We start from the raw sequence: 453296 nt of genomic DNA, 5'->3' as shown, positions 1-453296 counted from the left end.
GAGGATCGTGCCGCCGAAGCCGCCGCCGATGGCGGTGCCGACCGCGCCGAGAAGGATGGTTGCCATGAGTCAGGTCTTCTTCTTGTGCAGGGCGCGAGCCGGGCGCGGGAACAGGAATGCGAAGGCAATGCGCCGCCGCCATGCGGTGGTGAGCGGCTCCTCGATCACGCCGAGCCGCTCGTAGCTGTGGACGAATGCGCCCTCGCCGGTCAGGATCCCGACATGCTTGACGATGGCGCCCGCGCGCATGCGGAACAGCACCACCGCGCCCGGCCCGGCCTCGGCCGGGTCGATGCGGATCATCACCCGGCCGGCATTCTCGGCCAGCACCTCGCGGCTGCCGATCTCGCCCCAGTCGCGGCTGTAGGGCGGCACCGGCAGCGTCTCGCTTCCGACCACTTCGCGCCAGATGCCGCGCGCCAGCCCGAGGCAGTCGCAGCCGACGCCCTTGACGCTGGCCTGATCGTGATAGGGCGTGCCGAGCCAGCCGCGCGCGGCGGCGATCACGGATCGGGGATCGGCGGGCCGGGCATCAGATGCTGCATGCGGTGCAGCAACTGCCGCGCCTCTCACAGCACCGCCCCCTCGTGCCCGCCATCCGCCGTGGCGTAGCGGACAACCGCGTCCTGGCCGGGGATATGCGGGAAGCCGCGGAAGTTGGCGATGTTGCTGAACTTGGCCGCGCAGGTCGCGCTGCGCTTGTCGCAGCCGGCGCGGATGGTGAACGCATTGCCGCCCGCGACCGCGCGCACAGGCGCTTCCAGCAGCGTGATGGTGACCACGCCGGAGGCGATCTCGTGCAGCATCACTTCGGCCAGCCGACCGCTGTTCGGGCCGCTCGTCCATTCCAGATGACCGAAGCTGAACCAGCCGCTGGCGAAGCCACCGAGGCCGGAGGCGGTGAAGGCGCCGTCGCGGATCGGATCGACCACCGCGCCGGTGCCGCGATAAGCGGCGGCGGCAATGTTCACCCCGCATCGGCTGTCGCCCAGTGCCGCATCGCAGGTGCCCTGATAGACCCGGCCGACCGTCTGACCCAGCACATGCGCCATGCTGCGCACCTCGGCGACGAAGGACATGCGCCCGCGCCGCAACTCGCCGATGGCGCCGCGCCGGATCAGCACCCGCTGGCCGAGGGCGTTCCAGTTCACCCGCCAGACCTCGACCAGTGCGTTGTCCCAGCGCCCGTCCAGAATATCGGTCTCGGTGATCCGGCCCGAGGTCAGCGCTCCCTGCGCATCCTGGGAATCCACCGACAGATCCGAGCCGGCCCGGATCTCGGATGCCGAAAGCCCGCTTTCCGGCTCATAGTCCGTGCCGCCGAAGACAAGCGGGCAATCATGATCGGTAAAACCGAAGCTCTGGCCATCGGCGCGGGTGATCTTCCAGCACCAGGCCAGCGTGGTGGTGCCATCGTCCAGATGCGCCTGCAGGGCAGGAGGGAGCGTTTTCATCGGCGGATTTCCACGAGCGGGATGGAGGTGATCGAGCCGAGCCGCTCGATATCGAGGGTGACGTCGAGCGCGTCACTGTCGAAGCGGACGGGCACGTCGAATTCGAACCCCGCGCGGACGGTGACGCCAGCGGCGGGTGCGGTTCCGAATGTAACGACACCGGTCGTCGTATCGACCGACCAGCCGGAAAGCTGCTCGACGCCGCCAAGCGCCAGCCTGACGCTGTCCGCGACCGGCCTGGTGATCGAGCGGGTCCAGGACTGCGCCCCGGAGGCATACCGCTTCACAAGCTGGAACGCGGTTGCGGTTCCGTTGCCGGTCCCGAGCAACTGGTCCTGGTGCGTCACCACCGCCGATGGCTTGCAGGATTTGTGATCGCCCCAATCCTTGAAGCGGAAGCCGTGCAGCCGCCCGTTGCGGGCCTCGAAGAATTGTACCACGGCGTCGAGATCGTCGGCGCGGCGGATGCCATAGGAGACGTCATAGCGGCGGCGCGAGTTGGCCCAGCTGGCGTTGCGTTCCTCGTCGCCGGAGGCCAGTTCCACGATCTGGGTGCGTCGCTCCGGCCCGCCGCGCGCACCGCGGCTGATATTGTCCGGGAACCGGACATCGTGAAAAGTCATTACACCCCTCTCCTTCCCATGGCGACGGCCCGCGCGATATCTGCCGAAATCTGTGCTCGCGACTGCCGGAAGCTCTCGGCATCGCGGGCGTTGATGTTGATGGTGACGCCGCCCCAGTAACCCGCCGCTTCGCGGCGCGAGAGCACCCGCTCGCCCTTCTGCAGGATCGCCGGCACCTCGTCCGAGCGCAGGCCCGCCCAGCCGCCGGAATGCATCCGGGGCGCATTGGCGAAGGCCATGGCCGAGACCATGCGGGACGGCGCTGCACCGCCGACCATGCCGCCGGCATGGAGGATCGGCACATTCAGCCCCGGCATGAAGCCCGACAGAATCCCGGCCAGCGGCCCGAGCAGGAACCGGCGCGCGCCCAGCTTCGCCATGTCGGCCAGCATCGAGGTCACGAGGTCGCGGAAGTTCAGCTTGCCGGTCTTCACGAACTCGCCGACCGCATTCTCGGCGCTCTGGAACGCTCCGACCAGCGCGTTGCCGATATCACCGCTGATGTCGCGGGCCTTCTGGGCATAGTCGGAGAGCGGGGCGATAACCGCATCCCAGCCCTGTTTCGCCTGTTCCGCGCCGTTTGTAGTGTCTTCGCCGGCTTTCTTGCCAGCCGCACCGGCCCGGCCCGCAGCGCCACCGGCGCGATCCATGGCGCCGGCAACCCGGTCGGCCGCGCCAGCCGCATCGTCCAGCGCGTTCGCGCCATCCTCGCCTGAGGCGGTGACCGCATCCTTCAGCGCCTGCCAGCTTTCCAGCGGCGCGACCGCCGCCGCGCCCAGTGCCTGCGCGGCGTCGAGATGGGCGGAGGCTGCCGCGGCCGCCTGATCGGCAAGATCACCGAACAGGTCGGGGGGCTTGATGTAGCTCCGGTCCCAGGCATCGGCGAATGCGCCTGCCGCGGCGCTCCCTGCATCAGATGCGGATCCCTCGAACGGGTTGTCGATGCGGCCGATGTTGAACGGGTCCAAGGTTCCGATCTGCGCTCCGCCTTCGCCGACAGCCCATTCGGGCAGCATGGCGAGGGCGGCGTTGATGCCGGAGATGAAACTGTTGATCCGGGTGACGACGCCGTTCAGCATCGCCTCGACCCCGGCGATAAACCCGTTCGCCGCCTTGAACGCCAGATCGCCAATGGCATCCGGCAGCAATGCCCAGATCGCCTTGATCGCCTCAAACCCGCCGTGCCAGACCGCAACATATCGGTCCACGGCGGTGACGCCCCCGGTCACGATCAGGTCGAGCACCGTGAACACATAGGCGCGATAGCCATCCCAGGCCGCATTGAGCAGCGCGAACGATGCCTGGAAGGCCAGGACGATGCGCTGGCCGACCTCCTTTGCGACATCGCCTAGCAGCTTGAACGCCGTGCCGATGCCGCCGACTGATTTGACCAGCGAGGAAAACTGGTAGATCAGCTCGCCCGCCGCGACGATCAGCGCGCCGATGCCGGTGCGGATCAGCGCCCCCCGCAGCACGGTCAGCGCCGTGGACAGCGAGAAGGTCGCGACACGGGCGGCGACAAAAGCCGCCACCCAGCGCCCGGCCATGAAGCCGGCGAAGGCAATCGCGAGCGAGGCGAGGCGTTCGATATTGTCCGCGACAAGGATCAGCACAGAGGCGACGGTGGAGGAGGCACCCAGAAGCTGATCCCAGCTGCCAACCAGTTGCAGCGCCGCATTGCCGATCAGCGTGAACGCGTCGCCGATGGTGGCCGGCATGGAGTCCGCTTCCTCGCGCAGCAGCTCCAGATTGCCGACCAGCGCGGTGCGGATCACCTCGCCGGTGATCGCGCCCTGCGTTCCCATCACTCGCAGGCCGGAAACCGTGGTGCCAAGTTCCGCCGCCAGCAGTTCGGCCACCCGGCCGCCGGTCTGAATCACGGTATTGAGGTTGTCGCCCGACAGGCTGCCCAGCGCCATCGCCTTCGAGAGCGCGTTCTGGACCGAGGCCGCGCGCTCGGCCTTTGCGCCCGAGACCACCATGGCGTTGTTCAGCGCCTCGGTGAAATCGAGGCTCTCGGCGGTGGAAAGTCCGAGTTCGCGCAGGGCGGTGGCGTTCGAGAGCCAGCTTTCGGTCGTCTGCTCGATTCCCGAATAGGTGCGCCGCGCCATCTGCGCGAGCCGGTCCATGACGGCGGCGCCCTTCTCCTGCGACCCGGTCGCCAGATCGACCCGCGAGCGCAGATCGGTCCAGGTATCGGCATATTGCGCGACCTGGCGGATGCTGAGCGCGCCAGCCGCGATACCGGCGAGGCGGCGCAACATGACGCCGGCCGTGTCCACCTCCTTCGACAGCTTCTGGAAGCTGGCGGCGCCAGCATTGCCGACGCCCTCCAGTTCCGCCCGGACCTGCCGGCCGTTCTCGGCCACCAGCCGGACGGATACTTTTTTCTCAGCCATCCTGGCGGCCTTCCTCGATCTTCTGGTTGGTCTTGCGGATCATTTCCGCCTCGATCACCGGCAGCAGTTCCACGACCGCCAGCGGTGCAATGCCAAGGGCGCGGCCCATTTCCAGCGCCGTGCCCATGTCCCAGCCCAGCACCGCGCCGGGGATCGCCCGGACCTGCCCGCTCAGCCTCCCGGCCAGATCCCAGACCTGCCAGCCCTCTTGCGTTTCGGGACTGTTCAGCCGGGCAGGGCAGTCGGGGCAGTGTCCGGGGCAGGCTGCGCAATATCGCTCGCCCCCGCCGAAATGCCATTCGGCGAGGGCGCGGAGCCGTTTTTTTCCGCATCCAGCACCAGATAGGGGCCCAGAACCTTTTCCTGGAATGCCTCGAACACCGGCCAGATGTTCAAGAGCGCGTCGATGCCTTCGGGCGTCACCGGAAGGTCGATGCCCTCGGCATCGCCGACGCCCGACCATTCGGTAATCACCATTCTGGCGACGGCCTGCGCCATGGCCACGGCCAGCACTTCCTTCGGCGCACCCGCGTCGAGGGTATCGAGGGAGACATCGGAGCGCGCGGCGGCCATGATGGATGTGGTGATCGGGGCGACCCGGATCATCAGGCCGGGCAGGAGGTCGATCCAGCGCGGCTCGGTGGTAAGGTTCAGACGGATCATGGTTCAATATTCCTCGGTGTTGTTGACAAGGGTGATGGTTGCCATGCGCGCCGGGCTGGACCCGCGCGCCGCCTGCCAGTCGAAGCTGGCCTGAATGCCCTGCGGCCCGCTGATCTCGATGCGGGGGCGGGGTAGATAGACGGCATGGGCGGTGACGGTCAGGCTTTCGCCACTGGTCAGGGTGTATGCGAACTCCAGTTCGCACGGCCCGCCGGCGATGGCCTGGTTCATCAGCACCATATCGGCAAAGCGCAGCTCGATCTGGCCGTTCAGCGCGGCGATGGAGGGATCCGCGCCGTCGATCATGCCGTCGCTGCGGATGGTCTCGATCCGGTCGAGGTTGTTGGCATAGGTGATCTGGGCCGAGATCACGTTGCCCAGCGCCGCGCCGTTCCTCGTGACCTGTCCGTTGAAGTGCCCGAAGCGCAGCAGGTCGAGATCGGTGGGCGTGCCGGCCTGCGAGGTGCTGGCCACGGTCTCGCCCTGTGCCACAAGCTGGGCGCTGGCGGTCAGCAGCCCCGAACGCTGCATGGTCCAGCTGAGCTGATTGACCATGACGCCGGAATACATGGCAAAGCGCGGCACCTCCGGCATGCCGGTCTCGATCGCCATCGACGGCAGGGTCCAGTTGCCTGAGCGGAACTCATGCGTATAGGGTCCCGGCGCGGTTCCGGTCGTGACCGGCGCCCCGAACGCGGCCTTCAGCCAGAAGCCGAAACCCTCGGCATCGATGGGGATGGTCAGATCGCCATCCGCGGTGATCGCATCCTTGACCGGGGCCAGCGGGTCCCGGCCATATCCCAGCAGCTCCGAGCCGAGCAGCGGCTGTTCGGCGCTCAGCGTCGAGGATGCGAAGGGCAGGCGGGTGAAGCCGCTGACGGGGGCGGTGCCATAAACAGTCTCGAACGCAGCCGCGAGTTGCGACCGCGCACCTTGGGCGCGTGCCATGGAAGGTTCCTTTCTATGGAAGCGATCCCGTGCCGGGACCGGGTCAGTGCAATGGCGGCTTGACCAGCGCGGCCAGCCTGGTGAGGCCCTTGGCGGTCACCCGCACCTGCTCGGTGACCTTTTCCGAACCATCGGCGCGCAAGACAGTGGTGATCCTGTGCTCGAGCAGGCTGGTCGCGGTCTTGCTGTGGTAGCCGAGAAAGCTCGCGCCGCCGGGGCGTTTGTAGATCCAGCCATTTTCCTGCAGCCAGAGAAACAGGTCTTTCGGGCGCATCTGCAAAAGCTTGGCGGCGTTGGTGATGCAGAATGACCCATCCGCCTGCGCGATCCGGTCCAGCTTCTCCTGTGCGGGCAGCAGCGCCTGCACTTTCTCTTGCAGGGCCACATGCTGTTCGCTGTAGCTGAGTAGCAGCGCCCGCAGCTGCGCCGGGTCGTTGAGGTCGGTGGCCGGGGCGCGGGCCACTTGCTCTTCCAGTTCCTGCCAGCGGTCGACCAGCCTTGCGGTGAACTCGGGCGAGAGCTGCGCCACGACAATGATGCTGTCGCGTTTCTCGAGCCGATAGACGGAAGTCGTGCGCAGACGGCCCAATGCATCCATATCCTGTTCATCCCCCATTGGGGGTTGGACGATGACACCGCGTGCGGCCAGCCGCTCGATGGATTGCTTTACCTTGTCATGGCGGCTTTCGAGAAGCTCGGCGATTTCGCGCGAAGACATGGTGAGCGGGCTGGCTTCCTGCGGGCCGGCTGGCAGATGCGAGATCATGGTGCTCATTTCTTTCTCCTGATATTCGATGCGGACCGGGGATTCGGGCCTGAATCAGACAGGCACATCCGCCCGACCGGCGGCGCGGCGCAGACCGGCGCGGCAAGGCCGGATTCCGCGCCGGTCCGGCCTTGTTCGCATCTCAACCCAGCGGATCGTTGCTGGTGTAATGCAGGGTCAGGATCAGCACCGCCGCCCTGATGGTCGGGGCACCCTCGACCGCCAGATCGGCAGGTTCGGGCGCGTCGGTCTCGATCCAGTCGCAAAGCCCGCCCAGCGTCCGGTCGGCGGCGATCACTTGCCCGATCCCCTCAGCCAGCGTGTCGAAGGCCAGTTCCAGGCCGGAGGATCCGCGCACGAAGACCTCGACCTCGGCGCGGTGCTGCCAGTGATAGCGCAGCGGCGACAGCGTGACTTCGGCCTCGCCCGGCGTTCCGTCGCGCAGGATCAGCAGCCCGGCGGCGGGGATGCGCTCGGGCAGGACCTCATTGCGCAGGACGATGGTGCCGCCGCCGATGCCCTGCAGGAGGGTGAACAGGGACGATAGAACCTGTTCGCGCCTGGTGGTCATGTGCGTTCCCAGCGAGAGACGATTGCGCCCGGCAGGGATGCCAGAGCGGCATTGGCCGGCTTCTCAAGATCCAGCCGCTTCTTCAGCCTGACCTGCGGCACCAGCAGAAAGATCGGCACCGAGGCGAGGCCGCGCCCGGTTCTGGACCGGGACACGGCCGCCCGACCGTGCTTGGTCAGCCGCGCCTCGGCGACCAGCAGGCTGGGGCCGGTTCGGCGATAGACGAAGATCAGCCGCAGCCCGGTGCGCGCCTCCCATTCGCCCGGCGTCGGGCGCTTGCCGCTGCGGCTCTTTCCGGCTGCCTCAAGCGGGATCGCCAGCCAGAACCCGCCCTTTGAGCGGATCAGCGGCCCGGTGTCATGGGCGTTCACGATCACCGGGGCGCGGGTCCAGACCATCGACGCGGCATTCATGCTGTGCCGCCCCTTGGGCCAGGTCTCCGAGCGGATGGTGCGGGCCAGCCGCTGGCCAAGGCCTGCGCTGGTGACCTGCCCCCGCCATGCGGCCTTGAGCGCGATCCCGGCATCGCGGATCCCGAAATGCACCGCCTTTTCGCCGGCCTTGACCTCATCGGCCATCAGCCTGGCGATATCCGCGATCTCGGCACGCAGCTTCATATGGGCCTCAGATCGAGGGTCACGATCAGCCGTTCCCGGTCGCGGATCGGCTCGCCCTGAACCTCGAAGGTCTCGCCGCCGATCACGATACGGTCGCCGGACTGGATTGACGGGGTTTCGGCCGCCATCACGTCGATGCGCACGGTCTCCGACCACACCCGCGCGCCACCATAGCTGGTCAACTCGTCAGAGGATTTGCGGATGGCGCGAATGGTGCTGCCGGGCCGAACCCCGCCCGGCAACCATGTCGCGTCAACCGCCATGTTCGGGTCCGCGAAGATCCGGGTCGCAGCGGTGGCAAAGGCGCTCATCAGACGGCCGCCCCGTTCAGACGGACGCGGCCGGTAGTTTCCCCAGCGCCGCCTCCGACCGCGAGCACCGCAATGCCGATCAGCGTGTTGGAGCCGACCGTGGTCGTGCAAGCCTTGGCGGTGTTGTCCCAATAGACCTTCGCGCCGACCGTCCAGGCCTGGGACGCGGTCTTCGGCAGATCATAGACGCCAGTGAGGTTGATGACGCCTTGCGCGCCATTGGCGATGGGGCCGGTGGCAACGCCGAAGATCGAGCCGATCAGAACGCCTGCGCCCGAGGCGATATCCGCCTCGGCGGTGATGGTGAGCGTGTTACCCGTTGCGATGAAGTTTTTCATGGGCTTTCTCCAGATGAGGGAAAGAAGGGAATGCGGGCCGATCACCGGTCCGCGCCGGTCAGGATCAGACCGGGGCCGGCAGCATCACGCGATGCCGGGATTCTTGTAGAGACCGCGCCAGTCGATGGCCTTGGCGCCGAAATCGTGACGGGCCTTGAACTCGATGCCATCGACCTCGAAGCCGACGCGATGCTCGGTATAGAGACCCTCCTGACCCGCCAGATAGGCGTATTCCACCGCACCGAAGGCGGGATCGGTGGCGGCGAACCACGGATCGGGACCGGCGGTATTCACCAGCCGGATTTCCTCGACCACCGAGAAGCGGTTCGAATAGGGGTTCACCTCGGCCGTGCTGCCGGGCGTGGTTGCGGCCAGTTGCTTGTGGATTTCGACCATCCGCTTTCCGGGCGGAACGATGATGTTGCGCGGCAGAACCGTGATCGCCCGGCCGTCCAGATCCTTCTGCACAGCGAAGGCGCGCAGCATCGCGGTCAGGGACTCCTCGGTGATCGCCGCCGCCGTGCCGAGGTTGCCGTGATTGGCATGAAACAGCGCGGTGCCGTCGCCCATGGCGGGGTTCGACAGCAGGATCGAATAGAGGATATCCGATTCAAGGTTCGCGGCCGAGGCACCGAAGGACTGGACGACCCGGTCGAAGGCGCGCAGGTCATCGTTGATCAGCATCTGCCGGCTGAAGCCGATAATGCGGCCATAGGTGGCGATCGCATAGCTTTCCTTGCCCTCGGTCGCGGTGCCATAGGTGAACTCGCCGCCTTCGGGCACCTTGACCAGATCGGGGGCGTTGCCGATCTGCAGGCGGTCAACGGGCCGGAAATCCCGCACCGTCACCCGCGTGGACCATGCCCCGAAGGTACGCGGGGTCGCGTCATAGGCGGCGCGCAGCGTCTGGTTGACCACGCTGCTGAGGATCGCCGGGAAGTCTCCGGTGCTGTGGTAACCCGCCGAGCGCATGCCCATGGCGAAACCTGCGATCTCCATATCGGGCATGGCGGCGGTGTTGACGCCGGCGCGCTCGACGGCATGGCGGGCCAGGTCCATCAGGCTGCGGAACGCGAATTCCCGCGATTGCGGCGATACCGCATGCAGCGATGGTGCCGCCCTGTGCATGATCGCGTCGGCAACCGCATCGCGATAGGCGGCATCGCCGGTGCCGCGGGCCTGCGCCGGGGCCAGCTCAATCGTGCGGCCCAGCGGGTTTGCCTCGCCCAGTGCGTCGAGGACCGCCTCGCGGGCGGCATCGATCGAGACGCCGCGTGCGATCAGGTCGTTGGCAAGGTCAGAGCCAAGATCGTGCCGGGCGCAGAGCGTCATGATGGTGCTGACCCGGCTGCGTTCTTCCGCGCGGATGCTTTCCGCGTCGGGCGCGGGCACGGCCGGGGCCGCTTGCGGGATGGCAGGGGTTTGCGCGGGGGCAGGGGCGTTGCGGGTTTCATCAGCACCCGCCGCAATGGTGTCTTCAGGCATGTTTCGTCCTTTCGTGGTGATCGCGCAGGGGAATTGCCGGGCGTCAGACTGCCTGGCTTCCGACCGCATGCCGGCGCCGGGATCGGCACCGATGGCGACGGCAGAGATTTCAAGCGGCTCCCAATCGACCGCGCGATAGAGGGCGCGCGGACCGCCATCGGTGCGGTCGGCCTTCGCCACCCGCTCAAAGCGATGGACCCGGTATCCGACCGAGACATTGCGGATGATCCCGGCCTTGATGTCGCGCCAGATCGGCTCGACCTCATCGCGCTCTGACAGCCGGATGCGGGCGAACCCCTGGCCGTTCTCGATGCGGATCGAGCCATTCTCGACCACGCCGAGAATGTCGGTCAGGCGCTGGGACGCATGCGAGTTCAGGAAAGGCGCGCCCGCGTTCAGACGGTCCAGCCGCATCGCGTTGGGCGACACGACCAGTTCTTCGTCGAACTCCTCGTCGCGCGCCCAGGAATAGCGCCGCACCTGCGCGCCGGTGGTCCAGAGAACCTCGAATGTGCGCGAGGCGTCATCGACAGATTGCATTGTGCCGGCCCGCCCGATCACGGGCAGGTCGAGAATTTCCTCATTCTCCATGGTGGTCTCCGTCAGTTATCGCCGCTGGGGGGCGCGGTCGGGTCGGTGGTCTGGACAAGGCCAGCCTTGCTGACCTTGCGCGGGTCGCTGTCGAAGACGAGGCCAGCGGCATCGGCCTTCCTGGCGAAATCGGCCCATTCGCTGAGGATTTCCTCAGGGTCATATCCCCGCCGCGCGATCTGTTGCGGCAGGGTCGAGAAGCCGGAGCGCACCTCCAGCAGATCGGCCTGCACGTCCTGCAGCGGATTGACACTCTCGAACTTCGGCGGCCCCCATTCCGCAAGAATCTCGACGCCATCCGGCAGCAGGCCCTGCGACTGTGCCTCCTTGATGAACCAGCGCCAGATCGGCTCGCAGAACATCGGGATCACGGTCTGCCACTGGATCTGCTCGACCATGCGGCGGAATTCGTTCAGGCCCGCACGGGTGGACGAGAAGTTGGCCTGCGACAGATCACCGGTCATCATCGCATAGGGTACCCGGAAGCCGGCGGCGATGATGTGAAGCTGGGTCCGGTGCCATTCATAGACGCCAGCCGTCGAGGCCGGTTGGTTGAACTTGATGTCCTTGCCGCCGCGGGCATAGGCGATCAGGCCCGGCTCGAACTGCTCGACCCGGTTGCCCATCCCGTCCTCGATCACCGGGGCGATGGATTGCTGATCCTCATCCGCGCCGAAAACGATGCCGACCAGACAGGCTTCGGTTTTCTTGCGCACCAGTTCCGCGGTCTGCCAGTCGTCGACATCGCGGATCGCCCGCATGGCCGGGGTGCCCCAGGGCACGCCCCGGCTCTGGACCCGCTGGCGTTCAAACAGATGCGCCACGTCCTGCGCCCTGAGGCGCACCGATTCCAGGCGGTGGTTGACAATGGGGTCGTTGTGACCGGGATGATCCGGAAACATCCAGTAGGCGACGCGCCGGCCATCCCGGTCGGTCTCGATCCCCTGGCTGATCCGGGTCCCATCGGCGCGGTTGTCAAAGCGTGCGCTGTCGAGGTGATCGGCCTCGCGCAGCTCGATGCGCAAACGCAGATCACGCGCGTGTGCGCCACGACGATAGCGGGCCACCGCGAAGACCTCGCCGCCCTCGATCATCTCGCGCACGGCGAGGCAGAGAACCCCATGGAAATCCGTGTGCCCATGATCGTCGCAACGGGCGGCCCAGCGCCGCCACAGATCGTCGACCTGTCTGTTCAGCGCCGGATCGGGGGTCGCGGCGCGGGGCCGGATGCCGGTGCCGACGATATTGTTGACCAGCACCTGCACCGCCTGCGCGGCGATGGGGTTGTTGCGCACCAGATCGCGCATGCGGTCGCGCAGCGTGGCCCCGGCCGCAGCGATTTCCGCATCCGCCGCCGTTCCACCGACTTTCCAGCCTGCCGTTCCACGCCCCCTTGAGGCGGCCTCATAGCCACGCCGCAGGTTTGAAATCGCCACCCGCGCGGCATAGCGCCGGGCGGCAGAGCGTGGCGAAACCACCGACAAGGCAGCATCCATCAGCCCCCAGCGCACGTCCGGGGTGATCTCCTTCGGTCCTGCCATGGTCAGCCCCTATGGAAACCGGCAAAGCCCGCCACGGGCAAGGGACGGCCCGATCCGGCTGCCATTTCGCCCTCGATGGTGCGGATGCGGCTCAGCAGATCGGCGGCCGAGCCGTATTCAAGGGTCTTTCCATCATAGCTGACCCGCAGGGTGCCCGAGGCATAGGCCCGGCGCAGCGCGTCAAGTTCACTCTCGGTCCAGGCCATCAGAACCAGCTTCCTCTTTGTCTCTTGCCCAGCCAGCCCGACGGGCGGGGCGGCGGCGGTTTCAACGGTTGACGATGCGGTTGCCCGGCCGGGCGCGCATCACTCGTGCCGGGCATGAGCTGCGCGCGCAGATCGTCCCATTTGGCGCCGTCCCAGCGATCCACGCCCATCAGCCAGGCGCAGGCGCGGGCATAGACCCGGCAGTCCAGCGCCTCGTTGCGGTCGCGGGTCTGCTGCCATTCCAGCTTCTGGAAGCCCTGGCGGGTCTTGATGGTCATCAACTGCTCGGCGGTCAGCTGCTTGGTCCATTCCGCCGTGGTCCCTTTCGGGATGTGGACGAAGCCGGCCGGCCAGCCGCTGCCGTCGGCGATGTCCTCGTCGGTGGGCGCGGCGAGGCGTAGCAGGCGATAGGTCTCGGATTTGAACACCGCGCCGGCGACCTTCCACAGCCGCACCCCGCGGCGAAACTTGCGCCCGCCCTCGGTCACATCGACATAGCTCGGGCCGTCCACCGGGGTGGAGCGGTCAAAGCCGCCGACGCCCTTGATCGCGATTACCTGGCCGTGGCCCATCTTGCGGCACCAGCCATAGACCGCATCGGTGGTCGCGCCGTCGCCGGTGTCGATCGCCAGCCGCGCCAACGCCATGCGCGCGCCGCCGGCATGGGGCCAGGTCTCGGCCAGAAACCCGGTCAGATCGTCCCAGACCTCCTCGCGGGCCGTGTCGCCTTCCAGCACCACATGATCGACCAGCCAGGATTCAAGGTTCTCGCCCCAGCCCCAGACGTCGATCTCGATCCGGTCGCGCTGCACATCCGCGCCGGCCGTCAGGATCAGCGCGCGCTGCGGCACCTCCCCCAGATGCCAATCCTCGCGCCGCTCATAAAGGCGCTGCCAGTCCGGGGCCTCGCCGCGTTCCTGCCAGGTCTCACCCAGCACCGTGTTCTTCAGCGTCTTCAGCGCGGCCTCGTTACCGACCGCCTGCTCCCAATCCTGCGCGATCTTCGACCAGCTGAGCCAGCCCAGCGGCGAATAGAGGCCGCTGATGTGATATCCAACGATCCCCGCCGCCCGCGCCCGCTCCAGCATCTCCGGCTCGGCGGTGGGCAGCCATGTCGCGCCATTCGCCTCGTCCATCATCTCGGTCTTGTGGCGCTCGGCGATGGGCTGATCGCAGTGTTCGCAGACATAACGCGTGGTTTCCGGCCGGCCCGACTGCCAGCGCAGGCGTTCGAACTTCAGCCATTGCAGGCCGCCGCAATGCGGGCAGGGGACATGGTATCGCTGCTGATCCGACAGCTCGTATTCCCGCTCGATGCGCGAGAGGCCCTTCACGGTCGGGGTCGAGGCCAGAAACAGCTTGCTCCGATGCCCGAAGCTGATCGTGCGCGCCTCGGCCAGCGCGATGGGATCGCCCTCGCCATCGAGATCGCCCGGATAGGCGTCCACCTCGTCCAGAAACACCCAGCGCGCCGGCATCGAGCGCAGGCCCACGGCGCTGTTCGCGCCGGTCAGGATCAACTGCCCACCGGGAAACCGCTTGCCGAGAATGGTATTGCCGCTGTCCTTCGATCGCGACGGCATCACCAGCGCCCGCAGCTCCGGGCTTTCCTCGATCAGCGGGTCGATCCGCTGCTGCGACAGGCGTTTTGCCAGATCGACGGTCGGCTGGACCGCCAGAAACGGCCCCGGCGCGCGGTGGATGCAGAAGCCGACCCAGTTGTTGCCGCCTTCGGTCGCGCCCACCTGCGCGGCCTTCTGGAATACCACCCGTCGCGCCGGGCTGGCCGGCGACAGCGCATCCATGATCGCCCGCATGAAGGGCGTGCGGGCGGTGCGATAGGGGCCGGCCTCGCTTGCTGCGCGCGAGGACAGGATCCGGTGCCGATCCGCCCATTGGCTGACCGTCAGCGCCGGGTCCGGCGCCAGACCAGCCAGCCAGGCATTGCGGATATCCTCGGCGCCCTCGAAATCAGCCAGCGCCACGGATCGTCTCCCCTCGCGCCTGCCGGATCGCGCAGAGAACGGCCCCGGCGCCTTCCGCATCCGCATCCCGTTGCTCGCGGGCTTTCCTCGCTCTGATCCGCGCCATTGTCCTGTCGATCAGCAGGCCGAACGCCTGCCGGCGCCGCGCCTCGGCGCGCCATTCATCGTAAGTCAATCTTCACCTCCGCAAGATCGGCCAGGTGCTGGCGCAAATAATTGTCCAGAACCTGCTCCATCCGATGGACATCGACGCCCAGATCGGCGGCCATGTTGGCGGCCACCCGGGCCGGCCAGTTCTGCCAGGCGTCGCGTTCGCGCCGGGCCAGATCGAAGACCATGGTGGTGGTGCGCGCCCGGTCGACCAGCTCGCCCTTCATCCTGGCGAGCTTGACCTTGGCGGTTTGCGCCTTCAGCACCTCATTGGCCATCCGCGCGCGCAGGAACGACACTTCGCCGCCCGTGCCGGGATCGGGATCGGCGCCGGCCTCGCGCAGGGTCTCGCCCACCGACTCGATGGCGGCGCGCGGCACCGGCCTGGTCGCGGCGCTGGCGCGGGCGGTGCCGGCCGCCGTGGCGGTCCCCAGCGCCCGCGCATGAGCGCCGCGCTGCTTGGCCGGGTCGGTCTGCGCGTCCCATTGCCGGTCGGCCGTCACCGGATCGATGCTGCCATCCGGCTCGAGACTGATGCGCCCCGAGGAGATTGCCTTGCCCACCGCCGTGTGGCTGACGCCGCGATGCGCCGCATATTGACGGCGCGACATGCCCATTCCGCGTGACCCTTCCGGCTTGCGCCCAAGCATCTGGGCAGATTACATAAAGCAATGATATTGCTGCGATTATGCTACACTTCCGGCCTGTGGTGAGCGATTCTGATGGCACGAAAACGATGCAGTTCAGACGCCGGAGAGCACCCCATGACCATGGCCATCACCACCACCCGCGCCGAGAAAGCCCACCGCAACAGCGGCGCCGCGCTCACCGCTTTCCTTGGCAAGAAGACCGAGATCGACACCATGCTCGCCCGCCTCGCCGCGCTGAGCGACGATCATTTCAACGCCAGCCCCGACGCGGTGAACTGGGGCCATGTCGGCACGCTGGAGCATTATGCCAGCCTTCTGCGCCAGATCACCGACAGCGCTTTTGGCGAAGGGGAGCATGCGCGATGATCCCGCTTTCCGAAACCCAGAGCCTGATCCTCAGCCGTGCCGCCGCGCGCCCCGGCAATCTGGCGCTTCCCTTGCCCGACAGCCTGCGCGGTGGTGCCGCCGCCAAGGTGGTGGAGGCGCTGCTTGCCAAGGGCCTCGTCGAGGAGGTCGAGGCCAATATTCGCCGCAGCGAGCCGCTCTGGCGCGAGACCGGCGATGGTCATGGCACCACGCTGCTTGCCACCGAGGCCGGGCTGGCCGCCGTCGGCATCGAGCCGCTGGTGGCGGGCGCCATCGCCGGGGCAAGGCGCGGGCGGATGGAGCGGGAAGCGGCCGCTGCGGTTGCTCCCGAGGCCCAAAGGCCCGCGACCACCCGCGCCGGCACCAAACAGGCGGCGTTGATCGCGCTGCTGCAGCGACCCGAGGGCGCGAGTGTTGCAGAGGCGGCGGCCGCCCTTTCGTGGCAACCCCACACTGTGCGCGGCGCCATTTCCGGGGCCCTGAAAAAGCGGCTCGGGCTGACCATTGCCGCAGAGAGAATCGACGGACGCGGGACCGTTTACCGCATCGCCACGGAGGGCTGAGCCATGATTTCCTTCAATTGCCTGCCGGAGCACGAGACCTTGGGCGAATTCGCCCGGCGCGAATGCGTTGAGAGCATCGACATCCGGTTCTGCCGCAACGATGCGGAAGCGGGCGCCGATGAGGCATTCATCGCCACCTGCGCACCGGCGGAGGCCGAGTTCGCCACCATTTATGGCATCACCGATCTGGGCGAGGCCCGCGCCATCCATGATGTCGATCTCGACGCAGCAGGGGCCGATGAACTGGCAGCCGCCTGCCGGGCGCTGTTCGTGGCGATTCTTGCCGCGCGGCGCGATCCGCCTGACGCCGCCCCGCGCCATCAGGCGGAACAGGACGCCATCAGTGCCCTGAGCTCGCCCATGGACTGACACAGGCCATCGTCTGTCATATGGTCGCAAACCGGATGCGGGTCGGGGGAATGCGCCGATCCTCTTCGCACTGCCTGTTGGCGGATCGCCTCGAACAGCCGCCGCAGGGCGAAGGAGCGGATCAGCGATACGCCGGTGAAGATGGCGCCGATGGCGAGATGCTGTGCCGGTGCGGCGTGAAACCCGAACAGCGGAAACACCAGCGCCTGCACTGTGACCGCGACCCAGAAGCCGACGGCAACGTTGGCGATAGCCTCGACCATCGACATCGCGCGCGACTGTTTCATGCCGCCAGCGCCTTGCGCGTCGCAGTCTCTGCCTCGAAGCTCGCGCCGGTCTCTGCATGGGTGGCGGTCTCGCCCGTCATCAGCTGCCAGCGCCGCACCGCGACGTCGCAATAGGCCGGGTCCAGTTCCATCCCGAAACAGATGCGCCCGAGGTTCGTCGCCGCGATCAGTTGCGACCCGGAGCCGGTGAACGGCTCATAGAGCAGATCGCCCGGATCGCTCCAGGCGGCGATCATCTCCTCGGCAAGCCTGACCGGGAACACCGCCGGATGCGCGCCGCCGGCAATAGCGCCCTTGTGGCGCATCACCCGGATCACGCTGTCGGGGATGCGGTGGCTTTGGATCGCGTTGCCGGCGCCGTGCTTGGCGCTCACCGTGCCATCGGCCGCGCGCAACCCGCCGCCGCCCAGCACCTCGCCGGCATGCTTGCTCTCCACCGTCTTGTTAGGCCGCCGTGGCACCCGATTGAAATGGAAGACGAACTCATGCGCCGGGGCATAGCGCCCGTTCCAGTCGCCGGGCAGGCCGGGCCCCTGATCCCAGACATACCAGCCGAAGCGGCGCCAGCCCTGCGTCCGCATCCATTGGGTCCAGGCGTCCCAATAGGGGATCCATTCGCTGTCGCGATGCACCAGCCCGAGATTGACCAGCAGCTGCGCATCCTCGCTCACCGGCGCCGACGCGAACACGCCCTGCATCAGCCGGTCCCAATCGCTGACCTTCTCCTTCGCCGCGCCGTAATCGCGCTGCTGGCCATAAGGCGGCGAGGTGAAGAGGAGCGTGGCGCGCTGCCCGTCCATCAGCCGCGCGACCGCCGCCGCATCCGTGCTGTCGCCGCACAACAGCCGGTGATCGCCAAGGATCCAGATATCGCCGGGGCGAGTGACAGGATCCTCTGGCAGGTCAGGGATGCCGTCCTCTTCTTCTTCCGGAACGGCGCCGAAACCCGATGCCTCGGCGTCTCCGAGCAGATCGGCCAGCTCGTCATCCGAGAATCCGACCAGATCGAGGTCGAAGTCCAGCCCCTGCAGCGCTGCCAGCTCGGATCGCAGCAGTTCCTCATCCCAACCCGCGTTCTCGGCGATGCGGTTGTCGGCAATGACCAGCGCCCGCCGCTGAACCGCGCTCAGATGCGCCAGCCGGATCACCGGCACCTCAGCCAGCCCGAGGCGCTGCGCCGCCATCAACCGCCCGTGGCCGGCGATGATGACCCCATCCGCGCCGATCAGGATCGGATTGGTGAAGCCGAACTCGGCAATCGAGGCGGCGATCTGCGCGATCTGATCCGGCGAATGGGTGCGGGCATTGCGGGCGTAGGGGGTCAGGTTGTCGACCGCGATCAACTCGATCTGCATCACAGTTCGAAATCCGGCTCGAGGGCGCCCATCGCCTTCAAACGGTCGATGATCGGCTTCATGTCCGCGGCAACCTTCTTCCAGTCCGTCGCAGCGAACTCTTGCGCCCATTGTGACGCATCCCATTCGGGAAACGTCACCCCGCCGATCTGCTCTGCCGGCATCATCATCTTGTTTCGCATCACGCGGGTTCATCCATCGGCCAGCAATTCAGATGCGAGAGTTCTGAGTGCATGTGCAGCAACCAGGGGGACCACGCCATTGCCACAGAGCCGAAGCCGGTCCACCCGGTGGGCCAGCCCATCAGCGCCTCGACGAATTGCGGGTTCAGCGTTCGGGGCGCGTCTGAGGTATCGCTGCCAGCCATCGGTGTCACAAGGACCTGGCGGCCAAGCAGCCCGTTCACCGGCGTGTTGGCAAGGCTTGTCGCCCCATCCTTGTGGTCGCGCGCGGTGGGCGTCATCCACAGCCGCAGCATTTCGGTCCGGTTGCCGCCGCTCGAGCGGATCCCGGAGCAGGCGCGCGGGGTCGGCCAGCTCGTCCCCCTCGCGGATGGCGAGGATGAACAGCCGCTCGCGCCGATGGGGCGCACCGACTTCCGCCGCCGTGAAGAGGCCTGCCGCAAGCCTGTAGCCCAGGCCGACCAGTCCGCTGGCGACTTCGGGGAAGCCGAGGCGGAGATGATGGGCGACGTTTTCGAGGAAGACGAAGGGAGGCTCAACCTCGCCGATGATGCGGGCGACATGCGGCCAGAGGTGGCGCGGGTCCTTGGGGCCCCGGCGCTTGCCCGCCACGCTGAACGGCTGGCACGGATACCCCGCAGTGACGATATCCACCGCGCCGCGCCATGGGCGGCCGTCGAAGCTGGCAATATCGTCCCAGAGAGGCGCTGGATCCAGGGCCGCATCTTCCATCCGCGCCACGATAATGGACGCGGCGAAGGCGTCCCGCTCGACGTAACCCACAGTTCGATAGCCGGGGACGGCGAGGGTGATTCCCAGCTCGAGACCGCCTGCGCCGGAGCACAGCGACAGGCCGAAGAGGTATGCGTCTGCGGTTCCGGCAGGCAGGCCGGAGGAAGATACAACCAGGTCATGCATGGCCTCACGCGGCGGTTCTGCGCTTGCGCGCGGGTTTTGGCTGGGGGTCGGGGTCGCTGGCCTGCGTGGCGGGGGTGCCGGGACTGGCGCTTGACCGCTCCCCGGAAATTTCGGTGAAGGACCGGCCGTCGCCCTCTAGCACCGCCGCGCCGCCGGTGAGGTTCTGCCAGCGCTCCACGGCGACATCGGCATAGGCCGGGTTCAGCTCGATGCCGAGGCAGGTGCGGCCGGTGGTCTCGGCGGCGATCAGCGTGGTGCCGGATCCCATGAACGGCTCATAGATCGCCTGTCCGGGGCTGGAATTGTTCAGGATGGGGCGGCGCATGCATTCGACCGGCTTTTGCGTACCGTGCACGGTCTCGGCATCCTGATCGCGATGCGAGATGTGCCAGAGCGTGGTCTGCTTGCGGTCGCCGGCCCAGTGGCCCTTGCCCTTGGCGCGAACGGCATACCAGCAAGGCTCGTGCTGCCAGTGGTAATCGCCGCGGCTGAGGATCAGCCGATCCTTGGCCCAGATGATCTGCGAGCGGATGTTGAAGCCGCTGGCGATCAGGCTGTCGGCGACCGTGGTCGCGTGCAGGGCGCCATGCCAGACATAGGCCACATCGCCCGGAAACAGCGCCCATGCCTCGCGCCAGTCGGCGCGGTCGTCGTTCAGCACCTTGCCGGTGCGCTTCGTGGCTGATGCGCCGGCCTGGTTGCGCCAGTTCGGGTCATATTCGACCCCATAGGGCGGATCGGTCACCATCAGCAGCGGCGTCACCCCGCCCAGCACCCGCTCGACATCCGTCGCCACGGTGCTGTCGCCGCAAAGCAGCCGGTGGGGCCCGAGGATCCACAGATCGCCGGGGCGCGAGACCGGCTCGGCCGGCGGCTCGGGGATGTCATCCTCGCTCTCGATGGCTCCGGCCGTCTCCGGTGCCTCGATTTCCGCGAGCAATTCGCCGAGTTCGTCATCCGAGAAGCCGACCAGATCGATGTCGAACCCGTCCGCGCGGATCAGTTCGATCTGCTCGAGCAGGATCTCGGTGTCCCAGCCAGCGTTCAACGCGATCTTGTTGTCCGCGACAACCAGCGCCCGGCGCTGCGCTGCGTTCAGGTGCGCCAGCACGATCACCGGCACCTCGGAAAGCCCCAGCCGCTGTGCGGCCATCAGCCTCCCGTGGCCGGCGATGATCACGCTGTCCTCGCCGATCAGGAGCGGGTTGGTGAAGCCGAATTCCGTGATCGAGGCCGCGATCTGGGCGATCTGGTCTTCCGAATGCGTGCGGGCATTGCGCGCATAGGGCACCAGCTGCCCGGTTGGCATCATCTCGATCTGCAAGGTGCGAACTCCAAAAGAAAAGACCCGCTGCGACAGGGCAGGCGGGTCCAAAGTGACGGACAGGCGAATGTCCGAGGGACGGTGAAGGGGCCGGCAACCCTGGCAACCCAAAGTGGCAACCGACGGGTGGAAACCCAGAAAAATCCTTTGGCGCTAGCGGACTAGCGCGCTCATGCCCCCCGCATAGCGTTGCCGCTGCGGAGGAACCAAGGCCGGGGGTAGGCGGCCGCAGGGCGGCTTTCGCCCCGATCATGGGATGAATATGGCCCGTATCGCCTGCTTTTGTCGCGCCCTAAGTTCAACCCTTTCGCGCCCTCACGGCGGCCCCTTCGCGGCCTCGCCGTCCCGCTTCGCGCCCCGCGCGTCCCCGCTGGTTTTGGCGCTGTGCGGGCGGCGGCTGGTTTTTCGCTGTTTGTTCAGGCGGTTGGCGATGGTGACCAGCGCAGCCGTCCAGCGTCGCCATGCGGTCGAACGCACGCAGCCCACAGCGCGGCAAATCTGCTTCCAGCGGTGGCCCTCGGCCCGCATCCAGACGATGCGGCGGTTGTCGATCACGGCCTGCTCGGACTCGCCGCCGATCAGCGCCAGCCATTCCAGCGCCTCCTCCATGCGCTGGATCTCGCGGGCGTTCGGGATCACCCGCATCCGCGCCTCCTCATAGCCATAGGCATGCCTGGCCTCGTGGACGTAATCCGGCCAGGAGCGGCCATAGCCACGCGCGCCCGATCCGGGCGGGTTGGGCAGACGTCGCAGCGTCAGCGCAGCTTCCTCGAAACGGTCCTCGACCTCGCGCGGCGTGATCATCGGTGGTCCTTTCGGGCGGGGTCGGGCCGGGCGGGAACGGGGACACCGCGCAGGGCGAGACGCTCGGCGCTGGTCAGCCCGGCCTCCAGCAGGGCCAGCGCGACGCTGTTGCTGATGGCACTGGGGGGCAGATAGCGATCCGCGTTCACCCAGTCGGCATAGAAGCGCAGCTGCGGGTTGGCCGGGGCGCCGGCGTTCTCTGCGCCTTGCGGCCTTGCCGGCTGGCGCAGGCGCTGGCGATGGGCCGCGCGCACCGCGTCGGTAAAATAGGCCCAGGTCCGGATCGGGCTGATGCGGATCGTCGGCGTGCGCGCCCGGATCACCGGCAGGATGTCGGCCTCGAGGTCTATCCCCTCGCGCAGCCAGCCCTCGATCTCCTCGGCGGTCCCGGTGATCGCGGCGCGCGATGCCGGGCAGAGACCAGGGCCGGCGACGGCAAGGCAGCGTGCCTGCGGGTCGGAGTTATCCACAGCCGTATCTTCGGCTGGGGGCGTAGTAGTATCTTTATAAGGATGGTTCGGGTGAACGTGGTTCACGGGGTCATGTGAACCTGGTTCACGGGTTACCCGTGCATCAGATTCACGGGGTGAACGTGGTTCACGGGTCGAGGGCAGGTTATCCACAGCCTCGATCACGATGGAATACTCCACCGTGAAGCCGTGCTTGCAGTCGCGCTGACCGGTTTCGGCGACCAGCCCGTCGCGGATCAGCTCCTGGATCGCCAGCTGCACGGCGCGTCGCGACAGCTCCAGATCGCGGGCGATATTGGCTTTCGAGGTCCAGATACCACTGCCGTCATCGGCGGCCTTGTCGGCCATGTAGCTGAGCACCGATTTGCGCGTGGCCGAGCCGACCAGGCGGCGCTGGACCGAGGCCGAGATCAGATTGCTCATCGCCGGCCTCCCTCGAGGATTTCCTCGATCGACCGGGTCTCGAAGGCGGTGGGCGCGATGAAGCGCAGCACCGCCTCCCAGTCCACGGCCGCAACCAGCGCCCAGATCAGCAGCCCGGCGAGAAGCACGAGCATGATCAGCATCAGCGCGAAGACGATGGCCCATGCGACGGGGCGACGCCGGTCATCACTGCCACCGCTCATCGTGCCGCCCTCCCGCGGCCGGCGGTCTTGCGGCTCTCCTGCTCCAGCAGCCAGTCGCGCACGGCGCCGCGCCGATAGAGCACCTTGCGCCCGATGCGGATGCAGGGCGGGCCGATGCGCCGGGTCTCCCAGCGCTTCAGCGTGTCGGCGCTGATGCCGATGATGCCGGCCAGTTCCTTGCGCGGCATCCAGTCATCCAGCAGCCCTTCATGGGCGATTGCGCCGGTCTCGGCAGTGATCATGGTCTGATCGGTCATCATCCGGTCCTTTCCCCGTGGTTGTGGGGCAAGCGAGAGCACAGGCGGAGGACCGGCGGCGCGGCGCGGACCGGCGCCGGAAGCGCCGGATGTGCGCCGGTCCCATGTTTCATGGGGTTTGCGGGCTTTTGGGTGTGATTCGGTGGGGCAGGGCGGGACGCCGGAAGCACCGGCCGCCGCCTGCCGGAGACAGGGGGTGCTGACGCTGCGCGGAAGCGCCTAATCAACCCATGCGTGCGGAAGTGCCAGAGGCATCGGCTTGAAAGGCAAGCCTTTCAGAAAATCAACAATTCAGGAAACACACGATGCCTCTGCCAAACCGCGTGATCTACACGCTGACCGAAGCTGCCGCCCGCTGGAACTGCCATATCGCCGATATCGCCGAATGGGCCATGTCCGGTCAGTTGGATATCACCATCGCGATCCCGCCCACGCGTTTTGGGGCCGAGATCATCTCGGACCTGGTGGTGATTGCGCCGGGTGATATTCTGGCGATGTTTCGCCGCTGCGGGACCGGCCCGCGCGAAGGGGTGATCCGCCGCGTCCGCATGCCGGGCGGCGGCGAGTGGAAACACATCCCGCTGCCCGATGCCGGGCTGCGGGTCACCCGCGACGACCTGTTGATTCAGGCCGGCACGCTGGCGCGTTTCGAGGAGGAGCACGGGGTGTTTCGCCGGGTCAACTCCAACCCGACCAAAAGCTATGATTGGGAGGGCTTTTATGGCGCCTTGATCCTGCGCCTCTTCCAGCGCGGCCTGCCCGAGAAACAGGCCGACCTCGTAGGTGAAATGCTGGACTGGTTCATTGCCAACAGCACGGATGGTGATGCGCCCGACGAAAGCACGGTCCGCAAGCGGGTCAGCCCGATCTTGCGGATGCTGAACGCGGAGGCGTGACCTCCTCGGCCGGGGGTGCTGAATGCACGAGCCTCGGCCGTATCCGCATCATGTCGGCCACCGCATCGACGCCGGCCCGTAGCGGCGAATCCATCAGATGCGCATAGCGCATGGTGGTGCTGGATTGCGAATGGCCCAGCAGCTTGCCGATCATCTCGAGTGAGGCGCCGCCGCTGACCAAGAGCGAGGCAAAGGTGTGGCGCAGGTCATGGATGCGCACTCCGGGCAGCCCGGCCTGATCCTGAATGCCCTTCCAGAAGCGGCGAATCTCCTGCACTGGCTGGTCCTTGTCGGCGACATCACCGGGAAACAGCCAGTTGCAGCCGACCGGCACGGCGGAAAGCCGCGTGCGCACCAAGGCCGCTGTCTCTGCCGAGATCGGCACGCGGTGAATGCGGCGCTGCTTGGTATTGGCGGCGGGCTTCACCCATGTGTTGCGCTCCAGATCGAAATGCTCGAAGCGCGCGGTCCGGACCTCGCCCAGCCGAGCCCCGGTCAGCATGCACATGCGGATGATGCTGGCGCCGCGCTGGTCCTCGGCCGCGCCCAGCGCCTCGCTAAGCCGCGCGATCTCCTCCATGTCGAGGAACCGCTCGCGCTCGGTCTCGACGCGGCGACGAAAGCCCACCGCCGGATTGTCCGGGCGCATCCGCCATGCGATGGCGAGGTTGAAGACCCGGCGCAGCATCTCGCCGGCGCGATTGGCCCGCACAGGCGTGGGCTTTGGCGGCTTCAGCGGGGTGCGGCGCTTGGTCTTTGGTTTCTTCTTGGCAGGGCGGGAGCGCCCCTCGGCGATCAGGTTCAGCACCCGTTCGACATCCGCCGGCTCGATCTCGGCCACCAGCCGGTGCTTCCAGTGCGGCATGATCAGCTTGTGCAGCATGGATGCCTGATCGGCGGCATTGCGCGGCGCCAGATGCGTGGCATGTTCGCGCAGGTAGCGCGCCACCAGATCGGGAAAGCGCGGCGCCTCGCGGATTTCCTCACGCTCGGCCAGCGGATCCAGCCCGCCATCGACATCGCGGCGCAGCGCCTTGGCGCGCTCGCGCGCGGCGGTGACGTTCCATTCCGGCCAGCGCCCGATGGTCAGCCGCCGCTGCCGCCCGGCCGCGCGGTAGTCGAACATGAAGCTGCGCCCGCCGGATGGATAGATGCAGATCGACAGCCCCAGCACATCGCTGTCGAAAATCTGCCATGCCTTCGACCGCGGCTCAGCCGCCCGGACCAGTTTTTCCGTCAGTCTTTCTCTGTTTCGCAATGCCCTGCACTCCGTTTTCCGCTCCGACACAGGCGTAGAAGCGCCGGCTTATCAACGAGATGATTCCCAGACCGGAAGACAGGCGCGGACCGGCGCCGGAAGGGCACAATCCGCGCCGGTCGGGTGGAAGGGGGGCATCGGGGGGCGGAGGACGGGAGGGAATCGGTCAGTTGCATATGGATTCAACCGCAACGGGCGGCTAGGTTCTGTTTCAGGCCCTCGAGCGCCTGATGATAAAAAGAAAACCTTGTTCCGGGACAGGCGGTACTGATGCAGTTGCGTGATTTGTTGGATTCCTACCGCCAGGCTGCCCGGTCCGAGCGCGAGAAGGGCGATTACTTTGAGCGGGTCGTTCGCGTTTATCTGGAAAACGACGATGCGCAAAAGCAATACTATTCCGCCGTTGTGCCTTTTGCCCAATGGGCGAAGGAGCAGGGCTGGAGCAAGGCCGACACCGGCATCGACCTGGTGGCGACGCTGGCCGATGGCTCGGGTTATGCTGCGATCCAGTGCAAATTCTATGCGCCCAATCACACGATTCAGAAGCCCGATATCGACAGCTTCATCTCGGCCGCCTCCAATGATCTGTTTACGCGGCTGATCATTGCCGACACCACGCAGAAGGAATTCGGCAAGAACGCCAGCGGGACGCTCGACAAGCTGTCGAAAGACTGGAACCGCATCAGCATCAGCGAGCTGGAGGCCAGCCGCATCGACTGGTCGCAGTTCCTGCGCACCGGCACCGTCAGCCTCGCCCCGAAGAAACAGCTGCGTCCGCACCAGCGCGATGCCCTGAAGGCCGTGACCGAGGGGCTGGCGGAAGCCGATCGCGGCAAGCTGATCATGGCTTGCGGCACTGGCAAGACCTTCACCGGGCTGCGGATCGCCGAAGCCCTGGCGGGTCCGGGCAAGCGGGTGCTGTTCATGGTGCCATCATTGGCGCTGATGTCGCAGACCGTGCGCGAATGGAGCAATGACCGCCAGCAGGAGTTCACCGCGTTTTCGGCCTGCTCGGATGTGAGGATCGGGCGCAATGCCGATGCCGACAGCCTCGATCTGAATGTCCATGATCTGGCCTTCCCGGCAACCACTGATCCGCAGAAGCTCACCCAGCAGGTCGCGGCGGCGCCGTCCAACCGCATGACCGTGGTATTCTCAACCTATCATTCGATCGACGTGCTGACCCGCGCCCAGAAAACCCATGGCCTGCCGGAATTCGATCTGGTGATCTGCGACGAGGCGCATCGCACCACCGGCGTCACGCTGAAGGACGAAGACGACAGCACCTTCGTGCGCATCCACAGCAACGACCATGTGGCGGCGAAAAAGCGCCTCTACATGACCGCGACGCCGCGCATCTTCGGCGATGCCGCGCGGCGCAAGGCCGATGACCACGATGCCGAACTGGCCTCGATGGATGATGAGGACAAGTTCGGCAAGGATCTGTTCCACCGGGGCTTTGGCTGGGCGGTCGAGAACAACCTGCTGACCGATTACAAGGTCGTGGTTCTGGCCGTCGATGAGGGGCTGATCTCGACCACCATCCAGAACCGCCTCAAGGACGGGCCGGAGCTGACCCTCGATGACGCGACCAAGATCATCGGCTGTTACAAGGCGCTGACCAAGGCCGACCTGGCCGAAGACCTGGCCTTCGATCCACGCCCCATGCGCCGCGCGCTGGCCTTCTGCCAGACCATCGCCAAGTCGAAGATCATCGAGGACGAGTTCACCAAGGTTGTCGATGAATATACCGGCAGCGAGCTGATCGACGATGCCCGCCACCTGACGACCGAGGTGCGCCATATCGACGGCACCTTCAACGCCACCGCCCGCGATGAGATGCTGAACTGGCTCAAGGCCGATGCGGGCGAGGATACCTGCCGGATCCTGACCAATGCCCGCGTGCTGTCCGAGGGCGTGGATGTGCCCGCGCTGGACGCGATCATGTTCATGCACCCGCGCAAAAGCCAGATCGACGTGGTGCAATCGGTCGGCCGCGTCATGCGCCGGGCCGAGGGCAAGAAGATGGGCTATGTCATCCTGCCCGTCGCCATCCCGCCCGACACCACCCCCGAAGAGGCGCTGAAGGACAATGAGCGCTATCAGGTCGTCTGGCAGATCCTGAACGCCTTGCGCGCCCATGACGAACGCCTCGACGCCCGCATCAACCAGGCTAAGCTGGGCGAGGATATCAGCGACAAGGTCGAACTGGTGCGCATCTCCTCCGAATCCGAGCTGCGCGAGCTGACCGCCGTGGTCGATGACTTCTCCACCAGCAAGACCCGCGCGGAAAAGACCGGCGCCGGGATCGGCCAGGAAGGCCGCGACCCGACCATCACCGATCTCGGCCCCGAACAGGGCAGTTTCGTCTTTGACGAGTTCACCCGCGCCATCATGGCGAAGATCGTCGAAAAATGCGGCACCCGCGATTACTGGGACAGCTGGGCCAAGGACATCGCCAAGATCGCCCAGACCCATATCACCCGCATCACCACCATCACCGCCAAGCCCGGCCCGGAACAGACCGCCTTCCGTGCCTTCCTGGATGAGCTGCATGACGACCTGAACCCCGAGATCTCCGAGGCCGACGCGATCGAGATGCTGGCCCAGCACCTGATCACCAAGCCGGTCTTTGACGCTCTGTTCAAGGACAGCAAGTTCACCGAAGCCAACCCCGTCTCCCGCGCCATGGAGACGGTGCTCGGCCAGCTACATGAACACAACCTCGCCAAGGAAGCGGAAAGCCTCGACAAGTTCTATGCCAGCGTCGCCCGCCGTGCCGAGGGCGTGAAGACCGCCCAGGGCCGCCAGACCCTGATCACCGAGCTTTACGACCGCTTCTTCCGCAACGCCTTCCCGCGCCTGGCCCAGCGTCTTGGCATCGTCTATACCCCGGTCGAGGTGGTGGATTTTATCATCCATTCCGTCAATGACGTGCTGAAGGCGCAGTTCGGCCAGACGCTGGGGTCAAAGGGTGTGCATATCCTCGACCCCTTCACCGGCACTGGCACCTTCATCACCCGGCTGCTGCAATCGGGCCTGATCGCCCCGGATGAGCTTGCGCATAAATACAAGCACGAGATCCATGCCAATGAGATCGTGCTGCTGGCCTATTACATTGCCGCCGTGAATATCGAGACCGTCTATCACGAACTGGCTCAGGGTGGGCTGCAGGCCGATGCGCCCTATCACCCCTTCACCGGCATCCTGCTGACCGACACTTTCCAGATGTATGAGCAGGAGCGCGACATGGTCGCCAACCTCCTGCCCGACAACTCGGAACGCCGGGCCAAGCAGAAGGCGTTGGATATTCGCGTGATTATCGGAAACCCGCCTTATTCGGCAGGGCAAAAGAACGAAAACGACAACGCCAAGAACGTCGATTACCCAGAGCTTGATGAGCGCATTCGCGACACATATGCGGTTGCGTCAAAGGCGACCCTTCAGAAGGCGCTCTATGACAGCTATATTCGCGCAATTCGCTGGGCCAGCGATCGTATCGGTGATGCCGGTGTCATGGCCTATGTATCGAACGCCGGATGGGTGGATGGCAACGCCGCTGACGGCTTGCGCAAATGCCTTGCTGAAGAGTTCAGCGACCTCTACGTTTTCCACCTGCGCGGCAACCAGCGAACGTCTGGTGAACTGTCCCGGAGAGAGGGCGGCAAGATTTTCGGCTCAGGTAGCCGCGCCCCTATCGCCATTTCGGTCTTCGTCAAGAACCCCGATGCCGCCGAGACGGGCCGCATCCACTTCCATGACATCGGCGATTATCTTGACCAAAAGCAGAAGCTGAACATCATCCGCGGTTTCGGCTCAGTTGACGGTGTCACCAAGGCGAAGGGATGGCGGCGCATCACGCCGGACGAAAACAACGATTGGCTCGATCAGGTCGACAGCAGCTTCGATCGCTTTCCGATTCTCGGCGCAAAGCGGGGCGAAGAGCAGGGGCTTTTCGAAAACTACTCCCAAGGCATCCTGAGTGCCCGCGATTCGTGGGCCTATAACGCAAGCCGCAGCAAGCTGGCCGCGAATATGGAACGCATGATCGATTTCTATAATGTCGAGATCGTCCGATACGAGACTGCTGGCAAGCCAAAGGATATCGACAAGTTTGTATCGGACGATACCCAAAAGATTAGTTGGACCGGCAATCTGAAGGCTGACTTGGCGAGAGCAAGATCGCTTGGCTTCCGAGATGACGCAGTTCGGTCTGCCATCTACCGCCCCTTCCAGCCCCAATGGCAGTATTTCAACCGAAGGCTCAATGAGCGCGTTTATCAAATGCCTCGCATCTTCCCGAATGCAGATGCTCAGAACTTAGTCATTCATCTTACTGGCATTGGCGTTAAAACAGATTTCTCGGCGCTTTTGGTGAACAGACTGCCGAACTTCCACCATCACGACACTGGCCAATGCTTTTCCCTCTATCTCTACGAAGAGACCCGACCCGATGACGGCCTCTTCGCCACTGCGGGCGATCAGACCACCGGCCTCACCCGCCGCGATGCCATCACCGATGCCGGCCTCGCGAATTTTCAGGCCGCCTATCCGGGCGAGGCGATCAGCAAGGAAGACCTGTTCTATTACATCTACGGCCTGCTGCATTCGCCCGACTACCGCGAACGCTTCAAGAACAACCTCGCCAAGCAACTGCCCCGCATCCCGGCGGTGAAGAGCTTTGCCGACTTCGCCGCCTTCCGCGACGCTGGCCGCGCCCTCGGCCACCTGCATGTGAATTTTGAAAGCGTCGAGCCCTACATGGTGACCTTCAAGGAAGGCGACCACCGCCTGGTCCCCGAGGCGCAGGCCGACCCGGCGAAGTTCTACCGCGTCAAAAAGATGAAGCTCGGCGGCAAGGGCAAGACCAAGGACCGCACCACCGTCATCTACAACGATCGCATCACCATGCAGAACATCCCCCTCGCTGCCTGGGACTACGTCGTGAACGGCAAACCCGCCCTCGACTGGGTGATGGAGCGCCAGGTGGTGAAAACCGACCCAGCCAGCGGCATCACCAACGACCCCAACGACTACGCCAACGAGACGGTGGGCAACCCCCGCTACCCCCTGGAGCTGTTCCAGCGGGTGATCACGGTGAGCCTGGAGACGATGAAGATCGTGAACGGGCTGCCGGAACTGGAGATTGGGTGATGCAGAAGCCACATGCGGCCCTAACCAGCCCCTTGATGATGGCTATGGCAGCTGCGCGCTTCCCCGAATCGGGCCCTGGCAGAGCAAAGGAAGATTGCCCCCCGTCGGCTTGTGAGCCAAGCTGATACCGGCATGGTTCATTCGTTCGTAATCTAAGCGCCATTATCGAAGAGTGAATAGACCTGTGGAACTCGATGACCTCGCGAAGCAATGCCAAAGCTGTGCACAGAGAAACCCGGTTATTGTGTTGGGGAGCGGCGCATCGATTCCTCATGGCATTCGCGGCATGGGGGACTTGGCAATTTGGCTCCGCGACAATGTTCAGGCCGACCAAGGACCGGAAATTGATGCCTGGACGCTGGTAAGAACCGCCATGGCGTCGGGCGATCACTTAGAGGCCGCGCTAGAAAATAAGGCATTGCCCGAATCACTGGTCGTAAAGATCGTCCGTAGCACTTGGGACTTCATCGCTCAGGATGACTACACTCTCCTCAAGTCAGCGATAAAGACAGAAGCGGCCTTTCCTCTCCGCTCCCTGTTCGCGGGATTGTTTCGAAGTACAAACCGCAATATCCATGTTGTAACCACGAACTATGACCGCGTCGCAGAGTATGCCGCTGACACAGGTGGTTACATACACAGCACAGGGTTTCTTCCGGGTTATCTGCGCCGCAGCGATGGGGCGGAGAACCTGATCTTTAAGCAGGGAGCGAACCTGGCTCGTACGGTGACGGTCTGGAAAGTTCACGGCTCTCTCGACTGGTTCTCAGACCCACATGGGGGCGTGATGTCTCTGCCAATGACGAGCGAGCTTCCGGATGGTTTGGTTCCCCTGATCGTCACGCCCGGCGTCAGCAAGTATCAGAGGACGCACGACGAGCCCTTTCGGAGCGCGATTCAGGGCGCCGATCGTGTGCTGAGTGCTGCTAGCGCATTTATCTGCATAGGTTACGGTTTCCGCGACAGCCATATTCATCCGAAGTTAATGACTCGGTGCCGTGTGCATAATGCTTCGATCCTAGTGGCCGCGCGCACCCTGACGGACGAAGCGAAAGCCTTTCTCAGGAATGGCGCCGGGCGTCACTACCTCGCGCTCGAAGACCACGATGATGGAACAATGGTATATAACCGCGACAACCCGGACGGCGTAGTTATTACCGGCGGCAAGTATTGGGCGTTGCCTACGTTAAACGAATTGATCGGGTTTTAGGAGGAAAAGATGGGCATTCTCGATTTTGATGATGATGAAAGCCTTGGTAAGATTATCGCCGTGGATACGGCGACAGTGACTGTGCGCGTTGATGAACTTGAACGTCTCAAGCGGATTCAGGTCAATCGACTGACGGCGATCAGGAGCTCGAAGGCTGGGCAGCACCTGATCGGGATTGTCTCACGCATTACACGCAAGGCAGGCGACGAGTCGACCATAGATGGTGCTGAAGAAGACCCGGAAGCCACTCTTCCCGAGAACAACCTCGTGCGAGTTGCTCTGATTGGGACACTCGTCGACAAGGAAGGGCTGAAAGAGAACGTCTTCAAGCGTACCCTTGAGACTGTGCCCGAAATCGATGCGGACTGCTTTGCCCTAGAAGGTCAGCGGCTGACGGACTTCATGCAGGTCATTTCGCAGGTTTCTGGCGACGGCCCTCAGCTTGATCTTGGCCGCTATGCGCTGGATGAGGATGCACGGGCGTTCTTGAACGGAAACCGCCTTTTCCAGCGTCATGCCATTGTAGTCGGAAGCACCGGAAGCGGCAAATCATATACAACTGCGCGGCTTCTGGACCAGATTGCCGAACTTCCGCAAGCCAACGTTATTTTGTTCGATATCCATGGTGAGTACCAGACCTTGGATAGTGATGAATTTCGACACCTGCGGATCGCTGGGCCGGGGGACATTGGACAGGATCGTGGGCTGGCTGATGGTGTTCTACATCTTCCGTTCTGGCTTCTCGGCTATGAGGCATTGGTTTCCTTGTTCGTTGATCGGTCCGATCAGAACGCCCCGAACCAAGCAATGCTAATGACGCGTTGCATCACCGATGCAAAGCGCATGATGCTCAACCCGGAGCAGCACGCCGATATTCTAGCTAATTTTACCATCGATAGTCCGGTGCCATTCAGTATTGATGCAGTTTATCAGGAGCTATCAAACCTGAATGAACAAATGGTACCAGGTGCGGGAAATAAAGAGAAACAGGGGCCTTACTTCGACAAGCTGAGCCGTTTGATAGCACGATTTGAAGCCAAGAGAAATGATCGCCGTCTCGGGTTCATATTCCAACCGCCAGAAGCATGCATGGATATGGCGTGGCTGTCGCAAGTCACGCACTTACTGATTGGCGGGCGCGGATCACAAGAAGATGGCAAGGGTGGGGTCAAGATCATCAATTTCTCGGAAGTGCCGTCCGACATACTTCCGCTCATGGTCAGCCTGATCGCTCGGCTGATTTTCACCGTGAGCCAGTGGACGCCACCGGACAGCCGTCATCCTATCGCATTGTTCTGCGATGAGGCGCATTTGTATATCCCCGAGCGGGCATCGTCAGAGTCAGCCGATGAGATTTCGGTCGGGATTTTCGAGCGGATTGCCAAAGAGGGGCGGAAGTATGGGGTCGGGCTGGTGGTCATCAGTCAGAGACCGTCCGAGGTCAACCGCACCGTCCTCAGCCAATGCAACAATGTGATCGCTATGCGGCTGACGAACGGGGATGATCAATCCGTCATCAAACGGCTGTTGCCTGACAGCCTCGGCGGTTTTGGTGATCTCCTTCCGGTCCTCGACATTGGTGAAGCGCTGGTGGTTGGTGATGCTAGCTTGCTACCGACACGAGTGGTCGTGTCTGCGCCACGCTTCAAACCAAATAGCGCGACAGTCGATTTCTGGGATCGTTGGCGTGACGCGGAGCCGGTTGCGGGAACGGAAGACGCCGTCCTCTCTTGGCGGAGACAGAGTAATCACTAATTATGAGAGTGGAGGCGATAGCGCATAGTTGATATCGTATTCTCCGCGCGGGTGGAGCTGCGTACTCCCAGGAGCGCGAAGTGAATGTTCGGAATGTGATCGAGCGGTTGGTTCGTTTGCATTAGCAGCGGGCGACCGCTTTCCGCCCATTTCGATCCTTCAGCTTGGGTAGCAACGGCGCTCAAGCCACTACTTTGACTCAACGCCAACTCAACAGATGGACGCCCTTTGAGCGCCTTTCCCGCGCGGCGAAGCACGATGAGAGTCGCCGAATGCTGGAAGCAAAGCGCGCGATAACAAACGGTTGTGGCGCAAGTCGTTGATTCGTAATGAATCGAGCAATATCAATAGCATAGCCTCATAACCTGAAGGTCGTAGGTTCAAATCCTGCCCCCGCAACCAAAAATGCCGACAAGAATATCAAATGCTTAGGTTCCGAGGTAGTCCGTCGGGATTTTCTTTTGAAATTCTTGTCAATACCTAGTTAATATTCGACTAGTCCCCCTGATCTATCATTGAATTTTCATCCATCGGCGACATGAGCCCGGCGATTGTCCACGCCTGTTGGGGCGGGTCGGGCGATTGCGGGGTTCAGGTGCGCGGCAAACCCTACGGGGGTCCGGTAGCCCAAGGCCGAGTGGGGCCTTTCGGTGTTGTAATCGGTGACCCGGGCAGCGATCCGGTCACGGGCATGGCGATGTTGTGGAACAGGATCTCGTTCAGGAATTCATCCCGCATTCGACCGTTGAAGCTTTCGACGACCCCGTTCTGCATCGGCTTGCCGGACGCGATGTAGTGCCATTCGATCTTGTGCTCGGCGCACCACTTCAGGATCGTATTCGAGGTCAGCTCTGTCCCCCTCCTCGGGAAAACGATTCCCCGGATCGTTTTCTGGTCCTCGTCGATCGCTGACGACCATCCCGGGTCTCCCGCGGCGCTCGATCAGGGCGGTCAGTTCCCGGGCAACGCGACGTCCCGAGATGGATGGTGAGCTATGGAGCCGCCATTGGTCCGAGGCCCATGGCGAACGGGATCGACACGAGGCATTCACACGTGACCTCATCGACCACGTTCAGCAGCCGAAAACGCCGCCCGCAGGCGAACTGGCCATGCCCATTCGACGGGAAAACAGTCCCCCGACTGTTTTCTGATCCGTCTTGCTGTGACCCCCGATGTTCATCCGTCTGAAACCAGAGTCGGCGGTTGAATTTGGCGCGGCTGCGCCGACGGAGCAATGGGCGATCTGCGCAGCGGTTCGGGTGCGCGAAGCGGATCGCCCATTGCGGCGAGTTGGGCGGCATATGCCACGGGGGTCTGGTAGCCGAGCGCGGAATGGGGCCGGGTGGCGTTATAGTCCGCCACCCAGGCAGCAACCACGCTGCGGGCATGATCGAGGCCGAAGAACAGTGTTTCGTTCAAAAGCTCATCGCGCATCTTCGAGTTGAACGCTTCGCAGATCCCATTCTGCATCGGTTTGCCCGGCGCGATGAAGTGCCAGGCGATGCCCGTCTCCTCGCTCCAGGCCAGCATCGCGTTAGAGGTGAACTCGGTGCCATGATCGCTGACGATCAGGTCGGGCTTTCCGCGCCGGGCGATGAGCGCCGTCAGTTCCCGTGCAACGCGCCGGCCAGAGATCGATGTGTCGACGACAGCCGCCAGGCATTCCTTGGTGACATCGTCGATCACGTTGAAAATCCGAAACCGCCTGCCGTGGGCGAACTGGTCGTGGACAAAGTCGACCGACCAGCGCGCATTCGGCACGGCCACCGTCAGCAGCGGCGCCCTCGTGCCGGTCGCCTTCTTCCGTCCCCTTCGCTTGTGCACCGACAGGCCCTCCTCGCGGTAGAAGGCGCTGGGTCTTCTTGCGGTTCACGACATGGCCCTCCCGCCGCAGCAGAACATGCAGCCGCCGGTAGCCGAACCGGCGCCGCTCGGACGCCAGCGCCCGCAGGCGCTCGCGCAGATCGTGATCATTGGGGCGTCGGCTGCGGTATCGGATCGAGGTCCGGTCTGCGCCGATCACGGCACACGCCCGCCGCTCGCTCATCTCGTGGTGTTCCACGAGGGTCGCGACGGCTTCGCGCCTGGCGGCGGGCGTCACCACTTTCGCGAGAGAAGGTCCTTCAGCGCCGCCTGGTTGAGCAGCGACTCCGCCAGCAGACGCTTCAGCCGGGCATTCTCCTCCTCGAGCGCCTTCAGCCGCTTCGCGTCCGAAACGTCCATCCCGCCGAACTTGGCCTTCCAGGCGTAGAACGTGGCGCTGCTGATCCCGTGTCGACGACAAAGGTCGCCGTCTTCGCCCCAGCATCCTGCTCTCGCAGGATCCCGATGATCTGCTCCTCGGTGAACTTTGATCGCTTCATGGTCCGGTCCTCTCCTCGGGCCGGACTCTAGCATCAGATGGAGGAGTTATCCGGGGTCAGAGCATCTGTTCCTCGGTCCGTCGTGACTTCTTCATCCTCGTCCGTCCTCGCGTTGGATCGGACTCTAGTCGCAGATGGAGGAAAAATCCCGGGGCAGGTCAATCACACAGACCTTCTCTTCACGCGGCTACCCGTCTCGCAGGTCGCAGATGCGAACTTGATGACCGCCCGGCGCGGCCGGGGCTGCCAGCCGCCGAGGACGGATCGCACGAACTCTGGGCCACGATAATGGCCGCAGTGTCTGCCTCGGACAAGAACAGGTCCGCATGGGCCTGCAGAACGCGCGAGGTGCCGCACTGCAGGATCGGAGTAGCCGTTTCAGACACGGATGATGGCCTTGATCAGGGTGCCGCGATCCTCTGCCCATAGCGGCAGATCGGTCACGGCGCTGTCAAAGCCGGTTTCATGGGTGGCCAGCGCATCCACCTGCACGCGGCCATTGCGGATATTGGCCATCACATGCTCGAAATCGGCCTTGAGCGCGTTGCGGCTGGCCAGAAGCGTGACTTCGCGCTTGTGAAACTCGGGATCGGGGAACTGCAGGTCGCCCTTGACCACGGACAGCAGGACATAGGCGCCGCCATGGGCCACCCGGTCCAGCCCGGCATTCATTGCCGCGATGCTGCCGGTGGCGTCGAATACTGCGTCATAGGCACCCGATGCCTCTTGCCCGACCAGTTCGAGGCGCGCATGCGGCAAGGCCCGGCCGGCAAGCTTCAGCCGCGAGGCCGAGCGGTCGCGCAGCGTGACATCCGCCCCCTCGATCGCGGCAAAGATCGCGGCTCCCAGCCCGATCGGGCCGGCGCCTACAACCAGGGCGGTCGATCCTGGCCGCAGCCGGGCACGGCGCACGCCATGGGCGCCGATCGCCAGGAACTCGACCATGGCGGCGGCCTTTTCGTCCAGCCCTTCGGCGCCATAGGCGTTCCCCTCGGGGATGAGGATTTCCTCGCACATGCCGCCGTCGGTATGCACCCCCAGGACCGCGATCCTTTCGCAGCAATTGGGCTTGCCGATTACGCAGGCATGGCACGCGCCGCATGCCAGGTACGGGTTCACGACGACCAGATCGCCCCCAGCGATGCGCCCATCCGCCGAAGGGTCCAGCGACCGGCCCGAAAGCTCGTGCCCCATCACCCGGGGATAGGACAGGAAAGGCTGCTGCCCGCCATAGATGTGATAATCGGTGCCACAGATGCCGACATGGCCGATGCGGATGCGCAGATGCCCCGGACGGGCCTGCGGGCGCGGGCGCTCGGTTCTTTCAAACCGGCCTGGCTCGACGCAGACAAGGGCTTTCATCAGGCTCATGAAGCGGCTTTCTGATGTAATCGGATTGGTGCTTGCGGGTTTTTCTGTTCTTTATTTAATAAGGACAAATCACGTCAAATGAAATCCGGCGCCTCGGCGGCGCTTGCGAGGGCAGCGGGATGGCGCGCGACAGGAACCTGTTCAGGATGCAGGTGAACCGCCTGCTCGACCGGCTGGACGGGATGGAGACCGGCAGCGTGCTGGGTTCGGAAGAAAGGCTGGCGACGGAACTCGGTGCCAGCCGGACGACGATCCGCGCGATTCTGGCGCATCTGGTCGAAACCGGCATCTTGTCCTGGGATGGCCGCCGCAAGCTGCTGCTGCGCCAACCCGGCCCGGGCGATCGCTTCGACAGCGCCGAAACCCGGCCGCGGCAGGCGCTGATCGAGGAGCCGTTCCTGGAATGGGTGCTGCACGGCGACCTGCCCCCCGGCACGACCTTCAGCGAGACGGAACTGGCCCGGCGCTTTCATGTGCCGCTTGCCGCGGTGCGCGAATTCCTGATCCGCTTCGAACCCTTCGGGCTTATCGAAAAGCACCCGAACCGGCATTGGGTGATGAAGGGGTTCACTCGGGATTTCGCCGAAGAGATCTTCACTGTCCGCGAACTGTTCGAGCGTTCCGCCCTTCCGCGCCTCGTCGCGGCCTGCGCGCAAGGGGGGGAAATGCGGGCCAGGCTTGAGGCGCTGGATGCGGCGCACCGCGCCCTCGCCGATGGACCTGATGCCGCCCTGACGGGCTTTCCCGCGCTGGATGCGCGTTTCCACGGGCTGCTTTGCGCCGCGGCAGGCAATCGCTTCATGCTGGATTTCGGCCGGATGATTTCGATCATCGTGCATTTCCATTACCGCTGGAACAAGCAGGACGAGTTGCGCCGCAACCGCGCCGCGGTGGTCGAGCATCTGGCAATCATCGCCCCCGCTCTGGCCGGCGATACCCCTGGTGCCGCCGCTGCGCTGGAAGCCCATCTTGCGACAGCGCGCCGGACCCTGATGGACTCGGTGGTCTGGTAGAACGAGAAGCCTGCGCCGATTTGGCCCTTGGCCGGCGGATGAACGACATGCGTTCCATCCGGCGGGACGGCGGCCGCGCAGCCGGCATGAAGATGCGCGGTGCTTTCTTCATGATGCCCTCCTTGGGGCCGAACTGCGGCGCGGGGCAAAGTCCGAAACCCCATCTGGCCCTCGAACCGTTTGTGGCCATGCCGGCTCGTTCTTCATCATCGGTCCCTTCCGGTCCCCAGGGCGCGCGATGTGTTCAAGCACTGCCGAAACGGTATGCCTCAAGGCTCTCAGGATTCATCTTGATCAAGAAGCCGGGCATCGAGGAGGGGGCATGGAGGCGGCGCCCCGGATCGTCGCGGGATCGATGAAACGCTCGTGCAGGTAATCGACCAACTCGATCATGCGGCGGCGGATATCGCCGCGGGCCGCCGGGGCAGGGCTCAGCCATCGGGCCGCAGCCAGTCGACACCATCGGCTGCAAGGCGGGGCTGATAGGCGGCCAGCCGTTCGATCGCCTTGAGCCGCGACAGTTCGAGATGCGAAAGCATCGCGCCGGCCGCCGCCCGCCCGTCGCCATCGCGCAGGGCCAGCAGGATCTGCCTGTGCTCGTCGGTGAATGCGTCAGGGTTCCGTCCGAGCGCGCGCTGGACATGCTTGCCCGCCACGAGGATCGACCGCGTCCGCCGCAGCCCCTCGAAGATTTCGGGGTTGGGCGTCGATTCGATCAGATCGACATGCAGGTCGCGCTCCAGACGGTCGAGGATTTCGGGGTCGGGATCGGCGGGCGCCACATCCAGCCGAGCCAGCATGGCATCCAGGATCGCCGGATCGACATGCCCCGCGCAGGCGGCGATCGCGTGCGGCTCGAGCAGTTTGCGCAATTCGTAGAGATTATCAAAGCGGGCGGCGTCAAGGCGCACCACGCGCCACATGTTCCGATCGCCCCGTTCGATGATGCCGTTCCGCTCGGCCAGCATCAGCAGATCGCGGGCGCCTTGCCGCCCGATGTTCAGCGACCGTCCAAGCGCGAATTCGTTCACGCGGAAGCGGCCCTGGGTGGCGTGCAGGATCAGGTCGCGTTCAAACCTGTAGTACAGCGCCCGGCCTTCCTGCGCCTCGGGGCCGCGGACAAGATCGGCCGGACCCAGCGCCGCCTCGTCAGGATGAAACACCCTGCGTCGGCCGCCGGGAACGACAAGGCCGCGGCCCTCCGCCCGTGCAATGCGGCCAGCTGCCTCAAGCATCGCCAGCGCCTGACGCACCGGCGCCCGGCTGACCGAGAAATAGGCGGCGATCGGGCTTTCAAGCAGGACCGATCCGGGCCCGATCATGCCCTTGTCGATAGCGGCCAGCAACTGCCCGGCGATCAGCTGATAGGCGGGTTGTCTGGCCCGTGCGCCCTGGGGCGCCTCAGGTGACAGCCCCGATCTGCCAGGGCACGAATTCGTTGTCTCCATAGTCATAGATCTCGCTGGCGGTCCGTTCTCCCGAGGCTACAGCGAGAACCTTGCGGAAGATACGCTCCCCGGCCGATTCAATGCTTTCCGTGCCGGCCACGATGCCGCCGCAATCAAGATCCATGTCCTCGTCCATATGGGCGGCCATCGCTGTGTTGGTCGCCACCTTGATCGTGGGCACGGGCTTCCAGCCCGACACCGATCCCCGCCCTGTCGTGAAGACCAGCATGTTGCAGCCGCCCGCGACCTGGCCGGTCACGGCAACCGGGTCATAGCCGGGCGTATCCATGAACACGAAGCCGGCCCTGTCGATCGGCTCGGCATATTCGTAGACGGCCTCGAGCGGCATGGTGCCGCCCTTGGCCACCGCGCCCAGTGATTTCTCGAGGATCGTGGTCAGGCCGCCCGCCTTGTTGCCGTGGCTTGGGTTGTTGTTCAGCTCGGCCCCGTTGCGGGCGGTATAGTCGCGCCACCAGTCGATCCGGTCGATCAGCTTCTGCGCCACCGCCGGCGAGACGGCCCGCCGGGTCAGAAGATGCTCGGCGCCGTAGATTTCGGGCGTTTCGCTGAGAACCGCGGTGCCGCCATGGCGGACCAGCAGGTCGGCCGCATATCCCAGCGCCGGATTGGCCGAGATGCCCGAATAACCATCCGAACCCCCGCATTGCAGCGCCAGCTTCAGCCCGGCCGCCGGCTGGGTGCTGCGCTGCGCCGCGTTCACCGTGGGCAGCATCTCACGGATCATGTCCGAGGCGGCTTCGATCGTGCGCCGCGTTCCGCCAAGCTGCTGGATCGTCATGGTCCGCAGCATCGGTCCTTCGGTCATGCCGAAGTGTTCGGTGATGGCGGCGATCTGGTTGGTCTCGCAGCCCAGACCGATCATCAGGATGCCCGCAAAGTTGGGGTTGCGCGCATAACCGGCCAGCACCCGTGTCAGATAGGCGTAGCCTTCGGTCTTGAGGCTGATGGCGCATCCGGTTGCATGGGTCAGCGCAACGACGCCGTCCACATTGTCAAACCCGTCCAGCCCGCCATGGTTGAACCGGTCGGCGACCGCCCGCGCAACCGTCGCCGAACAGTTCACGCTGGTGATGATCCCGATATAGTTCCTGGTTCCCACCTGCCCGTCATGGCGCAGATATCCCTGGAAGGTCGCCCGCTCGGCTTCGGGCAGCAGGGGGGTGGCGCGGGCATCCGCGCCGATCTCATGCGCGACAGCACTGTCCTGCATCGCCAGGTTCTGCAGATGCACATGCTGGCCCGGCCGGATGTCGGCCGACGCGACGCCGATCACCTGACCGTATTTCAGCACCGCCGCGCCGGAAGCGATCGGCTCCATCGCGACCTTGTGCCCCGACGGGATCGTCTCGGCCGCCGTGACATCGTCGTCCAGGCGCGTCCCGGCGGGAACGTCCTCGCGGGCGACGGCAACGTTGTCCGCAGGGTGAAGGCGGATAAGGGGGCCGAAGTTAGGGCGCATGATGGCCTCTCAAAATGACTATTGCCAGCAATAGCCACTAATGCCACAAGAGAATCAAGCAAAAACGTCCGCAAAGCGGGCGCCTTCGAGGGGGGGAGGATGCTGGCCATGATGCGGCTCAACCGAACTGCCAAGCCGGTCTGCGGGACATCCGATGTCCTATGAGTTCGATTTTTCGTTCCTGCCGGGCTATCGCGCCGAGCTTGCGCATGGTGCCTGGCTGACCATCAAGATGACCGTGCTGTCGGTCGTGCCGGGGTTTGCGCTGGGAACTGCCGTCGCCGTGGCCCGCTTGCGCGGAGGCTGGTGGCTGGGGCGGATCGCCACGATCTATGTCGAGGCGATCCGCAATACCCCGCTGATCATCCAGGTGTTCTGGCTTTTCTTCGGCCTGGCGACGCTGCACATTCACACGGGGCCGCTGCTGGCGGCCATTATCGCGCTGTCGATCAATGTCGGCGCCTACACGGCCGAGATCATGCGTGCCGGGTTTGAAAGCATCCCCGCGGGACAGCTTGAGGCTTCCGACTGCCTTGCCCTGACGCCGGCGCAGCGGCTGTTCTCGATCGAGCTGCCGCAGGCGGTCGAGCGCGTCTATCCCGCGCTGGTCAGCCAGTTCGTGCTGATGATGCTCGCCACATCCATCATGTCGCAGATTTCTGCCGAGGAACTGACCGGGGCGGCCTACATGATCCAGTCCTTCACCTTCCGCGGTTTCGAGGTCTATCTGGTGATCGCCGTCATTTATCTGGCGCTGACGCTGGCGCTGCGCGCGGTCCTTCTGACCGTGGCGCGGCTGTCGTTCCCGCGCCGCCGCCGCCTGGGAACGCCGTTGTGACGATCCTCGGCCTCACGCCCGACCAGCTGCTCTACATTCTTCGCGGCGCGGGCTGGACGCTGGTGCTCTCTACCCTCGGCTTTGCGGGCGGGGTGGCGATCGGCCTGCCGCTGGCGCTGGCGCGAACCTCGTCCAGCCGCCTGCTGCGGATACCCGCCGCGATCTGGGTGCAGATCATGCAGGGCATCCCGCTGCCGGTGCTGATGTTCGTCAGCTATTTCGGCATGAGCATCGGCGGCTTCGACGTGCCGGCCCTTGTCGCGGCTGGCGTCGCCATGACCCTTTACGCCAGCGCGTATCTTGGCGAGATCTGGCGCGGCTGCATCGAGGCCGTCCCGCGCACGCAGTGGGAGGCGGCCGAATGCCTGGCCCTGACCCGCACGCAGCGCCTGGTCAGCGTGATCCTCCCCCAGGCGCTTCGCATCGCCGTGCCCCCGACGGTCGGCTTCCTGGTCCAGATCGTCAAGAACACGTCCTACTCGGTCGTGATCGGGTTCTTCGACCTGACCTATTCGGCCAAGGTCATCAACAACTCGACCTTCAAGCCATTCACCGTCTTCACGATCGCGGCGCTTCTCTACTTTGCGATCTGCTTCCCGCTGTCACTCTGTGCCCGGCGTCTCGAACGCCGCCTTCGGCGCGCCTGATCCTCACCGGAGTTGCTGATGTCCGTATATGATCCTGCCGAAGGCCCGCTCGTCCGGTTTCACGGCGTCCGCAAGAGCTATGGCACGATGGAAGTTCTCAAGGGCATCGACCTTCAGGTGCGGCGGGGCGAAGTCGTGGCGCTGATCGGCCGCAGCGGCTCGGGCAAGTCCACGGCGCTGCGCTGCGTGAACGGACTGGAGGGGATAAACGCGGGCGAGCTGGAGGTCTGCGGCCGCTCGCTGCATGTTCCGGGGGTCGATCTGAGAGATCTGCGGCAGGATGTCGGCATCGTCTTCCAGAGCTACAACCTGTTTCCCCATCTGACGGTCGAGCAGAACGTGATGCTCGCCCCGCGCAAGGTGCATCGCATCGGTTCGGACGAGGCGCGGGCCCTCGCCGCCGAGGTGCTCTCGCAGGTCGGGCTGGCCGAAAAGGCGCAGGTCTACCCCGAGCAACTGTCCGGCGGCCAGCAGCAACGCGTGGCCATCGCCCGGTCGCTGGCCATGCGGCCACGGCTCATGCTGTTTGACGAGGTCACGTCGGCACTCGATCCCGAACTGACGGGCGAGGTGTTGCGCGTGATCGAGCGCCTGGCCGCAGGCGGGATGACCATGATGCTGGTGACGCACGAGATGGCATTTGCCAGTTCGGTCGCGGACCAGATCGTCTTCATGCATCAGGGACGGATATGGGAGGCCGGCGACCGCAACCTGCTGGCCGACCCGCAGACACCCGAGCTGAAACAGTTCGTGGGCAGTGGGCTGTGACGCCCGCTTGAGGATCGACATCCAAGGGAGGAAACCGGATGACGCTGAAGACTTTCGCCGCCGCTGCCATGGCGGTGTTCACCCTGGCCGCGACGGCCATCCCCGCAGCCGCCGACACCCTGGCCGACATCAAGGCCGCCGGCGAAATCAAGGTGGCGATCGATGTCAGCCACCCGCCTTACGGAATGCTGGACAGCTCGGCCAAGGAAACCGGGTCCGATGTCGAAACTGCCAAGCTGCTGGCAGAGGATCTGGGCGTCAAGTTGACCATCGTCCCCGTGTCGGGGGCGAACCGTGTTCCCTATTTGCAGACAAACAAGGCCGATGTGGTGATTTCCTCGTTTTCCGTCACCGAGGAACGCAAGAAGGTCATCGACTATTCCCGCCCCTATGGTCTTATCCCGGTGGTGATCGCCGCCCCCAAGGCGGAATCCATCGCCGATCCCAAGGGTCTGGATGGCAAGAGTGTGGCCGTCGCGCGCGGCACGACAGCCGATATCGAGCTTACCAAATCGGTGAAGGAAGCCGGCGCGGGTGCGAATATCGTGCGCTACGAGGATGAGGCGACCGCCGATACGGCCGTGGCGACCGGCCAGCAGAAGATCTATGCGGGGGCGCTGTCCTCGGCGAATGCGTTGATCGAAAACAACCCGTCGCTGGACATGACGGTCAAGTACGAGATGGCCGCCTATCCCATGGCCATCGGCCTGCGCAAGAACGAGCCGGAATTGAAGGCCTATCTGGACAAATGGGTTGGCGACAATCTGCAGAACGGCAAGCTGGGCGGCATCTACAAGACCTGGTTCAAGCAGGATCTGCCCGCCGAATTCGTCAAGTGAAACCCGCTCCTCCGCTGCTCATGCGGCGGAGGACCATCGCAACTGCAATTCCGAAAGGTAAATCCGATGCCAGCTTGGGAAGGCATTTGGCCCGTTGCGCCGACGCCGTTTGATACGGATGGTCGGGTGGACATTGCCGGGATGGGCCGTGTTCTTGACTGCATGATCGATCAGGGCGCGACGGGGATCTGCATCCTGGCCAATTTCTCGGAACAGTTCCTTCTGTCGGACGAGGAGCGCCTGACGCTCACGCGGCTGTCGCTGGAGCATGTGGCGGGCCGGGTGCCGGTGATCGTCACGATCAGCCATTTCGCCACGCCCATCGCCGTCGCCCGCGCGCGGCTGGCGCGCGATCTGGGCGCGGCGGCGGTGATGATGATGGCGCCCTATCACGGCGCGACCATGCGCGGCACGCCCCAGCAGACCTTTGAACAATTCGCCGCCGTGGGCGCGGTCGGCATCCCGATCATGGTGCAGGACGCGCCCATGTCGGGGGTGGAGCTGCCCGTGCCGCTGCTGGTGCGCATGGCGCGCGAGATCGAGATGGTCAAGCTGTTCAAGATCGAATGCCCGCAGGCCGCGGCCAAGCTGCGGGCGCTGATCGCCGAAGGGGGCGAGGCCATCGAGGCCCCGATGGACGGAGAGGAGGCGATCACCCTGCTGGCCGATCTGGACGCGGGCGCGACGGGGTCGATGACCTCGGCCTCGATCGTGGATCAGATCAGGCCGGTGCTGTCGCTGTGGGCCGCGGGCGAGCGCGATGCCGCGACCGACGCCTATGCCCGCGTGCTGCCCTTCGTGAACCATGAAAACCGGCAATGCGGCTTTCGCGCGGCCAAGGCGCTGATGATGGAGGGGGGCGTGATCGCCTCGGACGCCTGCCGCCATCCGGTCCTGCCGCTGCATCCGGCCACGCGCGCCATGGCGATCGACCTGGCGCGTCGCCTCGATCCCATTGTCCTGCGGTGGGGCAAATGACCGCGCTGCCGCAGGAGGGGCGTTTTGTCGGCCGCGTCTGGCGGCCGGGCATCGGACCTGCCCTTGTCGAGCATCGGGACGGGCGCCTGGCGGACGTGACTTCGGCCGAGGTGCCCACGATGCGCGATCTGCTGGAGATGGACGACCCCTGCGCCTGGCTGGACGCCCAGGCGGGCGAGGATATCGGCGCGCTGTCCGATTTTGCCGTCATGGGCGCTGCGGGCGACGCCGGGCGGCTGCTGGCGCCCTGCGATCTTCAGGCGGTCAAGGCCTCGGGCGTGACCTTCGCCGCCTCGATGGTCGAGCGCGTGATCGAGGAGCAGGCCGCCGGCAACCCGGACCTGGCCGCTGGCATCCGCGCGCGCATCGGCGAGGCCATCGGCGCCAACCTGCGCGGCATCAAGCCCGGATCCGACCGCGCGGCCGAGGTCGCCCGCATCCTCAAGGCCGAGGGCCTGTGGTCGCAGTATCTCGAGGTCGGGATCGGCCCGGATGCCGAGATCTTCACCAAGTGCCAGCCCATGGCCGCGGTCGGCTGGGGCGCCGATATCGGCCTGCACCCCATCAGCCGCTGGAACAACCCCGAGCCGGAGGTGGTGCTGGCCGTGGACAGCCGCGGCCGCATCCGGGGCGCCACGCTGGGCAATGACGTGAACCTGCGCGATGTCGAGGGGCGTTCGGCCCTGCTGCTGGGCAAGGCCAAGGACAACAACGCCTCGGCCGCGATCGGCCCCTTCATCCGGCTGTTCGACGCGGGCTACGGGCTGGACGAGGTGCGCCGGGCCGAACTGACGCTGCGGGTGGAAGGGCAGGACGGCTTCGTGCTGGAGGGCGCCTCCTCCATGGCGCAGATTAGCCGCGACCCGGCCGACCTTGCGGCGCAGGCCTGCGGCCCCCATCACCAGTACCCCGACGGGTTCATGCTGTATCTGGGCACGTTGTTCGCCCCCACGCAGGACAGGGATGCGGCAGGACAGGGTTTCACCCATCACATCGGCGACAGGGTGAGTATCGCCGAGCCGTCGCTGGGCAGGCTGGTCAACACAGTGCGCCTGTCCACACAATGCCCGCCCTGGCAGTTCGCCGCAGGAGCCTTGATGCAGAACCTGGGGAAAAGGGGGCTTTTGGTGGGCAGAGGTGTGTAAGGCCCGCACACTCCTCGCGACATGCGCCCGGGCGAGTGCGAGATCGTCCCGGCCTTTGCGACGGGACCAGCCTTCAAGCAACGCCGCGCTGTCGCCGCTCAGCGCAGGGGGGGCTTGGCCTTGAGGTGCCAACGGTGCGAAAGGCCGCGGCCCTGGGTGAGGCGTGTGAGACGCGGGTTCGAAGGGCGGTATCAAGCTGAAGCGTAATCCCCGGCCGATAGCGGGGATCGCCCGCTCTCATCGCCCGGGCGGCAGATGTGTCTGCTCGCCGCGGCTATTCCTTCGTCATTCACGGTCTGCCTGAACCAGTTGGCATCCTTGCCCCCGCTCTGCCAGCAACCGTTCCGCTGAGGGCAGTCTTCAAGCAAGGCAGCGGCGCCGGTGCGGCCGCTGGCCGGGCTTGGGCCCCGAGAACCCGATCGGCCCACCCGCCGCCACCGGGCATCGGTGACGGCCGGCGTTTGCTTCATGCCGCCCCAGTCTGCCGATCAGTCAAGCGCGCCGCTTTTACCAACCGCAGGCTGGCCGCCATAGAATGCGCCCCGAGGGGGGGGCGCATCAATCATGATCGCCTTTGCGTCAGGGATAGGCATGGCCAGCCGGGCAATCATCCGGGGGCAAAGGCGGCGCGCCACGTGTCTGTGGCGCATCCATCATCTGGTCCCACGGGCCGGGCAGCGCCGGAACCGGCAGAAAGCGAGGGCCGGGGCCGAACGCCTCGGGCATGTCACGCCAATGGCGATCCGGTCAGGGCGATCCGGAAGATGCCATCCTGCACAGGCAGAGGCTTGCGGCCGTTTGGGGCGCGGGACGCCCGGATGGGGTGTATCAGGCGCGCGCTCCTCGTCCGGCATCAGGAAACGGGCCGGGCCGGGTTCCATCGCTGAAACCGGCCTGGATCACCAGCGGCGCGCCCGGTGGATCTGTTGCGCCAGCATGGCCCAGGGAAAGCCTTCCTTGGACATGCTGGCCTGCCTCCCGCGCGATCTACCGGTTGCTTCGGGCGGCCGCCTGCAATGCCTGAAAGACGTCATAGCGGTGGCGGTGCTGCTCGGCCCGGTCGGGTGCGGGACTGTATTGGGGGCCGCGGTGGGTCATCGCCTGCATCGCGTCCACGGCCGAGCTATGGGTTCCGGCCGCGACCGCACCCAGGATCGCCGATCCCAGCAGCACCGGCTCTTCGGCGGTGACCGCGGCGACCGGCAGGCCGGCGGCATCGGCGAGCAGCTGGCGCACCAGCCCCGATTGGCCCGCCCCGCCCGAGATCACCACCCGCGCGACAGGGGCGCCGGCGCGCTCCTGCGTCTCGACGATCTGGCGCAGGCCGTAGCCGATGCCCGACAGGCCCGCGACATACAGCGCCGTCAGGTTCGCGATGTCACGCTCCATCCCCAGCCCGGCGATGATGGCGCGGGCATGGGGGTCGGCAAAGGGGGCGCGGTTGCCCAGGAACTCGGGGACGACATGCAGCCCGGCCGCCAGGTCGATTGCGGCCGATGCGTCCGGGGCGGCCTCGGCGGCCCGCTCGGCCAGCCAGACGGGCAGGGGAAGGCGCGCCGCCTCGGCAGCGGCTTGCGCCTCGGGCCAGGCCGGGTGAAAGCGGACCAGCTGGTCGATGGCGGCCCCGGCGGCGGACTGGCCGCCCTCGTTCAGCCACAGCCCCGGCACCATCGCATCGAAATAGGGGCCCCACACGCCCGGCACAAAGACCGGCCGGCCGGTTGATGTCATGGTGCAGGACGAGGTGCCGAACACATAGCCAAGATTGGCTTGCGGATCGCCAAAGGCCCCGACCGTGCCAAGCCCGCCGGCATGGGCGTCGATCAGCCCCGCCCCCACGGGCGTTCCGGCACGCAGGCCCAGTTCCGCCGCCGCCTGCGTGGTCAGCCCGGCGCCCAGGGGCGTGCCGGGGGCAACGACGCGCTGGCCGATGCGGGCAAAGCCCTCGTCAGCCAGATCGCCAAGGCCGATCGCGCGGAAATAATCCGCGTCCCAGCGGCTTTCATGCGCCAGATAGGTCCATTTGCACGTCACCGTGCAGCTTGACCGCGCCAGATCGCCCGTGGCCCGCCAGGTCAGGAAATCGGCGAGGTCGAGGAACTGCCACGCCCCGCGATAGCTGTCCGGCAGATGCTCGCGCAGCCACAGCAGCTTGGGCGTTTCCATCTCGGGCGAGATGACCCCGCCGACATAGCGCAGCACGTCATGGTGGCCGGCGTTGATGCGCTGGGCCTGATCCAGCGCCCGGTGGTCCATCCAGACGATGATGTTGCGGGCCGGGTCGCCCGAGGGGCTGACCGTGACCGGCTGCCCGCCCGGCCCCAGCAGGACCAGCGAGCAGGTCGCGTCAAAGCCGATGCCGGCAACGGCTGCCGTGTCGATGGCGGCATCCGCCACGGCCTCGCGCACGGCGGCGCAGACCGCCTGCCAGATGTCGTCCGAGGACTGCTCGACGACCGACCCGGCCTCGCGCCACATCCGGATGTCGCGCTTGGCGGCGGCCAGCATCCGCCCGCTTGCGTCGAACAGCCCGGCGCGGGCGCTTCCGGTGCCGACATCGACGCCGAGGAACAGGGGTCCGGTAGTCATCGCATCCTCACAGATCGACGCTGTTGGGCAGGATCACCAGATCGCGGATCACCACGCCGCGCGGCCGCGTCAGCATGAAGATCACCGCCTCGGCCACCTCGGTCGGCTGCATCAGGCTGCCGTTGGCCAGGGCTTCCTCCATCTTGGCCTTGGGCCAGTCATCCAGCAGGGCGGTCACGACCGGGCCGGGCAGGACGGCGCCCATGCGGATGCCGTGCGGGGCGACCTGGCGGCGCGTCGCATGCAGGAAGGCCTGCACGGCGAACTTGGACGCGGTATAGACCGGTTCCCACACCACCGGCACGACGCCGGCAACCGAGCTGGTGAAGATGATGTCGCCGGTCTTGCGCGCGATCATCCCCGGCAGCACGGCGCGGACGCAGCGGAAGGCCGCGTTGATGTTGAGATGGAGCATCCGGTCCCAGGCGTCAGGATCGCCCTCGGCGGCCGGGCCGCCGACATAGGCGCCGGCATTGGCGTGCAGGATGTCCAGCGGCGCGCCGGCCAGGGCCTCCGCCCGCTCGGCCAGCGCATCGACCTGCGCGCCGTCCATCAGGTCCATCGCCAGCGGCTTGGCGCGTTCGCCCAGTTCGGCGCACAGGCTGGTCAGGCGGTCCTCGGCCCGGTCCACCAGCACCACGGTCGCGCCCTCGTCCAGCAGGGCGCGGGCGCAGGCCAGCCCGATCCCCGAGGCCGCACCCGTGACGGCGGCGACCTTGCCTTGCATATGTTGAGCCATGGGTCTTCCTTTCCTGTCAGGCGCGGCCATGGCTGGCGCGCGAACGGCGGGCCAGCGAGTCGACGATCACGGCGATGGCCAGCACGCCGCCGGTGATCATGTAGCGCAGCGAGGACGACAGGTTCAGCAGCGTCAGCCCGTTGGAAATCGCCTGGATGACCAGAATTCCCAGCAGCGCCGACCAGGCCGATCCGCGCCCGCCGAACAGCGATGTCCCCCCGATCACCGCCGCGGCGATGGCGTTCAGGTTCACGTCGCCCGTGCCCGCCTGCTGGCTGGCCGAGGCCAGCCGCGCGGCCGAGAACACGCCGCCCAGTGCCGCAAAGATCGAACACAGCACGAAGGCCGAGCTGCGGATGCGGCGCACGTCGATGCCCGACCGGCGCGCCGCCTCGGCATTGCCGCCCACGGCGAACAGCGAGCGCCCCCATTTGGTGCGGGTCAGCATGTAGTTCATCAGCACGACGAAGCCGACAAAGACGCCGAACATCCACGGCACGCCCCGCCCGAGGTTCAGATACCACGCCGCAACCAGCAGGCCCACGGTCAGCAGGGCCGCCTTGACCAGCACCACCGACAGGTTCCCGCCCGACAGGTTTGCCGCGCGGCGCGCCCGGTTGCGGCGCAGCCCGCCCAGCACGATCAGCACCCCCGGCAGGACCGCCAGACAATAGGACAGCCAGTCCGGCATGATGAGGATCTGGCCGAACCGGACCAGGGCCGAGGCATAGGGCAGGTTGATCGACCCCGTCGGCCCCAGGATGTAAAGCTGCATCCCCAGCAGCGCCAGCAGCCCCGACAGGGTGGCGACAAAGCTGGGCATCTCGAAGCGGTTGCGCAGAAAGCCGTAAAGCGCCCCGACCGCCGCCCCGCACAGCACCGACATCGCGATGGCGGCGGCCAGCGGCAGGCCGCTGCCGACCCACATCACCCCCAGCAACGCCGAGGACAGCCCGCTCATCGAGCCGATGGACAAATCGATTTCGCCCAGCAGCAGCACGAAGATCACGCCCAGCGAGATCATCCCCACCGCGGCGCAGTCGAACAGCAGGTTCACCAGATTGTTGGGGGCCAGGAAGACCGGGTTCAGCGCGCTGAACACGACCGAGATGATCAGCAGCCCCGCCACCACCGGCAGCATCCCCAGATCGCCTGACCGCACGCGGTCGATGAATGCCCGCACGGCGCCGCCGATGCCTTCGTCATGGCGCAGGCGCACATCGGCGCGGTCCAGTTGAGGCGTGTTGTCCGGTGTCATGCCGCACCCTCCGTTTGCTGCAACTTGCGCGCGGCCCGGCGCGAAACGGAATTGTCGCTGAGCCCGGTGATCGCCGACACCAGTTCCTCATGCGGGGTCTCGGCGGTAAAGACGCCGTTGTTGCGCCCCAGCCGCAGCACGACGATGCGGTCGGCCACCGCCCGGACATCGGCCATGTTGTGCGAAATCAGGATGACGCCATGGCCCCGTTCGCGCACGCGCTCGATCAGGTTCAGCACCTCGGCGGTCTGCGCCACGCCCAGGGCGGCAGTCGGTTCGTCCAGCATGATGATCTTGGGGTCCAGCAGCAGCGAGCGCGCAATGGCGACGGTCTGACGCTGGCCGCCCGACAGCGAGGCGATCGGCTCGCGCACCGAAGGGATGCGCGCCGCCAGTTCCTGCAGCAGCGTCCAGGCGCGCACCTCCATCCCCACCTCGTCCAGCGCCCAGGGGTTCATCTCGTGCCCCAGGAACAGGTTGGCCACGACATCAAGGTTTTCGCACAGCGCCAAGTCCTGAAAGACGGTGGCGATGCCCATTTCCAGCGCCTTGCCGGGGCTGTCCAGCGTCACCTCGCGGTCCATGAACCGGATGGTGCCCGCGGTCGGCTGATGCACGCCCGCCAGCACCTTGACCAGCGTGGACTTGCCCGCGCCGTTGTCGCCGACCAGGGCCACGACCTCGCCTTCGTGGACATCCAGTTCGATGTCGGACAGCGCGGTGACCGCGCCGAACTGCTTGGACACGCCGCGCAGGCTGAGGATCAGCCGGCCGGGGCCCTTCGATGAAGTGGTCGTCTCGGTCATCGCCGTCCTTTCCCGCTGCGGACATGGTGGAGGCCGCACCCGCACGGGCGCGGCCTTCCTGCCTTACTTGCTGATGCCGGCGGCCTCGCAGGCGGCGGCGTATTCGCCGGTGCAGACCTGGTCATAGGTCTGGATGCCCTTGTCGAAGATCTCGGCCTTGATGTTCTCTTTGGTCACCACGGCGGGCACGAACAGCTCGGCCGGGGTATCATAAAGCGTGGTCTTCGCCTCGGGCGTCTGGCCGTTCACCAGCGCGACGGCGACCTTGGCGGCGGCCTCGGCCACGACCTCGGACGGCTTCGAGATGGTGTTGTACTGATCGCCCGCCAGGATCAGCTGCAGCGCCGCGATCGTCGCGTCATTGCCGGTCACCGGGGGCAGGGGGCTCACGCCCGCGGCCTTCAGCGCGGCGATGGCGCCGCCCGCGGTGCCGTCATTGGCCGCCACGATGCCCTTGATGTCGGCGCCAAAGCGGGTGATCTGCCCGGCCGCCCATTCCTGCGCCTTGGGCGGCGCCCATTCGGGGGTGTCGAACTCGGCCAGCGTCTTGTAGGCCGATGCGTCCAGCGCCGCGTCGATGCCGTCGCGGATCAGGCCTGCCGCCGCGTCGGTGGGCGAGCCGTTGATCTGCAGCACGCCCGCGCCTTCGGCCACGCCCCCGGCCTTGAGGTGGTCAACCAGCGACTGCGCGATCGCCTGGCCGATGCCCTTGTTGTCGAACGAGACATAGTAATCCGCCGGCTTGGCCGGGATCGGGCGGTCATAGGCGATGATCTTGACGTCCTGGGAATGGGCGATCTCGACCAGCCCCGCTGCCGCGGCGCTGTCCACCGGGTCCAGCACGACGACCTTGGCCCCCTGGGCGATGACCGAATTGAACTGCTGCTGCTGCAGGTTCACGTCGCCATTGGCGTTCTGATAGATCACCTGGCAGTCGGCGCAGAGTTCCTTCATGGCCTTTTGAAAGCCGGGGAAATCATGCTCCTCATAGCGGGTCGAGGCTTGGTCGGGCATCAGGAACGCAACGGTCGCACCGGCCGCCATGGCGCCCCCGGTGGACAGCAGCGTCGCGCCGAACAGGGCGGCGATCATCGTCAGTCTGGTCTTCATCTCGGGTTTCCCTCCCTGTGATCCGGTCCGGGCCGGCGCCCCGGCGGGGTGCCGGCGGCGCGGCATGCGCAATGGGTGCGATGCCATGCTCAACCGATTTAGCAATTCGCTTGACCGTCGTATCATTGTCAAGAAACTTCCTCGCAAGAAGGTCCGCGCCGCGGACCGGGGGGAAGGGGGCTGATGTGGCGAGGGGCCCGGATCAGATGCCACGGCGGGCGACGATATATGACATCGCCCGGCTGGCCGAGGTCAGTCCGGGCGCCGTCAGTTCGGTCCTGAACGGAACCTGGGCCAAGCGCCGGATCAGCCGCATGACGGCCGACCGGGTCAACCGCATCGCTGCCGAACAGGGCTATGCCGTCAACTTTCAGGCCAGCATGCTGCGCCGCGAGCGTTCGCATGTCATCGGCATGATCGTCCCGAAATACGACAACCGCTATTTCGGCGCCATCGCCGAGCGGTTCGAGACGATGGCCCGAGCCCGCGGCCTGTTTCCGGTGATAACCTGCACCCGGCGCGATCCCGACCTGGAATTCGAGGCGGCGCGCGAGATGGTGTCCTATCAGGCCGAGTGCCTGGTCGTCACCGGGGCCACAGACCCAGACCGGATCGCCGCCCTTTGCCACGCGGCCGGCGTCAGGGCGATCAACCTTGACCTGCCGGGGCGGCTTGCGCCCTCGGTCCTGTCGGACAATTTCGACGGGGCCTTGCGGCTGACGCGGCTGCTGGTCCGGCGGACCGAGGCCGATTTCGGCGCGCCGGTCCCGCTGTGGTTCGTGGGGGGGCGCGTGGGCGACAACAACACGACCGAACGCCTGCGCGGCTTTCATGCCGCCCTGGCCGAGGCGGGCCGGTCTGCCGAGCCGTCGCATATCGTGACGCCCGGCTATTCGTCGGCCCCTGTCGCGGCCGAGCTGGGCCGCGCCGCCCCCGCCGCCCCGCTGGGCATCTTTGCCAACTCGACCATCGCGGTCGAGGGGGTGATGCGCGTTGTCGCCGGGCTGCCCGACCCGGCAGGGGTGCGGATGGCCTGCTTTGACTGGGATCCCTTCGCCGCCCTGCTGCCCCAGATGATCGCCATGGCGCGCCAGGATGTGGAGGGCATGCTGGCCCGGCTGTTTGCCCTGATCGACGGCGAAGAATGTCCGGCCGCCGCACGGACCGAAATTCCGTGCATCCTGGAACTGGCGCCCCGACCATCCGGCCGCGCGGCGGGTTGAGGCCCGCCCCCGCCGATCACCCGGCGCCCCCCGCGCGCTGGCCGGACCTTGGCTGCATGGTTCGGCCGTGGCCGGCCCCTGCCGACTGGCAGTGTCAGCGCCCCCAGATGCGCGCCGGCCGCCAGGGGGCGGATGCGTCCGGGCCGTTCCGCGACAGGCAAGGCAGGGGCCGGTGGCAGGGCAGAACGGACCCTTGCCTTCGGCCCAAGGGGACGATTTGCCCCTTTGCCTTCAACATAAATCAGTGCGGCGAATCCATCCCTCGCGGGTTGTCCCGTGTCCGTCCATTCCCGACAGGAGGCTTTCATGGCCCTGACAAGCGATATCCAGACCCTTGACGATCTGTTCGTTCATCAACTGCAGGACATCTACTATGCCGAGAACCAGATCCTCGGCGCCCTGCAGAAGATGATCGGCAAGGCCACCGACGCTGACCTCAAGGCCGGCTTTGAAACCCATCTGGCCGAAACCCAGGGCCAGATCCAGCGCCTGCAGCAGGTGTTCCAGCTGCATGGAGAGGCCCCCAAGGCGATCAACTGCCCCGCCATCGACGGCATCATCCGCGAGGCGGACGAGACCTCGGGCGAGATCGCGGACAAGTCGGTTCTGGATGCGGCGCTGCTCGCTTCGGCGCAGGCGGTCGAGCATTACGAGATCACCCGCTATGGCACGCTGGTCGCCTGGGCCAAGGAGCTGGGGTTCGACGATTGCGCCGCATTGCTGCAGCAGAACCTTGACGAGGAACAGGCCACCGATCGCAAGCTGACCGCGCTGGCCGAGGCCAGGGTCAACGCCCGCGCGCAGTGACCCGCGCCCGATAATACCCGCCCGCCCCTGCCCTTGCGCCCTGCCGCCGGCCGGAACGACGCGCAAGGGCGAGGGCGGGCTTTGACGCCCCCCTCAAGCAAGTAGGGCCGAGCGCGATACGCGCCCGGTCGCCGGAAAATGGCCGCTGCCGAGGCGCGATCTGCCCGGCAGCCGGGCCGGATCTTTCAAAGGAACCAGATGATGACCTCGTGGAACCATGTCCTGTCCTTCAGCGGCGGCAATGCGCTGGGGGTGTTCCACGCAGGGGCGGTGCAGGCCCTGATCGAACGCGGCATCATGCCTGCCCATGTGGCGGGCACCTCGATCGGGGCGATCACCGGGGCGCTGTGGCTTGGCGGGCCGCCCGAACAGGCGGTCGAGCGGCTAACCGCGTTCTGGCAAGGTTCGGTGGACGGTCTTGCCCTGGGCGGCGCATCGGCGCTGCGCAAGGCATCGGCGCTGCGCGCGCTGCTTGTGGGGCGCCCGGCGCTGTTCCGCCCCGGCCTGCCGGGTTTCCTCGCCGCCTTGCCGGGGGTCATCCCCGACGATCACCTGTTCGAGACAGCCCCGATGGCGCGGCTGCTGTCCAGCCTGGTGGATATCGAGGCCCTGAACGCATCGCCCACGCGCCTGTCCATCGTCGCCCTTGACCAGACCACGGGCGAGCCGGCGGTGTTCGACAACCACGATGGCGGCCTGCGGATCGAGCATGTGCTGGCCAGCGCCGCGCTGCCTCTGGGGTTCCCGCCCGTCGTCATCGACGGGCGCCGCCTGGTTGACGGCGGACTTTCCGAGAACTGCCCCGTCCGCCGCCTGTTCGAGCCGATGCCGACATCGGCCACCCGCTGCTGGGTGCTCGACCCCTGGCCGCTGGCCGGTGCTGCGCCGGGCAGCCTCGATCAGGTGCTCTCGCGCGGGCAGGATCTGGCCTTTGCCTCGCAACGGGCCTGGGCGCTGCGCGATGTCAGGGCGCGGGTCGAGGCTGCCGACATGCCCCCGGTCATGGTGCACGAGGTCCTGCCCTCGGGCGATGGATGGGAAATCGGCGCCAAGGCCTTCGACTATACCCCAGCCGCCCTGGCACGGCGGTGGGAGGCGGGCCATGCCGCGATGACGCAGGCCCTTGACGCGGTGGATGAAGCGGCAGCGGAGCCTTCAGCCCCCGCCGCAGCCCCAAGCGTTGCCGCCGACGCCTGATCCGGGGCCGCCGGCGAAAGGGATGCGATGCGCGTGGGCAGCCGTCATGCCCGCGCCCGCCGTCATCCTTCCTGCGATGCGCCTGTCTTGCCGGCAGGGGGCGCCGCGCGTCAGCCTGCGGCCGGGCTGCGGGCCGGCAGGGTGGGGGGAACAAACCCGCGCAGCCGCAGCGCATTGCCCAGCACGAATACCGAGGACAGCGCCATCGCCCCTGCGGCGACCATCGGTGAGAGCAGGATCCCGCGCGCGGGATACAGCAGCCCCGCCGCCAGCGGGATCAGCGCGGTGTTGTAGGCAAAGGCCCAGAACAGGTTCTGCCGGATATTGCCGATCGTTGCGCGCGACAGGGCGATGGCGTTCGGCACCCCGGCAAGGCTGCCCGACATCAGCACCACATCCGCCGCCTCGATCGCGACATCCGTTCCCGTGCCGATCGCCAGCCCTACATCGCCTTCGGCCAGCGCCGGGGCATCGTTGATGCCGTCGCCGACATAGGCCAGCGTGCCATGCGCGGCCTTGAGACGGCGCACCGCCGCGACCTTGCCCTCGGGCAGAACCTCGGCCACGACATCGTCGATGCCCAGCCTGCGGGCGATTGCCTCGGCGGTGCGGCGGTTGTCGCCGGTGATCATCGCGACCTTCAGCCCCTGGGCATGCAGCGCCGCGATGGCGGCGGGCGTGCTGTCCTTGATCGGGTCGGCAACGGCGATGATGGCGGCCAGCCGGCCGCCGATCGCGGCGTAAAGGGGCGTCTTGCCCTCATCGCCCAGACGCTGCGCAACGGCCGCAAAGCCCGACACGTCATGGCCCAGCTGCGCCATGAAGCGGTCGGCGCCGATCTCGACCCATTGCCCGTCCGCCCGCGCCCGCACCCCCAGGCCGACAGCCGCGGCAAAGTCGCTGACCGGCGGCAATGCCAGCCCCTCGCCCTCGGCCGCGGCAGCGATGGCGCGGGCGATCGGGTGTTCGGACCGCGCCTCGACGGCGGCGATCAGGGCCAGCACCCCCCCGCGATCAAAGCCGGGCGCCAGTTCAAGATCGGTCAGCGCCGGTCGCCCCCGCGTCAGGGTGCCGGTCTTGTCCAGCGCGACGATGCGCGTGTCGCGCAGCAGTTGCAGCGCCTCGCCCCGGCGGAACAGGATGCCGAGCTCGGCCCCCCGGCCCGTCCCGACCATGATCGAGGTAGGGGTCGCCAGCCCCATCGCGCAGGGGCAGGCCACGATCAGCACGGCGACGGCATTGACCAGCGCAAAGGTCAGCGCCGGATCGGGGCCGAACAGGAGCCAGGCCGCAAAGGTCAGCGCCGCCGCCGCCATCACCGCGGGGACGAACCACATCGTCACCCGGTCCACCAGCGCCTGGATCGGCAGCTTGGAGCCCTGCGCCTCTTCGACCATGCGGATGATCTGGGCCAGCACCGTATCCCCCCCGACGGCGGTGGCCCGCAGCGCCAGCGCGCCGCGCTGGTTGATCGTGCCGCCGGTGACGGGCGCGCCGGGGCGCTTTTCCACCGGGACCGGCTCGCCGGTGATCATCGATTCGTCCACCCAGCTTTCGCCCTCGACCACCTGACCATCGACGGGGATGCGCTCGCCGGGGCGCACCTCGATCACATCGCCGGGGGCCACGTCGGCCGCCGCGATCTCGGCCGGCGCGGTGCCGGCGCGGCGCAGGCGCGCGGTGCGCGGCTGCAGGCCGACCAGCCGGGTTATCGCCTGCGAGGTGCGCCCGCGCGCCCGTGCCTCGAGAAAGCGGCCCAGCAGGATCAGCGTGACGATCACCGCCGCGGCCTCGTAATAGACATGAACGGTGCCTGCGGGCAGCAGCTGCGGCGCAAAGGTAGCCACCGCCGAATAGCCGAAGGCCGCCAGCGTGCCGACCGCCACAAGGCTGTTCATGTCGGGCGCCCCCCGCAGCAGCGCCGGGATGCCCTTGCGATAGAACCGCTGCCCCGGACCGGCCAGGATCGCCAGCGTCAGCAGGCATTGCAGATACCAGCTGGCCTGCATCCCGATGGTGCGCCCGACCAGCGCATGAAAGCCGCCGATCATGTGGCCGCCCATTTCCAGCACGAAGACCGGCAGCGTCAGCACCGCGGCCAGGATCAGATCGCGCCGCAGGGACAGGCGCTCGGCCTCGCGCCGGGCGGCGGCGGCCTCATCGGCGCCGGCGGTCGCCTGCGGCGCTGTACCCGCAGGCGCGATCACCCGCACCTGATAGCCGGCGCCCGCCACCGCCGCTGCCAGGGCCTGCGGATCGGCCGTGCCCTGCACGCGGGCACGCTCCGTCGCCAGGTTCACGGCTGCGGCGGCGACGCCCGGCACGGCCTTCAGGGCCCGTTCCACCCGCCCCACGCATGAGGCGCAGGTCATCCCCTCGATGGCCAGATCGACGCTTGCGGCCGCAGCGGCGGGCACGCCATAGCCCGCCTTTTCGACTGCGGCGACCAGCGCCGCGCGCGGGACCGGTGCGTTCAGGCGCAGGTCGGCCCGTTCGGTCGCAAGGTTGACGGCGGCCGAGGCAACGCCCGGCACCCCCCTCAGCGCCCGTTCCACGCGGCCCACGCATGAGGCGCAGGTCATCCCCTCGACCGGCAGGGTGATCCTGCCAGCCGACTGCGGATCGGTGATGGATGGGTCGGCATGGGCGTTCATGGCGGTTTTCCCCTGGCATTCCGGCATCCGTCCCGAACAGATAGGCACTGCTACCGCCGCAATGTCAGGGGATGGCTCCCGCCGCGGGTCATATTTCGATGAAGGCGCGCACGAAAGATGTCGCCGGGCGTTCCAGGATATCCTGCGGCCGGCCGATCTGTTCGATCCGGCCCATTGACATGATGACGACCAGATCGGCCAGCTCCATCGCCTCATGCTGGTCATGGGTGACAAAGACGGTGGTCAGCCCGGTTTTATCGTGAATGTCGCGCAGGCCCTGGCGCAGTTCCTTGCGCACCCGTGCGTCCAGCGCGCCGAACGGCTCGTCCAGCAGCAGCATCCGCGGCTCGATCGCCAGCGCGCGGGCCAGCGCGACGCGCTGGCGCTGGCCGCCCGACAGCTGCGAGGGATAGCGGGCGCCGATGTCGGGCAACTGGATAAGATCCAGCAGCCGGGCCACCCGCCGCTCGATCTCGGCCCGCGGCGGGCGCAGGGCGCGGGGGCGCGCCTCAAGCCCATAGGCGATGTTGCGCGCCACGGTCATGTGGCGGAACAGCGCATAGGACTGAAAGACGAACCCCGCCCGCCGTTCCTGCACCGTCAGGGCGGTCGCGTCCCGGCCGTCGAACAGCACCCGCCCGCCGCTGGGATATTCAAGGCCGCCCAGGATGCGCAGCAGCGTCGTCTTGCCCGAGCCCGACGGCCCCAGCAGCGATACCAGCGCCCCCGAGGGGATCGTCAGCGACACCGGATGCAGCGCCGCGGTCGCGCCGAACAGCTTGGTGATGCGGTCGATTTCGATCTGCACGGGGGCTGCCCTTTCAATGGCGGCGGGTCGAGGAAAGCTGGTCGGCATGGCGCATTTCCAGCGCGGTCTTGAACAGCAGCGTCAGCAGCGCCAGCAGCGCCAGCAGCGCCGCCAGCGAAAACGCCGCGACCGACAGGTATTCGTTGTACATCATCTCGATGGTGATCGGCATGGTCGCCGTCTTGCCGCGGATCTTGCCCGACACCACGGCGACGGCGCCGAATTCGCCCATGGCGCGGGCGGTGGAGAGCAGCACGCCGTAAAGCAGCGCCCAGCGGATATTGGGCAGCGTCACGCTGCGCAGCACGCGCCAGCCCGATGCCCCCAGCGTCAGCGCCGCCTCCTCCTCGGCGCGGCCCTGCTCGATCATCACCGGGATCAGCTCGCGCGCGACGAAGGGAAAGGTCACGAACATCGTCGCCAGCACGATGCCGGGCACCGCAAAGACGATCGGCAGGCCATGCGCGACCAGCCATCCGCCGACCGTCGAATTGGCGCCGAACAGCAGCACGATGCACAGCCCCGCCACCACTGGCGAGACCGAGAAGGGCAAATCGATCAGCGTGACCAGCAGCGCCTTGCCGCGGAAATCGAAGCGGGTGACGAACCAGGCCGCCGCGATACCGAAGACGGCATTCAGCGGCACCGCGATCGCCGTGATCGTCAGCGTCAGCGCGATCGCCGACAGCGCGTCGCGGTGCCTCAGCGCGGCAAGCGCCGCCCCTGCGCCCTCGGCCAGCGCCTCGGCAAAGACGATGGCCAGGGGGGCGCCGACCATCAGCGCCATCCCGGCCGCAGCCAGCGCGATCAACAGGATGCGGACCCATGGCGGTTCGGTCGCGGGCGGGCGGAAACGGGCGGGGGCCGCGTCAGACATCGCCGATTCTCCGTCTGCTCCATATCTGGATCAGGTTGATCGCCAGCAGCATGGCAAAGCTGATCACCAGCATCGCAATGCCGATGGCGGCCGCGGCATCGTAATTGAATTCCTCCAGCTGGATGACGATCAGCAGGGGGGCGATCTCGGTCTTCATCGGCAGGTTGCCGGCGATGAAGATGACGCTGCCGTATTCGCCGACCGCCCGCGCCAGCGCCAGCGCAAATCCGGTCAGCGCCGCCGGGGCCAGCATGGGCAGGATCACCCGGCGCAGCGTATGGGCGCGGCTGGCGCCCAGCGTGGCCGATGCCTCCTCGACCTCGCGGTCGATCTCCTCGATCACGGGCTGGAGCGTGCGGGTGACGAAGGGCAGCCCGACAAAGACCAGGGCGATGAAGATGCCCCACTGGGTATAGGCGATCTTCCAGCCGATCCCGGCGGCCAGCCCGCCCAGCACCCCCTTGGGGACATACAGCGCGGTCAGCGCGATCCCCGCCACCGCCGTCGGCAGCGCAAAGGGCAGGTCAACCGCCGCGTCCAGGATGCGCCGTCCGGGAAAGCGATAGCGCGCCAGCACCCAGGCCAGCAGCCCCCCGAACAGCAGGTTGAACAGCGCCGCCAGCAGCGCCAGGCGGAACGACAGCAGCAGCGCCGCCCAGACCCGCGGGCGATCGATGACCGCCCACAGATTGGCCGGGCCGTAAGCGATCCCGCGCATCATCAGCGCCCCGATCGGCAGCAGCACGACCAGCGACACCATGGTGAGCGTGATCCCCATGCTCAGCCCCAGGCCGGGCATGGGTGATCGCCGGATGAAGGGGCGCAGGCTCATCCTTGCCTCACTTGGGGACGTAGATCTGGTCGAAGATGCCGCCGTCGCCGAAATGCTCGGCCTGGGCCTTGGACCAGCCGCCGAAATGGGCGATGTCCACCAGATCCAGCTTGGGGAAGCGGGCCACATCCTCGGGCGCGGCGGCCGAGGCATCCCAGGCGCGGTAGAAATGCTTGTAGGCCAGCGCCTGTCCCTGGGGCGAATACAAAAAGTCCAGATAGCCTTCGGCCAGCTGGCGCTGTTCATCGTTTTTGATGTTGGCCTCGACCACGGCAACCGGCGGCTCGGCCAGGATGCTGACCGAGGGCACGACGATGTCGAACTGGTCCTTGCCCATCTCCTCGAGCGCCAGATAGGCCTCGTTTTCCCAGGCCAGCAGCACGTCGCCGATCCCGCGCTGGGCAAAGGTGGTGGTGGCGCCCCGCGCGCCGGAATCCAGCACCGGGACATGCTGGTACAGCTTGCCGACAAAGTCCCTTGGGTCCTGGCCGTTCTTTTCGGCCCAGGCCCAGGCCGCCAGATAGTTCCAGCGCGCCCCGCCCGATGATTTCGGGTTAGGGGTGATGACCTCGACGCCCTCGCCGATCAGGTCGCCCCAGTCCCTGATCCCCTTGGGGTTGCCCTTGTGCACCAGGAACACGATGGTCGAGGTATAGGGCGAGGCATTGTGGGGCCGCTTGGATTGCCAGTCGGCGGGCAGCTTGCCGGCGGCGGCGATGCGGTCGATGTCGCCGCCCAGCGCCAGCGTGACCACCTGCGCATCCAGCCCCTCGATCACCGCGCGGGCCTGCGCGCCCGATCCGCCGTGGCTCGTCTCGATCGTAGGGGCGGGATGGCCCGCATCGGTCCAGGCCTTGGCAAAGGCGGTGTTCACGTCCCGGTAAAGCTCGCGCGTCGGGTCATAGCTGACATTGAGCAGATCAGCGGCGGCGCCGGTCTGCGGCAAGGCCAGCATCCCTGCGACAAGCGCCGTCATTCCCCAGGAATGCAGCCGCGGGAACAAAGCCGATGATGGGACATGAGCGGTCATCTCGATCTCCATGACGAAGGCAGGATGCCTTCGCCATTTATCTCGACACAGATGGTCGTGTTTTTCAAGCCCCCGGCGTCGCGCCTTGCAGCAGGCGCGGGAGCCACGGATTTTGCAGGACAATGGGCTAGGGCAGGGGGGCCGCTTCGGGCGCGGGCAGGATCGCGCCCGCGGCCTTGCCGCTGCGCAGCAGGTCGTCCAGCGTCAGTGATTCGATCAGCAGCAGGTAATTGGCGAAGATCCCCGAAAAGACCTGGCGGATGCGGCAGCTTGCCTCGTCTGTGCAGTCTTCGCAGCGCTGATAGGCCGTGCGCGACAGGCAGGGCAGGGGCGCGATCGGCCCGTCGATCAGCCGCAGCAGTTCGGGGATGGACACCTGCCGCGGATCTCGCGCCAGCGCATAGCCCCCGCTGCGCCCGCGGGTCGAGGCGACGATCCCCGTGTCGCGGATATCCAGCAGGATATGTTCCAGAAACCGCTTGGGCACCCCGGCGCGCTGGGCGATGGTTTCGATCCGCAACGGCCCGGCGCCGGCCCGCTGCTGGTCGCCGAGAACCAGCAGGGCCTTGAGCGCGTATTTCATCTTCTGCGTGATCATGACGTTGCCGGTCTTTCCCGTCCGGTCGGACGACCAGGTGATTGCGCTCTGCCCTGCGACAAGGCTGCGGGGCGGCTGCATGTCAGGCCAGGCCGCGGCCGGACGCCGTTGTAGCCTCCGATGCCCGCCCCGATCAATCCGATCCCGTCCGGGCCGCGCGCAAGTCGCTTGCCCGGCAGGCCTGCTGCGGTGGCAGGCGCACAAGGCGGCTGGATGCCGGCAGCCAATCCGGCTCTGCGGGGCCGCGGCCGGCATCGCCGGCGTTCCATCGGGCCGCCGAGCCGCCTGCGATAGAGGGTGCATCCTCCGGGCGCCTTGCCCTTTGGGGGAGAGGAGCGGGAGAATGAAGGGGCGCATGATGTGCATGATCCGGCCGCTTGGCCCGGTGATACCCCCGCCAACTGCCGCCCAGCCGGGCCAACCCCCGGCGGTGCAGCGACGGCGCCGCCCGGGGGCGCGGCAGAACCGGGGCCGGATCGGCCATGCGCTTGCGCAGAGCTGCGGCCGGGTGCGCGCACCGCCAATCCGTCAGGGTGCGAAGAGCCGCTTGTGAGCGGCGTTCCGCGCGACAAGCAAGGGCATCGATCAGAGGCAATGGCCATGGACAATAGGGATGGGCGATGCAGCGGGTATGGTCCTGCGCGCTCTGCCGCACAGGCCCCTGCCGTGTGCTTGCAAGGCGGCGCCTTGCGTGGGCCGGGGCTTGGCAAGACACGGCCTTGGCAGAACAGACCCGCGCCGGTTCTGTCCTTGATCAGGCGCCCTCCTTGGCCGTGCCGGAATGATCCCTCCGCGACGGCAGAGCCGAACACGTGTCTGCGGTTCACCTGCCCGGCATGGCCACGGGCGGTCGTTCGGGGGTGGCTGCCATCGCTTCACCCAATGCGCCGGACACTGCCGCCGCCGGGTTGCGGGCTGGCTCCTCGAAAGCCGCCCCCGGCTCGGGCAGGGGGGCAGGGGCGCCCGGTTCGTCGTTCGGCCAGGCGCCTGTCCGGGGCTGCGCAGCAGGGGGCACGGCCGCCGCCGCCGCCGCGCCGGATGCCACCGCCGGATCACCAGGCGGTCCATCCGCCGCCTTGTCATCGCCGGATTGGGCCTGATGGGCGCTGATGCGCAGGGCATGGCGCCCGGCAAGCACGCCAAGGCGGCCCCTGAACAGCGTCTGCCCTGTTGCCGTTTCCAGCGTGGCCCCATCCAATGCGCCGGGGGGGAGCGCGATGCTGTCGCCCGGCGCCAAGGCCTGCAATTCGCCAAGCGTGATCTGGCGGCGGCACAGGATTCCGCTCAGCTCGATCGGCACGTTCTGCATGGCCTCGGCAAGCAGGCCCATGCCTTCGCCGGCGGGCGGGGGTGCCTGATCATGCCCCGCGGGTGCGGTGATCGCCGCTGCGGGGCGCGCTGCGGCAGCGGGCATCAGAAAGATCATCCGGCCGTCGCGCTGTCCCGCCGAGCCGGCCCGCAGCGCCACGGTGACAAGGCGATAGCCGACATCCTCGAGCATCAGCGCCAAGGGGCGCGGGTCGTCCAGAAAGCTGGCATAGCAATAGCCCTCCATCCCATCGAATCCGGGATGGAGGACAAGCTCGGCGCCGATCTCGGCAAGGCAGGCGTTCACGAAATCGGTGCAGATGGCCGCATCGGTCCGGGTGGGCCGGCGCGGTGCCGCAGGGCGGGGGGATATGCGCCCCAGGGCCTGCATTTCGATCAGCGAGGTCAGCAGCCCCGGACAGATCGCAACGGCCCCTAGCGAATCGGCCGCACCCTGAACGACCGCGATCAGCGCATGTTCAGGCAGCAATTCGCCGAATTCCGCGACGACCGCCTGACCGATGGTCACCCGGTCAAAGAACAGCGGCAGCCCGTGGATCCGCTCTGCTGCCCGTGCGATGGCGCCGGCAATGGCCCGGTCGGGGGTGCGCGGCCCCGGCGCTGGCGGCTCTGCGCCCTTCGGCCCCTCTTGGGCCGCGCTGCGGGCACGCTGCGCGGCAACATGGCGCAGCAGCACCGAGCCGGTCGAAGGCGCAGCCCCCTGCCTGTCCTGAACCGCCATAACCCGCCCTGATCATTCGTTTCCCGGTCGCAGGATGGCACGCAAAGCTTGCCAAGCCGTTACCGGAAACGCCCCTTACAGCGTCAGCCCGTTCCGGCCGGCCAGATCGGTGAAGAATTGCCAGGCGACCCGGCCCGAACGCCCGCCCCGCGTCGCCTGCCATTCGATCGCCTGGGCGCGCATGGCGCCGGGATCGATGGCCAGACCATAGGCGGCGCAATATCCCTCGACCATGGCCAGATATTCGTCCTGCCCGCAGGGGTGAAAGCCCAGCCACAAGCCGAAGCGGTCGGACAGGGACACTTTTTCCTCGACCGCCTCGCCGGGATGGATCGCGCTGGCGCGTTCGTTGTCGATCATGTCGCGCGGCATCAGGTGGCGGCGGTTCGATGTGGCATAGAGCACCACATTGGCCGGGCGCCCCGCCAGGCCGCCGTCCAGCACAGCCTTGAGCGATTTGTACTGCGCATCATCGCCCGAAAAGGACAGGTCATCGGCAAACAGCACGAAACGCCGATCCGCATTCCCCAGAACCGCCAGCAGCCGCCCCACCGAATCAAGATCCTCGCGCGCGATTTCGACCAGAACGAGGGGCAGCCCCTGCGCCACTGCCTCGGCGTGAACGGCCTTGACAAGGCTCGACTTGCCCATCCCGCGCGCCCCCCACAGCAGCGCATTGTTGGCCGCATGGCCGCGCGCGAATTGCAGCGTGTTGGCCAGCAGCGTGTCGCGCGCCCGGTCGATGCCGACCAGCTGGCCCAGCGGAACGCGGCTGACCCGGCGCACGGGTTCAAGGCGATCGGGCCCGGTATGCCAGACATAGGCATCGGCCTCGGAAAAGGCGGGAAGGGGCGCGGGGGGCGGGGACAGCCGGTCCAGCGCATCGGCAATCCGCCCCAGGGCCGGCTGCAGGCCCGTGGCATCGCGCTGGGCAGGCAGCGGCCGGCCTGCGGCGGGATCGTCAGTCGTCATTCTCGACCCACAGCCCCTGGGCGCGCAGTTCAGCCTCGCGCCGGACCTCGATCCGCCGGACCAGCTGAATGGCGATCTCGTAAAGCCCGTAGATCACCGTGAACAGCACAAGCTGGCTGACCACATCGGGCGGTGTCACCATTGCCGCCAGCACGAGAATCGCGATCACCGCATAGCGGCGCATCGAGGCCAGCCCCTTGGCCGACACCAGCCCGGCCTTGCCCATCAGCGTGAGCGCGACCGGCAGCTGGAAGGACAGGCCGAAAGCCAGGATGAACTTGGTCGTCAGCGACAGATATTCGCTGATCGACCCCTGAAAGACGATGCCCGCCATCTTGGGATCGGCGGCAACCGGCGCCTTGGGATCGTCGGGCAAATGCAGCGGCCCGGTCTGGAATCCCAGGAAGAAGTCGAAGGCCCAGGGCAGGATCAGGGAATAGGCAAAGGCCGCCCCCAGCGCGAACATGACCGGCGAGGCGACCAGGAACGGCAGGAAGGCCTGTTTTTCCGAGCGATACAGCCCCGGCGCAATGAACCGCCACAGCTGATAGGCGATGACCGGAAAGGCCAGGATGAAGCCGCCGAAGAGGGCAATCTGCATCGCCAGGAAAAAGCCTTCCTGCACCTTGAGCATCACCAGCCCGCAGGCCTGCCCGCGCTTGGCCAGCGCCCCGCAGATCGGCTGGGTCAGCACGCTGAACACCGGCTGCCAGATGAAATAGCACAGGATGGCGGCGCCGACGAAGGCAAGGCATGACCAGATCAGGCGGGTGCGCAGTTCGGCCAGATGCTCGATCAGGGGGGCCGAGCTCTCGTCGATTTCATCGGACTTGTGGGACAATCGTCAGCTCCGCTCGCTGCGGCGCATGGCATGCAGCCGCCGCACACCGGGGCGGCTCTGCGCCTCGGACAGGTCCGAATCGGCAGGATCGCGCCCCGTGCCGGAAGCAAGGCCAAGCCCGAGCCCGGTTGCCGGGGTGCCCGGCTCGCCGCGCGGAACCACGCGGGTGGGCACGGCCGCAGCATGGACAGGGGCGGCAGGGCCGGGGACGGTTTCGCCCCCATGATCGCCATCCACGGCGGGCAAGACGCTGCCGCCAGCCGCGCGGCCAGCGCCCGTATCGTTGGATGCAGCCGCGCCGGGCAGGGCCGTCCCTTGAGGCGGCGGGGCGGAGGGATCGGGAACCGGGCCGGCCGCATCACGCATGGGCACCAGCGGATCCCATTTTTCAAAGCGGTCGGCCGCGCGGCTCAGCGCATCCAGGCCCATGGCGCGCGGGCTGGTCAGCTTTTGCAGCTCGCGCAGCTCGCGCGTGGCCTCTTGCACACCCGAGGCCTTGGCCGCGTCTTCCATGGCCGAGGAAAACTCGCGCGCCATGCCCCGCGCGCGGGCCGTGATGCGGCCCAGCGTATGGAACATCACCGGCAGATCCTTGGGACCGATCACGATCAGCGCCACGACGCCGATCAGCAACAGCTCTGTCCAGCCGACATCGAACATGATCTGACCGCCCGGCGTGCCGCCTTACAGGCGATCGGTATCGCGGGGGGTCACATCGCGCAGTTCGGCGTTGCGCCGCGCGCGGGCGGCCTCTGCCTCGGCCTGGATGCGGTCGGCCTCGGCGCGGGCCTTGGCGGCGGCGGCTTCCAGATCGTCGGCGCTGCGATCAGCCCGGATCGCGGCGGCATCAACGGTGCGGTCGGCCTCGGTCGCGCCTTCGCTGACACCGCGCTTGAAGGCGGTGATGCCCTTGCCGACCTCACCCATCAGCGAGGAAACCTTGCCCCGGCCGAACAGGACCAGGACGACGATGGCGATCAGCAGAAGCGCCATGGGGGAAGGTGCGTGCATCGTCTCTCTCCGGGTGGTGGGCACAGGCCCATATGCGGCACTGCCGCAGCACGCCATATAAGCCGGCGGGCGCCCTTGCGAAAGCCCCCCTGAACGCCTGCCCCACAGGCGCCTGCCCTGCCGCCCCGGCCCCGGCCTTGCCGCCAGGGGTCGAGGCTGGCCGGCATGATCAGCGCCGGGGCGTACCATCAGGGCGCGGCATGCATTCATTTGGAAAGGCCCCATGATTCGCTGTCTGCGGTGGATGTCTCTGCCTCAATCGTGGCTTCCGAGGGGATGCTGCCCCCATCGCGGCAGGCTGTTGCTGTGCTGCTCCGGCGGGCAGATGCGGGCGGCCGTGCCAGGCCATGCGCGCGATCCTGCCGGCGCGCCCGGGGTATGTGGGCGCCGGGCTGCGGCACGCCGCTTTGCCGGCGGCTGCCATGGCGCCACATGCTGCCGCACGATCCGCCGAAAGCGGGCGCCCTTCTGGTCGGGGTGGATCATCCCCCATGCATGGTCGAGCCGCGGCGCATAGCGGCCCGCGGCGGCTGGCGGCAGCCGCCGGCGCAGCGGATCTTCAAGACAGGCTTGCCGGGCCGCGGCCCATGGCGCCCCGCAGGCTCAGGGGCTGGTCGCCATGGGCAGTAGGCGGCTGGATCAGCCCACAGCTTTTGTTCCAGCGTGTTGATCTGGAAGGATGATCCATATATCCAACAAAATAACTAGGGATTCGCAGCCGATCAGCCACGCGTCCGCAACACGAGGGGACATGATGCTGATCCGCACGCTGCCGCCGCTTGCCGGCGCTTCCATACTTGCTCTGCTGCACTCTGCCGCCTTGGCGCAGGATGCCTCCGGACGCATCGCCGTCCTGCCGATGCTGACCCTGATCGCCGATGGCGCGGAAAATATCGAGGCGACGGGCGGCAGCGTCGTCACCCGCGAGGATATCGAGGCACTGGACCCGGCCGACAATTCGGAACTGTTCGCGCGCGAATCGGCGGTGTCGGTGTCGGGCGGGGCGGGGCCGTCCAAACGCATCCACGTCTTCGGGATCGAGCAGTCCCAGCTGGCCGTCACCGTCGATGGCGTGCCGCAGGGGCCGACCACCTGGCACCACACCGGATCGAACGTCATCGACCCCGCCTTCCTGAAATCGGTCGAGGTCGAGGCGGGCGCCGCGGCGGCCGATGCGGGCTTTGCCGCCGGGGCAGGGGCGGTGCGCTATGAAACGGTGGGCGCGCGCGATCTGCTGAAGGACGGCAAGGCCATCGGCGGGCGCGCCGCCATCAGCCATGGCAGCAATGGCCGCGGCGTTGGCGGCAGCCTGGCCGGCTTCGGCATCAGGGGCGGCTTTGACTGGTTCGTGATGGCCCATGGCCAGAGCGGCGAGAACTACAAGGCCGGCAACGGCCATGAGATGCCGGGGACCGAACCTGCCGCCCGTGGCGGTCTGATGAAGCTGGGCTACGAGGCCGAGGGCCACCGGGTCGAGCTGGCCTATGAGCATGCCCGCGACGAGGCGGAGCGCGTCATCAAGATGAACATGGATCTGAACGGCGACCGCACGGTCCATCCGCTCAAGGTCACGCGCGACACGCTGAGCCTGACCTATCGCACCACGGCCCCCACGGCGATCTGGGATCCCGAACTGCGGCTCTATCGCAGCTCGGACGGCTATCGGCGCCCCAACTATGCGCAGGGCGATCTGGCAGGGGGGGCGGACAGGATCAACGGCGACATGGTCCTGAAGCGCGATAGCTTTGGCGGGGTGGTGAAGAACAGCTTTGTCCTGCCGCAGGGGACGGTGACGGCGGGCATCGACTTTGCCAATGACGACTACAGCGTGGACAATTATGGCGATCATTCCACGGCGCAGCCGCGCCTGCGCAGCTTTTCCACGATGCAGCTGGGCGCCTTTGCCCAGGCGCGGGTCGAGTTCGACAGCGGCTTCGACCTGTCCACGGGGGTGCGCTACGACCATCACCGCCTGACCGACTGGAACGGCCGCCGCCTTGCGGCTGAGGGGGCTGGCGCCAATGCCACGCTGTCCTACCGCGTCAACGAGACGGTCGAGCTGTTCGCCGGCGCCTCGCACAGCTGGATGGGCTTTGACGTGGGCGAATACGGGCTGCTGCATGCCCGCGACGCCGCCTTCGGCACCGATCCGGGCTATGATCCGGCAAGCGCCCGAACCTACAAGCTGGGGGTGAACGCCAGCCATCAGAACTGGCGCGCGGGGCTGACCTTCTTCGACATCCGGCTGGACGGGCTGGCGCGATACGACACCGAGGCAGGCTATCTGACCAATGCCGACGAGGGGCGCAGCCGCGGCCTTACCCTGAACGGCGCCTATGACTGGGGCACGGGCCGCATCGGCGCCACCTTTACCAGGGCCGATGTGACGGTGGATGGCGATGCGGCGCTGCCCAGCGGCGGCACCTTCATGCCGGTCGGCGATCTGGCGACGATCTATGTCGATCAGGCCCTGCCTGCCCATGACCTCAGGATAGGGGGCACGGTCGAATGGGCCGGCAAGCTGTCCGATGCGGCCATGACCGCCGCCGGCTTTGCCGATCACGGCAGCTATGCCGTCGTGAACGCCCATGCGGAATGGGCGCCTGCGCAAATGAAGGGCGCGGCGATCCGGCTGGGCGTCGATAACCTGCTGGACAGGGCCTATTACGAGCGCACCAGCTATGTCGCCCGGCGGGTCGGCACGCGGGAGATTGATCCCGCGCTGGCGCCGGGCCGGACGGTGACGCTGGGCCTTCGAATGGATTTCTGATCCGGCCGCGCGGCGCCCTTGCCCCGGCGCGGCGCTGGCCCGCCTGGCCCATGGGCGCGCCTGATGGCGCCGCACAGCGCGGCGCCGCCCCGGCAAGGGCGCGCCAGCTCGCCTGTGCCTGAGGCCCGCCGGTCTGGTGCGGACAATGCGCTGCCGCCTCGCAGCCCCCGGTTGCCGGGCTCGGATCGGGCAAGGCTGCAGGACGGAACGACCTTCTGCGGCGGATGCTTGCCGGCATGAACAAAGGAACGCCCCCGCGGATGGCCGTCCGCGCGGGCGTTCCCTTCTGTCCTGGCCGTCGCCTGTGCCCTTGCCGGCGGCGGTGCAAGGGGCGCGTGGGGCCGGCCCCCGCCTCTAAAGGGGCGGGGCAGGCTGGATTTCTGTCCAGACCAGCGGCTTGGGCGACTCGCGATGGGCAAAGCGCAGCAGGTGGCCCTCGAACACCTGCCGGACGCGTTCTGCCGCCTCGGCGCTCTCGGCCTCGATCATCAGGGCCAGCCCGGCCGCGTCTGCGGTCATGACCCCGGTTCCGCCCGGAAAGGCGATGCGGGCGGACCCTTCGTCCTGTTCCACGGCGACCTTGTGGGCGAAATGGCGGGCCGCGGTGGTCATGATCGGGACGGGCCGGGTGGTGGGCAGATGGGCGGAAAGTCGCATGCCGGATCCTCCTGCAAAAGGCCTAGCCATATCCTGACAAAAATACAATGGCACATGGACGCGGGCTGCCGGGGCTGATAATCACCCTTGAAAGCCGAGGCCCATCGCCGCCCGACACCCACGAACGGAGCTGATCCATGCCCATTCCGACATCCCTGCGGACAACCGCGCTGCTGGCGGCCGTGATGATGGCGCTGCCTGCGCTGGCCCATGCCGCCCCTGTCCAGACCGCCGCCGGGCCGGTCGAGATCGCCTCGGCCAAGCAGGTGGTCGCCCTGGACGTGCCGGCCATCGACAGCCTGTCTGCGCTGGGCGTCAGCCTCGCCGGCGCGCCAGAACGGCTGTATGTCGATTACCTGGCGGATACGGCCGCCAACACCCCCGACATGGGCACGCTGTTCGAACCCGATCTCGAGGCGCTGGCGGTGGCCGCGCCTGACCTCATCATCGTCGGGGGCCGCTCGGTCGCGCACAAGGATGCGCTGGCCCAGATCGCCCCGGTCATCGACATGAGCATCGGCGCCGATGTGCTGGGCGATGCGCGCGCGCGCATGACCGCCTATGGCGCGCTGTTCCAGCGCGAGGAGCGCGCCGCCGAGCTGAACGCCGATCTGGACGCGCGCCTTGCCCGGCTGGCCGAGGCGGGCAAGGGCAAGGGGCGGGGCCTTGTGGTCCTGACCAACGGGCCCAAGATGTCGGCCTATGGCAAGGGCTCGCGGTTCGGCTGGATCTTTGACGCAGCCGGCCTGGCCGAAGCCGCGCCCGGCCTGAAGGTGGACAGGCATGGCGCGTCCATCACCCATGAGTTCATCGCCCAGACAGATCCCGACTGGCTGTTCGTCATCGACCGCGGCGTGGCCGTGGGCGAGGCCGGCGACAGCGCAGCCAAGACGCTGGACACGCCTTTGGTCCGGGGAACCACCGCCTGGAAAAAGGATCAGGTGGTCTATCTTGACCCCACCCCCCTCTATATCGCCGGGGGCGGCTATACGGCCCTGACGCGGACCATCGACCAGCTCGTCGGGGCCCTGTCCAGGTGAGCCGCCCCCTGGCGCTGGCACTGGCGGCACTGGTGCCGCTGATGCTGGTCAGCCTTTTTGTGGGGGCCGCGGATGTCGATCTGCTGTCGGCCTCGCGCGATCCGCAGGCGGCCTTGGTGCTGATGCAATCCCGCCTGCCGCGCACGCTGGCGGTGGTGCTGTCGGGCGCCTCGCTGGCGCTGGCCGGGGTGGTGGTGCAGGCGCTGGTGCGCAACCGCTTCGTCGGCCCCGATACGACCGGCACGGCCGAGGGCGCGGCGCTGGGGCTGCTGGCGGTGACGCTGCTGGCGCCGGGCGCGCCGATCTGGGCCAGGATGCTGGCAGCCAGCGTCACGGCGCTGGCCGCCACCGCGCTGCTGCTGGCGATCATCCGCCGCCTTCCCGCGCGCGAGGTGATGCTGGTCCCGATCACCGGCCTTGTGCTGTCGGGGATCCTGGGCGCTGGCGTCAGCTTCGTGGCCTGGCAGGCCGACCTGATCCAGCAGATGGGCATCTGGCTGGGCAGCGGCGAGTTCTCGGGCGTGGTCGCGGGGCGGTACGAGCTGCTCTGGATCGCGGGGGCGGCGGCGGTGCTGGCCTGGTTCTCGGCCGACCGCTTCGCCATCCTGGCGCTGGGGAACGATGTCGCGGCGGGGCTGGGGCTGGATACGGGCGCGGTCATGCGGCAGGGGCTGCTGGTCGTGGCGCTGGTCACCGCGACGGTGGTGGCGACGGTCGGCATGGTGCCCTTTGTCGGGCTGGTCGTTCCCAACATCACCGCCCGCATCATGGGCGACAACCTGCGCGCCTCGCTGCCCGTGGTGGCGACAGGCGGGGCGGGGCTGCTGCTGGCCTGCGATCTTGCCGCGCGGCTGGTGGTGCGCCCCTATGAGCTGCCCGTGGGCCTGATCCTGGGCGTCATCGGCTCGGCGGTGTTCCTGGTCCTGCTGCATGCGCGGCCCGCAAGTGGCTAGGGACGGGCGCGCCCTTGCGTTGCTGGCCGGGCTGCTGGCGCTGGCCTGCGCGCTCTGGCTGTTCCAGGGTTTGGGCGAATCGCGGCGCGGCTTTCTGCTGGGGCTGCGGGGAACGCGGCTGGCGGGGCTGCTGATCCTCGGGGCGGCGACCGGGGTGGCGACGGTGCTGTTTCAGACCCTGGCGGCCAACCGCGTCCTGACCCCTGCGATGATGGGCTTTGATTCTCTGTTCGGATTCGTCCAGGTGCTGATCGTCTCCAGCCTGGGGGCCGCGGGCCTTTCAGCGGTGGGCGGGCTGGCGCGCTTCTGGCTGGCGGTCGGGGCGATGCTGGTGCTGGCGCTGGCGCTGTTCGTGCCCTTGCTGGGGCGGGGCGGTCGTGACGTGCCGCGGATGATCCTGACCGGGCTGATCCTGGGGGTTCTGTTCCGTTCGCTGTCGGGGTTCCTGACCCGCGTGATGGACCCGAATGCCTTCGCCGTCGTCCAGAGCCTGTCCGCCGCCAGCCTGAGCCGCATCGACCCTGCGGTCCTGCCCTGGGCAGGGGCGATGACCGCCGCTTCGGTCACCGCCGCCCTGGCGCTGTCGCGGCAGTTCGACGTTCTGGCGCTGGGCCGGCAGCATGCGGTATCGCTGGGGCTGCGGGTTGCGGCGCTGATGGTCGGGGGGCTGGCGCTGGTCGCGCTGATGACGGCAGCGGCGACGGCGATGGCCGGTTCGCTGGCGGCAGGCAGCCCGATCGGTGGCCCGGCCGCCTTCTTCGGCCTGATCGCGGCGGGGCTGGCGCGGGGGCTGACCGGCAGCGCCCGGCATGCCGTCCTGCTGCCTGCTGCCGCGCTGGTGGCCATGCTGGTGCTTGTTTTGGGCCAGATCCTGTTCGAACGGGTGCTGGGCCTTGCCGGCACGCTGTCGGTGGTGATCGAGTTTGCGGGCGGGCTGTTCTTCCTGGCCCTGCTGCTGAAAGGGCGGCTGCGATGATCGAGATCGAGGCCCTGTCCCACAGCATCGGCGCAACGCCGATCCTGCGTGATCTGACCCTGACGCTGCCGCGCGGCGGGATGACGGCGCTGATCGGCCCGAACGGCGCGGGCAAATCGACGCTGCTGCGCCTGATCGGGCGGCTCGAGCCGCTGCAGCGCGGCCGTATCGGCATTGACGGGTGTGACATCGCCCGCACGCCCACCGCGGAACTGGCCCGGCGCATGGCGATCCTGGGCCAGCAGACCGCGATCTCCAGCCGCCTGCGGGTGCGCGAACTGGTCGCCTTTGGCCGCTGGCCCCATTGCCATGGCCGGCCCGGTCAGCGCGACCACGCCGCCGTCGCCGCCGCGCTTGAGGCCTTTGACCTGGCCCCCTTGGCCGACCGCTTTCTCGACGAGCTGTCGGGCGGGCAGGTCCAGCGCGCCCATATCGCCATGACCGTCGCGCAGGATACCGACTGGCTGCTGCTGGACGAGCCGCTCAACAACCTGGACATGGCCCATGCCCGCAGCCTGATGGCACGGGTCGCCGCCCTGGCCCGGACGCAGGGGCGCGGGGCCGTGATCGTGCTGCATGACGTGAACCATGCCGCCGCCTGGGCCGATCACGTGGTGGCGCTGAAACAGGGCCGGCTGCATGCGCAAGGCCCCGTGGACGCTGTCCTGTCCGAACCGCTGCTGTCCTCGCTTTACGACATGCCGCTGGCGGTCACGCGCCATGACGGCCGGCCGCTGGTCCTGCATCATGGAGCGCGCTGAGCCATGCCCGCCCGGCAGGGCGGCGGCGCCCTGCCATCCGCGGCGGCCGCGATCGGGGCCTGCAGGCGCCCTGCGGCAAGGCCGCCAGGCCGGGGGCGGGCGCCGCTGCCGCGGCGGATCAATGGGGCGGCCCGGCTGATCGCCCGGCAAGGCTCATGCCCCGGGCATGCTTTGCGAGGATGCAGGCTTTCACCGCCCCCGCCTTTCCGCAGCAAGCCGCGCCCCCTGACATAGGCGGGCATTTCCTGCCCAAAGGGCTTGAGCGCCGCTGTCAGGCCGCGGGCCTCGACTGCGCATTCAGGATGGGCAGGCAGGGCAGGGATGGGCGGGCAGAGCCCCGATCCAGACCTTTCGCCAATGGGATCGGCAAGCCCCTCGGCCGGTCGTCATGGGCATGAAGTGGTAGCGGAGGTCCGCTACATGGGCAGGCCCACAAGGCGCACAAGTGCAGCGTCGCACTTTGGCGCACAGGCGCCTGCTCAGCTATCGAATGGGGTTTCGCCCCCACACGGTCTGAAGCCCCCTTCAGTGCGTCCCGCAGCCAGTAGCGAGGAAGCCCTCGCAGCGTTTGGCAATGATGGGTGCTCGTCGCCGCCGCTCGCGTGGCCACTGAAGAAGCCCCTGAAGCAGAAGCCTCAGGGGCCATTCCTTACTCTGAAAACTCAAGTCCCTTGAACGACATCCCGCGCACCGCCGCCGGCGCGGCCGAGAGGCGGCGGATGTCTGCCCAGGTCTGCTTGTAGACCGGGATGATCAACTCGTTCGTGCCCGCCGAGATCACGTTGCCCTGGGTTCCGCGCGGACTGCCGAAAATCATGAAGGTTTCCTTCGGCCGTGCTGTGTCGATCGGATAGGCAATGTCGAGCGGCTCGTCGAGCTTGAGATCCGCGAGATTGGCGAGACGCTTCGAGGGATAGGCCACGCGGGCAAGCGATGGCTGGGCACGGGCCGGCGCCGCCGGCAGCACGCTCGACGCTGCGACGCCGACAGCGCCGAGTGCGCCGCCCTGAAGAAAGCGGCGGCGTCCTGTGTCAATGATCTTGGGGCATGTCATGGCCATCATCCCTCTTGGGCTGTCACGCGCAGCCTATACCATGGCGAGGCCCCGCGAGGCGTCGTAAAAGGGCGCTAGATATCTCCATAAACTGATGTAATATATATATAATTACTGGCGTTCGGAAATCCGAACGGGCTGGAGGCCGAGCTTCTGGATCTTCTCCCACAGCGTGGTGCGTGACACCTTCAGCAGCCTTGCGGCCTCGGCCATCTGGTGGCCCGACCGCTCGAGCGCGACCATGATCTGTGCCCGCTCGGCGGCATCACGTGCCTCGGCAAGGCTTTGCAGCGCGGCGTTGGTCTGCCGCTCGGGGAACAGGTCGGCCGGGAACAGCCAGTCCCCGGCGGCGTGCTCGACGCCCCGGATCAGCCGGGCGCGCAGCTCGCGGCCGTTGCCCGGCCAGTCATGCGCCCGGACCGCTGCCTCAGTCAGCGCGGCGATGCCGCGAAGCCTGCCGCCGGCGCGCGCATTCACCGCCGGGAACAGCCGGTGCAGCGCCGTAACCTCTGCGTAGCTGCGCCGCTGCACAGGGAGGACAGGCCGTCCGGATGCATCAGCCAGCGCCAGGGTAAGAGCGTCGATGACCGCTGCCTCGTTGTTCAGAAAGACCGGGGTCAGTCCGAAGCGGAGCGGCCCTTCAGCGCCGGTCGCGATCCGAGCCGCCAGCAATGCGGGCGCGGACAGAAGCAGCGAGCGACGGGCGATAGGGGGTCGAATCGTCTGCATGGCTGCAAACCTGGTGCTTGCCGTGCGTTGCGTTATCCGAGGCAGAAGCGTGCGGCGGCCATGAACAGCGATCAGGCGCCCCTGAGGCGTCGGGCAGCCAGCCAGGACAAAAGCGCCATCACACCGGCCATCGCGAGGCACAACGCAAGCCCACCGAGCTGGTAGCTGATCCCGGACAGCAGCGTGCCGATCAGCCGGCCTGCGGCATTGGCCATGTAGTAGAAGCCCACGTCGCGGGTGATCCGCTCCGCCGATCCGAAGGCGAGGATCAGGTATGAATGGACCGATGAATTGACCGCGAAGATGAAACCGAAGACCAGCAGGCCTGCCACAAGCAGCCAGGTGAGCCACGCGGCGGTTCCCCCGGCCGCCCAAGCGGCAAAGGCCAGCACGAAAGGCACAGGAACCAGCAGACCGGACCAGAAAACTGCGCTGTCCACCGTCTCGGCCTCGGGTTGCCCCTTGCGCCCCAGCAGGCGCGGCGCGAACCCCTGCACCACGCCATAGGCGATGATCCAGAGCGCCATGAAGCCGCCGACGAGGAAAAACGCCTCGCGCCGTCCCTCGGCGGTTCCGTCCGACAGCACCGCCTGGAAATAGACCGGAATGCCCACGACGAACCACACGTCCCGTGCGCCGAACAGGAACATCCGCGCCAGCGACAGCCGGTTTACGCGGACGTCCTTGGACCGCCAGCCGGACCAGCTTTCTTCGGACTTCATCCGCCCGGGCAGACCTGCCGGCAGGAACAGCACGACCGCGATCAGGATCACAGCCAGAACAGCCGCCATGCCCCAGACCGCCGCCTTGAATCCGGCGAGGCCCAGGAGCGCGGCACCAAGGAAGAAACCGAGGCCCTTCACGGCGTTCTTCGATCCGGTCAGCGCGGCCACCCAGCGGAAAAGGACACCATCCTCGGTTGGGGCCAAGAGTTTGACCGCCGATTTCGATGACATCTTGGCCAGATCCTTGGCCACGCCCGAGACGCCTTGGACGGCCATCACGAAGGCAACCGAAGCCGCGACAGACCACGCCGGGTCAAGCTGCGCCAGCGCGACGAGGGCAGCGATCTGCAAGGACAGGCCCCCATAGAGCGTTGCCGCCAGACCGAACCGCGCCGCAAGCCAGCCCGCGCCGAGATTGGTCACGATGCCCGCGACTTCGTAGAGCAAGAAGAGCCAGGCCAGTTGCACCGGCGAGAAGCCCAGCCCGTTGAAATGCAACAGCACGAGCATGCGCAGCGCGCCATCCGACAGCATGAAGGCCCAATAAGCCGCCGTCACCGCCCCGTAGGCGCGCAAGGGGTTCGCAGAGGCCGCCGCGTCGCTCACATCGACCCCGCGACCATGCGGGCGATGTCGGCCAGACGGCAGGAATAGCCCCATTCGTTATCATACCAAGCGTAGATCTTCACCTGTGTGCCGTTGATAACCATCGTCGAGGGACCGTCCACGATGGACGAGCGGGGGTCATTTGTGAAATCGCAGGACACGAGCGGCCGCGTCTCGTAGCCGAGTATGCCTTTCAGCGGTCCTTCGGCGGCAGCCTTGAACAAGGCGTTGACCTCCTCTGCGGTGGTCTCGCGCTCGACCTCGAATACGCAGTCGGTCAGTGAGGCGTTCAAGAGCGGCACCCGGACCGCATGACCGTTCAGGCGTCCCTTCAGTTCAGGATAGATCAGCGTGATCGCGGTGGCCGAGCCGGTGGTCGTCGGGATCAAGTTCATCAGGGCAGACCGTGCGCGGCGCATGTCCTTGGCCGGGCGGTCTACGATGGTCTGGGTATTGGTCACATCATGGATCGTGGTGATCGAGCCGTGCTTGATACCAAGATTTTCGTGGATCACCTTCACCACCGGCGCGAGGCAGTTTGTGGTGCAGGACGCCGCCGTCAGAAGGTTCTGTGTGCCGTCATAGAGATGATGGTTCACGCCATAAACGAGGTTCAGCGCGCCGCCGTCCTTCACCGGCGCGGAAACGACGACCTTTCGCACCCCTGCCGTGTAATAGGGTGCGACCTTGGCACCTGTCTTGAACACGCCGGTGCAGTCGATCACCAGATCGACGCCAAGCTTAGCCAGCGGCAGGGCCTCGATGGTCTCTTCATGCGTCAGGCGGATGCGTTGGCCGTTCAGGTCCAGCGCCCGATCTGCTGCCGCCACCGGAGTTCCCCAACGGCCATGCACGGAATCGAACTCCATCAAAAGTGCATGCTGTTCGGCATCCCCCGCCGGATCGTTCAGCAGGACCAAGTCGCCGCCCGCGCCGGTGTCGATCAGATTCCGGAGGACGAGTTTTCCGATGCGGCCAAGGCCGTTCAGAGCAATGCGCGTCATGATACTCAAGCCGATGCGTGATCGTCGGAGCCGATGGCATCAACGCGGGACTGGAGGGACATGCGGCTCAGCGACGCGAAGGGCAGCTCGACAAAGGTCATGATCCGTCGGCGAAGGGCGCCATAGGTTTGGGCAAAGATCAGCGCCTTTTCGGCATCGGTTCCGGTGGCCTTGACCGGGTCGGGCAGGCCCCAATGGCCGGTGATGGGCTGGCCCGGCCAGGGCGGGCATTCCTCTGCCGCTGCCGTATCGCAGACGGTGAAGACGAAATCCATGACCGGTGCGCCCGGCTGCTGGAACTCGGAGATATGCTTGGATCTCAAGACTGAGGTGTCGTGGCCATTGCGCTTCAGAATTTCCAGCGCAAAGGGGTTCAACTGCGAGTTGGGGCGGGTGCCCGCGGAGAATGCCTGGAACTTGCCTTTGCCCAGATCGCGCAGAAGCGCCTCGGCAAAGATTGACCGTGCCGAGTTGCCTGAGCAGATGAAGAGCACGTCGAAGTCAGTATCGGGGAAGGTCCGGTCCACTTGAACAGTATCCTTTGGGTCGGAGAGCAAGGGGGCAAGGAGGTCGGGCCGCGCTCGGCCCACATCGAGGGCGAGGTAGCCGATAAGGCCCTCGGTCGTGTCGAGATCGACGGCATAATAAAGCGACCTGCCGGCGCGTGTGACCTGGACGAGGCCAGATGCCGTCAGATCGGCGAGGTGATGCGACAGCGTGTTCTGTTTGATCGCCAGCGCCTCAGCGATCTCGGTCGGGCGCACGCCTTGCGGGGCGAAGCGCATCAGCAGGCGGAATACGGCCATCCGGCCGGGATGGCCGAGCGTGGCGAAGGCATGGACGGCGCGATTCTGTTCCATTATTCCTGATAAGAGGAAATAATTGAACTTGTCCAATGAAGGTTTCATGATTGGCCAAGCCAGCACGTGCGCTCACTGATATGGCGTTCTGAGATACGGCACGCTCTTGGCACCTTGGCGGCAGCGGTGTCGCTGAGGGAACCCTGCGCCGAAACCTCGCCGAGGATGATCTCCTCGGCGGTCCGGCCCGCGAGCTTCAGTGCCAGATGTGCCTTGACCTCGGCTCGCGTTGCCGGCGGGACTGACCAGTCGAAGCCCACCAGCCCCTCATGCGGGCTGGCCACGGCCCGACGGGGAACGCCGCCGGCCTGCAACCCGCCAGCATATGCCCCGCCTTGGACGGCGACGCGCCACAGCCGCTCCTGCTTCGGCAGATGCGGCTGGACGATCGCCGCCTCCAGATCGGCGATCTCGAAGGCGTGGCCCGCGGCGCGCATGGCTGCGCGCCTGGCGGATCGCGCCGTCGATGCCGGCAGCGGTGGGGCCGGCGGCGTGCGGGACGGCGGCCTGCGGGACTTGCGGGCAAAGGCAGCGTGACGGCTCCGGGCGGGATCGCTGTCGCCGATGCGCAGCGCGAAGGAAGCGCCGACCGCGCGGACACGCTCCGGGGCCAGCCGGTTCAGCGACCGACGACCGGCTCGACCATCCCCGGCGGGGCGGCGATGGCGGTGACGGCAGTGTCGGCCAGCCAGCTGCCGGTATCTGCACGATCACCCACCTTGGCCAGCACCCGACCGAGGACGACCAGCATCTCCGGGCTGTCGGTCAGGGGGAGCTGAACTCGGTCGGTCCGAACTGCCCGATGCGGATCGTGAAAATGATCGCGATGCCATCCAGGCGATCTGTTCATTGATCCTGCACGTGACCGTCATTGATCGAGATGACGGCGGCATGGATTGCGAGCTTGCCGGGACGATCGCCCTCTTGTCGCGTCGCGCGTCGGGGGGGCAAGTGGTAGCGGAGGAGGGATTTGAACCCCCGACACAAGGATTATGATTCCTCTGCTCTAACCAGCTGAGCTACTCCGCCCCGATCTGCCCGTTCGGGTGCGTGGCGTTTAAGGCCGGGCGCAGCGGGCGTCAAGGGGGTTTGCGCTGCCGGGCGCAGGCGGCGACAAGGGTCTTGCCAGACTGCGCCGGGCGAGGCAGGGAAAACCCCGGCATCCGTTCGAATCGGGGTGCAAGCAGGAAAGGGACGACATGGCCGACGACCTTTATGCCGCGCTGGGCGTGCCCCGAACGGCGAGCGAGGCCGAGATCAAGAAAGCCTATCGCCGGATCGCCAAGACCGACCATCCCGACCTGACCGACGATCCTGCGGCGCAGGAACGCTTCAAGGCGGCATCGGCGGCCTATGACCTGCTCAAGGATCCCGAGCAGCGCGCCCGCTATGACCGGGGCGAGATCGATTCGCAGGGGCAGGAGCGCCCCCAGCGCCGCTATTACCGCGACTTTTCCGAAGCGCAGGGCAACCCCTATCGCGGCAAGCCCAGTTATGGGGACTTTTCCGATGTCTTTGCCGACCTGTTCGGCGAAGGCGCGGCCCAGGGCGGGCGCAGCGGCTTTGGCGCCGGCTGGCAGGGCGCGGGCCGGGGCGGTGCGCAAAGCTTTGACATGCGCGGGCAGGATCACCGCTATACGCTCGAGGTCGATTTCCTGACCGCCGCCCGCGGCGGGACGACCCGCATCACCCTGCCGGACGGCAATGTGCTGGACGTGGCGATCCCTGCGGGCACACGCGACGGGCAGACCATTCGCCTGCGCGGCAAGGGCGCTCCGGGGATGGGCGGGGGCGCGCCGGGTGATGCGCTGCTGTCGGTCACCGTTGCCGATGACCCCGACTGGCGGCGCGAGGGCGAGGACATCATCACCGTGCTGCCCATCTCGCTGTCCGAGGCGGTGCTGGGCAGCCGGGTCGAGGCCGAGACGCTGGACGGGCCCGTGATGCTGACGGTCCCGGCAGGCGCCTCGTCGGGGCGCAAGCTGCGCCTGCGCGGGCGCGGCCTTGCCGGGCCGGGGGGCAGGCGGGGCGATCAGTATGTCGAGCTGCGCATCGTCCTGCCGCCGCAGGTGGACGACGAGCTGTCGCGCCTGATCCGGGATTGGAGCGCCGCGCATCCCTATGATCCACGTGCCGGGCGGGGGAAAAGATCATGACCTTGATGAGCCGTGCCGAATTGCTGGCGCTGGTGCCCGACCTGTCCGAGGCGCGGCTGGCCGCCCTGACCGAAGCGGGAATCGTCAGCCCCGTCCGGGCCGAGGCAGGCGAGCGATTTCGCGATCTCGATGCGGCGCGGCTGCAGCTTGCAATAGAGCTTGAGGATGTGTTCGCCCTGCATGAGGAGGCGCTGTCGCTGGTGCTGTCGCTGATCGACCAGCTGAACGGCGCGCGGGGCGATATGCGGGCGGTGCTGGGCGCGCTGGCCCAGGAGCCGCCCGAAACCCGCGCCCGCCTGCGCGCGGTGATCGCCCGCCATGTCGTCCGGGTGGGCGGATGAGCGCCCGGCTGCGGGACGGCGGCCCCGATCCGGACCGGGCCGACTGGGACGGCGGCTGCCATTGCGGCGCGGTGCGCTTTCGCGTGCGGCTGGCGGACGGGCTGCACAGCGCGCGCCGCTGCGACTGCAGCTACTGCCGCATCAAGGGCGTGGTCGCGGTGACGGCGGCAGAGGGCGGCTTCGTCCTGATGGCGGGCGACGAGGCGCTGACCGCATACCGCTTCAATACCGGGACGGCGGCGCATCATTTCTGCCGCATCTGCGGAACGCCGACGCATCATTCGCGCCGATCAACGCCGGGGCAGGTCGCGGTCAGCGCCGCCTGCCTTGAGGGCGTCTCGCCCTTCGATTTCCTCGAGCTGCCCGTGTCCGACGGCGTGAACCATCCGGCCGACAGCGGCACCGCACGGCAGGCCGGGCGGCTGCTTTACAGGCCGGCGTAAAGGCGGCCCAGCCGGGCTGCCTCATCGGCCAGCCCCCAGGGCGGGTTGATGACGAACATGCCCGATCCGGTCATCCCGTGCCCAGGCCGGGCAGGGGCAAAGCGCACCTCCGACAGCAGGGCGCCGGGGTGATCGGCGGCCAGCGCCGTGACCATCGCCCGGTGGCGATCATCCGCCAGCAGCGGATACCACAGGGCGATCACGCCCACGTTCCACTTGCGCGCCATCCGGGCGATCCAGCCGGGCAGGCGGTCGTAATCGGCCTTGATCTCATAGCTGGGATCGACCAGCAGCATCCCCCGCCGCGGCAAAGGCGGCAGCAGGGCATTGGCAAAGGCAAAGCCATCGTCGCGGCGCAGATCGGCGCGGGGCGCCATTCCGGAAATCGCGTCTTGCAACAGCGCAAATTCGCCGGGATGCAATTCGGCCAGGTGCAGGCTGTCGTCGGGGCGCAGGAAATGCGCGGCGATCAGCGGCGATCCGGGATAGCTGTCCACCCCATGCGCATGCCTGACCCGGTGCAGCGCCGCCGCAAGAGGATGGCCGGGGGGAAACCAGCCGCCGGCCAGCACGCGCCCGATCCCCGCCGCCGCCTCGCCGGTGCGCAGCGCCTCGGGCGCGCGCAGGTCGTAAAGCCCCCGCCCCGCATGGGTTTCCAGATAGCTGAGCGGCTTTGGCTTGTCGGTCAGCCGCGCCAGTGCAACCGCCAGCAGTGCGTGCTTGTGCACATCGGCAAGGTTTCCGGCATGATAGGCGTGCTGATAGGACAACATGAACGCTGCCTAGCCGGGCATCCCGTCTTTGACCAGCCGCCGGGGAAAAGGCCGCCGCAGGATCGCAGCCTGCCCAAAGGCGCGCAGCCCCTGCCGTGATCCCCTTCAAGGGCAAAGCCCGCGGTAAGCGCGTGCAGCCTTCAGCAGGGCGCGGGCATAAATCGCATTCGGTCGGGCTGAGGGAGAGAAAGCGGCGACCCCGGGGAGGAGGAGAGGGGTCGCCGCCGACAACACGGACCCAGGGAGGAGGAGGGGTCCGGCTGCATCAGGATCATCACCGGGGAGGAGGTCGGTTCCGATCCTTGCGCCCAACATGCTGCTTATGCTGCGCCTGCACAACACAGTTTTTAGCGCGGCAGCTATGTTCCGCATGCATGGGAGTGCCCTTGAAAATGGGTCAGAGGCCTCTAGGGTGGCTGGAATCTTTCACGCCGACCCGGTGAGGTCGGCGAATCATGCGCAACGCGCAGGCCGGTCATTGGCGATTCCCCCTCATCCCGGCCTTGCCAAGCTGCGCTGCAGCAAGACGGGCGGGTGGCTGGCAGGCCATCTCGCGCCTATATGCAGCGGATCAGGGCTGATGAGGGATGCGTAAAGATGGCAACGCGGGATGATGTGATTCGGGAACTGGCCGAGGTGCCGGTTCCCGGCGGCCGCAATCTTGTGGATGCCGATCTGGTCAGGGCCTTGCAGGTCGGCGGCGACGAGGTCCGCTTCGTGATCGAAGCCCCTGACGCCGCCCTCGCCCGCGCGCTGGAACCTGCCCGTGCCGAGGCAGAGCGGCGCCTGCGGGCCTTGGGCTTTGCCCGCGTCGGCATCGTCACCACGGCGCAGGCCGGCCCGGCGCCGCGGGTCACGGCGCGCTCGGGCGAGGGTGCGGCGAAGGGCGCGGGCGCGCCGCCCGCTCTCAAGCTGGGCCGGCACCCCGTGCCTCAGGCCGGTCCGCAGGCAATCCCCGGCGTCCGGCATATCGTGGCGATCGGCTCGGGCAAGGGCGGGGTGGGCAAGTCAACGCTGACCACCAACCTGGCCGTGGCGCTGGCCCGCGCGGGCCGGCGCGTCGGCGTGCTGGATGCCGACATCTACGGCCCCAGCCAGCCCCGGATGCTGGGCGCGACGGATCGCCCGCGCAGCGAGGGCGAGCGCATCATCCCCGTGCAGGCCCATGGCGTGACCATGATGTCGCTGGGCCTGATGATGAAGGAGGGCGAGGCGGTGGTCTGGCGCGGCCCGATGCTGATGGGCGCGCTTCAGCAGATGCTGAACCAGGTGGAATGGGGCGAGCTGGACGTGCTGCTGGTGGACCTGCCCCCCGGCACCGGCGACGTGCAGTTGAGCCTGTGCCAGAAGGCGCCGGTTTCGGGCGCGATCATCGTGTCCACCCCGCAGGATGTGGCGCTGATCGACGCGCGGCGCGCGATCGACATGTTCGACAAGCTGGGGACGCCCATTCTGGGGTTGGTCGAGAACATGAGCGTCTATGTCTGCCCCAATTGCGGCCATGAGGCGCATCTGTTCGGCCATGGCGGCGTCAGCGCCGAGGCGGCCGCCCGCGGCCTGCCGCTGCTGGGCGAGATCCCGCTGGATCTGTCAGTGCGCCTGGGGGGCGATGCCGGACAGCCAGTCGCCGCCAGCGAAGGGCCGGTCGCGGATGCCTATGCCCGCCTTGCCGGGCGACTGATCGGGGACGGGATGGCTTGACGGCGCCTTCGTCCGGGAAATCACGGGAACGGCCGGGGGGCTAGGGTGGCGCTGCCTGCGCTGCCCGCCCTGCCGCATCCCTCGGCCCGCCGAATCGAAGCGCCCGCATGGCAGGCATTGTCCGGCCCGGCGGGCCACCCTGAGGGACCGATAGGCGGTTTTTTACTGGTCCGGGAAGATGTGGGACTTATCTGCCACATCAGATTTCATACCAGATGTTGGGTGGGAACCGGTTTGCCGTTCTACATGTTGAAGAATTAACAAATATTTTACCGCTTGTTCGCGCCGTGTTCGGCAGGGGCACGGCCTGCCTGCCTCGCACCCGCCCGCACAAGCCCATTGCTTCCCATGAAATCCCATGGCATCCCGTTCTCACGGAAGGCGGACAGCGAAGGGGCGGCAAGACCCCGGCCAAGGCAGGCTTCATACAGGCACCGCCATCCGCATGACGACCCGGCCGCGCGCGAGCAGCACCTTACCCCAGAGGTGGCGCACAGAAGCCGGGCGATCCCCGAAACTTCGGGGCCCAGAGATGGGACGAGGGCGGCGGATCGGGCAGTGGCAGCAGCCCGGTCCGCCCTTTCTGCTTGGGGGCGGGACAGTGGAAGGTGGCCGGCTTGGCACGCAGGTTCAGAGGCTCGGAGGAGGTCAAGGTCGATGCCAAGGGGCGCATCTCGATCCCGGCCCGGTTCCGCCGTGTCTTTGAATCCTCCGATCCCGATTTCACGGCCGGCAAGCGCGCCCAGATGGTGATCGTCTATGGCTTTGCCGAATGGACCCATCTGCGGCTTTATACCATCGAGGCGATCGATGAGATCGACGCGGGGATCAGCCGGATGCCGCGCGGCTCGGTCGAGCGGAGCTATCTGGAAACCTTGATGAACGGCCTGTCCGAGGAGGCCGAGATCGACACGGATGGCCGGCTGATGCTGCCCCAGCGCCTGCGGGAAAAGATCGGCCTCGACGACCGGGCCTTCTTCATGGCGCAGGGCGACTATCTCAAGCTGTCCACCCCCCAGACCCATGCCGCCGACCTGGCCGAGATGGAGGCATCCATGCCCGCGCTGGAGCCGGGCGCCGATCCGCTGTCGCTGCTGCCCCCGCCGCCGCCGGGGCGGCCGACGCCTGATGGCGGCCCCGCATCTTCCTGTGCTGCTGCGCCCGCTGCTGGACGCGGTCGCGCCCGTGACCGGCGTGTGGATCGACGGCACCTTCGGGGCGGGCGGCTATGCGCGCGGGCTGCTGGGGGCGGGGGCGGACCGGGTTATCGGCATCGACCGCGACCCGGCGGTCTTTGCCATGGCGGCGCCTTGGGCGGGCGAATATGGCGAGCGGCTTCGGCTGGTGCCCGGCACCTTCTCGGATCTCGACATCCTGGCGGGGCAGGCCGTGGAGGGGGTCGTGCTCGATCTCGGCGTCAGCTCGATGCAGCTCGACCAGGCCGAACGCGGCTTTTCCTTTCTGCGCGACGGGCCGCTGGACATGCGGATGTCGGGGGACGGCCCCTCGGCGGCCGACCTGCTGAACGGCGCGGACGAATCCGTCATCGCCGACGTGCTCTATCATTATGGCGAGGAACGGGCCGCCCGCCGCATCGCGCGCGCGATCATCCGCGCCCGGCCGCTGGCCACGACCGCGCAACTGGCCGAGGTGGTCCAGTCCTGCCTGCCGCGCCCCAAACCCGGGCAGAGCCATCCGGCCACGCGCGCCTTCCAGGCCGTCCGCATCTGGGTGAATGATGAATTCGGCCAGCTGGTCGCCGGGCTTGCCGCGGCCGAACGCGCGCTGAAGCCGGGCGGCAGGCTGGCGGTGGTCAGCTTCCATTCGCTCGAGGACCGGATCGTCAAGCGGTTCATGCAGGCCCGTGCCAATGCGGCCGGGGGCGGCAGCCGCCATGCGCCCCGCATCGTGCAGGATGCGCCCGCCTTCACCCTGCCGTTCCGCCGGGCCATTGGCCCCGATGACGCCGAACTGGCCGGCAACCCGAGGGCGCGGTCGGCCCATCTGCGCGTGGCGCTGCGCACCGATGCGCCTGCCGGACAGGCCGATCCGGCCGCGCTGGGGCTGCCGCAGGGGCCGGGGGCGGTCTGATGCGGGCGCTGATGTATCTGCTGGCGGCGCTGACGGTCATGGTGCTGGCCTTCTGGGCCTACCGCGAGAACTATCGCACGCAGGCGCAGATCGACGAGATGCAGGCCGTGCAGAACGAGATCGCGCGCCTGCGCGACGATCTGGGCGTTCTGCGGGCCGAATGGGCCTATCTGAACCGGCCCGAGCGGCTGCGCGAGCTGGTGGACATGAACTTCGACCGGCTGCGGCTTGGCGCGGTTCAGGCCACGCAGTTCGGCGCCGCCCGCAACATCGACTATCCCCGCCCGCCCGAGCCCGCCCCTGCCGGAACGGAGACCGGCGGGCCGGAACCGGACGCGGCGCCGCCCGCGCCCTCGAACAACCGCGGCGCGCCAGTGCCGCGGCCGGTGCGCGCCGCCGCCCCTGCCCCCGAGGCTGCCCCCGAGGCCGCCGCAGCAGCGCCGGGGCCGGACGCCGCGCCCCCCGGCGGCGCGGGCGCCCCGGACGATGCCGACCTGCCTGCCGATTCCGTCATCACCGAAACCGCCCCCGAGGACTGAGCCGATGATCCGCACCCCCCTGCGCCCGCTGGCCCGCATCCTGTCCGCCCGCGAGGCCGGCGAAGACCCCGACCGGATCGAGGCGGAGCTGCGCGCCCGCCGCCATGCGGAAATCCAGGACAAGGCGCGGCGGCGGGCCGAGGGGCGCCTCAAATGGATGGTGCTGGGCTTTCTGCTGGCCTTCGGGACGGTGGGGGTGCGCATGGGCGCCCTGGCCAGCACCCAGCCCTCCGAGCCGCGCACCCAGGCATCGGGCGCGCAGATCATCTCGCAGCGCGCCGACATCGTGGACCGGCGCGGGCGGGTGCTGGCGACCAACCTGTCCACCCATGCCCTCTATGCCCATCCGCGCGACCTCGTGGACCCGGCCGCGGCGGCGGACAAGCTGGCGAAGATCTTCCCCGACCTCGACGCCAAGCGGCTGAAGGCCGATCTGACGGGCGATCGCAAGTTCGTCTGGATCAAGAAGAAGATCAGCCCCGAACAGATGCAGGCCGTCCATGACATCGGCGAGCCGGGGCTGGTGTTCGGCCCGCGCGAGATGCGGCTTTACCCCAATGGGCGGCTGGCCAGCCACATCCTGGGCGGATCGCAGTTCGGGGCCGAGGGCGTCAGTTCGGCCGAGGTGCTGGGCATGGCGGGCGTCGAAAAGGCCTTCGACGGCTGGCTGCGCGATCCGGCCAACAACGGCGCGCCGTTGCAGCTGTCCATCGACCTGTCCGCCCAGGCCGCGATGGAGGAGGTGCTGTCCAACGGCATGAAGGTGATGAGCGCCAAGGGCGCCACCGGCATCCTGATGGACGTGAAATCGGGCGAGATCCTGGCGATGGCCAGCCTGCCCGATTTCGACCCCAACGACCGGCCGCGCCCGCTGCTGAAGGGCGACCCTTCCGACAGCCCGCTGTTCAACCGGGCGGTGCAGGGCCAGTATGAACTCGGCTCGACCTTCAAGATCTTTCCGGTGGCCCAGGCATTCGACCAGAAGCTGATCAATCCCAACACCATCATCAACACCACGACGCCGATGAAGATCGGCAAGTATCTGATCCACGATTCGCACAATTACGGATCGCAGCTGTCGGTGCGGCAGGTGATCGCCAAGTCGTCGAACGTCGGCGCGGTGCGCATCGCGCAGATGCTGGGACCGGAACGCCAGCAGAAATTCCTGCGCGCGCTGGGTTTCTTCGACCCCACCCCGGTCGAGCTGACCGAGGCGCCGACCGGCAAGCCGCTGGTGCCGCGCCGCTGGCCGGCGGTCACGGCCGCGACTGTCGCCTTTGGCCACGGGCTTGCGGCCAGCCCGCTGCATCTTGCCGCCGCCTATGCCACCATCGGCAATGACGGGCGGCGCGTGCGCCCCACGCTGATCCACCGCGCCGATCCGGTGCAGGGCGAACAGGTTCTTTCGCCAAAGGCCGCGGCCGCCGCGCGCGATCTGCTGCGCGGCGTGGTGACGCAGGGCACCGCCAAGGCGGCCGAGGTTGCCGGCTATGAGGTTGGCGGCAAGACCGGCACGGCCGACAAGCCGCGCCCGGGCGGCGGCTATTACAGCGCCCGCGTCGTATCGACCTTTGCCGCCGTCTATCCCACGGACGCGCCGAAATACGTGCTGGTCGTGACGCTGGACGAGCCGTCCGTCGCCGCAGCCGGCGGGGGCGAGATGCGCGTGGCCGGCGCCACCGCTGCCCCTGTCGCCGCCGCGCTGGTCCAGCGCCTGTCGCCCATGCTCGGCCTGCGGCCCGAGGGATTGAAGCTGCCTCAGATTGAACCCAAGGCGGCCGATGCCGTAAGGGTCTCGTCGCGGTAACGGAAAGGACGAGCGGTTGCATATCGAAGCCAGGCAGCTGTCCCGGTTGGGACTGACGGCAGCGGACGGGCGCGATCCGCAGATCACCGGGATTTCGCTGGATTCCCGCGCCGTCCGGGACGGCCATCTGTTCGCCGCGCTGCCCGGATCGGCGGCGCATGGGGCCGATTTCATCCCCTATGCGCTGCGCCAGGGGGCGGCGGCGGTGCTGACCGACCGCGCCGGCGCGGGCCTGGCTGCCGATGCGCTGGCCCGATCGCATGCCGCGCTGGTGGTGGCCGAAGATCCGCGCGCCGCGCTGGCCGGGGCGGCGGCACTGTGGTTCGGGGCGCAGCCCGAAACCGTGGTTGCCGTCACCGGCACGTCGGGCAAGACCTCGGTCGCGACATTCACCCGGCAGATCTGGCAGGCGCTGGGGCACAGCGCGATCAGCCTTGGCACGATGGGGGTGCAGGGGGATTACACCGCCAAACTCGCCCACACGACGCCCGACCCGCTGACCCTGCACCGCGTGCTGGCCGAAGCCGCGGCGGCGGGCGTCACCCATGCCGCGATGGAGGCCTCGTCCCACGGGCTTGACCAGCGGCGGCTGGACGGGGTGCGCGTCGCGGCGGGGGCGTTCACCAATTTCAGCCAGGATCATCTGGACTATCACAAGGATTTCGACAGCTATTTCGCCGCCAAGGCGCTGCTGTTCAGCCATATCCTCGAACCCGGCGCGGCGGCGGTGATCTGCACCGACGGGGAACGCGGCCGGCAGGCGGCGCAGATCGCCCAGGATCGGGGTTTGGTGCTGACCACCTATGGCCGCGCAGAGGGCTGCGATCTGCGCATCCTGGCCCAGCGCTATGACGCGACCGGGCAGGAGCTGCGGTTTTCGCTGAACGGGCAGGTGCATCTGGTGCGCCTTGACCTGATCGGCGGGTTCCAGGCGGAAAACGTGCTGTGCGCGGCGGGGCTGTGCATCGCGGCGGGCGCTGACCCTGCGCGCGTCATCGCCGCGCTGCCGGGGCTGACGACCGTGCGCGGGCGGATGGAGCTGGCGGCGCAGCGCATGAACGGCGCGGCGGTGTTCGTCGATTACGCCCACAAGCCCGGCGCGGTGATCGCCGCGCTGCAATCGCTGCGCCCTCATGTGATGGGCCGCATCATCGCGGTGATCGGCGCGGGCGGCGACCGCGACCGTGGCAAGCGGCCGCTGATGGGGCAGGCCGCGCGCCAGTTCGCCGATGTGGTGTTCGTGACCGACGACAATCCCCGCACCGAAGACCCCGCCGCCATCCGGGCCGAGGTGATGGCGGGCGCCGGCCATGACGCGACCGAGGTCGGCGACCGGGCCGAGGCGATCCTGCGCGCGGTGGACGTGCTGGAGCCTGGGGATGCGGCCCTCATCATGGGCAAGGGGCACGAAACCGGCCAGATCGTCGGCAGCGACGTATTCCCCTTTGACGACGCGGAACAGGCCAGCGTGGCCGTCGCCGCGCTGGACGGCACGATATGACCCTGTGGACCGCAGCCGATGCCGCCGCCGCAACGGGCGGGCGCGTCACCGCCGACTGGGTGGCGGACGGCATTTCCATCGACACGCGCACGCTGCGCCCCGGCGATCTGTTTGTCGCCCTGACCGCCGCCCGCGACGGGCATGATTTCGTCGCCCAGGCGCTGGACAAGGGCGCCGCCGCCGCGCTGGTCAGCCGCATCCCCGAAGGGGTCGCTGCGGGCGCGCCGCTGCTGATCGTTCCCGATGTCGTCGCCGCGCTGGTCGCGCTGGGTCGGGCGGGACGCGCGCGAACGGGCGCGCGGGTGCTGGCGATCACCGGGTCGATGGGCAAGACCTCGACCAAGGACATGGCGGCCGCCGCGCTGTCCGCGCAAGGGCGCGTCCATGCGGCCGAGGCGTCGCTGAACAATCACTGGGGCGTGCCCCTGACGCTGGCGCGGATGCCGGCGGACACCGACTGGGCGATTGTCGAACTGGGCATGAACCATCCCGGAGAGATCGAGCCGCTGGCCCGGATGGCGCGCCCCCATGTCGCCATGATCACCACCGTCGGCCCGGTTCATCTCGAGGCGTTCGCCGATGTGGCGGGCATCGCCCGCGAAAAGGCCGCGATCTTTGCCGGGCTGGAGCCGATGGGCGGGGCGATCATCCCCGAGGATCTGCCCACCACCCCCATCCTGCGCGCGGGCGCGGACGCGGCGGGCGCGGTGATCGTCGGCTTTGGCGAACAGGGCGCGGCGCGGCCCCTGCAGGTCCGGCCCGATGCCGAGGGCATCCGCGTTCAGGCCCGCATCCTGGGCGAGACCGTGGATTTCCGCCTTGCCTCGGCGGGGCGGCATTTCGCCATGAATGCGGTCGGCGTGCTGGCGGCGCTGGAAAAGCTGGGCGCCGATCTGAAGGCTTCGGCCGACGGTCTGTCGCGCTGGCAGCCCGACAAGGGCCGCGGCGCGGTCGAACGCCTCGGCGGCATCACCCTGCTGGATGACAGCTACAACGCCAACCCGGCCAGCCTTGCCGCCGGCTTTGCCACGCTCGCGCAGCTCGGCCCCGGCCGGCGGGTCGCCATCCTGGGCGACATGCTGGAACTCGGCCCCGACGAGGTGGCCATCCACCGTGACATCGCGTCATGGCCGGCGATGGGCGACATTTCGCTTGTCCATGCCTGCGGGCCGCGGATGAAGGCGATGTTCGACGCGCTTGCCCCTGAAAAGCAAGGCTTCTGGGCGCAGACCGCGGCCGATCTGTGCGCCCGCGCCGACGAGTTGGTGCAGGACGGGGACGTGGTGTTCGTCAAGGGTTCCAAGTTCTCGCGCGTCGCCTCGGTCGTTGACGTGATCCGAAAATCGCGCCAGACGCCCGCCCCTGACGATGCGCCCGACAAAAGGAACACCTGAATGCTGTATTGGCTGACGAACCTGTCCCCCGAGGGCGCGGGCGGGGTGTTCAACCTGTTTCGTTACATCACCTTCCGCTCGGGGATGGCGTTCTTCACGGCGCTGGTGTTCGGGTTCATGTTCGGCCGTCCGCTGATCAACTGGCTGCGCGTCAAGCAGAAGAAGGGCCAGCCCCTGCGCGAGATCGGCCCCGACCATTTCGCCAAGGCCGGCACGCCGACGATGGGCGGGCTGCTGATCCTGTCGGCCCTGACGGTGTCCACGCTGCTGTGGGCGCGGCTGGACAACGGCTATGTCTGGATCGTGCTGCTGGTGACGCTGGGCTTTGCCGCTGTGGGGTTTGCCGACGATTACGCCAAGGTGACCAAGCAGCATCACGCCGGCGTGTCGGGCCGGGTGCGCATGGGGATCGGGCTGGGGATCGCGGCGCTCGCCTCGGCCGCGGTGATGGCGATGCAGCCGGCCGGCCTGTCGGGGCTGGTGGCGCTGCCGTTCCTCAAGGATGCAATGATCCCGCTGTCCTACGGGTTCATCCTGTTCGGCATGTTCGTGATCGTCGGCGCGGCCAATGCCGTGAACCTGACGGACGGCCTCGACGGTCTGGCGATCGGGCCGGTGATGATCGCATCCGCGACCTTCGGGATCATCGCCTATCTGGTCGGCAACGCCAATTTCGCCAACTATCTGGGCGTTCATTTCGTGCCCGGCACGGGCGAGATCGCTGTCTTTACCGCCGCGCTGATCGGCGGCGGCCTGGGTTTCCTGTGGTACAACGCCCCGCCCGCGGCGGTGTTCATGGGCGATACCGGATCGCTGGCCCTTGGCGGCGCGCTGGGCGCCATCGCGGTGTGCATCAAGCATGAAATCGTGCTGGCCATCGTCGGCGGCCTGTTCGTGGTCGAGGCGCTGTCGGTCATCATCCAGGTCATGTACTTCAAGCGCACCGGCCGCCGCGTGTTCCTGATGGCCCCGATCCACCACCATTTCGAAAAGAAGGGCTGGGCCGAGCCGCAGATCGTCATCCGCTTCTGGATCATCGCGGTGGTGCTGGCGCTGATCGGTCTGAGCACGCTGAAGTTGAGGTGAGGGAGCTTGGCAGGGTCTTGTTTGGTTTTTGGACCGCTTTAACCGATGACCCGGTTGCTAGCTATGCGGCGGGGCTGTCGATAATTATCGCCGTCGGGGGCCTCGGTAAGGTAGCATGGACCTGGCTTCATTCCGGGCCTTTGGCGTCGGTCGATCTGTTCAACCCAAAAGAAGTTGCTCGATTTGATAGGTGCTTTATTGAACTCGTTGTTTCCAACACCGGTGGGTCGCCTCTAGTCGTTCGCGAGGTAGTGCTGACCCATCATCGCAGACGTTGGTTCAGCGCACCCTTGGCAACTGCCCGCTATAATCAAAGATCAGGTTGGGATCCCTCTCTAGAGTCGGTTCCGCATCCGACCAAACCCAAAACCAGCATAACACGAGCCCGCTTGTTGAAGCCCGGCGACGAACATCATCAACTCTTGCGGCCGTTTAAAGAATACGATCCTTCGAACGACTGGCTGCGTGTAAACGTATTTTTGCGAAATCGCCGAAAGCCGTTGAGTGCATGGGCACCGCCCGCCGTAAGTTAAGGAGGTTGCCATGATCCCCGTCGCCGCCGTCGAAAACCAGACCATTGCCGTCCTCGGCCTCGGCCGCTCGGGCCGGGCCACCGCAGCCGCGCTGCGCGAAGGCGGGGCGACCGTCATCGCATGGGACGACAGCGCCGACACCCGCGCGGCGGCGCAGGCCGAGGGCTGGACGCTCTCCGACCTGACCCGCGACAAGGCGTGGGAGACGCGGATCGACGCGCTCATCACTTCGCCCGGCATCCCGCATCTTTATCCCGCGCCGCACCCGGCCATCGCGCAGGCGCTGGCGCGGGGCGTGCCGGTGGACAACGATATCGGGCTGTTCTTCCGCAGCTTTGCGGCCGAGGGCTTCGATGCCTTCGACACCCCGCCGCGCGTAATCTGCGTCACCGGATCGAACGGAAAGTCCACCACCACCGCGCTGATCCACCACATCCTGCAATCGGCCGGCCGCCCGACCCAGATGGGCGGGAACATCGGCACCGGCGTTCTGTCGCTGGGTCCGCCCGCGGATGGCGAGGTCGTGGTGCTGGAACTGTCCTCTTATCAGACCGACCTCGCGCGCGCGCTGACGCCCGACGTGGCGGTGTTCACCAACCTGTCCCCCGACCACCTGGACCGGCACAACGGCATGGGCGGCTATTTCGCGGCCAAGCGCCGGCTGTTCGCCGAGGGCGGGCCGGACCGCTGCGTGATCGGCGTGGACGAGGCCGAGGGCCGTTACCTTGCCAACCAGTTGGGGCAGGGGCCGCAGGACGACCGGGTGATCCGGGTATCGGTGGACGCCAAGCTCGACGGTTTCGGCTGGGCTGTGTCGGCGAAAAAGGGCTTCTTGTCGGAATGGCGCAAGGGGCGGCAAGTGGCCTCGATCGACCTGCGCGGCATGACCGGCCTGCCCGGTGCCCACAACCACCAGAACGCCTGCGCCGCCTATGCCGCCTGCCGCGCCGTGGGCCTGGCCCCGCGCGAGATCGAGGCGGCCTTTCACGATTTCGCCGGCCTTCCGCATCGCAGCCAGACAGTCGCCACCATCGGCGGGGTGCGCTGGGTCAACGATTCCAAGGCAACCAATGTCGATGCCGCGGAAAAGGCGCTGCTGGCCTTCGACAATATCCGCTGGATCGCGGGGGGCCTGGCAAAAGAGGGGGGCATAGCCGCGCTCGTCCCGCATCTGGGCCGGGTGGCCAAGGCCTATCTGATCGGCCATTCGGCGCGGGATTTCGCCCTGCAACTGGGCGGCACCCCCCACGAGGTCGTCGACAGGATGGAGACCGCCGTCGCCCGCGCCGCCGCCGAGGCGCGCCCGGGCGATACCGTGCTGCTGGCCCCGGCCTGCGCCAGCTTCGACCAATATCCGAATTTTGAAAAACGGGGTGAGCATTTCACCGCCCTCGTCCGGGCGATCGAGGCGGCGCAGGGCTGAGCCGCCGCGAAGGGGGGCCGTCCGCCCCCCATAGCCTGACGGCGATTCCCCCCAAGGATATTTGCGGACCGAAGATGCCGCATGCCCCATCTTCGGTCCGCAAATATCCCGGGGGTGCGGGGGCTGGCCCCCGCTGCGGCCTTGCGCCCCTGCGCTGTCCATTCCGCAGTGGCGCCGCGCCCGCAACCGCGTTACTCTGCGCCCCAGACCCGGACCAACCGGGCAGGGCAGAGGCAGTGACGGCGGTATTCCCATGACCGAGATGGTCTTTGGCAGCGCACCCGCACGGGTGAGCGATCCCATCTTTCCGCGCTGGTGGCGGACGGTGGACAAGTGGACGCTGACCTTTGTCTGCGTGCTGTATCTGACCGGGCTGCTGCTCGGGCTGGCCGCCTCGGTGCCGCTGGCCGAACGCAACGGCCTGCCGGCGTTCTACTATGTCACGCGGCAGGCGGCGTTCGGGGGAATGGGGCTGGCAGTTATGCTGGTCATCTCGATGATGTCGCCGGTTCAGGTGCGGCGCATGGGGGTGCTGCTGTTCGTCGGCGCCTTTGCGGTGGTGCTGGCGCTGCCGGTGATCGGCACCGACTTCGGCAAGGGCGCGACGCGCTGGCTCAGCCTCGGCTTTGCTTCGGTCCAGCCGTCCGAGTTTCTCAAGCCCGGTTTCATCGCCCTGTGCGCCTGGCTCATGGCCTCGTCCCAGACGCTGGGGGGGCCGCCGGGGCGGCTTTATTCGGTCGGCGTGGCGGCCATGGTGGCGCTGGTGCTGGCGCTGCAGCCGGATTTCGGGCAGACCTCGCTGATCCTGTTCGCCTGGGTGGTGATGTTCTTCATCAGCGGCGGATCGATGATCCTGATCGGCGCCATCCTGGCTCTGATCGCGGCGGCAGGCGGCTTTGCCTATAGCGCCAGCGAACATTTCGCCCGCCGCATCAACGGCTATCTGTCCGCCGAGATCGACCCCCGCACCCAGATCGGCTATGCCACCAACGCCATCCAGGAGGGCGGCTTCTTCGGCGTGGGCGTGGGCGAGGGCACGGTCAAGTGGTCGCTGCCCGATGCGCATACCGATTTCATCATCGCCGTTGCGGCCGAGGAATACGGCTTCGTTCTCGTCCTGCTCATCATCGCGCTGTATTGCGCGATCGTCGTGCGCTCGCTGTGGCGGCTGCTGGGGGAACGCGATCCCTTCGCGCGCATCGCCGGCACGGGGCTGGCCTGTGCCTTTGGCGTGCAGGCGCTGATCAACATGGGCGTCGCGGTGCGCCTGCTGCCGGCCAAGGGGATGACGCTGCCCTTTGTCAGCTATGGGGGCTCGTCCGTGATCGCCTCGGGCATCACGCTGGGGATGCTGCTGGCGCTGACGCGGACGCGGCCGCAGAACCTGATTGCCGACGTGCTGGGGCGCGCGGGCCGATGAGCGGTCGGGGACGGCTGGCCGTCATCGCCGCCGGCGGAACCGGAGGGCACATGTTTCCCGCCCAGGCGCTGGCCGAACGCCTGCTGGGCGATGGCTGGCGCGTGACGCTGTCCACCGACGAGCGCGGCGCCCGCTATGCCGGGGGCTTTCCCCCCGAGGTCGCGCGCGAGATCGTGCGCGCCGCCACCACCGCCCGCGGGGGAATGGCCAGCCGACTGGCGGCGCCCTTGCGGATCGGGCAGGGGGCGCTGGATGCGCTGGGCGCGATGCGGCGCGACCGGCCGGCGGTCGTGGTCGGCTTTGGCGGCTATCCCACCATTCCCGCGATGGGCGCGGCGCTGATGCTGCGCATCCCGCGGATGATCCATGAACAGAACGGCGTGATGGGGCGGGTGAACCGCCTGTTCGCGCGGCGGGTCGATCGGCTGGCCTGCGGGACATGGCCGACCGACCTGCCGCCCGGCGTCAGCGGCGTTCACACCGGCAACCCGGTGCGCCAGGCGGTGCTGGACCGCGCCGCCGCGCCCTATGCGCCGCCGGGGGGCGGGCCGCTGTCGCTGCTGGTGATCGGGGGCAGCCAGGGGGCGCGGGTGCTGTCGGATGTGGTCCCCGCCGCCGTCGCCGCCCTGCCGCCCGACATCCGCCAGCGCCTGCATGTCAGCCACCAGGCCAGGGCCGAGGATGCCGCCCGCGTGATCGCCACCTATGCCGCCGCCGGGATCGCGGCCGAGGTGCAGCCCTTCTTTGCCGATGTGCCGGACCGCCTTGCCGGGGCGCAGGTCGTGGTCAGCCGGGCGGGCGCCTCGTCCATCGCCGACATCACCGTGATCGGGCGGCCGGCGATCCTGATCCCGTTCGCCGCCGCGACCGGCGATCACCAGACCGCCAACGCCCGCGCATTGGCGGAAACCGGCGCAGCGATCCTGATGCCCGAAACGGTGCTGGACGCGGCCAGCCTGACGCGCGATCTGCGGGCGATCCTGACAGACCCTGACCGCGCGGCCCAGATGGCCGCCGCCGCCCTGTCGCTGGGCCGCCCTGACGCGGCGGCCCGCCTTTATGACCTTGTGACGGACCTGACCCCATGAATGCTGCCACCAAGCTGCCCGGCGAACTCGGCCCCATCCATTTCATCGGCATCGGCGGGATCGGCATGTCCGGCATCGCCGAGGTGCTGATGACGCTGGGCTATGGCGTGCAGGGGTCGGACGCGAAACGCAGCAAGATCACCGACCGCCTGGAAAGCCTGGGCGCGACCATCTTCGAAGGGCAGCGGGCCGAGAATATCGGCGATGCGGGCGTCGTCGTCATCTCGACCGCCATCAAGAAGGGCAATCCCGAATTGGAGGAGGCGCGCCGCCGCGGCCTGCCCGTGGTCCGCCGCGCCGAAATGCTGGCCGAGCTGATGCGCCTGAAATCCAACATCGCCATCGCCGGCACCCACGGCAAGACCACGACCACGACGATGGTGGCGACGCTGCTGGACGCGGGCGGGCTGGACCCGACGGTCATCAACGGCGGCGTGATCCATGCCTATGGATCGAACGCCCGCGCAGGCGCCGGCGAATGGATGGTGGTCGAGGCCGACGAAAGCGACGGCAGCTTCAACCGCCTGCCCGCAACCATCGCCATCGTCACCAACATCGACCCCGAGCATATGGAGCACTGGGGTTCCTTCGACGCGCTGCGAAAGGGATTTTACGATTTCGCCAGCGGCATCCCCTTCTATGGCCTGGCCGTCTGCTGCACCGATCACCCCGAGGTGCAGGCCCTGGTCGGCCGCCTAACCGACCGCCGCGTCGTCACCTTCGGCTTCAACGCGCAGGCGGACGTGCGGGCGATCAACCTGCGCTATGAAAACGGCGCGGCGCATTTCGACGTGGCGCTGCAGGGCGAGCGGGCCGAGGACGGCACCGTTCCCCTGATCGAGGGCTGCACCCTGCCGATGCCCGGCGATCACAATGTGTCGAACGCCCTGTCCGCGGTCGCGGTCGCGCGGCATCTGGGGATGAAGCGGGCGCAGATCCGCGACGCGCTGGCGTCCTTCGGCGGCGTGGGGCGGCGCTTTACCCGCGTGGGCGAGGTGGACGGCGTCACCATCATCGATGATTACGGCCACCATCCGGTGGAAATCGCCGCCGTGCTCAAGGCGGCGCGCCAGTCCACGAAGGGGCGGGTGATCGCCGTTCACCAGCCGCACCGCTATACCCGGCTGTCGAACCTCTTCGACGATTTCTGCACCTGCTTCAACGAGGCCGACGTGGTCGGCATCGCCGAGGTCTATTCGGCGGGCGAGGATCCGATCCCCGGTGCAAGCCGCGACGATCTGGTCGCCGGGTTGATCGCCCATGGCCACCGCCACGCCCGCGCCGTCATGGACGAGGACGATCTTGCCCGGCTGGTGCGCGAGCAGGCGCGCCCCGGCGACATGGTGGTCTGCCTCGGGGCAGGGACCATCTCGGCCTGGGCCAACGGCCTGCCGGACCGGCTGAAAAGGGCCAGAGCCGCGTGACCTGACGGCCGGGGCAGGCCGGCCGCCGGAACCGGGCAGGATCGACCGGGCAGGGGCGCCGCGCCCCTGCGGCGGGGCGGCCATTGGGTGATCGCGCGCCCGCGCGTGCCAGCCTGCCCCTGCGCCTGACTTGGCGGGCAGTGAGCGGCCATGCCAGGCGGCGCCCGATGGACGATGCGCCCGGCCTTGCCGCCTTTGCCGATCGGCAGCAGGCATGGGCGGCGGACGATCCATTGCACAAAGGTTTTTTCAGGCCTCGCGGCCTCGGGCTGCCCCGCTTGTGGCGCTTTGCCGCTGCTGTCCTGCGGCTCTCGCCGCGGCCATGGGCCGATCTTTGCGGCCCCGGCCCCCGGCATGGCATGCCCGCGGTGGGGGGCGCGGGGTGGTTGCCTGATCCTGCGTCCTGTCCTACCCACAGGCGCACTTCTTTCCGGAGACGATTCATGCCCCCCCTTCCGACGCCCCGCGGAGCGCTGGCCCCCAACCGGGCCCTGTCCGACCTGACATGGTTGCGGGTCGGCGGGCCGGCCGACTGGCTGTTCCAGCCCGCCGATGTCGATGATCTGTCATCCTTCCTGCGCGATCTGGACCCTGCGGTCCCGGTCTTTCCGATGGGCGTCGGGTCCAACCTGATCGTCCGGGACGGGGGCATCCGGGGCGTGGTCATCCGGCTGGGGCGCGGCTTCAACGACATCGCCATCGAGGGCGATCATGTGACCGCCGGGGCGGCGGCGCTGGACGCCCATGTCGCCCGCCGCGCCGCCGAATCGGGGCTGGACCTGACATTCCTGCGCACCATTCCGGGCAGCATCGGCGGCGCCATCCGCATGAATGCCGGCTGCTATGGCAGCTATGTCGCCGGCCATCTGGTCGAGGCCGAGGTCGTCGCCCGCGACGGGGCGGTGCTGACCCTGTCCCCGGCCGAGCTGCAGTTCGACTATCGTTCCAGCAATCTGCCCGATGGCTGGGTGCTGACGAGGGCGGTCTTTCGCGCCCGCCGCGACGATCCGGCAGCGCTGGCCGCGCGGATGGACGATCAGATCGCCCGCCGCGATGCCAGCCAGCCCATCCGCGACCGCAGCGCCGGATCGACCTTCCGCAATCCCGCCGGGTTCAGCTCCACGGGGCGGGCGGACGACGTGCATGATCTCAAGGCGTGGAAGCTGATCGACGATGCCGGCCTGCGCGGCCACCGTCTGGGCGGCGCGCAGATGAGCGAGAAGCATCCCAATTTCCTCATCAACACCGGCGGGGCCACGGCGGCCGAGCTTGAGGCGCTGGGCGATCTGGTGCGCGCGCGGGTGCGCGACCATTCGGGCCAGGATCTGACATGGGAGGTGATCCGCGTGGGCGAGCGGGCCTAACCCGCCAGCCACGCGGCCAGCAGCGGCGGGCAATGCCCGTCGGGGCCGGTGACCGGGGTGGCGGCGCACAGCGCGTTCAGCACCGCCTCGGCCGTGGCCTCGGCGGCGGCGCGGAACAGGTCGTCGATGCGCCCGTCATGCAGCCGGGGCAGGGATAGCAGCTCGGCCCCCATGTCCTGGGGGATGCGCGCCGCGGTCGAAAAGGCCAGCGCGATATCGCCGCTGCCATGGCCCCAGAACGCGCCCAGCCAGGCGATCCCGGCCCCCGCCCGGCGGCAGAGCCGCTGCAACTGGCGCGGGTCCAGCGGCACGTCGGTCGCCAGCACCACGATGACGGAACCCTGCTCGGGCGCCGGCCGGGCGCGGGGATCGGGCCGGCGCCCATCCGGCAGCACCAGATCGCCGGCCCGCCCGAAATTGGCCAGCACCAGCGCGCCAAGATGGCGCGTCTCGCCCGCGACCATCAGCGCGCGCGAGGCGGTCCCGATCCCGCCCTTGAAACCGAAACTGCTCATCCCGCGACCCGCGCCGACCGATCCCTCAGGCGGCGGCTGCGCGCTTGCGCCGTCCAGCGCGGCCAGGGCATCCGCCTCGGTCACGGCCATGGCGCGGATGTCGGACAGGGCCGCATCGTTGCATTCGCACACGACCGCGTTGACAGTCGGCTGGCCGCGCCCGATGCGGGGGTTTCGGCCAGCGCGCGCCGGATCAGCGCGTTCATGCAGGTGCCCACCGCAAGGGTGTTGGTCAGCAGGATCGGGGTTTCCAGCATCCCAAGCTCGGCCAGCTGCACCAGCCCGGCGCTTTTGCCAAAACCGTTCACCACCTCGGCCGCCGCCGGCAGCTTTGCCGCGTAAAGATTGCCCGCTGCCGGCACGATCGCCGTGACCCCGGTGTTCAGCCCGCCCCCCGCCAGCGTCCGATGCCCCACCCGCAGGCCGGGAACGTCGGTGATGGCGTTGCAGGGGCCGGTCCGGCCCCAGTGCGGCGCATGGGCAAGGTCGCGAAAGCGTGGCATGGGGTTGCTGCGTTCCATGAAGGGGTCATTGCGTTCAAGCAGTTGCCCCCGCCCCTGGCAATGCGCCGGAATCCTGTGGACAGATGGCCGAAACCTGCCGCGCCGCGTGCGAAGGCCCTTTTCCCGTGGCGCGCTCTGTGGCTAGAATGGCGCAACCACCGGGCGTGCTGCAAGGCTGCCCGGAACGACGGGGAAACCCCGAACCAGTCCCGGCCAACCGGGCGAAAGGCAGATGTGACGGGCAGGTCGAGCAGGACAGCCCACACCGTAGCGGTCCTGATGGGCGGCCCCTCGGCTGAGCGCGAGGTATCGCTGTCGTCGGGGCGCGGATGCGCGGATGCGCTGCGGGTGGCGGGATTTGAGGTGGCCGAGATCGTTCTTGGCCCCGGCGATGGCGCCGGTCTGGCGGCGCGGCTGGCCGAGGCGCGCCCCGATGTCGTCTTCAACGCCCTGCATGGCCGCCTGGGCGAGGATGGCTGCGTTCAGGGCCTGCTGGAATGGATGGGGCTGCCCTATACCCATTCGGGTGTGCTCGCCTCGGCTCTGGCGATGGACAAGACGCGCGCCAAGCAGGCGTTCAGGGATGCCGGCCTGCCGGTTGCCCACAGCGTGATCGCCAGCCGCGAGGAGGTGCGCGCCGGCCATGTCCTGCCCCCGCCCTATGTGGTCAAGCCCAATGACGAGGGCTCCTCGGTCGGGGTGTTCATCGTGCGCGAGGGCGACAACGCCGCGCCGCTGCCCGATTCGATGCCCGCGCAGGTCATGGTCGAGACCTATGCGCCGGGTCGCGAGCTGACCACCGCCGTTCTGGGCGACCGCCCCCTGGGCGTCACCGAGATCGTGACGGCGGGCTGGTACGACTATGACGCCAAATATGCCGCGGGCGGATCGCGCCACATCATCCCGGCCGACATTCCCGCCGATGTGGCGCAAGCCTGCCTTGACTATGCCTTGCGCGCGCATCAGGCGCTGGGCTGCCGCGGGCTGTCGCGGACCGATTTCCGCTGGGACGACCGGCGCGGGGCGGACGGGCTGATCGTGCTGGAAACCAACACCCAGCCGGGCATGACGCCGACCTCGCTCGCGCCCGAACAGGCGGCCTTTGCCGGCATCGCCTTTCCCGAGCTGTGCCGCTGGATGGTCGAGGACGCGCTATGCAGGGACTGACCCGCCCCGGACAGGTGATCGATGCCGGCCTGCGCCCCGCGCCGGTCCGCCGCGCCGGCGGCCGCCCGGCCCCCGCCGGTGCCCCGCGCCGCGATCCCGGCCCCTCGCGCCTGGCCTATCGGCTGAACCGGCTGTGGCTGACGCCGCTGTATCGGCGGCTGTTCCGGGTGGGGCTGCCGGCCTTTCTGATGTGCATGATCGTCGGGCTGTATCTGGCCGACGACACCCGCCGGGCCAACCTGACCGGCGCCATGACCGCGATGGTGGACCGCATCCAGAACCGCGAAGCCTTCATGGTCAGGACCATGCAGATCGAGGGCGCCTCGCCCGCAGTGGACAAGGGGCTGAGGGCCATGCTGCCGGTCACGCTGCCGGCCTCCAGCTTTGATCTGGACCTGCCTGCGCTGCGCAAGCAGATCGAACTGCTGGATGCAGTGGACCATGTCGATCTGCGCATCAAGCCGGGCGGCATCCTGTCGGCGGTCGTGACCGAACGCCAGCCCGCCCTGCTGTGGCGCCATGCGCGCGGGATCGAGCTGCTGGACAGGACCGGGCATCGCGTCGCCTCGGTCACCTCGCGCGAGCTGCGCCGCGACCTGCCGGTGATCGCGGGCGAGGGGGCGGGCGAAAAGGCCGCCGAGGCGCTGGCGGTCATTGCCGCGGCCGGGCCGCTGGTGCCGCGCCTGCGCGGGCTGGAGCGGATGGGCGAGCGGCGCTGGGACGTGGTGCTTGACCGGGGGCAGCGGATCATGCTGCCCGCCGACCGGCCGCTTCAGGCGGTGGAAAAGGTGCTGGCGCTGGACAAGGCCGACGGGCTGCTGGACCGCGACGTGATCGCCGTCGACCTGCGCGAGGCCGGCCGCCCGGTGGTGCGGATGGGGCTGACGGCGCAGAACACGCTGCGCCGCGCGCTGGGCCGCAACGAGCTGGACGCCGAGGGCAATGAGATCGAGCCGCAGGACGCCAATGGCGCCCCCAAGGGCGTTGCCGCGACCGCGGGCCAGGCCAACAAGGGCGGCGCGCAGAAGGCAGGCCCGGCCGGTGCGCCCAAGGCCGCCGGCAAGGGGCAGGGCGCGTCCAGGGGCGCCGGCAGCGGCAAGGCGGGCGCGGCAGGCAAGGGCAAGGGCAAGGGCGGCGCCGGGACGGACGGGACCGGCAAGGCCGCCCCCGCGCGGCGCGGCTGACCGGCACAGGCGAAGGGGAAAGACCAAGGCGATGCGCGATCTCTATCAGGCCCAAAGGACGATGCGCCAGATGCGCCGGGCGGCGATGGCGCGGGGCGTTGTGGCGGTGCTGGATATCGGCACCTCCAAGATCACCTGCATCATCCTTCAGTTCGACGGCCCCGGCCAGTTCCGCGATACCGACGGTGTCGGGCCGATGGCCGGACAGGCCTCGTTCCGCGTGATCGGCCAGTTCACCACCCAGTCCCGCGGCGTCCGCTATGGCGAGATCGAGACCATGGCGGAAACCGAACGCTGCGTGCGCCATGCCGTGCAGGGCGCGCAAAAGCAGGCGGGCGTGCGCGTCGATCACGTGATCGCCACCCTGTCAGGGGCGCGCCCTTCCTCCTATGGCCTGGCCGGAGAGATCACGCTGCGTTCGGGCAAGGTGACCGAGGCCGATGTCGGCGCCGTCCTGGCGGCCTGCGATGCGCCCGATTTCGGCCGCAACCGCGAGGTTCTGCATGCCCAGCCGGTCAATTTTGCGGTGGACGGCCGCTCGGGGCTGTCCGATCCGCGCGACATCGTGGGCGACCGGCTGGCGGTGGACATGCATGTGCTGACCATCGACGGCTTTGCCGCCTCCAATCTTGTCCACTGCATCCGGCGCTGCGACCTTGAACTGGCCGGGGTCGGCTCGGCCGCCTATGCGGCGGGGCGCGCGGCGCTGGTCGAGGATGAACAGGAACTGGGCGCGGCCTGCGTGGACATGGGGGGCGGCATCACCGGCGTGTCGCTGTTCCTGAAAAAGCACATGATCTTTGCCGATGCCGTGCGCATGGGGGGCGATCTGGTCACGCGCGACATCAGCCAGGGGCTGCGCGTGCCGATGGCGACGGCCGAATGGCTCAAGACCCGGCATGGCGGGCTGGAGGCGACGGGCCGCGACGACCGCGAGCTGATCGATGTGAGCCGGGCGCCCGGCCAGGCCGACAGCCATCCGGGCGACTGGCCGGGCGAGCGGCGCAGCGTCAGCCGCGCCGACCTGATCGGCATCATGCGCCCGCGGGTCGAGGAGATCCTCGACGGCGTGCGCGACGTGCTGGATGCGGCGGGCTTTGACCAGATGCCCTCGCGGCAGGTGGTCCTTACGGGCGGGGCCAGCCAGATTCCGGGGCTCGACACGCTGGCGGCCCGCATCCTGGGCCAGAATGTCCGCATCGGCCGGCCGCTGCGCATCCAGGGGCTGGCCCAGCAGCATACCGCGCCCTGCCATGCCGCAACCGTGGGGCTGGCGCTGCACGCCGCCAATCCGCAGGATGAATGGTGGGATTTCGAGATGCCCGACCGCGGCGGGGCATTGGGGCTGAAGCGAGCGATCCGGTGGTTTCGCACCCATTGGTAAGCGCGGCCCCCCTTGCCGACACCAGCACTAGCCGGGCCGGCAACATGCCGCTGACGAGGGGCGTTTGCCCGGCCAGATTTTGTGGATATCCGCCGATTTTCGGGTGACGATCGGGCGGAATCTGCTAGGCTTGCGCGAAATCCAGGAATCGACCGGGCAGCCAACGACCCGGCACGGTAACAGAAGGCAGGCGGCGATGAATCTGAACCTGATGATGAGCGACGACCAGGAATTGCGTCCCCGCATTACCGTCTTTGGCGTTGGCGGGGCCGGGGGCAATGCCGTCAACAACATGATCGAAAAGCAACTCGACGGGGTCGAGTTCGTGGTCGCCAACACCGATGCCCAGGCGCTGGCGCAAAGCCGTTCCGAAAGCCGCATCCAGCTTGGTCCCAAGGTGACCGAGGGGCTGGGCGCGGGCGCCAAGCCCTCGATCGGCGCCAAGGCCGCCGAGGAGACGATCGAGGATATCGTCGATCACCTGATGGGCGCCCATATGTGCTTCATCACCGCCGGGATGGGCGGCGGCACCGGCACCGGCGCGGCCCCGATCATCGCCCAGGCCGCGCGTGAAATGGGCATCCTGACCGTCGGCGTCGTGACCAAACCCTTCCAGTTCGAAGGCTCGAAGCGCATGCGCCAGGCCGATGAAGGGGTCGAGGCGCTGCAGAAGGTCGTCGATACGCTCATCATCATCCCGAACCAGAACCTGTTCCGAATCGCCAACGAACGCACGACCTTCACCGAGGCCTTCGCCATGGCCGACGACGTGCTGTATCAGGGCGTCAAGGGCGTGACCGACCTGATGGTGCGCCCCGGCATCATCAACCTGGACTTTGCCGACGTCCGCGCCGTGATGGACGAGATGGGCAAGGCCATGATGGGCACGGGCGAGGGCACCGGCGACAACCGCGCCGTCGAGGCCGCCGAAAAGGCGATCGCCAACCCGCTGCTGGACGAAATCAGCCTGAATGGCGCCAAGGGCGTGCTGATTAACATCGTCAGCGGCGGCGACATGACCCTGTTCGAATTCGACGAGGCCGCCAACATCATCCGCGACAAGGTGGACGACGACGCCAACATCATCGTCGGCAGCAGCGTTGATGAAACCCTGGACGGTGCGATCCGCGTGTCGGTCGTTGCCACCGGCATCGACATGGGTGCAGCAGCCGAGGCCCCTGCGCCGCGCCGCGGGCTCAAAGAACCGCTGACCCAGCACCCGACCGCTGCCCCCAAGGCTGCCGCCGACGAAAGCATGGCCCCCCCCCGCCGGTCCCCGGTGCTAGAAACGCCCTCGCCCCGTCCCGTCAGCCATGAAGAGCTGCCCGAACCCGCCTATCGCCCCGTAGAATTGCGCGGCGAACGGTCGCAGCCCGACACCGACCACGCGCGAACCGCGGCGGATGCGGCACCCACCCGGGCCGATACTCGCCCGTCCGATGTCCGCCCGTCCGATGTCCGCCCGTCCGATGCCCGTGCGCTTGATACCCGCAGCGTGGACCAGCGGCTGTCCGATTCGGCAGAAAGCTTTACGGCCCCGGTCCGGCCGCAGGCCCCGCGGGTTCAGCCCGCCGCCGAGGTCATGGACCGGCTGCATCGCGCCATCCACCGCGACGCGGCCGATGCGGGCCGCCGCCCCGCAGGCGCCCAGCCCGCGCCCGAGGCGCCCCGCGGCCCCGCCCGCATGGCCGGCCTTGGGCGGATGATGGAACGTCTTGCCGGCGGGCAGGGCGAACAGGAACGCCCCCGCGCCGAAACCATCGCCGAACGGGTCAGCGACCGTCTCGCACGGGCGCGTCAGGCGGAAACCGATTTCGACGATCTGGCCTCGCCCGACGCCGGCAAGGACAATGTCGAAATCCCGGCCTTTCTGCGGCGCCAGGCCAACTGACCGGGCAACACCGCCCGCCGCGCAACAGCGTGAAAAGAACCTGACGGGTCGCCATCGCGGCCCGTTTTTCGTTTATAGCCAAAGGCTTGGATGGCGCAGGGGATGCGGCCCGGTGATCTGCCGCACCGATGTTACAGAGAGTCACAAAACGTTAATTGAGGACTGCGCCGGCCGCTTCTACCTCATGGTCATCGGGATGTTTTCCCGCAACGATAAAACGGGACGCCGACCATGCAGGCCACGCTCGCCACTCCAGCCCGGTTCTCGGGCACCGGCCTTCATTCCGGTGCGCCCGTGCGGATGACGATCCACCCTGCGCCGGCCGGGCACGGGATCGTGTTCCGGCGTACCGACATGGCCGATGCGCTTATTCCGGCCCGCTGGGACCATGTGGTGCCCTCGCAGCTTTGCACGCTGCTGCAAGGCGAAGGCGGGGCCACCCTGTCTACGGTGGAACATGTCATGGCCGCGCTGTCGGGGACGGGCATCCACAATGCGCTGATCGACGTGGACGGGCCCGAGGTGCCGATCCTCGACGGCTCCTCCGCGCCCTTCGTGGCCGCCATCCTTGCCGCCGGCATCGCCCTTCAGGCCGAGCCGCTGCGCGCCATCCGCGTGCTCAAACCCGTCGAACTGCGCGAGGGCGACCGCCTGGCCCGGCTGACCCCGGCCGATCATCTGAAAATGGATTTCGCCATCGACTTTTCGGATGCCGCCATCGGCCATCAGGAAAAGAGTCTTGATCTGGCAAACGGCGCCTTTCAGCGCGAGCTGATGGACAGCCGCACCTTCTGCCGCCAGTCGGATGTCGAGGCGATGCAGGCGAATGGTCTGGCCTTGGGCGGCACCTATTTCAACGCCGTTGTCGTCGACGGCGAACGGGTGCTGTCGCCCGGCGGGCTGCGCCACCGGGATGAGGCGGTGCGCCACAAGATGCTCGACGCCGTGGGCGATCTGGCCTTGGCCGGTGCGCCGCTGATGGCGCGCTATACCGGCCACCGGGCCGGCCATGCGATGACCAACCGCCTGCTGCGGCTGCTTTTCGCGGACCGGACGGCATGGGAATGGGTGACCTGCACCCCCGATTCCGAACGGCGGATGCCGGGCGCGGGGGTGATCCGCCCCCGCGTCATCCCCGCCGCCGCGCCGGCGCCCGCCATGGTGGCCTGATCGGCCGGCGGGCGCCTGCCCGCACGGGCTTGTCAGTGCCCGAGACTTGCCCTTTTGCGCGCTGCAATGTTGTGTGCTAGGACAGCCAGGCCGCGCGCATCAGCGGCACTTGCCGCAGCACCGCAGACGACGGACGGACAGAACAGACATGGCAGTCAGCATTTCGCGGCAGGTGCTTATGGCGGCGGCCGTATCGGTTCTTCTGGCGGGATGCGGCAACCGCGATGCGGGCGCAAACAACCAGCCGCTGGACAGTTTCACCGCCGAGGAAATCTACAAGCGTGGCGAATACGAACTGGAAAACGGCAAGCGGCCCAAGGACGCCGTTCGCTATTTCGCCGAGATCGAGCGTCTGTATCCCTATTCCGACTGGGCCAAGCGCGCGCTGATCATGCAGGCCTATGCCTATCACAAGGCGCGCAAATATGATGACGCGCGCGGGGCGGCGCAGCGGTTCATCGATAACTATCCCAGTGACGAGGATGCGGCCTATGCCCATTACCTCCTCGCGCTCAGCTATTACGACCAGATCGACGAGGTCGGCCGCGACCAGGGCCTGACCTTCCAGGCGCTGCAATCGCTGCGCGAGGTGATCGAGCGCTATCCCAACACGGAATATGCGCGCTCGGCGGTGCTCAAGTTCGACCTGGCCTTCGACCATCTTGCCGGCAAGGAGATGGAGATCGGCCGTTATTACCTCAAGCGCGGCAACTATACGGCGGCGATCAACCGCTTCCGTGTCGTGGTCGAGGAATACCAGACCACCACCCACACGCCCGAGGCGCTGATGCGCCTGGTCGAGGCTTATCTTGCGCTGGGCCTGACCAGCGAGGCGCAGACCGCGGGCGCGATCCTGGGGCACAATTTCCGTTCCTCGCCCTTCTACCAGGACGCCTACAACCAGTTGCGCGGCCGCGGGCTGACCGCGACACCCCAGGGCAATTCATGGCTGACCAAGGTCTATCGGCAGGTAATCCAGGGCAAGTGGCTCTGACCGGGCAAGGGGCGGCGTGATGCTGCGCATGCTGGACATCCGCGACATCCTGCTGATCGACCGGCTGTCGCTGGAATTCGCGCCGGGCCTGAACGTGCTGACCGGCGAGACGGGGGCGGGCAAGTCGATCCTGCTGGATTGCCTGGGCTTTGTCCTAGGCTGGCGGGGGCGGGCCGAACTGGTGCGCGCGGGCGCCGCGCAGGGCGAGGTGACGGCCGTGTTCGACCTGCCCCCCGGGCACCCGGCGCGCGATCTGCTGGCCGAGGCCGGGATCGAGGTCGAGGAGGAGCTGATCCTGCGCCGCGTCAACGCGGCCGACGGGCGCAAGACCGGCTGGGTCAATGACCGCCGGGTTTCGGGCGAGGTCCTGCGCAGCCTGTCCGATGTGCTGGTCGAACTGCACGGCCAGCATGATGACCGGGGGCTGCTCAATCCCCGCGGGCATCGGCAGCTGCTCGATGCCTTTGGCGGCATCGACATTGCCCCCATCCGCGCCGCCTGGACGGCCCGGCGCCAGGCGATGGCAGCCTTGGCCGAGGCCGAGGCTGCGCTGGAGGCCGCGCGCAAGGAGGAGGATTTCCTTCGCCATGCCGTGAGCGAGCTGGAGGCGCTGGCGCCCCAGCCGGGCGAGGACGAGGCGCTGGACGTTGCCCGCCGCCGGATGCAGGCGGCCGAGCGCATCCGCAGCGATGTGGCCCGCGCCCACCAGATGCTGGCCGGCGGATCGGGCGATCCGGGGGCCGAGGGCGTGATCGTCGAGGCTGTCCGCTGGCTCGAAGGCGCCGCGGCGAAAGAAGGGGCCGACAGCCTGGAAGAGCCGATGGCGGCGCTGGGCCGGGCGCTGGTCGAACTGGGCGAGGCCACGCGCGGGATCGAGGATGCGCTGTCGGCCATGGATTTCGACCCCGCCACGCTTGAATCGACCGAGGAGCGGCTGTTTGCCCTGCGCGCCCTGGCCCGCAAGCATGACGTGCTGGCAGGCGATCTCGCCGGGCTGGCCGAGGATCTGGCGGCGCGTCTGTCGGCGCTGGATTCAAGCGAGGCGCGGATCGGGGATCTGTCGCGCGCCGTGGCGGAAAGCGAGGCGGCCTATGACGCGATCTGCGCGCGCATCAGCGATGCGCGCTGCGAGGCCGCGGGCCGGCTGGACCAGGCCATGGCGGCCGAGCTTGCACCCCTGCGGATGGAGCGGGCGGTTTTTGAAACGCTTGTGACCGAAAGCGAACCCGGCCCTGATGGGCGCGATGCCGTGGCCTTTACCGTCGCCACCAATCCCGGCGCGCCTGCCGGCCCGCTTGACCGCATCGCCTCGGGGGGCGAGCTGTCGCGCTTTCTGCTGGCGCTCAAGGTCTGCCTTGCGCAGGGGTCTGACCCGCTGGTAATGATCTTTGACGAAATCGACCGTGGCGTGGGCGGCGCCACGGCTGATGCGGTGGGGCGGCGGCTTGCGCGGCTGGCCGAGGCGTCGCAGGTGCTGGTCGTCACCCATTCTCCGCAGGTCGCGGCGCTGGGGCAGCAGCATTTCCGCGTCGCCAAATCGGTTCAGGACGGCACGACGACCTCGCGTGTCGAGGCGCTGTCACCTGACGAGCGGATCGAGGAAATCGCCCGGATGCTGTCGGGGGAGGAGATCACCCCCGCTGCCCGTGCTGCGGCCCAAGCCCTGATGTCTGGCTGACCGGACGCGCAGGGCATCCGCCCTGCTTGCATGAAGGGATCAGCGGTTTACCGCGCGCAGCACTGACACCATCCGGTTGCTGCGGGTATCCACCCGGACGATCCTGCCATCGACGATATAATAGCGCTGGCCCCGCGGCGCCGGGCGCAGCCCATAGCGTTCGAGATCGCGGATCGGACGAGCCTCGCGCGGGTCGATCCGCCGGTCAGGGTGATCGCTTTCCTTGCGGGCATGACCGGGCGGAACGCAGGCAGGCGATTTCTTGGCCAGACCCGGCGGGCAGTCGCGCCTGTGGCCGCGCTGCCCCTGCGGGCCATCAAGGCGATGGCGCTGATGGTGGGCCTGATGGTGGTGGCGCGATTGCGGGGGCTGCGCAAGGCCCGGCAGGGGCAGGGCCAGCAGGGCGGCGGCTGCAAGAAACGGGGTCAGCTTCATCAGGCAATCCTTTCGTCCGGCCTGGCAGGCAAAGGCGCCCGCCGGCCCTGTGGCACCCCAACGCGGCCCTGCCTGCATCCGGTTTCGGCCAGCGAGGTCGCGCCCGCTCACATCCTCGGGAATGTCATGCGCCGCGGCTGCGGGCGGCCAGCCTGGGCAGCATGGCCGAAAAGTCCTTGCCGCGCCCGTCCTCCTCCTCGACGAAGGTTCCGTAAAGCCGGGCGGCCAGTTCCCCCATCGGGGTGTCGGCATCCGCCGCCTCGGCCGCCTGCTGGGACAGACGCAGATCCTTGAGCATCAGTTCGGCCGCAAAGCCGGGCTTGTAGCCGTTGTCGGCGGGGGAGGCCGGCCCCACGCCGGGCGCCGGGCAATAGGCGTTCATCGACCAGCTGTAACCCGACGAGGTGGACACCACGTCGAACATTCTCTGCCGGTCCAGCCCCAGCTTGTCGGCCAGGGCGAAAGCCTCGCAGGTGGCGATCATCGTCGCCCCCAGGATCATGTTGTTGCAGATCTTGGCCGCCTGGCCGGCGCCTGCTTCTCCGCAATGGACTGATTTCTGGCCCATCACCTCGAACAGCGGGCTGACGACGGCAAAGGCGTCCTGCGGCCCGCCGACCATGAAGGTCAGCGTGCCGGCCGCAGCCCCGCCGACCCCGCCCGACACCGGCGCATCCAGCGCCCGCAGGCCGGCGGCGCTGGCCTGCGCGGCAACGGCGCGGGCGTTGGCCACGTCCACGGTCGAACAGTCGCACAGCACCGCGCCAGGCTGCATCGCCCCGATCACCTCCTCGGCAACCGATCGCAGGATCGCCCCGTTCGGCAGCATGGTGATGACAACCTCGGCCCCACGCGCCGCCTCGGCTGCGCTTGATGCCGCGCGCACGCCCTCGGCCCGGACCCCGGCCGGGTCATGGCCCGTGACCTCGTGGCCGGCGGCGGCAAGGTTGCGGGCCATCGGCGCGCCCATGTTGCCAAGGCCAATGAAACCGATCTTCATCTCAATCCTCCCACTTCAGTTCCAGCGGCCCCAGATCGGCCAGCATCGCATCGACCTTGGCCGGGTCCGCGGCGGCGGCCCAGCGGGGCGTGCGGTCCTTGTCGATGATCTGCGCGCGCACCCCTTCGACAAAGTCGCTGTCCTGGGTGGCGCGGCTGGTAAAGCGGTATTCGCGCGACAGCGAATCCTGCATCCGCTGGTCGCCCCGCGCCGCCCGCACCATCGCCAGGGTCGCAGCCATCGACAGGGGCGAATTGCGGCGCAGCGCGGCCAGCGCCTCGCTGTCCTCCGGGGCCGTCAGCGCAGCCAGGATGGCCTCGACATTGCGGCCGCCAAAGGCGGACAGATCGCGGCTTTCCAGGGGCGCGGGGGGCGCGGGGCGACGCGGCAGGGTGGCCGGATCGCCCGTCTCGGCCAGGGATTCCTTGGCCGCTTCCCATTCCGCCTCGGGCAGGTAGATATCGGCAAAGCCCGCATGGATGGCATCGCCCGCGCCCATCCTCGCGCCGGTCAGGCCCAGATATTCGCCGATCCGCCCAGGCGCGCGGGCCAGCAGCCACGTCCCGCCCACGTCCGGGATCAGCCCGATCCCCGATTCGGGCATCGCCACCTGCGTCGTGTCCCCCACGACGCGCAACCGCGCATGCCCGCCAATGCCAACGCCCCCACCCATGACAAAGCCCTGCATGAAGGCGACGACCGGCTTGGGATAGTCGCGGATCGCGGCGTTCATCCTGTATTCGTCGGCGAAGAATTGCTGCCCGATCCGGTGATCGCCCGCGCGCGCGCCGTGATAGACCGCGGCGATGTCGCCCCCGGCGCAGAAGGCGCGATCCCCCTCGGCGTCGATGATGACGATGCGCACCTGCGGATCGTCCCGCCAAGCGTCCAGCGCGGCCCGCACCGCATTGGCCATCTCATGGGTCAGGGCGTTCAGTGCCCGCGGCCGTGTCAGGGTGATGCGGCCGGCCGCCCTGTCCTTGCGGATGTTCAGATCGTCCATGGTCAGCCCCTTTCGGCAAGCATCGCACGGCTGATGATCAGCCGCATGATCTCGTTCGTGCCTTCGAGGATCTGATGAACCCTCAGGTCGCGCACGATCTTTTCGATCCCATAGTCGGCCAGATAGCCATAGCCGCCGTGCAGTTGCAGGCAGCCATTGGCCACCTCGAAGGCCCGGTCGGTGACATACAGCTTGGCCATCGCGCAAAAGCGCGTGGCATCGGGGTCGCCCTGATCCAGCTTCCACGCTGCCTGGCGCAGGAAGACGCGCGCCGATTGCAGCGCGACCTCATATTCGGCCAGGCGGAACTGCAGCGCCTGGAACTGGTCCAGCCGGCGGCCGAAGGCGCTGCGCTCGCCCATGTAACGCACCGTCCGGTCCAGCGCCGCCTGCGCCGCGCCCAGCGCGCCGGCGGCGATGTTCAGCCGCCCGCCGTCAAGCCCCGCCATCGCATAGGCAAAACCGCGCCCTTCCTCGCCCAGCAGGTTGCCGGCGGGCACCAGGCAGTCGTCGAACTGGACAGTGGTGGTGGGCTGCGCCTTCCAGCCCATCTTGTGTTCGAGCGCGCCGAACGACAGGCCAGGCGCCCCATCCTCGACCACGATGGCCGAGATGCCCGCCGGCCCGTCGCCGCCCGTGCGCACCATCGTGATATAGGCGTCCGAATAGCTGCCGCCCGAGATGAACGCCTTGGTCCCGTTCAGCCGCCAGCCGTCATCGGTGCGTTCCGCGCGCGTGCGCAGCGCCGCGGCATCCGATCCGCTGCCCGGCTCGGTCAGGCAATAGGAAAACACCTTCTCCATGCTGCACAGGGCCGGCAGCCAGCGCGCCTTGTCCTGGGGGGCGGCAAACTTGTCGATCATGCCGCCGCACATGTTATGGATCGACAGAAAGCTGCCGACCGACGGGTCGGCCATGGCCAGCGCCTCGAAGACCAGCGTGGCATCCAGCCGCGACAGGCCCGAGCCGCCATATTCCTCGGATACGTAAAGCCCGCCGAGGCCCAGCGCAGCGACCTGCGGCCACAGCGCGCGGGGAATGGTGCCGGCCTCTTCCCATGCGCGGGAATGGGGGGCGATGTGTTCGGCCCCGAAATCCCGCGCCATCTCGAAAATGGCCTGCTGTTCCTCGCTCAGTGCAAAATCCATGGCTTACCCCTCTGCCGCGCCGCCCTGCGCCTGCCGTATGGTCCAAGGGGGCAGGGTTGCCCATGGTCCTGCAACTCTGCGGCGCCCCGGCCTTGGAGGCAAGGGCGCCTTTTCCCCTTCTTCTGCATGATGATAGCCCGCGCGGTCCGGGGGCAAGGCCCCGGACCGTCCTGGGCGATCAGTCCATCGCCTTGAAGTTGAAGGCCGCGCCTTCCTTGATCCCCGAGGGCCAGCGCGACGTCACCGTCTTGGTCCGGGTATAGAACCGGAAGGCGTCCGGCCCGTGCTGGTTCAGATCGCCAAAGCCCGATTTCTTCCACCCGCCAAAGGTGAAATAGGCCAGCGGCACCGGGATCGGCACGTTGATGCCGACCATGCCGATGTTGCAGCGGCTGGCGAAATCGCGCGCCGTGTCGCCGTCGCGGGTAAAGATGGCGGTGCCGTTGCCGTATTCATGGCTCATCACCAGATCCAGCGCCTCGTCATAGGACTTGGCCCGGACGGTGGACAGGACAGGGCCAAAGATCTCGGTCTTGTAGATGTCCATGTCGGGGGTGACGCGGTCGAACAGGTGCGGGCCGACGAAAAAGCCGTTCTCATAGCCCTGCAGGCTGAAATCGCGGCCGTCCACGACCAGCTCGGCCCCCTGTTCCACGCCCCGCTCGACCAGGCGCAGGATATTGGCCTTGGCGGCGGCGGTCACGACGGGGCCGTAGTCGATGTCGTTGCCGGCGGTCCAGGGGCCGACCTTCAGCTTTTCGATCCGCGGGACCAGCTTTTCGATCAGCCGGTCGGCGGTTTCCTCGCCCACCGGCACGGCGACGGAAATTGCCATGCAGCGTTCGCCCGCCGCGCCATAGCCCGCGCCGACCAGCGCGTCGGCGGCCTGGTCGAGGTCGGCATCGGGCATGATGATCATATGGTTCTTGGCGCCGCCGAAACACTGCGCCCGCTTGCCCGTCTGGGCCGCGCGTTCATAGATATACTGCGCGATCGGGGTCGATCCGACAAAGCCGACCGCCTGGATCACCTCGCTGTCCAGCAGGGCGTCGACCGCTTCCTTGTCGCCATGGACGACCTGCAGGACGCCGTCGGGCAGACCGGCTTCCTTGAACAGCGCGGCCAGCATGTTGGGCACGGTGGGGTCGCGCTCGGACGGCTTGAGGATCACCGCATTGCCCGAGGCGAGCGCCGGACCCATCTTCCACAGCGGGATCATGGCCGGAAAGTTGAAGGGCGTGATTGCGGCCACGACCCCCAGTGGCTGACGCATGGAATACATGTCGATGCCGGGGCCGGCGCCGTCGATGAACTCGCCTTTCAGCAGATGCGGCGCGCCGATCGCGAACTCGATCACCTCAAGCCCGCGCTGAACATCGCCCTTGGCGTCCGGGAAGGTCTTGCCATGCTCGGAGGACAGCATCTCGGCCAGCTTGTCCATGTCGCGGTTGATCAGGCGCACCATCTCCATCATTACCCGGGCACGGCGCTGGGGGTTGGTGGCGCCCCATTTCACCTGCGCACGGGCGGCGCTGGCGATGGCCTCATCGACCTCGGACCGGGTCGCCAGATCCAGTCTGGCCTGCACCTCGCCCGTTGCGGGGTTAAAGACATCGGCCGTGCGCCCGGACGTGCCGGGCTGTTCCTTGCCGTCGATCCAGTGATGGACTGCGCGCATCGCCTTCTCCTCCATGCTGCTGGGTGCAGCCTAGTCTTGCACCATTGCAGGCGTAAAGCGACGATCTGGCCAGACTGTTTTGCATTGTTGCATGGGTGCGGGATTGGATTGGGATGATCTGCGGGTGTTTCTGGCAGTGGCGCGGACGCAGTCGCTCTCTGCGGCCGGGAGGCGGCTGGGGCTGGATGCCTCGACGGTGGGGCGCCGCGTCGCGCGGCTGGAAACGGCGCTGGGGCGCGTGCTGTTCGCCAAGACGCCGCAAGGCTATGCGCTGACGCCCGAGGGGGCGGCGCTGGTCGCCCATGCCGAACAGGCCGAGGCCGCCGCCAGCGCGGCGCGCGAGGCCGGCGGGCAGGGCGATCTTGCCGGCACGCTGCGGATCGGGGCGCCGGACGGCTGTGCCAACTATGTGCTGCCGCAGGTGGCGGCGCGCCTGTGCGCCGACCATCCGGGGCTTGAGGTGCAGATCGTGGCGCTGCCGCGCGTGGTGAATCTCAGCCGGCGCGAGGCGGACATGGTGATCGCCGTCAGCCCGCCCGAACGCGGCCGCGCGGCGGTGCAGAAGATCACCGATTATCACCTGCATCTGGCCGCGCACCGTGATTATCTTGCCGCCCATCCGCCGATCCGGGCACGGGCCGATCTGCGCGGGCACCGCATGGTCGGCTATATCCCCGACATGATCTTCGATCCCGAACTGGACTATCTGGCCGAGACGGGGGCCGAGCGTGCGGCCCTGTCCTCGAACTCGGTCAGCGTGCAGGTGCAGGCGATCCGCGCGGGCGCGGGGCTGGGGATCGTGCATGATTTCGCGATTCCCTTCGTGCCCGGCCTGAGGCGGGTGCTGGCAGGAGAAATCGCCCTGAGGCGGACCTTCTGGCTGCTGCGCCCGGCCGAGGATCGCCGTTCGCACCGGCTGACCCGGCTGGCCGAGGCGCTGGGCGCGGGCATCCGGCGCGAACTGGCCCGGCTTGAGGCAGCGGTCGAACAGGGGGAAGCCGAATGTAGGGCTTGACGCATCGTTCCGGCAAAGCAACCCTTGGGTTCAAGATGCGCCAGCGGCACCTGACGGAGGCATGACCATGATCGTCAAGCAGATCCTCGCGATGAAATCCGGGCCGGACAGGGTGGTGACCGTGCCGCCCGACATGACCGTCGCGGATGCCGCGCGCGTTCTGTCGGAAAAGCGCATCGGCGCGGTGGTGGTGTCGGCCGACGGCAACACGCCCGAGGGCATCCTGTCGGAGCGGGACATCGTCCGCGAACTGGGCACCGCGGGCGCTGCCGTGCTGGCGCGGCAGGTGTCCGAGGTGATGACGCGCAAGGTCGTCACCTGCTTGTGCGGCGATGGCGTGGGCGAGGTGTTGCAGAAGATGACCGATGGCCGTTTTCGCCACCTGCCGGTGGTCGAGGAGGGGCGCATGCTGGGCGTGGTGTCGATCGGCGATGCGGTGGCCGCACGGCTGAGGCAGCTGGCCGCCGACCGCGACGCGCTGGAAGGCATGATCATGGGCAACTGAGCGGTCGGGCCTGGCTGCGCCGCCCGCGCGCGCGGGCCTCGCGCCTGGGCCGCCGGTCATCCTGCGCGGGCCGTTGCCTCTGTCCGCGCCCGCCTTGCGCTGTGTCCCTGATCGGCGGCGCGGGCCTGTTCCGCGGCCTGCCCGCTGCGGCGGCGCTTGCATCCGCGGCGGTTTTCCGATTGCCTCTGACAAACGCGTGAACAGCCTCAGGACAGTGCAGATGCGGATCGGTCTTTATCCCGGCACATTCGACCCGATCACGCTGGGCCATATCGACATCATCCAGCGGGCCGCCTCGCTCGTGGACCGGCTGGTGATCGGCGTGGCGATCAATGGCGACAAGGGCCCCCTGTTCTCGCTTGACGAACGGGTTGCCATGGTCAAGGCCGAATGCGCCGACATCGCTGTGTGCAAGGGAATTGAGATTGTCGTCCATCCCTTTGAAAACCTGCTGATCGACTGCGCCCGCGATGTGGGGGCAAGCGTCATCGTGCGGGGGCTGCGGGCGGTTGCCGATTTCGAATACGAATTCCAGATGGTCGGCATGAACCGCGCGCTGGACGCCAGCGTGGAAACCGTCTTTCTGATGGCCGATGCGCGGCGGCAGGCCATCGCCTCGAAGCTGGTCAAGGAAATCGCGCGGCTGGGCGGGGATGTGGCAAAATTCGTCACGCCCGCCGTCAATCAGGCCCTGCGCGCCCGGCTGTCGCCCCCGGCGCAGCCATGACGATGCCCACCGCCCATCGCGCCGATCCCCTGGGCCCTGCCGGCCCCGCGCCCGGTCCGCTGCCCGACCCGACCAAGCCGCCCATGCCCGATCCCGCCCCTGACCCGGCGCCGGGCGATATGCCGCTTCCTGATCCCGGCGGGCCGGGCGCGGTGTGAGCCCAAGGGCCGGCCAGGGCCAGGCCGCATCCTGAAACGACAGGGGGCGCCCCTTCCGGGACGCCCCATCGGATGATGGCAGAGGCCGTGTTTCAGGCGTCGGGATCGGTGTCGTCGCGGCGGCTAGCGGCGCTGGGCGGGGCCAGCCGCGGGGTGACGCCATTGCCCAGCGGATCTTCCTGCCGCTGGACCGATCCTTCGAAATGGGCGCCCGATTCGATGGCGATGGTCTTGTGGACGATGTCGCCCTCCACCCGCGCCGTCGCGGAAAGCCGCACCTTGAGCCCGCGCACCCGGCCGATCACGCGGCCGTTGACGATCACTTCCTCGGCGACGATCTCGCCCTGGATGGTCGCGCTTTCGCCCACGGTCAGCTGATGCGCCCGGATATCGCCGTCCACCGTGCCTTCGATCTGCACATCGCCCTGGGTCGTGATGTTGCCCTTGACGGTCAGGTCGGACGACAGGACCGACGGTCCGGTGCGCGTGCGCAACGCCTGTGCAGGCGGATGGTCATAGCTGTCCATGGTCGAGGCCCGTGTCGGTTCAGGTTCGTAAGGGGTTGCGGCACGAGGTCCAGGTTCGGTGACGCGGGTTTTAGAAAACATTCTGTGCGGCCTTGATGAAGCTCATGGGGTTCATGGCCTTGCCGTCCACACGCACTTCGTAATGCAGATGCGGTCCGGTTGAGCGGCCGGTGTTGCCCATAGCACCGATCAGGCTGTTGCGCGAGACTTTCTGCCCTGCCTTGACGCCGATTCTGGACAGATGGCCATAGCGCGTCTCGGTTCCCAGGGCGTGCCGGATCTTGATGAGATTGCCGTAACCCCGCATCCAGCCGGCATAGGTCACCACGCCGTCGCCGGTCGCGTAGATCGGGGTGCCGACCGGTCCGGCCAGGTCGATGCCTTCATGCCCGCGCCCCCAGCGCTGCCCGAAGGGCGAGGTGAAGCGGAACGCCGATTTCACCGGCATCGCCAGCGGCAGCTTGCTGACCGCGATGCGATAGTTGTTGATCCTGCCCAGCGAGACGACGATCTCGTTCGCGCGGGCCTCGGTTTCCGAAATGGCGGCGTTCCCGCGCGAGGAATAGCCCATTGGCGTCAGCGGTCCGCCCTGGCCCTCATATCCGCGGCGCACGGTTTCGAGCAGCTTGTCGCTGTCCACGCCGACCTTGGCGAACATGTCGTCCAGCGGCTTGACGGACATTTCGACCGCGTCCTCCAGCTGGGCAAAGATTTCCTGGTTGCGGCGGACCATCTCGTCGCGCTGGGCCGTCAGGGCCTCGGCCGTGCGGACCGCCTCGTCGGCGCGCGCGGCTGTGGCGTCACGCTGGGCGGCAGTGGCGCTCAGCTCTCCGGACAGGATGTCGAGCGTGACGGACATCTCGTCGGCGCGCCGTGCGGCCGGATCGGTGCTCAGCGCGGCAAGCTGGCGCCGCGCGGTGTCCGCCTCGGCCCGCGCCTCGTGCAGCGAAGCCTGGGCGGCGCCAAGGCCGCTTTCCAGCTCGCGCAGCCGCTTTTCGGATGCCAGAAGCTGGCTTTGCATCGCGGCGACCTGGTCGATCGTGGCGGCAAAGCGTTTCTGGGCATCGGCGGCTTCGCCGGCCTTCGCGTCCCGCTCGGCCGCAAGCTGGGTCAGCCTGCTTTCCAGCAAGCCGTCCGGCCCCGTCCCGCCCATGCCCGCCGCGCGGTCGATGACCAGCGCCGAGGTTGCGATCGCCGCCCATCCCGTGACCGCAGCGATACCGACCTTGCGCGCCATCCCCAGGCCCCGCCGGGGCGAAGTGGCAAAATCGGTATCGGCCGTCGCCGTTACAGGGGAACGGGTCATCGATCATGTCCATGCGTTAGGGGTGGGGGTGGCGCCCCGCAGTTGCGGCAGGGGTTAAATGACCCGTGGCATCCGTGCAACGCTGGAGGGAGGGCATGCCCCCGCGTCGGCGGAACATCGCCATCGCAGCCGCCAGCTGTCAGGATGCATGGTCCGCAGCCCCGCCATCCATCGCCTGCGCTCGCGCTGGCGATGATGCGGCGGCCGGTCAGCTCCAGTCGTGGAACACGAACCAGGCGCCCAGGCAGATCAGGGCAAAGCCCACGCCGTGCTGCCAGCCCAGGCGTTCGCCCAGGTAAAGCCAGGAAAACAGCGCAAAGACCGTCAGGCTGATGATTTCCTGTATGGTCTTGAGCTGCGCGGCGCTGAAATGGCCATAGCCGATCCGGTTGGCCGGCACCTGCATGACATATTCAAACAGCGCGATGCCCCAGCTGACCAGGATCACGGTCAACAGCGGCGCCGATTTGAACTTGAGATGCCCATACCAGGCGATCGTCATGAAGACGTTCGACGCGATCAGCAGGCCGATGGTGACCACCGGAACGGGCAGGGTCAGCCCCATTGCTGGACGTGATGGCGCACGAGGTTGCCAAAGCGGGTAAAGCGCCCTTCGAAGGACAGCTCGACCGTGCCGATCGGGCCGTGGCGCTGCTTGCCGATGATGACCTCGGCCTTGCCATGGACCGATTCCATCGCCTGCTGCCAAGCGGCCATCTTGTCCAGCTCGTGATCGCCCGGCTTTTCGCGTTCCTTGTAGTATTCCTCGCGGAACACGAACATCACGATGTCGGCGTCCTGCTCGATCGACCCCGATTCGCGCAGATCCGACAGCTGCGGGCGCTTGTCCTCGCGCTGTTCGACCTGGCGCGAGAGCTGCGACAGTGCGATGACCGGGATGTTCAGTTCCTTGGCCACCGCTTTCAGGCCCTGGGTGATTTCCGACACCTCGTTCACGCGGCTGTCCTTGGCCGATGCGGCGCGCAGCAGTTGCAGATAGTCCACGATCAGCAGATCAAGCCCCATCGTGCGCTTCAGCTTGCGCGCGCGCGCCGCAAGCTGGTTGATCGGCAGGGCCGGCGTGTCGTCGATATACAGCGGGCAGCTTTGCAGCGCGTTCGCGGCCTCGACGAAACGGCGGAACTCGTCCTCGCTCATGTCGCCGCGGCGGATCAGTTCGCTGGGCACCTCGGATGCCTCGGACAGGATGCGGGCGGCCAGCTGTTCGGCCGACATTTCCAGCGAGAAGAACCCCACGACCCCGCCATCGACGGTGCCGCGCGTGCCGTCCGGCAGATCGCCCATCCGGTGCGCTTTCGCGACGTTGAAGGCGATGTTGGTCGCCAGCGATGTTTTCCCCATCGACGGACGCCCGGCCAGGATGATCAGGTCGGACTTGTTCAGGCCCCCCATCTTGCTGTCCAGGTCGATCAGCCCGGTCGAGATCCCCGACAGCCCGCCATCGCGCGCATAGGCAGCGTTGGCGGCCTGCACCGCCCCGGTGACGGCCTGCAGGAAGGACTGGAACCCCCGTTCCGCGACCCCCTGTTCGCCCAGCTTGTAAAGCGTCTGTTCGGCCGCCTTGATCTGTTCCTCGGCGTCATGCTCGATCGTGACCATCGCGGCGCGGGCGGCAATGTCCTGACCCAGCGCGATCAGTTCGCGCCGCAACGCGAATTCGCGGATCATCCGCGCATAATCGCGCGCCGCATAGGATGACACCGCAGCCCCCGCCAGCCGCGCCAGATAGGCCGGCCCGCCCAGTTCCTTCAGCCCGGCGTCATGTTCCATGAACGCCTTGATCGTCACCGGGCTGGCCAGCGCGTTGCGGGCGATGCGTTCGGCGCACAGGTCAAAGATGCGGCGATGCACGGGGTCATAGAAATGTTCGCCCCGCACCAGCCGCGTCACGCTGTCGAACACGTCGTTGTTGGTCAGCAGCGCGCCCAGCAGCTGCTGTTCCGCCTCGATCGAAAAGGGGGCAGGGGTCGTCTCGGCATCCTCGCCCGCTACCGGCCGGCGGGGTTCGAGCGCGCGAAGCTCGGTCATCGCATGTCCTCGGTCGTGTGCCGGCGGTTATGGCATGCCCGGATGCGCGGGTCCACGCCCTGCGGACGCCGCCGCCTATCCCCGGCGGGGGCAGGGCGGCGGGGGGCCGCTGCTCAAGGGCCTCAGGGATGGGCGGCCTGCCAGGCGCGCGGATCACCCAGGAATGTCTCGACTTCCGCGAGGGTCGGCGCATCAAAGGCGGCTTGCGCACGGGCCTCGGCCAGCACGTCCCACCAGGTGCACAGATGGTGCAGGCTGACCCCATTGGCGGCCAGCCGCTGCGTCGTTTCCGGGAAGATGCCGTAATAGAACACGACCGCCGTGTGGGCGCAGGTCGCGCCGGTGTCGCGGATCGCATCGACGAAGGACAGCTTGGACCCGCCGTCGGTGGTCAGATCCTCGACCAGCAGGACGCGCTGGCCCTCGCGCATCGCGCCCTCGATCCGGGCGTTGCGGCCATAGCCCTTGGGCTTCTTGCGCACATAGGTCATCGGCAGGCCAAGGCGTTCGGCCATGAAGGCGGCAAAGGGGATGCCCGCCGTCTCGCCGCCGGCGACATTGTCGAACGCCTCGAAGCCGGCATTGCGGCAGACCGTCGCGGCCAGGAAATCCATCAGCGTGCCGCGGATGCGCGGATAGGAGATCAGCTTGCGGCAGTCGATATAGGTCGGCCCCTTGAGGCCCGAGGCATAGGTGTATGGCTCGGCCGCATTGAAATGGACCGCCCCGATTTCCAGCAGCATGCGGGCGGTCAGGCGGGCGATCTCGTCCGCAGGCGGAAAGGGCAGGGTCATCGGTCGTCCAGGTGCCAGTGGATGGGAAAGCCGGGGTCAAAGACGGTGACGCTATCGCCGCCCGCCTCGATGCTGCGCGGGAAGGCGGCGGCCTCGCCGCGGGTCAGCGTCACGCGATCCTCGTTGGGGGGCAGGCGATAGAAGGCCGCCCCGTTCAGCGCGGTGAACGCCTCGAGCCGGTCCAGCGCGCCTGCATCCTCGAACACCTGCGCGGTGATCTGCAGCCAGTTGGGCGCGGTGAAGCAGCCCGCGCAGCCGCAGGCGCTTTCCTTGGCGCTGTCAGGATGGGGCGCGCTGTCGGTGCCGGCGAAAAAGCGGCCCGGGCCCGCTGTCGCCGCCTCGACCAGCGCGAGGCGGTGGGTTTCGCGCTTGGCGACCGGCAGGCAGTAATAATGCGGCCGGATGCCCCCGGCGAGGATGTGGTTGCGGTTGATGACAAGGTGGTGGGCGGTGATGGTGCCGCCGATGTCATCGCCGCCCGTGCGGACATAATCCACGCCCTCGCGGGTGGTGATGTGTTCCATGACCACGCGCAGGCCCGGCGTTGCGCGCCGGACAGGGTCCAGAACGCGGTCGATGAACGCCGCCTCGCGGTCGAAGATGTCCACGGCCGGGTCCGTCACCTCGCCGTGCACGCATAACGGGATGCCGGCCTCGGCCATCGCCTCGAGCACCGGGCGCACCTTGTCGAAATCGCGCACGCCGCTGGCCGAGTTCGTCGTCGCGCCCGCGGGATAGAGCTTGACCGCGGTGATGACGCGGGCGCGGTGCGCTGCCAGCACATCGGCAGGATCGGTCGCCTCGGTCAGATACAGCGTCATCAAGGGACGCAGCGTCGCGTCTGGCGGCAGGGCGGCCAGGATGCGATCACGGTAAGCCGCCGCCTGCGCGCCCGTGACGACGGGCGGGACCAGGTTCGGCATGATGATGGCGCGCCCGAGCCGCGCCGAATGAGGGGCAACCGCGGCCAGCATGTGCCGGTCGCGCAGGTGCAGGTGCCAGTCGTCGGGACGGCGGATGGTCAGGGACAGGGTCATGCCTGCGGCTATAGCAGAGTGGGCGGTTTAATCCAGCGGTGCAGAACCTGCCTGAAAGCACAGCTGGGCAAGGGAAACTTCTGCGGCGCAGAAGTGTTTTCTGCAACGCAGCATCGGCGTGAGGATATGAGATGAACATGATGACGGCCGATCCGGCAGCACCGATCAAGCTTTGGGCCGACATGATGCGCATGGCGTTCGAGGCGCAGTATGTCATGGGCATGCGGCTTGCCGCCATGGCGGGCGTGCTGCCGCAGCGGCGGGGCGAGAATTACCGCATGGTCGCCGAAAAGAGCGACGCCGCCCGCGAATCGGTGGGGGCAGCCCTGCGCCTTGCGGCGCGCGGCGCCCGGCCCGACGAGATCCTGGCCGCCGCGCTGCGGCCCTATGGCCAGCGCACACGGGCCAATGCCCGGCGGCTCAGCCGGCGCTGAGCAGGTTTCAGGGCCGCCTCGGGCAAGCTGCCGGAATGCGCGGCCCGGGGCGTAATTTCCTGCCCCTGGGGCGCCTTCTTCGTGCCGACCGGGCAAGCGGCCCGGCGCCCGCCCCTTGGGGCAAGGGTCAGGCAGGCTTGCTCCGCCCGATCCGCCTAGCTGGCGGGCCATTGTGCGTGCCTTGTGCCGGGGCAAGGTCATGCCGCCCTGTCAGCACAGCGGGGCGACCCTGTTCTGGTCGCCGTGGTGCCAAGGGGATAATCGCGCCTGCCGATTGCCGATCGGCCAGTGCGCCTTGGCTGGGGGGGTGTCCTGGCAGGTCACGGCAAGGCAGCGCGCGGATAAGGCAAAGGGCGGGCTGTCATTGCCGGAAGCGGGCATGAAAGTCGCCCGGCCGATCACGCCAGTGGCGCAGCAGAAAAAACGCCGCGCTACCGGGTGCCGGGGGGGCATCGGGGCCTTTTCAGGCCGCCCCTGCGCCGCGAAACGGCGCTGCCTGAGGGCAGGGGGCAGCGCGCCGCCCCCATGCCGGGTCATGGGCGGGATGCCTCAGATCAGCTTGCCCATCGCCACGGCGGTGTCGGACATGCGGTTCGAAAAGCCCCATTCGTTGTCATACCAGGTGAGGATGCGCACGAGGCGGCCCTCCATCACCTTGGTCTGATCCATGTGGAAGACCGATGAATGCGGATCGTGGTTGAAGTCGCTGGAGACCAGCTTTTCATCGGTATAACCGAGAATGCCCTTCAGCCGGCCATCGGCGGCTGCCCGGATCGCGGAATTGATTTCCTCGACCGAGGTATCGCGGGCAGCCTCGAACACCAGATCGACGACCGACACGTTCGGGGTCGGCACGCGGATCGACACGCCGTCCAGCTTGCCCTTCAGCTCCGGCAGCACCAGGCCCACGGCCTTGGCCGCGCCGGTCGAGGTGGGGATCATCGACAGCGCCGCGGCGCGGGCGCGATACAGATCCTTGTGCATCGTGTCCAGCGTCGGCTGATCGCCCGTATAGCTGTGGATCGTGGTCATGAAGCCGCGCGTGATCCCGACCGCGTCGTTCAGAACCTGCGCGACGGGCGACAGGCAGTTCGTCGTGCAGGATGCGTTCGACACCACGATGTCATCGGCCGTCAGCGTGTCATGGTTGACGCCATAGACGATGGTCTTGTCGGCATTGTCGCCCGGCGCCGAGATCAGCACCCGCTTGGAGCCGTTCTGCAGATGCGCCTGGCATTTTTCCTTGCTGGTGAAGATGCCGGTGCATTCCATCACCACGTCCACGTCGCCCCAGGGCAGGTCGGCGGGGTTGCGTTCGGCCGAAACCTTGATGGGGCCGCGGCCGACATCGATGGTATCGCCCGAAACCTTCACCTCGGCCGGAAAGCGGCCATGCACGGAATCATAGCGCAACAGGTGGGCGTTGGTTTCCACCGGACCCAGGTCGTTGATCGCCACCACCTCGATATCGGTCCGGCCGGATTCGATGATCGCGCGCAGCACGTTCCGTCCGATCCGGCCGAAACCGTTGATCGCCACTTTGACAGCCATGGTAAGCTCCACCCGTTGTTGATGCACGGGGCTGTCCTGCCCAAAGGCGGGCGAAAATGCAACGGATGGTTCGGTTACGCAGGGCGCCATCGGCGGTATAGGGCAAGGCAGCCCGCCTTGCGCCGCACCCAAGGAACGATCGGGACCGCGGCGGGGCAAGAAAGCCCGCGCCCCAGCACAGCCCCGCCAAGGGGAAAGCCGAAAACCCCGCCTGCGCGCCCCCTCTAGCGCCAGAAGCTGAGCCATTCGATCAGCTGCGCGACGCTGCGCCCGACAAGCACCGGCAAGCCCCAGTGCAGCACGCCGGCATCCAGCAGGAACAGGGCCACGATCATCGTGGCGATCACCAGCGCGATAGCGTTCGTCATGGCAGGCCCCCCTGTCGCGTGCCGTTGTCTATGCCCGGCCCGCATCAGCGCGCAAGCGCGCGGGCGGCGTCATGGCCCCGCCTCGTCCCCCGCCCCCTCGGCATCGGCCGGCTCGGCGATCAGGAACAGCTCGCCGGCCTGTTCCATCCGCCGGATCGCCGAGACGACGGCGGCCATCGCCTCCTCGGCATCCGTGACGCCGACCTTGCCGAGCGCCTCGATTTCCTCGCGCATCGTCTCGGCAAGGCGGCTGCTCAGGCCCGACAGGATGAAGTCCACGGTCGCCCTGTCCTCGCCCGCGGCACCGGCCATCGCCTTGTTGATGGTGGCGGCATCCACCTCGCGCACGATGCGGGGGATATCGCGCGGGTCGATGCGGCGCGGGATGTTGGCCCAGGTGAAGATCGTCCTGCGGACACGCCCGGCGAATTCGGCATCATCCTGATCCAGCCCGGCCAGCACCGTCTCGCGCGTGCGGGCAGGGGCAAAGTTCAGGATCGCACCCACCTTCTCGACCGGCCGGGTGTCGATGGCGGGCTGGGGCAGGGCGTCGATGGCGCGCAGCAGCGCCAGCCCGATCCGGCGCAGGGCCGGTGCCTCGATGCCGCCGGTCAGCGACATCGTATAGGCGATCTGCCGCGCAAGCTCCGGCTCGAGCAGGCCGAATACCTCCGAGGCGCGGGCCACCGGCAGGCGCGAGAACATGACCGCCACAAGCTCCACCGCCTCGCTGCGCGACAGCGCCGCGAGCTGATCGGCGCTCAGCGCGATGATCCGGTCCCAGGGGTCGGCCGACCCGTTCAGCGCCGCAAAGCGGCGCAGCTGGTTGGTGGTATCGGTCGACAGATGCCCGCCCAGCAGGTCCAGCGTGCCGTTGATCGAGCCGGGAAAGGCGATGCCCACCGCCTCCAGCCGGTCGCAGAACTCGTTGAGGACCGCGTCGCAGGTGTCCCGGTCCACCAGGTTCATCCCGGCCATTTCCTGCGCCAGCAGCGCCTGAAGCTCGGCCGGAAGCTGCGAGAGGTCCAGATCGGCCCCCTCGCTCAGCATCATGCGCACCACGACCGCCGCCTTCTGCCTGAGGCTCAGCCCCGACGCCGTCCCGACCATGCCTGCCCCCTTGCCCCGCGAATCGGGGGCAATGTCGCAGAGCGATCCTAACGGAGGGTGAACACCCGTTCAGCTTTCGCCGAAAACCCGGCGGAAGATCGTGTCCACATGCTTCGTGTGATAGCCCAGATCGAATTTTTCCTCGATCTCGGCGGGCGACAGCGCGGCCGTCACCTCGGGATCGGCCAGCAGCTCGGCCCTGAAATCGGCGCCCTGTTCCCACACCTTCATCGCATTGCGCTGGACCAGCCGGTAGGCATCCTCGCGCGACACGCCCGCCTGCGTCAGCGCCAGCAGAACCCGCTGCGACATGACCAGTCCCTTGAACCTGTTCATGTTGGCCAGCATGTTCTGGGGATAGACGACCAGTTTCTCGACCACCCCGGCCAGCCGGTGCAGCGCGAAATCGAGCGTGATCGTGGCGTCCGGCCCGATGGCGCGTTCCACGCTGGAATGGCTGATGTCGCGTTCATGCCACAGCGCGACATTCTCCATCGCCGGCGTCACGGCCATCCGCACCAGCCGCGCCAGCCCGGTCAGGTTCTCGGACAGAACCGGGTTGCGCTTGTGGGGCATCGCCGAGGAACCCTTCTGGCCGGGCGAGAAATATTCCTCGGCCTCGAGCACCTCGGTGCGCTGCATGTGGCGGATCTCGATGGCGATGTTCTCGATGCTGCTGGCGATGACGCCCAGCGTGGCGAAGAACATCGCGTGGCGATCGCGCGGGATGACCTGGGTGCTGATCGGTTCGGGACGCAGGCCCAGTCTTGCGCAGACATGCTCCTCGACCGCCGGGTCGATATTGGCGAAGGTGCCGACGGCGCCCGAGATCGCGCCGGTGGCCACCTCCTCGCGGGCGCGTTCCAGCCGCTGCCGCCCGCGCGCCATCTCGGCATGGAAGCGGGCGAAGGTCAGGCCCATCGTGGTCGGTTCGGCATGGATGCCATGGCTGCGGCCGATGCGGATGGTGTCCTTGTGCTCGAAGGCGCGCGCCTTGAGCGCGGCCAGCACCCGGTCCATCCCGGCCAGCAGGATGTCCGAGGCGCGCACCAGCTGGACGTTCAGTGCCGTATCCAGCACGTCCGAACTGGTCATGCCCTGATGGACGAAGCGTGCCTCGTCCGCGCCCACATGTTCGGCCAGGTGGGTGAGGAAGGCGATCACGTCATGTTTCGTCACCGCCTCGATCTCGTCGATGCGGGCCACGTCGAAGGTCGCGTCCCTGGCGCGCCAAACGGCCTCGGCATTCTCGCGCGGGATCACGCCAAGGTCGGCCTGCGCATCGCAGGCATGTGCCTCGATCTCGAACCAGATGCGAAAGCGGGTTTCGGGCGACCAGATGGCGACCATTTCGGGGCGGGAATAGCGGGGGATCATCGCAGCCTCCTTGCGGTTGGCCGGTCCTTAGCGGCCGCAGCCGCGCCCCGCAATCGCCGCGGCCGTGGTTGACAGTCCAGCAGGCGGGGCACAGGTCCAGTGTCCCCATCATAGGAACATGCCCGTGACCGACCTTTTCGACCCTCTCGCCGCAGGCGCGCTGCAGTTGCGCAACCGCATCGTCATGGCGCCGCTGACCCGCAGCCGCGCCGGCCGCCTGCGCGTTCCAAACGATCTGATGGCGCAATATTATGCCCAGCGCGCCGATGCCGGCATGATCCTGACCGAGGCGACCAGCGTCACCCCGATGGGGGTGGGCTATGCCGACACCCCCGGCATCTGGAACGAGGCGCAGACGGCGGGCTGGGCGGGGGTAACCCGCGCCGTTCACGATCGCGGGGGCCTGATCGTCATGCAGCTTTGGCATGTCGGGCGCATTTCCGATCCGGTGTTTCTGGATGGCGCGCAGCCCGTCGCACCCAGCGCGATCCAGCCGGCGGGCCATGTCAGCCTGCTGCGCCCCAAGCGCCCCTATGTCACCCCGCGGGCGCTTGAAACCGACGAGATCGCGGGGATCGTCGCCGCCTATCGGACAGGGGCCGAGAATGCCCGCGCAGCCGGGTTCGACGGGGTCGAGATCCATGCCGCCAACGGCTATCTGATCGACCAGTTCCTTCAGGACCGGACCAACCGCCGGACGGACGCCTATGGCGGCCCGATCGTGAACCGGGTCCGCCTGCTTGAGGAAATCGTCGATGCGGTCAGCGCCGTATGGGGCGCGGGCCGTGTGGGCGTGCACCTTGCCCCGCGCGGGGATTCCCACGACACGGGCGACAGCGACCCGGCGGCGCTGTTCACCCATGTCGCAGAGTCGATGGCGCAGCGGGGCGTGGCCTTCCTGTGCCTGCGCGAATATCCTGCGGCAGACAGCCTGCTGGGCGCGATCAGGGCCGCCTTCGGGGGTGTCGTCATCGCCAATGAAGGTCTCAGCCCCGCCACGGCCGCCGAACTGGTGGCGGCGGGCAAGGCCGATGCGGCGGCGTTCGGCAGGGATTTCATCGCGACGCCCGATCTGGTGGCGCGCATCCGCAAGGGGCTGCCGCTCAACACCCCCGACCCGGCGACGTTCTATGACGGCGGCGCGCATGGCTATACGGATTATCCGCTTGCCGGCGAGGTCGGGGAGGGCGCCCCGGATGCCTGACCGGCCCGCACCCGCTGCGGGTGACGGCCGCTTACAGATGCAAGGGGCGCCCGTGCAGGGCGCCCCTTGGGCTTGGCCTTGGCCGTTTGTTCAGCAGCTGTAATACATCGCGTATTCGATAGGATGGGGGGTATGCTCATAGGCATAGACCTCCTCCCATTTCAGGCGGATATAGCTTTCCAGCTGATCGCGGGTGAACACGTCGCCCGCCAGCAGGAAGTCCATGTCCTTTTCCAGCTCCTCAAGCGCCTCGCGCAAGGACCCGCAGACGGTCGGGATCTCGGCCAGTTCCTCGGGCGGCAGGTCATACAGATCCTTGTCCGAAGCCGGGCCGGGGTCGATCTTGTTCCGGATGCCGTCCAGCCCCGCCATCAGCAGCGCGGCAAAGCACAGATAGGGGTTCGCCGAGGGGTCGGGGAAGCGGGCCTCGACGCGCTTGGCTTTCGGCGATTCGGTCCACGGGATGCGCACTGCGCCCGAGCGGTTGCGGGCCGAATAGGCGCGCAGCACCGGAGCCTCGAACCCCGGGATCAGCCGCTTGTAGCTGTTGGTCGAGGGGTTGGTGATCGCGTTCAGCGCCTTGGCGTGCCTGAGGATGCCGCCGATGAACCACAGCGCCTCCTGGCTGAGATCGGCATAGCGGTCGCCGGCGAACAGCGGGCGGCCGTCCTTCCAGATCGACATGTTGACATGCATGCCCGACCCGTTGTCGCCCTTCATCGGCTTGGGCATGAAGGTGACCGACTTGCCATAAGCGTGGGCCACGTTGTGGATCACGTATTTGTATTTCTGGATGTTGTCGGCCTGCTCGACCAGCCCGCCGAAGATCATGCCCAGCTCGTGCTGGCACGTGGCAACTTCATGGTGATGCTTGTCGACCTTGATGCCCATCCGCTTCATTGTCGTAAGCATCTCGCCGCGCATGTCCTGCGCCTCGTCGATGGGGTTCACCGGGAAATAGCCGCCCTTGTGGCCGGCACGGTGAGCGGTATTGCCCATCTCGTATTCCGTGTCGGTGTTCCAGGCCGCCGCATGGGCGTCGATCTGGAAGCTGACCTTCTGCGGCGTGACTGAATAGCGCACGTCGTCGAAGATGAAGAACTCGGCCTCAGGCCCGCAATAGAAGGCGTCGCCGATGCCGGACGCCTTCAGATAGGCCTCTGCCTTGACGGCGGTGCCGCGGGGGTCGCGGTCATAGGGCTCGCCCGTGTCCGGCTCGACCACGTTGCAGTGCACGCACAGCGTCTTTTCGGCGTAGAAGGGGTCCAGATAGACCGACGAGGGATCGGGCATCAGCTTCATGTCCGACTGGTCGATCGACTTCCAGCCCGCGATCGAGCTGCCGTCGAACATGAAGCCTTCCTCGAACCAGTCCTCGTCGATCAGGTCCACGTCCAGCGTGACGTGCTGCAGCTTGCCCTTGGGGTCGGTGAAGCGGACATCGACATAGGCGACCTCCTCGGACTTGATGAGGTCGAGAACCTCGGCGACCGTCTTGGTCATGATGACTCCTTGTCTTGGATGGATGGGGGCGGATCAGACGGCGTCTTCGCCGGTCTCGCCCGTGCGGATGCGGATCGCCTGTTCGACGGGCGAGACGAAGATCTTGCCGTCGCCGATCTTGTCGGTGCGGGCGGCCCCGATGATCGCCTCGACCGCAGGTTCGACCAGATCGTCGGCCAGGACCATCTCGATTTTGACCTTGGGCAGGAAATCGACCACGTATTCGGCGCCGCGATACAGTTCGGTATGGCCCTTCTGACGGCCGAAGCCCTTGATTTCCGTCACGGTCATGCCCTGCACGCCAGCGTCCTGCAAAGCCTCCTTCACGTCGTCCAGCTTGAACGGCTTGATGATCGCTTCGACCTTTTTCATCGTGGACCCTCGGGTTGGCGGTTGCGTCGGAACCGGGATGGAGGGTTTCATCGTTGCGGGCAATCCGGCGGCGCCTGCGATGCGCCGCCCCTGCCCCCCAAACCGACAGGGCGCCTTGGAATGACGCAGGTTGCACAGGAAATGGGCAGCATGAAAACCCGCCCCGGCTGGACCGAGGTTCTGACTTGCGCCGAGATGCGCGCGCTCGAGCAGGCGGCGATGGACAGCGGAAAGATCACGGGGCTGGCGCTGATGGAGGCCGCTGGCGCCGCCGTGGCCCGTGCGATCCAGGGCCGCTGGCCGCTTCCGGGCCACGCCACGGTGCTGTGCGGGCCGGGCAACAACGGCGGTGACGGCTATGCGGTGGCCGCGCTGCTGGCCAGGGCAGGGTGGCAGCTGCGTGTGCTGGGGCTGGACAACATGCCCGGCCCCGATGCGGCGGAAATGAAGCGCCGCTGGGCGGCGCTGGGCCCGATCGAGCTGCTGACATGTGATGCATTCCGCGCCGGCGCCGACAGTGACGTGTATGTCGATGCGATCTTCGGCACCGGCCTTGCGCGCCCGCCCGAGGGCGAGCTTGCCCAGATCATCGCCCTTCTCGGCGGCTTGGGCGGGGACCGGGCCTGTTTCGCGCAGCGCCTTGTCGCGGTGGACTGCCCCAGCGGTCTGTGCCTTGACAGTGGCGCGCATCTGGGCAGGCCGCGGGCTGGGGATGATCGCGATCCCCATGCGCGGCTGACCGTGACCTTCGACAGCCCCAAGCCGGGGCATTTTCTGGAACGCGGCCCCATATGCTGCGGCGAGCTGGTCATTGCAGATATCGGCCTGCGCCAATGGCGCGAATGCGACGGCCGCGCTTTGCGGCCCGCACGCCTGATAGCCATCTGGCCGCCGCTGGCCGTCGAGGATTGCCGCGCGGCGATCTACGCCCCACCGGCGAATCGTCTGGCCAAGCAGGGGGGGCACAAATTCGCCAACGGCCATGCGCTGATCGTCGCTGGCCCGCTTGGCCAGGGCGGCGCGGCCCGGCTGGGCGCCCGTGCGGCGCTGCGGATCGGGGCAGGGCTGGTCACGCTGGCCCCGCCGAAAGCGGCGCTGATCGAACATCTCGGCCCGCCCGATGCGCTGATGCGGCGGGGGGTGGATGATGACGAGGCGCTGGCCGCGATGCTGGCCGACCCGCGCATCACCGCCGTCGCGATCGGTCCCGGCTGCGGGGTGGACCGGGCGGGCGCGCTGCTTGGGGCAGTGCTGGCATCGAACCGCGCCTGTGTCCTGGATGCCGATGCCCTGACGGCGCTGGCCGCGCGGGGCTTCGAGGGGCTGCATGATCGCTGCGTCCTGACCCCGCATGGCGGCGAATTCGCGCGGCTGTTCCCCGATCTGGACGAAAAGCTGAACGGGCCGCCTGCCCTCCGCCCGCCGCGCCATGGCGATGCCGCCCACCCCGATCCCATGCGGCACATGGCCGATCTGCATGCCCGTGCCGAGGCTGCGCCCCAGGCTTTAACGGGGCGGCATGGCCCCCTTTATTCAAAGCTTGACGCCGCACGGAACGCCGCTGCCCGGGCTGGCGCCGTGGTCCTGCTGAAAGGGCCCGATACGGTCATCGCCGCGCCGGATGGGCAGGCGCGCATCCATTCGGCCCACGATATCCCCTGGCTGGCCACCGCAGGGGCGGGCGACGTGCTGGCCGGGATCATCGCCGGGCTGCTCGCCCGCGGCCTGCCGCCGCTGGAGGCCGCGGCCACCGGCGCCTTTCTGCACGCGCAGGCCGCACGCCGCTTTGGTCCGGGGCTGATCGCCGACGATCTGCCCGGCCAGCTGCCCGGCGTCTTGCGCGACATGGGGCTGTGATCGCTGCTCGCCCGATACTCCGGGGGGACGGGGTCTGGCCCCCGGACCTGCGGCGGGCCAAAAAATCCCCTCGCACCCCTGAAAACCCTTTGCTAGAACGCGCAGGATTTCCGGGCGCCCACACGGCGCCCCGGACAGGCATTGCGGGTGTGGCGAAACTGGCAGACGCACCAGATTTAGGTTCTGGCGCCGCAAGGCGTGGGGGTTCAAGTCCCTTCACCCGCACCATGATGGACAAAGGATAGACGATGCAGGTCACCGAAACCCTGAACCAGGGCCTCAAGCGCGGCTACCGCTTCACGCTGCCGGCCGCCGATCTGGCCGCCGAGGTGGACCGCCAGCTGGCCGAGGCGCAGCCCCAGATCGAGATGAAGGGCTTCCGCAAGGGCAAGGTGCCGATGGCGCTGCTGAAAAAGACCTATGGCCCGCGTGTCATGGGCGATGCGATGCAGAAGTCGATCGACGACGCCATCTCGTCCCATATGACCGAAAACGCCGTCCGCCCGGCGATGCAGCCCAAGATCGAGATGGAAAACGGCGAGGGCTGGAAGGAAGGCGATGACGTTGTCGTCAACGTCACCTACGAAACCCTGCCCCAGATCCCCGAGGCCGACCTGTCGACCATCGAGCTTGAGCGTCTGACCGTCGCCCCTTCGGACGAGCAGGTGAACGAGGCGCTGGAAAACCTCGCCCGCAGCGCGCAGTCCTTCGAGGATCGCCCGGCGGGCGAGGCCGCTCAGTCCAGTGACCAGGTCACCATCGACTTCAAGGGCATGGTCGATGGCGAGGCGTTCGAGGGCGGCACCGCCGAGGGCTATCCGCTCGTCCTCGGCTCGGGCTCGTTTATCCCGGGCTTCGAGGATCAGCTGATCGGCGCCAAGGCCGGGGATGCGGTCAACGTCAACGTCACCTTCCCCGATGATTATGGCGCGCCCCATCTCAAGGGCAAGGACGCGGTGTTCGAGACGACGGTTCATGCCGTCAAGTCGCCCAGCGCCGCCGCAATCGACGACGAGCTGGCCAAGCGGTTCGGGGCCGAAAGCCTTGATGCCCTCAAGGCCCAGATCACGGAACGGCTGGGCGCGGAATATGCCGGCGCCAGCCGGGCGCTGGTCAAGCGGGCCCTGCTGGACAGGCTGGACGCGCTGGTCAGCTTCGACCTGCCCGAATCCCTTGTCGAGGCCGAGGCGGCGCAGATCGCGCACCAGCTGTATCACGAGGATCATCCCGATGATCACGGCCATGACCATGGCGCCATCGAGCCGACCGAGGAACACAGGAAGCTGGCCGAACGCCGCGTGCGGCTGGGCCTGCTGCTGGCCGATGTGGGCCAGCGCAACGAGATCGGCATTTCCGAACAGGAAATGACCCAGGCGGTGATGCGCCAGGCCCGCAACTTCCCCGGCCAGGAGCGCGCCTTCTTCGAGTTCATCCAGCAGAACGAGGCGGCCCAGCAGCAGCTGCGCGCCCCCATCTTTGAGGACAAGGTGGTCGATCACATCATTGCGGGTGCAAAGGTTACCGAACGCGCCGTGACCAAGGACGAGCTGGAAAAGGCCCTCTCGGCACTGGACGAGGCGTGATCCGGGCCTGCGGGCACCAAACCCCCTGACATCGAAAGGGCCGCCCCTGCCGGGCGGCCCTTCTTTCTTCTGCACGGAAATATCCCGGGGTCCGGGGCGGCGCCTTGGTTCGGCCTAGCGTTTTTGAAGGTCGGTTTCGTCCTTGGGCTCGACGCCGTTCTCGATCTTGATCTGGCGCTCGACCTCGGCGTTCAGCTCGGCCCCCATCAGCACGACGATGGCGGCGATCCAAAGCCACATCATCATCGCGATGGCCGCCCCGAGCGAGCCATAGGTTTCGTTGTAGTTGGCCAGGTTCGAGGCATACCATGAAAACAGCGCCGACGCGATCAGAAGGCCGAGCGTCGCCACGACCGCCCCGGGGGAAATCCACTGCCAGGCCGGATCCTTCTTGTTGGGGCCGAACCGATAGATCACCGCCAGCCCCAGCAGGACCAGCCCGCCGATCAGCGGCCAGCGCAGCAGGCGGATGATCGTTTCGGCTCCGCCCCCGACAAAGACCGCGTCCAGGATCGCAGGCAGCACCGCGATCAGCGCCAGCAGCAGCACGATGCCGATGATACCGCCGAGCGTCAGCCCCAGCGAGACAAGGTTCAGCTTGATGAACCCGCGCGATTCGTTTTCGAACCAGGCGATGTTCAGCGCGTCGATCAGCGCCTTGGTCCCCCCGTTCGCCGACCACAGCGCCGCCAGCAGCGCCACGATGCCTGCCAGCGACAGCGCCCCCTGCGGTGCCGAGGCGATGGCGGTCACCTGGCCGGCGATCAGGTCGATGGCGCTGGAAGGCAGGAACTGGTTCAGCAGCGCCAAGTTCTGGGAAATCGTTTCAGGATCGGCCATCCGGCCATAGATGGACACCAGTGCCGTGATGGCCGGGAACAGCGCCAGCAGGGCAAAGAACGTCACCCCCCCGGCGACCGAGGTGACGCGGTCCTTGCTGAATTCCGAGGCCGTGCGCTTGAGGATCGCCATCCAGCTTGACCGGCCCAGGTGCCAGGGTGATTGCGGCGCCCCCGCAAAGCGGGGCGGCGGGGCGCGGTTCGCCTCGGCGGTCTTGGCATCCTGCTGGCTGTCCTCGGCCTGCGGCGTCGCTTCGGGCGGCAGGCCCTTGCGTTCGCGCCAGCCCTCGGGCAGCGGCCCGAACAGGGCATTGAATACATCGGGGGCTTCGGAGGTCATCATGGGCTCTGCGGCTGAAGGATCATGTCATGGCAAGGCCGCGCCGGGTCAGGCGCGGCCACGAGGATCGCGCGGCGCCGGTCAGAGCCGATGGGCGCGGGCCTCGTTCCCGGCATCCTGGTCGTCGCGAAGATCCACCACATCGCGCCGCGACGGCCGACGATAGCTGCCTGCCCGCGATGCCGCACCCCGATTGGGATTGCCGAGAAAGCCGCGGATACCCTCGGCGGTATCGTGAAACTGGCGGACGATCCCCTCGGCCTGCTCGGCGACCGAACGGAAGGCTGTCATCGCAGACCCGACCGCGCCCACGACACCGTTGAGGTTGCGGGTCAGGCTCTGGGCGGTATGCTCGATATCGCCCAGAAGGCCCAGGCCGCCCGCGCCTGCGCGCCGCTGCGGCGCAGGGCCGCGGGCGGGGCGGATGCGGGCCTGGCCGGCGGCATGATCGGGGCGGGCCGATTGGGGGCGCCGGTTTTCCAGTGCTTCGGCGCGAAGGCGGGCGCGCAGGTCGTCCTCTCCGGCGGCGCGGGCGCGCGCCCTTGCGCGCATGGCTTCACGCTCGCGTTCGGTCATCTCGGCAAAGCGGGGCACGGCGCCGCCGCGGCTGCCCGATTTGCGCACCCGGTCACGGGCGCGATCGGCCGCGCGCTCCGCCTCGCGCTCGATCTCGTCATCGCCGGTCACCAGATCGGCGATCTTGCGCACACCCATGATCGCCGCCGCCGTCAGGGCCGCCGCGCCGACCGCCGCGCCTCCATAGACCAGCACCCGCGAAGTCAGCGAATGTTCCGGCCCCGCCGCGCCCGTGCCCCCCGCATCGACATGGGGCGGCACCTGCCGCGCATAATGGGGCGAGGGGCGATAGCGTTCCTGCGAGCGGTCAACGGGTTTTCCCAGCCCGCGGGCCTGGGGGATATAGCTGTTGCCCGGCATCTGCCCGGCGTCGGTCTTGTCGGCCATGGGATCATCCTCGTTGGTGCCGCCGTTGCGGCCCTTGCTGCCCAACCCGGCAGAGGGCCGTTCGTTCCAACGGCGCGATCCCCTGCAAACGAAAGGACCGCGCCGAAGCGCGGTCCGTCCTGGCCCGGCCCGCGGAGGCCGGCGTTAACGCGCGGGCCGGACCCGCAAGGGGTCAGGCGCCGGCGGCAGGGCGCATGGGGGCGCCTTCGTCGTCGTCGCGCCCCGCAGAGCCGATATCGTCGAACAGCTCGGCGATCTCAAACTCGGCGGCGGCGTCTTCCTCGGCAGCCAGGTCCTGGATCGACCGGCCGGTCGCCTGCAACTCGGCCTCCTCGGGCGAGCGGGCGACGTTCACGACCAGCCCGGCATCAACCTCGGGGTGCAGGTGGACGCGCACGTCATGCAGGCCCAGTTCCTTGATCGGTCCGGTCAGGACGATTTGGCGGCGCTCGACCGCAAAGCCTTCGGCGGCCGCAGCCTCCGCCACGTCGCGCGGCGTGACCGAACCATAGAGCGCCCCGGCATCCGAGGCCGAGCGGATGATGACGAAGGACTTGCCGTCCAGCGTCTCGGCGATCTTCTGCGCCTCGGCGCGCGATTCGTCGTTGCGGTGGGCCAGCTCGGCCTTGCGGGCCTCGAAGGCGGCGATGTTGGCCGCATTGGCGCGCATCGCCTTGCCCTGGGGCAGCAGATAGTTGCGGGCAAAGCCTTCCTTGACCTTTACCACCTCGCCCATCTGGCCCAGCTTGGCCACACGTTCTAGCAGAATGACTTGCATCGGTCAGACCCTCACTTCACGGCGTAGGGCAGCAGCGCCAGGAACCGCGCGCGCTTGATGGCCTGGGCCAGCTTGCGCTGGTTCTTGGCCGATACGGCGGTGATGCGCGACGGCACGATCTTGCCGCGTTCGCTGATATAGCGCTGCAGCAGGCGGGTGTCCTTGTAGTCGATCGCCGGGGCGTTGTCGCCCCCGAAGGGATCGACCTTGCGGCGGCGGAAAAACGGCTTGGTCGCCATGATGATCGCTCCCTTTCTCAGAACCGGTCGGCGCGGGGGGCGCGCTCGGCACGCTCGCCACGCTCATCGCCGCGGGCATCGCCCTCGCGGCGCTCGCCAAAGCTGCGGCGCTCGCCCCGGTCGCCGTCGCGGCGGTCCCCGTCGCGGCGCTCGCCCCGATCGCCCCGGTCGCCGCGTTCACGGTCGTCGCGGCGCTGCATCTGGATCGAGGGGCCTTCGGCATGCTCGTCCACGCGGACGGTCAGCACGCGCATCACGTCGTCATGCAGGCGGGCCAGACGCTCCATCTCCTGCACGGCGGCCGAGGGGGCGTCGCTGCGCAGGAAGGCGTAGTGACCCTTGCGGTTCTTGTTGATCTTGTAGGCGAGCGTGCGCACGCCCCAGTATTCGCTGTCCTTGACCGTTCCGCCGTTGTCGGCCAGCACGGTCGAGAAATGTTCGATCAGCCCTTCGGCCTGCGTGTTCGACAGGTCCTGGCGGGCGATCAGCACATGCTCGTAAAGCGGCATGTCAGACCCTTTTCGTCTCGGGCGCGCTTCATAGGCGGGGAACACCTTCCGCGCCCGCCACGAGAGGCTGCGCCGGTTTCGCAAATGCAGAAGGATGCGGCCTTATACAGATTGCGCGCCCCGGCGCAAGGGCGGGGCAGGGGGAACCCCGCATGGGGCCGCGGGTTGTATGGTATTGCGGCCCGTCTGCCGGCCTTGGGCGCGGGTGCGCATTATCCCGCCCTTTTCGACAGGAACGCATGATGATCCGTATGTCCGCATCCATCCTGGTCCTCGCCCTGGCAAGCGGCGGCCCCGTCCTGGCGCAGACCGCCGCTGCCCCTGCGCCCGCCGCCCCTGCACCCGCCGCCATGCCTGCGCCGGGCGACGTGGCGGGCACCTATGTTTTCGATCCCGATCACAGCCAGATCGTCTTTTCCTACGACCATATGGGCTTTTCGACCTCGCGCGGGACGATCAGCGGCATCAACGGCCAGGTTACGCTGGACAAGGCCGATCCGGCCAAATCCGCCGTCGAGGCGCGCTTTCCGCTGAGCGCGATCCGCACCATCGCCCCGGCGCTGGATCAGCATCTCGCGGGCGACAAGAGCTTTTTCAATGGTGCGGCACCGGACACGCAGGTGACGTTCAAGTCCACATCGGTCAAGGTCGATGGCGATGATGAGGCCGAGGTGACCGGAGACCTGACGCTGAACGGCGTGACCAAGCCCGTGACGCTGGAGGTCGAGATCACCAAGGCCGGCGACCATCCCATGACCGGCAAGCCCACCCTGGGCTTTGTGATCGAGGGCAAGCTCAACCGTTCGGATTTCAACCTCGGCGCCTTTGCCCCGGCCGTGTCCGACGAGGTGACGCTTGAGATCTCGGTCGAGGCATCGCGAGGCTGAGCCTTGCGGAAGCGGGCGCCGCGCGGCCTTTTCCTTGCCGCGCCCTGCGCGCGCCGCTAAGCCGCGTTCATGTTGCCCGCTGACCGCCTCGACCAGATCGTCCTGCGCCTCGAGTTTCTCGAGGCGCAGCTGAACGCGGGCCCGCCCGCCGACGAGATCGCCCGCATCAGCCGCGAATATGCCGAATTGAAGCCTGTCGTGGCCGGAATCGCCCAATGGCGCGCCGCCCGCACCGGGCTGACCGAGGCGCAGGCGATGCTGGCCGATCCCGACATGCGCGAGCTGGCCGAGGACGAGATCGCCCGCCTGCGCGCCAGCCTGCCAGACCTTGAACAGGCGCTGCGGCTGGCCCTGCTGCCCCGCGATGCGGCCGATGCGCGCCCCGCCATCCTTGAGATCCGTCCCGGCACCGGCGGGGACGAGGCGGCGCTGTTCGCTGGCGATCTGCTGCGGATGTATCAGCGCCATGCCGAGGCGCAGGGCTGGGATTTCCGCCTGCTCGAGCTGGCCGGGTCCGAGCTGGGCGGCGTCAAGGAGGCAGTCGCCCATATCGCGGGCGAGGGGGTTTTCGCCCGGCTGAAATATGAATCCGGCGTCCACCGGGTCCAGCGCGTCCCCGAAACCGAATCGGGCGGGCGCATCCATACCTCGGCCGCGACCGTCGCGGTCCTGCCCGAGGCCGAGGACGTGGACATCGACATCCCCGCCGCCGATATCCGCATCGACACGATGCGCTCGTCCGGGGCGGGGGGGCAGCATGTCAACACCACCGATTCGGCCGTGCGCATCACCCACCTGCCGACCGGGATCGTCGTTACCAGCAGCGAGAAATCCCAGCACCAGAACCGCGCCAATGCGATGGCCGTGCTGCGGGCGCGGCTTTACGATCTGGAACGCGGCCGGGCGGATGCGGAACGCGCCGCCGACCGGCGCAGCCAAGTCGGCTCGGGCGATCGCAGCGAACGCATCCGCACCTACAACTTTCCGCAAGGGCGCGTCACCGATCACCGGATCAACCTGACGCTCTATTCGCTGGACCGGGTGATGCAGGGCGATCTGGCCGAGATCATCGATGCCCTGACCGCCCATGATCAGGCTGCCCGGCTGGCCGAGGCCGAGGGGTGAGCGAGGTGCTGTCGGACGCGGCCCGGCGGCTCGCCGCGGCCGGTGTCGAAGGGGCCGAAGGGGATGCCCTGGCGCTGATGGCTCATGCGCTGGATATCCCGCGCCACCGCTTGCGTGATGCGCTGGCCGCGCCCCTGCCCGCGGACGCGGCCGCCCGTTTTGACGCGGCCATCGCCGCCCGCGCCAAGCGGCAGCCGGTCAGCCAGATCATCGGCCATCGTGATTTCTGGAAGCATCGGTTCATCGTCACGCGCGACACGCTGGACCCCCGCCCCGAAACCGAAACCCTGGTCGCCGAGGCGCTGCGCCTGCCCTGGGCCTCGGTGCTCGATCTGGGGACAGGCAGCGGCGCGATCCTGCTGTCGCTACTGGCGGAACGGCCGGGAACGCGCGGGCTGGGCGTCGATGTCTCGCCCGCCGCGCTGGCGGTTGCGCGCCGCAATGCCGAGGCGCTGGGGATCACGGCCGGGCTTGCCGTCTCGGACTGGTTTTCGGCCGTCGAGGGGCGGTTCGACCTGATCGTTTCCAACCCGCCCTATATCGCCGCGGCCGAGATGGCCGATCTTTCTCCCGAGGTCCGCCTGTGGGAGCCGCAGCAGGCCCTGACCGACCAGGGCGACGGCCTGGGCGCCTATCGTGCCATCGCCGCCGGGGCCTGCGCCCATCTTGCGCCCGGCGGCTGGCTGGCCGTCGAGATCGGGCCGACGCAGGCAGGGGCGGTGACGGCGCTGCTGGCGGGGGCGGGCCTGGCCGAGCCCCGCGTCCTGCCCGACCTTGACGGGCGCGACCGGGTGGTGGTCGCACGCGCTTTGCCCGAAATCGGTGCAGCTTAAGGGTAAAGGGCGTGCTTTGGTGCTTGAAACCGGGGCGGGTTCGTGGTTTAGCACCTGTGTGACGCGGGCATGATGCCCCGCACGGGTCATCCTGCATGCGTTCCGTTGCCGGAGATTGCCGCCAGGTGCTGCGCCCCTTCATGCGGCCCGGCCGGCAGGATCGTGACCCCAACCGCATCCAGGCGCCATGCGCCGGACAATCGTATCGGCAAGATGAGATCTTCCAAATCCCGATCGCGCAACAAGTCCCGCAACCAGCGCTCGCTGGGCAATGTCGTCAACCGGGTCTTTGACAGCTCCGGCCCCGAGGGCAAGGTCCGCGGCACGCCTCAGCAGATCATCGAGAAATATCTTGCCCTTGCCCGCGACGCGCAGCTGTCCGGCGACCGGGTGGCCGAGCAGAGCTTTCTTCAGCATGCCGAGCATTACACACGGATGCTGGGCGAGGCGATGCGCGAGCAGGCCGAACGGCAGGCGCAGTTCGGCGGCCCGCAGCAGAACGGCGAGGATCGGGACGAGCGGTCCAATGGCCAGGACCGCCGCGACGACGGCCGCGCCGATCAGCGCCGCGATGCGGACAGTGAAGTTCCGCGCCGTGATGATCGGCGGGACGATCGCCGTGACGACCGGCAGGACGACAGCCGCGAACGCCAGCGCCGCGACGACAGCCAGCGCGAGGGTGGCCAGCGCTGGGATCGGCGAGAGAACGAGCGGCGCGACGGCGAGCGGCGCGAGGATCGGCGCGCGCCTTCCCCGCGCAATCCCTCGGTCGAAGCGGCACGGGATGTCGGGGGGCATGATGCGCTGCCCGATTTCCTGCGCCCGCCCGCACAGGGCATCCCTGTCCCGCAGGGCATCCCCGAGGCGCTGGCAACCGAGCCCGAGGCCGGTCCGGTGGATATGCCTGAACGCCGGACCGTCGCCGATGCCGAGCCTTTGCCCCTGCGCGATGTGGCAGAGGAGGCGCCCCGCGCCACCCCCGCGCCTGCCGCGCCTGGCGAGGATGCCCCGGCCGGCAGGGCTGTGGCCGAGGATGGCCTGCCCGCCGGCAGCGATGACGCCCGGGCCGCTGACGGCCCGGAAGGCGAGCACCCCCCGCTTCCCGGCGCCCCCGCTGCCGAGGCAGAGCCCGAGGCGCGCCGCCCCCGCCGCCGTGCCGCCACGGCCGCGCCGCGCCGCGTGCCGCGCAAGCGCAGCGATGCCCCTGCGGAAGAACACCCCACCGCGTCGGACGACTGACGGAAGGGATCGGGGCCGTGCCTTGGCCGGCTTTCCGATCGCCTGGCGCCTTGGCTCAAGGCGCCTGTTGTCACAAGCCCGGCCGGATATGACGGCCTTTCAGGGCGGCCCCGGATCTTCAGAGCCGCCCTTCATTTGCGCCGCTCAGCCCGCCGGTTGGCTCTTGAGCGCGCGCGCCAGGGCGCAGAAGCGGTCGAGGCCGATTTCCTCGGCCCGCGCGGTGGGCAGGATGCCCGCCTCGGCCAGCAGGGTCTCGATCTGCGGATGCAGGCCGCGCAGCGAGGCGCGCAGCATCTTTCGCCGCTGGTTGAAGGCGGCGAAGGTGATGCGTGACAGCACCTGCGCATCGGCCGGATAGCGCGGCGCCGGCAGGGCGGTCAGCTGGACCACCGCCGATTCGACCTTGGGCGCGGGCACGAAGGCCTGCGGGGGCAGGGTCAGGACAATCCGCGCCTCGCATCGCCATTGCGCCAGCAGGGCAAGGCGCCCGTAATCCTTGCTGCCCGGCCGCGCGACGATGCGCTGGGCGACCTCGCGCTGGAACATCAGCGTCAGCGACTGCCAGAACGGCGGCCATTGCGGCGGCGTGAGCCAGCCGACCACCAGCTCTGTCCCGATATTATAGGGCAGGTTCGCCGCAACCCGGATCGGCGGGGTCAGATGCGCCAGCGGATCGACCATCAGCGCATCACCATGGATCACCGTCAGCCGGCCGGGATAATGGGCCGCGATCTCGTTCAGCGCCGGGATGGCGCGGGCATCCTTTTCGATGGCCAGCACATGGCGCGCGCCCTCGGCCAGCAGCCCCCGTGTCAGACCGCCCGGACCGGGCCCGATTTCCAGCACGTCGCAGGCTGTCAGATCGCCCGCCGCCCGCGCGATCCGCGCGGTCAGGTTCAGATCGAGCAGGAAGTTCTGGCCCAGCTGCTTTTTCGCGCGCAGGTCATGGGCCGCGATCACCTCGCGTAGCGGGGGCAGCCCGTCGATCGCGCTCATCGCGCCGCAGGCGGGGGCATTCTGCCCCCGGACCCCCTGAGGATATTTGCGGACCAGAGATTCACCGCGCCCCCCTGGGCCGCGTTTCCGCACGCGCCTGCGCCATGTCCCATGCCATCCGCAGCGCCGCGATGGTGCTGCCCGGGTCCGCGACGCCGCGGCCCGCGATGTCGAAGGCGGTGCCGTGGTCGGGCGAGGTGCGGATGAAGGGCAGGCCCAGCGTCACATTCACGCCCCCGGCAAAATCCAGCGTCTTGATGGGGATCAGCCCCTGATCGTGATAGGCCATCACTGCCGCGTCATGGCGGGCGCGGGCGGCGGCGTGGAACATCGTGTCGGCGGGGTGGGGGCCGCTGACCGCCAGCCCTTCGGCGCGCAGCCTGTCGCACAGGGGGATCATCCATGCCCGTTCCTGCCCGCCCATCGCGCCGCCCTCGCCGGCATGGGGGTTCAGCCCGGCCACGGCGATGCGCGGGGCGGGGATGGCGAAATCGCGGATCAGTCCGGCATGGGTGATGCGGATGGTCCGTTCCAGCAGCGCCGGGGTCAGCGCCCGCGGCACATCCTCGATCGCGATATGGATCGTTGCGGGCACCACGCGGCAGGGCGGGCGGACCGAGGTCGAGGCCAGCATCATCACCACATCCGCCCCGCCGGCGAGATGGGCCAGATATTCGGTGTGGCCCGGAAAGGCAAAGCCCGCGCCTTCCTTCAGCGCCTGCTTGTTGATCGGTAGGGTGACGACCCCGGCGGCAGCGCCCTGCATGGCAAGTCCCGCGGCGCGGGCGATCACGTCGATGACGGCCTGCGCATTCGCCGGGTCGGGCCGGCCGGGGGTGACGGGTGCGGGAAAATCATGGCGCAGCACCGCCAGCCGGCCCGGCGCGACCGGATCGCCCGGTGCGGCGATCTCTGCCCAGTCGGTGCCGGCGGGCAGGTGGCGCGGATCGCCCATCCAGACCATCGGCACCCCCGCCGCCAGCGCCCTGGGGGCCAGCTCCGGCCCGATGCCGGCCGGCTCGCCGCAAGTCAGGATCAGCGGCAGCGTGGCGTGCCCGCTCATGGCTTGCGGATCACGGCGTCGGCGCGCAGTTCGGCCAGATAGGCATCGGCGGCGGCGCTGATCTTGCGGTTGAAGATGGCCGAGCGGACCTGATCGCGGCCCCGCAGCGGCGGCTCGTCCGGCGAGGCGATGCCTGCGGCCGCGGCGGCGTCCGAGGCGGCGTTCGCCGCGCTCGGGGCCTCGGCCGCCTTGGGCGTCGTCCCCCCCTCGCCCGCGGGGGCGCCGGGGGCGGCGCGGCGCGCGGGCTGCGGCAGGCCGGGCAGGGTGGCGTAGGGCGGCGCCGGCTGGTCGATCAGGGCCGGGGTGCGGCGGCACAGCATCAGCACCCGCGCGCCGTTGCCGTAATCCAGCACCGCGCCCTCGTTCTCGTCCAGGGGGGCAAGGCGCTGCGCCACGTCCAGCGGCACGGCCGACAGGGGCGAGGTCTGCCGCTGGATCGGGTTGCCGCCATAGCGGTTCGCCTCGACATAAAGCTGGTCGCAACTGTCCGCCCGTGCCAGTGCCCGCGCGCCGTCCGCCGCCGAGGGCACTGAAAGGGTCACATATTCGACCGTCTGATCCTGCGCGCCCGCGCGCAGCTTGCCGCGGATGTCGCGCAGATAGAACAGCACCACCGCGCCCGGCACGCTCAGCGGCTGGCTGACCGAGTTCGGCTGCAGCTGCAGCACGATCGAGCGCAGGCCGGGCGCCAGATTGGCCAGCGGCGTCCAGTCCAGCCGCCCGCCGCGCGGCGCCGTAGGCACCGCCGACCAGCGCCGCGCCGCCGCGGCAAAGGCTGCCTCGGACGTGGCGCTTTCGGCGATCTGCCGGCCGCGGGCCAGCGCGGCCTGTTCCTGTCCCGGCGGGGCCGGGATCACCAGTTCCGACAGCAGGACCGCGGTCGTGATCGGCTGGGCGATGTCGCGTTTCAGGGCCTGCTCGATCTCGCGGTCGCTGACCGTAACGGTGGGCACGATCCGCTGGCGAACCACCTCGCGCCAGGCCACGCCCGCCTTGACGAAATCGCGGTAAGCCTGCCGTTCGACCCCCTCGCGCGCCAGCGCTGCGGTGAACTGTTCCACGTTCATGTTGGCGCGGCCCGCGAATTCGCTGAGCCCCGCCTCAAGTCCCTTGTCGCTGACCGCGATCCCCATCTGGCGCGCCGCCTGCAGTTTCAGACGATCCTCGACCAGCGCCTTCAGCGCCGCCTGCGGGTTCGCGTCGGGCGCGTGCAGAAGCTGCATGAAGCGCACGCGCTGGTCCAGTTCGTACTGGGTCACCGCGTTGTTGTTGATGTAGATCACCGGCGCAAACGGCCCCGCCGCCACCGGCATGGGCGCGGCCGCCGCGGCCAGCAGGGCCGCTGTGAGGGTCGCATGAATGATCCGGCGCATCGTCATCCTCGTTCTGATCCGGGCGCGAGGCTAGCGCAGACAGCTGCGCCGCGCCACCGTTCCCGGCGCGGCCTCGCCACTGCGCCGGCCAAAGCCCCCCAGCCGCACCGACAGGCCCACGTCGGTATCGGGCCGCAGGTTGTCCGATGCGGTGAAGCGGCGCGAGACGGAAAGATCGACGCTCACGCATTCGTTGCGATAGGTCACGCCCAGTTCCGCCTTCTGCGCGCGGTCTGCGATGAAATCATAGCGCGTCTCGGCGTCAGCCCACCAGCCCTGCGCCAGCTGCCAGCCGGTCGTGGCGGTCAGTTCGGACACGTCGCTGGGGCGGCCTTGCTCGGTTTCGGCGTCGATCCACAGATAGCCTGCCGAAAGCTGAAAGCCGGGGGCGAGCCAGCCCAGCCGCGTCTCGCTGCGGTGGATGTCGAGATCGTCGTCGAACAGCGCCCGGCTGGCGAAGGCAAGGCCCTGATTGCCGCCATAGGTCGCGGCGAGCAGCCAGTCCGAACGCTTGCCCCACAGGATCTCGCCCGAGGCGGAGCGGATCTGGGCCGGATGCTCGCGCAGCACGCGCCCCGCCGTCAGGCCCAGCGACGCGCCGGCGGGGTCGATGCGCGTCCAGGTCAGGCCCAGATTGGCGCGCAGCCCCCCTTCGACCGCGTCGTGGCCGGGCATGCGGTCCAGCGCGAAAAGATTGCCTTCGTCGAATTCCACCAGGCGCGAATCCTCGTTCGGCACCGCGTCGCCCTCATCGAGGGTAGGGGACCAGACGATCTGGGCGACCGGCTCCAGCAGGCTTGTCGCCGCGCCGGCATGCGCGATCAGCGGCCAGCGCAGCTCGACCCCGGCCGTCGGATAGGCCCGCGCGCGGGACGCGTCGAAGCGGCTGTCGCCGCGGATGCGGTAAAGATCGGCGTCCAGCTGTGCCTTGGCGGCCGCCACCACCCCGCCCGGCATGATCCAGCTGCGGTTCCAGTCCGCCCGCGCCGAGGCGCGGGCCATGTCGCGCCCCTCGATGTCGCGGGCCGAGCTGCGGCGGTGGGCATGGGCGGAAAACTGCAGGCCCGCCTCGCCCCCCAGGCCGGCGGGGGAAAACCGCCGTTCCCACAGCGCATCCCCGACAAGGCCGGGCGACGTGGCCGCGTCCTCGTCCTCGCGCAGGGTTTCATAGCGCCCGATCCGGGCCGTCAGCAGCCGGTCACGCTTGATCCGCTCCAGCGTCACGCCGCTCCACAGCCGGTCGGCATCGGTGATGTCATAGTCCAGCAGATAGGCGCGGTCCGAGGCGGTCTGCACCTGCAAGCCCAGCCGATAGTCGCGCGGCAGCCGGAAGGCGGCCGCCCCGAACAGATAGCCGCGGGTGCCTGTCTGGATGTCGTCGCGGCTGATCGCGCCGTTCCATTCGGTCGCGCCGTTCGCAAAGGCCTGCCGATAGCGCAAGCCCAGCGTCGCCGTCCGGCTGGACGAGACATAGGGGGTGAGCGTCACATCCGCGCTGTCGCCCAGCGTGACGAAATAGGGCAGCATGACCCCGAATCCGAGGCCCGAGGTGGTGCGGAACCGCGGCGCCAGAAAACCGCTCATGCGGTCGACCCCCGGATCGGGCGCGCTGAGCGCGGGCAGCACGGCAAGGGGCAGGCCGAAGGCGCGGAACTGCGGCCGGTCGAAGTGGATGCGGTGCGTCTTGGCATCATGGGTCACGGACCGGGCGCGGATTTCCCACAAGGGGGTGGGGTCGCTGGCGCAGACCTGGCAGGACGAGGCGACCACATGGGTCAGCGTGGTCATCCGTCCGGCCCCGGTCCGGCGCACCTCGGCCGCAGCCAGCTGCAATTCGCGCGCCAGCACCAGCCGCGCGCCCCGCAGCAACCCGTCGCGCAGCCCTTCGTCCAGCTGGGCGCTGTCGGCGATCAGCACCGTCTCGGCCCTGCTGCCCGCCTTGGCCGGTTCGGTCAGGTGGATCGGGCCGTCGATTGCCATGGTGCCGGCATCGCCATCATAGACGACGCGCTCGGCGATCAGGCGCGCGCCCTCGAACCAGATCACGACCCCGCCCGATGCGGTCAGCACCCGGCCCTGACCCAAATCCACCCGGTCGGCCAGCAGCGTTGCCGCCCCGTCCGGCTCTGCCGTGGCGCTGGAACGGGGGCCGGGGGGCCGGGCCGGAGTGATGACGATCCGCGGCACAGCCGCGGCCGCGGTGCCGTCCGCGCGGGTATCGGGGCTGTCCGTGCCCGTCGCCGGCGCCAGCGCCGGGCGCACGGCCCGGATGCCCGCGCCCAGCCAGCTGAGCCAGCCCTGCTGCGCGGCGGCAGGCGCCGCCCCGGCCAGCAGCGCGGCGGCGGCCAGCGCCGCCGCGGCCCCCCAGGCCTGGCCGGGCAGGCGGGGCGCGGACCGGGGCGCAGGCTGGTGCGCAGACCCGTTTACGGGCCGGCGCATCCTTGCGGGGGTGCGGTCGGGGCAGGGGGTCCGGCTCATCCTTCCTCCAGCCTGAGCAGTGCGGCAAGCGCCAGCAGCGCCGCCACCAGGGGCGGCGAAAAGGCGGCAAAGGATGCCGGCGCCTCGCCCGCCTCGCCCAGAACCTGCGCCAGATTGCGCAGGAAGAACAGGGCCAGGCCAGAGGCAAAGGCGGCCAGGACCAGCAGCCCCACCCGGCGGCCCCGCATGGGCCGCATGGTAAAGACCGCCGCGACCATCACCATCGCCGCCATCAGGAACGGCCGCGCCAGTTCGGTCGCGAACCAGACCCGGTGGCGCAGGGCCGAGAAACCGGCCCGTTCCAGCCCGGCGATGAAGCGCGGCAACTGCCAGATCGGCACCGCCTCGGGCGAGCCGAAGCCGTCGCGGATGCGTGCCGCCGTCAGGTCGGTGGGCAGCGTCAGGCCCGGCAGCCTCATCGCGGCGGCCTCGGGGTTGGCCTCGGTCAGGGGCCATTCCTTGACCCCGCTCAGCTGCCATGTCCCCTGCGAAAGGCGGGCTGTCTGCGCCGCGATCCGGCGCACCGGCCCTTGCGAGGCGTCCAGAACCAGGAACATCGCATCATGCAGCGTCGCCCCGTCCGGGCTGGCGCGCGTTGCCCGGAGGACCGTCTGCCCGCCCTCGGACCCGGTTCCCGCAGCGCCGGGCGGAACGCTCTGGCGCAGCCACACGGCCCCTTTGCCCAGCGAGACGGTCTGGGGCACGGTATTGGCAAGGCGCGCCGCCGCTTCGTCGTAACGCCGGGCGCTGGCGGCAACCACGGGGTTGAAGACGCACACCATCAGCGCCCCGACCAGCATCGCGGCCACCGCCGGCGCGGCCAGGATGCGCAGCCCCGACCGGCCCGCCGCGCGCAGCGCGACCAGTTCAGAGCTGCGCGACAGACTGAGGAACAGCGCGATCGCCGCCAGCAGGGTGATCAGCGGCAGGATGGCATAGAAGCTGCTGGTGATGTTCAGCGCGGCAAGGCCGGCCATGCGCGCCAGCCCCGCGCCCTCGCGCGCATGGCGGCGGATCTGTTCGATCAGGTCGATGAGGAACAGCACCGCGACAAAGCCGCCGGCGACCAGGGCGAACTGGCGCAGGAAGCGGCGCGCCACATAGACCTGCGCGATCACGGCGCGGCCCCTGCCGGCTGGCCTTGGCGGCGGCGGGCCGGCCGGCGCGGCCGGGCGGCCATCCACAGCGCGCCGCCCGCGATCGCCGCCCCGGCAAGGGGCGGCAGATACAGCACCGGCCAGGCGCGCGGGCTCTGCGCTGCATGGCTGGCGGCCACCGTGGACAGCGCCTGCACCACCAGCAGCGCCAGCACCCCCCACAGCACCTGCCGCCAGACGCCGAAGCGTGAATAGTTGCCCAGCAGCAGCATCGAAAAGCCCAGCATTGCCGCGACCGGCGCCATCAGCGGCTGCGCCATCCGTTCATGCCCTTCGGTACGGGCGCGGTCGTGATCTGCGCCGGTCGCCTTCAGCAAAGCGGGGTCGGGGTCAAGCAGCCGCCAGGTGGAATAGGTGCGCAGGTCGCGGTCCTTGTGGCCGGCCCCCGCGAACAGCGCGCCGATGTCATAGGTCAGGTCGGCAAAGCGCGTGGTGGACAGGCGCGGCTCGCCCCCTTCGGCGGGGCGCAGGTTCTGGATCATCCCGCGCGCCATGACGAGGCGCGGCCCGGTCGCGGTCCGCAGGACCAGCGCCTCCTCGGCGGTATAAAGCCTCTGGTCGGCCGGGTTGCGCGCATCTTCCAGGAACAGGTCCAGCAGCCGGCCATCGGCCGCGACAGACCCGATGAACAGCGTCACGCCGTCTGCGGGATACTGAAAGGCCCCCGCCCGCAGGAACCGTGCGGTCACGTTCTGGGCCAGTTCCGCCTGCCGGTCGGCCAGGCGCGCCCGCGCCAGCGGCACCAGCCCGTGGGCCAGCGCGGCGACCATCAGCCCCGCGATCAGCCCGAAGACCAGCACCGGGCGGGCCAGGCGCCAGGGCGACAGCCCCGCGGCCTGCATCGCCGTCAGTTCGGATTCCGAGGACAGCCGGTTGGTGCCGTAGCAGGTGGCCGCGAAGGCCGCGACCGGCAGCACCAGCGAGATGACCAGCGGCAGGGTAAGGGCCGTGAATTCCAGCACGACCAGCGCGGTCTGGCCGTCCTGGATCAGCTGCTCGAACAGCTGCACGGCGCGGTTGATCCAGTAGACCGACACCAGCACCAGCGCAAAGAACCCGAACTGGGTCAGGTATTGCGACAGCATGTATCGGTCGATCCGCAGCATGAGCATTCCTGTTGGGGGAAGGCCCGCTTCCCCTGATATCCGGCTCATACAGCCGGCGCGCGGGCCGCGAAAGCCCGGCGCCGCCGATTGGCGCGGGGGCTGCTGTGCCGGGGCAGGCCGCTCTGGTCAAGCACGGGGGGGGCGGCTAGGGTCGGCTCGTTTCCCGAACCCGAGGCCCCCTTCCGATGACCCATCCTGTCGAGATTCGTTTCCTGCCCGCTGCCGGCGCGGATCTGGCCGCCCGCGAGGGCCGCATTGCCCTGCTGCTGCACGATCGCGGCCCGATGCCCCAGGGGCTGCCCCCGGCGACGCGCCGTGCCCTGCAGCGGGTGATCGCCTCGAAGGCATGGGCGGATGTCAAGCCGGGCGCGGCGCTGGAGCTGGCCTTTCCGGCCGGGCTTGCGGCCGATGCGCTGCAGCTGGTGCGCCTGCCGCGCCGCACCGATGCGCAGACCGCCCGCAAGGCGGGGGCGGCCATCGGCGCGCGGATGGGCCGGAACGCGGTGACGGTTGTTGCCCCCGCGCATGAGCGGCTGGCGGACGTGGCGCTGGGGCTGGCGCTGCGGGGGTATGACTTCTCGGTCTACAAGTCGCAGCCGGCCGAGGCGGCGGAGCAGCCGGACGTTGATGCGCCGGCCGCCCCCCCGCAGGGCGTCTCGCACAGCGGTGCGGCCGAGGATGCGCGCCTTGCCGATGCCGCCGCGCCCGCGCCCGAACCCGCAGCCTTGGCGCAGGACGATGCGGCCGCCCCGCCGCAGCCCGGCGCTGCCAGCGTCACCATCCTGTGCGACGATCCCGAGGCCGCCGCCCGCGCCGCGCAGGACGGGGCCGCGCTGGCCGAGGGCGTGTTCTTCACCCGCGATCTCGTCAATGAACCCGCCAATGTCCTGACCACGACCGATTTCGCCGACCGCCTGCTGGCGATGCGCGAACTGGGGCTCGAGGTCGAGGTGCTGGACGAGGACGAGCTTGCCCGGCTGGGCATGCGCGCGCTGCTGGGCGTGGGGCAGGGGTCGGACAGCCCGTCCAAGGTGGTCGTCATGCGCTGGAACGGCGGGGGAGAGGAGGCGCCCCTTGCCCTGGTCGGCAAGGGCGTCGTCTTTGACACGGGCGGCATTTCCATCAAGCCCGCGGCGGGGATGGAGGAGATGACCATGGACATGGGCGGCGCCGGCGTCGTCGCCGGGGTCATGCGTACGCTTGCCCTGCGGCGGGCGAAAGCCAATGTCGTCGGCCTGGTCGGGCTGGTCGAGAACATGCCCGACGGGCGCGCCCAGCGGCCGGGCGACATCGTGCGCTCGATGAAGGGCGACACCATCGAGGTCATCAATACCGATGCCGAGGGGCGGCTCGTTCTGGCGGATGTGCTGTGGTATGCGCAGGACCGCTTCAACCCCGCGGCGGTGGTGAACCTCGCCACCCTGACCGGGGCGGTCATCATCGCGCTGGGGCATGAGCATGCGGGGCTGTTCAGCAATGACGACAGCCTGGCAGGCAACCTGCTGAAGGCCGCGCGGGCCGAGGGCGAGGGGCTGTGGCGGATGCCGCTCGCCCCTGCCTATGACGAGCTGATCAAGTCGCGTCTGGCCGATGTGAAGAACACCGGCGGGCGGCCGGCAGGCTCGATCACCGCGGCGCAGTTCCTGCAGCGATTCATCCGCTCGGGCATGCCCTGGGCGCATCTGGACATCGCCGGCGTGGCGCTGCCGCCGGGCGAGACGGCGCTGGCGCCCAAGGGCGCGACGGGCTGGGGGGTGATGACGCTCAACCGGCTGGTGCGCGACCGCTTTGAAAGCCGCTGAGGCGCCTTGGGCAACGCGCTGTTCTATCACCTGACGCGCTCGGCGGCCGAACAGCTGCTGCCGGGCCTGATCGGCAAGGCGCGCCAGGCCGGCTGGCGGGTCGAGCTGCGCGGAATCGATCCGGCGCGGATGGCGCGGCTGGACGATCTGCTGTGGCAGGGCGACGGGTTCCTGCCGCACGGCCTTGCCGGGGGGCCGCATGACGCGGTGCAGCCGGTGCTGCTGACGGCAGCGGCCGACGCAAGGGGGGGTGTGGGCGCCGACTGCCTGATCGCCCTGGACGGGGCAGCGGTCGATCCGGCCGAATGCGCACCGGCCCAGCGGGTCTGCGTCGTCTTTGACGGCAATGATCCGGCGGCGCTCGACCGGGCCCGCGGCCAGTGGCGCAGCCTGACAGGTGCCGGGATCGCCGCGGAATACTGGTCCGAGGCGGGTGGACGCTGGGAACGGAAGGCCTGAGGGCGGGGCCGCCTTGCCCGGTAGTGTCAGGTACTTGTGCCGCCCTTGCGGATCAGGTCGGGTCTGGAGGCGGCGTAGGGACGGGCCGAGGGCCGGAAAGTGGCGCACCGGCCAACCTTGCCCATTGGGGCTGCTGCCCGATACCCTTCTCACTGGGACAGCCCGCCTGAACGGCCGGCAGCCGGGTTCATCCGGTGCGGCGCCCTGCGGCCCTGCCCGGCGCGACTAAAGGACGGGGCTATGCCCTTGGCCCTGTCCGGCCCATGCCCCGATTGGCCGATGCCGCGCCAGCCAGTTTACCGGCGGGACGAGACGAAGGCCCTATAACCGAGGCAAGCATGCCAACCTGCACTGCGAAAAGGCCGTGCAGACGGCCTGAGCTGAAAGGCCAAGCTGCCCGCCCGGGACGGCGGGCAGCAAGGAAGGCGCCTGCAGGGCCGTCTCCTGCCTGGAAGGAAATGCCTGCCCGGGGCATCAGGCCGTCCGCCTGATGGAGGGGCGGCTCTGCCGCCCTCAAGTCGGGCAGCCCCGCCCCTCACAGCAGCGGCCTTACATGGCCGCCTTGTTGACGCCGCCCTTGACGGCGATGCGGGTCATCGTCTCGTCGCCCTCATAGGTCGAGGCGGTGCAATCATCCAGCACGGCGACATCGTCCGAAAAGTCCAGCCGCGTCGCCCAGGCCTTCAGCGTGCCATAGCCGGTGATCGCATAATGCGCGAGACGCTGATACTGGCCGATGATCGCGGCGTCCTGCACCTCGTCATCGCCGAAATCGGCCTCGAGCGCGTGCTTGCGGGCCTCGGCCACCAGGCCCTCCATGCCTTTGCAATGCTCGCCCGAGGGTTCCTCGCCATGGGCGCGGGCCAGCTTTTCCATCTGGGCCATGCCCTTGCGGGTGCCTTCAAGGCTGGCCTGCAGCGCCTTTTTCAGATCGTCGTTGCGGGCGGCGGCAAGCAGTTCCTCGGTCACGGGGATGGTCTGCTTGCAGGCGCTGTAAAGATCCTTGACCCCGTCCAGATACAGATCCTCGAGGTTCTTGATGGCGGCCATGCGGTTTCCTTTCCGGTTGGCGCAGCAGGGCGCTGCATTGACATTGCAACGCCGCCGATGCAGGGCTGTTCCGCCTCTCTCGTCATTCTTGCCGCCGGCCCGACGCCAGCCCGCTCGAGGGCTGCCGGCCGGCCCGGCCCATTGCAGGTCTGCCCATGTTCGCCTGGTTCGAGCGGCGGCTCGATCCCTTTCCGCCGGAACTGCCGCTCACGCCCCCGCGCGGCCTGGGCGCCTTCGTGCTGCACTACAGCCGGGGCGCGCTGCCCTGGCTGGTGCTGCTGGCCGTGGCCTCGGCCCTGATCGCGGCGGGCGAGGTGGTGCTGTTCGGCTATCTGGGTGATCTGGTGAACCGGCTTGCCGGTGCCGGCCCGCAGGGTTTCCTGGCCGAGGAGGGGCCGCGGCTGATGCGGATGGCGCTGCTGCTGCTGGTGGGGCTGCCGCTGCTGAACATGCTCAGCACGCTGGTCATGCACCAGACGCTGCTGGGCAATTTTCCCCAGCGCATCCGCTGGCAGGCGCATCGTTACCTGCTGCGCCAGTCGATGGGCTTCTTCCAGAACGAATTCGCCGGCCGCATCGCCACGCGGCTGATGCAGACCGCGCTGGCGGTGCGCGAGGTGGCGATGAAGGTCATGGACGTGGCCGTCTATGTCCTTGTCTATTTCGCCGGCGCGCTGGTTCTGGCGGCGTCGCTGGATTGGCGCCTTGCGCTGCCCTTTGCGGCATGGGGGCTGCTTTATGCCGCGCTGCTGTGGATCATCATCCCCCGGCTTGGCCGCGCATCCGAGGCGCAGGCCGGCGCGCGGGCCGAGATGACCGGGCGCATCGTCGATGCCTATACCAACATCACCACCGTCAAGCTGTTCAGCCACACCGCGCGCGAGGAGGCCTTTGCCCGCCGGTCGATGGAGTCGTTCCTCGGCACCGTCCATCGCCAGATGCGCCTTGCCGCGGCCCAGGACATCGCGCTGAACCTGCTGAACGCCTGGCTGACGGGATCGACCGCGGCGCTGGGGCTGTGGCTGTGGCAGGCGGGCACCGTGCCGGTCGGCGCGGTGGCGGTGGCGGTGCCGCTGGCGATGCGGCTGAACACCATGAGCCACTGGATCATGTGGGAATTCGCCGCCCTGTTCGAAAATATCGGGACGGTGCGCGACGGCATCGGCAGCCTGTCGCTGCCGCGCATGGTGACCGATGCGCCAGGCGCGCGGCCGCTGGTCGTGACCGAAGGGCGGGTGCGGATCGAGGATGTGACCTTCCGCTATGACGCCGATCCCGCCGAGCGGCCGATCGCCGTGCTCGATCGCCTGTCGCTGGACATCGCGCCGGGCGAACGGATCGGCCTCGTGGGCCGGTCAGGGGCGGGCAAGTCCACCCTCGTGGGGCTGCTGCTGCGCTTTCATGAAACCGAATCGGGCCGCATCCTCATCGACGGGCAGGACATCTCGCAGGTCACGCAGCAATCGCTGCGCGCGGCCATCGGGGTGGTCACGCAGGACAGCAGCCTGCTGCACCGGTCGCTGCGCGACAACATCGCCTATGGCCGCCCCGATGCCACCGAGGCCGAGATCGCCCGCGCCGTCGCCACCGCCGAGGCAGGCGACTTCGTCGCCGGGCTGGTGGACGACGAGGGGCGGCGCGGCCTTGATGCCCATGTCGGCGAACGCGGCGTCAAGCTGTCGGGCGGGCAGCGCCAGCGCATCGCCATCGCTCGCACGGCGCTGAAGGACGCGCCGATCCTCGTTCTTGACGAGGCGACCAGCGCCCTCGACAGCGAGGTCGAGGCCGCGATCCAGCACCAGCTTGAGCGGCTGATGATGGGCAAGACGGTCATCGCCATCGCCCATCGCCTGTCCACCATCGCCGCCATGGACAGGCTGGTGGTGCTGGACGCGGGCCGCGTGGCCGAGCAGGGCACCCATGCCGAATTGCTGGCCGCGGGCGGCCTTTATGCCCGGCTGTGGAGCCGCCAGTCCGGCGGCTTTCTGGCCGGCGGCGATGAGGCACGGGGCGCATGACGGCCCTTGCGCCTGAATGGCGCTGTTGCCTCTTGCGCCGCTGGCGCGCGTGCCTTAATCGGAACCCCGGCTTAGGGGTATAGCTCAGTTGGTAGAGCATCGGTCTCCAAAACCGAGGGTCGTGGGTTCGAGTCCCCCTGCCCCTGCCAGCCGCCAGGATGATCGCCCGCTGTCATGGCAGTGACGGTTCACCTCGGCGCCCACAAGACCGCCAGCACCCATCTGCAACAAAGCCTGCGTGCGCTGGCATCGCCCATGCGCGGGGCGGGCATCCATTATCTGGACGTGCGGCACCTGCGGCGCTGGGGCCACAGGCTGGACGATTCGCTGGGCGAGCGCCCGTCGGCAGAGCGCCTGCGCGGCATCTGGCAGCGTCATCTGGACGCCGCGGCAGAGATATGGCCCGAGATCCTGATTTCCGAGGAAAACATCCTCGGCTCCATCCGCCGCGAGGCGCTGATGGGCCCGGCGGGGATCTATCCCCATGCGGCGGCGCGGGTGGACCGGCTGTGCGCGATGCTGCGGCGGCGCCCGGTCGAGCTGTTCCTGGCCGTGCGCGAGCCCCTGGCCTTCCTGGCCTCGGCCTTCTCGATGCAGCTCGAAGGGGGGCTGGCGCGCGACTTTGGCGCCTATGTGGGTGACTTTGATCCGGCGGGGCTGTCCTGGACCGGGCTTGCCGAACGACTGCTGGCGGTCGAGGGGGTGGCCCGGCTGGTGGTGTGGCGCTATGAGGATTACCGCGCGCTCAGGCCCGCGCTGCTGCGGCGGCTGCTGCCGGGGGCGTTGGCGGGGCGCGCGCCCGATCCGCGCCCGGCCGTCGTGGGGCTGTCGCAGGCCGCCCATGACGCGATCCGCCAGGGCCTGGCGGCCGATCCCGGCGCCGATCTGGCCGCTCTGGCCCGAGAGGCCAAGGCCATGTTCCCGCGCAGTGCCTATCCCGGCCGTCTGCAACCCCTCGATGCGGCGGCGGCGCGGCGCGTGCGGGCGGCTTATGGGGCCGACATCGCGCGGCTGGGCCGCCTTGACCGGGTCATGCTGTTGCAGCCGGGCGAGGCGGGCGCCGTGCAGGGAGCGGCGGGTTAGGGCAAGGGGCATCCGGCCTGCTTGCGTTTGCGGCCTGCCCGGCCTATCTGCACCGCTGCAATCCGAAGGATCCGAAATGGCCAGCCCTGTCCAGTTCCTAAGCCAGGTCCGCTCCGAGGCGGCCAAGATCGTATGGCCCACGCGGCGCGAGGTGACGACGACGACGATCATGGTGTTCGTCATGGCCACCGTGTTCAGCCTGTTCTTCTTTACCGTCGATCTGCTGATCCGCGGCGGGCTTTCGGCGGTGCTGCGCGCGATCGGCAGCTAGGGCAGCCCCTCGGGCTTGCATTCGCGCGGGGTGGGCGGTATCTCCGCCCCGACTTGCCCGGCTGTCGGCGTGCATCGATTCGGTATGCGCGCCGTTTCAGTTTCAGGGCCTTCGTTTCACGGGCTGCCATTGCCGCCGGCGACAGGCGCAGACCCGATCAGCAAGGGGCTATTCAGGCGATGGCAAAGCGGTGGTATTCGGTCAGCGTCCTGTCCAATTTCGAAAAGAAGGTGGCCGAGGCGATCCGTCAGGCAGCCGCTGAAAAGGGCCTTGAGCACGAGATCGACGATGTGGTCGTTCCCACCGAGGAAGTGATCGAGATCCGCCGCGGCAAGAAGGTCACCTCTGAGCGCCGCTTCATGCCCGGCTATGTGCTGGTGCATATGGACCTGTCGGAAAAGACCCATCACCTCGTCAATTCGATCAACCGCGTGACCGGATTCCTGGGCGCCCATGGCAAGCCCATGCCGATGCGCGACGACGAGGTGAACGCGATGCTGAACCGCTCGGGTCAGGGCGGGGCCGAGGTCGCGCCGCGCAACCTGATCCGCTTCGAGATCGGCGAGAAGGTGAGCGTCACCGACGGACCCTTCGAGGGCTTCTCGGGCATGGTCGAGGACGTGGACGACGCCGCAAGCCGGATCAAGGTCACGGTGTCGATCTTCGGCCGGCCCACGCCGGTCGAGCTGGAATTCACGCAGGTCGCCAAGACCGCGTGATGATCGTGCGGGAGGCGTGAGCCGCACCGCTATGTCGGCCCCCGCGAAGGGGCGTGATGAAAAGGAGAAGGCCAGATGGCCAAGAAAGTCGTCGGCAGCCTCAAGCTGCAAGTCAAGGCGGGGCAGGCGAACCCGTCCCCGCCCATCGGTCCCGCGCTGGGCCAGCGCGGCATCAACATCATGGAATTCTGCAAGGCGTTCAACGCCCGCACGCAGGAGATGGAAGCGGGCTCGCCGGTTCCGACCGTGATCACCTATTACGCCGACAAATCCTTCACTTTCGAGACGAAGACGCCGCCGGCGTCCTTCCTGCTCAAGAAGGCGGCGGGGCTGAAGCCGGTGGGCAAGCGCAACCGCGCCAAGGGCTCGGACAAGCCCGGCCGCACGAGCGCGGGGACCGTCACCGCCAAGCAGGTGCGCGAGATCGCCGAAGCCAAGATGAAGGACCTGTCGGCCAATGACATCGAGGCCGCGATGCAGATCGTTCTCGGGTCCGCCCGTTCCATCGGCATCGAAGTGAAGGGCTGATCCAGATGGCAAAGATGGCAAAGAAGAAAGCCGCTGCCCGCGCCGCGTTCGAGGGCAAGTCGCTGCTGCCGCTGGACGAGGCCGTGGCGCTGGTCAAGGCCAACGCCACCGCGAAGTTCGACGAGACGGTCGAGATCGCGATGAACCTGGGCGTTGATCCGCGCCATGCCGACCAGATGGTGCGCGGCGTCGTGCGCCTGCCCAACGGCACCGGCAAGGATGTGCGCGTCGCGGTGTTCGCCCGCGGGCCCAAGGCCGAGGAAGCTCGCTCCGCCGGGGCCGAGGTCGTGGGCGCCGAGGATCTGCTGGAATCGATCCAGGGCGGCAATCTGGATTTCGACCGGGTGATCGCGACCCCCGACATGATGCCGCTGGTCGGCCGCCTGGGCAAGATCCTGGGCCCGCGCAACCTGATGCCGAACCCCAAGGTCGGCACGGTGACGATGGATGTGAAATCCGCCGTCGAGGCCGCCAAGGGCGGCGAGGTGCAGTTCAAGGCCGAGAAGGCGGGCGTCGTCCATGCGGGTGTCGGCAAGATTTCCTTCGAGCCCGAGAAGCTGGCCCAGAACATCCGCGCCTTTGTCGAGGCGGTGAGCCGCGCCAAGCCATCGGGGGCCAAGGGCACCTATCTCAAGAAGGTGTCGATCAGCTCGACCATGGGTCCGGGCGTGTCGCTGGACCTCGCCTCGGCCACGCAGGCGCAAGGCTGATCATGACGGGCGGCCCTTCGGGGCCGTCCTTGCGTTCCGGCCTGATGCCCTGTATCAGGCCGGCTTCACCCCGATTCATCGATTCGGGGTGTCTGTCCGAGACGGAGGGCCGGCGCCTGCGCCGCTAAGTCCTTCCCGAGATGGAAGTCCGAGTTTTTTCCGCAAGGTGTTCCCTTTCGGGCGATCTCGGGTCCATCGTCCAAGGACCCGCCTGCGGTGCCGCCCGGCGCCGCGGACAAGAGAGCCGGGGGGAAACCCCCAACGTGGAGTGAACCGTGGATAGAGCCCAAAAAGAACAGGTGGTCGAGGAACTCGGCCAGATCTTTGAAAGCTCTGGCGTCGTGGTGGTTGCCCGCTACGAGGGGATGACGGTTGCCGAGATGCAGACCCTGCGCGCGCAGATGCGCGAGGCGGGGGGTGCAGTCCGCGTTGCAAAGAACAGGCTCGCCAAGATCGCCCTGGATGGTAAGCCGGCCGCTTCGATCGCCGATTACCTGACGGGCATGACCGTGCTCGCCTTCTCCGAAGACCCGGTGGCTGCTGCCAAGGTCGCGGATGCGTACGCCAAGACGAATGACAAGTTCGTCATTCTTGGCGGCGCAATGGGCGGTGCGGCCCTTGATCCGGCCGGTGTGAAGACCGTCGCCCAGATGCCGTCGCGTGAGGAGCTTATCGCTTCGATCGTCGGCTGCATCGGTGCGCCCGCGTCCAACATCGCCGGTGCGATCGGCGCGCCTGCCAGCAACATCGCGGGCATCCTCAAGACTCTGGAAGAGCGCGAGGCCGCCTGAGGCAATCCCGTCCCGTCGTGCGCGTGCCGCATGACGTTGGAACAACTTGACTGGAAAGAACGGAACAATGGCTGATCTGAAGCAACTCGCCGAGCAAATCGTCAACCTGACCCTGCTGCAGGCCCAGGAACTCAAGACGATCCTGAAGGACGAATACGGCATCGAGCCCGCCGCCGGCGGCGCGGTGATGATGGCCGGCCCGGCTGGCGGCGCTGCTGCCCCTGCCGAAGAGGAAAAGACCGAATTTGACGTCGTCCTGACCGATGCCGGCGCCAACAAGATCAACGTGATCAAGGAAGTGCGCGCGATCACCGGCCTGGGCCTGAAAGAGGCCAAGGATCTGGTGGAAGCCGGCGGCAAGGTGAAAGAAGGTGCCTCGAAAGCCGATGCCGAGGAAATGAAGAAGAAACTGGAAGCAGCCGGCGCCAAGGTCGAGCTGAAGTAATCCCCCCGCGGATTACGGTATTTCAGGGCAGGGTCCGGTTTTTCCGGTCCCTGCCGAACCCATCTTGAAGGACGCTTGGTCCGCATTAGGTATGAGGCCTGCATGGCAGGCCCGGTGCGAGCCAGCCGAGTTTCCTTCAGGGCGAGTTTGCGGTTCGGGAGCAGGGCGGTGGGACGCCCGGCACGAATGGAACCGCGCCCCTGATGTTCGCAAGCACGCCCGGATCGGGCCCCGACGATCCCCGGCGCGCGATGACGAAAGGCATTTGGACCCCATGGCGCAAGCTTACGTCGGTCAGAAGCGCATCCGGCGCTATTACGGCAACATCCGCGAAGTGCTTGAGATGCCGAACCTCATCGAGGTTCAGAAGGCATCCTACGACCTGTTCCTCAATTCCGGGGAAGGTGCGGGACATAATGATGGCGAAGGCATCCAGGGCGTTTTCCAGTCGGTTTTCCCGATCAAGGATTTCAATGAGACGGCCACGCTTGAATTCGTGAAATACGAGCTTGAGCGGCCCAAATACGACGTTGACGAATGCCAGCAGCGCGACATGACCTATGCCGCGCCGCTGAAGGTGACGCTGCGCCTGATCGTGTTCGATGTCGACGAGAACTCGGGCACCCGCGCCGTCAAGGACATCAAGGAACAGGATGTCTACATGGGCGACATGCCCCTGATGACGCAGAACGGCACGTTCATCGTGAACGGGACCGAGCGGGTCGTCGTCAGCCAGATGCATCGCAGCCCCGGCGTGTTCTTCGACCATGACCGCGGCAAGACGCACAGCTCGGGCAAGCTGCTGTTCGCCTGCCGGATCATCCCCTATCGCGGCTCGTGGCTGGATTTCGAATTCGACGCCAAGGACTTGGTGTTCGCGCGCATCGACCGCCGCCGCAAGCTGCCCGTCACGACGCTGCTCTATGCGCTCGGCATGGATCAGGACGCCATCATGTCGGCGTTCTACGAAACCGTGACCTACAGCCTCAAGGCCGCCAGCAGGGGCGAGCCGGGCGCCTGGGTCACGCGGTTCTTCCCCGAACGGATGCGCGGCACCCGCCCGGCCTATGACCTGGTCAACGCCGAAACCGGCGAGGTCATCACCAAGGCCGGCGACAAGGTGACGCCGCGCCTGGTCAAGAAGCTGGTCGAAACCGGCGAGGTCACCAATCTTCTGGTGCCCTTCGAGCGGATCATGGGCCGCTTCATCGCGCGCGACATCATCAACGAGGAAACCGGCCTGATCTATGCCGAGGCGGGCGATGAGATCACCGCCGAGTACAGCAAGGACGGGACCGAACTGACCGGCGGCCTGCTCAAGGTGCTGCTGGACAACGGCATCACCGAGGTGCCGGTGCTGGACATCGACCATGTGAATGTCGGCCCCTATATCCGCAACACCATGGCGGCCGACAAGAACATGGGCCGCGACGGCGCGCTGATGGACATCTACCGGGTGATGCGCCCGGGCGAGCCGCCGACCGTCGAGGCGGCGAGCGCGCTGTTCAACAGCCTGTTCTTTGATTCCGAGCGTTACGACCTGTCCGCCGTGGGCCGGGTCAAGATGAACATGCGCCTTGACCTGGACGCGCCCGACACGCAGCGCACCCTGCGGCACGAGGATATCGTGGCCTGCGTCCGCGGGCTGGTCGAGCTGCGCGACGGCAAGGGCGAGATCGACGACATCGACCATCTCGGCAACCGCCGGGTGCGGTCGGTCGGCGAGCTGATGGAGAACCAGTACCGCATCGGCCTGCTGCGCATGGAGCGGGCGATCCGAGAGCGGATGAGCGGCGTCGAGATCGACACCGTCATGCCGCAGGACCTGATCAACGCCAAGCCTGCCGCAGCCGCCGTGCGCGAATTCTTCGGCTCGAGCCAGCTGTCGCAGTTCATGGACCAGACCAACCCGCTGTCCGAGGTGACGCACAAGCGCCGCCTGTCGGCGCTGGGGCCGGGCGGTCTGACGCGCGAGCGCGCGGGCTTCGAGGTGCGCGACGTTCACCCGACCCATTACGGCCGGATGTGCCCGATCGAGACGCCCGAAGGCCAGAACATCGGCCTGATCAACAGCCTGGCGACCTATGCCCGGGTGAACAAATACGGCTTCATCGAGACGCCCTATCGCAAGGTGGTGGACGGCAAGGTCACCGATGACGTGGTCTACATGTCCGCGACCGAGGAGATGCGCCACACCGTCGCCCAGGCGAACGCCACGCTGGACGAGGAAGGCCGCTTTACCGATGAGCTGGTCAGCACCCGCCAGGCGGGCGATTTCATGCTGAACCCGGTCGATGCCGTCGATCTGATCGACGTCTCGCCCAAGCAGCTTGTCTCGGTTGCCGCCGCGCTGATCCCCTTCCTGGAAAACGACGACGCCAACCGCGCGCTGATGGGTTCGAACATGCAGCGCCAGGCGGTCCCGCTGCTGCGGGCCGAGGCGCCTTTCGTCGGCACCGGCATGGAAGCCACCGTCGCCCGCGATTCAGGCGCCGCCATCATGGCCCGCCGGGGCGGGGTGATCGACCAGGTGGACGCCAGCCGGATCGTCGTCCGGGCGACCGAGGATCTGGGCGCCGGCGATGCGGGCGTGGACATCTATCGCCTGCGCAAGTTCAAGCGCTCGAACCAGTCCTCGACCATCAACCAGCGTCCGCTGGTCAAGGTGGGCGACCGGGTCCAGACCGGGCAGGTGATCGCGGACGGCCCCTCGACCGATCAGGGCGAGCTGGCCATCGGTCGGAACGTGGTCGTCGCGTTCATGCCGTGGAACGGCTACAACTATGAGGACTCGATCCTGATCTCGGAGCGGATCCACCGCGACGACGTGTTCACCTCGATCCACATCGACGAATACGAAGTGGCGGCCCGCGATACCAAGCTGGGGCCGGAAGAAATCACCCGCGATATCCCGAATGTCGGCGAGGAGGCGCTGCGCAATCTCGACGAGGCGGGGATCGTCTATATCGGCGCCGAGGTCGGGCCGGGTGACATCCTTGTGGGCAAGATCACCCCCAAGGGCGAAAGCCCGATGACCCCCGAGGAAAAGCTGCTGCGCGCCATCTTCGGCGAAAAGGCGTCGGACGTGCGGGACACCTCGCTGCGCCTGCCGCCGGGGGCCTACGGCACGATCGTCGAGGTGCGGGTGTTCAACCGCCACGGCGTCGACAAGGACGAACGCGCCCTGCAGATCGAGCGCGAGGAAGTCGAACGGCTCGCCCGCGACCGTGACGACGAGATGGCGATCCTCGAGCGCAACATCTACGCGCGCCTCAAGACGCTGATCTCGGGCCAGACCGCGGTGAAGGGGCCCAAGGGCGTGCGGCCGAACAGCGTGATCGACGAGGATCTGCTGGGCCAGTTGTCGCGCGGCCAGTGGTTCCAGCTTGCCGTTGCCGACGAGGGCACGGCCCGTGAGGTCGAGGCGCTGCAGGAGCAGTTCAACATCCAGAAGAAGGCCCTTGAGGCCCGCTTCGAGGACAAGGTCGAAAAGGTCCGCCAGGGCGACGACCTGCCCCCCGGCGTGATGAAGATGGTCAAGGTCTTCGTCGCGGTGAAGCGCAAGCTGCAGGCAGGCGACAAGATGGCCGGCCGCCATGGCAACAAGGGCGTCGTGTCCAAGGTCGTCCCGATGGAGGACATGCCCTTCCTCGCCGACGGCACCCCCGTCGATCTGGTGCTGAACCCGCTGGGCGTGCCCTCGCGCATGAATGTCGGGCAGATCCTGGAAACCCACATGGGCTGGGCCGCGCGCGGCCTGGGGCTGAAGATCGACGAGGCGCTGGAGGATTTCCGGCGCAAGGGCGATCTGACCCCCGTCAAGGAGGCGCTGCGGATCGGTTATGGCGATGACACCTATGAGGCCGAGTTCGGCGACATGGGCGACGATGATCTGATCGAAAGCGCCGAGGCGGTCCGCACGGGCGTGCCGATCGCCACGCCGGTCTTCGACGGCGCCAAGGAGGCGGATGTGAACGACGCGCTGACCCGCGCCGGCTTCGACAAGTCGGGGCAGTCCATCGTGTTCGACGGCCGCACGGGCGAGCAGTTCTCGCGCCCCGTCACGGTGGGGGTGAAATATTTCCTCAAGCTGCATCACCTGGTCGATGACAAGATGCATGCGCGCTCGACCGGCCCCTACAGCCTGGTGACCCAGCAGCCGCTGGGCGGCAAGGCGCAGTTCGGCGGCCAGCGTCTGGGCGAGATGGAGGTCTGGGCGCTGGAAGCCTATGGCGCCGCCTACACCTTGCAGGAGATGCTGACGGTCAAGTCGGACGACGTTGCCGGCCGGACCAAGGTGTATGAGAGCATCGTGAAGGGCGAGGACAACTTCGAGGCCGGTGTGCCGGAATCGTTCAACGTGCTGGTCAAGGAGGTCCGGGGTCTGGGCCTCAACATGGAACTGCTGGACGCCGAGGACGGCGAATAAGGCCGCGTGCGGCCCGCACCCTGCGCATTGCAGGGTGCGCGGCCGTCACGCGCCATCCGTCCCCGTCTGCGTCCCCGATAGGAATCCGAGATGAACCAGGAACTTAGCACCAATCCCTTCAACCCGATCACCCCGGCGCGGCAGTTTGACGAGATCAAGATCTCGCTCGCCTCGCCCGAGGAGATCCTCGCCTGGTCCTTCGGCGAGGTGAAGAAGCCCGAAACGATCAACTACCGCACCTTCAAGCCCGAACGCGACGGGCTGTTCTGCGCGCGCATCTTCGGGCCGATCAAGGACTACGAGTGCCTGTGCGGCAAGTACAAGCGCATGAAGTATCGCGGCCTTGTCTGCGAGAAATGCGGTGTCGAGGTGACGCTGCAGAAGGTGCGCCGCGAGCGCATGGGCCATATCGAGCTGGCCTCGCCGGTCGCCCATATCTGGTTCCTGAAATCGCTGCCCAGCCGCATCGGCCTGATGCTGGACATGACGCTGCGCGATCTGGAACGCATCCTGTATTTTGAAAACTACGTCGTCATCGAACCAGGTCTGACGGACCTGTCCTACGGTCAGCTGCTGACCGAGGAAGAATACATGGACGCGCAGGACCAGTTCGGGGTGGATGCCTTCACCGCCAATATCGGTGCCGAGGCGATCCGCGAAATGCTGGCCGCCATCGACCTGCAGGCGACGGCCGATCAGCTGCGCGAAGACCTGAAAGAGGCCACGGGCGAGCTGAAGCCAAAAAAGATCATCAAGCGGCTGAAGATCGTCGAAAGCTTCCTGGAATCGGGCAACCGTCCCGAATGGATGGTGATGACCGTCATCCCGGTCATCCCGCCGGAACTGCGCCCGCTGGTCCCGCTGGACGGGGGCCGGTTCGCGACCTCGGACCTGAACGATCTTTATCGCCGGGTCATCAACCGCAACAACCGCCTCAAGCGGCTGATCGAGCTGCGTGCGCCCGACATCATCGTGCGCAACGAAAAGCGGATGCTGCAGGAATCGGTGGACGCGCTGTTCGACAACGGCCGCCGCGGCCGCGTCATCACGGGCAACAACAAGCGCCCGCTGAAATCGCTGTCCGACATGCTCAAGGGCAAGCAGGGCCGGTTCCGCCAGAACCTGCTGGGCAAGCGGGTGGACTTCTCGGGCCGCTCGGTCATCGTGACCGGGCCGGAACTGAAGCTGCATCAGTGCGGCCTGCCCAAGAAGATGGCGCTCGAACTGTTCAAGCCGTTCATCTATTCGCGGCTCGAGGCGAAGGGCTATTCCTCGACCGTCAAGCAGGCCAAGAAGCTGGTCGAGAAGGAACGCCCCGAGGTCTGGGACATCCTGGACGAGGTGATCCGCGAACATCCGGTGCTGCTGAACCGCGCGCCGACGCTGCACCGCCTGGGCATCCAGGCCTTCGAGCCGATCCTGATCGAGGGCAAGGCGATCCAGTTGCACCCGCTGGTCTGCTCGGCCTTCAACGCCGACTTCGACGGCGACCAGATGGCCGTGCACGTGCCCCTTTCGCTGGAAGCCCAGCTTGAAGCGCGCGTGCTGATGATGTCCACGAACAACGTGCTGTCGCCCGCCAACGGCGCGCCGATCATCGTGCCGTCGCAGGACATGGTGCTGGGCCTCTACTACACCACCATGCAGCGCGAGGGCATGAAGGGCGAAGGCATGGCCTTTGCCAATGTCGAGGAGGTCGAGCACGCCCTTGCCGCCGGCGAGGTGCATCTGCATGCCAGGATCACCGCGCGCATCCCGCAGATCGACGAGGACGGGAACGAGGTGCTGCGGCGCTACGAGACGACGCCGGGCCGCCTGCGGCTGGGCGCGCTGCTGCCGCGCAACGCCAAGGCTCCGTTCGATCTGGTCAACCGTCTTCTGCGCAAGAAGGACGTGCAGAACGTCATCGACACCGTCTACCGCTACTGCGGGCAGAAGGAATCGGTGATCTTCTGCGACCAGATCATGTCGATGGGCTTCCGCGAGGCGTTCCGCGCCGGCATCTCGTTCGGCAAGGACGACATGGTGGTTCCCGACAACAAGTGGACCATCGTCGAGGAAGTCCAGGATCAGGTGAAGGAGTTCGAGCAGCAGTATCTCGACGGCCTGATCACCCAGGGCGAGAAATACAACAAGGTCGTGGACGCCTGGTCCAAGTGCAACGACCGCGTGACCGAGGCGATGATGGCCGCCATCGCCGCCCCCCGCAAGGATGAGTCGGGCGCCGAGGTCGAACCGAACAGCGTCTACATGATGGCCCATTCGGGCGCGCGCGGCTCGACCAGCCAGATGAAGCAGCTGGGCGGGATGCGCGGGCTGATGGCCAAGCCCTCGGGCGAGATCATCGAGACCCCGATCATCTCGAACTTCAAGGAAGGGCTGACGGTTCTCGAATACTTCAACTCGACCCACGGGGCGCGCAAGGGTCTGTCCGACACCGCGCTCAAGACGGCGAACTCGGGCTATCTGACGCGGCGTCTGGTGGACGTGGCGCAGGACTGCATCATCCGCGAGCATGACTGCGGCACCGAACGGGCGATCACGGCCTCGGCCGCGGTCAATGACGGCGAGGTGATCTCTCCTCTTGCCGAACGCGTGCTGGGCCGCGTCGCGGCCGAGGACATCCTCGTTCCCGGTTCGGGCGAGGTGATCCTGCGCCGCAACGAGCTGATCGACGAACGCCGCGCCGACGCCATCGAGGCGGCGGGCGTGCAGACCGTCCGCATCCGCTCGGCCCTGACCTGCGAGGCCGAGGACGGCGTCTGCGCGCTGTGCTATGGGCGCGATCTTGCCCGCGGCACGCTGGTCAATATCGGCGAGGCGGTGGGCATCATCGCCGCCCAGTCGATCGGCGAGCCGGGCACGCAGCTGACGATGCGGACCTTCCACATCGGCGGCATCGCCCAGGGCGGGCAGCAGTCCTTCATCGCCGCAAACCAGGAAGGCACCGTCCGGTTCGAGAACGAGGCCGTGCTGGAGAACGCCAATGGCGAGCTGATCGTCATGAGCCGGTCGATGCAGCTGCACGTGATGAACGAGCAGGGGACCGCGCTGGCCAGCCACAAGCTGTTCTACGGCTCGAAACTGCTGGTGCGGGGCGGTGACAAGGTCACCCGTGGGCAGAAGCTGTTCGAATGGGATCCCTATACCCTGCCGATCATCGCCGAGCAGGGCGGGACCGCGCGCTTCGTCGATCTCGTTTCGGGCCTGTCGGTCCGCGAGGATACCGACGAGGCCACCGGCATGACCCAGAAGATCGTGACGGACTGGCGCTCGGCCCCCAAGGGCAATGATCTCAAGCCCGAGATCATCCTGATGGGCGCGGATGGCGAGCCGGTGCGCAACGAGGCGGGCAACCCGCTCAGCTATCCGATGTCGGTCGATGCCATCCTGTCGGTCGAGGACGGGCAGGAGGTCAAGGCCGGCGACGTGCTGGCGCGTATCCCGCGCGAGGGTGCCCGGACCAAGGACATCACCGGCGGTCTGCCCCGCGTGGCGGAACTGTTCGAGGCGCGCCGTCCCAAGGACCACGCGATCATCGCCGAGATGGACGGCACGGTGAAGTTCGGCAAGGACTACAAGAACAAGCGGCGGATCATTGTTCAGCCCGCCGCCGAAGGTCTTGAGCCGGTCGAATACATGGTGCCCAAGGGCAAGCACATCCCGGTGCAGGAAGGCGACTTCGTGCAGAAGGGTGACTACATCATGGACGGCAACCCCGCGCCGCACGATATCCTGCGGATCATGGGGATCGAGGCGCTGGCCGATTACCTGATCGACGAGGTGCAGGACGTCTATCGCCTGCAGGGCGTGAAGATCAACGACAAGCACATCGAGGTGATCGTCCGGCAGATGCTGCAGAAGATCGAGATCCTCGATTCCGGCGACACGACCCTGCTCAAGGGCGAGCACGTGGACCGCGAGGAGTTCGTCGAGGAAAACACCAAGGTCGAGGCACGCGGCGGTCGCCCGGCGACGGGGGAACCCGTGCTGCTGGGCATCACCAAGGCCAGCCTGCAGACCCGCTCGTTCATCTCGGCCGCATCGTTCCAGGAAACGACCCGCGTGCTGACCGAGGCGGCGGTTCAAGGCAAGCGCGACAAGCTGGTGGGCCTGAAGGAGAACGTGATCGTCGGGCGCCTGATCCCGGCGGGCACGGGCGGGGCCACCGCGCGCATCAACCGCATCGCCGAGGATCGCGACGCCGAGGTGATCGAGATGCGCCGGGCCGAGGCCGAGGCGGCTGCCGCGCTCTCTCCGCCTCCGGTCCAGTCGGCGCCCGAGGTGCTGGCGATGAACATCGACGATGTGATCACCTCGCCCGAGGAATGATCCGCCCGGCCTGAATACTGGCCTGATCCTGACATCCCCCCGCGCGCGAGCGCGGGGGGTTTTCGCATCGTCCGCCGGGGTTGAGGTGGAACTGTTACATTGCCAGACCAGAATGCCCGGCCGAAGAATTCCAAGCAGGGCATGATCATGGTGAAACCCATCAATCCAAAGGGCGCAGCCCCACGGCCGGAAGCGCCCCGGCCCACGCTAGGCGGCAATCGGCAAGAAAGCGCGTCCAACCGCAACCAGGCCCCCGGCATCGGCGCGGATCTGGCGCTGGACCTGACGCAGATCGGGCTGGATATCACCGGCCTCTTTGATCCCACATTCGTATCCGACGGCGCCAATGCCCTGATTTCACTGGGGCGCGGCGATCTGGGCGGGGCGGCCCTGTCCGTGGTGTCGATCCTGCCCGCGGGTGACCTGGTCAAGCTGGGCAAGCTGGGCAAATATGCCGACACCCTGGGCAAGATCGTTGACAAGGTTGCCGGCAACCCGCTGCTCAAGGACTCGCTGGAACAGGCGGTCGGCACGATCGCCAAGGCGCTGGACAAGATCCCGCAGGGCATGATCGACCAGCTGCCCGCATCCGCCCGCAACAACCTCGACCGGCTCAAGGACGCGGTGGCGCGCTTTGACAAGGCCCCCGGCCATCTTCTGGGGCCCAGGCACGGAACCGCGGCGCTGGCCGCGCAGCGCGCGGCGCGCGGGCTGCCGCCTGCCGGTGCCCAGGGCGATGCCTCGACCGTTGCCATGATCCGCCTGCGGGGGCAGGATTATGTCGGTGTGAACAGCAGCGTGCAGCAACCGCGCACCACCATCACCCTTGACCGCGTCAATGCGCAGACCCGCACCCATGCCGAGGCGGATGCCGTGCAGCAGGCCCTGAACGGCACGGCTCGCAAGCGGGGCGGCCAGGCCGAGATGTGGGTCGACCGCGACCTGTGCCGATCCTGCGGCCCCAATGGAGGGATGCGGTCGCTGGCACGCAACCTTGGCGTTGACGAGCTGATCGTGCATACCCCTTCGGGCACCCAGATCTTCAAACCGACACGGTAAGGCGACATGCAGGCATTCATCGAAACCTTCGACGGGACAACCGTCGAAACCGACGCCCGCGAGATCGGCAGCGAAAGCGACGCGCAAGCGGCTGTGGACGCGCTGGACGGGCGGATGGTGACATCGGCCAGCTTTGAGCGCGGCGAAGGTGCGGTGCTGCTGGTGTCGGGCGGACCGGGGGCCTATCTGGCAAGCCTGTGGAACGACGAGACGGGCGAGGGTGTCTCGGCCGAGGAGCCGGGTGACAGCGACGGGCGCGAGGTCGAGGTGATCTCGGCCGGCCAGAGCGTTGTCGTGCCCGCCCGCCGCATCCTTAGCCGGGCGCGCGTGGGCGAGGTCGTCGCCAGCTATGTGGCTGGACAGGACCGTTCCACGGCGGTCGAGTGGGCCGAGGACTGATCTCCGCCCTGGGCGGGCGTATGGACTGCGCCTGCCCGCGCAGCGCATTGCGCACCATCCCGCGCCCCCGGCAGGAGGGCGCCGGGTGAGGCGGGTGCAGCTGCTGGGCCTGTGCCGGTTTTCATATCTGGGCGGGCGGGGCTTTCAGGTCGAGCATCCTTCGCTCGCTGAAAGGCGCGCGTTTCTTTACGATCCGGCGCGGCTTGCCCGCCGCTGGTTCTGGTTCGAGAACGTGGCCGTCCCGGCATGGCGCGCCCAGACCGATCCCGATTTCACCCTGGTTGTCATGACCGGCCCCGACCTGCCTCAGCCTTGGCTGTCGCGCCTGCATGATCTGGCCGTTGCCGTTCCGCAGATCAGGGTCGAACTGGTGCCGCCCATGGATCACCACCGCGCCGCCTGCAGCCGCGCGCTGGAGCCGCATCTGGATCGTTCGGCCGATGCGATCGGCTATTTCAAGCATGACGACGACGATGCCGTGGCGGTCGATTTCATCGCAACGGCCCGCCGCGACAGGCGCGTGGTGCGGCCCCTGTTCAACCGCGACGGCCGCGCCTCGTGCGACTACATGAAGGGCATCATCCTGAAGGCCACCGAAACGGGGCTGGAGGTGCTGGCGCGGCACGTCTATTCGACAGGCGTGGCGCTGGTCACCTGGGTTCGGCCTGATGACGGCGCCTCGGCCATTGATTTCGAACATTGGCGCATGGGGCACCACATGAACGGGCTTGCCCTGCACGACCGGGCGATGTTCGTGCGCGTGGTTCATCACGACAACGATTCCGGCGGGCTGGGGCCCAATTACCCCTGGGCCGATCCGCCCCGCGATCCGGCGGCGCTGCTGCGCCGGCGGTTTCACATCGACCTTGCGGCGCTTGAGGCGGCCGCCCGGGCCGCCGCGCTGCCCGGTGCGGACCGGCCGCGCTGGGGGCGCTGAAGGGCTTGGGCCGCGTTGACAGCGCCCCTGCATGCGCCTATACGCCCTTCACCCGGCGCGAAAGCGCGCGGGGACCAGAACATCTCTGATGGTCACGATCCGGGCCGACCTTGCCCCGATCCTCTGGAAATACACCCGTCCAACCCCGGCCAGGGGGCGGATGGGTTTGGCGTTTCGCGATGGGCGCGAGGCGCTGCCGAGAAGTGGCGCGCCAAGGCCCGGGCGCGAGTATCGCAAAAGCAGGACGGGGAACCGAATGCCGACGATCCAACAGCTGATCCGCCATCCGCGGCAGCCCAAGGTGCAGCGATCCAAGTCGCAGCACCTGCAAGGAAACCCACAGAAGCGCGGCGTCTGCACGCGCGTCTATACCACCACCCCGAAAAAGCCGAACTCGGCCATGCGGAAGGTCGCCAAGGTGCGCCTGACCAATGGCTTCGAGGTCATCAGCTATATTCCGGGTGAAAAGCACAACCTTCAGGAACACAGCGTGGTGCTGATCCGCGGCGGCCGGGTGAAAGACCTTCCGGGTGTGCGCTATCACATCCTGCGCGGTGTCCTGGATACGCAGGGCGTCAAAGATCGTCGTCAGCGTCGTTCGAAATACGGCGCCAAGCGTCCGAAGTGAGGTTCTGAGAAATGTCCCGTCGTCACGCCGCTGAAAAGCGCGAAGTCCTGCCCGACGCCAAATATGGCGATCGCGTGCTGACCAAGTTCATGAACAACCTGATGGTTGACGGCAAGAAATCCATTGCCGAAACCATCGTCTACAACGCGCTCGACCGTGTTCAGGGCCGCCTCAAGCGCGAGCCGATCGAGGTCTTCCACGAAGCGATGGACAACGTGAAGCCGTCCGTCGAGGTGCGTTCCCGCCGGGTCGGCGGCGCCACCTATCAGGTGCCGGTCGAGGTTCGTCCGATCCGCCGCGAGGCGCTGGCCATCCGCTGGCTGATCGACGCCGCCAAGAAGCGCAACGAGAACACCATGGAAGAGCGTCTGGCCGGCGAGCTGGCCGATGCGGTCAACAATCGCGGCACCGCGGTGAAGAAGCGCGAAGATACCCACAAGATGGCCGACGCCAACAAGGCGTTCAGCCACTATCGCTGGTAAGGAAAGCCCATGGCACGCGAATACCCGCTGCAGCGCTATCGCAACTTCGGGATCATGGCCCACATCGACGCGGGCAAGACCACGACGACCGAACGCATCCTGTTCTATACCGGCAAGTCGCACAAGATCGGCGAGGTCCATGACGGCGCCGCGACGATGGACTGGATGGAGCAGGAGGCCGAGCGCGGCATCACCATCACCTCGGCCGCGACCACGACCTTCTGGCAGCGTCACATCGACAACCAGTATGACGAGGATGTCCAGAAGCGTCACCGCTTCAACATCATCGACACCCCCGGCCACGTCGATTTCACCATCGAGGTCGAACGCTCCCTGGCCGTTCTGGACGGCGCGATCTGCCTGCTGGACGCCAATGCCGGCGTCGAGCCGCAGACCGAGACCGTCTGGCGCCAGGCCGACCGCTACAAGGTTCCGCGGATCGTGTTCGTCAACAAGATGGACAAGATCGGCGCCGACTATTTCAAGTGCGTCGAGATGATCAAATCCCGCACTGGCGGCACCCCGTGCCCGATCGTTCTGCCGATCGGCGCCGAGGACAAGCTGGAAGGGATCATCGACCTGGTCACGATGGAAGAGTGGACCTGGAAGGGCGAGGATCTGGGCGCCTCCTGGACCCGTCAGCCGATCCGTGACGAGCTGAAGGATCTGGCCGACGAATGGCGCGCCAAGATGATCGAGCTGGCCGTCGACATGGACGATGCCGCGATGGAGGCCTATCTCGAAGGCAACGAGCCTGACGAGGACACCCTGCGCGCGCTGCTGCGCAAGGGCACGCTCTCCATGTCGTTCTTCCCGGTGCTGGCCGGTTCGTCCTTCAAGAACAAGGGCGTGCAGCCGCTGCTGAACGCGGTTATCGACTATCTGCCCGCGCCGACCGACGTGCCGACCCTGATGGGCTTCTCGCCCGATGACGAGACCGAAGAGCGCAACATCCCCCGCGAGGCTGATGACGCGGCGCCCTTCTCGGCGCTGGCGTTCAAGATCATGAACGACTCCTTCGTCGGCTCGCTGACCTTCACGCGCATCTATTCCGGCTCGCTCAAGAAGGGCGACCAGATGATGAACTCGACCAAGGGCAAGCGCGAGCGCGTCGGCCGGATGATGGTCATGCATGCCATCAACCGCGAAGAGATCGACGAGGCCTTTGCGGGCGACATCATCGCGCTGGCGGGCCTGAAGGAAACCACCACGGGCGACACGCTGTGCGATCCGTCCAAGCCGGTGGTTCTGGAAACCATGACCTTCCCCGAGCCGGTGATCGAGATCGCCGTCGAGCCGAAGTCGAAGGCTGACCAGGAAAAGATGGGCCTCGCCCTTCAGCGCCTGGCCGCCGAGGACCCGTCCTTCCGTGTGGAAACCGATATCGAGTCGGGCCAGACGATCATGAAGGGCATGGGCGAACTTCATCTCGACATCCTCGTCGACCGCATGCGGCGCGAGTTCAAGGTCGAGGCGAATATCGGCGCCCCGCAGGTGGCCTATCGCGAGACGATCAGCCAGCCGGCCGAGATCGACTATACCCACAAGAAGCAGACCGGCGGCACGGGCCAGTTCGCCCGCGTCAAGCTGCAGATCGATCCGACCGAGCCGGGCGAGGGCTACTCGTTCGAATCCAAGATCGTCGGCGGCTCGGTGCCCAAGGAATATATTCCGGGCGTCGAGAAGGGCATCAAGTCCGTCATGGACTCTGGCCCGCTGGCAGGCTTCCCGGTGATCGACTTCAAGGTCGCGCTGATCGACGGCGCCTTCCATGACGTTGACTCCTCGGTTCTTGCCTTCGAGATCGCGGCCCGCGCCGCGATGCGCGACGGGCTGAAGAAGGCCGGCGCCAAGCTGCTCGAGCCGATCATGAAGGTCGAGGTGGTCACGCCCGAGGAATATACCGGTTCGATCATCGGCGATCTGACCTCCCGTCGCGGCATGGTCCGCGGGCAGGACAGCCGGGGCAACGCCAACGTCATCGACGCGATGGTGCCGCTGGCCAACATGTTCGGCTATATCAACAACCTGCGTTCGATGTCTTCGGGCCGCGCGGTGTTCACGATGCAGTTCGACCACTACGAGGCCGTGCCGCAGAACATCTCGGACGAGATCCAGAAGAAATACGCCTGATGCGCCGGGGCGGGGAAACCCGCCCGGCCTTCACCTGACATTTGGAAGGAGCTTTGCGATGGCAAAGGCAAAATTCGAACGGACGAAACCGCACGTCAACATCGGGACGATCGGTCACGTCGACCACGGCAAGACGACTCTGACGGCTGCGATCACCAAGTATTTTGGCGAGTTCAAGGCCTATGATCAGATCGACGGCGCGCCCGAAGAGCGTGCGCGCGGGATCACGATCTCGACCGCGCATGTGGAATACGAATCGGACGCGCGCCACTATGCGCATGTCGATTGCCCCGGCCATGCCGACTATGTGAAGAACATGATCACCGGCGCCGCGCAGATGGACGGCGCGATCCTGGTCGTGAACGCCGCCGACGGCCCGATGCCGCAGACGCGCGAGCATATCCTGCTCGGCCGTCAGGTCGGCATCCCCTACATGGTCGTCTACCTCAACAAGGTCGACCAGGTGGATGACGAGGAGCTGCTGGAACTGGTCGAGATGGAGGTGCGCGAGCTTCTGTCCTCCTACGACTATCCCGGTGACGACATCCCGATCGTCAAGGGCTCGGCCCTGGCGGCGATGGAAGGCCGCGACAAGGAGATCGGCGAGGACTCGATCCGCGCGCTGATCAAGGCCGTCGACGAATACATCCCGACGCCCGAGCGCGCCGTGGACCAGCCCTTCCTGATGCCGATCGAGGACGTGTTCTCGATCTCGGGCCGCGGCACCGTGGTGACGGGCCGGGTCGAGCGGGGCGCGGTGAACGTGGGCGACGAACTGGAAATCGTCGGCATCCGCGACACCCGCAAGACGACCTGCACGGGCGTCGAGATGTTCCGCAAGCTGCTGGATCGGGGCGAGGCGGGCGACAACATCGGCGCGCTGCTGCGCGGCATCGACCGTGAGGGGGTGGAGCGCGGGCAGGTGCTGTGCAAGCCCGGCTCGGTCAAGCCGCACACGACCTTCGAGGCCGAGGCCTACATCCTGACCAAGGAAGAGGGCGGCCGCCACACGCCGTTCTTCGCGAACTATCGCCCGCAGTTCTACTTCCGCACGACGGACGTGACCGGGACGGTGAAGCTGCCCGAGGGCACCGAGATGGTGATGCCGGGCGACAACCTGAAGTTCGAGGTCGAGCTGATCGCCCCGATCGCGATGGAAGAAAAGCTGCGCTTCGCCATCCGCGAAGGCGGCCGCACCGTCGGCGCAGGGGTTGTGTCCAAGATCCTGAAGTGAGGCAGGGGCCGAAAGGCCCCGCCCGGTTCACGAAGATCAGTGGCCCCGCGAGAGCGGGGCCTTTTTCTTGGGCTCAGCTTGACGGCGCCTTGGCCAATGCCCGGCCCCGGCGCCGCGCGGGGCGGGCTGGGGCGATGAGCCGATCATTCGAGATCGTCCTGACAAAGGATGATGTTGTGGCCTCCCGGTGCCTTTAGCTCATCCGGGGCCCGCGGCGGCGTCGCGCTGCCGTTGCTGCGGCCTGCATGCTGTTGGCTCGGGTTCCCTTCTTCATGGCGACGGGTGTTTCGTTTCCCATGACGCTCATGGCTGCTGTTTTCTCCGATGCCACAAAATGGCTTTGTGTCCTGGGCATCGGCCTTGTATCAGGCCGGCGGGCCGCGGGCGGCATGCGGTCGCGCGCTTCCCCATCCTTGCCCGTCGCCCTGTTGACTGAGACTGGACCGGCCTTCGGGCACGCATGCCCGACCATGTGCCACAACCGCTGGGCAGAGACCGTGGCGCCGCGCGCAACCGCCGCATGCTGGTGTTTATTATAACGCCCAGACTGTTCGCGGTGATAACCGCTGCACCCGCCGCCGCCCGCAGCGGCCGAAGATTTCTGACCGATGGCCCGCAGCCATGTCGGTGCCGGCACCGCCCCGCCTGACGGCTGCGCGCCGCGGATCAAAAAGGGCAGGATGGCAGCTGACGCCCGCTGCCCGCCACAAGCCCATTGCCGCCGCCTTGCCGGGCTCGGCAGCGCCTGCCGAAGCCGCTCGAGGCGCAAACGTCTCGTGTCGCCTGGATCGGCGGCGCCCCCGCCAGGCCCGGTGCCGCCTGCAACCGGGATGCCCGCTGTTCCCCCGACGCTCATTCGCGCGCCAGGGCCACCACCGGATCGAGTTCGGCGGCCGAGCGGGCCGGCAGATAGCCGAAGGCGACGCCGATCAGCGTCGAGGACAGGAATGCCACCGCAATCGACAGCATCGAGAAACTGAGCCTGATGCTCTCGGACAGCCAGCCGATCAGCGCCCCGCCGCTCAGCGCCAGTGCCACGCCAAGGATGCCCCCTACAAGGCAGACCAGCACCGCCTCGATCAGGAACTGGGCCACGATGTCCGATCGCCGGGCGCCGATGGCGATGCGAACGCCGATTTCACGGGTGCGCTCGGTCACCGACACCAGCATGATGTTCATCACCCCGATCCCGCCCACCACCAGCGAAATCACCGCGATCGCCGCGACCAGCAGCGTCAGCGTCCGCGCCGTCGAGGTGATGGTGGAACGGATCGTGTCGCTGTTTTGCAAGAAGAAATCCTGCGTGCCGTGACGCTCCAGCAGCAGCGCGTTGATGCGGTTCTGCGCCTCGGTCATGTCATGGCCGTCCTCGACCTGCACGGTGATGCTGTCGAGGTTCCGCTGGCCCGAGACGCGCGTCATCACCGTGGTATAGGGCAGCCAGACATTCAGCGCGCTCGGCCCGAAGCTGGCGCCCGAGGAGCGCACCACGCCGATGATGCGCACCGGCACATGGCCCAGCAGCAGCGTCTGCCCCAGCGGATCGGCACCGGCGCCGAAAAAGCTGTTGCGCGTGTCCTCGTCGATCACCGCGACCTGGTTGCGTTCGGACAGGTCGGCGGCATCGAACTGGCTGCCGGTCACGGTGACATAGGAGCGCAGGGCGAAATAGTCGTTGGTCACGCCGCTGATCTGCACGCTCGCCTCATTCCCGCCAGCCTGGCCCGTGGCGCTGGCCGACACGGCCGGGGAAACGCCCTTGGCGTAATCCTGTTGCGCCAGGGCGCGGGCGTCCGAGGGGACCAGGGTCTTGATCCGGTTCGCATCGCGCGCGCCAAAGCCCTGCCCGGCGCGGATGGTGATCGTGTTGGTGCCCAGCGACGAGATGTTCTGCAGCACCTTTTCCTGCGTGCCGGCCCCCAGCGCCACCACCAGAACGACAGAGGCGATGCCGATGATGATCCCAAGCATGGTCAGGAAGCTGCGCATCCGGTGCGCATTCAGGGCAATCATCGCCATCTGCAACGCCTCGCCCAGGCGGGTCAGGGCACTGCCGGTCGCGGCCCGCCGCGCATCGGGCAGCGCAAGGGCGATCCCGGCCCCGGCACCCGTCGCCATGCGGTCGTTCCTGCGGTCTGCGACGATCCGGCCGTCGCTGATCTCGATCACGCGATGGGCATGGGCAGCGACCTTGGGGTCATGGGTCACCATGATGATCGTGTGCCCTTGGGCGTTCAGCTGCTCCAGCAGGGCGATCAGCTCGGCGCTGCTGGCGGTGTCCAGCGCGCCGGTTGGCTCGTCCGCGAGGATCACCTCGCCCCCGTTCATCAGGGCGCGCGCGACCGAGACGCGCTGCTGCTGGCCGCCGGACAGCTCGGACGGGCGGTGATCAACCCGGCTGCCCAGGCCCAGCCTGTCAAGCAGCTGGCGCGCTCGGGTGCGGCGCGGGCCTGCCGCTTCGCCTGCATAGATCGCGGGCACCTCGACATTGCCGATGGCATCCAGATCGCCCAGCAGCTGATAGCGCTGGAAGATGAAGCCGAAATGCTCGCGCCGCAGTTCGGCCAGCCGGTCGGGCCCAAGGCGGCTCACATCCTGTCCGTCAAAGCGGTAGAGCCCCGAACTCGGCCGATCGAGGCAGCCCAGGATGTTCATCAGCGTCGATTTGCCCGAGCCCGAGGCGCCGATGATGGCCACGAATTCGCCCGCATGGATGTCAAGATCGACGCCGTGCAGGACGGTCGTGACCTGATCGCCCGCGGCAAAGCTGCGCGTGATGTTGCGCGCTGCGATGAGCGGATGGGGGGAAGGGGCGGCCATCGGCGGGATCAGAACATCGCGGGCCGGCCGCGGCGGCCCTGCGCGGGGGCGGCGGCCGCCACGGCGGCGCCGACGATCACACTATCGCCTTCGGCAAGGCCTGCGGTGATCTCGGCCGTCACCTTGTCGTTCAGCCCGACGGTGACGGGCTGGCGGGTGCGGGCCTGCGTGGCCGCGTCCCAGGTTTCGACATAGCTGCCCTCGGCATCCGTCCGAACGGCGGCGGCCGGGACGGTCACGACATTGCTTGCCTGCGCCAGCTGGATCGAAACCTCGGCATTCATCCCGATGCGCAGTCGCCCTCCAGGGTTGGCGACCTGCAGCAGGCCGTTGTAATAGACGGCCTTGTCGGACGAGATGGTGTCGCTGTCGGCGATTTCGGTGGGGGCGGGTTCGATTTCCGCGACCCTTGCCTCGAACACCTCATCGGGGGCACCCAGCGTGGTGAAGCTGGCCGTCTGGCCGGGATGGACGGCCATCACGTCGGCCTCGGAAATCTCGACCTTGACGAGCATGGTGGACAGGTCGGCGATCTTGACGATGGTGGGGGCCGACTGCGCCGCATTCACCGTCTGGCCCTGCTTGACGACCACCGCCACGACGGTGCCATCCATGGGCGCGGTGATGCGGGTGCGCTCAAGTTCGGTCCGGGCGTTGGCCATGCTGACCTCGGCGCTGGCTTTCTGTGCCTTCAGCGCCTCGATATCTGCCTTGCCGACGGCCACGTCGGCCTGCGCGCTTTCGACCGTGCCGCGGGCCGAGATATTGCTTTTTCCCAATGCCTGCTGGCGGTCCAGGATCAGCTCGTCACGGACAAGGGCGGCTTCCTTGGCGGAAATCTGCGCGTTGATCTGGGCCAGAGCGGCCTCGGCCTGAAGGACGGTGTTCTGCTGGTTCTGGCTTTCGATCTGTGCGATCAGATCGCCCGCCTTGACGTTATCGCCCAGCTTGACGGCAAGCGTCTGGATCTGTCCCGAGGCCCGCGCGCCCACGCTGACCAGTTCGCGCGCCTCGAGCATCCCCGATGCGAGGACCGTCTGCGTCACGGTGCCGATCCTTGCCTGCGCCAGAACCGGCGGGGCGACGGCTTCGCTGCGCGAGGTCCACCACCACAGCGCCCCGGCAAGCGCGATGAGAATGGCAACGATGGCAATCCGTTTCATCGGGAATCCAGGCTGAGGAAAAAGAGGTGCCGCGCAGGCGGCGCCCCGATGACAGGCGCAATGGGTCCAGCGGGCTTGAGAGCAGCCCGCCATCGCCGATGATTCTTAGCGTATTGCGGTTCACCAGGGCCAGATGCCGGTTTGCCGCATGCTGTTCCTCGTCCCTCGGCGGGGGCTAGGGCCGGCCGCGCGCGGCCTGTTCGAGGCGCCGCCGGGCGCCGCCCCCGGCCAGCGGGAACGGGCAGGGCGCCCGGCTGCCCTGTCCGCCTGCGGCTTTGCAGAGGGCGCCTTGGCGGGCAGGGCCGTCTGATAGGCCTGAGACGGATGGCCCGTAAGCCGGCTTTTGCCCAGCGGTTGTGCCCGCATGCGGTGCGTGTGGGCGGCGTCATGGCCTTTGGCCTTGCCAAGGCGGGCGTGCCGCTGCCGGCCAAGGCAGCCGCCTTGCGAAAGCGTTGCAGGCGTCATCGGCTGGCCGGATCGGCGGATCGCCGCGGCGAATGCCATGCGTCGCCGGCTGCTGCCGCAAGTCATCGCGCTGGCGCCCCATCCGCATGGCCGCTGCCCCCCGCCCCTGTCGGCCGAGGCAAAGCGACGAGGCGGCGGCAGGACAAAGCCCCGCAGAGCAGCAGGGGGCGGACGGCGGAGCGGAGAGGGCAGGGCAGCCAGCCCCGGAACAGGCGCAGCAAGCGCGGCCTGATCCCTGTTTCCTGCGAGGGCGCTGCGACACACCCGCCGCGCAGCTTGCCGCGCCCTTGCGTGGAATGAAAAAGGACCGCCGAAGGGGCGGTCCTTGGCATTTGGCCGATCCGCGGTCAGGCGGCGCGGGCGGTCAGCACCGCCTCGACCTTCTTCTGCGCGCCGCCCGCGTCGATGCCGCTGACGGCGGCAACCTCGCGCGTCAGGCGGTCGAGCGCGGCCTCATAGAGCTGCCGTTCGGAATAGGACTGCTCGCGCTGATCGTCGCTGCGGTGCAGATCGCGCACCACCTCGGCAATCGACAGCAGATCGCCCGAGTTGATCTTCTGTTCGTATTCCTGCGCCCGGCGCGACCACATCGCGCGCTTGACGCGCGCCTTGCCCTTGAGCGTTTCCATCGCCTTGTCCACCAGGTCGGGCGAGGCAAGCGAACGCATCCCGATTTCCGCGGCGCGTGCGGTCGGAACGCGCAGGGTCATCTTGTCCTTCTCGAACGAGATCACGAACATCTCGAGCGTCAGGCCGGCGACCTGCTGTTCCTCGATCGAGACGATGCGGCCGACCCCGTGGGCCGGATAGACCACGAAATCGTCAGGGCGAAACTCGTTCTTCTTGGTCTTGGACATCATTCTTCCTTCCAGGCGGTGCCGTGCGGGGCACAGGAACCCAAGGGCAGGATACCGTCCTGTCAAGGGCTCCACGATGATCTGTGGTGGCCGGTCCCGAAACCGGCGACCATTGCCCCAAGGGGCAGGGCCATCAGGCGGGCGACACGGCAATATGAAAATCTTGTATCACGAATCACCCTTGATGACAAAGGGGATTCAACTTGCGCCTGTAGGCTGTCACCCGACGGCCCCGGCGCGGGGGCCCCGCACCGGGCAATCAGTCGCACTGCGCCCGATCAGTCGCCTTCGCCGGGATTGGGCGAGAAATATTTTTCCAGCTTGCCGGGCAGGCCGTCCATCGCCTGATAGCCGGGCAATGGCTCCTTCTTGCGGGTGATGACCGGCCATTGATCGGCATATTTGCGATTGAACGCGACCCAGGATTCCATCGCCGGCTCGGTATCGGGGCGGATCGCATCAGCCGGGCATTCAGGCTCGCATACGCCGCAATCGATGCATTCGTCGGGATGAATGACCAGCGTGTTCTCGCCCTCGTAGAAGCAATCCACCGGGCAGACCTCTACGCAATCTGTATATTTGCACATGATGCAGTTGTCGGTCACGACATAGGTCATTGGGACATTCCTCGGGCGAAAGCCTGTTTCACCTAGCCCTTCGGGCTGCCCGGTTCAAGTTGCGCCGCCCCTTCGTGCCGCAGCATCAAGACGGCAGCCGCCCCGCACCTGCCGCCTTGCTGCGCCGCCCCGCCCTGCGGCGGCAGCCCTGCAAAAATCCGGCTGCCCGCGTCTGGCGGCAACCCGGCCATCCCGCCTCTGCCCCGGGGCAGAAGCGCCGGAGAGCGCAGTGCCGTTGCGCCGCGGGCGGTCGTTTTGCCACAGATCCATCGGATGTCGGGCAAGTGGCTGGCGCGGGTCCAGGATGATGCGGCGGCCCCGCCACCCGCAGCGGGGCGGCCAAGGGCAAGGCGGCGGCGCCGCTCGGGCGCGCCGCCCGCAGGGATCTCAGCGGATGGCGGCCAGCACCCTGGCCCAGCTGCGCGCGCCCTTGGCAAAGCTTTCGACGTTGTATTTCTCGTTCGGCGAATGGATGCGGTCATCATCCCGGCCAAAGCCGATCAGCATGACATCCATGCCCAGGATACGCTGAAAATCACCGCCGACGGGGATCGAACCGCCCGCCCCGATATAGGCCGCCTCGCGTCCCCATTCCTCGGTCAGGGCTGCGCGCGCGGCGGCAAAGGCGGGGTCGGTGATGTCCATGCGGCTGGCCGGCGCGCTGCCATGAGGGTGGAACTCGACCGTGCAATCCGCAGGGACATGGGCGCGCACATGGGCCTGCAGGGCCGCGCGAATCGCCTCGGGGTCCTGGGTGCCGACGAGGCGGCAGGACACCTTGGCCCGCGCTTCGGCCGGAAGCACGGTCTTGAACCCGTCGCCCGCATAGCCCCCGGCGATGCCGTTGATCTCAAAGGTGGGGCGGTTCCATACCATTTCCAGCCCGGTGCGGCCGCGTTCGCCGATCGGCTGGCTCAGCCCCACGCGCGAGAGGTATTCCGCGGCGTCAAAGCCCAGATCGTCCCAGTCGGCGCGCAGCTGGTTCGTCAGCTCGTCCACGCCATCGTAAAAGCCGGGCAGCGTCACCCGCCCGCTGTCGTCCTTGATGCCGGCCAGCGCGTTCACCAGCACCTGGATCGGGTTCGCCGCAAGGCCGCCGAAATTGCCCGAATGCAGGTCGCGGTCGGCGGCGCGCACGACGATCTCCTCGCCCATCAGGCCGCGCAGCTGGGTGGTGATCGCGGGCCGGCCGTCGGCATACATGCCCGTGTCGCAGATCAGCGCCAGGCTGGCGCGCAGCTCGTCCGCATGGGCGGCCAAGAACGGCGCCAGCGAGGGCGAGCCGCACTCCTCCTCGCCCTCGAACAGCAAGGTCAGCCCGGCCGGCACGCTGCCATGCACCGCCTTCCAGGCCCGGCATGCCTCGACAAAGGTCATCAGCTGCCCCTTGTCGTCCGAGGCGCCGCGGCCGCGGATCACCGCGCCGGCCGCGCGGTCCTCGACACGGGCGTCGAAGGGATCATGGTCCCACAGCTCCACCGGGTCCACCGGCTGGACATCGTAATGGCCATAGAACAGCAGCGAACGCCCTCCGCCCGGCGCGGAACGGGCCAGCACCACCGGATGGCCGGCCGTCTCGCGCAAGGCGGCCTCGAACCCGAGGGCGGCGAGTTCGCCGCGCAGCCATTCCGCGGCCCGGCGCACATCCGCCGCATAGGCCGGATCGGTCGAGACCGAAGGGATACGAACGAAGTCGATCAGCCGGTCCAGCGCCGCCGGAAGTCCTGCGTCAAGCGCCCCGAGCACCTCGCCCAGCCTGTCATCGGTTTCCATCGCCCCATCCTTTTCCGATTGGATCCATCAACTTCCCGCGGTGTCCTTTTGTCGCATCACGGGATTTTTGCCATGTCATTCTGCGGCGTTGGTCGTTATCAGGAAGCTGCCGCGGCCGGGACGATGGTCCCGACAGGCCCGCGACGCAAGCCCAGCCCGTTACGCGAGGGAGCCAGCGATGGACTATGATGCAGCACTTGACCAGGCGATCCAGCGCCTGCATGACGAAGGCCGCTATCGTGTGTTCATTGATCTGGAACGGCGCAAGGGCGCCTATCCCAAGGCGATCTGGAACCGCCCCGACGGGGGCGAACAGGAAATCACCATCTGGTGCGGCAATGATTACCTGGGCATGGGCCAGCATCCCGTCGTGCTGGCGGCGATGCACCAGGCGCTGGACGCCACGGGCGCGGGCTCGGGCGGAACGCGCAACATCTCGGGCACGACCGTCTATCACAAGCGGCTGGAAGGCGAACTGGCCGACCTGCACGGGAAAGAGGCCGCGCTGGTCTTTTCCTCGGCCTACATCGCCAATGATGCGACGCTGTCCACGCTGCGCAAGCTGTTCCCCGGCCTCATCATCTATTCGGACGAACTGAACCACGCCTCGATGATCGAGGGCATCCGCCGCGAGGCCGGGGCCAAGCGCATCTTCCGCCACAATGACCTGGCCCATCTGCGCGAGCTGCTGGCCGCCGACGATCCTGCCGCGCCCAAGCTGATCGCCTTTGAATCCATCTATTCGATGGATGGCGATTTCGGCCCCATCGCCGAGATCTGCGACCTGGCGGCGGAATTCGGGGCGCTGACCTATCTGGACGAGGTTCACGCCGTCGGCATGTATGGCCGCCGCGGCGGCGGCGTGGCCGAGCGCGACGGGCTGATGGACCGCATCGACATCTTCAACGGCACGCTGGGCAAGGCCTTCGGCGTGTTCGGCGGCTATATCGCGGCCAGCGCGCGGATGTGCGACGCGATCCGCAGCTATGCGCCGGGCTTCATCTTCACCACCTCGATCCCCCCGGCCGTGGCTGCGGGGGCGGCGGCCTCGATCGCCTTTCTCAAGACCCCTGGCGGGCAGGTGCTGCGCGATGCCCAGCAGCTGCACGCGCGCATCCTCAAGATGCGGCTGAAGGGTCTGGGCATGCCCATCGACGACCGCGGCAGCCATATCGTCCCGGTCCATGTCGGCAACCCCGTCCACTGCAAGGCGCTGTCGGACATGCTGCTGGCCGATTACGGCATCTATGTGCAGCCGATCAACTTTCCCACCGTCCCGCGCGGCACGGAACGGCTGCGCTTCACGCCCTCGCCGGTCCATGACGCGCGGCAGATCGACCATCTGGTGCGGGCCATGGATGCGCTCTGGTCACGCTGCGCGCTGAATCGCGCGCACAACGTGGCGTGACGCAACTCTGCGGTGTATAACATCGCAGGGCAGTGATAATCTGCCGATAACCAAATAATGCCGGATTCGTCTGCGGGCGGCGGATCGGCGATGCGAGGCGAGGCAGGCAGGGATGATCGGGGTGCGGGCGTCGGCGATCGCGGACGGTTCCATGCAGGATGTCGGCGCGGCTGGGGCAGCGCCGGGCTTCGACGATTTCGAGATGCGCCTGGGCGACATCATGCGCGGCGAACGGGCCACGCTGGGCAAGTCGCTGCTGGATGTCCAGCGCGAGCTGCGGATCCGCGCCTCCTATGTCGCCGCGATCGAGAATTGCGACATCTCGGCCTTTGACGCGCCCAGCTTCATCTCGGGCTATGTCCGTTCCTATGCGCGTTATCTGGGGATGGATCAGGACTGGGTGTTCCGCCGGTTCTGCGCCGAATCCGGCTTTCAGCCGATCCACGGCATGGCCCCGGCAGCCGCCGGGCCCAAGCCGACCCGGCGCCCGTCTGATCCGGCAGAGGCGCTGGCCAACCCCAAGGCGCTGTTCATCCCGCAGCGCGAAAGCTTCTGGTCCTCGGTCGAGCCGGGGGCGGTCGGCTCGCTGCTGGTGCTGGTCGCGCTGGTCTTCGGGCTGGGCTATGCGGGCTGGTCGGTGCTTCAGCAGGTGCAGAAGGTGAACCTGACGCCCTCGGACCAGGCCCCGGCAGTCATTGCCGCGCTCGATCCCGTGCAGAATGTCGGCGTAGCGGATCAGGCCGAGACGGGCGCTGCAGACCTGCCCCAGCCCGAGGCGCTCGACCGGGTCTATCGCCCGCAGGCGCTGGACGTGCCGGTGCTGACCCCGCGCGACACGCCGATCGCGGCCATCGACCCGGGCCTGCCCGCCGAAGGGACCGAGCCTGTCCGGCAGGCCGAGGCGGCGCCGCAGGGGGCCGCTGCCCGCCAGCTGGCAATGCAGGTCGGCCCGCAACTGTCCGGCCAGATTGCCGGCCAGCCGCCCGGCGCGGGCGAGCCGCAGCCGGTGCGCACCCTTGCGCCCGATGCGCCGCGCATCGAGATCCTTGCGGCGCGGGCAGCCTGGGTAAGGGTGCGGGCCGCAGACGGAACGGTGCTGCTGGAAAAGACAATGGATGCGGGCGAGCGTTTCGCGCTGCCCTCCACCGAACAGCCGCCCACGCTGCGCACGGGCAATTCGGGCGCGATCTATTTCGCGCTGGACGGCCAGACCTATGGACCGGCCGCACCAGGCGCGCAGGTGGTCAAGAATGTCGAATTGTCGCCTGTTACCCTGCCCAGCCGCTTTGCACTGGCCAATCCGGCAGCCGATCCCGAACTGGCGCGGATGGTCGCGCTTGGCGGGCTGGTCGCCCCCCCCGTGCAGGACTGATCGGATAAGGGCGGCGGTTGCCTCCGCGGGACGGGAAGCCTATCTGTCGCGGGTCAGCGAAAGGCCGCGCCCATGACCCATAATCCCATCCGCCCGTGGCGAAACATCGACCGCCGGCCCAGCCGCAGGATCATGGTCGGGAAGGTTCCCGTCGGGGGGGATGCGCCGATCAGCGTCCAGACGATGACCAATACCGACACCAGCGATGTGCGCGCCACGCTTGCCCAGGTGATCGCGGCCGCCGAGGCGGGGGCCGATATCGTGCGCGTATCCACCCCGGACGAGGCATCGACCGCCGCCTTGCGCGAGATCTGCCGCGAAAGCCCGGTGCCCATCGTTGCCGACATCCATTTCCACTACCGCCGGGCCATCGAGGCGGCGGAGGCGGGCGCCGCCTGCCTGCGCATCAACCCCGGCAATATCGGCGATGCCCGCCGGGTTCGCGAGGTGGTGCAGGCCGCGCGCGATCATGGCTGTTCCATCCGCATCGGCGTGAACGCCGGATCACTGGAACGGCATCTGCTTGAAAAATACGGCGAGCCATGCCCGGACGCGATGGTTGAATCCGGGTTGGATCATATCAAGCTGTTGCAGGACAACGACTTTCACGAGTTCAAGATCAGCGTCAAGGCATCCGACGTGTTCCTGGCCGCCGCCGCCTATCAGCAACTGGCCGAGGCGACCGATGCCCCCATCCATCTTGGCATCACCGAGGCGGGGGGGCTGCGCGGCGGAACGGTCAAGTCCGCGATCGGGATGGGGAACCTGCTGTGGATGGGCATCGGCGACACGATCCGCGTTTCGCTGTCCGCCGATCCGGTCGAGGAGGTCAAGGTCGGCTACGAGATTCTCAAGTCGCTGGGCCTGCGTACCCGCGGTGTGCAGATCATCAGCTGCCCCAGCTGCGCACGGCAGGGCTTTGACGTGATCCGCACCGTTGAAATACTGGAAAAGCGGCTGGAGCACATCAAGACGCCGATGAGCCTGTCGATCATCGGCTGCGTCGTGAACGGCCCCGGCGAGGCGCTGATGACCGATCTGGGCTTCACCGGCGGCGGGGCGGGCAGCGGCATGATCTATGTGGCCGGCCGCCAGAGCCACAAGATGACCAACGACCAGATGATCGACCATATCGTCGAACTGGTCGAGAAGCGCGCCGAGGAGGTGCAGAAGGCCGGCATGCCTGACCCGGCAAAGCCGGCGGCGACTGAGACGGCCGGGACGCTGCACAGGGCCCCTGCCGCCAGCTGACCGGGCGGGCTGACGGCCTCCCCCAGGTCTTTCGCCCGCATGGCAGGACGGGCTGCGACGGCCGGCGACGACTCTTCAAACCTGCTGCCGCAGGACAGTGACGCGGCCGGCACGACAGGGCGGGGAACGGCTTCCCACCGTCCGCCCGGTCGCAGTCAGTGCCTCGGTTTTCGGAATAAGACAGGCAGACGTGTTTCCAAGCGCCAGCCGCCTGCACGCGGGGCCGGTGCACGGCCGGGAAAGACGGGAAATCGGTTTCTGCAGGGCAACCCTGCGCGCCCGGAGACGTGTTCCGCAAGGACAGCGACGCCCGTCGCAGCTGGCCCACGCACCTTCGGCCGCTCGGCTTCTTGAAAGAAAGGGGGCTGTCTGCCCCCTCTGGCGCGTGCCGCGCCATTCACCCCCGAGGATATTTCGGGCCGCCTGAGGACCGCACGCCCTCACCTACGCGGGTGAGGGCGGCCTTCGGTCGGCGCGGCCATCGGCGTCCCCGCCTGTTCCGCCCGGCTTGTCTAGCATCGGCTGATTAAGGAACCGTTACCCGTCTTCGGGCGGCCGGAAATATCCCACGGGGGTCCGGGGGTGTGAAACCCCCGGTCCGGCCGCTCAGCCCTGCGCGCCCTTGCGGATCTGCTCGATTGCCGCAGTCATCCCGGTCGAGGGAATGCCGCGCAGCAGTTCGGGACCGATCACGAAGGTCGGGGTGCCCATGATCTGCATCTTTTCGGCCAGCTGGCGATTGGCGCGGATCTCGGCCGTCACCGCCTCGCTGTTCATGTGGCGGGTGATGGCCTGCGCGTCCAATCCCTGTTCGGCTGCCAGCGCGCCCAGCGACTCCATCGTCACCTCGCCCCGCATTGCATACAGCTTGTCATGGGCGGCCTTGTAGGCATCGGCACCCGCCGTCTGCTTGACCGCGATGGCATAGCGCGAGGCCAGTTCGCTCTCGCGGCCGAGGATCGGGAATTCCTTCAGGATCAGGCGGATATTGCCGTCCTTTGCCACGACCTCGTCCACCTCGGAGGCGACCTTGCGGCAATAGCCGCAACGATAGTCGATGAACTCGACCATCGTCAGGTCGCCTTTGGGGTTGCCGCCGACCCATGACCGGCCGTCATCCATGATCTCGGCCCTGTTCGCCGCCACCAGCGCCTTGTCGTTCTTGCTCTCGTCGGCAAGGCGCTGCGCCTCCATCTGGTTGACGGCCTCGACCAGCACCTGGGGGTTGGACATGATGTAATCGCGCACGGCCTCGCCGAAGGCAGTCTTTTCCGCCTCGGTCATGCTCGCCGGATCAAAGGCTGCGGCAGGCTGGACGGACAGGGGCAGGGCGCTGGCGGCCATCAAGGCCGCGGCGGTCAGCAGGGATTTCATGGCGCGTCCTTTCGCTTGTCGCGCGCGACCTTGGCGAAGCGCGCCTTCCCTGTCCAGCCCAACTCGCCGTGATGGCGGGCCTGCTTGACCAGGGGGGCGGCGCGGGGCGAAAAGCGCAGACGAGGCAGCGCGCAGGCAGGGGAACGGGCATGAGGCAATCGCGGCGCGGGCAGGTCGATCCGTTCATCGTCATGGACGTGATGGAACAGGCCCGGCTGGCCGAGGCGGCAGGGCGCCGCATCATCCACATGGAGGTCGGCCAGCCCTCGACCCCGGCCCCGGCGGCCGCGCGCCGGGCGCTGGCAGCGGCGCTGGACGAGCCGCTGGGCTATACGGTCGCCCTCGGCCTGCCGGCGCTGCGCGCGGGGATCGCCGCGCTCTACCGGCGCTGGTATGGCATCGATCTCGATCCGGCGCGGGTGGTCATCACCCCCGGCTCGTCCGGGGCCTTCATGCTGGCCTTCTCGGCGCTGTTCGACGCGGGCGACCGGGTGGCCGTGGGCGAGCCGGGTTATCCCAGCTATCGCCAGATCCTGCGCGCCATGTCGGTCGAGCCGGTGGGCCTGCAGACCCGGCCCGAAAACCGCTATCAGCCCGTTCCCGAGGATATCCCTGCCGGGGTGCAGGGGGTGATGATCGCCTCGCCCGGCAATCCTTCGGGCACGATGCTGGGCCGCGATGCGCTGGCGGCGCTGGCCGCACGCACGGCCGAACTGGGGGCGGCGCTGATCTCGGACGAGATCTATCACGGGCTGAGCTATGGCGCGCGCTGCGCCAGCGCGCTTGAGGTGACGGATGATGTGATCGTCATCAACAGCTTTTCCAAGTATTTCAGCATGACCGGCTGGCGCATCGGCTGGATGGTCGTGCCGCGCGACATGGTCCGGGCCATGGAACGGCTGGCGGCCAACATGTTCATCTGTCCGCCCCATGCCAGCCAGCTTGCCGCGCTGGCCGCCCTGTCGCCCGAGGGCGAGGCGGAGGCAGAGGCGAACCTGGCGGTGTATGCCGCGAACCGCAGCCTGATGCTCGATCGCCTGCCGGCGATGGGAATCACCCGCATCGCGCCGCCGGACGGGGCGTTCTACATCTATGCCGATGTCTCGGACCTGACCGATGACAGCATGGCGCTGGCGGCCGCGATCCTCGACGGGGCTGGGGTGGCGGTCACGCCGGGGCTCGACTTCGACCCGGTGCGGGGCCGCCAAACGCTGCGCCTGTCCTATGCGCGCAGCACCGCCGAGATCGAGGAGGCGCTGGACCGCCTGGCCGCCTGGATGGCGGGACGGTGAGGCTTTGGCCCCTGCTCGCGCTGCTGCTTGCGGCGCTGCCTGCCGGGGCAGAGCCTGTGGCCAGCGTCGATCCCGCCCGCATCGTCATCGCCGCCGAGGGCCGGGATCGGGGCCGGCCGCGCCCGCTGGCGCTGACGATCGGCCTTGATCATGCCGTGCCGTTTCGCCTCGCCCTGATCGACGGCCCGCCCCGGCTGGTGATCGACCTGGCCGGGACGCGCCCCCCCCAGGCGGCGCAGGGGCAGGCTGCGGGCCAGTCGCAGGGCCTGCGCTGGGGACCGGCGCCGGGGGGCGGGGCGCGTGCCGTCCTGACGCTGCCCGGACCCATGGCAGTGGACAGCGCGCGTATGGGCCGGGCGCCGGCAACCCTGTCGGTGCGCCTGGTGCCGGTTGCCCCGAAAGCCTTTGCCCCCCGCAAGGACGCGCTGACCGTGCTGCGCGACCTGCCCGAGCCTGCCGCCATCGGCCGCAACCGGCCGGGCCGCGCCTTGGCGGATGGCCGGCTGCGCGTTGTGCTTGACCCTGGCCATGGCGGCATCGATTCGGGCGCGCAGGCCGGCGGCATCGCGGAAAGCGCCCTCATGCTGGGCTTTGCGCGCGAGCTTGCCGCCGCCCTGCAGGCACGCGGCATCGAGGTTGTCCAGACGCGCGAGGAGGACCGCTTTGTCCCGCTGGAACGGCGCACCTCGGTCGCGCGGGCGCAAGCTGCGGATCTGTTCGTTTCCCTGCATGCCGATGCGCTGCCCGCGGGCGAGGCCGCCGGTGCCACCATCTATGTCTGGGATCCCCAATCCAACGACCGTGCCGCCCGCCAGCTTGCCGCGCTGCACGACCGCAGCGACCTGCTGGCGGGGATGGACCTGTCGGACACAGACGAGGACGTGAGCCGCGCCCTGATCGACCTTGCCCGGATCGACACCCAGCCCCGCAGCCAGGATGCGGCGCGTCACCTGGTCGCGCGGCTGAACGTGGCGGGCGTGACGATGCACCGGGTGCCGGTGCGCGGGGCGGCGTTCTCGGTGCTGAAGTCGCCCGATATTCCCTCGCTGCTGGTGGAACTGGGCTTTCTGACCGATGCGGGCGACCGGGCCAACCTGTTCGATCCCGACTGGCGGGCGCGTGTGGCCCAGGCCATCGCCGAGGGGATCGGCGCCTGGGCCGCCGACGAGGGCGCGGCAGCGGCCCCTGTCACGGCGGGCTCCGCCGCCGCCGTCCCGGCGCCGCCGGAACCTGCACGCTAGGCCCGTCGGCCCCCGGGCATCAGCCCCTGCGGCGGCAGTATGCCGCCTGACGCAAGCTTGCTTTGACCGCAGGGGGGCTGACCGCTATAGGTGCGCCCCGGTTTGCGGTGGTGGGCAGTCAGTGATCCGTTTCGTCCTGAACTTTGTCGGCGCGGTGTTCTCGTGGTTCGTCACGGCCTCCGTGTTCCTGGCGCTGACCATCGGCGGCATCTTCTGGATCTATTCGCGCGACCTGCCCGGCGCCGAGGAACTGACCCGTTATGCCCCCAAGACGATCAGCCGCATCTATTCCGGCGAAGGCAGGCTGATTGACGAATTCGCCGAGGAACGGCGCATCTTTGTCCCGATCGGCGAGATGCCGGACATGGTCAAGCAGGCCTTCATTTCGGCCGAGGACAAGAACTTCTATACCCATCAGGGCTATGACCCCCGCGGGATGGCCGCAGCGGCGGTCGAGATGATCCGCTCGCGCGGGGAAAGCGCGCGCGGCGCCTCGACCATCACCCAGCAGGTCGCCAAGAACTTCTTCCTGTCCGCCGACCGCACCGCCGAACGCAAGATCAAGGAACTGATCATCGCCTCGCGGCTGACCAAGCTGCTGTCCAAGGACAAGATCCTCGAACTGTATCTGAACGAGATCTTTCTGGGCCAGAACAGCTATGGCGTGGGGGCGGCGGCGCAGACCTATTTCAACAAGCCCCTGTCGGACCTGGCACCGCACGAGGCGGCCCTGCTGGCGGCGATGCCGCAGGCGCCCTCGCGATCGGTCCTGCGCGACAGGGAACAGCTGACCGAACGGCGCAACTATGTCCTGCGCGAGATGTGGCAGAACGGCTATCTGACCGAAGACACCTACAAGGCCGAGGCGGCCTTGCCGCTGAAATCGGTGCAGGGCGGCGATTACCCCGCCTTCCGCAACAGCCTGCCGCCGCGCGACTATTTCACCGACGAGATCCGCCGCCAGCTGTCCGCCCAGTTCGGCACCGAGGAGTTCTTCGGCGGCGGCCTGTCCATCCGCGCCACGGTCGAGCCGCAGTTGCAGAAGATCGCCGCCAAGGCGTTGCAGGACGCGCTGGAACGCTATGACCGCGGGATCGGGCTGTGGCGCGGCACCGGGCAGGTGATCCCGCCCGACCAGCTGGACAGCGAGGAACACTGGCGCGCCGCGCTGGCCAGGGCCAAGGTGCCGCGCGACATCGAGGGCTGGCTGCCGGCGGTCGTTCTGTCGCTGGGCAGGACCGATGCCGTGATCGGCATCGAGGGCGTGGCGAATGATGCGCCCGAGGCCGGGGCGCGCGGGCACATCATCCCCGCGGCCGATGTCCAATGGGCGCGCAAGATGCTGCCAAGGCGCAAGCGCGCGCCGCAGGCACGCGTGGCATCTGACCTGCTGTCGGTCGGCGATGTTGTGCTGGTGCGCCGGATGGTCGATGACGGGTCGCGCAAGTTCATCCGCTGGACGCTGCGCCAGGTGCCCGGCATCGAGGGCGGCTTCATGGCGATGGACGTGAACACCGGCCGCGTCTATGCGATGCAGGGGGGCTTCAGCTATCAGTCCTCGGTGTTCAACCGGGCGACGCAGGCGCAGCGCCAGCCGGGTTCGGCCTTCAAGCCCTTCGTCTATGCCGCGGCGCTGGACAACGGCTATACCCCCGCCACGATCGTCGCGGACGAGCCGATCACCGTGAACACGCCGCAAGGGCTGTGGACGCCCAAGAACTCGGGCGGCGGTTTCTATGGTCCGGTCCCGCTGCGCACGGGGATCGAGCAGTCGCGCAACCTCATGACGATCCGCATCGCGCAGGATATCGGGATGCAGACCGTCGCGCGCTATGCCGAACGCTTCGGCGTCTATGACAAGCTGGCGCCCTTCCTGGCCAACAGCCTGGGGGCGCAGGAAACCACATTGTTCAAGATGGTCGCCGCCTATGCGATGTTCGCCAATGGCGGCGAGCGGGTCGAGCCGACACTGGTGGACCGGGTGCAGGATCGCTGGGGCCGCACCGTCTATCGCCATGACAAGCGCCTTTGCCGGACCTGCGACATGGGCAGCCTGCCGGCGGGCACGGCGCCGGTGATCGCATCGGATCGCGAAAGGGTGATGGACGCGATCACCGCCTATCAGCTGACCTCGATGCTCGAAGGGGTGGTCAAGCGCGGCTCGGGCAAGGGGGTCAAGCTGCCGGTGCCGGTGGCGGGCAAGACCGGCACCACCAACGACGCCAAGGACGTGTGGTTCATCGGCTTTACCTCGAACATGGTCGCGGGCTGTTACCTGGGCTATGACGACCCGCGCAGCCTCGGCTCGAACGCCTATGGGGGCACGCTGTGCGTCCCGGTATTCAACGCCTTCATGCGCCAGGCGGTCAAGCAGTATGGCGGGACGAAATTCAAGGTGCCGCCGGGGGGGTATTTCGCCGATGTGTCCTATGGCAAGGGCGTCATCTCGGAATATTTCCGCAACGGAACCTCGCCCTCATCGGGGCAGCGGGTCGTGGATGGCGGCTTTCAGCGGGTGCCCAAGGATCAGCTGCCCGGCTTCAAGAAAAGCAGCGACGTGACCGAAAAGGCTGCCAAGGCGGTGACGACATCGACCGGCAAGAAGAAGATCATCCCCAAGAAGGCCGACTATGGCTCGATGAGTTCGGGCGGGCTGTATTGACCCGGCCCTTCTGACTGCGGCCCGGCTGCCCGTCTTGTGCGTGGGCGGCCGAGCGGTTATCTCGATCCATTCTTGCAGACAGCCCATCAGGGACCGCCCATGCGTGCCGAAACCCAAGCCACCGTCGAAGCCATCCGCAAGTCGCTGGGCCTGCTGGCGCAGCGCATGGACTGGGACACCGCGCCGCACCGCCTGGAAGAGATGAACGCCATGATCGAGGATGGCGATCTGTGGTCCGACCCGGCCCGCGCGCAGAAGCTGATGCGCGACCGGCAGGTCCTGTCGGACAAGGTGGAAACCTATCGCCGCATCGACCAGGACCTGCGCGACAATGTCGAGTTGATCGAACTGGGCGAGGCCGAGGATGACGCCGAGATCGTCGCCGAGGCGGAGGCGACGCTGAAATCGCTGGCCGACCTTGCCGCCACCAAGGAGCTTGAGGCGCTGCTGGACGGCGAGGCGGACGGCAACGACACCTTCCTGGAAATCAACGCCGGGGCGGGCGGGACGGAAAGCTGCGACTGGGCGTCGATGCTGGCGCGGATGTACACCCGCTGGGCCGAGAAGAAGGGCTACAAGGTCGAGCTGCAATCCGAAACGGCGGGCGATGAGGCCGGTATCCGCTCGGCCGCCTACAAGATCAGCGGGCCGAACGCCTATGGCTGGCTGAAATCGGAATCGGGCGTGCACCGGCTGGTGCGCATCAGCCCCTATGACAGTGCCGCCCGCCGGCACACGTCGTTCTCATCGGTCTGGGTCTATCCGGTGGTGGACGACAACATCGAGATCGTGATCCCGGACAATGAAATCCGGATCGACACCTATCGGTCCTCTGGTGCTGGCGGTCAGCACGTCAACACGACCGATTCGGCGGTGCGAATCACCCACCTGCCCACCAATATCGTCGTGACCAGTTCGATGAAATCGCAGCACCAGAACCGCGAGATCGCGATGAATGCGCTGCGCTCGCGCCTCTATCAGCTGGAACTGGACAAGCGCAACGCGGCCATCAACGCCGCCCATGAAAGCAAGGGCGATGCCGGCTGGGGAAACCAGATCCGCAGCTATGTCCTGCAGCCCTACCAGATGGTCAAGGATCTGCGCACCGGCTTTGAGACATCCGATACGCAGGGCGTTCTGGACGGCGATCTTGACGGTCTGATGGCCGCGACCCTGGCCCTGGACGTTTCGGGCAAAAGCCGGGCCGAGGCGAACGCCGCCGACTGACCGCGGCCCGGGCCCGGTCCTTGGCGCGCTGATCGGTCCGCCGGCGCAGCCTTGCCCTGCCTTGGGCCGGGGGGGCCAAGATACCCGTGGTGCCGCTCGCGCGCGGCTGTCATGCTGGCCCCAGGACAGGCGGGGGATCGTCAATGCCAACCCGGATCAACCTTGCCCTGCAGGGCGGCGGCGCCCATGGCGCCTTTGCATGGGGCGTTCTGGATCGCCTGCTGGAAGGGGAGGAGATCGAGCTTGCCGGCATCAGCGGCACCTCGGCGGGGGCGCTGAACGGGGCGGCCGTGGCGGCGGGACTGGCGCGGGGCGATGGCCCCGCCGGGCGACGCGCGGCGCGCGCCAATCTCGATCATGTCTGGATGCAGATCGGCCAGTTCAGCGACAACCGCCTGGTGCGCTGGATGGCCAGCATGGCGCCCATCCCCCGCGGAATGCAGCGCCTGGTCGAGATGGTGTCCCCCATGGCCTGGCTCGAGGGCTTTACCCGCGTGTTCAGCCCCTATGACAGCGGTCCGTTCTATACAAACCCTCTGGGCGCGATCATCCGCGAGATGCCGCATCCGCTCGGGCCGGGGCGGCAGGCCGGGCCGCAGCTTTTCGTGACGGCCACGAATGTGCGCACCGGGCGGGTGCGGATCTTCTCGGGCGATGAGGTGACGCCCGAGGCGGTGATGGCCTCGGGCTGCCTGCCGACGCTGTTTCGCGCGGTGCAGATCGACGACCCGGCCACGGGGCGGTCCGAGGCCTATTGGGACGGCGGGTATTCGGGCAATCCGGCCATGTATCCGCTGTTCGTCCCGGCCCTGCCTGCGGATATCGTGATTGTCACGATCAACCCGATGGAACGCGAAGGTATCCCCAAAAGCCCGGTCGAAATCCAGGACCGCATCAACGAGATCAGCTTCAATTCCAGCCTTCTGCGCGAATTGCGGGCCATCCAGTTCATGAAGCGGCTGAACCGCGAGGGCCGCCTGTCGGGCCGCGGCATGAAGGAGCCGCTGATCCACATGATCTCGGATGATGCGCTGATGACCTCGCTGGGCACGCGCACCAAGGTGATGCCCTCGCCGGGCCTGCTGGCGCGGATGAAAGAGGCCGGCCGCGCCGCCGCCGAGGCGTTCCTGGCGGGCGACGCGGCCAATGTCGGGCTGCGCGATTCGGTGGACCTGCCGCGGCTTTACGGCTGACCCCTCATGCCCCGGCCGCGGCGATGCGGGCGGCCAGCCGGGCGTTAGACAGCACCAGCGCGATGTTGGCCGTCAGCGAGCGCCCTTCGGTCAGCGCATAGATGCGGTCGAGCAGGAAGGGCGTGACCTCCTTGGCGGCGATGCCCTGGGCCTGCGCCTCGGCCAGGGCGGCATCGACGACGGGGATCATCTCGGCGCGGGGGATTTCCGATTCCGCCGGGATCGGGTTCACGACCAGTTGCCCGCCGGGGATGCCAAGGGCGCGGCGCATTCGGGCCGCCGCGGCGATCTGCGCCGGATCGTCCAGCCGCAGCGGTGCCGGCAGGCCCGCATCGCGCGACCAGAAGGCGGGGATGGTATCCTGGCCGACGGCGATCACCGGCACGCCCAGCGTCTCCAGCAGCTCGAATGTGCGGGGGATGTCGAGGATCGCCTTGGCCCCGGCGGAAACCACCGTCACCGCCGTTGCGGCCAGCTCGTGAAGATCGGCCGACACGTCCATCGTCGTTTCGACCCCGCGATGCACCCCGCCGATGCCGCCGGTGGCAAAGACGCGGATGCCGGCCAGCGCCGCGCAGATCATGGTGGCGGCGACGGTGGTGGCGCCGGTCCGGCCGGTGGACAGGCAGACGGCCAGATCGGCGCGGCTGACCTTCATCACCGGGCTGGCCTGCGCCAGCCGTTCCAGCGTCGGCTGATCCAGACCGACATGGATGCGCCCGTCCATCAGCGCGATGGTCGCAGGTGTCGCGCCCTCGTCGCGGATGGCCTGTTCCACGTCCCGCGCCATCACCAGGTTCTGCGGATAGGGCATGCCGTGGGTGATGATCGTCGATTCGAGCGCGACGACCGGGCGGCCTGCGTCCAGCGCGGCGCGGACATCAGGCGTGAAGCTTAGCGGCAGATCGGTCATGGGTGATCCTTTCGTCGGGGGCGGGACCGGGGCGCTGCCCCGGACCCCGGGATATTTGCGTGCAGAAGAATGGTCTAGGAACCGGCGACATGGGCGGCGGCGGCGGCGACTGCGGCGGCCAGCGCGGCGGCGCGATCCTGCCCGGCGGCCTCGGCGACGTAATGGGCGGCGAGGAAACAGTCGCCCGCCCCGGTGACGCGGGCGATGGATACCGCCGGCGGCTGGCAGGTCAGCACCTCGGCCCCGCGGGCCGCGCAGGCGGCAGGCCGGGCGCCATCGGTGACCAGAACGCGCGCCGCGCCGCGCGCGATGACGGCAGCGGCAGCCTCGGCCGCGCTTGCGCAGGGATGGCCGGCCAGCGTTTCGGCCTCGGCCCGGTTGAGATAAAGCGTGACATGGGCCGGCCCGATCAGCGGGGCCAGCCGTTCGGCCTTGCCCGGGCTGGCGGGCACGACGCGCAGATCGGCCGCCGCCAGCGCCGGATCACCCGCGATGGCCGACAGCTGCGCCGTGGTCAGGTTGCCGTCCACGACCACCGCCCCGCGCCAGGGCGAACGGGCCGATCCCAGCCGGCCGTCGCGCAGGGGGGCCAGCACCGCCTCGCCCGCCGCCTCGAGCGAATGGGCATCGGCGATGGCGGCGATCAGCCCCTCGGTATCCTCGATGGCCATATAGACATCCGTGGGCAGGCCGGCATCACGGTGGATCCAGTCGATGCCCACGCCCGCCTGGCGTATGGCCGCCAGCAGCGCCTCGCCCTCGGGGTCGCGTCCGACCGCGCCCAGCACCGCCGCCGCCCGCCCGCGCGCGGCCAGCGCGGCCGCCACGTTCAGCGCGACGCCGCCGGGAACATGGCGGATGCGGCCGGGCACATCGGCGCCCGGCGCCATGCGGGTCGGGCTGCGGCCGATCACGTCCCACAGGACGGCGCCGATGCACAGGACGAGCGGGGCGGAAGGCGCCGTCATGCCGGGCGCAGCATCCGGTGCTTTTTCCTGCCGATGCTGATCTTGATGCCCTCGCCGATGTCGCCCAGCGCGGCTTGGGGATCATCCACCTGCCGGTTGTCCAGCCGCAGCCCGCCTTCGGTGATCAGGCGCTTGGCCTCCTTGCCCGAGGAGGCAAGGCCCGACTGCACCAGCATCTGCTGGACGGTCAGCCCCCCCGCCAGAACGGCGGCAGGCAGGGTCACGATTTCCAGATCACCCCCGCCGCCGCCCTGTTCAAAGACCGCGCGCGCCGTCGCCTCGGCCGAGGCCGCGGCCTCGACCCCGTGCAGAAGGGTGGTGACCTCGTTCGCCAGGATCACCTTGGCGGCGTTGATCTCGGACCCGGACAACGCGCCGAGGCGGTCGCATTCGGCAACCGGCAGCTCGGTATAGAGCTTGAGGAAGCGGCCCACATCGGCATCGGTCGTGTTGCGCCAGAACTGCCAGAATTCATAGGGCGACAGCATCGCGCCGTTCAGCCACACCGCGCCGCCCGCCGACTTGCCCATCTTGCGCCCGTCCGAGGTCGTCAGCAGCGGCGAGGTCAGGCCCCAGATTTCCGCATCCAGCACCCGGCGCGTCAGGTCGATGCCGTTGATGATGTTGCCCCATTGATCCGACCCGCCCATCTGCAACCGGCAACCGTGGCGGCGGTGCAGTTCCAGGAAGTCATAGGCCTGAAGGATCATGTAGTTGAATTCCAGGAAGGACAGCGACTGTTCGCGGTCCAGCCGGGATTTCACGGACTCGAACGACAGCATCCGGTTGACCGAGAAATGCCGCCCGATGTCGCGCAGGAAATCGAGATAGTTCAGATCGTCCAGCCATTCGGCGTTGTTCAGCATCATCGCGCCGCCATCGCCGTAATCGAGATAGCGGGCAAAGACCTGCTGCATTCCGTCGATGTTGCGCGCGATGGCGGCGGCGTCCAGCAGGGGGCGTTCCTCGGACCGGAAGGACGGATCGCCCACCTTGGTCGTGCCGCCGCCCATCAGCGTGATGGGGCGGTTGCCGGTCCGCTGGAACCAGCGCAGCATCATGATGTTCAGCAGGTGCCCGACATGCAGCGATGCGGCCGTCGCGTCATAGCCGATATAGGCCGTGACCGGGCCATGGGTCAGCGCCTCATCCAGCGCCGGCAGGTCGGTGCAATCGGCCAGATAGCCGCGTTCGACCATGACGTTCAGGAAGGCGGACTTGGGGCGGTGGGTCATCGGCTTTTTCCCTTTTCCTTTGCGGGCTATACAGGCCCGCCGGGATGAGGAAAAGCCAGAGGGGCCGATGCGGGTTCTGGGAATGATGTCGGGCACCTCGCTGGACGGGGTGGATGGGGCCGTGCTGGACACCGATGGCGAGGCGATCCACGCCTTCGGGCGCACGGGTTTTCGCCCCTATGACGCGGCCGAGGCGGATGTGCTGCATGCCGCGCTGGGCCGCTGGCCCGGACAGCCCGGTGTGGACAGGGCCGCTGCCCTGTCCGAGGCGGCGCATGCGGCGCTTGCGGCCGATTTCCCCGAGGCGGCGGTCATCGGCTTTCACGGCCAGACGCTGGCCCATGACCCGGCCCGCCGGCGCACCCACCAGGCGGGGCAGGGCTGGCGGCTGGCGCGGGCCACGGGCCGCCCGGTCGTGTGGGACTTTCGCACCGAGGACATGCGCAGGGGCGGCGAGGGGGCGCCGCTGGTGCCGTTCTTTCATCATGCGCTGGCCCGCTGGGCGATGGGGCAGGGGCTGCTGCCCGCAGCGCCGGTGGTGTTCCTCAATCTGGGCGGGGTCGGCAACCTGACCTGGTGTGACCCCTGCGATCCCGATCCCGCGGCGGCCTGCCTGGCCTTTGATACCGGGCCGGCCAATGCGCCGCTGAACGATCTGATGCGCGCCCGGCGTGGGGCCGCGCGCGACGAAGGCGGGCGGCTGGCGGCCGCAGGCACGCCCTGCGAGGCGTCGCTGGCCGCATTTCTGCGCCATCCCTATTTCGCCCGTCGCGCCCCCAAATCGCTCGACCGCGACGCCTTTGGGGCGCTGGGCGCCGCGGTGGCCGCGATGACGGATGCCGATGCGGCGGCCACGCTGGTCCACGCCGCCGCCGCCGCCGTCGCCCGGGGGCTCGAACTGCTGCCGCGCCGGCCGGCGGCGATGCTGGCATGCGGGGGCGGGCGGCATAACGGGGCGCTGATGGCGGCGCTCAAGGCCCGCTGCGGCCTGCCGATCCGGCCGGTCGAGGCGGCGGGCCTTGATGGAGACATGGTCGAGGCGCAGGCCTTTGCCTTTCTGGCCGCGCGGGTGTTGCGAGGGTTGCCGACCTCGGCCCCGTCGATCACCGGGGTTCCGGCGCCGGTCTGCGGCGGGCGGATCAGCGTGCCGGGCTGTGATGACGCTTTCGTGGGGTCCGGAACGCTTGGCCGAAAGGATGCGTTTGCAGACCGAAGCGGGGCTGATCTCTCCCCGCCGGATACTTTGAAAGGATCTTTACGATGAAAACCCTGCTTCTCGCTGCTACCTCGTCGCTGGCACTGACCGGTTTTGCGATGGCCCAGACGACCACGACGCAGACCCACACCGCGGTGACCAACCCCGCCGCCGCGGCCGGTGACAAGATGGAAGATGCGGCGGATGCAGCCGAAAGCGCGATGGACAAGGCCGGCAACAAGGTTGACGAGGCGGTGACGACCTCTGCCGCCGACAAGGCCGAGGACGCCGCCGACCGCGCCGAGGACGCCGCCGATGCGGCCGAGGGCAAGGCAGACGCGGCAGTGACCGCCGGCACGGCCGCGACCGCGACGACCGTCACCACCACCGATGCGCCCGCGGCTGCCGCGCCGGCGACCACTGATACGGCAGCGGCCGCCGCTCCTGCCGCCGCGGTGGCCCCGGATGTCAACGCGCCCGTCCTGTCGGCCGAAAACCCCGGCATGCTGGGCTCGTGGATCATGAACCGTCGCATCTGGACGACCAACCAGCCCTCGTCCTCGGCCTGGAACAATACCACGCTGACCGAGCGTCCCGCCGACTGGACGGACATCGCCAAGGTGGACGACATCGTTCTTGATCCGCAGGGTAATGTGCTGGGCTATATCGCCGATATCGGCGGCTTCCTGGGCCTGGGCGCCAAGCGCGTGCTGCTGGGCAAGGATGCCCTGCATTTTGCCCGCGTCGGCGATGACGAGTTCTACGCGACGAACTTCACCAAGGAAGAGCTTCAGGCCCTGCCAGAATTCGACGCGACGACCGTGATGAAGTAATCGCCCCTGCCGCTGTGCCGGGACGGAAAGGGGCGCCTGCGGGCGCCCCTTTTGCGTGCATCGGCGGATATCCGCGGAACCCTGCGCAGGTCAGGCCGTTATAGCTGCGATGCCTGAAGCACCGGCGGGCACACGGACCCAGAACAGACATAGGATCCAGATAATGCACATCAAACAGCTTTTCGGAACCGCAGCGGCCCTGTCGCTGGTTGCAGCCGGCGCGCTCGCCCAGACGGCGGCCGATACCGCCGCGGCCCCTGCCGCAGGCGCTGTCGCCTCGCCGGCTGCCGACGCGAATGCCGTTGCCGTTCCCGGCGGACAGGTGGTTGTCCAGCAGGCCGAGCCGACCGTCAATGTCAATGTGCCCACCCCTGAGGTCAAGGTCAACCAGCCGGCCCCGCAGGTGACCGTCGAGCAGCCCGAGCCGACCGTGACCGTCACCCAGGCCCCGCCCGAAGTGAATGTCGAGCAGTGCGCCCCCAAGATCACCGTGACGCAGGCCGAGCCGAACGTCACCGTGAACATCCCCCAGCCGATCGTTTCGGTTTCGCTGCCCGATCCCGAAGTCACCGTGGGCGAGGCCAAGCCGGTCGTCACCGTGGATGTGCCGCAGCCGGTGGTGTCCTTCGTTCAGCCCGAACCCAAGGTCGTCGTCCAGGGCGCCGAGGCCAAGGTCAACGTGACCGACGCCCAGGCCCAGGTCGAGGTGACCAAGGCTCAGGAAGCCCAAGTCGAGATTCGCCAGAACGAGCCCACCGTTGCCGTTCAGCAGGCGGGCGATGCGCAGGTCAATGTGGCGGCCGCCCCGGCCCCGCAGGTCGATGTGCAGCAGGCCGGGCAGGCCCAGGTCAATGTCCAGCAGGGCGATGCGGCCGTCAACGTGACCGGCGCGAACGGCGCCGCTGTCGCCGTGGCGCCGGTGATGGCCTCGGATATCGCGCTGCGCGAGGGCTATACCGCTGTTCCCGCCGGCGAGGTGACCGGCGAGGGGCTGGACGGCCTGCAGGTCTTTGCCCGCGACGGCAATGACTGGAAGGAAATCGGCGAGATCGACGCCTTCGACAAGGCCGCCAATTCGGCGATCGTCGCGGTCGGCGGCTTCCTGAACATGGGTGAGCGTCAGGTGGCCTATCCGCTGGACCAGATCTCGTTCCAGCGCACCGCTGCGGGCGATCTTGAAGCCTATGTCGGCACGCCCGCCGACCAGATCGAGAACCTGCCGGAATACAAGGCCGCCAACTAAGCGGCCCCGATCCGGGGATCGGCAAAGGCTCCGCGAAAGCGGAGCCTTTCTTTTTGCCCACTGACGGTTCAGGCACGCGCTTTGGCGCTTGACCTGGTCATGGGGGCTGCGTAAACCCGCCGCACCCCGGAGGCGATCTGGGTGTGGTTGGGCGGTTGTAGCTCAGTTGGTTAGAGTACCGGCCTGTCACGCCGGGGGTCGCGGGTTCGAGCCCCGTCAACCGCGCCACAACCACGCCATTGATCGCCTTGGGAGGATGCGCGGTTGTAGCTCAGTTGGTTAGAGTACCGGCCTGTCACGCCGGGGGTCGCGGGTTCGAGCCCCGTCAACCGCGCCATTCCATCCCCCCTGATTGTCGCCATTATTTAGCCGGGCGTCGCTTTCGCCCGATGGTCGGCCTTCCTTTGCTTGGCCGCGGGTTGCCTACGGCCTTTATCATCCCGCCCGGCCCTTGCTATGCTGCGCCATCCGATACGATCAGGAGACGCCGATGGCACGCGGAATCGATTACGGCGGGATGATGCACCGCGCCATGCAGGGCCTGATTGCCGACGTGCTGCAGGGCGTGGCCGAAAGCGGCCTGCCGGGCGAGCATCACTTCTTCATCACCTTCGACACGCGCGACGAGGGGGTGCAGATGGCCGATTGGCTGCGCGCGCGCTATCCCGAGGAAATGACGATCGTCATCCAGCACTGGTTCGACAACCTGACGGTCACGCATGAAGGGTTCTCGGTCACGCTCAACTTCGGCAACTCGCCCGAGCCGCTGTATATTCCCTTTGATTCGCTGCGCACCTTCGTGGACCCTTCGGTGGAATTCGGGCTGAGGTTCGAAACGCAGGACGGCCAGGACGATCCCGATTCGGATGAGGCGCCGCTTGCCGAGCACGCCGCCCCTGTTTCGACTGTCCCGGAACGCAAGGGCGATGGGGCCGAGGTGGTCAGCCTCGACAAGTGGCGCAAATGATGCTGTCGCAGGACTGACATTTTTGTGCGGCGCAACCGTCATGCGCTGGCGATAGGTGGGCTGACAGCAAAACCGTCGCGAGCGCATGATGTCCGACCTGTCACTTTTTCTTGGCCAGCTGATCCGCCGGCCGTCCGAAATCCGCGCCATCGCCCCCACTGCCAGTGCCGCCGCACGCGAAATGGCGCGCAACGTCGATCCCGCGATGGGCGCCGTGGCCGAGATCGGGGCAGGCACCGGCACGATCACCCGCGCCATCCTGGATCGCGGCCTGCCGCCTGAACGGCTGGAGCTGTATGAGCTGAATGCCGCCTTCTGCGAGCGGCTGCGCCAGTCCTTTCCCGGCGTGACGGTTCACAACCGGCCGGCGCAGGACATGGTGAATGTGGGGCGGCGCGGCCTGGATGCGGTGATTTCGGGCGTGCCCACGCTGCCGATGTCGGACGAGATGCAACATGCCATCGTGGGGGCCGCGCTGTGGATGCTCAAGCCCGGCGCGCCCTTCGTGCAGATCACCTATGGCACCCAGCCGCCCCTGTCGGAAAGGGTGCGGGCCGATCTGGGGCTGGTCCATACGCGCAGCCGGCGCATCTGGATGAACCTGCCGCCCGCGCGGGTTTACGTCTTTCGGCAGGAGGGCGCTGCCGGCTGAAGGCTGGCGGGCGGGGGCGCGGCGGCTTTGCACGCGGCTTTGCTGCCCATCAGCGGCCGGGCGTTCTGCAGGTGCCGGATGGCCAGCTTGCGCCCCATCCGGCCGCTGGCCAGCGGCCGTGCGGCCGCAACGGGCTGACCCGCCAGTTCGGGGAACAGGGCCAGGATCTCGGCGCGCGCGGCCGCGCCGACGGATTTCAGCGCCTCGGGCCCGGCCAGCAGCGATTCGGTCTGCGCCCCGTTCGAGAAGACGATCTGGTGGCGGTCGAACATGAAATGGACATAGCTGACCGTATCCAGGTCGAGCGCGATGTCGATCCCGTCCAGCTGACACAGCTGCTTGGCGGCGACCAGCACCTCGGCATGGCCGAACATCCGCTGTGCGATGCGCGAGCGCACAAGAACGCGGTGCTGCGGCGACAGGATCAGGTCGTTTGACGGCGTGCCGTCACCCAGCGCGCCTGCGCGGATGCGGATGGGGCGCAATTGCGGATGCAGGGCCAGCCGCCCGGCATCGACCCTCTGCCGACCGATCCAGCGGATCGGCTGCATCCCCTCATCGCGCGTGCGCACCCAATCGCCGATTGCCAGATCGCCCGCGGCGACCGGGCCGCGCGCGGTGTCGATCAAGGTATCGGCCGCAAAGCACACCACATCGGCCGGCTCGGCGCAAAGGGGGGCAAAGTCCCGGATCAGCCCTGCCGGCGAAGCCGGCTCGCCCGGATCGAGCCGGCGGGGCGTGTAGAGCGTGAAGGCATCGGGCCAGCCCTCGCCGCACAGGGCCAGCACCGGCTCGCGTCCGGGATCGTCCCCTTGGGGGCCGCGCAGCTCGCCCGCCCCGTCCGGTGCAAGCGCGGCGGCCAGATCCTGCGGGCCGGCCAGCCCGCTGCCCGCGCCGTCCTCGACCTCGATCACCTGCGCCTTGCCGCTTGAGGCGATCCTTCCGCCCGCAACGGCATATCGGTAAAGCGTGAGGGCGAGCGTCGCCACGGTGGTTTCCTGTGCTGGCCGTTCCGGCACAATCCCCCATCCGGCCCCCGGACGCCAGACGCCGCGTTCTCCGCCGCATGGGCAGGCGCCCCGGCAGCCAGCCCATGGCGCGCGATTGCCAATCGGCCGGCACGGCCCTAGAACCTTCACGCGCCAGTGATCCGAGAGGGATGCCATGACCGGGACGACCCGCACCGAAACCGACAGCTTTGGCCCGCTTGAGGTTGACGCCTCGAAATACTGGGGCGCGCAGACCCAGCGCAGCCTGGGCAATTTCAAGATCGGCTGGGAAAAGCAGCCCGTGGCGGTCATTCGCGCGCTGGGCGTCATCAAGCAGGCCGCCGCACGGGTCAACATGGCCACCGGCAAGCTGGACCCGGCTATCGGCGAGGCGATGGTCAGCGCCGCGCAAGAGGTGATCGACGGCAAGCTGGACGACAACTTCCCCTTGGCGGTCTGGCAGACCGGATCGGGCACGCAGTCGAACATGAATGCGAACGAGGTCATTTCCAACCGCGCCATCGAGATGCTGGGCGGGCAGATGGGCAGCAAGAAGCCCGTTCACCCCAATGACCATGTCAACATGGGCCAGTCGTCCAACGACACCTTTCCGACGGCGATGCATGTCGCCATCGGCATGGTCGCCCGGGACGTGCTGATCCCCGGGCTTGAGCATCTCGCGCAGGCGCTTGAGGCCAAGCGGGACGAGTTCCGCGACATCATCAAGATCGGCCGCACCCATACGCAGGACGCGACCCCCCTGACGCTGGGGCAGGAATTCGGCGGCTATGCCCATCAGGTCCGCATGGGGATCGAACGGGTCAAGCTGTGCTTGCCGCAGATCTATGAGCTGGCGCAGGGCGGCACCGCCGTCGGCACCGGGCTGAACACGAAAAAGGGCTGGGACACCGCCATCGCGGCGGAGATCGCCGCGATCACCGGCCTGCCCTTTGTCACCGCCCCCAACAAGTTCGAGGCGCTGGCCGCCCATGACGCGATGGTGTTCTTTCACGGCGCGCTGAAAACCATCGCGGCGAGCCTGTTCAAGATCGCCAACGACTTGCGCCTGCTCGGCTCTGGCCCCCGTTCGGGCCTGGGCGAGCTGATCCTGCCGGAAAACGAGCCGGGCAGCTCGATCATGCCCGGCAAGGTCAACCCGACCCAGGCCGAGGCGCTGACGATGGTCTGCGCCCATGTGATGGGCAACGATGCCGCCGTCGGCTTTGCCGGCAGCCAGGGGCATTTCGAGCTGAACGTCTATAACCCGATGATGTCCTATAATGTGCTGCAATCCATGCAGCTGCTGGGCGACGCGGCGGTGTCGTTCACCGACAACATGGTGGTGGGCACGCAGGCGAACACCGCGCGGATCGAAAAGCTGATGAAGGAAAGCCTGATGCTGGTCACGGCGCTGGCCCCCACCATCGGCTATGACAACGCCACCAAGGTCGCCAAGACCGCGCACAAGAACGGCACCACGCTGCGCGAGGAGGCCGTGGGCCTTGGGCTTGTCACCGAGGAGGAGTTCGACCGGATCGTGCGCCCCGAACAGATGGTCGGCCCCGAGGACTGACCCGCAGGGCGCAGCCTTTCCCCGACGCTGCCCGCCCCCTTGCGGCGTTGCGGCGGGGAGGCTCGCCGCCGGGCAGAGGCAGGCTTTCGCCAAGGGCGGCTCTGTGCTTTGCTTGGCCATCCCCGTGACGATCGCCCTTATCGGAAGCTTGCCGCAATGACCGACCTGACCTTTCCCGCCCCTGAGTGGCCGGCCCTGCCTGTGGCGGGGCAGGGCGCGCGCTTTCCTGTGCGCCGCATCTTCTGCGTGGGGCGCAACTATGCCGCCCATGCCGCCGAGATGGGCACCGAGGTGGACCGCGAGGCGCCGTTCTATTTCACCAAATCCGCGCTGGCGCTGGTCGATTCGGGCAGCGTGCTGCCCTATCCGCCGGGCACCGCCGATCTGCATCATGAAATGGAACTGGTCGTCGCGCTGGGCGCGACCGGATTCCAACTGCGCCCAGAGGACGCGATGAGGCTGGTCTTCGGCTATGCGGCCGGGCTGGACATGACGCGGCGCGATCTTCAGGCCGCGGCCAAGGCCAAGCAGCGGCCCTGGTCGCTGGGCAAGGATTTCGAAGGGGGCGCCGTCATTGCGCCGATCACCCCCGCCGCGGATTTCGGCTTGCCGGCGGGGCAGCGGATCAGCCTGTGGGTCGATGGCGCGCTGCGCCAGGATGCGCGGCTGTCTGACATGGTATGGACCGTACCGGATCTGGTGGCCGACCTGTCGCGATTCTATCACCTGTCGCCGGGCGACGTGATCTTCACCGGCACCCCGGCGGGCGTCGGCCCGGTCGGGCCGGGCGCCCGCATCCGGGGCGAGATCGAGGGGTTGGAGCCGGTGACGCTGACCCTGGCCGATCCGGACTGAACCGGACGGGCCGAGGGCGCAGCGGCCCTACAGCTTTTCGCCCATCGGCCGGCGCGTTGCCCCGCGGCGCTGGCGCGCCTCGCGCAGATGGGACAGGCGCGCGGCGGCCGGGCCGGGCGGGGGCAGGGACAGCACGGCGCGGCGCAGCGCCTCGATCCCGTCCTCGGACCGGGCGGGCAGGGTGTCGGGGTCGATCGGGGCGCCGATCGTGATGCGATAGGTATGCCCGGCCTTGTTCAGCACCTCGTTGAACAGCGTGACATCGCGCAGCGTCGGATGCAGCGCATCCAGCATATAGAACAGGGCCGAGTTTCGCGCCCGGATGTTCAGCGGGATGACCGGCACCGCGAACTTGCGCGCGATCATCGCGGCCGAGGCCATCCAGGGCCGTTCGTGCAGCGTCAGCCAGCGCCGCTTGGCCAGCCGCCCCGAGGGAAAGATCAGCCCGATGCGGCCCTGTCCCAGCGCGCGGCGCGTATAGTCCATCGTGTAGCGCGTCTTGGCATGGGTGCGCTTTTCCATCCGCCATTCGACCGGGGCGATCAGTTCCTCGGTCTGGGGCAGAACGCGGATCATGTCATGATTGGCATAGATGAACAGATCGTCCCGCACAGCCGAAACCACCGCATGCAGCACGATTCCATCGGCGATCCCGGTTGGGTGGTTCGCCACGATCAGCGCAGGCCCCGTCGCGGGGATGTTTTCCAGCCCCGTCACGCGGATGTCGCGCACGATCAGCGCCGAGACGCGGCGCATGATCTCCTCGGCCGGCAGGTCGCGGAACTCGGCCGCCAGTTCGATCGAGCGCGGATAGTGCAGCAGCCGCATCATCACCGCGCGGGCGAGCGTGTGATGGGGCTTGCCCGAATACAGCCAAGGCGCCCGTTCGGCGATCAGCGGGTCCAGCCGCTGCTGCATCTCCTCGCGCGGCGTCAGGGCAGACGCCGCCAAGCGGCCGGTGTCGGGCAACTGGCTCATTGCCCGAGTATCGACGTGATGGAACCGCCCGGCAAGACGGCTCAGGCCCGGGCGGCAAGAATGCGCGTGACCATCTCGGCCGTGTTGCCCGAAAGACCCGGCAGCGCGGCGATCCGTTCCAGCGCGCGGCGGGCATGGGCGCGCCGGCCTTCGTCATAGCGCGGCCAGGTTTCCAGCAGCGAACACATCCGCGCCGCGATCTGCGGGTTGACCGGGTCGATGCGGATCAGCCAGTCGGCAACGAAATCATAGCCCGACCCGTCCGCCGCATGCAGCGCCGCATGGTTCGCCCCAAAACCGCCGATCAGCGCCCGAAAGCGGTTCGGGTTCCTGATGTCGAAATCGGGCCGTGCGGCAAGGGCGCGGGCAACCGGCAGCGCCCGGTCCGGCGCGGCGGCCATGGGCTGCACGGTAAAGAACTTGTCCATGACCAGCCGGTTGCCGGCGAACCGCTGTTCCATCCAGGCCAGCGCCCCTTCGGCCCGGCCGGCACGGATCAGCTGCGTCAGCGCGCCCATCCGTTCGGTCATGTTGCCGGCCCTGTCCCATACCGCCTGCGCCCGCTCGCCCCCGTCGATGCGTGAAAGCAGTGCAAGCGCCGCCAGCCGGGCGCTGCGGGCGCCCGATTGCGCGGCGTCGGGCGCATAGGGCAGGGGGCAGTCCATTTCCGCCATGATCTGGTCCAGCACCCGCGCATGGTCGGTGGCCAGTTCCGTCATCAGCGCCTCGCGGGCGCGGTGGATGGCGTCGGGGTCGGGAACCGCACCGCGCCGGGCCATCTCGGCGGCGATCTCGTCCTCGGCGGGCAGGCGCAGCATCAGCGCCAGGAAGGCCGGGTCCATCGCCCGCTCCGCCAGCACGCCGCCATAGGCATAGGACAGCGCCGGGTCCGAGCCGGCCCCTGCGGCCATCGCCACCAGGCTGTCCATCGCCAGGCTGTCCGCGGCCTCCCACCGGGCAAAGGGGTCGGTGTCGTGGGCGACCAGCAGCGCCCGTTCGCTGCGGCTGATCCGGCGGTCCACCGTCACGGGGGCGGAAAAGCCGCGCAGCAGCGACACGACCGGACGCCCGCCCAGCCCGTCGAAGGCAAAGGACTGCTCGGCATCCGTCATCTCCAGCACCCGCGTCGGCACCACCTCGTCCCCGTTCGGGGACAGCAGCCCCACGGCGATCGGAATCACCCGCGGCGGCTTGTCGGGCTGGCCGGGCGTCGGCGCCGTATCCTGGCGAAAGCGCAGCGTCAGCCGCCCCGCGCCCTGGTCCCAGTCCTCGGCCATCGTCAGGCGGGGCGTGCCGGCATCGGTGTACCAGCGCTTGAACTGGGTCAGGTCGCGGCCGGTCGCATCCTCGAACACCTTCAGCCAGTCCTCGATCGTGCAGGCCTGCCCGTCATGGCGGTCGAAATACAGATCCAGCGCCCGGCGATAGCCGTCATCGCCCACCAGCCGCCTGAGCATCCCGATCACCTCGGCGCCCTTTTCATAGACCGTCGCGGTGTAGAAATTGTTGATTTCCTCGTAGCGGTCGGGCCGGGGCGGGTGCGCCAAGGGGCCTGCATCCTCGCGGAACTGGCGGGCGCGCAGCGTGACCACGTCCTCGATCCGCTTGACCGCGGCTGAGCGCATGTCGGAGGTGAACTGCTGGTCGCGAAAGACGGTCAGCCCCTCTTTGAGGCACAGCTGGAACCAGTCGCGGCAGGTGATGCGGTTGCCTGTCCAATTGTGGAAATATTCATGGGCGATGACGGCCTCGATCCGTTCATAGTCGCTGTCGGTCGCCGTCTCGGGGCTGGCCAGGACCAGCCGGGAATTGAAGATGTTCAACCCCTTGTTTTCCATCGCGCCCATGTTGAAATCATCGACGGCGACGATGTTGAACACGTCAAGGTCATATTCGCGGCCATAGGCCGTCTCGTCCCAGCGCATCGCCTTGACCAGCGATTCCAGCGCAAAGCCGGCCCTGTCCTCGTCGCCCGGCCGCACCCAGACGTTCAGCGCGACCTCGCGCCCCGACGATGTGGCAAAGCGGCCGCTGACGGCGCGCAGATCGCCCGCGACCAGCGCGAACAGATAAGCGGGCTTGGGCCAGGGATCATGCCATTCGGCCCAGCCGGGGCCGCTGGCAACCGGGTTGCCGTTCGACAGCAGCACCGGCATGTCCGACCGCAGCGTCACGCGGAAGGGGGCCATCACGTCCGGCCGGTCGGGATACCAGGTGATGTGACGAAAGCCTTCCGCCTCGCATTGCGTGCAGAAGATGCCGCCCGACAGATACAGCCCTTCCAGCGCGGTATTGGCCTCGGGGTCGATCTCGACGGTGCAGGAGAGGGTAAAGCGCCCCTCGGGCAGCGCCCTGTCGCCGATGGTCAGCGCCTCCCCGCCGATCGCCAGCGCCTCGGGCGGCACCGCCGCGCCGTCGATGCAGACCGAAAGGGTGTGCAGCCCCGCCCCGCCGTCCAGCACCAGAGGCCCCGGCCCCGTGCGTTCCAGCGCCAGTTCCGAGCGAACGCAGCTGCCCCGCGGGGCCAGCGTGATGTCCAGACGCGTTTCGATCAGGCGGAAGGGCCAGGGGCGGTAATCGGCAAGAAAGCGGGTTTCGGCCATTGGTTGCGTCCCTCGGGGGAAAATGTTTGGAGTGCGGAACTTGTACTATTGGCGCGTGTTAAGCGCAGGATAAGCGGGTCGCAAGCACACCTTCCCCGACCGGGAACAGGCAGGCGGGCGATCCGGCAGTCAGCAGATTTTCAAGGAGACCATGATGGCCAACTACGATCCGAACGATCCCCGCCGCACCGACGCAACCGATCCGCATCGTCCGGTCGATCCCAGCGGCCGGTCCACTGTGGTGACCGAAACCTATGTCGAGCCGGTCGAGAAGAAGGCCTCGCCCCTGCCGCTGATCATCGGTATCCTGCTGGCGCTGGCGCTTGCCTGGTGGCTGCTGTCCACCTTCATGGGCAACAAAGAGACGACCGCCGACACCACCACGACCACGACCACCGCCCCGGCGACGACCACGACCACCACCCCGGCCACCACCACCACGGCACCGGCTGCGGCGACCACCACCACGACGACCGATACCGCGCCGGCCGCGAGCTCGACCTCCAGCACCACGACCGCGCCTGCCGCCACGACGACCGCTCCTGCCGCCACCACCGGCGCGGCTGACAGCGCGGCCAGCTCGACCTCGGGGACCACGACCACCACCACGACCGCCCCGGTCACGACGCCTTCGTCGAACTAAGGCAGACGGGCCCAGACTGCCCCGCCGGATGTGCCGGCACGGGGCAGCCTATCCCCCGCCCCATCATGGAACAGCCGCGCATCCCTGCGCGGCTGTTTTTTTTGCGCCAGCCCCATGCCCCTTGCGCCGCCCTGCCGCGCCCGGCTGCTTGCGCAGCTTGGTTGCCCGGTCATAATGAAGCCCCGGGATGGGTCATGAGGAGGCGGCGCGTTGAGAGTTGGGGCCTTGAAGGAAACCGCGAGCGGCGAGGCGCGCGTTGCCATTACGCCGTCCTCGGCCGGTCATCTGCAGAAACTCGGCCATGAGGTTCATGTCGAATCGGGCGCCGGATCGCGCGCAGGCTTTTCGGATGCCGCCTATCAGCGCGCGGGCGTGACGGTGCATCAGACCCCTGCCGCGCTGGTCGGGGCGGTCGATGTGGTGGCCAAGGTGCGCCCCCCGACCGAGGGCGAACTGGCGCAGATGCGGCCGGGCCAGACGCTGATCTCGTTCTTCTATCCCGGCCAGAACGCCGATCTGCTGGAAACCGCGCGCGAACGCGGCGTTACCGCGATCGCGATGGACATGGTCCCGCGCATCAGCCGCGCGCAAAAGATGGACGCCCTGTCCTCGATGGCCAATATCGCCGGCTATCGCGCGGTGATCGAGGCGGCCAATAATTTCGGCCGCTTCTTTACAGGGCAGGTCACGGCGGCGGGCAAGGTGCCGCCGGCCAAGGTGCTGATCGTCGGTGCCGGGGTCGCTGGCCTTGCCGCGATCGGTGCGGCGACCAGCCTGGGCGCGCAGGTCCATGCCTTCGACGTGCGCCCCGAGGTTGCCGAGCAGATCGAGTCCATGGGGGCCGAGTTCGTCTATCTCGACTTCAAGGACCAGTTGCAGGATGGCGCCGCCACCGGCGGCTATGCCGCCCCGTCAAGCCCCGAGTTCCGCGAGGCGCAGCTTGCCCGCTTTCGCGAACTGGCGCCCGAGATGGACATCGTCATCACCACGGCGCTGATCCCCGGCCGCCCGGCCCCCAAGCTGTGGACCGAGGACATGGTCGCGGCGATGAAGCCGGGCAGCGTCATCGTGGACCTGGCTGCCGAACGGGGCGGCAACTGCGACCTGACCGTCCCGGACGAAAAGATTGTGACCGAGAACGGCGTCACGATCATCGGCTATACCGACTTTCCGTCGCGCATGGGCGCGCAGGCCTCCGAGCTTTACGGCAACAACATCCGTCACATGCTGGCCGACCTGACGCCCGCCAAGGACGGCACGGTTGTCCACAACATGGAAGACGATGTGATCCGCAGCGCGACCGTGACCCGCGATCACGATGTCACCTGGCCGCCGCCCCCGCCCAAGGTGCAGGCCATCGCCGCGCAGAAACCCAAGGAAAAGCCGCGCGAGCCGACCGCAGAGGAGCGCCGCGCAGCCGAGATCGCGGCCTTCCGCGCGCAGACCCGCGGGCAGGTGACGATGCTGGGCGCGGGCGCGGCGCTGATGCTGCTGATCGGGTTGTTCGCGCCGGCCTCGTTCCTGTCGCACTTCATCGTCTTCGTGCTGGCCTGCTTCATCGGCTTCAGCGTGATCTGGAACGTCGCCCATTCGCTGCACACGCCGCTGATGGCGGTAACGAACGCGATTTCGTCCATCGTGATCCTGGGCGCATTGATGCAGATCGGGTCGGGTTCGGCATGGGTGATGATCCTTGCCGCGCTGGCGGTGCTGATGACGGCGGTCAACATCTTCGGGGGCTTTCTGGTCACGCGCCGGATGCTCGCCATGTTCCAGAAATCATGAAGAGGGGGTGACCGCATGGAAACCACTGTGATCACCACCACGCCCGGCCTGGCGCCGGTCGTCACGCCGGCGCATGGCGCCTCCGCCCTGCTGGACGCCTTGCCCTCTTATGGCTTCACCACCGCCGCCTATGTCGTTGCGGCGGTGCTGTTCATCCTGTCGCTGGGCGGGCTGTCGGGGCAGGAAAGCGCAAAGCGGGCGATCTGGTACGGCATCGCCGGCATGGCGCTGGCCGTGCTGGCGACGCTGTTCGGCCCAGGTCTGGGCCATTGGTGGCTGTCGGTCATCATGATCGCGCTGGGCGGGGGGATCGGCTATGTTCTGGCCACCCGCGTGCAGATGACCGAAATGCCCCAGCTGGTCGCGGCGATGCACAGCCTGGTGGGGCTGGCGGCCGTGTTCATCGGCCTTGACGCGCAGATCGAGCTGGGCCGCGTGGTGCGGGCAAGGCTGAACGGGGTGACGGATGTCTTTCACGGCTTTGCCGCCGTGCTGGCCCACAAGACCCCCGCCGAGATCGCGATGCTCAAGGTCGAGGTGGCGCTGGGCGTCTTCATCGGCGCGGTGACATTCACCGGCTCGGTCGTCGCCTATGGCAAGCTGGCCGGACGGATCGACGGCAAGCCCAGGAAGCTGCCCGGCGGGCACATGCTGAACCTGGGCGCGGCGCTGCTCTCGCTGCTGCTGGTGGTCCTCTATGTCGGCGGGATCGGCTCGCCCATGCTGTGGCTGCTGCTGCTGACGCTGGCGGCCGGGTTCATCGGCTGGCATCTCATCATGGGGATCGGCGGGGCGGACATGCCGGTCGTCGTGTCGATGCTGAACAGCTATTCCGGCTGGGCGGCGGCGATGATCGGCTTTACCCTGTCCAACGACCTGCTGATCGTGGTGGGCGCGCTGGTCGGATCGTCCGGGGCGATCCTCAGCTATATCATGTGCAAGGCGATGAACCGGTCCTTCGTCAGCGTGATCCTGGGCGGGTTCGGCGGTGCCGCGACCGGCGAGGCGATGGCGATCGAGGGCGAGCAGATCGCCATCGACGCCGACGGCGTTGCCGCCGCGCTGAACGAGGCCGACAGCGTCATCATCGTTCCCGGCTATGGCATGGCTGTCGCGCAGGCGCAGCAATCGGTCAGCGAGCTGACGCGCAAGCTGCGCGCTGCCGGCAAGACCGTGCGCTTTGCGATCCATCCGGTCGCAGGCCGCCTGCCGGGGCACATGAACGTCCTGCTGGCCGAGGCCAAGGTGCCTTACGACATCGTTCTGGAAATGGACGAGATCAACGAGGATTTCCCCGATACCGATGTGGTGATCGTCATCGGGTCGAACGACATCGTGAACCCCGCCGCGCAGGAAGATCCCAACAGCCCCATCGCCGGCATGCCGGTTCTTGAGGTCTGGAAGGCCAAGCATGTCTTTGTCAGCAAGCGCGGGCAGGGGACCGGCTATTCCGGGATCGAGAACCCGCTGTTCTACAAGGAAAACACCCGCATGTTCTATGGCGATGCCAAGAAGTCGATCGACGCGCTGCTGCCGATGATCGACTAAGGCCCCCGAGGGCCCGCATGACAAAGGCCCCTGCCATGGCAGGGGCCTTTTTCGCTTCCTTGCTCAGGGATTGATCTGGATCGGCGTGCCGTCGCGGACCATCGCATAGATGTCCTCGATCTCGGGGTCGGTCACGGCGATGCAGCCCACCGTCCAGTCGCGCCTGGTCTTTGAAAGCGCCTGCCCTTCCGGTCCCTGGCCGTGGATGAAGATGTCGCTGCCCGCCCGCATCCCCAGCGCCGCCGCATTCGCCTCGTCCTGCGGGTTGGGGTAGGAAATGCCCAGCGACAGGTGATAGCGGCTGTCGGGGTTGCGGCGGTCGATGTAATACAGCCCCTCGGGCGTCCGGCCGTCGCCCTCGAACTGCTTGTGGCCGATCGGCTCGTTGCCAAGTCCCACATTATAGGTCTTGATGATCGTGTTCCCCGACAGGAACAGCATCTGGCGGGCCGACTTGTTGACGATGATCTGCGTCACGGGCGGGCCGGAGTAGGTCTTGAACTTGCCTGCCCCGCACGAGGCGACCAGCGCCACCAGAACCCCGGCAGCCAGCAGTTTGAGAATACGTATCATGATGTTCCCCGTTTGGCGCAAAGCTGCCCGACGCGCTGCGCAGGCGCAACGGCGCCCCGTTCACGATGCGCTGACGCAGGGCGGATGCGGCGGGTGCTTGCACCGGCAGGCAGGGCTTGGCAAGCCGGTGCCGTGACGACATGGCGGCCAGCCGCCCCCAACCCTTTGCAGGAGAGTGCCGATGACTGCCGCCCCGATCCCGTCCCCGGCTGATGCCGCCTGCTCGCGCAGGGATTGCCGCTGATGGACAAGGCGCTGACGATGTATGGCCTGTCGCATTGTTCGACCTGTCAAAAGGCCGTTGCCGCGCTGGAGGAAGCCGGCTGGCAGATCGCCTTTCGCGACGTTGCCGCCGAGCCGCTGTCGATAGGGGAACGGCAGGCGCTGCTGCAGGCATTCGGCGACCGGCTCGTCAACCGCGCCAGTCTGACATGGCGCGCCATGTCGGATGCCGAACGCGTGGCCGACCCGGTTCAGATGCTGGGGGCGCGCCCCTCGGTGATGAAGCGTCCGGCGATCGTCGCGGGCGAGCTGCGGCTGCTTGGCTGGACGGCCAATGTCAAACGCGCGCTGGGCCTTTCCGCCTGATCCTCAGGCGATATAGCGATCGCCGCGGTGGTTGATGGCGATCACGAGGTTCAGCACCGCGGCGCCCAGCGCCGACCACAGAACCCGTTGCCAAGGCAGGACCAGAAAGGCCCCTGCGAACAGCACCGTGTCAAAACCCATCTGCACCCAGCCCGCCTTGATGCCAAGCCTGTCCTGCAAATCCATGGCCACCGAGCCGATGCCGCCCAGGCTGGTGCGGTGGCGGAACAGCGCCAGCAGCCCCGCGCCAGAGATCGCGCCCGCCAGCACCGCGGCCGCCCCCGGATGCAGCGCGCGGAAGCCGACCAGCGAAGGCAGCGCCATGCTGACGCCCACCATCAGCAGCACGGCGGCAATGGTGCGGCGCAGGAAGCCTGCCCCGAACCGGCGATAGCCAAAGCCATAGAAGGGCAGGCTCAGCACCAGATAGACCGGACCGAAACCAAAGCCCGTGGCCTGCGCGATCAGCAGCGACAGCCCCGCCAGTTGTCCGGTGATCAACCCCGCCGAGCCAAGAAGAAAAGCGCCGAAGGCGCTCATCACCGCGCCGAAGGCGATCCCCTGGGCGTCTTCGGCGCGCGAATGGGGATGCGGCGGGGTGGGGCGCGGGATGGCGGCGTTGGTCACGGGCAGGCCAGGCCCCCTGCCGAGCATGCTGTCCACTGCGCACCCCTGCGGGGGCGGCAAGAGGATGCAGCGCCATGGCTGCGTTCTTGCACGGCCCGGTTTGCGTCCCGCCCTACAGCGGCCCTGTGCCTGTGCGCCCGCACCGCCTGGCCGAGGCTTTCCAGCAAGGCCGGCGCTGATCCCTGACGGCGCGTGCAACGGGGGTGCCGCGCCGGGCAAGCTGTCGCATAGCGCAAGGGCCGCTCGCCCAGCCGCCGCAGATCAGCGCGTTGCCTTGTTCCTGCGGATGCCGGTCGGGCGGGCGTCAGGTGGGCCAGGCCATCTCTGCGCCCCGCGGTGACAGGGCAAAGCCGCAGATCGGGGTCACGCGACGCCCTCATCAGCCGGTCAGACCTGCAAGGCGGGCGATCCTTTCGGACAGCAGACGGAACAGGCCGTCGCGGTCCACGTCCCTGATGAACAGGGCGTTGGGCCTGCGGTCCGTCACGCCCCACCAGTCGGCAACGGTCATCCCGCGGGTCCAGCGGCCCTCTGTCTCGATCTCGACATTGATGCGCCGGCCTGAAAACAGCGCAGGGGCGATCAGCCAGGCGACGGCGCATGGATCATGCAGCGGCGCCCCTTCGCTGCCGTATTTGGCGCGATCGAAGCGTTCGAAAAAGCCGGTCCAGCTTGCCGCCACCGCGCCCACATGGCCCAGCCGGCCGATCTCCTCGATCCAGGACGGGCTGGTCAGCGCCTTGTGCGTCACGTCCAGGGGAATCACGACCAGGTCGATGCCGGATGCAAAGACCTCGGCGGCGGCGACCGGATCGACAAAGATGTTGAACTCGGCCGCCGGGGTCACGTTGCCGACCTCGAAATAGGCGCCGCCCATCAGGACGATGCGCTGCACCCGGCTGGCGATGTCGGGCGCATGGCGCAGGGCGGTTGCGATATTGGTCAGAGGGCCGACGGCAACCAGGGTAACGGTTCCGGCGGGTTCTCTGCGCAGGGTGTCGATGATGAAATCGACCCCGTTCCGGTCCTGCACGCGAATCGACGGCTCGGGCAGGGCGATTCCGTCCAGCCCGGTCTGTCCATGGACATGTTCGGCGGTGACAAGAGAGCCGTCCAGCGGGGCCGCGCAGCCCGCGAACACCGGCAGATCGGGCCGCCCGGCCAATTCGCAGACCGCCAGTGCGTTCCGCACGGTCAGCGGCAGCGGCACGTTCCCGGCGACGGCAGTGATCCCCAGGACATCGAGCTCATCCGAGCCGAGCGCGAGCAGGATCGCGACGGCATCGTCCTGCCCCGGATCGGTGTCGATGATGATCTTTTGCGCCATGTGTGACCGCGATGCCGGTGATAGGCCATCATGCGCCATGAGGCGCGCCTGGGAAAGATCCACTCATCCACTGACTAAAGGGGGCCGGCTGCCGACGCATCTTGCCCGCATTCCGCCGCTCGAAGGCCGCGTCGCGCGGGGGGCGGGACAAACAGCCGGCACCATGCGCAGGGCGTGGGACAGTTCCGGTGCCTTACGCCCCGACCGCCATACGCTCTGCCTGTGCCGTCTCCTGGGGATCGCGCAGCACATAGCCGCGACCCCATACCGTCTCGATGTGGTTCTCGCCGCCCAGCGCTTCGCTGAGTTTCTTGCGCAGCTTGCAGATGAACACGTCGATGATCTTCAGTTCCGGCTCGTCCATCCCGCCGTAAAGATGGTTTAGGAACATTTCCTTTGTCAGGGTGGTGCCCTTGCGCAGGCTGAGCAGTTCGAGGATCTGGTATTCCTTGCCGGTCAGGTTGACGGGCCTGCCCTCTACCTCGACCGAGCGGGCGTCGATGTTGACGACCATCCGGCCGGTGCGAATCACCGCCTGGCTGTGGCCCTTGGATCGCCGGATGATCGCCTGGATGCGGGCGATCAGTTCCTCGCGGTGAAACGGCTTGGTCATGTAGTCATCCGCCCCGAAGCCGAAGCCGCGCAGCTTGACTTCGGTGTCGTCCGAGCCGGTCAGGATCAGGACCGGCGTATCCACGCGGGCGACGCGGATCTGGCGCAGGACCTCGATCCCGTTCATGTCCGGCAGGTCCAGATCCAGCAGGATCAGGTCATAATCATACAGCTTTGCCAGATCGACGCCTTCCTCGCCCATGTCGGTAAGATAGACGTTGAAATTCGCATGGTTCAGCATCAGTTCGATGCTGCGCGCGGTCGTCGGGTCATCCTCGACCAGCAAAATCCGCATGGTTGTCCCCTTCGTGGTTCGCCGTTCAAGCCACCCTTGCAACCTAATGGTTAATTTCAGGTTAGCGGGTCAACACCGAGGGTTGTCCCTTCGCCCCGATTGCGGCGGATTGCCTTGACCTTCAGCCCGCCTGCGCCGTGCCGGGCGACCGCCGCCATCCAGCCGGACAGTTCCTCGTCGGTCAGCTGATAGCGATCCACCGCCTCGTCCCGTGTCAGCAGCCCGTGTTCAATGGCATGCACGACCAGCGCCTTGCGGCGCGCCACCCAGCGTTCAGCGCCGCTGGGCAGATCGGCGAGGGTCAGGATGGTGCCATCGGGCAGGGTGGCCAGGCGCGGGCCCGGGGTCTTTCGGACAAACATGGCAACCTCCTGCATCTTTTCGGTCCCTGTCTTGTCACAGGGCCGTTAAATGGCAGTGAATGACAGTTGCCCGTTTCGGTTGAAAACCACAGCATTTTCGCTATATCGGCAAGATTGCCGTGCCGCCGTGCCCTTCTTTCCGGACCATTCCCCGTGACCCTGCTTGACCCGCGCCCGACCGCGTCTGCCGTGAATTCGCTGGGTTTCAACCGCCCGCCTGCCGAAACGCGGGTTGTCGTCGCCATGTCGGGGGGGGTCGACAGTTCCGTCGTTGCCGCGATGCTCAAGGCCGAGGGATATGACGTCATCGGTGTGACGCTGCAGCTTTATGATCATGGCGCGGCGCTGAAGAAAAAGGGCGCCTGCTGCGCCGGGCAGGATATTCACGACGCCCGCCGCGTAGCTGAACGGATCGGCATCCCGCATTACGTGCTGGATTATGAAAACCGTTTCCGCGAATCGGTCATTGAGGAATTTGCGGATGCCTATCTGGCCGGGGCAACGCCGGTGCCCTGCATTCGCTGCAACGAACGGGTCAAGTTCCGCGATCTACTTCAGACCGCGCGAGAGCTGGATGCCGACTGCATGGCGACGGGGCATTACATCCGCCGCATCGAGGGGCCGGGCGGGGCCGAGCTGCACATGGCGGCCGATCCGGCGCGCGATCAGAGCTATTTCCTGTTCTCGACCACGCAGGAGCAGGTGGATTTCCTGCGCTTTCCCCTGGGCGGGCTGGCCAGCAAGGCCGAGACGCGCGCCCTTGCCGCGCGCTTTGGCCTGGCGGTTGCGGACAAGCCCGACAGCCAGGACATCTGCTTTGTCCCCGAGGGCGACTATGCTGCCGTGATCGAACGGCTGCGGCCGGGCGCCGCGGAACCGGGCGAGATCGTCGATACCGAGGGGCGCGTGCTGGGCCGCCACCGGGGGGTGATCCACTATACGATCGGGCAGCGCCGCGGCCTTGGCATCGGGGGCTTGGGCGAGCCGCTGTATGTCCTGCGGCTTGACCCGGTTGCCCGGCAGGTCGTCGTGGGCCCGCGCGAGGCGCTGGCTACCCGCGTCGTTCCCGTGGCCGAGGTGAACTGGCTGGGCGAGGGCGCGCTGGCTGACAGGCCCGAGCGCGAGATCATGGTGCGCATCCGATCAACCCGCCCGCCGGCGCCCGCGATCCTGCGCCCGGCCGGTCCCGGTCGTGCCACGGTCGAGCTTGCGGCCGCCGAGGAAGGGGTCAGCCCCGGCCAGGCCTGCGTCTTTTACGATCCGTCCTCCACACGGGTGCTGGGCGGGGGCTGGATCACCATCACGGAGTCGCGGCGATGAGCGAGCTGACCGAAATCACCCTTACCATGAATGATGGGCAAGCGGCCCGGCTGGCCGACTGGCAGGGCAAGGCCGTCCTGCTGGTCAATGTCGCCTCGGCCTGCGGCCTGACGCCCCAGTATCAGGGGCTTGAGGCGCTTTATCGTGCGCGCAAGGCGCAGGGGCTGGTGGTGCTGGGCGTGCCCGCCAATGATTTCCTGGGGCAGGAACCGGGCACCGATGCCGAGATCCGGGATTTCTGCACCACGCGCTATGATGTCACCTTTCCTCTGGCCGCCAAGACTGTGGTCAGCGGGGCAGACAAGCACCCGCTTTATGCCGCGCTGATCGGCGCGCTGCCCGCTGCCGAGGGCGAAGGACCATGGCGCGCCCGGCTGCAGGGCCATGGCCTTGCTGTGAACCCGGCCCCCGAGCTGCAGTGGAACTTTGAAAAGTTCCTGATCGGCCGCGACGGCACGCCCCTTGCACGGTTTGCCCCCGACGTGGCGGCTGACGATCCGCGCCTTGTGGCGGCCATCGACCGCGCGCTTGCCGGCTGACCGGCAGCGCCTGTCAGGCGGCGGCCGATGCGGTATCGCGAATGCGCCGCACCATCGCCCGCAATCCGTTCGATCGCTGGGCGGACAGGTGTTCGTCGAGCCCCAGCCGGGCCAGCTCGGCCGGGGCATCGACGCCGGCGACCTCGCCCACCGGCAGGCCGGCATACAGCGCATGAACGACCGCGATCAGCCCCCGGACGATCAGCGCATCGCTGTCTCCGGTGAAATCGAACCGGCCATCCTCGATCCGCGGCAGGATCCAGACCTGGCTGGCGCAGCCCTCGACCCGCGTGGCGGGCACCTGCAGGGCCGGGTCCATCTCGGGCAGGGCGCGGCCAAGCTCGATCAGGTGGCGATAGCGATCCTCCCAGTCGTCGAGGAAGGCGAAGGTCTCGGCAATGTCTTCGAAGGCGGGCGCAGCCATGACGCAGTCCTTTCGCTCGGCCCCTTGCTTCGGGCGCTCAGTCCGTCCGCTCGGTCTTGCTGGATAGCGCGGCAGGCCCGCAAGGTCAAAGCGCCCCTCTTTCGGCAGGGCGCGGGATCGCCTATCACCGGCCTGACGCTGATTGGAAAGGCCGCGCGATGAACCGACCCGTTTCGATGCTGTGCCTGTGCGCGGTGCTTGCCGGATGCAGCGGCGGCGGCAGCGGCCTGAACCCGATGCGCTGGTTCGGGGGCGGCGCCCCCAAAAAGCCGCAATCACTCGAACCGAAGGGCGGGTACCGCACTGTCGACGACAAGCGTCTGCCGGTGCCGCAGATCCTCTCTGCCCGGTGGGAGCCGACGACCGAGGGCCGGCTGCTGGTTGTGACCGCGATTGCGCCCACCAAGGGGTGGTGGAATGTTGAAATGATCACCCAGACGCCCCAGCCCACCGGTCGCACACGTCCTGACGCGGACGGCATCCTGCGCCTGCGGCTGGTCGGCCTGCCGCCGCCCCCCGGCAGCCCGGCCGCGCGCGAGATCGCCCGGCCGGAAACGGACATGCTGACCGTCGCCTTTCCCATCAGCAACGCGGCTTTGGCCACGATGGACCAGGTCACCGTCAGCGCCGCAAACAACGCCGTGTCGCTGAAGGTCTGAGCGGGCGCCTATCCCATCCGGCGCAGATAGGTCCATGTCGGCACCCGCGCGTCGCGCGCCACCGACCAGCTTTCCGCGTCGCCCAGATAGGAAAAGCCCGTATTGGTCAGCACCCTGGCCGAACCGGGATTATCCTGGAACACTTCGGCAAACAGCGTGCGCGAGCCATGCGGGTTGGCATTGACGAGCGCCTGTACAGCCTCGGTCGCAAGGCCCGTGTTCCAGAAGCCCGGCCCGATCCAGAAACCAAGCTCGGACTGATGCGGTTCGATCCGGGTCAGCGAAACCACCCCCAGCAATTCGCCAAGGCCCGAGGCCGAGGCGTCGATCGCCCAGACATCCTCGTTTCGTTCCGGGTTCAGCGCGCGTTCGACATATTGTTCGGCGGCGCCCGGCGGCAGCGGGTGGGGGATGGCGCGGGTGCCCTGCGCCACGCGGCGGTCGGCCGTGTAAAGCCGGATCAGCCCCGTGTCCGAACGGCGCAGCGGGCGCAGCAGGAAGCGTTCGGTCTGCACGTCCTGCTGCGGGGCGCAGGAAACTTTGGTGTCATCCATGGCAATGCCTTTGCAAAAGCCCGGCCCGGCCTGCCGGCCGACACCCGGAAGACCATGCGACAAGGGGGACCGGCTCCGCCGATCCCCCTTTCAGGCCCTGTGGTCGATCGGCTTACTCGGCCGCGCTGGCGGCGGGCTGGACGGAAATGAAGGTCCGCCCCTTGAGGCCCTTGCGGAACGTCACAGTGCCCGTGGTCAGGGCAAACAGCGTATGATCGCGGCCCATGCCGACACCGGCGCCCGGCCACCACTGGGTGCCGCGCTGGCGCACGATGATGTTGCCCGGAATCACCGCTTCGCCGCCGAACAGCTTGACGCCAAGGCGCCGGCCAGCCGAATCGCGGCCGTTGCGGGACGAGCCGCCTGCTTTCTTGTGTGCCATGGCTCAGTTCTCCTGCGAGGTGGTGGCGGTTTCGGCCGACTTTTCAGCCGCCTCGCCGCTGGCGACGCGGCGGGACATCTCGGCCTGGTCGGTCTTGTTCATGGCGAAACGGTCATCGCCCTGCACATGCGGACCCTTGCCCGACCGGGCGCCCACGGCAACCTTGACGGCCGAGCTGTCAGCCCCCGATTCCAGCAGGTCGGTGACGCGCAGCAGCGTCAGTTGCTGGCGATGGCCGCGGGTGCGCTGCGACGAATGCTTCCGGCGGCGCTTGTGATAGGTGATGACCTTGTCGGCCTTGATCGTGTCGATGACCTCGGCCACGACGCCGGCACCCTGGACCAGCGGCGCGCCGATGGCCGAACCGATCATCAGGATCTGGTCGAAGCGGACCTTCTCACCGGCCTCGGCGGCCAGTTTCTCGACGCGCAGCACGTCGCCGGGCTGAACCCGATACTGCTTGCCGCCCGTCTTGAGGACTGCGAACATCTTGGTCGTCTTTCTTTCCTGCCGCGTCCTGTGGCCCCGGTTTCCCGGCGTTTCAGGGGCCTTCGCCCCTTGCCCTCGGACTGCGCGCCCCCTGCGGGGCGATGTTTCAAATGAACGACCGGCCAAGGCGGTGCCCGGCCGGATCGCGCTTATATGACCAGTCCCGCGGTCCGAGTCAACCGGGAGGAATGGCGCTTGCCAGCCTAGTGGGCCAGCATTTCATGCAGGATGCCCTGGGCATCCAGCTTTGCCGGGTAATAGGTCGGCCAGTTGGTCAGCTCGGCCAGGACGGCTGCCCGGTCATCGCCCCAGTAGAGGTGATAGTGCCCGACCTTTTCCGGCGCGATGCGGTGGTCGCTGAACTGGATGAAGCCGGGCGCCGACGCATCGCCCCCGGTCTTGCGAAAGCTGTAGCGGACGCCGCGGTTGCCCTTGGCATAGGTCAGGATCTCGTGCCCGTCCGGGGCATAGATGCCCTTTGCCGCGATCGGGCCGCGGTGGAACGTGACCGTGTCGCCATGGATCTCGATCCGGTCCACGTCCGTCTTGTAGCCCGTTTCGTAATAGGCCTTGTATGCGGCGGCCGTCTTGTCGCCCTTGGTTTTCGCCTTCGCCTCCATCACGGGGTCAAGCGTACCGTCGCGCAGATAGGGATAGACCGATTGCCAGTCGCCTTCCCAGTCGGACAGGGGGCGGGGTTTCACCTGCTCGTCGGCGAAGTATCCCTCGTGAACGCCGCCCTTGGCCGCCGGCGCAGAGGCGTGCCCCTGGCCATGTTCGTGGTGATGATCATGGTGGGTGGCGGGCGCGGCGGGGGACTGGGCCGCAAGCGGGCCGGCGCATAGCAGCAGTGCGGCAACAGATGGGATCAGCTGTCGAATCATCAGGAACTATCCTCTCCAAAGAAAGGATAGGTTATAACATAACAGACCGGGTGCCAATCCCGCCGGGGGGGGCTTATCCCTCGGCGCGTTCGGCCAGCGCCAGCCACTCCTCCTCTGCCGCGGCCAGCGCAGCCTGCCGCTCGGCCAGCCCCTCGGAGGCCTTGGCGAACTTGGCGGGCGCGGTCTGGAACAGGTCGGGCTGGGACAGAAAGGCGTTCAGCTTGCCGATTTCGGCTTCCAGCCTTTCGATGATGCCGGGCAGGGCTTCCAGCCGGTGCCGTTCGGTAAAGCTCAGCCCCGCGCGCAGGTCAGGCCGGGCGCCAGCCGCCGCTGGCTGGGCGGCCGCCGCGGCGGGGCGGGCGGACGGCCGCGGGGCAGGGGCCTCGGCCTCGGGCGCATCCTCGCCCCGCTGGGCGCGATAATCGCTCCACCCGCCGGCATAGGTCACGGCGCGGCCGTCGCCTTCCATGGCCACGGTCGTGTCGGCCACACGGTCGATGAAGTCGCGGTCATGGCTGACCAGCAGCACCGTGCCGTCATATTCGCCCAGGATGTCCTGAAGCAGATCGAGCGTCTCGATGTCCAGATCGTTTGTCGGTTCGTCCAGCACCAGCAGGTTGGATGGCCGCGCCATGATCTGCGCCAGCAGCAGCCGCGCCTTTTCCCCGCCCGACAGGCTGCCCACAGGGGCACGGGCCTGCGCATCGTCGAACAGGAAGTCCTTGAGATAGGCAACGACATGCCGGGGCGTGCCGCGCACCATCACCTGGTCGGATCGCCCCGAGACGCGCATCTGCGGATCGCCCGTCAGCGCATCCCACAAGGAAACGCTGTCGTCGATGCGCGCGCGAGCCTGGTCGAAGACCGCGATTTCCAGATTCGTGCCGAAGGTCACACTGCCCTCGTCGGGCACGATCTCGCCGGTCAGCATCTTGATCAGGGTCGTCTTGCCCGCCCCGTTCGGGCCGACAAAGGCGATGCGGTCGCCGCGCATGACGCGCAGGTCGAAGGGGCGCAGGATCACCCGCGCGCCGAAGGCCTTGGCAATGCCCTTTGCCTCGATCACGCGCTTGCCCGACTGCTGCCCGCTGTCCAGCGCCATCGCGGCGGTGCCCTGGCGGCGGATCTGCGCGGCCCGTTCCTGCCGCAGCGCGGCCAGCGCCCGTACTCGGCCCTGGTTGCGCTTGCGCCGGGCGCTGATGCCCTCGACGGCCCAACGGGCCTCGGCCTTGATCTTGCGATCAAGCTTGTGGCGGGCCTCGTCCTCGGCGGCCCAGGTTTCCTCGCGCCAGTCCTCGAACGCCTCGAAGCCCTTGTCCTGCCGGCGCACCGCGCCGCGGTCGATCCACAGCGTCGCCCGCGTGAGGCGGCGCAGGAAGGCGCGGTCATGCGAGATCAGCACGAAGGCCGCGCGGGTATCAGACAGCTGCTGTTCCAGCCAGCCGATCGCCTGGATGTCGAGATGGTTGGTCGGCTCGTCCAGCAGCATCAGATCCGGCGCCTCGGCCAGCAGCCGCGCCAGTGCCGCACGCCGCCGTTCCCCGCCCGAGGCGGTGGCCACGGGCCGCGCGGCATCGAACCCCAGCCCCTCGGCCGCGGCGGCCACGCGCCATGCCTCGGCCTCGCCCAGGCCCGCGGCGGCGAAATCGCCCAGCGTCGCAAAGCCCGAAAGGTCGGGATCCTGTTCCATATAGCCCACGCGGGTGCCGGCGGGCACGATCACCTCGCCCCGGTCGGGTTCGACCAGCCCGGCCATGACCTTCATCAGCGTGGACTTGCCCGAACCGTTGCGGCCGACAAGGGCGACGCGGTCGCCCTCCTGCACGGTCAGCGACAGATCGTCGAACACCGGGTTGCCGCCGAAGGTCAGCGAGATGCCGGTCAGTTGCAGAAGGGGTGCGCGCGCCATGACCGGGGCGAGTATCGGCGCACCGCCTGCCCGTCAACCGGGTGCGGGCCGGGGCGCCCGGCCGCGCTGGACAATGGCGATGCCCGCTTTGTAAGACCGGCGGGCGCCAGCAGGCGAAAGGAAAGCAGATGGCATCGCGGGGCACCACGGCGGATGGCGGGGGCGGCGGGGTTCCTGCGGCCGAGGCGGCGGCGCTGCGCGCCCGGCTTGAGGCGGCAAACCTCGCCTATCACCGCGACGATGCGCCGATCATGAGCGATGCCGAATACGACGCGCTCAAGCGCCGGCTCGCCGCGCTCGAGACGGCCGACCCGGCGCTGGCAAGCCTGGACAGCCCCACGCAGAAGGTCGGGGCCACGCCGTCGGAAAAATTCGCCAAGGTGCGGCACGCCCAGCGGATGATGTCGCTGGAAAACGCCTTTTCCGCCGATGACGTGGCCGAGTTTGCAGCCCGCATCCGCAGCTTTCTGAACCTGCCCGGCGATGCCCCCCTGGCCTTTACCGCCGAGCCCAAGATCGACGGTCTGTCGCTGTCGCTGCGCTATCAGGGGGGGCGGCTGGTGCAGGCGGCCACGCGCGGGGACGGCACGACGGGCGAGAACGTGACCGCCAATGCCTTGACGATTGCCGACATCCCGCAGGTGCTGGACGGCGCGCCCGATACGCTCGAGGTGCGGGGCGAGGTCTATATGTCACATGCCGATTTCGCCGCCCTGAACGCCGAAGGGGCCGATCGGGTCTTTGCCAACCCGCGCAACGCAGCCGCCGGCTCGTTGCGCCAGCTGGACTCGGCGATCACCGCGCGCCGGCCGCTGCGCTTTTTCGCCTATGGCTGGGGGGCGCTGTCCGCGCCGCTGGCCGATACGCAGTCGGGCGCGATCGCGCGGCTGGCGGCGCTGGGCTTTCCGACGACGCAGCCGCGGCTGTGCGCCGGGCTTGACGGCCTGCTGGCCTATTGGGCCGAAACCGAACAGCGCCGCGCGACGCTGGGCTATGACATCGACGGGGTCGTCTACAAGGTTGACGACCTGGCGTTGCAGGCGCGGCTTGGCTTTCGTGCCACCACGCCCCGCTGGGCGCTGGCGCACAAGTTTCCGGCCGAACTGGCCTGGACGACGCTTGAGCGGATCGAGATCCAGGTCGGCCGCACCGGCGCGCTGTCCCCCGTGGCGCGGCTGTCGCCCGTCACGGTGGGGGGCGTCGTGGTCTCCAACGCCACGTTGCACAACGAGGATTACATCGCCGGCCGCGACAGCCGCGGCCAGCCGATCCGCGAGGGGCGCGACATCCGGCCCGGCGACTGGGTGCAGGTCTATCGCGCCGGGGACGTGATCCCCAAGATCGCCGATGTGGACCTGTCGCGGCGCACCGATCCCGAACCCTATGCCTTTCCCATGACCTGCCCCGAATGCGGCAGCGAGGCGATCCGCGAGCCGGGCGATTCCGTGCGCCGCTGCACCGCGGGGCTGGGCTGCCCCGCCCAGGCGATCGAGCGGCTGCGCCATTTCGTATCCCGCGCCGCCTTTGACATCGAGGGGCTGGGCGCGAAGCAGATCGAGGCATTCTTTGCCGACGCGGCCTTGCCGGTGCGCGAGCCGGCCGACATCTTCACCCTGGCCGAACGCGATGCGGCAGGCTTTGCCCGCCTGGGCAACCGCCACGGCTGGGGCGAGCGGTCCGCCGACAACCTGTTCCGCGCCATCGACGAGCGGCGGTCCATCCCGCTGGCGCGGCTGATCTTTGCGCTGGGCATCCGCCATGTGGGCGAGGTGGCGGCCGCAACGCTCGCCCGCCATTACGGCACATGGGATGCCTTCGTCGCTGCCATGGACGCCGCCGCACCCGCGGCCGCGCGCCACCGTGCCGCCGACGAGGCCGAGACGGCCGAGCGTGCCGATGCCGCCGCGGCGGGGCGGCGGGCGGCCGTCAAGGCCGCCCGCGATGCGGCCTGGGCCGCGGTCCCCTTGCCCGAGGGCGCCCGCGCCGCTTGGGACGCCCTGACCGGCATCGAGGGGATCGGGGCGGTGCTGGCCGAATCGCTGGTCGCCAGTTTTGCCCAGCCGGCCGAACGCGGGGCCATCGACCGCCTGCTGGCCCATCTGACCGTCCAGCCCGCCACCGCCCTGGTCAGGGCGGGCAGCGCCATCGCGGGCCTGACCGTGGTGTTCACCGGCACCCTGGAACGGATGACCCGCGCCGAGGCCAAGGCCCGCGCCGAGGCGCTGGGGGCCAAGGTGGCGGGGTCGGTTTCCGCCAGGACCGATCTGCTCATCGCCGGCCCCGGCGCGGGGTCCAAGGCGGCAAGGGCCGCCGAACTGGGCATCCGCGTGATCGACGAGGACGAATGGCTGTCGATCGCGCAGGGCTAGGCGAGCCGCCGCCCGCCCCGCGGGGCCGGCCGCCGATCCTGTTTCCCCTGTTTGCCGGGGTCGAGACGTTGCCCGGCGTCGGCCCCAGGGCCGCTGAAGGGCTGGCCGCGCTGTCCATCACCCGGCCGCGCGATCTGCTGTTTCATCTGCCCGCGGCGGGCATCCGGCGGCGGAGGGTGCCGCGCCTGGCCGACCTGCGCCCGCCGGAAATCGCCACCGTGACGGTGCGTGTTCAGCGCCATGTCTCGCCCGCGGCGCGGGGGCGGCCCTGGCGGGTGGTCTGCACCGACGGGGCCAATGATCTGACGCTGGTGTTCTTTCATGCCCGCCAGCCCTGGATCGAAAGCCAGTTGCCGCTGGGCGAAACGCGGGTCGTGTCGGGCAAGGTGGACCTGTTCGACGGGCTGGCCCGGATGGTCCATCCCGACCACATCCTGTCCCCCTCGGACCCGCCCCCGGCGGGGTTCGAGCCGGTCTATCCCCTTGCCGGCACCCTCACGCAGCGCGTGGTGGCGCGGGCGGCCGCGGCGGCCCTGGACCGGGCCGCGCCACTTGCGGAATGGATCGAGCCTTCGGTGCTGGCGCGCGAGGGCTGGCCGGACTGGCGCGGGGCGCTGGCCGCCGCCCATGCGCCTGCGGGCATGGCCGATCTGTCCCCATCCGCGCCCGCGCGGGCGCGGCTGGCCTATGACGAGCTGCTGGCCCATCAGATGACGCTGGCGCTGGTGCGGCAGGGCCGCCGGCGGGTGGCGGGGCGCATCACGCAGGGCGATGGCCGGCTGGCGGGGCGGGTGCTTGCCGCGCTGCCCTGGCCGCTGACCGGGGCGCAGACCCGCGCCGCTGCCGAGATCGCCGCCGACATGGCCGCGCCTGCCCGGATGAACCGGCTGCTGCAGGGCGATGTGGGGTCCGGCAAGACGCTGGTCGCGCTGCTGGCGCTGCTGACGGCGGTCGAGGCGGGCGGGCAGGGGGTGCTGATGGCGCCGACCGAGATCCTGGCCCGCCAGCACCTTGCCGCCATCGCGCCGCTGGCGAGGGCGGCGGGCGTGCGCGCCGCGCTGCTGACCGGCCGGGACAAGGGCGAGGCGCGCGAACGCCTGCTGGCTGATCTGGCCGCCGGGCTGGTGCAGGTGCTGATCGGCACCCATGCGGTGTTCCAGCCAGGCGTGGTGTTCGACGACCTGCGCTTGGCCGTGATCGACGAACAGCACCGCTTCGGCGTCGCCCAGCGGCTGGAACTGGGCGCCAAGGGCCAGCGGCCAGACATGCTGGTGATGACCGCAACGCCGATCCCGCGCAGCCTTGCCCTTGCGCAGTATGGCGACATGGATCTGTCGGTGCTGGATGAAAAGCCGCCGGGCCGCCAGCCGATCGCCACCACCGCCCTGCCTGTCAGCCGGATCGAGGAGGTCGTCGCCCGGCTGGAGGCAGCGATGGCGCGGGGTGCGCGCGCCTATTGGGTCTGTCCCCTGGTCGAGGAAAGCGAACTGGTCGATCTGACCGCGGCCGAGGACCGCTTTGGGATGCTGCGCGCGCGCCTGGGCGAGCGGGTCCGCCTGGTCCATGGGCAGATGCCGCCCGACCAGCGCGACGCCTCCATGGCCGATTTCACCGCCGGTCGCGCACAGCTGCTGGTGGCCACGACGGTCATCGAGGTCGGCGTCAATGTCCCCGAGGCCACGATCATGGTGATCGAGCGCGCCGAATCCTTCGGCCTGGCCCAGTTGCATCAGCTGCGCGGCAGGGTGGGGCGCGGCACCGGCGCGTCCAGCTGCGTCCTGCTGTATCAGGAACCCCTGTCCGAGGCCGGTCGCCGCCGCCTTCAGATCCTGCGCGAGACGGAGGACGGCTTCCGCATCGCCGAGGAGGATCTGGCCATGCGCGGGGCGGGTGATGTGATCGGCACCGCCCAGTCGGGCCTGCCGCGGTTCCGCATCGCCGATCTGGAACGACAGGCCGACCTGCTGGCGACCGCGCGGCAGGATGCACGGCTGCTGCTGGACCAGGACCCCGATCTGCAAAGCCCGCGCGGACAGGCAGTCCGCACGCTGCTGTGGCTGATGGAACAGGATCGGGCGGTGCGCCTCATGGGATCGGGGTGACGCCAGAGTTCTTAAAATGTTCTTTACAGAATCGGCTCGGTGTGAGAACAAATGATGAACTTGGAACGGAGATACCGATGTCCCTTCTGTCCCGCCTGCTGCCCCAGACGCCCGAATCGCTGTCGGACATGGTTGGCGTTGCCACCATCTGCCTCGCCACCATTGCGATGCTGTGGCTGCCTGCCCTGATCGGCGCCTGATCGCCTTTCCCTGCCTCGCATGACTTGCGCGATCCCGGTTCGGGATCGCCCATTATCCCCGCCTGGGTCATGCGCGACTGGCCGGCCCTGTCCAGGGGCCGGCCCTTTTCGTCAGGCGCCTGCCGCCTTTGCCGCAGCCTCCCATGCCAGCATGATCGAGGCGTGACGGTTTGGAAAATCCCGCGCGGCCGACAGCGCCTCGGCCTCGGCAAAGGGATCGGCCGGGGGCATCCCCCCATCCAGCATGGCGCGAACGGCATCGCGGGCGGCGGCCAGCTCGGCCGGGGTGCGGCCGATCACTGCGCCCCCCAGCACGGCGGCCGAGGCCTGGCCCAGCGCGCAGGCGCGCACCTCCTGCGCGAAGGCGGCAACGCGCCCGTCCGCCAGCCTGACATGCGCGGTCACGGTCGATCCGCATTGGGGCGAGCGGATGCTGGCGCTGCCCGTTGCATCGTCCAGCCGCCCCAGATGGGGAATGTCCGCCGCCAATGCCAGCAGCCGCCGCGAATACAGTGCCATCAGGTCGTCGTCGGCCATCGCCATTCCTCCGTTCCATGCGATAGATAGGTGCCCCCTGCCGAAAGGAAAGCCGATGTTCGATCCCGCGACGCTGCGCTTTGACGATCGCGGCTTGATCCCCGCCATCGCGCAGGACGCCGCTTCGGGCGAGGTGCTGATGCTGGCCTGGATGAACGCCGAATCACTCGCGCGCACGCTGGAAACGGGGCGCGTCACCTATTGGTCGCGTTCGCGCAAGGCGTTCTGGACCAAGGGCGAAAGCTCGGGCCATGTCCAGCGGCTCGTCGAGATGCGGATCGATTGCGACCGCGACTGCCTGCTGCTGCTGGTCGATCAGTCAGGGCCGGCCTGTCACACCAACCGGCGAAGCTGTTTCTATACCGCCATTCGGGATGGCGGCGAGGTTGAGATCATGGCGCCGTCAACGCAATCTTGAGATGTTTGGGGCAGACACGGCTTGAGTACCGGAAGGAGATCCTGATGAGCGATCTGATGATTCGCTGGGCCGAGAAACTGTTGATCGTTCTGGTGGCGGTTGCATTGGTCACCCTCGTGTTCAGCGCGATCGGCGTGATGTTCATGTCGCCCAGGGGCGGCTTCGTCGCCGGGCTGATGACCTTGGTCGTCGGCGCGCTGTCGATCATTGTCGGCGCGGGCGTTGCCTTTGTCAGCTTCGGAATCTACCGCAACGGCCAGGAAACCAACCGCCTGCTGCGCGATCTGGTCAGCCGGTCAGGCCCACCATCCGCCTGATATCGGCCGGCGTCGCGCCCTCGGCGCGATACAGCCTGATGGCGCGGGCATCGTCGCGCTTGGCAAGTCGCCTGCCGGCAGCGTCCCGGATCAGGCGGTGATGGTGATACAGCGGCGTCGGCAAATCCAGCAGGCGTTGCAGCAGCACATGGATGAAGGTCGAATCGAACAGATCCTTGCCGCGCGTGACCAGCGTGATCCCCTGCGCGGCATCATCCACCACGACCGACAGGTGATAGCTGGTGCCCATGCCCCGGCGGGCCAGCACCACATCGCCGATGCCGTCGATGAAATCGGCGGCCGCCAGGCGGTGCCGCGTGTCCGGCATCACGCAATCGTCGTGAAAGCCGACCTCCTCCTCGCCCAGCAGGGCAAAGGCGCGCCGCGCGTCAAGGCGGATCGCGTCCTGCGAACCCGCCCCGGCCATGGGGCGCCCGCGGCAGGTGCCGGGATAGACAGGCCCATCCGGCCCGATCGCCGCCGCGCCTTCCTGCGGGGCGGACAAGGCGCTCGTGATGTCGGCGCGGCGGCAGCGGCAGGGATAGATCAGCCCCATCGCGCCCAGCCGGTCCAGCGCCGCGCGATAGGCGGGCAGGCGGCCGGACTGCCGCATCACCGGCAGCGGCCAGTTCAGCCCCAGCCAGTGCAGATCATCGCACAGGGCCGTTTCCCATTCGGGGCGGCATCGGGTCTGGTCGATATCCTCGATCCGCAGCAGGAACTGCCCCTCCTCGGCCAGTGCCGCGGCGGTCAGCGCCGCATAGGCATGCCCCAGATGCAGCGGCCCTGTGGGCGATGGCGCAAAGCGCGTGCGCGTTACTGCGCGGCCAGCCACGCGGCGAAATCCTGCTTGGCGCGCTCGGTATAGGCGGGATAGCGGTCCTTGCGGCCGCGCCGCCCGCCCCGCGCCTCGACCGGGGGGAACAGGCCGAAATTGACGTTCATCGGCTGAAACGTCCTTGCCTCGGCGCCGCCGGTGATGTGATGGACCAGCGCGCCCATCGCCGTGGTTGCGGGCGGCGGGGGCAGGTCGCGGCCCAGCGCCTCGGCCGCGGCCAGGCGGCCGGCCAGCAGGCCCATCGCCGCGCTTTCGACATAACCCTCGACCCCGGTGACCTGGCCGGCAAAGCGCAAGGCCGGCCGGGACCGCAGCCGCAGCCGGTCGTCAATCAGGGTGGGCGAGTTCAGGAAGGTATTGCGGTGGATGCCACCAAGCCGGGCGAAGCTGGCGTTTTCAAGGCCGGGGATCATGCGAAACACCTGCACCTGCGCGCCGTATTTCATCTTGGTCTGGAAGCCGACGATATTATAAAGCGTTCCCAACGCGTTATCGCGCCGAAGTTGAACCACTGCGTAAGGTTTCTGATCCGGCTTGTGGGCGTCGGTCAGCCCCACCGGCTTCATCGGGCCGTGGCGCAGCGTCTCGCGCCCGCGTTCGGCCATCACCTCGATGGGCAGGCAGCCGTCGAAATAGCCGGCGGTTTCGCCCTCGTGGAACTCGGTCTTGTCGGCGGCCAGCAGGGCGTCGATGAACGCCTCATACTGCTCGCGCGTCATCGGGCAGTTGATATAGGCGGTGCGCTCATCCTCGGTCTCGCCCTTGTCATAGCGCGATTGCCGCCAGGCGACGGTCATGTCGATGCTGTCGGCATGGACGATGGGGGCGATCGCGTCGAAGAAGGCAAGCGCATCCGCCCCGGTTTCCGACTGGATCGACGCACCCAGCGCGGGCGAGGTCAGCGGCCCGGTGGCGATGATCCAGCGGCCCTCGCGGGGCAGGTCCGTCATCTCGCCCGGCTGGAAGCTGACCAGCGGCTCGGCGCGCAGGGCATCGGTCACGGCGGCGGAAAACGCATCACGGTCCACCGCCAGCGCGCCCCCGGCCGGCAGCTTGTGGCGGTCGGCCATCGCCATGACCAGCCCGCCCGCGGCCCGCATTTCCCAGTGCATCTGCCCGACGGCGTTGTTCACGTCATCGTCCGAACGGAAGCTGTTGGAACAGACCATCTCGGCGCAATCGCCGGTGCGATGGGCAAAGGTGGCCACGGCGGGGCGCATCTCGTGCAGGATCACCGGAACCCCGGCGCGCGCCACCTGCCATGCGGCCTCGGACCCGGCCAGGCCGGCACCGACGATGTGGATGGGTTCGATCATGCCTTCACCTAGCAGCCGAGGGCGCCATGAAAAAGGGGCGGCGCCATGGCACCGCCCCCTGTCGCCGATAGGCCTGGCCGCCGGCCTTTGGATCTTGCCGCGTCAGGACTGGGCGTCGGCGTCGGCGGCCGTGTCCTCGCCTTCCTCATCGGCCGCGCCCAGGCCCGAGGGGGCGGCGATGTTGGCGATGACGAAGTTGCGGTCGATGGTCGGCCTGGCGCCGGCCGGCAGCTGGATGTCGCCGATGTGGATGACATCGCCGATCTTGCGGCCGGTCAGATCGACGGTCAGGTGATCGGGGATGTCCGAGGCGGTGACCATCAGCTCGACCTCGGGGCGCACCACGACCAGCGTGCCGCCGCGCTTGAGACCGGGGGCGTCATCGTGGCCGGTGAACTCGACATGCACGAACAGGTTGATCCGCGTGTTGCGGTGAACGCGCATGAAGTCGATATGCGTCGGCAGGTCCTTGACCACGTCGCGCTGCACGCCGCGGCAGATCACGCGCACGTCGTCCTGTCCCTCGACCTTGAGGTTGAACAGCGTGGACATGAAGCGGCCCGCGCGCAGGCGGGTCAGCAGGGGGTTGAAGTCCATCTGGATGGGCGACGGATCCTTGCCGTCGCCATAGACGATGCCGGGCACCTTGCCATCGCGGCGAGCTTGGCGGGCGGCCCCCTTGCCTGTCCCCGCGCGTGCCTCGGCCACCAGATCCGGGATCTCTTTGGCCATGTCGGTATTCCTTTGCTTGCGACAGCCGCCCATCCTCCAAGGGTGCATGGACGGCAAGCCGCGCGCATAGCGCGCCTGCCCGGCCAAGGCAAGCGGCGAAGCCGGGCAGGCTGCGATTATGGGTGGGCGCGCGGCTCAGGCCCCCCCCGGCGCGCATGCCGAAGGCACGGGGTCCGGCCCCCTGGCACCAGGGCGCTGCATGCCTGCACACGGCAGCGCAGATCCGATGCGCGGGTCAGGATTTGCCCGGCCGCTCGGGGCCAGGCTGGCGGGCAATATGCCCGCAGGCGCCGTTCCCCAAAGGCGATGCTCAGGCGTATTCCGTGGCCCAGGCGGTCGGCACATACAGATTGTGCCGGCCCACATTGCGGATGTCGCGCTCGCCGCACAGGGCCATGGTGGTGTCCATCTCGGCCCGGATGATCTCCAGCGCGCGCGTCACGCCCTTTTCGCCCATCGCGCCCAGCCCGTAGAGCCAGGCCCGCCCGATCCAGGTCGCATGGGCCCCCATGGCCAGAGCCTTGAGCGCGTCCTGCCCCGAGCGGATGCCGCTGTCCATGTGGATTTCCACCCGGTCGCCCACCGCCGCGACGATGCGCGGCAGCATCTTGATCGAGGACAGCGCCCCGTCCAGTTGCCGCCCGCCATGGTTCGACACGATGATCGCATCGGCCCCGAAATCGGCGGCCCGGCGGGCGTCATCCTCATCCATGATTCCCTTGAGGATCAGCTTGCCGCCCCACATGTCGCGGATGCGCGCGATCTTGGTCCAGTCAAGCTGCGGGTCGAACTGTTCGGCCGTCCAGCTGGACAGGTTCGACGCGTCCGCCACCCCCTTGGCATGGCCGACGATATTGCCGAAGAAGCGGCGCTTGGTGCGCAGCATCCCCATGCCCCAGCGCCAGCGCGTCGCCAGGTCCAGCATGGCCGAAGGTGTCAGCTTGGGCGGGGCCGACAGCCCGTTCTTGAGATCCTTGTGCCGCTGCCCGAGGATCTGCAGGTCCAGCGTCAGCACCAGCGCCGAGCAGCCCGCCGCCTTGGCGCGGTTGATGATGGCCTCCAGGAATTCCTGATCGCGCATGACATAAAGCTGGAACATGAAGGGCCTGCTCGTATGCGCGGCCACGTCCTCGATCGAGCTGATCGACATGGTGGACAGGCAGAACGGCACGCCGAAGGCCTCGGCGGCGCGGGCGGCCTTGATCTCGCCGTCGGCGCTCTGCATCCCCGTCATGCCGACCGGCGACAGCCCGACCGGCATCGTCACCGGCTGCCCGATCATGTCCGAGGCCAGCAAGCGGTTGGACATGTCCACGGCGACCTTCTGGCGCAGGCGGATCTGCTGGAAGTCGGTCGTGTTCTCGCGGAAGGTCTGTTCGGTATAGCTGCCCGATTCCGCGTAATCATAGAACATCCGCGGCGCGCGCAGCTTGTGGATTCGCTTGAGGTCCTCGATCGACGTGATGACGGGCATGGCTTGGCTCCGCTAGGGATTGCAGGACGTGGGGTCGGGTGGGCAGCCAGGGGCTGCCGGGGATGGGCGTGGCGCGCCGGTGACGGGGCGGCCGGACAGGGCGCGGGCGCGCTCGCGCAGGGCCTCCGCCCGCGCGGCGGTGAAAGCATCGTCCTTGCCCGCGGCCGCGCCGGCAGCGCCCGGCGGTGCAGGATCGGCCGGGGCAGGGCTGGTCGTGATGGGGCCGGGCGCGGCCGCCGGCTCGCCCTGGGGGGCGGCCTGGGGCATCGGCGTCTGCGCCAGCGCCCCGGCCCGGCGTTGCAGATCGTCCGCGCGGCGGCCCAGCGCCGCTGCATCCGTCACGGGGGCACGCATGGCGGTGGCGCGGGCAGCGGCCTCAGCCCGACGCGCGTCGAGCGCCGCACCCACGGCTTGCGGGTCGGCTGCGGCATCGGCGGCATGGGCCGGAACCGCAGGGGGCTGGTTGATCTGCGACAGCGGCAGAAGCTGCGGGTAATCGCCCCGGTCCTGCCCCGTGCAGGCAGCAAGGATCAGCAGGAACGGAAGGCGGCGGATAGGCGACATCGGCCAAGGATAGCACCCGCTGACGCGGCGGCAAGGCGCACCGCCCCTTGGCCGGGCATCGCCGCCGCTTTCCCCCCGGCGCGGCTTGGCCTACAAGGCCGCCTCATGGCCCGCACCCAAGGTTCCCGCGCCGAGATCACCGGCCCGCTTGTCCGCGACGCCGCCTTGCGGCTGTTTGCGCGCCATGGCTATGCCGCCGTCTCGATGCGCCAGATCGCAGCGGCGGTCGGGGTGCAGGCAGGGGCGCTGTATGCCTATACGCCTGACAAGCAGGCGCTGCTGGCCGATCTGCTGCGCGAGCATATGGAGCTGTTGCTGGCCGCCTGGTCCGACACGCCCGCGGAACCGCCGCTGGTGCGACTGGAACGGTTCGTGCGCTTTCACATCGCCTATTCGCTGGATCATTCGGATTCGGTGTTCCTCAGCTATATGGAACTGCGCAATCTTTCCTCGGAAAACCGCGCCCTGATCGGATCGCTGCGCCGGCGGTATGAGGACGATCTGACCGGCATTCTGCAGGCGGGCGCCGCCAGCGGGGCGATGCGCCTGGCCGATCCGCGCCTGGCGGCGATGGCCCTGATCGCCATGCTGACCGGCGTGATCAACTGGTTCCGCGAAGACGGGCGGCTCGACCGCGCGGCCCTGGCGGACCATTACTGGGCCCTTGCGAGGGGGGCGGTCGGCGCGGGATGATGGGGCCATGAGCTTGCCGCCCGGATTTCTTGACGAACTGCGCAACCGCGTTCCGATCAGCCGGATCGTGGGACGGCGCGTGACATGGGATCTGCGCAAGTCGAACCAGGCCAAGGGCGACTGGTGGGCGCCCTGTCCCTTTCATTCGGAAAAGACCGCGTCCTTCCATGTCGATGATCAGAAGGGCTTTTACTACTGCTTCGGCTGCCACGCCAAGGGCGACGCGCTGGGCTTTCTGAAAGAGGCCGAGGGCATGTCCTTCATGGATGCGGTCGCCGCCCTGGCGGCCGAGGCGGGCCTGCCCATGCCCGAACGCACCCCGCGCGAGCGGCAGCAGACCGACCGCCGCGCCCAGCTGGTCGAGGTGATGGACAGCGCGGTGCGCTGGTTCCGCCTGCAGCTGCAGACGGGCGCGGGCGCGGGCGCGCGCGATTATCTGGCCGGGCGCGGCCTTGACCGGGATACGCTCGAACGGTTCGACATCGGCTTTGCCCCCGACCTGCGGCAGGGGCTGATCCGCCATCTTGCCCAAGCGGGCGTGCCCGAGGCGCTGGCGGTCGAGGCGGGGGTCGCCATCAAGCCCGATGACGGCGGCGCGGCCTATGACCGCTTTCGCGGGCGGATCATCTTTCCGATCCGCGACGGGCGGGGCCGCTGCATTTCGTTCGGCGGCCGGGCCATGGACCCGAACGCGCGGGCCAAATACCTCAACGGCCCCGAGACCGCGCTGTTCGACAAGGGGCGCAATCTCTACAACCTCGCCCCCGCCCGCGCGGCGGTGGCCAAGGGTGCGCCGCTGGTCGTCGCCGAAGGCTATATGGACGTGATCGCCCTTGTCCGCGCCGGGATCGAGGGCGCCGTCGCCCCCCTGGGCACCGCCATCACCGAGGATCAGCTGCGCCTGATGTGGCGCGTCTCGCCCGAGCCGGTGATCGCGCTGGACGGTGATGCGGCGGGCCTGCGCGCGGCGATGCGGCTGATCGACCTGGCGCTGCCGCTGACGGGGCCGGGGCAGGCGCTGCGCTTTGCGCTGCTGCCGGCGGGGCAGGATCCGGACGATCTGGTCCGGGCTGGCGGGGCAGGGGCGATGCGGGCGGTGCTGGACCAGGCCCAGCCGCTGGCCGACTTGCTCTGGCAGCGGGAAACCGATGGGCGCAGCTTTGACAGCCCCGAACGCAAGGCGGCGCTGGACAAGGCGCTGGCCGATGCGGTCGCGCGCATCCAGGATGCGGCGACGCGCGAACACTATGCCGCCGCGTTCAAGCGCAAGCGCTGGGCGCTGTTCGCCCCCGCGCGGGCTGAACGGGGGCGCTTTGCCCGGCGCGGCGAGCCGCAGCCCCCCGCGCCGCAGACCCGCGCCTCGACCCTGGTCGCGGCCGATCCGGGCGAGGCGCTGATCGAGGCGGTGATCCTGGCGCTGTGCGCCACCCATCCCGCCCTGGTCGGCCGGGTGGAGGCGCGTCTGGAACGGCTCGACCCGGCCGATCCGGGCCGCGCGGCCTTGGTCCATGACCTGCTGGCCGGGGCGATGAGCGCGGCGGGGCGCGCGGCCCTTGATGCCGTGATGGCCGATCCCCATGTGCGTTCCGCGCCCGGGGTCGCGCACCCTGCCGCAAGCGATGATGCCGCCCAGCAGATGCTGCTCAATGCCTTCGACCGGATCGAGGCCCGCCGCGCCGCGCGCGAGGAGATCGCGCGCGCCGAGGCCGAGATGGAGGGGCTGGTGGATGAGGGGCTGACCTGGCGGGTCACCCAGTCGGCCCGCGCCCGCCAGCAGGCCGATCATCCCGACCTGGGGGGCGACAGCGGGGTGATGGGGGACCAGCGTTCGCTGGCCGACCAGTTCGCCGCCGCCCGCGCCGAGGCGGAGGCGCTGATGAAGCGCCGCAGGCGCTGAGCGCGGCCCGGCCGAATCGGGGCCGAATCATCGCCCCGGCCCCGCTTTGACCGGGGCAGGGGATCGGATTAGAAACGCCGGAATCCCGAGCTGATTCGGGCAATCCGAATCGATCGCAAGAAGGACAGTGTGATGGCCAAGGACGACGACGACAAGCCGGAAGCCCAGGATGACGACCATTCACTGGATATGAGCCAGGCCGCCGTCAAGCGCATGATCGCCGATGCCCGCGAGCGCGGCTATATCACCTATGACCAGCTCAACACCGTCCTGCCGCCCGATCAGGTGTCGTCCGAACAGATCGAGGACGTGATGTCGATGCTGTCCGAAATGGGCATCAACGTCATCGAGGACGAGGAGGCCGAGGAAGGCGAGCCGGCAGGCGCCGTCGTTCCTGCCTCGACCAGCCGCGAGATCGCGGTTGCGACCACCGAAACCGAAAAGCTGGACCGCACCGATGATCCGGTGCGCATGTATCTGCGCGAGATGGGATCGGTCGAACTGCTCTCGCGCGAGGGCGAGATCGCCATCGCCAAGCGGATCGAGGCCGGCCGCAACACCATGATCGCCGGGCTGTGCGAAAGCCCGCTGACCTTCCGGGCGATCACCATGTGGCGCCAGGAACTGCTGAACGAAGATATCCTGCTGCGCGACGTGATCGACCTGGAAACCACCTTCGGCCGTTCGATGGAGGGCGAGGGCGAGAGCGAGGTGGACCTGCCGGTCGGCCTGGGGCTGGGTGCGGTGGATGGCGCCCCCGGCAAGCCCGACTGGGCCGGCGACGAGGTGGACGCGGACGGCAACCCCCTGCGCCGCGACGATGCCGAGGATGACGAGGACGACGGGCAGAACCTGTCCCTGGCGGCGATGGAGGCAAGCCTCAAGCCCCGCGTGCTGGAGACGCTGGAAATCATCGCCCGCGATTATGAAATGCTGGCCGACATGCAGGATCAGCGGATGTCCGCGACCCTGAACGAGGATGCCAGCTTTTCCGCCGGGGACGAGGCCGCCTATCAGACGCTGCGCAGCCAGATCGTCGCGCTGGTGAACGAGCTGCACCTGCACAACAACCGCATCGAGGCGCTGGTCGACCAGATCTACGGCATCAACCGCCGGATCGTCACGATCGATTCGGGCATGGTCAAGCTGGCCGACGCCGCCCGTATCAACCGGCGCGAGTTCATCGACGCCTATCGCGGCTCGGAACTCGACCCCGGCTGGATCGAGCGGATGGGCCAGAACAAGGGCCGCGGCTGGCAGGCGCTGCTGGACCGCTCGCGCCCGCAGGTCGAGCAGTTGCGCGCCGAGATGGCGATGGTCGGCCAGCATGTCGGGGTGGACATCGAGGAGTTCCGCCGCATCGTGAACCAGGTCCAGCGCGGCGAGAAGGAGGCGCGTCAGGCCAAGAAGGAAATGGTCGAGGCGAACCTGCGCCTCGTCATCTCGATCGCCAAGAAATACACCAACCGCGGGCTGCAATTCCTTGATCTCATTCAGGAAGGCAATATCGGCCTGATGAAGGCGGTGGACAAGTTCGAATACCGCCGCGGCTACAAGTTCAGCACCTATGCGACCTGGTGGATCCGGCAGGCGATCACCCGGTCGATCGCCGATCAGGCCCGGACGATCCGCATCCCGGTCCACATGATCGAGACGATCAACAAGCTGGTGCGCACCGGCCGGCAGATGCTGCACGAGATCGGCCGCGAGCCGACGCCCGAGGAGCTGGCCGAAAAGCTGCAGATGCCGCTGGAAAAGGTCCGCAAGGTGATGAAGATCGCCAAGGAGCCGATCAGCCTTGAAACCCCGATCGGGGACGAGGAGGACAGCCAGCTTGGCGATTTCATCGAGGACAAGAACGCCGTCCTGCCGCTCGACTCGGCCATTCAGGAAAACCTCAAGGAAACGACGACGCGTGTTCTGGCCTCCCTGACCCCGCGCGAGGAGCGGGTGCTGCGGATGCGCTTCGGCATCGGCATGAACACCGACCACACGCTTGAGGAAGTCGGCCAGCAGTTCAGCGTCACCCGTGAACGTATTCGCCAGATCGAGGCCAAGGCATTGCGCAAGCTCAAGCACCCCAGCCGTTCGCGCAAGCTGCGCAGTTTCCTTGACCAGTGATGTCGGAGCGGGTTGCGAACCTTCTGTATCGCAGTGAAACCTCGATCCTGCCCGGCTCGGCCGCCGCAGAACATCTGCTGGGAAGGGCGCGTGTGCGCAACAGTCAGCTGGGGCTGACCGGCTTTTTGCATCATGAGGAAGGCTTTTTCTTCCAGTGGCTTGAAGGGCCGGCCGCAAACCTGGCGGCGGTGCAGAAGATCATCGAGAGTGACCCGCGCCACGAGGCTGTCACCTATCTGCACCGCGGCACCGAAGCGGTGCCCCAATTTCCCGACTGGCGGATGGGCTATTCCCAGCACGAGGATGATTCGCTTCTGGAATGGCTGGCCCGCGAGCCCGTCGCGCAGATCAAGCGGGAGGCCTATGCCCGCTCGATCCTGATGTTTCTCAAGGAACGCAGCCGCGCCCAGCACGCCTGAGGGTTACGACAGCCGCTCTACATGGGCAGCAAGGCTGTCGACGAAGGATTGCAGAAAGGCCTTCGTTGCCTCGTCGCTGATGCTGCCATCCTCGGCGTAGTGGTCAGGCTTCCAGTGGATGAATGCCTCCGGCCGTCCCATGGGCACAAGGCCCAGACCCAGCATGTTCGACCGCAGATGCGATTGGGCCATGGCCGTGCCGATCGCGCCGACCGAGGCGCCGATGGCCGCAGCGGGCTTGCCCTCGAAGGATGACTGGCCATAGGGGCGGCTCGCCCAGTCGCAGGCATTGACCAGCAGGCCCGGCACAGTGCGATTATATTCCGGCGTCACGAACAGCACCCCGTCTGCCTGCCCGATCACATCCTTGAGCCGCATCACAGGCTCGGGCGCGCGCCCATCCTGCCACAGATCGTCATTATAGAGCGGCAGATCGCCCAGAGAGGCATAGTCGAAAACCAGCTTGCCGCGGGCAAGTTTTTCAAGGGCGAGGGCCAGCCGCCGGTTGATCGATTCCGACCGCAGCGAGCCGACAAGGACGGCGATTGTGTAAGGCATGAGGATGTCCTGGTGGGTGAACTGTCTGACCTAACCCTGAAAGACCGGTTGAAGTTTCGGACCAAATCGGGAACATCACCGATGATTGCCGAATGGGGGTTCACATGCAGGCTTGGTGGGCCGATCCGGCGGGGCTGCGGATGATTGCGGCGGTCTGCGCCGGGGCGGCGGTGCTGCTGGGGGCCGTGCTGCTGCGGCGCGGCCATGCGCTTTCAGAGCTGCTCGCGCAGCAGGAGCAGGCCCGCAGCGAGCTGCAGGCGCTGGCGCTGCGCGAGGCCGAGGCGCGCACCCGTCTGGACGGTTATGCCGGGCGGCTGGGCGAGATATCGGACGAGCGTGACGGGCTGCGCGATGCGCTGCATGCCGCACGCGACGAGATATCGTCGCTGGGCCGCCAGCTTGCCGAAACCCGGCTGGCCGCCCAGAAGGACCGCGCCGCGGCGGAACGGGAAACGGCCATGCTGCGCGATCTGCGCGAGGAAATGACCGGTCAGTTCCGCCTGATGGCCGATGAATCCCTGCGCCGGCAGGGCGCGGATCTGGAAAAGACCCATGGCGAACGCCTGGCCGCCCTGCTGACGCCCTTCCGTGAACAGGTGCAGGTCTTTCAGGGCGAGCTTCAGGCCCGCAACAAGGCGGTGGACGAGGAACGCGCCGCGCTGCGCGAGCAGATCGAGGGGCTGCACCGTCGTTCAGAGGAAATCGGCCGCGACGCGGTGGCGCTGACCCGCGCGCTCAAGGGCGAAAAGCAGCGGCAGGGCGCCTGGGGCGAGATGATCTTGGAACGGGTGCTGGAGGCCTCCGGGCTGGAACGGGGCACCCATTACGAGACGCAGGAAAGCTGGCAGGCCGAGGACGGCAAGACCTGGCGCCCCGACGTGGTCGTGCGCATGCCGCGGCGCAAGGTGCTGGTGATCGACAGCAAGGTGTCGCTCAACGACTATGAGATCGCCGTCAACACCGATAACGAGACCGAGCGCGGCGAGGCTTTGCGCCGCCATGTCGCGGCGATCCGCGCCCATGTCACCGCGCTGTCCGCCAAGGGCTATCACCAGATCGACGATGCCTCGGTCGATTACGTGCTGATGTTCATTCCCATCGAGGGCGCCTTTTCCGAGGCGCTGCGCGTCGATCCCGCCTTGGCGGTCTTTGCGCTGGACCGTCGCATCGGTCTTGCCACGCCCACCACGCTGATGCTGACGCTGCGAACGGTCGATCACATCTGGACGGTCGAGCGGCGAGAGACGAACGCCATGGATATCGCGGTCCGCGCAGGCCATCTTTACGACAAGGTTGCCGGCTTTGTCGCCGCGATGGAGGAGGTGGGCAAGGCGCTGGACGGGGCAGGCCGGGCGCATGCGACCGCGATGGACCGCCTTGCCCGCGGGTCGGGCAATGTCATCGGTCAGGTCGAGAAGCTGCGCGCGCTGGGCGCGCGGGCGCAAAAGCGCATCGCCCTTGACCACGATGCCGAAGCCGAGCCTTCGTCCGCCCCGCTGCTGGGGCAGGGCGGGAACTGACCTGACACGGGTTACTCGCAGCGCCGGTGCAACAGGGCGCCTGTCCCTATCTTGTGGTCTTTCGCCATGCCTACCCAACGGGTGCGACGCCGCATATAGTCGGCGCTGCCAAGCCACTCTCAGGGGTCCAACGATGCGGTGTCCGTTCTGTGGAAACATCGACACGCAGGTCAAGGATTCACGTCCGGCCGAAGACAATGTGGCCATTCGCCGCCGCCGCTTCTGCCCGGCCTGCGCGGGCCGCTTCACCACCTATGAACGGGTGCAGCTGCGCGATCTGGTCGTCATCAAGTCGAATGGCCGGCGCGAGGATTTTGACCGTGACAAGCTGTCGCGTTCGATCCGCATCGCCATGCAGAAGCGCCCCGTCGAGCCGGAACGGATCGATCAGATGATCTCGGGCATCGTGCGGCGGCTGGAAAGCATGGGCGACACCGACATCGCCTCGAAGGTGATCGGCGAGATCGTGATGGAGGCGCTCGCCCGGATCGACACCGTCGGCTATGTCCGTTTTGCCAGCGTTTACAAGAACTTTCAGGCAGCGGATGATTTCGATCGCTTCGTCAGCGAACTGCGCCCGGCCGACGGTGAGGGCTGAGGACATCCGCCACATGGCCCATGCGCTGCGGATCGCGCGGCGCGGCCTTGGCAACACCTGGCCCAATCCCGCGGTCGGCTGCGTTCTGGTGCGCCAAGGCCGCGTGGTCGGGCGCGGCTGGACGCAGCCGGGCGGGCGCCCCCATGCCGAGCGCATGGCGCTGGATGCAGCGGGCGGGGCGGCGCGCGGTGCGACCGCCTATGTGACGCTCGAGCCATGCGCCCATCACGGCCGCACGCCGCCCTGCGCCGATGCGCTGGTTGCGGCGGGGGTCGGGCGCGTGGTCAGCGCATTGACCGATCCCGACCCGCGCGTGGCCGGGCGCGGTCATGCCAGGCTGCGCGCCGCCGGGATCGAGGTGGCCGAAGGGATCTGCGCAGCCGAGGCCGCCGCGATGCAGCAGGGCTTTCTGTCCCGTGTCACGCGAGGCCGGCCGATGGTCACGCTCAAGCTGGCAGGCAGCTTTGACGGCCGCATCGCGACCGCCGCGGGCGAAAGCCGCTGGATTACCGGGGATGCGGCGCGCCGGCATGTCCACCTGCTGCGCCTGATGCATGATGCCGTCATGGTGGGCGCGGGAACCGCGCGCGCGGACCGGCCGGCGCTGAACGTGCGCGGCTTTGGCCCGGTGCGCCAGCCGGTGCGGGTGGTGATCAGGCAGGGGGCGATCCCCGACTTGCCGCCCGAGGACGCTGATCACGGCCCCTTGCTGGTTCTGCCCGGTCCCCTGCCCAAGGCCATGGCCATGCTGGCCGAACGCGGGCTGACACGGGTGCTGTGCGAGGGCGGGGGGCAGCTGGCGGGCGCGCTGCTCGCCCAAGGGCTGGTCGATCAGCTTGCCTGCTATACCGCAGGATTGGTGCTGGGCGCCGCCGGGCGCCCGGCGATCGGCGATCTGGGGGTGCAGGCGCTGGGCGACGCCCCGCGCTTTCGCCTGGTCGAAAGCCGCCCCATTGGCGGCGACCTGTTTCACCGCTGGCTGCGCAGCCCCTGACGCGCCCTGTCAGGCGCATTCGCCATCACGGCCGCCCCCACCTGCTGGCGCCTGGGGAACAGGGTCGCGCAGCAGGGGAACCGCATGCCCGCCCTCGGTCTGCCCCTCATGCCGCCGGCCTTTTGTTCCGCAGGGCGGGCGCTGGCCATACCCCGCACAGCCCGCCGCGCCCTTTGCCAGCCCCGGAACCGAATGGCAGGCGCGCGCCGATCGCCCCGCCCCCATGACCCTGCGCGATCCTGCACCGGCCTCGACAGGCCTGCCGCACGGTTGGTCTATCCGCGCCACAGCCAGCTGTGACCGGCCAACGTCCCTTGCGCCTTGGCAAGCCATCCAAGGCCGCGCGGCGCGGGCAGCGCGGCCTGGCCCGACAGCCGCTCCAGCACGGTTTCCGCGGGGCAGGGCAGCCCGCTCAGCGGGTCGTGATAGCGCGGATATGCGATCAGCGCCGCGTGAACGAGGGTCTGCAGATCGACCCGCGCCTGACGCCGCGCGGGAATGGGGCCAAGGTCGCGGGTCAGGCCCCAGCCGGCATAGAAGGGGGCGCCCAAGGTGGTGACAGGTTTGCCGCGCAGCAGCGCCTCGAACCCCATGGTCGAGGTGATGGTCCAGACCTCGTCCACCGCTTCGATCAGTGCTGCCGCCTCGGCATCGGCAAGGGTCAGGTCGGCAAGGGCGGCGGCCGCGCCGGAATCGACGGCGCCGGGGCGCAGACCGGCCCGGACATCGGGATGGGGCCGCCAGACGATCAGCGCGTCGGGGTTTTCTGCCCGCACGCGCCCCAGCAGCGCAAGGTTGGTCCGCTCGATCCCCGCGCCCAGCCGGATCGAGGCGTCATCCTCGACCTGTCCGGGCACCAGGATCACCCTTCGGCCATCCCGCATGATGGCGGGCTTTCCGCCGGGCAGGTTGTATTTGGTCAGAGCCGCGGCATTCAGGCGCGCGATCAGCGCCGCCGCGCGCTCGCGCCCGCCGGGGGGCAGCGGTGCGGCGATCAGCCGTTCCAGCCGGCTTTCCCGGCCGGGATCATAATAGATCCCCAGGTCGTCCACGACCAGCGACAGTGGCGGGACCAGCTCTGCCCCCAGCCCGCGCGAACGCAGAAAGCCGTCCTCGACCCGCGCCGCCTTGGGGACCGCTGCTGCCCGGCCGGCCCAGGCCAGCGTCACCCTGTCCGAAGGGCGGCCGGTAAAGCGAACCCCTGCGCCATTTGCAAAGATCCTTGCGATGGCGGGCCGCTTCCACAGGCGCATCCCATAGGCCAGGTGCCCGTCGCGGTCCTCGGCATGGGCGCGGGCCTCGGCCTCGATCTGGCGCAGGGCGCCTTCGAAATCGGTCAGGCGGTCGAGGCAGGGATCATACCAGACCGGCGCCATCAGGTGGCTTGCCGCGAACAGCGCGGGCATGGTCGTGCGGCCCAGCCGCCGGGGCAGGGGCCTCTCATCCTCGGTCAGGCCCCAGCCGGCGTAGAACGGCTGGCCGAACAGCCGCACCCGGCATCCGCACAACAGCGCCTCATAGCCCAGTTGCGAGCTGACCGCATAGACCGCCTGCGCCCCCCCGGCCAGACGCCAGGGCGACAGGGGGGCGTCGCAGAACAGCTCGCCCGGCCGCAGGTCGGCGGGGGTCAGATGGCCGGCGCGGTGGCCAGCGATGGTTTCGGGATGGCTGCGCAGCACGATCCGTGCGCCCGGATTTTCGGCCCGCGCCGCGGCCAGCATCGCCAGGAACAGCGCCCGTCCCTGCCCGCGCAGCGAGGCATCGCCCCGCGTCTGGTCCACGACCAGCACATAGCCGGCAGGCGGGGCCGGTGCGCTGGCGCGATGGGCGTTGTATTTCGACAGATCGGCCGCGCGCAGCCGGGCGATCGCTGCCTCGCCCTCGGCCGCGCGGGCGGCCGCCTGGGGGGAGGTTGCCAGCGTTTCGATCAGCGATGGCGCGTCAGGGTCGAAATGCAGCCCTGCCGGATCGATCAGCAGCCCGACCGGCCCGCGCCTGCCCAGGGCCGAAGGATCGCGGCCCGGCAGGACCGAACGTAGGAACGCATCCTCGACCGTCACCAGGGGCGCGCCGGTGCGGGCGGCCAGGGCACGGCCGCGCCAGGCGGTCGGGCTGGCGCCCCAGATGCCCACCGCATCGCCCGGCCTTGGCAGGCCAACCGCCAGCCGCCATCCCGCCAGCGCAAGGATGCGGCGCAGCCGGGGCCGGGTCAGAAATCCGCCGTTCAGAACGACGAGCCGCCGGGGGCTGCCCCCGGCGGTGCCGGCGCTGCCGGACAATTCAGCGGGCGACGTTTTCCAGCGCGTTGGCGCTGCCCGCCGCGCCGGTGATCGCCCCCAGCGTCTTTTGCCACTGCACATAGGGCGCCTCGGTCACATAGACCGTGTCGCCGTCGCGGATCATGAAGTCGCGGGCCACGAACAGCCCGTTGGGCCGCGTCAGGTCCAGCACATAGGCCATGCGCTGATCGCCATAGACCTGCTTGCTTAGCACCTTGCGCGCGACCGACATCGGCTCGTCCCTGAGGACGAAGACGCCGGTGGGATCGGCGAGATTGGAGCTCAGCCCCCCGACCATCGCGATCGCCTCGAGCGCGTTGATCGCCTCGGATCCCAGCGGCACCTTGGTCTGCCCGCCCAGCGCGCCCAGCGCGGTGAAGCTGCGCTGGTCTTCCTCGACCAGGACCACGTCGCCGGGGCGCAGGGCGATGTCGTTGCGCGCATTGGCATACAGATCCTTGAGCCAGACGCGCCCGGTATTGGTGCCGCGCTTGACGATGACCACGGCGATCTCGGGGTCGATCGACACGCCCCCGGCGCGGGCCAGCATCGCCGACAGGGTCCGGGTCGGCCGTTCGATCGGAAAGACGCCCTGCCCGTTGACCTTGCCCATGACCGATACCGTCGCCCCGTCGCCGGCGACGCGGGTCACGCTTACCTGCGGGTCGGGCGTCTGCTGTTCCAGGCGCTGGGTGATGACGCGGCGCAGCTCGTCGGGGGTGTTGCCTGCGGCCTTCACCCGGCCGGCATAGGGCACGAAGATATAGCCGTTGCTGTCAACCTGCAGCTGCTGAAGGTTGGTGTTCGACTGGCCCATCGAGGCCAGCAGGCCGTCATCGACGTTTTCCCACACCGTCAGCCCCAGCACGTCGCCGGGCCGGATCTCGTCCGCGCCGACCGCGCCGGCGCCGGTGAACTGCGCCCCGAAGCCGTAGGAGGGCGCAAAGCTTGCCTCGCGCGCGATGCGGTCATCGACATAGACGACATGGGTATTGCCGCCCTGCTGGATGTCGCCCTTGAGGATTTCCCTCTTGCTGGGACCGGAGCGGGGCAGGGCGCATCCTGCAAGCAGGCTGACCGAAGCCATGCCGGCAAGACGCAGCAGGTCGCGCCGGACGGGGCGCCCTAGGATATCGGAAACGTCAACCACGGAAAGCAACTCCTGTCCTCTCGGGCGAATTGGCCTCTTGATTGTCGTTCAGCTTAGCCTGTCCGGCTGGAAACTTCCATCGACACGCGCGATCAACGTGATTCGTGATCCATCTGTTGCCGGTTGGCCGCGCGTCCGGCCTCGAGGGCGGCATAAGGGTCCTGCGGATCAAGCATCATGTCCACCACCAGGCGCAGCGCATGGGCGCGCGAGCGGGCGGCATAAAAGCCCCCCGGCACCTGGCAGGTATCCAGCAGATAGCTGCGATACTGGCGATAAAGCCGCCTGTCGGGGGAATGGGGGCGGCGCAGGAAATCATCCAGCGTCTGCCCCGAGACCAGCCCCGGCTTGGCATAGACAGACCGGCCCATCGCCTTGACCGGCAGCCCCCGCCACAGCGCCTGCTGGGCGGCGGTCGAGTTGATCGTCACCGCGGCCCGCGCCTGCGACAGCAGCGCAGCCAGCTTGCCGCCCTGCACCAGATGGACGCGCGCCTCGATCCCCAGGGCACGCGCCTGACGCGCGATCACTTGCTGCAGGGCCGCCCGCCCGTCCTCAAGCGGGTGGGCCTTGAAGACGATGTGATGGTGGCGGGGCGCGGCGGCGGCAAAAGCGGACAGCACCTCCTGCGTGAATTCGGCCATCCGGCGATAGGGGGAATGGGCCAGAAAGCTCGAATCATGCTCAAGCTGCATCAGCACCAGCACATAGGGAAAACCGCCCGACCGGATGCGCCGCCCCTGCCGCCACCGGCCCAGCGCGTCCAGAGGCGACAGCAGCAGCCGTCGCAGGTTCAGCCAGAATTCGCGCCCCAGCGGGATGTCACGATGCGAGGCAAAGCCCGGATAGCGCCGGTTCGCCGTCAGTACCAGGAAATGATAAAGCGCGCCATAGAACTTGTGCTGGCGCATGTCGCCCCAATGCGCGGGCGGACGGTTCACCTCGTCCCCGAAGGCGTGCTCGATGCGGCGGATCTGATCGACATCGATATCCATCAGGGCCGAATACCCGTTCGCCCCGCCCCGTTCATAGGTGATCCAGTAGGGGCGCAGGTAACCTTCCTCGAAGACATGCAGGACAAGGCCCAGCCGTTCGGCGGCGGCACGCGCGGCGGCGTGGATGGGCCGCACATCGCCATAAAGGACGATGTCGGTGACGCCGCGCGCGGCGATGATCCGGTCCAGATGCGCGGGCCATTCTTCGGGCGGGCCGGGATGGGGGATGAAATGCGCCCGGTCGCGCCAGAAGAATTCATCCCCCGCGTTGAAGCCGACGCGCCAGACCGCCGCCCCCGCATCCCGCAGCAATCCGCCGAGCCGGTCAAAGAAGGGGCCATGCGGCCCCTGCAGCAGCAGGAACACCCGCTGCGCGGCGGGTAGGCGGGCAATGGCGGCGCGCCGCTGCGCCGCGCCGGGCGGGCTGGTTCCGGCGCAAGGCCCGGCCGGCCCGCCCTCCGCCGCGCCCGGCAGGGCTGCCTGCCCCGGGCCGGGCGGCAGCAAGGGCCGTGATGGGGGTGAAGTCATCGCCTTGCCGTTCCTTGCGCCTGCGCCCGCATGACGCGCCGCGATTCGCCGCTGCATCACACATCGTATTCGCCCCGGCGCGGTCAAGCGTCAGGGTGCAGCGGATCGGCAGCGAAACGGGCGACAGGCGGGCGCCCGCCCGCATTGCCCCCTTGCCGTTCTCCTCCTTGTGCCCCCTTGCATGCGGCCCCGCGCGCCGCCATCGTCCGCCCGCCCCCGCCGGATGGCGGGGATGCGTGAAAGGAGCTGTCATGTTCACCGGGATCATCACCGATATCGGCCGCGTTTCGGCGGTCGAGGCGCGCGGCGACATGCGGGCGCGGATCGAGACGGCCTATGACATGGACCGGGTGGACATCGGCGCATCAATCGCCTGCGATGGCATCTGCCTGACCGTCGTGGACAAGGGACCGGGCTGGTTCGCCGTCGATGTATCCGCCGAAACGCTGGCCCGCACCAGCATCGGCGCCCAAGGCTGGACGCCGGGCCAGCGGCTCAACCTGGAACGGGCGCTGCGGGTGGGCGACGAGCTGGGCGGCCATATCGTGTCGGGCCATGTGGACGGCGTGGCCCGCATTGTCGATGCCAGGCCCGAAGGCGACAGCCTGCGCCTGACGCTCGAGGCGCCGGCCGATCTGGCCCGCTTCATCGCGCCCAAGGGATCAGTGGCCCTGAACGGCACGTCGCTGACCGTCAATGAGGTCGAGGGCCGGCGCTTCGGCGTCAACCTGATCCCGCATACGCAGGCCGCGACGACCTGGGGTCAGGCGCGGGCCGGCGATGCGGTGAACCTGGAAATCGACACGCTTGCCCGCTATGTCGCGCGGCTGGCCGAGGCGGGCTGACGCGCTGCGCCTTTCGCCCGCGCGCCTGCTGCGCTAAGGCCGGGTCATGATGCAGGATCGACCCGCCTTTGGCATCGGACATAACCGCGGCCCCGCAACGCAGGGGGCGGGCTTTCGCGCCCATTGCTGGCGCGTGGCGCGGGCCGAGCTGCTGGGCGCGCGCCTGCCCGTCGAGGTGGTGCGCCAGCAGGTGCGGCGGGCACAGGCGCTGGGGCTGGACTACAGAACCTATGCCGGGGTGCGCGCCACGACCGGGCGCGATCTGATCGCCTTTCTCTATTCCTCGAATGCGCTGGGGGTTTTCCGCGAAGGCGCGCTGCCTGCGCCCGGCCGGCTTGCCCGCCTGGCCGCCAGCCGGGCAGCCCCGCATCTGGGCGCCGCGCCCGGTATCGACCCGGCCGCATTGGGCGCGGCCATCGCCGCCCGTTCCAGCCTTGCACTGCCGCCCTTCGGCGCGTCCTGGGGTGCGATGCGTTCGGCGATGAAGGACTGGCTGCGCGGCCAGGGCCTGCCTGGCGACGGGGTGCTGATGATCGGCGAGACCGATCATGAACGCGAGATCATGGCGGCGGCCGGTCTGGCCGGTTTCGTCAGCGGACACAGCTTCTTCAACGGACAGACCCATGCAGTATGAAAACCCCGGCCCCGTCCAGCGCGATTGGTCCGACGCCATCTCGCGCATCGAGGATATCATCGAGGACGCCCGGAACGGCCGGATGTTCATCCTGGTCGATCACGAGGACAGGGAAAACGAGGGCGATCTGGTCATCCCCGCGCAGATGGCGACGGCGGATGCGATCAACTTCATGGCGACCCACGGGCGCGGGCTGATCTGCCTTACGCTGACGGCGGCACGGGCCGATGCGCTGGACCTGCCGCTGATGTCGCCGCGCAATTCCAGCCGGCACGAAACCGCCTTCACCCTGTCGATCGAGGCGCGCGAGGGGGTCACGACAGGCATTTCCGCGCAGGACCGCGCCCGCACCATCCGCGTCGCCATCGATCCGGCGATGGGCGCGGCCGACATCGCAACGCCCGGCCATGTGTTTCCCCTGCGCGCCCGCGACGGCGGGGTGCTGGTGCGCGCCGGCCATACCGAGGCGGCTGTCGACATCGCGCGGCTGGCGGGGCTGAACCCTTCGGGGGTGATCTGCGAGATCATGAACGAGGACGGCACCATGGCCCGCCTGCCGGACCTTGTGGCCTTTGCCCAGAAACACGGGCTGCGGATCGGCACGATCAGCGACCTGATCGCCTATCGCCGCCGCCACGACAACCTGATCGCCGAACGCGCCCAAAGCCGCGTGGCCGCCCATGGCGGCGAATGGACCATGCGCATCTTTGCCGACGAAACCCAGCATGGCGCCGAGCATATCGTGCTGACCATGGGTGATCTGCGCGCACCCGGCCCGGTCATGGTCCGGATGCACGCGCTTGATCCCCTTCACGATGTGCTGGGCATCCGCCGAGAGCGCGGGGGCGATCTGCCCGCGGCGATGCGGATGATCGCCGCCGAGGGGCGCGGGGCGGTCGTGCTGCTGCGCGATCTGTCTGCAAGGCTGCCCCGGCCGGACGAAATCTCGCCCCATACGCTGCGCCAATACGGGCTGGGCGCCCAGATCCTGTCCGCGCTCGGCCTGTCCGAGCTGGTCCTGCTGACCAACTCGGCCCCGTTGAAGGTGATCGGGCTTGACGGCTATGGGCTTTCCATCCATTCCACCCGCCCGATCCCGCAGGACTGATCCCCGATGGCCGAGCTGACCGAACATACCATCCTGCCGCTGCCGACGCTTGAAGGGCCGGTCCGGCTGCTGATCGTGGTGGCGCCCTATTACCGCGCCGTGGCCGACGGCCTGATCGCAGGCGCCCGCGCGATGGCCCGGCAGGCCGGCGCCTCGGTTGATCTTGTCGAGGTTCCCGGCGCGCTCGAGATCCCGGCCGCGATCGGCATGGCCGGACGGATGGCCGCCTATGACGGGTATGTGGCGCTGGGCTGCGTGATAAGGGGCGAGACGACGCATTATGAAACCGTCTGCAACGACAGCGCGCGCGGGTTGATGCTGCTGGGATTGCAGGGGATGTGCATCGGCAACGGCATCCTGACCGTGGAAAACATGGGCCAGGCGATGGTTCGCGCCGACCCGGCGGGGCAGGACAAGGGGGGCGGTGCCGCTGCCGCAGCGCTGCACCTGATCGCGCTGGGCCGGCGCTGGGGCGGCCAGCGCCGCGATGAACGGCCCGGCGCCGATCAGCCCCGTGACCTGATCCGCCTGGCCGGCGAGCTTGACGGCGGAACCATCGCATGAATGCGCCGCGCCCCGACCGCCGCGCGCTGAGCGGCGCCGCCCGCGTCTATGCCGTGCAGGCGCTGTTCCAGATGGAGGCCGCGAACCAGTCCGCCACCCTGGTCGCGCGCGAATTCCAGAACTGGCGCATCGGTGTCGATTACGAGGAAGGCACCACCCCCGATGCCGACGAGGCTTTGTTCACCAGCATCCTGAACGGCGTGGTGGACAGGCAGGCCCGCATCGACCAGATGACGGATCGGGCGCTGGTGGCGAAATGGCCCATCGCGCGGATCGACCCGGTCCTACGGGCGCTGTTCCGCGCCGCGGGGGCCGAGCTGGTCGCCGGCACCACCCCGCCGCGGGTGGTGATCTCGGAATATGTGGGTGTGGCCGACGCCTTCTTTCCCGAGGGGCGAGAGACACGCTTTGTCAACGCGGTGTTGGATCACATGGCACGCGAGGCGCATCCAGAGGCATTCTGACGGGGCGGGAACCGGGTTACGTGCCGCCCTTTGGATGCCTACATGGAGATCAGAGAGAGGAGCGTGCCCATGCCGGAACTCGTCCGCCTGTATCTTCGCAACATTCTGCTGGGCTTCTGCCTTGCGGTCGGCTTCACCGTCCTGCTGGTGGCGCTCGATGTCGCGCATCTGCGCCACCTTACGCTTGAAACCTCGGGCGGCTGGCTGGCGCTTGGGATGCTGGTCCTTTTCAATGCCATCTGCTTTGCCGGTGTTCAGTTCGCCATAGCCGTCATGCAGATGGCCGACCCGCCCCGCCCGCCACGCGGGGGAAACCGGGCACCCGCAGGCAGGGGCGCGGCCATTCCCGTTGCCTTGGCGGGAACGCCGCGCCGGCGCTGATCCACCATAGCCCAGCAACCGCGAACGGCCGGCCGCGCAAGCGCGCCGGCCGTCATGTTCATGCATCCGGCGGTTGAAGGCGCGGTTAAAAGGAATGGTTTACGTTAAGGTTGTGTGGGTTTTGCAACACAGATGGGTCAAAGCCCGGCGAGGTTTTCTAGTCTTGACTCTGTATCTTCATCTTTGTGCTGGTTGGATGGACGTGTTTAGTTACTGAAAAGCATGACGGTTTTCAGCCTCAGAGTGCCCCCTCGCGAGTCCATGCCCTGATGCCGCCGGGTTCCAGGATAACCTTACACGAACCCGTGAGGAGGGCGTCGATCTGCCGGCCCGGTTTAAAATCGAAGCCCGCAGTTCTAGATCAGGCTTCGTAAGCGGCCACCGCAAGATGGCCTTTCTGAGGATCGAGAGGAACGCAATGAAGAAACTTGCTCTCCTGACCAGCGCATCGGCCCTGGCCGTTCTGCTGGGCGCGCCTGCCTTCGCGCAGGAAGAATTCGCTGTTGGCGGCGGTGTCATCGGGGCCAACAATATCAACCAGCGCATCACGGACATCCGTGACGACGTTCAGGACGACTTCGACCGCTCGAACGATTCGCGCCGCTTCGGCCCGGCCGACCGCAAGACCGGCCTCGCAGGTTCGGTGGCGATGAGCTATACCGGCCGCACCGGCAACTCGGAAAACCAGGACTTCTCGCTCGCGGGCAGCCTGAGCCACAGCGTCGGTCAGTTCCAGCAGTCCGTCGGCATCGTGCTTGAATACGGTGAAGACAACGATGGCGACACCAACACCGAAAAGACCTCGGTGATCTATGACGCCAACTACTACTTCAACGACAAGTTCTATGCCTTCGCGCTGGGTCGTCTGGCGACCGACGGGATGGCTGGCGACATCGACGGCCTGGCCGACGATGAAACCTTCGCCGACCTGGACGGCGGGCTGAAGCGCGACGCGTTCTTCGGCGTTGGTCCGGGCTATCGGATCATCAACAACGACACCACTGCATGGCGCATGCAGGCGGGTGTGGGCATCCGCTACACCAAGCAGTTCGTTGTCGATGCGACCGATGCCGTTGACCCGCTGATGGGTTCGGGCCACTGGGATTCGAACACCGGAACCGGCTACATCGTGTCGTCGCGCTTCTACCACAAGTTCAACGACCAGTTCTTCCTGACCAACTACACCGACTGGCTGTCGTCGGAAGATTCGCCCGACACCGCCACCAACGAACTGGGCCTGAACTTCAAGATGTCCGACGCCTTTGCGACCCGCGTGTCGTACAAGACCGAGTATGTCGAAGATCGTGACAAGCGCACCGACAACACGCTGGGCGTTTCGCTCGTCTACGGGTTCTGATCAGCTTCGCTCTGATCCGAGCTTGCTTGGGAAGGACGGCCGCAGGGCCGTCCTTTTCCGTTGGCGCGGCGTGAAAAGCCAGGAAGGCCGCCCCTGGCAAGGGGCGGCCTTCTGAATGTGGCGGGAACCGCAGCGACCGTGCCAGCGCAGGTTTTCCCGAAAGCCTGGTGAACCAGGTGGGTGCCAGGTAACGTGACCAGGGCCACGACAGCGCCAGCCCCCATCGAGAAATTATAGGCCAGTGGAAAAAATGGCCGTTCACGAGAAGAGCAGAAACCCGCCAAGGCGTTAGCTAAGGGGCGGCACGACCGCTCGCAAGGGTCATCCATGCATGACTTGCAGCTTGCAGGATGTTCCCATTTCGTTCATCATTGGATCATGAATGACGCTTCTGTTCCGGCCCAGCCGGGCTTTCGGCTTGCCCGCGGGGTGGTGCGAATGCTGGCGGGTCTGGGCCACGCCCCGCTATGCGAATTCGTGCCCGCGCCAGGGCAGCGTGTCGATGTGATCTCGGTCGCGCCCTCGGGCGAGATCTGGATCGTCGAATGCAAAAGCTGCCGTGCCGATTTCGTCGCAGACCGCAAGTGGCAGGGCTATCTCGACTGGTGCGACCGGTTCTTCTGGGCCACCGATTGCGACTTTCCCGCCCAATTGCTGCCCGAGGGCGACGGGTTGATGGTGGCGGATGCCTATGGGGCCGAAATCATCCGCCCTGCGCCTTGTGCCCGCCTCGCCGCGGCACGGCGTGCCCGCATCCTGCGCGACATTGCCCGCACGGCCGCCTGCCGCCTCATACGGCTGTCGGACCCGGAGGCATTCACCGGACCGTTGCCGGACTGAAGGGCCCGCCGGTCTGCGGGGCAGGGCAGCGCCGCTTGCCTGACCTGAACTAGCGCCTGCCGCCCTTGCCGGGCTTGCCGCCCCGCTCTCCCTGTCCCCTGCCCATGCCGCGCGCGGCTTCGGCAGCGGCCATCAGCTCTTCGGCGATCTCGGCGGCCTCGTCGGGCTCGAAATCCAGCGGCAGGTCGATGCCCTCGCCCTCGACATAGATGCGCACCATCCCCTGGTCGGTCGGGCCGATCTGAAGATTGGCGGAAACGTCGCTTTCGCTGTTGATCCCCATCGCGGCGGTCCTCTGCATCCTTGATCCGTTTCCCTTATCGGCGGCGCGGCTGGGCAGCAAGATGCACTTGCATCCGGCGCGGGCTGGCGCTAGACCCTCCGCCTGTGCCGCCTTAGCTCAGTTGGTCAGAGCGCTGGATTGTGGATCCAGAGGTCCCCCGTTCAAGCCGGGGAGGCGGTACCACCGCCCTTGCCCCCCATCCCTGACGGCAGCCCTGCCGGGACTTGACCGCTCGATCCTGTCCTGACCTGATGGGGCAACCTTGGGCGGATAGCATGACCACCACGATCGACATTCTGAACGGCCCCAACCTCAATCTCCTGGGCAGGCGGCAGCCCGAGATCTATGGGCGCGAGACGCTTGCCGATGTCGAGGCGGCCTGCGCAGCCCTTGCGGCCGAGCTGGGCGTCGCCCTGCGCTTTCGCCAGTCGAACCACGAGGGCCAGATCATCGACTGGATTCACGAGGCGCGGGAAAGCGCCGCGGGCATCGTCATCAATCCGGGCGCCTTCACGCATACCTCGGTGGCGATCCTTGATGCGCTCAAGGCCTTTGACGGCCCGGTGATCGAGGTCCACATCTCGAATGTCCATCAGCGCGAAAGCTTTCGCCATCATTCCTATGTCAGCCTGCGGGCGGATGGGGTGATCGCGGGCTGCGGCACGCAGGGCTATCTGCTGGCGCTGCGCCGGGTGGCCGCGCTGGCGGCATAGCCGCTTTCGCCGGCGGGCCGGGGCCGCTATACGCGCCCCTGATCAATGCGAGGGGTGTTCATGGCAAATGTGGTGGTGGTCGGCGCCCAGTGGGGTGACGAGGGCAAGGGCAAGATCGTCGATTGGCTGTCGGAACGCGCCGATGTGATCGCCCGCTTTCAGGGCGGCCACAACGCCGGCCATACGCTGGTCATCGGCGAGCAGGTGTTCAAGCTGTCGCTGCTGCCTTCGGGGATCGTGCGTCCGGGCAAGCTGGCGGTGATCGGCAACGGCGTCGTGCTGGACCCATGGGCGCTTTTCGCCGAAATCGAAAAGCTGGCGGGGCAGGGGGTCGCCATCTCGACCGACAACCTGATGATCGCCGAGAACACGCCCCTGATCCTGCCGCTGCACCAGGATCTGGACCGCCTGCGCGAAGAGGCTGCCGGCAGCGCCAGGATCGGCACCACCGGCCGCGGCATCGGCCCTGCCTATGAGGACAAGGTCGGGCGCCGCGCCATCCGCGTGGCGGACCTGGCCGACGAGGAAACGCTGGACCAGCGGCTCGACCGCCTGCTTGCCCATCACGATGCGCTGCGCCAGGGGCTGGGCGCCGATCCCATCGACCGGGCCGACCTGCGCGCGCGCCTGCTGGATATCGCGCCCAGGCTGCTGCCCTATGCCCAGCCGGTGTGGAAGGTGATGGCCGACGCGCGGCGGTCGGGCAAGCGCATCCTTTTCGAGGGCGCGCAGGGCTCGCTGCTGGACATCGACTTCGGCACCTATCCCTATGTCACCTCCTCCACCACCATGTCGGGGATGGCCGCGTCGGGGACCGGCATGGGGCCGGGCGCGATCGGCTATGTGCTGGGGATCGTCAAGGCCTACACGACCCGCGTCGGCTCCGGCCCTTTCCCGACCGAGCTGGAGGACGAGGTCGGCCAGCGCCTGGGCGAGCGCGGGCGCGAGTTCGGCACCGTGACCGGGCGCAAGCGCCGCTGCGGCTGGTTCGACGCGGCCCTGGTGCGCCAGACCTGCGCCATTTCCGGCGTGAACGGCATTGCCCTGACCAAGCTGGACGTGCTGGACGGGTTCAAGACGCTGCGGATCTGCACCGGCTATACCGTGGACGGCCGGCATTATGACTATCTGCCCACCGCGGCCGCCCTGCAGGCGCGCGCCGTTCCCGTCTATGAGGAAATCGAGGGCTGGTCGGAATCGACCGAGGGCGCGCGCAGCTGGGCCGATCTGCCCGCCGCCGCGATCAAGTATGTCCGCCGCATCGAGGAACTGATCCAGTGCCCCGTGGCGCTGCTGTCCACCAGCCCGGAACGCGACGACACCATCCTTGTCACCGACCCCTTCGCCGACTGATGGACCGGAAAACCCGCAAGCGCTGGTCGCTGATCCTGCTGGTGGTATGGCTGCCGGCTTATCTGGTCCTTGCCTGGTGGCTGCTGGCCTGGGTGGGGGATCTGTATGGCGGCCGCCCCCCCGGCTGGCTTGAGCTGCCGCTCTATGTCGTGCTGGCCTTTGCATGGGCCGTTCCGTTCCGCCGGGTGTTCAGCGGCACCGGGCGCGGCGAATGAAGCCTGTGCTGTCGAGCGACCGGGGCATCACCCTGATCGGCGGCGGCACGGTTGAACCGCGGCATCTGGCGGCGGCGCTGGCCCTGGCCCCGGCGGTCGTTGCCGCCGATTCCGGGGCCGACATCGCCCTTGAAAACGGCATCGAGCCGCTGGCGGTGATCGGCGATCTCGACAGCCTGTCCGCCGCAGCGCGCGGGCGGCTGGGCGACCGCCTTCACCCCGTGGCCGAGCAGGACAGCACCGATTTCGAGAAATGCCTGCTGCGGCTGTCGGCGCCTTTCGTGATCGGCGTCGGTTTCGGGGGGGCGCGCCTCGATCATGCCCTGGCGGCGCTTGGCGTTCTTGTGCGGCGCATCGGGCCGCCGACCGTGCTGATCTGCGGCGATGATGTGGTGCTGGCCTGCCCGCCGCAGCTTGCCACCCGGCTTGCGCCCGGCACCCGGCTGTCGCTGTTCCCCATGGGCCCGGCTCGGGTGGAGAGCCAAGGCCTGCGCTGGCCGACCACCGGGCTCGACCTTGCGCCGGCCGGGCGCATCGGCACCTCGAACGAGGTCACCGGGCCGGTGCGTCTGGGCGTTAATGGGCCGGTGCTGCTGATCCTGCCGCAGGACCGGCTGAACGCCGCCATTGCCATTGCCCGCGCATGACAGGGCCGCCCGGCTTTGCCTCGGGCGGCCCCAAATATCCCGGGGTCCGGGGCAACGCCCCGGTCCGTCCTGTCGTCGCCGGGCCTAGCGCCCGCGGATGCGCGGGTCGAGCGCGTCGCGCAGCCCGTCGCCGATATAGTTCACCGTCAGCACCGTCAGCGAGATCAGCGCCCCCGGCAGCACCACCCGCATGGGATAGTTCTGCATCTGCGGGATGGCGTCGAACAGCAGCCGGCCCCAGGTCGGAAAATCCGGGGGGAACCCCAGCCCCAGGAACGACAGCGCCGATTCCGTGATGATCGCGCTGGCGATGCCCAGCGTGGCCGCGACCATGATCGGCGACAGCACGTTCGGCAGCACATGGCGGCGCATCATGCGCCCGCTGGGCGTGCCGATCGACCGGGCCGCCAGGATGAACTCGCGTTCCTTCAGGCCAAGGACATCGCCGCGCACGATCCGGGCCGCCTGCATCCAGCTCGTGGCGCCGATGGCGACCACGATCAGCAGGAAGGTGCCCGGCCCCGCGCCGAAGTTCTTGGCCAGCGGTTCGCGGAACAGCGTCACCATCAGCAGCAGCAGGGGCAGCAGCGGCAGGGCAAGGAACAGCTCGATCAGCCGCGACAACGGCGCATCAAGCCGGCGGTAGAAGCCCGCCAGGATGCCGATGAGGCTGCCCAGCATGACGGCAATGATCATGGCCGTCATGCCGACGGCGATGGATGTCCGCCCGCCGATCATCAGGCGCGCCAATGTGTCGCGCCCCAGCTGGTCGGTGCCCAGCGGATGGGCCCAGCTTGGCCCCTTGTTGCGCGCGCGGATGTCCACGAAGGTCGCGTCCAGCGACCACAGCCATGGTCCGGCCAGCACGAACAGCAGGATCAGAAGGAACACCATCAGCGCGACCATCGCGCCGCGGTGCCGCCGGAACTGCGCCCATACGTCGCGCCATTGGCTGCGCTGGTCCGTCGCCGCGCCTGCCGGATCGGCAAGGGGCATGGCCGCCCGGTCCGCGGGTGTCTGCCCTGTCAGGGGCGCGGGCTGCCCCTGCGGCGGGGTGCTGTCTGGAACAAGGGGATCAGTCATACCGGATCCTCGGGTCGAGGACGCCATACAGAAGGTCTGCGATCAGGGTGAAGGCAACGATGAGGATGGCGAAGATGAAGGTGAGCGTCAGCACCATGGGGATGTCATTGGCCTGGATGGCCGAGATCAGCAGCTGCCCCAGGCCGTTCACCCGGAACACCTGTTCGGTGATGATGGCGCCGCCAAAGACCGAGGGCAGCCCCAGCGCGATGACGGTCACCACCGGGATGAGGCTGTTGCGCAGCACGTGCTTGAGCACCACGGTCCGTTCCGCCAGGCCCTTGGCCCGCGCCGTGCGCACGTAATCCTGGCGCAGGTTGTCCAGCATCGAGGCGCGCATGAATCGGGAAATCTGCGCCGCGTTATACAGCGACAGAACGGTCACGGGCATGACCATCTGGCGCACCTGCTTCCAGAAGCTGGGCCAGTCGGTGACATGCAGGGTGGTGTCATAGACCGAGGGAAACCACTGCAGGTTTACGGCGAAGATGATGATCAGCACGACGCCCGTAAAGAAGGTCGGCATGGAAAAGCCCACCATCGACAGGAAGGTGCCGAGCTGGTCGAACCAGGAATACTGCCGGTAGGCCGAATAGATGCCGATCGGAATGGCGATCAGCACGCCGACCAGATAGCTGAAGCCGACGACGATCAGCGTCTGGGGGATGCGCTGCGCGATCACGTCAAAGACGGGCACGCGCGACTGGAAGCTGATGATCCGCTGCTGCCCCTCGACGATCGAGGTGCCCAGCCATTGATCGACCCAGTGCATCGGCTCGATCCAGAAGAACTGCTTCAGCCACAGCACATAGCGGATATACCACGCCTGTCCCAGGCCCAGCGCCTCGCGCATCTTGGCCTTGACCTCGGGCGGCACCGTCAGGGGCACATTGCCCAGCGGATCGCCCGGAGAAAGCTCCAGCAGCAGGAAGATGACAAGCGAGATGAAGATAAGTGACGGTATCGCCAGAGCGATCCGTCGCAATGTATAGGTCAGCATGACGCTTTCCCCGGAAAGAAGAACGCCGCCCTGCGCCCATGGGCACAGGGCGGCCATTGGGGTGTCAGATCACTTCACCCGGAACCAGTCCGAGGCGTTCCACAGCTCGGTATCCCACACGTTCATGACGACGCCGCCCAGCGTGTTCGAGCGGGCCGAGAAGCGGCCGCGGTCGATCAGCGGCAGATTGACGTTGGAATCGACGGTGATCATGTTGTTCAGCTTCTTGGCCAGCTCGCCCCGCTTGGCCCCGTCCACCTCGGACAGCATCTGCATGACGCCTTCGTCATAGGCCTTGTCGCAGTAGCGGACATAGTTCTCGCCCTGCCACTGGTTGGCCGGGGTCGGCGCCTTGTCGCAGGTCCATTGCGCCAGATAGGGCTGGGGGTCGGTGCCGTCGAAGTTGTTGGCATACATCTGCACGTCGGCATAGAACTTCTGCACGGTATCGGGCGAGCCGGCGTCGGCGCCGAAGAACACCGAGCCGTCCACCTGCTTCAGTTCCGTATCGACGCCGATTTCCGACCACCACTGCTTGATGATCGACTGGAATTCCTGCCGGACCGGGTTCACCGAGGACTGGAACAGGACCTTCAGCTTCCTGCCGTCCTTTTCGCGGATGCCGTCGGCGCCGACCGTCCAGCCGGCCTCGTCCAGCAGCTTCTTGGCGCCCTCGATGTCCTGGGTCAGGCACGAGGTGTTCTTGGCGGCATAGGCCTCGGGGGCGGGGACCAGATCGCAGGTCGGCCGGCCAGCCTCGCCATAACCGATGTCGGACAGGGCCTGGCGATCCAGCGCCATCGACATCGCCTGGCGCACCTTGGGATCAGAGAAGAACGGGTGGGGATGCTTTGCGGTCCCGCGCTCGCCCTCAGGCAGGTCCGAGGAGGGATCGGTCTGGTTCAGCTCGATCCGCTCGACCAGCGTGCCGAAGGCGACCTCGAACACGCCCTTGCCGCCGGCCTTCATCTGTTCCTGCAGTTCGGGGTTCACCTGGGTGTTCCAGGCATAGTCGAACTCGCCCGTTTCCATGACCGCGCGGGTGGCCGATTCGGAATCGCCACCGCCCTTGACCATGGCGGTCGCAAAGGCCGGCTTGGCCGGGTCACGATAGTTGGGGTTGGCTTCCAGCATCACGACGTCGTTGACCTTGAAGTCGGTGACGCGGAACGGGCCGGTGCCGATCGGCTTGGTGTTCTGCTCGGTGCAGGTCGAGGCGGCGGTGCCCAGGCAGTTCTGGAACTGCGCCTTTTGCAGGATCGGCGAGGTCGAGCCCACGAAGGCGGTGAAGGGATTGGCCTGTGCCTTGTCGAAGGTGACCTTGACGGTCAGCGGATCGACCGCCTCGACCGACTTGATCCCCTCGTAACGCGCCAGCTGCGCGCAACCGCCTTCGGGATGCATGCAGTAGTCGGCGGTGAACTTCACGTCCTCGGACGTGAAGGGCGTGCCGTCCGACCACTTCATGTCCGGCTTGATCTTCCAGGTGATCGAGGTGCGGTCGGCCGAGATGCCCCCGTTCTCGATGCTGGGGATCTCGGACACGAGGCGGGGGATGATGTTGCCCTTTTCGTCGAAGCCGGCCAGCGGCTCCAGCACGAGGCTGCCCACCTCGATGTCCTTGGTGCCCCCGGACATATAGCCGTTCATGGTCGAGACCGCCTGCGAATACAGGATCTTGACCTGGCCGTCGGTGCCGCGTTCGGCCTGGGCGGCGCTCGCCAGCGCCATGGTCGCGGCGGCGCCCATCAGCAGGGTGGTGATCTTCATGCACGTTTCTCCGTGTTGGCTGTCAGCGGCCGCGGGCTGCTGGCGTGTTACCGGGCTGCCCGGCTGCTTATCTGGTCCAGCATGCGGGCGCCCCGCGGAATGGCCGCAGTTTCATCGTCAGGGCGGGGCGATTGCAAGCGCAAAGATCACCTCTCCGTGACACTTGCAAACAGAGGCGTGTGGCGGCACGTTCCGCGGACCGTCCCCCCGGGCGGCTGCAGAGGAACACCGCCATGCTCGACGATGCCGCCGCCCCTGTCGGGGCCGCCCCCCTTGTTTCCATAGACGGGCTGCGAGTCAGCTTTCAGACGCGCGAGGGCCGCGTTGCCGGCGTGAACGAGATCAGCTTTGACATCCGCCCTGGCGAATGTGTCTGCGTGGTGGGCGAATCCGGGTCGGGCAAATCGGTCACGTCGCTGTCGCTGATGCGCCTTGTCGAATACGGCGGCGGGCAGATCGAACGGGGCGCGATGCTGTTCGACCGCGGCGACGGCCGCCCCGTCGATCTGGCGCGGCAAAGCGACGCCACGATGCGGGACGTGCGCGGCAACCGCATCGGCATGATCTTCCAGGAGCCGATGACCTCGCTGAACCCGGTGTTCACGATCGGCGACCAGCTGGCCGAATCGCTGATCGTGCATCGCGGCATGACCCGCGCGCAGGCGCGTGCCCGCGCGCTGGCGCTTTTGCGCGAGGTGCGCATCCCCGAGCCCGAACGCCGGCTCGACCAGTATCCGCACGAGCTGTCGGGCGGCATGCGCCAGCGCGTGGTCATCGCCATGGCCATGGCCTGCGAGCCGCGCCTGCTGATCTGCGACGAGCCGACGACCGCGCTGGATGTGACCATCCAGGCCGAGATCCTCGCCCTCATCAACCGCCTCAAGCGCGAAAAGCGGATGGCGGTGCTGTTCATCACCCATGACATGGCGGTGGTGGCGCAGATGGCCGACCGCGTGGTGGTGATGCTGCGCGGCGACAAGGTCGAGGAGGGCCCGGTCGAGCAGATCTTCGAATCCCCGCGCGAGGATTACACCAAGGCCTTGCTGGCCGCCGTGCCGCGCCTGGGCGAGATGGAGGGCACCGACGCGCCTGTCCCGCTGCGCCTGATGCGGGGCGCCAGCGCGGCCGAGCCGCGCCCCATCGTGGTCGAAGACCCCCAGCCCCTGCTCGAGGTGCGCGATCTGTGCACCCGCTTTGCTGTCAAGGGCGGGCTGCTGCGCCGGACGGTCGCGCAGGTCCATGCGGTCGAGGATGTCTCGTTCACCCTGAACGGGGGCGAGACGCTCAGCCTCGTGGGCGAATCAGGCTGCGGCAAATCGACCTGCGGCCGGTCGATCCTGCGGCTGGTCGAGCCGACCTCGGGATCGGTGCGGCTGGGCGGCACCGACGTTCTGGCGCTGTCCTCCGGGCAGTTGCGCCGGGCGCGGCAGGACATGCAGATGATCTTTCAGGATCCCTTCGCCAGTCTCGACCCCCAGATGCGCCTGTTCGACCAGATCGAGGAGCCGATGCTGAACTATGGCATCGGATCGCGCACCGAACGGGCGGACCGCATCGCGGCGCTGTTCGACCGGGTGGAACTGCCGCGCAGCTTCATGCGCCGCTATCCGCACGAGATGTCGGGCGGCCAGCGCCAGCGCATCGCCATCGCCCGCGCCCTGGCGCTGCGCCCGCGTCTGATCATCGCCGACGAGGCGGTGTCGGCGCTGGATGTGTCGGTGCAGGCGCAGGTGCTGAACCTGCTGATGGAATTGCAGCAGGACATGGGCATTTCCATGCTGTTCATCAGCCATGACATGGCCGTCGTCGAACGGGTCAGCCATCATGTCGCGGTCATGTATCTGGGCCGCATCGTGGAAATCGGCACCCGCCGGCAGGTGTTCGAAAACCCCCAGCACAGCTATACCCGCCAGCTGATGGCCGCCGTCCCGGTTGCCGACCCCCGGCAGAAGAAGATCAGCGAGGATCTGAACTTCAAGCCGATCCCCTCGCCCATCCATCCGCTGGGCTACCAGCCGCCGCGTTCGACCTATCGCGAGGTCGCGCCGGGGCACCGGGTCATGGTCGAGCCGGTCACGCACGGCTAGAAGGCGCGCCGCTTTCCTGCCGCCCTGACGGGGGGCTTGCGCGGCAGCCGGGCGCGGCGTGCCCCGCCTCTCTTGCGTCCGGGCCGCGAGGGGCTAGCCTGTGGCCCGAAGAAGGAGAGCCATCATGCCCGTCAAGAACCGTTTCGCCGAGCTGCAATCCGAGATCACCGCCTGGCGGCGCGATTTTCACGAAAACCCCGAACTGCTCTACGAGGTCCATCGCACCGCTGGCCGGGTGGCCGAGCTGCTGCGCGGCTTTGGCGTGGACGAGGTGGTCGAAGGGATCGGCAAGACCGGCGTCGTGGGCGTGATCCGCGGCCGCACCGACACGCATGGTCGGGTCATCGGCCTGCGCGCCGACATGGATGCCCTGCCCATCAGCGAGACGACCGGCGCGCCCCATGCGTCCCGCACCCCCAATGTCATGCATGCCTGCGGCCATGACGGCCACACCGCGATGCTGCTGGGGGCGGCGAAATACCTGGCCGAGACGCGCAACTTCGACGGCACCGCCATCGTCATCTTCCAGCCCGCCGAAGAGGGCGGGGCAGGGGGGCAGGCCATGGTGCAGGACGGGCTGGTCGAGCGCTGGGGCATCCAGGAATTCTACGGCATGCACAACATGCCGGGCATCCCGGTCGGCAGCTTTGCCATCCGCGAGGGCGGGATCATGGCCGCCGCCGACCAGTTCGACATCGTGGTGACCGGCAAGGGCGGTCACGCAGCCAAGCCCCATGAATGCATCGACACGACCCTGGTTGCCGCGCAGATCATCGTTGCCGCGCAATCCATCGTGTCGCGCAACGTTGACCCGCTGAAGAACGCGGTCGTGTCAATCTGCGTCGTGCAGACCGATTCGACCGCGCATAACGTCATCCCGCAGGTCGTGCGGATGAAGGGCACGGCCCGCAGCCTGGACGATGCGGTGCGCGACCAGCTGGAGGCCGACATAAGGCGCGTGGCCCAGGGCATCGCTGCCGCCTATGGCGCCAGGGTCGAGGTCGAATACAGCCGCGGCTATCCCGTTACGCGCAACCACCCCGAACAGACCGGCCATGCCGCCGAGGTGGCGCGCGCGATTACGCCGCAGGTTCAGACGGATGTCGCCCCGATGATGGGGGGCGAGGATTTCAGCTACATGCTGGAACAGAAACCGGGCGCCTACATCTTCGTCGGCAATGGCGACACGGCGATGCTGCACAGCCCCGCCTATGACTTCGACGATGAGGCCATCCCCTTTGGCGCAAGCTGGTATGCGGGCATGGTCGAGGCGCGGATGCCCGCCGCCTGACGGGCGCAGGCGCGGCGCGGGCTTCCTGTCCCCGCGCCTTGCCGCATCTGCGCGGCGGGCGCGCGGTCCGGCCGCCGGCCATGGCGCGGCCGAGCCTGCCCGGCCGCGCCCTTGGGGCTGCAGGGTTACAGCGTATCCGGTATGATGCCGGTGCGCGCCTCGGCAGCGGCTGCCGCGGCCGGGCTGCTGGGCTGGGCGGAAACGGTGCCCGCGGGCGTGCGGGGCGCCGGGCGGGGCGAGGAGTCGTCCATGCTCGTCTGGCAGGCGGCCAGCGCCAGCAGGGACAGGATGGCGGCCATGGGGCCGGGGTGGAATGCGCGCATCATCGGGTTCTCGCTGCAGGGGCGTTGCTGCCGGAAGGGTGGCGTCCACCGACACCTTTGTCCATCCCCATGGGCGGGCATGGCAGAATGACGCGGCCTTCCTTGTGCTGCCCGCGCCGCGGGCCTATCTTGGCGCAATGCCAGATGTCGCCCCGCTGATCGATCCCTTCGCGCGCCCGATCACCTATCTGCGGGTCTCGGTCACCGACCGCTGCGATTTCCGCTGCACCTACTGCATGGCCGAGCACATGCAGTTCCTGCCCAAGGCCGAGCTGCTCACGCTGGAGGAGCTGGAGCGGCTGTGCGGCGCCTTCGTGGACCTTGGCGTGCGCAAGCTGCGCGTGACGGGGGGCGAGCCGCTGGTGCGGCGCAACATCATGTCCTTCTTCCGCGCCATGTCTGCGCGGCTGGGGCGCGGTCTGGACGAGCTGACGCTGACCACCAATGGCAGCCAGCTTGCGCGCCTTGCCCCCGAGCTGGCCGATTGCGGCGTGCGGCGGGTGAATGTCTCGCTTGATACGCTGGACCCGGACAAGTTCGCGGCCGTCACCCGCTGGGGCCGTCTGCCGCAGGTGCTGGACGGGATCGCCGCGGCACGGGCGGCAGGGCTGCGCATCAAGATCAATGCCGTGGCCCTGAAGGGCTTCAACGACAATGAGCTGTTCCGCCTTGTGGACTGGTGCGCGGCTGAAGGGCACGATCTGACCTTCATCGAGGTCATGCCCATGGGCGACATGGGCGAGGAGGCGCGCCTTGACCAGTACTGGCCCCTGCGCGACCTGCGCGCGCGGCTGGAAGAGCGGCTGACGCTGGTGCCGCTGGCCGAGCGCACCGGCGGCCCCGCCCGCTATGTCCGGGTCGAGGAAACAGGCGCGAGGATCGGTTTCATCACGCCGCTGACGCATAACTTCTGCGAAAGCTGCAACCGCGTTCGCGTTACCTGCACGGGCGAGCTGTTCATGTGCCTGGGGCAGGAGGACCGCGCCGACCTGCGCGCCCCCCTGCGCGCCAGCGCCGATGACGCGCCCTTGCGCGAGACGATCGTCGCCGCCATCGCCCGCAAGCCCAAGGGCCATGATTTCGACTATTCGCGCGGCGTGGCGGGCCAGATGTCGCGGCACATGAGCCACACCGGGGGCTGAGCGCCCCCGGCGGGCCTATCTGACGGTGATGCGCCCCTCCGGCTCGGCTTTGTAGCCCGGCCCCTGCTTGGCGAGGTAATCGGCCAGGACATCGGCCAGGTCGGGCCCGAAATCATAGGCCGCGCGCGCCTGGGTTGCGAAAACGTCATAGCCGTCGCCGCCACGGCGCAGATAGTCATTGGTCACGACTCCATAGATCCTGCCGGGGTCGAGCGGCGCCCACCCTGCGCCCTCGCGGACCTGCACATCGCTGATCCGGCTGCCTTTCGGGGCCTCTGGATCGACCGTGTATTTCAGCCCCGCGACCTGGGCAAAGCGGCCGGCTCCCTCCTCCATCCGGCTGGCGCCGTTTTCCAGCGCCGCAAGGATCGTGGCGCCAGACGCCTCGAAGGTGGCCAGGGTGTTCTGGAACGGCAGGACCGAGACGACCTCGCCCATCGTCACCGGCCCGGCATCGATCGAGGCGCGCAGGCCGCCGCCGTTCTGGATCGCGATGGTCACGCCCTGCGCAACCACGCGGTCGAGCATGGCGTCGGCGACCGCATTGCCCATCCCGCATTCCCGCATGCGGCAATCCTTGCGGTCGGCGCCCAGCGGGGCTGCGATCTCGGCCACCTGCCTGGCGCGAAGCGCCTCGATCGGGGCGGCCATGTCCCTGATGCGGGCGGCGATGGCCTCGTCCTCGGGCCATGACTGGTCAAGCAGGATCGGCGCGCCTTCGGCCCGGATCAGCTTGCCCGCATCGTCGAAGGTCAGCGTCAGATCGCCCAGATACTTGCCATAGGCATAGGCGGTGGCGACCGGCACCTCGGTTCCGTCGGCGCCCTTGACCATGGCGGGATAGGTGCCCTCGGCCCCCTCCATCCCGCCCAGAAGGGTATGGGAATGGCCCCCGATGATGGCATCGAGGCCCGGCACCTGCGCGGCGATCTGCCGGTCGCGGCCATAGCCGACATGGGTCAGGCCGATGATCTTGGTCACGCCCGCCTCGGTCAGCGCCTGAACATCGCCCCTCAGGCTGTCGATGTCGTCTTTGAAGATCACCGTCGGGCCGGGGGACGAGGTTTCCGGCGTGTCCATCGCCAGCGCCGACACCAGGCCGATCCTTTCCCCGCCCACGTCCAGGGTCACGGTCTTTTTCAGCCTGCCGCGCAGCCGGTCAGCCTGCGAAACGTCCAGATTGCCCGACATCACCGGAAAGCGCGCGCCGTCCAGCAGCACCATGGCGCCGTCGGGGCCATCGTCGAATTCGTGGTTGCCCAGGGTCATGGCGTCATAGCCGACCGCGTTCATGAACTCGGCCGTGTCCCGCCCCTTGTAGGTCGTATAGAACAGCGAACCCTGATACTGGTCGCCCGCGTCCAGCACGATGACATTGCCGCCCGCCGCGCGGATCGCGTCCCGCCGCGCCTTGATTGCCGCGGCGAGGCGGGCGACGCCGCCGAAGCATTCCCTTTTTTCCAGCGTCTCGGCATCGCAGGTCGAATCATATCTGTTGATCGGCTCGATCCGGCTGTGGACATCGTTGGTGTGCAGAATGTGCAGCACATAATCCGCCTGCGCCGCGCCGACGCTCAGGGCCATGATGCCCGCCGAGGCAAGGAAGATCCGTTTCATGAAAACGCTCCGCTGTGGGTGGGGCCGGTATCGGCAGGGAACATGACAGGATCGCGTCAGTCCAGCGGCGGGGTTTCGCCGGGCCATCGTTCACGCTATGTTCCGGGTGGCGGCAGGGGGCTCCTGTGCCTATCTGTTGCCCCTGTCCCCGAGAGGTCTGCATGGAACAGAAGTTCATCGAAGTCCGCGGCGCGCGCGAGCACAACCTCAAGGGTGTGGACATGTACATCCCGCGCGACAGCCTGGTGGTGATCACCGGCCTGTCGGGGTCGGGGAAATCCTCGCTTGCCTTTGACACCATCTATGCCGAAGGGCAGCGGCGCTATGTCGAAAGCCTGTCGGCCTATGCCCGGCAGTTCCTCGACATGATGGGCAAGCCGGATGTGGACCATATCACCGGCCTCTCCCCCGCGATCAGCATCGAGCAGAAGACGACCTCGAAGAACCCCCGGTCCACGGTCGGGACGGTGACCGAGATCTATGATTATCTGCGGCTGCTGTTCGCGCGCGCCGGCACGCCCTATTCGCCCGCGACCGGCCTGCCGATCGAGGCGCAGCAGGTGCAGGACATGGTTGACCGGGTGCTGGCCCTGCCCGAAGGCACGCGCGCCTATCTGCTGGCGCCCATCGTCCGCGATCGCAAGGGCGCCTATGAAAAGGAGCTGCTCGACCTGCGCAAGCGCGGCTTTCAGCGTGTCAAGATCGACGGGGCCTTCCACGAGCTGGACCAGCCCCCGGCCCTGGACAAGAAGTTCCGCCATGACATCGACGTTGTGGTCGACCGCATCGTGGTGCGCCCCGACATGGCAACGCGGCTGGCGGACAGTTTCCGCACCGCGCTGGACCTGGCCGAAGGCATTGCCGTTCTTGAGACCGCCCCCGCCGAGGGCGAGGGCGAGCGCATCACCTTCAGCGAGAACTTCGCCTGCCCGGTCAGCGGCTTCACCATCCCCGAGATCGAGCCGCGGCTGTTTTCCTTCAACGCGCCGCTGGGCGCCTGCCCGGCCTGTGACGGGCTTGGGGTCGAGCTGTTCTTCGACGAACGTCTGGTCGTGCCCGACAGCGGGCTGTCGCTTGCGCAAGGGGCGATTGCGCCCTGGGCCAAGTCCAAGTCGGCCTATCTGACGCAGACCGTGAACGCCCTGGCCAAGCATTACGGCTTTGACCGCAAGGCCCCTTGGCGCGAGCTGCCCGAGGATGCGCGCCGGATCCTGCTGCACGGCTCGGGCGGCGAGGAAATCCCCTTCCGCTTTGACGAGGGCGGCCGTGTCTATGAGGTCAGCCGCAGCTTTGAAGGCGTGATCCCGAATATCGAGCGCCGCTATCGCGAGACGGAGTCGAACTGGTCGCGCGAGGAGCTGGAGCGTTACCAGAACAGCCGCCCCTGCCATGTCTGCAAGGGCTGGCGGCTCAAGCCCGAGGCGCTGGCCGTCAAGATCGCGGGCAGCCATATCGGCCAGGTCACCGACCTGTCGATCCGTCAGGCGCTGGCCTGGGCCGAGGCCGCGCCAGACCATCTGAGCGCGCAGAAGAACGAGATCGCGCGCGCCATCCTCAAGGAGATCCGCGAAAGGCTTGGGTTCCTTGTGAATGTCGGGCTGGATTACCTGACGCTGTCCCGCGCGGCGGGCACGCTGTCGGGCGGCGAAAGCCAGCGCATCCGCCTTGCCAGCCAGATCGGCAGCGGGCTGACAGGCGTGCTCTATGTGCTGGACGAGCCCAGCATCGGCCTGCACCAGCGCGACAATGACCGGCTGCTGGACGCGCTGAAGGGGCTGCGCGACCAGGGCAACTCGGTCATCGTGGTGGAACATGACGAGGATGCGATCCGCCATGCCGATTATGTCTTCGACATGGGGCCGGGGGCAGGGGTGCACGGCGGCACCGTTGTCGCCAAGGGCACCCCGGCGGAAATCGAGGCAAACCCTGACAGCCTGACCGGGCAGTATCTGTCCGGGGCAAGGGAAATTCCCGTGCCTGCCGAACGGCGCGAGGGTAATGGCAAGCGGCTCGAGGTCGAGGGGGCGACCGGGAACAACCTCAAGGACGTGACGGCGGCATTCCCGCTGGGCACCTTTACCTGCGTGACCGGCGTGTCAGGCGGCGGCAAGTCCACGCTGACGATCGAGACACTGTTCAAGACCGCGTCCATGCGGCTGAACGGCGCCCGCCAGACGCCTGCGCCCGCCCGCGCCGTCAAGGGGCTTGAGCTGCTGGACAAGGTCATCGACATCGATCAGCGCCCCATCGGCCGCACCCCGCGGTCGAACCCGGCCACCTATACCGGCGCCTATACCCATATCCGCGACTGGTTCGCCCGCCTGCCCGAATCCAAGGCCCGCGGCTATGGGCCGGGCCGCTTCAGCTTCAACGTCAAGGGCGGGCGCTGCGAGGCCTGCCAGGGCGACGGCGTCATCAAGATCGAGATGCACTTCCTGCCCGATGTCTATGTCACCTGCGAGACCTGCAAGGGCAAACGGTATAACCGCGAGACGCTCGAGGTCGAGTTCAAGGGCAAGTCCATCGCCGACGTGCTGGACATGACGATCGAGGATGCGCAGGATTTCTTCCGCGCCGTCCCCTCGATCCGGTCCAAGATGGACGCGCTGGTCGAGGTGGGCCTTGGCTATGTCAAGGTCGGCCAGCAGGCCACAACCCTGTCGGGGGGCGAGGCGCAGCGAGTCAAGCTGGCCAAGGAACTGGCCCGCGCATCGACTGGCAAGACGCTGTATATTCTGGACGAGCCTACCACGGGGCTGCATTTCGACGATACGCGCAAGCTGCTTGAGGTGCTGCACCGGCTGGTCGATCAGGGCAACACGGTGGTGGTGATCGAGCACAACCTCGATGTCATCAAGACCGCCGACTGGATCATCGACATCGGTCCCGAAGGCGGCGACGGCGGCGGGCGCGTCGTCGCCGAAGGCACACCCGAGGCCGTGGCGCAGGTCGAGGGCAGTCACACGGGGCGCTATCTGGCGCCCATGCTTGCTGCCGCCGCCCGGCGCCGGCCCCCTGCCGCAGAGGCAGGCGCCCCGGCCGCCGCCCCAAGATCGCGCAAGGCGCGCAAATCCGCTGCATGAGCGCAAGCTTTCCCCGCGCGCCGGATGGCGAGCCTCATGCATGGGGCCTGACCGGCAGCCGGCCGGAACAGGTCTGGGAACGGTTTTCGCCCGCCTATGAGGCGCAGGCCGAGCGGCTGGTCCGCGCCCTGGAGGCGCGGGGCTGGCAGGTATTTCTGGGCGGTGCGGGCAGCGAGGACGGCGAATATGTCGCCGCCCGGCGCGGCGACGGACAGTCGCTGTTCCTGTGCCATCTGGAGGAGCCTGCCGAGGCGCGCGCGATCGCGGCGCTGGACGATGCTGCGCTTGCGCGCTGGCTGGACGAAGCCGGCGCATGAGCGGAGGGCAGCGCGGCCGCGCTGCCATCCGCGCGGATGGGGGGCTGAACCTTCTGCGCGGCAGCAGCCAAGGCGACGCCTGCCCCCTCGGGTCTTGCCGACGCTTTGGCCCGTCTGTGTCGCAGTCACCTGCCAAACTGGCCATGTCGGGGCGCGTCAGGGCAGCGGGGCGGCGACCATTGCCCATGATCGTGCAGTTTTCAGCGGTTTGGACCCTTGCGAGGGTTTTCCCCCCTGCTGTCGTCCCTCGGGGGCCACTGGCGGGTCCGCAGTGCCCAATGCAGCCTTTGGCGGTAGGTGCAGGGGCAGGGGCAGGGCATGGCGCTGCGGCGCGCAGCAGCATCGCCATGACGCCGCTGCCCGGCCGGGATCGGCATGGCAGGGCACGGCGGATGTGATCGCGCCGATTGCCCGGTTTCCTTGGGCCTTTCGTGGCCGTGCCACGGCGGCAGGTCACGTGCTCTCATTGACCCTGTGACCCGGCAGGTCTAGATGATGCACAGCCAAGCCACGCGGGGATCCCTCCCCGCCGTCAGGGGAGCCGCTCGTGGAGTATCTGCTGTCCGAATATCTGCCGATCCTGGTCTTTCTCGGCATGGCCTCGGCGCTGGCGATCATCCTGGTGCTTGCGGCATGGATCATCGCGGTGCGCAATCCCGATCCCGAAAAGGTCAGCGCCTATGAATGCGGCTTCAACGCCTTTGACGATGCGCGGATGAAGTTCGACGTGCGCTTCTATCTGGTGTCGATCCTGTTCATCATCTTCGACCTCGAGGTGGCGTTCCTGTTTCCCTGGGCGGTCAGCTTTCCGACCCTGACGGATGTGGCCTTCTGGTCGATGATGGTCTTCCTCGGCGTGCTGACGGTCGGCTTTGCCTATGAATGGCGGAAAGGTGCGCTGGAATGGGCGTGATGGACAAGACCGGACGGGTGGGCGGCGCGGGGCCGGCCCATCATGGCGGGCATCCCACCGGCGTGCAGTCGGGGCTGATCTTTCCCGAAGCCTCGGGGGTTTCCACGGGGCCGAATGCGGCCGGCGCCGATCGCGATGTCGCCACCCAGGCGCTCAACCGCGAATTGCAGGACAAGGGTTTCCTGCTGACCACGACCGAGGACATCATCAACTGGGCGCGCAATGGCTCGCTGCACTGGATGACCTTCGGCCTGGCCTGCTGCGCGGTCGAGATGATGCACACCTCGATGCCCCGCTATGATCTGGAACGCTTCGGCACGGCGCCCCGCGCCTCGCCGCGCCAGTCCGACCTGATGATCGTGGCGGGCACGCTGACCAACAAGATGGCCCCGGCGCTGCGCAAGGTCTATGACCAGATGCCCGAGCCGCGCTATGTCATCTCGATGGGCTCCTGCGCCAATGGCGGGGGGTATTACCATTACAGCTATTCGGTGGTGCGCGGCTGCGACCGCATCGTGCCGGTGGATATCTATGTGCCCGGCTGCCCGCCCACGGCAGAGGCGCTGCTGTATGGCATCCTGCAATTGCAGCGGCGCATCCGCCGCACCGGCACGCTGGTGAGGTGATCGCAATGGCCGTCTATCCCGACACCGCCGCGCTGACCGAGCTGGGCGATCTGCTGGCCGCGCAGCATGCCAATGCCGTCCTGTCCGCTGACGTGCAGTTCGGCGAGCTGACGCTTGCCATTCACGCGGCGGCCGTCGTGCCGCTGGTGAGGGCGCTGGCCGCCGATCCGGCATGCCGCTTTTCCACGCTGGTGGACATCACGGCGGTGGACAATCCCGAACGGCCCGCGCGCTTTGACATGGTCTGGCAGTTCCTGTCGATGTACACCAACCAGCGCATCCGGCTGAAGGCCGCGGTGCGCGAGGGCGAGCTGGTTCCTTCGCTGACCGGGGTCATGCCCTCGGCCAACTGGTTCGAGCGCGAGGTCTTCGACATGTTCGGGATCATGTTCTCGGGCCATCCCGACCTGCGGCGCATCCTGACCGACTATGGCTTTCGCGGATACCCGCTGCGCAAGGATTTTCCAACCACCGGCTATGTCGAGGTCCGCTGGGACGATTCCGAAAAGCGCGTCGTCTATGAACCCGTGCGCCTTGTTCAGGAATACCGGCAGTTCGATTTCCTTTCCCCGTGGGAGGGGGCGAAATACATCCTGCCAGGCGATGAAAAGGCCCCGGCCACGACCGGCGTGACGGCAGAGGGCAAGAAATGATGGACGGCGACATCCGCGACAACCTCTATGACGACGGCTCGGTCGATGCGCTGACGGGCGAGCAGAGGATCCGCAACTTCAACATCAACTTCGGCCCCCAGCACCCTGCCGCGCATGGCGTGCTGCGCATGGTGCTGGAGCTTGACGGCGAGATCGTCGAGCGCGCCGACCCCCATATCGGCCTGCTGCATCGCGGCACCGAAAAGCTGATGGAATCGCGGACCTATCTGCAGAACCTGCCCTATCTGGACCGGCTGGACTATGTGGCGCCGATGAACCAGGAACATGCCTGGTGCCTGGCGATCGAACGGATGACCGGCACCGAGATTCCGCGCCGGGCCAGCCTGATCCGCGTGCTGTATTCCGAAATCAGCCGGATTCTGAACCACCTGCTGAACGTGACCACGGGCGCGATGGATGTGGGCGCGCTGACCCCGCCTTTGTGGGGGTTCGAGGAACGCGAAAAGCTGATGGTGTTCTATGAACGCGCATCGGGGGCGCGCCTGCACGCGGCCTATTTCCGCCCCGGCGGCGTCCATCAGGATCTGCCCCCCGCGCTGCTGGACGACATCGACGACTGGGCGGTTCATTTCCCGCGCGTCATCAACGATCTGGACACGCTGATCACCGAGAACCGCATCTTCAAGCAGCGGACGGTGGATATCGGGGTCGCCAAGGAACAGGACTGCCTTGACTGGGGCTATTCGGGGGTGATGGTGCGCGGATCGGGCCTGGCCTGGGATCTGCGGCGCAGCCAGCCTTACGAATGCTATGACGAATTCGATTTCGAGGTGCCGGTCGGCACCAATGGCGATTGCTATGACCGCTATCTGTGCCGGATGGAGGAGATGCGCCAGTCCACCCGCATCATCCGCCAGGCCGTCGCCAAGCTGAAGGCGGAGCCTGCGGGCGACGTTCTGGCGCGCGGCAAGCTGACCCCGCCGCGCCGCGCCGACATGAAGCGCGACATGGAAAGCCTGATCCACCACTTCAAGCTTTACACCGAAGGCTTCAAGGTTCCTGCCGGCGAGGTCTATGCCGCTGTCGAGGCCCCCAAGGGCGAATTCGGCGTCTATCTGGTCAGCGACGGCACCAACAAGCCGTGGCGCGCCAAGCTGCGCGCGCCGGGCTTCCTGCATCTTCAGTCGATGGACTGGATGGCCAAGGGCCACATGCTGGCGGACGTGTCCGCCATCATCGCCACGATGGACATCGTGTTCGGCGAGGTGGACCGATGAGCGGGGCTGTCCCTGGGCCGCAGGCGGGTGCCCGCGCCATGATGATCCTTGTCGGAGTGCTGGTCTGATGCTGCGCCGCCTGTCCCCCGTCCAGCCGGACGATTTCGCGTTCACGCCCCGCAATCTCGAATGGGCGCGCGCGCAGATGACCAAATATCCCGAGGGCCGCCAGCAGTCCGCCATCATTCCGGTGCTGTGGCGCGCGCAGGAACAGGAAGGCTGGCTGAGCCGTCCGGCCATCGAATACTGCGCCGAGCTGCTGGGGATGTCCTTCATCCGCGCGCTTGAGGTTGCGACCTTCTATTTCATGTTCCAGCTGCATCCGGTCGGCCGCATCGCACATGTCCAGATCTGCGGCACCACCACCTGCATGATCTGCGGCGCGGGCGATCTGATCGCTGTCTGCCGGGAACGGATCGCGCCGACGCCCCACACGCTGTCGGCCGACGGCAATTTCAGCTGGGAAGAGGTCGAGTGCCTGGGCGCCTGCACCAACGCGCCCATGGTCCAGATCGGCAAGGATTACTATGAGGATCTGACGGCGCAGAAGCTGGCGGCGCTGATTGATGCGCTCGTGGCGGGGCAACTGCCGGTGCCGGGCCCGCAGAACGGGCGCTTTTCATCCGAGGCGCTCGGCGGTGCGACGGCCCTGACGGCGACCGAGCGCAGCGAGGATTACAACGCCTCGGCCGCGCGCGCGGTGCGGCTGCGCGACACGGTCAAGCGCATTGACGGCGGCGAGGTGCCGATCCTGACCCCCTGGGCGCAGAGGCCCGAGCAAGCCGAGCCCGGCGCCCCCGAGAACGAGCCGGAGCCGAGCGCCGGACGCCTGGTCGATGCCACGGGGATCACCGTGCAGGAAGCGGCGGGCACCTCGGCCGGTCGGCCCCCGTCGATGCGAGAGCCTGCCGGCCAGCCGGCCGATGCCAGGACAACGGAATAGCGGGCTGCAGGGCGGGGCCGTGGGATGAGCAACTGCACGCGCAATACCAGGATGGCTGCCCTTGCCGCGGGTCTGCTGGTCTGGCTGATGGCGTTGAGCCATGGCGGGGCAGGGCCGATCGGCGGGCTGTTCCTGGGCTTGGTGACTGCCGGGCTGGCAGGCGGGCTGCTGACGCTGTTGTTCTGCGCTGGCTCCGCATGGGAAGGCTTGGAAAGCCTGCCTGGACCAGCCGCGGCGACCGCCCCAGCCGAGCAGGCGATCGGAACGCCCGATGCCGCAAGCGTTGCCATTGCCCGGCCGCAGAGGCCCGCAGGCATGGGGCAGACCCCGGAGGGTGCCTCGGCCGATCCGCGCCGCGCCGTGACGTTCGAGCCTGATGTTTCGGGTGCGCAGGTCAGCGCATCGGGGGCCGGCAGGGCGCAGCAGGCTCAGCCAGGGCCCGGCGCCGCGACCGAAGTCGCCGAAGCCGCATGGCCGGCCGGGAAAGAACCGCCGCATGATGCCGGCGGGGCTGGTGCGGTGGCGCATGCTGCCGCCTCTGATGCCGGCAGCCTTGCAGGCGGTGCTGCCCTATCCGCCCCTGTCACGACCGATGCGGGCCGGCTGCGCGCGGAACGCAAGCGGTCGCTTGCGGACGGTCAGGAAAGGGCGCATGCCGATAGCGTGCAGGGCGGCCCGGCATGAGCGGCAGCCCCCGCCCCGACGATGGCGGCCAGATGCGGCTGGCAGGCGGCGTGATCGCAGCGGCGATGCTGCTGTGGCTGGCGGCGAACTGGGCGGGGCAGCGTTATGGCTGGCCCGTGCAATATGCCTTTCTCGCCGATCTTGCGGCGATCGGGGCGCTGGTCTGGTCGCTGCTGGTGACTTGGCGCATCTGGCGGCGGCGCGACGGCGCGCCGCGCGAACGATAGGACGACGACGCGATGCTGAGCGATCAGGACCGGATCTTCACCAACCTCTACGGCATGGGCGACCGCAGCCTGAAGGGCGCGCGCGCGCGCGGCCACTGGGACGGCACCGCCGACATCATCGCCCGCGGCCGTGACGGCATCATCGACGAGATGAAGAAGTCGGGCCTGCGCGGCCGCGGCGGGGCAGGCTTTCCCACGGGGATGAAGTGGTCCTTCATGCCCAAGGAAAGCGATGGCCGGCCCGCCTATCTGGTGATCAACGCCGACGAATCCGAACCCGCGACCTGCAAGGACCGCGAGATCATGCGCCACGATCCGCACACGCTGATCGAGGGCGCGCTGATCGCCAGCTTTGCCATGGGCGCGCATGCGGCTTATATTTATATCCGCGGCGAATATATCCGCGAACGCGAGGCGCTGCAGGCGGCGATCGACGAATGCTATGACGCCGGGCTGCTGGGCCGGAACGCGGCGAAATCGGGTTGGGATTTCGACCTGTTCCTGCATCACGGCGCCGGCGCCTATATCTGCGGCGAGGAAACCGCCCTGCTGGAAAGCCTGGAAGGCAAGAAGGGCATGCCCCGGATGAAGCCGCCGTTTCCGGCCGGGGCGGGGCTTTACGGCTGCCCGACCACGGTGAACAACGTCGAATCCATCGCCGTCGTCCCCACCATCCTGCGCCGCGGGGCGGAGTGGTTCGCCTCTTTCGGGCGCCCCAACAACGCCGGCGTCAAGCTGTTCGGCCTGACCGGCCACGTCAACACGCCCTGCGTGGTCGAGGAATCCATGTCGATCCCGATGCGCGAGCTGATCGAAAAGCACGGCGGCGGCATCCGCGGCGGCTGGTCGAACCTCAAGGCGATCATCCCCGGCGGCGCATCCTGCCCGGTCCTGCCCGCGCATCTGTGCGAGGATGCGATCATGGATTTCGACGGCATGCGCGAGCTGAAATCGTCCTTCGGCACGGCCTGCATGATCGTGATGGACCAGTCGGTGGACATCGTGAAGGCGATCTGGCGGCTGTCGGCCTTTTTCAAGCATGAAAGCTGCGGCCAGTGCACGCCCTGCCGCGAGGGCACCGGCTGGATGATGCGCGTCATGGACCGCCTGGTTCGCGGCGAGGCCGAGGTCGAGGAGATCGACATGCTGCTGGACGTGACCAAGCAGGTCGAGGGCCACACCATCTGCGCCCTGGGCGACGCGGCCGCCTGGCCGATCCAGGGCCTGATCCGCCATTACCGCGAGGAAATCGAGGACCGCATCAAGGCCAAGCGGACCGGCCGGATGGGGGCGATGGCGGCGGAATGAAGCGGATCGGGCATCAGCGCAGGGCTATGGCGGTTCAGGCGCCAATCCGTGCCGAAGCTGCGGGCAGGGCCGGTGCTGCCGGCATGATGCGGGCTGCGGCCGTGCTGGGCGCAGCCCTGACGCTGGCCCTGGCCGGCCCTGCTGCCGCGCGCGAGCCGTTGGCCAAGGAGCGTTACATCAACGACCGCTTGATTGCGGCCCGCATCGCCGACCGTATCCGCCGTGAATGCCCCACCATCGACGGCCGGCTGGTGCTTGCCTATCAGCAGGCCCGCGCGCTGCAGCGCTATGCGCGCGACAAGGGCTATTCTGATGCCGAAATCAAGGCCTTCCTTGACAGCAAGCCCGACAAGAAGCGCATCTATGCGATCGCCGAGGATTACATGACCCGCAAGGGCGCGGCCAAGGGCGATCCTCAATCCTATTGCCGGCTGGGCCGGGCCGAGATCGCGGCCCGGACCGTCACCGGATCGCTGCTGGTGTCGAGATGAGCCGCCTGGGGGCGCTGATGGCCGCTGCGATCTGCGCGGGTGCCGCCGCCCCGGCGCTGGCCGCCACGCCGCCTTATGTGACGGTGCGGTTCGATCTGCTGTCCCCGGCCGGGACGCGCTGCCAGGTGCCGGGAACCGCGCCGGCGAGCGGGGGCGATCTGCTGGGCCGCCCCTATCTGCGCGGTTTGCCCGTGGACAGGGCGGTCATCTGCACCGCCGCGGATGGCCGCGGCTTTGGCTTGAACACCCTGCGCGATCCGCGCGATCCGCTGGCCGGGCGGGTCGATGTGATCATTGTTGACCGCGCGGGCAAGGCGGTGCCGATGGTGATGGTGCAGGCCGATTCGCAGGACGATCCGTTGCCGATCCGCGGCAACGCCACTTCGCTGGCCCCGGCGGTCAGGTGAACAGACAGGACGCAAGATGAGCGATATGCGCACCATCAAGATCGACGACCGACTGATCGAGGTCGATCCCAACCTGACGCTCATCCAAGCCTGCGAGCAGGCGGGGATCGAGGTGCCGCGTTTTTGCTATCACGAACGGCTGTCGATCGCGGGCAATTGCCGGATGTGCCTGGTCGAGGTGGTCGGCGGCCCGCCCAAGCCCGCGGCAAGCTGCGCCATGCAGGTCAAGGATCTGCGCCCCGGTCCCGATGGCGCGCCCAGCGAGATCCGCACCAACAGCCCGATGGTGCGCAACGCCCGCGAAGGGGTGATGGAGTTCCTGCTGATCAACCATCCGCTCGACTGCCCGATCTGCGATCAGGGCGGCGAATGCGACCTGCAGGACCAGGCGATGGCTTACGGCGTCGATTTCAGCCGCTACCGCGAGCCCAAGCGGGCGGCGGACGACCTCAATCTCGGCCCGCTGGTCGAGACGCATATGACGCGCTGCATCAGCTGCACGCGCTGCGTTCGCTTCACCACCGAGGTCGCGGGCATTGCCCAGATGGGCCAGACCGGCCGGGGCGAGGACAGCGAGATCACCACCTATCTGGGCCTGACGCTCGATTCCAACCTTCAGGGCAACATCATCGACCTGTGCCCGGTCGGCGCGCTGGTCAGCAAGCCCTATGCCTTCACCGCCCGCCCCTGGGAACTGACCAAGACCGAATCCATCGACGTCATGGATGCGCTGGGATCGAACATCCGCATCGACACCAAGGGGCGCGAAGTGATGCGCATCCTGCCGCGCAACCATGACGGCGTGAACGAGGAGTGGATTTCCGACAAGACGCGCTTTGTCTGGGACGGGCTGCGCCGCCAGCGGCTGGACCGGCCCTATGTGCGCGAAAACGGCCGGTTGCGCCCGGCGTCGTGGGACGAGGCGCTGTCGGTCGCGGCCCGGGCGATGCAGGGCCGCAAGGTCGCGGGGCTGATCGGCGATCTGGCCCCGGTCGAGGCGGTGTTCGCGCTGAAGCATCTGGTCGAGGGGCTGGGCGGCACGGTCGAATGCCGCACGGACGGTGCGCGGCTGCCGGCCGGGAACCGGTCCGGCTATGTCGGCACCGCGCGGATCGAGGACATCGACAATGCGGCGATGATCCAGTTGATCGGCACCAACCCGCGGGTCGAGGCGCCGGTCCTGAACGCCCGCATCCGCAAGGCCTGGATGCGGGGCGCGCGGATCGGGCTGGTGGGCGAGTCCGTCGATCTGACCTATGACTATGCCCATGTCGGGGCCGACCGGGCGGCGCTGGAAAGCCTGTCCTCGCGCGAGATTTCCCAGGAAACCCGCGACAAGCCGTCGGTGGTGATCGTCGGGCAGGGCGCCATCCGCGAGGCGGATGGGGCTGCGGTTCTGGGCCATGCCATGCGGCTGGCGCAGAATTCCAACAGCACGCTGCTGATCCTGCACAGTGCCGCCGCGCGGGTCGGCGCGATGGATGTGGGCGCGGTGACCGAAGGCGGCCTGGAGGCCGCCGTGAACGGGGCCGAGGTGATCTACAGCCTTGGCGCCGACGAGGTTGACATCGCGCCCGGCGCCTTCGTGATCTATCAGGGCAGCCATGGCGACCGCGGCGCGCACCGCGCCGATGTGATCCTGCCGGGTGCCTGCTATACCGAGGAAAACGGCCTTTTCGTGAACACGGAAGGGCGGCCGCAACTGGCGATGCGCGCCAATTTCGCCCCCGGCGAAGCCAAGGAGAACTGGGCCATCCTGCGCGCGCTTTCCGCGCGGGTGGGCCGCACCCAGCCCTGGGACAGCCTCGCCCAGCTGCGGCGCGCGCTGATCGAGGCCGTGCCGCATCTGGCGCAGATCGACACGGTGCCCGAAAACCAGTGGTCGCCGCTGGATGCCGGTCCCCTGGGGCAAGCCAGCTTCCGCAACGCGGTGGCGGATTTCTACATGACCAACCCGATCGCGCGATCCTCGCCGCTGATGGCCGAATTGTCGGCCATGGCCGCGGACCGGCGCGCCGGGCTGATGGCGGCGCAGTAGGCGATGCGGGGCCGTCTGAGCCTGCTGATCGGGGCGGCGGCGCTGGCCGCGCTCGGCGCTTGCGCGCCCGGCGGCAAGGGACTGGCAACGCCGCCCCGGCCCAAGCCCGAGCAGGTCAATGTCAAGGTCGTGAACCGCGCCCCGGCCGGGCCGCGCCTGTCGCGGGCCAGCGTTTCCACCAAGTCCGGCGATATCCTGATCCTCGAGCCGGACGGCTCGGTCAGCACGGTGGCGCTGGACAGCCCCTCGGGGCGCGATGCCTTTGAGGTCACCGAGCAGGAGCTGAACGCCCTTTCGGCCAATCTGGGCCTCAAGCTGTCGCCGGCGGATGTGGCGAACTTCGACATCGTGGCCCCCGAAAAGCCGCGCGTGCCGACCGAGCAGGAAAAGGCGCTCGAGGCATTCGCGGCCCGCACCCGGCCGGCGCTGCCGGACTTTCCGGCCGGCTTCAAGGCCAAGCCGGAGAATTTCGGCGGTGCGCTGGTCCGGCCGCTCAGCGGGGACAAGTCGGGCGAGCTGGTCGAGGTGTCGGCCAGGCTCAAGCCGGGGGTGGACGCGGACCTCGCCTTTGCCTATGCCACCTGCGCGCTTGCCGGCTGGGCCAAGGCGCAGGGCAGGCATTATGGTCGCCACATCCGCACCCTGCAGAACAAGGGCGGCGGCACCTTGCAGGTCGGATCGGTCTTCACCCTGTCCGACAAGAAGCCGATGGGCTTGCGGGTGATGGAAACCAATCAGACCTTGCAGAGCTGCAAGGATCGCGGCATTCCCGCCGCGTGACGAGGGGACTGGACAAGCATGGCTGAATTCTTCGCATCCCCTCTGGGAACCGCGGTCATCCTGCTGGCGCAAGGGCTCGCGATCATCGCCTTCGTGATGATCTCGCTGCTGTTCCTGGTCTATGGCGACCGCAAGGTCTGGGCGGCGGTCCAGATGCGGCGCGGCCCGAACGTCGTCGGGCCGTGGGGCCTGCTGCAATCGGTGGCCGACGCGCTGAAATACGTCGTCAAGGAAATCGTCGTCCCGGCGGGGGCCGACAAGTTCGTCTTCTTCCTTGCGCCGTTCCTGTCGATGATGCTGGCGATGCTGGCCTGGGTGGTGGTGCCCTTCGCACCCGGCTGGGTCATGGCCAACATCAACGTGGGCGTGCTGTTCATCTTCGCCGTCTCCTCGCTCGAGGTTTATGGCGTCATCATGGGTGGCTGGGCGTCGAACTCGAAATACCCCTTCCTCGCCTCGCTGCGTTCGGCCGCGCAGATGATCTCATACGAGGTTTCGCTGGGCCTCATCATCATCGGCGTCATCATTTCGGCGGGGACGATGAACCTGTCGGGCATCGTGGAAAGCCAGCGCGGCGGATACGGGCTGTTCAATTGGTACTGGCTGCCGCATCTGCCGATGCTGGTGCTGTTCTTCGTCAGCGCGCTGGCCGAGACGAACCGCCCGCCCTTCGATCTGTCCGAGGCGGAATCCGAACTGGTCGCCGGGCATATGGTCGAATATTCCTCGACGCCCTACCTGCTCTACATGGCGGGTGAATACATCGCCATCTTCCTGATGTGCGCGCTGATCTCGATCCTGTTCTTCGGCGGCTGGCTCTCGCCGATTCCCGGCCTGCCCGATGGGGCGCTGTGGATGGTGCTGAAGATGTGGGTCTGGTTCTTCATGTTCGCGATGGTGAAGGCGATCGTGCCGCGCTATCGCTATGACCAGCTCATGCGAGTCGGCTGGAAAGTCTTCCTGCCGCTGTCGCTGGCCTGGGTCGTGCTGGTCGCGTTCCTTGCCCGCTTTCAGGTGCTGGGCGGCGCATGGGCGCGTTGGGATCACCTGGTGCCGATCGGCGCCACCATGACAGGAGGCTGATGATGGCCGTCAAGGAATTCGCCGCCGCACTGGGCGCAGCCTCGGAAACCGACAAGGCGACGCTGGCACAGTTCATCGTCGAGGCGCTGGCGCAGGCCGGCCTGCCGCAGGACAGCGCCGCCAAGCGGCTGATCGTCGCCGCGATGGACCGCTATGCGGACGAAGAGGGAACCGCCTGATATGGCCGTCGATCTGGTCCGCGCGACCAAGTATTTCCTGCTGTGGGATTTCATCAAGGGCTTCGGCCTGGGGATGAAGTATTTCTTCGCCCCCAAGGCGACGATCAACTATCCGCATGAACGCGGCCCCCTGTCGCCCCGTTTCCGGGGTGAACATGCCCTGCGCCGCTACCCGTCGGGCGAGGAACGCTGCATCGCCTGCAAGCTGTGCGAGGCGATCTGCCCGGCCCAGGCGATCACCATCGACGCCGAGCCGCGGGAGGACGGCAGCCGCCGCACCACGCGCTATGACATCGACATGACCAAATGCATCTATTGCGGTTTTTGCCAGGAGGCATGCCCGGTCGATGCGATCGTCGAAAGCCCCAATCTCGAATTTGCGACCGAGACGCGCGAGGAGCTGTTCTACGACAAGGAAAAGCTGCTGGCCAATGGCGAGCAGTGGGAATCCGTGATCGCCCGCAACCTTCAGGTGGACGCGCCCTATCGATGAGCGACGGTTTCGCCAGGCTCTTTTCCCAGATGCTCGCCTCGGGGCAGGAGATGGCGCGCGCCTTCAATCCGGGGCTCGAGAATTTCGATCCCCGCGCCTTTGAAAAGCTGATCCCCACCATGTCCGCCGACATGATGGAGATGTGGTTCGGCCGCACCTTCAACCGCGAGGGGCTGGACGCCAAGACGCGCCTGCTGCTGACGATCGGCGCGCTGACCGTTCAGGGCGGGGCGGCCGAGCCGCAGCTGCGCCTTGCCGTGCGCCACGCGCGCCAGGCCGGCGCGACCCAGCGCGAGATCGCCGAGACGATCTGGCAGATGAGCATGTTCGGGGGCGTGCCCGCCATGCAGAAGGCGCTTGATCTGGCGCAGTCGGTATTCGCCGAAGAGGAAGACCAGGGATGATCACCTTTTCATTCTATCTGTTCGCGCTGTGCGTGGTGGTGTCCGGCTTCATGGTGGTCATCTCGCGCAACCCGGTCCATTCGGTGCTGTGGCTGATCCTTGCCTTCCTGTCCGCAGCGGGTCTTTTCGTCCTGCAGGGGGCCGAGTTCGTGGCCATGCTGCTGATCATCGTCTATGTCGGGGCGGTGGCGGTGCTGTTCCTGTTCGTCGTCATGATGCTGGACATCGACTTTGCCGAGCTCAAGGGCGAGCTGGCGCGCTATCTGCCGCTGGGTCTGCTGATGGGGCTGGTGGTTCTGGCGATGCTGGGGATCGCCTTCGGGGCCTGGCAGTCGGCCGACACGGCGGCGGATGCGCGCGTGGCGCCCATCATCGCCAACACGATCAACACCCATGCGATCGGCGCCGTGCTGTATGACCGCTACCTGCTGCCCTTCCAGCTGTCAGGGCTGATCCTGCTGGTCGCGATGATCGGGGCGATCCTACTGACCCTGCGCCACCGCCGCGACATCAAGCGGCAGGACGTGCTGCAGCAGATGTGGCGCGATCCGAAGAAGGCGATGCGGATGACCAACCCGAAGCCGGGGCAGGGGCTGTGAAGCTGGCGGTGGCCATGGCACTGGGCGCAATTTCGGGCTTGGCGGCGTGCGTTGGCTCTCAAGAGGACGCCGCGCCATCGCTGTCCCCCGACCTGCCGCACTGCGGGTTTCAAGACATTGAGTCAGGTGCTGGGCCTGACGAAAAATTGTCGAATGGAATGGTCGGCCGTGCCGGCGGTTATGGCGTACCGCAAGGCTTTGGATCGTACTACCAGGTCGAGGACTGCCGGACGGGGGCAACCCTTGATCTGACCAAGTCGCGCATCGGCTACACCGATGCCGGCGAAGTCAAGGGGCCAGATCGAGCCAAGGAGGTCGAGACGGTCCGCAAGATTTTGCTGGCGGGCCGGGTCAAGGATCTGGCCGCGCTTGACCAGCTCGCTCGACGCAATCCCATCTCGACGATGGCCGCCGACAGGCCGGGGACGGAAAGCTGTGGATGCGCGGCCTTTTACCCCGATCTGCGGGGCGGCAAGGCACCGTACGTGACTGCGCGGTAGCCTGATGCAAGATCGTCATCCGGCCGAATTCTGTTGCCCGCTGTTCTATTCAGGCGGCGTGATCTAAGACCTGCGCGAGAGAGTCGCGCCAAGACGACAACCGGGGACACGGACCGGAAGAGGGACGAAGCGAATGATCGGACTGACCCATTACCTCATCGTCGGGGCGATTCTGTTCGTCACCGGCGTGTTCGGCATCTTCGTCAACCGCAAGAACGTCATCGTCATCCTGATGTCGATCGAACTGATCCTGCTGTCGGTCAATATCAACTTTGTCGCCTTTTCCTCGCATCTGGGCGATCTGGCGGGGCAGGTCTTCACGATGTTCGTCCTGACCGTCGCCGCGGCTGAGGCGGCGATCGGACTGGCGATTCTGGTCGTGTTCTTCCGCAACCGCGGCACGATCGAAGTCGAAGACGTCAACGTGATGAAGGGTTGAGAGCATGGAAAAGTTCATCGTCCTCGCCCCGTTCGCGGCCTCGATCATCGCTGGTTTCGGCTGGCGGGTAATCTCGGAAAAAGGCGCGCAGGTTCTGACGACCGCCATTCTGTTCGCAGCCTGCGTGATGTCCTGGATCCTGTTCCTGGGCTTTGACGGCACCACGCGGCACATCCCCGTCATGGATTGGGTGGTCACGGGCGATTTCCGCGCCGAATGGGCGATCCGGCTGGACCGGCTGACGGCGATCATGCTGATCGTGGTCACCTCGGTGTCGGCGCTCGTTCATCTTTATTCGATGGGCTACATGGCCCATGACGACAACTGGGCCGAGGACGAGCCTTACCGGGCGCGCTTCTTCGCTTATCTGTCGTTCTTCACCTTCGCGATGCTGATGCTGGTGACGGCCGACAACCTGCTCCAGATGTTCTTCGGCTGGGAAGGGGTGGGCGTCGCCTCCTATCTGCTGATCGGCTTCTACTACAGAAAGCCCAGTGCCAATGCGGCGGCGATGAAGGCCTTCATCGTCAACCGGGTGGGGGATTTTGGCTTTCTGCTGGGGATTTTCGGCATCTTCTGGCTGACCGGCACGATCCGCTTTGACGAGATCTTCGCCCAGGTTCCGCAGATCGCCCAGACCGAGCTGCCGTTCCTGTGGACGACGTGGAATGCCGCCAACCTGCTGGGCGTGCTGCTGTTCATCGGCGCGATGGGCAAGTCGGCGCAGCTTGGCCTGCACACTTGGCTGCCCGACGCAATGGAAGGCCCGACCCCGGTATCGGCCCTGATCCATGCCGCGACCATGGTGACGGCGGGGGTGTTCCTCGTCTGCCGCATGTCGCCGCTGTATGAATTCGCGCCCGACGCCAAGAACTTCATCGTGCTGGTCGGCGCCTGCACGGCCTTCTTTGCCGCCACCGTGGGGCTGGTCCAGAACGACATCAAGCGCGTGATCGCCTATTCGACCTGTTCGCAGCTGGGCTACATGTTCGTCGCCGCCGGAGTTGGCGTCTATTCCGTTGCCATGTTCCACCTGCTGACGCATGCCTTCTTCAAGGCGATGCTGTTCCTGGGCGCCGGTTCGGTCATCCATGCGATGCACCACGAACAGGACCTGCGGAACTATGGCGGCCTGCGCAAGAAGATCCCGCTGACCTTCTGGGCGATGCTGATCGGCACGCTGGCGATCACGGGCGTCGGCATTCCGCTAACCACCATCGGCTTTGCCGGCTTCCTGTCCAAGGATGCCGTGATCGAAAGCGCCTATGGCTCGGGCCATGCCTATGCCTTCTGGCTGCTGGTCATCGCGGCGATGTTCACCAGCTTCTATTCCTGGCGCCTGATGTTCCTTACCTTCTGGGGCGCGCCGCGTCCGCAGCAGGTATGGGATGCCGAGGTCAAGGCCGAGGAGGAGGTGCAACCCCAGGAACACGGGCATGCGGCGCATGGCCATGACGACCACCACCACGGCGGTCTGCACGCTCATGAGCATGCGCATGAAAGCCCGGCGGTGATGCTCGTCCCGCTGGCGGCGCTGGCCGTGGGCGCGGTCTTTTCGGGGATGGTCTGGTATAACCAGTTCTTTGGCGATCACGAACGCATGGCGCAGTTCTTCCACATGGGCCATGATGTCCATGCTGCCGCGGAAGGTGCCCCCGCGGCCGATCATGCCGCAGCCCCCGAGGGGACGGCGGCGGCCGGCCCGGTCCATGCCGATGCCGTGCAGCCGGCGGGCGAGGGCGCTGAGGCGGGCCATGACAGCGGCGCCGCAGGGCATGATCTGCCCGCGCCGGTGGGCGGGGCAATCTACATGCACCCTGACAACCACGTTCTGGACGCGGCGCATCATGCCCCGGTCTGGGTCAAGGTTGCGCCTTTCTTTGCCATGCTGGCGGGGCTGGCCGTGGCCTGGGTCATGTATATCCGCAATCCCGGCAGCGCCGCGGCGCTGGCCGCGATCCAGCGCCCGCTGTATCGCTTCCTGCTGAACAAGTGGTATTTCGACGAAGTCTATGACGCCGTTTTCGTGCGCACCGCGCGCTGGCTTGGCCGGGCCTTGTGGACCGGAGGCGACGGGCGGACGATCGATGGCGCGATCAACGGCGTGGCGATGGGGCTGGTGCCGCGGATGACGCGCTTTGCCGGGCGGGTTCAGTCGGGCTATCTGTTCCACTATGCGTTCGGCATGGTGCTGGGCCTCGTGGGCCTGCTGATCTGGGTGATGGCGCGGGGCATGAACTGAGATGACGACCACTTACCCGCTATTGTCCATCATCACCTTCCTGCCGATCGTGGCGGCGTTGGTGCTGGCGCTGTTCCTGCGCGGCAATGACGAGGCCGCGGCCCGCAATGCGCGCTGGCTGGCGCTGGTGGCCACGGTGGCGACCTTCGCGATCAGCTGTCTGGTGCTGGCCGGGTTCAACCCGCAGGACACCGGCTTTCAGCTGGTCGAGGACAAGCCTTGGATCATGGGCCTGCGCTACAAGCTGGGCGTCGACGGTATCTCGATCCTGTTCGTGATGCTGACCACGGCCCTGATGCCGCTGGTGATCCTGTCCACCTGGCAGATGAACGACCGCGCCAAGGACTACATGATCGCCTTCCTCGTGCTGGAAGGGTTGATGATCGGTGTCTTCGTCGCGCTGGATCTGATCCTGTTCTACCTGTTCTTCGAAGCCGGGCTGATCCCCATGTTCCTGATCATCGGGATCTGGGGCGGCAAGGACCGCATCTATGCGGCCTTCAAGTTCTTCCTCTACACCTTCCTCGGCTCGGTCCTGATGCTGGTGGCGATGGTGGCGATGTATCGGATGGCGGGCACCACCGACATTCCGGCGCTGATGGCCTTTGACTTTCCCAGCGAGCCGATCCCCGTCTTCGGCACCTATCTGCTGGGCGGGATGCAAATGCTGCTGTTCCTGGCCTTCTTTGCCAGCTTCGCGGTCAAGATGCCGATGTGGCCGGTTCATACCTGGCTGCCCGATGCGCATGTGCAGGCCCCGACTGCGGCCTCGGTGCTGCTGGCGGCGGTGCTGCTGAAGATGGGGGGATACGGGTTCCTGCGCTTCAGCCTGCCGATGTTCCCGCAGGCGGCGGCCATCGCCCAGCCGGTGGTTTTCTGGCTGTCGGCCATTGCCATCGTCTATACCAGCCTTGTCGCCCTGGCGCAGAGCGACATGAAAAAGCTGATCGCCTATTCCTCGGTGGCGCATATGGGCTATGTGACGCTCGGGATCTTTGCGGCCAACCAGCCAGGGGTCGAGGGTGCGATCTTCCAGATGCTGTCGCACGGCTTCGTGTCGGGTGCGCTGTTCCTGCTGGTCGGGGTGATCTATGACCGCATGCACACGCGCGAGATTGCGGCCTATGGCGGGCTGGTGAACCGGATGCCGCTTTACGCGCTCGTCTTCCTGTTCTTCACGATGGCCAATGTCGGCCTGCCCGGCACCTCAGGTTTCGTGGGCGAATTCCTGACGATCCTCGGCGCCTTCCGGGTGAACACCTGGGTCGCGGTCGTGGCGACTGCGGGGGTGATCCTGTCGGCCTCATACGGGCTGTGGCTTTATCGCCGCGTGGCACTTGGGCCGCTGGTCCGCGAAAGCCTTGCCTCGATCACCGAGATGACGCCGCGGGAGCGCTGGATCTTTGTCCCGCTGATCGCCATGACGATCCTGCTGGGCGTGTATCCGCGCGCCGTGACCGATCTGACCGGCCCGGCGGTTGCCGCCCTGCTGAACGATTATCATTCCAGCTTGCCGCCTGCGGCGGGGGCGACGCAGATCGCCGCCGCCCCGGTTGCCAGCCACTGAGAAAGTCCGCCGCATGACCTCGCTTGACCTCACCACGACCCTGCCCGAGGTGGCGCTGGCCCTTTATGCGCTCGCCGCTCTGCTGCTGGGCGCTTTTCTTGGCAAGGACCGGATCGCCGGAACGGTGCTGGGGCTTTCCGTGGCGGCGCTGCTGATTGCGGCCTTTGCCGTGGGCTGGACGGACCGGCTCGACACGCAGGCCTTCTGGGGCATGTTCATCGACGACGCCTTCGCACGCTTTGCCAAGGTCACGGCGCTCGTCTCTGCCGCGATGGTCCTGGCGATGAGCGCGGGATATCTCAAGCGCCAGGGGATGCTGCGGTTCGAGCTTCCGATCCTGGTCGTCCTGGCCGTGATCGGCATGATGGTCATGTGTTCCGCCGGCGACCTGCTGACGGTCTATATGGGGCTGGAGCTGCAATCGCTGGCGCTTTACGTCGTGGCCGCGATGCGGCGCGACAGCGCGCGCTCGTCCGAGGCGGGGCTGAAGTATTTCGTGCTCGGCTCGCTCAGCTCGGGGATGCTGCTTTACGGGGCCTCGCTGGTCTATGGTTTTGCGGGCACCACCAATCTGGCCGGGGTGGCGCAGGTGGTTCACGCCGGCGCCATGCCCGTGGGCCTGCTGTTCGGCATGGTGTTCCTGCTGGTCGGCCTGGCCTTCAAGGTGTCCGCCGTGCCGTTCCACATGTGGACGCCGGATGTCTATGAAGGCTCGCCCACCCCGGTGACGGCCTTTTTTGCGACAGCCCCCAAGGTCGCGGCGATGGCGCTGATCGCGCGGCTGCTGTGGGGCGCCTTCGGCCATGTGCCGGGCGACTGGGCGCAGATCGTTGCAGTGATGGCGCTGCTGTCGATGTTCCTCGGCTCGATCGCGGGGATCGGCCAGCGCGACATCAAGCGCCTGATGGCCTATTCCTCGATCGCGCATATGGGCTTTGCCCTGATCGGGCTGGCCGCGGGCACCGCCTATGGCGTGCAGGCGATGCTGATCTACATGGCGATCTATGTGGTCATGAATGTCGGCAGCTTCGCCTTCATCCTGTCGCTGGAACGCGGCGGGCGGCCAGTCACTGCGTTGGCAGATCTGAACCTGCTGGCCCGCGACGAGCCGCTCAAGGCGCTGGCCATGCTGATCTTGCTGTTCAGCCTTGCCGGCGTTCCCCCGATGCTGGGTTTCTTCGCCAAGTTCGGCGTCCTCAAGGCAGCGGTGGATGCAGGCCTTGGCTGGCTGGCGGTGCTGGGCGTCATCGCCTCGGTCATCGGGGCGTTCTATTACCTGCGCATGGCCTATTACCTTTATTTCGGTTCGCGGCAGGACGACGACGTTCGGATGAACACCGGGCCGATGCAGTGGCTGGCGCTGGTGGGCTCCGCCCTCGTCATGGTGCTGGGCACCGTCACCATGCTGGGCACCGACCGGGCGGCCGAACACGCCGCTGCTTCGCTAGTCGGCCCCAATGCAGCGGTTGCCGCACCCGTCGCCGTCGCCACGCGGCGCGTTGACTGACCTGCCCGGCATCCCGCCCCGTGCCCGCTGGCCCGAGCGGGTCGGCCGGCACGTCCTGCCGCGCTGCGCCAGCACCAATGCCGAGGCGCTTCGCCTGGTGCCGATGCTGGCCGGGCCGGCGTGGATCCTGGCGCTGGAGCAGTTCGCCGGCCGAGGACGGCGCGGGCGTATTTGGCACATGCCGGCCGGCAACTTTGCCGCCTCATTGGCGCTGAAGCCGCAAGGCGGACCGGCGGGGGCTTCGCTCTACAGCTTTGTCGCGGCGCTGGCCCTTCATGACGCGCTGGCGCTGGCCTGCGGCCCGTCCGCCCGGCTGGCGATAAAATGGCCCAATGACGTGCTGCTGAACGGGGGCAAGGTCGCTGGCATCCTGCTGGAAAGCGCCGGCACCGGACAGGAACTTGCCGCCCTTGCGGTGGGCATCGGTGTCAACCTCGCTGCTTCCCCCTCAGCCGATCAGCTGGAGGAGGGGGCGGTTCCCGCAGTTTCCGTCCTGGGCGAAACCGGCCATGCCGTCGCGCCGGGCGATTTTCTGGACATTCTCGCCCCCGCCTTTGCGCATTGGCAGGCGCAGCTGGAAAGCCGCGGCTTTGCCCCGATCCGGGCGGCCTGGCTGGCGCGGGCCGCAGGCATGGGCCAGCCCGTCACGGCGCGCACCGGATCAGTCAGCCGCCGCGGCATCTTCGAGGGGATCGACCAGCAGGGCGCATTGATGCTGCGCATGGCGGCGGGGTGCGAGATCATCCCGGCGGCCGACATCCATTTTGACGGGGCGTGCTGATGCTGCTGTGCATCGATACCGGCAACACCAACACGGTGTTCTCGATCTGGGACGGGGCGCGGTTCCTGTGCACCTGGCGGATCGCCACCGACCACCGCCGCACGGCCGACGAATATTTCGTCTGGCTGCGTTCGCTGATGCGGTTGCACGAACTTGATGTCAGCATTGATGCCTGCATCATCAGCTCGACCGTGCCGCGCGTGGTGTTCAACCTGAGGGTGCTGTGCAGCCGCTATTTCGACACAAGGCCCCTTGTCGTCGGCAGGCCCGATTGCCTGTTGCCCGCGCCCCCGCGGGTCGATGCGGGGGCGGTGGTGGGGCCGGACCGGATCGTGAACACCTGGGCCGCGTTCGACCGCTATGGGCCGCATCTGACGGTGGTGGATTTCGGCACCGCCACGACCTTTGACGTGGTGGACGTGGACGGCGCCTATGTGGGCGGGGTGATCGCGCCAGGGGTGAACCTGTCGCTTGAGGCGCTGCACATGGGCGCGGCCTCGCTGCCCCATGTCGATATCACCCGCCCCGCGCAGGTGATCGGCACGAATACGGTTGCATGCATCCAGTCGGGCGTGTTCTGGGGATATGTCGGGCTGGTGCGCGAGATCTGTTCGCGGATCGCGGCCGAACGGGGGCGAGCGATGAAGATCATCGCCACCGGGGGCCTTGCCGCCCTGTTCGACCAGAGCGCCGATCTGTTCGACAACTGGGACGACGATCTGACCATTCACGGGCTGCGGCTCATCTTTGATCACAACAGGGAGGCGGGCAATGTCTGAGCGCCTGATCTATCTGCCGCTGGGCGGCGCGGGCGAAATCGGCATGAACGCCTATGTCTATGGCCATGGGCAGCCGGGGCGCGAAAGGCTGATCCTGGTCGATCTGGGCGTGACCTTCGGGGACATGGACAGCGCGCCGGGCATCGACCTCATCATGCCCGATCTGCGCTGGCTTGAGGATAACCGCGACCGGCTTGAGGCGATCTTCATCACCCACGGGCACGAGGATCATGTCGGCGCCCTGGGCCTTTTGTGGAACCGGCTGCGGGTGCCCGTCTATGCCCGCCGTTTCACCGGAGCCCTGGCCCGCATGAAGATGGAGGAAGCCGGCGTCCCCACCGACCAGCTGCGCATCGTCGCCCCGCGCCCCGAGGTGGTCGAGGCAGGGCCGTTCCGCGTCCAGTTCGTGCCGGTCAGCCATTCGATTCCGGAAAGCGCGGCGCTGCTGATCGACACTCCGGCCGGGCGGATCGTCCACACGGGCGATTTCAAGCTCGACGGCACCCCCGTCGTGGGCGAGGCATTCGATGCGGTCGCCTGGCACGATATCGCGCAGGAAGCGTCGATCAAGGTGCTGGCCTGCGATTCGACCAATGTGTTCTCGCCCCATCCCGGCCGGTCCGAGGCGCTGCTGGCAAACCCGCTGCTCGATTTCGTCCTGGCGCAGAAGCAGATGATCGTGGCGACGACCTTCGCCTCGAATGTCGCGCGGCTCAAGACGCTGGCCGATGCGGGGGTGGCGGCGGGGCGGCGGGTCTGCCTCTTGGGCCGGGCGATGCGCAAGATGGTGACCGCTGCGGTCGAAACCGGGATTCTGCGCGATTTTCCGGCCGTGATCGGCCCCGAGGAGGCGGCAAACCTGCCCCGTGACAAGGTCATGCTGATCGTCACCGGCAGCCAGGGTGAACGCCGGGCGGCGTCCATGCAGCTGTCGATGGGCAAATATCTGGGGATCGAGCTGAAGGAGGGGGACAGCTTCCTGTTCTCCAGCCGGACGATCCCGGGCAATGAACGGCCGGTCGGGCGGATCATGAACAACCTCAGCCGTCTTGGCGTGGATGTGTTCGATCCCGATGACGGGATGTATCATGTGTCGGGCCATGCCAACCGCCCCGATCTTGAGGCGCTGCACGACCTGCTCAAGCCCAGGGTGCTGATCCCGATGCATGGCGAGCACATGCATCTGCGCGAGCACGCGATGATCGGGCGCGCCAAGGGAATGGCGGCGGGGATCGTCACCAACGGCATGATGATGGACCTGACGGGCGACGTGCCGCGGCAGGTGGACGAGGTGCCGACGGGCCGGGTCTATCTGGACGGCACGGTTCTGATCGGCGCGATGGACGGCGTCGTGCGCGACCGAATCCGCATGGCCCTGAACGGTCATGCCACCGTGTCGGTCATCATCGACGAGAATGACGAACCTCTGCCCGATGCCTGGGTGGAAACCATGGGCCTTGCCGCACAGGGGCGGGCCGGTGTTCCGCTGGCCCGGCATGTGGAAAGCGAGCTGGCCGATTATCTTGAGCGGGTCGATTCCCAGACCGTTCTTGACGATCGCAAGCTGGACGAGGGCCTGCGCCGCATCGTCAGGCAGGCCACGATGGAGGAAATCGGCAAAAGGCCCGAAGTCAGGATCATCATCTCGCGGCTGGCCGCCGACTGATGCTGGGCCTGGCGGCGCTCGGCTGTGCGCTGATCTGCCTTTCCGGCGGAATGGCCATGCCGGACGACGCCCCCCGGGACAGGCGCGCGCTGATCCTGGCGCTGCTCCAGCTTGGCGGGGGGATGCTGCTGGGCTGGCTGGTCAGCTGGGTGATGGGGCTGACAGCGGCCGAAACGGCTGCGCTGGTGCTGGTGGGCGCCGCGCCGGGCGCAGCCGGCGCCATCCCGATGGCGGCACTGGCGGGCGGGGATGCGACGCTGGCGCAGGGAACCGTGGCGGCAGGCAGCTTTGCCGGGGCGGTCGGCAGCTTTGCGGGGCTGGGCGCGAGCGTCCTGATCACTTTCGCCGCAGGGGGCGGGGCGCTGTGGTGGCTTGTCCTTGCCGCAACCCTGCCGACCTGGCTGGGGATGGGCCTGCGCCATCGGCTGCCGCACGGGATCATCCGCGCCGTGAGCCTTGCCGCCGGTCTGGCCCTCGGCGCGATGATCGTGGCCGCGCTGGTCCTGGGCACTGCCGGGGCAGGGCCATGGCCGCTCGCCGGGGCGGCGCTGGTCATGGCGGGGGCCTTGTCCGTGCTTGGCCACGCAGCGGGGCAGGCGATCGGCGGCACTGCCGCAGGAGCGAGCGGGGCGGTTGTTCTGCCGATGCGGAATGTCGCGATCCCGATGCTGGCCGGCTTCGCCGCCGGCATGCCTGCGGCGCCGCTGGCGGCGGGTGCCTTTGGCATCGCGATGTATCTGCCGGTGCTGGCGCTGGTGTTCGCCAAGGCGAGGCGCGCGCGCCCCTAGCCCTGGGCGTCAGTGATCGCCATGCGCATGCTCGCGGTCAATGACGAAGCGCTTGTCGCAATAGCCGCAATCGACCCACCCCATCTCGGGCGAGATCGACAGCCAGACCCGCGGATGGCCCAGCCCGAGCGCCTCATCCCCGCTACAGGCGACCTTCCATGACGTGACCACCTCCGTCGCGGGGGCGGGGTATTCGGCCGAGACGCCGTCCTGATTGGTGGAAAGGGGGGTTTCGGTCGGGGGCACGCGCATGAGGATCTCTTGTGCTGGCGGGCGAAGGCCGGTTTAAGGGTGCCATTCTATCCAGACTGCCGCCTGCCGCAAGCCGGCATGGCCGCCCAGGCCCGCCCGGACATCAGATGACACCAGCCCCGACCCAAGCCGCAATCCGCCTGACAGGCCTGCGCAAGACCTATGCCGCCTCGGGCAAGGCGCCTGCCAAGCAGGCGCTGCGGGGGCTGGACCTGACCATCCCGCGCGGCTCGATCTTCGGCCTGCTCGGCCCCAACGGGGCGGGGAAATCCACGCTGATCAACATCCTGGCCGGGCTGGTCAACAAGACGGCCGGGCAGGTTGAGATCTGGGGCTTTGACCAGGACGTGAACCCGCGCCAGTCGCGCGCCGCCATCGGGGTCATGCCGCAGGAGCTGAACATCGACCCCTTCTTCACCCCGCGCGCCAGCCTCGAGGTGCAGGCGGGGCTGTATGGCGTGCCCAGGTCCGACCGCTGGACGGACGAGATCCTGGCGCTGGTCGGGCTGACGGCGCAGGCCGAAAGCTATTCGCGCCAGCTTTCGGGCGGGATGAAGCGGCGGCTGCTGCTGGCCAAGGCGCTGGTCCACCGCCCCCGCATCCTCGTGCTGGACGAGCCGACGGCGGGCGTGGACATCGCCCTGCGCGAGATGCTGTGGGACAATGTGCGGCAGTTGAACGCCCAGGGCATGACCGTGATCCTGACCACCCATTATCTGCAGGAGGCCGAGGAGATGTGCGACGAGATCGCCATCATCAACCACGGCGAAAAGGTGGTACAGGAACGCACGATCAGCCTGCTGGCGCGTGCGGGGTCCAAGACGCTGGTGGTGGATCCGGGGCCGTCCTGGGCGGGCAGCATCCCGCCCATCCCGCAGGGCGTCGCGGCAGAACGGCGGCCCGAGGGGCGGCTTGCCTTCAGCTATGCGCCCGCGCGGGTGACGGCAGACCGCATCATCGACAGCCTGCGCGCGGGCGGGGTGCCGATGCTGGACATCGCCAGCGAACAGCCCGACCTTCAGGACGTGTTCCTGTCGCTGACCCGCGGCTAAAGCCAGCGTTTCCAGCGCGCCAGCAGATAGATCAGCAGCGCCGAACAGACCATCGCGCATAGCGCCGCCGGGTATCCCCAAGCCCAGTGCAGCTCGGGCATCCGGTCGAAGTTCATCCCGTAGATCGAGGCGATCATCGTCGGCGGCAGGAACAGCGCGGCAACCACCGAGAGCACCCGCACCGTGTTGTTCTGTTGCAGGTTGATCAGGCCCAGCGTCGCATCGACATTCATCGACAGGCGCGAGCCGAGGAAATCTGCATGCACCTCGAGCGCCTGGACATCACGGTTGACCGACTTGGTCAGCGCCCGCAGCCGGCTGGAATCGGCATGGTCCTGCGCATCGGTGGTGTAAAAGCCCAGCACCCGTTCGATGGTCAGCAGGGCCACACGCACGCGGGCCATCACCTCGGCCTGCCGCCCGATCTTGATGAGCGTCTCGCGCAGCTCGGTCCCGGCATTGGCGTCGCCCTTTTCAAGAACCATGGTGCCGGTATGATCCAGCACCTTGCCCACGCCTTCCAGGATATCGGCCAGCCGGGCGACGATCTCGTCGATGAGGCCCAGGAAGATGTGGTCCGCGCTGGCCACCCCCGCGGCTGACCGCTCGGCCCGCGCCGGATAGGTCGTGAAGGGGCGCGGCGCGTGATGGCGCACGGTCACCAGGCGTTCGGCCGTGAGGATGAAGGCGACCGGCATGGCCACCGGCTTGCCGTCCGGCAGCTCGCCCGGCAGGACGGCGGTCATGTAGGCGGTGTCCCCCTCGCGGTAGAGGCGGTTGGAGATCTCGATCTCCTCCATGTCCTCAAGCGTGGGCACGTCCACGCCGAAGCCGCGCATCAGCCGCGCCTGGCTGTCGAGCGGCCGATAGAGATCGATCCAGCGCGCATGCTCCAGATCCTCGCCCGGCGGGAGCAGGGCAAGGCCGCCGGCCCGCGGGACATAGGCGTTCAGCATCGGCGTTCGGTCATCAGTCCAGGGACACCATGCGCCCCATCGGCCGCCCGGCCAGCAGGTGCAGATGGAAATGCGGCACCTCCTGCATGCCATGGGGGCCGGCATTGGCGATGGCGCGGAAGCCGCTGCCGCCATGGGCAAGGCTCAGCCCTTCGGACCGGGCGACCTCGGCCGCCAGGCGGTTGAAGCCGATGATTTCCGCATCCGCCGCATTCGCCGCGAAATCGTCATAGCTGACATAGGCGCCGCGCGGGATCACCAGCACATGCACGGGGGCCTGCGGGTTGATGTCGCGGAAGGCAAGCGCGTGTTCGTTCTGCGCCACTATAGTGGCGGGGATTTCGCCGCGCAGGATGCGGGCAAAGACGTTGTTGCTGTCATAGGTCATCAGGCGCTCCGATTCAGTCGTCGAACAGATAGTCGGTCTGGGCAAGGGTCATCGCCAGGTCGGGCGGCACATCGAGAAAGCGTTGCAGGGCATCCGCGTTCCGTTCCGTGCCGTTCCTGTGCGAGATGGTCTGGAACTCGCCCACGCCAAGATCGCGGATGCGCTCGATCTCATGTTCCAGGTCGCTGCGGACGGCGGGGATCAGCCGGTTCACCCGTTCGGGGACGCTGTGCTGCCCCGCCAGGCCCACCCGCGCGATATGGCCGCGCACATAATCGTCGTCAAAATCGGATTCGATCAGCAGCACGCGGGTGACGGCCTTGTCCTCGATGAAATCCTGCACCAGCCCCAGCGCCGATGGATCAAGGCAAATGGCCACCCGGCGCGATTCGAACTGGTCGAACAGCATGCGCACCAGCGCGCGGCGATGCCGTTCGCGTTTTTCGACAGTGGTCTCGATCCCGCCCATGTCGGGCAGTTCGGCCTCGATCTCGTTGAACAGATAGTTCACGGCCGGAATGTCGGTGTGCCAGCGGATCGCCGCGGTCAGGCGCTTGGCGACATGCCATTTCTTGCAGACGATCATCAGCAAGGTGCGATCGCGCCCCAGGCTGCCCTCGGCTTCCCAGAAGCGCTGGCCGAAGCGGCGGCCGATGCGGCCGCGCTGGGTGAGAAAGCGGTAAAGCCCCGCGGCCTCGTTCGAGATGGGGAACTCGGCCTCGTCGGCCTTCCACAGGGCGCCCAGGCGCTCGCGCAAGGTGATCGCCTCGGCGCTGATCTTGCGGGCGAACAGATAGTCCTGGCCCAGCAGCAGGTCATAGTGATCGTTGTGGAATGTCACCGGCATCCCGTAATCGGTGAACATCAGGAAGGTCAGCGTCCGGGTGCGGATTTCCCGGCGCGGCACCACATGGGGCACGATCGTCTGAAAGAACGTCTCGTCGGGGATCCACGAGGTAGCAAAGAACCGCATGACATCGCGGCGCGAATCGCAGAAGGCCAGCACGTTTTCCACCGTCTGACGGCGCAGGCACCACCATTGCGACCCGATCATCACCTGGATGTCGGCCGGGATCTTGCGGGTCAGCCCAAGCCGCTTCTGGATCTCGTAGCTGCCATAGAACAGGCTTTTCTGGGTTCGTTCGTTGAACCAGAAGCGATAGATCAGCCGCTCTTCCTTGAAGCCGGTCTTGATCCAGTCGCTCTCGAAGAAATCGAAGCTCTCGATATAGTCCAGATCCTCGGCATCCAGGAAGTCATGGGCATAGCGGGCCGACTTGATCGGCATGCAGTCGCCCGACAGCATGTAGAAATGCGTGGCGGCCGGGAAGGCCGCGACCGCGGCGCGCACTGCCTCGAGCGTGGCGGCCACCAGCGACCATTCGCCCCAGCCGCATTTGATCCGCCGCGCCGCAAAGGTCACGCCGGGGTTATCGGCCAGGGCGGTGCGGATGGCGTCGAAATCGGCGGCCTTGGCCCGCGCGTCGAAATGGATCGAGACATAGTCGCCCGATCCGGTCAGCCGGCGGGCCTGGGCGATGATGCCCTTGGGATCCTTGTGGCACAGCAGGATGAATGCGATCCGGGCCATGATCCCATCTAGACGAAAACCGGCGCGAGCCTTCACGATCGGCCCCGGGACGAAGGAAAGGGCGCCGGGCGAGTTGCGCTCTGTCCTTAACGATTTTAAGGGCATGGGCAAGCCGCCAGCATCCTTGCACAGGACTTAGATCATGGCCTTTCCCGGTACCTGGATGACCGAAAGCGAAAGCCTCGCCTATCGCGTCGTTCCCAAATGCGCCTGCTCGACCATCGGGCAGATCATGTTCCATTCCGATCACGGGCGCTATTTCGACGGGGACATCCATGATTCCACCAGCGGCATGCACAAGTGGAACCAGGACGAGAGCCAGGCCGCGATCGAACGCGCGGTCAAGGCGCGCAAGCCGGTCAGCTTCACCTGCGTGCGCAACCCCTATGCGCGCATCCTGTCGTCCTTCTTTGACAAGATCGCCGGCATCCAGCGCAACGGCAAGCGCTATCGCGGCAACATGATTCCCCAGATCGCCCAGCGTTACGGGGTCGAGGTCGGCAGCCCCGAGAACAATTTCGACTTCGACCAGATCACCAGCTTCCGCCGCTTTCTTCTGTTCGCGCGCGACACCATCCGCTGGCGCCGCCCGATGGAGCCGGACATCCACTGGTCGGCCATGTCGGGCCACATCGCCACCTTCATCGTGAATGGCGGGCGCTATGACCAGATCTTCTTCACCGAAAAGTTCGACGAGGGGATGCAGAAGGTGCTGGACGCCGCCGACACCCCCGTGAAGGTCGATCTCAAGTCAGTCCCGCGGTTCAACGAATCGGAAGGCCATGGGCCAAAGCGCCTGCACAAGGTCAGCGAGTATTTCGACGACCTGTCGCGGCATCTCGTCTGGGAAATCTACAAGAAGGATTTCCAGCTGTTCCGCTATGACTTCCATAACCCCGACAACAAGATGCCCAAGGGCGAGGTGGATCTGGACGAGGTGCATGCCAAGCTGGGCCGATAGGCGGGCAGGGGCCGCGGCCGGCCCCATCGTCCGCTCGCCCTGAGGGGCGCCGGCCCGCCCCCACGGGGCGCGGGCGCCCTCAGATGGCGGGGCTGTGTCCGCTCGCCCGGACGGCATAGGCGTCAAGGGCGCGGGCGATCATCCGGGTCAGCGGCCGCCCCCGTTCGGGGATGGTCAGGCCCGATTCGTCGATCGTGACCATGCTGCCGAACTGCGCCCCGACCGGGGCAAGCAGGGCCGACAGCCGCTCGGCCGTCAGGCCGTGGTCGCGCGCGAACTCGGCCGCGTCGATGCGGAAATCGCACATCAGCGCCTCGATCATGCGGGCGCGCCAGATGTCCTCGGCACAGAAGGCATGCCCGCGCTCGGTGGCGAAACGGCCCTCGCGGATCGCCTTGACATAGGCGCCCGTGGCCGGGGCGTTCTGCGCATATCCTTGCGGAAAGCGCGAGATCGACGAGGCGCCGAGGCCGATCAGCGTGCGGGCCTGATCATCGGTGTAGCCCTGGAAATTGCGGCGCAGGCGGCCTGCCTTCTGCGCCGCCGCCAGCCCGTCGCCGGGCCGGGCGAAATGGTCGATGCCGATCTCGTCATAGCCGTCGGCGACCAGCAGCCTGCGCGCCGTCTCGAACAGGCGCAGCCGTTCCTGCGGGCCGGGCAGCGCCCCTTCGGGGATCATCACCTGGCGCTTGGCCATCCAGGGCACATGGGCATAGCCGTAGAGGGCGATGCGGTCTGGCGACAGGGCCAGCAGCTTGTGGATGGAATCGGCGATCCGGTGCGAAGTCTGGTGGGGCAGGCCATAGAGGATGTCGGCGTTGAGACTGGCGATCCCGCGCGCCCGGATCATCCGCACAGCCCGCGCCGTCAGATCCCAGCCCTGCTCGCGCCCGATGGCGGCCTGGATTTCAGGGTCGAAATCCTGCACCCCGATCGAGGCGCGGGTCATACCCGCCGCAGCCAGGGCGTCAAGACGCGCCTCGTCGATCTCGCCCGGGTCGATCTCGACGGAAAACTCGGCGTCCGGGGCAAGCGGAAAGGCCGAGAACACCGCCCCCGCCAGGCGCGTCATCACATCGGGCGGCATCAGCGTGGGCGTGCCGCCCCCCCAGTGCAGGCGCGACAAGGTCATCCCTTCGGGCAGCGCCGCCTTGAGAAGGGCCAGCTCCTGTTCCAGCACCTCGGCATAGGCGCGCACGGGGGCATCCGATTGCGTGCCCTGCGTGCGGCAGGCGCAGAACCAGCACAGCCGCCGGCAGAAGGGGACATGGATGTAAAGCGACAGGGTGCTGCCCGCAGCGGTCGCCCCCACCCAGCCGGCAAAATCCGCCGCCCCAACCGACGGGGTGAAATGCGGCGCGGTCGGATAGGACGTATAGCGCGGCACGCGCGCGTCAAACAGCCCCAGCCGGGTCAGTTGCGATTCCGGTTCCATGCCTCTAATCAGACAGGATCAGCGTACGGGCATGCATTGACACAGGTCAAGATTTCAGCGGCCGAGGCCGCCCTTATTCAGCAGGTTCCGTGCGGTGCCTGCCTGATCCGGCATCGCGCCGTCTGCGCAGCCTGCGAGGCCGACGATCTGCACGAGCTTGAGCTTGCCAAATACTACCGCCGCTTCGAGCCGGGCCAGATGGTTGCCCATGCGGGCGAGCGGATGGATTTCGTGGGCTCGGTCGTGTCGGGCGTGGCGGGCCTGACACAGACGCTCGAGGATGGTCGCACGCAGATGGTCGGCATGCTGCTGCCTTCGGATTTCCTGGGTCGGCCGGGGCGGGATTCGTCGCCCTATGATGTCACCGCGCTGTCGGACCTGCTGCTGTGCTGTTTCCGCCGCCGCCCGTTCGAGGAGCTGCTGCGCTCACGTCCGCGGGTTTCGGCGCGGCTGCTGGAAATGACACTGGACGATCTGGATGCGGCGCGCGACTGGCTGCTGCTGCTGGGCCGCAAGTCGGCGCGCGAACGGATCGCCTCGTTCCTGGCGGTTCTGGTCCGCCGTGCGGCGATGCTGGGGCAGGCAACGGGGGCAGGGCCGATCGTGATCGACCTGCCTTTGACGCGCGAGGCGATCGCCGATTACCTGGGGCTGACGCTGGAAACGGTCAGCCGCCAGATATCGGCCCTGCGGCGCGAGGGCGTGATCGTGCTTGAGGGCACGCGCCGGGTGATCGTGCCCGATTTCCGGCGGCTCGTGACCGAAAGCGGCGATGACGCCGATGGCGGCCTGCCGGGCTGAGCGCCGGCTCAGCGCGCCATGAACAGCGGCACCGCGGCGCGTTCGAGCATGTGGCGCGTCGCCCCGCCCATGATCGCCTCGCGCAGGCGCGAATGGCTGTAGGCGCCCATCACGATCAGGTCGGCCCCCGTATCGGCCGCGCGCTGGTTCAGGACCTCGGATATGGCGGGCAGGGTGCGGGCCAGCACCACGACCTCGGCCCGCACGCCATGGCGGGTCAGCATCCGGCAGAGCGCGGCCCCCGGACTGGACCCCTCGACCGAGCGGGGCGATGGATCGACGACCACCACCTCGACCTGTTCGGCCGCCTTCAGGATCGGCATGGCCCGGCGCACGGCGGCCAGCGCCTCGTCCGACTGGTTCCAGGCGATCATCACCCGCCGCCGGGGCGTCCAGTCCGGCGCAGCGTCTCCGCCGCCCGCCGCGCCCGCCGGGTGCGGGAGGACAAGCACCGGGGCGTTGCCGTCGAACAGCGCCGCTTCCAGCACGGTATCGGCGCTTGCCGCGGCCTTGTCGCCATGGGGCTGCCCCAGCACCACCAGGTCGGCAAAGCGCGCCTCGCGCGCGACCAGCGCCGCCAGGCCGCCGATCTGGGCGACGGCGCCCTCGACCGACCAGCGCGCGCCCTGCTGTTCAAGCCGGGCGCGGGTTTCGCCCTGCAGCGCCTCGGCCGCCTCGAGCGCGCGGTCGATGGCGTCCTGGAACACATAGGCCGAGGCGCCCGCATAGTAATAGCCCGTCTGGGTATGATCGACCCCGATGCAGAACGCCTCGAGATGGGCGTCCTCGGACCGCGCGAGGGCCGCGGCGGCGTCAAGCTGGGCGGTCTGCCCGGCCTGCGTGAGGATAGTCAGGATTGTCTTGTAGGCCATATGCGTGCCCCCCATGCCTTTGCCTGGGACATATTAGCGCAGATGCCGCGGGAATTGTTGACCCAGATCAATGTTCGGGCAACGCTGCATCCATAGGAGACATGGCAAGCCGGGGTCGGGCGCGCAACGCCTGTGCCGGGACCGGGGCGTGGCGCAAGGGTGCGGCGCAAGGACAAGGACAAGACGACGATGCTGGATGTCATCACGCTGATCGTGCTTGGCGTCATCGCGGTGCTATCCGCGATTGCCGCCAACTATGCGCATGATCTGGCCTACATGGTGAATGCCCTGACGGTCATGCTGGCCGCGGGGCTGACCTTCATGTGGCAACTGCGCCGCATGGACGATCCCGAACGCGCCGCCCTGCGCGCGGGCGAGGCGGGCGAATATCAGGACGGCGTGATCCGCGCCGGGGTGATCGCCACCTGCTTCTGGGGCGTGGTCGGCTTTCTGGTCGGGGTCGTCATCGCGGCGCAGCTGGCCTGGCCCATGCTGAACTTTTCCGACGCGATGCAGGGCTTCACGAATTTCGGCAAGCTGCGCCCGCTGCACACCTCGGCGGTGATCTTCGCATTCGGCGGCAACGCGCTGATCTGCACATCCTTCTATGTCGTGCAGCGGTCCTGCGCGACGCGGCTGTGGGGCGGGAACCTGTCGTGGTTCGTGTTCTGGGGATACAACCTGTTCATCGTCCTGGCGGCCAGCGGCTATATCCTCGGCGCCACCAATTCCAAGGAATATGCCGAGCCGGAATGGTATGTGGACATCTGGCTGACCATCGTCTGGGTCGCCTATCTGCTGGTCTATCTGGGCACCGTGATGAAGCGGCGCGAGCCGCACATCTATGTCGCCAACTGGTTCTATCTGTCCTTCATCGTGACCATCGCGATGCTGCACATCCTCAACAACCTCGCCCTGCCGGTCAGCATCTTCGGGTCTAAATCGGTGCAGCTGTTCTCGGGCGTGCAGGACGCGATGGTGCAGTGGTGGTACGGCCACAACGCCGTCGGCTTCTTCCTGACCTCGGGGTTCCTGGGGATGATGTACTACTTCATCCCCAAGCAGGCCGAGCGGCCGGTCTACAGCTACAAGCTGTCGATCATCCACTTCTGGGCGCTGATCTTCATGTATATCTGGGCCGGTCCGCACCACCTGCATTACACGGCCCTGCCGCAATGGGCCTCGACGCTGGGCATGGTGTTCTCGATCATGCTGTGGATGCCGTCCTGGGGCGGGATGATCAACGGGCTGATGACGCTGTCGGGCGCCTGGGACAAGCTGCGCACCGATCCGGTCATCCGCATGATGGTCGTTGCGGTCGGTTTTTACGGCATGGCCACCTTCGAGGGGCCGATGATGTCGATCAAGACGGTCAACTCGCTGTCGCACTATACCGACTGGACCATCGGCCACGTCCATTCCGGGGCGCTGGGCTGGAACGGGATGATCACCTTCGGCGCGCTCTATTACCTGACCCCGCGGCTTTGGGGGCGCGAGCGGCTCTATTCGCTCGGCCTCGTCAGCTGGCACTTCTGGCTCGCCACGATCGGGCTGGTGCTCTACGCCTCGTCGATGTGGGTCTCGGGCATCATGGAAGGGCTGATGTGGCGCGAGGTGGACGCCCAGGGCTTTCTGGTCAACGCCTTTGCCGACACCGTGGCCGCCAAATATCCGATGCTGGTGGTGCGCACGCTGGGCGGGGTGTTCTACCTGCTGGGCGGGATGGTCATGTGCTATAACCTGTGGGCGACAGTCGCCCGCCAGCCCCGCGTTGCGCAGACCCGCATCGCCGTTCCGGCCGAGTGAGGACAGGTCATGGCCATTCTTGAACACCACAAGATCCTTGAAAAGAACGCCACGCTTCTGCTGGTCTTTTCATTCCTCGTCGTGACCATCGGCGGCATCATTGAGATCGCCCCGCTGTTCTACCTGCAGAACACCATCGAGAAGGTGGAAGGGGTGCGCCCCTATACCCCGCTGGAGCTGACGGGCCGCGACATCTATGTCCGCGAGGGCTGCTATGTCTGCCACAGCCAGATGATCCGTCCGATGCGCGACGAGGTCGAGCGCTATGGCCATTACAGCCTTGCCGCGGAATCGATGTATGACCATCCCTTCCAGTGGGGGTCCAAGCGCACCGGGCCTGATCTGGCGCGCGTGGGCGGGCGCTATTCGGATGAATGGCATATCGACCACCTGACGCGGCCCCAGGCGGTCGTGCCGGAATCGATCATGCCGGCCTATGGCTTCTTGCGCCAGCGCCTGATCGAGCCGACCCATATCGACCAGCGCCTGCGCGCCGAGCGGGGTGTCGGCACGCCCTATACCGATGAAGACCTGGCGCAGGCGCGGGCCGACTGGCTGGCCCAGGCCGACCCGGATGCCGACGCCTCGGGCCTGCAGGAACGCTATCCGGGCGCGCAGCAGCGCAACTTCGACCGGCAGGCCGGCGTGTCCGAGATGGACGCCCTGATCGCCTATCTGCAGGTGCTGGGGACGATGGTCGATTTTTCGACCTTCCAGCCGGACCAGCATCGCTGACGGCGCGGCCATGGACCGCTATTCCCTGCTGCGCCACCTCGCCGACAGCTGGGTTCTGCTGCTGCTGACGCTGATCTTCGTGGGGGTGGTCCTGTTCGCCTTCCGCCCCGGATCGCGCCGGTTCCAGCAGGACGCCGCTGAAAGCATTTTCCGCAACGAGACGCGACCGGCGCCCGCCCCGCCTGCGGCGCCCGATACCAAGGAGGTCGAGTGATGGCCGATCCTACTGACGAGATGCCGACCCCCACCCCGCGCGAACGGCAGGTCGCCCAGAACATGGGCGTCGATCCCGACGATCCGCATGAAAGCCCCGCCAATCCCGAAAACCGGGTCGAGGTCGGCCGCCGGGCCGCCGATGCCGAGAACGCCGAGCAGATCCTGCGCAACGCCTCGGACGAGATCACCGGCCCCAAGCGGGGGACGGGCGGGGCGGGCCGCGGGCGCGGCGGCCAGCGGCGCGGCGGCAGCCGCATGGTGACCGAGGCGCGCTCGACCGGGCACAACTGGGACGGGATCGAGGAATATGACAATCCCCTGCCGCGCTGGTGGCTGTGGACCTTTTATGCCACCATCGTCTGGGCGCTGGGCTATGTGCTGGCCTATCCCGCGATCCCGCTGATCCGCGATTCCACCCAGGGTTTCCTAGGCTGGACCCCGCGCGATCAGGTGGCCGCCGATATCCGGCGCTTTGACGAAGCGAACGGGCCGATCCGGGAAAAGCTGGTCTCGGTCGGTCTGGACAGCATCAAGGATGATCCCCAGCTGGCCAGCTATACCGAAAATGCCGGCAGGGCCATCTTCAACACATGGTGCGTTCAGTGCCACCAGGCCGGGGGCGCGGGCGCCAGCGGCTATCCCACGCTGGTCGATGACGACTGGCTGTGGGGCGGCACCATCGAGGATATCCATACCACCCTGCTACACGGCATCCGCAGCCCGGATGATCCCGAGACGCGCTTTTCCGAAATGCCCAAGTTCGGCGCCGACGGGCTGCTGGACGAGGGCCAGATCGACCAGGTCGTGAACTATGTCATGTTGCTGGGCAAGCTGCCCCATGACGCTGCCAAGGCGCAGGCCGGTCAGGCAATCTTTGCCGAAAACTGCACCGCCTGCCACGGAGAGAACGGCACAGGCGATCGGGCGCAGGGCGCGCCCAACCTGACCGATGCGGTATGGCTTTATACCCGCGACGGCGCGCCCGACCCCGCGACGATCCGGCGGATCGTCCATGACGGGCCTTACGGCGTGATGCCCGCCTGGTCGGGCCGGCTGAGCGAGGCCGACATCCGGTCCGTTGCCGCCTATGTCCACGGCCTTGGCGGAGGCGAGTGACAGCGGTGCCGGGCGCCATGGCCTTGCGGCTGGGCCGCAGGATCGGCGCCCGGCCTTCCCGGCGGGGGATCGGCCGGCCGGCCGGCCTGCGCCGCGTGCCGCCGCGCTGACCATCCGCCTGCCCGTGCCCCGCACAGGCTGCGACATCCCACCACGGTGGGCATGCTCGCAGCCTTCCCTATATGATCGGCATGCCGCAGCCCGGTGCGCCGGGGCTGCGTCGCTTCGCGCCCATCCATTCCGGCAAGCGCCGGACAGGAGCCACCCATGTCGATAGCCGAACACGAACCGCCCCGGCTGTATGCCGCCCGCGAGCCGATCTTTCCGCGCCGCGTCCATGGCTGGTTCCGCAAGCTCAAATGGGTGCTGATGGTCCTGACGCTGGGCATCTACTACATCACCCCATGGATCCGCTGGAACCGCGGACCCGGCCTTCCCGACCAGGCGGTGCTGGTCGATCTGGCCAACCGGCGCTTCTTCTTCTTCTGGATCGAGATCTGGCCGCACGAATTCTATTTCGTCGCGGGCCTCCTGATCATGGCGGGACTGGGACTGTTCCTGTTCACCTCGGCTCTGGGGCGCGTCTGGTGCGGCTATGCCTGCCCCCAGACGGTCTGGACGGACCTGTTCATCCAGGTCGAACGCTGGGTCGAGGGCGACCGCAATGCCCGTATCCGCCTTTACGAACAGCCCTGGAACGGGCGCAAGCTGCGGCTGCGCCTGACCAAATGGGCGCTGTGGCTGCTGATCGGGCTGCTGACCGGGGGGGCATGGGTGTTCTATTTCGCCGATGCGCCGACCCTGCTGCGCGATCTTGTCACGCTGAACGCGCATCCGGTCGCCTATACGACCATCGCGATCATGACGGCGACGACCTTCTTTTTCGGCGGCTTCGCGCGCGAGCAGATCTGCATCTATGCCTGTCCCTGGCCGCGCATCCAGGGCGCGATGATGGACGAGGACACGCTGACCGTCGCCTACCGCGAATGGCGCGGCGAGGAGCGCGGCAAGATCCACAAGGGCGAGCGCACCAAGTCCGATACGCCCCCCGGCCCCAAGGGCGACTGCATCGACTGCTTTGCCTGCGTGAATGCCTGCCCGATGGGCATCGACATCCGCGACGGCCAGCAGCTGGAATGCATCACCTGCGCGCTGTGCATCGACGCCTGCGATGACGTGATGGCCAGGATCGGCAAGCCGCGCGGGCTGATCGACTACATGGCGCTCAAGGACGAGGCTGCCGAAAAGGTCGGCAACGAACGCCAGTCGCTGCTGCGCCATGTCCTGCGGCCGCGCACCTTGATGTATTTCACCTTGTGGGGGGCGATCGGGGTCGGGCTGATCGTCGCGCTGTTCCTGCGCAGCCCCTATGACCTGAACGTCTCGCCCATCCGCAGCCCGCTGTTCGTCACCCTGTCGGACGGCTCGATCCGCAACAGCTATGAACTGCGGCTACGCAACAAGCAGGGGGAGGCCAAAACCTTCACCGTTGGGGCAGGCGATGGACAGGGCGCACCGATACCGGGGCTGGACATCGCCCTGGAAGGCGGCGCCGGCAGCGTGGCAGTGACGCAGGATGCCACGTTCCAGCAGCGTGTCTACCTGACCGCCGCGCCTGGATCGGCGCTGTCCAAAACGCCCCAGACCGAGGTGACCATGTGGATCGAGGATACCGGATCGGGCCGCCGCGCCACTGTCGGCACCGTATTCCATGGGGCCGAACGGTGATGCCGGCAATGGCACTGTTCGGGCCTTATGCGCTGGTCCTGGGGGTGGCGGCGGTGTTCACGCTGCCCTTCCTGCTGTTCTCGCTGGCAGGGCGGTTCACGGGGCGGCACATGCTGGCCTTTGCGCTGGCCATGTTCGGCGTCATCATCGGGGTGAACATCTGGCTGGCGACACGCGCCGCCGGCACCTTTCCCGGTCTTGAGACGGCCAATGCCTATGTCGCCTCGCAATCCTTCGACCACGACCGGGCGGCACAGGAAAGGCTGGGCTGGACGGTCACGCCCGCTTATGACGGGCGGGAACTGACCCTGTCGGTCCGCGACAGCGCCGGCAATCCGGCGCGTATCCGGCACCTGAGCGCCACCATCGGCCGGCCGACCCATGTGCGCGAGGATCAGACGCCAGCCTTCACCTACGAAGGCGGCCTGTTTCGCGCCCCCCTCAGGCTGGGGCTTGGGATGTGGAACATCCACCTGACGGTCGAGGCGGCCGACGGCACCGTATTCCGCCAGCGCATCGACCATTATGCCGGCAGCGAGGTGAGCGGATGAGCGATGCGGCGACGATGCCGGGTGCAGCCCTGCAGCCGCGCTTCAGCGCCTGCGCGGCCTGCGATGCGGCGCCCCTGGCGGCCGCAGTGGCGGGGGCCGCGCCGGTGCGCGGCGATATCATGCTGTCGGTGCCTGCCGCCCATTGCGCCACCTGCATCAGCGATATCGAACGCACGCTTGCCGCCGTGCCCGGCGTTCACGCGGCGCGCGTCAACCTGTCGCTACGGCGGGTCGTGGTGGATGCGGACAAGGGGCTTGCGGCGGCCGACCTGATCCCTCGCCTTGCCGCCATCGGCTATGAGGCGCATGAGCTTGACCCCGCCGCGCTGACGGCGACGGCGTCGGACCGGCAGGGGCGCGACATCCTGATGCGGATCGGGGTGGCGGGCTTTGCCATGATGAACATCATGATCCTGTCTGTCGCGGTCTGGTCGGGCGCGGATGCGGCCACGCGCGACATGTTCCACTGGATCTCGGGGGCGATCGCCCTGCCCACCGTCGCCTTTGCCGGGCAGCCCTTCTTTGTGCGCGCCTGGACGGCGCTCAGGGCCGGCCGGCTGGGCATGGACGTGCCGATCTCGCTGGCGCTGGTGCTTGCCAGCGCCATTTCGGTGTTCGAGACGCTGCATTCGGGCCCTCACGCCTATTTCGACGCGGCGGTGATGCTGTGCTTTTTCCTGCTGGTCGGCCGGTATCTGGACTATCGCACCCGGGCAGTCGCACGCTCGGCCGCGCAGGAGCTGACCGCGCTCGAGGTGCCGCGGGCGATCCGCCTGGTCGGCGAGGCCCGGCAGGAGGTGCGGGTCGCCGACCTGTCGCCCGGCGATCTGGTGCTGGTCCGGCCGGGCGGCCGGGTGCCGGCCGACGGCATCGTCACGGCAGGCGCATCGGAAATCGACCGTTCGCTGCTGACGGGGGAATCGGCGCCTGCCGCTGCGCGGATCGGCGACGCGCTTTCCGCGGGCGAGGTCAACCTGACCGGGCCGCTGACGCTGCGCGTCACGGCCGCGGGTCGCGACAGCAGCCTGTCGCGTCTGACTGCGCTGGTCGCAGCCGCCGAAACGGCGCGAGGGCGCTATACCTCGGTCGCCGACCGGGCGAGCCGCGCCTATGCGCCGGTGGTCCACCTGCTGGCGCTGGGCAGCTTTCTGGGCTGGCTGTGGGCCACGCGCGATGCGCGGCTGGCGCTGAACGTGGCGGCGGCGGTGCTGATCATCACCTGTCCCTGCGCGCTGGGCCTTGCCGTCCCGGCGGTCGTCACGGCCGCCTCGGGGCGGCTGTTCCGGCGCGGGCTGCTCATCAAGGACGGCACCGCGCTGGAGCGGCTGGCCGAGGTGGATACGGTCGTCTTTGACAAGACCGGCACATTGACGACTGGTGCGCCGCAGGTGCAGGCGGCCGGGCTGCCGCCCGAGGCGCAGGGCGTCGCCGCGGCGCTGGCCGCCGGGTCGGCCCATCCGTTGTCGCGGGCGCTGGCCGCGGCGCTGTCGGCCGCCCCCGCCGCGCTGAGCGAGCAGCGCGAGGTGCCGGGCTATGGGGTCGAGGCGCTCTGGCGCGGCATTCCCGTGCGGCTGGGCCGGGCCGACTGGGCAGGCGCGGCGGATGACGAGGGCGGCGCGGCAAGCTGGCTGCGGATCGGCGAGACGGTGTGGCGCATCGGCTTTGCCGACAGCCTGCGGCCCGGCGCGGCCGGGGCGATTACGGCGCTGCGTGCGGCCGGGCTGCGGGTGATGATGCTGTCGGGCGACGGGCAGGGCGCCGCTGCCGAGGTCGCCGGGGCGCTGGGGATCGCCGACTGGCGCGCGGGCGTCACCCCGCAGGACAAGGCCGATGCGGTTGCGGCGCTGTCCGCGGCAGGGCACCGTGTGCTGATGGTGGGGGACGGGCTGAACGATACGGCCGCGCTGGCCGCGGCGCATGCCTCGATCTCGCCTGCCAGCGCGCTGGATGCGGCGCGCGTGGCCTCGGACATGGTGCTGATGGGCAGCTCGCTTGGCCCCGTGGCCGAGGCGGTGATGATTGCCCGCCTGTCCGCCCGCCGCATCCGCGAGAACTTCGTTCTGGCGATCCTCTACAACCTTGTCGCCGTGCCCTTCGCCATTGCCGGGCTGGCAACGCCGCTGATGGCTGCGCTGGCCATGTCGGCAAGCTCGGTCAGCGTGACGCTGAACGCCCTGCGCCTGAGGGTGCCGGGGGTGGATGACGGCAGGGGCGGACTTGGCGCCGATCTGCCGGGCAGGGGGAAGGGCGCAGAGGCATGAACGTCCTGATCTTTCTGATCCCCGCATCGCTGGCCCTGGGGGCATTGGGGCTGGGGGGTTCCTGTGGTCGCTGCGCCACCGGCAATACGAGGATCCCAAGGGTGACGCCGAGCGCATTCTGAGCAAGGAATGGGACGACCGGCCGAAGCAGTGACCAGCAGCCGCCCTTGGCCGGCGCCTGTTCCCGCAGGGACAGCGGGGCAAAAGGGGCTTGGATGACGGGGAAGGCGGCGCGCCTTTTGGCCCGCGCCCCATGGCGATCGCGTTTTACGGGCGCAGCCGCGTTGCAGGGCAGGTTTGGGGCAAACCGGGCCCTGCGGCGTGTCAAATGGGTCCGATGCGGCGGGCTCCGGGCGGCAACCAGGCTACTGCCTTCAGCAGCTGTGCAACAGCGCGGGGGCACCGTACCATTGATGCAGGTCGGAACTTAACCTGCTGGGGCGGCAGCGGGCGTCATGGACGGGCTGCATTGCCCGCAGCGGGATCGTTCTGAGGGGCAGGGCCGCTCGCCGCAAATGAAAGATGCCCGACCAGTTGCCGGGCATCCTCTGTCAGGCAGGCAATGGGCGCTAGTCGCCGATGACCCGGCATTTCTGCGCGCGGGCCGCCAGCTTTTCGCAAGCCAGGCGGGCCCCGTCGCGCGTCAGGCCGGTGAAGTTCGCCTCCCACCCGCGGGAGGTATCGCCGACGCGGCGGCTGGCGCTGTCCAGGACCGCACTTTCCTGAAGCGCGGTCCGCACCAGCAGTTGCTCGGCCTCGGCCTTGGTCTTGAAGCGGCCGATGTTGATGGCATAGCGGCCGCGTCCCTTGATCGAGGGGCGCGCGACGATTTCCGTCGCCTCTGGTTCCGAACGGTCGCCTTCCTCCTCCATCGCGGCCAGGATCACCGTGTCGGACTTGCGCACCGGCTTGGCCGAACCGGCAAGCTGCCGCGTGGCGGCGCCGGCCGGCCTGTCGCTGCCTGCGAAGGTCGATCCGGGCGTGCGCGGGGCCTCGGCTCTTGCCCCGTCCCCTTTCGCCGCCGGGGATGTGGCCGCACCGGCCTTGCCGGTATCGGCCTTTGCCGCAGCCAGGCTGCGCGGCGCGCGCGCGGGGCGGCTGTCTTCTGCATCCGAGGAGGAATCCGCGGCCATGTCGGGATCGGCCGGGTCCGCCTTTTGGGCCGGCTTGTCATCCCGGTTCGCCGGCCGGCGCGACGGGCGTTCGCCGGCGATCCGGGGCGCCGCCGCCTGCTGCGGCGCGGGCGCGACATCCGCGGCATCGGCCTCGGGCGCAGGCTCTGCGGGCGCAGCCTGCCGGGGTATGGCGACGATCCGAGCAGGGGCAGCGGGGGCCGCAGCCGCAACCACGATTGCCGGGGTGTCGCGGACCGGGCGCGCGGCAGTCACGACCGGCTGCGGCTGAACGCTTGCCACCTTCACCATCCGCTTGCGCTCGACCATATAGGCCGGGGCGTCGGGGCGGATCTCGCGCACCTGGTCGGGCGCGCGGCCAAAGCCCGCATCCAGAAGCTGCGCCATCATGGCGTTGCGCTGTGCGGTCGATTGCCCGCCCAGAACCGTGGCGATGATGCGCTTTGACCCGCGCTGCGCCGAGGCGGTCAGGTTGAACCCTGCCGCCACGGTATAGCCGGTCTTGATGCCGTCCGCGCCAGGATAGCTGTCCAGGAACCGCTTGTTCGTGCTCGATACCATCGCGACGCCCGCATCCGCGCTGCGCCGTGAAAAGATCGAATAATACTGCGGAAAGTCATAGAACAGCCGCCGCCCGAGGATGGTCAGGTCGCGGGCGCTGGAATAATGGCCCTCGGCGGTCAGGCCGTTGGCATTGCGGAAATTGGTATTCCGCATCCCCAATGCCCGGCCCATTGCCGTCATCTGCGCGGCAAACTGCGCCTCGGACCCGCCAAGCCCCTCGCCGATCACCGTGGCGGCATCATTGGCCGATTTGACGGCGGCGGCGCGGATCAGATAGCGCAGCTCGATCTGCTGTCCCGGCCTCAGCCCCAGCCGCGAGGGCGGCATCGAGGCTGCATGCGGCGATACCGTAAAGCGCGAATCCAGCCGGACCTGACCCCGTTCGATGGCCGTGAAGGCCATGTAGAGGGTCATCATCTTGGTCAGCGAGGCCGGATGCAGCCGCGCATCGGCGTTCTGGGCGTAGATTTCCTTGCCCGTCCGCCCATCCATCACGAAGGCGGCGAAGGGCGCCGCGGATGCGATCATCGGCAGCAACGCGCCGATCATCAGGATCCACCCCCCGATGAGGGTTCTGTAAAGTGCTTTCACTGCCCCGGTCTCTTCTGCCTCGCGGACGCGTTCTTGTTGCACGTCCTTCGTTAATGGATCGACAATAGCACCCTATTTGCCGCGCGGGAACCCGGCTGCGGCCGATATTGGTCCCTTGCCGCGGTATTTCGCCCCGCTTACATCCGTTGTGCCAGCCCCTATATTGCGGGCAAGGCCGCCTTACAGGAACCGTCTCATTGCGCCCGCCCTTCGCCCATCCCTTTCAGCTTGGCGATCCGCCCTCGCGCAACGACGAGGATGCGGATCTTGCGGTCAAGACCCGTCCCAGGACACAGCGCCCGCCGCTCTACAAGGTGCTGCTGCTGAACGATGATTTCACGCCGATGGAATTCGTGGTCCAGGTGCTGGAACGCATCTTCGGCATGACCCATGCCCAGGCGATCGAGATCATGCTGACCGTCCACCGCAAGGGTGTGGCGGTTGTCGGCGTCTTTTCGCACGAGATCGCCGAAACCAAGGTCGCCCAGGTGATGGAGCTTGCGCGCCGCCAGCAGCATCCGCTGCAATGCACGATGGAAAAGGAATAGCGTGGCGTCTGCGCGGCTTGAGTCGATCGACCCGCCCGAGGGGCGGTTGCTGATGGTGGGGGCGGGGGCGGCCGATGTGGCGCCCTTCGATCCCGCCCGAACCGTCGTGGCCCAACGCTTCCGGCCCGATCACGATGCCGTTGCCGCGCTGGGGTTCCAGGTCGCTCCGGGCGTTTCGGGAGGGGCCGAGGGGGCCGTGGTCATCGCCGCGCGTGCGCGGGCCGAGACGCGGGCGCGCATCGCGGCGGCTGCGGCTGTGCTGCCCCCCGGCGCGCCCTTGTGGATCGACGGGCAGAAGACCGACGGGATCGACGCCGTCCTGCGCGAGATGCGCGCCTTCGTCCCGGTCGAGAATGTTCAATCCCGCGCCCATGGCAAGATCTTTCGCCTTGCTGTCCCTGAAGGCGACTGGCTGCCGCCCGACTGGGCCGGGCGGGAGGCTGAGGCGGAGGGTTTCGTGACGATGCCGGGCGTGTTCTCGGCCGACGGGCCCGATCCCGCCTCGGTCATGCTGGCCGCGAGCCTGCCCGACAGGATGCCGACCCGCGTTGTCGATCTGGGTGCCGGCTGGGGCTGGCTTGCCGCACAGGTGCTCACCCGTCCGGGTGTCGAAATGCTGCATCTGGTCGAGGCCGACCATGCCGCGCTCGATTGCGCGCGCCGCAATGTCACCGATCCGCGCGCGCGCTTTCACTGGGCCGATGCCACCGCCTTTCGCCTGCCCGAGCCGGTGAACGGCGTGGTCATGAACCCGCCCTTCCATACCGGGCGCGAGGCGCGTCCCCAGATTGGCGCGGGGTTCATCCACGCCGCGGCGCGGCTGCTGACCGGGGCAGGGCGGCTGTGGATGGTCGCCAATCGCCACCTGCCTTATGAATCCGTGCTGACCGAAACCTTCGCCGAGGTGGCCGAGATCGCGGGCGACAGCCGTTTCAAGGTGCTGACCGCGAGCGGGGCAGGCAAGGCGGGGGCTGGCAAGGCGGGGGCGGGCAGGCCCCGGCGGGGCTTGCCCGGCCGCCCTGCCGTGAAGCCGGCCCGCTGATCAGCGCCGCGCCCCGGTTTCAGGATAGGCGGCGCGGCAGGCGCGCACCGCCGCATCCGCAGGCCCGCCCAACGCCTTCAGCCGGGCGCGCAGGTTATCGGCCTTGCGCCCCTCTGTCGCCGGGTCGATCGCCACGCGGTAACGTTCCGTGTCGGTCACGTCGCGCAGGCAGGGGCGCCCCGCCCATCGTGTCCGCCCGTCGCGCATGCGGACCGGCACGGGACAATCGCGCCATTCGGTGCGGGTGATCTCGCGCTCGTGCCAGGCATAGCCGCGGGCCAGGTTCCCCTCGACCTCGGCCAGCAGGCCCTGCACGACGCGGTATTCATGCGTGTTGCGCGCGATGCACTGTTCCTGGGGGGTGCCGCAGGCGGCCATGGCCAGGCAGCCAAGCAGGGCGAGCGTCAGGTTGCGGGTCATGGGTCCTGCCTTTAATCAGCCTGGGGAACAGACTAGCGCGGCTGCCTGCCGCCCCGCAATTCACGAAAGGTCCCCCAAGGGATGGAGATGACGCCCGAGCGTGCCGAGGCTGCCGCATGGTTCCGCGCCCTGCGGGACCGCATCACCGCAGCCTTCGAGGCGCTTGAGGATCGCGCTTCGGGCGCGGCGCCAGCGGGGCGCTTTGTGGTGACGCCGACCACGCGGGCCAATGATGGCGGCGGCGGGATCATGTCGGTCATGCGCGGCGGGCGCGTGTTCGAGAAGGTGGGCGTGAACTGGTCCGAGGTTCACGGCGTGCTGGCCCCTCGGGCCCAGGCGGCAATGGCGGCGCGGGGGGTGCCGGGTATGGCCGATGATCCCCGTTTCTGGGCATCGGGGATCAGCCTTGTGGCCCATATGCAAAACCCCCATGCCCCCGCGGTCCACATGAACACGCGGATGTTCTGGACACCGGGCGCCTGGTGGTTCGGCGGGGGCGCCGATCTCAACCCGTGCATTGAGTATCCCGAGGATACGGCTCACTTCCACGACACGCTGCGCAGTGCCTGCGCGCCGCATGGGGTCGATTACTATGACCGCTTCCGGGCCTGGGCGGATGAGTATTTCTTCATCCCCCATCGCGGCAGGGCACGGGGCGTCGGGGGGATATTCTATGACGACCTGAACAGCGGCGACTGGCATGCCGATTTCGCCTTTACCCGCGCCGTGGGCGGGGCGTTCCTGCCCGCCTTCCTGCCGCTGGCCGAACGGCGCATGATAACGCCCTGGTCGGATGCCGACCGCGATACGCAGCTGGTTCACCGGGGCCTTTATGCCGAATACAACCTGGTTTATGACCGTGGCACCCGGTTCGGGCTGGAAACGGGACATGATCCTGATGCCGTGCTGATGAGCCTGCCGCCTCTTGCCAAGTGGATCTGACGCCCTAGCCCGCGCGCAGCAGCCAGGCGACCCCGGCCATCACCAGGACGATGCCGGCCAGCATGCGCGGCCCGATGCGTTCGCGCCGCCGCCGGCTGACGAGCGCGGCGAACGCCACCTCGGCCAGGGCCAGCGTGCGCACATCCGCCGCCGGGGCCAGCGCAAAGCCGATGAACCAGAACTGCGAGGCAAGCGCGCCCAGAAAGCCCGCCCCCAGCGATTCGCGCCAGGCCCCCGCCATGGCGCGCAGCACCGGGCGGTCCGTCAGCGCCAGCCAGCCGCCCACCAGGGCCGTCTGCATCGCCAGCGACAGCGCCAGGACCATGGTCGCGCGGCCGACATGGCCGCCGCCTTGCAGCGACAGGATCGCGCCGCGGAACCCGATTGCGGACGCCCCGAACAATGCGCCGGCGGCCACCGCCGTCAGCAGCGCCCTCCACCCCGCGCCCCGCCAGTCCGTGCCCGCCATCAGCAGCACCCCTGCGGTGGCAAGGCTGATCGCCCCCATCCGCGCCGGGCCGAGCGGCTCGCCCAGCACCAGCGCGCCCAGCAAGGCAAGCGTGACCGGCTCGGTCTTGATGAGGGCGGTGGCCACGGCAAAGCCGCGCAGCTGCATCGCCCGCAGCATGAGCGCGGTTGCGCCGACCTGCGCCAGGGCGCCCGCCGCCGTCCAGACAATGGCGCTGGCGGCAAGCGGCGGCAGGCCGTCCCGCCGCGACAGCACGGCCAGGAAGATCAGCGCAAAGGGCAGGCCGAACAGAAAGCGCACACCCGTTGCACCCACCGTGCCCAGCCGCCCCGTCAGCCCCGCCTGCGCCGCGTTGCGGCCCGTCTGCGCCAGCGCGGCGATCAGCGAGGCGGCGATCCACATCATTGGCGGTTTTCACCCGCAGGAGCGGACGGTCTCGATCATCAGGGCGACATTGTCGGGATCGGCATCCGGCGTGATCCCGTGCCCCAGGTTGAAGATATGCGGACCCCCCGAAAAGGCCCGGACGATGCGCCGCGTCTCGCTGACCAGCGCCTCCCCACCCGTGACCATATGGCCGGGCGCAAGATTGCCCTGCACGCAGCCATCCGTCTGCACATGGGCGGCCGCCCATTCGGCGCTGATGCCATTGTCCAGCGCCACGCAGTCGGCGCCGGTCGCGCGGGCAAAGCCCTGATAGCGGGGGCCGGCCTCTCGCGGGAAGGCGATGACGGGCACGCCGGGATGGCGTTCCTTGAGCGCGGCGATGATCCGCCGCGCGGGGGCCAGGGCGAAATCGTCGAAATCCTGCCCCTTGAGGCTGCCGGCCCAGCTGTCGAACAGCTTGACGACCTCGGCCCCCGCCTCGATCTGGGCCGACAGATATTCGACCGTCGCTTCGGTGATGCGCTCGATGAGCCGCTGGAACGTCGCGCGGTCCGCCGCCTTGAGCGCATGGGCCGGCCCCTGGTCGGGGGTGCCCCGGCCGGCGATCATGTAGGTCGCCACCGTCCAGGGGGCGCCGGCAAAGCCGATCAGGGTCGTCTGCGCCGGCAGGGCGCGGCGCAGCAGCCGGACGGTTTCATAGATCGGCGACAGGGTGTCGTGGATATCCGTGACGGGCCGCAGCGCGTCGCATTGCGCCGGCGTCGTGACGGTGGAAAGGCGCGGCCCTTCGCCGGGCGCAAACCACAATTCGGCCCCCAGGGCCTGCGGCACCAGAAGGATGTCGGCAAACAGGATCGCCGCGTCAAAGCCATAGCGGCGGATCGGCTGCAGCGTGACCTCGGCCGCCAGTTCGGGATTGTAGCAAAGCGACAGGAAATCGCCCGCCTGCGCGCGGGTCGCGCGGTATTCGGGCAGATAGCGCCCGGCCTGGCGCATCATCCATATGGGCGGCACCGCAAGACGCTCGCCCGCCAGGGCGCGCAGGATCGTTTTGGTCGGGGCGGGGCAGGGGGGCTGGGTCATGGCGTCCTTGTCGCAGCGGGCGCGCACGGGCGCAAGCAGGGCTGCGCCGCCGCGGTGCCGCAGCCTGTTGTCAAGCGCAAGGGGCGAAGGTAACCCCGCGCCATGGACGACTTTCCCTCGATCGAACGACCCCTGCGGATCGGCACGCGCGGCTCGGCTCTGGCGCTGGCACAGGCGCATGAAACGCGTAACCGGCTGGCGGCGGCCCATGGGCTGCCTGCGGCTGCGTTCGACATCGTGCCGATCAAGACGACCGGCGACCGGGTTCTGGATCGGCCGCTGCGCGAGATCGGCGGCAAGGGCCTGTTCACGCGCGAGATCGAGGATGCGCTGCTGGACCGGCGCATCGACATCGCGGTTCATTCCATGAAGGACATGCCCGTGCTGCAGCCGGACGGGCTGGTGATCGATTGCTACCTGCCGCGCCAGGATGTCCGCGATGCCTTCATCAGCCGCCGCTGGCGTTCCATCGCCGAACTGCCCGCCGGCGCCAGGGTTGGCTCGTCAAGCCTGCGGCGTCGGGCGCAGCTGGCGTATCACCGCCCTGACCTGACCCTGGTCGAGTTTCGCGGCAACGTGCAGACGCGTCTGCGCAAGCTGGACGACGGGGTGGCCGAGGCGACCTTTCTGGCCATGGCCGGGCTGTCGCGCCTGGGGATGGCCGAAATCGTGCAAGATGCCATCAGCCCCGACGAGATGCTGCCCGCCGTGGCGCAAGGGGCCATCGGGGTCGAACGGCGGGCTGACGACACCGTTGCGGCGATGCTGCTGGCGGCCATTTCGGACGGGCCGACGACGCTGCGGATCGAGGCAGAGCGGGCCTTTCTGCGCCAGCTCGACGGCTCGTGCGAGACACCCATCGCCGGTCTGGCCGAGCTGGAGGGCGAGCGGATGCGCCTGCGGGGCGAGCTGCTGCTGCCCGACGGCTCGCTATGCATCGGCGCGGAACGGTCGGGTCTGGCCAAGGACGGGCCGGCCATGGGCCGCGATCTTGCCGAGGAACTGCTCGGCCGCGCGCCGCCCGCCTTCTTCGCGCTCAGCGGGATTTCGGCAGACCGAGGCTCGCCCCCGGTGCGCTGAGGCCGCAAGGGCGGTCATCGAGGCCGGCCCCCCACGCCCAGCGCAGCCGGCTGTTCGGCGCACCCTTGTTGACTGCCGAATCCGCGCGCTATTGTCGGCCTGTCGGCCTGTCGGCCTGTCGGCCTATCGGCTGTCAACCTTGGCGGCCAGCCAACCCCAGCGCGGCGTGCACCCTCGGCGCAAAGAACGCCTTGTGTCCGGGAAAGCAGGAACATCGGCACAGCATTGACGCCGCACCCCTTGCAGACGCGCCTTGCGGCCGTGAAGGCGGATGCATCGCAGCAGCGTTGGCGCTGCGGCCCTAAGCGCGTTTTTCTCGGCCCGGTGGCAGGGCCTGCAATCCTTGGCAGCGCGATAGGTCGTCAATAGCTGCGGATCAGCCCCACAAGACGGCCCTGGATGTGAACCTTGTCCTCGGGCAGGACGCGGGTTTCATAGGCGGGGTTCGCAGCCTCGAGCGCGATCATCCCGCCCCGGCGGCGATAGCGCTTGAGCGTCGCCTCGGCGCCTTCGACCAGGGCCACGATGATATCGCCGTTCTCGGCGCTGTCCTGTTCGCGGATGACCACCACATCGCCATCGTTGATGCCGGCCTCGATCATCGAATCGCCTCGCACCTCGAGCGCATAGTGATGCTCTCGCCCCGACAGCATCGAGCCGGGCACCGCGATATGGTGGGACACCTCGGAAATCGCCTCGATCGGCACGCCGGCCGCGATGCGCCCCATCACCGGCAGCTCGACCGCGGGGCTGTCCACGATGGCAATGGCGCCGCGCGGCCGCGCCGCTGCGCCGGGCTTGCTGCCCTCGATCACACGGGGGACGAATGGCGCGCCGGCTTGCGGCGCGCCGCCTTCGTCGCGGATCAGGGCATCGGGCAGGCGGATGATTTCCAGCGCGCGGGCCCGGTGAGGCAACCGGCGGATGAAGCCCCGCTCCTCCAGCGCTGTCACCAGGCGGTGGATCCCCGACTTGGACCGCAGATCGAGCGCAAGCTTCATTTCATCAAAGGACGGCGGAACCCCGTCGCGGGCCAGCCGGGTCTGGATGAACTCCAGCAGCTGAATCTGTTTCTTGGTCAGCATGATCGTTCCCGCGGCCCCCGATGCGTTCATCCATTGTTCTAGAGCCGTTCCCCTTTGGGGTCAATGACTAAGCCGATTCGCATGAACAGGGGGTTAACGGGGCAGGGGAAGATAGCTGACGCTGTCGCCCCTTTGCCGTGCCGGATCGCCCGGCGGCCGGATCAGCAGGGCATCGGCGGCTGCCATCACCGTCAGCCGGGCCGAGTCCTGGTCGGCAAAGGGCGTGATTTCGGGGCCTTGGGCTGTCTGGGCCAGCGATGCGCGCAGGTAATGCTGCCTGCTGCCCTCGGGCGGCAGGTCGATGCCCAGCACGCCCCGGCAGACCGGCGGAACAGCAGCAGCGTCGCCCTGCATCCGGCGCAGCAGCGGCTGCATGAACAGCACCGCCGTCACGATGGCCGAAACGGGATTGCCCGGCAGGCCCAGCACCGCGCCCCGCCCCAGCCGCCCCGCCATCAGCGGCTTGCCCGGACGCATCGCGATGCGGTGAAAGGCGGGTTCCATCCCCAGATCCTGGGCGACCTTGCCGATCAGGTCATGATCGCCCACCGAGGCGCCGCCGATCGTCACGATCAGGTCGGCGCCCTGCGCCTGGGCAAAGCGCGCGCGCAGAGAATCCTCGGTGTCGCGGGCCAGCGGCAGGATGCGGGCCTCGGCCCCGGCGGCGCGGGCAAGGGCCGCAACGGCGATGTCGTTCGAGCTGATGATCTGCCCGGCTGCGGGCTGCGCGCCGGGCGGCACCAGCTCGTCCCCGCCTGCCAGGACCGCCACGACCGGGCGGCGCGCAACGCTGAGGCGCGGCACGTTCATCGCCGCCAGCAGTGCCAGATCGGCCGCGCCGAGCCGCCTGCCCGCCGGCACCCGGTCGCCTTCGGCAAAGTCGTTGCCGCGCTTGCGGATATGGGCATTGCCGCGCGCGCCCGTGATCCGCAGCCGGCCGCCCTCGCGCAGCGCATCTTCCTGCATCACGACCAGATCGGCCCCCGCCGGCACCGGCGCGCCGGTGAAGATGCGCACCGCCTGGCCCGCCGCCAGCGTTCCGCCCCAGGGGCGGCCGGCCGCAGCCTCGCCCACGATGTCCAGCGGTCCGGGCAGGTCGGCAGCGCGCAGCGCATAGCCGTCCATCGCCGCCGCGTCGAAGGGCGGCTGCGTCATGCGCGAGACCGCATCATCCGCCAGCACCCGGCCAAGCGCATCGGCAAGCGCCACCGTCTCGGCTTGCGGCGGCGGGGCGAGCGACAGCACCAGCGCCAGCGCGTCCTCGACGCTCAGCAGGCTCATGGCGCGGCCTCGAAATCGCCGGATTTGCCCCCGGTCTTGCGCAGCAGGCGGATGCCCTCGATCCGCATGTCCTTCTGCGCGGCCTTGAGCATGTCATAGACCGTGAGCGCCGCGACCGTGGCGGCGGTCAGCGCCTCCATCTCGACCCCGGTGCGGCCGGTGGTCCGGGCGGTCGCGGTGATGCGCAGGCCGGGCAGGGCGGGATCGGCGGACAGCTCCACCGCCACCCGGTCAAGCGGCAGGGGATGGCACAGGGGGATCAGATCGGCCGTGCGCTTGGCGGCCATGATCCCGGCCAGACGGGCCACCCCCAGAACGTCGCCCTTGGCCGCACCGCCCTGCGCCAGCGCCAGCGTCTCGGGCGACATCACCACGGCGGCCGCGGCCACCGCCTCGCGCGCGGTCGGCTGCTTGGCCGACACGTCCACCATATGCGCCTGCCCTGCGGCGTCGAAATGGGTCAGGCTCATGACGCCCCCAGGATCGTACGGGTGGCTGCGGTGACGTCCTTTTGGCGCATCAGGCTTTCCCCGATCAGAAAGCGCCTCACCCCGGCATCCATCATCCGCGCCAGGTCGTCATGCGCGAACAGCCCGCTTTCGCAGACCAGTTGCCGGCCCGCCGGCAGCATGGGCGCAAGTTGCAGCGTCGTTTCAAGATCGACATGGAAGGTTCTGAGATTGCGATTGTTCACCCCGACCAGCGGGGATTTCAGGCGCAGCGCCCGTTCCATCTCGGCCGCGTCATGAACCTCGATCAGCGCGTCCATGCCCCAATGGGCTGCCGCATCCTCAAGCTCGGCGGCAAGCATGTCGTCGACCGCGGCCATGATGATGAGGATGCAATCCGCCCCCCATGCCCGTGCCTCGGCCACCTGATAGGGATCGTAAAGGAAATCCTTGCGCAGCACCGGCAGCTCGCATGCCGCGCGCGCCGCCGCCAGAAAGGCGGGCGATCCCTGAAAAGACGGGCCGTCGGTCAGCACCGACAGGCAGGCCGCGCCCCCTGCCTGATAGGCGCGGGCCAGCGCCGGCGGATCGAAATCGGGGCGGATCAGTCCCTTTGACGGGCTGGCCTTCTTGATCTCGGCGATCAGCGCGGGGCCCTGCGCGGCGGCGCGGTCCAGGGCCGCGGCAAAGCCGCGCGGGGGCGGGGCCTGCCGGGCTGCCGCCTCGATCTCGGCCGGGGGACGGGCGGCCCTGGCGGCGGCGATCTCGTCCAGCTTGTAATGCTTGATGCGGGTCAGGATATCCATGCGCCGACTTAGCCCCCTGAAGGGGATCAGCGCAACCGGATCAGCCGGGCGGGGCCGCCCAGTCGACGGGCCGCTCGCCCCGCGCGGCCAGCCATGCGTTCACGCGCGAGAACGGGCGCGAGCCGAAAAACCCGCGCCGGGCCGACAGGGGCGAGGGATGGGCGCTGGCGATCACCAGATCCTCGGGGCGCGGCAGCCCGGCCACGGCCTTTTGCGCATGGGCGCCCCACAGCACAAAGGCCAGCGGCCGATGCCGCTGCGCCTCGGCGATGGCCTGGCGGGCCAGTGCGTCCCAGCCGATCCGGGCATGGGCGCCGGCCTGGCCCGGCAGGGTGCTGAGCGCGGTGTTCAGCAGCAGCACCCCCTGGCGCGCCCAGCCGGTCAGATCCCCGTCGGGTGGCCGCGCGCCGGTGTCGGCGGCAAGTTCGGCAAAGATGTTGGCCAGCGATCGCGGCAGGGGAACGCCGGCGCTTACGGAAAATGCCAGCCCGTTGGCGTGGCCGGGCGTGGGATAGGGATCCTGCCCCAGGATCACCACCCGGACCCCGCCGGGGGGCAAAGCCTCCAGCGCGGCAAAGACGCGGGCCGGGCCGGGCAGCCAGAGGGCGCCCGCAAGCCGCTCGCGCAGGCGGGGCCATTGGGCGGCAAAGAAGGGCAGGTGCGCCCAGGCCGGCGGCACGGTCGGGGCGGGCGCGGCGGTCTGGGCAGCGGCAGGCCCGGCAGGGGCGGGGGCCATGGTCAAGGGGCCGGGGCGCCGGTGATCGCCGACAGGCGGGCAAGACGATCCCGCGCAGCGCCCGAATCGATCGATTCGCGGGCAAGCGCCGCCCCCTCGCGCAGGTCGGGGACCGCCCCCGCCACCACCAGCGCCCCCGCCGCGTTCAGCACCACCGCATCGCGATAGGCCCCCGGCGCGCCGTCCAGCAGCGCCCGCAGCGCGGCGGCGTTATAGGCGGGATCGCCGCCCACGATCTGTTCGAACGGGTGGACCGGCAGGCCGGCATCCTCGGGAGAAACCTCGAATTCGGTCACTTCGCCGGCGCGCAGCTGGGCGACGCGGCTGGGGGCGGATATGGACAGCTCGTCCGTGCCGTCCCCCCCATGGACCAGCCAGGCCGCGACCGAGCCGAGGTCGCGCAGCGTCTCGGCCATCGGGCGCAGCCATTCGGGCGCAAAGGCGCCGGTCAGCTGGCGCGTGACGCCCGCCGGATTGGTCAGCGGCCCCAGGATGTTGAAGATGGTGCGCGTGCCCAGTTCGGCCCGCGCCGGGCCGACATGGCGCATCGCCGGATGATGCATCGGCCCCATCATGAAACAGATGCCCGCCGCATCCAGCGCCTGCTGCGCCGTTGCCGGGCCGCCCATCACGTCGATGCCAAGATGGGTCAGCGCATCCGCGCTGCCCGATTTCGATGACAGGTTGCGGTTGCCGTGCTTGGCGACGGGCACCCCCGCTCCCGCGACGACAAAGGCCGCGGCGGTCGAGATGTTCAGCGTGCCCTTGCCGTCCCCCCCCGTCCCCACGATGTCGATGGCGCCATCGGGGGCGTTGATGCGCGTCATGCGGGCGCGCATGACCCGTGCGGCGGCGACGGTTTCGTCCACCGTCTCGCCGCGCACGCGCATGGCCATCAGCAGCCCGCCGATCTGCGCCGGCGTCGCCTTGCCGTCGAACAGCGCGGCAAAGGCGGCCTCGGCCTCGGCCCCGGTCAGCGGGCGGACGGCGGCCAGCCCGATCAGCGGGCGGATGTCGGTTGCAGGCCCGCTCATGCCGCAGCCCTTCCGGGGCCGGTGCAGCGGCGCAGAAAGTTCGCGATCATCGCATGCCCGTGTTCCGAACGGATGCTTTCGGGGTGGAACTGCACCCCCTCGACCGGCAGGGTGCGGTGGGCAAGGCCCATGATCGTCCCGTCCGCGGCGGTGGCGGTCACGCGCAGGCAGCCCGGCAGGCTTTCCGGCGCGACCGTCAGCGAATGATAGCGCGTCGCCCGGATCGGCGAGGGCAGGCCCGCGAACAGCCCGGTGCCGTCATGCTCGATCATGTCCACCTTGCCATGGACGATGCGGGCGGCGCGCACGATGTGCCCGCCGAAGGCCTCGCCGATGGCCTGGTGGCCAAGGCAGACCCCCATGACCGGCACGCCCGCCCCCGCCGCGGCCCGGATCAGCGGGACGATGATGCCGGCCTGCGCGGGGGCGCAGGGACCGGGAGAGATCAGGATGCCGGCCGGCCGGCGGGCAAGCGCCGCCTCGACGCTGAGCGCATCGTTGCGCACGACCTCGACCGCCGCGCCCGCCGCGCCCAGATAGTGGACGAGGTTCCAGGTGAAGCTGTCATAGTTGTCGATCATCAGGATCGCCGGACCATCGCCCGGAAGGGTGCGGATGGCGGGGCGGTCGGCCCCGGGGGGCAGGGGGATGGCGTTCATCGGCAAGGCTCGCGTGACACGAAGGGCAGCGGTCGGCGCATGGGGGGTGGCCCGCGCTGGCGGCGGGCTATAGATGGTCAGAGGCTGCCCACGGGGTCAACCCTGTTGCCCGCAGGGCAGGCGCGGCACCGCACAGGCAGGAGGACGGCGGCGAGACATGGGGTTCTGGAGCGGACTCGCCCACGGCACGCTGATGAGCGCGGCAACGCTGGCTGCATTGTCGCTGGCCCTGCCGGGCGATCACGCCGCGCATGGCCCGGCCTTTGCGCCGCGTGCGGTGCTGGATGCCCGCGCCGCGAAGGGTGGCGGCGATGCTGCCGCCCCGGCCCCCGGCGCCTCGGCCCCCAACGATGCCCTTTCGGACGGGACGGCAGCCGCGCTGCCTGCCCCGCAGGGCAGGCAGGCGGCCCCGCAGGCGCAGCCCGGTCCCCGCGCTGCCGCGCCCGATTCGCTGCCGCCCCCCGTTGGGTCCGAGTTCCGCAGGGCCGGTAACGATGTCCCCGTCCGGCCAGCGCCGCAGCCCGCGCCCGCGCCCGCGCCCAAGGTCGCGCCACTTCCCGCCCAGGCGCAGGCCGAGGCCGCGCCGACCCGCACCCCCATGCCCGACGGGGCGCCGGCGGAAACCGCCGCGCCCCCCGCTCCGCCGCCGCTGGCGCCCGTGTCCACCGCCTTGCCCGATCCGGTTGCGCTGTCCGATGCCCCGGTAATGCCTTCCCCTGAGCCGCCCGAACGGGTCGTCGTGCCGGCGCCCGATCGCCTGCCGGCGGCGGGCCGTCTTGCAGGGGCGGCCCCGCAAGTGCCCCTTGGCCGGGCCGTTCCTGGCGCCGCCGGGGCGCCCCAGGCCCAGCCCGACGCTGCCCCCCGCCCTGATCGCGGCCCCGATCGCGGCCGTCCCGCGCCCGATCTGTCATTGCCGATGCCGCTGCTGGTGCCCGGCCGCGCATTGCGCCAGCCGCCACTGCTGGCCCAGCCGCCCGCGCGATCCCCCGCGCAGCCCGACCTTAGCGATCTCAGGAACGGAGCCGACTGATGCACCCGCTCAATCCGGCGCTTGCCGCCACCTTCCGCCCCCCGGTCATGGAGGCGCGCCGCTGGCTCGAGGGGTTGGCCTTTTCCCAGGATCGCCCTCTGATCAATGTCAGCCAAGCCGCGCCGGTCGATCCCCCGCCCGAAGGGCTGCGCCAGGCCATTGCCGAGGCGGCGCTCAACCGGCCCGAGGCGCATCTTTACGGCCCCGTGCTGGGCAATGCCGATCTGCGCGAAGCAGTCGCCGCTGAATGGACGCGCGCTTATGGCGGACCCGTCGCGCCGGGCAATGTCGCGATCACCCAGGGGTGCAACCAGGCGTTCTGCGCCGCCGTGGCCACGGTGGCGGGCGCCGGGGACGAGATCGTGATCCCCGTGCCATGGTATTTCAACCACAAGATGTGGCTGGACATGCATGGCATCCGCGCCGTGCCCCTGTCCTGCGGGCAGGGGATGGTGCCCGAGCCGCAGGCGGCTGCCGCGCTGATCACGCCGCGCACGCGCGCCATCGTGCTGGTCAGCCCCAACAACCCCTCGGGCGCCGAATATCCGGCCGAGGTCCTGCGGGGCTTTCTGGATCTGTGCCGCGCGCGGGGCCTGTCGCTGATCGTGGACGAGACCTACCGCGACTTTGATTCGCGCCCCGACGCGCCCCATCAGCTGTTTGCCGACCCCGACTGGGGCGACACGCTGATCCAGCTCTATTCCTTTTCCAAGGCGTTCCGGCTGACCGGCCACCGCGTCGGGGCGCTGGTCGCCAGCCCGGCCCGGCTGGTCGAGGTTGAAAAATTCCTCGACACCGTGGCGATCTGCACCGGCCAGCTGGGGCAGGTCGGGGCGCTATGGGGCATGCGCAACCTTGGCGAATGGCTGGCGGCCGAGCGGGCCGAGATCCTGCGCCGCCGCGCGGCGATGGCCCGCGTGATGGCACAGATGGAGGGCTGGCGGCTGAAAGGCTGCGGGGCCTATTTCGCCTGGGCCGAACACCCCTTCGCCGAAAGTTCGGCCAGCCTTGCGCCGCGCCTGGTGCGCGAGGCAGGCGTGCTGCTGCTGCCCGGCACCATGTTCATGCCCGAGGATGATCCGGCCGGCGCGCGTCATGTGCGCATCGCCTTTGCCAATGCGGACACGGGCGGGATCGAGGCGCTGGGCGCGCGCCTGTCGGCCTTTGGCCGCGCCGCCGCGGGCGACCTTGCCGGCCGGGCGGGCGGGGCCTAAACACGCCGGGCCTGATCGAGGGCAGTGGCAGAACAGACGAAAGGTTCCCCATGACCAGCATGCGCAGCAAGGGCCAGTCCGCCATCGCCTGGATACTGATGGGCATGGTGCTGCTGGGGCTGGGGGGCTTTGGCGTGCGCAACTTTTCGGGCGGGGTGGTCGGCACCATCGGTTCGGTCGGGGACACCACGATCGGCACGTCGGACTATCTGCGCGCGGTGCGGGCCGAAATCCAGAACTTCCGCGCCCAGACCGGCCAGAACATCAGCATCGAGCAGGCCAAGGCGATAGGCGCCCCCCAGGCCGCGCAGGCCCGCCTGTTCGCGGCCGCCGCGCTTGAGGACGAGGCGCGCCAGATCGGCCTGTCGGTCGGCGATGCGGCGGTGCTGCGCCAGCTGACGGGCATACGCGCCTTTCAGGGCCAGAACGGCAGCTTCGACAAGGCGCGCTATGACGACGCGCTGCGGCGCGAAGGGCTGAGCGCGCCCGCCTTTGAACAGGAACTGCGCATGGACGAGGCGCGCGACATCCTGCAGCGCGCGGTGATCGGCGGGGCGGCTGCCCCGGCCACGCTGCGCGAGCGCACCGCCGGCTGGCTGCTGGAAAAGCGCGATCTGTCCTGGACCGAACTGACGGCGGCGCAGCTGAAAAGCCCGGTCGCCATGCCCGACGAAGGCACCCTGGTCGCCTGGCACAAGGCCAATGCGCAACGCTTCACCACGCCCGAGATCCGCAAGATCACCTATGCCTGGCTGACGCCCGAGATGCTGGCGCCCGGCGTGACGCTGGACGAACAGGCGCTGCGCGATCTCTACCAGCAGCGCATCGCCGAGTACCAGCAGCCCGAACGGCGCATGGTCGAGCGGCTGGTCTTTGAAAGCCAGGCCGCCGCCGAGGCGGCCAAGGCGCGGCTGGATGCCGGGCAGGCCAGCTTTGAACAGCTTGCCGCCGAACGCGGCCTGCAGCTTTCCGACATCGACCTGGGCGAGGTGACGCAGGCGCAGCTGGGCACGGCCGGAGCGGCGGTCTTCGCCCTCGGCCAGCCGGGCGTCGTCGGCCCGCTGCCGACCGAATTCGGGCCGGCCCTGATGTCGATGAACGCGATCCTCGAGCCGGTGAACATCCCCTTCGAGCAGGCGCGGACCGAGCTGCGCGCCGAAGCCGCGGCCGACCGCGCCCGGCGCCAGATCGAGGAGCAGGCGCCGCAATTCACCGACCTGATCGCGGGCGGCGCGACGCTTGAGGATCTGCCAAAGGATACGCCCATGAAGCTGGGCAGCATCGATTATTCCGCCGACACGCCCGAACAGGGCATCGCCGCCTATCCGGCCTTCCGCGAACAGGCGCAGTCGGTCACCGACAAGGATTTCCCGCAGGTCCATCCGCTCGATGACGGGGGCATCTTCGTGCTGCGGCTCGATCAGGTGGTGCCGCCCGCGCTGATCCCCTTTGACCAGGTGCGCGAGCGTGTCGCCAAGGACTGGATGGCCGAGGAAACCCGCCGCCAGCTGAAGGCCGCCGCCGAGGAGGAAGCCCTGCGGCTCGGCCCGGCCGCCGACATGGCGCAGCCTGCCGCGGCGCAGAACCCTGCGCCCCAGGCTGGCGCCGCTGCGGGGCAGGGGCCGGGCGCAGAAGCGGCCCCCGCGGCGCCCGCACCGGCCGTTTCGCTGACCGCCGTCAAAGCGGTGGAGCGCGATACCGGCATCGAGGGGGTGCCGGCCGCCGTCACCGCCGCAGCCTTCCGCCTGAAAAAGCCGGGCGAGACAATCGCGGTCGAGGCCGAGGGGCGCGTTTTCCTGATCCGGCTCGATGGGGTGACGCGGGCTGATCTGGCCTCCGCCGATGCCCAGCCGGTGCTCGAGGGGGTGGGCAAGCGCCTGACCGATTCGGTGCAGGGTGATCTGATGGAATCCTATGTCCGCGCGGTGCAGGCAGACCATGGGATCCGGATCGACACGGCCGCCATCGACGCCTCGAACAAGCGGATCCAGTGATGGAGCTGTCGCCTGATTTCGCCGCCTTCGAGCGCGGCTGGGCCGAGGGCCGCAACCAGCTGGTCACGATGCGCCTGGCCGCCGATCTCGACACGCCCGTCAGCCTGATGCTCAAGCTGGCCGAGGCGCAGCCCATGTCCTTCATGCTGGAAAGCGTGACGGGCGGCGAGATCAGGGGCCGCTATTCCATCATCGGGATGAAGCCCGACCTGATCTGGGAATGCCGCGAAGGCAAGGCGCGGATCAACCGGCAGGCCCGCTATTCGGACGGCTTTGCCGATGATGCGCGCCCCGCGCTGGTATCCCTGCGCGCGCTGATCGCCGAAAGCCGGATCGAGATGCCCGAGGGCGTTCCCCCCGCGGCGGCAGGCCTGTTCGGCTATCTGGGCTATGACATGATCCGGCTGGTCGAACGGCTGCCGGGCGGCAACCCTGACCCGATCGGGGTGCCCGATGCGATGCTGATACGCCCCTCGGTGGTGGCGGTGCTGGACGGCGTCAAGGGCGAGGTGACGCTGTGCGCCCCGGCCTGGCACGATGCGGCCATCCCGGCCCGTGCCGCCTATGCCCAGGCTGCCGAGCGGGTGATGGAGGCGCTGCGATCGCTGGACCGCCAGCCGGCCGAGCCGAGGGCGCTGGGCCAGGGCGGCGCCATCGGCGAGCCGCGATCCAACTTCACGCGCGAGGGTTATGTCGCGGCGGTGGAAAGGGCCAAGGACTATATCCGCGCCGGCGACATCTTTCAGGTCGTCCCGTCACAGCGCTGGGCGCTGGATTTTCCGCTGCCGCCCTTTGCGTTGTATCGCTCGTTGCGGCGCACCAACCCCTCGCCCTTCATGTTCTTCCTGAACATGGGCGGGTTTCAGATCGTTGGCGCCAGCCCCGAGATCCTCGTCCGGGTCAGGGGCGGCGAGGTGACGATCCGCCCCATTGCCGGCACCCGCCCGCGCGGCGCCACCCCCGACGAGGACCGGGCCAACGAAGCAAGCCTTCTGGCCGATGAAAAGGAACTGGCCGAGCATCTGATGCTGCTCGATCTGGGCCGCAATGATGTGGGGCGCGTCGCCCGTGTCGGCACCGTGCGCCCGACCGAAGAATTCATCATCGAGCGTTATTCCCACGTCATGCATATCGTGTCGAACGTCGTGGGCACGCTGTCCGAGGATCAGGATGCGCTGTCGGCGCTGCTGGCGGGGATGCCGGCGGGAACGGTATCGGGCGCGCCCAAGGTGCGCGCGATGGAAATCATCGACGAGCTGGAGCCTGAAAAGCGCGGCATCTATGGCGGCGCCATCGGCTATTTCGCCGCCAATGGCGAGATGGACATGTGCATCGCGCTGCGCACGGGGGTCGTCAAGGACGGCACGCTGTATGTCCAGGCCGGAGGGGGCGTCGTCTATGACAGCGATCCCGAGGCCGAGTTCATGGAATGCGTGCACAAGTCCAGGGCAATGATCCGCGCGGCCGAGGGGGCCGGCCGCTTCGTGCGGGGCAACGGCTAGCGCCGCGCGTGGGCCGGCCCGCTGGCGGCGGGGAACCAGCCCCGCCCCGCCGCTGTTTCCCCTGCATGACAAGGGAGACAGCGATGATGACCGAGAAAGCCCCCGCCAGCCCCTCGCAACCGGCCCAGCCGCACAACGCTCAGTCGGGCGAAAAGCATGACGCGGCGCCGCAGGGCAACCAATCCTCGTTGCAGAATGAATATCGAGGCGAGGCATCCCGCGATGGCATCCCGGCAAACGGGACGGCCCCGACCGCGGCACGCGGCCCCGATGATGTCGGCGCCTGACCTGCTGAGAAGGAGCACCGGAAATGAGCAATGGCCTTCCCATTGACCGCACGCGCTATAACCCCGTGCAGGACGTCACCCCGGACGAGGCGGAACGCAACAAGCGCCTGATGGGCCAGAACAGGGCGCATCAGCACGACCAACCGACCGGCGCCCCGCCCGCTGCCGAAAAGGAAGCGGACATCCCCGACCCGGACAAGGCGTCGGCCTGACGCCCCAGGCATTTTCAGCGCCGCCGGTCATGCCGGCGTCGTTTTTCGTGGGCCGGCCGGTTCTGGCCCAGCAGGTATGGCATCAGCGCGTCAAACGCGGGCAGGGCCAGCATCGTCGACGATCCGTTCAGATGCGGGCGGGGCGCTCGAAACCGGATGAGGCCCGCGAAAAAACGCGCTGCCGGGCAGGCCATCGCCGCCCTGCATGCCAGGCGATAAAGCGCAGAGACCTGCCCCGCCCCGTGATCAACAGGGGCAGAAGGCCGATGAGCGGCCGGGCACGGGCGGCCGGGCCATTCCCATCAAGCTCGGGCGCAGCCACATCTGCACCTGGCACGTCGGCCCGCGCCAGGATCGTGAACAGACTGGCGCCCCGCACCGGCTGAAGGGGGGCAAAGCCGCTATTGCGGCAAGCCCATGCCCGAACGGCCCCGCAGCGCCCAGCGGCCTTGGGGGAGCAGCGGCATCAATCGCTGCCGCGATACGGCTCGACATATTGCAGCGCCATATCCCAGGGGAAAAAGATCCAGGTGTCCTGGCTGACCTCGGTGATATAGGTCTGGACGATCGGCTGGCCCTTGGGCTTGGCATAGACGGTGGCGAAATGCGCCTTGGGGAAAAGCTGGCGCACCAGTTCGAGCGTGCGCCCGCTGTCCACCAGATCATCCACGACCAGCACACCCTCGCCATCCCCCATCATCCCGGCATCGGGGGATTTGAGAACCTGAAGCTCGCCCTGGATGCCCTTGTCGCCGTCGCCGCGATAGGACTTGACCGAGATCGTGTCGATGACGCGGATGTCCAGCTCGCGCGCCACGATCATCGCGGGGACCATGCCGCCGCGGGTGATCGCCACCACCGCCCGCCATTCGCCGCCCCCCGCGGGCGCGGTGTCCTGCAACCGCCAGGCCAGGGCGCGGGCGTCCCGGTGCAGCTGGTCCCAGCTTACGTGAAAGCCGCGTTCATGGGGCAGGCGGTCGGATAGGGGGCGGGCCATGGGCAAACCTTTGACTGTCAGTGGCGGATCATCAGCGCCAGCCCTAGCGCACCGATCAGCGCCCCGGCAATGCGGTCGATCCAGGTCTTTGCCGCGCCGTACCGGCGGCGCACCGGCGCGGTCGCCATCAATGCCGTAATGGCCGCATAGAACGACAGCTCGACCGACAGCGCGACCAGATAGATCACCAGGCTGGCGCCGCCCTGCAGGGCAGGAAAGACCGACAGGATCACGCTGCCATAGAACAGCGCCGGCTTGGGATTGGACAGGTTCAACGCCATGCCCTGCACAAAGCCGGGGCCGGCGGTGGTCCTCTCGTCCATGCCCGGCGGCTCGGCGGCGTGGCGGATCATCTGGACGGCGATCCAGACCAGATAGGCGCCGCCGATCACCTTGAGGGCGGTGTAAAGCTGCGGGACCATGCGGAACAGCACCGTCAGCCCCAGCACCGCGAAAAGGCACCACAGCGAGGCGCCGAAGGCCAGCCCCATCGCATAAGGCATCGACGCCCGCGGCCCCCGCGCCGCCGCCGACTTGGCGGCGGCGATGATCGCCGGGCCGGGCGAGATGATCGCCCCTGCCAGCGTGCCGACGAACAGGGCAAGCTGGGGCAGGGTGATGCCGGTCAAGCCCGCTTACTCGGCCGCCTTGCGGTTGGTCACGGCGTCGATGTCGGGCGCATCCACCGCCTTCATGCCGACAACGTGATAGCCTGCGTCGACGTGGTGCGTCTCGCCGGTGACGCCCGAGCCCAGATCGGACAGCAGATACAGCGCCGAACGGCCCACATCCTCGGTCGTGACGTTTCGGCGCAGCGGAGAGTTCAGCTCGTTCCACTTCATGATATAGCGGAAATCGCCGATGCCCGAGGCGGCAAGCGTCTTGATCGGCCCGGCCGAGATGGCGTTCACGCGGATGCCGTCCTTGCCCAGATCCTCGGCCAGATAGCGCACCGACGCCTCGAGCGCGGCCTTGGCGATGCCCATGACGTTGTAATGCGGCATCACCCGCTCGGCCCCGTAATAGGTCAGCGTCAGCATGCTGCCGCCATTCGTCATCATCGCCGCCGCCTGCCGGGCCACGGCTGTGAACGAGAACACCGAAATGTCCATCGTCATCAGGAAATTCTCGCGGCTGGTATCGACATAGCGGCCGCGCAGCTCATCCTTGTTGGAAAAGCCGATCGCGTGGACAAGAAAGTCAAGCCCGCCCCAGCGGTCCTTCAACGCGGCGAACAGCGCATCGACCGAAGCGGCATCGGTCACGTCGCATGGCAGCACGATGTCCGACCCAAGCTGCGCGGCCAGCGGCTCGACCCGCTTTCTCAGCGCCTCGCCCTGATAGGAAAACGCCAGCGAGGCGCCATGATCGGCCAGCGTCCGGGCGATTCCCCAGGCAATCGACTTGTCGTTCGCCAGCCCCATGATCAGGCCGCGTTTCCCCGTCATCAGACCGGCAGCATCGCGCTCGCTTGACATGAGTCATCCCCAGAGAGTTCAACTTCCGCGAGGATTATGCCAAAGCCGTGAGGGCATCAAGATGAGCGACCGCGACGGAATATTTGCCGGGGATGACCCTTTCGCGCTGGCGCGGGCCTGGCTGGACGAGGCTGGCGCGACCGAGCCGAACGATCCCAACGCCATGGCGCTGGCGACGGTGGACGCGGCCGGCATGCCCGACGTGCGGATGGTGCTGCTCAAGGACATCGAGCCGGGGCCGCAGGGCGCCTTCGTGTTCTACACCAACTATGACAGCGACAAGGGCCGGCAGATTGCCGAAACGGGCGTCGCCGCGCTCGTGCTGCACTGGAAATCGCTGCGCCGGCAGATCCGCGTCCGCGGGCTGGTCCGGCGCGAGGATGACGGCAGGGCGGATGCCTATTATGCCAGCCGTGCCCTGCAATCACGCATCGGCGCCTGGGCGAGCCGGCAGAGCCGCCCGCTGGAAAGCCGCGCCGCCCTTGTCGAGGCGGTGCAGCAGCAGGAACGCCTCCACGGGGACGATCCGGCGCGCCCGCCATTCTGGGGGGGCTTTGCCATCACGCCCCTGCACATCGAATTCTGGGCCGACGGCGCCTTCCGGCTGCATGACAGATTCGCCTGGACGCGGGCGCAGCCTCACGAATCGTGGTCGGTATCCCGGCTTTATCCCTGACAAGGACTTGAACTCTGCGCGGCTTTCGGAGCAGTTAGGGACGGTTGCCTCTTGGGGCAGATGCGGGGCGCGTGAAGCCTGTCCCCGCTTGTAACCGTTGACCTTGGTATAATTGTTTGCTCGTCTGGCTGCTTGGCGTGCGCGACCCCGTTCGTGCGCCGGCTACCAAAAGGAATGACATGAGCGGCAGCATCCCCGAGGTCACGGTGACCGTAAAGGGCGTGATCAAGTGGTTCGATTCGGTCAAGGGCTTCGGCTTTCTGGCCGATTCCGCCGGTAGTGCGGATGTTCTGCTGCATGCCAACGTGTTGCGGAACTTCGGTCAAGGTTCTGTTGTCGAGGGCGCGCGGGTCGAGCTGCGGGCCATTCACACCCCGCGCGGCCGGCAGGCGGTCGAGATCCTCTCGATCCTGCCCCCCGATCAGGAAAATGCGGCGCCGATCCCGGATCTGTCGCAGGTCGCGGGTGACAGGCTGGCGCTTCTGCCGCTGCTTCCGGCGCGGGTGAAGTGGTTCGACAAGGGCAAGGGTTTCGGCTTTGCCACCATCTTCGGCCAGAAGGGCGACGTGTTCCTGCATGTGCAGGTGCTGCGCTATTGCGGCTTTGCCGACCTGATCCCCGGTGAAGGGGTCGCGCTGCGCGTCGTGGACGGCCCGCGCGGGGCGATCGCGGCGCAGGTGCTTGCCTGGGAACGCGCCGCCGGTGCGGCCCCCGAGGGGGAGGCAGCCGGCTCTGCGCCATCCGATCCTGGCCGCAAGGGCCCCGAGGCGGCAGGGCCTGCCCAGCGCGGCCCCGGCCAGTGCGACAAGCCCGGCTGCGCAGGGCCGGACCGCGGCAGGGCAGAGGATTGCGACAGGACGCTCAGATCCGTGGCGCCCAGGTCAGTCGTGATCCGATGAGGGGGCGCATCATCCTGGGGGCATGGGCCGTGCTGGCGGCGCTGGTGCCGCCCGGGGCGCGGGCGCTGGACATGGCCTGCGACCCGGCCACCGCGCAGATCGTCACCCCTGAGGGCAAGGTCATCAACCTTGCGGTCGAGATCGCCGACGATTTCGATGAGCGCGCCCATGGGCTGATGGGGCGCAAATCGCTGGCTCCGATGTCGGGGATGCTGTTCGTCTATGAGACGCCGCGTCCGGCAAGCTTCTGGATGAAGAACACGCTGATTTCGCTCGACATGCTGTTCTTTGATGCGGCCGGGGTGCTGCGCAGCGTCCACCCGCAGGCACGACCGCTGGATCTGACCCCGATCGCCGGGGCCGAACCGGGCGATCCCCATCCCGAGCGGCTGCTGGTTCTGGAAATCGCCGGGGGCGAGGCGGCGCGGCTGGGAATCGGGCCGGGCGCAAGGCTTGCCCATCCGGCCGTGCCGCAGGACGGTGCCGCGCTGCCCTGCCGCTGAGCCGAGGCGACGCTTTCATCTTTCGCCCCGCCGCGCGGCAGGTTAGAAGACCCCCGGTCCGGGGCGTGGCGCAGTCTGGTAGCGCGACGGTTTTGGGTACCGTAGGCCGGAGGTTCGAATCCTCTCGCCCCGACCAATATCCTGATGCCCGCCGCAGGGCTGCATGGCGAGTGCGGCTGCGGCGCATGCCGATCACCCCATCGCTTGCGGATATCGGCGGCAGGATCGCGCCCCTGCAAAAGCCCTGCTCATCCCATCCCTGAACATGGCGGCAGCAGCGCAAAGCGGGCCTTTGCCATACGCCGTTGCCGATCGCCGGCAGGGCCGCCCCTAGCCTGGCTGGCCTTCGGCGAAGGATGATATCGGCGGGATCGGCCCATCCCCCAAGGCGTCTTCCGCCCGGACCAACCACAACTTCATTGCACTGACACAGCGTTGAAACCCTTGGGCCACATACCGGTGTCACTAGGGCGGCGCTTGATCAACCTCAGCCGGAATATCCTTATGCATCAGATCGTTGTCGGCGCCGCACTGGCGCTTGACGGTATTCGCCAGCACCGCGACTGGCTGTTCGAGGCCCAGCGCGACATCGAGCTGCAGGATTTCTTCACCGCCGAGGTTCTGAACGGCGACTGGCGCCCCCATGCCGCCGAGATCCGCGCGGCGCTGGACGGGCATGGCGGCCGGCTGGGCATCCACGGGCCGTTCTGGGGCTTTTCCACCGCCTCGCGGGATCCCGACATCCGCGCGCTGGTCGCGCGGCGGATGGAACAGGGGCTGGATGTCTGCGCCGCCCTGGGCGCCACGCAGATGGTCATCCATTCGCCCTATACCACCTGGGATCATCGCAACATGGACATGCCGCCCCAGCCTTATCGCGGCATGATCACCCACTTCGCCCATGACACCCTGGGCGCCGCCGTCCGCCGCGCCGAGGCCGAGGGCGTGACGCTGGTGATGGAAAACATCGAGGACATGATCCCCGCCGACCGCCGTGCTCTGGTGGACAGCTTCGGCTCGGACGCGATCAGGCTGTCGGTCGATACGGGCCATGCGCATTTCGCCCATGTCACCCATGGCGCGCCGGCGGTCGATTACTTCATCGCCGATGCCGGGGCGCAGCTGCACCATGTCCATCTGCAGGATGTCGATGGCTATGCCGATCGCCACTGGTCCGTGGGGCAGGGCACGATCTGCTGGGACGCGGTGTTCCGCGCCATCGCCGCCTGCGGCCCCCAGGTCCGCGCCGTGCTGGAGCTGCGCGACAAGGCCCTGATCCCCGCATCCATGCGCTTCATCACCGAACGCGGGCTGGCCCGCTGACCCCTTCCTGACCGGAGATTTCACCATGCTGATGACCCGCCGCAGCGCATTGCTGGCCGGTGCCGCCGCCACCGGCAGCCTGATCCTGCCCCGCTTTGCCATCGCGCAGGCCGACCGCCCGTCGATCACCGTCGCCGTGCAGAAGATTTCCAACTCGAACACGCTGGACGTGCTGCGCGAGCAGTCCAACGTGGGCGAGCGGATCTTCTTCACCTCGCTGTGGGAAAGCCTGATCGGCCGCGACTGGCACAACCAGCTGGGCATGCGGCCGCTGCTTGCCACCGAATGGAAGCGGATCGACGATTCCACGGTCGAGCTGAAGCTGCGCGAGGGCGTCAGGTTCCACAACGGCGACGAACTGACGGCCGAGGACGTGGTCTTCACCTTCTCGCGCGAGCGGATGTTCGGCGACACCCAGCCCAAGAACCGGACGACCATCAAGGCGTTCGAACAGATCCCGACCCCCAAGGCCGGCAAGGAGCTGCCGCCCGAGGTGGTCGCCGTGTCGCGCCGCGCCTGGCCCGATCTTGCCCGCGTCGAGGCGGTGGACAAATATACGGTCCGCTTCTTCAACGCCATGCCGGACGTGACGATGGAAGGCCGCCTGCTGCGCTATGGCAGCGACATCATGTCCCGCCGCGGCTGGGAGGAATCGGCCAGCTATCTGGACTGGGCGCGCAAGCCGGTCACGACCGGCCCCTACATGGTGGGCGAATTCGTCCCCGACAGCAGCCTGACGCTGCTCTCTCATGACGATTACTGGGGCGGCCTGCCGCCGCTCAAACAGATCCGCTTCGTCGAGGTGCCCGAGGTCGCAAGCCGCATCAACGGCCTGCTGTCGGGCGAATACCAGTTCGCCTGCGACATCCCCCCGGACCTGATCGGCGAGGTGGAAAAGAACGCCGGCTTCGAGGTTCAGGGCGGCACTGTCGCCAACCACCGCCTGACCGTCTTCGACAAGAACCATGCCCAGCTGGCCGATCCGCGCGTGCGCCGGGCCATGACCCATTCCATCGATCGCCAGGCGATCGTGGACAGCCTGTGGGCGGGGCGCACCACCATCCCGGCCGGGCTGCAGTGGCCCTTCTATGGCGACATGTTCGTCGAGGGCTGGACCGTCCCCGAGTTCAATCCCGAACTGGCCGCCTCGCTGCTGAAGGAGGCGGGCTACAAGGGCGATCCCATCCCCTATCGGCTGCTGAACAACTACTACACCAACCAGAACGCGACCGCGCAGGTGCTGGTCGAGATGTGGAAGGCCGTCGGCCTGAACGTGCAGATCGAAAGCAAGGAAAACTGGGCGCAGATCATGGAGGCCGGCCCGACCCGCGCCGTCCGCGACTGGTCGAACTCGGCCCCCTTCAACGATCCGGTGTCCTCGATCGTCGCCCAGCATGGCCCCAACGGCCAGCAGCAGCAGATCGGCGAATGGACCAATGCCGAGATGAACCAGCTGTGCGAGGTGCTGGAAACCTCGGTCGATCACGACAAGCGCAAGAAGGCCTTTGCCCGCATGCTTGAGATCTGCGAGCGCGAGGATCCCGCCTATACGGTGCTGCACCAGAACGCGACCTTCACCGCCAAGCCCGCCTCGATCAAGTGGAAGGCCGTGCCGGCCTTTGCCCTTGATTTCGGGCCGGGCAACTTTGCGCTGTGACCGGGCCGCTGATCCGTCTTGAAGGGCTCAGCGTCGATTTCGACGGGGCGCCGGCGCTGTCGGGCATCGACCTTGAGGTGATGCCCGGCGAGATCCTGGGCCTGGTCGGTGAAAGCGGCTCGGGCAAGTCGGTGACATGGCTGGCGGTGCTGCGCCTGTTGCCGGCCCATGCGCGGATCGGCGGGCGCGCCCTGATGGAGGGGCGCGACCTGCTGGCCCTGCCGCTGCCCGCCATCGAGCGGCTGCGCGGCGGCCGCATCGGGCTGATCTCGCAGGATCCGACCAGCGCCCTCAACCCGGTGCTGACGATCCGCCGCCAGATCGCCGAGGCGCTGGTTCTGCATCGCGGCCTGTCGGGCCGGGCGATCGAGGCGGAATCGCTGCGCCTGCTGGATCTCGTGGGTATTCCCGCCCCGCGCGCCCGGCTGGCCAGCTATCCGCATGAGCTGTCGGGCGGGCAGAACCAGCGGGTGATGATCGCCATGGCGCTGGCCGGCCAGCCCGACCTGCTGGTCGCGGACGAGCCGACCACCGCGCTGGACGTGACGATCCAGGCGCAGATCCTTGACCTTCTGGTCGATCTGCGGCGCGAACTGGGCATGGCGATCGTGCTGATTTCGCACGATCTGGGCGTGATTGCGCAGACCTGCGACCGGGTGGCGGTGATGTATGCCGGCCGCCTGGTCGAAACCGCCCCGGCCGAGCCGCTGTTCGACGGCCCGCGCCACCCTTATACGCGCGGGCTGCTGGCCGCGCTGCCTACGCTTGAGGGGCGGGGGCGGCTGGTCAGCATTCCGGGCCGCGTGCCCGACCCGCGCCACCTGCCGCCCGGATGCAGCTTTGCGCCGCGTTGCGCCTGGCGGCTGGCCGCCTGCGACGACGCGCCCCCGCCGCTGCGCCGGCAGGGCGCAAACCATCACGCCGCCTGCATCCGCGCGGCCGAATTCGGCCCCGCCGCCGCACGCATCCCTGCGGCCGCTTCCCTGCCCGAAAGAGAGCCGGCATGACCCCGCTGCTGACGCTTGAGGATATCCACCGCGTCTATGCCAGCCGCGGCGGGATGTGGCGCAGGCCCGACATGGTTCGGGCCGTGGCCGGGGTGTCGCTGTCGCTGGCGCCGGGCGAGACGCTGGGCATCGTCGGGGAAAGCGGGTCGGGCAAGTCCACGCTGGGCCGCGTCGCGCTGGGGTTCGAACCGCCCGACCGGGGCAGGGTGCAGTTCGCGGGCGCGCCCATGCCCGCCCCCCGCACCCCCGCATGGCGGGCGCTGCGCCGGCGCGCGCAGATGATCTATCAGGATCCCCTTGGCGCGCTGGACCGCCGCCTGCCGGTGCTGGACCAGGTGGCCGAGCCGCTGGTCATCCACGGCCCCGCAGCCGAGGCCGCCGAGCGCGCCCGCGCCATGCTGGCGCAGGTCGGGCTGTCGCCCGAACAGGCGCTGCGCTATCCGCATGAGCTGTCGGGCGGGCAGCGCCAGCGCGTCGTGATCGCCCGCGCCCTGATGACCAAGCCCGACCTGCTGGTCTGCGACGAGCCGGTCTCGGCGCTGGACGTGTCGATCCAGGCGCAGGTGGTCAATCTGCTGGCCGACCTGCAGGCGGCGCGCAATCTGGCGATGGTATTCATCAGCCACGACCTGCGCGTTGTCCGTCAGGTGTCGCAGCGGGTCGCGATCATGTATCTGGGCCAGATCGTCGAGGATGGCCCCGCAGCCGAACTGATGGCCGACCCCCAGCACCCTTATGCCCGCGCGCTGGTGTCGGCCGCCCCGGTGCCGGGGGCGGGCGCCACGCGGCGCGCCCAGCGGATCGTGCTCAAGGGCGAGCCGCCCAACCCCGCGGCGCGGCCCTCGGGCTGCGCCTTCCACCCGCGCTGCCCGCTGGTGATGGAGCGCTGCCGCAGCGATGCGCCCGTGCTGGCTGCGATCACCCCAGGCCGCCGGGCGGCCTGTCACCTGCTGGGCGGCGGCGGGGCCGGGCGCGACATGTCCCACGGCGCCCCTGCCGGACGAAAGGCGGCCTGACAATGCTGAAATATGCCGCGATACGCGCCCTGCGCGCCTTTGTCACCGTGGCGCTGGTCGTGACCTTTGCCTTTGTCGTGCTGCGGATGTCCGGGGATCCCTCGGTCATCATCCTCGGCCCCGATGCCCCCCCGGACGCCATCGCGCGGTTCCGCAAGGAATGGGGCCTCGATCAGCCGATCTGGGTGCAATATGTCGATTACGTCCGCGCCATCCTGCGGGGCGATCTGGGCATTTCCATGCGGGACGGCCGCCCCGCGATCGAACTGGTGGCCGAGCGGATCCCGGCCACGCTGGCGCTGACCTTGCCGGCGCTGCTGCTCAAGCTGGCGCTGGGGATTCCGGCGGGCGTACTGGCGGCGCTGAACCGCGGCACCGGGCTGGACCGTCTGGTGATGGTGGCATCGGTGCTGGGCTTTTCGATCCCCGGCTTCGTGCTGGCGCTGTGGCTGGTGCTGCTGTTTTCGGTGACGCTGGGCTGGCTGCCCTCGGGCGGACAGGACAGCTGGCGCCACGCCATCCTGCCGGTGGTGACACTGGGGCTGGGCGGCGCGGCGGCGCTGGCGCGGTTCACCCGCTCGGCGATGCTCGAGGTGCTGGGCCGGCCGTTCATCCGCACCGCCTCGGCCAAGGGCCTGCCCTGGCGATCGGTCGTGGTGGGCCATGCCCTGCCCAATGCGGCGATCCCCACGGTCACGCTGATCGGCTTTCTGGTCGGCTCGCTGATCGCGGGGGCGGTGGTGGTGGAAAGCGTCTTTTCCTGGCCCGGCGTCGGCCGCCTGCTGGTGGTCGCCGTATCCAACCGCGATCTTGCGGTGGTGCAGTGCATCCTGCTGCTGGTCGCCGCGACCATGGTCACCTCCAACCTGATCGTCGATTTCCTTTATGGCGCGCTGGATCCCCGGCTGCGCAGCGCCGAGGCCCATGGATGAGCGACCTGTCTGCCCCAACCCCGCCCCCCGTGCCCACCCTCGCGCCCGTTCCCTCGGCTGCGCCCGCCGCGGCAGCCCTGGCCCGCCCGCGCCGCGCGATGCCGCTGTTCATCAGGCTGGCGGTCGGCTTTGTGGTGCTGATGATCGCCGTGGCGCTGCTGGCGCCGGTGATCGCGCCCTATAATTATACCGCCATGGACCTGAAATACCGCATGACGCCGCCCTTTCACGCCTGGGCGCACCCGCTGGGCACGGACGAGCTGGGCCGGGACGTGCTCTCCCGCCTGATCGTGTCGATCCGCGTATCCTTGCTGATCGCCTTTGGCGCCACGCTGATTTCCGCGACGCTGGGAACCGTGCTGGGCTTTCTGTCGGCACATTTCCGCGGCTGGGTGGAACAGGCGGTGCTGGTGCTGGCCGATTTTCAGGCGGCGATGCCCTTCCTGATCCTGGCCCTGGCCGTCTTGGCATTCTTTGGCAATGCGCTGACGCTGCTGGTTGGTCTGATCGGCCTTTATGGCTGGGAACGCTATGCCCGGATTTCCCGCGGCCTTGCGATTTCCGCCAGCGCGCAGGGCTATGCCGCGGCGGTCGTCCAGCTGGGCGCGCGTCCGGGGCGCGTCTATGCGCGCCATATTCTGCCCAATATCGCCTCGACGCTGATCGTTTCGATGACGCTGGTCTTCCCCGAGGTAATCTTGCTGGAATCGGGCCTGTCCTTTCTGGGCCTGGGGGTGCAGCCGCCGATGACCAGCCTGGGCAACATGGTCGGCTTTGGCCGCGACTATATCACACGGGCCCCGTGGATCGTGCTGGCGCCCTCGGCCGTGATCGTGCTGACCACGCTGTCGGTGTCGCTGATCGGCGACTGGCTGCGCGACCGCCTTGATCCGACGCTGCGGTAGCGGGGCCGCGCGGGCCTTGCAGAACCGGCGCAACCTGCCGCGGTGGGGCATGGATCGGGTGGCCAGGGGCCAGGGATGCGGCCGCCGCCCCGCGCCATGCGGCCGTTCAGCGCCCGCTCGGCCCCGGCGGTGCCGACGCTTGCGCGGGGGCGATCTCGGCCAAGGTGGGACGGGCCTTGGCCTCAGCCGTTGTCGCGCTGCCAGATCCAGTCGTGGTCGGGGTGGTTCTGGAACCGCCATGCCCGCCGCGGGCCGGCCATGACGTTAAGGTAATACATCTCGTATCCATAGGGCGCGCCGACCGGGTGGTGCCCGCGCGGGACCAGCACCACGTCGCCGTCGCTGACGGCCATCGTCTCGTCAAGGCTGCCATCCTCGGTGAACACCCGCTGGATGCCATAGCCCTGGCGGGGGTTCAGGCGGTGGTAATAGGTTTCCTCCAGATAGGTCATGCGGGGAAAGTCGTCCTCGTCATGGCGGTGCGGGGGGTAGGAGGACCAGTTGCCCTGCGGGGTGAACACCTCGGTCACCAAGAGGCTGTCGCACCAGTCCTGCGCCTCCATGGCGATATTGTTGATATGGCGGGTGTTCGCCCCGGTGCCGCGCTGCGTGAGTTCGATCCCGTCCGGGCCGATGCGGCGGGGCGGGTGGCCGCCGTGGCCGGGGGCGGAACAGACGGCAATGGTGCAGTCCGTCACCGCCTCGGCCCGCCAGTCGGTGCCGTCCGGCAGATACAGGCAGTGCGGCGCGGTCTTTTCGAACACGTCCATCCGATCGCCCAGCACGCCCCAGTCGCGGCCCGCGCCGGTCAAGCGGGCCTTGCCCTCGACCATGACGATGATGACCTCGCGCGCGGCCGTGGGGGCGGCTGCGGCCTGGCCAGCGGCCAGCCGCCACAGATCGAACCCGACATAGCCCCAGCCGGCGCTTTCGGGGGTGATGGCGTGGACATGGCCCCCAGGGGCGAGGGGTTTGCGCAGCAGGGTCATCGTTTCCTCCGCATCAGGAACAGCGCGGCGAGGGCATAAAGCCCTGCCGCCGCGAACATCAGCGCCCAGCCGGGCGCACCGGTCCGCGCCTCGACCCCCGCCCAGGCCAGCGGCAGCGCCACGGTCAGCAGGCGCACCCACAGGGGGCGGAAGAACGGGTGGTCCGGGTCGATCAGCATCAGACGAGGCCTGCCTCCGCCGCCATCCGGCGCAGGGCGCGGTTGCCCATGCCCTGGTATTCCAGCGGATTGCGCAGGGCGCTGTCCTGTTCGGCCTCGATCACCAGCCAGCCCTGATAGCCCGCATCGGCTGCCGCTTTCAGCACCGGGGGGAAATCGACGCAGCCCTCGGGGTCGCCCGGAACGGTGAAGACCCCGCGCCGCACCCCTTCGAGGAAGGACAGCCCTTCGGCCCGCACCTGTTCCATCACCGGGCGGCGGATGTTCTTGGCGTGGATGTGGGTCACGCGGTCCATGTATCTGCGCGCCATCGCCGCCGGATCGCCGCCGCCGAACAGGCAGTGCCCGGTGTCCAGCAACAGCCGCGTGTCCGGCCCGGCCATGTCCATGAAACGGTCGATGTCGGCCGGGCTTTCGATGATCGTGCCCATGTGGTGGTGATAGCCCATCACCGCGCCCTGTTCGCGCGCAAAGCGGGACAGTTCCTCATACCCGGTGCTGAAGCGGTCCCATTCGGCATCCGACATGACGGGGCGGTCATTGACCGCCACCGCGTCGTTGCCGTGGACGGTGTTGGAACATTCGCAGGCGTTGATATGGCTGCCGCCGGCGGCGCGGATCATCTCGATCATGCGCATCAGGGCGGCCTTTTCGGTGTCGATGTCATTCGTCAGCAGGTTCGTCGAATGCCAGGCCCCGACAAAGCGCAGGCCGTAGCCGCCCAGCCGCGCCTTGAGCGCCGCGCCGTCGTCGGGCATCAGGTGCCCTTTTTCGATGCCGTCAAAGCCGATCTGCCGGCAGTCGGACAGGCAGTCGTCCAGCGTCAGATGCGCGCCGATCGAATGATCGTCGTCATTGGTCCAGGCGATCGGGTTGGTGCCGAAAAGGATCATCGCTGCCTCAGTTCACAAGCTGCTGTTTGGCGGTGTTGGCGTCATAGCCCGCGCGGGCCTCGCGCAGGCGGTCGGTTGCCCCGACCTGCGGGACAGCCACGTCCCACCAGCCGCCGCCGATGCTGGCGCCGGTTTCCGCCTCGGTGTCGATGACGATGACGGTGGGCACGTCGCGGCTGCGCGCGGCGGCGATCTCGCGTTCCAGCGCGGCGATGCCGTCCGCCTTGACGGCGTGCGCGCCCATGCTGGCCGCATGGGCTACAAAGTCGATCTGCGGCTGCACCGCGATGTTGCTGGTTGCGTACATGTTGTTGAACTCGGCCCCGCCGCATTCCTGCTGCAGGCGGTTGATGCAGCCGTAACCGCGGTTGTCGGTCAGCACGACGGTGAAGGGCACGCGCATCATCACGGCCGTCGCCAGTTCGCTGTTGGCCATCATGTAGCTGCCATCGCCGACCATGCAGACGACATGCGCCGCGGGGCGCGCCATGGCGATGCCGAGGGCACCCGCGATCTCGTATCCCATGCAGGAATAGCCGTATTCCATGTGATAGCCGCCGGGTGCGGCGCGCCACAGCACCTGCAGCGCGCCGGGCATGGTGCCGGCGGCGCACATGACGACGGTATCAGGCCCCGCCTGACGCTGCACCGCGCCGATGACCTGTGCGTCGGATGGCAGGCCCGCCTGGCCGGGCGCGGCGGTGGCGCGGTCCGACAGGGCAAACCACGCCGCACGCGGGGCTGGGTGTGGTTCTGCAAAGCGGTGATCGCCCAGCGCGGCGCCAAGCCGGTCCAGCGCCACCAGCGCGTCGGCCACCAGCGGCACCGCGCCGTGCTTCATCCCGTCATAGCCGGTGACGTTGACCGAGATCAGCTTGCGGCCCTCATTGGCAAAGGCCGTCCATGATCCGGTGGTGAAGTCCTGAAAGCGCGTCCCGATCCCCAGGATGACATCGGCAGCCGCGACCAGCGCATTGCCTGCATCCGTCCCGGTGACGCCGGGCGAGCCGTGGTTGAGCGGATCGCTCCAGTCCACCGCGCCCTTGCCGGCCTGCGTTTCCACGATGGGGATGCGGTGGGTGCGGGCGAAATCGGCCAGCCGCGCCTCGGCCCCGGAATAGATCACGCCGCCCCCCGCCACGATCACGGGGCGCTGCCCGGCGCGCAGCAGGGCCGCGACCTCGGCCAGTTCCGCCGCATCGGGTTCGGGGCGGCGGATGCGCCAGGTGCGGGGGGCAAAGAACGCCTCGGGCCAGTCATGGGCCTCGGCCTGCACGTCCTGGCAGAAGGCCAGCACCACCGGGCCGCAATCACAATCGTTTTTCCGCGAAGCCTTACGCATGTCTGACAGCAGTCTGTCCGCTCTGATCCTGTCCCTGGTCCCAGGCGACGGCTCCTCCATCGGGAATGGTGCGATGATGGCGCTGCTGCGCGAGCGTGTGCCGGGCCTGACCGATGACGACTACGTCGCCGCGCGTGATGCGTTGGTCGATGACGGGCTTCTTGCGCGCGGCCGTGGGCGGGGCGGGTCGATCATGCGGGTGGTCGATGCTGACGAGGATGAGGAGGACGGCGAGGACGCCTGGGACGAGGATGCCGACGACGAGGAAGGGTTCGAGCTGACGCCGACCGACGAGCCTGCGCCGCGGCAGCGTGCCGCCTCTCGCGGGAAGAAGGTCGCGCGCAAGTCGAACGGCCCTACGCAGGTTCTCAGCTACCGCCACGGCGAGACGCGGGTCAACAACCCTGAGGTGGGCATGGTCCATGCCGGCACCGATCCGGATGGCGAGAAGACGGTCTGGGCCTATGACCCGCATCTCGACCCGGTGCTCAACTTCGACAGCGCACGGGCGGGGATCGAGAAGCTGATCGACGATGCGCTGGCCAGCGGCGATCCGGAGCGAATGAAGGACGCGCTGCAGGAGCTGAAGCGGCTGCAGGCGCCTTACCTCAACTGGACGGGCAAGGCGGAGCGGACGAGCGTCGAGGTCGATACCGTCTCGCTCCATGTCCATGAACGGGTGGACCCGGCGACGATCCTCGCCAACGCGGCCAAGCGGCTGAAGGGCAAGGACGGCGCGGCGCAGTGGCAGCAGCCTGACCTGTTCGCCGCGCCGTTCGAGAACCTGCCGCTGCGCCAGGCGCTGGATTTCTACCACCACGAGAAGGGCTGGTCGAACCGGCTGGTGGCGGGCGACAGCCTCCTGGTGATGAACTCGCTCCTGACCAAGGAGAGCATGGGCGGCAAGGTTCAGATGATCTACATCGATCCGCCCTACGGCATCAAATACGGGTCGAACTTCCAGCCCTTCACGAACAAGCGCGACGTGAAGGACCGCTCGGACGACGACCTCACCCAGGAACCCGAGATGATCAAGGCATTCCGGGACGCCTGGGAACTCGGTATCCACTCCTATCTCACCTATCTGCGCGATCGGCTCATGCTGGCGCGTGAGCTACTTAGCGATAGTGGATCCGTGTTCGTGCAGATCGGGGAAGAGAATTGCCACTTGGTGCGCGATATATTGGATGAAGTTTTTGGCGGTGAAAATTTTGTATCTCAGATCATTTTCACAAAAACATCGAGTGCAACTTCAGAGAATCTCTCCGGAACTTACGACCTCATCCTCTTTTATGCGAAAGATAAGCCCAACTTGAAGTTTCGCCAACCGTATGTGTTGAAAGAGGTCGGTGGAACCGGAGGCGCGGCCTATAAAAAGGTACGTCTTCCGAACCTGGCGGAGCGTCCAATTCTCAAGGAGGAATTGCAGGATCCAGTGAAACTTGAAAATGGCGCGCGTGTATTTCGAATAGACAACCTTACCAGCCAAGGCGCAGGCAGAGACAAAGGAGAGGGCGCTGCGTCCTGGTTTCCAGTTGATTTCCAAGGAGCCACGCTTCGGCCATCTGAGAAGGTCCGCTGGAAGACCAACGAAATCGGCATGGAGCGGCTTTTGAAAGCAGGTCGCCTGAGCGCCACAAGTTCCGGACTCTATTACGTCCGATACTTTGATGATTTCGCAGCATTCAAAGAAGACAACATGTGGGCTGATACCGGTATCGCCGGCTTTGCTTCCGAGAAGCGCTACGTGGTGGAAACGTCCGAGAAGGTCGTCGAGCGCTGCATGATCATGGCCACCGACCCGGGCGATCTCGTGCTGGATCCGACGTGTGGCTCAGGCACGACTGCGGCCGTCGCCGAGAAATGGGGAAGACGATGGATCACGTGTGACACCTCGCGCGTGGCGATTACGCTCGCCAAGCAAAGGCTGATGACTGCGAGTTTCGACTACTACGCCCTGCGGTATCCGCATGAGGGGCTGAAAGGTGGTTTCGATTACGACACCGTGCCGCACATCATGCTCAAGAACATTGTTACTAACCCCGACATCGACACGATCTTCGACGACGATCACCCGAAAATCACGGCGGCGCTGGAGGGCCTCAACACCGCACTGGCCGCCGCCCCGACGAAGCCGCTCAAGCCCGCGCAGGGCGCGCGCAAGGGCAAGCCGGTGGACTTCGCCAAGGGCGACACCCTGCACGAATGGGAAGTGCCCTTCGATTGGCCGGACGATTGGCCCGAGGCTGCCCGCGCGCCCTTCGATGCCTTCCACGCCGCCCGGCAGGCGATGCAGCGCCGCATGGACCAGTCCATCGCCGACCATGCCGAGCAGGAAACGCTCTACGACAAGCCGCGCATCGACAAATCCAAGCTGCGCATCTGCGGGCCCTTCTCAGTCGAGGCGGTGCCGGCGCCGACCGTCCTGTCGCTGGACGAGAGCATGCCGCCGCAGGAAGCCGACGAGACCGTCGCCCGCTCCGGCGAGACCTCGCGCCAGGCGCTGTGGCGCGATGAACTGCTCAAGACCGGCGTGCGCGGCAAGGGCGGCGCCATGCTCCGCTTCGCCGAGTTCGAGACGCTGCCGGGGCTGAAATACATCCACGCCAGTGGGTCGCTCGCCGATACGGGCGAGCGCGTCGTCGTCAGCTTCGGCCCCGAGCACGCAGCGCTGGAGCAGCGGCAGGTGGAACTGGCCCTGACCGAGGCCGAGACCCTGCGCCCGTCGCCGAAATTCATCCTGTTCTGCGCCTTCACCTTCGACCCGGAGGCCGCGAAAGACATTGACGAGGTGAACTGGCCCGGCGTCACGCTGCTCAAGGCGCAGATGAACACCGACCTCTTGACCGAGGATCTCAAGAAGAAGCGTTCCTCGAACCAGTCCTTCTGGCTGATGGGCCAGCCGGACGTGGAGCTGCGCAAGCGCAAGGACGGGATGTGGGAGGTCGAGGTGAACGGCTTCGACTATTTCGATCCGCGCAAGGGCGATCTGGTGTCGGGCGGCAAGACGCAGATCGCGATGTGGTCGCTGGATACCGACTACGACAACCGCTCGCTGATGCCGCATCAGGTGTTCTTCCCGATGGCGGATGCGAAGGGCGGCTGGAACCGCCTGCGCAGGACGGTGCGCGCCGAGCTGGACGAGGACCTGTTGGAACAGTTCCACGGCACCGTCTCGCTGCCGTTCGAGGCGGGCGAGAACAGCCGGATCGCGGTCAAGATCGTGGACGACCGCGGGATCGAGTCGCTCAAGATCATGCCGCTCGAGGGATAGGCCATGTCCCTTATCATCAACACGCCATTCGAGTGCCCCGCACAGCATTGGATCGAGGGCAAGGGCGGCAAGCTGGAGATCAAGCCCGAGCGGCGGCCGGCGAGCTACGAGGTCTTCGATGCGCGGAACAACACCAAGCGCACCGAGGTTCTCGACCTGGTGAACACGATCCGGGCGCGCGTGGATCAGTGGCGCGGGGACGGCTGGCCCGGTGTCACCATCGTCACTCGGAAGCTGCTGGACCACTGGCACGACCGCGATGCGCGGCAGTACCCGTTTTATTTCTGCCAGCTCGAGGCCATCGAGACGCTGATCTGGTGGGTCGAGGGGGCCGAGGCCTACAAGCAGGGCATCGCGATCCCCGGCGATGGCGGGGTGTGGGAGCGTCTTTGCAACAAGATGGCGACGGGCGCGGGCAAGACCACGGTGATGGCGATGATCATCACCTGGCAGGTGCTGAACGCGCTGACCTATCCGAAACGGAACAAAGACTTCAGCCGCGCCGTGTTCATCGTGGCCCCTGGCCTGACCGTGAAGGAACGGCTGCAGGTGCTGCTGCCCAGCGAGGGCAGCTACTACGACGAGTTCAACCTGTGCCCGTCCGAGGCCCTGCGCCAGAAGCTGAACCAAGCGGAGGTGCTGATCGAGAACTGGCACACGCTGATGCCGCTGAAGGAAGCGGACCGCTCGGTGGTGAAGAAGGGGCGCGAGTCCGACGAGGCCTTCACGCGGCGGGTGCTGGGCAAGCTGGCGGCGCACAAGGACATCATCGTCATCAACGACGAAGCGCACCACGCCTACCGCAAGCCGCCCGAGGTGAAGATCAGCAAGAAGGCGGCCGCGGAACAAGGCATCGACCTAGACGAAGCGACCCGCTGGATCGAGGGTCTGGACCGCATCCACAAGACCCGGCGCATCCAGCGCTGTTTCGACCTCTCGGCCACGCCCTTCGCCCCGACAGGGAAGAAGAGCACCGACACGGCGCTGTTCGACTGGATCGTCTCGGATTTCGGGCTGAACGACGCGATCGAGGCCGGGCTCGTGAAGACGCCGCGTGTCGTTGTCCGCGACGATGCTGTCCCGGACGCCAAGACGCTCCGGTCGAAGCTTTATCACATCTATCGCGACCCGTCCGTCTCCGAGGACCTGAACCGGGCAAAAGCCGAACCCCACGAAGCACTGCCGAAGCTGGTGCAGGACGCCTACACGCTCCTCGGCGCCGACTGGCGGGAAACGCGTCGGCAGTGGCGAGAAGCCGGGCATCATTCGCCTCCGGTCATGCTCACCGTCTGCAACCGCACGGAGACCGCGGCCCGCATCGAGAGTTATTTCAACAAGGGCGATGCACATTGGCCCGAGTTGCACGCGCCAGACCGGACGCTTCGCGTCGACTCGAAAGTGCTCGAGAAGGCAGAGATCGGCGACACCGCCTCATCCGACAAGGACTACGAGGCGCGCTTGAAGGAGATCATCGACGCGGCAGACCTTCCCGAAACGCGCCGCCAGCAGTTCCTTGCCCTTAAGAAGGAAGAACTGCTGCGCGAGATCGTGGACAATGTCGGGAAAAGGGGTGCCGCCGGTCAGGACCTTCAGAACGTCATATCGGTGGCGATGCTGTCGGAGGGATGGGACGCCAAGAATGTGACGCACATCATGGGGCTCCGGGCCTTCACGTCCCAGTTGCTCTGCGAACAGGTCGTAGGACGCGGACTGCGCCGGGTGTCCTACGACACTGACGAGAACGGCCTGTTCCTGCCCGAATACGTCAACGTCTTCGGCGTGCCGCTCTCGATCTCGGAGACCGGCGAAGGCGGTGAGGCGCCGCCACCGCCGAAGCCCACCACGCAGATCGAGGTGGTGCCCGACCGGGCCCATCTGGAACTTCGCTGGCCGAACGTGCTGCGCGTGGAGACGGTCGTCAAACCGGAGCTCGCGATTGACTGGAGCAAGGTGCAGCCACTGGTGCTCGACCCAGCCAGCACACCGATCAGCGCCGAGCTCGCCCCTGCGCTCGGCGGCGCGACGGACATGGGCAAGGTCACCGCGATCGACCTTGAGAAGCTACCGGATGGCTTCCGTCTGCAGCGCCTCGTGTTCCAGGCTGCACGGAAGGCGTTTGCCGAGCTGAGCCATGGGTTCACCGGCACGCACGAGTATCTGGCGGCGCAGCTGGTCAGGATCGTCGAGGCGTTCCTCAACTCGGACCGCCTCAACATCCCGTCGCTGTTTCACACTGACCCGCTTCGGAGGCGGATCCTGATCGCACTCAACATCGACCTCATCGTTCAGCATGTGCTGAGCAATGTGACGGAGCAGAATACGGAACGCCTGACGCCGGTTTTCGACGAGGAAAATCCGATTGGTGCCACCGGCTCGATGCGCACCTGGTACACGACCAAGCCGTGCTTCCCGACGACCAAGTCGCACATCAGCCATCTGGTGGGAGATTCTGCCTGGGAAGGCCACGCGGCCAATGTCTTCGAGAAGCGCGAGGACGTTCTTGCCTACGCCAAGAACGATCACCTCGGTTTCCAGATCTACTACATGTGGGCGGGCTCCCGGCGGCGATACGTCCCGGATTTCCTGGTCCGTCTTGCTGGCGGCACGATCCTCGCACTCGAGATCAAGGGCACCGACAGTCTTCAGAACAAGGCCAAGCGGGACGCGCTGAACGAATGGGTGAAGGCGATCAATGCAGCAGGCGGTTTCGGACGCTGGGCTTGGGATGTCGCGTTCAAGCCGGGCGAGGTGCAGGACATCGTTACAAAGCACGGGGCCGTCGCCGAGCCGGCAGAATAGGTCTGGCGCTCAGGCCAAAGCGCGACCGAGTTGTTCGATCTCTATTCTCAAGCGACGCTGTCATCGACGTGTTGATGCGACCGGCATAGTGCGGTGATCACCGGGATTTTCGGATCTCTTCCTCCCGTTTCTTGGCATGGAGGAGCAGGAGCTGGCGGGTGTGCCGTGACTGCTGCCTTGCCGCTCTGGCCTGTTCTGCGGTTTGAGGATCGGCGATGTCGGCGGCGAACCTTTCGGCGCGGGCTGCGGCCTTGGCCTGCATGTCGGGTGGGAGGATGGCACGGTAGCTCGGCTCGCGCTGACCGAGGCGCTCGAGGATTTCCTGCAGCGTCTGTTTCCTTTTTGCGCTGCGGGCGCGGGCCAGCTTGTCGCGCGTGGCCGCAAGGATCCAGAGCAGCTCGGCAAACTCGTCGGTCGCGGCGTCGTACACGTCCTTTTCTTCGCGCGTCATCGGCCCGATCACGCGTACCGTTCCCGCGCGGGCGTCGAGGACCAGGTGGTCCGGGTGCGGGACCGGGTCGGGAAGGGAGGTGATGCCGTGGGTCCTCCGGCGGCGCAACTCCGCCTCCCACGCGTCCTTGTAGGTGACGGCGGAGCGGAAGTACTCGGCGTTCAGCTGGAAGCTGGCGCGCTCGATGTCGCCGACGAGTTCGGCGAAGAGTTTCTGGGAGAAGTGCTTTCCCTTGACGGCGTTGTGGGCGATGGCGCGCATGACGGCCTGGGCCATGGGGACGGTGAGGGTGCGATCACCTTCGCGGATGTCGATGCCGCGATAGGCCTCGTCGAGGATGATGGACTTGAGACGCTCCTCGTTGAGGGCGGGGCGCTTGTTCTTCGCGCCCTTGGGGCGGCCGCGCGGATTTCCGGACCGCCCCTTCTGGAAGCGGTGGGCGGCGGGCGGGCGGGCATAGCCGACCTCGTAGGCGGGCTCCGCGCCGGGCGGGTCGAGCCTCGGCAGGCCCGGCGGAGGGTTGCGGGGGGCGGTCACGCCGCGGCCTCGTCGCTGCCACACGCGATGGTGGATACCCGCGCAAGGGTGCCCGGTTCAAGGTTGGCCGCAGCAATGGGGGGTGCCCAGCCGCAGACCAGCTGCTCGGCGTCGTCGTGGGCGAGGCGCTCCCAACGGGCGAGGATGACATCGCCATAGAGCGGGTCGATCTCGCACAGTCGGGCCCGGCGGCCGGTCTTCTCGGCGGCGATGAGGGTGGAGCCGGAGCCGCCGAAGAGGTCGAGGACGATGTCGCCGCGGGCGGAGCAGTCCTTGAGGGCATCGGCGATCATCTGGACCGGCTTGACCGTGGGGTGCATGGCGAGTTCCTCCATGCGCCCGGTGCGCATGGTGTTGACCCCGCGATATTGCCAGACGTTGGTGCGGTAGCGGCCGCCCTCGCCCAGGCCGAAGCTGTTGACGTGCGGGGCGGTGCCCTTCTTGAACACGAACACCAGCTCGTGGCGCGAGCGATAGAAGGTGCCCATGCCGCCGTTGTCCTTGACCCAGACGACAAGGTTCTTGAGCTCGTCGTAGACGGAGGCGCCGGCCTCGAGCAGCTCGCCCATGTGGCGCCAGTCCATGCAGACGAAGTGGATGGAGCCGTCGCAGCTGTGGTCGGCGTGGTTCTGCAGGGCGCGGAGCAGGAAGGCCGTGAACTCGCCCCTGGTCATCTCGCCGGCGGCCATGGCGAACTCGCGGTGCTTGACCTTGCCGGCCCCGCCCACGTGCCCGTCGATCGGGACGTTGTAGGGCGGATCGGTGAACACCATGCGGGCCTCTGCCCCGTTCATCAGCCCGGCGACAACGTCAGGGTCGAGGCTGTCGCCGATCACCAGGCGGTGCGGACCGAGCGCCCAGACATCGCCGAGCCGGCAGCGGGGCGGGGGCGATGCGGGCAGGGCATCGTCCGCGGGATCGTCGGGTTCTTCGGGCGCCAGGCCTTCGACGAGGCGGTCGATCTCGGCGACCTCGAATCCGATCACGCCAAGGTCGAAGTCGAGGTCGGCCTGGGACAACGCCTGCAGTTCCTCGGCAAGGATGGTGTCGTCCCAGCCGGCGTTGAGGGCGATCTTGTTGTCGGCGATGACATAGGCGCGCTTCTGCTCCTCGGTCATGTGCTCGAGGCGGACGCACGGGACGGAGACCATCCCGATCATCCTGGCGGCCTCGACGCGGCCGTGGCCGGCGAGGATGATATTCTGGCGGTCGATGAGGACCGGGTTGGTGAAGCCGAAGCTGCGGATGCTGTCCGCGATCTGGCGGAGCTGCTTCTTCGAGTGGGTGCGGGCATTGCGGGCCCACGGTGTCAGCGCGGCGGGAGCGATCTGCTCGATGTGAAGGTCAACCATGGTGGTCTCCTGTGCTGTGCGGTGCTCGTTGGCCTTGACGCTCATCGTTGTTGTGCGTAACGTCATTGACGAATCCGTAGGGTTGGCGGATCAAAGAAAAGGCGCAAAGCGCCCGGTGGCAGGATAGACAATATGAGAGCGTCATATACTACGAATCCGTATCATGTCAAGCGCTGACGGCATCGCGTCCTTGGGCATCGGCCCGCGGCTCGTCGCGGCGCGTGAAGCGCGCGGACTGAACCAGTCGGAACTGGCCCGCAAGGCGGGCCTTCAGCCGGCGGCGATCGGGCACTTCGAGCACGGCCGCCGCAACCCGTCCTTTGCCAATATCCGCGCCCTGGCCAAGGCGCTGGGTGTCTCGGCGGACTACTTGCTCGGGACAAGTCCCGACATGGCCGGGGCCACCACGGCATTCCGCAATGAGGAGCTGCTGAGCGCCGCTGACCGTGAGCGGATCCAGGTGATGATCGACGCGCTGGCAGCGCAGAAGGCCGGGTCGCCTTGAACACGAGCGCTGCGTCCAGGCCCCGCGAGGAGATGGCGCAGCGAATGGGCGAGGAGGTCGCCCGCCGGCACGGAATGACCGCTCTGCCCGTTGACCCGTTCCTCATCGCCGCGGCCGAGGGTATCCGCGTTCAGCCGTTGCCGGCGGACGAGAGCGGGGTGAGCGGCGTGTTCCTGCTGATGGGGACCGAGGCTGCGATCCTTTACCGCGCCTCGCCGGGCAATCCGGGCTTCGAGCGTTTCTCGGTCGCCCACGAGCTCGGGCATTACTTCCTTGAGGGCCATCCGCAGATGATCCTGAGCCAGGGCGGCCGGCATTCCTCGAATGCCGGGTTCAGGGGGCGGAAGTCGGCGCTCGAGGTCGAGGCGGACCAGTTCGCGGCGGCGCTGCTGATGCCGGCGGGACCGGTGCGGGCATTGCTGGCCGAACTGCCGGTTGGGCTTGACGCGATCCTGGCACTGCGGGACCGCGCGGCTGTGTCGATCCGAGCCGCCGCGATCGCCTGCGCGCGACAGGCCGACCGCCCGGTTGCGGTCATTGTCAGCCACGGGGACCAGGTCGATTACGCGTTTCTGTCGCCCGGCTTCCGGCGGCTCGGGCGCCTGCCGTATCCACGCAAGGGGCAACCGCTCCCGGCGACGGTGACCGCGGGGTTCAACGCCGACCTGTCGGCCATCGGGCTGGGTCATCGCGCCGTCGGCACCTGCCGCCTCTGCGACTGGTTCGACGGTGCGCGTGCCCTCGAGCTCGACGAGGAGATCATCGGGCTGGGGCGATCGGGGCGGACGCTGACCGTGCTCAGCAGCGAAGACCTTGCACGTGAGGACGAGGATGGAGCGGAGGACGACGCGCGGTCGGACCGGCCCTGGCAGCCGCGATTCCGCTGAAGCTCCGTTGAGGCTCCGGCGACCGAACCTCTGGGAGACTGGACTTCTCTGCCGGGGCGAGCGTGATGGACGGTAAGCCCGACCGCGCGTCGGGCTTGTCCGGGTAACAGGCGGCGCAAACGCTGCCGCAACCCGGAGCATACCATCACCATGACGCCGCGACCCCGCCTTGCAGCCGCAAGCAGGAGACCAGCGACCACTGCAGCTGCTTCGGCAGAGCTGGCGCTCTTCGTTGCCGAGATTCTGGCTCTCGACCGCACGGGTCTCGCCGCGGCCTGGCGGGCGCTTCACGGCAGCGCGCCGCCGCGATCGATGAGCCAGCCGCTCCTGCGGCGGGTCCTTGCGTTCGACCTGCAGCTCAGAGCCGCGGGGGGCTGGCCGGAGGGGCTGGAGGCGCGGCTCACCAGGCTCGCGGCAGGCGGCGCGCGCGCCCGGACGGCCGAGCCCAAGGCCGGCGGGCGATTGCTGCGCGAGTGGAACGGGATCACCCATGTCGTCGAGATCACGCCGGACGGGTACCGCTGGAATGGGCAGACCTGGCGGTCGCTGTCGGTGATCGCCCGCGAGATCACCGGTGCGCACTGGTCGGGACCGCGGTTCTTCGGGCTGAACGCGGAGCGCAATGCCCGTGACAAGAAGGCTCGGCAGACGCCCGCGCGAGCGGGTAAGGCGGACAGGGGGCGGGCCGGTCCGGCGATCCCGTCCGGACCGTCAGCGCGGACAGGTTTGAACCCCCGTCATGCCGAGGTTTGGCCATGACCTCGCCCGTCCGCTGCGCGATCTACACCCGCAAGTCGAGCGAGGAGGGGCTGGAGCAGGGGTTCAACACCCTCGACGCCCAGTATGAGTCCTGTGCGGCCTATGTCGCCAGCCAGAAGCACGAGGGCTGGAAGCTGGTCCGGGACCGCTACGACGATGGCGGCTTCTCGGGCGGCAATACCGATCGTCCGGCGCTGCAGCGGCTGCTGGCCGAGGTTGATGCCGGGCGGGTGTCGATGATCGTGGTCTACAAGATCGACCGCCTGACCCGGTCGCTGGCGGACTTCGCCCGGCTGGTCGAACGGCTCGAGGCGAAGGGCTGCTCGTTTGTCTCCGTGACCCAGGCCTTCAACACCTCGACCTCCATGGGCCGCCTGACGCTGAACGTGCTGCTCAGCTTTGCCCAGTTCGAGCGCGAGGTGGCGGGCGAGCGGATCCGGGACAAGATCGCCGCGTCGAAGAAGCGGGGCCTGTGGATGGGGGGCACGCTGCCGCTCGGCTATGACCGTCACCCTGATCCGCGCGCGCAGGTGCTGGTCGTGAATGACGCCGAGGCGGCGACCGTTCGCCTGATCTTCGATCTTTACGAGCAGGCCGGCTGTCTGCGGGCGCTGACCGAGGAGGTGCAGCGCCGCGGCCTGCGTTCGAAGGCGCGGGAGGGCCGGGATGGTCGCGAGATCGGCAACCGCCCGCTCGGGCGCGGACAGCTGCATTACCTGCTGACCAACCCGGTCTATCGGGGTCGTACACGCCATGGTGGCGCCGACCACGAGGGGCAGCATCCGGCGATCATCGACGAGGACCAGTGGAGCCGGGTGCAGGCGCTGCTGCAGCAGAAGTCGGGCAGGGGGCGGGGCGCGCAGGCCGCCGCGCGCGACCCCGCCCCGCTCACCGGCAAGCTGGTCGACGAGACCGGCGACCGACTGACCCCGACGCACACGGCGAAGGGCACGCGGCGGTACCGCTACTATGTCTCCAACCGGATGATCTCGGGGCCGCCGGACCCGCAGGGCTGGCGGCTGCCGGCCGCATCCCTTAAGGCGCAGGTCGCGGAGGCCGTACGCGCCCAGCTTGCCCGCGCCTTGGCCGGCCACACGCTGTTGGCGGTGCCGGACCTGTCCAAGCACGAGCAGTTCGCCGCCGCCTTGATCGACCTTGTCCAGCCGGCGGCGGCGTCGGATGCCGCCCGGCGGGGCAGGCTGCTCGATCTCGTCGAGAGCGGAACCGTCGGTCGCGAGACAACCGCGCTGCAACTGCGGCGCTCCGGCCTTGCCGCTCTCCTCGGTGTCGATCCTGCAGAGATATCGGACACCGCCCTGTCCATCACCGCACCCACGTCGATCCGCCGGCGGGGCGTCGAGGCGCGGCTGGTGATCGGCGAGCGGCCCCGGGATCCGGACCCCAAACTGGTCGCGGCGCTCGCCCGCGCGCATCGCTGGCTCAACGCAATCCGGGCCGGCCGCGACATCGCCGGCCTGGCCAGGGCCGACGGCATCTCCGAGGGCTGCCTGCGGGTGCACCTGCAGCTGGCCCTGCTGGCCCCTGCGATCCAGAAGGCGATCCTCGATGGCACCCAGCCCGAGGGCCTTACCCTGAACCGCCTGACCCGCCCGGAGTTGCCCTCTGACTGGCAGGCGCAGTCCAGGCGCGCCGGCATCCGGCCCGCCTGAGGCGGACCCGCGGCGTTCCCTGTTCTTCCCTGGGGCTTCCCTGTTCCGGCGGATTTTATTCCCTGTTCGGCATGATTTAATTCCCTGTTCCGAAGCGCAGGGTATTTGCCCGCAAGGATCTGAAATCGCTTGGGATAATCGGGAATCAAACAGCGTTTCCGGCGCGTCTGGCGCCCAGATTCCCTGTATATTCCCTGTAAACCGTCCGCGGACCCCAAACCGCACGACAAAACACGGCCGCTGAGACGCCGGCGCGGAATGAGGCGATGAGAGGGAGAAACATCAGTCTCGGATACAGAACCGCAGCCGTAAGCGACCGCAAACCCGCAACTATCCGGGTGCCGTCCGAAAGAGACCGATGGAAGGAAACTGACTGGCTGGGGCGGTAGGAGCCCCACCAAAATCCCGGAAAACTCACCTACTATCAAGCTCTTCTGCCGCCCGCCCCGGCCCGCCGACCAGAACGATGATGACGCCGTGTAGCAAGTGGGCTCGGCGCTCGCAATGCGGAAAAAAATGAGCAGCGCCCCTTGAAGCCTGCTTGCCTGCTTTCCATAGAGGTCTACGCTTCCAGAACGAGTAGGTTTTTTCTCCTGCTGGGCTATACAGACTGACACGGGAACAGGAGACGAAGATGCCGCAAGAAGTCGAGGTTAGACGGGTAGAAGAGCCGGAGCCGCTCGCGTTCGAGCAGTCCACCATCTTTCAAGGGGACGCCCTCTCGGTGCTTCGGAGACTCCCGGCCGCCTCGATCAGGTGCGCGATGACCTCTCCCCCATACTGGGGACTGCGGGACTATGGCGTGGAGACCCAGATCGGCCTCGAAGAGACGATGCCGCAGTTCATCAATCGGTTGGTCGCCGTGTTCCGCGAGGTCCATCGGGTGCTTACACCTGATGGCACCCTCTGGTTGAACATCGGAGACGGCTTCACGAGCGGCAATCGAGGATACCGAGCCGCAGATAAGAAGAATCCGGCGCGCGCCATGGGCGTGCGGCCCGACACGCCTGACGGCCTCAAGCCGAAGGACTTGCTCGGGATTCCGTGGCGTCTGGCATTCGCGCTACAAGATGACGGCTGGTATCTCCGAACAGATATCGTCTGGAACAAGCCTAACGCTATGCCCGAAAGCGTGAAGGACAGGCCGAACCGCAGCCACGAATTCCTCTTCATGTTCACGAAGTCGGAGAAATACCTCTATAACGCCGAGGCGGTAAAGGAGCGTTCCGAGACAGGCGGCCTGCGGAATCGCCGATCTGTCTGGAATGTGCGCACCCGTCCCTACGCGGGCGCGCATTTTGCGACCTTCCCTCCCGAACTCGTCCGTCCGTGTGTCCTTGCCTCTTCGGGGAGGGGGGATTTTGTGCTGGATCCGTTCTTTGGATCGGGAACCGTCGGTGAGGTGGCTCAAAGTGAGGGCCGCCGGTATGTGGGTGTTGAAATCAACCCTGCCTATGTCGAGTTGGCGCGGAAAAGGCTCAATGCTGCCGAAACTCGCATTGTGAGGGTCGCGGCGTGAGTAAGTTCAGTTTTGCGCCTCCTGAGCTTCAGGTCGCCTTTGCCAATAAGCTTAACACCTTCCGTCCTCAGTACCTACAAGAGGCGCTTGCGGCTACTGTCCAACGTCTGGATATTGAGAATTTGGACTCGCAGCTGGCAGAATTTGTCCCGAAGGACGATCTTTCTACCTTGGCAGCAGCAGGGTTGCGGGGAGAACTGCTTTTTGCCGTGCCATGTGTGTTGCAAGATAACCCCCAGCTACTCGCATATTATCGACTCCTATTAGGATATTCTCAAAAACAATTCTATGGCGGAGCCTCGGGATTTGGGGTCGGTCATTTCAAGTCAATGGAAGAGAAGGGCCGCATTGGAACGGCGGCCTCGAACGACCTACAAGATATTTGTCAGGCGCTATGCGCGTCTGGCTCGCTAATGCTGCGCGGCATGAAAGAGCTTGACCTGAAGGTCAGCAAAAGTGGACTCGAAGATCTCTCACTTCTTACCCTCGGGCCGCAGTTGCGCGGTGGCGCCAATAATGTTCGCGGCTTGCTCGGCATATCCAACGTCTTTGAAGTTATCGAGGATATCGTCGGTCATGCCCGTCTGTCGGATGAGGATGATGATAAAACTCGGATAACAATTAAGAGCGCCACAGGAAGGTCTGTGCTAATCCGGTTTGCTGCGGACCCTGACATTGTCGTTCAGGAAGAGGTGTCGCCCGGCCGCTATATTAACGCAGTAGCAATCGAGGTGAAGGCCGGAACGGACGCGTCCAATATCCACAACCGCATAGGGGAAGCCGAGAAGAGCCACCAGAAGGCGCGGAAAGATGGATATGCGGAGTGCTGGACTGTCGTCAATGTGGGAGGGCTTGATATGGCGAAGGTTAGGGCTGAGTCGCCGTCGACAAATCACTTCTTTACTCTCGCCGGCTTGATGAGCAAGGAAGGGGATGACTATGAGAACTTCCGCTCTCGTCTGCTCTCGGCCGTATCAATCGCGGCTAAACCGTCGATTGAAGACTGACACCGGAGACGCAAGCCTTATGAAGTTGTGGGCGCGTCAGGCGCTTGAAAATTCACGGGAGCGCCATATCCGATAGTGCCGGGCAGGCTTCCTGCCTCCTGCCCCGGCACGGCAGGAGGCGGGGGAGGGCTTATGATGACAACGATTCCAAACAGGGACGAATACGAGGCGGCGGCGGCGGGTCTGCTGGATGCCGTCAGCCTCGGCGGCGGGTTCGCCGAGAGGTTGCGGGGCCTGCTGGTCTCAATGACGGAGGGCGGTGATAGCCCGGACGTCTGGGACCTGCTCGGCCGCGCTGACGACAAGAACGCTGCGGCGCTCCTGACGCTGTTCGCGGGCTGGCGGCGATACAAGACGCCGGACACGCTCGACGCCTGGCGCGTGAGGCGGGCGGAGGCGCGGCTGGCACGCGAGGAAGCCCAAGAGGGTGCTTCCGAGATTGCCGCAGAGCGCGAGGCGGCGGCCGAGGTCGCCGCAATGCGCCACGCGCACGGCGACCCGTCAGCGTGAGAGGATGCGCGGCCACGGCGTCAGCCCGTGGCCGCGCAGGGCCCCGCGGCGCGGTCGGCAGACGGCCCCCTCGGAGAGGCCCCGGCAGGGCCGCGGCGGTCGGCAGACGGCCCCTCGGAGAGGCCCCCGGCAGGGCCCCGCGGCGCGGTCGGCAGACGGCCCCCTCGGAGAGGCCCCCGGCAGGGCCCCGCGGCGCGGTCGGCAGACGGCCCCCTCGGAGAGGCCCCCGGCAGGGCCCCGCGGCGCGGTCGGCAGACGGCCCCCTCGGAGAGGCCCCCGGCAGGGCCCCGCGGCGCGGTCGGCAGACGGCCCCCTCGGAGAGGCCCCCGGCAGGGCCCCGCGGCGCGGTCGGCAGACGGCCCCCTCGGAGAGGCCCCCGGCAGGGCGAGTGGGGTTTTGGGGTGGCCGTCAGGACGGGGCCCTAAAACCCAAAGCGAGTTTTGGGTTTCCCAAAAACTTCTCTTGTCTTTCTTCAGCCCGTCATAGCCGGGCTGCGGGAGGACCGCAGAATGAAGGGTGCCGTTCGTTGTGAATCGCTGGATATGGCCGGGCTGACGCGCGCCGAGAAGCACGGGAAACGCTTGGACTGGATCGGTCGTCAGCGGAAAATCCGGGACGCCGATCCGCTTGTGGTCGGCGGCATGGACCTGGTTGACCTCTACGCTGCCCACGTCGACGGGGCGCGACAGAACAAGGGTGCGAAGAAGCCGGTGCTTCACTACATCGTCAGGTTCCCGCCGGAGGTGCTGCTGGATGACGGGCCGACGCCGTTCGCCCGCTTGGACCGGGCCGGGCGTGAGCGGCTGATGGTCGAGCAGGCGGTGCGCTTCATCAACGAGAGCCACGGCGGGCAGGCCGTGTTCGCCGCCCGCTTGGACCGGGATGAAGCGGGGGAAAGCATTGTCGATGTGTTCGCGTGTCCCCGCTACATGAAGCCCTCGCGGTCGGAACGCCGTGAGCCCGCGCTCTGGACCAGCGCGACGAAGTTCGGGGAGGAGTTGGCGCGGAAGCATCAGGACCACATCCGGGCGCGGATGAAGGATGCCACCACCACGAAGGCAATCACTTCTCCGCGCGCCGTGGGGATGGCGCTTCAAGAAGAGTTCGGAGAGTTCTTCGCGCGTGAGAACGGCGTCAATCTGGACGCGCGGAAGTTCAAAGAGAGCCCGGCACAGGACCGACTCGCTATCGAGGAATGGCGACTGCGGCAGATGGAGGCCGACGCCGCCGAGGCGCGTCAGGCGCTCGATGAGGCGCGGGCCGCCTGTGCGGAGGCGGAGGGCGAAGCGCGCAAGGCGCAGGAAGCCCGAGCCGACGCGGAGGATAAGGCGCGCAAGGCGCAGGCGGCGCAGGCCGAAGCGGAGGCGCGTGAGAAGGCCGCGCAGGAACACGCAGCGGAAATCGCCCAAGCCGGGCGGGTGCTCGTGGATGAAATGAGAGAGGAGCGCATCCACTATGCGAAGGGTCGAGAGGACCAAATCCGGTTCAAGAACAAGGAGGCGAGCGTTGCTATCTTGCCGGGATTGCCCGAGTTGGAGCCGCTGGTGTTCGCTGCTGCTGCTATCCAGAAAGAACGGGATGAGAAGCGGGCATTCATCGCCCGCCAAATCGAGAACCTGACGATGGCGTTCAAGGCTATTCGTTCAGCGATTCCCGTAGTGCGGCGGATGCTTCAAAGCCCTGCGACGCCACCGAAGGAAAGGGCGGAGGCCAAGGTGGCGCGCCGTGAGATTGTCCGGGTCGGTCCGATAGCCCGCAACGCGCTCAATCGGGCGCGGGAGGACGCCCAGAAAATCGGGGTTTCATTGCCTGCCGAAGATCCGGGGTCTACTCTGTCGCTATGACTATTCAGCCGCAATGGCTTCCGTGAGATAATCTTCAAAAGCGTCCGTTTGGACCGCTTCCCCGACTTTGCCGCTTCTCGCTCGTTTCTTGACGCTCGGCGTGTTGCCTTTAAGGACTTGCCCCAAGTCTTGAACCGTCATTTCCGGCAATGCTTCCTGTCTCGGCTCTTTAAGCATTGTCTTTATCCGGCGGTCAACCGTGCGGTTGAATTCGTCGGATTTGGAGACGAGGGTGCGCGTCGTGAAAACCGCATACTTCTTTGACTCGTGAAAGCTCTTCCAGACCTCATTCGGATTGAGGGCGTAAGCGTATACGGAGGTTCCCACCCGCACCCGAACGAGATGGTTTCGTTCTTCAAGCCACGCGCTGGCGCGGCGGATGGTGATTTCAGCCACGTCCAACGCTTCGGCCAGCACCTTCTGTGAGGCGACCAAGACGCCGCCGTTGGGGTCCATATGATTGGCAATGAAGGCGAAGAGGCGCGCGGCGTTGGCGTTCTCGGCCATCATCGTCATCATACCATCCCACCCCTCGGGGTAGACCTGCGTGAAGTGCGGATTCTTCGCTTTTTTCCGCTCTTCTTCTTGTTCTTCAAGAAAAATATCTTCTGTGGTCATATCCGCTCCTCCCTGTGGGTGGGCGCCCTTATGATCCGATCTGATTCGCGTCAAGAACAAGACACGGCAGATCCGAATTTTCTCTCTGGTGATCGAATCCGGTAAAAACACCGATCAACCTACTGATCGGTGGACCGATCACTCTACTGATCGGTGGACCGATCATCCTATTGATCGGTCGTATGTCTAAAAACGATGCTATAACAGATACTTAGATTTTCTCCCTCTCTGTCTACTCTCACGGCCTCTTCGCGACCGTTCGAGAGGGGCGGGGGCAAGCCCCCGGACCCCCGCCTACGGCGTGTTCACAAGAAAAGAAGAGGGACCAGCGGGACCGAAGCACCTCTACGGCGTCGGCGTCATCTCGGACGGATGCGAAGAGGCCGAAGAGGCCACGCGAGCGTGGCCGAGACCGCGCACCCCTGCGCGGTCGGACCTGCCCGGCTACGCCGGGCAGGTGAGGTGTCGAAATTCGATCACAGATGATCGGTCGACCGATCACCTCGCTTCGTTTTATTCTCCGTAAAGGTTTCGAGTAATATTAGGGGTCGAAAATGAACACACCGTGTGTTCAAATCTGTGATGATTCATAACATAGAGAAGATGGCTTCAAGGAAGGCCGCTTCAAAAGACGCGCGGCAGGGCCTCCACGGCCGCGCGGAGTGTCAGGACTGGCGCGCGCCCTCCGTATCGGTCGTCCTCGATGTCGCCCACAAGGTGGCCGAACAACTCCGCGCGGATATGCTTCTCAATCTCGGACTCCGCGCGCAGCCCTTGAACGGCGTAGTGCCGGAAGGAGTGGAAGGTCTTCCGTGGCTGCGGGCCGAGGCGGTCGTTCTGGATGTTGCGCCACAGGTAGTCCATCGAGTCGCCAATCTGGGACTTGGCGCTCTTGCGCCGGAGGTCGTGGAAGAGGTCGGTGCGGCCCGCCTCGCGCTGGCCGCCCGCGTAGTCGAGGAAGCCGAGTTCGATGAGGTGAGAGTGGACCGGCACGACGCGCTCGGATTGCGGGTTTTTCAAGCCGCGCCGGGCGTTCGGGCGGATGCGGATGACGGGGACGCCCTCCGCCTCGTCAATGTCGGTCGTTTCAAGCCCGCAGATCTCTTCGCGGCGCGCGCCGGTGTAGGCGGCGATCAGGGGCACCCAGTAAAGCCAGTCCTTCACGACAACGCTGCCCGGCTGACGGCGGCGTTTCGCGCTCTTACAGCCCGTCCAAACGGGGGCCGCAAAGATGCTGCGGACGTCCTCGGGCGTGAACGCCTCGCGCTCGTCCTTCGCGGCGCGCTTCGAGAAGCGGCGGAGGAGGGATGGGTTGACAGAGGAGTCAACCCGCAGGCCCTCCGCTTGGGCGGCTTTCAGCACCTTCCCGAGGTGGACGAGGTTCCGGTTCACCGTTGCGACAGAAAGGCCCACGGAAACGCCTGCCGCCGCCGCTTCGGCCACGATGTCGCCGATAGGCTTCTCTCGCTCGGCGGCGCTCCGCCTGTAAGAAGGTGGCAAGTGGTCAAGCGTGGCAACGAACTGCGCGAGGTGGTGCTGCCGAATGTCCCGCACATCGTCCAGGCCGGTGATTTCGCAGAACAGGTCCGCGATGGCGCGCAACTGGGTCAACGTCTTCGCGTTGGCGCGCCCGGTGCGCGCGTGCGTGGCGCTCATGCGGCTCACAACATCCGAGATCCGCGCCGAGAAGCCTGCGGAGGGCCCGCGTGAAGGCGCGGGACGCGGGCGGGGTGTCGGGGCCGTCTCCGGCGCGCGACGGGGCTGCGGGGGCGGCTCCGCGCGGCGCTCGGGCTTCTTGGGCGGCTCCGGCCCCTCGTCAGACGCGTCGGCGGGCGGGTCGAAAAAGAAGAAGAAGGCGCGGCCCTCCGGTAGGTGGGCCGGGTCGCCTCCGGCCTTCTCGTAATCAATCGCCAACCGCTCCCGCTGAACGGCGCGGACGATGGCCTCCCGGACAGTCAACAGGTCGGCAGTTTCCCGGTCAAGGAGGTTCCAACCTAAAAGCGATGCCGCCGTGGCCGCGCAGGCGAGGCGCTTGGCCTCGAACGGGTCGGCGGTGGCGAGCGGGATTTGAACCGCCTTTCCGCGATATAGCCGCCGCCAGACATAGAAGCGGCCGCGCCGGAAGACGTAGTTCGTGATGCCCAAGGCGCCCCCCGTGATGCGGGGTCGGCGGGCCTCGGAACCTGATGACGCCGTGTCATTATGCTGACGCCGTGTCATCATCCCCCTCGGGGCGGGGTCAAAAGCCTGATACAGAACGAATTTTCAGGATACTGGCTGGGGCGGTAGGATTCGAACCTACGGTACACGGTACCAAAAACCGATGCCTTACCACTTGGCCACGCCCCAGCAGTGGGGGGTGTTTAGCCAAGGGTTCGGGGGGCTGCAAGAGGCATCGGGGTAAAATCTTGCCCAGGCCTGGCCGCCCCTGTATCGCGCAGGGATGGAGCAAGCGGATGTGGTCATTCTCGGCGCTGGGGCGGCGGGGCTTTTCTGTGCGGGCCGGCTGGGCGCGCTGATCGGGGCAGGCGGGGCGCGGCGCATCGTCGTGCTCGATCACGGCCGCGAGCCGGGTGAAAAGATCCGCATCTCGGGCGGGGGGCGCTGCAACTTCACCAACATCGCGACCGCGCCGGATCGCTTCGTGTCGCAGACGCCGCGCTTTTGCGCCTCGGCGCTGGCGGGCTTTGCGCCGCAGGATTTTGTTGCGCTGGTGGATCGTGCCGGCATCGCCTGGCACGAAAAGACGCAAGGGCAGCTTTTCTGCGACGGCAGCGCAAGGCAGATCGTGACGATGCTGACCGAGGCGCTGGGGGGCTGCCAGCTGCGGCTCGGGGTCGGGGTCGAGGCGGTTGCGCCGGGCGCGGCGGGCGAGCCCTTCATTGTCCACACGACGGCCGGCCCGATCGGTGCGCGCCGGGTCGTCGTGGCCACCGGGGGGAAATCCATCCCCAAGATGGGGGCCAGCGGCATCGGCTACCGCATCGCCGAGGCGACCGGCCACCGGATCGTTCCGACCAGGCCCGGCCTGGTTCCCCTGACATTTGCCGAACAGGAGCTGCGTCACAGCGCGGCACTGGCCGGCGTTTCGGTCGAGGCAGCGGCCCGCGTGGCTGCCGCGCCGCGCAAGGGCCAGCGCGCGCCCCTGTTCCGCGATGCGCTGCTGTTCACGCATCGGGGCCTGTCCGGCCCGGCGATCCTGCAGATATCGAATTTCTGGCAGCCGGGCGAGGCGCTGAGCCTCGATCTCGCGCCGGGGCGCGATCTGGATGGCCTGCTGCGGCAGGCCAGAGGCGAGGGCGGGCGGGCGCGGCTTGCCACCGTGCTGGGCCGCTGGCTGCCAGCGCGGCTGGCCGGCGCCGTGCTTGACCAGATGGGCCTGGCCGAGGCGCGCATCGCTGATCAGTCGGATGCGGCGCTGGCACGCCTTGCCGAACGGCTGAGCCGCTGGCAGGTCGTCCCCGTCGGGTCCGAAGGCTATCGCACCGCCGAGGTCACGGTCGGTGGCGTGGATTGCCGCGACCTTGATGCCCGCACGCTGCAATCACGGCATATGCGGGGGCTGTTCTTCATCGGCGAGGTGGTCGACGTGACCGGCTGGCTGGGCGGCTATAACTTTCAATGGGCTTGGGCGTCGGCAGATGCCGCCGCCCGCGCCATTGGCTCGGACGGCTAGGCGCGCAGCGGCTCGGCCTTGGCCAGCGCATCAAAGCGCATCAGGCTGGCGATCAGGGGCGCCATCCGGTCCAGCGGGATCATGTTGGGGCCGTCGGAGGGGGCCGTGTCGGGCGCCTCGTGCGTTTCGATGAACACCCCGGCGATGCCCAGCGAGACGGCGGCGCGCGCCATCACGGGGGCGAATTCGCGCTGCCCGCCAGAGGCGCTGCCCTGGCCGCCGGGCTGCTGGACGGAATGGGTGGCATCCATGATGACCGGCCAGCCCGTGCGCGCCATGATCGGCAGGGACCGCATGTCCGTGACCAGCGTGTTATAGCCGAAGCTGACCCCGCGTTCGGTCAGCAGGATGCGTTCGTTGCCGGTCGATGCGACCTTGTCCGCAACATTGGGCATGTCCCAGGGGGCAAGGAACTGCCCCTTCTTGATGTTCACCGCCGCCCCGCTGCGCCCCGCGGCCAGCAGCAGGTCGGTCTGCCGGCACAGAAAGGCGGGGATCTGGATGATGTCGGCGACGCTGGCGGCGCGCATGGCCTGGTCGATGTCATGAACATCGGTCAGCACCGGGCAGCCGAACCGTTCACGCACCGCGGCCAGCATCGCCAGCCCCTCGTCGATCCCGACGCCGCGCCGGCCCGACAGGGCGGTGCGGTTCGCCTTGTCATAGCTGGCCTTGAACACGAACCCGGCGCCGGCGCGGGCGCAGGCATCCGCCAGGACATCCGCGATGCGCAGGGCGTGATCCAGCGTTTCCAGCTGGCACGGACCGGCGATCAGCACCAGTGGCCGGTCATTGCCGAAGGTGACGCCGCCCACGGCGACGCTGCGCTGGGCGGCCGGAAGGGGCGGCAGCGATCCGGGCGCCTCTGACCCGTTGTCGCGGATCACGAGGACACCTGTTCGCGCAGGATCGAGGCGGTAAGCGACATCATCAGATAAATCCCCGAAAAGACAAGAAAGGCGACGATCGTATTCTGCAGAGCCTTGGGATAGGTTGCCTCGTCCGGCGGGACGGGCGCCACGGAAAGCGACAGGTAGCGGACCTGCTTGTTCGCCTCGACCCGTGCGGTTTCCATCTGTCCGGCCGCGGCGGCCAGCAGCTGCTGGCGGGTCGCCAGATCGCCTTCGGCGATCCGCAGCTCGCCCGAAATGGCGGCCAGAGAGGCGCGGTTGCCCTGGTCCTGGGTCAGCTTGGCGCGCGTGTCGGCGATCAGCTGTTCCAGCCGCGAGATGTCGCCCTGCGTGCCGGCAACGCGGCTCTGGTTCGGGCGGGCATTGGCCAGCAGCTGGCCAAGCTCCAGCCGCTTCTTGGACAGCTCTCCCTCCAGCGCCGAGATCTGGCTCATCACCACGCTGCCCTCGGCGGTAGGGTCCAGAACCCCCAGCCGTTCCTGCAGGGCCTGCACGCGGGCCTGCGCTTCCTGCACCTTGCGCTCGGCATCGTTGTAGGTCTCGATGGCGCCCTTCATCTGGTCGTCGCGCAGGCGGGCCGTCATCTGATCGACCTGGCCTTCGGCATAGCGGATCAGCGCCAGGCTGAACTGTTCGGACAGCTTGGGATCGGGGGCGATCACCTCCATGTTGATGACCCCCTCGGTCGGGTCATAGCCGATCTTGACCGAATCCTGATACACGGCATAGGCCTGTTCCATCGTCGCATCCCCCGACAGCCGCTTGAGCGGGTCGATGGACGGATCTTGGAAGGCGCGGGTAAAGCCCAGTTCCTGATCCAGCCGCCGCATCGCATCGCGCGAGGTCAGGTAGGATTGCACCGAAACGCTGTCGGGGTTTGTCGCCAGCTGCGTGCCACGGAACATCCCGCCCAGCTCGCCCCCGCCGCCCGCATCGGCCTGCTGGATCAGGAACTGCGATGTCGTGGCGTAAAGGGGCGTCGCCTGGGTCAGGTAATACCATCCGGCGATCAGCGTGGGCAGCCCGACAAAGAAGGCCAGCCGCGCCATCAGCCAGCTGAAGTTGCGCCGCCGCCGCTTGGCGATGTCACGCTGGATTCGATAGATTTCGGCCGCGCGGCGTTCCTCGGTCAGCGCCTCGCGCGAGGGCAGGGCAGGCCCCTGCGGGCGGGCCGGCAGCCCGTCGGGGGCAATGGGCGCGATTTCCTTGCGCCTGGCGCGGGCCGGCAGCGATGGCGCGGGAACCGTGGCGGGGGCCTGGGGCGAGGGCGCCGATTGCGCCGCATTCCCGGCATTGGCGAGGATCCTGCCCACCGCGCCGCGGTGGAAGGGGTCGATCCCCTTGTCGCGCAGGCGCAGCACCGCCTCGTGCTCCGAGGCGGCCTCGATCCCGTGCATCGCCGCGATCCGGGCTGCAAGGCGAAGCTGGCGCGAGGTCAGGTTTTCGGCCCGGACGGCGGCGATCCGCGCCGCGTCGTCCGGGGCAGGCCGGCCCGCAGGCGGCTGGCCCCCCTTGCGGTCCCGAGCGCCCGGCGCGGCCGCGTCCGGGTGCGGCGCCGCCCCGGGAAAGCGCATCGCCCCGAAGCCGTCATCGGCCGCCCCGAGCATCGCGGCGATGTCGGCCGGTTCCGCCGCATGCGCGCCCGCGCCCTGCGGCGCCTCGTCATGTGGGGCTTGGGGCTGCGCCGATGTCTGCGCCGCCTGCGCGCCGCGCTGGATCTCGACCCGCACCGCGGGACGGGCAGGCGACTGCCGCGGCGCGGCAGGGGCGGGCGCTTCGCCCTGTGCGGCCGCCCGCGCGGCGGACAGCGGCGATTCGGCGGCGCTGAGGTGGAAACGGCGGACCTTAGGCGGTGTAGTCATAATACTGCTTGGCCTCGTCCAGGGATTCGAACATGTAAAGACGGCCGTCGCGCATCACCGCCGCGCGGCGGCAGAACTTTTCCAGCGTGGCGGGCTGATGGGACACGACGATCACCGTCGCGGTTTTAAGCCGGTCATAGAGAACCGATCCGGCCTTGCGGTTGAATTCGACATCCGTGGTCGAGGGCATCCCCTCGTCGATCAGGTAGATGTCGAATTCGAGCGCCAGCAGCAGCGCAAAGGTCAGGCGCGAGCGCATCCCCGCGCTGTAGGTGCCGACAGGGCGGTCGAAATATTCCCCGATGTCGCACAGCCAGCGGCAGAAGGCCGAGACATAGTCCGGGTCCAGCCCGTATATCCGCGCGATATAGCGCGAATTCTCGTTGGCCGACAGCTTGGCGATGACCCCGCCCATGAAGCCCAGCGGAAACGACACCCGGCATCCCGTGCGGATCGTGCCCTCGTCCGGCTTTTCCAGCCCGCACATCATGTTGATCAGCGTGGTCTTGCCCGTGCCGTTCGGTGCAAGGATACCCAGCGATTCCCCCAGTTCCACCCGGAACGAGGCGCGCTCGAGGATCACCTTGCGCTGCGAGCCGGTCCAGAACGACTTCGAGACGTTGTCGAATTCCAGCATCCTGTGCGCAGTGGTCCCTTTGGGGTCGAAAGACGCCGCACCGCCTGCGCGGCATTGCGGCGGAACATAGGCAGGCCGGCCGCTTGTGTCCATCTGGACGCGCGGGGCCGTGAAAATACACGGTGTTATTCGCCCATGCGGGCCCCTATCTGGATGCGATGAGCCAGCCTGCCAGCATGCCGCCCGATCCCCCAGCGCCCGCCCCTTGCCCTGAGCCGCAGCCGCCTGCTGCGGGCCCTCTGATCGGCCCCCCGGCCCCTCATCGGGCCGAGCCGCCGGTCGCCGGCGAGCTGCGCGCCTGCCGCCTGTGCGCCGACCGCTTTGCCGCCACCGCGACGGCCCATGCGCCGCGCCCCGTCGTGTGGTTCGCGCGGGGCGCAAGGGTGCTGGTCGCCAGCCAGGCGCCGGGCCTGCGCGTCCATCAGTCGGGCCGTCCCTTCACCGATGCATCGGGGCGGCGGCTGCGGGAATGGATGGGCGTGGACGAGGCGACGTTCTACGACCGCAGCCGCGTCGCGATCGTGCCGATGGGCTTTTGCTTTCCGGGCTATGATGCCAGGGGATCGGACCTGCCGCCCCCGGCGATCTGCGCCGCGACATGGCGGGGGCGGGTGCTGGACGAGCTGCGCCCGCGGGTGACGCTGCTGATCGGGGGTTATGCGATCCGCTGGCATCTGGGGCTGCGCGACGTGACGGCGGCGGTGGCGGGCTGGCGCGATCACGCCCCGGCCGTCTGGCCCTTGCCTCATCCGTCCTGGCGCAATACCGGATGGCTCAAACGCAATCCGTGGTTCCAAGCCGAACTGGTCCCCGCGCTGCAGCAGACGCTGGGGGACATGCTGGAGCCGCGCTGATGAAAGGGCATCCGATGGCCGATCCCACCGCGCTGGACCTGCTGTGCGCCCGCGTTCCGTTTCACGATGCCGATGCCCCCCTGCGCGCGCTGGTGCTGCGGCAGCTTGCCGATACCGAACTGCATGCCGCCCTCGTGACCGAGCCTGCCGGGGACAGGGCCGAGCTGCGCATGTTCGACCTGCCGGGCGGGCCGGTGGCGCTTGCCTTTGACGACGCGGCGGCGCTGGCGGGGTTTCTGGGCGGGCCGGTGGCCCATGTCTCGCTGCCCGGCCGGGTGCTGGCACGGGAACTTGCGGAGGCAGGGCGGGGCCTTCTGGTCAATCCCGGCCGCCCGTCCGAGATGCTGCTGGACGGGGCTGCGCTGGACTGGCTTTGCACCGCCCTGGCCGCCCGGCCCGAGACGGGCGAGGCCGCCCCCCGCCGCCTGACCGCACCGCGGGCCGACGTGCTGGCCGTGCTGGCCGAGCCGCTGGCCGCGCGCCTGGCCGACATGGCCGGGATGGTCGCCGGCATCGCCCTTGTGGGCACGGCCGGCCAGACCGGCGAGGGCGGGCACCTGATCGTCGTGGCCGGCGCGGCCGATCAGGACCACGCCGTCATCGCCAAGGCGCTGGCCGAACTGATCGCCTTTCTGCCCGAGATCGAGGGCGGGGTGGACGTGACGTTCCAGCCGCTCGCCCTGCCGCCCGGCGCCGTGCGGATCGAGCCCATGGCCCCAGAGCCGCAGCCGACCGCCCCATCCGCAGGGCAGGGCGCGCCGCCCCGCCTGCGCTGGTGATGCGTCAGTAACCCCGCGCCCGGTCCACCTGGTGCAGCAGCGGCCGCCCTGCCATCGCGCGGCGCAGGTTCTCGGCCACGACCGGGGCGGCACTGGCCGGGCGCGTCTCGGCCGCGACATGGGGCGTCACCGTTATCTGCGGATGGCTCCAGAAGGGATGCGCGGGGGGCAGCGGTTCGGTGCGGAACACGTCCAGCACCGCATGGGACAGGCGGCCGCTGTTCAGCGCCGCAAGCAGGTCATCCTCGACGATCAGGGTGCCGCGGCCGGGGTTGATGATCCACGCCCCCTGCGGCAACAGCGCCAGCCGGTCTGCGTCCAGCAGATCGCGCGTGGCGGGGGTATCGGGCAGCAGCGTGACCAGGATGTCGGCCCGCCCCAGCGCGCGGTGCAGGTCGGGTCCGCCCAGCACCTCGATCCCAGGCCGGGGGCGGCCCGAGGCCGACCACCCCGTGACGCGAAAGCCAAGCGCGGCCAGCGCATCGGCGACCGCGCCGCCAAGTTCGCCCATGCCCAGCACGCTTACGCGCCGCTGGGCCGCCAGGGGCGGGGGGCAATCATTGCGCCACAGGCCGTCCTGCGCGAAACGATCCATGCCCAGATGCGCGCGCAGCGTCCAGCCCGCGCAGTATTCCACCATGCCCTGCGCCAGTCCCGGATCGACCATCCGGCACAGCGGCTGGATCAGCGTCGGGTTCGGGGCGATGCGTTCCACCCCGGCCCACAGGCTTTGCACCAGCCGCGCGCGCGTGAAGGGGGCAAAGTCCATCGCGCGGCCATCCTTGGGGAAGCCGGGGGCATAAATGACCGCATCAAAGCCCGCGGGATCGCCCTCGCGCGCCAGGTCCAGTTCCGGGCAGGCGGCGCGCAGGGCAGGGGCCCAGGAGTTCCACAATGCGGCGCGGGCGGCGAAGAAGGCCCGCATCTCAGCGCGGCCGGTTGACATGGGCCGATTGCACGATCCCGAACGCCATCAGCAGGATCATCAGCTGCGTTCCCCCATAGCTGACCATGGGCAGCGGCACCCCCACTACCGGCATCAGGCCCATCACCATGCTCATGTTCACGGCGAAGTACAGAAAGAACGTCGCCGCGATGCCCAGCGTCAGCAGGCTGGCAAAGCGGTCGCGGTTGCTCAGCGCCGAATAAAGGCAGAAGCCGATCACCAGCGCATACAGCGTCAGCAGCGTGATTGTGCCGACAAAGCCGAATTCCTCGGCCAGCGTGGTGAAGATGAAGTCGGTGTGCTTTTCGGGCAGGAAGTTCAGCCGGCTTTGTGTCCCCTGCATGAAGCCGCGCCCTGACCAGCCGCCCGAGCCGAGCGCGATCTGCGCCTGGGTGATGTTGTATCCTGCGCCCAGCGGGTCCGTTGTCGGATCGAGGAAGGTGTCGATGCGCCGGTACTGGTAATCATGCAGCAGCTGCCAGTCGGTGCCGCGGCTTTCCAGCACTGCAAAGACCAGCCCGCCCACGGCGGCGATGACGGCGGCGAAATACCAAAGGCTGACGCCCGCCACGAACATCATGATGCCCCCGCCCGCCACCAGCATCACCGAGGTGCCCAGATCCGGCTGCGCCAGCACCAGCGCGGTCGGCATCAGGATCAGCGCCACCGGGACCAGCACCCACAGCGGCCGTGACACCCGGCTGAGGTCCAGCCAGTCGTAATAGGCCGCCAGCACCAGGACGAGCGCGATCTTGGTGATCTCGGACGGTTGCAGCTTGATGGGGCCGAGGTCCAGCCAGCGCTGGGCCCCCATGGCGTTGTGCCCGAACACGTCCACCGCGAACAGCATCAGCACGCAGGCAACATAGGACAGCACCGAGATCGAGCGCCAGAACCAGATCGGCACGAAAGCCAGTCCGATCATGGCGACCAGCCCCACGGCAAAGCGTTCCATCTGCGGCTCGGCCCAGACCTCGGCCCGCCCGCCCGAGACGGAATACAGCATCAGGAAACCGGCCGAGGCGACGGCCGTCAGCAGGAACACGAGCGGCCAGTTCAGGTGCAGGATCCTGCGCCAGCCCGTTGGCGTCTGGTCGGATTTGTAGTCGAGATAGCCGCTGCTCATCCCCCTGTCCCCCTTCAGGCCCTTGTCCGGCCGCCTGCCTGCGCCGAAGGGGGCGGCATCAGCCGCATCCGGGCGCGAAGCTCCTCGACCCCGCCCCGCTGGCCGGGGGGGTAGGCGTCAAGCGGCGGCAAGCCCCCGGCCAGCGCGAACAGCAGGATGTCGCGGGCGATGGGCGCCGCCACCGCCGAGCCGCCCCCCCGTGTTCGACCACAACCGTGACCGCATAGCGCGGCGCGTCGAAGGGCGCATAGCAGACGAACAGGGCATGGTCGCGCCGGATCCAAGGCAGCTGATCATTGCCGATGACCCCGCGCGCCCGTTCGGCGGCCGTGATGTTGCGCACCTGGCTGGTGCCGGTCTTGCCCGCCATGCGCCATTGCGGCGCCACGATGCGCGAGCGGAAGGCCGTCCCGCTGGCCGAGTTCATCACCGCGTCCATCCCGGCGCGGACGATGCGCAGGTTCGCCTCGCTGACCTCCAGCGGGGCGAAGTCGGGGGCGGGCTGGGGCGCGCCGTCAAGCGCGCGCACCAGCCGCGGCTCGACCATCCGGCCGCTGGCGACGCGCGCCACCATGACGGCCAGTTGCAGCGGCGAGGCCAGGACGTAGCCCTGCCCGATCGAGGCGTTCAGCGAATCGCCGATCTGCCATTCCTGCCCGTGGCGCTGCATTTTCCATGCCCGGTCGGGGGCGATGCCCTCGGCGATGGCCGACATCGGCAGGTCGGGCCGCACGCCGACCCCCAGGCGGCGGGCCATATCGGCGATCCGGTCGATGCCGATCTTCTGCGCTAGTTCGTAAAAGAACACGTCGCAGGAATGTTCGAGGCTCTGCACCGGCCCCACCGTGCCATGGCCGCCCCTGCTCCAGCAGTGAAAGCGCCGTCCTGCGACGGTAGTGTAGCCCGGACAGTAGAAATGCGAGCCGCCATTGATCAGCCCCGATTCCAGCCCCGCCAGCAGCGTCACCAGCTTGAAGGTCGAGCCGGGCGGATAGACCCCCTGCACCGTCTTGTCGGCCAGCGGGCGGTGGTCATGTTCCATCAGCGCCCTGTAATCCGGCCCCGATATCCCGCGCACGAACAGGTTGGGATCAAAGCTGGGCGCCGAGGCGCTGGCTAGGATGTCGCCGCTCTGCACGTCGAGCACGACCGCGGCCGCTGATTCCTGGCCCAGGCGCTGCATCGCAAAGTTCTGCAATGCGGCATCCAGCGTCATCTGGACCGTCTCGCCCTGCTTGCCCTCGACCCGCTCAAGCTCGCGCATCTCGCGCCCGGCGCTGTTGACCTCGACCTTGCGGGTGCCCGCCTTGCCGCGCAGCAGCGTCTCGAGCTTGGCCTCGACCCCCAGCTTGCCCAGCTGGAATTCGGGCAGCATCAGGACCGGATCGGGGTTTTCCATCCTGGACAGGTCGTAATCGGATACCGGCCCGACATAACCCAGCACATGGGCGAAATCGCTGCCCCGCGGATAGGACCGCGACAGACCCGATTCAGGCGACACGCCGGGCAGCGCCGGGGCGTTCACGGCGATCGAGGAAAACTGTTCCCAGCTGAGCCGGTCGGCCACGATCACCGGGGTGATGGCGCTGCGCCGGTCGATTTCGGACAGCAGCGCGGCGACCGCGCTGTCGGTCATCGGGATAAGGTGGCGCAGCCGGGCGATCACCAGGGCCGGGTTGCCCGCCTCTTCGGCGGTGATGGTGGCGCGGTAGTTCGCCTCGTTTCCCGCCAGCAGCACGCCGTTGCGGTCATGGATCAGCCCGCGCGCCGGCGGCAGCAGGCGCAGCTTGATCGAGTTGCCGTCCGACAGCAGCCGGAACTCGTCCGCGCGGTCAAGCTGCATCGTCTTGAGCCGCCAGCCCAGCGTGGCGATGACAGCCGCCTGGATCCCGCCCAGCATCAGGCCGCGGCGGGTGATCTGGCGGGCGCTGTCGCCGATCTCGCGGGCGGATTTCTTCATCGCTCAGACCAGGTCCATCTCTGCCGGGGCGGCGCGGCGCAGACCCAGCGCGCGCGCAAGCGCGACGACGACCGGATAGGCGCCGACCGTCGCGATCAGCCGCATGACATCCTGCCCGAAAGCGGGCAGCGGCGCCAGCGTCGCGGGGATCACGAACAGCACATGCAGCACCCGCGCCGCCAGCACCATCATCGCCATCAATGCGGCCACCCGCAGCCATTCGGCCGCAAAGCCCCGTTCCGCCCAGCGCTGTTCGCGCCGGCGCGCGGCCTCGGTCGCGGCGACGGCGATCGCCGCGCCAAGCCCCAGCGGGCGCAGCAGCAGCATGTCCGCCGCCAGCATCACCGCGGCCAAGGCCAGCACCGGCACCTGCTCGGGCCGGCGCAGCACCCAGGCAAAGGTCAGCGCCAGCAGCCAGTCGGGGCCGGGCCAGCCGACCGCGCCGGGCGAGAGCGGCAGGAGCGAGGCCACCAGCAGCGCCAGCGCCGCCAGCAGATAGGACAGTTGACCCAGCAATCTGCGCTGGCGCGGTGTGGCGGCCATCGGCTCAGTCCTCGGACTGCGGTTCCCGGTCCGCATCGGGCGCTGGCGAAAGGCCCGCAGACTGCAGGCCCGTGCCCGCCTCGGCGCCGATCAGGGGCGAGGGCAGGGGCCTGGGCGGCAAGGGCGGGCCGATGAAGCCGGGCGGCGGGGGCGGGATCAGCGCGCCTTCGTCGGCCAGCGGCTCGGCCGGGCGGCTGCGCAGGACGCGCAGGAATTCAAGCCGGCCGTAATCGGCCGCCAGCCGCACGCGCATGCGGCGGTCGGACGCCTGCACCGCCTGCCCGACCAGCAGCCCCGGCGGAAACAGCCCGCCATCCCCCGACGACACGACCCGGTCGCCGGGGCGCACATCCTCGGGCGATTCCATGAAGTCGAGATAGGGCAGGGCCGTATTGTCCCCCGTCAGCAAGGCCCGCTGGCCCGAGGGCTGGATCGTCACCGGCAGGCGCGAGGATGGATCGGTCAGCAGCATCACCCGGCTGGTGGTCTGCCCGACGCCGGTGATCCGCCCCACCAGCCCCAGCCCGTCCATCGTCGCCCAGCCGTCCAGGATGCCGTCGCGCGCGCCCCGGTTCACCAGCACCGACTGGCGGAAGGCGGTGCCTGAATCGGCCGTCACCACCCCCGAGACCGAGGTGAGCGCCGGGTCCAGCCGCACATTGTTCTGCGCCAGCAGCTTGGCGTTTTCCTGTTCAAGCTGGACCGCCGCCTCTTTCCAGGCGGACATCTTCTGCAGCTCGCGCCGCAGTTCCTGGTTCTGCTGATAGAGCCGCTGATAGGACTGGAACCCCGCCGCCATGCGGCTGGCCGCCGTCACCGGCGCCATCACCCATTCCAGCGAGGGCACGAGGCGGTCCACGATGGCGGCGCGCATCCGTTCCGCCCGCAGGCTGTCGATGCGCCAGAACAGGAACACGCCCAGCAGGACAAGCACCAGCAGCGCCACCAGGATGCGGCGCACCGGCGTGGCATAGTCATGGCTGCGGCGCGCCATCCAAGGCGCCTCAGCTGTCGTAGTCGATGACGTGGCGCAGCTGCTTTTCGTATTCCAGCGCCTTGCCGGTCCCCAGCGCGACGCAGCTCATCGGCTGGTCGGCCAGCCCGATCATCAGGCCGGTCTGCTCGCGCAGGGCCAGGTCCATCTCGCCCAGCATCGCGCCGCCGCCCGACAGCATCACGCCGCGGTCGACGATGTCGGCGGCCAGGTCGGGGGGCGTCGCCTCCAGCGCGATCATCACCGCCTCGCAGATCGCCTGCACCGGCTCGGCCAGCGCCTCGGCGATCATCGCCTGGGTGATCTCGACCTCCTTGGGAACGCCGTTCAGCAGGTCGCGGCCGCGCACCATCATGGTCGCGCCGCGTCCGTCATCGGGCATGCGGGCGGTGCCGATGCTGGTCTTGACCTTCTCGGCCGTCTGTTCGCCGATCAGCAGGTTATGGTTGCGCCGCAGATAGTTGACGATCGCCTCGTCCATGCGGTCGCCGCCGATGCGCACGCTGCGGGCATAGACCACATCGCCCAGCGACAGCACCGCAACCTCGGTCGTGCCGCCGCCGATATCGACGACCATGCTGCCGGTCGGCTCGGTGATGGGCATGCCCGCGCCGATGGCCGCGGCGATGGGCTCGGCGATCAGGCCCGCCTTGCGGGCGCCCGCCGACAGGACCGACTGGCGGATCGCCCGCTTTTCGACGGGGGTTGCGCCATGGGGAACGCAGACGATGACCTTGGGCTTGGAAAAGCTGGTGCGCCGGAACACCTTCTTCATGAAATGCTTGATCATTTCCTCGGCGCTGTCGAAATCGGCGATGACCCCGTCGCGCATCGGGCGGATCGCCTCGATGCTGCCGGGGGTGCGGCCCAGCATCAGCTTGGCGTCCTCGCCCACGGCCAGCACCTGCTTCTTGCCGTCCTTGACGTGGTAGGCCACCACCGACGGCTCATTGAGGATCACGCCCTTGCCCTTGACGTAGATCAGCGTGTTCGCGGTTCCCAGGTCGATCGCGATATCGGTCGAAAACAGACCGCCGAATGCCATGTGCCCAATTCCTTGTCTGCCTGTCCCGAGGCCTTTTGTTTTCTCAAGGCGCGAGTCGCCCGGTTGGCCAACCGCCGATATAGGGCCCGTGCCCACATGGTTAAAGCAGTTTTCGCCGCGCTGCACGGGCTTTGGCAGGCAGGCGCGGCCCAAGGCAAGGCGCCGGCCCTGCCAGCCGCCACCTGACCAACTGGACAGGTTGTTCCGTCAGGCCGGGGTGCTGCACACCGGGCAAAACCGGGCCGCAGGCCCCGCAAGCACAGGGCCCCGGCATGACGACTGTTTCAGCACCGGCACGCATCATCCCACAGGGCGAAAGCCGCAACCTGTCCCTTGACCTCTTGAAGTTGGTTCTGGCTGCCATGGTCGCCGGGCTTCATGCGAATCTGCTGGCCGATCATGTCGCGGGGATCCAGGTTTTCCTGAAGAACGGTCTGTTCCGGATTGCGGTGCCCACCTTCTTCGTCATCACCGGCTTCTATCTGGAGCGGCAGCTTGCCCTACAGGGAACGGCGTGGTTCACGCGTATCCTGTCGATGTGGGCCATCTGGACGATGGTTTATGCGGGCTGGTGGTTCGATTTCGATCACGGAACGCTGAAATCCTCGGCGGCCGAGCTGCTCAAGGGCTGGTATCACCTGTAGTATCTGGTGGCGCTGGTCGTCGGCGCGGCGATCTTTCTTGCCGTCAGGCCCGTGCTGTCTTCATCGCGGGGGTTGCTGGCCGCGGCGCTGACGCTTTTCGTCATCGGGGTCGCGCTGCAATATGCGGGCCGTCTGAACCTTGTCGACCAAGGGCCCTGGGCGCTCAGGCTGGACGATCCCAAATATACCCGCAACGCCTTGTTCTTCGCCTTTCCCTTCCTGACCCTGGGCGTTCTGATCGCACGCGAGCAGGCCCGCCTTTCGCGGTTGCGCGGCAAGGGCATCATTCTCGCGCTCGGCCTGGCCGGCCTTGGCATCGAAGCTGCGGTAGCAACACAGATGGAGCGGAACGGCAACGACATGTATCTCAGCCTGTTCGTGGTCAGCCCCTTGCTGTTCATGCTGATGCGCCAGGCCGAATTGCGCGGGCATGGCAAGAATCTTGCTCATGCCGCGACCTGCATCTTTCTGCTGCACCCGCTGTTTCAGATCACGCTGCAGGCCGGCGGCGCCGGATCGGTCACGGTGTTCCTCGGCTCGATCATCCTGTGTTTGCTGGCGGCGCCGGTCGTCATCAGGCTGAACCGATGGGCGCCACTTCTTTAGGGGCGCCCATCCTGCCGATCAGTGCGAATACATCGACACCTGCTTGGCGTCCGCATCGGGCGCCGTCTTTTCCCGGCGCACCTTCAGGCGGTTCAGCGCGCCCGTATAGGCCTTGACCGAGGCAAGGATCGTATCGGTGTCGGCTGCCTGCCCGGTGGCGATGCGCCCGTCCTCTTCCAGCCGGACGCTGACCGTCGCCTGCGCATCGGTGCCTTCGGTCACGGCATGGACCTGATACAGCTGCAGCGTCGCGTGATGGTCGAACATCGCGTCCACCGCGTTGAAGGCGGCGTCCACCGGGCCGTCGCCCTGCCGCGTCTCGGTCCGCTCGGCATCGCCGACGACCATGGTCAGGGTGGCCATCGCCGGCTCGCCCCCGCCGCAGACGACACGCAGCTTGCGGACCTGGAGATAGTCGGTGTCGGTGTTCGCCATGCTGTCCTGCATCAGGGCGACCAGGTCGTCGTCATGGACCTCCTTCTTGCGGTCGGCCAGCGCCTTGAAGCGCACGAACACGTCCTTCAGCTGGTTGTCGCCCAGCTCATAGCCCAGATCGGCCAGCTTGGCGCGCAGCGCGGCGCGGCCCGAATGCTTGCCCATGGCGATGTTGGCCTCGTTCAGGCCGATATCGGCGGGGCGCATGATCTCGAACGTCTCGACGTTCTTCAGAACGCCGTCCTGATGAATGCCCGATTCGTGCAGGAAAGCGTTCTTACCGACAATCGCCTTGTTGAACTGGACGGGAAAACCGCTGACCTGCGCGACGCGGCGGGAAATGCCCATGATGCGGCGCGTGTCGATGCCGGTGGAAAATGGCATGATGTCATGGCGCACCTTCAGCGCCATGACCACCTCCTCAAGCGCGGTGTTGCCGGCGCGCTCGCCCAGGCCATTGATCGTGCATTCGATCTGGCGCGCGCCGGCCTCGACCGCGGCCAGCGCGTTGGCGGTCGCCATGCCCAGATCGTTGTGGCAATGCGTGGCAAAGACGATCTCGTCCGCGCCGGGCACCCGCTCCAGCAGCATGCGGATCAGGTCGGCCGATTCGCGCGGGGCGGTATAGCCGACGGTGTCGGGGATGTTGATCGTCGTGGCGCCCGCCTTGATCGCGATTTCCACGACCCGGCACAGGTAGTCATGTTCGGTTCGCGTCGCGTCCATCGGCGACCACTGGACGTTGTCGCACAGGTTACGGGCATGGGTGACCGTCTGGTGGATGCGGTCCGCCATCTGGTCCATGTCGAGGTTGGGGATCGCCCGGTGCAGGGGCGACGTGCCGATGAAGGTATGAATGCGCGGGCGGCGAGCGTGGCGCACCGCTTCCCAGCAGCGGTCGATGTCGGGCAGTTGGGCGCGCGCGAGGCCGCAGATGACGGCGTTCTGCGCCTGCCGGGCAATGTCGGACACCGCGGCGAAATCGCCTTCCGAGGCGATGGGAAAGCCCGCCTCGATGATGTCCACGCCCATCTCGTCCAGCATCTGGGCGATTTCCAGCTTTTCGGCATGGGACATGGTTGCGCCGGGCGATTGTTCGCCATCGCGCAGGGTGGTGTCAAAGATCAGGACGCGGGACGGATCGCGGGCGGGGTTGGTCATGGATCGTGCTTCCTTGGCATGGGCGAGGGAAAGCCGGGCTCTGCGCTTGCCTGAGCGGCGGCCCGGCGGACCCGCTCAGCGCAGCGTAAGAAGCAGCAGACCGCGAAGGACGACCACGCCCCGCGCGCCCGGCTGGGTGCCGGTCGCGGGATGCGCAGGAAGGGGAATGCTTCGCGTCATGGGGCGACTATAAGCGCGGCAGCCGTCTTGGAAAGGCCAAAATGGGGCCGGCCGGCGTCTGCCGGAGAGAACAGCGGCCCTGACCAACCCGGCGGGACAGCCCGCAGGATCGGCGCCGGCGGTATGAGTATCCTTGATCCCCCAAGGGTGCAGGCAGATAAAAAGCGCCCGGTCATTGACCGGGCGCGAGTCGCGGAACGAGGGACAGTGATCAGAACATGACCGTTCCGGGGCCGTGTTCGTGATGTAAATGCGCATCACCCCTTGGGGGTTCCAGTAGGATCACGCGAAGGTGATCTAGCGGCGGCCCTTGCCCCATGCAGCGCCCGCCCGGTCCAGAACCGGCTGGGGATCGGACTGCATCCGTTCGCGTGCCTCGCCGTTCGAGGTGAAATAAAGCGTTCCGCCCACCACCACGGCGAAACGCGGCGATCCGGGCTGGCGGCGACCTTCGGAGAGAGCCACCGGGCAGTTGCCGCCAAAGCCGGGCGCATAGGCGCGCGGATTGGATTCAAAGGCGGCGCGGTTCGCCTCATTGGCGAAAGTCCAGGCACGACCCTTCCACTGGGTTGAAAAGGCGGTCTTGCCTTCGATCAGCCGGCCGCTGTCGCGCAGGCTGACCACGTCGACGCCGCCCATGGCGTCATCAGCCAGCACCGGCAGGGCGCCGATCAGCATGACGGCAGCCAGCATGGGCAGGCGGGATCGGCAGGGCAGGGGCAGGCGCAGGACAATCGGCATGATGCCTTGCATCTGGCATCCCGCGCCCTCGGCTGCAACGATCCCCTGACCCGCTTCCAGCAGATGTGAGCGGAAACGGCCCCGTCCCCTCGGGTCAGGTGCTGCTTGCTGCTGCATAAAGCGCCACTGCGGCGGCGTTCGATACATTCAGCGATCCGAATTCCCCTGCATAGGGGATGCGCACCACCTGATCGCAGGTTTCAAGCGTCCTGTCGCGCAGCCCCGGCCCTTCGGCCCCCAACACCAGGCAGACGGGCCGTCCCCCCAGCCCGGCGATCGCCTGCCCCAGCGTGCCCGTGCCTGTCCCGTCCAGCCCCAGCACGACATAGCCCATGGCCTTGAGCTGGTTCAGCGCATCGGCAAGGTTGGCCACGCGCACATAGGGCTGACGCTCCAGCGCGCCCGATGCGGTCTTGGCCAGTGCGCCGGTTTCGGGCGCGGCATGGCGCAGCGGGGCGATCACGGCGCGGGCGCCGAACACCTCGGCCGAACGCAGGATCGCGCCCACATTGTGAGGGTCCGTCACCCGGTCAAGCGCCACGATCAGCGCCCGACCCGGCCCGGCGGCCGCGATTTCGGCCAGCGTGCCCCAGGCAAGCGGCCTGACCTCGACCGCGGCGCCCTGATGCACGCTGCCGGGATCAAGGGGAACGTCGCGATCAAAGACCCGCGCATCCACGATCTCGGGCGTCATGCCCGATTGCGCCACCACATCGCCCAGCCGGTCAGCGGCGTTGCGCGTCAGCACCAGCCGCAGCCTGGTTCGCGCAGGATTGGCCAGGGCATCGCGCACCGCATGCAGCCCGAACAGCCACACCGTCTCGGCCGCTGCCGCCCGCCGCGCCCGTTCCTTGTCGATCACCCATGAGGGCTTTTTGGCCTTGCGCTGCGCGCCGGCGCGCTGGCCCGCGCCAGGCTCTGCCCAAGGGGCGGGGCCATCGGGCGAATCGGGACGATGGTCGTGACCGGGCCGCGCCCCGCGCCGGGGCGGGGGGGCAGGGCGGGGATCGGGTTCGGGCGCTTTGCTCATCGGCTCTCCTGTCAGGGCGCGTTTGGCGCGCCGCGCGCGGGGGCGCAAGGGCCGGGTTGCGCGGGCGGGCAAATGCGCGGGTCTCGGGGGGCGTTCCAAAACTGCTTGACCCGCAAGAGAGCCGCAGCTAATCACCCCCGGCGTCGGGCGACGTGCTGCAAGGTGCGGCAGCGGACTGTAACTCCGCCGGGGAGACCCATGCCTGGTTCGATTCCAGGGTCGCCCACCACTTTTCCCGAAAAGCGGTGCTTGTGGCCAGGGATGGCGGCCTGACCGGATCGCATGGCGGTCTTGCCCCCGCTGGGCCTCGCTGCCTCCCCCTTTGCATGCCCCACATCCGCATGGCCCGGTCAGGCAGGACGTTGTTCCTGGCCTTGCCTTCGGGCTATGAGATCCCCGGTCGGTGCAGGGTAGAACCAATGGCGAAACGCATGAAACGAACCGATGGCACGCCTGCATCCGGGGACAAGGCATCCCCCCAGGCAGGGGCGGACCGCATCGAGCCTGCGGCTTTGGGGGCTGCCCCGAAGACGGCCGGGCAAGGCGCCCGCAAGGGGGCCAAGGTCGCGGCGGCAAAGGCCGGGCCGGTCGGGGCGGAAAGCCCTGCGCATCCCCAAGGCGCGGCGCAACCGGAACCGGCCCGCGCAAAGGCCCGCCAGGGCGATCCCGCGCCGCCTGTCGCAGGAACGGGCAAGGCCCGCCGCCCCGCCGCCGACGCCAGTGGCAAGGCGCATCCTGCCCCGACGGGACAGGGGCAGGCCACGGCGGAGCCTGTTGCCCCGCCCCCCGCCGCCGCGCCCGATCAGCCATCCCCGGCGGCATCATCCCCGTCCGCGCGGGCGGACGGAACAGGGCGCATGGATCACCTGCCTTCCGGACAGGAACCCGCAGCGCCCGGCAGCGCCGCAGCGCGCGCGGCGCGGCAACAGGCGCGGCAGGCCGAACGCGCCGCCGCCGCAGCCGCCCGTCAGGCGGAGCGCCAAGGCGCGCGGGCGGCGCGGCAGGCCGAACGGCAGGCGGCGCGGCAAGAGGCGGGGAAAAACACGAAAGGCAAGCCAGACCGGGGGGCAGGGCAGGCCACGCCGCAGGCGCCGCACCCGCCTGTCGCGGCCGCTGCCGATACCGCCGCGCCTTTCAGCCCGGCGCCTTGGATGCGGGGCGGCGCCCCCATCGCCCCCGCCGTCTTCGACATTCTCATTGTCGCCCAGGGCGGCGGGATCGACCGCGAGGCGGCGATCCTTGCCGCCAGCCTGCGGCGCAACGCAGCCGGCTTTGCCGGACGCCTGATCGTGGCCGAGCCGCAGCCGGACGGTGCATGGGATGGTGCCGACCCCTGCATGTCGGGGGATGCGCGTGCCGCGCTGAGCGCGCTGGGCGCCGAGATACGCCCCCTTCATGCGCGCGATTTCGGCCGCAGCTATCCCCATGGCAACAAGATCGAGGCGCTGTCGCTGCTCGAACCCGGCCGCCCGTTCCTGTTCCTCGACAGCGATACGCTGGTGCTGGGCGACATCGGGGCGGTGCCCTTCGATTTCGCCCGCCCCTCGGCCTCGATGCGGCGCAGCGGGACATGGCCGCAGCCGCCCGCCTATCGGGAAACGCACGAATCGATCTGGCGTTCGCTTTATGATCGGTTTTCGCTCGACATGGACGGCACGCTCGACCTTTCCCAGCCCGAAGATCACTGGGAACGCTTCCTCTATTTCAACGCCGGCTGGTTCTTTGCCGCCGATGCGGCCGCGTTCGGTCAGCGATTCCGTGACTGGGCGGTGGCCGTGCGCGACGATCCGGGCGAGCCGCTGGCCTGCCAGTCGCTTGACCCATGGCTCGATCAGGTAATCCTGCCCCTGGTCATCCATTCGTTGGGCGGCGGGCGGCCGGGGCCGGAGCTGGACGGGCTGGACGGGGACGTGACCTGCCATTGGCGCAACCTGCCGCTGCTATATGCCCGCGAACCCGACCGCGCCCTGGAGGAAATGGAGGCGATCGCCGCCCTGCCCGAAATCGCGCCCCTGATGCGCGGATGGGAGCCGGCCGAGCGCCTGATCGGCGAGCGGCAGGGCCGCCGCCGTATCCGCCCGATGTTCCGGGGCGAGGAACCCCCGCCGCCCGAACAGGCGATCCGCCACCGTCTGAGGCAGGCGGGGCTGTGGCTCGCGTGAGCGCAAGGGCGCAGCCGTTGCGGCGGCGCGCCGATCGGCGATAATGGCCCTTTGCCGAGAACCGAAAGGACTGCCCCGTGCCGCGCATGGCCACCATCACTCGCAAGACGGCCGAAACCGCGATCACCGCGGCGGTGAACCTTGACGGCACCGGGCGATCGGCCAGCGCCACGGGGATCGGCTTTTTCGACCACATGATCGACCAGCTGGCGCGCCATTCGCTGATCGACATCGATCTCGACTGCGCCGGCGACCGGCATATCGACGATCACCATTCCGTCGAGGATTGCGGCATCGCGCTGGGTCAGGCCCTGGCCCGCGCCCTGGGCGACAAGCGCGGCATCCGCCGCTATGGCGCCTTTCACCTGGCCATGGACGACGCGCTGGTGCGGGCCGCGCTGGATTTGTCGGGGCGGCCCTATCTCGTCTGGAACCTGCCGTTCACGGCGGCCAAGATCGGCAGCTTCGACACCGAACTGGTGCGAGAGTTCTTTCAGGCCCTGTCGACCCATGGCGGGATCACGCTGCATGTCGATCTGATCCACGGCCTGAACGCCCATCACGTCGCCGAGGCCGCCTTCAAGGCAGTTGCCCGCGCGCTGCGCGAGGCGGTCGAGCCTGACGCGCGGCTGAACGGCGCCCTGCCGTCCACCAAGGGCATGCTTTAGGATGCGCGTCGCCATCATCGACTATGACAGCGGCAATCTGCATTCCGCCGCCAAGGCGGTGATGCTGGCCGGGCGCGAGCGGGGGGCCGAGGTGTCCGTCACCGCCGACCCTGCCGCGGTGGCCCGCGCCGACCGGATCGTGCTGCCGGGCGATGGCGCCTTTCCGGCCTGCCGCGCCGCCTTTGACGCCGTGCCGGGCATGAACGAGGCGCTGTCGGATGCGGTGTGCCGGCGGGGTGTTCCCTTTCTGGGGATCTGCGTCGGGATGCAGATGCTGGCCGATACGGGCCTTGAACATGTCCCCACGCCCGGTTTCGGCTGGATCGGGGGGCGGGTGGAGCGCATCGCGCCGGCCGATCCGGCGCTCAAGGTGCCGCATATGGGCTGGAACGATCTTGCCTTCCGGCGCCCCCATCCGATCCTGGACGGCATCCCGGCGGGCGGGCACGCCTATTTCGTCCATTCCTGGCAGTTCCGGGTGGCCGACCCCGCCGACCTGGTCGCCGAGGTGGATTACGGCGGCGCCGTTACCGCGATCGTGGCGCGCGATAACATCGTCGGGCTGCAGTTCCACCCCGAGAAGTCGCAGGCCCTCGGGCTGCGGATGCTGCGCAACTTTCTGGACTGGCGCCCCTGATCGTCAGTCCTGCGGCTCGGTCGGCGGGCCGAAGCGCGTCAGCATCCGCTGGCGAATGTGATCGCGGACCTGCCGATAATGGGCGAGCCTCGCCTCACGCCCCTCGCCCAGCCCTGCCGGGTCCATGATCGGCCAGTATTCCACGTCCAGGTGATAGCTGCGCGTCATTTCCAGCGCTTGGCGCTGGCTGGCCGGGGTCAGCGCGACGACCAGGTCGAACTGGCCCAGATCGTCGCCCCAGGCGCGCATCTCATCAAAGCTGCGGGTGCGGTGGCGCGACAGCTCGACCCCGATTTCCTGGCAGGCGGCGATGGCAAAGCCATCGATCTCCATGTCGTTGCGCACCCCGGCGGATTGCACATAGGCCCGGTGGCCGTAGAATTTCTTCATCATCCCTTCGGCCATGGGCGAGCGGATGGCATTATGGTCGCAGCAGAACAGCACCGAGGCGGGGAAACCCGCCGATTGTTCCTTGCCGGGCGCACCCTGTGGCACGCCGCTCAGTCCGCAATCAGCGCGCAGATCAGCGTGAACAGGCGGCGCGAGGTGTCGATGTCGATCTCGGCCTTGCCGTCCAGCCGTTCCTGCAGGGTGCGCGCCCCTTCGTTGTGGATGCCGCGGCGGGCCATGTCGATCGCCTCGATCTGGGCGGGGGGCAGGCGCCTGACCGCCTCGAAATAGCTTTCGCAGATCTGGAAGTAATCCTTGACCACCTGCCGCAGCGGCCCCATCGACAAATGGAATTCGGCGCAGGGGTCATCCTGTTCGGACCGCAGATCGAACACCAGCCGGCGATCGCGCACCGCCAGCGTCAGCGCATAGGGGCCGGCCGGTGCGGCGGCCCCCCCGCGCGCGGGCAGCCGGATCGAGTTGTCCTCGAGCAGGTCGAACACCGCCACGCGGCGCTCCTGCTCCATCTCGGGGGTGGCGGGCGGCAGGGCGGAATCGTCGATCTCGACGCGGATCAGGCGGTCAGTGGACATGGGCAGCCTTATCGTGAGGCAAAAGCCGCCTGGGCGGCCGGATTCACCATTCCGCTGCGCGCCGCGGGAATCAAGGGCCGAGAACAGGCCGCCGCTTGAGCCGGCGGATGCCGATGCCCCAAAAGCGGGCGCGGCAGCGGCGATCCGTGGCTGCCTGCGCCCTTCATCCGCTTTCAGGAAGGGCACATCCGGCTACCTGGACCAAAGCTGCGCGGGGCCAGACAGGGTGCAAGGGCGCGAATCAGGGCCTCGGCAGGGGCGGCAGGTCGTCCAGCCTTGCCTGCACCGAACGGGCATGGGCGGGCAGCCCCTCGGACATGGCCAGTGTCACCGCCGCCGGTCCGATCGCGGCCAGCGCGGCAGGGGTCAGGCGTGACAGCGTGCTGCGCTTGAGGAAATCAAGCACCGACAGCCCCGACGAAAACCGGGCCGAGCGCGCCGTCGGCAGCACGTGATTGGGCCCCGAGACGTAATCGCCCGTCGCCTCGGGCGTCCAGGCGCCTAGGAAGATCGCCCCCGCATGGCGGATCTGCGCCGCCAGCCCTTCTGCATCGTCCACGCACAGTTCCAGATGCTCGGGCGCGATGCGGTTGGACAGCGCTGCCGCCTCGGCCAGATCGCGGGTGATGATGATGGTGCCATGGGCCTGCCAGCTGGCGCCAGCGATGGCGGCGCGCGGCAGCTGGGGCAGGATACGCTCGACCTCGGCTGCGACGGCGCGGGCAAGGCCCTGATCGGGCGTCATCAGGATCGCCTGCGCATCCGCGTCGTGTTCGGCCTGGGCCAGCAGGTCGAGCGCCAGCCATTCGGGATTCTGCGCGCCCTCGGCGATCACCAGAACCTCGGACGGCCCGGCGATGCTGTCGATGCCTACGCGGCCGAATACCTGACGCTTGGCGGCGGCCACATAGGCGTTGCCCGGTCCGGTGATCTTGTCGACGGGGCGCATCGTCTGCGTGCCATGGGCCATGGCCGCGATCGCCTGCGCCCCGCCGATGCGCCACACCTCGTCCACCCCTGCCAGCCGGCAGGCCAGCAGCACCAGCGGGTTCACCGCCCCGCCGGGGGTGGGCACGCAGACGACCAGCCGCTCCACCCCCGCAACCCGCGCCGGGATCGCGTTCATCAGGACCGAGGACGGATAGCTCGCCTGTCCGCCGGGGACATACAGGCCCGCCGCCGTCACCGGCGTCCAGCGCCAGCCAAGCTGCGCGCCGCTGGCATCTGTCCACAGGGCATCCTCGGGCATCTGGCGGGCGTGATAGGCGCGGATGCGCCCGGCGGCGAGTTCCAGCGCCGCGCGCTCGGCCGGATCGACGCGCGCGCAGGCGGCGTCGATCTCGGTTTCGGAAAAGCGCAGCGTCTCGGCCGTCAGGTCGGTGCGGTCGAACCGGGCCGTCAGCGCGACCAGCGCGGCATCGCCGCGGGCGCGCACCTCGTCGATGATGTCGGCCACCGCCGCCCCCACATCATCCGCATCCTCGCGCTTGGCCGCCAGCATCGCGGCAAAGCCTGCCTTGAAATCGGGATCGGCGGTGTTCAGCAGGGCAGGCATGGCGGTCTTTCTCGTTGGGGCGGGGGGCGGCGGCTCTCAGGCGGGCAGGGGGCGCATCATCTCGATTTCGATGACGCCGTCGCGGTTGGGAAAGGGCGCGCGCGGCGTGGGCTGAAAGCCATGCCGGCAATACAGGCGGATGGCCGGGTCATTGCCTGCGGCGACATGCAGCAGCATGCGCCTTGCCTGCCCGCTTGCGCGCCCCAGCAGATGGTGGATCAGCCTGTCCATCATGCCGGTGCCGCGCGCTTCGCGCCGGGCAAAGACCGACATCAGCATGGCTGCATCGGCAACGGTATCGTGCCGTGCCCAGCGGGCGACCGCCAGCGGATGGCCGGGAACATGGCCGGCGGCCCAGAAATCCGAATTATCCAGCGGCGGCAGGAAGTCGGCATCGGGCCGGTCCACCCAGTCCGCCCAGGCATCGGCAAAGATCCCCGGCGCATCCCTCAGCGCCGCCAGCCTGATGCCGCGCCATTCGCCCACCCGGTCGGGGGTCAGCTGCCACAACGCCGGCATGTCAGTCGTGCCGCGGTATCTCGCCCGCGACGGCGCGGTGCGGCCGGGCCACGTCACGCAGATCGACGCTGATGCATTCCGCCTCGACCGCGACGGTCCCGTCGCCGGCGAATTGCAGCATCAGCGTGCCGGTGCCGTCCGGGCCGGGCTGCCAGGCAAGGCTCAGCAGCGACAGCACCGTGCCCGGATCATCGCGGTCGATGCCGTCATGGCGCAGGCGCAGGACATCGCCGATCACCAGCAGGGCGCGCACCCGTTCGAAGGGGCGCCCCTCGGCGCGGGCGGCCTCGGCATCCTCCCACCGAAAGCGGCTGACCAGCAGCGACAGGCGGCGCGCGCGCGCATCCCAGGCCATGTCCGCCGCCGTAAGCACCGCATCCTGAGCCAGCGCGGCCAGCACGGCAAGATCGCGCGCGTCCTCGGCCCGGATGGCCAGCGGACGGTCGGCGTCGGCATCGGCAAAGCGTGCATCGCCGCCGGGCGGCGCAGGGACGTCAGGCATGGGCGGGCGGCTCCTTGATGCGCTCGATATCCGCGCCGACGGCGCGCAGCTTGCGCACCACTTTCTCATAGCCGCGGTCCAGATGATAGACGCGGCTGACCACCGTCTCGCCCTCGGCCGCAAGGCCGGCGAGGATCAGGCTGACCGAGGCACGCAGGTCGGTGGCCATCACGGGCGCGCCGCGCAGCCGCTCGACCCCGGTGACGCGGGCATGGCCGCCATGAACCTCGATCCGCGCGCCCATGCGCGTCAGTTCGGGCGCATGCATGAAGCGGTTCTCGAAGATCGTCTCCTCAAGGTCGCTGACCCCTTCGGCCGTGCACAGCAGCGCCATCATCTGGGCCTGCAGGTCGGTGGGAAAGCCGGGGAAGGGTTCGGTGCGCACGTCCACGGCCCGGATCCGGCCGTTCTTGCGCGCGACGGTCAGGCCGCGCTCGCTTTCCGTGACGCTGATGCCCGCCTCGTCCAGCTTTTCGCAAAAGCTCTGGACCAGTTCGATCCGCCCGCCGAGGCACGTCACCTCGCCCCCGCAGATCGCCGGGGCCAGCATGTAGGTGCCCAGCTCGATCCGGTCGGTCACGACCCGATGGGTGGCCCCGCCCAGCCGGTCCACCCCCTCAATGGTGATGGTGGATGTGCCCTCGCCCTCGATCCGCGCGCCCATGCGGCGCAGGCAGCGGGCGAGATCGACGATCTCGGGCTCGCGCGCGGCGTTGTTCAGCACCGTCGTGCCGCGCGCCAGCGTTGCGGCCAGCAGCGCATTTTCCGTGGCGCCGACCGAGACGATGGGAAAATCGACCACCGCGCCCCGCAGCCCGCCCGCGGGCGCCTTGGCATGGACATAGCCCTCGCGCAGGTCAAGCGCCGCGCCCATCGCCTCGAGCGCGCGGAGATGCAGGTCAACCGGGCGCGCCCCGATCGCGCAGCCCCCGGCAGCGACACCACCGCATGCCCGTGGCGCGCCAGCATCGGCCCCAGCACCAGGATCGAGGCGCGCATCTTGCGCACGATGTCATAATCGGCCCGGTGGCTGGACAGGGCATGGCTGGACATGGCCAGCACCTTGCCATCGTTCAGTCCCGTGACCTCGGCGCCCAGCGACTGCAGCAGGGCGGTCATGGTGCGGATGTCCGACAGGCGCGGCGCGTTGGTCAGCGTCAGCGGCTCGTCCGTCAGCAGCGTCGCCGGCATCAGTGTCAGGCAGGCATTCTTGGCACCCGCAATCGGGATATCCCCGTTCAGCGGCCCGTTGCCGCGCACCACAATCGTGTCCATCAGTCCTCGCTCGGCCCCGGCGGCGGCACAGGGGCCGCATGCGGTGGTTCTTGTGGCGGATGCATGCCCGCCCCGTTGTCGTTGTCGTCGTCATGCGCGCCGTCCGCGCGCTGGCGGGCCTGCGCCTTGCGCCGCGCCAGATTGGCGCGCAGCGCCGCGCCAAGGCGGGCATCGCGGCCGCCCGGCTGCGTGGCACCGGGCTTGTCGGATCGGCGGTCGCGGCTCATCGATCCCTGTTAATCGCAAGGACAGGTGCCGTCCAGCAGGCAGGGCGCGCAAAGGGCGCGCCAAGACAAGGCAAGGGCGAAGCTGCAGCCGATCGCAGCGGACAGGGATGGCAGCAGGGAAAGGCATGGTGCTGTGAGAGAGGATTGAACTCTCGACCTCTCCCTTACCAAGGGAGTGCTCTACCACTGAGCTACCACAGCGCCGGCGGTCCGGTCTGGACCGTGCGGGGCGATTTAGCGGCAAGGGCGGGGGGGCGCAAGGGGGCGTTTTCCGAAAACCGGCGGGCGGTCGGCAGCGTTCGCAGGCACGGTGCCGCTGGGCCGCCGCCGGGCGCTGGGCGAGCAAGCTTTCCGGAACCGGGAGATCGCGCCTTGTCGGGCGATGGGGGGCTCAGCAGGCGGCACAGGCCGCGCGGCGCGCGGGGCGACCATCCCCTTGGCGGCCTTGGCTGGCACGGGACAAGCGAAAACGGCCCCTGATACCGATTCGGCCCGTCAGGGCGGCAGGGCAGGCGCCGGGGGGGCGGCCAGAGGCGGCCTTTGGCTCAGCGGCGGCATCCTTGACCGGTCCGGCCCGGCAAGTCTTGCCCGTAACAGCCGGACGCCACGGTGCCGGCGCGGTTCATCCTGCCGGCCCTCAGCTGGCAAAGGCCCAAGCTTCATGAATGCCGCCATTTGCGGCCGGTCGGGGCCGCGTCCGATCCCCGCCTTGCCTGCGGCGCGGTTGCCGCCCAGTATCCCATCCATGAGCTTGCCGCCCCGCATTCCCGTCACGCCTGCGCAGATCGATCGGGTTGTCTCGGTCTTCTACGCTGCCATCCGCCGGCACGAGGTGCTTGGCCCGGTCTTTGCCGCCCATGTCGCCGACTGGCCTGCGCATGAGGCGCGCATCGCCGCGTTCTGGCGCAACGCGATCCTGCGCGAAGGGGGCTATGACGGCAATCCGATGCAGGTGCACAGGGATGCCGGCGACGTCAGGGCCGATCATTTCGACCATTGGCTGATGCTGTTCGATGCGACGCTGCTGCGCGAGCTGCCGGCCGAGGCCGCGCGGGCCTGGTCGGCGCTTGCGCACCGGATCGGCGCGGGGCTGCGGATGGGGGTGGGCGAGCGGTCCGGCGGCGGGGTGCCCATCCTGCGGCGCGGTCCGGCTTGATCCTGCCCGGCCGGTCCCCATATGCCCGTCATGATCCTGATCTTTGCAATGTTGGGTGCCGGTACCGGATGGCTCCTCTCGGCCCGCCGGGACGAACCTGCGCTGGTCGCCGCGCTGGTGGGCGCCGTCGGCGGGGCGCTGGGCGGCGTCGGCTTTTGGGTGATCGTGCGGCTGCTGGGCCTGTTCGCGGGGGCGATCGGCGCTGTTGCGGGCGCGGCGATGCTGCTGTGGGTGCTGCGCCTCTGGCGCGACCGCTAGGCATCCGGCCCGGCGGCCCCTGGCGCCCGGCTATGGGGGCCAGGCTGCTTGCGAAATAGGGAGCCGGGCCCGCGCAGGCGCACCCGCCGGAATGGCGGTGGACAGCCTGACCCCTTCAACGCTTCGGGTCGCAGTCGCGCCGTTCCAGCCTGATCGCGATGCCGTCGCGGCCGCGCACTGTCAGGCGCGCCACCGGCACCGGGTCGGCCGCGCCCCGGATCAGACGCAGGTCGCGGCAGATCAGGGCCAGCATCAGCGTCCCTTCGACCATGGCAAACCCCGCGCCGGGGCAGGCGCGCTGCCCGGCGCTGAAGGGGATATAGGCATTGCGCGCGCAGGACTTGCCGTTCTCGCTGTCCCAGCGGGCGGGGTCGAAGGCGTCGGGCCTGTGCCACAGCCGCTCATGCCGGTGCAGGTGCCAGGGTGACAGGACAACCTGCGTGCCGGCGGGCAGATCGCGCCCGCGCAGGCATTCGGGCCGGGTCGTCTCGCGCACCATCATGGGGACGGGCGGGTAAAGCCGCATCGCCTCGCGGAACACGGCGCGGGCGGTGCGCAGGCGGGCTATTGCGGCAAAGTCGGGCAGGTCGCCCGGCGGCATCACGCGCCGGGCCTCGGCCGCCACGCGGTCCTGCCAGGCGGGCGCGGCGGCCAGCAGCCACAGCGCCCAGGCCAGCGCGCTGGCCGAGGTTTCGTGACCCGCCAGAAAGAAGATCGCCACCTGGTCCACCATTTCGGCGGGCGAGAAGGGCTGGCCCGTCACCGGGTCCGGCGTGGTCATGATCTTGGTCGCCAGATCGTCGGGCGCGGCGCCCGCTGCGATCCGGGCGGCCCGGTCCTGCACCAGCTGCGCGATCAGGCCGCGGATCACGCCGGCGGTGCGCCGGGTCCGCCGCCCGTGCCAGCGCGGCATCCATCCGGGCAGGCGCACCATGGCGGCAAGGTTCACGATGGGCTGGGCATCCTGATGGGCGCGGAAGGCGGCGAACACCTCGGCGGCGATCCTGTGCTCGATGGGGATCGAGAAGAGCGTGCGGAAGATCGCATCGGCGGCGGCGTGGCTGGCCTCAGGCTCGATGTCGATCTCGTCCCCGGCGCGGGCGGCAAGGCGCTGGGTGGCGGCCAGCGCGGCGGCGCGGATGGCGGGGAAGGTCTCGCGCAGGCGGCCGCCCTCGAAGGCGGGGTCGATGATGCGGCGCTGGCGTTCCCACAGCGCGCCATTGGTGACAAAGACCGACTGGCCCAGCAGCGGCGCCAGACCCTCGCGCAGGCGGCTCGACTTGGGGAAATCGCCGGGGCGGTCCTGCAGGACCAGCCGCACCAGCGCCGGATCGTTGCACAGGACGCTGCGGACGAGGGGGCTGCGGAAATCGGCCATCCAGGCGCGGTAGAGCCGCGAGGGCAGCGCCGACAGCAGATCGCGCCTGAAGCGCAGCGCATAGCCGATTGCGGTGCCCCGCGCCTCGGTCGTGGGGGGCTTGGGCGGGATCACGCCTGTCCCCGTGCCCGGCCCGGCCAATCGTTCACCGCCCGCGCGATGCGCCCCGGCGAATGGGCGCGGCCGGCAAAGCGTTCGGCCAGCCGCAGGGGACCGGCGGTGATCGCGAAATAGTCGTAGTCACCCGGCCGGTCAAAGGCGCACAGATACTGGAAATGCAGCCGGAACCATCGCCCGCGCAGCGCCTTTTGCCGCTGCGGCGACAGGGTCTGCCGAAAGGCGGCCGACAACACGAGCGGCCCGCGCCGGTCCGGCGGCTCTACCCCCGAAACGGCGACCGGATCGCACAGGCCGAAACAGCATGCATCCCCCGGCGCGGTGACATCCACCCAGAAAAGCTCGGGCCGCGCGGAAAGACAGCGCAGATCGGCCCGCAGCCGCCCGGCGCGGGGCAGAAAGGACGCCATCGGCACCACATGGCCCAGCGTCAGCAGCGCCAGCCGCCCATCCGCCGCGGCGCGCCCCGACCGGACCAGGTCGGCCAGCACCGACACCGCCAGATAGGCGCCCGAGGAATGGCCGACGACGAGCACCTCGTCCCAGTCGCCCGCCAGCGCGCCGGCCACACGGTCGGCAAAGGCGGCGATCCGCCGTTCAAGCGCGGCCGGATAGGCACCGCCATGCCGGGCCGTGAAGGCATAGTCATGCATCAGGTAATAGGCGAAGACGCGCCCGTCGATGCGCCGGAACCACCACAGCAGCCCCCCCGCGGCAAGCGCCGCCGGAACCAACCCCGCCAGCCAGTGAACCGCCCCGTGCCCGGCCCACAGGATGGCCGCGCCCAGCAGCATCGCCGCCGCCGCCTGCGCCAGCAGCACCGCCACCGGATAAAGCGCCGCGATGACCGGCCCCCGCCGCAGCCGCATCAGCCGGAACAGCGCGCCCGAGCCGACATAGGCCCAGAGGGTGCGCACCAGCTGGGCATAGGTCGCCGCGACCGAGCGCCCCATCGATTGCTGGACCACGTCGGCCCAGGCCAGCACCTCGATTTCGGCCCGCGCCTCGCCTTCGGCAAAGCGCCCCTCGGCTGCCCAGCCAAAGCCTGTCCGTTCCCGCCGGGGGCCGAAACCCAAGTGATAGCCGGAAATCCGAGCCTGCTGCGCGCCCTCGCGCCGGTAAAGCTCGCGATAGCGCCGCGGCGGAATGGGATCGTAGCCGGGCACATACAGAACCCGTCGGCGGAAGGGTCGGCTCATCTGCGGTCCTGGCGGTTGCGCGCACAGCTTAGACAGCATGGAGGGGCAGGGAAAGGCGCGGCAGGGTTGCGGCAGGAACAGGCGCAGGGACAGGGGCCGGGGCGGCGCAGGCCAGGATGGGCGCCCCATCCGCCGCCGAAAGCCCGGCGCGCAGGCAGCGGAGGCCGCCGCGCCCTTGCCCAGCCCCGGTCGCCGCCCTAGAACGGCCGCGACCAGCCCGGAGACGCCGATGCCCGACCACCTCACCTTCACCGCGCCGCAGCCCAAGGTCATCGCGGGGGCCAGGGGCGACTGGGAACTGGTGATCGGGCTGGAGGTCCACGCGCAGGTCGCCTCGAACGCCAAGCTGTTCTCGGGCGCCTCGACCTCCTTCGGGGCCGAGCCGAACAGCAATGTCAGCTTTGTCGATGCGGCGATGCCGGGCATGCTGCCGGTCATCAACGAATACTGCGTGGCGCAGGCCGTGCGCACCGGCCTGGGCCTGAGGGCGGCGATCAACCTGCGCAGCGCCTTTGACCGCAAGAACTATTTCTATCCCGACCTGCCCCAGGGCTATCAGATCAGCCAGCTCTATCACCCCATCGTGGGCGAGGGCGAGGTGATCGTCGACATGGGGCCGGGCATCGCCCGCCGCGTCAGGATCGAGCGCATCCATCTGGAACAGGACGCCGGCAAGTCGATCCATGACATGGACCCGGCCCTGTCCTTCGTGGACCTGAACCGCACCGGTGTCGCGCTGATGGAAATCGTCAGCCGCCCCGACATCCGCGGCCCCGAGGAAGCGGCGGCCTATGTCGCGAAGCTGCGCCAGATCATGCGATACCTGGGCACCTGCGACGGCAACATGCAGAACGGCAACCTGCGCGCCGACGTGAACGTGTCGGTCTGCAAGCCCGGCGATTACGAACGCTTCATCGAGACGGGCGATCATTCGGTGCTGGGGACGCGCTGCGAGATCAAGAACATGAACTCGCTGCGCTTCATCCAGGCCGCGATCGAATACGAGGCGCGCCGCCAGATCGCCATCATCGAGGATGGCGGGCAGGTGGTGCAGGAAACCCGCCTTTACGACCCCGACAAGGGCGAGACGCGGTCCATGCGCTCCAAGGAAGAGGCGCATGATTACCGCTATTTCCCCGATCCCGACCTGCTGCCGCTCGAGATCGAGCAGGGCTGGGTGGACGATATCGCCGCATCGATGCCCGAGCTGCCCGATGCCAAGAAGGCGCGCTTCGTGTCGGCCCTGGGGCTGTCGGAATACGACGCCGGCGTGCTGACCGCCGAGGTCGAAAACGCCGATTTCTTCGAGGCCGTGGCGCAGGGCCGCGACGGCAAGCAGGCCGCCAACTGGGTCATCAACGAACTGTTCGGGCGGTTGAACAAGCAGGGGCTGGCGATCGGCGACAGCCCGGTATCGGCGGCGCAGCTGGGCGGGGTGCTGGACCTGATCGGCTCGGGCGAGATCTCGGGCAAGATGGCCAAGGACCTGTTCGAGATCGTCTGGACCGAAGGGGGCGATCCGGCCGCGATCGCAAGCGCGCGCGGGATGAAGCAGGTCACCGATCTGGGCGCCATCGAGGCGGCGGTGGACGAGATCATCGCCGCCAACCCCGCACAGGTGGAAAAGGCGCGCGCCAATCCCAAGCTGGCCGGCTGGTTCACCGGGCAGGTGCTGAAGGCCACGGGCGGCAAGGCCAATCCGGCGGCGGTGAACGAGCTGGTGGCGCGCAAGCTGGGCCTGTGAGCGATCGCGCCAGGGGCGCGGCCCTGCCGGGCCTCACCCCCTGGTGAGCCGCCGGCGCTGGCATGGCTGGCGGCCTTGGGCTAGACCGCAAACCGGAGCCAGCGGAAGGAGCATGCCATGCAGCCCTATGAGTATACCGTCCTGCCCGCGCCGAATCGGGGCGAAAAGGTGCGCGGCGCAAGAACCGGCGCGGACCGGTTTGCCCATGCGCTGACCACCGAGATCAACCGCATGGCGCAGGCAGGCTGGGAATATGTCCGGGCCGAGACACTGCCCTGCGAGGAGCGCAGCGGCCTGACCAGCCGCACGACCGTCTATCACAACCTGCTGGTTTTCCGCCGCGCGCTGGCCGTTGCCGCCCCCCGCCCGGTCGCCTCGGCCGAGCCGCCGGCGCTGCGCGCCGCGCCGCACGCAGCCGCCCCTGCACAGCCTTCCGCCGACTGGCCCGATGGGGGCGCGGGCGCGCAGCCTGTCGCGCCAGCCAGTGCATCGGCGGTCGATCGGTATGACGAGCCGGGCTTTGATCCCGAACCCGGCGCGCGCGCCGCCTCGCCCCAGGCCGATGCGGCACCGGGGCCGGCATCAGGGGCGTCATCGGGGGCCGAGCCTCCGGCCTTTACCCGCCGCCCGCCGCTGGCCGCGCGCACCGATCAGGCCCGTCCGGTCTTTTCGGGGGGCATGCCGGGCGGACGGCTTGGCCCCGCCGAACGCTGAGCAGGCGTCACCAGTGCGGCGGGCGCTGATCCGCCAGGGGGATGGTGTTCCCCTCGGCCGCCTCGCGGTCGGCCTCGCGTTCCATCAGCATGCCGACGCGGCGGGCCATGCGGCGCAGTTCGCCATCCTGCCGGGCGATGACCTCGGACAGATCCTCCACCATGCGCTCCAGATGCGAGAGGCGCTCCTCGACCCGCTGCAGCTTGTCCATCCCCAGCCCTTCCGCTAATCGGTCCCGGCATCTCACGGATCGGACCGATGGCCAAGGACACCAAACCACGCCGCCCCCGGGCTGAAACGCCCAAAGGGTTCCGGGACTATTTCGGCGCCGAGGTGACCGAACGCAAGGCAATGCTCGACCGTATCGCCGCCATCTACGATCTGCACGGCTTTGACGCGCTGGAAACATCGGGTGTCGAGACGGTCGAGGCGCTGGGCAAGTTCCTGCCCGACGTGGACCGCCCCAATGCCGGGGTCTTCGCCTGGCAGGAAGAAGCCGTTCCCGGCGGGGGATCGGGCGACTGGCTGGCGCTGCGCTATGACCTTACGGCGCCCCTGGCGCGCGTTGCGGCGCAGTATCGCAACGACCTGCCCAGCCCCTACCGGCGCTATGCGATGGGCCCGGTCTGGCGCAACGAAAAGCCGGGGCCGGGGCGGTTCCGCCAGTTCTATCAGTGCGACGCCGACACCGTGGGCAGCGCCAGCCCTGCCGCCGATGCCGAGATCATCGCCATGCTGGCCAGCGCGCTCGAGGCGGCGGGGATCGCGCGGGGCGACTATCTGGTGCGCGTCAACGACCGCAAGGTGCTGAACGGCGTCCTTGAGGCCGCGCGGGTGCGCGAGGATCAGGCCGCCGACGTGCTGCGGCAGGTGGACAAGTTCGACAAGGTCGGGGCCGAGGGGGTGCGCGCGCTGCTGACCGCCGGCCGCAAGGACGACAGCGGCGCCTTCATCGAGGGCGTCGGTCTGGCCGAGGATCAGGCCGCGCCGGTTCTGGCCTTCCTGACCGCGAAGGGCGCGGACAATGCCCGGACCCTCGCCAACCTGGGCGCGGCGGTCGGCGGCTCGGTCGCCGGGGCCGAAGGTGTCGCCGAGCTGGCCGAGATCGCCGCGCTGCTGTCCGCGATGGGCCTCGACGAGGACCGGGTCGTGATCGACCCCGCGGTGGTGCGCGGCCTTGGCTATTACACCGGCCCCGTGTTCGAGGCCGAGCTGACCTTCGAGATCCTCGACGACAAGGGCCGCAAGCGACAGTTCGGCAGCGTTGCCGGGGGCGGGCGCTATGACGATCTGGTCGAACGCTTTACCGGGCAGAAGGTGCCTGCCACGGGCGTCAGCATCGGCGTGGACCGCCTGCTTGCCGCGCTGCGCGAGAAGGGGCAGGCGGGCAGGGCGGCCGCCGGCCCGGTGGTCGTCACCGTCATGGACCGCGACCGGATGGCCGATTGCCAGGCGATGGCGGCCGAGCTGCGCGCGGCCGGCATCCGGGCCGAGGTTTACCTTGGCAATCCCCGGAACTTCGGCAACCAGCTCAAATATGCCGACAGGCGTGGCGCGCCGGTTGCGGTGATCCAGGGCACGGACGAGGCGGCGCGCGGGGTGGTGCAGGTCAAGGATCTGGTCCTTGGCGCGCAGATCGCCGGGCAGGCCTCGGTCGAGGAATGGAAGGCGCGCCCCGCCCAGGTCGAGGTGCCGCGCCCGGCGCTGGTCGAGACGGTCCGCGCCATGCTGGACAGATGACGGCACAGGCCGACAGCCAGCAGGCGCGCATCCTCGATGCGTTCTGCGCCGCCGGCGCGGTCGCCGTCGAACCCGACATCCTGTTGCCGGCCGGCACGCTGCTCGATCTTTACGGCGAGGATATCCGCGCCCGCGCCTATGTGACGCCGGACCCGGTGCAGGGCGAGATGATGCTGCGCCCCGATTTCACCGTGCCGGTCGTGCAGATGCACATGGCCGGCGGGGCCGAGCCGGCGCGCTATTGTTACCTCGGCAAGGTCTTCCGCATGCAGGATCAGGGCGAGACGCGCCCCGAAAGCCCGCGCGCCAACGAATATCTGCAGGCGGGGTTCGAGCTGTTCAGCCGCGATCCGGGCGCCGATGCCGAGGTCTTTGCCCTGTTCCACGGCCTGCTGGCCGGGCTGCCGCTGCTGGCCACGATGGGCGACATGGACCTGCTGCTGGATGCGGTGGACGGGTTGCCGCTGCCCGATGAACGGCGGGCCTTCCTGCGCCATCACATCTGGCGGCCGGGCCGGTTCGAGCGCGCGCTCGAACGGTTTTCGCATCCGCCTGCGCCGCCACGCTTCGCGGTCAACGATGCGCCCTGGACGGGGCTGCGCGCCCCCGACGAGATGCAGGCCCGCATGGCGCGGCTTGACGCCGATGCCCTGGTGCCGCCGCTGCCCCTTATCTGGCGCGAGCGGCTGCACCGGCTGTTCGCCATTGCCGGCCCCGCGCCGGCCGCGCTGGACGAGCTGCGCGTTCTGGCCGATCACATGCCCGCCATCGCCGAGGCGGTGGGGCGGCTGGCTGGCAGGCTGGATGCCATCGCGGCGCGGGGGATCGACCCTGCCATGATCCGCTTTGACGCCAGCCATGGGCGGCGCACCATGGAATATTACGACGGCATGACCTTTTCCTTTGCCGCCCCTGCCCATCCCGGATGGCCCCCCGTCGCTTCGGGCGGGCGCTATGACGCGCTGACGGCGGTGCTGGGGCAGGGCCAGGCCATCCCGGCCGTCGGCGGCATCATCCGCCCCCGCCTGGTGGAGGCGCTATGCTGAAGCTGGGCGTGCCGTCCAAGGGGCGGCTGATGGAACAGACCTTCGACTGGTTCGCCGCGCGCGGTGTCATCCTTTCCCGCGCGGGGTCGGACAGGGAATATGCCGGCCGGGTCGAAGGGCATGACGGGCTGCATCTGGTGCTGCTGTCGGCGGGCGAGATCCCGCGCGAACTGGCCGCGGGCCGCATCCAGCTGGGCGTGACAGGATCGGACCTGGTGCGCGAGAGGCTGGCCGGCTGGCGGTCGCATGTGGTGGAGCTGGCGCCGATGGGGTTCGGGCATGCCGACCTGGTGCTGGCCGTTCCGGCCTGCTGGCGCGACTGCGAAGGGCTGGACGATTTCGCCGCCATCGCCACCGACTTTCGCGCCGCGCACGGGTTCCGCCTGCGGATCGCGACCAAGTATCACCGCCTGGCGCGCGCCTTTCTGTCCGCCCACGAGGTCGCGGACTATCAGTTGATCGACAGCCAGGGCGCCACCGAGGGCACGGTCGCCAACCTGACCGCCGAGGCGATCGCCGACATCACGAGTTCGGGCGAGACGCTGCGCGCCAACCATCTCAAGATCCTGCCCGGTGCGCTGATCCATGCCAGCCAGGCGACGCTGTTCGCGGCCCGCAGCGCCGATCCCGCCGCACTGGCCGGCCTTGCCCGGCAACTGGGGCTGGCCGGGGACAAGGTGAACGCCATGCCCCACAGACATCCTTGAGAAAGGCCGTGAGGATGAAACACGCTGCTGCCATGCTCTTTGTCCTGCTGTCGGCAGGTTACGCCGCCGCCTCGTCCGAGGGCACCTGGGATGCCATGCGCCAGGACATCCACGACCGCTGCCTTGCCTTGAGGAACAGCACCGGATCGGCCGGCGAGACGGTGATCGAGGTCAATCCCTTCGGATCGGAACGGTTCGGCGCCGCCATTCTGACCACGCGCCTTAATGGCGGGGCAAGCGAGCGGACCATCTGCATCTATGACAAGGAAACGCATGCTGCCGAACTGACGGCCCCCTTTCCCGAATAAGTTCGGAACCCCGGCCCCTCCTCGGCGCGTTCAGAGCAGAGGCCCCGCGAGGCCCGGAAAAGCATGCAGGAGTGTCAGATGGTCAACGCCAGCGACATCAAGGAACATATGGAAATCGTCGGCGCGGATGGCGTCCATGTCGGCAAGGTCGATCACATGGACGGCGAGCGGATCAAGATGGCCCGCAAGGACGAGGCGCACGGCCAGGACGACAGGCACCATCACTATGTCGCGCTGAGCGCGGTCGCCTCGGTGGATCAGGGCAAGGTCTGGCTGTCGGCGGATGCCGCCAATGCCCAGCAGCTGCTCGAGGAAGAGGACGGCTCGCCCGTCCAGCCGGGCGAGGCCAACGAGAACCGCCCGGTCTGATCGCGGCAGGCCATGGCCGCCGTCCCGGATGGGCGGCGGCCGCGGCCGACAGATCTACAGCCCCACCAGCGCCTGCGCGAATTCGCGCGCGTCAAAGGCATCCAGATCGTCTATCTGCTCGCCCACCCCGATCGCATGGATCGGCAGGCCGAACCGGTCCGCCAGGGCGACCAGCACGCCGCCCCGGGCGGTGCCATCCAGCTTGGTCATCACCAGCCCCGATACATCGGCCAGCTTGCGGAAGGTCTCGACCTGGCTCAGCGCGTTCTGGCCCGTGGTCGCGTCCAGCACCAACAGGGTGTTGTGGGGTGCGGAGGGGTCCTTCTTGCGAATGACGCGCACGATCTTGGCCAGTTCCTCCATCAGGTCGGCGCGGTTCTGCAGCCGCCCGGCCGTGTCGATCATCAGCAGGTCCGCGCCCTCGGCCTCGGCCCGTGCCATCGCATCCCAGGCAAGGCTGGCCGGGTCCGACCCCTGCGGCGCGACCATGACCGGAACGCCGGCGCGCTGGCCCCAGACCTGCAACTGTTCCACGGCGGCGGCCCGGAACGTGTCGCCGGCGGCGATCACCACCGACTTGCCCGCAGCCCGGAACTGGCTGGCCAGCTTGCCGATGGTCGTCGTCTTGCCCGAGCCGTTGACCCCGACGACCAGCACCACCTGCGGCTTTTTGGGATAAAGCGGCAAGGGGCGGGCCACCGCCGACATGATCCGTTCGATCTCGTCGGCCAGCGCCTGCTTCAGTTCGGGGGCGCTGATGCGCCGGCCCATGCGGCCCTCGGCGATATTGGCCGTGACGCGCAGGGCGGTATCGGTGCCCAGATCGGCGGCGATCAGCATGTCCTCGAGATCCTCGAGCATGGCATCGTCCAACTCGCGCCGGGGTTCGGGGGGCGCGGCCTCGCGGCCCGGCTCGCGCCCGAACAGGCGGCCCATCAGGCCGGGGCGCGCAGCGGGCGGTGCGGCAGGGGCAGCGGGCGGTGCGGCCGGCGGAGAAGGTTCCGCCATGGCGCGGGCGGGCGCCGCCAAGGGCGCCGGGGCGGGCGCAGGGGGAATATCGGGGCGGGCTTCGGACACCACCTCGTCCAGCCCGGCGCTGATCCGGGACGATGATTTGGTCAGCCGCTCGCGCAGCTTGGATAGGAAGGACATGGCGCACCCTTGATCATTCAGCGGAACCTAGGGTTTTTCGCGCCCGAGTGAAAGCGGCCTGTCTTGCCCAGCGGCAAGCCGGGCGGGCAGGGCGCGAACCGGCGATCCATCGCAGGCTTGCCGCATGGCTGCGGCAAGGCGCCGGGCAGGCAGCGGTGCGGGGGGCGTTACAGGGATGGTGCGGCCCGAAATGAAAGGGGCGGCGGGTTGCACCGCCGCCCCCGAACAGGCGCGATTGCGCTGGATCAGTCCTTGCCCAGGTAGATATCGACCAGCTTGCCCAGCATCGCCAGCGCATCCTCGCGCGAGCGCTGGAAGCTGTTGCGCCCGATGATCGAGCCATTGCCGCCGCCGTCGCGGATGGCGCGCGCATCCTCATACACCGCGTCCGAGCCCTTGGCCGCGCCGCCCGAGAACACCACGATCCGGCGCCCGCCAAAGGCCGCCTGCATGCAGTGTTCCACCCGCTTGGCCTGGGTGGAAATGTCGATGCCCTGATCCTGATAGACCTTCTTGGCGTCCTTGTTTTCCAGATGGTCGGTGGACAGCTTGATCTTGATGACATGGGCGCCCAGCAGCGCCGCGATCTGCGCGGCATAGGCGGCGATGTCGATAGCGGTCTCGCCGTCCTTGGTGATCGCCTCGCCCCGCGGATAGGACCAGATCACCGTCGGAATGCCGACGCTCGCCGCTTCGGCGCGCATCTGCGAAATCTCCTCGAACATGTCCAGCGCCATGTCCGAGCCGGGATAGATCGTGAAGCCGATGGCGGCGCAGCCCAGGCGAAGCGCGTCCTGCACGGTCGCGGTCACCGCCTGGTTCTTGCCGGCCGTGTCGCTCATCAGGCTGTTGGCGCTGTTGCATTTGAGGATGGTCGGGATCTGGCCGGCAAAGCTGTCGGCGCCCGCCTCGATCATGCCCAAAGGCGCGGCATAGGCGTTCAGCCCGGCATCAATGGCCAGCTGATAATGATAATGCGGGTCATAGCCCAGGGGGTTCTTGGCAAAGCTGCGCGCCGGGCCGTGTTCAAAGCCCTGATCCACGGGCAGGATGATCATCTTGCCGGTGCCTGCCAGCTTGCCGGTCATCAGCATCCGCGCCAGGTTGCCTTTCACGCCGGGGTTCTCGCCTTCGTAGTTGGCGAGGATCTTGCGAACGGTATCGGTCATCTGCATGGGATCGGCCTTGCTTGGGAACAGGATGAGGTTCCCTTAGCAGACGGGCGGCGCGGCGAAAGGGCGGTTGCGCTAACGGCGTCGAGGCGGCCGGCCTGCGGAACGGCGGCGCAACCAGAACGTTGATCTTCATTCCTGCGGTCGCAGGCTGTTCACCTGAAAGGCGATCTGACCATGTCACACAATGACAACAATCCGGCACGCTCGGCCTGGCACCACCGGCCGGCCATCTGGGCGCTGATCGTGGCGCTCGGGCTGGCTGCCCTGGCCGCCCTGTTCTTCGCCCCGCTGGGCGGCAGCAAGGAATCGTCCACCCCCGAGCTGCTGGCGCCCGCCACTGGCGGGGCGGCCACCGCACCGGCCGGAACGGCCGCGCCCGCAGGCGGCACGGCTCCCGCCAGGAACTGATCGTGGCCGGCATTGCCGGGGGAAAGGGGCGGGCGATGGCCTGCCCCTTTCACGTACCCAGGGATGCGCTGGCCCCGCCGGTCTTTTTGACAGGCCTTTTACGCGGCTACCCGTGATTGCACGCAATGATTGCGCGGGTCAGAAAACAGCGCAATTGCAAATTGCCAGTCTGCTTCCTCATTGCAACCAAAGGGCGAAACCAGGGCTTTCCGCACCATGCCGACCTGTATTTTCAGTCAGGGTCCTGATCAGCCCAACAGTTGGAAATAAAAAGCAATTCATCCTTGGCGGGCATCATCCCGCAGCGCGAATGTCCAAAAGGACAGGCCGTCCATTGCTGTAACCCGGCCCTATAATCCCATTTTCACATGTAATGTGAGGGTGCGATGACCGGATCACGTCTGCGTAATATATTCTTGAAAGCGCGGCAATTTCCGTCGCTTTTCCGGCACGGCTTTCCCGCTGCGGGATACCGCGGAGGCAACAGCCCCTGCCGTCGCCCTGCGCGCTGGCCTCTGTCCGGTCTGGGTGCGCCGCTGTGCGCAGGGGCCGCCGCGGCATGGCTGTGGGCAGACAAGGCACTGGCGGGCGGCTTTGCCGCCCCGATCATTGAGGTGCCGCCCGCCCCGCCGGCGCTGACCGCAGGCCCCGCCGCCAACTGGTGGCTGGCGCTTCTCCCGCTGCTGCTGGTCGGCCTGATCGGGCGGGGCCACAAAGGCCGCGACAACGGGCTGACCCCTCTTCCGCCCGACCATGGTGGGCCCTGTTTCGGTGAGGGCACGTTCATCCTGCTGGAACGCGGCTGGATGCCGGTCGAGACGATCCGCACCGGCGACCGGATCGCCACATCGCGCGGGGTGCAGACGGTCCTCGCGGTCGATTGCTGGTGCCCGCTGAGTTATGTCGACCGTCCCGCCCTGGTCAAAGGCGTGCGCCTGTCGCCCAATCACGGCGTCGAGGATGGCCCGATGCTGGTTCCCGCCGCGGCTGTGGCGCAAGAGCGCGGCCGTATCGACGGGCGGCTTTATATCCATGTCCTGGTCGAGGATCACGCCTGGCTGTATGCCAGGGCGGACGCGGCGGGAGAGATCATCCGTGCCGAAAGCCTGCGCCTGTCCGCCGATCTGAGGCTGGCGCGTGATTTTCCCGATCTTGTCGCGCGCCATGCGGCCGATCCTGTCGCCCCGATGCGCGTGCAATCGCAGCGCCCGGGGCGGCAGGCCGCCTGAGGCGCCGCCAACGCTGTTCGGCCCGTGGGCCAAGACCGGCGGCGGCGTTCGAGGGCCGCCGCCGATCCAGGGCGATCACTTGCGCTTGGCGGCGATCAGGGCGGCCACGCCCGGCAGATCCTTGCCTTCCATCCATTCAAGGAACGCGCCGCCTGCGGTCGAGATGAAGGTGAAATCCCCCGCCACCCCGGCCCTGTTGAGCGCCGCAACCGTGTCCCCGCCGCCTGCGACAGAAACCAGCTGGCCTGTGCGGGTCAGTTCGGCAGCGGCCTGGGCGGCGGCGTTGGTGGCCGCATCGAAGGGCTCGATCTCGAAGGCCCCCAGGGGGCCGTTCCAGATCAGCGTCTTGCACTCGGCGAACACCGCGCGGATGTGGGCGACGGTCTGGGGGCCTGCGTCCAGGATCATGGCGTCGGGGGGGCAGGCATCCGCGGCAACGACCTGGCTGGGCGCATTGGCGGCGAATTCACCGGCCACCACCACATCGACAGGCAGGTGGATGGTGCAGCCACCCGCCTGCGCCTTGGCGATGATCTCGCGCGCGGTGTCGGCCATGTCGCGCTCGGCCAGGCTCTTGCCCACCTCGACCCCCTGGGCGACAAGGAACGTGTTGGCCATGCCCCCGCCGATGACCAGGTGATCGACCTTCTCGATCAGGTTCGACAGCAGGTCGAGCTTGGTCGAGACCTTCGCCCCGCCGACCACCGCCACCACCGGCCGCTGCGGATTGCCAAGCGCGCCATCCAGCGCGTTCAGCTCGGCCTCCATCAGCTTGCCGGCGGCCGCTGGCATCAGCCGCCCCAATCCCTCGGTCGAGGCATGGGCGCGGTGCGCGGCGGAAAACGCATCATTGACATAGGCCTGGCCCAGCGCGGCGAGCGATGCGGTAAAGGTCGGATCGTTTTCCTCCTCGCCCGGATAGAAGCGGGTGTTTTCCAGCATCAGCACATCCCCCGCCTTCAGCGCCGCGACGGCGCGCTTGGCGTCTCCGCCCACGGCCTCGCTGGCAAAGCCGACCGGCTGGCCAAGCGCCTGTTCCAGCGCCGGGACGATCTGGCGCAGGCTCATCGCATCGACGCGCTTGCCCTTGGGGCGGTCGAAATGGGCCAGCAGCACCGGAATGCCGCCCTTGGCCTGGATGGCCTTGATCGTCGGGACGATCTTTTCGATGCGGGTGGCATCGGCCACCCGGCCGTTCTCGACCGGCACGTTCAGATCAACGCGGGTCAGAACGACCTTTCCGTCAATCTCGAGGTCGTCGATGGTGTTGAAGCGGGGCACGGGCAAGCTCCTTCGCAGGGGACCGGTGGGTTTTCGGCCAGCGGGGCGGGCGCGTCAACTCTTCGTGCGCATGGCCGGCGGGCAAGTGCGGACCCTGCGCCCGATCTCGCGCGTTGCAGACAAGGCAAGCGCGGCCTAGACCGGCCGCCGACCAATCAGAAGGAATATCCGATGGCCGAGATCAAGGACCCGGAAAACACCATCATCATCGAGCTGAAGGACGGCCCCGTGGTGATCGAACTGCTGACCGACGTGGCACCGAAACATGCCGCGCGCATGAAGGAGCTGGCCCGCGCCGGCAAATATGACGGCGTTGCGTTCCACCGCGTGATCGAGGGTTTCATGGCCCAGACGGGCGATGTCGAACATGGCCGCGAGGGCGGCGACGCGCGCCGCGCCGGCACGGGCGGGTCGGATCTGCCGGACCTGCCGGCCGAGTTCTCCAGGCTGCCGCATGCCCGCGGCACACTGGGCGCCGCGCGCTCGCAGAACCCCAACAGCGCCAACAGCCAGTTCTTCATCAACTTCAAGGACAATGATTTCCTGAACGGGCAATACACCGTCTATGGGCGCGTGATTTCGGGGATGGAGCATGTCGACAAGATCGCGCGCGGCGAGCCGCCGGCGAACCCCGACCGCATGATTTCCGTCAAGGTGGCTGCAGATGCGTAAGCTCGTGATCCTTTCGGCACTGGCCCTGGCGGCGACCGCGGCCCAGGCGCAGGTCGCCGCGCCCAAGGCCACTGACGGCCCCGGCCCGAACATGGTGATCGAGGTCGCCGATGCCGCCGGCCAGCCCAAGGGCAAGATCGTGCTGGACCTGCTCGCCGACAAGGCCCCCGCCCATGTCGAGCGCCTGACCCAGCTGGCCAAGTCCGGCGCCTATGACGGGGTGGTGTTCCACCGCGTCATCGACGGCTTCATGGCCCAGACGGGCGACGTGCGGAACGGCAAGCACGGGGGCGACACCAGCCAGGCGGGAATGGGCGGGTCCGACCTGCCCGACCTCAAGGCCGAGTTCAGCGACGTGACCTTCGGCCCCGGCACGGTCGGCATGGCGCGTTCGCAGAACCCCGACAGCGCCAACAGCCAGTTCTTCATCGACCTGGCGCCCGCCACCTTCCTGGACGGGCAATACACGGTCGTGGGCCAGCTGATCGAGGGCTGGGACGTGCTGAACGCCATCAAGAAGGGCGATCAGGCGGCGAACGGGGCCGTGGACAAGCCCGATTACATGGCCAAGGTCACGATCACCCAGTGACAAAGGCCCCATGAAGGACAAAGGCCCGCCATGCCGCGGGCCTTTTTCATGCCTCAATCCTTGAAGCTGCGGCTGTCCTTGATCTGGTCCCAGGCCCAGACGACCTCCTGCAGGCGGTCCTCGTCCGAACGGTCGCCCCCGTTCATGTCGGGATGCAGATCCTTGACCAGCGACTTGTATTGCTGGCGGATCTCGGCGCGGGTCCAACTGTCCCTGGCATCCAGGATTTCCAGCGCCTTGCGCTCGGTCGGGGGCAGCTTGCGGCTCGCGCGGGCCCGCGCCTCGGGGTTGGTGCCGTTGGCGCCCAGGATTTCCAAAGGGTCCGACACGCCGTGGCGGGCCCATGCCTGTTCCTGCGTCCCCTTGCCGAAGGGGCGGGTGGGGCGCTCCCAGACGGTGGCATTGTCCAGGAACTCCTGGAACTCGGCCTCGGACTGGCCCTGGAAATAGTTCCAGTTGGCGTTGTATTCGCGGACATGGTCCTTGCAGAACCAGTAGTACTCGTCCAGCTGCTTGGGCGATTTGGGGGCGCGATACTGGCCGGCCTCGCGGCAGCCGACCTTGTCGCACTTGCGGGTCGATGTCTCGAACGCGCCCGACATGCCCCGGCGCCCTTTCGACCGCCGCTTCTTGTCCGAAGCGGCGGATATGTCGAACCCGAAGGGGTCGCTTGTGGTCATGAACGGCCTGCTTTTCGACTCGGGATCGGCAGTGTAGGGCTTTTCCTCCAGAGGAAAAGAGGGGACCGGCTGATGGCGCAAATGATTGCCGACGACATGGCGGAACGGCTTGCGGCCCTGCAGCCCACCCGCCTTGAGATCATCGACGAAAGCCACCACCATCACGGCCATGCCGGCTGGCGCGAGGGCGGGCAGACGCATTTCCGCATCCGCATCGACGCGCCGGCCTTTGCCGGGCTGTCGCGGATCGAGCGCCACCGGCTGGTGCATCGGACGCTGGGCGACATCGTTCCGCGCATCCATGCGCTGGCGCTTGAGCTGGGCGGCTGAAGCCGGCGGGCTGTTAGCGCCCCCAGTCTTGCCCGGGCCGAGGGGCGGGACTATGAGCGCGCTACCGCAGCCGCCGAGGGACCGCCCGATGACCGCTACCAAGGATTTTAACGATCGCATGCTGTCGCTGGGCCTCGCCCGCGTCAGCGAGGCCGCCGCCCACGCATCGGCCCGGCTGATCGGCCGCGGCGATGAAAAGGCCGCCGACCAGGCCGCCGTCAACGCCATGCGCGAACAGCTGAACATGCTGGACATCAAGGGCGTCGTCGTCATCGGTGAGGGTGAGCGCGACGAGGCGCCGATGCTGTTCATCGGCGAAGAGGTCGGCACCGGCAGCGGCCCCGAGGTGGACATCGCGCTCGACCCGCTGGAAGGCACCACCCTGACCGCCAAGGACATGCCGAACGCGCTGACCGTGATCGCGATGGCCCCGCGCGGCACGCTGCTGCATGCGCCGGATGTCTATATGGACAAGCTGGCCGTGGGGCCGGGCTATGACAAGGACGTGGTGTCGCTGGACATGACCCCGACCGAGCGTGTCCACGCGCTGGCCCGGGCCGGCGGGGTCAACCCCGAGGACATCACCGTCTGCATCCTCGAACGCCCCCGGCACGAGGACATGATCGCCGAGGTCCGCGCCACCGGCGCCGCGATCCGCCTGATCACCGACGGCGACGTGGCCGGCGTCATGCACGTCGCCGAACCCGACAAGACCGGCATCGACATGTACATGGGTTCCGGCGGCGCGCCCGAGGGGGTGCTGGCCGCATCGGCCCTGAAATGCATGGGCGGGCAGATGTGGGGCCGGCTGATGTTCCGCAATGACGACGAGCGCGGCCGGGCCGCCAAGGCCGGCATCACCGACCTGAACCGTATCTATTCGCGCGACGAGATGGTGACGGCGGACGTGATCTTTTCGGCAACCGGCGTCACCAACGGATCGCTGGTCGCGGGGCTCAAGCGCGAGCCGGGTTTTATCGAGACCGAAACGATCCTGATGCGGTCCAAGACCGGATCGGTCCGGCGGATGATCTATCGCAATCCCATCCGCCAGGGCGGCGCCTGACCGGCGCCTGTCCTGACAGCCGGCAGGCCGCATGACGGCTGCCGATCACGCGGGCGTTTGCGGCCGGGGCTTGCCCCTGGCGTGATGCTTGGCGACAAGCGGCCATGACCCCGTTCCTGAATGTCGAAACCTCGCTGACCGGCCGCCGCTGGGCCGGGCCGGAACCGGCCCAGACCCGGCTGGCCGAAGCCCTGTCGCAGGGCGCGGCCCTGCCGTTGCCGGTCGCGCGGGTGCTTGCCGCGCGCGGTGTGCCGCTGGAGGAGGTCGCAGCCCATCTGGAGCCGCGCCTGCGTGACCTGCTGCCCGATCCCCTGCGCCTGCGCGACATGGAGGCGGCGGCCGAACGGCTCGCCGCGGCGGCGATCCGGGGCGAACGGATCGCCGTGTTTGCCGATTATGACGTAGACGGCGGCGCCTCGGCGGCGCTGGTTCTGGGCTGGCTGCGCGCGCAGGGGCGCGACGCCACGCTCTATGTCCCCGACCGCATCGACGAGGGCTATGGTCCCAACGCCCCCGCGATCGGCGCCTTGGCCGAGGGGCACGAGCTGATCGTCTGCGTGGATTGCGGTACGCTCAGCCATGATGCGCTTGCCGTGGCGGCGGGGCGGGCGGATGTGATCGTGCTCGACCACCATCAGGGGGGCGAGACCCTGCCGCCCGCCCTGGCCGTGGTGAACCCCAACCGCGCGGACGAGGACGGCACCCTGGGCCATCTATGCGCCGCCGGGGTGGTGTTCCTGGCGCTGGTGCAGGCGAACCGGGTGCTGCGCGCGCAGGGGCGGGCCGAGCCGCCGCTGATCCCGATGCTGGATCTTGTCGCGTTGGCGACGGTGGCGGATGTGGCGCCGCTGATCGGCGTGAACCGCGCCTTTGTCAGGCAGGGGCTTGCCATCATGGCCCGGCGTGAACGGCCCGGCCTGGTGGCGCTGTCAGACGCCGCGCGGCTGGACGGGCCGCCCTCGACCTTTCACCTCGGCTTTCTGCTGGGGCCGCGGATCAATGCGGGGGGGCGCGTGGGGCGCGCCGATCTGGGGGCGCTGTGCCTGTCCTGCGCCGATGCGGCCGAGGCGGCGCAGTTTGCCGCACAGCTTGACGCCCTGAACGCCGAGCGCCGGGACATCGAGGCGGCGGTGCGGATCGAGGCGCTGGCGCAGGCCGAATCGCGCGCCGACCCGGCCCTGTCCTGGGCCGCGGGCGAGGGCTGGCATCCCGGCGTGGTCGGCATCGTCGCGGCCCGCCTGAAAGAGGCGACGGCGCGCCCTTCGGTGGTGATCGGGGTGTCGGGCGGGGTCGGCAAGGGATCGGCCCGCTCGGTCCCCGGCGTCGATATCGGCCGCGCCGTCCATCGTCTTGCCGCCGAGGGGCTGATCGAACGGGGCGGGGGGCATGCGATGGCCGCGGGGCTGACCGTCGCTGCCGAGGCGATTCCGGCGGCGATGGCGCGGCTGTCGGCCCTGCTTTCCCCCGCCATGGCGGATCGCGGCGGGGCTGGGCTGCTGCGGATATCGGGCCTGATCGAGCCGCAGGGCGCGACCGTCGAACTGCTCGAGATGCTCGAGCGGGCCGGTCCCTTCGGGGCTGGCGCGCCTGCGCCGCGCTTTGCCCTTGCGGACCAGTTGGTCGAGCAGGTGCAGACCATGGGCGAGGCCCATCTGCGCCTGCGCGCCCGCATCCCCGGCGCGCCCCCGATCGAGGCGGTGGCCTGGGGCGCCATGCAGGGCCCGCTGGGGCCGGCCCTGCTGGGTGCGCAGGGCCGCCGCTTTCACCTGGCGGGACGGCTGGAGCTGTCGGTCTGGGGCGGGCGCCAGCGTGTCCGCGTGAGGCTGGATGACGCTGCCCCCGCCTAAGGCGCAGCCCGGTTGGCACGGACGGGGCGGATGCCCCGGCATCCTGCCGCCCGAAGGATCCGGCACGGGCGCGACGGGCGCTGGGCCAGGCCACTATGGCCTGCCAGTGGGTCACAGCGGGAACGCCGCGCGACCAGGCATTGCAGGCGCCCGGCAGCAGCCCCGGGCAACAAGGCCGCCGGAAATGCCGTGCGATGCCCTGCGGAACGGCATGCAATGCAACTGACAGGGGGCTTTGCAGACCGCGGCGCGGCTGGGGCAGAACCTGCAGCAAAAAAGCGTTTGCAGATCAGGGCACCCCAAGGGGGAAGATCGGGCGCAGCCCTGCCCTGAGGGCAATACCGTCAGGGCCGAAGGGCTGTCATGCAGCCTGTGAGAGGAACCATTGTCATCCGTTGTATCGGTGATGATCCAGACGGGCTGAATCAATCCAGGTAATACAATCTGAAACGGATTTAGTGGCAGCCCGTAGGGGAGTCGAACCCCTCTTTTCAGGTTGAAAACCTGACGTCCTAACCGATAGACGAACGGGCCACCATTGGCGCCTTGCGGCGTCTGCCGCGCGGCGTGGAGCGGTGTTTAGGCGACAGCCGGCAGGGCTGCAAGAGGAAAAACGGCCTTTGTGAATCTTTCCTTCCTGCCGCATCACGGCGGCAGATCGGGTGCCCGCAATCGCTTGCGGCAAATGGCCGGCATGGCGGAAAGCATGCGGCATGGCAGGGGCTTTCTGTCTGTCCTGCGGGCCGCGCGCATGCCTTCGGTCCGCCTGGTGCGACAAGCGATGCGCCCTCGCCAAGGCGACATGGGGCATCGCTGCCGGGGGCCGGGGCGGCGACAGGCATGGGCCGGATAGCGCATCCGCTATCCGGTCAAGACAGAGCCGACCTGCTGATGCGCGCCGTCAGAGCAGCGCCCCTTGGGGCGCGGCGGCGCTGGTCAGATCCACCAGCGCCCTGTCAGGGCCAGCCGTGCAAGCGCGGCGCGCCTTGCAAAATCTGAGGGCAGGGGCGCATCGCGCCCCTTTTCGGCGGCGGCAAGCGCGCCCTGCACGCCCACCCCTGCAAACAGGACCGGAGCGGCGGCCCTGGGAACGGTGCGGCGCAGCGCCGCTGCCTCGGCAAAGGCCTGCCGGGCGCGGCTGGCAAGCGCCTGCAAGGATTCGGGGCCGGGATCGGACAGGCCCAGCCCCAAACCCTGCAAGGCGGGGCGCGCCCGCAGCCAGGCCGTCAGCGCCGCGCCGCGTCCCTGCGCCCGCAGGGCGGCAGAGGGCGGCACACCCAAGACCCCGGCCGCCGCCGTCATCAGCGCCCCGCCCGTCGCATCCGCATAATCCTGCACGGCGGCGATGCTGGCGAAAGGCTCGCGCGCGGCATCGTGCATCCTTGCCTCGGCCAGCGGCGCCAAGGCCGCCGCCTGCGGCCCCCATGCGGCCCATAGCGCGCCGAGCAGGTCATGGGGCGGGGGGGCCTCGCGCTCCAGCGCGGACAGCCGGTCAATCCACCAGCGCACGCGCATCTGCGCCGCCAGCGGCTCGCGCGCAGCCAGCGCCGTCTGCGCCAGCGCATCGTTGAGGGCATAAAGGCTCAGCAGCCTGCCCCGCGCCGATGCGGGCGCAAGCAGCGCCATGGCCAGCCGGACCGGATCGGCCTGTTCCAGCCGGGCGATGATCTCGGCCTCGGTCATACGGCGCGGTCGCGGATCAGTTTCCAGCGGATCGCGTCCACCAGCGCCTCGAAACTGGCATCGACAATGTTGGGCGACACCCCGACCGTCGACCAGGCCTGTCCGCGGCTATCGGCCGAATCGACGATGACGCGCGTCACCGCCTCGGTGCCCGCACCGATGATGCGCACCCGGAAATCGGTCAGCGCCATATCCTCGATGGCCGGCTGCCAGCGGCCCAGATCCTTGGCCAGCGCCCGCCACAGCGCGTTGACCGGCCCCGCATCCTCGCCGCTCGCCCCGACCGAATCGCTGACCGACATGATCCGCTCCTCGCCCAGGCGCACGACGACGACCGCCTCGCTGACCGAGATGCGCCGCCCGGCGGCGTTCAGGCGCCGCTCGACCGTGACGCGATAGCGCTCGATCTCGAAAAAGCGCGGCAGGCGTTCCAGATGGGCGCGCGCCAGCAGCTCGAACGAGGCCTGCGCGGAATCATAGGCATATCCCTGATCCTCGCGTTCCTTGACGCTGGTCAGGATCGCGGCAAGCGCGGGGTCGCCGGGGGCGACCTCGATCCCCGCGCCGGCCAGCCGGGCGCGCAGGTTCGATTGCCCCGCCTGGTTCGACATCGGGATCACCCGTTCGTTCCCGACCAGCGCCGGATCGACATGCTCATAGGTCTGCGGCGCCTTGAGGATCGCGCTGGCGTGCAGCCCGGCCTTGTGGGCAAAGGCCGAGGCCCCGACATAGGGCGCGCTGCGATCGGGCGCGCGGTTCAGGATCTCGTCCAGCCGGCGCGAGATGCGCGTGAGATCGGACACCGACCCCACCCCGGTCACGAGGTTCGAGGCGAAGGGTTCCTTGAGCAGCAGCGTCGGGATCAGCGTGGTCAGGCTGGCGTTCCCGCAGCGCTCGCCCAGGCCGTTCAGCGTGCCCTGCACCTGCCGGGCGCCCGCCTGAACGGCGGCCAGCGAGCAGGCGACCGCGTTGCCGGTATCGTCATGGGCATGGATGCCCAGCCGGTCGCCGGGGATGCCGGCCGCGATGACGGCCGCCGTGATTTCGCCCACGCGGGCGGGCAGGGTGCCGCCGTTGGTGTCGCACAGCACGACCCAGCGCGCCCCCGCATCCAGCGCGGCCCGCAGGCAGTCAAGCGCATAGGACGGATTGGCGGCATAGCCGTCAAAGAAATGCTCGGCATCAAACAGCACCTCGCGCCCGCGCCCGGCAGCATGGGCGACCGAGGCGGCGATGCTGGTCAGATTTTCCTCCAGCGTGATGCCCAGCGCGGCGCGGACGTGGAAATCATGGGATTTGCCCACCAGGCACACCGCCGCCGTGCCGGCATCCAGCACCGCGGCCAGCACGTCGTCATTATCGGCCGACCGGCCGCTGCGCCGGGTCATGCCGAAAGCCGTCATCACCGCGCGCGTTCGCGGCACGGCGGCAAAGAAATCGCTGTCGGTCGGGTTGGCCCCCGGCCAGCCGCCCTCGATGTAATCGACGCCCAGGGCATCCAGCATCAGGGCGATCTCGGTCTTTTCGGCGGCGCTGAACTGCACGCCCTGCGTCTGCTGCCCGTCGCGCAAGGTGGTGTCGTAAAGGAAAAGGCGCGCGCGTTCACCGCTCATGGCTGCTGCTCCAGGCGCAGGATCGCCGCCGGATCGAAACCCGCCCCGGCGGTCAGCTCGACCCCGTCGGCCGTCATCCGCACGGCGACGCCCGCCGCCGCCAGACGGGCCTTGAGCGCATCGACATCGCTGAAATCCTTGCTGGCCTTTGCCGCGATCCGCAGGGCCTGCAACCTGTCCCGCAGCTCGGACAGGTCGGGGCCGCGCGGCGCCTGATCGGCCTGCGCCGCCAGCAGCCCCAGCGCCCGCGCCGAGGACAGAAACACCGCGCGCCGTCCATCGCCCGTGCCCCCTCCGCCGGCGATCTCGCGCGCCATCTGGTGCAGGCGCGCCAAGGCGCCGGGGGTGTTCAGGTCGTCGGCAAGCGCCTCGACAAGCCCCGCGTCGGGGGCGGCGCCATCCCCTGCATCCCCGGCCAGGGCACGCCACCGCCTCAGCGTCGCCTCGGCCTCGCGCACCTTGTCGGCCGTCCAGTCCATGGGCTTGCGATAATGGGTCATCAGGAAGACATACCGGATCACCTCGCCCGCGATGCCCTGATCCAGCAGATCCCGCACGGTGAAGAAGTTGCCCAGGCTCTTGGACATCTTCCTGCCCTCGACCTGCAGCATCTCGTTGTGCAGCCAGATGCTGGCGAAGCCGGCCTGCGGATGGGCGCAGCAGCTTTGCGCGATTTCGTTTTCGTGGTGCGGGAACTGCAGGTCGATGCCGCCGCCATGGATGTCGAAGCTCTGCCCAAGCAGGGCCTCTGACATGGCGCTGCATTCGATATGCCAGCCCGGACGGCCGCGGCCCCAGGGGCTGTCCCATCCGGGCAGGCTGGCATCCGACGGCTTCCACAGCACGAAATCCATCGGATCACGCTTGAAGGGGGCAACCTCGACCCGCGCCCCGGCGATCATGTCGTCGATCGAGCGCCCCGACAGGCGACCATAGCCGGGGCAGGAGCGCACCTCGAACAGGACATGGCCCTGGGCGGCATAGGCGTGGCCCTGCGCGACCAGAGTCTCGATCATGGCGATCATCTGCGGGATATAGGCCGTCGCGCGCGGCTCGGCCCGGTCGCTGACCTCGCCGCGGATCGAGGGACGCAGCGCGCTGAGGGCATCCATGTCGGCGTGATACCATCCGATCGTTTCGGCCGTGCGTTCGGCGATCAGCGATTCCAGCGTGCCCGGCGCCCCGGCAGCCTGGCGCGCCAAGGCCGAGGCGTTGATCTTGTCATCCACATCCGTGAAGTTGCGGACATAGGAGACATGCTGCGCGCCATAGACATGGCGCAGCAGGCGATAAAGGACGTCGAACACCACGACGGGACGGGCATTCCCCAGATGCGCGCGGTCATAGACCGTCGGCCCGCAAAGATACAGGCGCAGGTTGCGAGGATCGAGGGGAACCAGAGGCTCTTTCCGGCGCGTAAGGGTATTGGTCAGCCTGATTTCGACCATGAGCGTTTTCCCCGGTGGCGGGGTTCACGTCGATGCCGAACGTCCCGCCTGATGTTGTGTCAGACGATAATGCAGCAAAGGCGGGCAGAGCCTGTGTTCATGGCGCAAGGCTTATCAACCGGCTGCCGCCGGGACAAGGTGCCGTCACCCATAAGAGGCGAGAGAGGCCGGGCAGGGGCGCAGGGCGGTTGCGCCGCTGAGCGGCGCCGGCGAAAGCAGCGGCGCGCTGCGCAAGGCGGCGCGGCCTTGGCAAGGAACAAGGCAGCGCCCGAGGCGCGTCAGGGGCAAAAGCCGCCGTGCAGCAAGGCGGCGCGCCGCGCTGGTGTGCGCAGGCAGGGGACAGGCCGCCATGCTGCGCACGGCAGATGGGCGGGGCACGGCGCACGGCAGGACAGGGCGCTGAAGCCCGGCTGGCGCGATGTTGGCGCAAGTCGGCTGGAAAGGCGGCCTGCAGCGCAGCAGGGCATTGCACGCGCCGGCCCAGGGCGGAACAAAGCGTTGCCGCGCACAAGCCGCAAAGGCTCAGGAAGCACGGCAAGGCCCGCGCCGCGCGAGCTGAAGGCACGCGCCCCAAGGCAGGCGCCGGACCGACAGCACGCCCCGGGATGCGGCATGGCAGGCTCGGCACACCTGCGTTGGCGCCGGCAGGCCATCATCCGGTCGGGCGATCGCACCGGCGTTCCTGCCCGTCAGAGGGGCGAGCGGAACGAGCGGATCTGCGCCGCCCCGATCCGCGCTGCGCGCGCAGCCGATCCGCCTTGGGTGATGCGGCAGGCGGGCGCGCCGACCAGGCGCGCGGCAGCCGCCTCGGGCAGGGCGGTTTGGCTGCAGGGCGTCGATCCGGCCGCCGGCGCTTTTCCGGGCTGGGTCACGACCAGGCGATCCCGCCCTGTCCGCTTGGCGATCAGCAGGGCGTCGTCGGCCCGCCCGATCAGCTCGGCAGCGCGCTCGGACCCGCAGCCGGGCTGGTCGGCGGACCGGCCTGCAAACCCCGCCGAGATCGTGATCTTCAGCGGGCGGCCGGCACCCGGCAGAAGGACGGGGCATTCCGATACGGCGCGGCGCATGCGGCGGACAAGCGTCTCGGCCTCGGCCAGCGCACCGCCGGGCAGGACGGCCAGGAATTCCTCGCCCCCCAGCCGGGCAACAAAGCCGCGCGCCCCGACGATGGATTCAAGCCGCTCGGCGACATCGACCAGAACCAGATCCCCCGCAGCATGACCGTGGCAATCGTTCACGCGCTTGAAATAGTCGATGTCCATCGCCGCGACCGCGCATGGCTCGCCCGCCGCGCACAGCTCGGCCAGACGCGGGATCGCAAAGCGGCGGTTGACCAGCCCCGTCAGCGGGTCGATCCGCGCCAGCCAGCGTTCATGCTCCTCGGCCGCGCGCCGCTGGTCGGCGGACCGCTTGCGCCGGATCAGCGCCGTCAGGCGCAGCGCCGTCTCATCCACCATCGCGGGCGTGACCAGGGTTTCCGGCAGCACATCCCCCGCCCCAAGATCAAGCGCCATCGACATCATGTCCTGCCGCCCGGCCGCCAGCACCACCGCAAAGCCAGCGTTGCGCGACAGCGGGCGGGAGCGCAGTTCCGACAGCAGCCGCAGCCCGTCCCCCGCCTGCGCGATATCCCCCGCGATCAGGTAGAGATCGGGCACGATTCCCTCGGCCGCCTCGGCCAGCGCCTGTTCGGCGTCGGCGATGCGCAGGCGCGCGGGCAGCCGCGCCGCCAGCGCCTGCCGCCAGCCGACCCCGCTGGCCGCATCGCCCGCCACCAGCAGCACCGAGGCCGCCGGCGCCGCGCGGCCGTGATGGAACGCCGCTTGTTCCTCGGCCAAGCCCGGCGCCCTCAGCCCGCTTGCGTCATGCTGATCGCGCATCAGCCCGCGGATGCGGGCAAAAAGATCGAGATCGCTGACCGGAGGATCCATCACGGCCGCGGCCCCCGCCTGCAGCGCGGCGATGCGGTCCTGCTGGGGAACCATCATCAGCACCGGCAGGCCGGGGCGCAGGGCAGCGATCTGCCGGCACAAGTCGACCGCGCTTGTGTCGCCGGGCCGGCCGCCGATCAGCACCATGGCCGGGTCGGTCCGCCCCAGCACCATCAGCGCCTCGGCGGCCGAGCGGGCGGTCAGCGGATCATAGCACGCCGTGGCAAGACGGACCTTGAGCGTGATGCGGTTCGTCGCCGTGCCATCGACCACCAGAATCTGCCCGGACATCAGGTTACCTCGGAAGCGCGTCTTTGGCCTTTTGTGGCGTGCAAAGCTTAACAAAAGGTTTTTGCAGCAGGCACTGGGCGGCCTGCTTGCGCTGCGCCTCGCCGGGGGCGAGACTGGAGCGATGATGAACCGCGACTCTCTGGACCGGCTGACGCAGGATCTGCTGGATTACCTGGGCGAGCAACCTGCGCTTGTCGGTGCCCTGGCGGCTGACACGGGGCTTGACCCCGCCGATCTGCGGCGCCTTGCCAGGGGGGCTGCGCTCGATCTGTCGGTGGCGCTGGTGGATTTCATCTGCGGCGATGATTCCCGGCTGCTGGCATTCTGCGCGCATAGCGGCTGGGCGCCCGAGCGCGTCGCCTATGCGCGTGCCGCGCTCGAGGCGGGGCAGCTGCGCTGATCTTCACCGCCCGTTAACCCGCCCTGTGCTATCGCCCTGCCGGCGGGAAAGGAGGGGCGATGCAAGGGCTGGTCAACCGCGCGATCGAGGGCTTTGCTCGTGCCACCTATGGCGACGCGCTGTGGTCTGCTGCCGCAAGGGCGGCGGGCGCCGATCCCCGCGGCTTTGCGCTGATGCGCCATTATGACGATGCGCTGACGGGCAGCCTGCTGCACGAGCTGGCGCGCCGCCTGTCGCGCAGCCGGCGCGAACTTGTCGAGGATGTCGGCGCCTGGACCGCCGCCATCCCGTCCATCCGTCGTCTGCTGCGCTTTGCCGGGCCTGATTTCCACAGCTTCATGCTGGCCCTGCCGGAACTGCACGCACGAGCGGCGATGGTCGTCAGGGGGCTGGACCTGCCGCAGATCGACCTGTCCGCCGCGCCCGACGGCTGGGTCGTCACCGTGGGGAAAGAGCCGATCTGGCTGCATGCGCTATGCGGCATGCTGCACGCGATGGCTGACGATTACGGTGTGCTGGCGGTGGTGGAGCTGGCGAACGGCCAGCTTCACGTAAGCGTCCCCCTGGTCGACTATACGCCGGGCCGGCCCTTCTCGATCAGCGATCCGATGGTCGGGGCGTGACGATGGCGGCGTTTGATGGCGCAGGCGATTGGGGGCCGGTGGGTTCTGCCGCGCTGGCGCTGATGCCACTGCATCTGCTTGTGGACGGGGACGGGGTCATCCTGTCGGCGGGCGCGACGCTGCGTCGGATCATCGGTGATCGCAGGTTATTTCTTGATGCGTTCGAGCCTGTCGCCGCGCCGTCGCTGGCCGATCTGGCGCGGGCCGAGCGCGTCTTCCTGCGGCTGCGCCACTGCCCCGATCAGGTGCTTCGCGGGCGGGGCATGGCGCTGGGGTCGGGGGCTGCCCTCTACGACCTTGGCTTCGGCACCGGCATCACGGACGCGATCCGCCGCTTCGGCCTGACCGACCGTGACTTTGTCCCCAGCGAACTGGTGATGGAGGTCTTGTTCCTGCACGAGGCCAACAACGTGCTGATGGCCGAGTTGACGCGCGCCAATCTGGGGCTGGAGGAGGCGCGCTGCCGGGCCGAGGCAGAGGCCTTCACCGACCCGCTGACCGGCCTGTTCAACCGCCGGGGCCTCGAACTCGCCTTCAGGACGCTGAGGGACGGCGCGCTGGCCGACCCTGCCGAGCATTTCGCGCTGATCCTCCTGGACCTCGATCATTTCAAGGTCTTGAACGACACGCAGGGCCATGCGGCGGGCGACGAGATGCTGCGCGCCGTGGCCGCGCGGCTGCGCGCCGCAACGCGCGACGGCGACACCATCGCCCGCACGGGGGGCGACGAATTCGTGCTGCTGCTGCCGCACAGCCACGATCATGCGCAGGCTGCCGCGCTGGGCGCGCGCCTCGTGAATGCACTTGAGCGCCCGGTCATCATCAATGACCGGGCATGCCGGGTTTCGGCCAGCGTCGGCCTGGCGCTGTCGCGCGATTTTCCGGCCCTTTCATGGCCCGAGATGGAGGCTGCCGCAGATCGGGCCCTTTACGAAGCAAAGGATGCCGGGCGAGGCTGCATCAGGACAGCGCAGCCATGATAGTCTTCGGTCCATGAGGGTGCGGCCAAGGCCGCGCAGCCGGCCGCTTCCCTCCAGCCTTGCCGGGTGCCTTGGGCAAGGGACATGCCCCCCGCCTGCGGCGCGGCGGCGGGCGCGCATCTTGCGGCGCGCCTTGTGCAGGGTTATCGCTTCATTTTGCCGCCCGCCGCTGCCGGAGACGCCATGAAGTTCCTCGATCTTGCCAAGGTCTATATCCGCTCGGGTGGCGGCGGGGCCGGCTGCGTGTCGTTCCGGCGCGAAAAGTTCATCGAATATGGCGGCCCCGATGGCGGGGACGGGGGCCGGGGCGGCGATGTCTGGGCCGAGGCGGTGGACGGGCTGAACACCCTGATCGATTTCCGCTATCAGCAGCATTTCTTTGCCAGGTCGGGCCAGCACGGCATGGGCAGCCAGATGACCGGGGCATCCGGGGACGACATCGTCCTGAAGGTGCCCGCCGGAACCGAGATCCTCGACGAGGACGAGGAAACCGTCATCGCCGACCTGACCACACCGGGCCAGCGCGTTCTGCTGGCCAAGGGCGGCAATGGCGGCTTTGGCAACCTGCATTTCAAATCCTCGACCAACCGCGCGCCGCGCCATGCCAATCCCGGCCAGCCGGGCGTGGAACGGACGCTGTGGCTGCGGCTCAAGCTGATCGCCGATGCCGGGCTGGTCGGGCTGCCGAATGCGGGCAAGTCCACCTTTCTGGCGGCGGTGTCGAATGCCCGCCCCAAGATCGCCGACTATCCCTTTACCACGCTGGTCCCCAACCTGGGCGTCGTGGCCGTGGACGGGCATGAATTCGTCATGGCCGATATCCCCGGCCTGATCGAGGGCGCGTCCGAGGGCAGGGGCCTGGGCGACCAGTTCCTCGGCCATGTCGAACGCAGCAATGTCCTGCTGCACCTGGTCGATGGCACCTCCGAGGACGTGGCAGCCGACGCCCGCACCATCCTGACCGAGCTTGAGGCCTATTCGGGCCTGCTGTCGGACAAGCCGCGCATCACCGTGCTGAACAAGGCCGACGCGCTGGACGAGGACACGCTGGCCGAACGCCGGGCCGCGCTGGAGGCCGAGGTCGGCCCCGTCATGGTCATGTCCGGTGTCTCGCGCCAGGGCGTGACCGAGGTGCTGCGCGCCCTGTGGACGCGGATTGCGCCGACCCGCGCCCCCGCGGCACCGCAGGAGCGGAGCACGTGGCAGCCCTGACCCCCGACATCGCCGCCGCCCGGCGCCTGGTCGTCAAGATCGGCAGTGCGCTGCTGGTCGGTCCCAAGGGGCTGCGCGAGGACTGGCTGCGCGCCCTGTGCGATGACGTGGCCGCCTGGCGGGCGCGGGGGGCGGATGTCGCCCTGGTGTCGTCGGGGTCCATCGCGCTGGGCCGCCGGGTGCTGGGCCTGCCCGCAGGCGCGCTGACGCTGGAACAGTCGCAGGCCGCCGCTGCCGTGGGCCAGATCCGGCTGGCGCGCGCCTATGAGGAAATGCTCGCTCCCCATGGCGTGACCACCGCGCAGGTTCTGGTGACGCTGGAAGATACCGAAAACCGCCGCCGCTATCTCAATAGCCGGGCGACGATGGAAACGCTGCTGTCGCTGGGCGTCGTGCCGATCGTGAACGAGAACGACACCGTGGCGACCGATGAAATCCGCTTCGGCGACAACGACCGGCTGGCGGCGCAGATCGCGGTCACATGCGGGGCCGACCAGCTGCTGCTGCTGTCGGATGTGGACGGGCTTTATACCGCCAATCCCAAGACCGACCCTGATGCCCGCCACCTGCCGGTGGTCGAGCACCTGACGCCCGAGATCGAGGCCATGGGCGGCGATCCGGTCAGCGGCCTCAGCAAGGGCGGGATGAAGACCAAGCTGCTGGCCGCGCGGACCGCCGTTTCGGGCGGATGCGCCATGGCGATCGCCGAAGGGTCGGTCCTGCGCCCGCTGACCGCCGTGGCAGAAGGCGCGCGGGTGACGTGGTTCCTGCCCGAGGGCGACCCCCAGGCCGCCCGCAAGCGCTGGATCGCCGCGATGAAGCCGCGGGGCGAGCTGATCGTCGATGCCGGCGCGGCCATGGCGCTGGCGCAGGGCAAGTCGCTGCTGCCGGCAGGCGTCCGGTCGATCAGCGGCGTGTTCCACCGCGGCGACCCGGTGGTGATCCGCGGCCCGCAGGGCGCGGCGCTGGCGCAGGGGCTGGCACGCTATGACTCGACCGAAGCCGCGCTGATCGCCGGCCGCCGCAGCGACGAGATCCCGGCCGTGCTGGGGTATGAGGGGCGCGCGGCGCTGGTGCACCGGGACGACATGGCGGTGGGGCGGTAGGCTAGCGCCCGTCCACGATCTGCGCCGCGGTGCTGAACGGGGCCGCGACGATCCGGCCCGTGGCATCCAGAACCGATGCGCCCAGCGCACGCATGTCGGTGCCGGCCCCGCCCTGCGACAGCCGCGCCCAACGGGCGGCAAAGCCGATATAACGGTCATGGTTCAGCGCGTCGCTGGCGGGTGCCGACGAAATATCCATCACCTGCACCTTGTTGCGCCTGCTGATCGCCACCAGGCGCGGGTCGTCCAGCCTGGCCTGCCCCAGCCGGGTGCGGTTGCCGGCAAGCCGCGATGATGCGGCAAGCGCACGGTCGTCGGATGAGACGAGCACGGTCATCGGCGCGTCGAGCGGGCCGATCGCATCGGCCTGCCGGCCGAACACATCCATGTCGATGTCCGGCGCCGCCAGCACCACGTGCAACCGATCCAGCGGCTGCGTTCCCTTGCCCGCTGCGCCATTGATCCGCAGCTGGCGCAGCGATTCCATCACCAGCCAGGCACCCATGCTGTGCCCGATCACCGCGATGTCGCTGCGCGGATGTTCGCGGGCCAGCCTGGACAGCAGCTGCGCCAGATCGTCGCGCGCATAGGTCGCGCTGTCCTGATCGGCCAGATAGCCGACCGGGGTTGCGTCCGATGGCCAGGAAAACAGCACGGGAACAGTGGGCACGCCCAGATCGGCGCCAAGCTGAGCGAGGCGGAACACCGCCTCTTGATAGCTGTAGTTGTAGCCGTGCACATAGACGGTGATCGGCACGTCGCCCGCCGATCCTGCCATCCGCGACACTTCGGCATCAAAGCGCGGGCCCGACATCAGGCGCCGGCCGATGGTGACAAAGCGTTTCGACGGATCGGCGGCGGGGCGTTCGGTTTCGGGAACGGCGCCCGGCGGCGCGCGCCGGCGCAGCAGGGTCAGTTCCTCATAGCGGGGGGTGCCGCGGCCCGAGCCAAAGACCGGCGGCAAGCTGTCCGTGCCGGTCCGGTCAGTTACAGCCAGCACCGTGATCTGCTGAGTGCCGGGGCCGGGATTGGCGACCGGCAACAGGGTTTCGGGGCCGGGCCGCGCCCCGCAGGCCGAAAGCGCCAGCACCGCCAGGGCGGCAATCCCGCCCCTGAGCAAGGGACGGCTCCGCGCTGCCAGCCGATCAGGACGGACAATCTTCGCGCGCATGGCCCTTTTCACGTCGATCCAGCCGTCCTGCCGGCCCTAAAGCGATAGCCAGGCAGAGCCTAGCCGCAACAGCGGCATGCTTCAACGCAGGGTGATCGTCGAGCGCGCATGACGCGATGTCACGCCCCTTTCAGAAATGGATCGCGCGCCCATAGGCCGACAGCACCGATTCATGCATCATCTCGCTTAGCGTCGGGTGGGCAAAGACGGTGTGCATGAAATCTTCCTCGGTCAGCTCGGCGGTCTTGCCGATGACATAGCCCTGGATCAGCTCGGTCACCTCGGCGCCGATCATGTGGGCGCCCAGCAGCTCGCCCGTCCTGGCGTCGAAAACGGTCTTGACCAGCCCCTCCGGCTCGCCCAGCGCGATCGCCTTGCCGTTGCCGACAAAGGGGAAGCGGCCCACCTTGACCTCGTGCCCCGCGGCCTTTGCCTTTTCCTCGGTCAGGCCGACGCTGGCGACCTGCGGGTGGCAATAGGTGCAGCCGGGGATGTTGCTGGGCTTGCAGGGATGGGCATGCTTGCCGGCGATCAGTTCGGCCACCATGACGCCCTCATGGCTGGCCTTGTGCGCCAGCCATGGCGCACCCGCGATATCGCCGATCGCATAAAGGCCGTCGACGCCTGTGCGGCAGAACTCGTCGGTGACGACATGGCTGCGGTCGATCTTGACCCCGAGGGCCTCCAAACCGAGGTTTTCCACGTTCCCGACGATCCCCACGGCAGAGATGACGGTGTCGAAATCGCGCGTCTCTGTCTTGCCGCCAGTCTCGATATGGGCGGTGACAGCCTGGCCCTTGCGGTCGAGTTTCCTGACCGTCGCCTTTTCAAGGATCGTCATGCCCTGCTTGACGAACTGCTTTTTCGCCAGGGCGCTGATCTCGGCATCCTCGACCGGCAGCACGCGGTCCATCACCTCGACAACGGTCGTGTCGGCGCCCATGGTGTTGAAGAAGCTGGCGAATTCGATCCCGATCGCGCCCGAGCCGATGACCAGCAGCTTCTTGGGCATCCGCTTGGGGACCAGTGCATGCTTGTAGGTCCAGACCAGATCGCCGTCCGCCTCCAGCCCCGGCAGCTCGCGCGCGCGGGCGCCGGTGGCAAGGATGATGTTCCTGGCCGCCAGTTCCTCGGTGCCCTTGTCGGTGGTGACGCTGACCTTGCCGGGGGCGGTCAGCACCGCCTCGCCCATGAGGACGGTGACCTTGTTCTTCTTCAGCAGGTGCCCGACGCCGCCTGACAGCTGCTTGGCCACCCCGCGCGAGCGTTGCACCACCCCGTCCAGGTCAAAGCCGATGTCGCCGGCCCTGAGGCCATAATCCTTGGCGCGTTCCATCAGGTGAAAGACCTCGGCCGAACGCAGCAGCGCCTTGGTCGGGATGCAGCCCCAGTTCAGGCAGATGCCGCCCAGGTGCTCGCGCTCGACGCAGGCGACCGACAGGCCCAGCTGGGCAGCCCGGATCGCCGCGACATAGCCGCCCGGCCCTGCACCGATCACCACCACGTCGAATTGCTGCGCCATCGTCCTGCCCCCCGGAAAGCTGTGACCTTGGGTCACAATTGCAGGGTCAACAAGGCTCGGCAAGGTTGACTTTGCCCGACACCAGCGCCCCATATCCGCCCGCGTCCAGCAGCGCCTGTTCCGCCGGGGTCGAGGCGCGGCCCAATGCCGCGTTGCGCCAAGGAAAGCGGCCGAAGCGGGCGATGGTATCGCGGTGCAGCCGCGCGTGCAGCAGCGCATGCCCCGGCATCCGTTCGGCAAACAGGGCCAAGGCCCGGTCCTGGTCGGCCAGATCCTCGCTGTGCTCGAAGGGCATGTAGAAGAACTGCCGCTCGGGCAGGGGGGTGGTCATGTCGTGGCCAGCCGCGATGGCCTCGGCGGCGATCTGCCGGGCCAGCGCATCGGTGGCAAAGGCACGGGGATCGCCCCGGAACATGTTGCGCGGCAACTGGTCGGTCAGGATCAGCGCCGCCAGCGCACCTTCGGCGCCCGTCGCCGCCCAGCGGGGGGCCAGCACCCCGGCATCGTCCCAGGCGGCGCGGAAACGATCCCGCACCATGCTGTCCAGTCCGGGATCTGAATCATACCAGCGCCGCGGGCCGACCTCCTCGATCCAGAAGCGCGTGATGTCGGCAGCTTCCACCATGGTCATGGCCCGGGGCGGGGCGTGGCGGGCGCGTTGTCGCCGGCCCGCACCAGCGCAGTTTCAACGCCCACGGGCGTGGCGGACGGGGACAGCATGGCAAAGTTCTGGTCCGGCGCGGGCGCGGCGCGGCGGGTCATCCGCCAGCTTGCATAGACCGACAGCCCCGCCAGCAGCACCCCCATATAGACCCAGAACCCGTCCGGCCCCAGCCAGGCCATCAGCCAACCGGTGACGATCGGGCCGAAAGCCGACCCCGCGCCGTTGATGAGCAGCAGCCCGGCCGAAGCGGCCGCCATGTCGCGCGTGTCCAGAAAGTCGTTGGTATAGGCGATCAGCAGCGCATAGATCGGATTGGCCACCCCGCCCATCGCCGCCGCTGCCGCCAGATAGCCCCAGACGGTCGTATCAGTGGAAACCACCGCGACAGTGACGATCGTCCCCAGGACCGCCAGCCCGGTCATCAGCACCCGCCGGTCCATCCGGTCCGACAGCCAGCCGACCGGATACTGCGCCAGCAGCCCCCCCGTCCACATCGCGGCGACAAAGGCCGAAACCTCGCGCACGTCGAGGCCGATCAGCGTACCCCAGACCGACCCCATGCCCAGCAGTGCCGAAAAGACCCCCCCGATCAGGAAGATGCCGACGCAGCCCAGGGGCGAGGTGCGATAGAGGCGCCCGATGCTCATCGGTGCGATCGTCTCAAACCGCGGTGCGGCCGTCCGGGTCAGCAGGATCGGCGTGAAGGCCAGCGACACCAGAACCGAAGGGATGACGAACAGCATCCAGCCGCCCGGATCGGCGACGTTCATCAGCGCCTGCGCGATCACCAGCCCCAGCATCTGGACGATGAAATAGGCCGACATGGCGCGCCCCCGCGTCCTGTTGCCGGCGCTGGCGTTGATCCAGCTTTCCGCGGTGATGTAGACCCCGCAGAAGCTGAAGCCGATGGTCAGGCGCAGCAGCGCCCAGACGATCCAGTGCGGCGCCGCGCCATAGCCGATCAGCACCGCCGAGATCAGCGAGCCCAGGGCGGCGAACACGCGCACATGCCCCACCTGCCGGATCATCCGCGGCACGATCAGGCTGCCCAGCACGAAGCCGCCGAAATAGCCCGACATCACGATGGCCATGCGGCCGGTGGAAATCCCCTCGATGGCGCCGCGGATGCCCAGCAGCGTGCCTTGCATCCCGTTTCCGATCATCAGCAGCAGCACGCCCGCCAGCAGCGGCCATGTCTGGCGCAGCACGCTCAGCACGGCACGCCTGGCAGCAGCAGCGAGGCATCGCCATAGCTGAAGAAGCGGTATCGCGCGGCGATCGCATGGGCATAGATCGCCCTGATCCGGTCCGGCCCCATCAGGGCCGAGACAAGCATCATCAGCGTCGAACGCGGCAGGTGAAAATTGGTCATCAGCCCGTCGGCGACGTGAAAGCGAAAGCCGGGGCGGATGAAGATGTCGGTGCTGCCGTCGAAGGGGCCGATCTTGCCGGCCGCGGCCGCCGTCTCGATCAGGCGCAGGGCAGTGGTGCCGACCGCGATCACGCGCCGTCCCTCGGCCTTGGCACCGGCGATGGCGGCGGCGGCCTGGGGGGTGACGATGCCGCGTTCGGCATGCATGCGGTGCTGGCTGACATCATCGGTCTTGACCGGCAGGAAGGTGCCGGCGCCCACATGCAGCGTGACATGGGCAAGGCCGACCCCCATGCCGGCAAGCCGCGTCAGCAACGCCTCGTCGAAATGCAGGCTGGCGGTGGGGGCGGCCACGGCGCCGGGGGCGCGCGCCCAGACCGTCTGGTAATCCTCGCGGTCCTGCTCGTCCGGGGCGCGCAGGGCCGCGATATAGGGCGGCAGCGGCATCGCCCCCACGGCGGCCAGGGCCGCGTCGAACGCCTCGCCCTCGGCATCGAAGCGCAGCGTCACGTCGCCCTCGCCGATGGCCTCGACCATGGCCGACAGCCTGCCCGCGAAATGCAGCCGATCGCCCGCCCTCAGCTTGCGCAGCGGCTTGGCCAGGGCCCGCCAGGCGCCGTCCGGCGCAGGCTCCATCAGGGTGATCTCGATACGGGCGCTCACCTCGCCCTGCGGGGTCGCGCGGCCCCGGGTGCCGTTCAGGCGGGCGGGTATTACCCGCGTGTCGTTCAGCACCAGCAGGTCGCCCGCGCGCAGGAACTGCGGCAGGTCGGCCACGGTGGCGTCGGTCATCCGCGCGCCTTGCGCGACCAGCAGGCGGGCGGCGGTGCGCGGACGGGCCGGGCGCGTCGCGATCAGCCCCTCGGGCAGGTCGAAGTCGAAATCGGAAAGGCGCATGGCGGCGCTTTTGGGTTCCCCGCCGCGGCAGGTCAAGAGAGCGCCGCGAAGCGTGATCGCCGGCGCACCGCCGCCCCCCGTGCCCCAGAGGCTGCACGGGCGCACTTTCCAACCGGACCCTGTCTATCTAAGGAACGGACGAGCAGCCAAGGACCGCCATGAGCCATCCCCCATCGCCCCCGATCGCCCCGCAACCCGGCATCATGGACATCGCCCTCTACGAGGCGGGCAGCAGCACGCTGGGCGCGCGCAGCGACGTGCTCAAGCTCAGCTCGAACGAAAACCCGTTCGGGGCATCGGACAAGGCGCGCGAGGCGGCGGTGCGGGCCACCCATGCGATGCACCGCTATCCGCCGACCGACCACGCCCGCCTGCGCGCCGCCATCGCCGAGGTCCACGGGCTGGACCCGGACCGGATCATCTGCGGCGTCGGCTCGGACGAGATCATCCATTTCCTGTGCCAGGCCTATGCCGGGCCGGGGACCGAGGTTCTGTTCACGCAGCACGGATTTTCGATGTACCGCATCAGCGCGCTGGCTGCCGGCGCCACCCCCGTCGAGGCGCCCGAGCGCGAGCGGACCACCGACATCGACGCGCTGATCGCGGCGGCCGGGCCCGCCACGCGGCTGATCTTCGTCGCCAATCCCAACAACCCGACCGGCACTATGGTCCCGCTGGCCGAGCTGGAGCGGCTGGCGGCGGCGGTGCCGCAGGCGATCCTGGTGATCGACGCGGCCTATGCCGAATATGTCGGGGGGGATTACGACGGGGGGGCAGAGCTGGCCGGCCGCCTGCCCAATGTCGTGATGACGCGGACCTTTTCCAAGCTGTATGGCCTGGGGGGGATGCGGGTCGGCTGGGGCTATGGCCCGCGCGCCGTCATCGACGTGCTCAACCGCGTGCGCGGTCCGTTCAACCTGTCGAACGTGGCGCTGGACACGGCCGAGGCGGCGGTGCGCGACCGCGCCCATGCCGACCACAGCCGGTCCGAGAATGCCCGCCTGCGCGCCTGGCTGGCCGCGGCGCTGGCTGATCGCGGGGTGCCCTCGGACCCCTCGCACGCGAACTTCATCCTGGCGCGGTTCGCGGATGTTCAGACGGCAGAGGCCTGCGACGCGGCGCTGAAGGCGGACGGGATCATCGTGCGCAAGGTCGGCGGTTACGGCCTGCCCCATTGCCTGCGCATCACCATCGGGGACGAGGCGTCCTGCCGCCGCGTGGCCCATGTCGTCGGCCAGTTCATGGCCCGGCAGGCCGGCAGGGACACGCCATGATGACCCCAGCGCCGCTGTTCGAGCGCGCCGCCCTGATCGGCCTTGGCCTGATCGCCGGATCAATGGCCCATGCCATGCGCGAAGGCGGGCTGGTGCGCCGCATCGCCGGCCATGCCCGGTCGGCCGAAACCCGCGATACCGCGCGCGAGATCGGCCTGGTGGACGAGGTCTTCGCCACCGCCGCCGAGGCTGTCCGGGGCGCCGACCTGGTCGTGCTGGCCGTGCCGGTCGGGGCCATGGCCGCCGTCGCGGCCGAGATCGCCCCCCATCTGGCGCCCGGCGCCATCGTCACCGATGTGGGTTCGGTCAAGCAGTCGGTGATCGACGCGGTCGCCCCGCACATCCCGCCGGGCGTGCATTTCGTCCCCGGCCACCCGCTGGCCGGGACCGAACATTCCGGCCCGCGGTCGGGGTTTTCGACGCTGTTCCGCAACCGCTGGTGGCTGCTGACGCCCCTGCCGGACAGTGACGGGGCGGCTGTCGAAAGGCTCGCGGCCCTGGCCCGCGGCATGGGCGCCAATGTCGAGATGATGGAGCCTGCCCATCACGATCTGGTGCTGGCAGTGACCAGCCATGCCCCGCATCTGATCGCCTATACGATGGTCGGGGTCGCCGACCATCTGCGCCAGGTGACGCAATCCGAGGTGATCCGCTATTCGGCCGCCGGTTTCCGCGATTTCACCCGCATCGCCGCTTCGGACCCGACGATGTGGCGCGACGTGTTCCTGCACAACAAGGAAGCCACGCTGGACATCCTCGGCCGCTTTGCCGAGGAGCTTTTCGTCCTGCAGCGCGCCATCCGCATGGGCGACGGGCAGCAGCTGCATGATTACTTCACCCGCACCCGCGCCATCCGGCGCGGCATCATCGAGGCCGGGCAGGATACCGCCGCCCCCGATTTCGGCCGCAGCGCCGGGCCTGCCGCCTAGCGCGGAAAGATCGGCGCCGGGCCGACCGGCAGCGGGCCGAGGAACGCCTGACCGCCCCGCAGCAGCAGCGGAATGCGCAATTCGCCCTGCTGCGGCTCGGCGGGGGGCGGGATGCCGGGGGGCAGCTGCGGGGCGGTGCCCGCTGCGGCGGCCAGGGCGGTGCCGGCCAGCGCGACCATGCCCTTGGGCAGCAGGCCGGTTTCGGCGGCAAGTGCCAGCCAGTCCTGGACATCGCGGGTATAGACAAAGATCGCGCCCGTCGCCCGGCCCTCGGCATCCGCGGCAAGCCGCCCGGTTACGCGCGCCGCGCGCGATCCAAGCCGCACGGTCAGCCCGTCTGAGGCAAGGCCCACGACCTGCGGCCGGCTTTCGCCCGGAACGACCGGGCCGGTCAGAAAGACGCGCGCCGCCCCGCTTGCCGACAGCAGGCCCGCATCCTGCAGGGCCTGCATGCCCGCCGGGGGTGCCACCCCGTCCGCCTGGCCCTGCACGGCATAGCTGGCCGCCGCGCCGGCAGGGGCATCGGGCCCCAGCGCGCTCAGCGCCGCCGTGATCTGGACGGCGGCGGCAAGGGGGGCGCCGTCGATGGTGACGGGGCCGCTGGACAGCGCGGCCCGGCTGACCGCCATGCGGCTGGCCGGCGAGATCCGCGCCGACAACCCGGCGCCTGCCGCCTGCACCGGGCGCAGCACGCCCCCGATCGGCAGGATCATCCGTTCGGGCAGGGCCGCGTGAAACTCGGTCGGCGCGCTTGGCGCGGCCCACAGGTCCAGCGTCGGCAGGGCCGCATCGCCCGCCGCGGTCGCGACCGTCACATCCGCCAGATGCAGGCCGATCCGCCGAAGATCGCGCAGCGGGGCGACCTGCGCGGCCGCGATGCGCGGATCATCGGCGATGCGCCTTGCCGCCTCGCGGGCCAGCCATGTCTCGCCCCCGAACCAGGCCGCCGCGACCGAGGCCGCGACCACCAGCAGCACCGCGACCAGTCCACGCATCCGCCACCCGTCTTGAAACTTTGTCGCTCCCGCCTAAACCTCAGCGGCAACGAAAGGGCAAGCGATGGATGAAGGGCATTGGCTGTTCGGCTATGGCTCGCTGATGTGGGCGCCCGAATTCCCGGTGGCCGAACAGGTCATCGCGCAGGCGGATGGCTGGCGGCGCAGCTTCTGCCTGCGCTCGATTTGTCACCGGGGCACGGCGGACCGGCCGGGCCTTGTCCTGGGGCTTGAGGCGGCGCCCGGCCATCTGTGCACCGGCCTTGCCCTGCGGGTGGATGCCGCCCTGTGGCCCCAGGCCCATGCCGCCGTCCGCGCGCGCGAGCTGGTGACCGAGGCCTACCGCGAAGCGGCCGTGCCGCTGGCCCTGGCCGACGGGCGGCGCGTCAGGGCGCTGGCCTATGTCATGCGCCCCGATCACTGGCAGTATTGCGGCGGCCTGTCCGCCGAGGCGCAGGCCGCGATCATCGCGGCCGCATCAGGCGGGCGCGGGCCGAACGCCGATTACCTGTTCAACACGGTCGCCCATCTGGACGCCATGGGCATCCCCGATGCCGAGCTGAGCGATCTGGCGGCGCGCGTGCGCGCGCGGCTGACCTAGCGCGGGTCGATCAGCGCATATTCATCGGCAAAGCGGGCCAGATAGGTCAGCATCGGCCCGCTGGCGCGCCATTGGCGCAGCAATGCGCGCGCCAGGCGGCCCCGATCGGGCCATGCCCGCCGCGTCAGATCGCCTGCCGCCCCCGGCAGGCCCGCATATGGCGCGCGATAGCGCATCGGAACGATCCCCGCCGAGCGCGCCAGCCACGGCTTTTCCGGCCCGATGAAATGGATCAGGCAGGGATCGGCCATCGCGGTCAGATGCGCGGATGCCCAGGTGAACTGCCAGTTCCACAGGGGGCTGATCTCGGTCCATTCGCCGTCCAGAACCCCGTTGACCAGCGCCTGATCGCGCCCCAGCCCGGCCAGATGCCTGCGCGCAAAACCCGCGCAGCGTTCGGGCAGGTCCTGCGCCGCCCAGGCATCGGTGTCGATCATCACGACCCCGGCGTTGAAATAGGGGGCGGCGGCGCGCTTTTGCCTGATCTGGTCGGGGGTGCGCTTGGCGGGGTTGCGCCACTGGCGGTTGTCGCGTACCGCGGCCACGGCGCGGCCGCGCATGTTGCCCGCCAGCAGGCGGCCGGGATCTCCGCGATCAAGCAGGATGTCCGAATCCAGCACCAGGATGCGCCGCCATCGCCCCTTCAGCGCACGGGCCAGGAACACCTCCATATAGGTGGCAAGCGAACGGCGGGCATCCAGCGGCAGCGACGCCTCGAGCCTGTCATCCCGCACGGCGACATGCCCGATGCCTGCCGCCATCCATTCGGGCGGCAGGTCGAGCGGTTGGGGCGAGCCGATCAGCACGTCAAAGCCCCGGTCGGGCACCGCCGCCAGCTGCCGCGCCAGAACGCCCGCAAAGGGCAGATAGCCCCCGTCGCAGGCGACGATCACGGCATGATCGGCGCGCTGGACAAAGCCGGGCGACAGGGTGAAGGCCACCGTCTCAGACCGTATCGAGATACAGCTCGACCGTCTCGGCGTCCGACAGCTCGGCCATGTAGTGCAGCTCCTGCCGCTTGGTCATCACCAGGTTCTCGATCAGGTGCTGGGGAAAGATGCGCCGCATCTCGGGGCTGGCCTCGAAGGCGTCGATGGCCTCGCCCCAGCTTCCGGGCAACTGGGCCAGGGGGTGATCATAGGCGTTGCCGGTGATCGGGGCAGGGGCATCGCGGCCATCCTCGATCCCGTTCAGCGCGGCGCCGAGGATCGCGGCGGTCGTCAGATAGGGGTTCACGTCCCCGCCGGGGGTGCGATGTTCGATCCGCCTCGCCTTGTGCCCGGACGAGGGAATGCGGATCGCCGAGGTGCGGTTTTCATAGGCCCAGCCGATCCCGGTCGGGGCATGGGCGTTGGGCACCAGCCGGTCATAGCTGTTCTCGTGCGGGGCAAAGATCAGCGCCGATCCCGGCATCGCCTGCAGACAGCCCGCGACCGCGTGGCGCAGCCGTTCCGACCCCGCCTCGCTCCCGTCGTCGAAGATGTTGTTTCCCCTGCTGTCCAGCACCGAGAAATGCATGTGCATCCCCGAGCCGTTGAACAGATGATAGGGCTTGGCCATGAACGAGGCCGCAAAGCCGTAACGCCGCGCCACGCCCTTGACGAGCAGCTTGAACAGCCAGGCGTCATCCGCCGCCTTCAGCGGGTCGGGCTGATGCATCAGGTTGATCTCGAACTGCCCCGGCGCGGCCTCGCTGATGGCGGTGTCGGCGGGAATGTCCATCGCCTCGCAGCTGTCGTAAAGATCGGTGAAGAACCTGTCGAAACTGTCGAGCGCCCGCAGGCTGAGCGTTTCGGCCCCCGTGCGGCGCTTGCCCGACCGGGGCGAGGGCGGCACCTGCAATTCGCCGAACTTGCTGTCGTCGATCAGGAAGAACTCAAGCTCGGTCGCCACCACCGGGGTCAGCCCGGCGGAAGCATAGCGTTCGGCGACGCGGGCCAGCGCCTGGCGCGGGCAGCCGTCATAGGGACGACCGTCCGGGTGGAACATCCACAGTGGCAGCAACGCGGTCGGCGCGTCGAGCCAGGGCATCGGCATGAAGCCCCGCTCGGTCGGCATCAGCAGCCCGTCGGGGTCGCCCGCCTGCCAGACCAGCGGCGAGTTTTCGACATCCTCGCCCCAGATGTCCATGTTCAGCACCGAATAGGGGAACTTGGTCCCCTCGGTCAGCAGCTTGTCCGCAAAGCGCGCCGGTATGCGCTTGCCGCGCGCGACGCCGTTCAGGTCGGCCGCCGCCACGCGGATCGTCTTGACCTCTGGGTGATCCCTCAGCCAGTCCATTTTCGTTCACCTGATAAGCTTGGGCCGATACCTCAGCCGCTGGGCGGCGCCCGGCAGATGCCGGTTCAGCCGCCGGTTGATGACCCCGAACAGCGCCGTAAGCGCCAGGGTCAGGATGATGAAATATCCCGCAACAATGGGATAAGCCACAAAGGGGTTGAAGGTCTTGTCCACGAAATAGCTGGCATAATACAGCCCGTCCCCCATCTGGCCGACCGCCGGAAAGCCCGAAAAGAACACCAGCGTCGTGGCGTGGAACAGAAAGATCGCCTCGTTGGTATAGGATGGCCAGGACAGGCGCAGCATCGTCGGCCAGACGATCCGGCGGAAACGGCGCCAGCCTGTCAGGCCGTAAGCCTCGGCTGCCTCGATATCGCCCTTGGGCACGTTGCGCAGCCCGCCATGAAAGATCTCGGCCGAATAGGCGGCGGTGTTCAGGATCAGAACGAACAGCGCCCCCGCCCAGGCGCGGGTCATCCAGGCGGTCGGGATGTGCAGGCCCGGCAGGGTGATCCCCTCGCGGGGCAGCAGCACCAGCGCCGAATAGACGAGAAAGAACTGGATGAACAGGGGCGATCCGCGAAAGACAAAGACGAGAGCCTCGGCCGGGCGGCGCAGCCAGGGGTTGGGGCTGGCCTTGGCCAGCGCCAGCGCCGTCGCCAGAACGAAGCCCGCCCCCAGGGCCAGCACCCCGAAATAGAGGTTCCAGACAAGGCCCGAGCCGATCAGCACCACCTGCTGGCACAGGTCGAAATCGGTGCGCGGCAGCGCCCGCGCGCCGATCCCGATCGAACGCAGCGCATAATCGGCAAAGGTCTGCGCGCAGCTCATGCGCCCGCCTCGCGCCGCAGCGCCTCGCCCGCAAGGGTCGCCTGCCCGCGCGACAGCCGCGCCCCCAGGCGGTCAATCAGCCGCTGCGATACCCAGGTCATCAGCAGATAGAACACCAGCAGCGCCAGGAAATACCACACCCGCCAGTCACCATGCGGATAGGCCCGCCCCGATGTCTTGGGCGTGCCCAGCTCGCGCGCCCAGTAGACGATATCCTCGACCCCCAGCAGGAACAGCAGCGGCGTTGCCTTCAGCAGGATCATCCACATGTTCGACAGGCCTGGCAGGGCATAGGTCCACATCTGCGGGATCAGGATGCGCCGGTCGATCTGGCGCGGCGTCATTCCATAGGCCGCGGCAGTTTCCAGCTGTGCCTGCGGCACCGCGCCCATCGCGCCATACAGCACATTCGCCACGAAAGCGCCAAAGACGAAGGAAAAGGCCACCACCGCCAGCGCGATGCCGTATAGGTCATGAACCCATTCGGGACTGGCCGAGGGCGGCAGCTTGGCGGCCGCGCAGACGACGAATTCGTTGCCGCGCCGCACCGGCTCCGAGGGGTCGCAATAGACGCGGCTGCGCAGCCATTCCAGCCCCTGATCCAGTGCGATGGGCACGAACAGGAAGAAGATGATGTCGGGCACGCCCCGCACCAGCGCGGCATAGGTCTTGCCCAGCCAACGCAGCGCCGTGATGCGCGAGCGCGCCGCCATCGCCCCGCCATAACCCATCAGCAGCGCCGCCGGCGCGGTAATGGCCAGCACCAGCAGCACCGTCCCGAAGGAAAGATAGAACAGCCGGTGCGTCCCCGAGGTGAGGTAGCACAGCATCCAGGCGAGGCCGTCGAGGGCCTTGGGGTCGGCGCATTGAGCGAACATGGGCGTCACGCGCCGCCGCCCCTGACGGACGGCGGCCCTGCAATCGGATGGATCAGTTCGTGGCCGTGGGGGCTGCGCCAGACGCTGGAGCAGCGGCGGCAGCAGGGGCCGCGTCCTGGGACACGGCGGGGGCCGGGGATGCAGCAGCGCCCGCAGGTTCAGCAGGGGCCGGGGATGCAGCAGGGGCCGCGCCCGCGGCGGGCCCGCCTTCCGCGGCCCAGCTGGCAAAGGTCTTGGCCTCGGGCCCGAACCACTTGCCGATCAGCTTGTCCAGCGAGCCGTCCGCCTTCATCGCTTCGATGGCCTTGTCAAAGCGGGCCTTCAGCTCGGTATCGGACTTGCGCATCCCGATGCCGATGCCCTCGCCCAGCAGAACCCTGTCCTGACCCGACACCCAGACCAGCGCGCCGTTCGAATCCTTCTCGAAGGGCACCAGAAAGTCGCGGTCGGCAAAGACGGCATCAGCCTCGCCGTTGCGGACGGCGGCCACGGTTTCCTCGCCGGTGGGAAACTCGATCAGCGTGGCACCCGTATCGGCCACATGCGCCGCCTGGATCGTGCTGGTCTGGGCCGCGATCGTGCCGTGGATGTCGGCATCGGCCGACCGGGCCAGATAGGCCGAGGGCGGCGGCGGCGTGTAGGCGGTCGAGAAGGCGACCGACTTCTTGCGTTCCTCGCTGATGTTCATGCCGGCCATGATGGTGTCATAGTTCGACGCCACAAGGTTCGGAATGATCGAATCCCAGTCATTCTTGACCCAGGTGCATTCCGCCTCGATCCGCCGGCACAGCTCGTTGCCAAGCTCGATCTCGAACCCGTCCAGATCGCCCTTTTCATTGATGAAGTTGTAGGGCGGATAGGCCCCCTCGCTGCCCATGCGCAGCTTTTCGGCCTGCGCCAGCCCGGCGCTGAGCGCCAGCACCGCCGCAGCGAGCATCAGTCGTTTCATCGCGTTTTCTCCCCTTTGGTGTGCCTCAGCCTGCCATGGTGGCGCTGAGGAATTGGCGCAGCCGTTCTGTCTGCGGCGCGCGGAAAATCTGCTCGGGCGGGCCTTCTTCCTCGACCCGGCCCTGATGCAGGAACATCACCCTGTCGCTGACATCGGCCGCAAGGCGCATGTCATGGGTCACGAGGATCATTGTGCGATGCTCGGCCGCCAGATCCTTGATGACGCGCACCACTTCCTGCTGCAATTCGGGGTCGAGGGCACTGGTCGGCTCGTCCAGCAGCAGGGCGCGCGGCTCCATGCACAGGGCGCGGGCGATGGCGGCGCGCTGCTGCTGGCCGCCTGACAGCTGGGCAGGCCATGCCTCGGCCTTGTCGCCGATTCCCACCTTGGCCAGCAGCGCGCGGGCGCGCGCCTCGACCTGCGCGGCCGGCTGGCCCAGCACGGTGACCGGCGCCTCCATCACGTTCTGCAGGACGGTCATGTGGGACCACAGGTTGAACTGCTGGAACACCATGGCAAGATTGGTGCGCAGGCGGCGAACCTGCCGGGCGTCGGCGGGGCGCCGGCCCGGTCCCTCCTTCATCCAGCGAACCGGCTCACCCTCGATGACGATCTCGCCGCTCTGGCTCAGCTCCAGCAGGTTGCAGCAGCGCAGCAGGGTGGATTTGCCCGAGCCCGAGGAGCCGATCAGCGTGACGACGCTGCCCTTTTCGGCCACCAGATCGACGCCCTTGAGCACCTCGAGCAGCCCATAGGCCTTGTGCAGCCCGGCAATACGGATGACCGGGCCGGAGGTGGCGGGGTCCGCAGGGGCGGCGCTGGTCGTGCAGTCGCGTTTCATGATGCGACCATCTGGCGCAATCCCGCCGGAAAATGCAACGGTGTCGTGCGTGCGCCGTTCCTCAGGGGGCGCCGCCCTGCGCCCGCTCCGCCGCCTGCCGCGCCAATGCGCTGTCGACATCGCTGATGCCCAGAAGATTGGCAGCAAGCCGCACCGTCGCATCCTCGGACGGCGACCGTTCGCCATCGACCAGCGCGATTTCCCACATGGCCGCGATGACGGACAGCCGCTTTTCCAGCGGCACGCCATCCTTCACCGCGCGGGTGAATCGCACCGTGTCCGGCGCCTCTGCCTCGAGCATCTCGGCCGCGGCAAGCAGATCGGCGGCATGCGAGGCATCCAGCCTGCGCCGCCGGCCCAGCAGCATGGCGATGCGGGCGCGTTCCCTGTCTTGATAGCGGTTATCCGCGCGCGCCATGCGCACCAGCAGCGCCGCAACCGCCGCCTCGACCTCGTCATCGGACAGGGCCGATCGGGGCGGTTCGTCACCGAAAAGGCGATGAAGCAGGTTCCTGAACATGGGCTTAGTAACTACGTCGCGCCGCCAAGTTCAAGACGGTCGGGCCCTACCCTGCGCCGCCCGGCTGATCGCCTTCCCAGCCATCCACGATCATCATGTCGGCCGTGCTGACCGGCTGACGCAGGGCCAGCGCCGCCTGGTATTCGGCGCTGTGATAGCAGGCCTCGGCATCGGCGCGGCTGGCGAACTCGATCACGACGCTGCGCGGGCGCGCCGTGCCCTCCATCACCTGCTGCGCCCCGCCGCGAACCAGGAATCGCCCGCCGAACCGCGCGAAGGCCGCGGCATTGGCGCGGCGATAGGCCTCGTATGCGGCCGGGTCGTCGATGCTGACATGGGCGATCCAGTAGGCCTTGGGCATGGCGCCTCAGTAACGTTCGGGAACATACAACTCGCGCGGCAGGATATCGCGTTCATAGTCGGGGTTGAAGATGCGATCGGGCAGCTTGATCTCGGCATGCTCGACATCGGTATAGGGGATGAGGCCGAGCAGGTGGTCGATGCAGTTCAGCCGCGCCCGCTTCTTGTCGTTGCCCGCCACGATATACCACGGTGCCTCGGGGATCGAGGTGCGCTCGAACATCTCTTCCTTGGCCTTGGTATAGGCCTCCCAGCGGACGCGGCTCTGCAGGTCCATGGGCGACAGCTTCCACTGTTTCAGCGGGTCGTGGATGCGCATCAGAAAGCGCATCTGCTGTTCCGCGTCCGTGATCGAGAACCAGTATTTCACAAGCCGGATGCCCGAGCGGACCAGCATCCGTTCGAATTCCGGCACATCCTGGAAGAACTGCTCGACCTGCGCCTCGTCGGCAAAGCCCATGACGCGTTCGACGCCGGCGCGGTTATACCAGCTGCGGTCGAACAGAACGATCTCGCCCCCGGCCGGCAGGTGGGGGACATAGCGCTGGAAATACCACTGGGTCTTTTCCCGGTCTGACGGCGCTGGCAGGGCGACGGTGCGCACCACACGGGGGTTCAGGCGCTGGGTGATGCGCTTGATGACCCCGCCCTTGCCGGCGCTGTCGCGGCCCTCGAAGACGACGACGATCTTTTCGCGGGTGGCCGAAACCCAGTCCTGCAGCTTGATGAGCTCGGACTGCAGCCGCAGCAGTTCGTTGAAGTAGACCCGGCGGGGCAGGGGATCGGGATGCATTTCCTTGTAGGCCGCCGCGATCTGCCGGGGCAGCAGCGCGTCCTCAAGATCGAGCTCGAAGTCCTCGTCCAGGCCTTCGTCTATGGTAAGCGCGTCGAGGTCGGTGGTCATCGTCAGTCCCTGATCGAACATCCGCAAGGATGCGGACCACCGGGTTATGCACGATGGTTTGCGACATGAATATGTCGGCTGCGACCGCAGGCGCGCTGCGAAGGGCCTGTCTGTCATCCTGGCGGGAAATGGCGCGCCGGCGGCTCATGCCCCCGCCCCCTCCTGCCACGGTGAACGCGCCATACCGCCCCGCGACAATGCGCGCGGCGTCAGCCGGCGGGGCGCGGCATGACTGCGCCGGTCATCGCTCCAGAGGACAGGATTGCGCATGAAGGGGCATGCATTGCGGGCTGGGGCTGGCCAAGCCATTGGCCAAGGGGACAGCGCCGCCTGTTCGGGGCGCGGAGGCGGGCCGGACGCAGGGTCATGTGCTGCGCATTGTGCTTGCGCAAGGCCACCCTCCATGTCGGGCGGGCTTTTGAGGCGCAGGGATGCGTGGCCTGCATAGATCTGCGGGGCGCGCCTGACCTGCCAACACCAAGCCCGTCCGAGCAGGGGCTATCCTTGTCTTGCGCAACAGCGTCGAGGGCAGGCGTTAATGCCGATGCCGGCACCCGCCTGCCAAAGCCGCGCCTGCTAAAGTGCCGCCCGGCTTTGGCGACCCCTTGAGGCAGGGGCGCCAAGCGCCTTTCGGCGGGGCGACTCAGCCGGCGGCGGCGGGTTCCTTTTTCGGCTCGGCATGGATCTGCAACGGCTTGGCGACGGGGTTGTCCACGGCCTCTTCGTTGACGACGATCTCGGTCACGCTGTCCATGCCCGGCAGCTCGAACATGCTGTCCAGCAGGATGTCCTCCATGATCGAGCGCAGGCCCCGTGCCCCGGTCTTGCGCTTGATCGCGCGCCGGGCAATCGCCTTCAGCGCATCCTCGGTGAAGGTAAGCTTCACATCCTCGATGTTGAACAGCCGCTGATACTGCTTGACCAGCGCGTTCTTGGGCTGGGTCAGGATGGTGATCAGCGCTTCCTCATCCAGGTCGGTCAGCGTCGCGATGACCGGCAGACGGCCGACGAATTCGGGGATCAGGCCGAACTTGAGCAGATCCTCGGGTTCGAGATCCTTGAACAGCTCGCCCACGCCCCGGTCGTCGTTTTCCTTGACGCTTGCGCCGAAACCGATGGCGGTGCCCTTGTTGCGCTGGGCGATGATGCGGTCGAGCCCGGCAAAGGCGCCGCCGCAGATGAACAGGATGTTCGTCGTGTCGACCTGCAGGAATTCCTGCTGCGGGTGCTTGCGCCCGCCCTGGGGCGGCACCGACGCGACCGTGCCCTCCATGATCTTCAGCAGAGCCTGTTGCACCCCCTCGCCCGACACGTCGCGGGTGATCGAGGGGTTGTCGGACTTGCGGGTGATCTTGTCGACCTCGTCGATATAGACGATGCCGCGCTGCGCGCGCTCGACATTGTATTCCGATGCCTGCAGCAGCTTGAGGATGATGTTCTCCACATCCTCGCCGACATAGCCGGCCTCGGTCAGCGTGGTGGCATCGGCCATGGTGAAGGGCACGTCCAGGATGCGCGCCAGCGTCTGCGCCAGCAGCGTCTTGCCGCAGCCCGTCGGCCCGATCAGCAGGATGTTCGACTTGGCCAGCTCGATGTCGGTCTTGGAGCTGTGGTTCAGCCGCTTGTAGTGGTTGTGGACGGCCACCGACAGCACGCGCTTGGCATGTTCCTGCCCGATCACATAGTCGTCCAGAACCGCCATGATCTCGCGCGGGGTGGGCACGCCGTCGCCGGTCTTCAGCCCCGAGGACTTGGTTTCCTCGCGGATGATGTCCATGCACAGCTCGACGCATTCGTCGCAGATGAACACGGTCGGACCGGCAATGAGCTTGCGGACCTCGTGCTGGCTCTTGCCGCAGAAGCTGCAGTAGAGCGTGTTCTTGCTGTCGCCGCCGGGCTGGTTCGCCATCGTCGTCTTCCTTGCCTTGTCTGTGCCGCGCCGCGCTGGGCGGGCCATTCCGGCAGGCGCGCTGCGCCTTGCCTCGTCAGCCATGCCGGTCCGCCCATGTTAGGCAGGGCGGGCCGCAGTCACAATCCGCTTTTCGCCGGCGTCCGGGTGATCGCCGCGATCAGCATGCCGCATCCGTCAGGTTTCAGGCACGGCCTTGCCGCGATCGGCAAGGATGTCGTCGATCAGGCCCCAATCCTTCGCCTCTTCGGGCGACATGAAGCGGTCGCGTTCCAGCGCCGCTTCGACCTCTTCAAGGGTGCGGCCGGTATGCCTGACATAGATCTCGTTCAGCCGCCGCTTGAGCTTTTCGGTTTCCTGCGCGTGGATCAGGATGTCCGATGCCGTGCCCTGGAAACCGCCCGAAGGCTGATGCACCATGATGCGGCTGTTGGGCAGCGAATAGCGTGCCCCCTTTTCGCCCGCGGCCAGCAGCAGCGAGCCCATCGAGGCGGCCTGCCCGATGACCAGCGTGGAAATGCGCGGGCGGATATACTGCATCGTGTCATAGATCGACAGGCCCGCGGTCACGTAACCGCCGGGACTGTTGATATACATGCTGATGTCCTTGGACGGATTCTCCGCCTCAAGGAACAGCAGCTGCGCGCAGACCAGCGTTGCCATGCCGTCATGGACCGGGCCGGACAGGAAGATGATCCGTTCCTTGAGCAGGCGCGAGAAGATGTCATAGGCACGTTCGCCCCGGCTGGTCTGTTCGACAACCATGGGGACGAGCGTGTTCATGTAGAATTCTGCGGGATCGTGCATCTGCGCCCTGTCGTTCCTGCTATGATTGATTTCGATTCGCCGCCGGATCACCGCCGTCCGGGACCGTTCCTAGGGGCGAAGTGTTGACAGAGTCTTAGTTACAGGCGAGGTCCGCTGCAAGGGACGGCGCCTTGGCGGGCGAAGGGGTGGATGATGCTGCTGATCGTGGGCCTTGGCAACCCGGGGACGAAATATGCCGGCAACCGCCACAATGTCGGCTTCATGGCGCTGGACCGGATCGCCACCGATCATGGGTTTTCGCCCTGGAAGCCGCGCTTTCAGGGGCTGGCGGCCGAGGGGCGGCTGGGCGGCGACCGCGTGACGCTGCTCAAGCCGCAGACCTTCATGAACGAGTCGGGCCGCTCGGTGGGCGAGGCGATGCGCTATCTGAAGCTGACCCCGGCCGAGGTGATCGTGCTGCATGACGAACTGGACCTGGCGCCCGGTGTCTGCCGGCTCAAGACCGGGGGGGGACATGCGGGGCACAACGGGCTGCGTTCGATCCACCAGCATGTCGGCGAAGCCTATCGCCGGTTGAGGATCGGGATCGGCCATCCGGGGCACAAGGATCGGGTGACGGGCCATGTGCTGGGCGATTTCGCCAAAGCCGAGGAGGCGATGGTCGATGAGATGCTGCGCGGCATCTCCAAGGCGGCGGGGCCGCTGGCGGCGGGTGACGGGGCGGCATTCGGATCAGTGATGGCGGGCCGCGCGGCGCAGCCGCAGAAATCGGCGCAAGGATCGGGTCGCGACTCCGACCCGCCAGGGCCCGCCCGGCCGCGGACTGAGCCCGCTGCCCCTCCGGCCGGCGGCGACGCAGCCGAGCAGCCCGTTACCATGGCCGACCGGCTGCGCGCGCTGGGCAAGCGGTTCGGCTGACCGGCAAGGGAAGGATAAAGGCAATGGACAAGTCCATGAACGTTCTTGGGGGTGCGCTGGCACCTTGCTCGCGCGAACCGCTGACGGGCTTTTACCGCAACGGCTGCTGCGATACCGGACCGGAGGACGGCGGCAGCCACACGGTTTGCGTCATCGTCACGGCCGAGTTCCTGGCGCTGTCGAAATATCTTGGCAACGACCTGTCGACCCCGCGCCCGGAATACGGCTTTGCCGGGTTGAAACCGGGCGATCGCTGGTGCCTGTGCGCCGCACGCTTTTTGCAGGCGGCCCAGGAATTCGCCGCCCCGCAGGTCATTCTGGCCGCCACCCACATGCGCGCGACCGAGATCGTTCCCCTTGAGCTGCTCATGGCCCATGCCATCGACGGGAGCGCGTGAGCCATGCCCCGGTCTTCCTTCATCCCCCGCGTCCTTGCCGCGCTGGTCAGCCTTGCGCCCTTGCCCCTGTCGGCCCAAGGGCCGGTGATCGGGCAGGGCGTTCCGATCCGGGCGGATGATCTGGCGCGGCTGGACGCGCTCGATCAGGCGGCTGGCGCTGCCCTGCGGCAGGCGCTGGCAGAGGGCACCCCGGCCGAGATCGCGCAGGCAACGGCCGCGCTGAGGGGGCCTGCGCGGGCCGCCGGAGCGGTGGACCTTGCCGCACTGACAGGTGAATGGAACTGCCGCATGATCAAGCTTGGCGGGATCAGCCCGATCGTCACCTATCCGGCTTTCCGCTGCCGCATCACCGCCACGAGCGGCGCGGCCCGGTTTGAAAAGCTGACCGGCTCGCAGCGGACCAGGGGGCAGCTTCATCCCGATGGCGACCGGCTGGTTTATCTGGGCTCGACCTTCGTCGCGGGCGAGCAGCCAAGGGATTATGGGGATTTCCCGCCCGAGATCGACCTTGCCGGGTCCGAAACCCTGCCCGATGCGGGGCTTGTCGAGGTCACGGGCCACGACAGCCTGCGCATCCTGTTTCCGCAGCCCTACCGGGAATCGCTGCTGAATGTGATGGTGCTGACGCGCTGAAACCCGCCCGGCGCCTCACGCGGGCAGCAGCCGTTGGCCGCGCCCGCGTTTTTGCAAGACAAGCCGCCCTGGCGGGCGGTCAGCCCGAAATCTCGACGCCCAGATGCCGCGCGACGGTGAAAATGTCCTTGTCGCCGCGCCCCGACAGGTTCAGCACGATCAGGTGATCGCGCGGCAGGGTCGGGGCGATTTTCGCTATATGCGCCAGCCCGTGGCTGCATTCCAGCGCGGGAATGATGCCTTCGGTTTCGCACAGCAGGGTGAATGCGGCCAGGGCCTCGTCATCGGTGACGCTGACATATTCGGCGCGGCCGACGTCGTGCAGCCACGAATGTTCCGGCCCGATGCCCGGATAGTCCAGCCCCGCGCTGATCGAGTGCCCCTCGAGGATCTGCCCCTCGTCATCCTGCAGCAGATAGGTGCGGTTGCCGTGCAGTACACCCGGCCGCCCCCCGGACAGCGAAGCGCAGTGCTGCATCGACGCATCGACGCCCTTGCCGCCGGCCTCGACCCCGATGATCCGCACGGAACGGTCGTCAAGAAAGGGGTGGAACAGGCCCATGGCGTTCGATCCGCCGCCGATCGCGGCGACGATCGTGTCAGGCAGGCGGCCCTCGGCCTCCATCAGCTGGGCCTTGGTCTCGCGGCCGATGATGGTCTGGAAATCACGTACCATCGCCGGATAGGGATGCGGCCCCGCGACCGTGCCGATGCAATAGAAGGTGTCGCGCACATTGGTCACCCAGTCGCGCAGCGCGTCGTTCATCGCGTCCTTCAGCGTGCCGCGCCCCGAACGGACCGGCACCACCTCGGCCCCCAGCAGCTTCATGCGGAACACGTTGGGCTGCTGGCGCTCAACGTCATGGGCGCCCATGTAGACCACGCATTTCAGGCCGAACTTGGCGCAGACCGTGGCCGTGGCAACGCCGTGCTGGCCCGCGCCCGTTTCAGCGATGATCCGCGTCTTGCCCATCCGGCGGGCCAGCAGGATCTGGCCCAGCACGTTGTTGATCTTGTGGCTGCCGGTGTGGTTCAGCTCTTCGCGTTTAAGATAGATCTTCGCCCCGCCAAGCCGGTCGGTCAGCCGCTCGGCGAAATACAGTGGCGAGGGGCGGCCGACATAATGCGTCCACAGATCGTCCATCTCGGCCCGAAAGGCGGGGTCGGTCTTGGCGCGTTCATATTCGGCCTGAAGATCGAG

Annotated in this window: 422 protein-coding genes, 11 tRNA genes, 1 other RNA gene and 10 pseudogenes (2 of these 444 running past the window's edge); 235 read left to right on the top strand and 209 right to left on the bottom strand. The window is 68.0% G+C overall.

Annotated features, from left to right (window positions below):
- The 19 genes and pseudogenes from B0A89_RS15430 to B0A89_RS02630 form a co-directional block, all read right to left on the bottom strand.
- Positions 1 to 66: pseudogene (locus B0A89_RS15430) on the bottom strand (baseplate multidomain protein megatron) (its annotated part extends 1755 nt beyond the left edge of the window); the annotation flags it as partial.
- 3 nt (positions 67 to 69) lie between these two features.
- Entirely contained in the window at positions 70 to 507 is a 438-nt protein-coding gene (locus tag B0A89_RS02710; RefSeq protein WP_240558608.1) for an NlpC/P60 family protein, read from the bottom strand.
- A gap of 62 nt (positions 508 to 569) precedes the next feature.
- Positions 570 to 1454 (bottom strand): DUF2163 domain-containing protein, encoded by an 885-nt coding sequence (locus B0A89_RS02705; RefSeq protein WP_085376821.1) that lies wholly within the window; start codon positions 1452 to 1454, stop codon positions 570 to 572.
- Positions 1451 to 2077 carry a DUF2460 domain-containing protein gene (locus B0A89_RS02700; protein WP_085376820.1) on the bottom strand — a complete coding sequence of 209 codons (627 nt, stop codon included), beginning with the start codon at positions 2075 to 2077 and terminating at the stop codon, positions 1451 to 1453. Before B0A89_RS02700 ends, B0A89_RS02705 begins: the two co-directional genes overlap by 4 nt.
- On the bottom strand, positions 2077 to 4476 hold the full coding sequence (locus tag B0A89_RS02695) for a tape measure protein (RefSeq protein WP_085376819.1): 2400 nt from the start codon (positions 4474 to 4476) through the stop codon (positions 2077 to 2079). The genes B0A89_RS02700 and B0A89_RS02695 overlap by 1 nt, the downstream gene beginning before the upstream one ends.
- Entirely contained in the window at positions 4469 to 4618 is a 150-nt protein-coding gene (locus B0A89_RS15020; RefSeq protein WP_240558607.1) for a DUF7697 family protein, read from the bottom strand. The genes B0A89_RS02695 and B0A89_RS15020 overlap by 8 nt, the downstream gene beginning before the upstream one ends.
- Positions 4619 to 4701: 83 nt before the next feature.
- Positions 4702 to 5139, bottom strand: coding sequence for a hypothetical protein (locus B0A89_RS02685; protein WP_085376818.1), 438 nt, complete (start codon positions 5137 to 5139; stop codon positions 4702 to 4704).
- Positions 5140 to 5142: 3 nt separating this feature from the next.
- Entirely contained in the window at positions 5143 to 6087 is a 945-nt protein-coding gene (locus B0A89_RS02680; RefSeq protein ID WP_036707001.1) for a phage tail tube protein, read from the bottom strand.
- A gap of 43 nt (positions 6088 to 6130) precedes the next feature.
- Positions 6131 to 6862, bottom strand: coding sequence for a phage antirepressor KilAC domain-containing protein (locus tag B0A89_RS02675; protein WP_197055711.1), 732 nt, complete (start codon positions 6860 to 6862; stop codon positions 6131 to 6133).
- A gap of 133 nt (positions 6863 to 6995) precedes the next feature.
- Positions 6996 to 7424 (bottom strand): hypothetical protein, encoded by a 429-nt coding sequence (locus B0A89_RS02670; RefSeq protein ID WP_036707003.1) that lies wholly within the window; start codon positions 7422 to 7424, stop codon positions 6996 to 6998.
- Positions 7421 to 8041, bottom strand: a complete 621-nt coding sequence (locus B0A89_RS02665) for a DUF6441 family protein (protein WP_085376817.1) — start codon at positions 8039 to 8041, stop codon at positions 7421 to 7423. The genes B0A89_RS02670 and B0A89_RS02665 overlap by 4 nt, the downstream gene beginning before the upstream one ends.
- Complete coding sequence (locus B0A89_RS02660) at positions 8038 to 8352, bottom strand: head-tail joining protein (RefSeq protein WP_085376816.1); 315 nt, start codon at positions 8350 to 8352, stop codon at positions 8038 to 8040. Before B0A89_RS02660 ends, B0A89_RS02665 begins: the two co-directional genes overlap by 4 nt.
- Positions 8352 to 8690 carry a DUF2190 family protein gene (locus B0A89_RS02655; protein WP_036707011.1) on the bottom strand — a complete coding sequence of 113 codons (339 nt, stop codon included), beginning with the start codon at positions 8688 to 8690 and terminating at the stop codon, positions 8352 to 8354. The genes B0A89_RS02660 and B0A89_RS02655 overlap by 1 nt, the downstream gene beginning before the upstream one ends.
- Positions 8691 to 8774: 84 nt before the next feature.
- Complete coding sequence (locus tag B0A89_RS02650) at positions 8775 to 10766, bottom strand: prohead protease/major capsid protein fusion protein (RefSeq protein ID WP_085376815.1); 1992 nt, start codon at positions 10764 to 10766, stop codon at positions 8775 to 8777.
- Positions 10767 to 10777: 11 nt separating this feature from the next.
- Positions 10778 to 12307, bottom strand: coding sequence for a phage portal protein (locus tag B0A89_RS02645; RefSeq protein ID WP_085376814.1), 1530 nt, complete (start codon positions 12305 to 12307; stop codon positions 10778 to 10780).
- A 2-nt stretch (positions 12308 to 12309) separates the two neighbouring features.
- The gene (locus B0A89_RS02640) at positions 12310 to 12513 is read right to left on the bottom strand and encodes a phage head-tail joining protein (protein WP_036707016.1); all 204 of its coding nucleotides are present in this window, start codon (positions 12511 to 12513) and stop codon (positions 12310 to 12312) included.
- Positions 12513 to 14498, bottom strand: coding sequence for a phage terminase large subunit family protein (locus B0A89_RS02635; protein WP_240558606.1), 1986 nt, complete (start codon positions 14496 to 14498; stop codon positions 12513 to 12515). Before B0A89_RS02635 ends, B0A89_RS02640 begins: the two co-directional genes overlap by 1 nt.
- Complete coding sequence (locus tag B0A89_RS14785) at positions 14485 to 14673, bottom strand: hypothetical protein (RefSeq protein WP_169712112.1); 189 nt, start codon at positions 14671 to 14673, stop codon at positions 14485 to 14487. Before B0A89_RS14785 ends, B0A89_RS02635 begins: the two co-directional genes overlap by 14 nt.
- The gene (locus B0A89_RS02630) at positions 14660 to 15259 is read right to left on the bottom strand and encodes an elements of external origin (protein WP_338045740.1); all 600 of its coding nucleotides are present in this window, start codon (positions 15257 to 15259) and stop codon (positions 14660 to 14662) included. Before B0A89_RS02630 ends, B0A89_RS14785 begins: the two co-directional genes overlap by 14 nt.
- A gap of 153 nt (positions 15260 to 15412) precedes the next feature.
- Between B0A89_RS02630 and B0A89_RS02625 the strand changes: the two genes are divergently transcribed.
- The 3 genes from B0A89_RS02625 to B0A89_RS02615 are packed head-to-tail and all read left to right on the top strand — an operon-like array spanning position 15413 to position 16596.
- Positions 15413 to 15664, top strand: coding sequence for a hypothetical protein (locus tag B0A89_RS02625; RefSeq protein WP_143796722.1), 252 nt, complete (start codon positions 15413 to 15415; stop codon positions 15662 to 15664).
- On the top strand, positions 15661 to 16227 hold the full coding sequence (locus tag B0A89_RS02620; RefSeq protein ID WP_085376811.1) for a DUF3489 domain-containing protein: 567 nt from the start codon (positions 15661 to 15663) through the stop codon (positions 16225 to 16227). Before B0A89_RS02625 ends, B0A89_RS02620 begins: the two co-directional genes overlap by 4 nt.
- Positions 16228 to 16230: 3 nt before the next feature.
- Entirely contained in the window at positions 16231 to 16596 is a 366-nt protein-coding gene (locus B0A89_RS02615) for a hypothetical protein (RefSeq protein ID WP_085376810.1), read from the top strand.
- Here the strand turns inward: B0A89_RS02615 and B0A89_RS15365 are convergent.
- The 9 genes from B0A89_RS15365 to B0A89_RS02570 form a co-directional block, all read right to left on the bottom strand.
- Positions 16548 to 16883: a DUF7220 family protein gene (locus B0A89_RS15365; protein ID WP_338045739.1), complete on the bottom strand. Its 336-nt coding sequence runs from the start codon at positions 16881 to 16883 to the stop codon at positions 16548 to 16550. The genes B0A89_RS02615 and B0A89_RS15365 overlap by 49 nt on opposite strands.
- Positions 16880 to 18238: a site-specific DNA-methyltransferase gene (locus tag B0A89_RS02605; protein ID WP_085376809.1), complete on the bottom strand. Its 1359-nt coding sequence runs from the start codon at positions 18236 to 18238 to the stop codon at positions 16880 to 16882. The genes B0A89_RS15365 and B0A89_RS02605 overlap by 4 nt, the downstream gene beginning before the upstream one ends.
- The gene (locus B0A89_RS02600) at positions 18238 to 18408 is read right to left on the bottom strand and encodes a hypothetical protein (protein WP_157115218.1); all 171 of its coding nucleotides are present in this window, start codon (positions 18406 to 18408) and stop codon (positions 18238 to 18240) included. Before B0A89_RS02600 ends, B0A89_RS02605 begins: the two co-directional genes overlap by 1 nt.
- Positions 18409 to 18429: 21 nt before the next feature.
- Positions 18430 to 19338 carry a DNA cytosine methyltransferase gene (locus B0A89_RS02595; protein WP_081962487.1) on the bottom strand — a complete coding sequence of 303 codons (909 nt, stop codon included), beginning with the start codon at positions 19336 to 19338 and terminating at the stop codon, positions 18430 to 18432.
- 4 nt (positions 19339 to 19342) lie between these two features.
- Complete coding sequence (locus tag B0A89_RS02590) at positions 19343 to 20647, bottom strand: site-specific DNA-methyltransferase (protein WP_231565620.1); 1305 nt, start codon at positions 20645 to 20647, stop codon at positions 19343 to 19345.
- 330 nt (positions 20648 to 20977) lie between these two features.
- A complete protein-coding gene (locus B0A89_RS02585) occupies positions 20978 to 21466 on the bottom strand; it encodes a DUF6362 family protein (RefSeq protein WP_085376808.1) in 489 nt (162 codons plus the stop codon).
- Positions 21463 to 22359, bottom strand: coding sequence for a helix-turn-helix domain-containing protein (locus B0A89_RS02580; RefSeq protein WP_085376807.1), 897 nt, complete (start codon positions 22357 to 22359; stop codon positions 21463 to 21465). The genes B0A89_RS02585 and B0A89_RS02580 overlap by 4 nt, the downstream gene beginning before the upstream one ends.
- The gene (locus B0A89_RS02575) at positions 22356 to 22562 is read right to left on the bottom strand and encodes a hypothetical protein (protein ID WP_085376806.1); all 207 of its coding nucleotides are present in this window, start codon (positions 22560 to 22562) and stop codon (positions 22356 to 22358) included. The genes B0A89_RS02580 and B0A89_RS02575 overlap by 4 nt, the downstream gene beginning before the upstream one ends.
- A complete protein-coding gene (locus tag B0A89_RS02570; RefSeq protein ID WP_240558605.1) occupies positions 22559 to 22819 on the bottom strand; it encodes a helix-turn-helix transcriptional regulator in 261 nt (86 codons plus the stop codon). Before B0A89_RS02570 ends, B0A89_RS02575 begins: the two co-directional genes overlap by 4 nt.
- A 323-nt stretch (positions 22820 to 23142) precedes the next feature.
- On the opposite strand from B0A89_RS02570, the gene B0A89_RS02565 reads away from it, so the two are divergent.
- Positions 23143 to 23715, top strand: coding sequence for a hypothetical protein (locus B0A89_RS02565; protein WP_157115217.1), 573 nt, complete (start codon positions 23143 to 23145; stop codon positions 23713 to 23715).
- Here the strand turns inward: B0A89_RS02565 and B0A89_RS02560 are convergent.
- A complete protein-coding gene (locus B0A89_RS02560; RefSeq protein ID WP_085376804.1) occupies positions 23678 to 24973 on the bottom strand; it encodes a tyrosine-type recombinase/integrase in 1296 nt (431 codons plus the stop codon). The genes B0A89_RS02565 and B0A89_RS02560 overlap by 38 nt on opposite strands.
- A gap of 270 nt (positions 24974 to 25243) precedes the next feature.
- Here B0A89_RS02560 and B0A89_RS02555 point away from each other — a divergent pair, with 270 nt between their 5' ends.
- The 3 genes from B0A89_RS02555 (at position 25244) to B0A89_RS02545 (ending at position 33092) form a co-directional block, all read left to right on the top strand.
- Positions 25244 to 30127: a DEAD/DEAH box helicase gene (locus tag B0A89_RS02555; protein ID WP_085376803.1), complete on the top strand. Its 4884-nt coding sequence runs from the start codon at positions 25244 to 25246 to the stop codon at positions 30125 to 30127.
- Between the two features lie 184 nt (positions 30128 to 30311).
- On the top strand, positions 30312 to 31337 hold the full coding sequence (locus B0A89_RS02550; RefSeq protein WP_157115216.1) for an SIR2 family protein: 1026 nt from the start codon (positions 30312 to 30314) through the stop codon (positions 31335 to 31337).
- A 9-nt stretch (positions 31338 to 31346) separates the two neighbouring features.
- On the top strand, positions 31347 to 33092 hold the full coding sequence (locus B0A89_RS02545) for an ATP-binding protein (protein ID WP_085376801.1): 1746 nt from the start codon (positions 31347 to 31349) through the stop codon (positions 33090 to 33092).
- 523 nt (positions 33093 to 33615) lie between these two features.
- Here B0A89_RS02545 and B0A89_RS02540 read toward each other — a convergent pair.
- The 3 genes and pseudogenes from B0A89_RS02540 to B0A89_RS02530 form a co-directional block, all read right to left on the bottom strand.
- Positions 33616 to 34204 (bottom strand): annotated as a pseudogene (locus B0A89_RS02540) (integrase core domain-containing protein); the annotation flags it as partial.
- Positions 34205 to 34268: 64 nt separating this feature from the next.
- Positions 34269 to 35455, bottom strand: a pseudogene (locus B0A89_RS02535) (IS3 family transposase).
- Between the two features lie 378 nt (positions 35456 to 35833).
- On the bottom strand, positions 35834 to 36826 hold the full coding sequence (locus B0A89_RS02530; RefSeq protein WP_085376800.1) for a zinc-binding alcohol dehydrogenase family protein: 993 nt from the start codon (positions 36824 to 36826) through the stop codon (positions 35834 to 35836).
- Positions 36827 to 36945: 119 nt separating this feature from the next.
- Here B0A89_RS02530 and B0A89_RS02525 point away from each other — a divergent pair, with 119 nt between their 5' ends.
- Positions 36946 to 37839, top strand: a complete 894-nt coding sequence (locus B0A89_RS02525) for a GntR family transcriptional regulator (RefSeq protein WP_085376799.1) — start codon at positions 36946 to 36948, stop codon at positions 37837 to 37839.
- A 431-nt stretch (positions 37840 to 38270) separates the two neighbouring features.
- On the opposite strand, the gene B0A89_RS02520 is transcribed toward B0A89_RS02525, so the two are convergent.
- Positions 38271 to 39161, bottom strand: a complete 891-nt coding sequence (locus B0A89_RS02520) for a GntR family transcriptional regulator (RefSeq protein WP_240558603.1) — start codon at positions 39159 to 39161, stop codon at positions 38271 to 38273.
- A 79-nt stretch (positions 39162 to 39240) separates the two neighbouring features.
- On the bottom strand, positions 39241 to 40767 hold the full coding sequence (locus tag B0A89_RS02515; RefSeq protein ID WP_085376797.1) for a UxaA family hydrolase: 1527 nt from the start codon (positions 40765 to 40767) through the stop codon (positions 39241 to 39243).
- A 154-nt stretch (positions 40768 to 40921) separates the two neighbouring features.
- On the opposite strand from B0A89_RS02515, the gene B0A89_RS02510 reads away from it, so the two are divergent.
- From B0A89_RS02510 to B0A89_RS02485, 6 genes are all read left to right on the top strand, one after another.
- The gene (locus B0A89_RS02510; RefSeq protein ID WP_085376796.1) at positions 40922 to 41605 is read left to right on the top strand and encodes an amino acid ABC transporter permease; all 684 of its coding nucleotides are present in this window, start codon (positions 40922 to 40924) and stop codon (positions 41603 to 41605) included.
- The gene (locus tag B0A89_RS02505; protein ID WP_085376795.1) at positions 41602 to 42252 is read left to right on the top strand and encodes an amino acid ABC transporter permease; all 651 of its coding nucleotides are present in this window, start codon (positions 41602 to 41604) and stop codon (positions 42250 to 42252) included. Before B0A89_RS02510 ends, B0A89_RS02505 begins: the two co-directional genes overlap by 4 nt.
- An 18-nt stretch (positions 42253 to 42270) precedes the next feature.
- Positions 42271 to 43020: an amino acid ABC transporter ATP-binding protein gene (locus tag B0A89_RS02500; protein WP_085376794.1), complete on the top strand. Its 750-nt coding sequence runs from the start codon at positions 42271 to 42273 to the stop codon at positions 43018 to 43020.
- A 38-nt stretch (positions 43021 to 43058) separates the two neighbouring features.
- Positions 43059 to 43859, top strand: a complete 801-nt coding sequence (locus tag B0A89_RS02495; protein ID WP_085376793.1) for a transporter substrate-binding domain-containing protein — start codon at positions 43059 to 43061, stop codon at positions 43857 to 43859.
- Positions 43860 to 43925: 66 nt separating this feature from the next.
- Positions 43926 to 44837, top strand: coding sequence for a dihydrodipicolinate synthase family protein (locus B0A89_RS02490; RefSeq protein WP_085376792.1), 912 nt, complete (start codon positions 43926 to 43928; stop codon positions 44835 to 44837).
- The gene (locus tag B0A89_RS02485; RefSeq protein WP_085376791.1) at positions 44834 to 45982 is read left to right on the top strand and encodes a fumarylacetoacetate hydrolase family protein; all 1149 of its coding nucleotides are present in this window, start codon (positions 44834 to 44836) and stop codon (positions 45980 to 45982) included. Before B0A89_RS02490 ends, B0A89_RS02485 begins: the two co-directional genes overlap by 4 nt.
- 987 nt (positions 45983 to 46969) lie before the next feature.
- Here B0A89_RS02485 and B0A89_RS02480 read toward each other — a convergent pair.
- The 5 genes from B0A89_RS02480 to B0A89_RS02460 form a co-directional block, all read right to left on the bottom strand.
- The gene (locus B0A89_RS02480; protein WP_085376790.1) at positions 46970 to 48571 is read right to left on the bottom strand and encodes an FGGY-family carbohydrate kinase; all 1602 of its coding nucleotides are present in this window, start codon (positions 48569 to 48571) and stop codon (positions 46970 to 46972) included.
- 7 nt (positions 48572 to 48578) lie between these two features.
- Positions 48579 to 49310: an SDR family oxidoreductase gene (locus B0A89_RS02475; protein ID WP_085376789.1), complete on the bottom strand. Its 732-nt coding sequence runs from the start codon at positions 49308 to 49310 to the stop codon at positions 48579 to 48581.
- Positions 49311 to 49326: 16 nt separating this feature from the next.
- Entirely contained in the window at positions 49327 to 50568 is a 1242-nt protein-coding gene (locus tag B0A89_RS02470; protein WP_085376788.1) for a sugar ABC transporter permease, read from the bottom strand.
- Positions 50565 to 51374 carry an ATP-binding cassette domain-containing protein gene (locus tag B0A89_RS02465; RefSeq protein WP_085376787.1) on the bottom strand — a complete coding sequence of 270 codons (810 nt, stop codon included), beginning with the start codon at positions 51372 to 51374 and terminating at the stop codon, positions 50565 to 50567. The genes B0A89_RS02470 and B0A89_RS02465 overlap by 4 nt, the downstream gene beginning before the upstream one ends.
- A gap of 63 nt (positions 51375 to 51437) precedes the next feature.
- A complete protein-coding gene (locus B0A89_RS02460; RefSeq protein ID WP_085376786.1) occupies positions 51438 to 52484 on the bottom strand; it encodes an ABC transporter substrate-binding protein in 1047 nt (348 codons plus the stop codon).
- Between the two features lie 206 nt (positions 52485 to 52690).
- Here B0A89_RS02460 and B0A89_RS02455 point away from each other — a divergent pair, with 206 nt between their 5' ends.
- The 3 genes from B0A89_RS02455 (at position 52691) to B0A89_RS02445 (ending at position 55711) form a co-directional block, all read left to right on the top strand.
- Entirely contained in the window at positions 52691 to 53707 is a 1017-nt protein-coding gene (locus B0A89_RS02455; protein WP_085376785.1) for a LacI family DNA-binding transcriptional regulator, read from the top strand.
- Positions 53708 to 54013: 306 nt separating this feature from the next.
- On the top strand, positions 54014 to 54514 hold the full coding sequence (locus B0A89_RS02450) for a YciE/YciF ferroxidase family protein (protein ID WP_085376784.1): 501 nt from the start codon (positions 54014 to 54016) through the stop codon (positions 54512 to 54514).
- Positions 54515 to 54712: 198 nt separating this feature from the next.
- On the top strand, positions 54713 to 55711 hold the full coding sequence (locus B0A89_RS02445; RefSeq protein WP_169712121.1) for a patatin-like phospholipase family protein: 999 nt from the start codon (positions 54713 to 54715) through the stop codon (positions 55709 to 55711).
- Positions 55712 to 55821: 110 nt separating this feature from the next.
- Here the strand turns inward: B0A89_RS02445 and B0A89_RS02440 are convergent, their stop codons facing one another.
- The 11 genes from B0A89_RS02440 to B0A89_RS02390 form a co-directional block, all read right to left on the bottom strand.
- On the bottom strand, positions 55822 to 58365 hold the full coding sequence (locus tag B0A89_RS02440; protein WP_085376782.1) for a heavy metal translocating P-type ATPase: 2544 nt from the start codon (positions 58363 to 58365) through the stop codon (positions 55822 to 55824).
- 88 nt (positions 58366 to 58453) lie between these two features.
- The gene (locus B0A89_RS02435) at positions 58454 to 59173 is read right to left on the bottom strand and encodes a sulfate/molybdate ABC transporter ATP-binding protein (protein WP_085376781.1); all 720 of its coding nucleotides are present in this window, start codon (positions 59171 to 59173) and stop codon (positions 58454 to 58456) included.
- A gap of 13 nt (positions 59174 to 59186) precedes the next feature.
- Positions 59187 to 60050: a sulfate ABC transporter permease subunit CysW gene (gene cysW / locus B0A89_RS02430; protein WP_085376780.1), complete on the bottom strand. Its 864-nt coding sequence runs from the start codon at positions 60048 to 60050 to the stop codon at positions 59187 to 59189.
- On the bottom strand, positions 60043 to 60882 hold the full coding sequence (gene cysT, locus B0A89_RS02425) for a sulfate ABC transporter permease subunit CysT (protein WP_085376779.1): 840 nt from the start codon (positions 60880 to 60882) through the stop codon (positions 60043 to 60045). The genes cysW and cysT overlap by 8 nt, the downstream gene beginning before the upstream one ends.
- Before the next feature lie 7 nt (positions 60883 to 60889).
- Entirely contained in the window at positions 60890 to 61858 is a 969-nt protein-coding gene (locus B0A89_RS02420; protein WP_205949796.1) for a sulfate ABC transporter substrate-binding protein, read from the bottom strand.
- 181 nt (positions 61859 to 62039) lie between these two features.
- The gene (locus tag B0A89_RS02415) at positions 62040 to 62510 is read right to left on the bottom strand and encodes an RrF2 family transcriptional regulator (RefSeq protein WP_085376777.1); all 471 of its coding nucleotides are present in this window, start codon (positions 62508 to 62510) and stop codon (positions 62040 to 62042) included.
- Between the two features lie 823 nt (positions 62511 to 63333).
- Positions 63334 to 64560, bottom strand: coding sequence for a FliM/FliN family flagellar motor C-terminal domain-containing protein (locus B0A89_RS02410; RefSeq protein WP_085376776.1), 1227 nt, complete (start codon positions 64558 to 64560; stop codon positions 63334 to 63336).
- A 75-nt stretch (positions 64561 to 64635) separates the two neighbouring features.
- Positions 64636 to 65532 carry an ATP-binding protein gene (locus tag B0A89_RS02405; RefSeq protein WP_085376775.1) on the bottom strand — a complete coding sequence of 299 codons (897 nt, stop codon included), beginning with the start codon at positions 65530 to 65532 and terminating at the stop codon, positions 64636 to 64638.
- Complete coding sequence (gene tatC / locus B0A89_RS02400; protein WP_085376774.1) at positions 65522 to 66373, bottom strand: twin-arginine translocase subunit TatC; 852 nt, start codon at positions 66371 to 66373, stop codon at positions 65522 to 65524. The genes B0A89_RS02405 and tatC overlap by 11 nt, the downstream gene beginning before the upstream one ends.
- A 3-nt stretch (positions 66374 to 66376) precedes the next feature.
- A complete protein-coding gene (gene tatB / locus B0A89_RS02395) occupies positions 66377 to 67033 on the bottom strand; it encodes a Sec-independent protein translocase protein TatB (RefSeq protein ID WP_085376773.1) in 657 nt (218 codons plus the stop codon).
- Between the two features lie 24 nt (positions 67034 to 67057).
- A complete protein-coding gene (locus B0A89_RS02390) occupies positions 67058 to 67384 on the bottom strand; it encodes a twin-arginine translocase TatA/TatE family subunit (protein ID WP_085376772.1) in 327 nt (108 codons plus the stop codon).
- 751 nt (positions 67385 to 68135) lie between these two features.
- Between B0A89_RS02390 and B0A89_RS02385 the strand changes: the two genes are divergently transcribed.
- A complete protein-coding gene (locus tag B0A89_RS02385) occupies positions 68136 to 70154 on the top strand; it encodes a TonB-dependent receptor (RefSeq protein ID WP_085376771.1) in 2019 nt (672 codons plus the stop codon).
- Positions 70155 to 70508: 354 nt separating this feature from the next.
- Here the strand turns inward: B0A89_RS02385 and B0A89_RS02380 are convergent, their stop codons facing one another.
- A complete protein-coding gene (locus B0A89_RS02380) occupies positions 70509 to 70811 on the bottom strand; it encodes a DUF2218 domain-containing protein (RefSeq protein WP_169712120.1) in 303 nt (100 codons plus the stop codon).
- A 137-nt stretch (positions 70812 to 70948) separates the two neighbouring features.
- Between B0A89_RS02380 and B0A89_RS02375 the strand changes: the two genes are divergently transcribed.
- The 4 genes from B0A89_RS02375 to B0A89_RS02360 are packed head-to-tail and all read left to right on the top strand — an operon-like array spanning position 70949 to position 74541.
- Positions 70949 to 71851 (top strand): siderophore ABC transporter substrate-binding protein, encoded by a 903-nt coding sequence (locus B0A89_RS02375; protein WP_085376769.1) that lies wholly within the window; start codon positions 70949 to 70951, stop codon positions 71849 to 71851.
- A 41-nt stretch (positions 71852 to 71892) separates the two neighbouring features.
- Positions 71893 to 72804 (top strand): ABC transporter permease, encoded by a 912-nt coding sequence (locus B0A89_RS02370; protein WP_085378703.1) that lies wholly within the window; start codon positions 71893 to 71895, stop codon positions 72802 to 72804.
- Positions 72797 to 73780 carry an iron chelate uptake ABC transporter family permease subunit gene (locus B0A89_RS02365; RefSeq protein WP_240558602.1) on the top strand — a complete coding sequence of 328 codons (984 nt, stop codon included), beginning with the start codon at positions 72797 to 72799 and terminating at the stop codon, positions 73778 to 73780. Before B0A89_RS02370 ends, B0A89_RS02365 begins: the two co-directional genes overlap by 8 nt.
- A complete protein-coding gene (locus B0A89_RS02360; RefSeq protein WP_085376767.1) occupies positions 73777 to 74541 on the top strand; it encodes an iron ABC transporter ATP-binding protein in 765 nt (254 codons plus the stop codon). Before B0A89_RS02365 ends, B0A89_RS02360 begins: the two co-directional genes overlap by 4 nt.
- Before the next feature lie 649 nt (positions 74542 to 75190).
- On the opposite strand, the gene B0A89_RS02355 is transcribed toward B0A89_RS02360, so the two are convergent.
- The 8 genes from B0A89_RS02355 to B0A89_RS02320 form a co-directional block, all read right to left on the bottom strand.
- Positions 75191 to 75604: a hypothetical protein gene (locus tag B0A89_RS02355; RefSeq protein WP_085376766.1), complete on the bottom strand. Its 414-nt coding sequence runs from the start codon at positions 75602 to 75604 to the stop codon at positions 75191 to 75193.
- A gap of 102 nt (positions 75605 to 75706) precedes the next feature.
- Positions 75707 to 76324, bottom strand: a complete 618-nt coding sequence (locus B0A89_RS02350) for a helix-turn-helix domain-containing protein (RefSeq protein WP_085376765.1) — start codon at positions 76322 to 76324, stop codon at positions 75707 to 75709.
- A gap of 71 nt (positions 76325 to 76395) precedes the next feature.
- Positions 76396 to 77583 (bottom strand): organoarsenical effux MFS transporter ArsJ, encoded by a 1188-nt coding sequence (gene arsJ, locus B0A89_RS02345; protein ID WP_240558670.1) that lies wholly within the window; start codon positions 77581 to 77583, stop codon positions 76396 to 76398.
- Between the two features lie 68 nt (positions 77584 to 77651).
- Entirely contained in the window at positions 77652 to 78659 is a 1008-nt protein-coding gene (locus B0A89_RS02340; protein ID WP_085376763.1) for an ArsJ-associated glyceraldehyde-3-phosphate dehydrogenase, read from the bottom strand.
- Between the two features lie 5 nt (positions 78660 to 78664).
- A complete protein-coding gene (locus B0A89_RS02335; RefSeq protein WP_085376762.1) occupies positions 78665 to 79519 on the bottom strand; it encodes a metalloregulator ArsR/SmtB family transcription factor in 855 nt (284 codons plus the stop codon).
- A 44-nt stretch (positions 79520 to 79563) separates the two neighbouring features.
- Positions 79564 to 79956 (bottom strand): M41 family metallopeptidase, encoded by a 393-nt coding sequence (locus tag B0A89_RS02330; RefSeq protein WP_085376761.1) that lies wholly within the window; start codon positions 79954 to 79956, stop codon positions 79564 to 79566.
- 182 nt (positions 79957 to 80138) lie between these two features.
- A complete protein-coding gene (locus B0A89_RS02325; protein ID WP_085376760.1) occupies positions 80139 to 80369 on the bottom strand; it encodes a hypothetical protein in 231 nt (76 codons plus the stop codon).
- A gap of 102 nt (positions 80370 to 80471) precedes the next feature.
- Positions 80472 to 80548, bottom strand: a tRNA-Met gene (locus B0A89_RS02320).
- A gap of 170 nt (positions 80549 to 80718) precedes the next feature.
- Between B0A89_RS02320 and B0A89_RS02315 the strand changes: the two genes are divergently transcribed.
- Genes B0A89_RS02315 through B0A89_RS02305 form a run of 3 tightly spaced genes read left to right on the top strand, consistent with a single transcriptional unit; the run spans position 80719 to position 82459 of the window.
- Positions 80719 to 81675, top strand: a complete 957-nt coding sequence (locus B0A89_RS02315; RefSeq protein ID WP_085376759.1) for a DnaJ C-terminal domain-containing protein — start codon at positions 80719 to 80721, stop codon at positions 81673 to 81675.
- The gene (locus B0A89_RS02310) at positions 81672 to 82016 is read left to right on the top strand and encodes a hypothetical protein (RefSeq protein ID WP_085376758.1); all 345 of its coding nucleotides are present in this window, start codon (positions 81672 to 81674) and stop codon (positions 82014 to 82016) included. The genes B0A89_RS02315 and B0A89_RS02310 overlap by 4 nt, the downstream gene beginning before the upstream one ends.
- Positions 82013 to 82459 (top strand): GFA family protein, encoded by a 447-nt coding sequence (locus B0A89_RS02305; RefSeq protein ID WP_085376757.1) that lies wholly within the window; start codon positions 82013 to 82015, stop codon positions 82457 to 82459. The genes B0A89_RS02310 and B0A89_RS02305 overlap by 4 nt, the downstream gene beginning before the upstream one ends.
- On the opposite strand, the gene rlmJ is transcribed toward B0A89_RS02305, so the two are convergent.
- The gene (gene rlmJ / locus B0A89_RS02300; RefSeq protein ID WP_085376756.1) at positions 82444 to 83232 is read right to left on the bottom strand and encodes a 23S rRNA (adenine(2030)-N(6))-methyltransferase RlmJ; all 789 of its coding nucleotides are present in this window, start codon (positions 83230 to 83232) and stop codon (positions 82444 to 82446) included. The genes B0A89_RS02305 and rlmJ overlap by 16 nt on opposite strands.
- Before the next feature lie 597 nt (positions 83233 to 83829).
- Here rlmJ and B0A89_RS02295 point away from each other — a divergent pair.
- The 13 genes and pseudogenes from B0A89_RS02295 (at position 83830) to murB (ending at position 100603) form a co-directional block, all read left to right on the top strand.
- Complete coding sequence (locus B0A89_RS02295; protein ID WP_085378702.1) at positions 83830 to 84933, top strand: Mrp/NBP35 family ATP-binding protein; 1104 nt, start codon at positions 83830 to 83832, stop codon at positions 84931 to 84933.
- A gap of 608 nt (positions 84934 to 85541) precedes the next feature.
- Positions 85542 to 85970, top strand: a pseudogene (locus B0A89_RS02290) (division/cell wall cluster transcriptional repressor MraZ); the annotation flags it as partial.
- 91 nt (positions 85971 to 86061) lie between these two features.
- Positions 86062 to 87024, top strand: a complete 963-nt coding sequence (rsmH, locus tag B0A89_RS02285; RefSeq protein ID WP_085376755.1) for a 16S rRNA (cytosine(1402)-N(4))-methyltransferase RsmH — start codon at positions 86062 to 86064, stop codon at positions 87022 to 87024.
- Entirely contained in the window at positions 87024 to 87563 is a 540-nt protein-coding gene (ftsL, locus tag B0A89_RS15360; RefSeq protein WP_338045738.1) for a cell division protein FtsL, read from the top strand. Before rsmH ends, ftsL begins: the two co-directional genes overlap by 1 nt.
- A 4-nt stretch (positions 87564 to 87567) precedes the next feature.
- Entirely contained in the window at positions 87568 to 89370 is a 1803-nt protein-coding gene (locus B0A89_RS02275; protein WP_085376754.1) for a peptidoglycan D,D-transpeptidase FtsI family protein, read from the top strand.
- 16 nt (positions 89371 to 89386) lie between these two features.
- Positions 89387 to 90871: a UDP-N-acetylmuramoyl-L-alanyl-D-glutamate--2,6-diaminopimelate ligase gene (locus B0A89_RS02270; protein ID WP_157115213.1), complete on the top strand. Its 1485-nt coding sequence runs from the start codon at positions 89387 to 89389 to the stop codon at positions 90869 to 90871.
- Entirely contained in the window at positions 90868 to 92265 is a 1398-nt protein-coding gene (locus B0A89_RS02265; protein ID WP_085376753.1) for a UDP-N-acetylmuramoyl-tripeptide--D-alanyl-D-alanine ligase, read from the top strand. The genes B0A89_RS02270 and B0A89_RS02265 overlap by 4 nt, the downstream gene beginning before the upstream one ends.
- Positions 92266 to 93351, top strand: coding sequence for a phospho-N-acetylmuramoyl-pentapeptide-transferase (mraY, locus tag B0A89_RS02260; protein ID WP_085376752.1), 1086 nt, complete (start codon positions 92266 to 92268; stop codon positions 93349 to 93351).
- A 543-nt stretch (positions 93352 to 93894) separates the two neighbouring features.
- Positions 93895 to 95307 (top strand): UDP-N-acetylmuramoyl-L-alanine--D-glutamate ligase, encoded by a 1413-nt coding sequence (gene murD / locus B0A89_RS02255; RefSeq protein WP_085376751.1) that lies wholly within the window; start codon positions 93895 to 93897, stop codon positions 95305 to 95307.
- A 253-nt stretch (positions 95308 to 95560) separates the two neighbouring features.
- The gene (locus tag B0A89_RS02250; RefSeq protein WP_085376750.1) at positions 95561 to 96727 is read left to right on the top strand and encodes a peptidoglycan glycosyltransferase FtsW; all 1167 of its coding nucleotides are present in this window, start codon (positions 95561 to 95563) and stop codon (positions 96725 to 96727) included.
- Positions 96724 to 97815, top strand: coding sequence for a UDP-N-acetylglucosamine--N-acetylmuramyl-(pentapeptide) pyrophosphoryl-undecaprenol N-acetylglucosamine transferase (locus B0A89_RS02245; RefSeq protein ID WP_085376749.1), 1092 nt, complete (start codon positions 96724 to 96726; stop codon positions 97813 to 97815). The genes B0A89_RS02250 and B0A89_RS02245 overlap by 4 nt, the downstream gene beginning before the upstream one ends.
- Positions 97812 to 99239 carry a UDP-N-acetylmuramate--L-alanine ligase gene (gene murC / locus B0A89_RS02240; RefSeq protein ID WP_085376748.1) on the top strand — a complete coding sequence of 476 codons (1428 nt, stop codon included), beginning with the start codon at positions 97812 to 97814 and terminating at the stop codon, positions 99237 to 99239. Before B0A89_RS02245 ends, murC begins: the two co-directional genes overlap by 4 nt.
- A gap of 443 nt (positions 99240 to 99682) precedes the next feature.
- Entirely contained in the window at positions 99683 to 100603 is a 921-nt protein-coding gene (murB, locus tag B0A89_RS02235) for a UDP-N-acetylmuramate dehydrogenase (RefSeq protein WP_085376747.1), read from the top strand.
- On the opposite strand, the pseudogene B0A89_RS02230 reads toward murB, so the two are convergent.
- Positions 100600 to 101621, bottom strand: a pseudogene (locus tag B0A89_RS02230) (P1 family peptidase). The gene murB and the pseudogene B0A89_RS02230 overlap by 4 nt on opposite strands.
- Positions 101622 to 101900: 279 nt before the next feature.
- Between B0A89_RS02230 and B0A89_RS02225 the strand changes: the two are divergent.
- From B0A89_RS02225 to recN, 7 genes are all read left to right on the top strand, one after another.
- Positions 101901 to 102788 (top strand): D-alanine--D-alanine ligase, encoded by an 888-nt coding sequence (locus B0A89_RS02225; protein WP_240558601.1) that lies wholly within the window; start codon positions 101901 to 101903, stop codon positions 102786 to 102788.
- Positions 102776 to 103972 (top strand): cell division protein FtsQ/DivIB, encoded by a 1197-nt coding sequence (locus B0A89_RS02220; RefSeq protein WP_085376745.1) that lies wholly within the window; start codon positions 102776 to 102778, stop codon positions 103970 to 103972. Before B0A89_RS02225 ends, B0A89_RS02220 begins: the two co-directional genes overlap by 13 nt.
- A gap of 31 nt (positions 103973 to 104003) precedes the next feature.
- The gene (gene ftsA, locus B0A89_RS02215; RefSeq protein ID WP_085376744.1) at positions 104004 to 105356 is read left to right on the top strand and encodes a cell division protein FtsA; all 1353 of its coding nucleotides are present in this window, start codon (positions 104004 to 104006) and stop codon (positions 105354 to 105356) included.
- A 196-nt stretch (positions 105357 to 105552) separates the two neighbouring features.
- Positions 105553 to 107247, top strand: coding sequence for a cell division protein FtsZ (ftsZ, locus tag B0A89_RS02210; protein WP_085376743.1), 1695 nt, complete (start codon positions 105553 to 105555; stop codon positions 107245 to 107247).
- Positions 107248 to 107478: 231 nt separating this feature from the next.
- Positions 107479 to 108417 (top strand): UDP-3-O-acyl-N-acetylglucosamine deacetylase, encoded by a 939-nt coding sequence (lpxC, locus tag B0A89_RS02205; RefSeq protein ID WP_085376742.1) that lies wholly within the window; start codon positions 107479 to 107481, stop codon positions 108415 to 108417.
- A gap of 148 nt (positions 108418 to 108565) precedes the next feature.
- Complete coding sequence (locus B0A89_RS02200; RefSeq protein WP_085376741.1) at positions 108566 to 109411, top strand: outer membrane protein assembly factor BamD; 846 nt, start codon at positions 108566 to 108568, stop codon at positions 109409 to 109411.
- A gap of 19 nt (positions 109412 to 109430) precedes the next feature.
- Complete coding sequence (gene recN / locus B0A89_RS02195) at positions 109431 to 111089, top strand: DNA repair protein RecN (protein WP_085376740.1); 1659 nt, start codon at positions 109431 to 109433, stop codon at positions 111087 to 111089.
- Between the two features lie 39 nt (positions 111090 to 111128).
- On the opposite strand, the gene B0A89_RS02190 is transcribed toward recN, so the two are convergent.
- The 5 genes from B0A89_RS02190 to B0A89_RS02170 all read right to left on the bottom strand — a co-directional run bounded on the left by B0A89_RS02190 (position 111129) and on the right by B0A89_RS02170 (position 116353).
- Positions 111129 to 111524 carry an RcnB family protein gene (locus B0A89_RS02190; protein ID WP_085376739.1) on the bottom strand — a complete coding sequence of 132 codons (396 nt, stop codon included), beginning with the start codon at positions 111522 to 111524 and terminating at the stop codon, positions 111129 to 111131.
- A 124-nt stretch (positions 111525 to 111648) separates the two neighbouring features.
- Entirely contained in the window at positions 111649 to 112524 is an 876-nt protein-coding gene (mmsB, locus tag B0A89_RS02185; RefSeq protein WP_085376738.1) for a 3-hydroxyisobutyrate dehydrogenase, read from the bottom strand.
- A 1-nt stretch (position 112525) separates the two neighbouring features.
- Positions 112526 to 113527: an enoyl-CoA hydratase/isomerase family protein gene (locus B0A89_RS02180; protein WP_085376737.1), complete on the bottom strand. Its 1002-nt coding sequence runs from the start codon at positions 113525 to 113527 to the stop codon at positions 112526 to 112528.
- 2 nt (positions 113528 to 113529) lie between these two features.
- On the bottom strand, positions 113530 to 114675 hold the full coding sequence (locus B0A89_RS02175) for an acyl-CoA dehydrogenase family protein (RefSeq protein ID WP_085376736.1): 1146 nt from the start codon (positions 114673 to 114675) through the stop codon (positions 113530 to 113532).
- A gap of 178 nt (positions 114676 to 114853) precedes the next feature.
- A complete protein-coding gene (locus B0A89_RS02170; protein ID WP_085378700.1) occupies positions 114854 to 116353 on the bottom strand; it encodes a CoA-acylating methylmalonate-semialdehyde dehydrogenase in 1500 nt (499 codons plus the stop codon).
- A 103-nt stretch (positions 116354 to 116456) separates the two neighbouring features.
- On the opposite strand from B0A89_RS02170, the gene B0A89_RS02165 reads away from it, so the two are divergent.
- The 4 genes from B0A89_RS02165 to B0A89_RS14515 all read left to right on the top strand — a co-directional run bounded on the left by B0A89_RS02165 (position 116457) and on the right by B0A89_RS14515 (position 118758).
- The gene (locus B0A89_RS02165) at positions 116457 to 117368 is read left to right on the top strand and encodes a LysR family transcriptional regulator (protein ID WP_085376735.1); all 912 of its coding nucleotides are present in this window, start codon (positions 116457 to 116459) and stop codon (positions 117366 to 117368) included.
- A gap of 67 nt (positions 117369 to 117435) precedes the next feature.
- Positions 117436 to 117873, top strand: a complete 438-nt coding sequence (locus tag B0A89_RS02160; RefSeq protein ID WP_085378699.1) for a CBS domain-containing protein — start codon at positions 117436 to 117438, stop codon at positions 117871 to 117873.
- Between the two features lie 220 nt (positions 117874 to 118093).
- Positions 118094 to 118600, top strand: coding sequence for a pantetheine-phosphate adenylyltransferase (gene coaD, locus B0A89_RS02155; RefSeq protein ID WP_085376734.1), 507 nt, complete (start codon positions 118094 to 118096; stop codon positions 118598 to 118600).
- Complete coding sequence (locus tag B0A89_RS14515) at positions 118597 to 118758, top strand: hypothetical protein (protein WP_157115212.1); 162 nt, start codon at positions 118597 to 118599, stop codon at positions 118756 to 118758. The genes coaD and B0A89_RS14515 overlap by 4 nt, the downstream gene beginning before the upstream one ends.
- Before the next feature lie 92 nt (positions 118759 to 118850).
- On the opposite strand, the gene B0A89_RS02150 is transcribed toward B0A89_RS14515, so the two are convergent.
- The 6 genes from B0A89_RS02150 to pyrC all read right to left on the bottom strand — a co-directional run bounded on the left by B0A89_RS02150 (position 118851) and on the right by pyrC (position 124471).
- A complete protein-coding gene (locus tag B0A89_RS02150) occupies positions 118851 to 119366 on the bottom strand; it encodes a bactofilin family protein (RefSeq protein ID WP_085376733.1) in 516 nt (171 codons plus the stop codon).
- Complete coding sequence (locus tag B0A89_RS02145) at positions 119356 to 120591, bottom strand: DUF5930 domain-containing protein (RefSeq protein ID WP_085376732.1); 1236 nt, start codon at positions 120589 to 120591, stop codon at positions 119356 to 119358. Before B0A89_RS02145 ends, B0A89_RS02150 begins: the two co-directional genes overlap by 11 nt.
- A gap of 208 nt (positions 120592 to 120799) precedes the next feature.
- The gene (locus B0A89_RS02140) at positions 120800 to 121156 is read right to left on the bottom strand and encodes a DMT family protein (protein WP_085376731.1); all 357 of its coding nucleotides are present in this window, start codon (positions 121154 to 121156) and stop codon (positions 120800 to 120802) included.
- Positions 121147 to 122640 (bottom strand): replicative DNA helicase, encoded by a 1494-nt coding sequence (locus B0A89_RS02135; RefSeq protein ID WP_085376730.1) that lies wholly within the window; start codon positions 122638 to 122640, stop codon positions 121147 to 121149. Before B0A89_RS02135 ends, B0A89_RS02140 begins: the two co-directional genes overlap by 10 nt.
- A gap of 122 nt (positions 122641 to 122762) precedes the next feature.
- On the bottom strand, positions 122763 to 123434 hold the full coding sequence (locus B0A89_RS02130; protein WP_085376729.1) for an orotate phosphoribosyltransferase: 672 nt from the start codon (positions 123432 to 123434) through the stop codon (positions 122763 to 122765).
- A complete protein-coding gene (pyrC, locus tag B0A89_RS02125; protein WP_085376728.1) occupies positions 123431 to 124471 on the bottom strand; it encodes a dihydroorotase in 1041 nt (346 codons plus the stop codon). The genes B0A89_RS02130 and pyrC overlap by 4 nt, the downstream gene beginning before the upstream one ends.
- 131 nt (positions 124472 to 124602) lie before the next feature.
- Between pyrC and B0A89_RS02120 the strand changes: the two genes are divergently transcribed.
- The gene (locus B0A89_RS02120) at positions 124603 to 124905 is read left to right on the top strand and encodes an antibiotic ABC transporter (RefSeq protein ID WP_240558600.1); all 303 of its coding nucleotides are present in this window, start codon (positions 124603 to 124605) and stop codon (positions 124903 to 124905) included.
- Positions 124906 to 125454: 549 nt separating this feature from the next.
- Here B0A89_RS02120 and gap read toward each other — a convergent pair.
- The 4 genes from gap to purB all read right to left on the bottom strand — a co-directional run bounded on the left by gap (position 125455) and on the right by purB (position 129311).
- On the bottom strand, positions 125455 to 126456 hold the full coding sequence (gap, locus tag B0A89_RS02115; protein ID WP_085376727.1) for a type I glyceraldehyde-3-phosphate dehydrogenase: 1002 nt from the start codon (positions 126454 to 126456) through the stop codon (positions 125455 to 125457).
- Between the two features lie 224 nt (positions 126457 to 126680).
- Positions 126681 to 126824, bottom strand: a complete 144-nt coding sequence (locus tag B0A89_RS14780) for a hypothetical protein (RefSeq protein ID WP_169712119.1) — start codon at positions 126822 to 126824, stop codon at positions 126681 to 126683.
- Between the two features lie 69 nt (positions 126825 to 126893).
- On the bottom strand, positions 126894 to 127934 hold the full coding sequence (locus B0A89_RS02110; RefSeq protein WP_085376726.1) for a flagellar motor switch protein FliG: 1041 nt from the start codon (positions 127932 to 127934) through the stop codon (positions 126894 to 126896).
- A 69-nt stretch (positions 127935 to 128003) separates the two neighbouring features.
- A complete protein-coding gene (purB, locus tag B0A89_RS02105; protein WP_085376725.1) occupies positions 128004 to 129311 on the bottom strand; it encodes an adenylosuccinate lyase in 1308 nt (435 codons plus the stop codon).
- A 118-nt stretch (positions 129312 to 129429) separates the two neighbouring features.
- On the opposite strand from purB, the gene B0A89_RS02100 reads away from it, so the two are divergent.
- Positions 129430 to 130515 carry an alkene reductase gene (locus B0A89_RS02100; protein ID WP_085376724.1) on the top strand — a complete coding sequence of 362 codons (1086 nt, stop codon included), beginning with the start codon at positions 129430 to 129432 and terminating at the stop codon, positions 130513 to 130515.
- Between the two features lie 90 nt (positions 130516 to 130605).
- On the opposite strand, the gene glnA is transcribed toward B0A89_RS02100, so the two are convergent.
- Both glnA and B0A89_RS02090 read right to left on the bottom strand, forming a co-directional pair.
- Positions 130606 to 132018, bottom strand: a complete 1413-nt coding sequence (glnA, locus tag B0A89_RS02095) for a type I glutamate--ammonia ligase (RefSeq protein ID WP_085376723.1) — start codon at positions 132016 to 132018, stop codon at positions 130606 to 130608.
- A 33-nt stretch (positions 132019 to 132051) separates the two neighbouring features.
- Positions 132052 to 132390: a P-II family nitrogen regulator gene (locus B0A89_RS02090; protein WP_085376722.1), complete on the bottom strand. Its 339-nt coding sequence runs from the start codon at positions 132388 to 132390 to the stop codon at positions 132052 to 132054.
- Between the two features lie 150 nt (positions 132391 to 132540).
- On the opposite strand from B0A89_RS02090, the gene B0A89_RS02085 reads away from it, so the two are divergent.
- The 3 genes from B0A89_RS02085 (at position 132541) to tig (ending at position 135830) form a co-directional block, all read left to right on the top strand.
- Positions 132541 to 134247, top strand: coding sequence for an NAD(P)H-hydrate epimerase (locus B0A89_RS02085; RefSeq protein ID WP_085378697.1), 1707 nt, complete (start codon positions 132541 to 132543; stop codon positions 134245 to 134247).
- 143 nt (positions 134248 to 134390) lie between these two features.
- Positions 134391 to 134475: transfer RNA gene (locus B0A89_RS02080), tRNA-Leu, on the top strand.
- 20 nt (positions 134476 to 134495) lie between these two features.
- Positions 134496 to 135830, top strand: coding sequence for a trigger factor (gene tig, locus B0A89_RS02075; RefSeq protein ID WP_085376721.1), 1335 nt, complete (start codon positions 134496 to 134498; stop codon positions 135828 to 135830).
- A gap of 114 nt (positions 135831 to 135944) precedes the next feature.
- Here tig and B0A89_RS02070 read toward each other — a convergent pair whose 3' ends face one another.
- The 5 genes from B0A89_RS02070 to rpsF form a co-directional block, all read right to left on the bottom strand.
- Complete coding sequence (locus B0A89_RS02070) at positions 135945 to 137012, bottom strand: YihY/virulence factor BrkB family protein (protein WP_085376720.1); 1068 nt, start codon at positions 137010 to 137012, stop codon at positions 135945 to 135947.
- Between the two features lie 78 nt (positions 137013 to 137090).
- On the bottom strand, positions 137091 to 137972 hold the full coding sequence (locus B0A89_RS02065; protein WP_157115211.1) for a hypothetical protein: 882 nt from the start codon (positions 137970 to 137972) through the stop codon (positions 137091 to 137093).
- A 172-nt stretch (positions 137973 to 138144) separates the two neighbouring features.
- Complete coding sequence (gene rplI / locus B0A89_RS02060) at positions 138145 to 138750, bottom strand: 50S ribosomal protein L9 (RefSeq protein ID WP_085376718.1); 606 nt, start codon at positions 138748 to 138750, stop codon at positions 138145 to 138147.
- An 11-nt stretch (positions 138751 to 138761) separates the two neighbouring features.
- On the bottom strand, positions 138762 to 138989 hold the full coding sequence (rpsR, locus tag B0A89_RS02055; protein WP_073060981.1) for a 30S ribosomal protein S18: 228 nt from the start codon (positions 138987 to 138989) through the stop codon (positions 138762 to 138764).
- 17 nt (positions 138990 to 139006) lie between these two features.
- Positions 139007 to 139498, bottom strand: coding sequence for a 30S ribosomal protein S6 (gene rpsF / locus B0A89_RS02050; protein ID WP_085376717.1), 492 nt, complete (start codon positions 139496 to 139498; stop codon positions 139007 to 139009).
- Between the two features lie 239 nt (positions 139499 to 139737).
- Between rpsF and B0A89_RS02045 the strand changes: the two genes are divergently transcribed.
- The 4 genes and pseudogenes from B0A89_RS02045 to B0A89_RS15015 form a co-directional block, all read left to right on the top strand.
- Positions 139738 to 140385 carry a YceI family protein gene (locus tag B0A89_RS02045; protein WP_240558599.1) on the top strand — a complete coding sequence of 216 codons (648 nt, stop codon included), beginning with the start codon at positions 139738 to 139740 and terminating at the stop codon, positions 140383 to 140385.
- A gap of 69 nt (positions 140386 to 140454) precedes the next feature.
- Positions 140455 to 141510 carry a peptide chain release factor 1 gene (gene prfA / locus B0A89_RS02040; protein ID WP_085376716.1) on the top strand — a complete coding sequence of 352 codons (1056 nt, stop codon included), beginning with the start codon at positions 140455 to 140457 and terminating at the stop codon, positions 141508 to 141510.
- Positions 141507 to 142343 (top strand): peptide chain release factor N(5)-glutamine methyltransferase, encoded by an 837-nt coding sequence (prmC, locus tag B0A89_RS02035; RefSeq protein WP_085376715.1) that lies wholly within the window; start codon positions 141507 to 141509, stop codon positions 142341 to 142343. The genes prfA and prmC overlap by 4 nt, the downstream gene beginning before the upstream one ends.
- Before the next feature lie 213 nt (positions 142344 to 142556).
- Positions 142557 to 142802: pseudogene (locus B0A89_RS15015) on the top strand (DUF4167 domain-containing protein); the annotation flags it as partial.
- 924 nt (positions 142803 to 143726) lie between these two features.
- Here B0A89_RS15015 and rsmA read toward each other — a convergent pair.
- The 6 genes from rsmA to lptF form a co-directional block, all read right to left on the bottom strand.
- Complete coding sequence (gene rsmA / locus B0A89_RS02025) at positions 143727 to 144578, bottom strand: 16S rRNA (adenine(1518)-N(6)/adenine(1519)-N(6))-dimethyltransferase RsmA (protein ID WP_085376713.1); 852 nt, start codon at positions 144576 to 144578, stop codon at positions 143727 to 143729.
- 61 nt (positions 144579 to 144639) lie between these two features.
- Positions 144640 to 145641 (bottom strand): 4-hydroxythreonine-4-phosphate dehydrogenase PdxA, encoded by a 1002-nt coding sequence (gene pdxA, locus B0A89_RS02020; protein ID WP_085376712.1) that lies wholly within the window; start codon positions 145639 to 145641, stop codon positions 144640 to 144642.
- Complete coding sequence (locus tag B0A89_RS02015; RefSeq protein ID WP_085378695.1) at positions 145638 to 147014, bottom strand: peptidylprolyl isomerase; 1377 nt, start codon at positions 147012 to 147014, stop codon at positions 145638 to 145640. The genes pdxA and B0A89_RS02015 overlap by 4 nt, the downstream gene beginning before the upstream one ends.
- A gap of 30 nt (positions 147015 to 147044) precedes the next feature.
- Positions 147045 to 149492: an LPS-assembly protein LptD gene (locus tag B0A89_RS02010; RefSeq protein WP_240558598.1), complete on the bottom strand. Its 2448-nt coding sequence runs from the start codon at positions 149490 to 149492 to the stop codon at positions 147045 to 147047.
- A complete protein-coding gene (gene lptG, locus B0A89_RS02005) occupies positions 149489 to 150610 on the bottom strand; it encodes an LPS export ABC transporter permease LptG (RefSeq protein WP_085378694.1) in 1122 nt (373 codons plus the stop codon). The genes B0A89_RS02010 and lptG overlap by 4 nt, the downstream gene beginning before the upstream one ends.
- On the bottom strand, positions 150607 to 151755 hold the full coding sequence (lptF, locus tag B0A89_RS02000) for an LPS export ABC transporter permease LptF (RefSeq protein WP_085376710.1): 1149 nt from the start codon (positions 151753 to 151755) through the stop codon (positions 150607 to 150609). The genes lptG and lptF overlap by 4 nt, the downstream gene beginning before the upstream one ends.
- A 185-nt stretch (positions 151756 to 151940) precedes the next feature.
- Here lptF and B0A89_RS01995 point away from each other — a divergent pair, with 185 nt between their 5' ends.
- Complete coding sequence (locus B0A89_RS01995; RefSeq protein WP_085376709.1) at positions 151941 to 153557, top strand: leucyl aminopeptidase; 1617 nt, start codon at positions 151941 to 151943, stop codon at positions 153555 to 153557.
- A gap of 6 nt (positions 153558 to 153563) precedes the next feature.
- On the top strand, positions 153564 to 154016 hold the full coding sequence (locus tag B0A89_RS01990; protein ID WP_085376708.1) for a DNA polymerase III subunit chi: 453 nt from the start codon (positions 153564 to 153566) through the stop codon (positions 154014 to 154016).
- 549 nt (positions 154017 to 154565) lie between these two features.
- On the opposite strand, the gene B0A89_RS01985 is transcribed toward B0A89_RS01990, so the two are convergent.
- Positions 154566 to 155066, bottom strand: a complete 501-nt coding sequence (locus B0A89_RS01985; RefSeq protein ID WP_085376707.1) for a DUF892 family protein — start codon at positions 155064 to 155066, stop codon at positions 154566 to 154568.
- Between the two features lie 155 nt (positions 155067 to 155221).
- On the opposite strand from B0A89_RS01985, the gene B0A89_RS01980 reads away from it, so the two are divergent.
- The 18 genes from B0A89_RS01980 (at position 155222) to tuf (ending at position 177264) form a co-directional block, all read left to right on the top strand.
- A complete protein-coding gene (locus B0A89_RS01980) occupies positions 155222 to 157084 on the top strand; it encodes an ABC transporter ATP-binding protein (RefSeq protein WP_085376706.1) in 1863 nt (620 codons plus the stop codon).
- A gap of 73 nt (positions 157085 to 157157) precedes the next feature.
- A tRNA-Trp gene (locus tag B0A89_RS01975) sits at positions 157158 to 157233 on the top strand.
- Between the two features lie 25 nt (positions 157234 to 157258).
- Positions 157259 to 158167 (top strand): hypothetical protein, encoded by a 909-nt coding sequence (locus B0A89_RS01970; protein WP_085376705.1) that lies wholly within the window; start codon positions 157259 to 157261, stop codon positions 158165 to 158167.
- 76 nt (positions 158168 to 158243) lie between these two features.
- Positions 158244 to 158438, top strand: a complete 195-nt coding sequence (gene secE, locus B0A89_RS01965; protein ID WP_085376704.1) for a preprotein translocase subunit SecE — start codon at positions 158244 to 158246, stop codon at positions 158436 to 158438.
- Between the two features lie 179 nt (positions 158439 to 158617).
- Complete coding sequence (nusG, locus tag B0A89_RS01960; RefSeq protein ID WP_085376703.1) at positions 158618 to 159157, top strand: transcription termination/antitermination protein NusG; 540 nt, start codon at positions 158618 to 158620, stop codon at positions 159155 to 159157.
- A 75-nt stretch (positions 159158 to 159232) separates the two neighbouring features.
- On the top strand, positions 159233 to 159685 hold the full coding sequence (rplK, locus tag B0A89_RS01955) for a 50S ribosomal protein L11 (protein WP_085376702.1): 453 nt from the start codon (positions 159233 to 159235) through the stop codon (positions 159683 to 159685).
- 5 nt (positions 159686 to 159690) lie between these two features.
- Positions 159691 to 160395 (top strand): 50S ribosomal protein L1, encoded by a 705-nt coding sequence (rplA, locus tag B0A89_RS01950; protein WP_085376701.1) that lies wholly within the window; start codon positions 159691 to 159693, stop codon positions 160393 to 160395.
- Between the two features lie 275 nt (positions 160396 to 160670).
- Positions 160671 to 161186, top strand: coding sequence for a 50S ribosomal protein L10 (gene rplJ, locus B0A89_RS01945; protein WP_085376700.1), 516 nt, complete (start codon positions 160671 to 160673; stop codon positions 161184 to 161186).
- Positions 161187 to 161253: 67 nt separating this feature from the next.
- Entirely contained in the window at positions 161254 to 161631 is a 378-nt protein-coding gene (gene rplL / locus B0A89_RS01940; RefSeq protein ID WP_085376699.1) for a 50S ribosomal protein L7/L12, read from the top strand.
- 274 nt (positions 161632 to 161905) lie between these two features.
- Positions 161906 to 166060 (top strand): DNA-directed RNA polymerase subunit beta, encoded by a 4155-nt coding sequence (rpoB, locus tag B0A89_RS01935; RefSeq protein WP_085376698.1) that lies wholly within the window; start codon positions 161906 to 161908, stop codon positions 166058 to 166060.
- Between the two features lie 90 nt (positions 166061 to 166150).
- Complete coding sequence (rpoC, locus tag B0A89_RS01930; protein WP_085376697.1) at positions 166151 to 170392, top strand: DNA-directed RNA polymerase subunit beta'; 4242 nt, start codon at positions 166151 to 166153, stop codon at positions 170390 to 170392.
- A gap of 147 nt (positions 170393 to 170539) precedes the next feature.
- Positions 170540 to 171451 carry a deaminase gene (locus tag B0A89_RS01925; RefSeq protein WP_205949766.1) on the top strand — a complete coding sequence of 304 codons (912 nt, stop codon included), beginning with the start codon at positions 170540 to 170542 and terminating at the stop codon, positions 171449 to 171451.
- A 6-nt stretch (positions 171452 to 171457) separates the two neighbouring features.
- Positions 171458 to 171850 carry an Imm1 family immunity protein gene (locus B0A89_RS01920; RefSeq protein ID WP_085376695.1) on the top strand — a complete coding sequence of 131 codons (393 nt, stop codon included), beginning with the start codon at positions 171458 to 171460 and terminating at the stop codon, positions 171848 to 171850.
- Between the two features lie 85 nt (positions 171851 to 171935).
- Positions 171936 to 172787, top strand: coding sequence for a glycosyltransferase (locus B0A89_RS01915; protein ID WP_240558597.1), 852 nt, complete (start codon positions 171936 to 171938; stop codon positions 172785 to 172787).
- A gap of 256 nt (positions 172788 to 173043) precedes the next feature.
- Complete coding sequence (rpsL, locus tag B0A89_RS01910) at positions 173044 to 173415, top strand: 30S ribosomal protein S12 (protein WP_085376693.1); 372 nt, start codon at positions 173044 to 173046, stop codon at positions 173413 to 173415.
- An 11-nt stretch (positions 173416 to 173426) separates the two neighbouring features.
- Entirely contained in the window at positions 173427 to 173897 is a 471-nt protein-coding gene (gene rpsG, locus B0A89_RS01905) for a 30S ribosomal protein S7 (protein WP_085376692.1), read from the top strand.
- Between the two features lie 9 nt (positions 173898 to 173906).
- Complete coding sequence (gene fusA / locus B0A89_RS01900) at positions 173907 to 176030, top strand: elongation factor G (protein WP_085376691.1); 2124 nt, start codon at positions 173907 to 173909, stop codon at positions 176028 to 176030.
- 58 nt (positions 176031 to 176088) lie between these two features.
- Complete coding sequence (tuf, locus tag B0A89_RS01895) at positions 176089 to 177264, top strand: elongation factor Tu (RefSeq protein ID WP_085376690.1); 1176 nt, start codon at positions 176089 to 176091, stop codon at positions 177262 to 177264.
- A gap of 852 nt (positions 177265 to 178116) precedes the next feature.
- Here tuf and B0A89_RS01890 read toward each other — a convergent pair.
- From B0A89_RS01890 to B0A89_RS01870, 5 genes are all read right to left on the bottom strand, one after another.
- Complete coding sequence (locus tag B0A89_RS01890; RefSeq protein ID WP_085376689.1) at positions 178117 to 180084, bottom strand: MacB family efflux pump subunit; 1968 nt, start codon at positions 180082 to 180084, stop codon at positions 178117 to 178119.
- An 8-nt stretch (positions 180085 to 180092) separates the two neighbouring features.
- Complete coding sequence (locus B0A89_RS01885; protein ID WP_085376688.1) at positions 180093 to 181247, bottom strand: efflux RND transporter periplasmic adaptor subunit; 1155 nt, start codon at positions 181245 to 181247, stop codon at positions 180093 to 180095.
- Between the two features lie 812 nt (positions 181248 to 182059).
- On the bottom strand, positions 182060 to 182569 hold the full coding sequence (locus B0A89_RS01880) for a CarD family transcriptional regulator (protein WP_085378693.1): 510 nt from the start codon (positions 182567 to 182569) through the stop codon (positions 182060 to 182062).
- Positions 182570 to 182847: 278 nt separating this feature from the next.
- The gene (fdxA, locus tag B0A89_RS01875; RefSeq protein ID WP_085376687.1) at positions 182848 to 183186 is read right to left on the bottom strand and encodes a ferredoxin FdxA; all 339 of its coding nucleotides are present in this window, start codon (positions 183184 to 183186) and stop codon (positions 182848 to 182850) included.
- A 387-nt stretch (positions 183187 to 183573) separates the two neighbouring features.
- On the bottom strand, positions 183574 to 184959 hold the full coding sequence (locus tag B0A89_RS01870; RefSeq protein WP_085376686.1) for a dipeptidase: 1386 nt from the start codon (positions 184957 to 184959) through the stop codon (positions 183574 to 183576).
- A 178-nt stretch (positions 184960 to 185137) separates the two neighbouring features.
- Here B0A89_RS01870 and hemA point away from each other — a divergent pair, with 178 nt between their 5' ends.
- The 3 genes from hemA to ispG all read left to right on the top strand — a co-directional run bounded on the left by hemA (position 185138) and on the right by ispG (position 188990).
- Complete coding sequence (gene hemA, locus B0A89_RS01865) at positions 185138 to 186367, top strand: 5-aminolevulinate synthase (protein WP_085376685.1); 1230 nt, start codon at positions 185138 to 185140, stop codon at positions 186365 to 186367.
- Positions 186368 to 186479: 112 nt separating this feature from the next.
- Complete coding sequence (locus tag B0A89_RS01860) at positions 186480 to 187739, top strand: helix-turn-helix domain-containing protein (RefSeq protein ID WP_085376684.1); 1260 nt, start codon at positions 186480 to 186482, stop codon at positions 187737 to 187739.
- Positions 187740 to 187811: 72 nt separating this feature from the next.
- Positions 187812 to 188990: a flavodoxin-dependent (E)-4-hydroxy-3-methylbut-2-enyl-diphosphate synthase gene (gene ispG / locus B0A89_RS01855; protein ID WP_085376683.1), complete on the top strand. Its 1179-nt coding sequence runs from the start codon at positions 187812 to 187814 to the stop codon at positions 188988 to 188990.
- Positions 188991 to 189596: 606 nt separating this feature from the next.
- On the opposite strand, the gene B0A89_RS01850 is transcribed toward ispG, so the two are convergent.
- Positions 189597 to 190364: a DsbA family protein gene (locus B0A89_RS01850; protein WP_085376682.1), complete on the bottom strand. Its 768-nt coding sequence runs from the start codon at positions 190362 to 190364 to the stop codon at positions 189597 to 189599.
- Between the two features lie 149 nt (positions 190365 to 190513).
- Here B0A89_RS01850 and B0A89_RS01845 point away from each other — a divergent pair, with 149 nt between their 5' ends.
- From B0A89_RS01845 to B0A89_RS01825, 5 genes are all read left to right on the top strand, one after another.
- Positions 190514 to 191656, top strand: coding sequence for a pyridoxal phosphate-dependent aminotransferase (locus B0A89_RS01845; protein WP_085376681.1), 1143 nt, complete (start codon positions 190514 to 190516; stop codon positions 191654 to 191656).
- Positions 191653 to 192897: an N-acetylmuramoyl-L-alanine amidase family protein gene (locus B0A89_RS01840; protein ID WP_085376680.1), complete on the top strand. Its 1245-nt coding sequence runs from the start codon at positions 191653 to 191655 to the stop codon at positions 192895 to 192897. The genes B0A89_RS01845 and B0A89_RS01840 overlap by 4 nt, the downstream gene beginning before the upstream one ends.
- Positions 192898 to 193018: 121 nt before the next feature.
- Positions 193019 to 195559 (top strand): penicillin-binding protein 1A, encoded by a 2541-nt coding sequence (locus B0A89_RS01835; RefSeq protein ID WP_085376679.1) that lies wholly within the window; start codon positions 193019 to 193021, stop codon positions 195557 to 195559.
- 99 nt (positions 195560 to 195658) lie between these two features.
- On the top strand, positions 195659 to 196786 hold the full coding sequence (prfB, locus tag B0A89_RS01830; protein WP_085376678.1) for a peptide chain release factor 2: 1128 nt from the start codon (positions 195659 to 195661) through the stop codon (positions 196784 to 196786).
- Positions 196787 to 196929: 143 nt separating this feature from the next.
- The gene (locus B0A89_RS01825) at positions 196930 to 197979 is read left to right on the top strand and encodes a patatin-like phospholipase family protein (RefSeq protein WP_085376677.1); all 1050 of its coding nucleotides are present in this window, start codon (positions 196930 to 196932) and stop codon (positions 197977 to 197979) included.
- Positions 197980 to 197983: 4 nt separating this feature from the next.
- On the opposite strand, the gene B0A89_RS01820 is transcribed toward B0A89_RS01825, so the two are convergent.
- The 3 genes from B0A89_RS01820 to tyrS form a co-directional block, all read right to left on the bottom strand.
- Positions 197984 to 198892 (bottom strand): pseudouridine-5'-phosphate glycosidase, encoded by a 909-nt coding sequence (locus tag B0A89_RS01820; protein WP_085376676.1) that lies wholly within the window; start codon positions 198890 to 198892, stop codon positions 197984 to 197986.
- A gap of 74 nt (positions 198893 to 198966) precedes the next feature.
- Positions 198967 to 199860: a PfkB family carbohydrate kinase gene (locus B0A89_RS01815; protein WP_085376675.1), complete on the bottom strand. Its 894-nt coding sequence runs from the start codon at positions 199858 to 199860 to the stop codon at positions 198967 to 198969.
- Entirely contained in the window at positions 199857 to 201095 is a 1239-nt protein-coding gene (gene tyrS / locus B0A89_RS01810) for a tyrosine--tRNA ligase (protein ID WP_085376674.1), read from the bottom strand. Before tyrS ends, B0A89_RS01815 begins: the two co-directional genes overlap by 4 nt.
- A 67-nt stretch (positions 201096 to 201162) precedes the next feature.
- Between tyrS and B0A89_RS01805 the strand changes: the two genes are divergently transcribed.
- The 7 genes from B0A89_RS01805 to B0A89_RS01775 all read left to right on the top strand — a co-directional run bounded on the left by B0A89_RS01805 (position 201163) and on the right by B0A89_RS01775 (position 205985).
- Entirely contained in the window at positions 201163 to 202359 is a 1197-nt protein-coding gene (locus B0A89_RS01805) for an anhydro-N-acetylmuramic acid kinase (RefSeq protein ID WP_085376673.1), read from the top strand.
- On the top strand, positions 202356 to 203123 hold the full coding sequence (locus B0A89_RS01800; protein WP_085376672.1) for a PRC-barrel domain-containing protein: 768 nt from the start codon (positions 202356 to 202358) through the stop codon (positions 203121 to 203123). Before B0A89_RS01805 ends, B0A89_RS01800 begins: the two co-directional genes overlap by 4 nt.
- Positions 203124 to 203286: 163 nt before the next feature.
- Positions 203287 to 204366, top strand: coding sequence for a hypothetical protein (locus tag B0A89_RS01795; protein ID WP_085376671.1), 1080 nt, complete (start codon positions 203287 to 203289; stop codon positions 204364 to 204366).
- Positions 204367 to 204517: 151 nt separating this feature from the next.
- Positions 204518 to 204594: transfer RNA gene (locus B0A89_RS01790), tRNA-Asp, on the top strand.
- A 32-nt stretch (positions 204595 to 204626) separates the two neighbouring features.
- A tRNA-Asp gene (locus B0A89_RS01785) sits at positions 204627 to 204703 on the top strand.
- A 153-nt stretch (positions 204704 to 204856) separates the two neighbouring features.
- Positions 204857 to 205333, top strand: a complete 477-nt coding sequence (locus B0A89_RS01780) for an SspB family protein (RefSeq protein ID WP_085376670.1) — start codon at positions 204857 to 204859, stop codon at positions 205331 to 205333.
- Positions 205334 to 205418: 85 nt separating this feature from the next.
- Positions 205419 to 205985 carry a class I SAM-dependent methyltransferase gene (locus tag B0A89_RS01775; RefSeq protein WP_085376669.1) on the top strand — a complete coding sequence of 189 codons (567 nt, stop codon included), beginning with the start codon at positions 205419 to 205421 and terminating at the stop codon, positions 205983 to 205985.
- Here B0A89_RS01775 and B0A89_RS01770 read toward each other — a convergent pair.
- Entirely contained in the window at positions 205952 to 206974 is a 1023-nt protein-coding gene (locus B0A89_RS01770) for a Hint domain-containing protein (RefSeq protein ID WP_240558596.1), read from the bottom strand. The two genes, B0A89_RS01775 and B0A89_RS01770, sit on opposite strands and share 34 nt — an antisense overlap.
- A gap of 175 nt (positions 206975 to 207149) precedes the next feature.
- Here B0A89_RS01770 and fumC point away from each other — a divergent pair, with 175 nt between their 5' ends.
- Together fumC and B0A89_RS01760 are read left to right on the top strand one after the other, a co-directional pair.
- Complete coding sequence (gene fumC / locus B0A89_RS01765) at positions 207150 to 208547, top strand: class II fumarate hydratase (RefSeq protein WP_085376668.1); 1398 nt, start codon at positions 207150 to 207152, stop codon at positions 208545 to 208547.
- Between the two features lie 156 nt (positions 208548 to 208703).
- On the top strand, positions 208704 to 209402 hold the full coding sequence (locus tag B0A89_RS01760; protein WP_085376667.1) for a fumarylacetoacetate hydrolase family protein: 699 nt from the start codon (positions 208704 to 208706) through the stop codon (positions 209400 to 209402).
- Positions 209403 to 209429: 27 nt separating this feature from the next.
- On the opposite strand, the gene B0A89_RS01755 is transcribed toward B0A89_RS01760, so the two are convergent.
- Positions 209430 to 210380, bottom strand: a complete 951-nt coding sequence (locus B0A89_RS01755) for a 1-acyl-sn-glycerol-3-phosphate acyltransferase (protein WP_240558595.1) — start codon at positions 210378 to 210380, stop codon at positions 209430 to 209432.
- Positions 210381 to 210421: 41 nt separating this feature from the next.
- Positions 210422 to 212983 carry an aminopeptidase N gene (gene pepN / locus B0A89_RS01750; RefSeq protein ID WP_085376666.1) on the bottom strand — a complete coding sequence of 854 codons (2562 nt, stop codon included), beginning with the start codon at positions 212981 to 212983 and terminating at the stop codon, positions 210422 to 210424.
- A 154-nt stretch (positions 212984 to 213137) separates the two neighbouring features.
- Between pepN and B0A89_RS14905 the strand changes: the two genes are divergently transcribed.
- The 3 genes from B0A89_RS14905 (at position 213138) to B0A89_RS01735 (ending at position 216959) form a co-directional block, all read left to right on the top strand.
- On the top strand, positions 213138 to 213626 hold the full coding sequence (locus B0A89_RS14905; protein WP_205949765.1) for a hypothetical protein: 489 nt from the start codon (positions 213138 to 213140) through the stop codon (positions 213624 to 213626).
- Between the two features lie 210 nt (positions 213627 to 213836).
- Positions 213837 to 215411, top strand: a complete 1575-nt coding sequence (locus B0A89_RS01740; RefSeq protein WP_085376664.1) for a Re/Si-specific NAD(P)(+) transhydrogenase subunit alpha — start codon at positions 213837 to 213839, stop codon at positions 215409 to 215411.
- A 15-nt stretch (positions 215412 to 215426) separates the two neighbouring features.
- Positions 215427 to 216959 (top strand): NAD(P)(+) transhydrogenase (Re/Si-specific) subunit beta, encoded by a 1533-nt coding sequence (locus tag B0A89_RS01735; RefSeq protein WP_085376663.1) that lies wholly within the window; start codon positions 215427 to 215429, stop codon positions 216957 to 216959.
- Positions 216960 to 217022: 63 nt separating this feature from the next.
- Here B0A89_RS01735 and B0A89_RS01730 read toward each other — a convergent pair whose 3' ends face one another.
- The gene (locus B0A89_RS01730) at positions 217023 to 217532 is read right to left on the bottom strand and encodes a L,D-transpeptidase family protein (protein WP_085376662.1); all 510 of its coding nucleotides are present in this window, start codon (positions 217530 to 217532) and stop codon (positions 217023 to 217025) included.
- 243 nt (positions 217533 to 217775) lie between these two features.
- Between B0A89_RS01730 and B0A89_RS01725 the strand changes: the two genes are divergently transcribed.
- On the top strand, positions 217776 to 218120 hold the full coding sequence (locus B0A89_RS01725; protein ID WP_240558594.1) for an arsenate reductase family protein: 345 nt from the start codon (positions 217776 to 217778) through the stop codon (positions 218118 to 218120).
- Positions 218121 to 218123: 3 nt separating this feature from the next.
- Here B0A89_RS01725 and B0A89_RS01720 read toward each other — a convergent pair whose 3' ends face one another.
- The 4 genes from B0A89_RS01720 to sciP form a co-directional block, all read right to left on the bottom strand.
- Positions 218124 to 218747: a YitT family protein gene (locus B0A89_RS01720; protein WP_240558593.1), complete on the bottom strand. Its 624-nt coding sequence runs from the start codon at positions 218745 to 218747 to the stop codon at positions 218124 to 218126.
- Between the two features lie 379 nt (positions 218748 to 219126).
- Positions 219127 to 220074, bottom strand: a complete 948-nt coding sequence (locus tag B0A89_RS01715; RefSeq protein ID WP_085376661.1) for a nucleoside hydrolase — start codon at positions 220072 to 220074, stop codon at positions 219127 to 219129.
- Positions 220075 to 220267: 193 nt separating this feature from the next.
- Entirely contained in the window at positions 220268 to 220981 is a 714-nt protein-coding gene (gene ctrA, locus B0A89_RS01710; protein ID WP_085376660.1) for a response regulator transcription factor CtrA, read from the bottom strand.
- Between the two features lie 56 nt (positions 220982 to 221037).
- On the bottom strand, positions 221038 to 221343 hold the full coding sequence (sciP, locus tag B0A89_RS01705; RefSeq protein ID WP_085378688.1) for a CtrA inhibitor SciP: 306 nt from the start codon (positions 221341 to 221343) through the stop codon (positions 221038 to 221040).
- 159 nt (positions 221344 to 221502) lie between these two features.
- Between sciP and mnmA the strand changes: the two genes are divergently transcribed.
- Together mnmA and B0A89_RS01695 are read left to right on the top strand one after the other, a co-directional pair.
- Positions 221503 to 222663 carry a tRNA 2-thiouridine(34) synthase MnmA gene (gene mnmA, locus B0A89_RS01700; protein ID WP_420814430.1) on the top strand — a complete coding sequence of 387 codons (1161 nt, stop codon included), beginning with the start codon at positions 221503 to 221505 and terminating at the stop codon, positions 222661 to 222663.
- Positions 222660 to 223202 (top strand): glutathione peroxidase, encoded by a 543-nt coding sequence (locus B0A89_RS01695; RefSeq protein ID WP_085376659.1) that lies wholly within the window; start codon positions 222660 to 222662, stop codon positions 223200 to 223202. The genes mnmA and B0A89_RS01695 overlap by 4 nt, the downstream gene beginning before the upstream one ends.
- A gap of 13 nt (positions 223203 to 223215) precedes the next feature.
- Here B0A89_RS01695 and B0A89_RS01690 read toward each other — a convergent pair whose 3' ends face one another.
- The gene (locus B0A89_RS01690; RefSeq protein ID WP_085376658.1) at positions 223216 to 223626 is read right to left on the bottom strand and encodes a SufE family protein; all 411 of its coding nucleotides are present in this window, start codon (positions 223624 to 223626) and stop codon (positions 223216 to 223218) included.
- 158 nt (positions 223627 to 223784) lie between these two features.
- Between B0A89_RS01690 and B0A89_RS01685 the strand changes: the two genes are divergently transcribed.
- Positions 223785 to 224285, top strand: a complete 501-nt coding sequence (locus B0A89_RS01685) for a hypothetical protein (RefSeq protein WP_085376657.1) — start codon at positions 223785 to 223787, stop codon at positions 224283 to 224285.
- Positions 224286 to 224293: 8 nt separating this feature from the next.
- Here B0A89_RS01685 and B0A89_RS01680 read toward each other — a convergent pair whose 3' ends face one another.
- The 5 genes from B0A89_RS01680 to B0A89_RS01660 form a co-directional block, all read right to left on the bottom strand.
- The gene (locus tag B0A89_RS01680; protein WP_085376656.1) at positions 224294 to 224839 is read right to left on the bottom strand and encodes a GNAT family N-acetyltransferase; all 546 of its coding nucleotides are present in this window, start codon (positions 224837 to 224839) and stop codon (positions 224294 to 224296) included.
- A gap of 112 nt (positions 224840 to 224951) precedes the next feature.
- Positions 224952 to 225221: a 50S ribosomal protein L27 gene (gene rpmA / locus B0A89_RS01675; RefSeq protein ID WP_085376655.1), complete on the bottom strand. Its 270-nt coding sequence runs from the start codon at positions 225219 to 225221 to the stop codon at positions 224952 to 224954.
- A 3-nt stretch (positions 225222 to 225224) separates the two neighbouring features.
- Entirely contained in the window at positions 225225 to 225710 is a 486-nt protein-coding gene (rplU, locus tag B0A89_RS01670) for a 50S ribosomal protein L21 (RefSeq protein WP_085376654.1), read from the bottom strand.
- Between the two features lie 203 nt (positions 225711 to 225913).
- A complete protein-coding gene (locus B0A89_RS01665) occupies positions 225914 to 226594 on the bottom strand; it encodes a ZinT family metal-binding protein (RefSeq protein WP_085376653.1) in 681 nt (226 codons plus the stop codon).
- A gap of 73 nt (positions 226595 to 226667) precedes the next feature.
- Positions 226668 to 228503: an ABC-F family ATP-binding cassette domain-containing protein gene (locus tag B0A89_RS01660; RefSeq protein WP_085376652.1), complete on the bottom strand. Its 1836-nt coding sequence runs from the start codon at positions 228501 to 228503 to the stop codon at positions 226668 to 226670.
- Between the two features lie 128 nt (positions 228504 to 228631).
- On the opposite strand from B0A89_RS01660, the gene ligA reads away from it, so the two are divergent.
- The 3 genes from ligA (at position 228632) to B0A89_RS15280 (ending at position 233174) form a co-directional block, all read left to right on the top strand.
- Positions 228632 to 230872, top strand: coding sequence for an NAD-dependent DNA ligase LigA (ligA, locus tag B0A89_RS01655; protein WP_085376651.1), 2241 nt, complete (start codon positions 228632 to 228634; stop codon positions 230870 to 230872).
- Positions 230848 to 232974 carry an ATP-dependent DNA helicase RecG gene (gene recG, locus B0A89_RS01650; protein WP_085376650.1) on the top strand — a complete coding sequence of 709 codons (2127 nt, stop codon included), beginning with the start codon at positions 230848 to 230850 and terminating at the stop codon, positions 232972 to 232974. The genes ligA and recG overlap by 25 nt, the downstream gene beginning before the upstream one ends.
- Positions 232975 to 233051: 77 nt before the next feature.
- Positions 233052 to 233174, top strand: a complete 123-nt coding sequence (locus B0A89_RS15280; RefSeq protein ID WP_276207436.1) for a hypothetical protein — start codon at positions 233052 to 233054, stop codon at positions 233172 to 233174.
- Positions 233175 to 233285: 111 nt separating this feature from the next.
- Here B0A89_RS15280 and B0A89_RS01645 read toward each other — a convergent pair whose 3' ends face one another.
- Positions 233286 to 233711, bottom strand: a complete 426-nt coding sequence (locus tag B0A89_RS01645) for an iron-sulfur cluster assembly scaffold protein (protein ID WP_085378686.1) — start codon at positions 233709 to 233711, stop codon at positions 233286 to 233288.
- Between the two features lie 55 nt (positions 233712 to 233766).
- On the opposite strand from B0A89_RS01645, the gene hisI reads away from it, so the two are divergent.
- Both hisI and B0A89_RS01635 read left to right on the top strand, forming a co-directional pair.
- Complete coding sequence (gene hisI, locus B0A89_RS01640; RefSeq protein ID WP_085376649.1) at positions 233767 to 234129, top strand: phosphoribosyl-AMP cyclohydrolase; 363 nt, start codon at positions 233767 to 233769, stop codon at positions 234127 to 234129.
- 44 nt (positions 234130 to 234173) lie between these two features.
- Entirely contained in the window at positions 234174 to 234446 is a 273-nt protein-coding gene (locus B0A89_RS01635) for a hypothetical protein (RefSeq protein WP_085376648.1), read from the top strand.
- On the opposite strand, the gene gluQRS is transcribed toward B0A89_RS01635, so the two are convergent.
- The 5 genes from gluQRS to B0A89_RS01610 all read right to left on the bottom strand — a co-directional run bounded on the left by gluQRS (position 234418) and on the right by B0A89_RS01610 (position 239370).
- Positions 234418 to 235281 (bottom strand): tRNA glutamyl-Q(34) synthetase GluQRS, encoded by an 864-nt coding sequence (gluQRS, locus tag B0A89_RS01630; RefSeq protein ID WP_085376647.1) that lies wholly within the window; start codon positions 235279 to 235281, stop codon positions 234418 to 234420. The two genes, B0A89_RS01635 and gluQRS, sit on opposite strands and share 29 nt — an antisense overlap.
- On the bottom strand, positions 235263 to 236600 hold the full coding sequence (gene trmFO / locus B0A89_RS01625) for a methylenetetrahydrofolate--tRNA-(uracil(54)-C(5))-methyltransferase (FADH(2)-oxidizing) TrmFO (RefSeq protein ID WP_085376646.1): 1338 nt from the start codon (positions 236598 to 236600) through the stop codon (positions 235263 to 235265). The genes gluQRS and trmFO overlap by 19 nt, the downstream gene beginning before the upstream one ends.
- 102 nt (positions 236601 to 236702) lie before the next feature.
- Positions 236703 to 237332, bottom strand: a complete 630-nt coding sequence (locus B0A89_RS01620; protein ID WP_085376645.1) for a 50S ribosomal protein L25/general stress protein Ctc — start codon at positions 237330 to 237332, stop codon at positions 236703 to 236705.
- 310 nt (positions 237333 to 237642) lie between these two features.
- The gene (locus tag B0A89_RS01615; protein ID WP_085376644.1) at positions 237643 to 238806 is read right to left on the bottom strand and encodes an alpha-hydroxy acid oxidase; all 1164 of its coding nucleotides are present in this window, start codon (positions 238804 to 238806) and stop codon (positions 237643 to 237645) included.
- 12 nt (positions 238807 to 238818) lie between these two features.
- Positions 238819 to 239370, bottom strand: a complete 552-nt coding sequence (locus B0A89_RS01610; protein WP_085376643.1) for a hypothetical protein — start codon at positions 239368 to 239370, stop codon at positions 238819 to 238821.
- A 105-nt stretch (positions 239371 to 239475) separates the two neighbouring features.
- Here B0A89_RS01610 and B0A89_RS01605 point away from each other — a divergent pair, with 105 nt between their 5' ends.
- From B0A89_RS01605 to B0A89_RS01590, 4 genes are all read left to right on the top strand, one after another.
- Positions 239476 to 240063 (top strand): TetR-type transcription factor C-terminal domain-containing protein, encoded by a 588-nt coding sequence (locus B0A89_RS01605; protein WP_085376642.1) that lies wholly within the window; start codon positions 239476 to 239478, stop codon positions 240061 to 240063.
- 7 nt (positions 240064 to 240070) lie between these two features.
- Complete coding sequence (gene dnaG / locus B0A89_RS01600; protein ID WP_085376641.1) at positions 240071 to 241960, top strand: DNA primase; 1890 nt, start codon at positions 240071 to 240073, stop codon at positions 241958 to 241960.
- Between the two features lie 129 nt (positions 241961 to 242089).
- Positions 242090 to 244081 carry an RNA polymerase sigma factor RpoD gene (gene rpoD, locus B0A89_RS01595; protein ID WP_157115209.1) on the top strand — a complete coding sequence of 664 codons (1992 nt, stop codon included), beginning with the start codon at positions 242090 to 242092 and terminating at the stop codon, positions 244079 to 244081.
- Complete coding sequence (locus tag B0A89_RS01590) at positions 244081 to 244500, top strand: BLUF domain-containing protein (RefSeq protein ID WP_085376639.1); 420 nt, start codon at positions 244081 to 244083, stop codon at positions 244498 to 244500. The genes rpoD and B0A89_RS01590 overlap by 1 nt, the downstream gene beginning before the upstream one ends.
- 3 nt (positions 244501 to 244503) lie before the next feature.
- Here the strand turns inward: B0A89_RS01590 and B0A89_RS01585 are convergent, their stop codons facing one another.
- Positions 244504 to 245058, bottom strand: coding sequence for an NADPH-dependent FMN reductase (locus B0A89_RS01585; RefSeq protein ID WP_085376638.1), 555 nt, complete (start codon positions 245056 to 245058; stop codon positions 244504 to 244506).
- Between the two features lie 104 nt (positions 245059 to 245162).
- Between B0A89_RS01585 and B0A89_RS01580 the strand changes: the two genes are divergently transcribed.
- The 3 genes from B0A89_RS01580 (at position 245163) to ribD (ending at position 248170) form a co-directional block, all read left to right on the top strand.
- Positions 245163 to 246578 carry a DNA recombination protein RmuC gene (locus B0A89_RS01580; RefSeq protein ID WP_240558592.1) on the top strand — a complete coding sequence of 472 codons (1416 nt, stop codon included), beginning with the start codon at positions 245163 to 245165 and terminating at the stop codon, positions 246576 to 246578.
- A 133-nt stretch (positions 246579 to 246711) separates the two neighbouring features.
- The gene (gene nrdR, locus B0A89_RS01575) at positions 246712 to 247176 is read left to right on the top strand and encodes a transcriptional regulator NrdR (protein WP_085376637.1); all 465 of its coding nucleotides are present in this window, start codon (positions 246712 to 246714) and stop codon (positions 247174 to 247176) included.
- A 13-nt stretch (positions 247177 to 247189) separates the two neighbouring features.
- Positions 247190 to 248170, top strand: coding sequence for a bifunctional diaminohydroxyphosphoribosylaminopyrimidine deaminase/5-amino-6-(5-phosphoribosylamino)uracil reductase RibD (gene ribD, locus B0A89_RS01570; protein WP_085376636.1), 981 nt, complete (start codon positions 247190 to 247192; stop codon positions 248168 to 248170).
- A gap of 275 nt (positions 248171 to 248445) precedes the next feature.
- Here ribD and B0A89_RS01565 read toward each other — a convergent pair whose 3' ends face one another.
- From B0A89_RS01565 to B0A89_RS01555, 3 genes are all read right to left on the bottom strand, one after another.
- Positions 248446 to 250449 carry a capsular polysaccharide biosynthesis protein gene (locus B0A89_RS01565; RefSeq protein ID WP_240558591.1) on the bottom strand — a complete coding sequence of 668 codons (2004 nt, stop codon included), beginning with the start codon at positions 250447 to 250449 and terminating at the stop codon, positions 248446 to 248448.
- Between the two features lies 1 nt (position 250450).
- Positions 250451 to 251536: a polysaccharide biosynthesis/export family protein gene (locus B0A89_RS01560; protein ID WP_085378684.1), complete on the bottom strand. Its 1086-nt coding sequence runs from the start codon at positions 251534 to 251536 to the stop codon at positions 250451 to 250453.
- Between the two features lie 155 nt (positions 251537 to 251691).
- Positions 251692 to 253122: a capsule biosynthesis protein gene (locus tag B0A89_RS01555; RefSeq protein ID WP_085376634.1), complete on the bottom strand. Its 1431-nt coding sequence runs from the start codon at positions 253120 to 253122 to the stop codon at positions 251692 to 251694.
- A 251-nt stretch (positions 253123 to 253373) separates the two neighbouring features.
- Between B0A89_RS01555 and B0A89_RS01550 the strand changes: the two genes are divergently transcribed.
- From B0A89_RS01550 to B0A89_RS01520, 7 genes are all read left to right on the top strand, one after another.
- Entirely contained in the window at positions 253374 to 253967 is a 594-nt protein-coding gene (locus tag B0A89_RS01550; protein ID WP_085376633.1) for a riboflavin synthase, read from the top strand.
- Between the two features lie 46 nt (positions 253968 to 254013).
- Positions 254014 to 254601, top strand: coding sequence for a hypothetical protein (locus B0A89_RS01545; RefSeq protein WP_240558590.1), 588 nt, complete (start codon positions 254014 to 254016; stop codon positions 254599 to 254601).
- Entirely contained in the window at positions 254591 to 255709 is a 1119-nt protein-coding gene (gene ribB, locus B0A89_RS01540; RefSeq protein WP_085376632.1) for a 3,4-dihydroxy-2-butanone-4-phosphate synthase, read from the top strand. The genes B0A89_RS01545 and ribB overlap by 11 nt, the downstream gene beginning before the upstream one ends.
- Positions 255710 to 255715: 6 nt before the next feature.
- Positions 255716 to 256273, top strand: coding sequence for a 6,7-dimethyl-8-ribityllumazine synthase (locus B0A89_RS01535; RefSeq protein WP_085376631.1), 558 nt, complete (start codon positions 255716 to 255718; stop codon positions 256271 to 256273).
- On the top strand, positions 256270 to 256737 hold the full coding sequence (gene nusB, locus B0A89_RS01530) for a transcription antitermination factor NusB (RefSeq protein WP_085376630.1): 468 nt from the start codon (positions 256270 to 256272) through the stop codon (positions 256735 to 256737). Before B0A89_RS01535 ends, nusB begins: the two co-directional genes overlap by 4 nt.
- Positions 256738 to 256806: 69 nt before the next feature.
- Complete coding sequence (locus B0A89_RS01525) at positions 256807 to 257118, top strand: hypothetical protein (protein WP_085376629.1); 312 nt, start codon at positions 256807 to 256809, stop codon at positions 257116 to 257118.
- A gap of 418 nt (positions 257119 to 257536) precedes the next feature.
- Entirely contained in the window at positions 257537 to 258475 is a 939-nt protein-coding gene (locus B0A89_RS01520) for a DUF481 domain-containing protein (protein WP_085376628.1), read from the top strand.
- Between the two features lie 120 nt (positions 258476 to 258595).
- Here B0A89_RS01520 and ssrS read toward each other — a convergent pair.
- Positions 258596 to 258754, bottom strand: a non-coding RNA gene (gene ssrS, locus B0A89_RS01515) — 6S RNA.
- A gap of 99 nt (positions 258755 to 258853) precedes the next feature.
- Here ssrS and B0A89_RS01510 point away from each other — a divergent pair.
- Positions 258854 to 259315 (top strand): MmcB family DNA repair protein, encoded by a 462-nt coding sequence (locus B0A89_RS01510; protein ID WP_085378682.1) that lies wholly within the window; start codon positions 258854 to 258856, stop codon positions 259313 to 259315.
- Positions 259316 to 259364: 49 nt separating this feature from the next.
- Here B0A89_RS01510 and B0A89_RS01505 read toward each other — a convergent pair whose 3' ends face one another.
- Positions 259365 to 259598 (bottom strand): DUF6324 family protein, encoded by a 234-nt coding sequence (locus tag B0A89_RS01505; RefSeq protein ID WP_085376627.1) that lies wholly within the window; start codon positions 259596 to 259598, stop codon positions 259365 to 259367.
- A gap of 106 nt (positions 259599 to 259704) precedes the next feature.
- Here B0A89_RS01505 and B0A89_RS01500 point away from each other — a divergent pair.
- The 5 genes from B0A89_RS01500 to B0A89_RS01480 all read left to right on the top strand — a co-directional run bounded on the left by B0A89_RS01500 (position 259705) and on the right by B0A89_RS01480 (position 262526).
- A tRNA-His gene (locus B0A89_RS01500) sits at positions 259705 to 259781 on the top strand.
- Between the two features lie 92 nt (positions 259782 to 259873).
- Positions 259874 to 260311, top strand: coding sequence for a type II 3-dehydroquinate dehydratase (aroQ, locus tag B0A89_RS01495; protein ID WP_085376626.1), 438 nt, complete (start codon positions 259874 to 259876; stop codon positions 260309 to 260311).
- 60 nt (positions 260312 to 260371) lie between these two features.
- Complete coding sequence (locus B0A89_RS01490) at positions 260372 to 261664, top strand: adenylosuccinate synthase (RefSeq protein ID WP_085376625.1); 1293 nt, start codon at positions 260372 to 260374, stop codon at positions 261662 to 261664.
- Positions 261664 to 261879 (top strand): DUF2842 domain-containing protein, encoded by a 216-nt coding sequence (locus B0A89_RS01485; RefSeq protein ID WP_085376624.1) that lies wholly within the window; start codon positions 261664 to 261666, stop codon positions 261877 to 261879. The genes B0A89_RS01490 and B0A89_RS01485 overlap by 1 nt, the downstream gene beginning before the upstream one ends.
- Positions 261876 to 262526 (top strand): thiamine diphosphokinase, encoded by a 651-nt coding sequence (locus B0A89_RS01480; RefSeq protein ID WP_085376623.1) that lies wholly within the window; start codon positions 261876 to 261878, stop codon positions 262524 to 262526. The genes B0A89_RS01485 and B0A89_RS01480 overlap by 4 nt, the downstream gene beginning before the upstream one ends.
- Positions 262527 to 262610: 84 nt before the next feature.
- Here the strand turns inward: B0A89_RS01480 and B0A89_RS01475 are convergent, their stop codons facing one another.
- From B0A89_RS01475 to B0A89_RS01465, 3 genes are all read right to left on the bottom strand, one after another.
- Complete coding sequence (locus B0A89_RS01475) at positions 262611 to 263609, bottom strand: ABC transporter permease (protein ID WP_085376622.1); 999 nt, start codon at positions 263607 to 263609, stop codon at positions 262611 to 262613.
- Entirely contained in the window at positions 263602 to 264609 is a 1008-nt protein-coding gene (locus B0A89_RS01470) for an ABC transporter permease (protein WP_085378681.1), read from the bottom strand. Before B0A89_RS01470 ends, B0A89_RS01475 begins: the two co-directional genes overlap by 8 nt.
- Before the next feature lie 69 nt (positions 264610 to 264678).
- Complete coding sequence (locus B0A89_RS01465) at positions 264679 to 266379, bottom strand: peptide ABC transporter substrate-binding protein (RefSeq protein ID WP_085376621.1); 1701 nt, start codon at positions 266377 to 266379, stop codon at positions 264679 to 264681.
- A gap of 233 nt (positions 266380 to 266612) precedes the next feature.
- On the opposite strand from B0A89_RS01465, the gene B0A89_RS01460 reads away from it, so the two are divergent.
- A complete protein-coding gene (locus tag B0A89_RS01460) occupies positions 266613 to 268466 on the top strand; it encodes an ABC transporter ATP-binding protein (protein WP_085376620.1) in 1854 nt (617 codons plus the stop codon).
- Between the two features lie 124 nt (positions 268467 to 268590).
- Positions 268591 to 269757: a M20 aminoacylase family protein gene (locus B0A89_RS01455; protein ID WP_085376619.1), complete on the top strand. Its 1167-nt coding sequence runs from the start codon at positions 268591 to 268593 to the stop codon at positions 269755 to 269757.
- Between the two features lie 125 nt (positions 269758 to 269882).
- On the opposite strand, the gene B0A89_RS01450 is transcribed toward B0A89_RS01455, so the two are convergent.
- Positions 269883 to 270083, bottom strand: coding sequence for a hypothetical protein (locus B0A89_RS01450; protein WP_085376618.1), 201 nt, complete (start codon positions 270081 to 270083; stop codon positions 269883 to 269885).
- Between the two features lie 134 nt (positions 270084 to 270217).
- Here B0A89_RS01450 and moaA point away from each other — a divergent pair, with 134 nt between their 5' ends.
- The gene (gene moaA, locus B0A89_RS01445) at positions 270218 to 271222 is read left to right on the top strand and encodes a GTP 3',8-cyclase MoaA (RefSeq protein ID WP_157115375.1); all 1005 of its coding nucleotides are present in this window, start codon (positions 270218 to 270220) and stop codon (positions 271220 to 271222) included.
- A gap of 15 nt (positions 271223 to 271237) precedes the next feature.
- Here moaA and B0A89_RS01440 read toward each other — a convergent pair whose 3' ends face one another.
- Positions 271238 to 272839: a bifunctional metallophosphatase/5'-nucleotidase gene (locus tag B0A89_RS01440; protein ID WP_085376617.1), complete on the bottom strand. Its 1602-nt coding sequence runs from the start codon at positions 272837 to 272839 to the stop codon at positions 271238 to 271240.
- Positions 272840 to 273000: 161 nt separating this feature from the next.
- On the opposite strand from B0A89_RS01440, the gene uvrA reads away from it, so the two are divergent.
- The 28 genes from uvrA to B0A89_RS01305 all read left to right on the top strand — a co-directional run bounded on the left by uvrA (position 273001) and on the right by B0A89_RS01305 (position 299574).
- Positions 273001 to 275922 (top strand): excinuclease ABC subunit UvrA, encoded by a 2922-nt coding sequence (gene uvrA / locus B0A89_RS01435; RefSeq protein WP_085376616.1) that lies wholly within the window; start codon positions 273001 to 273003, stop codon positions 275920 to 275922.
- Positions 275919 to 276239: a hypothetical protein gene (locus B0A89_RS01430; protein ID WP_085376615.1), complete on the top strand. Its 321-nt coding sequence runs from the start codon at positions 275919 to 275921 to the stop codon at positions 276237 to 276239. The genes uvrA and B0A89_RS01430 overlap by 4 nt, the downstream gene beginning before the upstream one ends.
- A 547-nt stretch (positions 276240 to 276786) precedes the next feature.
- On the top strand, positions 276787 to 277152 hold the full coding sequence (locus B0A89_RS01425; protein WP_085376614.1) for an NADH-quinone oxidoreductase subunit A: 366 nt from the start codon (positions 276787 to 276789) through the stop codon (positions 277150 to 277152).
- A complete protein-coding gene (locus tag B0A89_RS01420; RefSeq protein ID WP_240558589.1) occupies positions 277143 to 277778 on the top strand; it encodes a NuoB/complex I 20 kDa subunit family protein in 636 nt (211 codons plus the stop codon). The genes B0A89_RS01425 and B0A89_RS01420 overlap by 10 nt, the downstream gene beginning before the upstream one ends.
- Positions 277779 to 277783: 5 nt before the next feature.
- Positions 277784 to 278431 carry an NADH-quinone oxidoreductase subunit C gene (locus B0A89_RS01415; RefSeq protein WP_085376613.1) on the top strand — a complete coding sequence of 216 codons (648 nt, stop codon included), beginning with the start codon at positions 277784 to 277786 and terminating at the stop codon, positions 278429 to 278431.
- Positions 278428 to 279669: an NADH-quinone oxidoreductase subunit D gene (locus B0A89_RS01410; protein ID WP_085376612.1), complete on the top strand. Its 1242-nt coding sequence runs from the start codon at positions 278428 to 278430 to the stop codon at positions 279667 to 279669. The genes B0A89_RS01415 and B0A89_RS01410 overlap by 4 nt, the downstream gene beginning before the upstream one ends.
- 67 nt (positions 279670 to 279736) lie before the next feature.
- Entirely contained in the window at positions 279737 to 280612 is an 876-nt protein-coding gene (gene nuoE, locus B0A89_RS01405; protein ID WP_085376611.1) for an NADH-quinone oxidoreductase subunit NuoE, read from the top strand.
- Positions 280613 to 280636: 24 nt separating this feature from the next.
- A complete protein-coding gene (locus B0A89_RS01400) occupies positions 280637 to 281296 on the top strand; it encodes a hypothetical protein (protein ID WP_085376610.1) in 660 nt (219 codons plus the stop codon).
- Entirely contained in the window at positions 281293 to 281523 is a 231-nt protein-coding gene (locus B0A89_RS01395) for a DUF5337 family protein (RefSeq protein ID WP_085376609.1), read from the top strand. Before B0A89_RS01400 ends, B0A89_RS01395 begins: the two co-directional genes overlap by 4 nt.
- 12 nt (positions 281524 to 281535) lie before the next feature.
- Entirely contained in the window at positions 281536 to 282831 is a 1296-nt protein-coding gene (gene nuoF / locus B0A89_RS01390; protein WP_085376608.1) for an NADH-quinone oxidoreductase subunit NuoF, read from the top strand.
- 83 nt (positions 282832 to 282914) lie between these two features.
- Positions 282915 to 283322: a DUF5333 domain-containing protein gene (locus B0A89_RS01385; RefSeq protein WP_240558588.1), complete on the top strand. Its 408-nt coding sequence runs from the start codon at positions 282915 to 282917 to the stop codon at positions 283320 to 283322.
- Entirely contained in the window at positions 283319 to 283729 is a 411-nt protein-coding gene (locus tag B0A89_RS01380; RefSeq protein ID WP_085376607.1) for a hypothetical protein, read from the top strand. Before B0A89_RS01385 ends, B0A89_RS01380 begins: the two co-directional genes overlap by 4 nt.
- Positions 283730 to 283745: 16 nt before the next feature.
- Entirely contained in the window at positions 283746 to 285767 is a 2022-nt protein-coding gene (nuoG, locus tag B0A89_RS01375; RefSeq protein ID WP_085376606.1) for an NADH-quinone oxidoreductase subunit NuoG, read from the top strand.
- Positions 285768 to 285770: 3 nt separating this feature from the next.
- Positions 285771 to 286547, top strand: coding sequence for a hypothetical protein (locus tag B0A89_RS01370; protein ID WP_085376605.1), 777 nt, complete (start codon positions 285771 to 285773; stop codon positions 286545 to 286547).
- Between the two features lie 18 nt (positions 286548 to 286565).
- Entirely contained in the window at positions 286566 to 287630 is a 1065-nt protein-coding gene (gene nuoH, locus B0A89_RS01365; protein ID WP_085376604.1) for an NADH-quinone oxidoreductase subunit NuoH, read from the top strand.
- A complete protein-coding gene (locus tag B0A89_RS14505) occupies positions 287630 to 287809 on the top strand; it encodes a hypothetical protein (RefSeq protein WP_157115208.1) in 180 nt (59 codons plus the stop codon). Before nuoH ends, B0A89_RS14505 begins: the two co-directional genes overlap by 1 nt.
- 1 nt (position 287810) lies before the next feature.
- A complete protein-coding gene (gene nuoI, locus B0A89_RS01360; protein ID WP_085376603.1) occupies positions 287811 to 288302 on the top strand; it encodes an NADH-quinone oxidoreductase subunit NuoI in 492 nt (163 codons plus the stop codon).
- Complete coding sequence (locus tag B0A89_RS01355; protein ID WP_085376602.1) at positions 288299 to 288706, top strand: carboxymuconolactone decarboxylase family protein; 408 nt, start codon at positions 288299 to 288301, stop codon at positions 288704 to 288706. Before nuoI ends, B0A89_RS01355 begins: the two co-directional genes overlap by 4 nt.
- Positions 288703 to 289305: an NADH-quinone oxidoreductase subunit J gene (locus B0A89_RS01350; protein WP_085376601.1), complete on the top strand. Its 603-nt coding sequence runs from the start codon at positions 288703 to 288705 to the stop codon at positions 289303 to 289305. The genes B0A89_RS01355 and B0A89_RS01350 overlap by 4 nt, the downstream gene beginning before the upstream one ends.
- Positions 289302 to 289805, top strand: a complete 504-nt coding sequence (locus B0A89_RS01345; RefSeq protein ID WP_157115207.1) for a hypothetical protein — start codon at positions 289302 to 289304, stop codon at positions 289803 to 289805. Before B0A89_RS01350 ends, B0A89_RS01345 begins: the two co-directional genes overlap by 4 nt.
- A 133-nt stretch (positions 289806 to 289938) precedes the next feature.
- Positions 289939 to 290244, top strand: a complete 306-nt coding sequence (nuoK, locus tag B0A89_RS01340) for an NADH-quinone oxidoreductase subunit NuoK (protein ID WP_085376599.1) — start codon at positions 289939 to 289941, stop codon at positions 290242 to 290244.
- Between the two features lie 4 nt (positions 290245 to 290248).
- Entirely contained in the window at positions 290249 to 292486 is a 2238-nt protein-coding gene (gene nuoL / locus B0A89_RS01335) for an NADH-quinone oxidoreductase subunit L (RefSeq protein WP_085376598.1), read from the top strand.
- 1 nt (position 292487) lies between these two features.
- Positions 292488 to 294053 (top strand): NADH-quinone oxidoreductase subunit M, encoded by a 1566-nt coding sequence (locus tag B0A89_RS01330; protein ID WP_085376597.1) that lies wholly within the window; start codon positions 292488 to 292490, stop codon positions 294051 to 294053.
- 13 nt (positions 294054 to 294066) lie between these two features.
- Entirely contained in the window at positions 294067 to 295560 is a 1494-nt protein-coding gene (nuoN, locus tag B0A89_RS01325) for an NADH-quinone oxidoreductase subunit NuoN (RefSeq protein WP_085376596.1), read from the top strand.
- Positions 295553 to 296341 carry a biotin--[acetyl-CoA-carboxylase] ligase gene (locus tag B0A89_RS01320; RefSeq protein ID WP_240558587.1) on the top strand — a complete coding sequence of 263 codons (789 nt, stop codon included), beginning with the start codon at positions 295553 to 295555 and terminating at the stop codon, positions 296339 to 296341. The genes nuoN and B0A89_RS01320 overlap by 8 nt, the downstream gene beginning before the upstream one ends.
- On the top strand, positions 296341 to 297120 hold the full coding sequence (locus B0A89_RS01315; protein WP_085376594.1) for a type III pantothenate kinase: 780 nt from the start codon (positions 296341 to 296343) through the stop codon (positions 297118 to 297120). The genes B0A89_RS01320 and B0A89_RS01315 overlap by 1 nt, the downstream gene beginning before the upstream one ends.
- Positions 297113 to 298786 (top strand): ribonuclease J, encoded by a 1674-nt coding sequence (locus B0A89_RS01310; protein WP_085376593.1) that lies wholly within the window; start codon positions 297113 to 297115, stop codon positions 298784 to 298786. The genes B0A89_RS01315 and B0A89_RS01310 overlap by 8 nt, the downstream gene beginning before the upstream one ends.
- A gap of 56 nt (positions 298787 to 298842) precedes the next feature.
- Positions 298843 to 299574 carry a hypothetical protein gene (locus tag B0A89_RS01305; RefSeq protein WP_169712118.1) on the top strand — a complete coding sequence of 244 codons (732 nt, stop codon included), beginning with the start codon at positions 298843 to 298845 and terminating at the stop codon, positions 299572 to 299574.
- A gap of 9 nt (positions 299575 to 299583) precedes the next feature.
- Here B0A89_RS01305 and B0A89_RS01300 read toward each other — a convergent pair whose 3' ends face one another.
- On the bottom strand, positions 299584 to 299826 hold the full coding sequence (locus B0A89_RS01300; RefSeq protein WP_085376591.1) for a zinc-finger domain-containing protein: 243 nt from the start codon (positions 299824 to 299826) through the stop codon (positions 299584 to 299586).
- 107 nt (positions 299827 to 299933) lie between these two features.
- Here B0A89_RS01300 and B0A89_RS01295 point away from each other — a divergent pair, with 107 nt between their 5' ends.
- Positions 299934 to 300878: an ABC transporter ATP-binding protein gene (locus B0A89_RS01295; protein WP_085376590.1), complete on the top strand. Its 945-nt coding sequence runs from the start codon at positions 299934 to 299936 to the stop codon at positions 300876 to 300878.
- Here B0A89_RS01295 and B0A89_RS01290 read toward each other — a convergent pair.
- Genes B0A89_RS01290 through B0A89_RS01280 form a run of 3 tightly spaced genes read right to left on the bottom strand, consistent with a single transcriptional unit; the run spans position 300875 to position 303813 of the window.
- Positions 300875 to 301834 carry a magnesium transporter CorA family protein gene (locus B0A89_RS01290; protein ID WP_085376589.1) on the bottom strand — a complete coding sequence of 320 codons (960 nt, stop codon included), beginning with the start codon at positions 301832 to 301834 and terminating at the stop codon, positions 300875 to 300877. The two genes, B0A89_RS01295 and B0A89_RS01290, sit on opposite strands and share 4 nt — an antisense overlap.
- Before the next feature lie 13 nt (positions 301835 to 301847).
- Positions 301848 to 302222 carry an HIT domain-containing protein gene (locus B0A89_RS01285; protein ID WP_085376588.1) on the bottom strand — a complete coding sequence of 125 codons (375 nt, stop codon included), beginning with the start codon at positions 302220 to 302222 and terminating at the stop codon, positions 301848 to 301850.
- 13 nt (positions 302223 to 302235) lie between these two features.
- Complete coding sequence (locus tag B0A89_RS01280; RefSeq protein WP_085376587.1) at positions 302236 to 303813, bottom strand: DUF5928 domain-containing protein; 1578 nt, start codon at positions 303811 to 303813, stop codon at positions 302236 to 302238.
- 142 nt (positions 303814 to 303955) lie between these two features.
- On the opposite strand from B0A89_RS01280, the gene B0A89_RS01275 reads away from it, so the two are divergent.
- A complete protein-coding gene (locus B0A89_RS01275; RefSeq protein ID WP_085376586.1) occupies positions 303956 to 304774 on the top strand; it encodes a sulfotransferase family protein in 819 nt (272 codons plus the stop codon).
- 79 nt (positions 304775 to 304853) lie between these two features.
- Here the strand turns inward: B0A89_RS01275 and hemN are convergent, their stop codons facing one another.
- Positions 304854 to 306209, bottom strand: coding sequence for an oxygen-independent coproporphyrinogen III oxidase (gene hemN / locus B0A89_RS01270; protein ID WP_085376585.1), 1356 nt, complete (start codon positions 306207 to 306209; stop codon positions 304854 to 304856).
- 36 nt (positions 306210 to 306245) lie between these two features.
- Between hemN and fnrL the strand changes: the two genes are divergently transcribed.
- Positions 306246 to 307010: a transcriptional regulator FnrL gene (fnrL, locus tag B0A89_RS01265; RefSeq protein WP_420814403.1), complete on the top strand. Its 765-nt coding sequence runs from the start codon at positions 306246 to 306248 to the stop codon at positions 307008 to 307010.
- An 8-nt stretch (positions 307011 to 307018) separates the two neighbouring features.
- Here the strand turns inward: fnrL and B0A89_RS01260 are convergent, their stop codons facing one another.
- A complete protein-coding gene (locus B0A89_RS01260; protein ID WP_085378677.1) occupies positions 307019 to 307882 on the bottom strand; it encodes a universal stress protein in 864 nt (287 codons plus the stop codon).
- Positions 307883 to 308071: 189 nt separating this feature from the next.
- Between B0A89_RS01260 and ccoN the strand changes: the two genes are divergently transcribed.
- The 8 genes from ccoN to ccoS all read left to right on the top strand — a co-directional run bounded on the left by ccoN (position 308072) and on the right by ccoS (position 316449).
- Positions 308072 to 309688, top strand: coding sequence for a cytochrome-c oxidase, cbb3-type subunit I (gene ccoN / locus B0A89_RS01255; protein WP_085378676.1), 1617 nt, complete (start codon positions 308072 to 308074; stop codon positions 309686 to 309688).
- A 9-nt stretch (positions 309689 to 309697) separates the two neighbouring features.
- Entirely contained in the window at positions 309698 to 310423 is a 726-nt protein-coding gene (gene ccoO, locus B0A89_RS01250; RefSeq protein ID WP_085376583.1) for a cytochrome-c oxidase, cbb3-type subunit II, read from the top strand.
- 10 nt (positions 310424 to 310433) lie between these two features.
- Positions 310434 to 310637: a cbb3-type cytochrome c oxidase subunit 3 gene (locus tag B0A89_RS01245; protein ID WP_085376582.1), complete on the top strand. Its 204-nt coding sequence runs from the start codon at positions 310434 to 310436 to the stop codon at positions 310635 to 310637.
- Between the two features lie 257 nt (positions 310638 to 310894).
- A complete protein-coding gene (gene ccoP / locus B0A89_RS01240) occupies positions 310895 to 311755 on the top strand; it encodes a cytochrome-c oxidase, cbb3-type subunit III (RefSeq protein WP_240558716.1) in 861 nt (286 codons plus the stop codon).
- Between the two features lie 267 nt (positions 311756 to 312022).
- Complete coding sequence (gene ccoG / locus B0A89_RS01235; protein WP_085376581.1) at positions 312023 to 313483, top strand: cytochrome c oxidase accessory protein CcoG; 1461 nt, start codon at positions 312023 to 312025, stop codon at positions 313481 to 313483.
- A gap of 8 nt (positions 313484 to 313491) precedes the next feature.
- Positions 313492 to 314034, top strand: coding sequence for a FixH family protein (locus tag B0A89_RS01230; protein ID WP_085378674.1), 543 nt, complete (start codon positions 313492 to 313494; stop codon positions 314032 to 314034).
- Positions 314031 to 316295, top strand: coding sequence for a heavy metal translocating P-type ATPase (locus B0A89_RS01225; protein ID WP_085376580.1), 2265 nt, complete (start codon positions 314031 to 314033; stop codon positions 316293 to 316295). Before B0A89_RS01230 ends, B0A89_RS01225 begins: the two co-directional genes overlap by 4 nt.
- Complete coding sequence (gene ccoS, locus B0A89_RS01220) at positions 316234 to 316449, top strand: cbb3-type cytochrome oxidase assembly protein CcoS (protein ID WP_420814402.1); 216 nt, start codon at positions 316234 to 316236, stop codon at positions 316447 to 316449. The genes B0A89_RS01225 and ccoS overlap by 62 nt, the downstream gene beginning before the upstream one ends.
- Before the next feature lie 415 nt (positions 316450 to 316864).
- Here ccoS and B0A89_RS01215 read toward each other — a convergent pair whose 3' ends face one another.
- On the bottom strand, positions 316865 to 318541 hold the full coding sequence (locus B0A89_RS01215; protein ID WP_240558586.1) for a D-alanyl-D-alanine carboxypeptidase family protein: 1677 nt from the start codon (positions 318539 to 318541) through the stop codon (positions 316865 to 316867).
- A 239-nt stretch (positions 318542 to 318780) separates the two neighbouring features.
- Here B0A89_RS01215 and clpS point away from each other — a divergent pair, with 239 nt between their 5' ends.
- The gene (clpS, locus tag B0A89_RS01210) at positions 318781 to 319131 is read left to right on the top strand and encodes an ATP-dependent Clp protease adapter ClpS (RefSeq protein ID WP_085376579.1); all 351 of its coding nucleotides are present in this window, start codon (positions 318781 to 318783) and stop codon (positions 319129 to 319131) included.
- A 1-nt stretch (position 319132) separates the two neighbouring features.
- Entirely contained in the window at positions 319133 to 320173 is a 1041-nt protein-coding gene (locus B0A89_RS01205; RefSeq protein ID WP_085376578.1) for a class I SAM-dependent methyltransferase, read from the top strand.
- On the opposite strand, the gene B0A89_RS01200 is transcribed toward B0A89_RS01205, so the two are convergent.
- A complete protein-coding gene (locus tag B0A89_RS01200) occupies positions 320174 to 320593 on the bottom strand; it encodes a hypothetical protein (protein WP_085376577.1) in 420 nt (139 codons plus the stop codon). It lies immediately after the preceding gene.
- An 81-nt stretch (positions 320594 to 320674) separates the two neighbouring features.
- Between B0A89_RS01200 and hemF the strand changes: the two genes are divergently transcribed.
- Complete coding sequence (gene hemF / locus B0A89_RS01195) at positions 320675 to 321535, top strand: oxygen-dependent coproporphyrinogen oxidase (protein ID WP_085376576.1); 861 nt, start codon at positions 320675 to 320677, stop codon at positions 321533 to 321535.
- A gap of 4 nt (positions 321536 to 321539) precedes the next feature.
- On the opposite strand, the gene B0A89_RS01190 is transcribed toward hemF, so the two are convergent.
- Both B0A89_RS01190 and hemE read right to left on the bottom strand, forming a co-directional pair.
- Positions 321540 to 322409, bottom strand: coding sequence for a DMT family transporter (locus B0A89_RS01190; protein ID WP_085376575.1), 870 nt, complete (start codon positions 322407 to 322409; stop codon positions 321540 to 321542).
- Positions 322410 to 322418: 9 nt separating this feature from the next.
- Positions 322419 to 323474 (bottom strand): uroporphyrinogen decarboxylase, encoded by a 1056-nt coding sequence (gene hemE / locus B0A89_RS01185; RefSeq protein WP_085376574.1) that lies wholly within the window; start codon positions 323472 to 323474, stop codon positions 322419 to 322421.
- A gap of 102 nt (positions 323475 to 323576) precedes the next feature.
- Between hemE and hemC the strand changes: the two genes are divergently transcribed.
- Positions 323577 to 324554: a hydroxymethylbilane synthase gene (gene hemC / locus B0A89_RS01180; RefSeq protein ID WP_085376573.1), complete on the top strand. Its 978-nt coding sequence runs from the start codon at positions 323577 to 323579 to the stop codon at positions 324552 to 324554.
- Between the two features lie 362 nt (positions 324555 to 324916).
- Here the strand turns inward: hemC and lexA are convergent, their stop codons facing one another.
- The 7 genes from lexA to B0A89_RS01145 form a co-directional block, all read right to left on the bottom strand.
- Entirely contained in the window at positions 324917 to 325639 is a 723-nt protein-coding gene (lexA, locus tag B0A89_RS01175) for a transcriptional repressor LexA (protein WP_085378672.1), read from the bottom strand.
- A 93-nt stretch (positions 325640 to 325732) separates the two neighbouring features.
- Positions 325733 to 326914 (bottom strand): molybdopterin molybdotransferase MoeA, encoded by a 1182-nt coding sequence (locus B0A89_RS01170; RefSeq protein ID WP_085378671.1) that lies wholly within the window; start codon positions 326912 to 326914, stop codon positions 325733 to 325735.
- Between the two features lie 2 nt (positions 326915 to 326916).
- Complete coding sequence (gene moaC / locus B0A89_RS01165; protein WP_085376572.1) at positions 326917 to 327390, bottom strand: cyclic pyranopterin monophosphate synthase MoaC; 474 nt, start codon at positions 327388 to 327390, stop codon at positions 326917 to 326919.
- Entirely contained in the window at positions 327387 to 328175 is a 789-nt protein-coding gene (trpC, locus tag B0A89_RS01160) for an indole-3-glycerol phosphate synthase TrpC (protein WP_085376571.1), read from the bottom strand. The genes moaC and trpC overlap by 4 nt, the downstream gene beginning before the upstream one ends.
- Positions 328176 to 328215: 40 nt before the next feature.
- A complete protein-coding gene (locus B0A89_RS01155) occupies positions 328216 to 328911 on the bottom strand; it encodes a uracil-DNA glycosylase (protein ID WP_085376570.1) in 696 nt (231 codons plus the stop codon).
- A gap of 2 nt (positions 328912 to 328913) precedes the next feature.
- On the bottom strand, positions 328914 to 329945 hold the full coding sequence (trpD, locus tag B0A89_RS01150) for an anthranilate phosphoribosyltransferase (RefSeq protein ID WP_085376569.1): 1032 nt from the start codon (positions 329943 to 329945) through the stop codon (positions 328914 to 328916).
- Positions 329942 to 330526 carry an anthranilate synthase component II gene (locus B0A89_RS01145; RefSeq protein WP_240558714.1) on the bottom strand — a complete coding sequence of 195 codons (585 nt, stop codon included), beginning with the start codon at positions 330524 to 330526 and terminating at the stop codon, positions 329942 to 329944. The genes trpD and B0A89_RS01145 overlap by 4 nt, the downstream gene beginning before the upstream one ends.
- Positions 330527 to 330761: 235 nt before the next feature.
- Between B0A89_RS01145 and B0A89_RS01140 the strand changes: the two genes are divergently transcribed.
- The 6 genes from B0A89_RS01140 (at position 330762) to B0A89_RS01115 (ending at position 336843) form a co-directional block, all read left to right on the top strand.
- Complete coding sequence (locus B0A89_RS01140; RefSeq protein WP_085376567.1) at positions 330762 to 331634, top strand: hypothetical protein; 873 nt, start codon at positions 330762 to 330764, stop codon at positions 331632 to 331634.
- Positions 331631 to 332848, top strand: a complete 1218-nt coding sequence (locus B0A89_RS01135) for an aminotransferase (RefSeq protein WP_169712183.1) — start codon at positions 331631 to 331633, stop codon at positions 332846 to 332848. Before B0A89_RS01140 ends, B0A89_RS01135 begins: the two co-directional genes overlap by 4 nt.
- A 50-nt stretch (positions 332849 to 332898) precedes the next feature.
- Positions 332899 to 334842 carry a peptidylprolyl isomerase gene (locus tag B0A89_RS01130; RefSeq protein ID WP_240558585.1) on the top strand — a complete coding sequence of 648 codons (1944 nt, stop codon included), beginning with the start codon at positions 332899 to 332901 and terminating at the stop codon, positions 334840 to 334842.
- Entirely contained in the window at positions 334842 to 336344 is a 1503-nt protein-coding gene (gene trpE, locus B0A89_RS01125) for an anthranilate synthase component I (RefSeq protein WP_085376565.1), read from the top strand. The genes B0A89_RS01130 and trpE overlap by 1 nt, the downstream gene beginning before the upstream one ends.
- Positions 336345 to 336427: 83 nt before the next feature.
- Positions 336428 to 336631, top strand: a complete 204-nt coding sequence (locus tag B0A89_RS01120; RefSeq protein ID WP_085376564.1) for a hypothetical protein — start codon at positions 336428 to 336430, stop codon at positions 336629 to 336631.
- Positions 336632 to 336654: 23 nt separating this feature from the next.
- On the top strand, positions 336655 to 336843 hold the full coding sequence (locus tag B0A89_RS01115) for a hypothetical protein (RefSeq protein ID WP_085376563.1): 189 nt from the start codon (positions 336655 to 336657) through the stop codon (positions 336841 to 336843).
- Positions 336844 to 337309: 466 nt separating this feature from the next.
- On the opposite strand, the gene gpt is transcribed toward B0A89_RS01115, so the two are convergent.
- Genes gpt through fabI form a run of 3 tightly spaced genes read right to left on the bottom strand, consistent with a single transcriptional unit; the run spans position 337310 to position 339288 of the window.
- Complete coding sequence (gene gpt, locus B0A89_RS01105) at positions 337310 to 337840, bottom strand: xanthine phosphoribosyltransferase (protein WP_085376561.1); 531 nt, start codon at positions 337838 to 337840, stop codon at positions 337310 to 337312.
- Between the two features lie 17 nt (positions 337841 to 337857).
- Positions 337858 to 338469, bottom strand: a complete 612-nt coding sequence (locus tag B0A89_RS01100) for a LysE family translocator (RefSeq protein ID WP_240558584.1) — start codon at positions 338467 to 338469, stop codon at positions 337858 to 337860.
- A 6-nt stretch (positions 338470 to 338475) separates the two neighbouring features.
- The gene (fabI, locus tag B0A89_RS01095) at positions 338476 to 339288 is read right to left on the bottom strand and encodes an enoyl-ACP reductase FabI (RefSeq protein ID WP_420814401.1); all 813 of its coding nucleotides are present in this window, start codon (positions 339286 to 339288) and stop codon (positions 338476 to 338478) included.
- 91 nt (positions 339289 to 339379) lie between these two features.
- On the opposite strand from fabI, the gene pdxH reads away from it, so the two are divergent.
- The 10 genes from pdxH (at position 339380) to B0A89_RS01045 (ending at position 348236) form a co-directional block, all read left to right on the top strand.
- Positions 339380 to 339994 carry a pyridoxamine 5'-phosphate oxidase gene (pdxH, locus tag B0A89_RS01090; RefSeq protein WP_085376559.1) on the top strand — a complete coding sequence of 205 codons (615 nt, stop codon included), beginning with the start codon at positions 339380 to 339382 and terminating at the stop codon, positions 339992 to 339994.
- Between the two features lie 179 nt (positions 339995 to 340173).
- Complete coding sequence (locus B0A89_RS01085; protein WP_085376558.1) at positions 340174 to 340893, top strand: cold-shock protein; 720 nt, start codon at positions 340174 to 340176, stop codon at positions 340891 to 340893.
- The gene (locus B0A89_RS01080) at positions 340890 to 341396 is read left to right on the top strand and encodes a DUF192 domain-containing protein (RefSeq protein ID WP_085376557.1); all 507 of its coding nucleotides are present in this window, start codon (positions 340890 to 340892) and stop codon (positions 341394 to 341396) included. Before B0A89_RS01085 ends, B0A89_RS01080 begins: the two co-directional genes overlap by 4 nt.
- Positions 341397 to 341455: 59 nt before the next feature.
- Positions 341456 to 341532, top strand: a tRNA-Pro gene (locus B0A89_RS01075).
- 368 nt (positions 341533 to 341900) lie between these two features.
- On the top strand, positions 341901 to 342719 hold the full coding sequence (locus B0A89_RS01070) for a sugar phosphate isomerase/epimerase family protein (RefSeq protein ID WP_085376556.1): 819 nt from the start codon (positions 341901 to 341903) through the stop codon (positions 342717 to 342719).
- A gap of 25 nt (positions 342720 to 342744) precedes the next feature.
- Positions 342745 to 344376: an ABC transporter substrate-binding protein gene (locus tag B0A89_RS01065; protein WP_085376555.1), complete on the top strand. Its 1632-nt coding sequence runs from the start codon at positions 342745 to 342747 to the stop codon at positions 344374 to 344376.
- On the top strand, positions 344373 to 345383 hold the full coding sequence (locus B0A89_RS01060) for an ABC transporter ATP-binding protein (protein ID WP_085376554.1): 1011 nt from the start codon (positions 344373 to 344375) through the stop codon (positions 345381 to 345383). The genes B0A89_RS01065 and B0A89_RS01060 overlap by 4 nt, the downstream gene beginning before the upstream one ends.
- The gene (locus B0A89_RS01055; RefSeq protein ID WP_085376553.1) at positions 345380 to 346399 is read left to right on the top strand and encodes an ABC transporter ATP-binding protein; all 1020 of its coding nucleotides are present in this window, start codon (positions 345380 to 345382) and stop codon (positions 346397 to 346399) included. Before B0A89_RS01060 ends, B0A89_RS01055 begins: the two co-directional genes overlap by 4 nt.
- Positions 346400 to 346401: 2 nt before the next feature.
- On the top strand, positions 346402 to 347331 hold the full coding sequence (locus tag B0A89_RS01050; RefSeq protein WP_085376552.1) for an ABC transporter permease: 930 nt from the start codon (positions 346402 to 346404) through the stop codon (positions 347329 to 347331).
- On the top strand, positions 347328 to 348236 hold the full coding sequence (locus B0A89_RS01045; protein ID WP_085376551.1) for an ABC transporter permease: 909 nt from the start codon (positions 347328 to 347330) through the stop codon (positions 348234 to 348236). Before B0A89_RS01050 ends, B0A89_RS01045 begins: the two co-directional genes overlap by 4 nt.
- A gap of 182 nt (positions 348237 to 348418) precedes the next feature.
- On the opposite strand, the gene iolB is transcribed toward B0A89_RS01045, so the two are convergent.
- The 4 genes and pseudogenes from iolB to B0A89_RS01025 form a co-directional block, all read right to left on the bottom strand.
- Positions 348419 to 349225 carry a 5-deoxy-glucuronate isomerase gene (gene iolB, locus B0A89_RS01040; RefSeq protein ID WP_085376550.1) on the bottom strand — a complete coding sequence of 269 codons (807 nt, stop codon included), beginning with the start codon at positions 349223 to 349225 and terminating at the stop codon, positions 348419 to 348421.
- Positions 349222 to 349404 carry a hypothetical protein gene (locus B0A89_RS01035; protein WP_085376549.1) on the bottom strand — a complete coding sequence of 61 codons (183 nt, stop codon included), beginning with the start codon at positions 349402 to 349404 and terminating at the stop codon, positions 349222 to 349224. The genes iolB and B0A89_RS01035 overlap by 4 nt, the downstream gene beginning before the upstream one ends.
- Positions 349404 to 350297 carry a myo-inosose-2 dehydratase gene (iolE, locus tag B0A89_RS01030; protein WP_085376548.1) on the bottom strand — a complete coding sequence of 298 codons (894 nt, stop codon included), beginning with the start codon at positions 350295 to 350297 and terminating at the stop codon, positions 349404 to 349406. The genes B0A89_RS01035 and iolE overlap by 1 nt, the downstream gene beginning before the upstream one ends.
- A 7-nt stretch (positions 350298 to 350304) precedes the next feature.
- Positions 350305 to 351672: pseudogene (locus tag B0A89_RS01025) on the bottom strand (thiamine pyrophosphate-dependent enzyme); the annotation flags it as partial.
- Between B0A89_RS01025 and B0A89_RS01020 the strand changes: the two are divergent.
- Both B0A89_RS01020 and B0A89_RS01015 read left to right on the top strand, forming a co-directional pair.
- The gene (locus B0A89_RS01020; RefSeq protein ID WP_085376547.1) at positions 351638 to 354913 is read left to right on the top strand and encodes a site-specific DNA-methyltransferase; all 3276 of its coding nucleotides are present in this window, start codon (positions 351638 to 351640) and stop codon (positions 354911 to 354913) included. The pseudogene B0A89_RS01025 and the gene B0A89_RS01020 overlap by 35 nt on opposite strands.
- 3 nt (positions 354914 to 354916) lie before the next feature.
- Complete coding sequence (locus B0A89_RS01015; RefSeq protein ID WP_085376546.1) at positions 354917 to 357712, top strand: BPTD_3080 family restriction endonuclease; 2796 nt, start codon at positions 354917 to 354919, stop codon at positions 357710 to 357712.
- Between the two features lie 97 nt (positions 357713 to 357809).
- Here the strand turns inward: B0A89_RS01015 and B0A89_RS01010 are convergent, their stop codons facing one another.
- Positions 357810 to 358700, bottom strand: coding sequence for a DUF5681 domain-containing protein (locus B0A89_RS01010; protein WP_085376545.1), 891 nt, complete (start codon positions 358698 to 358700; stop codon positions 357810 to 357812).
- Positions 358697 to 360097 (bottom strand): site-specific DNA-methyltransferase, encoded by a 1401-nt coding sequence (locus B0A89_RS01005; protein ID WP_240558583.1) that lies wholly within the window; start codon positions 360095 to 360097, stop codon positions 358697 to 358699. Before B0A89_RS01005 ends, B0A89_RS01010 begins: the two co-directional genes overlap by 4 nt.
- Positions 360098 to 360215: 118 nt before the next feature.
- Between B0A89_RS01005 and B0A89_RS01000 the strand changes: the two genes are divergently transcribed.
- The 8 genes from B0A89_RS01000 (at position 360216) to B0A89_RS00965 (ending at position 368753) form a co-directional block, all read left to right on the top strand.
- On the top strand, positions 360216 to 360557 hold the full coding sequence (locus B0A89_RS01000) for a helix-turn-helix domain-containing protein (RefSeq protein ID WP_085376544.1): 342 nt from the start codon (positions 360216 to 360218) through the stop codon (positions 360555 to 360557).
- 32 nt (positions 360558 to 360589) lie between these two features.
- Positions 360590 to 361444: an ImmA/IrrE family metallo-endopeptidase gene (locus B0A89_RS00995; RefSeq protein WP_157115206.1), complete on the top strand. Its 855-nt coding sequence runs from the start codon at positions 360590 to 360592 to the stop codon at positions 361442 to 361444.
- 150 nt (positions 361445 to 361594) lie between these two features.
- Positions 361595 to 362203 carry a DUF2924 domain-containing protein gene (locus tag B0A89_RS00990; protein WP_085376542.1) on the top strand — a complete coding sequence of 203 codons (609 nt, stop codon included), beginning with the start codon at positions 361595 to 361597 and terminating at the stop codon, positions 362201 to 362203.
- Positions 362200 to 363873 carry a recombinase family protein gene (locus B0A89_RS00985; protein WP_085376541.1) on the top strand — a complete coding sequence of 558 codons (1674 nt, stop codon included), beginning with the start codon at positions 362200 to 362202 and terminating at the stop codon, positions 363871 to 363873. Before B0A89_RS00990 ends, B0A89_RS00985 begins: the two co-directional genes overlap by 4 nt.
- Positions 363874 to 364675: 802 nt before the next feature.
- The gene (locus B0A89_RS00980) at positions 364676 to 365392 is read left to right on the top strand and encodes a DNA-methyltransferase (RefSeq protein WP_240558582.1); all 717 of its coding nucleotides are present in this window, start codon (positions 364676 to 364678) and stop codon (positions 365390 to 365392) included.
- Positions 365389 to 366399 carry an XcyI family restriction endonuclease gene (locus tag B0A89_RS00975; protein ID WP_085376539.1) on the top strand — a complete coding sequence of 337 codons (1011 nt, stop codon included), beginning with the start codon at positions 365389 to 365391 and terminating at the stop codon, positions 366397 to 366399. The genes B0A89_RS00980 and B0A89_RS00975 overlap by 4 nt, the downstream gene beginning before the upstream one ends.
- A 135-nt stretch (positions 366400 to 366534) precedes the next feature.
- Positions 366535 to 366909, top strand: a complete 375-nt coding sequence (locus B0A89_RS00970) for a hypothetical protein (protein WP_157115205.1) — start codon at positions 366535 to 366537, stop codon at positions 366907 to 366909.
- Between the two features lie 509 nt (positions 366910 to 367418).
- Positions 367419 to 368753 carry a hypothetical protein gene (locus B0A89_RS00965; RefSeq protein ID WP_157115204.1) on the top strand — a complete coding sequence of 445 codons (1335 nt, stop codon included), beginning with the start codon at positions 367419 to 367421 and terminating at the stop codon, positions 368751 to 368753.
- Here B0A89_RS00965 and B0A89_RS00960 read toward each other — a convergent pair whose 3' ends face one another.
- The 3 genes from B0A89_RS00960 to B0A89_RS00950 form a co-directional block, all read right to left on the bottom strand.
- Positions 368754 to 369371 (bottom strand): replication/maintenance protein RepL, encoded by a 618-nt coding sequence (locus B0A89_RS00960; RefSeq protein ID WP_085376536.1) that lies wholly within the window; start codon positions 369369 to 369371, stop codon positions 368754 to 368756.
- A gap of 624 nt (positions 369372 to 369995) precedes the next feature.
- Complete coding sequence (locus B0A89_RS00955; RefSeq protein ID WP_085376535.1) at positions 369996 to 371516, bottom strand: site-specific integrase; 1521 nt, start codon at positions 371514 to 371516, stop codon at positions 369996 to 369998.
- A 129-nt stretch (positions 371517 to 371645) separates the two neighbouring features.
- Positions 371646 to 371720 (bottom strand) — tRNA-Gln (locus B0A89_RS00950).
- Positions 371721 to 371814: 94 nt separating this feature from the next.
- On the opposite strand from B0A89_RS00950, the gene B0A89_RS00945 reads away from it, so the two are divergent.
- The gene (locus B0A89_RS00945; protein ID WP_085376534.1) at positions 371815 to 373047 is read left to right on the top strand and encodes a BaiN/RdsA family NAD(P)/FAD-dependent oxidoreductase; all 1233 of its coding nucleotides are present in this window, start codon (positions 371815 to 371817) and stop codon (positions 373045 to 373047) included.
- On the opposite strand, the gene kdsA is transcribed toward B0A89_RS00945, so the two are convergent.
- From kdsA to B0A89_RS00930, 3 genes are all read right to left on the bottom strand, one after another.
- On the bottom strand, positions 373044 to 373862 hold the full coding sequence (kdsA, locus tag B0A89_RS00940; protein WP_420814442.1) for a 3-deoxy-8-phosphooctulonate synthase: 819 nt from the start codon (positions 373860 to 373862) through the stop codon (positions 373044 to 373046). The two genes, B0A89_RS00945 and kdsA, sit on opposite strands and share 4 nt — an antisense overlap.
- 68 nt (positions 373863 to 373930) lie before the next feature.
- Positions 373931 to 375820 carry a capsule biosynthesis protein gene (locus tag B0A89_RS00935; RefSeq protein WP_085376533.1) on the bottom strand — a complete coding sequence of 630 codons (1890 nt, stop codon included), beginning with the start codon at positions 375818 to 375820 and terminating at the stop codon, positions 373931 to 373933.
- Complete coding sequence (locus tag B0A89_RS00930; RefSeq protein ID WP_085376532.1) at positions 375804 to 376457, bottom strand: ABC transporter ATP-binding protein; 654 nt, start codon at positions 376455 to 376457, stop codon at positions 375804 to 375806. Before B0A89_RS00930 ends, B0A89_RS00935 begins: the two co-directional genes overlap by 17 nt.
- Before the next feature lie 122 nt (positions 376458 to 376579).
- Between B0A89_RS00930 and B0A89_RS00925 the strand changes: the two genes are divergently transcribed.
- Together B0A89_RS00925 and B0A89_RS00920 are read left to right on the top strand one after the other, a co-directional pair.
- Positions 376580 to 377311 (top strand): uracil-DNA glycosylase family protein, encoded by a 732-nt coding sequence (locus B0A89_RS00925; RefSeq protein WP_240558581.1) that lies wholly within the window; start codon positions 376580 to 376582, stop codon positions 377309 to 377311.
- A 14-nt stretch (positions 377312 to 377325) separates the two neighbouring features.
- Positions 377326 to 378090: an SseB family protein gene (locus B0A89_RS00920; RefSeq protein WP_085378664.1), complete on the top strand. Its 765-nt coding sequence runs from the start codon at positions 377326 to 377328 to the stop codon at positions 378088 to 378090.
- A gap of 4 nt (positions 378091 to 378094) precedes the next feature.
- On the opposite strand, the gene B0A89_RS00915 is transcribed toward B0A89_RS00920, so the two are convergent.
- The 6 genes and pseudogenes from B0A89_RS00915 to B0A89_RS00890 all read right to left on the bottom strand — a co-directional run bounded on the left by B0A89_RS00915 (position 378095) and on the right by B0A89_RS00890 (position 384704).
- Complete coding sequence (locus B0A89_RS00915; protein WP_085376531.1) at positions 378095 to 379015, bottom strand: 2-hydroxyacid dehydrogenase; 921 nt, start codon at positions 379013 to 379015, stop codon at positions 378095 to 378097.
- A gap of 1 nt (position 379016) precedes the next feature.
- Complete coding sequence (rodA, locus tag B0A89_RS00910; RefSeq protein ID WP_085376530.1) at positions 379017 to 380162, bottom strand: rod shape-determining protein RodA; 1146 nt, start codon at positions 380160 to 380162, stop codon at positions 379017 to 379019.
- 14 nt (positions 380163 to 380176) lie between these two features.
- Positions 380177 to 382122 (bottom strand): annotated as a pseudogene (gene mrdA, locus B0A89_RS00905) (penicillin-binding protein 2).
- A 3-nt stretch (positions 382123 to 382125) separates the two neighbouring features.
- Positions 382126 to 382665, bottom strand: a complete 540-nt coding sequence (locus B0A89_RS00900) for a rod shape-determining protein MreD (protein ID WP_085376529.1) — start codon at positions 382663 to 382665, stop codon at positions 382126 to 382128.
- A gap of 4 nt (positions 382666 to 382669) precedes the next feature.
- Positions 382670 to 383659 (bottom strand): rod shape-determining protein MreC, encoded by a 990-nt coding sequence (mreC, locus tag B0A89_RS00895; protein WP_085376528.1) that lies wholly within the window; start codon positions 383657 to 383659, stop codon positions 382670 to 382672.
- A gap of 10 nt (positions 383660 to 383669) precedes the next feature.
- Positions 383670 to 384704, bottom strand: a complete 1035-nt coding sequence (locus B0A89_RS00890) for a rod shape-determining protein (protein WP_085376527.1) — start codon at positions 384702 to 384704, stop codon at positions 383670 to 383672.
- A gap of 362 nt (positions 384705 to 385066) precedes the next feature.
- On the opposite strand from B0A89_RS00890, the gene B0A89_RS00885 reads away from it, so the two are divergent.
- Together B0A89_RS00885 and B0A89_RS00880 are read left to right on the top strand one after the other, a co-directional pair.
- Positions 385067 to 385348, top strand: coding sequence for a hypothetical protein (locus tag B0A89_RS00885; RefSeq protein ID WP_157115201.1), 282 nt, complete (start codon positions 385067 to 385069; stop codon positions 385346 to 385348).
- 6 nt (positions 385349 to 385354) lie between these two features.
- Complete coding sequence (locus tag B0A89_RS00880) at positions 385355 to 385954, top strand: hypothetical protein (RefSeq protein WP_085376525.1); 600 nt, start codon at positions 385355 to 385357, stop codon at positions 385952 to 385954.
- Between the two features lie 18 nt (positions 385955 to 385972).
- On the opposite strand, the gene B0A89_RS00875 is transcribed toward B0A89_RS00880, so the two are convergent.
- From B0A89_RS00875 to rlmB, 3 genes are all read right to left on the bottom strand, one after another.
- A complete protein-coding gene (locus tag B0A89_RS00875; RefSeq protein WP_085376524.1) occupies positions 385973 to 387550 on the bottom strand; it encodes a 2-isopropylmalate synthase in 1578 nt (525 codons plus the stop codon).
- A 477-nt stretch (positions 387551 to 388027) separates the two neighbouring features.
- Positions 388028 to 388423 carry a YHS domain-containing (seleno)protein gene (locus B0A89_RS00870; protein ID WP_240558580.1) on the bottom strand — a complete coding sequence of 132 codons (396 nt, stop codon included), beginning with the start codon at positions 388421 to 388423 and terminating at the stop codon, positions 388028 to 388030.
- A 142-nt stretch (positions 388424 to 388565) separates the two neighbouring features.
- Complete coding sequence (gene rlmB / locus B0A89_RS00865; RefSeq protein ID WP_085376523.1) at positions 388566 to 389501, bottom strand: 23S rRNA (guanosine(2251)-2'-O)-methyltransferase RlmB; 936 nt, start codon at positions 389499 to 389501, stop codon at positions 388566 to 388568.
- A 145-nt stretch (positions 389502 to 389646) separates the two neighbouring features.
- On the opposite strand from rlmB, the gene B0A89_RS00860 reads away from it, so the two are divergent.
- The 4 genes from B0A89_RS00860 (at position 389647) to hisH (ending at position 392968) form a co-directional block, all read left to right on the top strand.
- Positions 389647 to 389730 (top strand) — tRNA-Tyr (locus B0A89_RS00860).
- Positions 389731 to 390358: 628 nt separating this feature from the next.
- Positions 390359 to 391663, top strand: a complete 1305-nt coding sequence (locus B0A89_RS14500; RefSeq protein WP_240558579.1) for a hypothetical protein — start codon at positions 390359 to 390361, stop codon at positions 391661 to 391663.
- Between the two features lie 86 nt (positions 391664 to 391749).
- Entirely contained in the window at positions 391750 to 392331 is a 582-nt protein-coding gene (hisB, locus tag B0A89_RS00850; protein WP_085376521.1) for an imidazoleglycerol-phosphate dehydratase HisB, read from the top strand.
- A gap of 1 nt (position 392332) precedes the next feature.
- Positions 392333 to 392968 (top strand): imidazole glycerol phosphate synthase subunit HisH, encoded by a 636-nt coding sequence (hisH, locus tag B0A89_RS00845; protein ID WP_085376520.1) that lies wholly within the window; start codon positions 392333 to 392335, stop codon positions 392966 to 392968.
- Positions 392969 to 392971: 3 nt separating this feature from the next.
- Here the strand turns inward: hisH and B0A89_RS00840 are convergent, their stop codons facing one another.
- The 8 genes and pseudogenes from B0A89_RS00840 to B0A89_RS00805 form a co-directional block, all read right to left on the bottom strand.
- Positions 392972 to 393373 (bottom strand): arsenate-mycothiol transferase ArsC, encoded by a 402-nt coding sequence (locus B0A89_RS00840; protein WP_157115371.1) that lies wholly within the window; start codon positions 393371 to 393373, stop codon positions 392972 to 392974.
- Positions 393374 to 393468: 95 nt separating this feature from the next.
- Entirely contained in the window at positions 393469 to 393951 is a 483-nt protein-coding gene (locus B0A89_RS00835) for a UPF0262 family protein (RefSeq protein WP_085376519.1), read from the bottom strand.
- A 241-nt stretch (positions 393952 to 394192) separates the two neighbouring features.
- A complete protein-coding gene (gene hisD, locus B0A89_RS00830) occupies positions 394193 to 395506 on the bottom strand; it encodes a histidinol dehydrogenase (protein ID WP_085376518.1) in 1314 nt (437 codons plus the stop codon).
- A 36-nt stretch (positions 395507 to 395542) separates the two neighbouring features.
- Positions 395543 to 396025, bottom strand: coding sequence for a GNAT family N-acetyltransferase (locus B0A89_RS00825; RefSeq protein WP_085376517.1), 483 nt, complete (start codon positions 396023 to 396025; stop codon positions 395543 to 395545).
- Between the two features lies 1 nt (position 396026).
- The gene (locus B0A89_RS00820; RefSeq protein WP_085376516.1) at positions 396027 to 396527 is read right to left on the bottom strand and encodes a DUF2948 family protein; all 501 of its coding nucleotides are present in this window, start codon (positions 396525 to 396527) and stop codon (positions 396027 to 396029) included.
- Positions 396520 to 397802, bottom strand: a pseudogene (gene murA / locus B0A89_RS00815) (UDP-N-acetylglucosamine 1-carboxyvinyltransferase). Before murA ends, B0A89_RS00820 begins: the two are co-directional and overlap by 8 nt.
- Entirely contained in the window at positions 397802 to 398029 is a 228-nt protein-coding gene (locus B0A89_RS00810; protein WP_085376515.1) for a hypothetical protein, read from the bottom strand. The pseudogene murA and the gene B0A89_RS00810 overlap by 1 nt, the downstream one beginning before the upstream one ends.
- A gap of 126 nt (positions 398030 to 398155) precedes the next feature.
- Positions 398156 to 398230 (bottom strand) — tRNA-Thr (locus B0A89_RS00805).
- Between the two features lie 544 nt (positions 398231 to 398774).
- Here B0A89_RS00805 and B0A89_RS00800 point away from each other — a divergent pair.
- Entirely contained in the window at positions 398775 to 399185 is a 411-nt protein-coding gene (locus tag B0A89_RS00800) for a group III truncated hemoglobin (RefSeq protein WP_085376514.1), read from the top strand.
- Positions 399186 to 399215: 30 nt separating this feature from the next.
- Positions 399216 to 399443, top strand: a complete 228-nt coding sequence (locus B0A89_RS00795; protein ID WP_157115200.1) for a hypothetical protein — start codon at positions 399216 to 399218, stop codon at positions 399441 to 399443.
- Positions 399444 to 399558: 115 nt separating this feature from the next.
- Here the strand turns inward: B0A89_RS00795 and B0A89_RS00790 are convergent, their stop codons facing one another.
- Both B0A89_RS00790 and B0A89_RS00785 read right to left on the bottom strand, forming a co-directional pair.
- A complete protein-coding gene (locus B0A89_RS00790) occupies positions 399559 to 400935 on the bottom strand; it encodes a cytochrome P450 (RefSeq protein WP_085378661.1) in 1377 nt (458 codons plus the stop codon).
- Complete coding sequence (locus tag B0A89_RS00785; protein WP_085376512.1) at positions 400932 to 402137, bottom strand: hypothetical protein; 1206 nt, start codon at positions 402135 to 402137, stop codon at positions 400932 to 400934. The genes B0A89_RS00790 and B0A89_RS00785 overlap by 4 nt, the downstream gene beginning before the upstream one ends.
- A 229-nt stretch (positions 402138 to 402366) precedes the next feature.
- Here B0A89_RS00785 and gatB point away from each other — a divergent pair, with 229 nt between their 5' ends.
- Positions 402367 to 403881: an Asp-tRNA(Asn)/Glu-tRNA(Gln) amidotransferase subunit GatB gene (gene gatB, locus B0A89_RS00780; protein ID WP_085376511.1), complete on the top strand. Its 1515-nt coding sequence runs from the start codon at positions 402367 to 402369 to the stop codon at positions 403879 to 403881.
- 117 nt (positions 403882 to 403998) lie between these two features.
- Positions 403999 to 404595: a DUF4177 domain-containing protein gene (locus B0A89_RS14900; RefSeq protein ID WP_205949764.1), complete on the top strand. Its 597-nt coding sequence runs from the start codon at positions 403999 to 404001 to the stop codon at positions 404593 to 404595.
- A gap of 7 nt (positions 404596 to 404602) precedes the next feature.
- Here the strand turns inward: B0A89_RS14900 and B0A89_RS00770 are convergent, their stop codons facing one another.
- Entirely contained in the window at positions 404603 to 404806 is a 204-nt protein-coding gene (locus B0A89_RS00770) for a SlyX family protein (protein WP_085376510.1), read from the bottom strand.
- A gap of 47 nt (positions 404807 to 404853) precedes the next feature.
- Here B0A89_RS00770 and hisS point away from each other — a divergent pair, with 47 nt between their 5' ends.
- The 5 genes from hisS to B0A89_RS00745 all read left to right on the top strand — a co-directional run bounded on the left by hisS (position 404854) and on the right by B0A89_RS00745 (position 408765).
- On the top strand, positions 404854 to 406335 hold the full coding sequence (gene hisS, locus B0A89_RS00765; protein WP_085376509.1) for a histidine--tRNA ligase: 1482 nt from the start codon (positions 404854 to 404856) through the stop codon (positions 406333 to 406335).
- Entirely contained in the window at positions 406332 to 407381 is a 1050-nt protein-coding gene (locus B0A89_RS00760; protein WP_085376508.1) for an ATP phosphoribosyltransferase regulatory subunit, read from the top strand. The genes hisS and B0A89_RS00760 overlap by 4 nt, the downstream gene beginning before the upstream one ends.
- Positions 407375 to 408088 (top strand): ATP phosphoribosyltransferase, encoded by a 714-nt coding sequence (gene hisG / locus B0A89_RS00755; protein ID WP_085376507.1) that lies wholly within the window; start codon positions 407375 to 407377, stop codon positions 408086 to 408088. Before B0A89_RS00760 ends, hisG begins: the two co-directional genes overlap by 7 nt.
- A 14-nt stretch (positions 408089 to 408102) precedes the next feature.
- The gene (locus tag B0A89_RS00750) at positions 408103 to 408396 is read left to right on the top strand and encodes a hypothetical protein (protein WP_085376506.1); all 294 of its coding nucleotides are present in this window, start codon (positions 408103 to 408105) and stop codon (positions 408394 to 408396) included.
- 78 nt (positions 408397 to 408474) lie between these two features.
- Positions 408475 to 408765, top strand: coding sequence for a DUF2171 domain-containing protein (locus tag B0A89_RS00745; RefSeq protein WP_085376505.1), 291 nt, complete (start codon positions 408475 to 408477; stop codon positions 408763 to 408765).
- A 54-nt stretch (positions 408766 to 408819) separates the two neighbouring features.
- Here B0A89_RS00745 and ftsY read toward each other — a convergent pair whose 3' ends face one another.
- A complete protein-coding gene (ftsY, locus tag B0A89_RS00740; RefSeq protein WP_085376504.1) occupies positions 408820 to 409917 on the bottom strand; it encodes a signal recognition particle-docking protein FtsY in 1098 nt (365 codons plus the stop codon).
- A gap of 245 nt (positions 409918 to 410162) precedes the next feature.
- Positions 410163 to 411092, bottom strand: coding sequence for a class I fructose-bisphosphate aldolase (locus B0A89_RS00735; RefSeq protein WP_085376503.1), 930 nt, complete (start codon positions 411090 to 411092; stop codon positions 410163 to 410165).
- A gap of 174 nt (positions 411093 to 411266) precedes the next feature.
- Here B0A89_RS00735 and B0A89_RS00730 point away from each other — a divergent pair, with 174 nt between their 5' ends.
- Positions 411267 to 411500 carry a hypothetical protein gene (locus tag B0A89_RS00730; protein WP_085376502.1) on the top strand — a complete coding sequence of 78 codons (234 nt, stop codon included), beginning with the start codon at positions 411267 to 411269 and terminating at the stop codon, positions 411498 to 411500.
- A 614-nt stretch (positions 411501 to 412114) separates the two neighbouring features.
- The gene (locus tag B0A89_RS00725) at positions 412115 to 412729 is read left to right on the top strand and encodes a Hint domain-containing protein (protein WP_157115199.1); all 615 of its coding nucleotides are present in this window, start codon (positions 412115 to 412117) and stop codon (positions 412727 to 412729) included.
- 75 nt (positions 412730 to 412804) lie between these two features.
- On the opposite strand, the gene B0A89_RS00720 is transcribed toward B0A89_RS00725, so the two are convergent.
- Positions 412805 to 414010 (bottom strand): phosphoglycerate kinase, encoded by a 1206-nt coding sequence (locus B0A89_RS00720; protein WP_085376500.1) that lies wholly within the window; start codon positions 414008 to 414010, stop codon positions 412805 to 412807.
- A 171-nt stretch (positions 414011 to 414181) separates the two neighbouring features.
- On the opposite strand from B0A89_RS00720, the gene B0A89_RS00715 reads away from it, so the two are divergent.
- Complete coding sequence (locus B0A89_RS00715; RefSeq protein ID WP_085376499.1) at positions 414182 to 414682, top strand: peptidylprolyl isomerase; 501 nt, start codon at positions 414182 to 414184, stop codon at positions 414680 to 414682.
- Positions 414675 to 415271, top strand: a complete 597-nt coding sequence (locus B0A89_RS00710; RefSeq protein WP_085376498.1) for a peptidylprolyl isomerase — start codon at positions 414675 to 414677, stop codon at positions 415269 to 415271. Before B0A89_RS00715 ends, B0A89_RS00710 begins: the two co-directional genes overlap by 8 nt.
- Before the next feature lie 53 nt (positions 415272 to 415324).
- Here B0A89_RS00710 and B0A89_RS00705 read toward each other — a convergent pair whose 3' ends face one another.
- Positions 415325 to 415951 (bottom strand): J domain-containing protein, encoded by a 627-nt coding sequence (locus B0A89_RS00705; protein ID WP_085376497.1) that lies wholly within the window; start codon positions 415949 to 415951, stop codon positions 415325 to 415327.
- An 81-nt stretch (positions 415952 to 416032) separates the two neighbouring features.
- On the opposite strand from B0A89_RS00705, the gene B0A89_RS00700 reads away from it, so the two are divergent.
- The 3 genes from B0A89_RS00700 to recJ all read left to right on the top strand — a co-directional run bounded on the left by B0A89_RS00700 (position 416033) and on the right by recJ (position 419194).
- The gene (locus tag B0A89_RS00700) at positions 416033 to 416281 is read left to right on the top strand and encodes a BolA family protein (protein WP_085378660.1); all 249 of its coding nucleotides are present in this window, start codon (positions 416033 to 416035) and stop codon (positions 416279 to 416281) included.
- Between the two features lie 88 nt (positions 416282 to 416369).
- On the top strand, positions 416370 to 417347 hold the full coding sequence (gene glpX, locus B0A89_RS00695) for a class II fructose-bisphosphatase (protein WP_085376496.1): 978 nt from the start codon (positions 416370 to 416372) through the stop codon (positions 417345 to 417347).
- Positions 417348 to 417451: 104 nt separating this feature from the next.
- Positions 417452 to 419194, top strand: coding sequence for a single-stranded-DNA-specific exonuclease RecJ (recJ, locus tag B0A89_RS00690; protein WP_085376495.1), 1743 nt, complete (start codon positions 417452 to 417454; stop codon positions 419192 to 419194).
- Between the two features lie 459 nt (positions 419195 to 419653).
- Here the strand turns inward: recJ and B0A89_RS00685 are convergent.
- The 5 genes from B0A89_RS00685 to B0A89_RS00665 all read right to left on the bottom strand — a co-directional run bounded on the left by B0A89_RS00685 (position 419654) and on the right by B0A89_RS00665 (position 426160).
- Positions 419654 to 419728, bottom strand: a tRNA-Glu gene (locus B0A89_RS00685).
- A gap of 402 nt (positions 419729 to 420130) precedes the next feature.
- Positions 420131 to 420877, bottom strand: a complete 747-nt coding sequence (locus B0A89_RS00680) for a squalene/phytoene synthase family protein (RefSeq protein WP_085376494.1) — start codon at positions 420875 to 420877, stop codon at positions 420131 to 420133.
- Complete coding sequence (cimA, locus tag B0A89_RS00675) at positions 420874 to 422490, bottom strand: citramalate synthase (RefSeq protein WP_085376493.1); 1617 nt, start codon at positions 422488 to 422490, stop codon at positions 420874 to 420876. Before cimA ends, B0A89_RS00680 begins: the two co-directional genes overlap by 4 nt.
- Entirely contained in the window at positions 422487 to 423938 is a 1452-nt protein-coding gene (gene cysS, locus B0A89_RS00670) for a cysteine--tRNA ligase (protein WP_085376492.1), read from the bottom strand. Before cysS ends, cimA begins: the two co-directional genes overlap by 4 nt.
- A gap of 689 nt (positions 423939 to 424627) precedes the next feature.
- Complete coding sequence (locus tag B0A89_RS00665; protein WP_085376491.1) at positions 424628 to 426160, bottom strand: diguanylate cyclase domain-containing protein; 1533 nt, start codon at positions 426158 to 426160, stop codon at positions 424628 to 424630.
- A 121-nt stretch (positions 426161 to 426281) separates the two neighbouring features.
- Between B0A89_RS00665 and B0A89_RS14775 the strand changes: the two genes are divergently transcribed.
- The 5 genes from B0A89_RS14775 to proB all read left to right on the top strand — a co-directional run bounded on the left by B0A89_RS14775 (position 426282) and on the right by proB (position 430481).
- A complete protein-coding gene (locus B0A89_RS14775) occupies positions 426282 to 426560 on the top strand; it encodes a DUF3572 family protein (RefSeq protein WP_169712117.1) in 279 nt (92 codons plus the stop codon).
- Positions 426561 to 426619: 59 nt separating this feature from the next.
- A complete protein-coding gene (locus B0A89_RS00655) occupies positions 426620 to 427183 on the top strand; it encodes a heme NO-binding domain-containing protein (RefSeq protein ID WP_085376489.1) in 564 nt (187 codons plus the stop codon).
- A 2-nt stretch (positions 427184 to 427185) separates the two neighbouring features.
- Positions 427186 to 428163, top strand: a complete 978-nt coding sequence (locus B0A89_RS00650; RefSeq protein ID WP_085376488.1) for a GGDEF domain-containing protein — start codon at positions 427186 to 427188, stop codon at positions 428161 to 428163.
- Between the two features lie 183 nt (positions 428164 to 428346).
- The gene (gene obgE, locus B0A89_RS00645) at positions 428347 to 429375 is read left to right on the top strand and encodes a GTPase ObgE (RefSeq protein WP_085378659.1); all 1029 of its coding nucleotides are present in this window, start codon (positions 428347 to 428349) and stop codon (positions 429373 to 429375) included.
- Complete coding sequence (proB, locus tag B0A89_RS00640; RefSeq protein WP_085376487.1) at positions 429363 to 430481, top strand: glutamate 5-kinase; 1119 nt, start codon at positions 429363 to 429365, stop codon at positions 430479 to 430481. Before obgE ends, proB begins: the two co-directional genes overlap by 13 nt.
- Before the next feature lies 1 nt (position 430482).
- Here the strand turns inward: proB and B0A89_RS00635 are convergent, their stop codons facing one another.
- From B0A89_RS00635 to queA, 5 genes are all read right to left on the bottom strand, one after another.
- Positions 430483 to 431652: an alpha/beta hydrolase gene (locus B0A89_RS00635; protein ID WP_085376486.1), complete on the bottom strand. Its 1170-nt coding sequence runs from the start codon at positions 431650 to 431652 to the stop codon at positions 430483 to 430485.
- Between the two features lie 130 nt (positions 431653 to 431782).
- Positions 431783 to 433174: a dihydrolipoyl dehydrogenase gene (gene lpdA, locus B0A89_RS00630; protein WP_085376485.1), complete on the bottom strand. Its 1392-nt coding sequence runs from the start codon at positions 433172 to 433174 to the stop codon at positions 431783 to 431785.
- Between the two features lie 46 nt (positions 433175 to 433220).
- A complete protein-coding gene (locus B0A89_RS00625) occupies positions 433221 to 433799 on the bottom strand; it encodes a DUF924 family protein (protein WP_157115369.1) in 579 nt (192 codons plus the stop codon).
- Positions 433800 to 433801: 2 nt separating this feature from the next.
- Positions 433802 to 435055 carry an MFS transporter gene (locus tag B0A89_RS00620; protein ID WP_157115198.1) on the bottom strand — a complete coding sequence of 418 codons (1254 nt, stop codon included), beginning with the start codon at positions 435053 to 435055 and terminating at the stop codon, positions 433802 to 433804.
- Complete coding sequence (queA, locus tag B0A89_RS00615; protein ID WP_085376483.1) at positions 435049 to 436107, bottom strand: tRNA preQ1(34) S-adenosylmethionine ribosyltransferase-isomerase QueA; 1059 nt, start codon at positions 436105 to 436107, stop codon at positions 435049 to 435051. Before queA ends, B0A89_RS00620 begins: the two co-directional genes overlap by 7 nt.
- Positions 436108 to 436265: 158 nt before the next feature.
- On the opposite strand from queA, the gene hisC reads away from it, so the two are divergent.
- Together hisC and B0A89_RS00605 are read left to right on the top strand one after the other, a co-directional pair.
- Positions 436266 to 437381 carry a histidinol-phosphate transaminase gene (gene hisC, locus B0A89_RS00610; protein ID WP_085376482.1) on the top strand — a complete coding sequence of 372 codons (1116 nt, stop codon included), beginning with the start codon at positions 436266 to 436268 and terminating at the stop codon, positions 437379 to 437381.
- Entirely contained in the window at positions 437378 to 438310 is a 933-nt protein-coding gene (locus B0A89_RS00605) for a prephenate/arogenate dehydrogenase family protein (RefSeq protein WP_085376481.1), read from the top strand. Before hisC ends, B0A89_RS00605 begins: the two co-directional genes overlap by 4 nt.
- Here B0A89_RS00605 and B0A89_RS00600 read toward each other — a convergent pair.
- The gene (locus B0A89_RS00600; protein ID WP_085376480.1) at positions 438307 to 439305 is read right to left on the bottom strand and encodes a DUF2125 domain-containing protein; all 999 of its coding nucleotides are present in this window, start codon (positions 439303 to 439305) and stop codon (positions 438307 to 438309) included. The two genes, B0A89_RS00605 and B0A89_RS00600, sit on opposite strands and share 4 nt — an antisense overlap.
- A 64-nt stretch (positions 439306 to 439369) precedes the next feature.
- Here B0A89_RS00600 and B0A89_RS00595 point away from each other — a divergent pair, with 64 nt between their 5' ends.
- Positions 439370 to 439906, top strand: coding sequence for a gamma-glutamylcyclotransferase (locus tag B0A89_RS00595; protein WP_085376479.1), 537 nt, complete (start codon positions 439370 to 439372; stop codon positions 439904 to 439906).
- Here B0A89_RS00595 and B0A89_RS00590 read toward each other — a convergent pair.
- From B0A89_RS00590 to B0A89_RS00540, 11 genes and pseudogenes are all read right to left on the bottom strand, one after another.
- On the bottom strand, positions 439903 to 440847 hold the full coding sequence (locus B0A89_RS00590) for a glycosyltransferase family 8 protein (protein WP_085376478.1): 945 nt from the start codon (positions 440845 to 440847) through the stop codon (positions 439903 to 439905). The two genes, B0A89_RS00595 and B0A89_RS00590, sit on opposite strands and share 4 nt — an antisense overlap.
- A 4-nt stretch (positions 440848 to 440851) precedes the next feature.
- Positions 440852 to 442186, bottom strand: coding sequence for a glutamine synthetase family protein (locus B0A89_RS00585; RefSeq protein WP_085376477.1), 1335 nt, complete (start codon positions 442184 to 442186; stop codon positions 440852 to 440854).
- 6 nt (positions 442187 to 442192) lie between these two features.
- Entirely contained in the window at positions 442193 to 443017 is an 825-nt protein-coding gene (locus B0A89_RS00580) for an ABC transporter permease (protein WP_085376476.1), read from the bottom strand.
- Positions 443014 to 443895, bottom strand: coding sequence for an ABC transporter permease (locus B0A89_RS00575; protein WP_085376475.1), 882 nt, complete (start codon positions 443893 to 443895; stop codon positions 443014 to 443016). The genes B0A89_RS00580 and B0A89_RS00575 overlap by 4 nt, the downstream gene beginning before the upstream one ends.
- Positions 443896 to 444121: 226 nt before the next feature.
- Positions 444122 to 444844, bottom strand: a pseudogene (locus B0A89_RS00570) (transporter substrate-binding domain-containing protein); the annotation flags it as partial.
- Positions 444845 to 444869: 25 nt separating this feature from the next.
- Entirely contained in the window at positions 444870 to 445685 is an 816-nt protein-coding gene (locus tag B0A89_RS00565) for an ABC transporter ATP-binding protein (RefSeq protein WP_085376473.1), read from the bottom strand.
- Between the two features lie 61 nt (positions 445686 to 445746).
- Positions 445747 to 446205 (bottom strand): tellurite resistance TerB family protein, encoded by a 459-nt coding sequence (locus tag B0A89_RS00560; RefSeq protein WP_085376472.1) that lies wholly within the window; start codon positions 446203 to 446205, stop codon positions 445747 to 445749.
- Between the two features lie 46 nt (positions 446206 to 446251).
- Positions 446252 to 446566 carry a DUF1330 domain-containing protein gene (locus B0A89_RS00555; protein WP_085376471.1) on the bottom strand — a complete coding sequence of 105 codons (315 nt, stop codon included), beginning with the start codon at positions 446564 to 446566 and terminating at the stop codon, positions 446252 to 446254.
- 6 nt (positions 446567 to 446572) lie between these two features.
- Positions 446573 to 447469: a polyphosphate kinase 2 gene (gene ppk2 / locus B0A89_RS00550; protein WP_085378657.1), complete on the bottom strand. Its 897-nt coding sequence runs from the start codon at positions 447467 to 447469 to the stop codon at positions 446573 to 446575.
- A gap of 643 nt (positions 447470 to 448112) precedes the next feature.
- Positions 448113 to 449378: an ATP-dependent Clp protease ATP-binding subunit ClpX gene (clpX, locus tag B0A89_RS00545; RefSeq protein ID WP_085376470.1), complete on the bottom strand. Its 1266-nt coding sequence runs from the start codon at positions 449376 to 449378 to the stop codon at positions 448113 to 448115.
- A gap of 177 nt (positions 449379 to 449555) precedes the next feature.
- Positions 449556 to 450185, bottom strand: coding sequence for an ATP-dependent Clp protease proteolytic subunit (locus B0A89_RS00540; RefSeq protein ID WP_085376469.1), 630 nt, complete (start codon positions 450183 to 450185; stop codon positions 449556 to 449558).
- Positions 450186 to 450338: 153 nt separating this feature from the next.
- Here B0A89_RS00540 and pth point away from each other — a divergent pair, with 153 nt between their 5' ends.
- From pth to B0A89_RS00525, 3 genes are read left to right on the top strand one after another with little or no spacing between them, the layout of a single operon-like run.
- Complete coding sequence (gene pth / locus B0A89_RS00535) at positions 450339 to 451064, top strand: aminoacyl-tRNA hydrolase (RefSeq protein WP_085378656.1); 726 nt, start codon at positions 450339 to 450341, stop codon at positions 451062 to 451064.
- Between the two features lie 23 nt (positions 451065 to 451087).
- Complete coding sequence (locus B0A89_RS00530) at positions 451088 to 451462, top strand: DUF2237 family protein (protein ID WP_085376468.1); 375 nt, start codon at positions 451088 to 451090, stop codon at positions 451460 to 451462.
- A gap of 3 nt (positions 451463 to 451465) precedes the next feature.
- On the top strand, positions 451466 to 452095 hold the full coding sequence (locus B0A89_RS00525; RefSeq protein WP_085376467.1) for a DUF4893 domain-containing protein: 630 nt from the start codon (positions 451466 to 451468) through the stop codon (positions 452093 to 452095).
- Positions 452096 to 452174: 79 nt separating this feature from the next.
- Here the strand turns inward: B0A89_RS00525 and trpB are convergent, their stop codons facing one another.
- Positions 452175 to 453296 carry the 3' portion of a tryptophan synthase subunit beta gene (trpB, locus tag B0A89_RS00520; RefSeq protein ID WP_085376466.1) on the bottom strand. 105 nt of this gene lie beyond the right edge of the window, so only the last 1122 of its 1227 coding nucleotides appear in the window; the start codon falls outside the window, past its right edge — the gene reads right to left on this strand; it ends in the stop codon at positions 452175 to 452177.

Source organism: Paracoccus contaminans, from assembly GCF_002105555.1.
Classification (GTDB): Bacteria; Pseudomonadota; Alphaproteobacteria; order Rhodobacterales; family Rhodobacteraceae; genus Paracoccus; species Paracoccus contaminans.
The sequence above is the reverse complement of the archived record's forward strand: the minus strand, read 5'-3'. Positions and strand labels throughout refer to the sequence as shown.

Coding starts and splice junctions, on each gene's coding strand:
- B0A89_RS02705 (WP_085376821.1), bottom strand. CDS start 1,454: ATGAAAACGCTCCCTCCTGCCCTGCAGGCGCATCTGGACGATGGCACC.
- B0A89_RS02700 (WP_085376820.1), bottom strand. CDS start 2,077: ATGACTTTTCACGATGTCCGGTTCCCGGACAATATCAGCCGCGGTGCG.
- B0A89_RS02695 (WP_085376819.1), bottom strand. CDS start 4,476: ATGGCTGAGAAAAAAGTATCCGTCCGGCTGGTGGCCGAGAACGGCCGG.
- B0A89_RS02685 (WP_085376818.1), bottom strand. CDS start 5,139: ATGATCCGTCTGAACCTTACCACCGAGCCGCGCTGGATCGACCTCCTG.
- B0A89_RS02680 (WP_036707001.1), bottom strand. CDS start 6,087: ATGGCACGCGCCCAAGGTGCGCGGTCGCAACTCGCGGCTGCGTTCGAG.
- B0A89_RS02675 (WP_197055711.1), bottom strand. CDS start 6,862: ATGAGCACCATGATCTCGCATCTGCCAGCCGGCCCGCAGGAAGCCAGC.
- B0A89_RS02670 (WP_036707003.1), bottom strand. CDS start 7,424: ATGACCACCAGGCGCGAACAGGTTCTATCGTCCCTGTTCACCCTCCTG.
- B0A89_RS02665 (WP_085376817.1), bottom strand. CDS start 8,041: ATGAAGCTGCGTGCCGAGATCGCGGATATCGCCAGGCTGATGGCCGAT.
- B0A89_RS02660 (WP_085376816.1), bottom strand. CDS start 8,352: ATGAGCGCCTTTGCCACCGCTGCGACCCGGATCTTCGCGGACCCGAAC.
- B0A89_RS02655 (WP_036707011.1), bottom strand. CDS start 8,690: ATGAAAAACTTCATCGCAACGGGTAACACGCTCACCATCACCGCCGAG.
- B0A89_RS02650 (WP_085376815.1), bottom strand. CDS start 10,766: ATGGAGAATGAGGAAATTCTCGACCTGCCCGTGATCGGGCGGGCCGGC.
- B0A89_RS02645 (WP_085376814.1), bottom strand. CDS start 12,307: ATGGCAGGACCGAAGGAGATCACCCCGGACGTGCGCTGGGGGCTGATG.
- B0A89_RS02640 (WP_036707016.1), bottom strand. CDS start 12,513: ATGGCCTGGACCGAGAGTGAACTTGACGCGCTGCGCCGGGCCTATGCC.
- B0A89_RS02630 (WP_338045740.1), bottom strand. CDS start 15,259: ATGTCGCGCCGTCAATATGCGGCGCATCGCGGCGTCAGCCACACGGCG.
- B0A89_RS02625 (WP_143796722.1), top strand. CDS start 15,413: ATGACCATGGCCATCACCACCACCCGCGCCGAGAAAGCCCACCGCAAC.
- B0A89_RS02620 (WP_085376811.1), top strand. CDS start 15,661: ATGATCCCGCTTTCCGAAACCCAGAGCCTGATCCTCAGCCGTGCCGCC.
- B0A89_RS02615 (WP_085376810.1), top strand. CDS start 16,231: ATGATTTCCTTCAATTGCCTGCCGGAGCACGAGACCTTGGGCGAATTC.
- B0A89_RS15365 (WP_338045739.1), bottom strand. CDS start 16,883: ATGAAACAGTCGCGCGCGATGTCGATGGTCGAGGCTATCGCCAACGTT.
- B0A89_RS02605 (WP_085376809.1), bottom strand. CDS start 18,238: ATGCAGATCGAGTTGATCGCGGTCGACAACCTGACCCCCTACGCCCGC.
- B0A89_RS02600 (WP_157115218.1), bottom strand. CDS start 18,408: ATGATGATGCCGGCAGAGCAGATCGGCGGGGTGACGTTTCCCGAATGG.
- B0A89_RS02595 (WP_081962487.1), bottom strand. CDS start 19,338: ATGCATGACCTGGTTGTATCTTCCTCCGGCCTGCCTGCCGGAACCGCA.
- B0A89_RS02590 (WP_231565620.1), bottom strand. CDS start 20,647: ATGCCAACCGGGCAGCTGGTGCCCTATGCGCGCAATGCCCGCACGCAT.
- B0A89_RS02585 (WP_085376808.1), bottom strand. CDS start 21,466: ATGATCACGCCGCGCGAGGTCGAGGACCGTTTCGAGGAAGCTGCGCTG.
- B0A89_RS02580 (WP_085376807.1), bottom strand. CDS start 22,359: ATGAGCAATCTGATCTCGGCCTCGGTCCAGCGCCGCCTGGTCGGCTCG.
- B0A89_RS02575 (WP_085376806.1), bottom strand. CDS start 22,562: ATGAGCGGTGGCAGTGATGACCGGCGTCGCCCCGTCGCATGGGCCATC.
- B0A89_RS02570 (WP_240558605.1), bottom strand. CDS start 22,819: ATGACCGATCAGACCATGATCACTGCCGAGACCGGCGCAATCGCCCAT.
- B0A89_RS02555 (WP_085376803.1), top strand. CDS start 25,244: ATGCAGTTGCGTGATTTGTTGGATTCCTACCGCCAGGCTGCCCGGTCC.
- B0A89_RS02545 (WP_085376801.1), top strand. CDS start 31,347: ATGGGCATTCTCGATTTTGATGATGATGAAAGCCTTGGTAAGATTATC.
- B0A89_RS02530 (WP_085376800.1), bottom strand. CDS start 36,826: ATGAGCCTGATGAAAGCCCTTGTCTGCGTCGAGCCAGGCCGGTTTGAA.
- B0A89_RS02525 (WP_085376799.1), top strand. CDS start 36,946: ATGGCGCGCGACAGGAACCTGTTCAGGATGCAGGTGAACCGCCTGCTC.
- B0A89_RS02520 (WP_240558603.1), bottom strand. CDS start 39,161: ATGATCGGGCCCGGATCGGTCCTGCTTGAAAGCCCGATCGCCGCCTAT.
- B0A89_RS02515 (WP_085376797.1), bottom strand. CDS start 40,767: ATGCGCCCTAACTTCGGCCCCCTTATCCGCCTTCACCCTGCGGACAAC.
- B0A89_RS02510 (WP_085376796.1), top strand. CDS start 40,922: ATGTCCTATGAGTTCGATTTTTCGTTCCTGCCGGGCTATCGCGCCGAG.
- B0A89_RS02500 (WP_085376794.1), top strand. CDS start 42,271: ATGTCCGTATATGATCCTGCCGAAGGCCCGCTCGTCCGGTTTCACGGC.
- B0A89_RS02495 (WP_085376793.1), top strand. CDS start 43,059: ATGACGCTGAAGACTTTCGCCGCCGCTGCCATGGCGGTGTTCACCCTG.
- B0A89_RS02490 (WP_085376792.1), top strand. CDS start 43,926: ATGCCAGCTTGGGAAGGCATTTGGCCCGTTGCGCCGACGCCGTTTGAT.
- B0A89_RS02485 (WP_085376791.1), top strand. CDS start 44,834: ATGACCGCGCTGCCGCAGGAGGGGCGTTTTGTCGGCCGCGTCTGGCGG.
- B0A89_RS02480 (WP_085376790.1), bottom strand. CDS start 48,571: ATGACTACCGGACCCCTGTTCCTCGGCGTCGATGTCGGCACCGGAAGC.
- B0A89_RS02475 (WP_085376789.1), bottom strand. CDS start 49,310: ATGGCTCAACATATGCAAGGCAAGGTCGCCGCCGTCACGGGTGCGGCC.
- B0A89_RS02470 (WP_085376788.1), bottom strand. CDS start 50,568: ATGACACCGGACAACACGCCTCAACTGGACCGCGCCGATGTGCGCCTG.
- B0A89_RS02465 (WP_085376787.1), bottom strand. CDS start 51,374: ATGACCGAGACGACCACTTCATCGAAGGGCCCCGGCCGGCTGATCCTC.
- B0A89_RS02460 (WP_085376786.1), bottom strand. CDS start 52,484: ATGAAGACCAGACTGACGATGATCGCCGCCCTGTTCGGCGCGACGCTG.
- B0A89_RS02455 (WP_085376785.1), top strand. CDS start 52,691: ATGCCACGGCGGGCGACGATATATGACATCGCCCGGCTGGCCGAGGTC.
- B0A89_RS02450 (WP_085376784.1), top strand. CDS start 54,014: ATGGCCCTGACAAGCGATATCCAGACCCTTGACGATCTGTTCGTTCAT.
- B0A89_RS02445 (WP_169712121.1), top strand. CDS start 54,713: ATGATGACCTCGTGGAACCATGTCCTGTCCTTCAGCGGCGGCAATGCG.
- B0A89_RS02440 (WP_085376782.1), bottom strand. CDS start 58,365: ATGAACGCCCATGCCGACCCATCCATCACCGATCCGCAGTCGGCTGGC.
- cysW (WP_085376780.1), bottom strand. CDS start 60,050: ATGTCTGACGCGGCCCCCGCCCGTTTCCGCCCGCCCGCGACCGAACCG.
- cysT (WP_085376779.1), bottom strand. CDS start 60,882: ATGAGCCTGCGCCCCTTCATCCGGCGATCACCCATGCCCGGCCTGGGG.
- B0A89_RS02420 (WP_205949796.1), bottom strand. CDS start 61,858: ATGACGGCGCTTGTCGCAGGGATGCTGGCCTTGCCGCAGACCGGCGCC.
- B0A89_RS02415 (WP_085376777.1), bottom strand. CDS start 62,510: ATGATCACGCAGAAGATGAAATACGCGCTCAAGGCCCTGCTGGTTCTC.
- B0A89_RS02410 (WP_085376776.1), bottom strand. CDS start 64,560: ATGGCGGTTCAGGACAGGCAGGGGGCTGCGCCTTCGACCGGCTCGGTG.
- B0A89_RS02405 (WP_085376775.1), bottom strand. CDS start 65,532: ATGACGACTGACGATCCCGCCGCAGGCCGGCCGCTGCCTGCCCAGCGC.
- tatB (WP_085376773.1), bottom strand. CDS start 67,033: ATGTTCGATGTCGGCTGGACAGAGCTGTTGCTGATCGGCGTCGTGGCG.
- B0A89_RS02390 (WP_085376772.1), bottom strand. CDS start 67,384: ATGCACGCACCTTCCCCCATGGCGCTTCTGCTGATCGCCATCGTCGTC.
- B0A89_RS02385 (WP_085376771.1), top strand. CDS start 68,136: ATGATGCTGATCCGCACGCTGCCGCCGCTTGCCGGCGCTTCCATACTT.
- B0A89_RS02380 (WP_169712120.1), bottom strand. CDS start 70,811: ATGCGACTTTCCGCCCATCTGCCCACCACCCGGCCCGTCCCGATCATG.
- B0A89_RS02375 (WP_085376769.1), top strand. CDS start 70,949: ATGCCCATTCCGACATCCCTGCGGACAACCGCGCTGCTGGCGGCCGTG.
- B0A89_RS02370 (WP_085378703.1), top strand. CDS start 71,893: ATGCTGGTCAGCCTTTTTGTGGGGGCCGCGGATGTCGATCTGCTGTCG.
- B0A89_RS02360 (WP_085376767.1), top strand. CDS start 73,777: ATGATCGAGATCGAGGCCCTGTCCCACAGCATCGGCGCAACGCCGATC.
- B0A89_RS02355 (WP_085376766.1), bottom strand. CDS start 75,604: ATGATGGCCATGACATGCCCCAAGATCATTGACACAGGACGCCGCCGC.
- B0A89_RS02350 (WP_085376765.1), bottom strand. CDS start 76,324: ATGCAGACGATTCGACCCCCTATCGCCCGTCGCTCGCTGCTTCTGTCC.
- arsJ (WP_240558670.1), bottom strand. CDS start 77,583: ATGCTGTCGGATGGCGCGCTGCGCATGCTCGTGCTGTTGCATTTCAAC.
- B0A89_RS02340 (WP_085376763.1), bottom strand. CDS start 78,659: ATGACGCGCATTGCTCTGAACGGCCTTGGCCGCATCGGAAAACTCGTC.
- B0A89_RS02335 (WP_085376762.1), bottom strand. CDS start 79,519: ATGGAACAGAATCGCGCCGTCCATGCCTTCGCCACGCTCGGCCATCCC.
- B0A89_RS02330 (WP_085376761.1), bottom strand. CDS start 79,956: ATGCGCGCCGCGGGCCACGCCTTCGAGATCGCCGATCTGGAGGCGGCG.
- B0A89_RS02325 (WP_085376760.1), bottom strand. CDS start 80,369: ATGAACAGATCGCCTGGATGGCATCGCGATCATTTTCACGATCCGCAT.
- B0A89_RS02315 (WP_085376759.1), top strand. CDS start 80,719: ATGGCCGACGACCTTTATGCCGCGCTGGGCGTGCCCCGAACGGCGAGC.
- B0A89_RS02310 (WP_085376758.1), top strand. CDS start 81,672: ATGACCTTGATGAGCCGTGCCGAATTGCTGGCGCTGGTGCCCGACCTG.
- B0A89_RS02305 (WP_085376757.1), top strand. CDS start 82,013: ATGAGCGCCCGGCTGCGGGACGGCGGCCCCGATCCGGACCGGGCCGAC.
- rlmJ (WP_085376756.1), bottom strand. CDS start 83,232: ATGTTGTCCTATCAGCACGCCTATCATGCCGGAAACCTTGCCGATGTG.
- B0A89_RS02295 (WP_085378702.1), top strand. CDS start 83,830: ATGGCAACGCGGGATGATGTGATTCGGGAACTGGCCGAGGTGCCGGTT.
- rsmH (WP_085376755.1), top strand. CDS start 86,062: ATGGCGGCCCCGCATCTTCCTGTGCTGCTGCGCCCGCTGCTGGACGCG.
- ftsL (WP_338045738.1), top strand. CDS start 87,024: ATGCGGGCGCTGATGTATCTGCTGGCGGCGCTGACGGTCATGGTGCTG.
- B0A89_RS02275 (WP_085376754.1), top strand. CDS start 87,568: ATGATCCGCACCCCCCTGCGCCCGCTGGCCCGCATCCTGTCCGCCCGC.
- B0A89_RS02265 (WP_085376753.1), top strand. CDS start 90,868: ATGACCCTGTGGACCGCAGCCGATGCCGCCGCCGCAACGGGCGGGCGC.
- mraY (WP_085376752.1), top strand. CDS start 92,266: ATGCTGTATTGGCTGACGAACCTGTCCCCCGAGGGCGCGGGCGGGGTG.
- murD (WP_085376751.1), top strand. CDS start 93,895: ATGATCCCCGTCGCCGCCGTCGAAAACCAGACCATTGCCGTCCTCGGC.
- B0A89_RS02250 (WP_085376750.1), top strand. CDS start 95,561: ATGACCGAGATGGTCTTTGGCAGCGCACCCGCACGGGTGAGCGATCCC.
- B0A89_RS02245 (WP_085376749.1), top strand. CDS start 96,724: ATGAGCGGTCGGGGACGGCTGGCCGTCATCGCCGCCGGCGGAACCGGA.
- murC (WP_085376748.1), top strand. CDS start 97,812: ATGAATGCTGCCACCAAGCTGCCCGGCGAACTCGGCCCCATCCATTTC.
- murB (WP_085376747.1), top strand. CDS start 99,683: ATGCCCCCCCTTCCGACGCCCCGCGGAGCGCTGGCCCCCAACCGGGCC.
- B0A89_RS02225 (WP_240558601.1), top strand. CDS start 101,901: ATGGGCGGCCCCTCGGCTGAGCGCGAGGTATCGCTGTCGTCGGGGCGC.
- B0A89_RS02220 (WP_085376745.1), top strand. CDS start 102,776: ATGCAGGGACTGACCCGCCCCGGACAGGTGATCGATGCCGGCCTGCGC.
- ftsA (WP_085376744.1), top strand. CDS start 104,004: ATGCGCGATCTCTATCAGGCCCAAAGGACGATGCGCCAGATGCGCCGG.
- ftsZ (WP_085376743.1), top strand. CDS start 105,553: ATGAATCTGAACCTGATGATGAGCGACGACCAGGAATTGCGTCCCCGC.
- lpxC (WP_085376742.1), top strand. CDS start 107,479: ATGCAGGCCACGCTCGCCACTCCAGCCCGGTTCTCGGGCACCGGCCTT.
- B0A89_RS02200 (WP_085376741.1), top strand. CDS start 108,566: ATGGCAGTCAGCATTTCGCGGCAGGTGCTTATGGCGGCGGCCGTATCG.
- recN (WP_085376740.1), top strand. CDS start 109,431: ATGCTGCGCATGCTGGACATCCGCGACATCCTGCTGATCGACCGGCTG.
- B0A89_RS02190 (WP_085376739.1), bottom strand. CDS start 111,524: ATGAAGCTGACCCCGTTTCTTGCAGCCGCCGCCCTGCTGGCCCTGCCC.
- mmsB (WP_085376738.1), bottom strand. CDS start 112,524: ATGAAGATCGGTTTCATTGGCCTTGGCAACATGGGCGCGCCGATGGCC.
- B0A89_RS02180 (WP_085376737.1), bottom strand. CDS start 113,527: ATGGACGATCTGAACATCCGCAAGGACAGGGCGGCCGGCCGCATCACC.
- B0A89_RS02175 (WP_085376736.1), bottom strand. CDS start 114,675: ATGGATTTTGCACTGAGCGAGGAACAGCAGGCCATTTTCGAGATGGCG.
- B0A89_RS02170 (WP_085378700.1), bottom strand. CDS start 116,353: ATGCGCGCAGTCCATCACTGGATCGACGGCAAGGAACAGCCCGGCACG.
- B0A89_RS02160 (WP_085378699.1), top strand. CDS start 117,436: ATGATCGTCAAGCAGATCCTCGCGATGAAATCCGGGCCGGACAGGGTG.
- coaD (WP_085376734.1), top strand. CDS start 118,094: ATGCGGATCGGTCTTTATCCCGGCACATTCGACCCGATCACGCTGGGC.
- B0A89_RS14515 (WP_157115212.1), top strand. CDS start 118,597: ATGACGATGCCCACCGCCCATCGCGCCGATCCCCTGGGCCCTGCCGGC.
- B0A89_RS02150 (WP_085376733.1), bottom strand. CDS start 119,366: ATGTTTTCTAAAACCCGCGTCACCGAACCTGGACCTCGTGCCGCAACC.
- B0A89_RS02145 (WP_085376732.1), bottom strand. CDS start 120,591: ATGACCCGTTCCCCTGTAACGGCGACGGCCGATACCGATTTTGCCACT.
- B0A89_RS02140 (WP_085376731.1), bottom strand. CDS start 121,156: ATGGGGCTGACCCTGCCCGTTCCGGTGGTCACCATCGGCCTGCTGATC.
- B0A89_RS02135 (WP_085376730.1), bottom strand. CDS start 122,640: ATGACCGAGCTTCGCGCGCTCGAACCCCGCCGGCCGGTAGCGGGCGAG.
- B0A89_RS02130 (WP_085376729.1), bottom strand. CDS start 123,434: ATGACCCTGCCCTTTCCGCCTGCGGACGAGATCGCCCGCCTGACCGCC.
- pyrC (WP_085376728.1), bottom strand. CDS start 124,471: ATGACCCTGTCCCTGACCATCCGCCGTCCCGACGACTGGCACCTGCAC.
- B0A89_RS02120 (WP_240558600.1), top strand. CDS start 124,603: ATGAACATGATGACGGCCGATCCGGCAGCACCGATCAAGCTTTGGGCC.
- gap (WP_085376727.1), bottom strand. CDS start 126,456: ATGGCTGTCAAAGTGGCGATCAACGGTTTCGGCCGGATCGGACGGAAC.
- B0A89_RS14780 (WP_169712119.1), bottom strand. CDS start 126,824: ATGACGAACGCTATCGCGCTGGTGATCGCCACGATGATCGTGGCCCTG.
- B0A89_RS02110 (WP_085376726.1), bottom strand. CDS start 127,934: ATGGTCGGGACGGCGTCGGGGCTGAGCCTCAGGCAGAAGGCGGCGGTC.
- purB (WP_085376725.1), bottom strand. CDS start 129,311: ATGATCCCCCGCTATTCCCGCCCCGAAATGGTCGCCATCTGGTCGCCC.
- B0A89_RS02100 (WP_085376724.1), top strand. CDS start 129,430: ATGCCCGTGACCGACCTTTTCGACCCTCTCGCCGCAGGCGCGCTGCAG.
- glnA (WP_085376723.1), bottom strand. CDS start 132,018: ATGACCAAGACGGTCGCCGAGGTTCTCGACCTCATCAAGTCCGAGGAG.
- B0A89_RS02090 (WP_085376722.1), bottom strand. CDS start 132,390: ATGAAAAAGGTCGAAGCGATCATCAAGCCGTTCAAGCTGGACGACGTG.
- B0A89_RS02085 (WP_085378697.1), top strand. CDS start 132,541: ATGAAAACCCGCCCCGGCTGGACCGAGGTTCTGACTTGCGCCGAGATG.
- tig (WP_085376721.1), top strand. CDS start 134,496: ATGCAGGTCACCGAAACCCTGAACCAGGGCCTCAAGCGCGGCTACCGC.
- B0A89_RS02070 (WP_085376720.1), bottom strand. CDS start 137,012: ATGATGACCTCCGAAGCCCCCGATGTATTCAATGCCCTGTTCGGGCCG.
- B0A89_RS02065 (WP_157115211.1), bottom strand. CDS start 137,972: ATGGCCGACAAGACCGACGCCGGGCAGATGCCGGGCAACAGCTATATC.
- rplI (WP_085376718.1), bottom strand. CDS start 138,750: ATGCAAGTCATTCTGCTAGAACGTGTGGCCAAGCTGGGCCAGATGGGC.
- rpsR (WP_073060981.1), bottom strand. CDS start 138,989: ATGGCGACCAAGCCGTTTTTCCGCCGCCGCAAGGTCGATCCCTTCGGG.
- rpsF (WP_085376717.1), bottom strand. CDS start 139,498: ATGCCGCTTTACGAGCATGTGCTGATCGCCCGCCAGGACCTGTCGAAC.
- B0A89_RS02045 (WP_240558599.1), top strand. CDS start 139,738: ATGATGATCCGTATGTCCGCATCCATCCTGGTCCTCGCCCTGGCAAGC.
- prfA (WP_085376716.1), top strand. CDS start 140,455: ATGTTGCCCGCTGACCGCCTCGACCAGATCGTCCTGCGCCTCGAGTTT.
- rsmA (WP_085376713.1), bottom strand. CDS start 144,578: ATGAGCGCGATCGACGGGCTGCCCCCGCTACGCGAGGTGATCGCGGCC.
- pdxA (WP_085376712.1), bottom strand. CDS start 145,641: ATGAGCGGGCACGCCACGCTGCCGCTGATCCTGACTTGCGGCGAGCCG.
- B0A89_RS02015 (WP_085378695.1), bottom strand. CDS start 147,014: ATGCGCCGGATCATTCATGCGACCCTCACAGCGGCCCTGCTGGCCGCG.
- B0A89_RS02010 (WP_240558598.1), bottom strand. CDS start 149,492: ATGAGCCGGACCCCCTGCCCCGACCGCACCCCCGCAAGGATGCGCCGG.
- lptF (WP_085376710.1), bottom strand. CDS start 151,755: ATGCTGCGGATCGACCGATACATGCTGTCGCAATACCTGACCCAGTTC.
- B0A89_RS01995 (WP_085376709.1), top strand. CDS start 151,941: ATGACCCATCCTGTCGAGATTCGTTTCCTGCCCGCTGCCGGCGCGGAT.
- B0A89_RS01985 (WP_085376707.1), bottom strand. CDS start 155,066: ATGGCCGCCATCAAGAACCTCGAGGATCTGTATCTGGACGGGGTCAAG.
- B0A89_RS01980 (WP_085376706.1), top strand. CDS start 155,222: ATGTTCGCCTGGTTCGAGCGGCGGCTCGATCCCTTTCCGCCGGAACTG.
- B0A89_RS01970 (WP_085376705.1), top strand. CDS start 157,259: ATGGCAGTGACGGTTCACCTCGGCGCCCACAAGACCGCCAGCACCCAT.
- secE (WP_085376704.1), top strand. CDS start 158,244: ATGGCCAGCCCTGTCCAGTTCCTAAGCCAGGTCCGCTCCGAGGCGGCC.
- nusG (WP_085376703.1), top strand. CDS start 158,618: ATGGCAAAGCGGTGGTATTCGGTCAGCGTCCTGTCCAATTTCGAAAAG.
- rplK (WP_085376702.1), top strand. CDS start 159,233: ATGGCCAAGAAAGTCGTCGGCAGCCTCAAGCTGCAAGTCAAGGCGGGG.
- rplA (WP_085376701.1), top strand. CDS start 159,691: ATGGCAAAGATGGCAAAGAAGAAAGCCGCTGCCCGCGCCGCGTTCGAG.
- rplL (WP_085376699.1), top strand. CDS start 161,254: ATGGCTGATCTGAAGCAACTCGCCGAGCAAATCGTCAACCTGACCCTG.
- rpoB (WP_085376698.1), top strand. CDS start 161,906: ATGGCGCAAGCTTACGTCGGTCAGAAGCGCATCCGGCGCTATTACGGC.
- rpoC (WP_085376697.1), top strand. CDS start 166,151: ATGAACCAGGAACTTAGCACCAATCCCTTCAACCCGATCACCCCGGCG.
- B0A89_RS01925 (WP_205949766.1), top strand. CDS start 170,540: ATGGTGAAACCCATCAATCCAAAGGGCGCAGCCCCACGGCCGGAAGCG.
- B0A89_RS01920 (WP_085376695.1), top strand. CDS start 171,458: ATGCAGGCATTCATCGAAACCTTCGACGGGACAACCGTCGAAACCGAC.
- rpsL (WP_085376693.1), top strand. CDS start 173,044: ATGCCGACGATCCAACAGCTGATCCGCCATCCGCGGCAGCCCAAGGTG.
- rpsG (WP_085376692.1), top strand. CDS start 173,427: ATGTCCCGTCGTCACGCCGCTGAAAAGCGCGAAGTCCTGCCCGACGCC.
- fusA (WP_085376691.1), top strand. CDS start 173,907: ATGGCACGCGAATACCCGCTGCAGCGCTATCGCAACTTCGGGATCATG.
- tuf (WP_085376690.1), top strand. CDS start 176,089: ATGGCAAAGGCAAAATTCGAACGGACGAAACCGCACGTCAACATCGGG.
- B0A89_RS01890 (WP_085376689.1), bottom strand. CDS start 180,084: ATGGCCGCCCCTTCCCCCCATCCGCTCATCGCAGCGCGCAACATCACG.
- B0A89_RS01885 (WP_085376688.1), bottom strand. CDS start 181,247: ATGAAACGGATTGCCATCGTTGCCATTCTCATCGCGCTTGCCGGGGCG.
- B0A89_RS01880 (WP_085378693.1), bottom strand. CDS start 182,569: ATGTCCAAGACCAAGAAGAACGAGTTTCGCCCTGACGATTTCGTGGTC.
- fdxA (WP_085376687.1), bottom strand. CDS start 183,186: ATGACCTATGTCGTGACCGACAACTGCATCATGTGCAAATATACAGAT.
- B0A89_RS01870 (WP_085376686.1), bottom strand. CDS start 184,959: ATGGAAACCGATGACAGGCTGGGCGAGGTGCTCGGGGCGCTTGACGCA.
- hemA (WP_085376685.1), top strand. CDS start 185,138: ATGGACTATGATGCAGCACTTGACCAGGCGATCCAGCGCCTGCATGAC.
- B0A89_RS01860 (WP_085376684.1), top strand. CDS start 186,480: ATGATCGGGGTGCGGGCGTCGGCGATCGCGGACGGTTCCATGCAGGAT.
- ispG (WP_085376683.1), top strand. CDS start 187,812: ATGACCCATAATCCCATCCGCCCGTGGCGAAACATCGACCGCCGGCCC.
- B0A89_RS01850 (WP_085376682.1), bottom strand. CDS start 190,364: ATGAAATCCCTGCTGACCGCCGCGGCCTTGATGGCCGCCAGCGCCCTG.
- B0A89_RS01845 (WP_085376681.1), top strand. CDS start 190,514: ATGAGGCAATCGCGGCGCGGGCAGGTCGATCCGTTCATCGTCATGGAC.
- prfB (WP_085376678.1), top strand. CDS start 195,659: ATGCGTGCCGAAACCCAAGCCACCGTCGAAGCCATCCGCAAGTCGCTG.
- B0A89_RS01825 (WP_085376677.1), top strand. CDS start 196,930: ATGCCAACCCGGATCAACCTTGCCCTGCAGGGCGGCGGCGCCCATGGC.
- B0A89_RS01820 (WP_085376676.1), bottom strand. CDS start 198,892: ATGACCGATCTGCCGCTAAGCTTCACGCCTGATGTCCGCGCCGCGCTG.
- B0A89_RS01815 (WP_085376675.1), bottom strand. CDS start 199,860: ATGACGGCGCCTTCCGCCCCGCTCGTCCTGTGCATCGGCGCCGTCCTG.
- tyrS (WP_085376674.1), bottom strand. CDS start 201,095: ATGACCCACCGCCCCAAGTCCGCCTTCCTGAACGTCATGGTCGAACGC.
- B0A89_RS01805 (WP_085376673.1), top strand. CDS start 201,163: ATGCGGGTTCTGGGAATGATGTCGGGCACCTCGCTGGACGGGGTGGAT.
- B0A89_RS01800 (WP_085376672.1), top strand. CDS start 202,356: ATGAAAACCCTGCTTCTCGCTGCTACCTCGTCGCTGGCACTGACCGGT.
- B0A89_RS01795 (WP_085376671.1), top strand. CDS start 203,287: ATGCACATCAAACAGCTTTTCGGAACCGCAGCGGCCCTGTCGCTGGTT.
- B0A89_RS01780 (WP_085376670.1), top strand. CDS start 204,857: ATGGCACGCGGAATCGATTACGGCGGGATGATGCACCGCGCCATGCAG.
- B0A89_RS01775 (WP_085376669.1), top strand. CDS start 205,419: ATGATGTCCGACCTGTCACTTTTTCTTGGCCAGCTGATCCGCCGGCCG.
- fumC (WP_085376668.1), top strand. CDS start 207,150: ATGACCGGGACGACCCGCACCGAAACCGACAGCTTTGGCCCGCTTGAG.
- B0A89_RS01760 (WP_085376667.1), top strand. CDS start 208,704: ATGACCGACCTGACCTTTCCCGCCCCTGAGTGGCCGGCCCTGCCTGTG.
- B0A89_RS01755 (WP_240558595.1), bottom strand. CDS start 210,380: ATGAGCCAGTTGCCCGACACCGGCCGCTTGGCGGCGTCTGCCCTGACG.
- pepN (WP_085376666.1), bottom strand. CDS start 212,983: ATGGCCGAAACCCGCTTTCTTGCCGATTACCGCCCCTGGCCCTTCCGC.
- B0A89_RS14905 (WP_205949765.1), top strand. CDS start 213,138: ATGGCCAACTACGATCCGAACGATCCCCGCCGCACCGACGCAACCGAT.
- B0A89_RS01735 (WP_085376663.1), top strand. CDS start 215,427: ATGGAAACCACTGTGATCACCACCACGCCCGGCCTGGCGCCGGTCGTC.
- B0A89_RS01730 (WP_085376662.1), bottom strand. CDS start 217,532: ATGATACGTATTCTCAAACTGCTGGCTGCCGGGGTTCTGGTGGCGCTG.
- B0A89_RS01725 (WP_240558594.1), top strand. CDS start 217,776: ATGGACAAGGCGCTGACGATGTATGGCCTGTCGCATTGTTCGACCTGT.
- B0A89_RS01715 (WP_085376661.1), bottom strand. CDS start 220,074: ATGGCGCAAAAGATCATCATCGACACCGATCCGGGGCAGGACGATGCC.
- ctrA (WP_085376660.1), bottom strand. CDS start 220,981: ATGCGGATTTTGCTGGTCGAGGATGACCCGACGACCGCGCGCAGCATC.
- sciP (WP_085378688.1), bottom strand. CDS start 221,343: ATGTTTGTCCGAAAGACCCCGGGCCCGCGCCTGGCCACCCTGCCCGAT.
- B0A89_RS01695 (WP_085376659.1), top strand. CDS start 222,660: ATGAGCGAGCTGACCGAAATCACCCTTACCATGAATGATGGGCAAGCG.
- B0A89_RS01690 (WP_085376658.1), bottom strand. CDS start 223,626: ATGGCTGCGCCCGCCTTCGAAGACATTGCCGAGACCTTCGCCTTCCTC.
- B0A89_RS01685 (WP_085376657.1), top strand. CDS start 223,785: ATGAACCGACCCGTTTCGATGCTGTGCCTGTGCGCGGTGCTTGCCGGA.
- B0A89_RS01680 (WP_085376656.1), bottom strand. CDS start 224,839: ATGGATGACACCAAAGTTTCCTGCGCCCCGCAGCAGGACGTGCAGACC.
- rpmA (WP_085376655.1), bottom strand. CDS start 225,221: ATGGCACACAAGAAAGCAGGCGGCTCGTCCCGCAACGGCCGCGATTCG.
- rplU (WP_085376654.1), bottom strand. CDS start 225,710: ATGTTCGCAGTCCTCAAGACGGGCGGCAAGCAGTATCGGGTTCAGCCC.
- B0A89_RS01665 (WP_085376653.1), bottom strand. CDS start 226,594: ATGATTCGACAGCTGATCCCATCTGTTGCCGCACTGCTGCTATGCGCC.
- B0A89_RS01660 (WP_085376652.1), bottom strand. CDS start 228,503: ATGGCGCGCGCACCCCTTCTGCAACTGACCGGCATCTCGCTGACCTTC.
- ligA (WP_085376651.1), top strand. CDS start 228,632: ATGGCATCGCGGGGCACCACGGCGGATGGCGGGGGCGGCGGGGTTCCT.
- recG (WP_085376650.1), top strand. CDS start 230,848: ATGGCTGTCGATCGCGCAGGGCTAGGCGAGCCGCCGCCCGCCCCGCGG.
- B0A89_RS15280 (WP_276207436.1), top strand. CDS start 233,052: ATGTCCCTTCTGTCCCGCCTGCTGCCCCAGACGCCCGAATCGCTGTCG.
- B0A89_RS01645 (WP_085378686.1), bottom strand. CDS start 233,711: ATGGCCGACGACGACCTGATGGCACTGTATTCGCGGCGGCTGCTGGCA.
- hisI (WP_085376649.1), top strand. CDS start 233,767: ATGTTCGATCCCGCGACGCTGCGCTTTGACGATCGCGGCTTGATCCCC.
- B0A89_RS01635 (WP_085376648.1), top strand. CDS start 234,174: ATGAGCGATCTGATGATTCGCTGGGCCGAGAAACTGTTGATCGTTCTG.
- trmFO (WP_085376646.1), bottom strand. CDS start 236,600: ATGATCGAACCCATCCACATCGTCGGTGCCGGCCTGGCCGGGTCCGAG.
- B0A89_RS01620 (WP_085376645.1), bottom strand. CDS start 237,332: ATGGCCAAAGAGATCCCGGATCTGGTGGCCGAGGCACGCGCGGGGACA.
- B0A89_RS01615 (WP_085376644.1), bottom strand. CDS start 238,806: ATGCCCGTCATCACGTCGATCGAGGACCTCAAGCGAATCCACAAGCTG.
- B0A89_RS01610 (WP_085376643.1), bottom strand. CDS start 239,370: ATGTCGCCTATCCGCCGCCTTCCGTTCCTGCTGATCCTTGCTGCCTGC.
- B0A89_RS01605 (WP_085376642.1), top strand. CDS start 239,476: ATGGCCCGCACCCAAGGTTCCCGCGCCGAGATCACCGGCCCGCTTGTC.
- dnaG (WP_085376641.1), top strand. CDS start 240,071: ATGAGCTTGCCGCCCGGATTTCTTGACGAACTGCGCAACCGCGTTCCG.
- B0A89_RS01590 (WP_085376639.1), top strand. CDS start 244,081: ATGTCGGAGCGGGTTGCGAACCTTCTGTATCGCAGTGAAACCTCGATC.
- B0A89_RS01585 (WP_085376638.1), bottom strand. CDS start 245,058: ATGCCTTACACAATCGCCGTCCTTGTCGGCTCGCTGCGGTCGGAATCG.
- B0A89_RS01580 (WP_240558592.1), top strand. CDS start 245,163: ATGCAGGCTTGGTGGGCCGATCCGGCGGGGCTGCGGATGATTGCGGCG.
- nrdR (WP_085376637.1), top strand. CDS start 246,712: ATGCGGTGTCCGTTCTGTGGAAACATCGACACGCAGGTCAAGGATTCA.
- ribD (WP_085376636.1), top strand. CDS start 247,190: ATGGCCCATGCGCTGCGGATCGCGCGGCGCGGCCTTGGCAACACCTGG.
- B0A89_RS01560 (WP_085378684.1), bottom strand. CDS start 251,536: ATGGCTTCGGTCAGCCTGCTTGCAGGATGCGCCCTGCCCCGCTCCGGT.
- B0A89_RS01555 (WP_085376634.1), bottom strand. CDS start 253,122: ATGACTTCACCCCCATCACGGCCCTTGCTGCCGCCCGGCCCGGGGCAG.
- B0A89_RS01550 (WP_085376633.1), top strand. CDS start 253,374: ATGTTCACCGGGATCATCACCGATATCGGCCGCGTTTCGGCGGTCGAG.
- B0A89_RS01545 (WP_240558590.1), top strand. CDS start 254,014: ATGATGCAGGATCGACCCGCCTTTGGCATCGGACATAACCGCGGCCCC.
- ribB (WP_085376632.1), top strand. CDS start 254,591: ATGCAGTATGAAAACCCCGGCCCCGTCCAGCGCGATTGGTCCGACGCC.
- B0A89_RS01535 (WP_085376631.1), top strand. CDS start 255,716: ATGGCCGAGCTGACCGAACATACCATCCTGCCGCTGCCGACGCTTGAA.
- nusB (WP_085376630.1), top strand. CDS start 256,270: ATGAATGCGCCGCGCCCCGACCGCCGCGCGCTGAGCGGCGCCGCCCGC.
- B0A89_RS01525 (WP_085376629.1), top strand. CDS start 256,807: ATGCCGGAACTCGTCCGCCTGTATCTTCGCAACATTCTGCTGGGCTTC.
- B0A89_RS01520 (WP_085376628.1), top strand. CDS start 257,537: ATGAAGAAACTTGCTCTCCTGACCAGCGCATCGGCCCTGGCCGTTCTG.
- B0A89_RS01510 (WP_085378682.1), top strand. CDS start 258,854: ATGAATGACGCTTCTGTTCCGGCCCAGCCGGGCTTTCGGCTTGCCCGC.
- B0A89_RS01505 (WP_085376627.1), bottom strand. CDS start 259,598: ATGGGGATCAACAGCGAAAGCGACGTTTCCGCCAATCTTCAGATCGGC.
- aroQ (WP_085376626.1), top strand. CDS start 259,874: ATGACCACCACGATCGACATTCTGAACGGCCCCAACCTCAATCTCCTG.
- B0A89_RS01490 (WP_085376625.1), top strand. CDS start 260,372: ATGGCAAATGTGGTGGTGGTCGGCGCCCAGTGGGGTGACGAGGGCAAG.
- B0A89_RS01485 (WP_085376624.1), top strand. CDS start 261,664: ATGGACCGGAAAACCCGCAAGCGCTGGTCGCTGATCCTGCTGGTGGTA.
- B0A89_RS01480 (WP_085376623.1), top strand. CDS start 261,876: ATGAAGCCTGTGCTGTCGAGCGACCGGGGCATCACCCTGATCGGCGGC.
- B0A89_RS01475 (WP_085376622.1), bottom strand. CDS start 263,609: ATGACTGATCCCCTTGTTCCAGACAGCACCCCGCCGCAGGGGCAGCCC.
- B0A89_RS01470 (WP_085378681.1), bottom strand. CDS start 264,609: ATGCTGACCTATACATTGCGACGGATCGCTCTGGCGATACCGTCACTT.
- B0A89_RS01465 (WP_085376621.1), bottom strand. CDS start 266,379: ATGAAGATCACCACCCTGCTGATGGGCGCCGCCGCGACCATGGCGCTG.
- B0A89_RS01460 (WP_085376620.1), top strand. CDS start 266,613: ATGCTCGACGATGCCGCCGCCCCTGTCGGGGCCGCCCCCCTTGTTTCC.
- B0A89_RS01455 (WP_085376619.1), top strand. CDS start 268,591: ATGCCCGTCAAGAACCGTTTCGCCGAGCTGCAATCCGAGATCACCGCC.
- B0A89_RS01450 (WP_085376618.1), bottom strand. CDS start 270,083: ATGATGCGCGCATTCCACCCCGGCCCCATGGCCGCCATCCTGTCCCTG.
- moaA (WP_157115375.1), top strand. CDS start 270,218: ATGCCAGATGTCGCCCCGCTGATCGATCCCTTCGCGCGCCCGATCACC.
- B0A89_RS01440 (WP_085376617.1), bottom strand. CDS start 272,839: ATGAAACGGATCTTCCTTGCCTCGGCGGGCATCATGGCCCTGAGCGTC.
- uvrA (WP_085376616.1), top strand. CDS start 273,001: ATGGAACAGAAGTTCATCGAAGTCCGCGGCGCGCGCGAGCACAACCTC.
- B0A89_RS01430 (WP_085376615.1), top strand. CDS start 275,919: ATGAGCGCAAGCTTTCCCCGCGCGCCGGATGGCGAGCCTCATGCATGG.
- B0A89_RS01420 (WP_240558589.1), top strand. CDS start 277,143: ATGGGCGTGATGGACAAGACCGGACGGGTGGGCGGCGCGGGGCCGGCC.
- B0A89_RS01415 (WP_085376613.1), top strand. CDS start 277,784: ATGGCCGTCTATCCCGACACCGCCGCGCTGACCGAGCTGGGCGATCTG.
- B0A89_RS01410 (WP_085376612.1), top strand. CDS start 278,428: ATGATGGACGGCGACATCCGCGACAACCTCTATGACGACGGCTCGGTC.
- nuoE (WP_085376611.1), top strand. CDS start 279,737: ATGCTGCGCCGCCTGTCCCCCGTCCAGCCGGACGATTTCGCGTTCACG.
- B0A89_RS01400 (WP_085376610.1), top strand. CDS start 280,637: ATGAGCAACTGCACGCGCAATACCAGGATGGCTGCCCTTGCCGCGGGT.
- B0A89_RS01395 (WP_085376609.1), top strand. CDS start 281,293: ATGAGCGGCAGCCCCCGCCCCGACGATGGCGGCCAGATGCGGCTGGCA.
- nuoF (WP_085376608.1), top strand. CDS start 281,536: ATGCTGAGCGATCAGGACCGGATCTTCACCAACCTCTACGGCATGGGC.
- B0A89_RS01385 (WP_240558588.1), top strand. CDS start 282,915: ATGATGCGGGCTGCGGCCGTGCTGGGCGCAGCCCTGACGCTGGCCCTG.
- B0A89_RS01380 (WP_085376607.1), top strand. CDS start 283,319: ATGAGCCGCCTGGGGGCGCTGATGGCCGCTGCGATCTGCGCGGGTGCC.
- nuoG (WP_085376606.1), top strand. CDS start 283,746: ATGAGCGATATGCGCACCATCAAGATCGACGACCGACTGATCGAGGTC.
- B0A89_RS01370 (WP_085376605.1), top strand. CDS start 285,771: ATGCGGGGCCGTCTGAGCCTGCTGATCGGGGCGGCGGCGCTGGCCGCG.
- nuoH (WP_085376604.1), top strand. CDS start 286,566: ATGGCTGAATTCTTCGCATCCCCTCTGGGAACCGCGGTCATCCTGCTG.
- B0A89_RS14505 (WP_157115208.1), top strand. CDS start 287,630: ATGATGGCCGTCAAGGAATTCGCCGCCGCACTGGGCGCAGCCTCGGAA.
- nuoI (WP_085376603.1), top strand. CDS start 287,811: ATGGCCGTCGATCTGGTCCGCGCGACCAAGTATTTCCTGCTGTGGGAT.
- B0A89_RS01355 (WP_085376602.1), top strand. CDS start 288,299: ATGAGCGACGGTTTCGCCAGGCTCTTTTCCCAGATGCTCGCCTCGGGG.
- B0A89_RS01350 (WP_085376601.1), top strand. CDS start 288,703: ATGATCACCTTTTCATTCTATCTGTTCGCGCTGTGCGTGGTGGTGTCC.
- nuoK (WP_085376599.1), top strand. CDS start 289,939: ATGATCGGACTGACCCATTACCTCATCGTCGGGGCGATTCTGTTCGTC.
- nuoL (WP_085376598.1), top strand. CDS start 290,249: ATGGAAAAGTTCATCGTCCTCGCCCCGTTCGCGGCCTCGATCATCGCT.
- B0A89_RS01330 (WP_085376597.1), top strand. CDS start 292,488: ATGACGACCACTTACCCGCTATTGTCCATCATCACCTTCCTGCCGATC.
- nuoN (WP_085376596.1), top strand. CDS start 294,067: ATGACCTCGCTTGACCTCACCACGACCCTGCCCGAGGTGGCGCTGGCC.
- B0A89_RS01315 (WP_085376594.1), top strand. CDS start 296,341: ATGCTGCTGTGCATCGATACCGGCAACACCAACACGGTGTTCTCGATC.
- B0A89_RS01310 (WP_085376593.1), top strand. CDS start 297,113: ATGTCTGAGCGCCTGATCTATCTGCCGCTGGGCGGCGCGGGCGAAATC.
- B0A89_RS01305 (WP_169712118.1), top strand. CDS start 298,843: ATGCCGGACGACGCCCCCCGGGACAGGCGCGCGCTGATCCTGGCGCTG.
- B0A89_RS01300 (WP_085376591.1), bottom strand. CDS start 299,826: ATGCGCGTGCCCCCGACCGAAACCCCCCTTTCCACCAATCAGGACGGC.
- B0A89_RS01295 (WP_085376590.1), top strand. CDS start 299,934: ATGACACCAGCCCCGACCCAAGCCGCAATCCGCCTGACAGGCCTGCGC.
- B0A89_RS01290 (WP_085376589.1), bottom strand. CDS start 301,834: ATGCTGAACGCCTATGTCCCGCGGGCCGGCGGCCTTGCCCTGCTCCCG.
- B0A89_RS01285 (WP_085376588.1), bottom strand. CDS start 302,222: ATGACCTATGACAGCAACAACGTCTTTGCCCGCATCCTGCGCGGCGAA.
- B0A89_RS01280 (WP_085376587.1), bottom strand. CDS start 303,813: ATGGCCCGGATCGCATTCATCCTGCTGTGCCACAAGGATCCCAAGGGC.
- B0A89_RS01275 (WP_085376586.1), top strand. CDS start 303,956: ATGGCCTTTCCCGGTACCTGGATGACCGAAAGCGAAAGCCTCGCCTAT.
- hemN (WP_085376585.1), bottom strand. CDS start 306,209: ATGGAACCGGAATCGCAACTGACCCGGCTGGGGCTGTTTGACGCGCGC.
- B0A89_RS01260 (WP_085378677.1), bottom strand. CDS start 307,882: ATGGCCTACAAGACAATCCTGACTATCCTCACGCAGGCCGGGCAGACC.
- ccoN (WP_085378676.1), top strand. CDS start 308,072: ATGCTGGATGTCATCACGCTGATCGTGCTTGGCGTCATCGCGGTGCTA.
- ccoO (WP_085376583.1), top strand. CDS start 309,698: ATGGCCATTCTTGAACACCACAAGATCCTTGAAAAGAACGCCACGCTT.
- B0A89_RS01245 (WP_085376582.1), top strand. CDS start 310,434: ATGGACCGCTATTCCCTGCTGCGCCACCTCGCCGACAGCTGGGTTCTG.
- ccoP (WP_240558716.1), top strand. CDS start 310,895: ATGGTGACCGAGGCGCGCTCGACCGGGCACAACTGGGACGGGATCGAG.
- ccoG (WP_085376581.1), top strand. CDS start 312,023: ATGTCGATAGCCGAACACGAACCGCCCCGGCTGTATGCCGCCCGCGAG.
- B0A89_RS01230 (WP_085378674.1), top strand. CDS start 313,492: ATGGCACTGTTCGGGCCTTATGCGCTGGTCCTGGGGGTGGCGGCGGTG.
- B0A89_RS01225 (WP_085376580.1), top strand. CDS start 314,031: ATGAGCGATGCGGCGACGATGCCGGGTGCAGCCCTGCAGCCGCGCTTC.
- ccoS (WP_420814402.1), top strand. CDS start 316,234: ATGACGGCAGGGGCGGACTTGGCGCCGATCTGCCGGGCAGGGGGAAGG.
- B0A89_RS01215 (WP_240558586.1), bottom strand. CDS start 318,541: ATGATCGGCGCGTTGCTGCCGATGATCGCATCCGCGGCGCCCTTCGCC.
- B0A89_RS01200 (WP_085376577.1), bottom strand. CDS start 320,593: ATGACCCGCAACCTGACGCTCGCCCTGCTTGGCTGCCTGGCCATGGCC.
- hemF (WP_085376576.1), top strand. CDS start 320,675: ATGGAGATGACGCCCGAGCGTGCCGAGGCTGCCGCATGGTTCCGCGCC.
- B0A89_RS01190 (WP_085376575.1), bottom strand. CDS start 322,409: ATGATGTGGATCGCCGCCTCGCTGATCGCCGCGCTGGCGCAGACGGGC.
- hemE (WP_085376574.1), bottom strand. CDS start 323,474: ATGACCCAGCCCCCCTGCCCCGCCCCGACCAAAACGATCCTGCGCGCC.
- hemC (WP_085376573.1), top strand. CDS start 323,577: ATGGACGACTTTCCCTCGATCGAACGACCCCTGCGGATCGGCACGCGC.
- lexA (WP_085378672.1), bottom strand. CDS start 325,639: ATGCTGACCAAGAAACAGATTCAGCTGCTGGAGTTCATCCAGACCCGG.
- moaC (WP_085376572.1), bottom strand. CDS start 327,390: ATGAGCCTGACCCATTTCGACGCCGCAGGGCAGGCGCATATGGTGGAC.
- trpC (WP_085376571.1), bottom strand. CDS start 328,175: ATGGATATCCTGACCCGCATCAAGCATTACAAGCTGGACGAGATCGCC.
- B0A89_RS01155 (WP_085376570.1), bottom strand. CDS start 328,911: ATGGCCCCCGCCCCTGCCGGGCCTGCCGCTGCCCAGACCGCCGCGCCC.
- trpD (WP_085376569.1), bottom strand. CDS start 329,945: ATGAGCGGGCCTGCAACCGACATCCGCCCGCTGATCGGGCTGGCCGCC.
- B0A89_RS01145 (WP_240558714.1), bottom strand. CDS start 330,526: ATGATCGACAACTATGACAGCTTCACCTGGAACCTCGTCCACTATCTG.
- B0A89_RS01140 (WP_085376567.1), top strand. CDS start 330,762: ATGGGGTTCTGGAGCGGACTCGCCCACGGCACGCTGATGAGCGCGGCA.
- B0A89_RS01130 (WP_240558585.1), top strand. CDS start 332,899: ATGACCAGCATGCGCAGCAAGGGCCAGTCCGCCATCGCCTGGATACTG.
- trpE (WP_085376565.1), top strand. CDS start 334,842: ATGGAGCTGTCGCCTGATTTCGCCGCCTTCGAGCGCGGCTGGGCCGAG.
- B0A89_RS01120 (WP_085376564.1), top strand. CDS start 336,428: ATGATGACCGAGAAAGCCCCCGCCAGCCCCTCGCAACCGGCCCAGCCG.
- B0A89_RS01115 (WP_085376563.1), top strand. CDS start 336,655: ATGAGCAATGGCCTTCCCATTGACCGCACGCGCTATAACCCCGTGCAG.
- gpt (WP_085376561.1), bottom strand. CDS start 337,840: ATGGCCCGCCCCCTATCCGACCGCCTGCCCCATGAACGCGGCTTTCAC.
- fabI (WP_420814401.1), bottom strand. CDS start 339,288: ATGACGGGGAAACGCGGCCTGATCATGGGGCTGGCGAACGACAAGTCG.
- pdxH (WP_085376559.1), top strand. CDS start 339,380: ATGAGCGACCGCGACGGAATATTTGCCGGGGATGACCCTTTCGCGCTG.
- B0A89_RS01085 (WP_085376558.1), top strand. CDS start 340,174: ATGAGCGGCAGCATCCCCGAGGTCACGGTGACCGTAAAGGGCGTGATC.
- B0A89_RS01080 (WP_085376557.1), top strand. CDS start 340,890: ATGAGGGGGCGCATCATCCTGGGGGCATGGGCCGTGCTGGCGGCGCTG.
- B0A89_RS01070 (WP_085376556.1), top strand. CDS start 341,901: ATGCATCAGATCGTTGTCGGCGCCGCACTGGCGCTTGACGGTATTCGC.
- B0A89_RS01065 (WP_085376555.1), top strand. CDS start 342,745: ATGCTGATGACCCGCCGCAGCGCATTGCTGGCCGGTGCCGCCGCCACC.
- B0A89_RS01055 (WP_085376553.1), top strand. CDS start 345,380: ATGACCCCGCTGCTGACGCTTGAGGATATCCACCGCGTCTATGCCAGC.
- B0A89_RS01050 (WP_085376552.1), top strand. CDS start 346,402: ATGCTGAAATATGCCGCGATACGCGCCCTGCGCGCCTTTGTCACCGTG.
- B0A89_RS01045 (WP_085376551.1), top strand. CDS start 347,328: ATGAGCGACCTGTCTGCCCCAACCCCGCCCCCCGTGCCCACCCTCGCG.
- iolB (WP_085376550.1), bottom strand. CDS start 349,225: ATGACCCTGCTGCGCAAACCCCTCGCCCCTGGGGGCCATGTCCACGCC.
- B0A89_RS01035 (WP_085376549.1), bottom strand. CDS start 349,404: ATGCTGATCGACCCGGACCACCCGTTCTTCCGCCCCCTGTGGGTGCGC.
- iolE (WP_085376548.1), bottom strand. CDS start 350,297: ATGATCCTTTTCGGCACCAACCCGATCGCCTGGACCAATGACGACGAT.
- B0A89_RS01020 (WP_085376547.1), top strand. CDS start 351,638: ATGTCTGACAGCAGTCTGTCCGCTCTGATCCTGTCCCTGGTCCCAGGC.
- B0A89_RS01015 (WP_085376546.1), top strand. CDS start 354,917: ATGTCCCTTATCATCAACACGCCATTCGAGTGCCCCGCACAGCATTGG.
- B0A89_RS01005 (WP_240558583.1), bottom strand. CDS start 360,097: ATGAGCGTCAAGGCCAACGAGCACCGCACAGCACAGGAGACCACCATG.
- B0A89_RS01000 (WP_085376544.1), top strand. CDS start 360,216: ATGTCAAGCGCTGACGGCATCGCGTCCTTGGGCATCGGCCCGCGGCTC.
- B0A89_RS00995 (WP_157115206.1), top strand. CDS start 360,590: ATGGCGCAGCGAATGGGCGAGGAGGTCGCCCGCCGGCACGGAATGACC.
- B0A89_RS00990 (WP_085376542.1), top strand. CDS start 361,595: ATGACGCCGCGACCCCGCCTTGCAGCCGCAAGCAGGAGACCAGCGACC.
- B0A89_RS00985 (WP_085376541.1), top strand. CDS start 362,200: ATGACCTCGCCCGTCCGCTGCGCGATCTACACCCGCAAGTCGAGCGAG.
- B0A89_RS00970 (WP_157115205.1), top strand. CDS start 366,535: ATGACAACGATTCCAAACAGGGACGAATACGAGGCGGCGGCGGCGGGT.
- B0A89_RS00965 (WP_157115204.1), top strand. CDS start 367,419: ATGAAGGGTGCCGTTCGTTGTGAATCGCTGGATATGGCCGGGCTGACG.
- B0A89_RS00960 (WP_085376536.1), bottom strand. CDS start 369,371: ATGACCACAGAAGATATTTTTCTTGAAGAACAAGAAGAAGAGCGGAAA.
- B0A89_RS00945 (WP_085376534.1), top strand. CDS start 371,815: ATGGAGCAAGCGGATGTGGTCATTCTCGGCGCTGGGGCGGCGGGGCTT.
- B0A89_RS00935 (WP_085376533.1), bottom strand. CDS start 375,820: ATGACTACACCGCCTAAGGTCCGCCGTTTCCACCTCAGCGCCGCCGAA.
- B0A89_RS00930 (WP_085376532.1), bottom strand. CDS start 376,457: ATGCTGGAATTCGACAACGTCTCGAAGTCGTTCTGGACCGGCTCGCAG.
- B0A89_RS00920 (WP_085378664.1), top strand. CDS start 377,326: ATGGCCGATCCCACCGCGCTGGACCTGCTGTGCGCCCGCGTTCCGTTT.
- B0A89_RS00915 (WP_085376531.1), bottom strand. CDS start 379,015: ATGCGGGCCTTCTTCGCCGCCCGCGCCGCATTGTGGAACTCCTGGGCC.
- rodA (WP_085376530.1), bottom strand. CDS start 380,162: ATGAGCAGCGGCTATCTCGACTACAAATCCGACCAGACGCCAACGGGC.
- B0A89_RS00900 (WP_085376529.1), bottom strand. CDS start 382,665: ATGGCCGCCACACCGCGCCAGCGCAGATTGCTGGGTCAACTGTCCTAT.
- mreC (WP_085376528.1), bottom strand. CDS start 383,659: ATGGCGCGCCGCAGCCATGACTATGCCACGCCGGTGCGCCGCATCCTG.
- B0A89_RS00890 (WP_085376527.1), bottom strand. CDS start 384,704: ATGGCATTCGGCGGTCTGTTTTCGACCGATATCGCGATCGACCTGGGA.
- B0A89_RS00885 (WP_157115201.1), top strand. CDS start 385,067: ATGGTCGCCGGGCTTCATGCGAATCTGCTGGCCGATCATGTCGCGGGG.
- B0A89_RS00875 (WP_085376524.1), bottom strand. CDS start 387,550: ATGACCAACCCCGCCCGCGATCCGTCCCGCGTCCTGATCTTTGACACC.
- B0A89_RS00870 (WP_240558580.1), bottom strand. CDS start 388,423: ATGCTGGCTGCCGTCATGCTGATCGGCGCCCTGCCGGTGCTGGCTGAT.
- rlmB (WP_085376523.1), bottom strand. CDS start 389,501: ATGAGCAAAGCGCCCGAACCCGATCCCCGCCCTGCCCCCCCGCCCCGG.
- B0A89_RS14500 (WP_240558579.1), top strand. CDS start 390,359: ATGGATCACCTGCCTTCCGGACAGGAACCCGCAGCGCCCGGCAGCGCC.
- hisB (WP_085376521.1), top strand. CDS start 391,750: ATGGCCACCATCACTCGCAAGACGGCCGAAACCGCGATCACCGCGGCG.
- hisH (WP_085376520.1), top strand. CDS start 392,333: ATGCGCGTCGCCATCATCGACTATGACAGCGGCAATCTGCATTCCGCC.
- B0A89_RS00840 (WP_157115371.1), bottom strand. CDS start 393,373: ATGGCCGAAGGGATGATGAAGAAATTCTACGGCCACCGGGCCTATGTG.
- B0A89_RS00835 (WP_085376519.1), bottom strand. CDS start 393,951: ATGTCCACTGACCGCCTGATCCGCGTCGAGATCGACGATTCCGCCCTG.
- hisD (WP_085376518.1), bottom strand. CDS start 395,506: ATGCCTGCCCTGCTGAACACCGCCGATCCCGATTTCAAGGCAGGCTTT.
- B0A89_RS00825 (WP_085376517.1), bottom strand. CDS start 396,025: ATGCCGGCGTTGTGGCAGCTGACCCCCGACCGGGTGGGCGAATGGCGC.
- B0A89_RS00820 (WP_085376516.1), bottom strand. CDS start 396,527: ATGCCTGACGTCCCTGCGCCGCCCGGCGGCGATGCACGCTTTGCCGAT.
- B0A89_RS00810 (WP_085376515.1), bottom strand. CDS start 398,029: ATGAGCCGCGACCGCCGATCCGACAAGCCCGGTGCCACGCAGCCGGGC.
- B0A89_RS00800 (WP_085376514.1), top strand. CDS start 398,775: ATGAGCTTGCCGCCCCGCATTCCCGTCACGCCTGCGCAGATCGATCGG.
- B0A89_RS00795 (WP_157115200.1), top strand. CDS start 399,216: ATGATCCTGATCTTTGCAATGTTGGGTGCCGGTACCGGATGGCTCCTC.
- B0A89_RS00785 (WP_085376512.1), bottom strand. CDS start 402,137: ATGAGCCGACCCTTCCGCCGACGGGTTCTGTATGTGCCCGGCTACGAT.
- gatB (WP_085376511.1), top strand. CDS start 402,367: ATGCCCGACCACCTCACCTTCACCGCGCCGCAGCCCAAGGTCATCGCG.
- B0A89_RS14900 (WP_205949764.1), top strand. CDS start 403,999: ATGCAGCCCTATGAGTATACCGTCCTGCCCGCGCCGAATCGGGGCGAA.
- B0A89_RS00770 (WP_085376510.1), bottom strand. CDS start 404,806: ATGGACAAGCTGCAGCGGGTCGAGGAGCGCCTCTCGCATCTGGAGCGC.
- hisS (WP_085376509.1), top strand. CDS start 404,854: ATGGCCAAGGACACCAAACCACGCCGCCCCCGGGCTGAAACGCCCAAA.
- B0A89_RS00760 (WP_085376508.1), top strand. CDS start 406,332: ATGACGGCACAGGCCGACAGCCAGCAGGCGCGCATCCTCGATGCGTTC.
- hisG (WP_085376507.1), top strand. CDS start 407,375: ATGCTGAAGCTGGGCGTGCCGTCCAAGGGGCGGCTGATGGAACAGACC.
- B0A89_RS00750 (WP_085376506.1), top strand. CDS start 408,103: ATGAAACACGCTGCTGCCATGCTCTTTGTCCTGCTGTCGGCAGGTTAC.
- B0A89_RS00745 (WP_085376505.1), top strand. CDS start 408,475: ATGGTCAACGCCAGCGACATCAAGGAACATATGGAAATCGTCGGCGCG.
- ftsY (WP_085376504.1), bottom strand. CDS start 409,917: ATGTCCTTCCTATCCAAGCTGCGCGAGCGGCTGACCAAATCATCGTCC.
- B0A89_RS00735 (WP_085376503.1), bottom strand. CDS start 411,092: ATGCAGATGACCGATACCGTTCGCAAGATCCTCGCCAACTACGAAGGC.
- B0A89_RS00730 (WP_085376502.1), top strand. CDS start 411,267: ATGTCACACAATGACAACAATCCGGCACGCTCGGCCTGGCACCACCGG.
- B0A89_RS00715 (WP_085376499.1), top strand. CDS start 414,182: ATGGCCGAGATCAAGGACCCGGAAAACACCATCATCATCGAGCTGAAG.
- B0A89_RS00710 (WP_085376498.1), top strand. CDS start 414,675: ATGCGTAAGCTCGTGATCCTTTCGGCACTGGCCCTGGCGGCGACCGCG.
- B0A89_RS00705 (WP_085376497.1), bottom strand. CDS start 415,951: ATGACCACAAGCGACCCCTTCGGGTTCGACATATCCGCCGCTTCGGAC.
- B0A89_RS00700 (WP_085378660.1), top strand. CDS start 416,033: ATGATTGCCGACGACATGGCGGAACGGCTTGCGGCCCTGCAGCCCACC.
- glpX (WP_085376496.1), top strand. CDS start 416,370: ATGACCGCTACCAAGGATTTTAACGATCGCATGCTGTCGCTGGGCCTC.
- recJ (WP_085376495.1), top strand. CDS start 417,452: ATGACCCCGTTCCTGAATGTCGAAACCTCGCTGACCGGCCGCCGCTGG.
- B0A89_RS00680 (WP_085376494.1), bottom strand. CDS start 420,877: ATGACCGAGGCCGAGATCATCGCCCGGCTGGAACAGGCCGATCCGGTC.
- cimA (WP_085376493.1), bottom strand. CDS start 422,490: ATGAGCGGTGAACGCGCGCGCCTTTTCCTTTACGACACCACCTTGCGC.
- cysS (WP_085376492.1), bottom strand. CDS start 423,938: ATGGTCGAAATCAGGCTGACCAATACCCTTACGCGCCGGAAAGAGCCT.
- B0A89_RS00665 (WP_085376491.1), bottom strand. CDS start 426,160: ATGTCCGGGCAGATTCTGGTGGTCGATGGCACGGCGACGAACCGCATC.
- B0A89_RS14775 (WP_169712117.1), top strand. CDS start 426,282: ATGATGAACCGCGACTCTCTGGACCGGCTGACGCAGGATCTGCTGGAT.
- B0A89_RS00655 (WP_085376489.1), top strand. CDS start 426,620: ATGCAAGGGCTGGTCAACCGCGCGATCGAGGGCTTTGCTCGTGCCACC.
- B0A89_RS00650 (WP_085376488.1), top strand. CDS start 427,186: ATGGCGGCGTTTGATGGCGCAGGCGATTGGGGGCCGGTGGGTTCTGCC.
- obgE (WP_085378659.1), top strand. CDS start 428,347: ATGAAGTTCCTCGATCTTGCCAAGGTCTATATCCGCTCGGGTGGCGGC.
- B0A89_RS00635 (WP_085376486.1), bottom strand. CDS start 431,652: ATGCGCGCGAAGATTGTCCGTCCTGATCGGCTGGCAGCGCGGAGCCGT.
- lpdA (WP_085376485.1), bottom strand. CDS start 433,174: ATGGCGCAGCAATTCGACGTGGTGGTGATCGGTGCAGGGCCGGGCGGC.
- B0A89_RS00625 (WP_157115369.1), bottom strand. CDS start 433,799: ATGGTGGAAGCTGCCGACATCACGCGCTTCTGGATCGAGGAGGTCGGC.
- queA (WP_085376483.1), bottom strand. CDS start 436,107: ATGCGCCTTTCCGATTTCGACTTCGACCTGCCCGAGGGGCTGATCGCG.
- hisC (WP_085376482.1), top strand. CDS start 436,266: ATGAGCCATCCCCCATCGCCCCCGATCGCCCCGCAACCCGGCATCATG.
- B0A89_RS00605 (WP_085376481.1), top strand. CDS start 437,378: ATGATGACCCCAGCGCCGCTGTTCGAGCGCGCCGCCCTGATCGGCCTT.
- B0A89_RS00600 (WP_085376480.1), bottom strand. CDS start 439,305: ATGCGTGGACTGGTCGCGGTGCTGCTGGTGGTCGCGGCCTCGGTCGCG.
- B0A89_RS00595 (WP_085376479.1), top strand. CDS start 439,370: ATGGATGAAGGGCATTGGCTGTTCGGCTATGGCTCGCTGATGTGGGCG.
- B0A89_RS00585 (WP_085376477.1), bottom strand. CDS start 442,186: ATGGACTGGCTGAGGGATCACCCAGAGGTCAAGACGATCCGCGTGGCG.
- B0A89_RS00580 (WP_085376476.1), bottom strand. CDS start 443,017: ATGAGCTGCGCGCAGACCTTTGCCGATTATGCGCTGCGTTCGATCGGG.
- B0A89_RS00575 (WP_085376475.1), bottom strand. CDS start 443,895: ATGTTCGCTCAATGCGCCGACCCCAAGGCCCTCGACGGCCTCGCCTGG.
- B0A89_RS00565 (WP_085376473.1), bottom strand. CDS start 445,685: ATGAAACGCGACTGCACGACCAGCGCCGCCCCTGCGGACCCCGCCACC.
- B0A89_RS00560 (WP_085376472.1), bottom strand. CDS start 446,205: ATGTTCAGGAACCTGCTTCATCGCCTTTTCGGTGACGAACCGCCCCGA.
- B0A89_RS00555 (WP_085376471.1), bottom strand. CDS start 446,566: ATGCCCAAGGCCTACTGGATCGCCCATGTCAGCATCGACGACCCGGCC.
- ppk2 (WP_085378657.1), bottom strand. CDS start 447,469: ATGACCACCGACCTCGACGCGCTTACCATAGACGAAGGCCTGGACGAG.
- clpX (WP_085376470.1), bottom strand. CDS start 449,378: ATGGCGAACCAGCCCGGCGGCGACAGCAAGAACACGCTCTACTGCAGC.
- B0A89_RS00540 (WP_085376469.1), bottom strand. CDS start 450,185: ATGCACGATCCCGCAGAATTCTACATGAACACGCTCGTCCCCATGGTT.
- pth (WP_085378656.1), top strand. CDS start 450,339: ATGCTGCTGATCGTGGGCCTTGGCAACCCGGGGACGAAATATGCCGGC.
- B0A89_RS00530 (WP_085376468.1), top strand. CDS start 451,088: ATGGACAAGTCCATGAACGTTCTTGGGGGTGCGCTGGCACCTTGCTCG.
- B0A89_RS00525 (WP_085376467.1), top strand. CDS start 451,466: ATGCCCCGGTCTTCCTTCATCCCCCGCGTCCTTGCCGCGCTGGTCAGC.